We start from the raw sequence: 444,591 nt of genomic DNA, 5'->3' as shown, positions 1-444,591 counted from the left end.
TCTGGCGTTGACTTTTGGCACGCTGTTGAGTTCTCAAGGAACGGACGCTTCCTTCGTACTCACCCTCGCGGGCTTTCCTCCGGGCGCTTCCCTTCGGTGTTTCCAACTCTACCAGTGTTCCTCCGGCCCTCTGACCACCGTCCTGCAGACATGCAGAAAGTGATCCAAAGTTAGGATCTGACAAGTTGGATTGCTGTCGAGTCAGGAGCGTTGGTTCGCGCCGCTCATCCCCGAGCAGGAGTACGACTCTACACGGGGTCGCGGACCACGTGCAAATCGATTAGGGTGTGTGGTCTAGACCTCTCGTCTAGACCACTGATCCGGACCTGTCCCCCGGAACCGGTACGTCATATGACATACGCTGCTGAACAGCGCGCCGGAGGCAGGCAGTGACGGCGGCGTACGTACAGATCTCCACGCCTGGGAGGCTTCCCATGACCACCGTGACGTCCCCGCTCGCAGGACGGGCCATCGGACTGGCGTCCGTGCCCGACCCGGTCTTCTCCGGGGCCATGGTCGGCCCGGGTACGGCGATCGACCCCGCGCGGGAGCCCTCCGAGGCCGTCTCCCCCGTCGACGGTGTGATCGTCTCCCTGCACCCGCACGCGTTCGTCGTCGTCGACGGGAACGGACACGGCGTGCTCACCCACCTCGGCATCGACACCGTGCAGCTCAACGGCGAGGGCTTCGAGCTGCTCGTCAACAAGGGCGACACCGTGACGCGCGGGCAGAGCATCGTGCGCTGGGACCCGGCCGCCGTCGAGGCCGCCGGCAAGTCCCCGGTGTGCCCGGTCGTCGCCCTGGAGGCCACGGCGGACGCTCTCTCCGAGCTTCGCGACGACGGTGATGTGAAGGCCGGCGACACCCTCTTCCTCTGGAAGTGACGCGGCGCCGTCCCGCGACGGCCACCAGGACAACCAACGCGGCGGCGGAGCCCGCCGCTCTACCGGAGACGGGTGAGATGGAGACAACGCTGCGAGGCGTCGGTGTCAGCCACGGTGTGGCGATCGGCGAGGTACGGCACATGGGTACGGCGGTGCTCGAGCCACCGGCCAAGCAGATCCCGGCGGAGGAGGCGGAGCGCGAGCAAGGGCGCGCCCGCAAGGCCGTGGAGGCGGTCGCGGCCGATCTGATGGCGCGCGGCAACCTCGCCGGGGGCGAGGCCCAGGCGGTTCTCGAGGCGCAGGCCATGATGGCTCAGGACCCCGAGCTGATGGCCGACGTGGAACGACGCATCGCCGTCGGCAGCACCGCTGAGCGTGCGGTGTACGACGCGTTCGCCGCGTACCGCGAGCTGCTCGCGAACGCCGGTGAGTATCTGGCGGGCCGTGTGGCCGACCTCGACGACGTGCGGAACCGTATCGTCGCGCGGCTGCTCGGGGTGCCGATGCCGGGTGTGCCGGACAGCGACGAGCCGTACGTCCTCGTGGCCCGCGATCTGGCGCCGGCGGACACGGCGCTGCTCGACCCGACGCTGGTGCTCGGCTTCGTGACCGAGGAGGGCGGCCCGACCAGCCACAGCGCGATCCTGGCCCGCGCTCTCGGTGTCCCGGCCGTGGTCGCCCTGCCGGGTGCCGGTGAACTCGCCGAGGGCACGCTGATAGCGGTCGACGGCAGCACCGGCGAGATCTTCGTGGACCCGAGCGACGAGAAGAAGGCTCGGCTCGAGGCGGCGGCGGCCGAGCGCAAGGCGGCGCTGGCGGCGTCGACCGGGCCCGGCGCGACCGCCGACGGTCACAAGGTGCCACTGCTGGCCAACATCGGTGGCCCGGCGGATGTGCCGGCCGCCGTCGAGGCGGGCGCCGAGGGCGTCGGTCTCTTCCGTACCGAGTTCCTGTTCCTGGACGACGACAAGAAGGCTCCTTCCGAGGAGAAGCAGGTCACGGCCTACCGTCGGGTGCTCGAGGCGTTCCCCGAGGGCCGTGTCGTGGTGCGGGTGCTGGACGCGGGCGCGGACAAGCCGCTGGACTTCCTGACTCCGGCGGACGAGCCGAACCCGGCGCTGGGCGTGCGTGGTCTGCGGACGCTGCTCGACCATCCCGAGGTGCTGCGTACGCAGCTGACTGCGCTGGCCAAGGCCGCCGAGGGGCTGCCCGTCTACCTCGAAGTCATGGCCCCGATGGTGGCGGACCGGGCCGATGCCAAGGCTTTCGCGGACGCCTGCCGGGAAGCGGGGCTGCGGGCGAAGTTCGGCGCGATGGTCGAGATTCCGTCGGCCGCGCTGCGGGCGCGCTCGGTGCTGCAGGAGGTGGAGTTCCTGTCGCTGGGCACGAACGACCTCGCGCAGTACACGTTCGCCGCGGACCGTCAGGTGGGTGCGGTCTCCCGGCTGCAGGATCCGTGGCAGCCCGCGCTGCTCGACCTGGTGGCGCTGTCCGCCGAGGCGGCGAAGGCCGAGGGCAAGAGCTGTGGTGTCTGCGGTGAGGCAGCTTCCGACCCGCTGCTCGCGTGTGTGCTGACCGGTCTGGGTGTCACCTCTCTCTCCATGGGCGCGGCGTCCATTCCGTACGTACGGGCGTCGCTGGCGAAGTTCACGCTGGCGCAGTGTGAGCGGGCCGCGGCGGCGGCCCGGGCGGCGGACAGTGCCGCGGATGCCCGTGCCGCCGCTCAGGCGGTGCTGTCGGGCGAATAGTCCGAACCGGGCCTCGGCGATGGTGTCCCCGAGGGGCGCCCCACCTGGAGGTGGGGCGCCCCTCGGGCGTTTCTGGCTCAGTGGCGGTGGGCCGGGTTCGGTCCCTCGCCGAGGTCGGGCGGCTCGCAGTAGTCGACGTTGGACTCCGGGGAGATGAGGTCTCCGGACTCGGCGTCGGTGCAGTAGGCGTCGAAGACCTCGCCGGCGGTGAGAGGTTCGAGGCCGTAGGCGCGCAGTCGCCAGCCGTGGATGCGGTCGGGGCTGCCGGGTTCGCTGGTCCGCATGACCAGTCCGCCGGGGCTCCCGGTGGCGAGGCCGACGGCCAGGACGGTGGTGAATTCGAGGGCTTCGGACTCGTCGAGTTCCATGCGGCCGGCGATGTCGTCGGCGTGCAGGACGGCGACGAGCGTTTCGGGTGGTCCGGAGACGCTGCACACGAGGTGCCGCTCGCCGGGTGGGGCCGTGTCGAGGATGCGGACGAGGAGGTGCGAGGCGCGGATGAAGGCGGCGCGGCCCAGGTCCTCGCCGCACGAGGCGCAGGTGCCGAGGCGGGCGAGGAGCGTGGTCGCGTACTCCCAGGTGGCGTGGCGTACGGCCTCGTCGACGAGGGTGGGCAGGAGGTCGGCCAGTGGGCGGCCGTCGTAGGGGACCGTGGGGCCGGTGGACGCGAGTGCGGCCGTGAACCGTGTGCGGCTGGTGCGGCTGTCGGGGTCGAGGCCCGTTTCCGCGCAGTACTCGGCGTAGTCCTCGGGGTCGAAGAGGGCCACCGTGGTGTGGCTGCCCTGCAGCGCGCGCGTCCTGAGGACGGCTTCCATGTGTTTGAGGTAGGTGGTGTGGTCGTCGAAGACGAAGCTGTCGTAGCGCCGCATGGCGCGGAAGTCGTGCTCGTCGGCCAGCAGGCCGATGGTGCCCGCGACTTCGCGGCGCAGGACGCGTCGCAAGGTTCGGTGGTCGGTGTAGGCCATGTCTCCCCCTGTGCACAGTCGATCAATGCTCACTCACAGTAATCGGCGGCACTGACAACGGCGTGGGTCGAGGGGGAGCCGGTCTCGTTCCCGGGACGGTCAGGCGCGCTTGCGGGCGAGTTCCTCGTAGAAGGCGAGCAGGCCGAGGTTGTCGATGGAGCCCGGGTTGACCGCCTTTTCCAGCGGGGTGCCCTGGAGGAGTCGCTTGACCGGGACCTCGATGCGTTTGCCGGTGAGGGTGTGCGGGACGCCGGGTACCTCGATGATCTCGTCGGGGACGTGACGCGGTGACAGTTGCTCGCGGATGGTCTTCTTGATGCGGCCGCGCAGGTCGTCGTCGAGGGTGGCTCCGGGTGCCAGGTGGACGAACAGGGGCATCCAGTAGCCGCCGTCGGGCTGTTCGACGCCGATGACGAGGGATTCCCTGATCTCGGGGAGGCGTTCCACGGCTTCGTAGATGTCGGCGGAGCCCATGCGGACGCCCTGGCGGTTGAGCGTGGAGTCGGAGCGGCCGTGGATGACGACGGAGCCGCGGGAGGTGATGGTGATCCAGTCGCCGTGCCGCCAGACGCCGGGGTAGGTGTCGAAGTAGCTGTCGTGGTAGCGGGTGCCGTCGGGGTCGTTCCAGAAGCGGATCGGCATGGAGGGCATCGGGTTGGTGACCACGAGTTCGCCGACCTCGTCGGTCAGGGGCTTGCCGCTGGGGTCCCAGGACTGCAGGTCCGTGCCAAGGCCGGGGGCCTGGAGCTCGCCGATGTGGACGGGGAGGGTCGGTACGGCTCCGGCGAAGCAGGAGCAGACGTCCGTGCCGCCGCTGACGGAGGCGATCCACAGGTCGTCGCCAACCTCGTCGTGCAGCCAGCGGAAGCCGTCGGGGGGCAGGGGGGAGCCGGTGGTCGCGACGCACTTCACCGCGGAGAGGTCGAAGTCGCGCGAGGGGTGCACGCCGGCCTTGCGGCAGGCCATGACGTAGGCGGCGGAGGTGCCGTAGAGGGTGGCGCCGGTGCGTTCGGCGATGCGCCACTGGGCGCCCGTGTCCGGGAAGCCGGGGCTGCCGTCGTACAGGACGATCGTCGTTCCGGTCAGGAGGCCGGAGACGAGGAAGTTCCACATCATCCAGCCGGTGGAGGTGTACCAGAAGAAGCGGTCCTCGGGGCCCAGGTCGCAGTGGAGTCCGAGCTGCTTGAGGTGTTCGACGAGGATGCCGCCCTGGGACTGGACGATCGCCTTGGGCAGTCCGGTGGTGCCGGAGGAGTAGAGCACCCACAGCGGGTGGTCGAAGGGCACCTGCTCGAAGACCGGTTCGGTGTCCGCGGCGGTGAGGGCGGACCAGTCCAGGGCCCCGTCGGGGGCCTCTGTGCCGAGCAGGGGGATGTGCACGACGGCGCGCAGGGTGGGCAGTTCGCGGCGGAGTTCGGCGACGACGTCGCGGCGGTCGTGTTCCTTGCCGCCGTAGCGGTAGCCGTCGACGGTGAACAGGACGACGGGTTCGACCTGCTGGAAGCGGTCGAGGACGCTGCGGGCGCCGAAGTCGGGTGCGCAGGAGGTCCACACGCCGCCCACGGCCGCCGTGGCGAGGAGGGCGACGACGGCCTGCGGGATGTTCGGGAGGTAACCGCTGACGCGGTCTCCGGGGCGTACGCCGAGGGAGCGCAGCTCGGCCGCCAGGGAGCCGACCTGGCGGCGCAGCTCGGCCCAGGTGACGGGGCGGGGGTCATGGGTTTCGTCGACGTACAGAAGCGCGGCTTCGTCCGCGCGGGAGGTGGTGGCGCGCAGCGCGTGCTCGGCGTAGTTCAGCGTGGCTCCGGGGAACCACTGGGCGCCGGGCATCGAGCGGTCGCCCAGCACGCGCGCGTAGGGGGTCGAGAAGCGGACGTCGAACCACTCCGTGACCGCTTTCCAGAAGGTGTCCAGCTCGTCCACGGACCAGCGGTGGAGAGCCGCGTAGCCGCCGTCGGCGGGGGCGCCGTGGTGTTCGGCGGCCCACGTCTGGAACGTGGTGATCCGTGCCTGGGCGATCTGGTCCCGGCTCGGCTGCCAGAGCGGCTGGGGGTTCACGGTCGACATGGGGCGGCTCCCGGACTGTGCGCGTCGTGTGCGTCCTCCGCGCACGGGCTGGGGTGTGCGCGTGACGCGGCTGACAGGGACGATGCCATGTGATCGACTTCCGCACCAGGGCGTCCCCCACATAGTCCGTGTCGTGAAGATGTGGTCCGATCACGGGTGAACGGCAGTTGAACGACACGCATGAGGGGCGCGGTCAATGGCAGGGTGAGCAGCATGGACGGTCGTGACCTGGTGCGTTCGGTGAAATCGGTCGGTTCGTTGGGGGCGGCTCAGGGGTTGCGTACCGTACGGGCAGCGTGGCGCAGGCGGCGGGCCGACGCCACCGGGCTGCCGCCGCGGGGGCCGGTGCGGGCGCGGGTGCCCGGGACCGTGCGGGAGGTGGAGCCGGGGCTCGGTGGCGGGCTGGTCAGGTTCGGCCGCTCGGAACTGCGGATCTTCGTGGCGGTGAACGGGGCGGTCTTCTGGGGCTGGGACGGGGCTGCTCCGGAGCCGTCGTACGCGCTGGCCGGCCGTTGTCCCGATCCGGATCCGCGGGCCGCGCTGGAGCCGGACAAGGACGGTGGCTGGCGGGTGGTGGCCGAGCGGGTCACGGTGGTGGTCTCGCGGCACGGCGCGGTGGAGGTGCTCACCCCGGGTGGTGTGATGCTGCGGCGCGATCTGCCGCCGCGGTGGTGGGAGCCGGTGGGCGGTGGTGCCGCGCGCTGGATGCAGCGGTCCGAGGTGCCGGCCGACGCGCGTTTCTTCGGGCTCGGGGGGCGTGCGTCGGGTCCCCGGCTGCGGGACGGCACGTACAGGTTGTGGAACTCCGCGCCCGGTCGTGCCGTCGGCCCTGGCGACGATCCGCTGTCCGTCACGATGCCGGTGCAGATGGTGGTGGCCGACGCGGGCACGCATCTGGTGTTCTACGACAACGCGTGGGACGGCGCCGTGACGCTGCGGGAGGGCGAGGAGGGTGCCGGTTCGGGGCACGACCGGGCCGGGACGAGTGAGCTGCGCGTGGACGGCGGTCCGCTGCGCTGCTGGGTGATGGTGGGTGCTCCCGCGCGGGTGCTGCTCGCCTGGGCCTCGCTCACCGGTGCGCCGGCGCTGCCACCCGCGTGGGCGCTCGGTCACCATCACGCGCGGGGGTCTTCCGGCGGCGAGGAGGAGGTGCGGCGGGCCGTCGCGGGGTACCGGGAGCACGGGCTGCCGCTCGACGCCGTGCACCTCGGCGTCGATCACTTCGATGCCCGTCGGGTGTTCACCGTGGACCAGGAGCGGTTCCCCAAGCTGCCGGTTCTCGCGGACGAGCTGCGGCGTGAGGGGATCAGGCTGGTGTCGGTCGTCGGCCCGGCGGTCGGCGCGGCGCCCGGCACCCCCGTGTACGACGAGGGGGTGGGGCGGGACGCGTTCGTGCGGGACGCCTCCGGGGAGGTCGTGGAAGGGGTCGGGTGGGCCGGGGAGGTGGTCTTTCCGGACTTCACGCACGCGCGCGTACGTGCGTGGTGGGGCGGCTTGTACACGGAGCGGCTGACGCAGGGGTTCGCGGGCTTCTGGCACAGCATGGACGAGCCGACGTCCTTCGCGGCCTTCGGCGAGCCGACGCTGCCGCGGTCGGCGCGTCACGCGCTGGAGGGGCGCGGAGGTGACCATCGTGAGGCGCACAACGTGTACGGGCTGTGCATGGCCCGGGCGGCGTACGAGGGGCTGCGGGAGCGGGCGCCCTCCGAGCGGCCGTTGGTGCTCTCGCGTTCCGGGTGGGCCGGTATGCAGCGTCACGGCGGGGTGTGGTCGGGTGGGGTGATGACGGGGTGGCCCGGGTTGCGGGCGGCGTTGTCGCTGGTGGTGGGGCTGGGCCTGTGCGGTGTTCCCCACGCGGGCCCGGACGTCGGCGGCTTCGACGGGGAGGCGTCGTCCGAGCTGTACCTGCGCGGGCTCCAGTTGGGGGTCTATCTTCCGTTCTTCCGCACCCGTGCCGGTGCGCGGGCGGGCCGGGGTGAGCCGTGGGAGTTCGGCGCGGACGTTCTCGAGCACGCGCGCGTGGCGCTCGTGGAACGCCGGCGGCTGCTGCCGTACTTCATGACGCTGGCGCATCTGGCCCGGCGTACCGGAGCGCCGTATGTACGGCCTTTGTGGTGGTCGGCGCCCGAGGAGCGCGCGTTGCGCGACTGCGAGGACGCCTTCCTGCTCGGTGACTGTCTGCTGGTGGCGCCGGTGCTCGCGCCGGGTGTGGAGCGGCGGGCGGTCACGCTGCCGCGCGGGCGGTGGTACGACACGGCGACGGGACGGGCGTACGACGGGCCGGCCCGGGTGTGGGTCGACGCGCCGCTGGGGCGGATACCGGTGTTCGCGCGCGGGGGCGCCGTTCTTCCGGTGCTGGGGGAGGACGGGGGCCCGGAGTTGGAGGTGTGGGCGCCGGCCCGGGGGCGGACCGGGGGCGGGCTGGTGGTGCCGGATGCCGGCGAGGGGTGGGAGGAGCCGGAGATCGAGCGTTACACGGTGCGGTGGTCGGGTCCGCGGGTCGTCGTCGAGCGGGAGGGCGAGGACGGCGGGACCGAGCCGTCCTGCCCGGTGCGCGTCCGCGGGGTGGGCACCGGCGGGGGTCAGATGTAGCGGCCCTCGAACCAGGCCCGTGCGGCCAGGGTGTGCAGGGGGAAGGCGAGTTCCTCAGGGCGGCGCAGCAGGTGGCGGTCCTCGGTCTCGTCGGTGACGGTGAAGGGCGGCAGGTCTTCCGCGGGGCGTTCCGGGAGGAGTCCGAACAGCAGCAGGTGTCCGTCGGGTGAGCTCATGGCGTCGGCGAGCCGTACGTCGCGGCTCGCCGCGCCGATGCCGGTCTCTTCCTCGAGTTCACGGACGACGGCCTGGCGCCAGTCCTCCCGGTCGTCGATGTAGCCGCCGGGCAGGGCCGTACGCCCGCGCGCGGGTGCGATGGTGCGGGTGATGACGACGAGGCCGGTGCCCTGTGTGTCGTACACGGGCTGGAGGGCGACCGCGACCGGCAACGGGTTGCGGTAGGCGACGGTGCCGCAGGACGGGCAGGTGCGGGGCCAGCCGGAGACGCCCTCTCCGAAGGCCGTGCCGCAGCTCGAACAGTGGGAGTCCGGCGCGGAGTTGGGAGCCATGGCGTGAGTTTCGGACACGCGCGGACTGTATCCGATCACGGTGGGGGCGTCTCCGGGGGCCGGTCAGTTGTGGCCGGTGAGTGACCTCCGGGACACCGGGAAGTCGAAGTAGGTGTCCGGGTGGGTCTCCGGCTTGAAGGTGTAGTGCCACCACTCCTCGGCGAGGTTCACGAAGCCGAGGTCCTCCAGGGTGTTCTTGAGGAGCAGCCGGTTGGCGCGTTGTTCGCCCCGGACACGCGGGTCGAGGGTGTGGCTGAGGGTGTCGAAGCAGTCGTAGCCGGTGCCCATGTCGACGGAGGTGTCGGGGAACCGCTCGTCCTCGGGGGCGAAGCAGGGGGTGAGGGGCTGTCCGGGGTGGTAGGGCCTTGTCGGTTTCGTGGGGAGTTCCACGAGGGTGAGGTCCACGGTCGAGCCACGGCTGTGGCCGGATTTCTCCGCGATGTAGCCGTCGGCGAACAACCGGGTCTTGTCGACGTTCGGGTAGAACTCGGCCTTCATCCTCTGGTCGTCGAGGTCCTCGGCCCAGCGCACGAAGTGGTCCACCGCGCGCTGTGGCCGGTAACAGTCGTACACCTTCAGGGAGTAGCCCTGGCGCAGCAGCTTCCGCTGCGCCGTGTGGAGGGCCTCGGCGGCGGGGCGGGTGAGGATGCACAGCGGCTGCCGGTAGCCGTCGACGGTCTCGCCGACGAAGTTGTGCGGGGTGAAGTAACGGATCTCCTGGATGATCGTCGGGTCCACGTCGTTCAGTGCCACGAAGTCGCGGGGCGCCTTGGGTTCGGGCTTCGCCTGGGCGGTGGCGGAGGCGGTGGTCGCGGCGAGCAGGGCGGTGACGGCGGTGACCAGACCGCGTACCGCACGGGAGAGTCGTGTCATGTCTCCTGCATCTATCAGGAGTCGGCTCCTCCGGGGAAGGACCCGTCCCCCGACCGCCGAGTGTCCGCGCCCCCGCGGAGGTGGCGCTTCCGGCCGGGTGGCCGATAACCGTTGCGGTCGGCGACCTTGACGCCCCCTGAGTGCCGGTGAACACTTCCCGGTGTCAGTCGACATCGCCGTACATCTCGGCGTATTCCGGCACGCCGCCGTTGGGGCCTCCTGCGGCACGGCCCACTCCCCACGGGCGATTCGGCTGCGACGGCACGCTCGTCACGGACGCCGGGCGGGGCGCGGATCCTCCCTGCCTCCGGCTGAAGTCGCAGTGGGAAACGCACCCTGCACGCGAGGTCCGGGGCGGATCGTCCCGGACCGGGGCCTAGGAGCCGCCATGAGCAACGGAGACATATTCGTCGGGGAGATCATCGGCACCGCGATCCTGATCCTGTTCGGCGCCGGTGTGGTCGCCGCCGTCGTCCTCAACTACTCGAAGGCGAAGGACGCCGGCTGGGTCGTCATCGCGCTGGGCTGGGGTTTCGGCGTGATGGCCGGGGCGTACACCGCCGCCCCGCTGTCAGGCGGGCACCTCAACCCGGCGGTCACCCTCGGGATCGCCATCGACACCGGGGAATGGGACCATGTCCACGTCTACGTCTCCGGGCAGATGGTCGGCGCGATGCTGGGCGCCGTGCTGTGCTGGCTGGTCTACTACGCGCAGTTCCAGGCCAACGCCGAGGAGGACATCGCCCAGCCGACGCTCGGGATCTTCTCCACGGCCCCCGCGATCCGCAACCCCGTCGCCAATCTCGTCACCGAGATCATCGCGACCATGGGCCTGGTGCTGCCGATCCTGGCGTTCGGGCTCACCAAGGGGCTCGGCGAGTCGGGCACGGCGATCCTGATCGTCTCGTTCCTGGTGGTCGGCATCGGCCTGTCGCTCGGCGGCCCCACCGGGTACGCCATCAACCCGGCCCGTGACCTCGGGCCGCGCGTCGTGCACGCGCTGCTCCCGATTCCCAACAAGGGCACCTCGGACTGGGGCTACGCGTGGGTTCCGATCGTGGGACCGCTCATCGGCGGGGCGCTGTCCGGGCTGGTCTTCAAAGCAGCGTTCTGAACGAACCTCCGCACGTACGACGAAGGGGACGTCTTGGCTTCCTCTCCGTCTAAAGGCGGGGGGCTCCAGCGGTCACCCGCTGGGTTTCCTGCTTCACCGACGACCGCCCCGTCCGGGAGGACTCCCGTTGAGGTCTTACACCGTCTCCACAGGCGGACACCGCCAGCCCGGCGGCCAGGATATTGCGCGCCGCGTTCACGTCACGGTCATGCACGGCGCCGCAGTCGCACGTCCACTCCCGGACACTCAGCGGCAGCTTCGCCGCAACCGTGCCGCAGGCCCCGCACAGCTTCGAGCTGGGAAACCATCGGTCGATCACAACGAGTTCGCGCCCGTACCAGGCGCACTTGTACTCCAGCATGGAGCGCAGTTCCGTCCACAACGCGTCACTGATCGCGCGGGCGAGCCTGCCGTTCTTCAGCAGGCTGCGGACGGTGAGGTCCTCGATCACGACCGTTTGGTTCTCACGGACGAGACGAGTCGACAGCTTGTGCAGGAAGTCCCGACGCCGGTCGGCGATCCGCGCGTGGACCTTGGCGACACGGAGCCGAGCCTTCTTCCGGTTCGCCGAGCCCTTCGCCTTCCGCGACAGCTCCCGCTGTGCGCGGGCCAGGCGGACACGGTCACGGCGCTCGTGCCTGGGGTTGGTGATCTTCTCCCCGGTGGACAGGGTCACCAGGGAGGTGATCCCGGCGTCCAGACCGACCGCCGCTGTGGTGGCGGGGGCCTCGGCGATGGTGTCCTCGCACAGCAGGGACACGAACCAACGGCCCGCCGCGTCGCGGGACACCGTCGCCGTGGTCGGCTCCGTGCCCTCGGGCAGCGGGCGCGACCAGCGGATGTCCAGAGGCTCGGCCATCTTCGCCAGAGTCAGCTGTCCGTCGCGCCGCTTGAAGGCGCTGCGGGTGTACTCGGCTGACGTCCGGGACTTCTTCCGCGACTTGTAGCGCGGATACTTGGCCCGTTTGGCGAAAAAGTTCCCGAACGCCGTCTGAAGATGGCGCAGCGCCTGCTGGAGCGGGACGGAGGACACCTCGTTGAGGAAGGCCAGTTCCTCGGTCTTCTTCCACTCCGTCAGCGCGGCCGAGGACTGCACGTAGGAGACACGGCACTGCTCGCCGTACCAGGCCCGCGTGCGCTCCTCCAGCGCCTTGTTGTACACGAGGCGGACGCAGCCGAACGTGCGCGACAGCTCAGCCGCCTGCCCGCCCGTGGGGTAAAAGCGGTACTTGAACGCCCGCTTGAGCTGCTGCGCCATACCTCACGTCCTATCAGCTCCCGTGTGAGCAGCGAGCGTCGACCGGTGGCCACGGACATCGAACCGCCCTGGCGGCGATTCACCTTTCCCGGCCCTGCTCCGCAGGAGCTTCGTTTCCTGTCTGGCCTGAAAGCCAGGGCATCCACGAAGAAGGACGCCGAGTGGACGCCGGCCATGGAGGCGCCGGTGCGGGACCGGGAGTACCGCAACTGGCGCAAGGCGGTGGAGAAGAGCTTCGGCTGGATGGAGGAGGGTGACGGCTGACCACGCGCGCGTGGTGCGTCGTTCTCCGCACCGCGGCCCGTGCTCCGGTCGGCGGGAGTACGGGCCGCGGGTCTGCCGCCGTCTCAGGTGGTGACCGTCTGACGTCGCTGTGCGGCCTGGGCCATGGCGTGCTGGACGACGCCGATGAGGGTCTCCTTGACCGACTCGCGGTCCCGCGCGTCGCACATCAGCAGCGGTACGTGGTCGTCGAGGTCGAGGGCGCGGCGGACGTCGTCAGCCGGGTAACGGGCGGCTCCTTCGAAGCAGTTGACGCCGACGAGGAACGGGATGGCGCGCCGCTCGAAGTAGTCGATGGCCGCGAAGCAGTCCTCCAGCCGCCGGGTGTCGGCGAGGACGACGGCTCCGAGGGCGCCCTCGGACAGCTCGTCCCACATGAACCAGAACCGTTCCTGGCCGGGCGTGCCGAAGAGGTACAGCACCAGGTCCTCGCGGAGCGTGATGCGGCCGAAGTCCATGGCCACCGTGGTGGTGTTCTTCGCTTCCACACCGGAGGTGTCGTCGACCGGGCGCCCGGCCTCGGTGAGGAGTTCCTCGGTGCGCAGCGGCCTGATCTCGCTGACCGCGCCAACGAGCGTGGTCTTGCCCACGCCGAAGCCGCCGGCCACCAGGATCTTGAGCGTGACGGGCTCGACCGGGGGCTTGCCGCGCTCAGAACGCCCGAAGATCATCGATCTCTTCTCCTGCTTGATGGGGTTCGGGCGGCGGGCCGTATCCCCCGCCGCCGGGGGTTTCGATGACGAGTACGTCGCCGGCGCCGACGTCCGCCGAGTCGCTGCCGGCGAGCCGGGTGACCGTGCCGTCGGCTCGTTCGATCCGGTTGGCGCCCGGCGCACCGGGTGCACCGCCCGCCATGCCGTACGGGGGCACCCTGCGGTGCTGGGACAGTGTGGAGACGGTCATCGGCTCCAGGAAGCGGATCCGGCGCACGGCCCCGTCCCCGCCGCGCCACCGTCCGGCGCCGCCGCTGCCGCGGCGCACCGCGAACTCCTCCAGGCGGACGGGAAGTCGCCACTCCAGGATCTCGGGATCGGTGAGCCGGGAGTTGGTCATGTGGGTCTGTACGACGGAGGCGCCGGGGAAGCCGTCTCCGGCGCCCGAGCCGGAGGCGACGGTCTCGTAGTACTGGTGGCGGGCGTTGCCGAAGGTGACGTTGTTCATGGTGCCGGAGCCCTCCGCCTGGACGCCGAGGGCCGCGTAGAGGGCGCCGGTGATGGCCTGGGAGGTCTCCACGTTGCCCGCGACGACGGCGGCCGGCGGCTCGGGAGCCAGCATGGAGCCCGGCGGCACGATGATGTCCAGCGGGCGCAGACAGCCGTCGTTGAGCGGGATGTCGTCGGCGACCAGGGTGCGGAAGACGTACAGGACGGCCGCGTTGACGACCGAGAAGGGGGCGTTGAAGTTGGTGGACAGCTGGGCGGAGGTGCCGGTGAAGTCGATGGTCGCGCGGCGGTTCTCGCGGTCCACGCGGACGCGTACGCGGATGACGGCGCCCGAGTCGGTCTCGTAGGCGTACGCGCCGTCGTCGAGGGCGTCGACGACGCGGCGCACCGCCTCTTCGGCGTTGTCCTGGACGTGCTTCATGTAGGCCTGGACGACGTCGAGGCCGAAATCGCCGATCATGCGGCCGACCTCGTCGACGCCCTTGTGGTTGGCGGCGATCTGGGCGCGCAGGTCGGCGAGGTTGGTCCTCGGGTTGCGGGAGGGGTGGGGGGCTTCGGTGAGGAGGCGGAGGGTCTCCTCCTCGCGGAAGCGGCCGTTCTCGGTGAGCAGCCAGTTGTCGAAGAGGACGCCCTCCTCGTCGATGGTGCGGCTGTCGGCCGGCATGGAGCCCGGGGCGATGCCGCCGATCTCGGCGTGGTGGCCGCGTGAGGCGACGTAGAAGAGGACCTTCCGGTCACTCTCCGTGCCGTCGGTGGGCCCGGTGCCGAAGACCGGGGTGATGACGGTGACGTCGGGCAGGTGGGTGCCGCCGTGGTACGGGTCGTTGACTGCGTAGGTGTCGCCGGGGCGCATGGCCGGGCCGCGCCGCCGGATGACCTCCTTGACGCTCGTGCCCATGGAGCCCAGGTGGACGGGGATGTGCGGGGCGTTGGCCACCAGGTTTCCGTCGGGGTCGAAGAGGGCGCAGGAGAAGTCCAGGCGTTCCTTGATGTTGACGGACTGGGCGGTGGACTCGAGGCGGGCGCCCATCTGTTCGGCGATGGACATGAAGAGGTTGTTGAAGACCTCGAGCAGCACCGGGTCGGCTTCTGTGTCCGCTTCGGAACTCTGCGTGACCGCGACGCGTTCCATGACCAGATGCCCGTCGTCGGTCGCCGCGGCCCGCCAGCCGTCGTCGACGACGGTCGTCGCGCCGGACTCGGTGATGACCGCGGGTCCGGTGACGGTTTCGCCGGGGGGAAGGCCCTCGCGGCGGTGGAGGGGTACGTCGCGCCAGGCGCCGCCGGTGTGGAGGCGGACGGTCCGTGGGGTTTCGGCGCGGTGCCCGGGGGTGCCTTCGTAGGGAGCGAGGGCGGAGAGATCGGGGGGTTCGGTGATGCCGGTGGCTTCGACGGAGAGGGCTTCGACGACGATCGGGCGGTCGAGCGTGAAGGAGTACGTGGCGCGATGACGTTCTTCGAAGGTGTGCCGCATCGTGCCGGGCTCGGTCAGCTCGACGGTGAGGGTGGTGTCGGTGCCGTCGTAGCGGAGCTGGGCGCGGCGGGTGACCTCGATCCGTTCCTCGGGGACGTCCTCGGCGAGGAGTTCCGCGCGGGCCGCCACTTCGAGGTCGTCGGCGGTCCTGTGGACGCCGGGCATGGAGGACGGTTCCAGGGGGGCCTCGACGGAGCGTTCCCGCATGGCCGTGGTGTCGGCGAGGCCGATGCCGAGCGCGGACAGGACGCCGGCCATGGGCGGGACGAGGACGGTGCGGATGCCGAGGGAGTCGGCGACCATGCACGCGTGCTGTCCGCCCGCTCCGCCGAAGGTGGTGAGGGCGTACCGGGTGATGTCGTGGCCCTTTTGCACGGAGATCCGTTTCACCGCGCCGGCGATGTTGGCGACGGCGATCCGCAGGTAGCCCTCGGCCACCTGCTCGGGGGTGCGGTCGTCGCCGGTCTGCTCGTGGATCTCGCGGGTGAGGTCCGTGAAGCGGTCGCGGACGAGCGCGGCGTCGAGGGGCTGGTCCCCGTCCGGGCCGAACACCGTGGGGAAGTGGGCGGGCTGGATACGGCCGAGCATGACGTTGGCGTCGGTGACCGTGAGCGGGCCGCCGCGCCGGTAGCAGGCGGGTCCCGGATCCGCGCCCGCCGAGTCCGGCCCCACGCGGTAGCGGGAGCCGTCGAAGTGGAGGACCGAGCCGCCGCCGGCGGCGACGGTGTGGATGTCCAGCATGGGTGCGCGCAGCCGGACTCCGGCGATCTGTGTGGTGAAGACGCGTTCGTACTCACCCGCGAAGTGCGAGACGTCGGTGGAGGTGCCGCCCATGTCGAAGCCGATGACGCGGTCGAAGCCGGCGAGCTGCGACATGCGGGCCATGCCGACGATGCCGCCGGCCGGCCCGGACAGGACGGCGTCCTTGCCGCGGAACTGGCCGGCTTCGGTGAGGCCGCCGTTGGACTGCATGAACATCAGCCGTACGCCGTCGAGTTCGTCGGCGACATGGCGGACGTAGCGGCGCAGCACGGGCGAGAGGTAGGCGTCGACGACGGCGGTGTCGCCGCGCGGGACGAGCTTCATCAGGGGACTGACCTCGCTGGACAGCGAGATCTGCGGGAAGCCGATGCGGGCGGCGAGTTCCCCGACCGCTTGTTCGTGGGCGGGGTGGAGGTGGCTGTGCACACAGACCACGGCGACGGCCCGGATGCCGTCGTCGTACGCCTGTCGCAGCGGTCCGGTGAGGGCGTCCAGGTCGGGGGCGCGCAGGACGGTGCCGTCGGCGGCGATGCGTTCGTCCACCTCGACGACCCGTTCGTGCAGCAGTTCGGGCAGGTCGATACGGCGGGCGAAGATGTGCGGGCGGTTCTGGTAGGCGATGCGCAGCGCGTCGCGGAAGCCGCGGGTGACGACCAGCAGGGTCCGTTCGCCCTTGCGCTCGAGGAGGGCGTTGGTGGCGACGGTGGTCCCCATGCGTACAGCGTCGACGGGGTCGTCGGATCCGGCCAGCAGTTCGCGGACGCCCACGACCGCCGCGTCGGTGCCGCGTGTCCCCCGGCTCCCGCGGTGCCGGGGTTGTTCCGGAGCCGGGTTGTCGGACAGCACCTTGTGCGTCAGCAGCCGGCCGTCGGGGCGCCTCGCGACGATGTCGGTGAAGGTGCCGCCTCGGTCGACCCAGAACTGCCAGCCTGTCACGTCAGTATCCCGCTTCCGCGCCGGTCACAGCGCCCGGAGGCCGTTGATCACGTCGCGCAGAATACTCTCGTCCGGCAGCTCGGCCGGGGGTACTGGCCGGTTCACATGGACCAATTCCGATTCCACGAGGTCTCCGACGAGGACCCGGACCACTCCGATCGGCAGATCGAGTTCGGCGGAGAGTTCGGCGACCGTCTGCGAGGTGTCGCGGCACAGTTCGACGATGTCCACGTGCTCCGGGGAGAGCGTGGGATCGTCCTCCGGATCGTCCGCGTGCGGCTCCGTGACGACCACCGCGATCAGGTCGAGGCGGTGCTGGGCCGCACTGGTGGTGCGGCCCCGCGTCATGGCGTACGGACGGACGACCGGTCCGGCCTCGTCGTCGAACCAGTGACTCCTGCCCTGCCCGTCAGCGCTCATGTCGTCCCACTACCCGCCCGAGGGCAGATCGGTGCGCGGGGCGGCGCCCAGATGCACACCGACCCGCTTCACGAGGAGCGTCATCTCGTAGGCGACCTGTCCGACGTCCGAGTCGGCGTCCGCGAGGACGGCGAGGCAGCTGCCGTCACCGGCGGCGGTGACGAAGAGGAACGCCTCGTCGAGTTCGACGACGGTCTGCCGGACGTCGCCGGCCTCGAAGTGGCGGCCCACGCCCTTGGCGAGGCTGTGGAAGCCGGAGGCGACGGCGGCCAGATGCTCGCTGTCCTCCCGGGTGAGGTCCTTCGACGCGCCCGTGGGCAGGCCGTCGCCGGAGAGCACGATCGCCTTGCGGATGCTGGCGACACGCTCCACCAGGTCGTCGAGGAGCCAGTTCAGCTCCCCCTTGTCGGGCGTGGTGTGGCCGGTGGCCCTCGGTGCGGTCATCGACCGTCCCCCTTGTTCGTTCGTCGTGGTGCTGTGCCGCTGTCGGCTTCGTCGCCGGCGGCGTTCTCCTCGCGGCCGCGCTGCCAGCCGCGCTGGAGCGAGGCCATGCGGCTGCGGACTTCGTCGGCATCCCGTTCAACGGGCCGGGTCCTGTCCTCGTTCCGAGGTTCGGCACTGCGCTTGAGCTGCGGGGCGAGGCTGGCCTGCCGTACGCGCCGGGGCAGCGATCCGCCGTCGGGTCGTACGGCGTCGGTGTCCGTGCCGCCCGCGGCCGGTGAGGAGTCGTCGGGGCCGCTCGCCGCGGCGGCGGGACGGCGGGCGCGCTGGGGAAGCTCAGGAGGCTCCGGCCGGTCGTCGCGCACGGGGCCGGAGGGCGCCGGAGTGTCGCTCCGGTCCCCGGTTCCGATGCTGGGGCGGGAGGGGTCGGGGCCCCGTCGGCGGGCCGGCAGCGGAGGCAGTGACTCCGCGTCCGGTTGTTCACGCTCGGCGTCGGAGGAGAGCCGTTCGGTGCGACGGCGTGCGGGGAGCGGGGACAGTGCCTCCGCACCCGGGCGGCCGGGGCCCCGGCGTCCCGCGGGGTCCTCACCGCGGCGGCGGGCGGGCAGCGGAGACGCTGCTTCCAGCTCGGGCCGGGTGGACGCGGCGGGTGTGCCCTCCTCGTCCGTGCGCTCCGCACGGGCACGCGCCTCACGGACCGGGCGCCCGTGGGAGCTGACCAGCTTGGGTGCTCCCCTGCGGGTCAGCGGGACCGGGGCGCTCCGGTCGTCCCCGCCCGGGTCCGCGCCCTCGGGCGTGTCGGGGGTCTGCTGATGGTGCTCGCGGCCGGGCCGCTCCTCCTGGGTGCCGGTGAGGGAGCGGCGGGGGCGGAAGAGGCCGCCGCGCCGGCTGTCCTCGTCACCCAGGGCGCCGGGGAAGCCGTCGAGCGCGTCCAGGTCGACGGGGGCCTCCAGTTCGACCGGTCCGTCCAGCAGCGAGGCGGGGAGCCTGGGCAGTTGTACGGGCACCTGGGAGAGGGCTGCGCGGCGGCTCTCCTCCGGTTCGCGGTCCGTGGAGCGCCGGGGGCGGTCGAGGCGGAAGCCGACGCCGTTGGTGTCCGGGACGTCGTCCGTCAGCAGCGCGTCGGGGATGAAGACGACCGCTGTGGTACCGCCGTACGGGGAGGGCTGCAGGGAGACCCGGACGTTCTGGCGCTGGGCGAGGCGGCTGACCACGAACAGTCCGAGCCGGTCGGTGTCGGAGAGTTCGAACTCGGGAGTCTCGGCGAGTCTGAGGTTGGCGTCCAGGAGGGCGTCGGCCGCCATGCCGAGCCCGCGGTCGTGGATCTCCAGGGTGAAGCCGTTGGCCACGCGCTCGCCGAGGACCTGGACGGCGGTGTGCGGCGGGGAGAACACCGTGGCGTTCTCCAGCAGTTCTGCCACGAGGTGGGTGAGGTCGGCGACGGCCGGACCAGTGACGGCGACCCTCGGCAGCCGACGGACCTCGATGCGTTCGTAGTCCTCGACCTCGGCGACGGAGGCGCGTACGACGTCCATGAGCTGGACGGGTTTGCGCCACTGTCGGGAGGGCGCGGCGCCGGAGAGGATCACCAGGCCCTCGGCGTGCCGGCGCATACGGGTGGTGAGGTGGTCCAGCCGGAACAGGTCGGCGAGTTCCTCGGTGTCCTCGGTCCGGCGTTCCATGGTGTCCAGCAGGGTGAGCTGCTTGTGCAGCAGGACCTGGCTGCGGCGGGCGAGGTTGACGAACACCTCGGAGACACCGGCGCGCAGTTCGGCCTGCTTGACTGCGGCCTCCACGGCGGCGCGCTGGAGGGTGTTGAGGGCCTGGCCGACCTCTCCCATCTCGTTCTTGTCGTACTCCAGGCGCGGGACCTCGGTCTCGACATCGACCTGTTCACCCGCCGAGAGGCGGCGCATCACGCTGGGCAGTCGCACGCCGGACGCCTCGTGGGCCTCCAGGCGCAGCTTCCTGAGGTCCCGGATGAGTCCGCGGCCCACGCGCACGGAGAGGACGAGGGAGACCAGGAGGGCGATCAGTCCGAGAACACCGGCGATGACGGCCTGGGTGATGACGCCCATGGCGACGGGGCGGACGCGGTCCTGGTAGCGGTCGGCGGCCTGGTCGTTGAGGGTGCCGAGTTCGGAGAGCACGTTGCCGGCGGCGATGTCCCAGCTCTTGGCCGTGATCCCGCGGGGCTCCCCGGTGCCGGAGGAGACGGCCGCCTCTTCGCCGACGCGCAGCGGGGCGGACGCGGCGTTCTTCCAGAAGGTCTCGTAGCGGTCGCGCTCGGACGCGGGCAGCTGCGGCAGACCGGCGTCGTACATCAGGGTGCGCTGGGCCACGAGGTCGGAGATGTCCCGCACTTCGGCACGGGACAGTTCGCCGACGATCAGGGCGGAGCCGAGCAGGGCGTCCTCACGGGAGAGCAGTTCGCGGGCGCGGGCGAGACTGACCAGGGCTCGGTACTGCTTGTCGAGTTCGACGTCGTCGACCACGTGCAGATTGGCCAGCAGGATGTAGCACGGGTCGATCAGCCGGTTGTAGAGGTCGAGGGCCTGGGAGCGGTTGACGGTGCCGTCCTCGACGCTGCGGCGCAGGGACTCGATGCCCTCGAAGGAGTCCAGTACCGCGCTCAGCTCGTCGGAGCCCCCGTGCATGGCCTCGCGCACATCGGCGTCCGTCGCGCTCCTGCGGACGCCGGCGACCGCGTCGTCGGTGGCGGAGCGGCTGCGCCGGAGTGCGGCGAGGCCGTCGGAGGCGCGGGGGTCGGCGAGGTAGACGAGGGTCTGCCGGCGCTCCTGCTGGAGGACGCGGACGGTGTCCTCGACGGGGTAGCCGACCTCCTCCATCACCGACGACACGTCGAAGAGATGGCTTGCCTCGCGGCCCGTGAGCACCGTGGTGAAGGCCCAGATCGTCGTCAGGGACAACAGCGGCACGAGAAGCAGCGCCACGATCTTCCGGCGGATGGACTTCCCGCGAAAGCGCATGGCCTCCCCCAGCTCGGCCCCCGACCGGCCGGGGGTACACATGTGCGTCAACAAACGGCGCGAGCCTACTACCGCGCCGGGGTGAACTCGAAGAGCCGTCCGGAAGCTGTAGTTCCGTACCTGGGGCGGGAGATGGGGAGTTGTCCGGGCATTGCGGGAGATTGCCTCCCGGAATCAGGGGCACCTTCCTGGGGCCGACCTCCGGAACGGGAGAGGACGGTTGGCCGGTTTCTTTCCAGGTCGGGAATCTTCACGACGCGCCGTTCGTCCTTCTCTGTGGGAAATGGGGGCGGAATCGGCCACAAGAGCCGTGTCCCGCACCTGGTCGGCGTAGAACGGCGCAAGCCGGGCAGCCACTGGAGAACCGGGTCTTCGAACACGGGTGAGCGGTCTGCTGGCGGTGGGGAGTGACACGTTGATGGGCACGGCGGAGCGGCGCGAGGCGCCCGAGGAGGGCGCGGCGGCGCAGGTGACGACGCGGTCGGATGCCGGGGCGCCCGGACCCGGTGCAGCCGCGTCCGGGCACGGGACGGCCGGCGAACACGGCGCCGCGGCACGGGAGATCAGAGGGAGCACCGGCGAGCCCGGCGGCTTCAGCGGGAAGGCCTCCTACCGGCCGCTGTGGGTCGAGGAGCCTGCCCGGCAGCGCCGGTTGCCGGACCCGGTAAGGACGGCGGCCGTGCGGGCGGTGCTCATCACCTCGGTGACACTGATTCAGGCCATGGTGGCCTTCCTGTGCACGCTGGCCGAGTCCTGGCTGGCGTTCCCCATGGTCATCAGCAGTGTCGTCAGTACGATCCTGGCGACCTGGGGAGTCCTGGACGTCTGGGTGACCCGCCAGGTCTGGAATCAGCGCAATGGTGTGGTGTCCGCGCCCAGCAGCACCGCGCGGGCCCTGCGGCGCGAGCGGCGCCGCGCCCGCCGTCAGCAGCGGGCCGCCCAGCGGGCGCAGGCTCGAATACGCCGGCGGGGCGGAGCCGGGCAGCTCTCGCACCCCTGAGACCGCTCGCTCGCCGGGACGCGGGCCCTCGGTACGCTGAAGTCGCACATGGCGCGCCGGCAGGCGCCCTGCGCAACGGTTACCGACAGATGGTGAGAACCGAGCCATGACCGGCGAGCGGAAACAGCCCGGGGGGAACGGGAAGGGCACGACGAGTGCCGTGCAGTCGGTGGACCGTGCGGTGAGCGTGCTGGAGATCCTGGCCCGGCACGGCGAGGCGGGTGTCACGGAGATCGCCGGCGAACTGGGCGTGCACAAGTCCACGGCCTTCCGGTTGCTCGGTGTCCTGGAGAACCGCGGTCTGGTGGCCCAGACGAAGGACCGCGGCAAGTACCACCTGGGTGCCGGTGTGCTGCGCCTCGCGGGGGCGGCCGCCGTGCGGCTGGACATCTCGCAGGAGGGCGTCCCGGTCTGCCGGGACCTCGCCGACGAGCTGGGCGAGACGGTGAACATAGCGGTGCTGGACGACGACGCCGCCGTCAACATCATGCAGGCCCGGGGCACGGCGTCGGTCACCGCGCAGAACTGGCTCGGCAGGCGCACCCCGCTGCACGCCACCGCCGGCGGCAAGGTGTTCCTGGCCCACCTGCCACCCGCCGTTCGTGAGGGCCACCTCGCCCGCCCGCTGCACCGGTTCACGGAGCGCACGATCACCGAGGCGCCGGAGCTGCGCGGTGAGCTGGAGACGGTGGTCGAGCGGGGGTACGGCGCCACGCTGGAGGAGCTGGAGCTGGGACTCGCGGCCGTCGCGGCGCCGGTCCGCTCGCACGACGGCACGGTGATGGCGGCGATCAGTGTCTCGGGGCCGGTGTACCGGCTGCGTGCGGACCGGCTGCCCGAGTTGGGCAGCCGGACGGCGACGGCGGCGGCCGAGCTGTCCCGGCGCATGGGCTACGGCTTCTGAGCCGCGTCCGGGGTACCGCCTGATCAGCCGCTCGCCGCCGCGGGCCGCTTGAACATGCGGGTCGCCGTGATCTCGCTGTGCGCCTCCTCGGTCGGGTCCTGCTGCGGGAGCCCCGGCCGGAGGTGTTCCTCCACGCTGATGTACTTCAGGCCGGCCCGCAGGTCGGCGTCGTTCCGCAGCCGGATGACCAGCGGGAACTCCGCGAGCGCCGTGGTGTCGAACAGACCGGTGGTGTACAGGAGCTGGACTCCGAGCGCGTCGGAGACCGCGCGCTGGAGCTCCAGGAGGTAGGTGGCGTTGGCGCGGCCGATGGGGTTGTCCAGGAACAGCGTGCCGGCGTGGCGGTGCTTGTCCCGGCCGCGGTCGTTGGAGCGCAGGGCGGCCATCGTGCAGTACAGGGCGATGGCCGCGGTGAGCAGCTGGCCGCCGGAGAACACGTCGCCCATCTGGCCGACGGGCACGCGTTCGGCGCGCAGTACCGCGTCGGGCTTGAGGATCTCGACGGCGACGCCCTTGGGCTGGAGGGCGGCGGCGACCCCGCGCAGCAGCAGGGACATGCCGTCGCGCCGCAGGTCGGAGTTCTTCCTGACGGCCGCCCGGGTCGCCTCGTCGACGACCTCGCCGAGCCGCTCGGTGAGGGTGGCCTGGTCGGGTTCCTCGAAGCGGATGCGCAGGAACTCCTGTCCGGACCACTCGCCGAGGCCTTCCGGCAGCCGGGACAGCCGCTGGGCGGAGCGGAGGGTGGCGAGGGCGGACTCGACCAGGCCCCGCAGCCGGTCCACGATCGAGTCGCGGTTGCGCTCCAGCTGTTCCAGCTCGTCGGTGAGGACCCGCAGCCGGGGTGCGAAGGCGTCCGCCCACTTCTGGGCGTGCTCGGGCAGTGCGGAGGCGGGCAGTTCGCGGATCTGCTGGCGTGCGGGGGTGCGGACCTGTTCGTAGCGGGTGGAGTTGGCGTGCCGGACGAGGATGTCGCTCGCCTCGCGCACGGCGGACTCGGCGGCGGACAGGTCGGCGGCGCAGCCGCGCAGCGAGCGGCGGGACTCGGCGGCGGACTGCCGGGCCTCGTCCAGGCTTCCCGGGTAGGGCTCGGGCTGCTCCTGCTCCTCCTCGGGGGTGTGTTCGCGCAGCAGGTCGCGGAGCATGGCGGCGATCTCGTCGAAGCCGCCGGCCGCGTCCTCGGCGGCGCGGTGCGCGTCGAGGAGTTCGGCGTGGGCCTCCCGGGCCTGGCTCAGGGCCTCGCTGCGGGAGGCGAGTTCGGTGGTGGCGGTGCGCAGGAGGGCCTGGGCGTGCTCGGCGTCGCGCGGCACCAGTTCCTCGGGGAGTCCGGTGTGCGCCTCGCCGTCCTCGGGCGCGAGCCGTTCGGCCTCGCCGCGCAGCCGTCCGAGCTGCTCGCTCGCGCTGGACATGCGGGTCTCCAGGAGCTGCACCAGCTCCTCGGCGCGGGCGGCGGCGGCCTGCCGGCTGGGCCCGTCGGAGCCGTCGGGCGACTGGAGCAACTGCTCGGCGCGGGTACGGACCTTGTTGCTGAGCCGGTCCAGTTCGGCGCGGGCGGCGCTCTCGTCGCTCTCCGCGCGGGCCTGTTCGGCGCGCAGGTCGGCGCCGACGCCGACCTTCTCGTACACCTGGGACGCGGCGCGGTAGGCCTCCCGCAGGGCGGGCAGGGAGGCCTGCGGCGCTCCGGTGCCGTCCTCGGGCACGTCGTCGGGGGCGCCCGCGATCTCGGAGCGCTCGGCGCGCAGCGCGCGGGCGGTGCGCCGGGCGTCGTCGGCGGCCCGCTGGGCGCCGCGCCGGTCCTCGTCGGCGGCGCGCGCCCGTTCCAGGCAGGTCTGGGCGCGGGCCTCCGCCTCGGTCGCGTCGTCGGCGAGTTCGCGCAGCTTGACCTGCCAGCCGGCCCGTTCGCGCAGCCGGAAGGCGAGTCCGGCGAGGGCGTCGGCCGCGCGCCGGGCCTTCTGCGCGGCTTCCTGCCGCTCGTCGCGGACGCCGACTGCCTCGGCGGCGGCCTCCTCGGCCTCCGCCCGCACGGTGCGCGCCTCGGCCAGCTCGGCCTCGGACTCCTCGGCGAACGCCCGTGCCTCGTGGGCCGTACCGGACAGCTCCGTGAGCCGTCCGGCGGGGCAGCCGGTGCGCCAGGAGGCGAGCCGCGCGGCCAGCTCCCGGTCCTTGCCGAGCCGGGCGGCGAGCGCGCGGATCTCCTCGTCCCGCTCGGTCGCCCGGGCGCGCAGGGTCTGCCGTTCCTCGTCGGCGGCATGCTCGTCGTGCATGGCCGGGTTCGGCGGTACGAGGAAGACGTCCCCGGTGTCCGTGCCCGGCGCGGGGGTGGGGGCGAGCAGGGCGGCGGCGGTGCCGACGGCGACGGCGGACCGGGGCAGCAGGGCGGCGTCGCTCAGTGCCTCGCGGGCGCGGAGGTGGGAGTCCGGGTCGGTGATGACGACGCCGTCGACCAGTTCGGGGCGGGCGGCGAGCACGCGCGCGTGGTCGGCCGGGTCGACGGCCTGGGCGAGGTAGCGCCATCCCGGAAGGGCCGGGATGCCGTGCTCGCCGAGGAACTCGACCGTGGCCAGCACGTCCGGGCCTGGCGGCAGCAGCCCGCCGTCGCCGAGGGCGCCGAGGATGCGCGCGTCGTCCGCGGCGGCGGTCCGCAGGTCGAACAGTTGCCGCTCGGCGGAGGAGACGGCGTCGTCGAGCAGTTCGCGCAGCTCGTCGGCGAAGCGGTCGAGTTCCTCGGCGGTCAGGGTCCCCTCGGCGGGAGAGGACCCGGCGTCGGAATCACCCGCGGCGCGGTCGGCGTCCGGGCGCTGTCCCGGCACATTCGTCCGCTGCCTGCCGGTAGCTCCCGGCAGGCTCAGCAGTTCCGCCAGCCGCTGTTCGGCGGCGAGGGCCTCGGCCGTGCGGCGCTCGCCCTCGTGGGCGCGCTCGGCCGCCGTGGCCGCGTCCGCCGCGCGAGCCGCGGTGAGTTCCGCGCGGCTCTCGGCGGCGGCCGCCTCCCGCGCGTGCTCGGTGGCCCGGCGGGCCGCCTCGCGGGCGGTGTCCCAGGCGGCGACCGCCGTCTTCTCGGCGTCACTGGCCGCGAGGGCGGCCCTGGCGGGGTCGGCGTCGGGGGCGCTGTCGTCGAGCCAGCCGGCCCGCACGGCCTCGGCGGTCTCCTGCTCGACCTCGGTGAGCCGCTGCCGCAGGTGCCCGACCTCGCTGCGGGCCCGCTGCGCCTCGGTGGCGGCGGCGGTGGAGTCGCGGTAGGCGCCGTCGCTGACCTCCTGGAGGGCTGCGGAGCGCTCCTCCTCCTCGTTGGCGAGGTTCTCGGCGTTCTGCGCGGCCGCGTGCAGGGCGCGTACCAGGTCGACGGCGGCCTTGGCGCGCGCGGCCAGGGCGGGGGCCGCGTCCCGTTCGGCCTCCTGGATGGCGGCTGACACCCTGGCGACGCGGTCGGCTGCGGCGCGGTGGCGCAGTACGGCCTCGGCGGCCTGCCAGGCCGAGTACAGGGTGCGCGCGTCGGCGAGTTCGCGTTTCTGGGCGGCGGCGGACTTCTCGGCGGCGGCGAGCGCCAGGGAGGCGTGCCGGTAGGCGAGTTCGGCGGAGATCAGCGCGCTGTGCTCGCGTGCCGACTCGGCGTGGGTGACGGCGTACGCGGCGGCGGTGACCCGTTGCGCCAGGTCGGCCGCGCGGACGCGTTCCCGGGCGCCGCGCGCGGAGAGCCTGCGGGCCAGGGTGCGGGTGCGGCGCTCGGCGGTGGTGTGGATCTCCCGCGCGCGGGTGCGGGCCTCGGCGGCCTCGACGATCCGGCCGAGCAGGTCGACGGACCCGGCGGTGAAGTCGCGTTCGGCGATCAGTTCGGCGCGCCGGCCCAGCTTGTTGCCGAAGCCGCCGACCAGGTCGGCGAGTCCGTCGGTGTCCCGGGTGTCGGTGACGGCTCGCAGCAGCAGGTCGGTGAAGTCGGAGTCCTTCTTGACCGCGAAGAGACCGGCGGCCTCGCCTTCGTCGGCGTTCATCTCCCGCTGATAGCGGAAGAGTTCCGGGTCGAGTCCCAGCTCGCCGAGGTGCTCGGTCCAGCGCTCGTGGATCTCCTCCCAGTGCACCTCCAGGTGCGGGTAGTTCTTGCCGGCCTCCGTGAGGGCGTCCCGGAAGCCCTTCATGGTGCGGCGCCGTCCCCGCGCGCCCGACTGGCCCTCGACGGGCGGCCGTACGGCCGTGGACTCGGCGACGGGGAGGTTGTCCAGACTGAGACCGGGGCCGGGCCGGAAGGAGTACCAGGCCTCGGCGAACTTCCTGGGGTCGTTGGAGACCTGGCGGCCCCGCCACTCGCTGGCCTTGCCGACGACGACGCACTCGCCGGTCTGCACGTGCTGCCACTCCAGCGCCACATGGCCGCAGTCGTCGGCGAGCAGGAATTTGCGCAGCACACCGGAGCTGGCGCCGCCGAGGGTGTTGCGGTGGCCCGGGAGCATCACGGAGAAGATCAGCTTCAGCAGGACCGACTTGCCGCCGCCGTTCTCCAGGAAGAGCACCCCGGCGGGCGCCGGCCGGCGCGGCGGGCCGACGGGCTCCTCCTGGAAGAACTCCGCCTGCGTCGGCGCGGGGTCGGGCACGGCCCCGCCGACACCGCGCAGGTCGAGCACGGTGTCGGCGTAGCGCGCACCGGCCGGCCCGATGGAGTAGAGGCGGACCCGGGACAGCTCGTACATGGCGGACTCTCGTGAGGCTTCGTGAGACGGGGGTTCAGGCGGAGTGGAACGGCAGGCCGGCGTCGGCGACCAGCTCCAGGTCGTCGCCGTCCTCGGGCGGCAGCAGGGTGGGCGTCCCGTCGGTGACCGGGACGACGCCCAGCTCCAGCAGCTCGGCCATGGCGGCGCCGCCCGCCATGTCGCGGACCTGGAGCTGGTAGCGGGCCGTGGTGCGGTACGTGCCGCCGTTGTCGTCGCCGGTGCGCTGCAGGAAGCCGGAGTCGGTGAGGAAGCCGACGGCCTTGGCGACGATGCCGGTGGTCGATCCCGCGAGCCGGCGTGCGTCCTTGGTGGCGCCGGTCGAGCTGCGTCTGGCCCAGATCCGCCACGCGGCCTCCAGGCCGGGGGCGTCGCTGGCCGGGTCGGTGTTCTCGCCCTGCTCCGCGGCCCGCTCCTCCAGGCGGTGGCAGGCCTGGCGGACGAAGGCGTCGACGCCGTTGACCGTGACGCGCCCGATGTAGCCGTCGTCGGCGAGGTCCTCGGGGCGCGGGAAGGCCATGGCGGCGACGGCGAGGTGGGCGAGCCCGTGCAGGAACCTGTCGCTGCCGTCGGCGGAGGTGCGGCGCGCGTAGTCGCCCATGCGGACGGCGAAGACGGAGTCCTCCGCGGCGGTGACGGCCATGCCGGCGCGCGGGGACACCTCCAGCACGATCAGTCCGAGGCCGGTGGCCACGGCGTCGGCGAGCCGCGCGAACGGCGGGTCCTCGCGGTAGCGGCGCAGCAGGTCGGCGTACTCCTGGTCGCGGGCGGGCTGGAGCTTGGGCTGCAGGCCGAAGGCGACGAGCCGCGCGGCGTCGGCGGCGTCGGCGGGTGTGACGGCGGCGCTCGCCGGTGCGGCCACGGCCTCCGGCTCACTCCACTCGACGTGCTCGGTCACGGTCGGGACTCCTTGTTCTGGGACACCTCGGTACGGACTGCTTGCTCCGTCATGCCGCCTCCGACCGGTCCGCGGCCATCCCCGCCGCGTCCAGCAGGGCCGTGCCGACGATGAGGTCGGCGCCGCCGAACTCGGGGTCGTCGAGGTCGGTTCCGTCGTCCACGGCGAACAGCAGTTTCGGTTCGCCCTGGCGGTAGGCGGTGCCGACCGGGGGGCTGGCGGCGTGGATGGCGAGCAGGGCGACCAGGTAGGGCAGTTCGGGGTCCTGGCGGCGGGCGTCGGCGAGCAGTCCGGACAGCCGGCGCGGTGCGTCGGCCGGCAGGTCCAGCAGCTCCGTGGCGGCCGCGAGCTGCTCCTCGCTGAAGCGGCTGTCGTCGGGCGTGGCGATCAGGTCGGGCTCGGGCATCTCGACGCCGAGGTGTTCCCGCTCCACGGGCGGTGTCAGCAGGATCTCGACGAGGTCGGCGACCCGGACGGAGACCGGGGTGCGCAGTCCGGTGCCGTGGGCGAAGAAGGCGTCGGTGACCCGGGCCGCCCGCTCCACGGGCAGCGGCAGCAGGGGCGCGAGGAGGTGGCCGTAGAGGTCGGTGCCCGAGGCCGACGTGGGGGTGGCGAAGGCCTGCCGGTCCTGTTCGGCGCGGAACAGCGGGCCGGCCTCCAGCAGCCGGGACTGCAGCTGGGTGTGGCGCCGGATGCAGTCCTTGACGATGTCCACCAGCTCGGCCGCCCGGCGCTTGTGCTCGGGGTCCTCGGACTCGTCGCGGGCCTTGCGGATGTTGGTGAGGATCGCGTTCTCGTGGCGGTAGCGGTCCGCCACGTGGTCGAGGGCCTCGGTGATCATGTCGGGCACGGCGCTCAACCAGTCCACCGCGCGGACGTTGCGGCGGGTGGCGTCCAGGGCCCGGCGCAGGGTCTCGGAGTACTGCACGGTCCGGTAGCGGGCCTGCTCGGCGGCGAGCTGGGCGTCGGCGAGCCTGCCTCGGCTGATCAGCACCTCCAGCTTGACCTCGGCGGCGATCTGCGCGCTGGTGACATCGGTGTCCAGGGCGCCGACCAGGACGTTGACCGCCTCGTCGGTGGCCCGCAGGTACACCGTGCCGCCGGGGCCGGGCACCTCCTCGATCAGCTTGAAGTCGTAGTCGCGGCGCACATAGGTGCCGTCCGCCCCGAACACGCCGTACACCGCGCGGAAGCCGCGGTCGACGCTGCCGACGTTGATCAGGTTCTCCAGGACCCAGCGGGCCACCCGCTCGTGCTCGGCGGCGGAGCGGCGCGGGGCCTGGGCGGCGATGCGCGGGATGAGCCGGGCGACTATCTGGTCGTGGTCCGCGCCCGTGTCGAAGTCCATGTTCAGGGTGACGAGGTCGATGCCCGCGAGGGCGATCTCCGCCATGCCGTACACCGAGTACTCGCCGGCGAGGTTGGCCTTGCGCGCGTCGAGGTCGTGCAGCGGCGCGGTGCACGCGAGCGCGCGCAGCCGCCGCGCCAGCCCTTCGTCGGCGGCCGGGCCCGGCGCGGGCCGCGGCCCCGCGCTGAGCTGGGGCGGAACGCTGTCCGTCGATGCAGGCGAAGTCACGGTGCACAGACTAGGTCCTCGGTCTGACAACGACCCAAACGACCGTGTTGCGCCCCGGCGCGACGGTCGTCACACCGCCGGCCGGCCGTCCTGGCCGTCCTCGCCGACACGCCGCCGGTACACCTCGACGACCCGTTCCAGCGAGACCTCGAGGTAGGCCGCCAGCAGCGCCTCGGCCCTGTCGCGGTCCCCGCCCTGCAAAGCCTGGAGAATCCCGACATTGCGGGCGATGTACGGTTCGTGCAGTCGCCGGGGTTCGTCCACGACGTGGAAGGCGAGCCGCAGTTCGGCGAAGACGCTGCGCATCAGCTCGTCCGTGCGCTCGCTGGCGGCGAGGGCCACCAGTTCCCGGTGGAAGTGGATATTGGCCGTACCCACGCCTTTCCAGTCACCTTCGCGCGCCGCCTTACGCCCCTGTTCCACCACCTCGGTGAGCGCGCCGAGCGCGTAGGGCGGGTCGCCGAGCCCGCGTACGACGGCGCACTCGACGAGCCGGCGGGTGCGGTAGATGTCCTCGACGTCCTCGACGGTCAGCACCCGGACGAACACGCCCCGGTTCAGCTCGTGGACGAGCAGCCGTTCGTGCGTGAGCAGCCGGAACGCCTCGCGCAGCGTGTTGCGGGAGACGCCGAGCGCGCCGCCGATGCTGTCCTCCGACAGCCGCGTACCGGGCGGGAAGTAGCCCTCGGCGATACGGCTCCTGAGGATGTCCGCGACCCGCTCGGCGGTGCTGGTACGGCCCAACAGGGCACGGTCGTCGGCCAGTCCGCCCATCTGCTCTGCCATGCCGGAATTCAATCGCACGCGGAAGTACGAGACAACATGGGTATTGAAGGATCGTTCAACGATCCTCTACCTTGCTGGACAGTGGCACGGCTCACCCTTTCCCGCACCCTCCGTCCTCCCTCTGCGAGGTGCCCATGAGCACGCCCCCTCCATCGCGGGCCCTGACCGACACCCCACACCCCGCACCACCCGAACACGCCCCCGACGACGGGGCGTTCGGCTGGCTGCACGCGCTGGGACCGCGCGGCCGGCGCGCCTTCGGCGGCGCGTTCGGCGGCTATGCCCTGGACTCGTACGACTACTTCACGCTGCCGCTGACGATGGTCGCGCTGTCGGCGTACTTCGGTCTGGACAGCGGTCAGACCGGCCTGCTCACCACCGTCACCCTGGTGGTCTCCGCGGTCGGCGGCGCCCTCGCCGGCGTACTGGCCGACCGCATCGGCCGGGTCAAGGCGCTGCTGCTGACCGTGATCACGTACGCGGTGTTCACCGTGGCCTGCGGCTTCGCGCCCAACTACGAGACGCTGCTGGTGTTCCGCGCGCTGCAGGGCCTCGGCTTCGGCGGTGAGTGGGCGGTCGGCGCGATCCTGGTCGCCGAGTACGCGAGCGCGCGGAACCGGGGCCGCACCCTCGGCGCGGTCCAGAGCTCCTGGGCCGTGGGCTGGGCGCTGGCCGTGATCGTGTACACGGCGGTCTTCTCGCTGGTGGACGACGACCTGGCCTGGCGCGTGATGTTCTGGACCGGCGCGCTGCCGGCGCTGCTCGTGGTGTGGGTGCGGCGCAGTGTGCGGGACGCGCCCGAGGCGGCCGCCGCGCGGGAGAAGAGCACGCGGAAGGGCTCGTTCGCGACGATCTTCCGGCCGGACCGGCCGGGAGCACCGGGTCTGCTGCGCACCACGCTCTTCGCCGTGCTGCTCTCCACCGGCGTCCAGGGCGGCTACTACACCCTCGCCACCTGGGTGCCGACCTATCTGAAGACGGAGCGCGACCTGTCGGTCGTCGGCACCGGCGGCTATCTGACGTTCCTGATCTCGGGCGCCTTCATCGGCTATCTGACCGGCGGCTACCTCACCGACCGGCTGGGCCGCCGGCGCAACATCTGGCTGTTCGCGCTGCTGTCCGCGATCTGCATCCTGGCGTACACGAACATCCCGAACGGCGCCAACACCGTGATCCTCGTGCTCGGCTTCCCGCTCGGGTTCTGCATGTCGGCGATCTTCAGCGGCTTCGGCTCCTATCTGAGCGAGCTGTACCCGACGGCGGTGCGCGGTACGGGGCAGGGCTTCACGTACAACACCGGACGTGCCGTGGGTGCCGTCTTCCCCACGACGGTCGGCTTCCTGGCCGACAGCTGGGGCGTGGGCGGGGCGCTGGTCTTCGGCGCGATCGGCTACGGCATCGCGGCGCTGGCGCTGCTGGGGCTGCCGGAGACGCGCGGGAAGGAACTGGAGTGAACCACACCGACGACCGTCCGCCGACCGCGGTGGACGACCGCCCTGTGACACTGGCCGACGAGCACGCGCGCGCGTGGAGCCCGCGCACGGCGCGCGCCCGCTTCCGGGAGGGGCTGACGGGCCCCACGGCCGGCGTGGCCGCGGGGCACACGCAGGCCAATCTGATCTCGGTGCCCGCCGACTGGGCGTACGACATGCTGTTGTTCTGCCAGCGCAACCCCAAGCCCTGTCCGGTCCTGGACGTCACCGACGCCGGGTCCACGGCCACCGTCCTCGCCCCGGACGCGGACCTGCGCACCGATCTGCCGCGCTACCGCGTGTGGGAGCACGGCGAACTGGTGGACGAGCCGACGGACGTGCGGGCGCACTGGCGCGGTGATCTGGTGTCGTTCCTGATCGGCTGCAGCTTCACGTTCGAGTGGGCGCTGACGGCGGCGGGCGTTCCGGTCCGGCACGTCGAGCAGGGCCGCAACGTTCCCATGTACGTGACGAGTTGGCAGTGCCGTCCGGCGGGACGGCTGCGCGGGCCGATGGTGGTGTCCATGCGGCCGGTGCCGCCGCGGCACCTCTCCGCGGCGATCCGGGAGAGCAGCCTGCTGCCGGCGGTGCACGGCGGGCCCGTGCACTGCGGTGATCCCTCCGGGCTGGGCATCGACGACCTCGGCCGCCCGGACTTCGGCGAGCCGGTGGACTTCGAGCCGGACGACATCCCTGTGTTCTGGGCCTGCGGGGTGACCCCGCAGGCCGCGGTCATGGCCTCCCGTCCGCCGTTCGCCATCACGCACGCACCGGGACAGATGTTCCTCAGCGACGCCCGCGACGAGCAGTTCCGCGTGGCCTGACCGCCCTGTGCTGCACGAGACAGGAGAAACGAAGGACCCATGACGTCGATCGATCTGAACGCCGACCTCGGTGAGGGGTTCGGCCGCTGGCGGCTCACCGACGACGAGCGGCTGCTGTCCGTGGTGACCAGTGCCAACGTGGCGTGCGGTTTCCACGCCGGGGACGCGTCCACCATGCGCCGGGTGTGCGAGCTCGCCGCCGGACGCGGGGTGCGGATCGGCGCCCAGGTCTCCTACCGGGACCTGGCCGGGTTCGGGCGGCGCGCGATGGACGTGCCGCCCGCCGAACTGGCGGCCGAGGTCGCCTACCAGATCGGCGCACTGGAGGTGTTCGCCCGCGCGGCGGGCGCCCGCGTGGCGTACGTCAAACCGCACGGGGCGCTGTACAACCGGGTGGTGCGCGACGAGGAGCAGGCCGGCGCGGTCGTCGACGGGGTGCTCCTGGCGGACGCCACGCTGCCCGTGCTCGGCCTGCCCGGCTCCCGGCTGCTGGAACTGGCCGGGAAGGCGGGTCTGCCGGTGATCACGGAGGCGTTCGCCGACCGGGCGTACACCGACGGGGGCACGCTGGTGCCACGCAGTCAGGAGGGCGCCGTGGTCACCGACCCGGAGTCGGTGGTGGCCCGCTCGGTGGACCTGGCCCGCCACGGGGAGGTCGACGCGCACTCGGGACGGCGTATCGAGGTGCGGGCGCGCTCCCTGTGCCTGCACGGTGACACGCCCGGCGCGGTGGATCTGGCGCGCCGGGTGCGCGACGCGCTGGAGGCGTCCGGGGTACGGGTGGAGGCCTTCGTATGAGGGTGCTGCCCGTCGGCGAGGACGCCCTGCTCGTCGAGGTCTCCTCGGGCGACGAGGCCCAGGCGCTCCACGCGGAGCTGCTGCGGCGCCGCGCGGAGGGCTCGTTGCCGGTCGGCGAGATCGTCCCGGCGGCGCGTACGGTGCTGCTCGACGGCCTGTCCGATCCGGTCCGGCTGGCCGCCGAACTGACCGCCGGCGAGGTGCCGCCCGTGCTCCCGCGCGCGCGGGAGACGGTCGAGATCCCGGTGCGCTACGACGGCCCGGACCTCGCGGACGTCGCCGCGCACTGGGGTGTCCCCGCGCGGGAGGTGGCCCGTGTCCACGCGGACACCGAGTTCCGTGTCGCCTTCTGCGGATTCGCGCCCGGCTTCGGTTACCTCACCGGTCTGCCGGCGCGCTACGACGTGCCCCGCCGGGCCACTCCGCGTACCACTGTTCCGGCCGGCTCGGTGGCGCTGGCGGGTCCCTATACGGGCGTGTACCCGCGGTCCTCGCCGGGCGGCTGGCAACTGATCGGTACAACCGACCTCGTGCTGTGGGACCACGCGCGCGTGCCCGCGGCGCTGCTCTCCCCCGGCACGCGGGTGCGTTTCGTCCCGGTGCCGGGGTCCGCGGTATGACGGACCGTGCGCTCGCCGTCGTACGCGCGGGAGCCCTCACCACCGTGCAGGACCGGGGCCGCCCGGGGCACGCCCACCTCGGTGTGCCCCGCTCCGGGGCACTGGACGGGCCCGCGGCGGCGCTCGCCAATCGGCTGGCCGGCAACCCGCCGGACGCGGCAGTCCTGGAGACGACCCTCGACGGCTGCTCCCTACGGCCCCGTTCGACGGTCACCGTGGCGGTCACCGGGGCTCCCTGCCCGGTCACCGTGGACGGCCGGCCGGCCGCCTGGGGAGCGCCGGTACGCGTGCGTGCCGGGTCCGTGCTGGACGTCGGGGCGGCGGTCTCCGGCGTACGCGCCTACGTGGCCGTCTCCGGTGGGGTCGCCGTCGAACCGGTGCTCGGCAGCCGCTCCACGGACCTGCTCTCCGGTCTCGGCCCGGCCCCCCTCACGGACGGTGCCGTGCTTCCCCTCGGCGCTCCGCGGGAGGGCCACGCGCGCGTGGACGTCGCCCCGCAGCCGGCGCCCCCGGACGAGCTCGTGCTGCGGGTGACGCCGGGCCCGCGCGACGACTGGTTCACCCCGGCCGCCGTACGGCTCCTCACGTCCCGCACGTACCACGTGTCGCCGGCGAGCAACCGCATCGGGCTGCGCACGACCGGGCCGGCCCTGGAACGGGCCCGGCGGGACGAACTCCCCAGCGAGGGGATGGTGCTGGGCTCGGTCCAGGTGCCGCCCGACGGCACGCCGGTGGTCTTCCTGGCCGACCATCCGACCACCGGCGGCTACCCGGTGATCGCGGTCGTCCACCCCGCCGACCTCCCGGCCGCCGCACAGGCACGCCCCGGCACGCCGGTCCGCTTCGTCGCCGTACGCCGCCGGCACCTGTCCGGCGTGATCGGCTGAACAGGTCAGGCGGGGCCGGGGTGCTGTTCCCCGTCGACAACGCGGCCAGGGCTGCCGGGACGGCGGCGGAGGTCCGTGGGTCCAGGCGGACACCGGTGCCCCACGCGTGGTGGCTCATGTCGTCGACGGCTGGGGAGGGCAGGTCGGTGCACCCGGCCGGGTGGCCCGACTGGTGGACGCCAGAGGCGAAGGGAACGGCCAAACGGACGACGTCAGACCGGTGTTCGGCGACCGCGGCGGTCAGGTGCCGGTCGGGGAGGGCAGGTCGGTGCACCGGCCGGGTGGCCCGACTGGTGGACGCCAGAGGCGAAGGGAACGGCCAAACGGACGACGTCAGACCGGTGTTCGGCGACCGCGGCGGTCAGGTGCCGGTCGGGGAGGGCGACGCGGACCGGGGGGAGCCGGGCGGCGGAAGGGAGGGGGCGCGGGCGACGGGGCGGGCGCCCGGTCGTCGGGGGGCGTCGTCCGCGTCGGCGGGGAGGCGGCGACGAGGTGTTCGGACGGTTCGGGGGAGAGGACTCGGTCACGATGACGACTCGCCTACCGGTGCTGTCACCGCGCCGGACGTGGTCACGTCACCGTTGATCTTTCCCGGCGGGGAACGCGCCGTCAGCGTCGCCTCCCGCACCCGCGCGGGTCAGGCGGCGTCCACGCGCACCTGACCCGCGGGGCCGTCCGCCGACGGGTCACACGGCGGTCTCCTCCGGGCCGATCCGGCTGCGTACGGCGGTCTGCACCTCGGCTTCCTCTGCCGGGTCCGCGGCGAGCCGGCGCAGGCGTTCGACGACCCGGTTGTCCCCGGTCTCGGCGTGCCGGGCGGCGATCTCGCGGGTGGTCTCCTCGCAGTCCCACAGGCACTCGACGGCGAAACCGGTGCCGTAGGAGGGGTCGGTCGCGGCGAGGGCGCGGGCGGCGCGGCCCCGCAGGTGGGACGAGGCGGTCTCGCGGTAGATGTGGCGGAGCACGGGGGCGGCGCAGGCGATGCCGAGGCGTCCGGCGCCGTCGACGAGGGTCCACAGGGTGGGCGCGTCGGGGCCCTCGCCCCGTACCGCCTCCCGCAGCGCCGCGAGGACCAGGTCACGGTCCTGGACGCCGCCCCGGCAGGCGAGGACCCGGCCGGCGGCGGCGCCGAGCGGGTCGGGCCGGCGGGCCCAGCCGCGCGCCCGGTCGACGGCGGCGAGAGAGCGCATGCGTTCGAAGGCGTCGACGGCTGCCTCCACGACGGCCGTCGAGCCGGTGGTCACGGCGCCCTCGATCAGGCCGAGGGCGTCGGGATCGTTGCCGTCGGCGAGATACCGCAGGGCGGTGCACCGGGCTCCCTCGGTGCCGTCCTGGGCGGCCCGGACGATCTCGGGCCGGTCCTCGGGACCCGCCACGGCGGTGAGGCAGCGGGCGGCCGGGACATGGAGCGCGGCACCGCGCTCGACGCCTTGCTGGGCCCACTCGAACACCGCCCGCACGCTCCAGCCGGGCCGGGGCCCGGTGGGGCGCATCTGCCGCTGCCAGCGGTCGAAGGACCCGGCCTCCTGGGCGGCGCGCACGCGTGTGGCGACGGACTCGCGGGGGTCGTCGGCCCACAGTCGCCAGGGCCGTGGTTCGAAGGCGTCACGGACGGTGGCGGCGAGTTCCGCCTCGCCCTCGGCGTCGGTGGTGAACCGCGCGAGGACCGGGGCGGCCAGGGCGCGCAGGCCCGCGTCGTCGTCCCGGAGGGCCAGCTCGTCCAGGGCCCAGGCCCAGTTGGTGCCGTGGGCGGCGTACCTGCGCAGCAGGTCGAGGGCGTCCCGCCTGCCGTAGGAGGCGAGGTGCCCGAGGACCGCGAGGGCGAGTCCGGTGCGGGACTCGTCGGTGTCGAGGACGTCCTCGGGGTCGAAGAGGTGGGCCTCGATCGCGTCCAGTTCGCCGTGCAGATCGAGGTAGAGGCGGGCGTAGTACAGGGAGCGGTTCTCCACCTGCCAGTCGTGGCGCGGGTCGTGCAGCACACAGTGGTTCAGCGCCGCGAGCGCTTCGGAGCGCGGGGCGGTGAGCGCGTGCAGCGTGCCGTCGCCACGGCCCCGCTGGAGCAGGCCGAGCAGCGTACCGCTGGGCGCTATGACCGGATCGAACATGGGAAACAGCCTCACATCAAGCGTCGACGCAACCGGGGACGTGCATTACCTGGCCGCGTGACAACACGTCGGGGCGCCCGCCGTTTCCTGCTTGCTGTAGACCATCTCTCTCTGCCTCTCGTCGGTGGCCCATGCGGACCGCATCACGGCCCGCGCGGTGCGGCAACACCTGCCCAGCCATCGCGTCCGTGAATCACGTCGTCATGATGACCCGGCGGTCACATCTACCGCGACCGAAATTTCGGCGGCCCTGTACCGCCTCCCCCGTTTTCTGTGTCGTCGCTGGTCAGAGCGTGTCGCTCAGCGCTCGCCGAACAGGTCGAGCAGTTCCGTACGGCCGAACATCCGGGCCGTGTCGACGGCCGAGGGGGTGCCCGCGGACGGGTCCGCGCCACCCTTCAGAAGGACCTGGATCACCTCGGTCTCGCCCTTGAAGACCGCTCCCGCGAGTGGCGTCTGGCCCCGGTCGTTGACGCGGTCGGCGTCGGCGCCGCGCTCCAGCAGCGCGCGCACCGCCTCGGCGTGACCGTGGTACGCGGCGAGCATCACGAGGGAGTCGCCCCGGTCGTTGGTGAGGTCGGCCGGCACGCCCGCGTCGACGTAGGCCACGAGCTCCTCGGCCCGGCCGCGCCGGGCCAGGTCGAAGATCTTGGTCGCCAGCTCCACGACCTCGGGGTCGGGGGCATCAGTCATCGCCGGACCGCCTCTCACTGCACATGCTTCACGCATCGGGGACAGGACGTACGTCTGCGAGCGGTGCAGAGCCGTACGGGTGAATCGCCAGGGTACTGGCTCACCGGGCACATGACCTGTCGCACCCGGGGCAATGATCACGGCAGACCCATTCGGGGCAAATGTCGAGAATCTACCCAGTTGCACCTTTTATCGTATGGATACATTCTGTGATCCTGGCAGTACTCATGGTGACTGTCCCCGCAAACCAGGAGAACTCACATGATCGTCTCTATCTCATGCGTGGTGCTGCTCGGCATCGTCGTCTTCATCTTCTTCCGCAAGGACGGACTGAAGGCGTCGCACGCCCTGGTGGCGATGCTCTTCGGCTTCTATCTGGCCAGCACGGCCATCGCACCCAGCATCAAGGCGGGCGGCGAAAGCCTGGCCGGCCTCCTGGGCGGATTCAAGTTCTGATCCGCCCGACCCCGCACCGTCCGCCCGTACGCACCCTCTGGAGACAGCAGTGGCCCGGCGCCCACTCCCCCGCATCCTGAGCAACGGCGGCGCACAGCTCGCCCGGAGCCGGGAACTGGCCAGGACGGCGGCCGACGGCGCCACGGACGTCCTCCATCCGCTGATCACCATCACGCGCGGTCTGCGCCGACTGGCCTCGGCCGGGCGGCGCAGGTGGGCCGGCACGCCCAAGGACCGGCGCGGCGCACTGCTCTTCCTGGTGGCCTCGGTCCTGCTGGTCGTGGCGCTCGCGCCGTACGGTCCCCTGCTCGCCGTCATCACTCTGATGGCGGCGGCGGCCTGGCAGGGCCGGGACCGCTCCCCCTCGGCGTCCGCCGGCCCCGACGCGTCGCAGGCCCAGCGCCTGAAGTCGCTCTACGAGGCCCTGGTGCCGTACTTCTCCGCCGCCGAGGACCCCGAACCGCTCTACGCCCACGGCGGCGACTGGGGGAAGGTCTTCTCCGAGTACGCGTTCGACTCCACCGGCCGGATCGCGCACCTGGTGATCGGCTACCCCGCCTACTTCACCGACGGCGAGCCGGAGTCACGGGCGCGGATCGAGCATCTGCTCGGCGCGAAATCGGGGCGTGGCCGCGAGTACCACTTCGCGTGGGACGAGGAGGCCAACCAGCTCACGGTCCGCGTCCTCGCGCCCCTGCCCACCGACATCGCCGCCCAGCCCTTCGTCACGGCCCCCGGTGAGACGGTCCTCGGCTTCACCGATCCCACCGGGGTGCAGCGGACGCTGCCGCTCACCCACGGCGCCCACGGCGAGGAGCGGCGCGATGTCCCGCCCGTCGTCTGGCGCACCGGCATCCGTTCCACCGAGCCCCATCTGCTCGTGGCCGGCCAGCCGGGCAGCGGCACCTCGACACTGCTGCGCTCGATCGCCCTGCAGGCCCTGCGCCACGGCGACGTGGTGATCGTCGACGGCGGTGGTACCGGCGAGTACGCCTGCCTGACCGGCCGGGACGGCGTGCTCGCCGTGGAGTGCGGGCTGACGGGGGCGCTGACCAGCCTGGAGTGGGCCGCGCACGAGACGGAGCGCCGGCTGATCGCGGCCAACCGGGCGCATCAGGCGGGCGACCCGCCGCCCGAGGACACCAGGCGTCCCCTGTGGCTGCTGCTGGACCGGCCGAGCGCGTTCACGCACCTGGCCGCCGCGGACGGCCGCGAGGATCCCCAGTCGCTGCTCCAGGTTCCGCTGCGGCACGGCCGTCCGGCGAACGTCACCGTGGTCGTCGCCGAGCAGCTCGACGGTCTGGAGGGCCTCAGCGATCCGGTACGGCAGCACACGCGCGCGCGTGTCGTCCTCGGGCCCGCGACGGCGGAGGAGCTGAGGGCCGTCCTGGGGGCGCCGCCGCACACCACGCCGGTCGACCAGGTGCCGCCGGGGCGCGGTTACGCCCGGCTGGGATCGGGGCCGGTCCACCGTCTTCAGGTTCCGGCGACGCCGGATCCGTACGACGACGCGACCAGTGAGGCGGAGCGGCAGGCGGTGCTGGAGCTGTTGCCGGCGCGGACGACGCCTGCGGATGAGGAGCCGGAGCGGCTGGAGGCGGGGGTGGTGGAGGCTGTGCGTCTCGACAAGGTGAGGGTGGAGAAGGTGGCGGCGGCCGGCGCCGAGGCCGAGGAGGCGGTGGTGGAGCCCACCACCTAGCCGACCGTCGGTGCCCACGGGTTCTGCCGTTGGAGAGGTGCCTTGTGGCACGTGCCGCTGCGCCCACCCGTGCCGCCCTGGGGGGACCTCCCAGGCCCTTGAGGCACTGGGGAAGGCACGGTTGCCCGCAGTTGCAGGGGCACCGTCACCTCTCTGGAGGTCTGCACGACTGCCCGCGGTCGAATCGGCACCGGCGCCCTGGTTACGCCACGAATGTGCGGGGGGTTTCCGTGCCCGAGGTGCCGCCTGTTTCTACGATTCGGGCTGCTGCGGAGAGGCGGACCGCCGCCTCCTCCGCCACCGCGCCGCCCACCGTGAAGGGGAGGCGTACGTAGCCCTCGAAGGCTCCGTCGACGCCGAAGCGGGGGCCGGACGGGACCCGGACGCCCACCCGTTCGCCCGCCTCGGCGAGGCGGGAGCCCGAGAGGCCGCCGGTGCGCACCCACAGGGTGAGGCCGCCGCGCGGTACCTCGAACTCCCAGTCGGGCAGCTCCCGCCGTACCGCGGTCACCAGCTCGTCCCGGTTCTGCCGGGCCTGGGCGCGTCGTACCTCCACGGCCTGTTCCCAGCCACCGGTGCCGAACAGCCAGTTCACGGCCAGCTGTTCCAGCACGGGCGTGCCCAGATCGGCGTACGCGCGTGCGGCGACGAGGCTGCGGACGACATCGGGGGCCGCGCGCACCCAGCCGATGCGCATGCCGGCCCAGAAGGCCTTGCTCGCCGAGCCGACCGTGATCACCGTGGACCCGGCCGGGTCGAAGGCGCACACCGGGCGCGGCATCTCCACGTCCGGGTCGAGCCACAGCTCGCTCATCGTCTCGTCGGCGACCAGCACCGTGCCCGCGGAACGTGCCGCGTCCACCAGGCGGCGTCGCTGGTCCTCGTCGGCGAGCGCGCCGGTCGGGTTGTGGAAGTCGGCCACGACGTACGCGATCCGGGGCGCCGCCTCGCGCAGCACCTGGCGCCAGCGGTCCAGGTCCCAGCCGGTCAGGCCCTCGGCCATGGCGACGGGGACGAGCCGGGCCCCGGCCTCCCGCATCAGCTGGAGGATGTTGGCGTAGGACGGCGACTCGACGGCGATGCGCTCGCCGCGTCCCCCGAAGAGGTGGCAGATGGCGTCGATGGCGCCCATGGCGCCGGTCGTCACCATGATCTGCTCGGGCATGGTCGGGATGCCCCGCGCGGTGTAGCGGTCCGCGATCATCGAGCGCAGCGCGGGCAGCCCGGCGGGATAGTCGCCATGGGTGTGCGCGTACGGCGGAAGCTCCTCCAGCGCGCCCTGGACGGCCCGGGTGAGCCAGGGCTCGGGCGCGGGCAGCGCGGCGCAGCCGAGGTCGATCATCGAGCCGAGGGCCTCGGGCGGCAGTGGTTCGAGTCCCCGCGCGGGCACCGGATTGCCGGCCGGGACCGCGGTCCAGCTGCCCGCGCCGCGCCGTGACTCCAGGAACCCCTCGGTGCGCAGCGCCTCGTAGGCGGCGGCGACGGTGGTGCGGCTGACGGAGAGGGCGAGGGCCAGTTCCCGCTCGGCGGGCAGCCGCGCGGCCACCGGTACGCGTCCTTCCAGCACCAGCAGACGGATGCCGTCGGCGAGCGCGCGGTAGGCGGGCGGGCGGCGGGTCCCGGGGCCGGCCGGGCGGTCCTGCTGGGAGTTGAGCAGCCGGGCGAGCTGCGCCGCACCCACTGCGGAGGTCCACTGCACCATGAGAATCAGTCCACCTTTCCCGGATTGGCCATGGATGACATCATCGACCAAGCCACAGGGTGTCATGCGTCGGTCCACTTCCACCACAGGGGGCACGTTTTGGCCAGGTACTCCTCTCGGCACGGGCATCTCGCGCGGCGGCTGTTCCAGCTGTACGCGGGTCTGGCGCTGTACGGCGCGAGCTCGGCGCTGCTGGTGCGGTCGGGGCTCGGCCTCGAACCGTGGAACGTGCTGCACCAGGGCCTGTCCGAGCGGACGGGGCTGTCGATGGGCGTGGTGCTGACCCTCGTGGGCGCGGCGGTGCTGCTGCTGTGGGTCCCGCTGCGTCAGCGGCCGGGCCTTGGCACCGTCTCCAACGTGCTGGTGATCGGCGCGGCGATGGACGCGACCCTGGCCGTGGTCCCCGACGCGCACGCCATGGCCGTACGCGTGCCGCTGATGGCGGCGGGCATCGTGCTCAACGGCGCGGCGACCGGGCTGTACATCGCGGCGCGCTTCGGTCCGGGCCCGCGCGACGGACTGATGACGGGGCTGAACCAGCGCACCGGGGTGTCGGTCCGCCTGGTCCGCACGGCCATCGAGATCACCGTGGTCGTCACGGGCTTCCTCCTCGGCGGCACGGTGGGCGTCGGCACCCTGCTGTACGCGGTGACGATCGGCCCGCTCGCCCAGCTGTTCCTGCGCGCCTTCGCCGTCCCCTCGGCATCCGACGGCAGCACGGTCGTTGCCACAGCTCAACCACGGCGCGCGATACTGCGTCCGTGACCCCGCGGATACGCCACCCCTACCTCGACCGCCCCGCCCCGATCGCCTTCGCCCACCGGGGCGGGGCGGCGGACGGCCTGGAGAACACCGTCCGGCAGTTCCGGTGCGCCGTCGAGACGGGCTACCGGTACATCGAGACCGACGTCCACGCCACGCGCGACGGCCGGCTCGTCGCCTTCCACGACGCGACCCTCGACCGGGTGACGGACGGCGCGGGCCGGATCGCCGATCTGCCGTGGCGGGACGTGGCGCACGCGCGCGTGGCGGGCGAGGAACCGGTCCCCCTGTTCGAGGAGCTCCTGGAGACCTTCCCCGAGGTGCGCTGGAACGTCGACGTGAAGGCCGAACCGGCCCTCCTGCCGTTCCTGGACCTGATCGGGCGCACCGACTCCTGGGACCGGGTCTGCCTCGGCTCGTTCTCCGAGGCCCGCGTGGTGCGCGCCCAGCGGCTGGCCGGCCCGCGGCTGGCCACCTCCTACGGCACCCGGGGCGTGCTGAACCTGCGGCTGCGGTCCTGGGGACTGCCGGCCGCGGTGCGCCGGTCGGCCGTCGCCGCCCAGGTCCCCGAGCAGCAGTCGGGCATCCAGGTGGTCGACCACCGGTTCGTACGGGCCGCCCACGCGCTCGGGCTCCAGGTGCACGTGTGGACGGTCAACGAGGCGGAGCGGATGCACCGGCTCCTGGACCTCGGGGTGGATGGCATCATGACCGATCACATCGACACACTGCGCAAGGTCATGGAGGACCGCGGCGTCTGGGTCTGAGACCCCGTGCCCGACCACCTCCGCGCGCTCACGGGGAAGCGAGGGCACGGGTGGACACCGAGACCGTGCGGTCAGCGGCGGGGGACGAGGCCGCCGGCCGGCGGCGCGAGCAGCGCGGCTGGTACTTCTACGACTGGGCGTGCTCCGTGTACTCCACGAGCGTGCTCACCGTGTTCCTCGGTCCCTATCTGACGTCGGTCGCCGAGGCCGCGGCGGACGCGGACGGGTTCGTCCACCCGCTGGGCATACCGGTGCGCGCGGGCTCCTTCTTCGCCTACTCGGTCTCCCTGTCGGTGATCGTGGCCGTGCTGGTGATGCCGCTGGTGGGGGCCGCCGCCGACCGCACCGGCCGCAAGAAGCCGCTGCTCGCGGCCGCCGCGTACACCGGGGCCGCGGCGACGACGGGCATGTTCTTCCTGGGCGGCGAGCGCTATCTGCTCGGCGGTCTGCTGCTGGTGGTGGCGAACGCGGCGCAGTCGGTCGCGATGATGCTCTACAACTCCTACCTCCCGCAGATCGCCCCGCCCGAGGAGCGCGACGCGGTCTCCTCGCGCGGGTGGGCCTTCGGATACGCGGCCGGGTCCCTGGTCCTCGTTCTGAACCTCGTCCTCTACACCGGTCACGAAAGCTTCGGTGTCTCCGAGGGCATGGCGGTGCGCATCTGCCTGGCGTCGGCCGGCCTGTGGTGGGGCGCCTTCGCGCTGGTGCCGCTGCGCCGGCTGCGCGACCGCCGCGCTCCCGCGCGGGAGGCGGCCCTGCCGGGCTTCCGGCAGCTCGCGGCGACCGTCCGCGACATGCGCCGGCACCCGCTGACGCTGGCGTTCCTGCTGGCGTACCTGGTCTACAACGACGGCATCCAGACGGTGATCACCCAGGCCTCGGTGTACGGCTCCGAGGAGCTGGGGCTCGGACAGTCGACGCTCATCGTGGCCGTGCTGCTGGTCCAGGTGCTGGCGGTGGCGGGCGCGCTGGCGCTGGGCCGGCTGGCCCGGCGGTACGGCGCGAAGCGCGCGATCCTCGGCTCCCTGGCCGCCTGGACCCTGACCCTGGCCGCCGGGTACTTCCTGCCCGCCGGAGCCCCCGTGTGGTTCTTCGTGCTGGCGGCCGGAATCGGCCTGGTCCTCGGCGGCAGCCAGGCGCTGTCCCGCTCGCTCTTCTCCCATCTCGTACCGCCCGGCAAGGAGGCCGAGTACTTCTCCGCATACGAGGTGAGCGACCGCGGGACGAGCTGGCTCGGGCCGCTGCTGTTCGGTCTCACCTACCAGCTGACGGGCAGCTACCGGGACGCGATCATCTCCCTGGTGGGCTTCTTCGTCCTGGGATTCGTGCTGCTCGCGCGGGTGCCGGTGCGGCGGGCGATCACCGAGGCGGGCAACCCGGTTCCCGAACGGATTTAGCACTGGGCGCGAAAGGGCTGTAGTGTACGCGTTTGGCCTGCCAGGCGTACCGTTACTGCGCGTCAAAGATGCCGAACGCTGAGTCGCATCTCCTTACAGATGTGACAAACCGGACGTCGGGGGGTACTGCACTGGTTGACAAGGCTGCGGCTACGACGGCGACGCATGACCCGGATCGGAACTCCGGACGGGAATCTTTACCGCCGCCCGGACGTTGACCGGATGACGACGACAGCGACACCTGTCCTGTGGGCGACAAGCCCGGGAGGCACGATTCATGAGTGAGCGAGCTCTTCGCGGCACGCGCCTCGTGGTGACCAGCTACGAGACGGACCGCGGCATCGACCTGGCCCCGCGCCAGGCCGTGGAGTACGCATGCGAGAAGGGGCACCGCTTCGAGATGCCCTTCTCGGTCGAGGCGGAGATCCCGCCGGAGTGGGAGTGCAAGGTCTGCGGTGCCCAGGCACTCCTGGTGGACGGCGACGGCCCCGAGGAGAAGAAGGCCAAGCCCGCGCGTACGCATTGGGACATGCTGATGGAGCGGCGCACCCGAGAGGAACTCGAAGAGGTCCTCGAGGAGCGTCTCGCCGTTCTGCGCTCCGGTGCGATGAACATCGCGGTTCACCCCAGGGACAGCCGAAAGTCGGCTTGATCCCGCCGGGGGACCCGGGCGAAGCCACAAACGCACAGCGGCACAGGACCGCGGGCGCCCGCGGTCCTGTGTGCGTGCGGGCCCGGCTGTGCGTGCGGGGCCCGGCCGCCCTCAGCGGGTGAGCGGCGGGCGCGGTCCCTGCGGGGTGTCCCCCGGAGCGCTTCCGGGCTCGTCCCGGATCACCTCGCCCTGGACGACCTTGCCGTCGGGCCGGCGCATACGGGCCTGCTGGAAGGCGTCCCCGAGAGAGCCCTGCGCGGCCTCGCGGAGCTTGCGCTCGAAGGTGCGCTCGGCGTAACGGCTCACGGTCTTCTGCACCGGCGGCACCAGCAGGAGCAGCCCCACCGCGTCCGAGATCACGCCGGGGATGATCAGGAGCAGGCCGCCCAGCATCGTCAGGCCGTTGCCCTCACTGTTCGGCCGGGCCTCGGACAGCATCCCGCCCTGCTGCTGTTGCAGCGTCTCGGTCAGGCTCTTGAAGGCCCGCCGCCCGGCCCGCTTGATGACGACCGAGCCGAGGACGAGACCGGCCACCAGGATCAGGAAGACCACCAGCCCGTTCGACGCCCCGGCGACCATGGTGAGCAGCCAGATCTCCAGCACGAGCCATGCGGCGACACCCAGCGGCAGGAAGGTGCGCAGCCGGGAGCGCCGGGGCCGGGCGGGATACGGGGTCTGAGCGCCAGTCGTCATGCTCCCAGTGTGCCTGGGCCCGGCTCAGCACGGGATAAGCGGGATCACCAGGACCACCGGGATGAACAGACGGCCGTACGCCTACGGTTCGGACCGCTTGACGTCCGGCTCGGACTGCTTGACGTCCGGCTCGGCCCGCTGCTTGTCGTCGCCGCGTCCGAGGACCTTGCCGACCCTCTCCCCCACACCCCACGCCGTGACCCGCCACAGCGCCTCGACGAGGATGTCGCGGCTCATCTTGGAGTCGCCGAGTTCGCGCTCGACGAACGTGATGGGAACCTCGACGACGTGATAGCCGGCCTTCACCGCGCGGCGGGCCAGGTCGACCTGGAAGCAGTACCCCTGGGAGGCCACGTCCTCGAGGCCGAGGCCCTCCAGCGTCTCGCGGCGGAAGGCGCGGAAGCCGCCGGTGATGTCGCGCAGCGGCAGGTCGAGCGCCACGCGCGAGTAGAGGCTGCCCCCGCGCGAGATGACCTCACGGGACTTCGGCCAGTTCACCACCCGGCCGCCGGGCACCCAGCGCGAACCGAGCACCAGGTCGGCACCATTGAGGGCGGTCAGCAGACGGGGCAGTTCCTCGGGCTGGTGGGAGCCGTCGGCGTCCATCTCGATCAGTACGCCGTAGCCGTGCTCCATGCCCCAGCGGAAACCCGCGAGGTAGGCCGCGCCCAGGCCCTCCTTGCCCTTGCGGTGCAGCACCTGGACGTGGTCGTCCCCGGCGGCCAGTTCGTCGGCGAGCTTGCCCGTGCCGTCGGGGCTGTTGTCGTCGGCCACGAGAACGTGCGCCTCGGGAACGGCCTCGCGCACCCGGCCGACGATCGCCTTGATGTTCTCCGCCTCGTTGTAGGTCGGAATGATCACCAGAGCCGTGCCGAGCGGGCCGAAGTTCCGCCCCTGGGATCCTGCCGCGAGGGTCCCGTCGCCGTCGTTCACTGCTGCCCCTTCATGTCCTGTGCGCAGGGTCCCACCATAGTGGGCAAGGCCCGCGCAGACGTGACGGGACGTTCATATGGTGGTGTTGTTTACCGAAGATCGGGTAGGAACACACTTTTTGGGCGCACTGAAGGAGGCGAGGGACAGCGGATGGGGCCCGGCGCCCTTCGGGCCGGCCCGGGACCCGCCGGCTGCGGATCGACCTGAAGCCGTTGTCTACTGAGCGCCCGGGCCCCACCCGGGGTCACACCTCCCCGGCCGGCCGGAACGTCCCTCGGTACCGCGCCGCCGCTGAGCCTGGTTCCCAGTGACGGTGCCCCGGTGCGGCACACCGTCCCTGACCCAGCGGTACCGACACGAGTGGCCGGACGTTCTCCGGTCGGGCGTCCGGTGGTGGACCCGGCCGAACCTACCGGCCTCCCGCGGCCGCCTGTCAACAGTCGTTCGACCTGCGTCATGTGGTTCAAATGCCTGGTCAGCGAGGAGGATGCGCAGGTCGTGGAAGAAGGGCGCGGCACATGATCGTCACCGCGCCCCCCTCGTAGATCACTCGCCCGGCCGTACGAACACCGTGTGCCCGCCGACCACGGTCCGCAGACAGACCGGCAGGTCACGGCCGGGGGCGAGGTCGGGCAGGCCGGGGGTGCCGGAGCGGGGGTCGGTGGACCAGCGCGCCACCCGGTCGTCGGGGGCCTGGACGACGAGTTCACCGGTGTGCCAGAGGGCGTAGTCGGCGGGCGCGCCGGGCACCAGGACGCCCGCGTCGTCGCGTCCGACCGCCCGCCAGCCGCCGCGCGTGTGCGCGGTGAACGCGGCGCGCACGGAGACGCGGTGCTCCGGTGTGCGGTGGAAGGCGGCGGCCCGGACCGTGCCCCAGGGGTCGAGGGGGGTGACCGGGCTGTCGGAGCCGAAGGCGAGCGGGACGCCGGCGCGCAGCAGCGCCGCGAAGGGGTTCAGGGTGCGGGCCCGCTCCGCGCCCAGGCGCCGCGCGTACATGCCGTCCTCGCCGCCCCACAGGGCGTCGAAGGCGGGCTGGACGGAGGCGGTCAGGCCGAGTTCGGCGAAGGCGGCGACGGTCTCGGGGGTGAGCATCTCGGCGTGCTCGACGCGGTGCCGGGCGGCGCGGACGCGGGCGAGACCGAGTGTGCCGGCGGCGGCCCGCATGCCGTCGACGACAGTGCTCACGGCCGCGTCACCGATGGCGTGGAAGCCGGCCTGGAGGCCCGCCTCGGTGCAGGCGACGACATGGGCGGCCACGGCTGCGGCGTCCAGGTGGGCGGTGCCGGTGTGGGCGGCGTCGGCGTACGGCTCGTGCAGGCACGCGGTGTGCGAGCCGAGGGCGCCGTCGGCGAACAGGTCGCCCGCGGCGCCGATCGCGCCCAGCTCCTTCGCCTTGGCGACGTCCTGTTCGGCCCAGTAGCCGACGACGCGCGGGCCGCTCTCCTCGGCGGCGAGCCGCAGCAGTCCGGTGAAGTCGTCCTCGGAGGAGATCTCCGGGCCCCCGCACTCGTGGACCGTGCCGATGCCGAGGGAGGCGGCGTGGGCGAGGGCGGCGCGCTGGGCCTCGGTGCGCTGGGCCGGCGTGACGGCGGCCAGGGCGGCGGCGCGCACCGCGTGGTGGGCGTCCCCGGTGAGCGGGCGGTCCTCGCGGGTGACCACGACCGGGACGAGGTCGAGGAGCGCCGTGGTGACGACCGCGGAGTGGACGTCGATCCGGCTCAGGTAGAGGGGACGGCCGCCGGTGGCCTCGTCGAGCTCGGCGCGGGTCGGGGGACGGCCGCCGGGCCAGCGGGCGGCGTCCCAGCCGTGGCCGAGGAGGACCCGGTCGTCCGGGCGGGCGGCGGCGAACTCCCGTACACGGGCCAGCGCGGCCTCCAGCGAGGGGGCGGTGGACAGGTCGAGGCCGGTGAGGGCGAGGCCGGTGGCCGTGGTGTGGACGTGCGCGTCGGTGAACGCGGGGGTGACCAGCGCGCCGTCGAGGTCGATCACCTCGTCGACGCCGTCCGTGAAGGCGTCGGCGGCGCCTTCGGAGCCGACCCAGGCGACCTGGCCGCGTTCGACGACCATCGCGGTCGCGAAGGGGTCGGCGGGGCTGTGGACCTCGCCGCGGCGGAGCAGGAGGGTGCGGGGTGGGGCGGTGCGTTCACTCATGTCCCACAGTTTCGCGCGTCGTGCGGGGCGCTCCGCGTGCAGGGCCGTCTCCGGGGGGCGACGCATCCCGTCCGTTCCCGGCCGGTCCATTGTGATCGCCCCCGTCGCCCCTTCCCGTTCCCATCCCCGGGGGCTCCGCCCCGGACTCCCGCTCCTCAAACGCCGGAGGGGCTGGATTTCAGCCGGACGGGCTGGAATCGGCGCGGGATTCAGATGCGTGGCGGGCGGGCTTCGTACGGGGTGGAGAGGACCACCGTCGTGCGGGTGGAGACGCCTGCCAGTGAGCGTACGCGGGCGAGCAGTTCCTCCAGTTCGTGCGGTGTGGACACGCGCACCTTGAGGATGTAGTTCTCGTCGCCCGCGACGCTGTGGCAGGCCTCGATCTCGGGGACGCCGGCGAGGCGGTCCGCGATGTCGTCGGGGGCGCTGGGGTCGAAGGGTTTGACCGAGATGAAGGCGGTCATGGGCAGGCCGACGGCCTCCGGGTCGACGACCGCGGCATAGCCGCGGATGACGCCACGCTGTTCCAGCCGGCGCACCCGCTGGTGCACGGCCGACGTGGACAGGCCCGTGGCCTTGCCCAGGTCTGTGTAGCTCATCCGCCCGTCCTTGACGAGCAGCTGCACGATCTGTCGGTCCAGCTCCTCCATGGCGCAAGAACCTACAGTGCGCTTGATCTCCTCGGATACCTGAGCCGCCCAGGTCATGCCCGGTTCGTGACGTGCCGGGGGACAAAGCCCCCGCACGGGGCACCCGCACCTGGCATGTGACGAACGCCACACCCTTCGAGCGGTCTCCGTGATGTTCCCGTGATTACCCCGGAGGAGGGGCGGGAAGTGCTTGCTGTGGTCGAGGCCGCAGTGCCTTCACGGCCCAGCCCGAGGGGGAGAACCCAATGCAGAGTCTTAAGCGCCTTGGTCGTACCACGTCCAAGCGGCAGCAGCCGGTCGTCGAGCTCGATCCGGAGTACGTCGAACCCGACGTCCCGGACGAGGAACTCGACGCCTACGACACCTTCGAGATGTACCGGGTCGTCTGCCCGGACTGCGCGCAGCCCATCGCCCTGCTCGCGGACGAGGACACCCTGCCGGAGCACGCGCTGTGCGCCTCGCCGTGGAACCCGTTCGGGCTCACGGTCTGCGCCGGCACCGGCCGCCGGGCCACCGAGGCGCGGCCGGCCGACGAGTCCGTCACTCCCCAGGAGCAGGACATGGCCCTGCTGTTGACGCTTCCCCAGGGGCTCGACTGGCGCACCCAGCCCTTCTCGCACGTCGGCGGTCCGGGCTCGCGTCCGATCCGGGTCCCGGCGATGCGGCGGCACGCCGCCTGAGCGCACACCGGTGCGGGGGCGGCGCGGTCCGCCGCCCCCGTCCGCGCGGGACGGCCGCGAACGCACGTCCTGTTCCGGGGGTCGGTGACCCGTCCGGCCGCTCCCGCGTTGCCCGGACATGACGACCCCCACGCACTCGACGACCGGGCGTCAGCGCCGCGTCTTCGTGCCGCCGCCCGCGGAGGCGGTCGCACCCGCGCCGCCCCGGCTCCCGGATCCGCCGATCTACCGCGATCTGATGCGGGCCTGGGCGGACCGGGGCCGCACGCTGCCCGGGCGGCAGGACCCGGAGTGGACCCGGCTCGCCGCGCCCTGGCGGGGGCTCGATCCGCTCAGCGGGTCTCCGGGCCCGCGAGGTGGCGGGCGATGACCATGCGCTGGATCTGATTGGTGCCCTCGACGATCTGCAGGACCTTGGCCTCGCGCATGTAGCGCTCGGCGGGGAAGTCCGCGGTGTAGCCGTAGCCGCCGAGGATCTGCACGGCGTCGGTGGTGACCCGCATCGCCGTGTCGGTGCAGTGCAGCTTGGCCATGGCGGCCTGCTTGGCGAACGGCCGCCCCGCGTCGCGCAGCCGGGCCGCCGCCAGATACAGCGCGCGCCCCGCCTCGATCTGCGTGGCCATGTCGGCGAGCATGAAGCGCAGTCCCTGGAAGTCGGCGATCGGCTTGCCGAACTGCCGCCGCTCGGCCGCGTAGCCGAGCGCCTCGTCCAGCGCCGCCTGGGCCAGACCGATCGCGCAGGCGGCGATACCGAGCCGGCCGCCGTCCAGCGCCGACAGGGCGATCGCGAAGCCCTGCCCCTCCTCGCCGACGCGCCGCGCGTCGGGGACCCGGACGCCGTCGAGATGGACCTGGGCGGTGGGCGAGCCCTTCATCCCCATCTTCTTCTCCGGCACGGCGGCACTCAGCCCCTCGGCGTCACCGGGCACCAGGAACGCGGTGATGCCGCGCGGGCCCTCCTCGCCGGTACGGGCCATGACGGTGTAGAAGTCGGCGATGCCGCCGTGGGTGATCCATGCCTTGGTGCCGGTGATCACCCAGTCGTCGCCCTCGCGCACGGCCTTGGTGCGCAGCGAGGCCGCGTCCGAGCCCGAGGCGGGCTCGGAGAGGCAGTAGGCGCCGAGCAGGCCGCCGCCGAGCATCGCGGGCAGATGCTCGGCCTGCTGCTCCTTGGCGCCGAAGGCGGCGAGCGCGTAGGAGGCCAGGGTGTGCACGCTGACACCGAGGCCGACGGTGAGCCGGGCCGCGGCGAGCTCTTCGAGGACCTGGAGGTAGACCTCGTACGGCTGGTCTCCGCCGCCGTACTCGGAGTCGTAGGGCAGGCCGAGCAGGCCGGACTCGGAGAGCAGGGTGAACAGTTCGCGGGGGAAGCGGCCCGCGTCCTCCTCCTCGGCCGCCTGCGGGGCGACCTCGCGCTGCGCGATGTCGCGGACGAGCGAGATGAGGTCCCGGGCCTCGTCCGTGGGCAGTTGCCGGTCCACCGGCTGCGGGGCGCGGTCGGGCATGGCGACGCTCTCCTCCCTGTTCGGGCACATCGGCGTGCGCCTTGGGTGGGGGCGGCTCCGCCGGGGTCGTATCGGTGCCTGGCCGATGCTCGCACTCCCGGGTCTCGGAAGCTGCTGACCAGCGGCTGTGCGCTGCGAGTATGCCCGATCGGCCGCAGCAAGTCACCAGTTAACGACCGCTCACTTCAAAAAGTTTCCACGCCTCCGCCGAACAGGACATTCATCCGAAAGGTGACACCCCGAACAGGGAACCGATCAAGGGCCGGGGCCCGTCTCAGGCGTCGCGGCGGGCGGGCGCCGGGGCCGGGTGGGCGGGGTCCAGCTCCTCGATGGCGCGCATGGCCCCGCCGAGCGTCTTCACCAGCAGCTCGCTCATGGTCTCGCGGGACAGTTCACCGCGGTCGATCCAGGCGAGCGCGGCGCCCTCCACGCTGCACACCCAGGCCAGCAGCCCCATCCGCGCCACCGGCGCGATGTCCGTACGGCCGTAGGCGCCCTCGGCGATGGTCGCGACGATGGCCTCGCGCACCCCGTCCCGGATGGCGTGCACCTCGGTGTCGAAGCCGACGCCGCCGCTGACGATCGCGCGGTAGGCGGCCTGGTTGTGCTCGGCGTACCGCAGATAGCTGTCGATGGTGCGGTGCACCCGCTCCACGGACGGCAGTCCGGCCCCGCTCGCGGCGAAGCCGACCAGACCGGCCACCGAGTCCTCGATGATCGCCAGGTAGTAGCCGCGCTTGGAGTGGAAGTAGTAGTAGATCAGCCCCTTGGCGACCTGCGCCTGGCGTGCGATGTCGTCCATCGAGAGCGCGTCGTACGACGTGTCCGCGAACAACCTCCGCCCGATGGCGATGAGTTCGGCGCGACGCGTGGACGAACGCTCGGTACCGCGCGCCGCGGGGCGTGCGGCGGACTGCCGGCTGATGTTCAATTTCGACCCAGGTCTTCCTGCGGGCGGTGGGACGTCCCGCCGCAGTATGTCAGGTCATCCGGAGGAACCGGACCGACAGCCCCGCGACCTCGGGCTACAGCAGTCCCAGCTGGGTCACGAACATCGCGAGGACCACGACGAGGGTCCATCCCATGGCGTGTTCGAGGATCTTCGGGCCGTCCTCCCGGGGGCCGCCGGTGCGGGCGCGGGTGACGGTGGCTGCGTTCGTGGTCATGGCTTCTCGCTGGTCTCTGTGGTGCGGTGGACTCCCCCTGCGACTGACGTCCACCTTGCCACCGTGAGCGGCTTCCGCGGCCGAGACGTCGGTCACAGGCGTCCGACGGCCCCGGTCGTCCGGGGCCGTCGGCGGGACCGGCTCAGCGCACGCCCACCGCCGCGAGCGCCTTGCGCTGCCGCGGGGTCGGCCGGGCCGGGAAGTAGAGGTAGCAGACCCCTCCGGTGCCGGACACCACCTTCCCGGAGGCGTTGTACCGCTTGGTCCGCAGCCAGATGTTCTCCCACTCGCGCCGCCGGTAGACACGGCGCACGGCCGCGTTGTCGTCCGAGGCGGGGTCGTTGGCGATCACATCGCCGTCGGCGGTGAAGCCGATCACCGTCATCAGGTGCCCGGAGGTGCCGTACCCCGCCCCGGTCAGCTCCTCCGCCAGGAACGACTGCGACGTGATGGCCGGGATGCCCGCGGCGATCAGCGTCTCCAGGTCGGTGAGGGAGCCGAGGCGGGTGACCACGCCCGCCAGGCCGTCGAAGGTGGCCGCGTAGGCGGCGTTGAAGGGCCAGTTGCCGCAGCCCTCGTACTGGTGGTCGAACGTGTAGCGGGCCGCGTGGCAGATCTGCGGGTCGGCGTAGGACGGGTCGACCCAGGAGAGCTGCTCCTCGGTGAGCCGGCCGCCCCAGTACTCGATGATCATCTGCGAGGAGGTGGGGCTGCACCAGGCCTCGCCGCCGTTGTCGTACTCCGGGTACTGGCCCTTGTGGATCTCCTGCGAGTAGCGCGGGACGATCAGCTCCTTGGTGAGGCCGGGCGCGGAGGCGGGGACGGTGAACCGGTCGGGGATGTCGGAGCCCATCGCGCCGAGCCGCCACACGGTGGGGGTGAGCCGGGTGCCGGGACGCCGGTAGAGGGTCAGGCGCAGCCGGTACGAGACGAGGCGCAGGCCGGAGGCCGCGTCGTCGACGGAGAACGTGTCCGTCCAGATGCTGCTCTTCCCGTCGCTCTGGTCGTCCACCGAGGTGCGCCGGATGTCCTGGTCGCCCGCGGCCCAGCGGCCCGTGACGTACCAGGGGGTGTCCGTGCCGTCGGAGTACGTGCCCTTCAGCTCGGTCTGGAGCCAGGTGCCCGCGGGGGTGTGCGCGTTCCAGGAGGCGATGACCTCCGTCGCCGGAACCCTGAGACGGTGCACGGGCGAGGTCCAGGTCGCGTACTCCCAGGCGGCCGTGCGGCCGGTGTGCGGGTCGGTGTAGTCCGCGGTGCCGGCGGGCCTCGCGATCAGAAGACCGGGGCGGACACCGGCGACGGCACGGGTCCCGACGGCGGTGCCGCCGCGCCAGTCGGTGTACGAGGTCCAGGAGCGGTTGTCGACGGGGCGGGCGGCGGTCCGGCCGACGCCGGCGGTGTCGGTGGCGGTGGCGTGTCCGGTCGGGGTGCCGGCGGACGCCGGGCCCGCGCTCCCGGCGACGGCGGTGACGACCGCCGCGGCCAGGAGGGACCTGCGGGACGGCAGTTCGGCTCTGCTCATGGGTGGAAGACCCCCGGGTCTCGGAGTCGGGACAGGACCAAAGCACGGCCGGCCGGACGGCGTACGTCCGCCGGGTGGAGCGGGTGTGCGCCAACTATGAACGCAGCCGGGCGGATCCTGCCAGCACCCTGGCCGTACCGCGCCCGACCAACATGGGACTCGACCAATGGCGGGATCCGCGGTGAACCCGTCCGGCCGAGGGATCGTCCGTCCGGGGGCCTAGAGTGCTCCGGTAAGCCCTCCGCCCCCTCCCCCTTCCCCGCCCTCAGGAACCAGCCATTCACGCTCTCGCCTCCCGCATCCGCCGGCTCGCCCCCTCGTGCGGCCCGGTCCGGCTCGTCGGTGTCGACGGACACGCCGGCTCGGGGAAGTCGACGTTCGCCCTGCGGCTGGCCGAGGCGCTGGACGGCGCTCCGGTGCTGCGGCTCGACGACATCGCCAGCCACACCGAACTGTTCGACTGGACCGGACGGCTGCTGAGCCAGGTGATCGAGCCCCTCGGCCGCGGCGAGACCGCGCACTACTCCCCCTACGACTGGCGGACCCGCCGCTTCGGACCGCCCCGCCCGCTGCCGCCCGCCCCGGTGATCGTCGTGGAGGGCGTCGGCGTCGGGCGCCGGGCCCTGCGCCCGTACCTGGCGCTGCTGCTGTGGATGGACCTCCCCAAGGAGGAGTCCTGGTCGCGGGGGCGGGCCCGCGACGGCGCGGAGCAGCGGGAGTTCTGGGAGGGCTGGGTCCGTGCGGAACGCGAGCACTTCGCGGGCGACCCCTCGCGACCCTTCGCGGGGCTCCTGGTGCGGCAGCGCCCGAAGGGATACGAGCTGCTTCCCGGGCCCGCCGGGGCGGCTGAATCACCCCCTCCGCTCACGGAGGGTGACGGACCGCCCGCGTTGTGGTGAACCTGTGAAGAGTGGTCCCGGACAAGTTGCCGGAGTACCCCAACTCGGCTTGACCGGGGGCGCTTACAGGTCTTACGTTCTCAATGTGCGGCCCTTCGGAGCCGCCGGCAGACGCGAAGCCCCCGGTTGTTCCCCCGTGATCGGGGGCTTCGTTCTGCCCTCTTCGCGTTTTTCGGGCGCTCAGTGGCATATGACGATCACCCTGGGTCACCACGCGTGCTCCGCGCTCCCCCTCCCACCCCGCCCCTCGGCGGGTACGGCACCCTACGGACGTACCGCCGCCGCAGGTACGATGCCCTCGGTGCGACCTACGGACGCTGCTTCGCGCACCTTCCAACTCCGGTCCGCGGCGCAGCGGTTCGACCAACGGGAGCCGACGGACGAGGGCCGGCCGGCACACCGACGGGGGCACGGTTCGTGGGGGACGTGATGGACTTCGGCACGCAGAGCCCGCAAGCCCCGGCCGACCTCGCCTGGCTGCGGGGCGTGGACGCCTACACGATGGGCGCCTATCCGCAGGCGGAGGAGGAGTTCCGGGCCGCGGTGCGGCTCGACCCGGGGATGGCCGACGGCTGGCTCGGGCTGCACGCGCTGCGCGTCGACACGACGACCGCGCTGCTCAGGATGTTCCGGCACCGGGAGCGCTTCGGCGAGCAGCGCACCCGGCACCGCCGCACCCTCAACTCCTGGTACTGGCTGGGCTGGTGGGTGCAGCCGGTGCTGGAGAGCCCCCGCGATCTGCTGCTGGCGCACGCCTCCCACTGGCTGGACGGGCGCCACGTCCCCGAGCTGGACCGGGCGCTCGCCGGACTGCCCCCGGTGGACACCGATCCGCAGGTCCGCTTCCTGCACGCCTGCCGCGCCTACCTGGTCAAGGACTGGGAGCAGCTGGTCCGGCACACCGACTCCCTCGTCGAGGACCCGCTGCTGGGCATCGAGGCCGGCCTGTTCGGCGGCATGGCGCGGGTGCGGCTGGAGATGTACGGGCAGGCCGAACCGCTCCTTTCGGCGGCGCTGATGCGGTGCCGCAGCGAACAGCCGCAGCGCAAGGAGCTGCGCTACTGGCTGGCCCGCGCCCACGAGGGGACCGGGCGCAGCGCCGCCGCGCTCCCCCTGTACCGGGCCGTGCACCGGGTCGATCCGGCCTTCATGGACACCTCCGCCCGACTCGCCGCGATCGCCGAGGGCGACGGGTACGACGACTCCGCCGACCTCGCCGCGATCACGCTCACCGGGGCCGGGCAGGACGCCATGGACGGCCCCGACATGCTCGACCCGCTGTTCGGCACCGAGGGGCGTGACCTGCGGCTGTCCGAGCCCGAGCCCGTACCGGGCCCGCTGCCCCCGGTCACCGCTCCGGGCGTGCGGGAGCGGACGGGCTCCGGGGCGTCACCGCTGCCCACCGGGCCCACGGACCCCGCGTTACTGGAGGAGGCGCTCGCCGAACTGGAGCGCATGGTGGGCCTGGAGCCGGTGAAGCGGCAGGTCAAGGCGTTGTCGGCGCAGCTGAACATGGCGCGGCTGCGGGCCGGGCAGGGGCTGCCGGTGCAGCCGCCGAAACGCCACTTCGTCTTCTCCGGGCCGTCCGGGACGGGGAAGACCACGGTGGCCCGCATCCTCGGCCGTGTGTTCTACGCCCTCGGGCTGCTCGGTGGTGACCATCTGGTGGAGGCCCAGCGGGCGGATCTGGTCGGTGAGTACCTGGGGCAGACCGCGGTGAAGGCCAATGAGCTGATCGACTCCGCGCTGGGCGGGGTGCTGTTCGTGGACGAGGCGTACTCGCTGTCCAACTCCGGGTACGGCAAGGGGGACGCGTACGGGGACGAGGCGCTGCAGGTGCTGCTGAAGCGGGCGGAGGACAACCGGGATCATCTGGTGGTGATCCTTGCCGGGTATCCGGAGGGGATGGACCGGCTGCTCGCCGCGAATCCCGGGCTGTCGTCCCGGTTCACCTCGCGGGTGGATTTTCCCTCGTACCGGCCGCTGGAGCTGACCTCGATCGGGGAGGTGCTGGCGGGGGAGAACGGGGATGTGTGGGACGAGGAGGCGTTGGACGAGCTGCGGTCGATCGCCGGGCATGTGGTGGATCAGGGGTGGATCGACGAGCTGGGGAACGGACGGTTCCTGCGGACGCTGTATGAGAAGAGCTGTGCGTATCGGGATTTGCGGTTGTCGGTGTATCCCGGGGCGTTGACTCGGGACGATCTGGCTACGTTGCGGTTGCCGGATCTCATGCAGGCGTATGGGGAGGTTCTGTCGGGGCGGGGGCCGGCGGACCCACCGGGGTCGTGAGGCCCCGGTGGGTGGGACGGCGCCGGGTGGTGGTGTCCGCTCGCCCCGCTGGAGGGGGTGCCGCTGCGCCCACCCGTGCCGCCCTGGGGGCACCTCCCAGACCCTTAAGGCACTGGGGGAGGCACGATTGCCCGCAGTTGGGGGGCGGCATCGCTGCCCCGCGGTCGAGGCGGCAGCGCTGCCCGCAGTTACGTCGCCAGGGCCTCCTCCGGGGTTCCGCTTGCTCTCTGGGGGGTGACCGTCACCTCTCGGTGGGCCGGGTCGCGGACCTCGCCCACCAGGAGTTCCAGGACGTCTTCCAGGGCCACCAGGCCCAGGACCTTGCCGGAGGGGTCGGAGACCTGGGCCAGGTGGGTCGCTGCGCGGCGCATCACCGTGAGGGCGTCGTCCAGGGGGAGCTCGGGGCGGAGGGTCGTCATCGGGCGCCACAGGTGCTGCGGGACGGCGCGGTCGGAGTCCTCCAGGTCCAGTACGTCCTTGACGTGCAGATAGCCTATGAAGGCGCCGCCGTCCGCGGCCACCGGGAAGCGCGAGTACCCGGTGCGGGCGGTGAGTTCCACGATCTGTCCCGGGGTGACCGCGGGCGTGACCGTCACCAGCGACTCGCGGTCCAGCAGGACGTCCGTCACCGGGCGGGAGCCCAGTTCCAGCGCGTCCTCCAGGCGCTCGGCCTCCTCGGGGTCGAGGAGACCCGCCTGGCCGGAGTCCTCCACCAGCCGGTTGAGCTGTTCGCTGGTGAAGACGGCCTCGACCTCGTCCTTCGGCTCGACGCGGAAGAGCCGCAGGACGGCCTGGGCGCAGGCGCCGAGCGCGATCGTGACCGGCTTGCACAGCCGGGCGAACCAGACCAGGCCGGGGCTCAGCCACAGCGCGGCCTTCTCGGGGGCCGCCATCGCCAGGTTCTTCGGGACCATCTCGCCGATGACGAGGTGGAAGAAGACCACCGCGGCGAGCGCGATGACATAGCCGAGCGGGTGGATCATGCCGTGCGGCAGGTGCATCCACTCGAAGACCGGCTCCAGCAGACGGGCGACCGTCGGTTCGGCGACCGCGCCCAGGGTCAGCGAGCAGACGGTGATGCCGAACTGGGCCGCCGCCATCATCTGCGGCAGGTGTTCCAGGCCGTACAGCACCTGGCGGGCGCGGGCCGTGCCGAGCGGTTCGATCTGGCTGCGGCGGACCGAGACCAGCGCGAACTCGGCGCCGACGAAGAATCCGTTGGCGAGCACGAGCAGCGCGGCGAAGAGGAGTTGCAGCACGCTCATCCGGCCACCTCCACCAGCGGCAGCGGGGCCGTTCTGACCAGGCGGACGCGTTCGGCGCGGTAGTGGCCGACCCTGCGTACCGACAGCCGCCAGCCGGGCAGTTCCGCGCGGTCGCCGACGGCCGGGATCCGGCCGAGCAGATCGGCGACCAGGCCGGCCACCGTCTCGTACGGGCCCTCGGGCACCTCCAGGCCTATGCGCCGCAGGATGTCGACCCGGACGCCGCCGTCGACGTCCCAGGCGGGGTTGCCGTCCTCGGGCGGGGCGGGGGCGAGTTCGGGGACGTCCTGTCCGTCGTGTTCGTCGCGCACCTCGCCGACGATCTCCTCGACGATGTCCTCCAGCGTGACGACGCCGGCCGTGCCGCCGTACTCGTCGACGACGACCGCGATGGGCTGCTCGCTGCGCAGCCGCGTGAGCAGCGGCCGTACGGGCAGGGTCTCGGGGATCAGCAGCGCCGGTCGGGCGATGCGGCCCACGGGGGTGCGCAGCCGGTCGTGCACGGACACCGCGAGGGCGTCCTTGAGGTGCACCATGCCGACGATCTCGTCGATCCGCTCCCGGTAGACGGGGAAGCGGGACAGGCCGGTGGCCCGGGTCAGGTTGACCACGTCCTCGGCGGTCGCCGAGGACTGCAGGGCGCTGACCTTCACGCGCGGTGTCATGACGTGCTGTGCGGTCAGTTCGCCGAGGGACAGGGTGCGGACGAAGAGGTCCGCCGTGTCCTGTTCCAGGGCGCCGGCCCGGGCGGAGTGCCTGGCCAGGGAGACGAGTTCGCCGGGGGTGCGGGCGGAGGCCAGTTCCTCGGTGGGCTCGATGCCCAGGGCCCGCACCAGGCGGTTGGCCACGGCGTTCAGCCCGGCGATGACCGGGCGGAAGAGCCGGGCGAACGCGTGCTGCGGGCCGGCCACGAAGCGGGCGACCTGCAGGGGGCGGGACACGGCCCAGTTCTTCGGCACGAGTTCGCCGATCACCATCTGCACCGCGGAGGCCAGCAGCATGCCGACGACGACGGAGACACCGGAGACCGCGCCCTCGGGTATGCCGATGCCGGTGAAGGGGCCGTGCAGCAGTCCGGCGAGCGCCGGCTGCGCCAGCATGCCGACGACGAGGGAGGTGATGGTGATGCCGAGCTGGGTGCCGGAGAGCTGGAAGGAGAGTTCCCTGAGCGACTCGACGACCCGGCGGGCACGCCGGTCGCCGCCCGCGGCGGCCTCCTCGGCGTCCGGTCGCTCGACGGTGACCAGGCCGAACTCGGCGGCCACGAAGAATCCGTTGGCCAGGATCAGCAGGAAAGCGGCTGCGAGAAGCAGCAAGGAGGTGGTCATGATGCCGCCGCCTCCGCATGCGCGCGGACCTCGTGGAACCGGTCGGCGCTATGTCGGCAGGGGGCGGCGCAGGTACTACAGGACGATCCGTCCATCGCCGGAGAGGGTCACTCCTCGGATAGCTGGAGCCCCTGTGCACCGGGCGGGGCGGCAGGGGCGGAGGCGCGGTCGTCGCGCCTCCGCCCACCAGATTAATCAAGACATGGGCGACTGCGGCAGGTGGACGTCCCCGACGCTTCCCGGAGCCGGGCCCCGGACCGTCCCCGAGGGGCGGCCCCGGGTCAGCTCCGGGGTGCCTCGGGCCCGGCCGTGGAGCGGACTTCGGTGAGCGCCCGCAGGGCCCGCGCGTCGGCGACGGCCCGCTGTCTGGCGATGCCCGGCTGGATGCCGAGCGCGGGCAGGCTGGTGCCGTCGCTGAGGTCGAGGAAGACCCAGGGATCACCGGGACGGAGGTTCACCTGAAGGATCTCCGCCCATTCCAGGCGGCGCCGGCTCACGATGTTGACGACGGTGACGCCCGTCTCGTCGGCGACGACCTTCGGCCGGGCCAGCAGGAACAGCACGCCGGCCAGCAGCGCGGCGGTGAACACGAAGCTGATCCGCTCCCCCGGGCTGAGCTGGTCCAGCAGCAGCGCGATCAGGGTGATGACCACGAAGAGCGCGGCGCCGGCCGTGAGCAGCACCGCGCGGGTGCGGCCCGGTCGGAAGGTGACGGGCAGGTCGGGCAGCCGGCCCGCGGTCGTGTCGGACATGGTGGTGCTCCGGGCCCGGTCAGAGGCGGCAGGCGTGGATGGCCGTGGTGAGGATGGCGCGGGCGCCGATGTCGTACAGGTCGTCCATGATCCGCTGGGCGTCCTTGGACGGGACCATCGCGCGGACGGCGACCCAGCCCTCGTTGTGCAGCGGGGACACGGTGGGGGACTCCAGGCCCGGGGTGAGGGCGACGGCCTTCTCGAGCTGTTCGACGCGGCAGTCGTAGTCCATCATCACGTACGTCCGGGCGACCAGGACGCCCTGGAGGCGGCGCAGGAACTGCTGCACCTTGGGCTCCTCGCCGTCCGCGCCGGTGGTGGGGGTCCCCCCGGGCGAGTGTGTTCGAGCCCGGGGGAGGATGACGACGGCCTCGGACTTCATGATCGGTTCGCCGGCGACCTCCAGGCCGGCGTTGCGCAGCGAGGTGCCCGTCTCGACGACGTCCGCGATGACCTGGGCGACACCGAGCTGGATGGCGGTCTCGACGGCGCCGTCGAGGTGGACGACGGAGGCGTCGATGCCGTTGTCGGCGAGGTGCCCCGCGACGATGCCCTCGTAGGAGGTGGCGATCGTCTTGCCCTTCAGGTCCGCCAGGCCGCCGATGGTGCCCGGCTTGGTGGCGTAGTGGAAGGTGGAGCGGGCGAAGCCGAGGGGGAGGATCTCCTCGGCGTCGGCGCCGGAGTCGATCAGCAGGTCGCGGCCGGTGATGCCGATGTCGAGCTGTCCGGAGGCGACGTAGATGGCGATGTCGCGCGGGCGGAGGTAGAAGAACTCGACCTCGTTCGCCGGGTCGACGATCCGCAGCTCCTTGGACTCGCGGCGCTGCCGGTAGCCGGCCTCATGCAGCATCTCCCCCGCGGGGCCTGACAGGGAACCCTTGTTGGGGACGGCGATGCGCAGCATGAGGTCGGCTTCCTTCGTGTGAGGGGGTGTGTCGTGGACGTGAGGGTTTACAGGTGGGCGTAGACGTCGTCGAGGGAGATGCCGCGGGCGACCATCATCACCTGGACGTGGTACAGCAGCTGCGAGATCTCCTCGGCGGCCGCCTCCTTGCCCTCGTACTCGGCGGCCATCCAGACCTCGGCGGCCTCCTCGACGACCTTCTTGCCGATGGCATGGACGCCCTTGTCGACCAGCTCGGCGGTGCGGGAGGTGGCGGGGTCGCCGTGGGCGGCCTTCTGCTGGAGCTCGGTGAACAGCTCCTCGAACGTCTTCTTGGACATGGTGGTCCTTACCCTACGCGGTGACGGGGACTGCTCACCGCCAGGGTTCGGATACCGAACGCAAGCAGGCCGCGGTGGCCACCGCCGCGGTGACCGCCTCGTGCCCCTTGTCCTCGCTGGAGCCGGGCAGTCCGGCGCGGTCCAGGGCCTGCTCCTCGTCGTCACAGGTGAGCAGGCCGAAGCCGACGGGGACACCGGTGTCGACCGAGACCTGGGTCAGCCCCTGGGTGACGCCCTGGCACACGTAGTCGAAGTGGGGCGTGCCGCCCCGGATGACGACGCCGAGTGCGACGACCGCGTCGTAGCCCCGGCCGGCCAGGACCTTGGCGACGACGGGGAGTTCCCAGCTGCCGGGGACCCGGAGCAGGGTCGGCTCGTCGATGCCGAGGTCGTGCAGGGCGCGCAGGGCGCCGTCCACCAGTCCGTCCATCACCTTCTCGTGCCACTGCGCGGCGATGACGGCGACCCGCAGGTCCCCCACGTCGCGTACGGACAGTTCCGGTGCACCCTTGCCGCTCACGTCTCTCCTCGTGTTTCTCGTTACTGGTTGCCGCAGGCGGGCACGGTCGGCGTGTCCAGCCAGGGCAGGTCGTGGCCCATCCGGTCCCGCTTGGTGCGCAGGTAGCGGAGGTTGTGCTCGCTCGCGGTGACGGGCATCGGCTCGCGTCCGGTGACCTTGATGCCGTGGCGGGCGAGCGCGTCGGACTTGTCGGGGTTGTTGGTCATCAGGCGGACGTCGCGGACGCCGAGGTCGGCGAGGATCTGCGCGCCGGCGCCGTAGTCGCGGGCGTCGGCGGGCAGGCCGAGTTCGAGGTTGGCGTCGAGGGTGTCCCGGCCGCGCTCCTGGAGTTCGTAGGCGCGCAGCTTGGACATCAGGCCGATGCCGCGTCCCTCGTGTCCGCGCAGGTAGACCACGACTCCGCGGCCCTCGGCCTGGATGCGGTCCAGGGAGGCGTCGAGCTGGGGGCCGCAGTCGCAGCGCCGGGAGCCGAAGACGTCGCCGGTGAGACATTCGGAGTGGAGGCGGACGAGGACGTCCTCGCCGTCGCCGATGTCGCCGTGGACGAGGGCGACGTGTTCGACGCCGTCGACGGTGGAGCGGTAGCCGTACGCGGTGAAGGTGCCGTGGGAGGTGGGCAGATGGACCTCGGCCTCGCGGCGGACGGTGGGTTCGGCGGAGCGGCGGTAGGCGATCAGGTCCTCGATGGAGATGATCGTCAGGCCGTGCTTGCGGGCGAACGGGATCAGCTCGGGCAGCCGGAGCATGGTGCCGTCCTCGCCGGCGATCTCGACGATGGCGCCGGCCGGGCGCAGGCCGGCGAGGCGGGCGAGGTCGACGGCGGCCTCGGTGTGGCCGTCGCGCACCAGTACGCCGCCGGGGCGGGCGCGCAGCGGGAAGATGTGGCCGGGGCGGACGAAGTCGTCGGCCTGCGCGGTGCCGCTCGCCAGCAGCCGGAGCGTGGTCGCGCGGTCCGCGGCGGAGATGCCGGTGGTCACGCCGTGGGCGCCCGAGCCGTCCACGGTGACGGTGAACGCGGTCCGCATGGACTCGGTGTTGTTCTCCACCATCAGCGGGATGCCGAGCCTGTCCAGTTCCTCGCCCTCCATGGGGGCGCAGATCATGCCGCGGCACTCGCTCATCATGAAGGCGACGATCTCGGGGGTGACCTTCTCGGCGGCGATGACGAGGTCGCCCTCGTTCTCGCGGTTCTCGTCGTCGACGACCACGACCGGGCGGCCGGCCGCGATGTCGGCGACGGCCTGCTCGACCGGGTCGAGCGTGAGGTCCTCGATGCCGTCGGTGCTGTACAGAATGGGTGCCGCACTCATGCCGGCGCTCCTTCCAGGGCGGGCCGCGCGTCGCGGGAGCGCAGCCACCAGTCGCGCAGGCCCCACAGGACCAGTGCGCCGTAGATGACGTAGACGAATCCGGAGAAGGCGAAGCCGTTGGCGAAGTTCAGGGGGACGCCGACGAGGTCGACGAGCAGCCAGGCGAACCAGAACTCGACCATGCCGCGCGCCTGCGCGTACATGGCGACGATCGTGCCGACGAAGATGTAGGCGTCCGGCCAGGGGTCCCAGGACAGTGACGGGTAGAGGGTGAACAGCCCGCCGACGGCGAGGGTGCCGACGGCCGCGGCACCCACGAGGAGAATCCGTTCGAGGTTGGTCGCGAACCGCACGGCGATGGAGCCGTCCTGCGCCTGCTGCCGGCCGCGGTTCCACTGCCAGAAGCCCCAGGCGGCGACCAGCATGACGACGATCTGCTTGCCGGCGCTGCCCGAGAGGTGGGCGGTGGCGAAGGCCGTGAAGAGGATCAGGCCGGAGACGAACTGGGCGGGCCAGGTCCAGATGGAGCGGCGCCAGCCGAGGGCGAGGGCGATCAGACCGACCACGTTGCCGATCATGTCCGACCATTTGATGTGCTGGTCGAAGAGGGTGAAGGCCTCGGAGTTGAGCCAGTTCACCGGGGAGCCCCCTCACCGGTGGCGCGGTCGCCGAGCATCCGCTCGACGTACTTGGCGATGACGTCCACCTCGAGGTTGACCGGGTCGCCGGGCTGCTTGAGCCCCAGGGTCGTCAGGGCGAGGGTGGTGGGGATCAGGCTGACGGTGAAGAAGTCGGGCCCGGCGTCGACGACGGTGAGACTGATGCCGTCGACGGTGATGGAGCCCTTCTCCACGACGTAGCGGGAGAGGCCGGCGGGGAGGGAGATCTTCACGATCTCCCAGTTCTCCGACGGCTCGCGCCCGAGGATCTCGCCGGTGCCGTCGACGTGCCCCTGGACGATGTGACCGCCGAGGCGGGAGCCGACGGCCGTGGGGCGTTCGAGGTTGACGCGGGAGCCGACGGCGAGGACGCCGAGGCTGGAGCGCTTCAGGGTCTCCGCCATGACGTCGGCGGTGAACTCGTCGCCCTCGTGCTCGACGACCGTGAGGCAGACGCCGTTGACGGCGATGGAGTCGCCGTGCTGCGCGCCTTCGGTGACGACGGGGCCGCGCAGCCGGAAGCGACAGGCGTCGTCGAGGGTCTCGACGGCGGTGATCTCGCCCAGCTCTTCGACGATTCCGGTGAACACTTCCCGGGTCCTCCTGCCTCTTCGGGCACGGACTCCGGGGCTGTCGATGACGACAGAAACCGCGGACGAGGACACCAGGGACGACGCCGGACGGAGTTCGCCCAGAGGGCGAACCGGTACGGCGGCGCGCATGGATGCCCGCCCGCCGCGCACTGCCTCCCATCCGGACTTTAACCGTCGGTCCAGGAATTTCACCTGGTCAACCGGTCGCTGGAGGCGACCGGGTCGCGGACTGTAACCGCCGGTTCGGACTTTCACCGACCCCGGAGTGCGCTGCTACTGGTACAGGGCCAGTGTGCCACGGCCGGCCGCACTCCATGCGGGCGAGGGGTGTGGAGTGGCTCACAGAAGGTGACGCGAGGACTGCCGAGGGTCGCGCGGGAGGCAACTCCCCCGCCGGGGAGCTTCCTTGACGGCTCGCCAAATTGGTCCATACCTATTGACGCTTTGGTCTAGTCCTCTTAGGGTCCGAGCCAACTTCCCTGGAGAGGAACCCACTGTGCCGTCCCCCTCACGCCCCGGAGCGAGACCCGCGCTGCTCGCCTCCGCCGCCGCCGTCGCCGGCCTGCTGCTCGCCGCCCTCCCGGCCACCGTCTCGCACGCCGCCGACCAGGAGTCCTGTCGTCCCGACGGGCTGTACTCGACGCCGGGCGTCGACGTCCCGTACTGCTCGGTCTACGACTCGGCCGGCCGGGAGAAGATGGGCGCCGACCACCAGCGCCGGGTGATCGGCTACTTCACCGGCTGGCGCACCGGCAAGGACGGGAAGCCCGCCTACCTCGCGTCCGACATCCCGTGGGACAAGATCACCCACATCAACTACGCGTTCGCGCACATCGACAAGGGCAACAAGATCTCGGTCGGCTCGGACACCGCCACCAACCCGGCGACGGGCATGACATGGCCCGGCGTGGCCGGCGCGGAGATGGACCCGCAGCTTCCCTACAAGGGCCACTTCAACCTGCTCAACAAGTTCAAGAAGCAGCACCCGGACGTCAAGACGCTGATCTCGGTGGGCGGTTGGGCCGAGACCGGCGGCTACATCGACGACAGCGGAAACCGCGTGGACTCCGGCGGCTTCTACTCGATGGCCACCAACGCCGACGGCTCGGTCAACCAGGCCGGCATCGACACCTTCGCCGACTCGGCGGTCGACTTCATCCGGACGTACGGCTTCAACGGCGTCGACATCGACTACGAGTACCCGACGACGATGAAGGACGCGGGCAACCCGCTCGACTGGTCCTTCGCCAACGCCCGCCGGGCCGGGCTGGTCAAGGGCTACGCGGCGCTGATGAAGACGCTGCGCGAGAAGCTGGACCGCGCGGGCGCGGCGGACGGCAGGCACTACATGCTCACCGTGGCCGCCCCCTCGTCCGGCTATCTGCTGCGCGGCATGGAGACCTTCCAGGTCCAGAAGTACCTGGATTACGTCAACATCATGTCGTACGACCTGCACGGCGCCTGGAACGAGTACGTCGGCCCGAACGCCTCCCTGTTCGACGACGGCAGGGACGCCGAGCTGGCCGCCGCCAACGTCTACGGCAGCGCCCAGTACGGCGGCATCGGCTACCTCAACACCGACTGGGCCTACCACTACTTCCGCGGCTCCATGCCGGCCGGCCGCATCAACATCGGCCTGCCGTACTACACCCGCGGCCACAAGAACGTCCAGGGCGGGACCGACGGCCTGTGGGGCAAGGCCGCCGCCACCTCCTGCCCGGCGGGCTCCGGCCTGACCAAGTGCGGTGACGGCGCCGTCGGCATCGACAACCTCTGGCACGACCTCGACACCAACGGCAAGGAGTCCCCGGCGGGCTCCAACCCGATGTGGCACGCCAAGAACCTCGAGAAGGGGATCGTCGGCGACTACGTCACCGACTACGGCTTCCCGGCGGACACCGAGCTGACGGGCACGTACGCCCGCAAGTACGACCCGACGCTGGTCGCCCCCTGGCTGTGGAACGCCGAGAAGAAGGTCTTCCTCTCCACCGAGGACGAGCAGTCGGTCGGGGCCAAGGCCGACTACGTGGTGGACCGCGGCATCGGCGGCACCATGATCTGGGAGCTGGCCGGCGACTACGACTGGAACGCCGCCGAGGGCCAGTACGAGACGGGCGACACGCTCACCTCGCTGATGTACGACAAGTTCAAGGCGGCCACGCCGTACGGCGCGAAGAAGTCGAACGCGGACCTGCCGTCGGAGGCCGTGAACGTGGGCGTGGAGTTCACGGACTTCAAGCTGGGTGACTCCAACTACCCGATCACGCCCAAGCTGCGGATCACGAACAACACGAAGACCGCGCTGCCGGGCGGCACGGAGTTCCAGTTCGACTACGCGACCTCGGCCCCGGGGAACGCCTCCGACCAGTCCGGTTTCGGCACCAAGGTCGTCAGCAGCGACCACACGGGCGGCAACGTGGGCGGCCTGAAGGGCGACTTCCACCGGGTGTCGCTGAAGCTGCCGGCGTGGCAGTCGCTGGCGCCGGGCGCGACCGTCGACCTGTCGTTCAACTACTACCTGCCGGTGTCGACCCCGTCGAACTGGACGGTGACGATCGGCGGCAAGGCGTACGCCCTCGTCGGGGACCTGGCGCGCGGGACGACCGTCGTCGAACCGGGCGGCGGCACGACGCCGACCGACCCGCCCACGACGCCGCCCGGCGACTGCGCGGACCCGGCCTGGGACGCCTCGGCCTCGTACGGCGGGGGCAGCGTGGTGTCCCACGGGGGCCACGTCTGGAAGGCGCAGTGGTGGACGAAGGGCGAGGAGCCCGGCACCACCGGCGAATGGGGAGTGTGGCGGGACCAGGGAACCTGCTGACCCTCACAGACCGGCCCGGCGGCGGTGACGACGGCCCTTGCCCGCCGCCGGGCCTCACCACGCGCGGATGCGCCCGGTACCGGACCCGGAGAAGCTGGACTCCGTACGGGGCGGGTCCCGGACCGATGTCACATCCGGCGGTGGTCGATCCGTCCCGGCAGACGCGGGGCGCTCCGACGGGGAGCGCAGGGTGTCCGAAGGGACGGAACAGCATGAGCACGATCCTGGTGACCGGCGGTACCGGAACGCTCGGCCGGCACGTCGTCACGCGGCTGCGGACGGGCGGACACGAGGTGCGGGGGCTCAGCCGGCACGCTCAGCCGTACGCCGTCGATCTGCGCGAAGGCGGGCCGGCGCTGGACGAGGCCGTCACGGGCGTGGACACGATCGTGCACTGCGCGACGTCACCGCGCGGTGGTGACGAGAAGGCCGCGCGGAACCTGATCGCGGCGGCCCGGCGGGCCGGGGTCGGACACCTCGTGTACATCTCGATCGTCGGTGTCGACCGGGTGCCGTTCGGCTACTACAAGTCCAAGCTGGCCGTGGAGCGGCTGGTCGAGGAGTCGGGGCTGGGCTGGACGGTGCTGCGCGCCACCCAGTTCCACGACCTGGTGTTCACGGTCCTCCAGGGCATGGCCAGGCTGCCGGTCCTGCTGCTGCCGGCCCGGGTGAAGGACCAGCCGGTCGACGTCACGGAGGTCGCGGACCGCCTGGCCGAGCTGGCCCAGGGCGAGCCGGCGGGCCGCGTCGACGACATGGGCGGCCCGGAGGTCCGGACGTTCGACTCCCTGGCCCGCGCGTATCTGAAGGCCACGGGCCGCCGCCGCGCGGTGGTGAGGATCCCGCTGCGCGGCGCGTCCTACGACGCCTTCCGCGCGGGCGGCCACCTCGCCCCGGAGCGAGCGGTCGGCAAGGGCACGTTCGACGAGTACCTGACGAAACGGTCCGGAGCCCGCGCCGCCCACCGGTGAGCGGGAGGTCCGCCTCCCACCCCCCACCACGGCGGGCACGCGACCGGAACGCCCCTCGGCGAGGGCTCTCCCCGGGCCCCACAGCCTGCGAGCAGCAGGGCGCTCCGCCGGAAGTGCGGTGATGTGCCGTCGATCGTCCGCGGCGCCGTCGTGGCTGGTCGCGCAGTTCCCCGCGCCCCTTTGGGGCGCTGTCGTGCCCGCACGGCGGCAGCCGCACGTCGGTACGGTCCCGCGTCCCCTCGGGGCGCTGCCGGGCCTCCTCAGTGTCCGGGCACGCCGAACAGTTCGTCCTGGGCCCGGTCGCGGGCCGTCAGGAGGGCGCCGCGGAGTACCGCGCCGCCGCCCAGGGTACTGGGTCGTACGTCGGCGGGCAGGGGGGACATGGCGGCCAGGCGGTCCCGTACCCGCGCGGCGAGTGTCTCGCCGCCTGCCTGGCCGACTTCGCCGCCCAGGACCACGTGGCCGGGGTCGAGCAGCGCGACCACCGAGGCGACGCCCACCGTGATCCGGTCGGCCAGGGTGTCGAGGAAGCGTGCCTCCGGGGAGGCGGGGCCGGCCGACGCGACGGCCGTCCGTACCGCGCCCGCCGCCGGCGGCTCGATCCCCGGCTCCGCCACGACGCCGTACTCCTCCGCCAGCCGGGCGACCGCCGCCGCCCCCACCAGGGAGTGGAAGCCGCCCGCGCAGTCGGTGGCCGACGGCGGGCCGCTCGTGCCCGGGACCGGGAGGAAGCCGATCTCGCCCGTGCCGCCGGAGGCGCCCCTGCGCAGGGTGCCGTCGAGGACCACGGCGGCGCCGGTGCCGTGGCCCAGCCACAGCAGGACGAAGGTGTCCCGGTCGCGGGCCGCGCCGTCGCGCTGCTCGGCCAGCGCGGCGAGGTTGGTCTCGTTCTCCACGCTGACCCGGGCCTCGGGGAGCCGTTCCTGGAGTGCGGCGACCAGGCGCCGGTGCCACTCGGGCAGCCCCGTGGAGTCGCGCAGTTCGCCGCTCGCGGGGTCGATCAGCCCGGGGGCCCCGATCCCGACGGTGTGCAGCCGGTCGGCGCCCGCCTCCTTCAGCGTCCGCTCGACCAGCGTGACCGCCTGCTCGACCGCCGGTCCGGTGCCCGCGTCCCCGGTGATGGGCAGGGCGGCCTCGGCCAGGACCTCGCCGACGAGGTCCGACACGACCACGGTGACGCCCTCGGTGCGGACGTCCAGCGCGGCCAGGTGCGCCCGGTCCGCGACGATGCCGTAGAGCTTGGCGTTGGGGCCGCGCCGCTGCTCCCCCGCCTCGCCGGCCACCGCGATGAGCCCGGCGGCGGTGAGCCGCTCGACGAGGTCGGCGACGGTCGGCCGGGACAGCCCGGTGAGCTGCTTCAACTGCCCCGCGGTCAGCGGGCCTTCCTGCTGGAGCAGGCGCAGGGCGAGCCGGTCGTTGATGGCTCTGGCGGTGCTCGGGGATGCGGCCATGCCGGGATCCTTCCAGATCGGCGGGGTCGGTCGGCGCATGCTCCGCCTCCGGATACCCCTTATCTTTCAGGCAGGGTTCCTGATAGTTTACGGCGGCGCGTGCGGAAACCGACGACCGGGAGGGGCGGGACAATGAGCGCAGTGGTCCATCAGCAGCGCGATGTGAGACGGGCGCGGTACGCCGTGGCCGCCGTGTTCGCCGTGCACGGCGCCGTCACCGGCTCGTTCGCCACCCGCGTCCCCTGGATCCAGGACCACGCCGGGGTGAGCGCCGGGCAGTTGGGCCTCGCGCTCGCCTTCCCCGCGCTCGGGGCGTCCCTCGCGATGCCGCTCGCGGGCAGCATCAGCCACCGCTTCGGCGCCCGCACGGCGCTGCGCGGCCTGATCGCGCTGTGGACGCTCGCGCTGACCCTGCCGTCGATCGCCCCGAACCTGCTCACCCTCTGCCTGGCCCTGTTCGTCTACGGCGCCACGGCCGGCATGTCCGACGTGGCGATGAACGCGCTGGGCGTGGAGGTGGAGAACCGGCTCGACAAGTCGATCATGTCGGGGCTGCACGGCATGTGGAGCGCCGGCGCCCTGATCGGCTCGGCGGCCGGCACACTCGCCGCCCACCTCGGCGCGGACGCCCGGCTGCACCACGCGCTCGCGGCCGCCGCCTTGACGGTGGCGGGCGTGACCGCCTGCACCTGGGTGCTCGATCTGCAGCCCGCCGAGGACGAGGAGCCGCCGCCGCGGTTCGCGCTGCCGCCCCGCTCCGCGCTGCTCATCGGCGCGATCGGCTTCTGCGCGGTGTTCGCGGAGGGCGCGAGCCTCGACTGGTCGGCGGTCTATCTGCGCGACCAGCTGGAGACCTCGGCCGGTCTCGCGGCGGCCTGCACCACCGGTTTCACGCTCACCATGGCGGTCGCCCGGATCGCCGGGGACCGTGTGGTGGACCGTTACGGCGCCGTGCGCACGGTCCGCGCGAGCGGTGTCGTCGCCCTGCTGGGCGGACTGCTGATCGTGTTCGCCGAGCACCCCGCGACGGCGATGGGCGGGTTCGCGCTGATGGGGCTCGGCATCGCGGTGGTCGTGCCGCTGTGCTTCGCCGCCGCAGGGCGCAGCGGCTCCAACCCGAGCCTGGCCATCGCGGGCGTCGCGACCATCACCTACACCTCGGGCCTGATCGCCCCGAGCGCGATCGGCCTGCTGGCCCAGGCGACCAGCCTGATGGTGTCGTTCGTCCTGGTGACGGTGTTGTCGTGCGGCATCGCGGGCCTCGCGGGCGTGCTGCGCGCGGGAGACCGTACGAAGGTCACGCGTCCGGAAGCAGCAGTTCCCGAGCCCCGTCCCTGAACGTCTCGCTCCAGGGCACCGGGCGCAGGGTCGTGGCGTCCAGCCGCACCAGCACCCGGCTGCCCCGCGCGTAGGTCACCGCCCCGTCCTGCGAGCAGAAGCGGAAGCCGTACGTCAGTCCGGTCCTGCCGAGCCGCTCCAGCCACAGGTGGACCGCGTACGTACCGGCGCGGGTCACCGGGGCCTCGTAGCCGATGCGCAGCTCCCGGACCGCGTTGCAGGCGTCGCCGGCCGCCGCCCAGTCGCCGTCGAAGCGGACGCCCTTCTCCTGCCACAGCTCGGTCCACGCCCGCTCGACGAGCAGCGGGTAGCGGGCGTTGTGCAGCAGCCCCAGCGCGTCGAGGTCGTCGAAGTGGACGGTCACGGGGATCAGCCGGCCGTGGAGCAGTGCGGGGGCGAGCGGGGCTTCGGCGGTCACGGGTGGGACTCCTGGGACGTACGGGATGAGTGCCGTTTACATCGAACAGCGGCGCGTCCTCATCCTAAGCAGACGCTCAGCCGGGTCGGCCACGCCCGCCCACCTGTACGAAGCACTCCTGCCCAGCCCTCACAATGGTCCGGACACGCTGCACACACGACGAAAGCGACAGCCCATGGATCTCGGCGTCCGCTGGACACTGCACGGCGACGGACGCACCCCGGCCCCCGGCGCGGTGGTCCGCCCCGACGAACGGCTCTCCTGGCCGCGCACTGCGGGTCTGGGTGCCCAGCACGTCGTGGCGATGTTCGGTGCCTCCTTCGTCGCGCCGGTGCTCATGGGCCTGGACCCCAACCTGGCGATCATGATGTCGGGTGTCGCGACCGTCGTCTTCCTGCTGGCCACCCGCGGCCGGGTGCCGAGTTACCTCGGCTGCTCGCTCTCCTTCGTCGGCGTCGCCGCGGTCATCCGGGCCCAGGGCGGCTCCAGCGCCACCGTCACCGGCGCGGTGTTCGTGGTGGGGGCCGCGCTGTTCCTGGTGGGTCTCGCGGTACGGCGGTTCGGTGCGCGGATCATCCACGCCGCGATGCCGCCGATCGTGACCGGCGCGGTGGTGATGCTGATCGGCTTCAACCTGGCACCGGTGACCGCCTCCACCTACTGGCCGCAGGACCAGTGGACCGCCCTGTTCGTGATGCTGTTCACCGGGCTCGCCGTGGTCTGCCTGCGCGGCTTCTGGTCCCGGATCGCGATCTTCCTCGGGCTGGTCTTCGGATACGTCCTGTCCTGGGCGCTCGACCGGGTCTTCGGACGGATCCACTCGGCGGACGCGAGCGGCAAGGTCACCGACCACTGGCGCCTGGACCTGTCCGGAGTGGGCCAGGCCGACTGGATCGGGCTGCCGACCCTGCACGGCCCGTCCTTCGAGTGGTCGGCGATCCTGGTCGCCCTTCCGGTGGTCATCGCGCTGATCGCCGAGAACGCCGGGCACGTCAAGGCGGTCGGCGAGATGACCGGCGACAACCTCGACGACAAGCTCGGCACGGCCATCTCCGCCGACGGTGTCGGCTCCATGCTGTCCACCGCGGTCGGCGGCCCGCCCAACACCACCTACTCCGAGAACATCGGCGTGATGGCCGCGACCCGCGTCTACTCCACCGCCGCGTACTGGGCCGCCGCCGGCTTCGCCCTGCTGTTCGGTCTCTGCCCGAAGTTCGGCGCGGTCGTGGCGGCCGTCCCGGGTGGTGTCCTCGGCGGGATCACCGTCATCCTGTACGGCATGATCGGCCTGCTCGGCGCGCAGATCTGGATCAACGCCAAGGTGGACCTGCGCAATCCGCTGAACCTGGTGCCGGCCGCGGCGGGCATCATCATCGGCGTCGGCAACGTCTCGATGGAGTTCACCGATACCTTCTCGCTCAGCGGCATCGCGCTCGGCACGCTGGTCGTCATCACCGGCTACCACGCGCTGCGCGCCTTCGCGCCCGCCCACCTCAAGACGCAGGAGCCGCTGCTCGACGAGGGCACGTCCTCCTACGACACCGACGGCACCGAGGGTGGTCAGCGCGCCAAGTCGTAGGCGTACGACGGGGTGAAGGTGCCCGGCGTCCCCTTGCAGCCGTCTGACTCCCCCGGCAGCTTCACCCACAGGTAGGCGTCGATGCCGGCCTCCCCGGTGCTCAGCGTCGGGGTCCGGCCGAGCTTGCGGCCCGCGGGGTCGCACCATGCGCCGTCCGCCGGGGCGCCGTTGCCGTTGCGGCTGGTGTCGATCACCGCGCCGAGGCCCGGCGGGCCGCCGAGGGCGTCGAGCACGGCACGGTCGTAGGCGACCTCGTCGGCTGTGGCGTGGAAGTTGGAGACGTTGCTGAAGACACCGTCGGAGGAGGCGGCCGAGGCGGCCCCGGCCTGCCGCAGCAGGGCGGCCTGCTCGGCGGGCGCGTGCCAGCCGGAGTGCCCGGCGTCGAAGTAGACCCGCGCCCGGGGGTTGGCGTCCTTCAGCACCCGGCCGGCACGGGCCAGCGAGGCGAAGCGGTCGGCGCGCTGCCCGGCGGAGAGGCACTCGGACTGGGCGATCGCGTCGGGTTCCAGGATCACGATGACCTCGCCGCCGCCCAGTCCGGCGGCGAACCGGTCGATCCAGGCGTCGTAGGCCGCCAGATCGGGCGCCCCGCCCTCGGAGTGCCCGCCGCAGTCGCGGTCGGGGATCGCGTACGGCACGAGGACCGGCGTCCGGCCCCGCGCCGCGCCGCCCGACGCCACGGCACGCACCCGGGAGGTGATCGACTCCGGGGAGTAGTCCGCGAACCACACGGCCGCCGGCTGGTCGGCTATCCGGGACTCGATGACCGCGCGGCGCGGGTCGTCGGGGTTGGCCCGCACCCAGTCCAGGACCCGGGACTCGGGGTACCGGTAGAGGCGGGTGGGCACGGGGGCGGTCTGCCGCTTCTTCTCGGCCTGGGACGCGGACGCCTTCGGGCTCGCCTTCTTCGTGGGACTGACCGTGGGAGAAGGGGACTTCGTCGCCGACGCCGACGGTGAGGGCGGCGGCACGGCGGGCAGCGGTTCCAGGCGCGGCGAGGAGGTCACCACGGGGCGTGCCTCGTCCGCGCCGCGTCCGTCGCCGACCGCCGACATCATCCCCGTGACGGTGCCGACCGCGACCACCACGGAGGCCGCCGCGACCATCGCGCCGCGCCGGGCGGCACGCCGTCGCTCGGCCCTCCGCGCGGACAGGCGCTGGGCACGCGAGCCTGACACAGTACTGCTCCCCCTCCCCCACGACGGGCGCGTTCCCCCGTTCCGGGGAAGCGCCGGGCCCGCCGCCACTGACGCCACCCTAAAGGTGCGACTCTGCGCTCATGGTGCGATGCGAACAAGTCCTCACCGCCGTGGACGGGGTCGTCTCCCGTATGCGCGCCCTCGACGCGGCCCTGCCCGCGCGGGACGGGGTCGCGGTGTTCAACCGTGTCTACCTCGCCGTCACGGAGGCCGTGGACCGGCGGATCGACGCGGGCCGGTTCCCGGACGCGCGGGCGGCGATCGCGCTGGACGTGCGGTTCGCGGAGCGCTATCTGGCGGCGGTGGACGCGGTGGCGCGGGAGCGGCGACCACCGGCCTGCTGGCGTCCGCTGTTCCAGTTCCGCCGGCATCCCGGCGTACGTCCGCTGCAGTTCGCGCTCGCGGGCATCAACGCGCACATCGGCCACGATCTCGCGCTCGCCGTCGTGGACACCTGCCGTACGCTCGCCTGCGAACCCGTCGAGCTGGAGGACGAGTTCGACCAGGTGGGCGAACTCCTCCTCTCGCTGGAGGACCGGATCCGCGAAGAGCTGACACCGGGCCCCGAGCTGCTGCGGATCGCCGACCCGCTGACCCATCTGCTGGGCGCGTGGAGCCTGGAACGCGCCCGGGACGCCGCCTGGACGGCGGCCCGCGCCCTGTGGGCGCTGCGCGGACTGCCGGACGTCGCCGGGGAGTTCACCGAACGCCTGGACACGGCGGTGGGCTTCGCCGGCCGCATGCTGCTCACCCCGCTGCCGGACTGACCCGGCGGCGGGGAGGCGGGCTCAGTCCTCGGGGAGCTCCACCGGGGCGATCTCGTCGTAGAGGTCGCCGGGGCCCGGGTTGGTCGGGTCGGTCTCGCCGCCGAAGTGGTGCATGACGCCCCAGACCGCGTTCAGCGCGGTCTGGACGGCGCCCTCCGCCCAGCCGGCCGTCCAGGAGATGTCGTCACCGGCGAGGAAGATGCCCCGCTTGTCCTCGGGCAGCGCCTCCTGCATGAAGTGGGTGAACAGACGGCGCTGGTAGCGGTAGTGGCCGGGGAGGTTGGCCTTGAACGCGCCCATGAAGTAGGGCTCGTTCTCCCAGGAGACGGTCACCGGGTTGCCGATGACGTGCTTCCTGATGTCGACCTTGGGGTAGATCTCGCCGAGCGACTTCAGCATGACCTCCATCCGCTCGTTCGCGGACAGCGGCAGCCACTTCAGGCTGTCGTCGCACCAGGTGTAGGAGAGGCAGATGACGGCGGGCTTGTCGGGACCGTCATCGAGGAGGTAAGTGCCGCGCGTCATGCGGTCGGTGAGCGTCATCGACATGACGTCCCGGCCGGTCTCCTCGTCCTTGTCCAGCCAGAACGGCCGGTCCACCGGCACGAAGAGCTTGGAGCTCTCCATGTAGTGGGTGCGCTCGATCGCGGTCCAGTGGTCGATCGGGAAGAGCGAGTCGTCGCAGGCGATCTTCGAGAGCAGCATCCAGGACTGGGCGGTGAAGATCGCCGCCTGGTACGTGCGGATGTCCCCGTCGGCGTCCGTCACCGTGATCCGGTTGCCCGCGGTGCGGTTGAGCCGGGTGACCGCCGGGCGGGGCTCGCCGTCCGGGTGCAGGGACTTCAGCGAGGTGCCGTACGGCCAGTGGACGATCTTCTCCGGCTCGCGCTCCCACAGGCGCAGGGGCAGCTGCTGGGAGCCGCCGACGATGCCGCGGTGGTGGTCGTCGGCCTCGGTGTAGACGACGCGGAGGATCTCCAGGATGGAGTTGGGGAAGTCGGTGTCCCAGCCGCCGGTGCCGAAGCCGACCTGGCCGAAGATCTCGCGGTGGCGGAAGGACTTGAAGGCCTCGGAGTCGCAGAGGAAGCCGTAGAAGGTCTGGTTGTCGAGCTTCTCGACCAGCTTCGCCCAGATCTCCCGGATGCGCGGGACGTCGCGCTCGCGCAGGGCGCGGTTCATGTCGGAGAAGTCGGCGCCCTCTTCGAGGCACCTGGCCCAGGCGTCGGCGACGTCCCGGTAGACCTGGGGCAGGTCGTCGAGGGTCTCGGCGTAGTGCGACTCGCCCTTGAGGTCGACGACGGTGGACGGCGTCGCCTCGGCGAGGGGGTTGGGGAAGGGACGGGTGTGCAGTCCGACCAGGTCGATGTAGTGCTGGAGCGCCGTGGAGGACGGCGGGAAGCGCATCGCGCCCATCTCGGCGGTCAGGGAGTCGTCGCACCCGTCGAAGCCGACGGTGCGCAGTCGCCCGCCGATCCGGTCGGCCTCGTACACGACCGGCTTCAGGCCCATCTTCATCAGCTCGTACGCGGCGACGATGCCGGACAGGCCGCCGCCGATCACCGCGACCTCGGTGCCGTGCTCGGTCGCCGGTATCTGTCCGAGGCCCGCCGGGTGGGCGAGGAAGTCGTCGTACGCGTACGGGAAGTCCGGGCCGAACATGGTGATCGGCGGCTGCTGCTCGTCGGCGTGCTCGATCGCGTTGGGCACGGTGGACGTCATGGGGTACGGACTCCTTGCACAGGTGAAGCGGGGGTGGGGGGTGAGGGGTTCAGACGAGGGACCCGTAGAGGCCGGGGCGGCGGTCGGTCAGATACGGGTTGTTCTCACGGGACGCGGCGAGGAACACCGGGTCGGCGTCGGCGACGACGAGTTCCTCGGTCCGGCCGGCCCTGGTGCGGGCGACTCCGTCGGGGGCGGCGAGCGTGGACAGGCCCACGAACTCGAACTCGCCCTCCCGGCCCACCCGGTTGACGTACGCGATGTACATCTGGTTCTCGAACGCCCGCACCGGTACGACGGACTCGGCGACGAACTGGAACGGGTGCAGCTGTGCCGTGGGCACCAGGAGGAGGTCGGTGCCGGCCAGCGCGTGGGCGCGCACGTTCTCCGGGAACTCGACGTCGTAGCAGATCATCAGGCCGATGGTGAGGCCGTCGAGCTCGGCCTGCACGACGGTCCGCTCCCCCGGGGTGAAGTGGTCCCGCTCGAAGCAGCCGTAGAGGTGGGTCTTGCGGTAGTTCGCGAGGCGGGTGCCGTCGGCGGAGATCAGCTGTACGGAGTTGAAGACGCGCTCGCCGTCCCGCTCGGGGTAGCCGTAGGCGATCGCGAGGCCGTGCCGGGTGGCGGTCTCCGCGATCGCGTCGGCCGCGTCGCCGTCGGCGGGCTCGGCGAGCCGGGGGATGTCGTCGCCGATCGCGTACCCCGTGAGGAACAGCTCCGATGTGACGAGCAGCCCGGCGCCCGCGGCGGCGGCGCGGCCGGCGGCCTCGTCGAGGACCTTGAGGTTCTCGGCGACGGATCCGGGGCGGCCGGAGCTCTGGAGCAGGGCGGTGCGCATGCGTGTTCCTCACCGGTACGCGGGGGTTTCGGGGGGTCGGATAGACGGTACGGGCGGGCGGCTCGGGGGGACAAGGTGGAGCCGTTGCGCGTCGGTGAGGGGTTTGTTGCGTGCGGGGCGGGGGTGGCGGCGATTCGTTGCGCGGCGCGGTGCTGTACGGGGTGCCGCGGCGTCGGTGCGGGGCGGGGGTGTTCGCGCGGCCCGGCGCTTGCGGGGTGCCGTCGCGCCCACCCGTGCCGCCCCGGGGGTACCTCCCAGGACCTTGAGGCACTGGGGGAGGCACGGCTGCCCGCGGAGGGCGGAGGGGGTGGCGGCGTGACTGCCCGCGGTCCACTCGGCATGCGCCTGCCCGCGGTTGCGCCGCCTGCGACGGGAAGGGGACGGGGCGGGGGTGGCCGCCCGCGGTGGCCGGCGCGTCCGCACCTCGCACCCCCTCCAAGAAGCGCAGTCGCGCCAGTCCGAGGACGGACACCCCCGACCCGGCCCCGACCCACCCACCGACCGCAGGCGCTACAGCAACCCTCGTGCCCGTGCCCTGGCAGCCACGGCGAGCAGCAGGGCCGCTGCCGTCGTCAGGTACGGGATCGCGAACACGGCGAAGGCGATGCTGTGGGTGGCGCCCGAGGCGATCACCGCGTAGCCGCCGTAGACCGCGATCGTCGTCAGTTCCGTGCCCAGGCCCGCCACCGAGGTGAGGGTGGCCCGGCCGGTGTCCTCGATGCGTCTCTGGAGACGGGCGTCGGCCAGCACGGTCGCCGCCTGGAAGCCGCCGAAGGCGAGGGCGACGAGGACCAGTCCCGCCGGTGTGCCGGCCGCCGCGCCGACGGCCAGGGCGAGGCCCGCACCGGCGAGCACGGCGGCGAGCCCGGCCGTGCCGAGCCGCTCACCCTCACCGGCCAGCAGGCTCCCGGCCGTGGCACCGGCCCAGATCAGCAGGAGCAGGTAGGGAACCGTCCCGTCCGCGACACCGGTCCCCCGCACCAGCAGCGGCGTGTACTCGTCCAGCGCGCCCCACACCGCACTCACGGCCGGAACCAGCAGGAGCGCCCCGCGGACGGACCGGTCTGCCCGCGCCTCGGCGAGTCCGGCGCGCAGGGTCGCCGTCCAGTTCTCGTGTCCGGTCTTCGGGGAGCGGTGCTCGGGGAACCGGAGTGCCGTGGCCGCCGTCAGCAGACACACCAGCACGCTGGCGGCCCCGACGGCGGTGTGGCCGCCCCAGGTGAGCACGGGGCCGGCGAGTCCCATCGCCGCCATCACCGCGACCAGCCCGGCCGCACGGGCCCGGCCCATGATCCGGGCGTAGCGGCCGGCCGCGTCGAGCCGTTCCAGCTCGTCGTAGACCAGCGCCTCCAGCGCACCGGAGCCGAGTGCTCCGCCGGCGCCCCACAGCACGAAGCCGAGGGCGAAGGCGCCGTACGACGGGACGAGCACCCACAGGGCGAAGCCGGCGGCGGTGAGCAGCGGGCCGAGCCACAACAGCAGCCGGCGCGAGACGGCGTCGGCCCAGACCCCGGAGGGGACCTCCAGCAGCACACCGGTCACCGACCAGAGGGCGAACAGGGAGGAGATCTGCCCGACGGACAGGCCGGTGTCGCTGAACAGCAGCGCGTACACCGGGTAGAGCAGGACGAAGTCTTCGAGGAACGAATAGCCGTACAGCGTGGTCGTCAGCCGTCGCACGCGGACGTCGGAGGCACGCGTGGGCGTGAAAGTCATGAGGCCTTCCCGTAAGGGCGGTTCGGACACCGGACGTCGAGGACGTACGGCGGCCGAGGCGGCCCTCGGGAGGCGCGGCTGGTGGATCAATGTCGCCAGGTCATGACGCCGATGCTAGTCGGGTGGCGTGCCCCGCGCCCACCGTTTACGCGGACTTACGCGGGCGATCCCGACGAGAACCGGCGCAGCAGCGGGGACAGCACCAGCACGGACTTGGTCCGCTCGACGAACGGCTCCCCCGCGATGCGTTCCAGGACCCGTTCGAAGTGGCGCATGTCGGAGGCGAAGACCTGGGCGACCGCGTCCGCGTCACCGGTGACGGTGGAGGCGGCCACGACCTCCTGGTAGCGCTCCAGGCCCCGCTGGATGGTCTCCGGGGAGGTGTTGCTGCGGCAGTAGATCTCGACGAACCCCTCCGTCTCCCAGCCGAGGGCGGCCGGGTCCACCCGTACGGTGAATCCGGTGATGGCCCCGGTGGCACGCAGCCGGTCCACGCGCCGTTTCACGGCGGGCGCGGACAGGCCGACGAGCTGGCCGATGTCCGCGTAGGAGCGGCGGGCGTCCTCGGCGAGGGCGTGCACGATGCGTTCGTCGAGATCGTTCAGCACTGCGGGTGGTTCACTTCGCTTCTGGTGTGGCGGGGGCGGCGAGCCGGGAGCGGCGGTGGCCGTACAGGAAGTAGAACACGAGCCCGGCGGCCATCCAGACACCGAAGACCACCCAGGTGACGGCGGACAGGCTGCCCATCATCCACAGGCAGAACGCGAAGCCGAGGGCCGGCATGAGCGGAGACAGCGGCACGCGGAAGGTGCGGGGCATCTCCGGACGCGTCCGGCGCAGCACCACGACGGCGACGTTGACCAGCGCGAAGGCGAACAGGGTGCCGATGCTGGTGGCGTCGGCGAGCTGGCCGAGCGGGATGGCGGCGGCCAGCACGCCGCAGAAGAGGGAGACGATCAGGGTGTTGGTCCGGGGCGTGCCGGTCTTCGGGCTGACCTTGCCGAACGCCTTGGGCACCAGTCCGTCCCGGGCCATGGCGAACAGGATGCGGGTCTGGCCGTAGAGCACGGTCAGGACGACGCTGGCGATGGCGATGACGGCGCAGAACGCCAGCAGGGTGCCCCAGAAGCTCTGGCCGGTGACCTCGCGCATGATCTGGGCGAGCGTGGCCTCGGAGTCGGTGAACTGCTGCCAGGGCTTGGCGCCCACGGCGACGGCGGCGACCAGGACGTACAGCGCGGTGATGATGGCGAGCGACAGCAGGATCGCGCGGGGCAGGTCGCGCTGGGCGTTCTTCGCCTCCTCGCCGGCGGTGGAGGCGGCGTCGAAGCCGATGTACGAGAAGAAGAGCGTCGCCCCGGCGGCGCTGACGCCGGCCATGCCGAGCGGCATGAAGTTCTCGTAGTTGCCGGAGCGGAAGCCCTGGACGCCGATGGCGCAGAACAGCACCAGCGCGCCGATCTTCACGACCACCATGATCGTGTTGGCGCGGGCGGACTCGCGGGCGCCGCCCATCAGGAACGCCATGGCGAGCAGGACGACGATCAGCGCGGGCAGGTTGAAGACGCCGCCGTCGCCGGGCGGGGCGGAGAGCGCGGCCGGGATGGTGACGCCGATGGTGCCGTCGAGGAGTTCGTTGAGGTACTCGCCCCAGCCGACGGCGACGGCGGCGACCGACACGCCGTACTCCAGCATCAGGCACCAGCCGCAGACCCAGGCGACCAGCTCGCCCATCGTTGCGTACGCATACGAGTAGGAGGAGCCGGAGACCGGGATGGTGCCCGCCAGCTCGGCGTAGGAGAGGGCGGAGAAGAGGGCCGTCAGACCGGCTATGACGAAGGACAGCGTGACGGCCGGGCCGGCCTTGGGGACGGCCTCGCCGAGGACGACGAAGATGCCGGTGCCGAGGGTGGCACCGATGCTGATCATGGTGAGCTGCCACAGTCCGAGGGACCGCCGCAGGGAGCCGCCCTCGCCCTGGCCACCCTCCGCGACCAGGCGTTCCACGGGCTTGCGGCGCATGAGGCGCGCGCCGAGGCCCGGGGACGGCGGGGCGGCGGGGCGGCCGTTGTGCGGGGGTGCGCCTTGGTCGAGCACGCGCTGACTCCTTCGTCGCTGCCGGTCTTCCGCGGCAGGGGACCGACGGCGCCCCGCGACAGTCGGGACCCGTCGAGCGGGGTCCCCGCCACACACGTACAGCGCGTAACCCTACGAGGTTCTTCGTTGCTCCTGAAATGCAGCAACCTTGCGCACCCCCGCAAGATCATTGCGTTACCGGCGGGGACGCGGGTGTTCGTTGCGCGGGGGCTTTCGACCGTTGCGCAACGGCCCCCGCCGATCCCGGGGCGGGGTCGGCGGGGGCCGGACGGGGGTGAGGGGCCGTCAGCTCCAGCTGGCGTGCAGCGGCTTGCCCTCGGCGTAGCCGGCGGCGCTCTGGACGCCGACGACGGCCTTCTCGGCGAACTCCTCGAGCGATCCGGCTCCGGCGTAGGTGCAGGAGGAACGGACGCCCGCGATGATCGAGTCGATCAGGTCCTCGACGCCGGGCCGGGTGGGGTCGAGGAACATGCGGGAGGTGGAGATGCCCTCCTCGAACAGCGCCTTGCGGGCGCGGTCGTACGCCGACTCCTCGGAGGTGCGGTTGCGCACGGCACGCGCGGAGGCCATGCCGAAGGACTCCTTGTAGGGGCGGCCGTTCGCGTCGTGCTGGAGGTCGCCCGGGGACTCGTAGGTCCCGGCGAACCAGGAGCCGATCATCACGTTGGACGCGCCGGCGGCGAGCGCCATCGCCACGTCGCGCGGGTGGCGGACGCCGCCGTCGGCCCACACGTGCTTGCCGTACTTCCTCGCCTCGGCGGCGCACTCCAGGACGGCGGAGAACTGCGGCCGGCCGACGCCGGTCATCATGCGGGTGGTGCACATGGCGCCGGGGCCCACGCCGACCTTGACGATGTCGGCGCCAGCCTCGATCAGGTCGCGGACGCCCGCAGCGGCGACGACGTTGCCGGCGACGATCGGCACCCGCGGGTCGAGGTCGCGGACCAGCTTCAGCGCGCTGATCATCGACTCCTGGTGCCCGTGCGCGGTGTCGATGACGAGCGTGTCGACGCCGGCGTCCAGCAGCTGCTGGGCCTTGCCCGCCACGTCGCCGTTGATGCCGACGGCGGCGGCTATGCGGAGCCTGCCCCGCTCGTCGGTGGCCGGGGTGTACAGGGTGGCGCGCAGGGCGCCCTTGCGGGTCAGGATGCCCGCCAGGCGGCCGTCCTGGTCCACGGCGGGCGCGTAGCGGCGGTTGGCGGCGTCGAGGGTGTTGAAGGCCTCGCGCGGGTCCATGTCCGCGTCGATGAGGATCAGGTCCTTGGACATGACCTCTTCGAGCTGGGTGAAGCGGTCCACGCCGGACAGGTCGGTGTCGGTGACCACGCCGACCGGCCGGTGCTCGTCGTCGACGACGACGCCCGCGTTGTGGGCGCGCTTGGGCAGCAGGGCGAGCGCGTCGGCGACGGTCTGGTGCGGGGCCAGCACGATCGGGGTGTCCAGGACGTGGTGGCGGCCCTTCACCCAGGAGACGACCTCGGTGACGACCTCGATGGGGATGTCCTGCGGGATGACGACGAGCCCCCCGCGCCGGGCCACCGTCTCGGCCATGCGGCGGCCGGCGATGGCGGTCATGTTCGCGACGACCAGCGGGATGGTGGTGCCGGTGCCGTCCGGCGAGCTGAGGTCCACGCCCTGCCGCGAGCCGACCGCGGAGCGGCTGGGCACCATGAAGACGTCGTCGTACGTCAGGTCGTACGCGGGCTGGATGTCGTTGAGGAAACGCACGTGCTGCACATCCCAGTCGATCAGAGGTGGCCCCCGGACAGGTCAGCCAGGGGGAAGAGCACGTACTTCATTGTCCCATGACGACCGGAACGCCCGCTCCGGGCGGATCATCCAGGCTGGTCAGAGCCCTGCTCGGAGGATCCTCCAAGGTCCGGGCCACGGTGAGCGACGGCGTCCGGTGCGTCGTCCCGTACGCCCGCCGACCGCGTACGACGACCAGCAGCCCGCGCTCCACGGCGCCCTCGGGCCGGACGGTGTGGTCGGAGAGGGGGCCGACGAGGGCGCCCCCGTCGCGGCCGAACCCGTCGGGCAGGTCCAGGGCCCGGGCGCACCGGTCCATCAGACCCGTCTCGTCGGTGACCCCGTCGAGGTCCGGGGCGACCACGAACCGGCCGGCCAGGTCGTACGTCATCCCGGTACCGCCGCCGGGAGGCGGAGGAGCGGGGCCTGTCGCAGCACCGTGCGGCCGGTGCTGCCGGGCCCGCCCCCGCCTCACCCGCCGTCAGGGGCCGTCCGGGTCCGCGCGGTTGAGGGCGGATCGCGGGGTGGCCCCCGCCGTCATCAGGTAGTCCGCGGCCGACGTGTCCGTCACCAGACTGGTGACCAGACCGGAGCGCAGGACCGCGTCGATCGCGGGCCCCTTGCGCTGTCCGCCCGCGATCGCGACGACCTCGGGCACCCGGCGGAGCTGGTCGGTCTTGACCGTGATGCACCGCTCCCCCAGGTCCCGGCCGACCCGGCGCCCCTCCGCGTCGAAGAGGTGCGCGGACATCTCCGCGGCGACCCCGAGGGAGGCGTAGTGCGCCCGCTCCTCGTCGCTGAGCATGTCGTGCACCGTGGAGATGCCCGGCTCCCAGGAACCGATGGAGACGCAGGCGACGGTGACCTTGTCGAAGTACTCGAAGGCCCGCGCGATCCCGGTCTGGTGGCGCAGTGCCTGAGCGGTGGCCGCGTCCGGCAGCAGCATCGGCGCGTAGATGGGGTGGGCGTCGCCGCCCGACACCTGCGCGGCGCGCCGCACGGCCTCCACCGAACCGCGCTCGGCGGTCCCGGCGTCGTACACGCCCGTGAGCTGCACGACCGTGCAGGGCGGCAGCCGGTCCAGGGCCGCCGCCATGTGGATGGTGGACCGGCCCCAGGCCAGCCCCAGCACATCCCCTTCGTTGACCAGCTCGCCGAGCAGGTCGGCGGCCACCTCTCCCAGGTTCTCGGGGTCGGGTGTCTCCTCGGCCTCGGCCGGGGACTCGACCACGACGGCGTGCCTCAGGCCGTACCGGGCGCGGAGCGCGTCGGAGCGCTCGGCGTCCAGCTCGGCCGGCACGCGGATCTCGATCCGTACGAGATCCCGTTCGAGGGCGGTCTCCAGGACCCGGGCCACCTTGAAGCGGCTGACGCCGAACTCCTCGGCGATCTGGATCTTGGATTTGCCCTCGAGGTAGAAGCGGCGGGCCATGGCCGCCGCCTGCACCAGCTCAGCGGGTCCCATCCGCATGGCTGACCGGCCCGCCGACATACCCGACACGGCGATCTCCTCACTGCTGTTCACACTCTGGATTCGCCGTTCATCCTTGCAGATCCGGCGCGGTCGATCAGCCCTCCCGGGCGCCGTTCATGTTCCTGACGCTCAGTGGTCGCATGCCCACGATGCCTCGGCCGTCGCGGCCTCCGCCTGGTTGCGCAGTGCACGTACCGCCTCGGCCGGGTCCGATGCCCCGTACACGGCGGAACCCGCGACGAAGACATCGGCACCGGCGTCGGCACACCGCTCGATGGTGGACGCCGAGACCCCGCCGTCGACCTGGAGCCAGAGCTCCAGACCGTGCTTGCTGATCAGCTCGCGGGTGCGGCGGATCTTCGGAAGCATGATGTCGAGGAACGCCTGCCCACCGAAGCCGGGCTCAACCGTCATGATCAGCAGCATGTCGAGCTCGGGGAGCAGATCCTCGTACGGCTCGATGGGGGTGGCCGGCCGCAGCGCCATGGAGGCGCGGGCGCCCTTGGCGCGGATCTCCCGGGCGAGCCGCACGGGCGCGGTGGCCGCCTCGACGTGGAAGGTGACCGAACCGGCCCCCGCCTCCACGTACTGGGGTGCCCATCGGTCGGGGGCCTCGATCATCAGATGGCAGTCCAGCGGGGTGTCCGTCGCACGGGCGAGCGACTCCACGACCGGCACGCCGAGCGTGAGGTTCGGGACGAAATGGTTGTCCATGACGTCGACGTGGAGCCAGTCGGCGCCGGCCACCGCCTTCGCCTCGTCGGCGAGGCGGGCGAAGTCGGCGGACAGGATGCTGGGGCTGATCTGCGGGGCCATGCACCAAGCGTGCCATGTCCTGCGGGGGTTGCTCGCACCGGTCCCGCGCGGGCCCGGCGGTGCTCGCCTCCGGGACGACCGCCGTACCGGGCACGCCGGTGCCGCTGACCACCGGGGCGAACTCCGCCCGGTGCCTCGGCCCGGTCGCCCCGGGCGTACTCCCGGACACCTTCGTCGTGCGGTCGGTGCTGGTCGCGTCCCTGTTCCTGGACGTTTTTGGACGTGGGTCCGAAGGTGCGGTGGCCGCACCGGGCGGCCCGCGAGGACGGCGGCCGGGAGGCGGGCGTCAGCCGGTGCGGCGGATGAGGGCCAGGTACATCGCGTCGGTGCCGTGCAGATGCGGCCACAACTGTACGTCGGGGCCCTCGCCCAGATCCGGCACGCCGGGCAGCAGCGGCCGGGCGTCGATCAGGTCGGTGTCCGGGAACTGCTTGAGGAGGTCACCGACCACGGCCCGGGTCTCCGCGAGGTGCGGGGAGCAGGTGGCGTAGCCGACGACACCGCCGACCCGTACGGACTCCAGGGCGGTGCGCAGCAGCCCGCGCTGGAGGGGGGCGAAGCCGTCCAGGTCCTCCGGGCGGCGCCGCCAGCGCGCCTCGGGGCGGCGGCGCAGGGCTCCGAGGCCGGTGCACGGCACGTCGACCAGCACCCGGTCGAAGCTGCCGGGCCGCCACGGCGGGCGCGTCCCGTCGGCGGCGACGACCTGGTACGGCCCCGGGTTCCCGGCGAGCGCCTTCGCCACAAGACCGGCCCGGTGCGGCTGCTTCTCGGAGGCCAGCAGCACGGCGCCCCGCTCGGCGGCGAGCGCGCCGAGCAGCGCGGCCTTCCCGCCCGGTCCGGCGCACCCGTCCAGCCACATCCGGTCGGGGCCGTCGACGGGCGCGTCGGCGAGCGCGAGCGCGACGAGCTGGCTGCCCTCGTCCTGCACGCCGGCCCGGCCCTCCGCGACCGCCGTGATGGCGCCCGGCTCCCCGCCCTCGGTGAGCCGCACCGCGTACGGCGACCAGCGGCCTGCGACGGCGGCCTCCTCGTCGAGCAGTTCGGCGGTGGTCGCCCGTCCGGGACGGGCGACCAGGGTCACCTCGGGCCGCTCGTTGTCGGCCCGCAGCAACTCCTCGACGCCGGCGCGTCCACCGCCGAGGGAGTCCCACAGCGCGGAGACGACCCAGCGGGGGTGCGAGTGCACCACGGCGAGGTGGTCCTCGGGGTCCTCGTCGTAGGGCGGCGCGACCCGCTCCAGCCAGCCGTCGAGGTCGTTTTGCGCGATCTTGCGCAGCACGGCGTTGACGAACTTGGCGCGGCCGTCGCCGAGCACCACCCGGGCCAGTTCGACCGTGGCGGACACGGCGGCGTGCGTCGGGATGCGCGTGCCCAGCAGCTGGTGCGCGCCGAGGCTCAGCACGTCCAGCACCGGCGGGTCCACCTCGCGCAGCGGCCGGTCGACACAGGCGGCGACGACCGCGTCGTACGTCCCCTGGCGGCGCAGCGTGCCGTACACCAGCTCGGTGGCCAGCGCCGCGTCGCGCGCGTCGAAGTCGCCGTTCTCGCGCGCCTTGCGCAGCAGCGGGGGCAGGACGAGGTTGGCGTACGCGTCCCGTTCGTCGACGGCCCGCAGGGCCTCGAAGACGAGGATGCGGACGGGGTCCTTCTTGGGCCGGCGGTAGGGCTTGGCGGGCTTACGGGGCCGACGGGGCTGGTCGCTCACGAAAAAGGTGCTCCGGATGTGGGGTGAGGTGCGCGGTCCAGCCTACGTCGTGGAGGTCCCGGTGGCGTCAGGCGCCGACGGTCTCCCCGGCGGCGATCCGCACTCCGCGCGCCCAGTCCGCCGCCCGCATCGGCTTCTTGCCCTGGGGCTGCACCCACAGCAGCTCCACGGCGTACGAACCGGTGCCCACGTACACGTTGTTCTTGCCGGCGGACAGCTGCCCGGGCGCGAGGTCGGTCAGGTCCGGTACGGGGGCGGCCTGGACGATCTTCAGCCGCTCGCCCCGGAAGGTGGTCCAGGCGCCGGGCGCGGGGGTGCAGCCGCGCACCACGCGGTCGACGCGCAGCGCCGGGGTGCCCCAGTCGACGTGGGCGTCCTCTACGGTGACCTTGGGGGCGAGGCTGATGCCGTCGGCGGGCTGCGGTACGGCCTTCAGGGTGCCGTCCTCGATGCCGTCCATGGTGGCGGCGAGCAGCCCGGCGCCGGCGAAGGCGAGCCGGGTGAGCAGGTCGCCGCTGGTGTCGGTGGGGCGGATCTCCTCGGTGACGGTGCCGTAGACGGGCCCGGAGTCGAGACCCTCCTCGATGAGGAAGGTGGCGGCGCCGGTGATCTCGTCGCCGGCCATGATGGCGTGCTGCACGGGTGCGGCGCCGCGCCAGGCGGGCAGCAGCGAGAAGTGCAGGTTGACCCAGCCCCGGGCGGGGATGTCGAGGGCTGCCTTGGGGAGGAGGGCGCCGTAGGCGACGACGGGGCAGCAGTCCGGCGCGATCTCCTTGAGCCGCTCCAGGAACTCGGGGTCCCTGGGCTTCACCGGCTTCAGCACCTCGATCCCGGCCTCCTCCGCCCGCTCGGCGACGGGGGAGGCGACCAGCCTGCGCCCGCGCCCGGCGGGCGCGTCGGGCCGCGTGACGACGGCGGCCACCTCGTGCCGCCCGGAGGCGAGAAGAGCGTCCAGTGCGGGAACGGCGACCTCGGGGGTACCGGCGAAGACGAGCTTCATGGGGTGCTTGGAGCCTCTCGGGCGAGGACGGACAAGGGCGGCGCACCAGTCTATGGGGCGGCGTCGAAAGCACCTGTGCGGGGCGAGCCGCCGACGGCGGCGAACCCCCACGGCGAACGTCCACCTCTCGACCCACTGGGAACGGGCGGTGCGCGGATGGGAGACACGCCGAGGCCCAAGGCCGAGGCGCACCCCGCGCGGGGGCGTACGCATATGCCGCCACGCCCCCACCCCGTGACCCGCGGAGCGCTCCCGCGTTGGTCAGCGAAGAGTTGACCACGGGCCCCGACACGGGCTCAATTCCTTTCACGCCGGTTCGAGAGGCTTGTTCATGGCCGACCACGCAACCCACGACGCCCAGGCTCGGGCCAGCCTGCACTTGCTGGTGCGGGACATCGAGCGGGTCCGCCGGCAGGTGGACGCGTTGCGCACGCTCACCGCCCAGCTGGGCAACGTCTACCGCCCGCGCCGCTCCGGGCCCTCCACGGGCTTCGTCGTCTACGGACGCGCCCCCGCCCCCACGGTCCGTCTCGCCCAGGAGCTGCGGGACAGCGTCGAGACCCTGGTCACGGCGGCCGTGGACTTCGACCGTTCCCTGGGCTTCTCGTGGGACGCCGTGGGCTCGGCGCTCGGGGTCACCAAGCAGGCGGTCCACCGCCGCTACGGCGCCCGTCGTGCCGCCGCCCAGGCGTCGGCGGCGGCCGGCGAGGCCGCCGCGGAGGCGTCGGGCACGCGCACGGTGAACGCGGTCGCCGGCGTCACCACGGTGCCGGCGGTCCCCGCGGCCCACTCCATGCCGACCCAGCCCACGGCCGGCAGCCCGTCCTTCCGCGACGACCCGCGCCCGACGGCCTTACCCTCCCCCCGCAACGGCTGAGCCCCGCTCGCCGCACCGCCCCGTGCCCTCCCGGACGCACCGCCCCCGGGAGGGCACGGCACGTCCCGGCGGGTTCCACCGGTGTCCTCAGCCGATGTCCGGGGGGGGCCGACACGGACCCACACGGGAGTGTTCCCGACCCTCCCGGACGCACCGCCCCCAGGAGGGCACGGCACGTCCTGGCGGGTTCCACCGGTGTCCTCAGCCGATGTCCGGGGGGTCGACGCGGACCCACACGGGGGTGTTCCCGCCTCGGGCCATGCGTGCCGCCTGGGCGGACTTCAGCGCGGCGGTCAGCGCGGCGCCGTTGCCGGGAGGCACCCGGACCAGTGCCCGGTCCCAGTGTTCGCCGGGGGGCGGTGCGCCCGGCCGGCGCGGACGGCCCGCCGGGGTGACCGGCAGGGGCACCGGGCCCAGGATCTCCGCACGCGCGGGCAGCTCCACCGCGCGGAGGAAATCGGCCACCGCCTCGCCGGGCCCCGACACCGCCGCCATCCGCGACACCGGCGGGAATCCCAGTTCGCCCCGCTCGGCCAGTTCCCGTACCGCGTGCCCGACCGGGTCCCACCGGACCAGCGCCTGCACGGGCCGCAGGGTCGGCTCGGCGACCACGACCACCGTGCCGCCCTCGGACTGCGGCCGGACCAGCGCCGCCGCGCCGATCCAGCGGCGCAACGCGTCCTCCCCGGCCCGCAGGTCGGGCCGGCCCAGCATGGCCCACCCGTCCAGCAGCAGCGCCGCCGCGTATCCGCCCTCGGCCACCGGTTCCGCGCCGGGAGTGCTCACCACCAGCGCGGGTGTCCCCGGCACCGTGTCCAGCACGTGCTCGCGCCCGGAGGTGCGCACCGGGACCGCGGGGAAGGCGCGGCCCAGCTCCTCGGCGGTCCGCCGCGCCCCGACCACCTGGGCCCGCAGCCGGAACCCGCCGCACTCGGGGCAGTGCCAGCCGCTCTCCTCGCGCCCGCACCACTCGCACCGCAGATCGTCGGACCCCTGTGCCTGCAGCGGCCCGGAGCAGTGCCGGCACCGCGCGGGGGCCCGGCAGTTGGCGCACGCCATCCGCGGCACGTATCCACGGCGGGGCACCTGCACGAGCACCGGCCCGTGCCGCAGCCCCTCCCTGGCGGCCTGCCAGGCGAGGCTCGGCAGCCGCGCCGCGCGGGCGGCCTCGTCGCGCGCGAGGTCCCCGTCCCCCACGGTCCGCACCAGCGGCGCGGCGGCCCGCACCCGCTCCCTCCCGGCGACCAGCGGCCGGGCCCAGCCGGTCTCCACGAGCTGGGCGGCCTCCACGGTGCAGTGCCGGCTGCCCAGCAGGAAGCCGCACCTGTCCTGCGCCGCCCGCAGCAGCAGCACCTCGCGGGCGTGCGGCTGCGGGGCGTGCTGCTCGCTGTGGCTGTCGTCGCCGTCATCCCAGACCGCGACCAGTCCGAGGTCCCGCACCGGCGCGAACATCGCCGCCCGCGTCCCGATGACGGCCCGTACGGAACCCCGCCGCACGGCGAGCCACCGCGCGTACCGCTTCTCCGGCCCGGCGTCGGCGGTGAGGACCGCGTGCCGTCCCTCCCCCAGCAGTTCGGTGAGCGCCGCGTCGGCGCGGGCCACGGCCCTTCCGTCCGGCAGGACGACCAGCGCGCCGCGCCCGGAGGCCAGGGTCGCGGCGACGGCCCGGGCCAGTTCCTCGCTCCACCGCGGCCCCGGCAGCGCGTTCCACACGGCCCGTGGGACGCCTCCCGAGGCCAGCGCCTCCAGGAAGGCGGGCCCCTGCTCGTACCGCTCCCAGGAGCCGGGTACGGGCGCCGAGGGCGGCGGCAGCGGGTCGGGCGAGGGCCACTGCTCGGCGCGGGCGTTGCGCGGCGGTACGGCGAGCTGGAGGACGTCGGCGAGGCTGCCCGCGTACCGGTCGGCGACCGCGCGGGCGAGGCCCAGCAGCTCCTCGTCCAGCACAGGTTCGGGCGAGACCACCTGCGCCAGTGCCGCCAGGGGCCCCGAGTAGTCGGATTCGGCGAGCCGCTCGACGAGGAACCCGTCGATCAGTCCGCCGCCCTCGCGCCGCCCCTCGCGCACCCGGTGCCGTCCGGCCCCGAACCGCACCCGCACCCGCACCCCCGGCTGCGCGTCGGCGTCCAGCTCCGCGGGCACGGCGTAGTCGAAGTAGCGGTCGAGGTGGAGCACGCCCTTGTCGACGAGGACCCGGGCGACGGGCAGCTCCTTGGCGAGCGCGGCGCCGCGCCAGGTGCGCGGTTTGGCCCGGGGGGTCCTGGCCTGGCGCACGCTCTCCCGGATGAGCGCGAGCTGCTCGGGCGGCGCGCCCTCCGCGCCGCCGTCCGACTGTCCGTTCTCGCTGCTCACGCCTGCATTCTTACCAAACGCCACTGACAGCGACGCCGGCCCGAGGTCGAGCCGGGTACGGATCACGAACGCCCGAGGGCGCTTCTGCCTTGGGCCACTCGGTCATACCGGTCCGGGACCGGCAGCAGGATTCGAACCTGCGAGGGTTGTCACCCGGAAGTATCCGTGCCCTTCGCACCGGGCCGTGACGTCGCCGCGCTCACAGCGTAGGGCTCACTCCCGCGGTGTGCGCGGGCATTTACGGCGGAGCGGCTCCGTACGCGCCGAGGCCCGGCGGCCCCTCGGAAGGGACGCCGGGCCTCGGGGAGACACGGGGTGGCCGGGCCTACAGCCCCGCCGCCTTGCGCAGGGCGTCCACGCGGTCGGTGCGCTCCCAGGTGAAGTCGGGCAGCTCGCGGCCGAAGTGACCGTAGGCGGCGGTCTGGGCGTAGATCGGGCGCAGCAGGTCGAGGTCGCGGATGATCGCGGCCGGGCGGAGGTCGAAGACCTCGTCGATCGCCTTCTCGATCTTCTCGGTCTCGACCTTGGCGGTGCCGAAGGTCTCGACGAACAGGCCGACCGGCTCGGCCTTGCCGATCGCGTACGCCACCTGGACCTCGCAGCGGGCGGCCAGACCGGCGGCGACCACGTTCTTGGCGACCCAGCGCATCGCGTACGCGGCCGAGCGGTCCACCTTGGACGGGTCCTTGCCGGAGAAGGCACCGCCGCCGTGCCGGGCCATGCCGCCGTAGGTGTCGATGATGATCTTGCGGCCGGTCAGGCCGGCGTCACCCATCGGGCCGCCGATCTCGAAACGGCCGGTCGGGTTCACCAGCAGCCGGTACTTCTCCGTGTCGAGCTTGATGCCCTCGTCCAGCAGCGCCTTCAGCTCCGGCTCCACGACGAACTCGCGGATGTCGGGGGCCAGCAGCGACTCCAGGTCGATGTCCGAGGCGTGCTGCGAGGAGACGACGACCGTGTCCAGACGGACCGCCTTGTCACCGTCGTACTCGATGGTGACCTGCGTCTTGCCGTCCGGGCGCAGGTAGGGGATCGTGCCGTTCTTGCGCACGTCGGACAGGCGCTTGGACAGGCGGTGCGCCAGGAAGACCGGCAGCGGCATCAGCGTCGGCGTCTCGTCCGTCGCGTAGCCGAACATCAGACCCTGGTCGCCCGCGCCCTGCCGGTCCAGCTCGTCCTCGTCACCCTCGACACGGGCCTCGTAGGCGGCGTCGACACCCTGCGCGATGTCCGGGGACTGCGCGCCGATCGACACCGACACGCCGCACGAGGCACCGTCGAAGCCCTTCTTCGAGGAGTCGTAGCCGATCTCCAGGATCTTGTTGCGCACCAGCGTCGCGATGTCCGCGTACGTCTTGGTGGTGACCTCGCCGGCCACGTGCACCAGGCCGGTCGTGATCAGGGTCTCGACGGCGACCCGGGAGGACGGGTCCTCACGCAGGAGCGCGTCGAGGATGGTGTCGCTGATCTGGTCAGCGATCTTGTCGGGGTGACCCTCGGTCACGGACTCCGAGGTGAACAGACGACGGGACACAACGCTCCCTGGGGTTGCAGCGGCTGCTGGCTGATCATTGGCGGACGGCGGGGGCTGCACCCGACGCCGTCCGTGGAACAGTTTATCGGTCGCGCTTCGCCACGGGTCCCCCCGTCTCGTCTCGCGAGAGCGCTGTGACCTGCGGCACGGGCATTCTGCCCATGCCGAGCGAGGTTGGCCAGAGGCGCCACGCCCCGAAGGACGAGGTTTCGGGAACCGGACGACGAAATGAATCACTCATCCGAGGCGTTCGGCCACCAGGTCCCATACGGTTTCGGCCAGGGCTTCCTTCGGGCCGTGAGCGACGGGGGTCTCGCTGCCGTCGGTGCCCAGCACCACGGCCTCGTTCTCCTCGGAGCCGAAGGTCTTGCGCTCCCCCACCTCGTTCACCACCAGCAGATCGCAGCCCTTGCGCTTCAGCTTGGCACGGCCGTTGGCGAGCACGTCGTCGGTCTCGGCGGCGAAGCCGACGATCACCTGCCCGGCGCGCGCCCGGTCGCCGGAGATCTCGGCGAGGATGTCCGGATTCCGTACCAGGGTGATGGGCTCGGGCTCCCGGTCGTCCTTCTTCTTGATCTTGCCGGTGGCGTAGGCGGCCGGCCGGAAGTCGGCGACGGCCGCGGCCATCACCACGGCGTCCGCGTCGGCGGCGGCGCCGAGGACGGCCTCGCGCAGCTCCACGGCGGTCCCGACCCGGACGAGGTCCACGCCCGCCGGGTCGGGCAGGGCGGTGTTGGCCGCGATCAGTGTGACGCGGGCGCCGCGGGCGGCGGCGGTGCGGGCGAGGGCGTAGCCCTGCTTGCCGGAGGAGCGGTTGCCGAGGAAGCGGACGGGGTCGAGGGGCTCGCGGGTGCCTCCGGCGCTGACGACGACGTGCCGGCCCTTGAGGTCGGGCTCGGTGACGCCGCGGGCCAGCACCCGGCGGCAGACCTCGAAGATCTCGCCCGGGTCGGGCAGCCGGCCCTTGCCGGTGTCGACGCCGGTGAGACGGCCGACGGCCGGTTCGATCACGACGGCGCCGCGGCGGCGCAGGGTGGCCACGTTCTCCTGGGTGGCCGGGTGCTCCCACATCTCGGTGTGCATGGCGGGGGCGAAGACCACCGGGCAGCGGGCGGTGAGCAGGGTGTTGGTGAGGAGGTCGTCGGCCAGGCCGTGGGCCGCCTTGGCCAGCATGTCCGCGGTGGCGGGGGCGACGACCACCAGGTCGGCGTGCTGCCCGATGCGGACGTGGGGGACCTCGTGGACGTCGTCCCAGACCTCGGTGGAGACCGGGTTGCCGGAGAGCGCGGACCACGTGGCGGCGCCGACGAAGTGCAGCGCGGAGGCGGTGGGGACGACCCGGACGTCGTGTCCCGACTCCGTCAGCCGCCTGAGCAGCTCACAGGCCTTGTACGCGGCGATGCCGCCGCTGACCCCCAGAACGACCTTCGGCTTGTCCACCGTCTCTCCCCGGACCTCGGAAATGTGCGACCACCCCCATGAGACACCACAGGCCCGGCAACGTGCTGCCGGGCCTGTGGAAAAGTCAGCTGCAATCAGCTGATACGACTTACCGACCGATTTACTGACCGGGGCCTTCGACGGCCTCGGAGGTCAGCAGTCCCGCGTTGATCTCGCGCAGGGCGATCGAGAGCGGCTTCTCGTGGACGTGGGTGTCGACGAGGGGACCGACGTACTCGAGCAGGCCCTCACCGAGCTGCGAGTAGTACGCGTTGATCTGGCGGGCCCGCTTGGCCGCGTAGATCACGAGGCTGTACTTCGAGTCCGTGGCCTCGAGGAGCTCGTCGATCGGCGGGTTGATGATGCCCTCGGGCGCGGAGATGGAAGAGGACACGCTCTACCTTCCGATGGATGGGAAAGATTCAGTCGGCGCGACCGGTGAACGATTGCTCACGATCACACGACGTTCATCAAGGCTAGCAGCTCGCGGGCCACGTCCTCGACGGAGGTGTTGACCAGGGTGGTGTCGAACTCCGGCTCGGCGGCCAGTTCGGTCTTCGCGGCCTCCAGCCGGCGCTCGATGACCTCGGGCGACTCGGTGCCCCGGCCCGTGAGCCTGCGCACGAGCTCCTCCCAGGAGGGAGGAGCCAGGAACACCAGCCGGCCCTCGGCCATGGACTCACGGACCTGCCGCGCGCCCTGGAGGTCGATCTCCAGCAGCACGGGCACACCCGCCTCCAGGTGCTCCAGCACCGCCGCGCGGGGAGTGCCGTAGCGGTTGCCCGCGAACTCGGCCCACTCCAGCAGCTCGCCGTTGGCGATCAGCTTGTCCATCTCCTCGTCGGTGACGAAGAAGTAGTGGACTCCGTGCTGCTCCCCGGGGCGGGGCGCCCGGGTCGTCGCCGACACCGAGAGCCAGACCTCGGGGTGTTCCTTGCGCATATGGGCGACGACCGTGCTCTTGCCGACCCCGGAGGGGCCGGAGAGCACGGTCAGCCGCGGACGTTCAGTCATGCAGCGATTATTCCAGCAATCACGGGATGTCCGGGACGCCGGTCCCGGACTGCCCCGCGCTCAGGAGCCGGTGCTGCCGAACTCGCGCTCCAGGGAGGCGATCTGGTTGGACCCGAGACCACGCACGCGGCGGCTCTCGGAGATGCCCAGTCGCTCCATGATCTGCTTGGCGCGGACCTTGCCCACGCCCGGCAGGGACTCCAGCAGGGCGGAGACCTTCATCTTGCCGATGACGTCGTTCTCCTGGCCCTGCTTGATGACCTCGTGAAGGGAGGCGCCGGAGTGCTTGAGTCGATTCTTGACCTCGGCCCGCTCCCGGCGAGCCGCGGCGGCCTTTTCGAGCGCGGCTGCGCGCTGTTCAGGGGTAAGGGGCGGAAGAGCCACGCCTACGTCACCTCGGATGTCGAACTGTCGGATACGGACCGGTGAGGAACCTAGTCGCCCCACACCTGGGGAGTCACGAGCGACACCGTCGCCCGTTCACTCTCCGTCGGAGACTAGCGGCCAACTCCGCCGGAGTCAGCGAGAACTGCGGAAAAGTCCTGGTCAGCCTCCGTCAGGCCGGACATTTAAGACATAATCCCCTGGATTTGAGGATGTATCCAGAGTCCGACGACCACGGATTCCCTCGTCGGCCGGTTCAGGCCGGCGCCACGGCGGCCCTGATCTCCTCCGCGAACCGCTCCGCGGCGTCACGCAGAGCGACCGTGTCGGGACCGTGGCGCAACACTCCCCGGCTGACGTTCGGCACCACGTTGCGCACCGCGCCGCCGAAGACCGCCGGGAGATCGGCCGCCGTGGCCCCCTGCGCGCCGATACCGGGCGCGAGGATCGGCCCGCCCATGTCCAGGTCGTACGAGGAGAGGTCGCCGAGCGTCGCGCCGACCACCGCGCCGAAGGACCCGAGCGGCTCCTCGCCGGCGTTCTCGACGGCCAGGTGCCCGAGCACGGTCGCCCCGACGGTGCGCCCGTCGGCACGGATCGCGTGCTGGACCTCGCCGCCCTCCGGGTTGGACGTCAGCGCCAGCACGAACAGCCCGGTGCCGGTCTCCCGGGCCAGCGCGACGGCCGGGCTGAGCGAGCCGTAGCCGAGGTACGGCGAGACGGTGAGCGCGTCGGAGAACAGGGGCGCGTCCTTGTGCAGGAAGGACTCGGCGTAGGCGGCCATGGTGGAGCCGATGTCGCCGCGCTTGGCGTCCATGACGACCAGCGCGCCGGCCGCCCGCGCCTCCTGGACCGTCTGCTCCAGGACGGCGACACCGCGCGAGCCGAAGCGCTCGAAGAAGGCGCTCTGCGGCTTGAGCACGGCGACCCGGTCGGCGACCGCCTCGACCACCGTGCGGCTGAACCGCTCCAAACCCGTCACGTCGTCGTTCAGGCCCCACTCGACGAGCAGGGAGGCGTGCGGGTCGATGCCCACGCACAGCGGGCCGCGCTCGTCCATCGCGCGGCGCAGCCGCGCGCCGAAGGGTTCCAGACCGGTCATACCGTCGTCCTCACGTCGGCGCCCACCGCGTCGGCGAGCGTGGCGTACGGGCTGGTGCGCAGCCGCGCGGCGAGCCCCTTGTGCATGGCGCGGCCCCAGAAGGGGCCTTCGTAGATGAACGCGCTGTACCCCTGGACCAGCGTGGCACCGGCCAGGATGCGCTGCCAGGCGTCCTCGGCGTTCTCCACGCCGCCGACGCCGACCAGGGTGATCCGGTCGCCCACGCGCGCGTAGAGGCGGCGCAGCACCTCCAGGGAGCGTGCCTTGAGGGGGGCGCCGGAGAGGCCGCCGGTCTCCTGGACGAGGGCGGGCGAGGACGTCAGGCCGAGTCCCTCGCGGGCGATGGTGGTGTTGGTGGCGATGATGCCGTCCAGGCCGAGTTCCACGGCGAGGTCGGCGACCGCGTCGACGTCCTCGTCGGCGAGGTCGGGGGCGATCTTCACCAGCAGCGGCACCCGGCGGGCGGGCACCGTACGGTCGGCGGCCTCGCGGACGGCGGCGAGCAGCGGGCGCAGGTGGTCCACGGCCTGCAGGTCGCGCAGTCCCGGGGTGTTCGGGGAGGAGACGTTGACGACCAGGTAGTCGGCGTACGGCGCCAGCCGCTCGGCGGACTTCACGTAGTCGGCGACGGCCTCGTCCTCCGGTACGACCTTGGTCTTGCCGATGTTGACGCCGACGACCGTCCTGAAGACGGGCGTACGGGAGGCCAGGCGCGCGGCGACGGCGAGCGAGCCCTCGTTGTTGAAGCCCATGCGGTTGATCAGGGCCCGGTCGGCGACCAGGCGGAACAGCCGCTTCCTGGGGTTGCCGGGCTGCGGTTCCCCGGTCACCGTGCCGATCTCGACGTGGTCGAAGCCGAGCATCGCCATGCCGTCGATCCCGACGGCGTTCTTGTCGAAGCCGGCGGCGAGGCCGAAGGGGCTGTGCAGACGCAGCCCGAGGGCCTCGGTGCGCAGCTCCTTGTGGCGGGGGGCGAGCACGGCGGCGACGAAGGTGCGCAAGCCGGGGACGCGCGCGACGAGACGGATCCAGCGGAAGGCCAGGTGGTGGGCCTGCTCCGGGTCCATCCGCTTGAAGAGCAGAGTGAAGAGAATCTTGTACATGGTGTCCTCATGAAGAGGGGGACACCGTTTCCGGTGTCCCCCTGGGGGCTGCTAGTCGCGGGCCGCGGTCAGATGTTCCGCGTGTTCCTGGAGTGAGCGGACGCCCACGTCGCCGCGGTTGAGCGCGTCGATGCCCTGGACCGCGGCGGCGAGCGCCTGGACCGTCGTCAGGCACGGCACGGACCGGGCCACCGCCGCCGTACGGATGTCGTAGCCGTCGAGGCGGCCGCCGGTGCCGTACGGGGTGTTGACGATGAGGTCGACCTCGCCGTCGTGGATGAGCTGGACGATGGTCTTCTCGCCGTTCGGGCCGGTGCCCTCGGACTGCTTGCGCACGACCGTGGCGTTGATGCCGTTGCGCCTGAGGACCTCGGCGGTGCCGGAGGTGGCCATCAGCTCGAAGCCGTGGGCGACCAGCTCGCGGGCCGGGAAGATCATCGAGCGCTTGTCGCGGTTGGCGACCGAGATGAACGCGCGTCCCTTGGTCGGCAGCGGGCCGTACGCACCCGCCTGCGACTTGGCGTACGCCGTGCCGAAGACGGAGTCGATGCCCATGACCTCGCCGGTGGAGCGCATCTCCGGGCCGAGGACGGTGTCGACACCGCGGCCGTGGATGTCCCGGAAGCGGGACCACGGCATCACGGCCTCCTTGACGGAGATCGGCGCGTCCAGCGGCAGCTCGCCGCCGTCGCCGTTCGCCGGGAGCAGGCCCTCGGCGCGCAGCTCGGCGACGGTCGCGCCCAGCGAGATCCGCGCGGCGGCCTTCGCCAGCGGCACCGCGGTCGCCTTCGAGGTGAAGGGGACGGTGCGCGAGGCGCGCGGGTTGGCCTCCAGGACGTACAGGATGTCCCCGGCCAGCGCGAACTGGATGTTGATCAGACCGCGCACGCCGACACCGCGCGCGATGGCCTCCGTGGAGGCGCGCAGCCGCTTGATGTCGAAGCCGCCGAGCGTGATCGGGGGCAGGGCGCACGCCGAGTCGCCGGAGTGGATGCCGGCCTCCTCGATGTGCTCCATGACGCCGCCGAGGTAGAGCTCCTCGCCGTCGTACAGGGCGTCCACGTCGATCTCTATGGCGTCGTCGAGGAAGCGGTCGACGAGCACCGGCCGGGAGGGGCTGATCTCGGTCGACTCGGCGATGTAGGACTCCAGCCGGGTCTCGTCGTAGACGATCTCCATGCCGCGTCCGCCGAGCACGTAGGACGGGCGGACGAGGACCGGGTAGCCGATCTCGTCGGCGATGGCCTTGGCCTCGGCGAAGGTGGTGGCGGTGCCGTGCTTGGGGGCCGGCAGTCCGGCCTCCTTGAGGACCCGGCCGAAGGCGCCGCGGTCCTCGGCGGCGTGGATGGCCTCCGGGGAGGTGCCGACGATCGGCACGCCGTTGTCCTTCAGCGCCTGTGACAGGCCGAGCGGGGTCTGGCCGCCGAGCTGGACGACGACGCCCGCGACCGGTCCGGCCTGCTGCTCGGCGTGGACGATCTCCAGGACGTCCTCCAGGGTGAGCGGCTCGAAGTAGAGCCGGTCGGAGGTGTCGTAGTCGGTGGAGACGGTCTCCGGGTTGCAGTTGACCATCACGGTCTCGTAGCCGGCGTCGCTCAGCGCGAAGGAGGCGTGGACGCAGGAGTAGTCGAACTCGATGCCCTGGCCGATCCGGTTCGGGCCGGAGCCCAGGATGATCACCGCGGGCTTCTCGCGGGGCGCGACCTCGGTCTCCTCGTCGTAGGAGGAGTAGAAGTACGGCGTCTTCGCGGCGAACTCGGCGGCGCAGGTGTCGACCGTCTTGTAGACCGGGCGGACGCCGAGCGCGTGCCGCACCTCGCGGACGACGTCCTCGCGCAGGCCCCGGATCTCGGCGATCTGCTGGTCGGAGAAGCCGTGCCGCTTGGCCTCGGCGAGCAGGTCGGCGGTCAGCTCGGGGGCGGCGGCCAGCTCGTCGGCGGTCTCCTTGATGAGGAAGAGCTGGTCGACGAACCAGGGGTCGATCTTCGTGTACTCGAAGACCTCCTCGGGCGTGGCGCCCGCGCGGATGGCCTGCATGACGGCGTTGATGCGGCCGTCGGTGGGCCGGACGGCCTCCTCCAGCAGCGCCTTCTTGTCGCCGGGCTCGCCGACGAAGGTGAACTGGCTGCCCTTCTTCTCCAGCGAGCGCAGCGCCTTCTGGAAGGCCTCGGTGAAGTTGCGGCCGATGGCCATGGCCTCGCCGACCGACTTCATGGTGGTGGTGAGGGTGGAGTCGGCGCTCGGGAACTTCTCGAAGGCGAACCGGGGAGCCTTGACGACCACGTAGTCGAGCGTCGGCTCGAAGGAGGCCGGGGTCTCCTGGGTGATGTCGTTCGGGATCTCGTCGAGGGTGTAGCCGACGGCGAGCTTCGCGGCGATCTTGGCGATGGGGAAGCCGGTCGCCTTGGAGGCCAGCGCGGACGAACGCGACACGCGCGGGTTCATCTCGATGACGATGACGCGGCCGTCGACCGGGTTCACCGCGAACTGGATGTTGCAGCCGCCGGTGTCGACGCCGACCTCGCGGATGATCGCGATACCGACGTCGCGCAGCACCTGGTACTCGCGGTCGGTCAGCGTCATCGCGGGCGCGACGGTGATCGAGTCACCGGTGTGCACGCCCATGGGGTCGAAGTTCTCGATGGAGCAGACGACCACGACGTTGTCGTTCTTGTCGCGCATCAGCTCCAGCTCGTACTCCTTCCAGCCGAGGATGGACTCCTCCAGGAGCACCTCGGTGGTCGGCGAGAGGGTGAGGCCCTGCCCTGCGATGCGGCGCAGCTCCTCCTCGTCGTGGGCGAAGCCGGAACCGGCGCCGCCCATGGTGAAGGAGGGGCGGACGACGACCGGGTAGCCACCGAGCGTGTCGACACCGGCGAGGACGTCGTCCATGGAGTGGCAGATCACCGAGCGGGCGGACTCGCCGTGCCCGATCTTCTTGCGGACCTCCTCGACGACCTCCTTGAACAGGTCGCGGTCCTCGCCCTTGTTGATGGCCTCGACATTGGCGCCGATCAGCTCGACGCCGTACTTCTCCAGGACGCCGTTGTCGTGCAGCGAGATGGCGGTGTTGAGGGCCGTCTGGCCGCCCAGGGTGGGCAGCAGCGCGTCGGGCTGCTCCTTGGCGATGATCTTCTCGACGAACTCGGGGGTGATCGGCTCGACGTAGGTGGCGTCGGCGATCTCCGGGTCGGTCATGATCGTCGCCGGGTTGGAGTTGACGAGGACGACCCGCAGGCCCTCGGCCTTGAGGACGCGGCACGCCTGGGTGCCGGAGTAGTCGAACTCGGCGGCCTGGCCGATGACGATCGGGCCGGAGCCGATGACCAGGACGGACTGGATATCGGTGCGCTTAGGCACGCTGGCCCTCCATCAGGGAAACGAAGCGGTCGAACAGGTAGGCGGCGTCGTGCGGGCCCGCTGCCGCTTCGGGGTGGTACTGGACGCTGAAGGCCGGGCGGTCGAGCAGCTGGAGGCCCTCCACCACGTTGTCGTTCAGGCAGACGTGGGACACCTCGGCACGGCCGAACGGGGTCTCGGAGACCTTGTCCAGCGGGGCGTCGACGGCGAAGCCGTGGTTGTGCGCGGTGACCTCGACCTTGCCGGTCGTACGGTCCTGCACCGGCTGGTTGATGCCGCGGTGGCCGTACTTCAGCTTGAAGGTGCCGAAGCCGAGGGCGCGGCCCAGGATCTGGTTGCCGAAGCAGATGCCGAAGAGCGGGGTGCCGCGCTCCAGGACGCCCCGCATCACGGAGACGGGGTGGTCGGCGGTGGCGGGGTCGCCGGGGCCGTTGGAGAAGAACACGCCGTCCGGGTTCACCGCGTAGACGTCGTCCACGGTCGCGGTGGCCGGCAGGACGTGCACCTCGATGCCGCGCTCGGCCATGCGCTGCGGGGTCATGCCCTTGATGCCGAGGTCGACGGCGGCGACGGTGAACTTCTTGTCGCCGATCGCGGGGACGACGTACGGCTCGGTGGTGGCGACCTCGGCGGACAGGTCGGCGCCCTTCATCTGGGGCGCCTCCTGGACGCGGGCCAGCAGCGCGGCGTCGTCGCGCACGGCGTCGCCGCTGAAGATGCCGACGCGCATGGCGCCGCGCTCGCGCAGGTGGCGGGTGAGCGCGCGGGTGTCGATGCCGCTGATGCCGACGACGCCCTGCGCGGCGAGCTCCTCGTCCAGCGAGCGCCGGGAGCGCCAGTTGGAGGGCGTGCGCGCGGGGTCGCGTACGACGTAGCCGGAGACCCAGATCCGCCGGGACTCGGCGTCCTCGTCGTTGACGCCGGTGTTGCCGACGTGCGGGGCGGTCATCACCACGACCTGGCGGTGGTACGACGGGTCGGTGAGGGTCTCCTGGTAGCCGGTCATGCCGGTGGAGAACACCGCTTCGCCGAAGGTCTCCCCCACCGCCCCGTAGGCACGGCCGCGGAAGATCCGGCCGTCCTCCAGGACGAGTACGGCGGGAACCTTGGTGGTTCCCCTGGTGGAGGTTGTCATCGTGCGCCTTCCGTCTTGTTGATCATCTGGTTCAATGCCTCGGTCCATTGGTTGTGCTCGGCCGCGTGGTCGGAGCGGAAGCCGGAGTCGATCTGCCGCTCGCCGTGCGCCCAGGTCACGATCAGCAGGCCGCCCTCGGTGAGGACCTTGCCGGCGATGCCCTTGTCGAGCCGTGCCCCGCGCAGCGCGTGGGCCGGGACGAAGAAGTCGTTCGCCCCGGGGCGTACGACGTCCAGTCCGGCGTCCGTCAGCGTGAGCTCGGCCCGGCTGCGGGTGCCCAGGCCGTGCGCCACGATGCGGTCGAGCCACTGACCGGCGGTGGTGGAGCCGTGGTAGCGGCCGCTCATCGTCAGTTTCGCCGGGCCGGGGTCGTCCGGCACGGCGGGCAGCTCGGGCAGGTCGCCCTGGAGCGTGCCCCGCCACTTCCAGCCCTCGCGCATCAGCCAGTAGACGAGCGCCACGAAGAGGGCGAGTCCGACGACCCAGCCGATCCGGGCGGCCCAGTCGGTCACTTCCGCCGATTCCTTCTCGGCGGCCAGCAGGAGTACAGGTGTCACGTGAGCTTCCCGTCGACGAGCGTGGCCTTGCCCCGGAGCCAGGTGTGCGTGACACGGCCCGGCAGCTCGCGGCCCTCGTACGGGGTGTTGCGGCTGCGCGAGGCGAAGCCCGCGGGGTCCACAGGGCCACGGTATGCCGAGTCGACGAGGGTGAGGTTGGCGGGCTCACCTGCCGAGACGGGACGGCCGTGGCCCTCGGCCTGTCCGATGCGCGCGGGCGTGAAGGACATGCGGTCGGCGACGCCGGCCCAGTCCAGCAGACCCGTGTCGACCATGGTCTCCTGCACCACTGACAACGCGGTCTCCAGGCCGACCATGCCCATGGCGGCGGCGGCCCACTCGCAGTCCTTGTCCTCCTGCGGGTGCGGGGCGTGGTCGGTGGCGACGATGTCGATCGTGCCGTCGGCGAGCGCCTCGCGCAGCGCCATCACGTCGCGCTCGGTGCGCAGCGGCGGGTTGACCTTGTAGACCGGGTTGTACGACCGGACCAGCTCGTCGGTGAGGAGGAGGTGGTGCGGGGTGACCTCGGCGGTGACGCGGATGCCGCGGGACTTGGCCCAGCGGACGATCTCGACGGATCCGGCGGTCGACAGGTGGCAGATGTGGACGCGGGAGCCGACGTGCTCGGCGAGCAGCACGTCCCGCGCGATGATCGACTCCTCGGCGACGGCGGGCCAGCCGCCGAGGCCCAGCTCGGCGGAGACGACGCCCTCGTTCATCTCGGCGCCCTCGGTGAGGCGGGGCTCCTGCGCGTGCTGGGCGACGACGCCGCCGAAGGCCTTCACGTACTCCAGGGCGCGGCGCATGATCACGGCGTCGTGGACGCACTTGCCGTCGTCGGAGAAGACGGTGACGCCGGCCGCGGACTCGTGCATGGCGCCCAGCTCGGCGAGCTTCTGCCCCTCCAGGCCGACGGTGACGGCGCCGATGGGCTGCACGTCGCAGTAGCCGGACTCCTGGCCGAGCCGCCAGACCTGCTCGACGACGCCGGCGGTGTCGGCGACCGGGAAGGTGTTGGCCATGGCGAAGACGCTGGTGTAGCCGCCGCTCGCCGCCGCGCGGGTGCCGGTCAGGACGGTCTCGGAGTCCTCGCGGCCGGGCTCGCGCAGGTGGGTGTGCAGGTCGACCAGGCCGGGCAGCAGGATCTTGCCGGTGGCCTCGACGACCCGGGTGACGTCGGCGTCCCACAGCTCGGGCCCCACCTCGGCGATGGTCCCGCCGTCGATCAGCACGTCCTGCGACTCGCCGCCGAGCACCTTCGCACCGCGGATCAGGGTCTTGCTCATCGTTCTCACTTCTCCTCGGTGGTGCGGAGTTCAGAGGTGGGCGCGGAGCGCCTCGTTGTCAGGGTGGTGGTGGGTGACGGGTGGGCGACGGCGGGCTCGTTGCCGCCCAGGAGCAGGTACAGGACGGCCATCCGGATGGAGACGCCGTTGGTGACCTGTTCGATCACGGTGCAGCGGTCGGAGTCCGCGACGTCGGCGGTGATCTCCATGCCGCGGACCATCGGGCCGGGGTGCATCACGATGGCGTGCTCGGGCATCCGCGCCATGCGGTCGCCGTCGAGGCCGTAGCGGCGCGAGTACTCCCGCTCGGTGGGGAAGAACGCGGCGTTCATCCGCTCGCGCTGGACGCGCAGCATCATGACCGCGTCGGACTTGGTCAGCGTCGAGTCGAGGTCGTACGACACCTCGCAGGGCCAGGTGTCGACGCCGACCGGGAGCAGGGTCGGCGGGGCGACGAGGGTGACCTCGGCGCCGAGCGTGTGCAGCAGGTCGACGTTGGAGCGGGCGACCCTGCTGTGCAGGACGTCGCCGACGATCGTGATGCGGCGTCCCGAGAGGTCCTGTCCGAGTCCGGCGTCCCGGCCGACCAGGCGGCGCCGCATGGTGAAGGCGTCGAGGAGGGCCTGGGTGGGGTGCTGGTGGGTGCCGTCGCCCGCGTTGATGACGGCGGCGTCGATCCAGCCGGAGGTGGCCAGGCGGTACGGGGCTCCGGAGGCGCCGTGCCGGATGACCACGGCGTCGACGCCCATGGCCTCCAGGGTCTGGGCGGTGTCCTTCAGGGACTCGCCCTTGGAGACGCTGGAGCCCTTGGCGGTGAAGTTGATGACGTCCGCGGAGAGCCGCTTCTCGGCGGCCTCGAAGGAGATGCGGGTGCGGGTGGAGTCCTCGAAGAAGAGGTTGACCACGGTCCGGCCGCGCAGGGTCGGGAGTTTCTTGATCGGCCGGTCGGCGACCCGGGCCATCTCCTCGGCGGTGTCGAGGATCAGGACGGCGTCGTCGCGGGTGAGGTCGGCGGCCGAGATGAGATGACGCTGCATCTGTCAGGCTCCGTAAGGCAGTTCAATGAGGCGAAATCGGGCAGACGGGTACGCGCGTGGGCGTGCCGGGCCGGCGCACGCGGTCGGCGTGCGCTCCGCGGTGCTACTGGGCGGTCTGCTTGGCGCCGAGCAGCACGGTGTCACGACCGTCCTCCTCGGCGAGCAGGACCTTGACCGTCTCCCGCAGCGACGTGGGGAGGTTCTTGCCGACGTAGTCGGCGCGGATGGGCAGTTCGCGGTGGCCGCGGTCGACGAGGACGGCGAGCTGCACCGCGCGGGGGCGCCCGATGTCGTTCAGCGCGTCGAGGGCGGCGCGGATGGTGCGGCCTGAGAAGAGCACGTCGTCGACGAGGACGACCAGTCGGCCGTCGATGCCGTCACCGGGGATCTCGGTGCGGGCCAGCGCACGCGGCGGGTGCATGCGCAGGTCGTCGCGGTACATGGTGATGTCCAGCGAGCCGACCGGGACCTTGCGCTCGGTGATCTGCTCGAGCTTGGCGGCGAGCCGCTGGGCGAGGAAGACGCCTCGGGTCGGGATGCCGAGGAGCACCACGTCGTCGGCGCCCTTGGCGCGTTCGACGATCTCGTGGGCGATGCGGGTCAGTACCCGCGCGATGTCGGGGCCCTCGAGAACGGGCCGCGCATCGGACTGCGTGTCCTGCGTGTTCTGCTTGTCCATGTGAAACGGACCTCCTTCTCCGCCTCACGGGACGGACATTAAAGGACGTCGGATTGCGTCGCTCAGGCTATCAGGTCGGGATCCGCGCGGAGCGACACCCCCGATCACCCCAATGGCGTAACCGATCTTCGCTACCACGGAAGAGTCGGTGTGGACCATTCGGCTTGACGCACGAGAGTAACGCTGCGTAACCTCACAGTGAGTTACCAGCCGCGCGGCATGGAAATCAGCCAGAGTCGCGTCGACACAGTGCCGGGGAGCTATATGTCCAGCGAATACGCCAAACAGCTCGGGGCCAAGCTCCGGGCGATCCGCACCCAGCAGGGCCTTTCCCTCCACGGTGTCGAGGAGAAGTCCCAGGGCCGCTGGAAGGCGGTCGTGGTCGGTTCGTACGAGCGCGGCGACCGCGCCGTGACCGTGCAGCGCCTCGCGGAGCTGGCGGACTTCTACGGCGTTCCGGTGCAGGAGCTGCTGCCGGGTACGACCCCGGGCGGCGCCGCCGAGCCGCCGCCGAAGCTGGTCCTGGACCTGGAGCGGCTGGCCACGGTGCCGGCCGAGAAGGCGGGCCCGCTGCAGCGCTACGCGGCGACGATCCAGTCGCAGCGCGGTGACTACAACGGCAAGGTGCTCTCGATCCGCCAGGACGACCTGCGCACCCTCGCCGTCATCTACGACCAGTCGCCCTCGGTCCTCACCGAGCAGCTGATCAGCTGGGGCGTCCTGGACGCGGACGCGCGCCGCGCGGTGGCCTCCCACGAGGAGGCGTAACCGCTCCGCGGGGACGCAGAAACGTGCCGCCGGGGTGGCCCGAACCTCATGGGTTCGGGCCACCCCGGCGGCTTTGTTGTACGCGCGTGAGGGCAGCGCCCCCGAAGGGGCGCGGGGCCGTATCGACATGCGGCTGCGCCGCGCGGGCGCGATCAGCCACAGACGACGCGCAGCCGCCGCATTGCCGCACCCCTACGGCGCACAGGCACAAGAACGCCGGGTTACGCCTCGCGGCGAAGCGACGGCTTCAGTTCCTTGAGCCGACCGAGGAGCCCGTTCACGAAGGAGGGCGACTCGTCCGTCGAGAACTCCTTCGCCAACTGCACCATCTCGTCGAGCACAACCGCGTCCGGCGTCTCGTCGACCCAGATCAACTCGTACGCGCCGAGACGAAGAATGCTGCGGTCGACGACCGGCATCCGGTCGATCGTCCAGCCGACCGAGTACTGGGCGATCAGCTCGTCGATGCGCTTCGCGTGCTCCGCGTAGCCCTCGACGAGCTGCATCGTGTACTCACTCACCGGCGGCTGCCGGGTGTCGGACCGGGCGTGCCGGACCCAGTCGGCGAGGACGGTCAGGACCTCGGCGCCGCGCTGGTCACCCTCGAAGATGATCTGGAAGGCGCGTTTGCGGGCCGTGTTGCGGGCAGCCACGGTTAGCTGTTCACCCGGCCGAGGTAGTCGCTGGTGCGGGTGTCGACCTTGATCTTCTCACCGGTGGTGATGAAGAGCGGGACCTGGATCTGGTGACCGGTCTCCAGCGTGGCCGGCTTGGTGCCGCCGGTGGAGCGGTCGCCCTGGACGCCCGGCTCGGTCTCCTGGATCGTCAGCTCGACGGCGGCCGGGAGCTCGACGAAGAGCACCTCGCCCTCGTGCTGCGCGACGGTGGCGGTGAAGCCCTCGACGAGGAAGTTGGCGGCGTCGCCGACGGCCTTGCGGTCGACCATGAGCTGGTCGTAGGTCTCCATGTCCATGAAGACGAAGTAGTCGCCGTCCATGTAGGAGAACTGCATGTCGCGCTTGTCGACGGTGGCCGTTTCGACCTTGACGCCGGCGTTGAAGGTCTTGTCGACGACCTTGCCGGAGAGCACGTTCTTGAGCTTGGTGCGCACGAAGGCCGGGCCCTTGCCGGGCTTGACGTGCTGGAACTCGACGACGGACCAGAGCTGGCCGCCTTCGAGCTTGAGCACCATGCCGTTCTTGAGGTCGTTCGTGGAAGCCACGGTTGCGGAATCTCCTGGACTGGACTGACGTGGACGACGGCCGGGGCGTGCGCCTGCGCCCAACGCGGGGCTAGAGCGCGAGCAGCTCCTTGGTCGTGATGGTGAGTAGCTCGGGTCCGCCGTCCGCCTCGGGGCGTACGACGAGCGTGTCATCGATCCGGACCCCGCCCCGGCCCGGGAGGTGGACCCCCGGTTCGACGGTGACCGGCACACAAGCGTCCAGTTTACCCATGGCCGCGGGGGTCAATTGAGGGTCCTCGTCGATTTCCAGTCCGACGCCGTGGCCGGTGAGTACGGGGAGGGCCTCGGCGTACCCGGCGGAGTCCAGCACCTGGCGGGCGGCTCGGTCCACGTCGCGGCAGGCCGCGCCGGGGACGAGGGACTCGCGTCCCGCTCTCTGGGCGGAGAAGACGAGGTCGTAGAGCTCGATCTGCCAGTCCGCCGGGGCCGTGCCGATGACGAACGTACGGCCGATCTCGCAGCGGTAGCCGCGGTAGGTGGCGCCGAGGCAGACGGAGAGGAAGTCGCCCTCCTCGACGCGGCGGTCGGTGGGGCGGTGTCCGGGGCGGCCTGCGTTCGGGCCGGTGGCGACGGAGGTGGGGAAGGCGGGGCCGTCGGCGCCGTGGTCGACCAGGCGGCGCTCGAGTTCGAGGGCGAGGTGGCGTTCGGTGCGGCCTACGAGGATGGACTCCAGGAGTTCGCCGAGGGCCTGGTCGGTGATCTCCGCGCCGATGCGGAGGCAGGAGATCTCTTCCTCGTCCTTGACGATGCGGAGCTGTTCGACGGCGCAGCCGATGCCGGCGAGGCGGAGGCGGGGGGCGGTGTCGTGGATCGCGCGGTGGCGGGTCACGGTGAGGTGGTGTTCCTCGACGGCGAGGGAGTCGACGCCCTGGCCGACGGCGAGGTCGGCGGCGGCGAGGGCGGCGTCGCCGCCGATGCCGGGGACGACGTGTACGCGCAGGGATTCGTCGGGGTGGTTCTGGGGGGAGCGGTCGTCGGGTGGGCCTGCGCATACCAGCAGGTCCTCGGTCCTGCCCAGCAGCAGCACGGCGCCTTCGGGGGCGGTGCCGGCGAGGTAGCGCACGTTTGCGGGCCGGGACACCAGCGCCGCCGCGCTGCCGCCCGCGTTGCAGCATTCCCGTAGCCGGGTGCGGCGGACCGCGTAGACCTCTGACATTCTTCGAGCGTAGGAGTGGTGGCTGGATGTCGCCGGTCGAGCGGGGCCGAGTGGGGGTGCGTCGTGGGGTCGGGGGTGTGGTGGTGCGGTGAGTCCGCCGCAGTCGGGCCCGTGCCGTGCTGCCACGGTGAGCCGGGGTGGGGACCGGGTAAGCGGCGGCCTCCACCGCACCACCACACCCCACTCCCGTGCATCGGCGCCCGCGGGAGCGTCCTACCCAGCAGTGTCCTACCCAGCAGCGCCCTACCCAGCTACGGGCAGTTCCGCCGGTCCAGCTGCGGGCAGTCGTGCCGCTGGGGCGGCACCCCGTAAACGCGGGCAAGCCACACCCCGCCCCGGACACCACCGGCTGGCGGGCAGTTCCGCCGGTCCAGCTGCGGGCAGTCGGGCCGCTGGGGCGGCACGGGTCGGCGCGGCGGCACCCCGCGAGCGCGGGCAAGCCACACCTCGCCCCGGTCGGCTGCTGCGGCAAGGGGGCCCGCGTTCACCACTGCGGAGGGCTCGCTATCGCGCGGGCCAGGACGTCGTCCAGGATGCGGGCCGTTTCCGGTATGTCCAGCTGGGAGTTGTCGATGATGGGGAGACCCGAGCCGTACCAGCCGGCCATGCGGCCGTGGATACGGGCCACCTCCTCGTCGGTGAGACGGCGGTTGCCGGAGCGTTCCGCGTTGCGTTCCAGGACGATGTCCAGGCCGGGGAGGAGGACCACCGGGAGCAGGCCGGGGCCCACGTGCCGCTTCCAGCCGCCGAGGCCGACGACCGGCCGGTCGGGGAAGACGGCGTCGTCGAGGATGCACGAGATGCCGTTGGCGAGGAAGTTGCGGGCGGCGAAGCCGCAGGTGCGGCGGGCCAGGCGGTACTGCGCCTCCGAGTGGTCGTTCCACCCGGACTGCGGGTCGGCGAACCCGGAGCGGACCCACTCGCGTACGTCGTCGAGGCTGATGTGGGCGGTCGGCACCCGGCGGTGGTCCGCCCAGTACTTGGCCACGCTCGTCTTGCCGGCGCCCGCGGGGCCTATGAGCAGCACGGCGATGATCGTGCCGGCCGGGTCGGGTGCCGCGGGGGCCTGCGGCGGGCTGGGCATGGCGACCGGGCCGCCGGGCGGCAGCGGCACGTGGCCGGTGGTGTCCGGCGGCGGGGGCATCGAGGCGTGCCGCGGGCCCGCGGGGGGCGGGGTGGGGCCGGGCGGAGGCGCGGGGTAGCCCGGTGCCGGAGGAGGCACGGGCACGGGGGCGGGACCCTGGTGCGCTCCCGGGTGCTGGCCCGGGTGGTGTGCGGCCGGTGACCAGCCGACGGCCGGTCCGTGCCCCGGCTGATGGGGCGGCGGCAGCGGAGAACCCACTGCGTGCTGCATCCGGTGCCACTCCGTCTCGTACAGGCGATGGGGCGCTGACAGCGGGGGTGACCCGCGTGCTACCGAACGGTACCGCCCCCTGCCGTCGTTGTGTGAACGGCCGGGGGCGGTGATGAGTGCCCGGGCTACTCCCCGACCTCGCCGTACGCGGCGAGGAGGACGGCCGGGTCCGGGCCTTCGAACACCGTGGGCTTGGCGAGGCCGTCGAGGACGATGAAGCGCAGCAGGTCGCCGCGGGACTTCTTGTCGACCTTCATGTTCTCCAGCAGCTTGGGCCACTGGTCGTAGCGGTAGTGCAGGGGAAGTCCGACCGATTCGAGGACCGTGCGGTGGCGGTCCGCGGTGGCGTCGTCCAAGCGGCCCGCGAGGCGGCCCAGTTCGGCGGCGAAGTGCATGCCGACGGACACCGCCGCACCGTGGCGCCACTTGTAGCGCTCGTTCTTCTCGATGGCGTGGCCGAGGGTGTGGCCGTAGTTCAGGATCTCGCGCAGACCCGATTCCTTCAGGTCGGACGAGACGACCTCGGCCTTGACCCGGATCGAGCGCTCGATCAGTTCCGCGGTGTGCGGGCCGGACGGGGTGCGGGCGGCCTGGGGGTCGGACTCGATGAGGTCCAGGATCACCGGGTCGGCGATGAAGCCGGCCTTGATGACCTCGGCGAGTCCGGAGACGTAGTCGTTGACCGGGAGGGAGTCCAGGGCGGCCAGGTCGCACAGGACGCCGGCGGGCGGGTGGAAGGCCCCGACGAGGTTCTTGCCCTCGGCGGTGTTGATGCCGGTCTTGCCGCCCACGGCCGCGTCCACCATGGCCAGGACGGTGGTCGGGACGGCGATCCAGCGGACCCCGCGCAGCCAGGTCGCGGCCACGAAGCCGGCCAGGTCCGTCGTGGCGCCGCCGCCCACGCCGACGATGACGTCGGTGCGGGTGAAGCCGGACTGGCCCAGCGCCTTCCAGCAGTAGGCGGCGACCTCGGCGGTCTTGGCCTCCTCCGCGTTGGGCACCTGGATGGCGACCGCCTCGTAGCCCTGCTCGGCCAGGTCGGCGCGGAGCGCGTCGCCGGTCTCGGCGAGGGCTTCGGGGTGCACGATCGCGACTCGCTTGGCCCGGGTGCCGATCAATCCGCCCAGCTCGCCGAGGAGCTGACGGCCCACCAGGACCTCGTACGGGTCGGTGCCCGCCGTGCCGCCGATGGCGATCCGCGTCACTGCCTCGCTGCTCATGCGTCCTTCAACTCCAGTGCGTTCAGGGCCGCCTCGGTGACTTCCTCGGGCGTGCGGCCGTCGGTCGGTACGACGGCCGTGGCGGCCTCCTCGTACAGGTGCCGGCGGGCCTCCATCAGCTCGCGCCACTGCTTGCGCGGGTTGACCGCGAGGAGCGGGCGGGCGGCGTTGAGGCCGGTGCGTTTGACGGCCTCCTCGACGTCCATCGAGAGGTAGACGACCCGCTGTCCGGCGAGCAGTGCGCGTGTGTCCGGGTCGAGGATCGCACCGCCGCCGAGTGCCAGGACACCCTGGTGCTCGGTGAGTGCCGCGCGTACCGCGCGCTTCTCGATGGCGCGGAAGGCGGGCTCGCCCTCGTCGACGAAGATGTCGGCGATGGTGCGGCCCTCGGCGGTGACGATGTCGTCGTCGGTGTCGCGGTAGGCGACGCCCAGCCGCTCGGCGAGCAGCTGTCCCACGGTGGACTTGCCCACGCCCATCGGGCCGACCAGCACGATGACCGGTGCGCTCATCGGATGGCCAGGTTCTCGAGGTACGACGTCACGTTGCGGCGGGTCTCGGTGACGCTGTCGCCGCCGAACTTCTCCGCGACCGCGTCCGCGAGGACCAGGGCGACCATGGCCTCGGCGACGATGCCGGCGGCCGGCACGGCGCAGACGTCGGAGCGCTGGTGGTGGGCGGCGGTCTCCTCGCCGGTGACGACGTCCACGGTCTTCAGGGCGCGCGGCACGGTCGCGATGGGCTTCATCGCCGCGCGTACGCGCAGCAGCTCACCGGTGGTCAGTCCGCCCTCGGTGCCGCCGGAGCGGCCCGAGGCGCGCTTGATGCCGTCGGGGGTGGCGAGGATCTCGTCGTGCGCCTTGGAGCCGGGGACGCGGGCGAGGTCGAAGCCGTCGCCGACCTCGACGCCCTTGATCGCCTGGATGCCCATGAGGGCGGCGGCCAGGCGTGCGTCCAGACGGCGGTCCCAGTGGACGTGGGAGCCGAGGCCGACCGGGACGCCGTACGCCAGCACCTCGACCACGCCGCCGAGGGTGTCGCCGTCCTTGTGGGCCTGGTCGATCTCCGCGACCATCGCCTTCGAGGCGTCCGCGTCCAGGCAGCGCACCGGGTCCTCGTCCAGCCGCTGCACGTCGGCGGGGGTCGGGTGGACGCCGTACGGCGCCTTCGCCGCGGCCAGCTCGACGACGTGGCTGACGATCTCGATGCCGGCCGTCTCCTTCAGGTACGACCGTGCCACCGCGCCCAGCGCCACGCGGGCGGCGGTCTCACGGGCGGAGGCGCGCTCCAGGATCGGCCGGGCCTCGTCGAAGCCGTACTTCTGCATGCCGGCCAGGTCGGCGTGGCCGGGGCGGGGGCGGGTCAGCGGGGCGTTGCGCGCCAGGCCGGCCAGCACTTCCGGGTCGACCGGGTCGGCCGCCATGACCTGCTCCCACTTCGGCCACTCGGTGTTGCCCACCATGACCGCGACCGGGGAGCCGAGGGTCAGACCGTGCCGGACGCCGCCGAGGAAGGTGACCTCGTCGCGCTCGAACTTCATCCGGGCGCCGCGACCGTAGCCCAGCCGCCGCCTCGCGAGGTGGTCCGCCACCATGTCCGTGGTGATCGGTACGCCGGCGGGAAGGCCCTCCAGCGTCGCCACGAGTGCGGGACCGTGCGACTCCCCCGCGGTCAGCCAGCGCAACCTGCTCAACGGTGCTCCTCAATGCTCGCGCCCCGGTACTGCCCTGCGTACACGTGTCCTCGTGTACGGCTGTGGCGTGACGGGGTGCGCGGCCCCGGTCCGCCACCTCCGATCCTCCCACGTCCGGGCCGGGTGTCCGGCCGCCGGTCCATCAGGCGGACGGGCGGGATCACGGGCCGGGCGGTGGAGGGATCAGGCCGGGCCGCCCTCGCCCTGACGGGGCTGGGGTGCGTAGGCGCCGAGGAATTCGGCCCCGCTCGGCTGCGGGGCATGGGCACCCGGGTGGCCGGCGCCGCTGCCCTGCCGCTGCGGCGCGTACTGGCCCAGGTAATCCGCCCCGCTCGGCTGCTGAAGGGCCTGCGGCGCGGGTCGGGTCCGCTGCGGCGCGTACTGGCCCAGGTAGTCCGCGCCGCTGCCCTGGCCGTACTGGGCCGCCGCGTGGGTCGGCTGACCGTTGCGGACGGCGCGGCGGTGCGCGATCTTGCGCTTGATCTTGACGACCCAGGACGCGACGACGGCGAGCACGATCAGGGCCAGCACCGTGATCTGCACCCAGTCGGGCAGGAAGCCCAGCACGGACTCGAATATCTGGGACTTCACCGACGCCAGCGGCATGCCTGCGGACATGGAACGCGTTCCCCTCCCCTGTTCCGCCCCCTGCGGAACCGAGGATGGATCCTAGCGGGCCGCGAGAGCCCGCTCGCCCGCTTTTCGCATGGCGTCCAACGGGGCCGGTGAACGCCCCGTCATCTGCTCCACCTGGAGCACCGCCTGGTGCACCAGCAGGTCCAGCCCGCTGACCACGGCACCCCCGCACGCCGACCAGCGGGCGGCGAGGACGGTCGGCCACGGATCGTAGAGCACGTCGAAGAGGGCCGTCGGACGCTCCGGGACGGCCCTGGCGAGGGTGTCCGTGACGCCGGCCGGAGTGGTGCTGACGACCAGCGGGGCACGCAGGGCCTGCTCGGCGTCGTCCCAGGCGGCGATGCGGACCGTGACGTCGAGCCGCTCGGCCCATTCCCGCATCTCCGCCGCACGGGTCTCGCTGCGGACGTGGACGGTGACCTCGCCCGAGCAGATCCGGGCCAGTGCGGCCAGCGCGGAGGAGGCGGTGGCGCCCGCGCCGATGATGGCGGCGGACTCCACCTTGTCGATGCCGTGCTCGCGCAGGGCGGCGACCATTCCGGGGATGTCGGTGTTGTCGCCGGTCCGGCGGCCGTCCGGCGTGAGGACGACCGTGTTGACCGCCTCGACGGACGTCGCGGTCTCGCTGACCGAGTCGAGCAGCGGGATCACCGCCCGCTTCAGCGGCATGGTCAGCGACAGCCCCGCCCACTCGGTGCCGAGCGTGTCGAAGAAGCCGGGCAGGGACTTCTCGTCGACCTCGAAACGGTCGTACGTCCAGCCCTCCAGGCCCAGCTCGGCGTAGGCGGTGCGGTGCAGCACCGGGGAGAGGGAGTGGGCAATGGGCGAACCGAGCACAGCAGCCCGGCTTCTCTGGGCGTTCACGGTCGTCATCACACCGTTCACTGTGCTCATGAGTTGATCTCTGACATGACCAAAGTATCTCAGCCGGGCTCTATGAGCTTGTTCTTCATGGACCGGCCAGGTGGAGGAGCGGGGTGTCGGTCTTCGGGAGGGCCCGTCGGACGCCGAACCGGGCACCACGCGTTTCCGGCCGTCGTCCTGGCCCTGGCAGGGTGCACGGTCCCGGCCGGCGCGGAGCCCCCGGCCACGGTCTCGAAGTGGACCGCCGACGCTCCGCCCGCAGTGCTGGCCACTCTCGGCGACCCGAGCCCGGGCCTACGGCACGGACCGGTGGCCCCGGCCGGGGCCACCGTGCGCCGTGCTCTCCGGCGCATCGACGGCGACACACCGGACGCGGCCGTGGGCACCTGTCTCACACAGCACGACCGCACAGCCACCGGGCCAAACACTCCCGGCATCCGGCCAAGTCCCGCGCTCGCCGTTCCGACGGCACGCAGGTTTACCCACTGTCCGCGATGAGCGAGGGCCGTGGCCGCTGTCGCGACGGAAGGCGCCGCCGGGCGACAGGTCCCGGGCCGCCGCCGGACACATCGTCTGAACGACGCCGCCCTGGCGCAGCCCCGGCGGCGGTCCCGGTGCGGGTGGAGATCCGCTGGTCTAGCAGAACCTTCGCCGACCGCAGCGCGATGGCCGGGTGTCCCGTGCCTTCCGAGTCGCACAGGGTTCCGGTGTCCGCCGCATCGCGTACGTTCCCGGCCCCTCCAACGGCCCGGCCTGCGCCGAACCGCTGGAAGATACGGCACTCATACGCCCCAACGTGGCCACTGCCCCATACAAGAAGGGGCCCATCGCGCGACTAGCTCACCCAGCAGGTCTTACTGTTCAGTGATTTATCGCCTTCGAAATTGGCAACCTGGATTCCGATTGCCCACAGGCCACCCGTATCCCGGGCCGTCGTGTACCAGGCGGTGCCGCTGCCGGCGCCACCGTAATGAGCACGCCACCCGTAGTAAATGGGTTCACCCGCATAGTTCTGTGAAACGAACCTGATCCGCGGGTGATGTCCGTCGCTCTGCGTGTCATTAACGGAAAGGCCGATGCTGATGGTGTTCTTGGTACCTACGGTCCAACCACTGTAATCGAGGGTTCCTTGGGCGCCGAGAGTGTTGCAGTCTATGGAACCCGACCCTTGGACAGCGGCTGAGGCTCCACCGGAGGCACCGAAAGCAACAGCGAATGTAAGACCCAGGGTAGCTATGACCGAACGCTTCCGCACAACGACTCCCCTTCTCTTTGCTAATTCGACTTTCCTACCGAACGCCGATCATGATAGCCACAGCATGAAGAAGTCATGCGGGGCCGGCAGCGGGAAATGACTGGATCACGAAATTCGGAGAAATCTGGCGCAAGTTGGTCAACTCGTCCGTCAGTACCGACGCTTGGTCCGCATTGACCATGTAAGCCGTGATACCGCAGGACTCCGCCGCCGGCCCAATATGGCTAATTCCGATCTCCCCCGGGTCCACTGCCGGCGGGGGAACGCCTCGTCGAATGGTGGAAGATTCCGGACAGCCCCAGTTCGGCAGCGGCGGTGCGGCGCAGCACCGGGGAGAGGGAATGCGCGATCGGGGAGCCGAGTACGGCGGTCCTGTGGGCGGCGGGCGTCAGTTTCCCCTCGACGCGTTGAACTTCTCGACGAGCTTCTGGTGCTCATCGATGGTCTTGGCGAACTCGGTCTTGCTCATGCCGTCCGTGGCCACGAAGTACATCCAGCCGTCGCTCGTCGGGTTCAGCGCGGCCTGCAGCGCCTCCTCGCCCGGATTGCTGATCGGGCCGGGCGGCAGGCCCTTGTTGGTGTACGTGTTGTACGGGTCGGGGTTGCTGTTGATCTCCGACTCGGAGATGTCGATCTCGCTCTGGCCCAGGAGGTAGTTGAAGCTCGAGTCGAACTGCAGCTCCTGGTTCGTCTCGGTGTTGGTGGGCTTGAGCCGGTTGTAGATCACCTCGGACATCTTGCGGAAGTCGTCGTGGGTCTTGCCCTCCACCTGCACCAGGCTCGCGACCGTCACCAGCTCCCACGGCCCTTCGAGACCGAGGCTCTCGGCCTTGCCCTCGAAGTCCAGCTCCTCGTACTTCTCGGTGGCACGAGCCACCATCTGTTTCAGCACGGCCTCGGGTTTCTGGCCCTTGGCGACGGCGTAGCTGGACGGGTAGAGGAAGCCCTCCAGCGGATCCTTGAGGTTCTCGTGGTTCACGGCCCAGTCGGGCAGGCCCAGGGTCTTCCACTTGGTCTCGGCGACCTTGGCCGTGGTGCCCTTGTCCAGCTCGAGGCGCTTGTCGATGAGCTCATAGACGACGACGCTGCGCTTGCCCTCGGCGATGACCAGGTTGTCGCGACTCTTGGGACTGAGCATCAGTTCGACCGCGCTCGCGGCCGACATCTCCTTCTCCAGGGTGTAGACGCCGTCCTGGATACTCTTGCCCTGCGGGTTGGCCGCCTGGGCCGCGACGAAGGCGTCGACGCTCTTGACCACGCCCATCTTCTTGAGCTCCTGGCCGATGGCGTACCCGCCGGAGCCCTTGGGAATGACGACGGTCACCTGCTCGCCGTTGCCGGCCCCCGCGAAGTCCGGGGCGCTGCCGAAACGATCCTGGTAGAACTGGTAGCCGAAGTAGCCGACACCGGCGAGGCCCCCGCCGAAGACACCGACCACGACGAGGCAGGCCAGGCCGCTGCGCCGTTTCCTCTCCTTGCCGCCCCGGCCCCGGCGGTCGCCGCGCCCGCTCCGGTCGCCCGGCTCGTCGTCGTCGGTGGCGGCGTCATCGTCATCGCCCGCGAAGAAAGCGTGTTCGCCCTGGTCGGGACCCGGGTCCCAGTCCGTCTGCGGCTCCGGTTCGGCGCGGCGTCGGCCGGGGGGCTCGGGCGGTGGGTAGGCGTCGGCTGTGCCGTAGTGGTCGGGCTGCTCCCCGCCGTACGTCCCCGGCTGCTGCGCGTACGGGTCCGTCGGGTCGGCGGCGTAGGGATCCTGCGGGTAGGAGCCCGTGGGCCAGCCGTTCTGGTCGTACTGCGGCTGTTGCTGCTGAGGGGCGTACTGCTGCTGGTCGTACTGCGGCTGTTGCTGCTGGTCGTACTGCGGGTACTGCTGCCCGCCGTACCCGTGCTGCTCGCCGGTGCCCCAGTCGTCGTACTGCTGGTGCGTCTGCGGCTGCTGCGGATAGTGCTGTGGCTGGCCGCCGTAGGGGGACTGCTGACCCTGCTGGGTCTGCTGTCCGCCCCATCCGCCGTCCCCGTACAACGGGTCGTCCGGATGCCACGGTTCGGAGCCCTGGCCCCGGCCATACTCAGTCATTGATCCCCTAGAGCCGCGAGACGGCGGGCACGCGGCCACCTGAAGACCACGGCTCCCGTACCGCCTCTCTCTGCGCGGCGGCTGTTCGAACACCGTCCGCATCGCGCGGAACGTTACCGTACCGCGATCAGATGACCACTTCGACGCCCTCACCGGGTGGCCTGCCTGACACCCGTTCGGATTCCAGTGCCTGCTGGAGGATGATCACAGCGGCGACCTGGTCGATGACCGAGCGGCCCTTTTTGGACCTGACGCCGGAGGCGCGCAGTCCCTGGCTCGCCGTGACCGTGGTCATCCGCTCGTCGACCAGGCGCACCGGGACGGGCGCGATGCCGCGGGCCAGCTCCTGCGCGAAACCCCTGACCTTGGCCGCGGCCGGGCCCTCGCCCCCCTTGAGGGAGCGGGGGAGACCGACGACGACCTCGATCGGCTCGTACTCCTCGACGAGCTGCCGCAGCCTGCGGTGGGCGGCGGGGACGTCGCGGCCGGGGACGGTCTCGACCGGCGTGGCGAGGATCCCGTCGGGGTCGCACGAGGCGACCCCGATACGGGCGTCCCCCACGTCGACGGCGAGACGGCGACCCCGGCGCAGCGCCGGGGTGTCCCGCTGGTCCTCGCTCACTTGGCGGTGTCCGCCACGAGACGCTCGACGGCGTCGACGGCCTCGCCGATGGCGGCCGGGTTCTGGCCGCCGCCCTGGGCGACGTCCGGCTTGCCGCCACCGCCGCCGCCGAGGGTCTTGGCGGCCGTGCGGACCAGTTCGCCGGCCTTGAGGCCGCGCTCGCGGGCGGCGTCGTTGGTGGCGATGACCGTCAGCGGCTTGCCGTTGTTCACGGTGAACAGGGCGACGACGGCGGCCCGGCCGCCCTGGATGCGGCCCCGCACGTCGAGGACCAGCTTGCGCAGGTCGTCCGGCGTGGTGCCGTCGGGGACCCGGCCGGTGACAAGGGCGATGCCGCGGACGTCCTTGGCGGACTCGGCGAGACCGGCGGCAGCCTGGAGCACCTTCTCGGCGCGGAACTTCTCGATCTCCTTCTCGGCGTCCTTCAGCTTGCCGAGCATGGCGGAGACCTTCTCCGGAAGCTCCTCCGGGCGGCCCTTGATCAGCTCCTGGAGCTGGGCGACGACCGTGTGCTCACGGGCGAGGAAGTTGTAGGCGTCCACGCCGACCAGGGCCTCGATACGGCGCACACCGGAGCCGATGGAGGACTCGCCGAGCAGCTTCACCAGACCGAGCTGGGCGGTGTTGTGCACGTGGGTGCCGCCGCACAGCTCCTTGGAGAAGTCGCCGATGGTGACGACGCGCACGCGCTCGCCGTACTTCTCGCCGAACTCGGCGATGGCGCCCTGCTTCTTGGCCTCGTCGATGCCCATGACGTCGGCGCGCACGTCGAGGTCGCGGGCGAGCACTTCGTTGATCTTCTGCTCGACGTCGGTCATCACGGCCGTCGGTACGGCGGACGGGGAGCCGAAGTCGAAGCGGAAGCGGCCGGGCTGGTTCTCGGAACCGGCCTGGGCGGCCGTCGGGCCGAGGGCGTCGCGCAGCGCCTGGTGGGTGAGGTGGGTGGCCGAGTGGGCGCGGGCGATGGCCGTACGGCGGCGGCCGTCGATGGAGGCCTGGGCCTTGGCGCCGACGGTGACCTCGCCGACCTGGACGACGCCCTTGTGGACGTACACGCCCGGGACCGGCTTCTGGCAGTCGCGGATCTCGATGACGGCACCGGTGTCGACCTTGATGCGGCCGGTGTCGCCGATCTGGCCGCCGCCCTCGGCGTAGAACGGGGTGCGGTCGAGGACGATCTCGACCTCGTCGCCCTCGGTGGCCGCCGGGGAGGAGGCGCCGTCGACGAGGATGCCGACGATCGTGGACTCGCTCTCGGTGTCGGTGTAGCCGACGAAGTCGGTGGCGCCGGCCTTGTCGGCGATCTCCCGGTAGGCGCCGGCGCCGGCGTGGCCGGTCTTCTTGGCCTGGGCGTCGGCCTTGGCGCGCTCCCGCTGCTCCTTCATCAGACGGCGGAAGCCGTCCTCGTCCACGGAGAGCCCCTGCTCGGCGGCCATCTCCAGGGTGAGGTCGATCGGGAAGCCCCAGGTGTCGTGGAGCAGGAAGGCCTTGTCGCCGGCGAGGACGGTGCCGCCGGAGGCCTTGGTGTCGCTGACGGCGGTGTCGAGGATGTTGGTGCCGGCCTTCAGCGTCTTGAGGAAGGCGTTCTCCTCGGCGAGGGCGACCTTCTCGATGCGCTCGCGGTCGGTGACGAGCTCGGGGTACTGCTGGCCCATCATGCCGATGACGACGTCGATCAGGTCCTTGACGACCGGACCGGTGGCACCGAGCAGGCGCATGTTGCGGATGGCGCGGCGCATGATGCGGCGCAGCACGTAGCCGCGGCCCTCGTTGCCGGGGGTGACGCCGTCGCCGATGAGCATCACGGACGTACGCATGTGGTCGGTGACCACGCGCAGGGAGACGTCGGAGGCCTGGGCGTCGCCGTAGGCCACGCCGGTGAGCTCGGTGGCCTTGTCGATCACGGCCATGGAGGTGTCGATCTCGTACATGTTCTGCACGCCCTGCAGAATCATGGCGAGCCGCTCGAAGCCCAGGCCCGTGTCGATGTTCTTGCTCGGCAGGTCACCGAGGATCTCGAAGTCGTCCTTGCCGGTGCCCTCGCCCCGCTCGTACTGCATGAAGACGAGGTTCCAGATCTCCACGTACCGCTCGTCGTTGACGGCGGGGCCGCCCTCGACGCCGAACTCGGGGCCGCGGTCGTAGTTGATCTCGGAGCAGGGGCCGCAGGGGCCGGGGACGCCCATGGACCAGAAGTTGTCCTTCTTGCCCAGGCGCTGGATGCGCTCGGCGGGCACGCCGACGACGTCGCGCCAGATCTGCTCGGCCTCGTCGTCGTCCTGGTAGACGGTGATCCACAGGCGCTCGGGGTCGAGGCCGTAACCGCCCTGGTCCCGGGTGCTGGTGAGCAGCTCCCAGGCGAGCTTGATGGCGCCTTCCTTGAAGTAGTCGCCGAAGGAGAAGTTGCCGCACATCTGGAAGAACGTGCCGTGGCGGGTGGTCTTGCCGACCTCTTCGATGTCGGGTGTGCGCACGCACTTCTGCACGCTGGTGGCGCGGTCGAAGGGCGGCTTGACCTCGCCCAGGAAGTAGGGCTTGAAGGGCACCATGCCGGCCGGGACGAGCAGCAGAGTCGGGTCGTCCGCGATGAGCGACGCCGAAGGGACGACGGTGTGCCCGCGCTCCTCGAAGAAGCTCAGCCAGCGGCGGCGGATCTCGGCCGACTCCATCAGTGGTCCTCATTCCGGTTGTACGGGTACGTCGGGTACGTCTGGTGTGTCCGGTGCGTCGACTTCCGCGCCGGGCCCTCGACGTACTTGGGGGTGTTGCGGTTCTCGATGACGGCGTAGCCGCGGGGCGCGGGGAGTTCGCGGTCGACGGGGGCGTTGAGCCCGAGCGCGTCGCCCAGTTCGGCTTCCCGCCGGGCCATGTTGTCGCGGACCTCGAGCGCGAAGTCCACCGCGCGGTCCTTGAGCCGGCCGCCGGTCTCGATCGCCTTGTTCGCCGCGGTGACGGCGAGGTGCTCGGGCGTCAGCTGCTTGATCTTGCGGTTGACCTTGGTGGTGGCCCACACGCCGGCGGCGACGCCGGTGGTGAACCAGAACGTTCGGCGGAACATCGCTGGGTCAGTCCCTCTTTCCCCGGGTCCGCTTTTCCCGCCGCGCGCCCGGGACGGTGCGGCCCACGATCACGTTGCGCCTCGGTTCCTTGGCCGGGGCGTCGTCCTTGCGGCCGCTGACGGCGCGGCGCACGCCGTAGCCGAAGGCGGCGACCTTGACCAGGGGGCCGCCGAAGGTGGAGGCCACGGTGGTCGACAGCGCGGAGGCGTTGGAGGTGACCTCCTGGACGTCGGAGGCGATCGCGTCGACCCGTTCGATCTGGGTCTGCGCGGAACGCACCGCCGCCGAGGCGTCCGCCAGCAGGGGGACGGCCTGGTCGGTCACGTCCGCCACGAGCCTGGTGGTCGCCCGGAGCGTCTGGGCCAGCCTCGCCAGCGCGACGGCGAGGAAGGAGACCAGGATCGCCCAGAACACGGCCACCAGGATTCCGGCCACCTCGCCACCGGACACTGTGTGCACCCGCTCCCTTGAAACGCGCCTGAACATCGAGAAAGTCGTGGGGTCGAGCCTATCGCGCCGGTGACGGGACTCCGTACCGGATTACCGTCCGCCACCGGCGGAGTCGCGGGAAGCGACGACGAACCCGCCGCCTCGCCCGCCCGGAGGGGCGGGGAGACGGCGGGTTCGGGATACCGCGCGCCTGCTGGGGTCAGCGGGCGTAGTACTCGACGACGAGCTGCTCGTCGCAGATCACCGGGATCTCCTTGCGGTTCGGCTCACGGTCCAGGCGGAACGCCAGGGACTTGAGGTTCACCTGGAGGTAGCGCGGGGTCTCACCGTCGGGGGCGAAGCCGCCTTCACGGGCGATCGTGAAGAGGGTCTTCTCCTTGCTGCGGTCGCGGACCTGCACGACGTCGTCCGGGCGGACACGGAAGGAGGGCTTGTCGACCTTCTTGCCGTTGACCTGGATGTGGCCGTGGGTGACCATCTGGCGGGCCTGGTAGATCGTGCGGGCGATGCCCGAACGCAGGACCAGCGCGTCGAGGCGCCGCTCCAGCTCCACGATCAGGGCCTCACCGGTCTTGCCCTGCACCTTGGAGGCACGCTCGTAGGCGCGCACCAGCTGGCGCTCGGAGAGGTCGTACTGCGCGCGCAGACGCTGCTTCTCCAGCAGACGGACCTTGTAGTCCGAGTTCTGCTTGCGGCCACGGCCGTGCTCGCCCGGCGGGTAGGGGCGGGCCTCGAAGTACTTGACGGCCTTCGGGGTCAGCGCGATGCCGAGGGCACGCGACTTCTTGACCTTGGGGCGGGACTGGTTCGCCACTTCTCTTCCTTTTCCTTTTCGGCTGCCTCAGGGTTACGGGAGGTCGCATCCGCAGCCGGGGAATTCCCCTCGGGTCCGTGAGGACCTGACGGGCAGCCGCTCCCCTGGTCTGGGCACATACGTGCAGCACACGAACGGCCCACCGACCGGTCCCGGGACTTACGGGGGGTGGTGGGCTGCCCGCGACACCTACGACGGTGCGCGACGCTCCTGGATCGAAGGATCCGGCTGGGTGTCCCGCCTGAGGCGCCGACCGGAGCCGGACACGGGACTCAGCACTCCGGCAGATTCTACAGGGTGGTCAGGACCGCTTCCGACCGAGGTGCTTCCTGGTCCACTCCACCGCGTCCGCGTACCGCGCCTCCGCGCCGTGCCGGGTGGGCTCGTAGTACGCGCGGTCCTTCAGGGCGTCCGGCGCGTACTGCTGTTCGGCGATGCCCTCGGGCAGGTCGTGCGGGTAGGTGTAGCCCTTGCCGTGCCCGAGCTTGGTCGCGCCCTTGTAGTGGCTGTCCCGGAGGTGGGACGGCACGGGACCGGCCAGTCCCTTGCGTACGTCGTCCAGGGCGGCGCCGATCGCGGTGGTGGCGGCGTTGGACTTGGGGGCGAGGGCGAGGGCGATGGTGGCGTGGCTGAGGGTGAGGGCGGCCTCGGGGAAGCCGATCATGGCGACGGCCTGGGCGGCGGCGACCGCGATCGGCAGCGCGTTCGGGTCGGCGAGGCCGATGTCCTCGCTGGCGGAGATCATCAGGCGGCGGGCGATGAAGCGGGGGTCCTCGCCGGCCTCGATCATGCGGGCCAGGTAGTGCAGGGCGGCGTCCACGTCGGAGCCGCGGATGGACTTGATCAGGGCGCTGGCGACGTCGTAGTGCTGGTCGCCGTCGCGGTCGTACTTCACCGCGGCCCGGTCGACCGTCTCCTCCAGCGTGGCCAGGGTGATCGCCGCCTCGCCCTTGTCGAGCGCGGCCCCCGCGGCGGCCTCCAGGGCGGTGAGCGCGCGGCGGGCGTCGCCGCCCGCGATGCGCAGGAAGTGGTTCTCGGTGTCCTCGGGGAGGGTGACGGCGCCCTTCAGGCCCCGCTCGTCGGTGAGGGCGCGCTTCAGCAGGTCCCGGATGTCGTCGTCGGTGAGCGGTTCGAGGGTGAGGAGGAGGGAGCGGGAGAGCAGCGGGGAGATGACCGAGAAGTAGGGGTTCTCGGTGGTCGCGGCGATCAGGGTGACCCAGCGGTTCTCCACGGCCGGGAGCAGGGAGTCCTGCTGGGCCTTGCTGAAGCGGTGGATCTCGTCGAGGAAGAGGACGGTCTCCTGGCCGTACCCGCCGGAGGCGCGGCGGGCGCCGTCGATGACCGCGCGGACCTCCTTGACGCCCGCGGTGATCGCCGACAGTTCGACGAAGCGCTTGTTGGTGGCCTTGGAGACGACGTAGGCCAGGGTCGTCTTGCCGGTTCCGGGCGGGCCCCAGAGGATCACCGAGGAGGGACCCGCGGGGCCCGAGGCGCCCTCGCCGACCAGTCTGCGCAGGGGGGAGCCGGGCTTCAGCAGGTGCTGCTGGCCCACCACCTCGTCGAGGGTGCGCGGACGCATCCGGACCGCCAGGGGGCTGCCGGTCGGGTCCTTCTCCTGGCGTTCTTCTGCTGCGGCGGTGAACAGGTCGGGCTCCACGCTGAAACCCTAAAGCACCGCACCGACAGCCCGGGGCGGGCGGTCAGCTGGTCCAGAACTCCCACCAGCGGGTCAGGATCAGCATGCCGATGATGCCGATGTGCAGGACCGGCATGACCCAGGTGAACTCGCCGAAGAAGCCCTTCAGCCAGCCCGGGGCGGGCAGGAAGCCCTGGCGGATGTTGAACGACGTCACGTACCAGAACATGATGATCGTGGCGACCCAGGCCAGGCAGCACCACAGGCACAGGGCGTTGATCCGGTACAGGGACTGGAACATCAGCCAGGCACAGAACACGACACCGAAGAGGGTGCCGGCGTTGAAGGTGAGCCAGTACCAGCGCGGGAAGCGGGCCCGGGTGAGCAGGCTCATGCCGACGCAGACGACGATGCCGTAGGTGACGAGGCCGAGCATCGGGTTGGGGAAGCCGAAGACGGAGGCCTGGTCGCTCTCCATGACGCTGCCGCAGGAGACGACGGGGTTGAGGCTGCACCCGGGGACGAACGTCTCGCCCTTGACCTTGGCCTCGAGCAGCTTGAACTTGTCGAGCGTGATCACCCACGCGGCGAGCACGCCGGCGGCGCCGGTGATCACCAGGAGCAGGGCGAAGGCCCGGCTCGCGCCCTCCGTGCGCGGCGCGGAGGCGGCGCGCTGCGGTGCGGCCGAGGGTTCGGGATCCATGTCGACGTCCCTGACTGTCGTCTTGCTCATCACGCCGATTCCGTCACTGGGGAGTGTGGACCTGCTTCGGGCAGGGGCCATTGTGCCGTACGGGGCTGTGGATTCGCCGTTGTGCGGACATAAGTGCGTACCGGCGTTCGCCCGTGAGCGTGCGGTTTCGGCCGATGTCCGGGGGACGGTCGCACATGCGCTCCGTTCAGGATCATCCGGCCGGGTGAAGAAGCCCGTACCCGTTGACGACGGAGGCGCCGGTGCCCCGCGCGGGCATCCGGCGCCTCCGTCGGTACGAGGGGTCAGCCGAGCCGTGACTCCAGCTCCGCCACGATCTCGTTGACGCCGACCGCCGTCTGCTCGCCGGACTCCATGTCCTTGAGCTGGACGACACCTTCGGCGAGGTCGCGTTCGCCCAGCACCAGGGCGTAGCGGGCGCCCGAGCGGTTGGCGGCCTTCATCGCGGCCTTGAGGCCCTTGCTCCCGTAGGAGAAGTCCGCGGCCACGCCGTTCTTGCGCAGCTCGGTGACCTTGGCGAACAGCACCCGGCGGGCCTCCTCGCCGAGCGGGACGGCGAACACGCTGGTGGTGGCGGGGAGTTCGAGCTCGACGCCCTCCGCCTCCAGGGCCAGCACGGTGCGGTCGACGCCGAGGGCCCAGCCGACGGACGGCAGCGCGGGGCCGCCGATCATCTCGGACAGGCCGTCGTAGCGGCCGCCGCCGCCCACCGCGGACTGGGAGCCCAGACCGTCGTGGACGAACTCGAAGGTCGTACGGGTGTAGTAGTCCAGGCCGCGGACCAGCTTGGGGTCGTCCTCGAAGGCGACGCCCGCCGCCGTGATCAGTTCGCGGACCTCCTCGTGGTACGCCTTGCAGGCGTCGCAGAGGTAGTCGCGCAGCAGGGGCGCGCCGGTGAGCTGCTTCTGCACCGACTCGCGCTTGTCGTCCAGGACGCGCAGCGGGTTGATCTCCGCGCGGCGCAGCGTGTCCTCGTCCAGGTCGAGGCCGCGCAGGAAGTCCTGCAGCGCGGCCCGGTACACCGGGCGGCACTCCTTGTCGCCGAGGCTGTTGAGCAGGATGCGGAAGTTCTGCAGGCCCAGCGAGCGGTACGCCTGGTCGGCGAGGATGATCAGCTCGGCGTCGAGCGCCGGGTCCTCCGCGCCGATCGCCTCGGCGCCGACCTGGGAGAAGTGGCGGTAACGGCCCTTCTGGGGGCGCTCGTAGCGGTAGTAGGAGCCGGAGTACCAGAGCTTGACCGGGAGGTTGCCCGCCTTGTGCAGGTTGGCCTCCAGGGCGGCGCGCAGCACGGAGGCGGTGCCCTCGGGGCGCAGGGCGAGCCGGTCGCCGCCCTTGGTCTCGAAGGCGTACATCTCCTTGGTGACGATGTCGGTGGACTCACCGACACCGCGCGCGAACAGCTCGACGTTCTCGAAGCCGGGCGTCTCGATGTAGCCGTAGCCGGAGCCCCGCAGCGGGGCGGCGATGGCCTCGCGGACGGCGAGGTACTTGGCGCTGTCCGGCGGGATCAGGTCGTACGTGCCCTTGGGGGCCTTGAAGGTGCTCACGGAAGGTCTCGTCACATTCCTCGTCGGGGAGCCTCGGTGGTGGCTCCCTGGCCGGCGGCCACCTGCCGCAGATACGGGTTGGTGGCGCGCTCCTGGCCGATGGTCGTCTGGGGGCCGTGGCCGGACAGCACCACGGTCGAGTCGTCGAGCGGCAGGCACACGCGGGCCAGGGACTCGAGCATGTCGTCCATGGAGCCACCCGGCAGGTCGGTGCGTCCGATGGAGCCGGCGAACAGCAGGTCGCCCGAGAACATGACCGGCGGGATGTCCGCCGCCTCGGGCAGGCCGAAGGTCACCGACCCCTTGGTATGGCCCGGCGCGTGCGCGACGGAGAACGTGAGGCCCGCGAGGTCCAGCCGCGTGCCGTCGGTGAGTTCCCTGACGTCGTCCGGCTCCCCCACCGTCAGTTCGCCCATCAGCGGCATGCCGATGGCGCGGCCGATGCCCTTCTCGGGGTCGCTCATCATGTACCGGTCCTCGGGGTGGATCCAGGCCGGTACGTCGTGCGCTCCGCACACCGGGACGACCGAGGCGACGTGGTCGATGTGACCGTGGGTGAGGACGACGGCGACGGGCTTGAGCCGGTGCTTGCGGACCGCCTCCGCGACGCCGTCGGCGGCCTGGTGGCCGGGGTCGATGATCACGCACTCCTCACCGGCGGCGGGGGCGACGAGATAACAGTTCGTCCCCCAGGCCCCGGCGGGGAACCCGGCAATGAGCACGATCGTCCTTCGTTGTGTCGATACGGGAGGCTTGCGACGGGGCTGCGCCCGTGGTCAGAGCCTACCGGCGCTGCCGATTCCTCAGCGAACCCATATACGGTACGGGGCACACGCAGGCGGTCGGCTCACCGCACGCACGCACGCGTACCGGCCGGCACACGAGACGCATGAGGAGAGAATCCGGTGGTCAGCCAGGAGCAGCGGCGGCGTCAGCTCGCCCGGGAGAAGTTCTTGCGGCAGCAGCAGCGGCGCACCGAAGCGCGGCGGAAGTCGCGGGTGCGCAACTCGGTGATCGCGTCCGTGCTCGGTGTGGTCCTCGTGGGCAGCGGCGCGCTGTACGCGACCGGGGCGCTGGAGCAGGACGACGACAAGACCAACGCGAACGCGGAGGTCACACCGAGCGCCGCACCGACCAGCAAGGCTCCGGACCCGTGCGACAAGCCCGCCGAGGGCAAGGTCAAGACGGAGACCTGGAAGAAGGAGCCGGCGGTCGCCATCGACAAGTCGGCGAAGTACACCCTGAAGCTGGACACGACCTGTGGCGAGATAGACGTGGCGCTGAAGGCGTCGGCGGCCCCGCACACGGTCAACTCGTTCGACTTCCTGGCGAAGAAGGGCTACTTCGACCACAGCAAGTGCCACCGGCTCACCACGAACGGCATCTACGTGCTGCAGTGCGGTGACCCGACGGGCACCGGCACCGGCGGTCCCGGGTACACGATCCCGGACGAGAACCTGAAGGACGAAAGCCTGAAGGACAACATCTACCCGGCGGGCACGGTCGCGATGGCCAACACCGGGCAGGCGGACAGCGGCGGCAGCCAGTTCTTCCTGGTCTACCAGGACAGTCAGCTTCCGCCCAGCTACACCCCGTTCGGGACCGTCTCGGACGCCGGCATGAAGGTGCTGAAGAAGATCGCCGACGCCGGGGAGAACACCGGAGCGGGTGACGGGGCGCCCAACGCGACGGTCGTGATCGACAAGGCGACCGTCACCAAATCCTGACCCCCAACTGCGAAATTTCGGTCGCGCGGGATGCGGACAGGCATCCCGTCGGTCGCCTATGTTGGCCGTGACGAAACTGTGGACGATGCCCGGGGGAGCTTCGAGGCCCCCTCGACGGCATCATGTGGAGGAGGCGCTGTGAGCAGCGACCCGTGGGGCCGCGTCGACGAGACGGGGACCGTGTACGTGCGTACGGCCGACGGCGAGCAGGTCGTCGGTTCCTGGCAGGCCGGCTCCCCCGAGGAGGCGCTGGCCTACTTCGAGCGCAAGTACGAGGGCCTGGTTGTCGAGATCGGCCTCCTCGAGAAGCGAGTGAAGACCACCGACCTGTCGTCCAAGGACGCCCAGACCGCGATCGGGCACCTGCGCGAGCAGGTGGACGCGCACCACGCGGTCGGCGACCTGGACGCCCTCAGGGCCCGGCTGGACAAGCTCGTGGAGCTGGTGGAGGCGCGCCGCGAGGAGCGCAAGGCACAGCGGGCCAAGCAGTCCGACGAGGCGCGGCACGCCAAGGAGGCGCTGGTCGTCGAGGCGGAGGAGCTGGCGCAGTCCGACCAGTGGCGGGCCGCCGGTGAGCGGCTGCGGGCGCTGGTGGACACCTGGAAGGGCCTGCCGCGGCTGGACCGCAAGTCGGACGACGAGCTGTGGCACCGGTTCTCGCACGCGCGGTCGGCGTTCTCCAAGCGGCGCAAGCAGCACTTCGCGCAGCTGGACGCGCAGCGCGAGGAGGCCCGTCAGGCCAAGGAGCGGCTGGTCGCGGAGGCCGAGTCGCTGTCTGGCTCGACGGACTGGGGGCCGACGGCCGCCCGCTACCGCGACCTGATGTCGGAGTGGAAGGCCGCGGGCCGCGCCCAGCGCGAGCACGAGGACGACCTGTGGAACCGCTTCCGCGGCGCCCAGGACGTCTTCTTCGCCGCCCGCAGCTCGGTCTTCGCCGAGCGTGACGCGGAGCAGGCCGAGAACCTCAAGCTCAAGGAGGAGCTGGCCGAGGAGGCCGAGAAGCTCCTGCCGATCACGGAACTGAAGGCCGCGCGGGCCGCGTTCCGCGGGATCAACGAGCGCTGGGAGGCCATCGGCCATGTGCCGCGGGACGCCCGCCCGAAGGTCGAGGGCCGGATGCACACCGTGGAGCGGGCCCTGCAGGAGGCCGAGGAGGCCGAGTGGCGCCGGACGAACCCGGAGGCACGCGCGCGTGCCGCGGGTCTGACCGGTCAGCTCCAGGCCGCCGTGGACAAGCTGAAGGGCCAGATCGAGCAGGCCAGGGCGCAGGGCAACACCGCCAAGGCGGAGAAGCTGGAGCGGGAGCTGGAGGGCCGTCAGGCCCTGCTGGACCAGGCGCTGAAGGGTCTGCACGAGTTCGGCGGCTGAACTCGCGCGCAGCACACGAAAGGGGGGCTCCCGTACCTCGGGTACGGGAGCCCCCCTTTCGTGTGCCTGTCGTCCGCTACGTGCGGTTGCGGGCCGAGGTCACCCGGTAGACGTCGTAGACGCCCTCCACGCCGCGTACGGCCTTCAGGACGTGACCGAGGTGCTTGGGGTCGCCCATCTCGAAGGTGAAGCGGGAGGTGGCGACACGGTCGCGGGAGGTCTGGACGGCCGCCGAGAGGATGTTGACGTGCTGGTCGGACAGTACGCGTGTGACGTCCGACAGCAGCCGGGACCGGTCGAGGGCCTCGACCTGGATGGCGACCAGGAAGACCGAGGACTGGGTGGGCGCCCACTCGACGTCGAGGATCCGCTCGGGCTCCCGGGACAGCGAGTCGACGTTGACGCAGTCGCTGCGGTGCACCGATACGCCGCTGCCCCGGGTCACGAACCCGATGATCGGGTCGCCGGGCACCGGCGTACAGCAGCGGGCCAGCTTCACCCAGACGTCCTCGACGCCCTTGACGACGACACCGGGGTCGGCGCTGGAGCGGCGCTTGCGGCTGCGGGCCGGCGGGACCGACTCGTCGATCTCCTCGGTGGCGGCCTCCTCGCCGCCGAGGGCCTGGACGAGCTTCTGCACGATGTTCTGCGCGGAGACATGGCCCTCGCCGATCGCCGCGTACAGCGCGGAGATGTCCGAGTAGCGCATCTCGTGCGCCAGCGTGACCAGCGAGTCGCCGGTGAGGATGCGCTGGATCGGCAGGTTCTGCTTGCGCATCGCGCGGACGATGGAGTCCTTGCCGTGCTCGATGGCCTCGTCGCGGCGCTCCTTGGAGAACCAGGCACGGATCTTGTTGCGGGCGCGCGGCGACTTGACGAAGCCGAGCCAGTCGCGGGAGGGGCCGGCGCCGGCCGCCTTGGAGGTGAAGACCTCCACCAGATCGCCGTTGTCGAGGGTCGACTCCAGCGGTACGAGGCGGCCGTTGACCCGCGCCCCGATGGTGCGGTGGCCGACCTCGGTGTGGACGGCGTAGGCGAAGTCCACGGGGGTGGCACTCGCGGGCAGCGCTATGACGTCGCCCTTGGGGGTGAAGACGAAGACCTCGTTGCGGGAGAGGTCGAAGCGCAGGGACTCCAGGAACTCGCCGGGGTCCTCGGTCTCCTTCTGCCAGTCCAGGAGCTGCCGCAGCCAGGCCATGTCGTTGAGGTGGTCGTCCTTGCCCTTGCCGGACGACTTGGGCGCGTCGGAACGGACCTTGGAGGCGCCGGCGACGGCCTCCTGCTTGTACTTCCAGTGCGCGGCGATGCCGTACTCGGCGCGGCGGTGCATGTCGAAGGTGCGGATCTGCAGCTCGACGGGTTTGCCGCCGGGGCCGATGACCGTCGTGTGCAGCGACTGGTACATGTTGAACTTGGGCATCGCGATGTAGTCCTTGAACCGGCCGGGGACCGGGTTCCATCGCGCGTGCACCGTGCCGAGGGCCGCGTAGCAGTCGCGGACGGTGTCCACGAGGACGCGGATGCCCACCAGGTCGTAGATCTCCGCGAAGTCACGGCCGCGGACGATCATCTTCTGGTAGACGCTGTAGTAGTGCTTGGGGCGTCCGGTGACGGTCGCCTTGATGCGGGCGGCGCGCAGGTCCTGCTGCACCTCGTCGGTGACGATGGCGAGGTACTCGTCGCGTTTGGGCGCGCGCTCGGCGACCAGGCGGACGATCTCGTCGTACATCTTGGGGTAGAGGATCGCGAAGGCGAGGTCCTCCAGCTCCCACTTGATGGTGTTCATGCCCAGGCGGTGGGCGAGCGGCGCGTAGATCTCCAGGGTCTCGCGCGCCTTCTTCTCCTGCTTCTCGCGCTTGAGGTAGCGCATGGTGCGCATGTTGTGCAGGCGGTCGGCGAGCTTGATGACCAGGACGCGGGGGTCCTTGGCCATGGCGACGACCATCTTGCGCACGGTCTCGGCCTGGGCGGCCTCGCCGAACTTGACCTTGTCGAGCTTGGTGACGCCGTCGACGAGCAGGGTGACCACGTCGCCGAAGTCGCGGCGCAGGTCCTCCAGGCCGTACTCGGTGTCCTCGACGGTGTCGTGCAGCAGTCCGGCCATCAGGGTGGCCGGGTCCATGCCGAGCTCGGCGAGGATGGTGGTGACGGCGAGCGGGTGCGTGATGTACGGGTCGCCGCTCTTGCGCTTCTGGCCGCGGTGCCAGCGCTCGGCGACCTGGTAGGCGCGCTCGATCTGGCGGAGCGTGGCGTTCTCGATCTTGGGGTCGTTGCTGCGGACGATCCGCAGCAACGGTTCGAGGACCGGGTTGTACGGGTTGGCGCGCTGGACGCCGAGCCGGGCGAGGCGGGCGCGGACGCGGTTGGAGGAGCCGGAGCGCGGCTGGCCGGTGTTCGGGCGCGCCAGGGGCGCGGAGCGCTCGGGAGGGGACGGCTTGGGGCGCGGCTGCTCGGGCTTGTCGACCGGCGCGGACTGGGCGTGCTGGACCGGCCCGCGCGTGTCGTTCTTCGCGTGGGGCGCGCTCGGCGCGGGCTTGGCCGCGGCCGCCGAGGCGGACTCGGGCTTGGCGGCGGTCAGGTGCTGGGCCTCGTCTGGCAAGAGGACTCCTCGTGCGCGATCCGGGTCCCCCGGTCAGGCTCCGGAAACCCCATGGTAGCGATCCCGTGCCCGCGGATCGCCTGCGGGCGACTGTGAGGACGGTCTACTCCCGGAACACCCGAGACGGACACCGGATTCCTCCGGGCCCGCCCGAGCCGTGCCCCCGCGCACGACCCGCGCGCATTGCCGCAGGCCAGACGGTGAACAGCGCCTCCAGAGAAGGGCCCGCCCCCGGAAACACCCAAGGCGGGCACCGGATTCCTCCGGTGCCCGCCCGAGCGGTGTTTCCTGTGTGCGGTTCGTATGTGACGCCGCTGGTCAGACCGTGAGCAGTGCCTCCAGCGGGGCGCCGGCCAGGGCCGGTTCCAGCCGGGCGCGGCCGCCGAGGAAGCCGAGCTCCATCAGTACGGCCAGGCCCGCGACCTCGGCGCCCGCCCTGCGGATGAGCTGGACCGACGCCTCGGCGGTGCCGCCGGTGGCGAGGACGTCGTCGACCACCAGAACGCGGTCGGCGGCGCTCAGGTCCTCGGCGTGCACCTCGATCTCGGCGGATCCGTACTCCAGGTCGTACGCCTGGCTGAGGGTGGCTCCGGGGAGCTTGCCCGCCTTGCGTACGGGGATGAAGCCGAGGCCCGCGCGGATGGCGACCGGGGCGCCGAGGATGAACCCACGGGCCTCCAGGCCGACGACCTTGGTGGCGCCGGTGGCGCGGGCGATGTCGGCGAGGGCGTCGCTGAGCGCGGAGAACGCCGCGGGGTCCGCCAGGAGCGGGGTGATGTCCTTGAACATCACGCCCGGCTCCGGGTAGTCCGCCACGTCCCGGATACGGCTGAGCAGCAGCTCCCTGATCTCGGTCATCGGCGTTTCCCGGAGGGACGGCCCCGGCCGCGGGTGCGGGTGGCCGACTGGTCGCGCGGGCCGACGACCGCGGGTGCGGTGTCCTCGGGCTCGTCGTCGTGGTCCTCGCCGGTGACCGGGGCCTCCTGCGTCCCGCCCGCGGTCGCGCCCTGGGCGCGCTTGGCCAGGACGCGCTTCTTCAGCGACTTCATCGCCGGCTCGCGCTCCTTGAGGTCGGCGACGAGCGGGGTGGCGATGAAGATCGAGGAGTACGCGCCGGCGGCGAGGCCGACGAACAGCGACAGCGAGATGTCGTTCAGCATGCCGGCGCCGAGGACACCGCCACCGATGAACAGCAGGCCGCCCACCGGCAGCAGCGCGACCACCGTGGTGTTGATGGAGCGGACCAGGGTGCTGTTGATGGAACGGTTGGCGATCTCGCTGTAGGTCCAGCGGGTCTGCTTGGTGATGTCCTTGGTCTGTTCCTTGAGGCTGTCGAAGACGACGACCGTGTCGTACAGCGAGTAACCGAGGATGGTCAGCAGACCGATCACCGTGCCCGGCGTGACCTCGAAGCCGACGAGGGCGTAGATGCCGACGGTGATGGTGATGTCGTGGATCAGGGCGACGAACGCGGCGAGTGCCATGCGCCACTCGAAGGCGATCGCCAGGTAGATCACGACGAGGAACATGAAGATGCCGAGGCCCTGCCAGGCCTTGTTGGCGATCTGCTCGCCCCAGCTCGGGCCGACCAGCTCGGCGTTGATCCGCTCACCGTCGACCTTGAGGTCCTCGGCGAGCTTGTCCTTGATGCTGTCCGAGGTCTTGGTGTCGATGCCCGCGACCTGGATGCGCATGCTGCCGTCACCGAGCTGCTGGACGATCGCGTCGTGACCGGAGGCGTCCTCCGCGTACTCCTCGGCCTGGGAGACCGAGACGCTCATGTTCTTCGGGGTGGTGAAGACCGCTCCGCCCTGGAACTCGATGCCCATGTGCAGGCCGCGCACCGCCAGGCCGAGGATGGCCGTGATGGTGATCAGGATGGAGATGCCGTACCAGATCTTGCGGTTCTTGACGAAGTCGTAGCCGACCTCGCCGTGGTGCAGTCGGGCCCCGAGGGTGCCGAGTTTCGACATCTCTCACGCCTCCTTCGTCTGGGCAGGGGCGGAGGGACGGCGGGTGCGGCGCAGTGGCGGCTTCGCACCCAGCGCCTTCGGGTCGAGACCGGACCACTTGTGGCCGCTCGCGAAGAACTTGCGGCGGGCCATCAGCGTGAGCAGGGGCTTGGTGAAGAGGAACACCACCACGACGTCGAGCACGGTGGTCAGGCCGAGCGTGAACGCGAAGCCCTGGACCTTGCCGACGGTGACGACGAAGAGCACCGCGGCGGCGAGGAACGAGACGAAGTCGGAGACCAGGATGGTGCGCCGGGCGCGCGGCCAGGCCCGCTCCACGGAGGGACGCAGGGTGCGGCCCTCGCGGATCTCGTCCCGGACCCGTTCGAAGAACACGATGAACGAGTCCGCCGTGATGCCGATCGCGACGATGGCGCCGCACACGGCCGGCAGGTTCAGCGCGAAGCCGATGGCCGGGCCGAGCAGCGACATGATCACGTAGGTGAGGGCGGCGGACACCAGCAGCGACAGGATCGCGATGAAGGACAGGCCGCGGTAGTAGACCAGCAGGTAGATGACGACCAGGGCGAGGCCGATGGCACCGGCGATCAGACCGGCCTTCAGCTGCTCACCGCCGAGCGCGGCGGTGACGGTGGTGACGCTGTCCTCGCGGAAGGTCAGCGGCAGGGCGCCGTAGGACAGCATGTTGGCCAGTTCCTGCGCCGACTGCTGGTTGAAGTTGCCGGAGATCTCGGCGTTGCCGCCGGTCAGGGCCTGGCTGACGTACGGGTCGGAGACGACCTCGTTGTCCAGGACGATGGCGAACTGGTTCTGCGGGGACTGGTTCTGGGCGAGCTGGCCGGTGATGTCGGCGAACTTCTTGGCGCCCTTGTCCGTGAAGTCCATGGTGACGACCCAGCCGGCGCCGGTCTGGGTGTTCAGGACGGCGCTGGCCTCGTCGACGTCCGTGCCGTCGACCGCGGCGGGGCCGAGGATGTACTTCTGCCACTGGCCCTGGGAGTTCTGGCCGCAGGCGACGGTCGAGTCGCTGGACTTGGAACCGTCACCGGCCTTGGCGCGGACGCTCTCCTTGGTGCAGTCGAGCGCGGCGTACTGGGCCTGGAGCTTGCCGTCGGCGTCGCCGGAGGTGCCGCCGGTCGCGGAGGGGCTGGCCCCGTCCTCGGCCGTGCCGCTCGGGGAGGCGGCCGGCGTCTCGTCGGCCTTCAGGGCGTCGGTGACGGCACGGCCCTGGGTGGTGGCGCTCGCCGACGGGGAGGAACCGTCGGTCGCCTTCTCCGTGGCCTTGTCGGTCGCCTTCTCGGTCGCCTTGTCCTTGTCGGAGCCCTGCTCCGAGCCGTCGCTGGTCGCGCTGGGCGTCGGAGCGGCGCCGCCACCGGCGAGTTCGGTGGCGATCACGGGACGGAAGTAGAGCTTGGCGGTGGTGCCGACCTGTTCCCGGGCCTGCTTGGAGTTCGTGCCCTTGGGAATGTTGACGATGATGTTGCGGTCACCCTGCGTCTGGACCTCGGCCTCCGAGACGCCAAGACCGTTGACCCGCCGCTCCATGATGGAGACCGCGGTGTCCATGTTGGTCTTGTTGATCGCGGACTCCTGGCCGGCCTCGGGGACCGCCGCCAGCGTGATGCTCGTACCACCGGCCAGGTCGATGCCGAGACGCGGAGTGGTGTGCCCGGATGCGAACATGCCGCCGGTGAGCGCCACGATGGCGATCAGGATCAGAGCGAGCGAGCGCCACGGCTTACTTGTGGCGCTCGCGTTCCGTCCCTTTTTGAGTGCTGCCACCTTCTCGTACTCCCTCTCGGGCCGCCTCGCGCCGGATCGGCGGGCGGGCGGCCATGACATGGTGTCGGGACTCCGTGCGAGTCGGGCATGTCCCGGGGCGCGCGGGCAGCACCCGCGCGCCCCGGGCCACGACTACTTCGCGTCGGAGTCGCCGTCGGACTTCTTCGACTGCGCGTCCGCCTTCGCCTCGTCGGCGTCGGCCGGCTCATCGGCCGCGTCCTTCTTGCCGAGGTCGACAGGCGTGTCGTCGGAGGCGGCGGCAGCGTCGGAGGAGTCGTCGGTCTCGGTGAGGGAGGAGGCGTCGTCGGGGACGACGTCGGCGTCGGACTTCAGGTCGTGCTCGATGCCGTGGACGATGCGGTTGTACTCCTCGTCGGTCAGGACGGCACCGATCGAGTTCTTGGCGAAGAGCAGCTCCACACCCGGGCCGGCGTCGAGGAGGACCGTGTCCTCACTGACCTCCTTGACCGTGGCGTACATGCCCCCGATGGTGCGGACGCCGGAACCGGGCTGCATCTGGTTCCGCATGTCGATGGCCTGCTGCTGCTTCTTCTTGGCCGACCGGGTCATCAGGAACATGGCCCCGATGAGCACAATGAACGGGAGGAGGGTCAGGAGACTCACGGGTCGGAACTTCCTTCACACGACCGCGATGGTGAACGGCCTGATGGTTGGGGGTATGTACTGTCGCCGACAAGGGCGGCATCGGCGGAGTCTAAGCGAGTCCGCGCGCAGGGAACAACGCTCAGCATGGCACCGGGGTTCCAGCCTGGGCCATCGCCCTCGCCGTCACGCCCCGAACAGGTCCCCTTGTCCGTTTCCGGGGCCCTGTGAGCGGGGCGGCGTGAGGCCGAGATGCGCCCATGCCGCCGGGGTGGCGACCCTCCCGCGGGGGGTGCGGGCGAGCAGACCCTCCCGTACGAGGAAGGGTTCGGCCACCTCCTCCACGGTCTCACGTTCCTCCCCGACCGCGACGGAGAGCGTGGACAGGCCGACCGGGCCGCCGCCGAACAGCTTCAGCAGGGCCTCGAGGACGGCCCGGTCCAGCCGGTCGAGGCCCCGGGCGTCGACCTCGTAGACGGCGAGGGCCGCCGCGGCGATGTCCTTGGTGATCACCCCGTCGGCCTTGACCTGCGCGTAGTCCCGGACGCGGCGCAGGAGGCGGTTGGCGATACGGGGTGTGCCGCGGGAGCGGCCGGCGATCTCCGCGGCGCCGGCCGGGTCGATCTCCACGTCGAGGAGGCTCGCCGAGCGGTGGACGACCCGCTCCAGTTCGGCGGGCTCGTAGAACTCCATGTGCGCGGTGAAGCCGAAGCGGTCACGCAGCGGGGGCGGCAGCAGGCCGGCCCGGGTGGTGGCGCCGACCAGGGTGAAGGGGGGCAGTTCGAGGGGGATGGCGGTGGCGCCGGGGCCCTTGCCGACGATCACGTCGACGCGGAAGTCCTCCATCGCCATGTAGAGCATCTCCTCGGCGGGCCGGGACATGCGGTGGATCTCGTCGAGGAAGAGCACCTCGCCCTCCTGGAGGGAGGAGAGGATCGCCGCGAGGTCGCCGGCGTGCTGGATGGCGGGGCCCGAGGTGATGCGGATGGGGGCTTCCATCTCGGCGGCGATGATCATCGAGAGGGTGGTCTTGCCGAGGCCGGGGGCGCCGGAGAGCAGCACGTGGTCGGCGGTGGCGCCCCGAGCGCGGGCGGCGCGCAGCACGAGGTCGAGCTGCTCGCGGACCTTCTCCTGGCCGATGAACTCGCCCAGGTCCTTGGGGCGCAGGGCGGCCTCGACGGCCTGGTCCTCGCGGTCGGCGACAGAGCCCACCAGCCGCTCGCCGGTGGCGTCGGTGTCGGTGGTGTCGTCCCAGTTCATGTGCGTATGCCTCAGCTCTCCGTACGGGCTATCGGGCGCGGTTCAGCGTCTGCAGGGCCGCCTTCAGCAGCTGCCCCACCTGCGGGGTGCCCTCGGCGGCCTCCGCCTGGGGTGCCACGGCGGCCACGGCCTCGTCGGCCTCACGGGTCGCGTACCCGAGGCCGATCAGGGCGGCGTGCAGCTGGTCGCGCCAGCCGCTGGTGACCGGTGCGCCGACGGCGGGGGCGCCGAGCGGCTCGCCGAGGCGGTCCTTGAGCTCCAGGAGCAGCTTCTGGGCGCCCTTCTTGCCGATGCCGGGGACGGCGGTCAGCGCCTTCTCGTCCCCGGTGGCCACGGCTCTGCGCAGGGCGTCGGGGGTGTGCACGGCGAGCATCGCCTGGGCCAGCCGGGGGCCCACGCCACTGGCGGTCTGGAGCAGCACGAAGACCTGGCGCTCGTCGTCGTCGGCGAAGCCGTAGAGGGTCAGCGAGTCCTCGCGGACGACGAGGGAGGTGGCGAGTTTCGCGGGCTGTCCGACGCGGAGCGTGGAGAGCGTGTTCGGCGTGCACTGGACGGCCATGCCGACCCCGCCGACCTCGACCACCGCGGTGTCGGGAGCGAGGGCGGCGACCGTGCCGCTGACGAAGGCGATCATGTCGTACGGCCTTTCGATGCGCGCGGGGCTTGTGGTGCGCGGGGGGTTCTGGAGGCGTGCAGGGCGGCGGCCCGCTGGAGCCGGTTCTGCGCGGGGGCGCGCCAGATGTGGCAGATGGCGAGCGCGAGGGCGTCGGCGGCGTCGGCGGGCTTCGGCGGCGCGTCCAGCCGCAGCAGGCGGGTGACCATGGCGCCGACCTGGGCCTTGTCGGCGCGGCCCGAGCCGGTGACGGCGGCCTTGACCTCGCTGGGCGTGTGCAGGACGACGGGGATGCCGCGGCGGGAGGCGCACAGGATGGCGACGGCGCTGGCCTGGGCGGTGCCCATCACCGTACGCACGTTGTGCTGGCTGAAGACGCGCTCCACGGCGACGACCTCGGGCCGGTGCTCGTCCAGCCACTGTTCGAGGCCCTGCTCGACGGCGACGAGGCGGTGGCCGAGGTCGGCGTCGGCCGGCGTGCGGACGACGCCCACGCCGAGCATGGCGAGCGGCCGCCCGGCGACGCCCTCCACGACACCGACGCCGCACCGGGTCAGCCCCGGGTCCACCCCCAGTACGCGCACGTGCCACCCCTTTTCCCTCGATCACCTGTTTGTGCAGGCTATCGGGTGCCACTGACAGAGCGACGGGCCGACGGAAGTGTCCCGCCGGCCCGCTGAGCAGTGGACGCGTTACGCGTCGACCTTCTCCATGATCTCGTCGCTCACGTCGAAGTTGGCGAAGACGTTCTGCACGTCGTCGCTGTCCTCCAGCGCGTCGATGAGCTTGAAGATCTTCTTGGCGCCCTCCTCGTCCAGTTCGACCTGCATGGTCGGGACGAAGTTGGCCTCGGCGGAGTCGTAGTCGATCCCGGCGTCCTGCAGAGCGGTGCGCACGGCGACCAGGTCGGTGGCCTCGCTGAGCACCTCGAAGTTCTCGCCGAGGTCGTTGACCTCCTCGGCGCCCGCGTCCAGGACGGCGGTGAGGACGTCGTCCTCGGTCAGCTCGCCCTTGGGGACGATCACCACGCCCTTGCGGTTGAACAGGTAGGACACCGAGCCCGGGTCGGCCATGGAACCGCCGTTGCGGGTCATCGCGACACGCACGTCCGAGGCGGCACGGTTGCGGTTGTCGGTGAGGCACTCGATGAGCACCGCGACACCGTTCGGACCGTAGCCCTCGTACATGATCGTCTCGTAGTCGGCGCCACCGGCCTCGAGACCGCCACCGCGCTTGATGGCGGAGTCGATGTTCTTGTTCGGCACCGACTGCTTCTTGGCCTTCTGGACGGCGTCGTAGAGGGTGGGGTTGCCCTCCAGATCGACACCGCCCATACGCGCGGCGACCTCGATGTTCTTGATCAGCTTCGCGAAGAGCTTGCCGCGCTTGGCATCGATCACGGCCTTCTTGTGCTTCGTCGTGGCCCATTTAGAGTGGCCGGACATCTGCCTGTCTCCTTCGCGTAACCCATCTCTGCAACGAACGCAGGAATCCTACAAGGACTCGGCCGCCCGGCACGCGCGCACCATGTCGACGAAGAGGCCGTGCACGCGGTGGTCGCCGGTCAGTTCCGGGTGGAACGACGTGGCCAGCGCGTTGCCCTGGCGGACGGCGACGATGTGGCCGCCGTGCTCGGCGAGCACCTCGGCGCCGGCGCCGACGGACTCCACCCAGGGGGCGCGGATGAAGACGCCCTCCACGGGATCGCCCTCGACGCCCTTGACGTCGACCGCGGCCTCGAAGGACTCGTTCTGCCGGCCGAAGGCGTTGCGGCGCACGATCATGTCGATGCCGCCGAGGGTCTCCTGGCCCGAGCGCGGGTCGAGGATCTTGTCGGCCAGCATGATCATGCCGGCGCAGGTGCCGTAGACGGGCATGCCCTCGCGCACACGCGCGCGGAGAGGCTCCATCAGGCCGAAGAGGACCGCCAGCTTGGAGATCGTGGTGGACTCCCCGCCGGGGACGACCAGGCCGTCGACCTCGGCGAGTTCCTCGGGACGCCTGACCGGCCTGGCCACGGCGTCGGCCGCGGCCAGGGCGACGAGGTGCTCCCGTACGTCGCCCTGGAGGGCCAGGACACCGATGATCACGGTCACCAGCCGCGGTTGGCGTAGCGCTCGGTCTCGGGGAGGGTGTCGCAGTTGATGCCGACCATGGCCTCGCCGAGGTTGCGGGACGCGTCCGCGATGATCTTCGGGTCGTCGTAGAAGGTGGTCGCCTTGACGATGGCGGCGGCACGCTTCGCCGGGTCGCCGGACTTGAAGATGCCGGAGCCGACGAAGACGCCCTCGGCGCCGAGCTGGCGCATCAGCGCGGCGTCGGCCGGGGTGGCGACGCCACCGGCGGAGAAGAGGACCACCGGGAGCTTGCCCAGCTCGGCGACCTCCTTGACCAGCTCGTACGGGGCGCGCAGCTCCTTGGCGGCGGCGTACAGCTCGTTGTTGTCGTAGCCGCGCAGGCGGGCGATCTCGTTCTTGATCTGGCGCAGGTGGCGTACGGCCTCGACGACGTTGCCGGTGCCGGCCTCGCCCTTGGAGCGGATCATGGCGGCGCCCTCGGCGATGCGGCGCAGGGCCTCACCGAGGTTGGTGGCGCCGCAGACGAAGGGGGTGGTGAAGGCGAACTTGTCGCTGTGGTTGACCTCGTCGGCCGGGGTGAGGACCTCGGACTCGTCGATGTAGTCGACGCCGAGGGACTGCAGCACCTGGGCCTCGACGAAGTGGCCGATGCGGGACTTGGCCATCACGGGGATGGAGACCGCGCCGATGATGCCCTCGATCATGTCCGGGTCGGACATCCGGGCCACGCCGCCGTCCTTGCGGATGTCGGCGGGGACCCGCTCCAGGGCCATGACGGCGACGGCGCCGGCGTCCTCGGCGATCTTGGCCTGCTCCGGCGTGACGACGTCCATGATCACGCCGCCCTTGAGCTGCTCGGCCATGCCGCGCTTCACACGGGCGGTGCCGGTCTCGGGACCCTGGTTTTCGGAGAGCGTGCTGGACACGAATGACCTCGCTGAGGGGAAGGAGGGGGTTTCTGCAGCACCGAGGAAACGTGAACGGACCAGGCCACAGCAAGGGCCAATGGGAAGCCGGTGGATCCTTTTCGGTCGGCGGCGGCCCGGCCGGGTGGCCGGATCCCGCCGTTACGCGGCCCGCTCGACCAGGGCGGCCGGCGGCTCGTCGTCCATCTCGAAGGCCATCGGGAAGGGCGCGTGTCCGGCCAGCCGGAACCAGCGCACCTTGCGGTGCCGGCGCAGCGCCCGTGCCGCCCGTACGGCGTCGTTGTGGAAGCGGCGGGCCATCGGCACCCTGCGCACCGCCTCGGCGAGCTCCAGGGCCGCCTCCTCTCCCCCTGGCGCCTCCCGGACCGCGTCCACCTGCTGCGCGTCGCCGAACACCGCGCGCAGCGCCTGGCTGAGCTCGCTCTCCGCGACCTCGCGCTGCTCCTCGACCGACTGCCGCGCGGCGTGCGCGGCCTCGTAGAGCACGATCGACGCGGCGGGGTCGAGCACGCCCGAGGTGGCCAGTTCCTGCGCCACGGAGGCACGGCGCAGCAGTTGGGCGTCGAGCGCGGCCCGGGCGGCGTCGATCCGGGCGTGCAGCCGGTCCAGGCGTCCCGCCGTCCAGCTCAGGTAGAGGCCGATGACGACGAGGGCGACGAGGATCCAGATGAGGGTTGCGGTCACGGGCGGCAAGGCTACCGGGGGCGCTCTCCGGGGGCTGCGCCCCCGGACCCCCTTCGGCCTGGGCGCCTCGTCCCAGGGCCTGTCCGCCCCTCCCCCCGCCGTCCGCCCGGAGGGCGGACCACACGGCTGGGGTCCCCCCTCCGCTCCGCGGGAGTACGTGCCAGGCGTCGCACGGCAGACGGGAACGGTCCGGGCGGGCCCTAGTCCCGTGCCAGGCCGAACCGTGCCCTCAGGCCCGTCGCGCGGTCGTCCGTCGCCACCGCCGCCGCGCCCGCCGTCACCGTCTCGTAGACCGACAGGATGTCCGCGCCGACCGTCGACCAGTCGAAGCGGCGGACGTGGGCGCTGCCGCGTTCGCGGAGCTCCGCGCGGCGCTCCGGGTCCCCCAGGAGCCGTACGGCCGTCTCGGCGAGCGCGTCCGCGTCCTCGTTGGCGAACAGTTCGCCCGCCGCTCCCTGGTCGAGGACCTGTGCGAACGCGTCCAGGTCGGAGGCGAGCACCGGCGCACCCGCCGACATCGCCTCGACCAGGATGATGCCGAAGCTCTCCCCGCCGGTGTTGGGCGCCACGTACAGGTCGACGCTGCGCAGGAAGCGGGCCTTGTCCTCGTCGCTGACCATGCCGAGGAACTCCACGCGCGGGCGCAGCTCCCGGGGCAGCGACTCGACCGCCTCCTCCTCGTCGCCGCGCCCGGCGACCAGCAACCGCGTCCCCGGCCGGGCGGCGAGGATCTTCGGCAGGGCCTTCATCAGCACCGGCAGGCCCTTGCGGGGCTCGTCGATCCGGCCGATGAAGCCGATGGTGTCGCCCTGCCACTCCGGTTTGGGCTCGGCCTTGGCGAAGAAGTCGACGTCGACGCCGTTGGGGATGACCACCGCGTCGCCGCCCAGGTGCTCGACGAGGGTGCGGCGGGCGTACTCGCTCACCGCGATCCGCGCGCTGATCTTCTCCAGGGCGGCCTGGAGGATCGCGTACGCGGCGATCATCGCGCGGGAGCGCGGGTTGGAGGTGTGGAAGGTGGCGACGATCGGCCCCTCGGCCGCCCAGCAGGTCAGCAGGCCGAGCGAGGGCGAGGTCGGCTCGTGGATGTGGACGACGTCGAAGGCGCCCTCGTGCAGCCAGCGCCGTACCCGCGCGGCGGACAGGAAGCCGAAGTTGAGCCGGGCCACCGACCCGTTGTACGGCACCGGCACCGCGCGGCCCGCCGAGACGACGTACGGCGGCAGCGGGGTGTCGTCGTCGGCCGGGGCGAGGACGGACACCTCGTGACCGAGCCGGAGGAAGTACTCGGCCAGGTCACGGATGTGGAACTGGACGCCTCCCGGCACGTCCCAGGAGTACGGGCAGACGATGCCGATCCTCACGAGGTTCCCTTCCGGTCCTGCTCGGGGGCCGTCGCGGGGTCCCGCGCGGGGTCGAGGTCCTTCAGCCACAAGCGCTGCAGCATGTGCCAGTCCTCCGGATGGTCGGCGATCCCCGTGGCGAAGGCGTCGGCCAGCGCCTGTGTCATGACAGACGTCTTCTCGGGGCGCGTGCCTGACCCGGGGACCTCGACCGGCGGGTGGACCCGGCCCTTCATGACCGGCGAGTCGTCGTACCAGAGGGTCACCGGCAGCAGCCGGGCCCCGGTCTGCTGGGCGAGCAGGGCGGGGCCGGCCGGCATCCGGGCGGTCTCGCCGAAGAAGCCGACCTCGACACCGGAGGCGGACAGGTCGCGGTCGGCGACCAGGCAGACCAGTCCGCCGTCGCGCAGCCGCCGGGCCAGGGTGCCGAAGGCGGAGCCGCCGCTGTGCGGCAGCACCTCCATGCCGAGGCCCTCGCGGTAGGCGACGAAACGGTCGTACAGCGTCTCCGGTTTCAGCCGCTCGGCGACGGTGGTGAACGGTATGCCGAGCTTCGTGGTGACCCAGGCGCCGGCGAGGTCCCAGTTGGCGAGGTGCGGCAGCGCGAGGACGACGCCCTTGCCGGCCGCCATGCCGTCGGTCAGGTGGTGGAGGTCCTTGACGTCGAGGCCGGACGCGACGCGCTCGGGGCTCCAGGCGGGCAGCCGGAAGGACTCCATCCAGTAACGCAGATACGACCGCATCCCCGCGCGGGAGAGTTCGGCCAGCCGCTCCGGGCCCGCGTCCGGCACGACGCGCGCGTAGTTGCTCTCCAGCCGGAGCACGCCCTTGCCGCGCTGCTTCCACGCGAGGTCGGCGATGGTCCTCCCGAGGCGCACGGCGACCGGCTCGGGGAGTTTCTTGACGGTGCCCCAGCCGGCGCCGTACAGGGCGTCGGCCAGCCGCTCCTGGGCGCTCACTTCGCGGCCTCGCTCCCCTGGGCCTCCTGCCGCTCCGCGGCCTCCACCTCGGCGGACTCACGGCGCACGGTGACCACCCGCTGGATCAGCGTGACCAGGCTGCCGACGGCGACGATCCACAGGGCGACCGGCAGCAGGTACTGGATGCCGGGCACACCGAACGCGTGCAGGCCCGCGAAACCGGCCGCGACCAGCGAGACCACCAGCCGTTCGGCCCGCTCGACCAGCCCGTTGACGGCGACCGGCAGGCCGATCGACTCGCCGCGCGCCTTGGTGTACGACACCACCTGGCCGCTGGCCAGGCAGAAGATCGACACCGCGCACAGGGCGATGTCGTCGCCGCCCCCGGCGTACCAGAGGGCGAAGCCGCCGAAGATCGCTCCGTCGGCGACCCGGTCCAGGGTGGAGTCCAGGAAGGCGCCCCAGCGGCTGGAGCGGCCCAGCTGGCGGGCCATGTTGCCGTCGACGAGGTCGGAGAACACGAACAGCGTGATCACGACCGTGCCCCAGAAGAACTCCCCCATGGGGTAGAAGACCAGCGCGCCCGCGACCACTCCCGCGGTGCCGATGAGCGTGACCGTGTCGGGGCTGACCCCCCGCCGGATGAGAAACGCGGCGAACGGTGTGAGGACACGCGTGAAGAATGCACGCGCGTACTTGTTCAGCATGGCCTTCCCGACGGTCGGTGGGGCCGGGTGGCCCTTGCTGGCCACCCGGCGGGCCCAATCGTAGCCACGCACACGCGCGGGCGACGGCGGGGCACCCGTACACCCACGCGGGGGCGGGGTCACGATGCCTTTCACTCTGCCGCGCACCGCCCGTACACCCCGCGCGGGAGCGGGACTCGCTGGAGTCGGCGCCGGCCGGTGCCGATGGCCACTCGTACACCCGCGCGGGGAGATCTCCGTTGCGCGGGAGGGATCCCCGTCTCGTCGGTTCCCTCCCCCGCCTTGCGGCCGCGCGCTCCTCCGCTCCCGGCTTCGCGCGGGGGCACCCCTGCCGTCCCCGCGCATCCGGGCCACGAGGCACCGCCGGTTTCCTCCGGCCCGACCGCCGGGCGGGCCCTGGCCGGCGACGCGGTTCGCACCGTCGTGAGCAGGGACAGACGTCGGGATCGCGTCGTTCGTATGGACGCGCCGTGACGGGAGTGGAAAGCTCGAAGGACCGCGGGCGTCGCCGGAGCCGCACCGCACGCGGATTCCGCGGGTCCGCGCCCACAGTGACCTCACCGTGCACGGGAGGCAGGATCATGGGCGACAAGGCGCACACACACCCCGGAGCCGCCGGCAGGGCACAGGCGGCCGGCCACCCCACGTCCGTACGGAATGTGGTGCTGGTCGGCCACTCCGGATCGGGCAAGACGACCCTGGTGGAGGCCCTCGCGCTGACCGCGGGGGCGGTGAACCGGGCGGGCCGCGTGGAGGACGGCGGCACCGTCTCCGACTACGACGACATCGAGCACCGGCAGCAGCGCTCCGTACAGCTCTCCCTGGTGCCCCTCGAATGGGACGGCATCAAGGTCAACCTTCTGGACACCCCCGGATACGCCGACTTCGTCGGGGAACTCAGGGCCGGTCTGCGGGCGGCGGACGCGGCCCTCTTCGTCGTCTCGGCCTCGGACGGCGTGGACGGCTCGACCCGCATGGTGTGGGACGAGTGCGCGGCGGTCGGCATGCCGCGCGCCATCGTCGTCACGCACCTGGAGGCGGCCCGCGCGGACTTCGAGGAGATGACCCGCGTCTGCGCGGAGACGTTCGGCGGCGACGACCCCGACGCCGTACTGCCGCTGTACCTGCCGCTGCACGGCCCGGAGGGACCCGACGGGCACGCGCCCGTGACGGGTCTGACCGGACTGCTGTCGCGGAAGCTGTTCGACTACTCCACCGGCGAGCGCAAGGAGTCGGAGCCCGGCGAGGACCAGCTCCCGCTGATCGAGGAGGCCCGCGGCCGGCTCATCGAGGGGATCATCGCCGAGAGCGAGGACGAGACCCTCATGGACCGCTACCTCGGCGGCGAGCAGGTCGACGTCGAGACACTGATCGAGGACCTGGAACGGGCGGTCGCGCGCGGGGTGTTCTTCCCCGTCCTGGCCGCCGCCCCGGCCGCCGACGGCGCCCGCCAGGGGCTCGGCACGGTCGAACTGCTGGAGCTGGTCACCGGCGGCTTCCCGACCCCGCTGGAGCACGGCACCCCGAGCGTGACCACCGTCGACGGCAGGCCGCGCGAGCTGAAACCGTGCGACCCCGACGCCCCGCTGCTCGCGGAGGTCGTGAAGACCTCCTCCGACCCGTACGTCGGCCGGCTCTCCCTGATCCGGCTCTTCTCCGGCACCCTGCGCGCCGACCAGACCGTGCACGTCTCCGGACACGGGCTCGCCGACCGCGGCCACGAGGACCACGACGTGGACGAGCGGATCGGCGCCCTGTCCACACCGTTCGGCAAGCAGCAGCGGCCCGTCTCCCACGTCATCGCGGGCGACCTCGCGTGCGTGGCGAAGCTCAGCCGCGCGGAGACCGGCGACACCCTGTCCGCCAAGGACGACCCGTTGCTCATGGAGCCGTGGGAGATGCCCGATCCGCTGCTGCCGCTGGCCATCCAGGCGCACAGCAAACCCGACGAGGACAAGCTCTCGCAGGGGCTGTCCCGGCTGGTGGCCGAGGATCCGACGATGCGGCTGGAACAGAACCAGGACACCCACCAGGTGGTGCTGTGGTGCCTGGGCGAGGCGCACGCGGACGTGGCCCTGGAGCGGCTGCGCAGCCGCTACGGCGTCCAGGTCGACGTCGTACCGCACCGGGTGTCGCTCAGGGAGACGTTCGGCGGCAAGGCGGCCGGGCGCGGCCGGCACGTCAAACAGTCCGGCGGACACGGACAGTTCGCCATCTGCGAGATCGAGGTGGAGCCGCTGCCGAACGGCTCGGGCATCGAGTTCGTCGACAAGGTGGTCGGCGGCGCGGTGCCGCGCCAGTTCATCCCTTCCGTCGAGAAGGGCGTACGGGCCCAGGCCGTCAAGGGAGTCGCCGCGGGACACCCGCTGATCGACGTCCGCGTGACACTCCTCGACGGCAAGGCGCACTCCGTGGACTCCTCCGACGCCGCGTTCCAGACGGCCGGCGCGCTGGCCCTGCGGGAGGCGGCCGCGGACGCGAAGATCCATCTGCTGGAGCCGGTGGCCGAGGTGAGCGTCCTGGTAGGCGACGACTACGTCGGCCCCGTGATGAGCGACCTGTCCGGCCGGCGCGGCCGGGTGCTCGGCACCGAGCAGTCACCCGGCGGGCGCACCCTCATCAAGGCCGAGGTCCCGGAGATCGAGATCGGCCGGTACGCCGTCGACCTGCGCTCCCTCTCGCACGGCACCGCCCGGTTCAGCCGCCGGTACGCGCGGCACGAACCCATGCCGTCGAACGTGGCGGAACGGGTCAAGGAAGAGGCGCGTACCGCCTCGTAGCCGGTGACGGGCGCCCCCGGGAGACCCGGCGGGCGCCCGCGTACGCCCCTCGCGCCAGGACGACTTCGGAATGCTTCACTCCGTGGCGGCGGACGGCTTCGGCCGTCCGCCGACGGACGACAGTGGGTACGGATACGCTGAAGACCTGATCAACAGGTGTGCGCAACAAGGAAGTCGGGAAGGCCGCAAGACGACAGTCGCGGCGATCGGGGGCGGGAATGACCGTTGAGAGCGGTTACGCGGAGTTCTTCGGTCCGCAGGTGCCGCGCACGGGCGGCGAGGGGCAGACCCCGACGTTCGCGCTGGCCTCGGCGGCCTACCGGGACAACGAGGCCGAGGAGATACTCAAAGCCAACAACGAGTGGCACAAGTCGGCCGTGAGCGCACCCAGGCTGAAGCTGTTCCGGCCCAACCTGGGCGAGGCGTACTCCAGGGCGATCATCGACCGGATGCTCGGCTCCGGCCGCGCGCCGCTCATCCAGTCCTTCGGCACCCAGCCGCAGGTGGTGGTCGAGCACTCGCTGGCGGCGCACCGCATCCGCCGCGAGCGGGACAACTGGCTGAGCGCCGTCATGGTCCTGTGCGGACTGCTCTTCCTTCCGGGCCTGCTGGTGTGGCTGCTGGTCTTCCAGATCCGTACGACGATGTCCAGGCGCGAGGACAAACGGGCGGGCGCGCTGGCCACCACCCTGCTGGTCGCGGTGGGCGCCCTCGCCGTGCTGTTCCTGATCCGCATGCCGTTCGACGGGTTCTGGGGCTGGTACGCCCGCGCGGCGGTCGTCGCCCCGGTGCTGGGCTGGTTCTGGGCCAAGCAGATCTGCGAGCGCACGGCGAGGGACCTGCGCGAGCGCTGGGCCGGCCTGCTCTCCGGCAGCAGCGTCGGTGCCAAGGTGCCCGAGGCGGTGCCGAGCAGTCCCGGCGAGACGGCCGCCGAGCAACTGCGCCAGTCCCTGGCCAGGCTCAGCGCCGAACAGCAGTCCAACTCCGTCTTCTACGCCGGACCCAAGGGCATACTCGGCATGGGCACGCGCTGGGGGAGCTGGCAGCTCGCCGAGGACCTGGTGCCCGTCGACCCGGACCGGGAGATCAACCCGTTCCGCAGCTGGGACGTCATCAAGTCCATCCACGACCGGCTGCGGATGCTGGAGCGCGGGCCGCTGCACACCGGCGGCTTCCCCAAGCCGTCGGTACGGCACTGGATCGTCACACCCATCGGTGAGAACGCCGACGCGGTCTCCCGGCCCGAGGGCACCGACGTCGAGGCGTACCAGGTCAAGTCGCACGCCATACAGGACATCTGCAACAAGCAGCAGTTCGGCGCGGGCGACCGGCACTATCTGGGCGTGCAGTGGACGCTGTGGGACGGCCAGTTGGTGATCACCATGCTGATCACCGTGACCGTGCTGCACGAGACGCTGCGCATCGAGGTCACCGGGCACGCGCTGGGGCCGGTGCACTCGCTGTTCACCAGCAAGCCAGCGGCCAAGGAGAAGGAGGTCCAGAAGTCGATCAGGTTCTGGGAGACCCGGAAGGTGAAGCTCCCGCTGGTCGACTCGGACGAGGTGGTACGCCTGGCCGCCCGGGCACCGCTGACCTGGTACCCGCCGCTGCTGTACTGGCTGGGCGGCAAGCTGAGCCTGCCGGAGCCGTTCGGTCTGCGGCACGCGTGGGCGGACAAGCCGTGGCGGCACCGGTTCATGGCGGACGACGCGTTGCGGGCGGCCGCGCCGGTGCTGCGGGTGGTGCACTCCGCTGCGATCAAGGTGCTGGAGGAGAACGGGGTGGACACGGAGAAGTTCGGGTCGCGGTCGTCGTTCCTCAGCACGGCTGTGCAGGATGCTTCGCCCCGGAAGGCGGATGTCTACGACGCGTGAGCGTCACGTACGGCGGGTTGTGGCTGGGCGGGGGTGGGTGCGCGGCTCGGCGCTGACGAGGTGCCGCTGCGCCCGCCCGTGCCGCTGGGGGGCACCTCCCAGGCCCTTAAGGCACTGGGGGAGGCACGATTGCCCGCAGTTACGCGGGCCAGGCCTCCGACAGCATTTTCCTCGTGTCGGCCAGGAGCTGTGGCAGGATCTTTGTGTGGCCGACCACCGGCATGAAGTTCGTGTCGCCGCCCCAGCGTGGGACGACGTGCTGGTGGAGGTGGGCGGCGATGCCCGCGCCAGCGACCGTGCCCTGGTTCATGCCGATGTTGAAGCCGTGCGCGCCCGACGCGGTACGCAGCGCCGTCATCGCCTGCTTGGTCAGCTCGGCGAGTTCCGCCGTCTCCTCCGCGGTGAGGTCCGTGTAGTCGGCCACGTGCCGGTACGGCACGGTCATCAGATGGCCGCCCGTGTACGGGTAGAGGTTGAGCACCGCGTAGACCCGCTCGCCGCGCCGCAGGATCAGCCCGTCCTCGTCGGACTTGGCCGGAATGGAGCAGAAGGGGCAGCCGTCGTCGGCGCCCGGGCCGCTCGGCTTGTTCTCGCCCTGGATGTACGCCATCCGGTGGGGCGTCCACAGACGCTGGAACGCGTCCTGCGTGCCCACTCCCGACTGCTGCTCCGGCTCACTCGTCATGCGTGCAGCATATGGCGTCACCGCGAGGGCGTGGAAAAGGCCCCCGGGGATACCCCGGGGGCCGATATCCCCGCAATGGCGGGGAGCACTCCTGCCGAGAGCTGCCGCTCCGCCTGTTCGACGGACCATCCCCGCTGGCGCGGGGACAACCTCATACCTGCACGCGACGCTCCACCACATCAACGAGCTTCGCCAGCGCCTGGTCACGCGGAATGCCGTTCTCCTGCGAACCGTCGCGGTAGCGGAACGACACCGTGCCCGCGTGCATGTCCTCGTCACCGACGATGATCATGAACGGGACCTTCTGCTTCTGCTGCGTGCGGATCTTCTTCTGCATCCGGTCCGAGGAGGAGTCCACCTCGACGCGCAGCCCCTTCCGCCGTGCCTCGCCCGCGAACTCCTCCAGGTACTGCACGTGGGCGTCGCCCACCGGGATGCCCACTGCCTGGACCGGGGCGAGCCACGCCGGGAACGCGCCCGCGTAGTGCTCCAGGAGCACCGCGAAGAAGCGCTCGATGCTTCCGAACAGCGCGCGGTGGATCATGACCGGGCGGGTCTTGGAACCGTCCGCGGCGGTGTACTCCAGGTCGAAGCGCTCCGGCAGGTTGAAGTCGAGCTGGATGGTCGACATCTGCCAGGTGCGACCGATGGCGTCCTTGGCCTGGACGGAGATCTTCGGGCCGTAGAAGGCGGCGCCGCCCGGGTCCGCCACGAGCTCCAGGTTCTGCTTCTCGGCGACCTGGCGCAGCGTCTCGGTGGCCTCTTCCCACGCCTCGTCGGAGCCGACGAACTTCTCCGGGTCCTTGGTGGACAGCTCCAGGTAGAAGTCGGTCAGACCGTAGTCGCGCAGCAGGTTGAGGACGAAGGTGAGCGTCTTGTCGAGCTCCTCGGACATCTGCTCGCGGGTGCAGTAGATGTGCGCGTCGTCCTGGGTGAAGCCGCGGGCCCGGGTCAGGCCGTGCACCACGCCCGACTTCTCGTAGCGGTAGACCGTACCGAACTCAAACAACCTCAAGGGCAGCTCACGGTAGGACCGGCCTCGCGCGTCGAAGATCAGGTTGTGCATCGGGCAGTTCATGGGCTTGAGGTAGTAGTCCACACCCTCGTCGAGCTGCATGGGCGGGTACATGCCGTCGGCGTACCAGTCCAGGTGGCCCGAGGTCTCGAAGAGCTTCCCCTTCGTCGCGTGCGGGGTGTAGACGAACTCGTAGCCCTCCTCCTCGTGGCGGCGCCGCGAGTAGTCCTCCATGACCCGGCGGATGATGCCGCCCTTGGGGTGGAAGACGGCGAGGCCGGAGCCGATCTGCTCCGGGATGGAGAACAGGTCGAGCTCGGAGCCGAGCTTGCGGTGGTCGCGCTTCTCGGCCTCGGCGAGGAACTCCAGGTGGGCCTTCAGCTCGTCCTTGGTGGGCCAGGCGGTGCCGTAGATGCGCTGGAGCATCGGGTTCTTCTCGCTGCCGCGCCAGTAGGCGGCGGCGTTGCGCATCAGCTTGAACGCCGGGATGTTCCGGGTGGTGGGCAGGTGGGGACCGCGGCAGAGGTCCTTCCAGCACAGCTCGCCGGTCTTGGCGTCCAGGTTGTCGTAGATCGTCAGCTCGCCGGCGCCGACCTCGACGTCCGCGCCGTCGTCGTGCGAGGTGGAGCCCTTGAGGCCGATCAGCTCCAGCTTGTACGGCTCGTCGGCGAGTTCCTCGCGGGCGGCCTCGTCGGTGACCACACGGCGGGAGAACCTCTGCCCCCGCTTCTGGATCTCCTGCATCTTCTTCTCGATGGCCTTGAGGTCATCGGGGTGGAAGGGCTTCTCGACGTCGAAGTCGTAGTAGAAGCCGTCCTTGACCGGCGGGCCGATGCCGAGCTTGGCCTCGGGGAACAGCTCCTGCACGGCCTGGGCCATGACGTGCGCGGTGGAGTGGCGCAGGATGTTCAGACCGTCCTCGGAGGAGATCTCCACCCCCTCGACGGTCTCGCCGTCCTTGACCTCGTAGGAGAGGTCCTTGAGCTCACCGGCCACGCGCGCGGCGATGACCGAGCGCTCGCCGGCGAAGAGCTCGGCGGCCGTAGTGCCCGTCGTCACCACGCGTTCTTCCCGCTCGGAATCGCGTTGGATGATCACACGGACGTCTGACACCGGTCTCTCCTGACTGAAGGCTGTGGTCGCGGCGCCATACCGGAGCGCACGCATGGGTGCGATCGTACCGACCCGGGCCCGCCGACCGCGAAATCAGTCCCTGCGGTCCGATATCGGTTGTCGCGGTTCGGTATCGGTTCCCGCGGTCCGATATCGGTTGTCGCGGTTCGGTATCGGTTCCCGCGGTCCGATATCGGTTCCCGCTGTCCGGTGTCAGTCCTCGCAGTCCGGTCCGCAGGCCTCGCCGAAGAAGGCAGCGGTCTCGGCGTTCGCCTGGAGTGCCTTCATCAGCCGGTCCCGTTCGGCCTCGTCGACCTGCACCGGTGCCAGCTCGCCGACGTCGGTGAGCCGGCGGAAGCCGCCCCGGCTCTCCAACCGCCCGCGCACCCGCACCGGCAGTCCGACGAGGTGGGCGTGTCCGGCGACGCGGTAGTCCTCCTCGCCGAGTGCGATCCGGACGTGGCCGACCTCGGCCCCGGCGAGTACGCGCAGCCGGACCGTGCCCTCGCCGCGGTGCCCCGACCTGTGCATCCGGACCACCGTGCCGGTGATCCGCACCGTCATCGACGGCTCAGCGCGCTGGTAGCGCAGGCCGGCCTCGAGCAGCACGGGCAGGTCGCCGGGTGAGAACTCGACGGGTTCCGCGGCGGCGCAGCCCTCGGGCACGCCGGCCGCCGGGGCCCAGGCCACGGCGATCCGGGCGCCCTCCGTGCCCCGGACCAGGGCGACGAGGGCCTCGGTGAGCTCATGGCTGACGCCGGCCGTGACGGCCGTGTCGAAGGCGTCCATGCCGCCGGTGGCGCGGCGGTAGTCGATGGCCTCGCGGGTGGCGTACAGGGCGTGGTGGAGGCGTACGGCGAGGGAGCGGCCGGTGGTGACGGGGGCGAACGCGGTCAGCCGGCGACCGCCGGCCGCGGGTCCGACGAGGACGGTGTCCAGTGCGGCGGCGGCCTGGCGGCGGTGCCGGGCGCCGTGGAAGCCGGCTCGCGCGCGGGTGGCGAGTGCGGCGGCGAGGAGGGTCCGGCGGGCGGCGGAGCGCAGCTGTTCCTCCGCGGTCCAGGCGGTGGCGCCGCCGGGTCCCGCCGGTATGTCGCGCCACCAGTGGATCTCGTCGCCGGGCACGGCGAGGGCGAGCAGGATCTCGCGGGCGGAGGGCGTGGCGCTGCGGGACAGTGCCTGCAGGGCCTCGGTGAGCAGGTCCTCGCTGTCGGGGAAGGCGCGGCCGGCCGGTACCAGCAGACTGGTGCCGGTGCCGGGTCCGGGCGGGGTCCAGCGGTCGTAGCGTCCGGCGGCGCCGCCGCGCCGCTGCCAGCCGTGCCGGTGCAGGAGGGCGGTGAGCACGGCGGGGTCGATGTCGGCGGGCTCGGGCGGCCGGCCGTCGTGGGCGGCGTCGGCGGGATGCGGGCGTACGGGCCTCAAGGGTTCCCCGGTCGGGCGGTGCGTCACGGTTTTCCTCCCGTCCCGACCCGCGTCATGATCTCGCACAGCGCCCGGTCGTCGAAGATGCGTGAGGTGGGGATCCGTACGGTGGTGCGGCGCCGGCCGGTGACCGGGTGTCCGGCGAGGTTGGTCCAGTAGCAGCAGTGCCTCAGGTCGAGCCGGTCGTGGCCGGCGCGCAGCCAGTCGTCCTGGGAGCGCGGCACGATCATCACGACCAGGATCTTGTGCACCGAGACCGGGGTGCGGGCGAGCTTCTCCAGGTGCGCGTTGTCCAGCGTGAAGGAGAAGGAGCGGCCGGGCGGGCGGGGGCGGAGCTGGTAGGTCGCCTTGAGCTGCACCTTGATGGTGACCTCGTCGTCGACGACGTGCCCGGCGGCGCTGTGGCTGACGTGCCAGTCGATGCCGTTGTCCGGGAACGGCTGGGACAGCGAGCAGCCCGCGGCGGCGGCGACGGCGTGCAGATAGCCGACCTGCAGTGTCTCCATGCAGGCGGTGGTGGCGAGAGTGCCGCGAGTGGGTGGCGTGCGCTCGGGCAGCAGCCCGCCCCGTTCGGGCTGCGCGATGGCCATGACCAACAGCCTTCCAGAACAAGGGTTTCCCCGCTGCGGGTCGTTGAACTGCAAAGACCCGTACTCCTGTTGTCTCCTTCCGGCGTACGGCGCAAACAGGCCGGGTATCACCCGATCGGGCAGCGGACGGTGCGTCGACTGCCGACGGTGAACGAGGGGTTGTTGGGTATGGCGTGCTGGTACGAAGGGCCGTTGGCCGCTTTCGACACGGAGACGACGGGTGTGGACGTCGAGACCGACCGGATCGTGTCGGCCGCCCTCGTCGTGCAGGACGCGCCGGGCGCCCGGCCGCGGGTGACCCGTTGGCTGGTGAATCCGGGGGTGCCGGTGCCGGCCGCGGCGACGGAGGTGCACGGACTGACGGACGATCACTTGCAGCGCAACGGCCGCTGGCCGGCGCCGGTGATGTACGAGATGGCTCAGGCGCTGGCGGAGCAGGCCAGGGTGGGCCGGCCGCTGGTGGTGATGAACGCGCCGTTCGATCTGACGCTGCTGGACCGGGAGTTGCGCCGGCACCGCGCGTCGTCGCTGGGCCGCTGGTTCGAGCGGACGCCGCTGCTGGTGCTGGACCCGTGGGTGCTGGACAAGCATCTGGACCGCTATCGCAAGGGCCGGCGCACGCTGACCGATCTGTGCGCGCACTACGGGGTCGAGCTGGAGGGGGCGCACGACGCGGCGGCGGACGCGGCGGCGGCGCTGGAGGTGACCCGTGCGGTGGGGCGGCGTTTCGCGTCCCGGCTGGAGCGGCTGTCCCCCGCCGAGCTGCACCCCTTGCAGGCGGTGTGGCACGCGGCGCAGGCGCGGGGGCTGCAGGCGTGGTTCGCGCGCACGGGCACGGACGAGGTGGTGGACCCGGCGTGGCCGCTGCGTCCGGACCTGTCGGCGGCGGCGTGAGCCTTGGAACGGGCGGTGCGCTCGGAAAGGGGGGCGGGTGGCGGAGCCCCCGCCGCGCGCGGCGCAGCCGCGCAGAAAGGACGATGGCGACTCGGCCTGCGTTTTCTGCAGGCACGAGCCGCCATCGACATGGTGGGCGATACTGGGTTCGAACCAGTGACCTCTTCGGTGTGAACGAAGCGCTCTCCCACTGAGCTAATCGCCCGGGAACGCACTGAACAATACAGGTCCGGGGACGGTTCCTTCAAACCGCTTCCAGGTGGGCGGCCAGGCCGCGCCGGCCGGCCCGCATCATCAGTGCGTGGTTGGCGCGGAAGACGGGCCGTCCGGGCACGGCGAGCAGGCGCAGCAGTGGTTTGCGGACGTCGACCTCCTGCTCGTAGTGGGCGAGACAGCCGTGGGGTCCCAGGCGGGTGACGGTCCAGCGGGCCCAGCCGTCGATGTCGCCGGAGAGGCCGACCTCCAGGATCCCGGTCTCCGGGTCGCGCCGGCCCTCCCGCACGGTCGAGGTGAGGTCGTACGGCAGGAGGGAGCGGATCGTGATGATCCCGCTGGTGTCGTCGAGCCGGGTGACGTCCCGTACCTGGGGCCACCACAGGGGGTAGTCCTCGATCCGCTCCAGGACGCGGTAGACCACCGGGGCGGGCGCGGACAGGGTCCACAGACTGCGGAAGCGGTGATGGTTCCAGTCCATGGACGCAGTGTTCCCGTCCGCGCCCGTTGTGTGCGTCTACGGCATCCGGTCCCCGAGCAGCGACAGCAGCTCGATGGCGGCGAGGCCGTAGAGCGCGGTGTCGTTGGTGGACACCCAGGTGGCCTCACCGCCGGCGACCAGGGCCGTCGGGCCGCTGACCTTCTCGGTCTTCCAGGGTGCCGACTCCTTGTAGCCGTCGGAGTTGTAGAACTTCTGCCAGGCCCTGTCGGCCAGCTTCTGGTCGCCGGTCTGTACGGCGGCGTAGGCGTCGAGGCGGGAGTGGCCCTGGAAGAGGATCAGGCTGCCGAAGTGGGAGCCGTAGCGGGCGGCCTGTTCCGTCTTGCTGGCGTTGAAGTAGCGGCAGTAGTCGTAGTACGCCTCGTTGAACTTCGGCATGTCGACGAGGTCGATGAGTTCGGCGCAGAGTTCGTTCAGGCCGAAGACGGCCGACAGGTGGGAGACCTCGACCTTCGGGGTGTCGGCGACGGCGAACCTGCCGGTGTCGAGGTCGTACAGGCCGCTGCCCTGGACGAAGCCGTTGGGCTGGGCGGCGATGGTCTCCATGGTGGACAGGACGCGGGCCTTGGCCTTCTCCCACTTGGGGCCCTTGCGTTCCCATTCGGTGAGCCAGGCGGAGACCAGTCCGCTCCAGTCGGTGCCGAAGCCGACGGACAGGGCGTTGCGGTCGGGGGTGTACGGCTCGGTGCGGATCTTGCGCAGGGGGTCGAGGGCGAGGAAGGTCTCGTCGGAGTCGACGTTGGCGTGCATGAGGTCGCCGACGCGTTCGTCGGCGGTGAGGAAGTAGTAGTAGCGCCGGTAGGTGGTGTTGGCGATGCGCTGCTGCTTGGCGCTGTCGGCGAAGTGCTGGACGCCGTGCCGGGTGCCGAGGCCGGCCCACTTGCCGATGTGGTAGACGTCGACCTCGCCGGTGTGGCGGGTCATCGCCTCGGCGAAGCGGAAGATGTCGGCGCGGCCGGAGCGCAGGTAGGCGTACCAGAGCCACAGGTCGGGTGAGAGCTCTGAGTTGTCCCAGGCGTAGCCGCCGACGTCGTACCGCCACTGGTGCCGCACGGTGTCGTAGGTGTGCATGATGTCGCCGTAGTCCCAGAAGCCGTACCAGCGGCGCTGCTCCACCTGGTCCTTGTAGTAGGTGAAGAGGAAGTCGAGGTGGTCCTCGATCTTGGCCTTGGCGGGGGTGGAGCGGTCCGGTTCGGCGAACAGGCCCTTGCCGAAGACGCCCGCGGCGATGAGCTGCCCCGGCGGGGCGGCGAGCTGCGGGAGGACGCGGACCGCCTCGACCTGTTCGGCGAGCTCGTCGGCGCTCGGGGTGGACTCGTTGGCCCAGAAGAGGAGTTCGGAGGTGCGGGCGATGCCGTACGGGGTGCCGAACTCGGGCTCGTAGTCCTCGTAGGTGATGTTGAGGCCCTCGAGCTGTTCGGGGAAGGTGTCCTGGCCCATGCCGTCGTGGTAGAAGCGCAGGTCCATGGGCTGGGCCTCGGGCGACCAGAGCCAGAGGGTGACCTCGGCCTCGTCGGTCTGGGCGTCGCGGATGTCGAGCTGGGCGGGGTGCTTCTCCCAGAAGTCGCGCAGTCCGAAGGAGAGGCCGCCGCTGACGCCGCCGACGTAGCCGAAGCCGGAGGCGCGTCGGCCGCCGCCGGCGCCGATCCAGCCGTGGCCCTTCTTGGTGCGCTTGCGCAGGGTGAAGCCGTCGGCGGAGAGCTGGGAGAGGGTGTAGTCGCCCCATTCGGGGATGTACTGGAGGCGGGTGGTGACCCGCTGGTCCCAGGTGGCGGGGTCGGGGAGCTTCTCGCCGGCGAACTGGGCGGCCTGGACGGCGGCTCCCGGGTCGCGGCGCAGTCCCGTGATGCCCTTGACGGCTTCGCGGAGCAGGCCGGTGCCCTCGCCGCCGAGGCGGATGTGGCGGTCGTAGGACTCGTCGCGCAGGGGGACGGTGAAGCGGACGCCGAGGCCGCGGATGAAGTCGCCGCTCGCCTTGCCGGGCTCCTGCTTTCCGTCGTAGGTGATGGTGTGCACCATGCGGAAGGAGTCGGCGCCGGCGTAGAAGTAGAGGCGGATGGAGAAGGGCAGCAGATCGCGGTGGCCCTTGCGGTGCTTGCCGTCGACGCGGACGACCGCGCGGACGGGGCCCTCCTGTTCGACGGTGACGTCGGAGATGGCGCCGTCGAAGCGTTCGGTCCTGACGGTGGTCTGGTCGCCGTCCTCGTACTCGGGCTGGCGCAGTACGACGAGGCGGCCGTCGCGGGCGATCTCGGTCGAACCGCGGCGGACCGATCTGACGATCGTGGAGCCGGACTTGCCGATCCTGGCGGTGATGACACCGGTGGAGATGTCGATGGTGCCGCCGCGCTTGTCGACGGTGACCTTCTTCTCGGGTGCTGCGGGCGCCCCGGTGGTCAGGGTGAGCTTGCCGGAGCCCGAACTCACGGCGTGGGCGGTCCACTTGAGGGAGCCGTCGGGCCAGTAGGCGAGCGGCCAGGACTGGACGGGGACGGACTTCCCGTCGGCGTCGGTCAGCGCGAAGGTCTGGTCCTCCTGGTGGGCGCCCTTGGGCCAGGGCACGCCGACGGTGGAGCCGGGGGCCGCGCCGAGGCCGCCGTCCTCCAGCCAGTCGAGGGTCACCGGTTCGGCGTCGGCGGCTTCCGCGCGGGGCGCGGCGGCGGCGTTCTGCGTTCCCAGGGCCCAGCTGAACTGGGCGGCGGCGCCGGCGACGGCGGCCGCCTTGAGCAGGGACCTGCGGGGGATGGGGGACATGGCCTTTCCTTTCCATTGCGGCGGTGCAAGGTGGTGTCAAGGGCATGACAGACAGAGGTGCGGCGCCGGAGCGCCGACCCCGAAAAGAGGGGCACCGCCTCTCAGCGGTGCCGGTACCGCTCCTCCACGGCGACGGCCGCCGCCGCGACGGCCCCCAGGACGGGGACCGCCAGCGGCGGGACGAACCCCGCGGACAGGGCCACGACGGCCAGCCCGCAGACGACCAGGAAGGATCCGGCGGGGTCGAGCACGGTGCGCCGCCCGGCGTCCGCGAGCAGCGCCCGCCAGGTGGTGCCGGGCGACCAGAGGGCGGCCGCCCGCAGCAGGGCCACGGCGGCCGCGATCAGCGCGAGGACGCCGACGGCCCCGACGAGCGGCCCGCCGGGCAGTCCGGCCCGCGCGGCCAGGACGTCCACCCAGACCGCGGCGGCCACCGCCCACCCGGCGAGCCCGACGGCCCACCCGCCGCGCACGGCCGTACGGAAGTCCGTGACGAACTCCCGCAGGCCGCCGCCCTGGTGGGTGGTACGGCGCCGCAGGTGCCGCGCGCCGGCGGCGAAGGCCGCGGGATAGGTGACGATCCCGAGACAGGCCACGGCGATCCACACGCCGGTGAGCATGCACTCGGCGAAGACCCCGAAGCGCTCGCCGAACACGGACTCCTTGCGCGCGGTACGGGCCTTCACGCGTGCTTGCGCCATGGTGACCGCCTCAGCCCTTCAGTCCGGAGGTCGCCATACCGTCGATGAGGTAGCGCTGGAAGGCCATGAAGAAGGCGATGACCGGCACCAGCGCCACCAGCGACATCGCGATCATGCTGCCGTAGTTGGAGACGCCCTCCTGGTCGCGGAACATCATCAGGCCGAGCGAGACGGTGTACTTCTCGGGGGTGTTGAGGTAGATCAACGGTCCCATGAAGTCGTTCCAGGCGTTGATGAAGGTGAAGATCGCGCTGGTGATGATCGCGGGCCGGCTCAGCGGCAGCACGATCGACCAGTAGGTGCGCAGGTGCCCGCAGCCGTCGAGCTTGGCGGCCTCGTCCAGTTCCCTGGGCAGTCCGCGCATGAACTGCACCATCAGGAACACGAAGAAGGCTTCCGTGGCCAGGAACTTGCCCGCGACGAGCGGCACCAGGGTGTCGGTGAGCTCCAGGTTGCGGAAGAGCACGTACTGCGGGATGAGCAGCACGTGGTACGGCAGCAGCAGCGTGCCGATCATCAGCGTGAAGAGCAGGTTCCGCCCGGCGAACCGGATCTTGGCGAAGGCGTACGCCGTCAGCGAGCTGGACAGGACGACACCGGCCACGGCGAGGACCGCGTACATCAGCGAGTTCCAGAAGAAGCTGCTGATCGGGATGCCCGAGATACCGTCGGCGAGCCCGGAGAAGTTCTCCCAGACCGGCTCGGTGGGCAGCAGGTCGAGGCTGGCGATGATGTCCTTGCTCGGCTTGAACGAGGCACCGACCACCCAGATCACGGGATAGAGGACGACCGCGAGGACGACGAGCGCGCCCACGTGCCAGGCGATCGATCCGAAGCGCCGCCGCTCGTTCGCGGTGGGCAGGGCGGGGCTGGTGGCACTGGTCACTTGGCGGCCTCCTCGTAGTGCACCCACTTCTTCTGCGACCAGAACAGGACCGCCGTCACGAGCGCCACCGCGATCACCAGCGTCCAGGCCATCGCGGAGGCGAAGCCCATCTGGGCCTCCTTGAAGCCCTTCTGGTAGAGGTAACAGGTGTAGACGAGCGTGGCGTCGGCGGGCCCGCACCGGGTGTCGGAGACGACGTAGGCGGAGCCGAACACCTGGAACGCGTGGATGGACTCCAGCAGCACGTTGAAGAACAGCACCGGGGAGATCATCGGCAGCGTGACGTTCCAGAACCTGCGCAGCGGTCCGGCACCGTCCATCTCGGCGGCCTCGTACAGCTCCTGCGGGACCTGCTTGAGGCCGGCCAGGAAGATGACCATGGGCGCGCCGAACTGCCAGATGCTCAGGGCCACCAGGGCGTAGATGACGTAGTCCGGGTTGCCGATCCAGCCGCCCACGTCGAGACCGAAGACCTTCTGCCCACGGTCCACGATCGCGTCGTCCGAGAACAGCGCCCGCCACACGAAGCCGACGGAGACGCTGGCGCCGACGAGCGAGGGCATGTAGAACGCGGCCCGGTACAGGCCCTGTCCGCGCCGCTTCTGCGCGAGCAGCAGCGCGACGCCGAGCGCGAGCAGCAGTTTCAGGGGGGTCGCCACGACGACGTACTTGAGCGTGACCTCGACCGACTTCTGCCAGCGCGGGTCCTGGAACATCGTCGTGAAGTTGTCCAGGCCGATCCACTTGGGCGGCGCGAACAGGTTGTAGCTGGTGAACGCGTAGTACAGCGACGCGATCATCGGTCCCGCCGTGAGCAGCAGGAACCCCGCGATCCACGGCGACATGAAGAGATAGCCGGCGAGAGTCTCGCGGCGCCGCCCGCGCCGCCCGGCGGCGGGGGCGGCGGGCCGCTTCCCGGCCGGGCGCGCGGGCGCTTCCTTGACGAGCGTCATGGTGGTACGTCCCCTCAGCCGGCGAACGCGGCCTTGGCCTCGCCGAACAGTGCCTTGGCGGCGTCGGCCGGCTTGGTCTTGCCCTGGGCGACCTCGCCGCCGATGCGCAGGAACGCGGCCTCGATGACGTCGGCGCCGGACGGGTGCGGGGTGATCTTGCCGAGGACGCCGGCCTCGGCCACCTCTTCCTCGTACGCCTTGACACCCTTGTTGTTGGCGTCGGTGGGCGTGAACGCCTCGTACTGCTCGGTGGTGGCGAGGATGCCGCGGTCGTAGCCCATGATCTTGCCGACCTCGGGGTCGTGGACCATGAAGTCGATGAACTGGGCGACTTCCTTGGGGTGCTCGGTCCCGGAGAAGGCGCTCAGCATCAGCGAGCCGAGGTACTGGCCGGTCTCCTTGCCGTCCGTGGTGGGGATCGGCGCGAGTCCGTAGTCCGACTCGCCCTCGCCCTCGTAGCGGATGGAGAAGTTGTCCCAGGTGAACTCGGATGCCGCGAGGCCCGCCGAGAGCGCGGACTTGGGCTTGACCTGCTCGACCTTCTTCGGGTCGGCGACGAGCCCGGACCGCACGCGCTTGTAGCCGTCCTCCCACCACTGCGTCAGGTCGTCCTCGGTGAAGCCGAGGTCGGTGTCCGTGAAGAAGGCCTTGCCGTTCTGGCGCAGGTAGAGGTCGTAGAGGTACATGATGCTGAAGTAGCCGGTGTCGCCGGCGATCTTCAGCTTGTCCTGGATCGTCTGCAGCGCGTCGAAGTACTCGTCCCAGGTCCAGCCGAACTTCGCCTCCACGCCGGCCTTCTCGAAGGCCTTGAGGTCGATGACGAGCGACATGGTGTTGGCGCCGACGGGGACGGCGATCTGCTTGCCGTCGACCTGACCGTTCGCCAGGACGCCGTTGCGGAAGTTCTCCAGGCTCAGGTTTCCGGCGTCCGCCTGCGACTTGAGATCCAGCAGAACACCGCGCTTGTCGTACTTGCGCAGGAAGCCGACCGCATTCTGGAAAACGTCCGGCGGATTCCCGCCGGAGGCCTGGGTCTGGAACTTCTCCCAGAACGCTTCGTAGTCGGTGAATTCAGGCTTGATCTTGATCTTCGGGAACTTCTTCTCGAAGAGCGCGATCGTCTTCTTGATGGCGATGGTGCGCGGCTCACCGCCCCACCACGCGTAACGGATCGTGACCGTCCCGTCTCCCGAGCCGCTGCCGCCACCACAGGCGGTGGCCGTCGCGCCGATCCCCGCGACGGCCAGCGAGGCCCCCGCCGCTTTGAGGATCGTCCGCCTCTCCACATTCCCACCCTGCTGCATATGAGCCTCCCCGCGACGTTCGCGTCCGCCTCATGAATCGTTTCAAGTAAGCGCTTGCTGGCACAAGTTACGGAGGGCCTACGGGCACGTCAATGATTCGGACAGGAATTCATGTGCGCCGTGACCCGGCACCGGCGGCGGCCACCTCGCCCGCAAGGCCCGGCCCGGCCACAAACGCCCAGGTGGCAGCCCTGCGGCCGACCGGCCGAACATGTCGAAGCCTACCGGGACGGGCGCGGCGGAAGGTCACGGTTGGATGAAGACGACCGGAAGCGGAACGCCGCGGAGACACCGGAAGGGGACCCACCCGGCGACACCCCGCCGCGGACGCGCCACGCCGGCCGCACACGACAAAGCGGCCCGGCTCACGATTCGTGAGCCGGGCCGCTTGATGATCCGGTGGGCGATACTGGGTTCGAACCAGTGACCTCTTCGGTGTGAACGAAGCGCTCTCCCACTGAGCTAATCGCCCGGACGCAGGAAGAACATTACCCCATGTCAGGGGGTGCCCGTGACCAGCGGGGAGCGGTACGCCCGCCCCCCGCCGCGCATCACTGCTCCTCGATCTTCCAGGGCATCACGAGACCGAACTTCCACAGGTAGACACCGGCCAGCGCGGCCACGATCACCAGGCCGACCGAGGTCAGGATGATGTTCCGGCGCCGCACCTTGGGGTCCAGGGCCCGCTGGGCCGCCTCGGTGACCTTGCGCTTGGTCCAGCGCAGCACCAGCTGGGCCCAGACGAACTCGGTCGCCCAGATCGCCATACCGCCGAAGATCACGACCCAGCCCGGCCCTGGCAGCACCAGCATCGCGGCACCGGCCGCCACGACCGCGAGGCCGACCACGAAGACGCCGACCTGCCAGCTGAAGTGCAGCGCCCGGCGCGCCTTGACGAACTCCGGTGCGCGCGATCCGAGCGCTCGCCCGTCCCGGTTCTCGCTCTCGTCCACCGTCACCCCGTGGGCCGCCACCGCGGCCTCGCCAGACTTGTTACTCCCCGTGTTCATACATCCAAACACTACCCGAGCCGAACACATCACCGGAATGGACGCAGGACGCGAACGATCTCTCGGCCGGAAGAGTTACGTAAACACACGCAAAACACTCAGAGGGGTTTACAACGGCACCGTAGGTGGCATGTCGATTTGGCCGACGTGCGAATCCCCGAGCGCACACTGAGCGAAAGGCCCTGGCGCTTATGAACACCACGGTCAGCTGCGAGCTGCACCTGCGCCTCGTTGTGTCGAGCGAGTCCTCCCTGCCTGTCCCCGCAGGCCTGCGGTACGACACGGCCGACCCCTACGCCGTGCACGCCACCTTCCACACCGGAGCCGAGGAAACCGTCGAGTGGGTGTTCGCCCGCGACCTCCTGGCCGAGGGACTTCACCGCCCCACGGGCACCGGCGACGTCCGCGTCTGGCCGTCGCGCAGTCACGGTCAGGGCGTCGTCTGCATCGCCCTGAGCTCGCCGGAGGGGGAGGCCCTGCTCGAGGCCCCGGCAAGGGCTCTGGAGTCCTTCCTGAAGCGCACCGACGCCGCCGTGCCGCCCGGCACGGAACACCGGCACTTCGATCTCGACCAGGAGCTCTCGCACATCCTGGCGGAAAGCTAGGCGAGGCTCGCGAAGCCGCCCGGCGCCGTCGACTCGGGGAGACGGCTCGGGCCCGGACAGCCGCATACGGGCAGCCGCATACGGCTCACACACGACGGCGCCGACACCGCGGGGTCCCGCGGGCGGCGCCGTCCTGCTGTGCGCACGCCGGGCCGGTGGCGGCCGAACGGGTGATCGGGAACGACGGCCGGTCTCCGCGCGTTGCATTCGAAGCCATGTGCGGAGCGGGGAGGTACGGGACGCGCCGGAGCCACTACCATCGGCCAGCATCGGCGGGCGCCCGCCCGACCCCCAGGCCAGGGAGCGAACTGTGCTGATCACCCACGACACCCGGTGCGCGCTCGACACCGTGGTGGACCTGGTGAACTCCGCGCCGGAGGACGACACGACACCGGAGGGGCTGCCGGACGTCGCGGCTCTCGAGGAGTTCGTACGGCAGCACGAGGTCAGCGAGGTCGGGGTGCTCACGGAGTTCGACCTGGCCGCGGTGCGCAAGATCCGCGGCCGGTTCGCGGCGGTCTTCGCCGCTCCGGACGCCCGCGCGGCCGCCACGCTGATCAACGAGCTGATCGCGGCCGCGGGCACCACGCCCCGGCTCACCGACCACGACGGCTACGACTGGCACGTGCACTACTTCGCGCCCGGCGCCTCCGTGGCCGACCACCTGGCCGCCGACTGCGGGATGGCGCTGGCGTTCTTCGTGGTCGCCGGGGAGCAGGAGCGGCTGCGGCGCTGTGAGGCCCCGGACTGCCGGCACGCCTTCGTCGATCTCTCCCGCAACCGTTCGCGCCGCTACTGCGACAGCCGCACCTGCGGCAACCGTCTGCATGTGGCCGCCTACCGGGCGCGGCGCAAGGAGGCGGCGGGCTGACGCCCACGCGGGCGGAGCGGCTCGATGCCGTGCCGACGCGGTCCCGACGGGTGACGCCGGGTACCGCGGGTACGGCTCACAGCCACAGCAGGTCGTGCAGGGCAGCCGTGAGCAGCAGACACCCGATCACCGCCAGGAAGATCATCAGCGGTGGCTGGGAAAGGGCGAAGAGGCATCCACGCGGCTCGTCCTGCTGCTGCGCGGCATCGCTCTGTGTCGTGTCCAGCATCTCGCGGCGATGATGACGCATCGGGAGCGCCCGACGCGATCAACGCTCACGGAGTGAGTGTTGATCGCCGATTCCGCGATCTACGGTTCGGGTTGTGATCACTTCCGGGCGCTCGCGGACCCACTGTGACGTTTCTGCCGGTCGCGCGCATTCACCCGTGGCGCGCCACCGTCATATGCCGTGCTTCTTGAGGATGGCCTCGATGTCGCTGAAGTCGTCCTCGCCACGGGAGGTGGGGGCGGGAGCGGAAGCGGGACGGGCGGCCGGGCGGGATCCCCGAGCCAGGGAGGGCGCGGAGGCCCCGGGTGCCACCGCCTCGGGCTGTGCCGCGGCCCGCGCGGCCTTGCGCTCCTTACGGGTGCCGCCGCGTCGGCGCTCCACGGTGCGGGTGGTCGCGAACAGCACCCAGGACAGGCCGAGCACTCCGAAGCCGGCCCATGCCGTCGGGCTGAAGGCGGTGTCGGCCAGCCAGTCGACGACGCCGGCCATCACCAGGCCGAGGGGCACGAGCGAGTAGGCGGCGATGCGGGCGGCCGCGAGGAAGCGTTTGCGGTAGGCCGTGACCGCCGCGATGCCCAGGCCTGCCGCGGAGACGGCGGAACAGACGGTCTCGGCAATCATCCGGTCCTCCAGGCAGGTGGGGTCGCTGTGGCGCTTCGTCCCTTCCATCCTGCACCCGCGGGGTCCGGCCGGGCCATGCTCCGGCCGGACATCAGGGACATCTCCGGGTCGGTGATCCTCCGTAGGTGCGAGCACCGGTGTGTTCCTGGCACCCGGCGTTGGTGCTCCCCCGCCAGGGGCTGCCGCCCCCGGGCCCCCGCTTCGGCCCTGAACGGGCCTCGTCCTCAAACGCCGGACGGGCTGGGACGTAGCCGCCGGACGGGCTGGAGAGACACGCCGGACGGGCTGGGACGTAGCACCAGGCGGGCTGGAGAGACGCACCGGACAGACGAAGGACGGCCCTTCGGACGTCCGATTGGGTGGTCCGGGGCCCGGCTGGGAGGTTCGGGGACCGGCTGGGAGACTGTGACCATGAGTGACTCCTCCCCCGCCCGCCCCGCCGCCCCCGTCCTCGACGTCTGGTGCGAGCTGCAGTGTCCGGACTGCCGAAGCGCCCTCGACGACCTCCGTGCCCTGCGGGCCCGCTACGGCGACCGTCTGGAGCTGCGGCTGCGGCACTTCCCGCTGGAGAAGCACAAGCACTCCTTCGCCGCCGCCCAGGCCGCCGAGGAGGCGCTGGAGCAGGGGCGGGGATGGCCGTACGTCGAGGCCGTGCTGGGACGGGTCGAGGAGCTGGACCGCCGGGGAGAGGGCTTCCTCGTCGAGATCGCCCGGGAACTCGGCCTGGACGCCGAGGAGTTCGACACCGCGCTGATCGACGGACGGCACATCCTGATCGTGGACGCGGACCAGGCCGAGGGCAAGGCGATCGGGGTGACGGGCACCCCGACGTACGTCATCGGCGGTGAGCGCCTCGACGGCGGCAAGAGCCAGGAGGGTCTGCGTGAGCGCGTCGAGGAGATCGCGGACCGGCTGCTGGCCGAGCAGGAGGGCTAGGGGCGCCGTTCGGGTCGGGCCGGCTTCAGGCGACGGCGCCTCGCAGCCGCCCCGAGGGGTCTATGGGCCGGCCCCCTCTGGGGAAGTGCATGCCAGGCCCCTCGCTCCCCCGGGAAGATCCGAACGACACTCCCTGACCCCGGGATGCCGCCCACCGTCACAGGAGCGGCTTGTACATCGAGTACTGCGTCGTGCCGTAGCCGAGTGAGTCGTAGAGCCGCTCGGCCGGGGTGTTGCCGGCGAACACGTTGAGGCCGATGGTCCGGTTGCCCGCGGCGACCGCCTGGGCCTCGGCGAGCAGCATGAGCGCGCGTCCGTGCCCCCGGCCGCGGTGGGCGGCGTCGGCCTCGACGTCGAAGACGTAGGCCCGTTCCCCGCGCACCGACAGCCACAGGGTGCCCACGGGCGTGCCCTCGTGTTCGAGGACGCTGAAGAGCATGTCCTCGGTGGCGTGGCCGTCGGGCAGCAGAGCGGCGTGGTCGTTCGCCGCCTTGGCCCGCGCCTCGGCCTCCGGCACCCCGCGCCTGATCCAGTCCCCCGCGTAGTCCTCCTGGCCCTTGGCCGACCAGGGCCCGAACTCGGCCTCGGTCATGGGCCGGGCCACGCTGCCCTCCGGAAGCGCGGGCGGGGTCTCCGCGAGGGCCTTCTCCATGGTCCGGTTGCGCACGACGTAGCCGAGCGCCGTGGCGAGCCCGAGGGCGGCCCGGGCGTCGGCGGGGACCGTCGCCTCGATACGGCGGCACCCCCAGCCGCGCGCCACCTCCTCCGCGGCGAGCGCGGCCACCGTGCCCCGGCCGCGCCGACGGTCCGGCTCCTCGACGCACAGGTTCGTGATCCGGGCGACGGCATCGCCGAAGACGGGATGCGTGCCGAGATGGACCGTCCCGACGGGACGGCTGTTCACGCACACCCGGTAGCGGCGCGAACGCGTGCCGTCGGGGTTCTGCTGAAGCGGCTCGGCCGGCCGCAGGGTGGTGGTCATCAAAGGTGTTCTACCCGTTGCCATGCCCCGGATCAGCCGATTTTCGGTTCCGTCACGGATCGAGGTCGGCCCCGGAGCGCTCGTCGAAGATCCGCATGGCCTTGGCGGTCACCGGGCCGGGGGCGCCGGGCAGTTCACGGTCGTCCACGCGGTGCACGGCCTGGACGTCGCGCAGGGTGGAGGTGAGGAAGATTTCCTCGGCCCGCCCCAGCACGTCCAGCGGCAGGTCGGTCTCCTTGGCACCGGTCCACTCGACGGCGAGGGCGCGGGTGATGCCGGCGAGGCAGCCGGAGGCGAGCGGCGGGGTGTGGAGCTCGCCGTCGAGGACGACGAAGACGTTCGACCCGGTGCCCTCGCAGAGCTGTCCGACGGTGTTGCCGAACAGCGCCTCGGACGCGCCCCGCTCACGGGCGCGGGCGAGGGCGACGACGTTCTCGGCGTACGAGGTGGTCTTCAGGCCGGTGAGCGCGCCGCGTTCGTTGCGGGTCCAGGGGACGGTGACGACGGCGGTGGAGTCGGGGCGGCGGGCGGTCTCCCCGAGCGCGACCACGAGGGTCGGGCCGTGCTCGCCGCGGTCGGAGCCGAGCGGGCCGTGACCGCCGGTGTAGGTGAGGCGCAACCGGCCGAGCGGCATCGGGTTGGCCTCCAGGACGGCGGCGCAGGCGCGGCGGACCTCGTCGAGGTCGGGGTCGGGCAGCCCGAGCCCGCGGGCCGACCGGGTCAGCCGGTCGAGATGCCGGGTGAGCGCGAACGGACGGCCGTCCACGGCCTTCACCGTCTCGAAGATGCCGTCGCCCACGGTCAGTCCGTGGTCGAAGACGGAGACACGGGCGGACTCGGTGTCCTGCAGTCCGCCGTCGAGCCAGATCTTCACCTTTGGGTCCCTTCGCTCACCTCGTACGTTCCCGACGCTACCGCGAGCAGCCGGGATGCCTTCAGTTCGGTCTCCCGCCACTCCCCCTCGGGGTCGGAGCCCCAGGTGATCCCGGCGCCGGTGCCGAACCGCAGGACGGCGTCGCCGCCCGCGGTCCGGTCGATCCAGAAGGTGCGGATGCCCACGGCGAGCACGCCGGTGCCGCGGTCGGCGTCGACCCAGCCGACGCCGCCGCAGTACGGGCCGCGGGGCGCCGTCTCCAGCGCGTCGATGATCCGCAGCGCGCTGGACTTGGGCGCGCCGGTGACGGAGCCGGGCGGGAAGGCGGCACCGAGCAGCTCGGGCCATCCCGCACCGTCCCGCAGCTCACCCCGCACGGTCGACACGAGGTGGACGAGACCCGGGTGCTTCTCGACGGCGCACAGGTCGGGCACGGTCACCGTGCCGGTGTCGCAGACCTGTCCGATGTCGTTGCGGACCAGGTCGACGATCATCACGTTCTCGGCGTAGTCCTTCTCCAGCAGGTCGTCCTCGGTGCGCCCGGTGCCCTTGATCGGCCCGGACTCGACGACCCGGCCCTCCCGCCGCAGGAACAGCTCGGGCGACGCGGTGGCGATCTCCACCCCGTGGCCGGGCAGACGAATCGTTCCGGCGTACGGGGCCGGGTTGTCCCGGGCTAGCAGGGCGGTGAGGGCGTCCACGTCGGCGCCGGACGGCACGGGCGCGGACAGGACGCGGCAGAGGTTCGCCTGGTAGACCTCGCCGGCGGCTATGTGGTCGCGGATACGGCGTACGGCCGTCGTGTACGCGCCCCGGTCGAGCGAGGACGTCCAGTCGCCGGCCGCCGGCCCCCGCCAGGCCCCCGGTACGGGGGCGGGGACCCGCTGTTCCCGGACCTCCCGGAAGCGGGCGCAGGTCAGGCGGCCCTCGAAGTCGGCGGCGACGGCCCAGAACCCCGTGGAATCCAGGGCGGCGGGGTCGTCGGTGACGTCGAGGAGCCCGGTGGCGACGCGGTCGCCGAAGCGGGCGAGAGGTGTCAGGTCCAGCACGTGACGAGTCTATGGCGGGCGCGGTTCCGGTGGCCCGGGTACGTCCGTGAGCAGGCGCAGCGCAGCACGCTGCACAAACGGGTTTTTGTACTGGCCCCGGAATCCGCTAGAGTTCAGTTCGTCGCCGGGAAGCGCAAGCCGACCGAAACGACAGGCGGACGTAGCTCAGTTGGTAGAGCGCAACCTTGCCAAGGTTGAGGTCGCGAGTTCGAGCCTCGTCGTCCGCTCGAAGGAAGAGGGGGCTTCCCGGTCCCCTACACTCCTGGTGGAGTGGCCGAGAGGCGAGGCAACGGCCTGCAAAGCCGTCTACACGGGTTCAAATCCCGTCTCCACCTCCAAGGACGATTAGCTCAGCGGGAGAGCGCTTCCCTGACACGGAAGAGGTCACTGGTTCAATCCCAGTATCGTCCACTTGGATCTCCGGATCCTGGATCTCCGGATCCCCCGCGCGATTAGCTCAGCGGGAGAGCGCTTCCCTGACACGGAAGAGGTCACTGGTTCAATCCCAGTATCGCGCACGCAGTGCCCATGATCCGCTCCATGGAGTGATCGTGGTCCCGAGGACGATTAGCTCAGCGGGAGAGCGCTTCCCTGACACGGAAGAGGTCACTGGTTCAATCCCAGTATCGTCCACACCGCCCGAAGCCCCCGGTCCTCCGACCGGGGGCTTCGTCGTGTCTCCGTGTGTCTCCGTCAGCTGGAGAAGAGCATGTGCCCGAAGCTCTTGTGGCGGTGGTGACCGTGGTGGCCGCCGTGCGGGGCGCCCCAGGCGGGGGCCGGCGCGGCGGGGTAGGCCTGCGGGGCGGCGGGCGGGGCCGGCGGAGCGGGCTGCGACCACTGGGACTCCAGCCGGGTCAGCGACTCCAGCTCGCCGTAGTCGAGGAAGATGCCCCGGCACCCGCTGCACTGCTCGATCTGGACACCGTTGCGGTTGTAGGTGTGCATCGGGGCACGGCACTTCGGACACTGCATGATCGGTTCAACTCCTAGCCGGTCGTTCCTGCTTCGCGTATCGCCAGGACAGACTCTGTCCGGTTGCGGGTCGGTTGCACCCTACTTCGGGAAACTTCGGCTCAACTCGACGGGGCGGGAGGGCAGACCGGGCCCATGCGCGCACAGGCGTCGACCAGTGACCGTTCCACCTCGTCCAGGGGCCGGCCGGCCGCGACGGCCTTGGTGACGGCGCGGGCGGCGGTCTGGGCCGTGAGGGCGCGGGCCGGGGCGTCCAGCGCGGTCCAGGGGTCGCCGTCGGGCGGTACGGCCGGGCCGCCGGCCGTGCGGTAGGCGGTCAGGAAACGGTGCCACTCGTCGGGGGCGAGCAGTCCGCAGGCGTACCAGGCCGCCGGGCGGGCCAGGTCCCACTCCGGTACGCCGGTGCCGAGGTCGTCGACGTCGATGAGCAGCCAGGGGCCGTTGTGCGCGGGGTGGCGTATGAGCTGGCCGAGGTGGAGGTCGCCGTGGCAGAGGGTGGCGGTGTCCGGCATGGGGGCCTCGCCGCGGGCCCAGGGCGGGAGGGTGGCCCAGGCGTGCAGTACGGGGGCGGTGGCGGGGTGGTCGGGGGCGGTGGCGCGGAGGAGGGCGATGGCGTGGGCGGCCTTGGCGGGGCCGCGCATGGGGGGTACGGCGGTGGGGGCGGGGGCCCGGTGAAGTAGGGCGAGGAGGGTGGCCGCGGCTTCCCAGGGGGCGGCGTCCGGGTCGTCCGGGTCCACGGGAGTGCCGTACGGCCAGTGGGTGACGAGTCGTCCGTGCAGTTCGGTGGGTGTGGGGGTGAGTGGGGGGAGGAGGATGCCGGGGAGTCGGGTGGCCACGGTGAGACGGAGGGTCAGCTCGGCGGGGTCGGCGTCGGGGGCGTGGGCCTTGGCGACGGTGCCGGCGTGGCGTACGACGGTGGCGTCTTCGCGGGCGGCGAGGGTGGCGGTGGCGCAGTGGCAGGTGCGGGGGTTTGCGTGGGCCGTTGCCATGACGTGGGCTGTCAGGGCGGGGAGGAGGTCCGTGGTCACGGGGTGAGGGTACGGGGCGGTTGCCGGGGCGTGGCCCTGCGCTTGTGGGTGCCTCGGTGTTGGTTCGGGCCGGGGGTGCGCGCGGCCCGACGCCTTGCGGGTGCCCCGTGTGGGTGTCGGCCGGGGGTGGGGATGCGCGGCCCGGCGCTTGCGGGGTGCCGTCGCGCCCACCCGTGCCGCCCCAGCGGCACGACTGCCCGCGGATCGCGGCGGCATGCGGCCGCCCGCGGGAAGGCGGGGGACGCGGCGTGCGGCTGTCCGCGAGGGATGTGGGGGCGGTCGCCCGTGGAAGGCGGGGCGGTGGCTGCTCGCGGTTGGTGGTGCCACGTGGACCGTGGTGGGTGGAGTCCGGACGCCTACGGTGCGGCGCGGGGATTGCGGTGGGCGGAGGTCGGACGCCTACGGCGGGAAGGGGACGGGGCGGGGGTGGCCGCCCGCAGTGGCTGGCGCGTCCGCGCCCCGCCCCCCTCCAGGAGACGTGATCCGCGCCGGTCCGAGGACGGACACCCCCGACGCGGCCCCGACCCACCCACCGGCCGCAGGCGCTACCCAAGCCCCCACCGAACCGAAAGCTGCGCCGCAGGCGTCCCGCAGGCAAAGCAATGCCGGCGCAGCTCCCCAGCTGCGCCGGCATTTTGCCGTCCGCCGCACCCCCGTCCCCACGGGGTTTCATGGGTGGATGTCCCCGCCCGGACCGCTCTTCCGGGCCTGGGGTCGCTGTTCAGCGCCCCAGCATCTCACCCACGGACGACGCCTGTGTGGCCACTGTCTCCCACCCGTCGAAGACGAGGAGGAGCAGGACCGCCAGAGGAAGGGCCATCAGCGTCGCCACCAGCGGATGGCGACGCCCCTCGCCGCGTTCCCGCGTGCGGATCAGTGTCCGCGGTGCCGTGTACGCCATGGTCCCTCTCCTGGCCGTTTCTGTTGTCGTTGGCAGCGGCGGGCGTCTGACCTCGGGGGACGAGTGCTGCACCCGCCGCTTGACCTCAAATCTAGGCGCCACGTCCTCCCCCGACGTCATGCCCTCGTACCGATTGCCGGGCCTCCCGGAGGATGAGCCCTTCCCCACGGTGTACTCCCCTGGGTGGAGACGGGGTCCTACGCCTCAGGGACATCCCCGAAGGACCGCCCGCTCTGCCCCGCTTTCTCCGAGCCGTCCTCCCGCGGCACCGGCTGTTCCACCAGCGCGAGCACCCGGTTCGCCATGAATCGAGCGGTCCGCACGACCGTGCCGCTCCGGGTGACTTCGCTCACTTCGACGACCCCCCGCCGCACCGCCGTCTCCACCCGGCGCCCCGCCCTGCTCGCCACCACCTCGTACGTACGCGTCGTGTCCCCCGCATCCACGACGATCTCCACACGGTCACCCTTCATGCGATCAATCCCCCTTCGCCGTCGGGTGGTTGGAAGCACCAGCCGCGCGAACCGGGTTTGCCCGCGCACTCCCTGACCACTCTTCAAGTCTCCCACCCACCACTGACAATCCACCGCTCCGAGAGGGCGCGGCCTCTGCGCACGGGCGGCCGTGGAAACGTAAGCTGTGGCACGTCACAGGACCGGGCAGCGGGGATGAACATGGCGATGATGCGCCTGAGGCGCGAGGACCCGCGCGTCGTCGGCTCTTTCAGGCTCCACCGACGACTCGGCGCGGGCGGGATGGGCGTGGTCTACCTGGGCTCCGACAAGAAGGGGCAGCGGGTCGCGCTGAAGGTCATCCGGCCCGACCTGGCCGAGGACCAGGAGTTCCGCTCCCGGTTCGCGCGCGAGGTCTCGGCGGCCCGCCGCATCCGCGGCGGCTGCACGGCCCGGCTGGTGGCCGCGGACCTCGACGCGGACCGTCCCTGGTTCGCCACCCAGTATGTGCCGGGGCCCTCGCTGCACGACAAGGTCGCCGACGAGGGGGCGCTCGGCGCGGCCGACGTCGCCGCCGTCGGCGCGGCCCTCTCCGAAGGGCTGGTCGCCGTGCACGAGGCCGGTGTGGTGCACCGGGACCTCAAGCCGTCCAACATCCTGCTGTCCCCGAAGGGGCCGCGGATCATCGACTTCGGCATCGCGTGGGCGACCGGCGCGTCGACGCTCACGCACGTCGGCACGGCGGTCGGCTCGCCCGGCTTCCTCGCCCCGGAGCAGGTGCGCGGCGCGGCCGTCACCCCGGCCACGGACGTGTTCTCGCTGGGCGCCACGCTCGCGTACGCGTCGATGGGCGACTCGCCCTTCGGGCACGGCAGTTCCGAGGTGATGCTGTACCGCGTGGTGCACGAGGAGGCCCAGTTGCACGGCGTCCCGGACGCCCTGGCCCCCCTCGTCCGCGCGTGTCTGGCGAAGGACCCCGAGGAGCGGCCCAGCACGCTCCAACTGTCGCTGCGGCTCAAGGAGATCGCCGCGCGGGAGGCCCAGGGCCTCGCCGACGTGCGTCCGCCGGCCCCGCGCAGTGCCGAGACGGAGCGGCCCACCGGACGCCTCGCGGACACCTACCCGGAGCGGGCGCAGCGCCGGCAGGGCGGTCAGGGAACCCCGCCACCGCGCGGACGCGGCCCCGCGCCCAAGAACAGCGGTTCGTCCGCCGGGCGGAACAACCGGAGCGTGCCCCCTTCCCGGAACGGCGGCGCGCGCGACAGCTCCCCGCGCGGAGATGCTCCGTCCCGCAAGGGGCCGCGCCCCACGCCGGCCTCCCGGAACACCACCCGGTCCGGTACCGGTACCGGTGCCCGTCGTCCGGGGCCCCGGACGACCGGGACCGGCCTGCGGCCGGCCAATCCGCGACTGCTCAGGCAGCGGCTGTTCGTGTTCGTCGTCGTGACGCTGGTGGTGGCGCTGGGTATCGCGCTGGTGCAGGGCTGCCAGGGCCCCGGGTAAGGACTCGGTACAGGGCTGCCAGGTCCCCGGGGGAGGACTCGGTATGAGGGGGCCAGGCCCCCGGGCAGGGGCTCGGCACAGGGCTGCCGGGACCCGAGCAGGGACCCGACAGCAGCAGCGGTCCGGCCCGCTACTCCCGCGGGCGCCCCGTGGCCACCGCGTAGAAGGCGACCGCCGCGGCGGCTCCCACGTTGAGGGAGTCGACGCCGTGCGACATCGGGATGCGGACCCACTGATCAGCGGCGGCCAGGGCCCGGTCGGAGAGACCGGCCCCTTCCGCGCCCAGCATCAGGGCCACCCGGTCCATCCGGTGCGGTGCCACCTCGTCCAGGGCCCGGGCCTTCTCGCCGGGGGTGAGGGCGAGCAGCTCGAACCCGGCCTCGCGCACCGCCTCCAGGCCTTTGGGCCAGGTGTCCAGGCGGGCGTACGGCACGGAGAAGACCGCGCCCATGGAGACCTTGACGCTGCGGCGGTAGAGGGGGTCGGCGCAGTCCGGGGAGAGCAGGACGGCGTCCATGCCGAGGGCCGCCGCGGAGCGGAAGATCGCGCCGATGTTGGTGTGGTCGTTGACCGACTCCATGACGACGACACGGCGGGCGGTCCGCAGCACGTCCGGCGCCGACGGCAGCGGTGTGCGCTGCATGGAGGCGAGCGCGCCGCGGTGCACGTGGTAGCCGGTGACCTGTTCGGCGAGCGCGGGGTCGACGACGTACACCGGGGCGGTGGCCCGGTCGATGACGTCGCGCATGACGTCGACCCACTTCGCGGACAGCAGCATCGACCGCATCGCGTAGCCCGCTTCCCCGGCGCGCCTGATGACCTTCTCGCCCTCGGCGATGAACAGGCCCTCGGCGGGTTCGCGGCGGCGGCGCAGTTCGACGTCGGTCAGGCCGGTGTAGTCGTGCAGCCGCGGGTCGGCGGGGTCGTCGACGGTGATGAGTTCGGCCATGTCACGCCGTCCCGCGCGGGCCCACGCCGACGACCTCGCCGATGACGATGACGGCCGGCGGCTTGACCTCCTGGGCGACGACCGTCTCGGCGACCGTGGCGAGGGTGGCGTCGACCCGGCGCTGGGCGGCCGTGGTGCCCTCCTGGACGAGGGCGACCGGGGTGTCGGGGGACTTGCCGCCCGCCACCAGGGTCTCGGCGATCCGGCCGATCTTGTCGACGCCCATGAGGACGACGAGGGTGCCGGTCAGCTTCGCCAGGGACGGCCAGTCGACCAGGGAGCGCTCGTCGTCGGGGGCGACATGGCCGCTGACCACGGTGAACTCGTGGGCCACGCCCCGGTGGGTGACGGGGATGCCGGCCGCGCCCGGGACCGAGATGGAGCTGGAGATGCCGGGGACGACGGTGCAGGGGATGCCCGCTTCGGCGAGCGCCTGGAGTTCCTCCATGCCGCGGCCGAAGACGTACGGGTCGCCGCCCTTGAGCCGGACCACGGACCTGCCCTGCTTCGCGTGCTCGATCAGCGCGTTGTTGATGGCCTCCTGGGCCATGAAACGGCCGTAGGGGATCTTCGCCGCGTCGATCACCTCGACGTGCGGCGGGAGTTCGGCGAGCAGGTCGCGGGGGCCGAGCCGGTCGGCGATGACGACGTCGGCCTCGGCGAGCAGGCGGCGGCCGCGCACGGTGATCAGGTCCGGGTCGCCGGGGCCGCCGCCGACGAGGGCGACGCCCGGGGTGCGGGTGCGGTGGTGCGGGGCGACGAGGGTGCCGTCGCGCAGGCCCTCGACCACGGCGTCGCGGATGGCGGCGGTGTGGCGGGGGTCGCGGCCGCGTGCCTTCGTCGTGAGGACGGCCACGGTGACGCCCTCGCTGGAGCCCGTGGCGGGGGTCCACGCCGTGGCCGCGTCGGCGTCGTCCGAGCGGACGCACCAGACGCGGTGTGCTTCCGCCTCGGCGGAGGCGCGGGTGTTCGCGTCGGTGTCGCTGGTGGCGATGAGGGCGTACCAGGCCTGCGCGAGGTCGCCCTCGGCGTAGGGGCGGCGGTGCCAGGTGATCTCGCCGGCGTCCGCCATGGCCTCCACGGAGGGGGTGGCCTCGGGGGACACGAGGTGGATGTCGGCGCCGGCGGCGATCAGGGCGGGGAGGCGGCGTTGGGCGACCTGGCCGCCGCCGAGTACGACGATCCGGCGGCCGGTGAGGCGGAGGCCTACGGGGTAGGCGGGGTGTTCGGCCATCAGGTGAGGCTCCTCGGACAAGCGGTGGGTCAGCGGGCACGCTGCGGCTTCGGAGCGAGCCTGACGTGGGGATTTTATGCGCGCGTCCGGTGGGGGCCGGGGTGGGCGGGGTGATTTCCCCAACCCGCCCCTTCCCGAAACCGGGGGCGCTGCCCCCGGCCCCCGCACGTGCGGGTGGGTGGACGGCTGTGCCCACCCGTTCCGCCTGGAGGTACCACCCAGGCCCTTAAGGTACTGGGGGAGGAACGACTGCCCACAGCCACCCAGGCTACTTTTCGGTCACTCCTGCCGAATCGAATGTCGCGACCTCGTGCATGGCCCGTGCCGTGCTCTGGACCAGGGGGAGGGCCAGGAGGGCGCCCGTGCCTTCGCCGAGGCGGAGGTCGAGGTCGACCAGGGGGCGCAGGCCCAGTTTGTTGAGGGCGGCGACGTGGCCGGGCTCGGCGCTGCGGTGGCCCGCGATGCAGGCGGCCAGGACCTCGGGGGCGATGGCCCGCGCCACCAGGGCGGCGGCACCGGCGCTGACGCCGTCCAGGATCACCGGCGTACGCAGCGACGCGCCGCCGAGGAGCAGGCCGACCATGGCGGCGTGCTCGAAGCCGCCGACGGCGGCGAGGACGCCGACGGGGTCGGCCGGGTCCGGCTGGTGGAGTTCCAGGGCGCGGCGGACGACCTCGGTCTTGCGGGCGAGGGTCTCGTCGTTGATGCCGGTACCCCGGCCGGTGACCTCCGCCGGGTCGGCGCCGGTGAAGACGGAGATGAGGGCGGCGGACGCGGTGGTGTTCGCGATGCCCATCTCGCCGGTGAGGAGGGCCTTGTTGCCGGCCGCGACCAGGTCGCGGGCGGTCTCGATGCCGACCTCGATGGCCTTCTTGGCCTCCTCGCGGGTCATCGCGGGCCCGGTGGTCATGTCGGACGTACCGGCGCGGATCTTGCGCGGCAGCAGACCGGGGGTGGCCGGGAGGTCGGAGGAGACGCCCACGTCGACGACGCAGACCTCCGCGCCGACCTGGGCGGCGAAGGCGTTGCAGACCGCTCCCCCGCCGAGGAAGTTGGCCACCATCTGGGCGGTGACCTCCTGCGGCCAGGGGGTGACGCCCTGGGCGTGCACCCCGTGGTCGCCGGCGAAGATCGCGACGGCCGCGGGCTCCGGGACGGGCGGCGGGCACTGGCGGGACAGGCCGGAGAGCTGGGCGGAGATGATCTCCAGCATGCCGAGCGCCCCGGCCGGCTTGGTCATGCGCTTCTGTCGCTCCCACGCCTCGCCGAGCGCCTTGGCGTCCAGCGGGCGGATCTGTGCGACGGTCTCGGCGAGCAGGTCGTGGGGGTCCTCTCCGGGCAGGGCGCGACGGCCGTACGTCTCCTCGTGCACGACCCAGGACAGCGGGCGGCGCTTGGACCAGCCGGCCTGCATCAGCTCGGGCTCGTCCGGGAACTCGTCGACGTAGCCCACGCACAGGTAGGCGACGACCTCGAGGTGCTCGGGAAGCCCCAGCGCGCGAACCATCTCGCGCTCGTCGAAGAAGCTGACCCAGCCGACGCCGAGGCCCTCGGCGCGGGCGGCGAGCCAGAGGTTCTCGACGGCGAGCGCGGAGGAGTACGGCGCCATCTGGGGCTGGGTGTGGCGGCCGAGGGTGTGCCGGCCGCCGCGGGTCGGGTCGGCGGTGACGACGATGTTCACGGGCGTGTCGAGGATGGCCTCGATCTTCAGTTCCTTGAACTGCTTCGCCCGGCCCTTGGGGAGGGACTTGGCGTAGGCGTCGCGCTGGCGCGTGGCCAGTTCGTGCATGCTGCGCCGGGTGTCGGCGGAGCGGATGACGACGAAGTCCCAGGGCTGCGAGTGGCCGACGGAGGGCGCGGTGTGGGCGGCCTCCAGGACGCGGAGCAGCACCTCGTGCGGGATGGGGTCGCTGCGGAAGCCGTTGCGGATGTCCCGGCGTTCGCGCATGACCTTCAGTACGGCCTCGCGCTCGGCGTCGTCGTAGCCGGGGGCGGCCGGACCTGTGGGCCGCGCGGCTTCCGCGTCCACGCCGGCGCCCTGGGTGTCGAGGTCGTCCGGGTTCTGCGCGGGTTCGGCGTCCGCCTCGCGGGGTTCCCCGGCGGGGACGGCCACGCCCTGGGGCGGGGTTGGCGCGAGGTGCGGGGTGGTGGGCACGGTGCCGTCCACGGGGACGAACTCGCCCACGGGCCGGTCCGGCTCGGGCTCCGGGGGAACGGTGCCGGTCAGAGGGGTGGTGGGGGTCCGCTGGGGGCCCTGGACCGCGCCCGTGTCGATCACGGGGGTGGCGCCGGCAGCACGGGGTGCCTCTGGGGCAGCGGCGGCCGGGGCCTCGGGCGTGGGGGCCTCCGCGAGGGCTTCGTCGCCCACCGTTCCGGAAGCGGCTTCGGCAGCGGTGTCCTCCGCTTCCGCAGTGGGAGGTACGGCGGTGTCGGCGCCCGGCGCGGGAACGTCCGGGGAAGCTTCGGAAACCCCGACATGCTCCGGAACGAGAGCCTCCGCACCCGGCACCGGAACGGCCTGGTCAGCCTCGGCCCCCTCGACGGCCTGCACCTCGGCAGCGTCGGCACCTGGTGCCTGGACGGCCTGGTCAGCCTCAGCCACCTCGGCAACCTGCGCCGCAGCAGCACCGGCAGCCTGCGCCTGAACGGCCTGAGAAACCTCAGCCACCTCACCAGCCTGCGGCACAGCGGCATCGGCACCCGGCACCTGAACGGCCTGAGAAACCTCAGCCACCTCACCAGCCTGCGCCGCGACAGCCTCGACACCCGGCGTCTGACCGGCCTGAGACGCCCCGGCCCCCTGCGCGGCGGCCTCCGGTCCGGGCTGCTGAACAGCCTGCGGCGCCCCAGCCTCCTGGGCGTGGTCCGGTGCGGTGGCCACCGCACCTGGGGCCTGGGCGTCCTGCGGCACCTCGGCCCCCTGCGCGGGCACGGCGGCCTCCGTGACCGCCGCCCCGCCGGCCTGTGATGCCACGGGGTCGAGACCCGGTACCTGAGCCCCGTGGGAAGCGTCCGCCCCCGGGACGTGCCCGGAAACGGCAGCCTGCGGTGCCTCGGCGACCTGAGCGGGATCCGGCACGGCGACCGGTACCTGGGCGTCCTGCGGCACCTCGGCCCCCTGCGCGGGCACGGCGGCCTCCGTGACCGCCGCCCCGCCGGCCTGTGATGCCACGGGGTCGAGACCCGGTACCTGAGCCCCGTGGGAAGCGTCCGCCCCCGGGGCGTGCCCGGAAACGGCAGCCTGCGGTGCCTCGGCGACCTGAGCGGGATCCGGCACGGCGACCGGTGCCTGACCGGTCTGCGGCACCTCGGCCGCCAGGGCGTGTTCCGGTGCCGGGGGCTCGGTGCCCGGCACCTCGGCGGCCGGGGGCTCCTCCGGTTCCGGAGCAGCGGGCTCGGGTGCGGGTGCCTGGGCCGCCTCGGCCCCCTGCGCGGGCTCGGCGGCGGACGTGCCGGACGGGCCGTGCTCCGCGGCCGGAACCGGGACGGGCCCCTGTTCCCCGCCCTCGGCCGAGGCGCTCACCGCGACGGCGGCAACCGCACCCCCGGTGTCCTGCTGCACCGCCCCCGCCTCCGCGGCGACGCGGGTCACGACCGCCTGGGCCGCGTCCATCGGCTCCGGAGCCGAAACCGGAACAACCGTTTCCGCGGCCACCGCCCCCGCGCCCGCCGTGGGCTGCGCGCCCCAGGGCGCCGCGGCCTGCGGTACCGCCGCCTCGCGCGCGTGCGGAATGTCGAGGTACTCGGGGCCGAGGGACGGCGGGCCGGCCTGGCGGGCCGGCACGTCGGCGGGGCCGCGGTCGGCGAGGGAGCGCACCGGGCCGGCGTTGACGTTGGGAATGGGCGGGCCGAGGTGCAGCGGACGGCGCGGCGCGGGCGGCGCCGGCTGCGGCGGCTCGGGGAGCCGGACGCCGCCGAGGTCGACCGAGCCGCTGTCGCGGCCGGCCATCTCGTGCGGGCCCGGCTGGTGCACGGTCTCGACGACCGGCTCGGGCGCGGGCGGGGCGATCTCGTTGCCCCAGGCGCTCTGGGCGCCGGGCAGCAGCAGGTCTTCTTCCTCGGCGGGACTGTCGGAGAGGTAGGTGTACGCGTCGGGCGCGGGGACGCCCGGCTGCTCCACCATGCCTGCGTTCTCCGGCAGTCCCTCGCCCGGGACCTGGCCGGTGTCGGTCATGCGTACCCCTCGCCCATCGGTTAGTGCTCCTACGACCAGCTCACCCGGAACGGCGCACCGACCGCCCCACACTGAAGAACGAGCGTGCGTCCCCAGCGGCACGAACGGCGCGTCCGAAAAAGGCGACAAAGCCCTTCACCGTCATTCTCGCGGCCGTACGGCCGTCGCGTCAGCTTGATCGGCGACGGTTCCGCTGTGGACTGCGCCACGTTGCGCGTCCTCCGGTTCCTGCCGTACCACGACCCACCCCAAAACGGGCGCGTTTTCCGGACATTGGCCGGCGAAGCGCCGGGTGTCCGGGTGCGGTACAACGATCGGCCAGCCTACCCCGCGTGGTCGGACAATCCGATCACGGGGACGGCGATCGGATCAGTTGCCGCGCGCGGGCAGCACCCCGCTGAGCAGGAACGCGACGCTCCGCTCCTTCTCCGTCCAGGCCCTGGTGTCGAGTTCGACGGACTGGAGCAGGGCGCACTCCACCTGGTAGCCGTGTTCCGCGAGGTTCCGGCCGATGAGTTCGGCCCCGTCGCGGGTGGCGGCGTGCGTGACGATGCGCTGCGGACGGCGGTCGGCGACCGCGGAGACGACGGCCGCTCCCCCGCCGCCGACCCGGACGACGTCCGGCTCGGGGAGGTTCTCCAGGACGTGCGGGGCGGTGCCGTGGACGATCTGGAGCTGGACCCCGTACCGGCGGGCGGTGGACTCGGTGCGGGTGCAGGCGCGCGGGTCGCTGTCGACGGCGATGACGGCGGCGCCCGCGCGGGCGGCCTCGGTGGCGAAGGCGCCGCTTCCGCAGCCGATGTCCCAGACGAGGTCGCCGGTCCGCGGTCCGAGCCGGGCGAGTTGGGAGACGCGCAGCGGTTCCCGCTCGCCCTCGCCGAGGTCGCCGCCGTACTCCTCGGCCGGCAGCGACCAGCCGCGCGGGCCGGCGGAGGGGTCGCGTCCGGCGAGCCAGCCGCCGGACTCACCGGCACCGGCCCGGCCGCCGACGACGATGACGACATTGGGGTCGCGCCAGGTGTGGTCGGCGGCCTTGTCGGAGGTGACCACGCTGACCCGCTCGCGCTCGGTGCCGAGCTCCTCGCAGATCACGAAGGTGCGGTGGACGCCCTCCATGAGCAGGCCCAGTTCGGCGGGTCCGGCACCGGGTGAGGTGAGAACCGCCACCTTGGTGTGGGCCCGGCATACATTCACCGCGCGTCGCAGGGTGCGCGGGTGTGCGACGACCACGTGGGCGTCGTCCCAGGGCATTCCGGCGCGGGCGAAGGCGGCGGCGACGGAGGAGACGCCGGGGACCACCTCGACCTCGAGGCCGAACTCGGGTGCGCGCAGGGTCCGTACGACGCCGAAGAAGCCGGGGTCGCCGTCGGCGAGGACGACCGCGGTGCCGCGGTGGGCGGCGATGCGGCGGGCGGCGAGGGCTACGGAGCCGAGCCGGACGCGCTCGGCGCCGGGGGGCACCTCGGGGAGTGCCAGATGGTGGGCGGCGCCGGCCACCAGTGTGGCGGCGCCCAGCGCGGCGCGGGCCGCGGCGGTCAGCGGCGAACCGTCCCAGCCGATCACCGTGACCCGGTCGGCCATCGTCGTCAGTCTCCTGGGGTCTGCGCAGGTCGTCGTCGGCTGTCCCGCCACGGGGCGGGCTCCGTGAGACTACCTGGTGCGACCGGGGACCGCGCCGCCGGTGCCTCGTGCGAAGGTCAGTTCCAGTCCGTGTACGGGGTGAATCCGCCCGTGTCGGCCAGTTGTCCGTCCGCGCCCTCGATGTCCTCGGGCAGCAGGCTCCATACGATGAAGTCGGTGCGTACGTCGCTCCAGCCTCCGCCCTCGGTGCGGACGTGGGCTATGCAGGCGCCTCTCAGCACGCCCTCGCTGATGCAGCCGATCTTCTGGGCCACCTGCTGCGAGGCGGTGTTGTCGGCGGCGGTGCGCAGTTCGACGCGTTCGAACTTCTGGTCGCCGAAGAGCCACTGGGCGGTGGCGAGCGCGGCCTCGGAGGCGTAGCCCTCGCCGCGCGCCCAGGGGGCGACGATGTAGGACATCTCGGTGGACCGTACGTGCCAGTTGGTCCTGGTGAGCCGGATGACGCCGACCAGGCGCTGGGTGAGGAACTCGGCGACGGCGAGGTCGAGTCCGTTGCCGGCCGCGCGTTCGGCGGGGGCGTGCCCGGTGATCCAGGTGCGGGCGTCCTGTTCGGTGAAGGGCCGGGGGACGTCGGTCCAGGCGGCGACCTGTTCGTCGTTCATCATCTCGGCGAGGGCGGGGACGTCGTCCGTGTCGAGGGGACGCAGCACCAACCGCTCCGTGCTGATGGAGATGTTGGGGAAGGTGCTCGTCATGCGCCGCTCCGTAACCTGAGAGACCGTCGGGTGCTGCTGAACTGCCCAGCATGCAGCATGAAGGCACCGAACCGCACCACGGGGTCCTCCCCCACTGCCTGAACGGCGTGGGGGCACCCCCGCCTTGTAGCGGAGTGGACCCCGTGAGTGGCGCGGGACCGGATCAGAAGGAGGCGAGGACGGAACCGGCGTACTTGTCCTCGATGAACTTCTTCACCTCGGGGGAGGTGAGGAGGTCGGCGAGCTTCTTCACGCGCGGGTCGTCCTCCTGGCCCTCCTTGACGGCGAGGAGGTTGTTGTTCGGGTTGCCCTCGGCGGCCTCCAGGACGAGGGCGTCCTCAGCGGGCTTGAGGTCGGCCTCGATGGCGTAGTTGCCGTTGACGACCGCCGCGTCGACGTCCTCCAGGGAGCGGGGCGTCTGGGCCGCCTCCAGCTCCTTGAACGTGAGGTTCTTCGGGTTCTTTGTGATGTCCGCGGGGGTCGCCGCGGTGCCGACGCCGTCCTTGAGGGTGATCAGGTCGTTGGCGGCGAGCAGCTGCAGGGCGCGGCCCTCGTTGACGGTGTCGTTGGGGATCGCGATGGTGGCACCGCTCTTCAGCGCGTCGGCCTTGTCGACCTTGTTGGAGTAGAGGCCGAGCGGTTCCAGGTGCACGTCGACGACGGACACGATGTGGGTGCCGTTCTTCTTGTTGAAGTCGTCGAGGTACGGCTGGGTCTGGAAGAAGTTGGCGCCGACGGAGCCGTCCTCGGTCGCCGTGTTCGGGGTGACGTAGTCGGTGAACTCCTTGACCTCGAGGTCGAGGCCGGCCTTCTCGGCGAGGTTGTCCTTGACGAAGGTCAGGATCTCGGCGTGCGGCACGGGGCTCGCGGCGACGATCAGCGGGCCGGAGGTGTCGGAGGCGGCGTCCTTGTCCGAGCCGCAGGCGGTGAGCCCGAGGGTGAGGGCTCCGACGGCGAGGACGGCGGTGGTGATCTTGGCGGTGTTACGCACGAAAAGTGCCTTTCCTTGGGTGGTGCGGCCCCTTGGACCAAGGGGTGCCGGCGCGAAGCGCCGTCGTTGAGGGGTGGTGGCCGGGCGACGGGTGGGCGTGACGGGGAGTCTGGGGGGCGCTTACGCGACCTTGCTGATGTCGGCCGCGGCGGGCTCCTTGGCCTTGAGGAGGCGGAGCCTGGGCGAGGGGCCGGAGCGGCCGCCGCGGCGGTGCAGGGTGCGGGCCGCGTAGTCGCCGGCGAACTGGATGACCGAGATGACCACGGCGAGGATCGCGACGGTGATCCACATCAGTTCGCTGTCGAAGCGCTGGTAGCCGTAGCGGACGGCGAAGTCGCCGAGCCCGCCGCCGCCCACGGCGCCGGCCATGGCCGAGTATCCGATGAGGGCGATGACCGTGGTGGTGGTGCTGGCGATCAGCGAGGGCAGCGACTCGGGGACGAGGACCTTGCGGACGATCGTCCAGGTGTTGCCGCCCATGGCCTGCACGGCCTCGACGAGCCCGTGGTCCACTTCGCGCACGGCCGTCTCCACCAGGCGGGCGAAGAACGGGATGCCGCTGATGGCGAGCGGCACGATCGCGGCCTCGCTGCCGATGGACGTGCCGGTGACCCAGCGGGTGAAGCTGGTCAGGGCGACCATGAGGATGATGAACGGCATCGAGCGGCCGATGTTCACGATCTGCCCGATGACCTTGTTCACCAGGGTGTTCTGCAGCAGTCCGCCCTTGTCGGTGAGGACGAGCAGGATGCCGAGCGGAAGGCCGCCGGCGACGGCGATCAGGGTGGACCAGCCGACCATGATCAGCGTCTCGGTACACGCCTGTTCGAGCAGCGGCTGCATCTGGGTCCAGGTCACTTGGCCCCCTCCTTCACCAGCGCGGGCTGTTCCCGGTTCACGACGTCGATCTGGAGGCCCTGTTCGCGCAGGAAGCCGACGGGGACGACGTTGTCCTCGTAGCGGCCGGGCAGTTCGATGCGCATCCGGCCGACCTGGAGGCCGCCGACGGTGTCGATGGCGGCGCCGAGGATCGATATGTCGATGTTGTAGGTACGCGAGAGCTGGGAGATGACCGGCTGGGTCGCGCTCTCGCCGTGGAAGGTGACGTCGAGGACGGTGCGGTCGTCGCCGGAGGCCTCGCCGCCCACCGGGAACAGCGCGGAGGCCAGTTCGGAGCCGGGGGTGGCGAGGAGTTCGGTGACCGTGCCGGACTCGACGACGCGGCCGTTCTCCATGAGGGCGGCCGAGTCGCAGACCGACTTCACGACGTCCATCTCGTGGGTGATGAGCAGGACGGTGAGGCCGAGCTGCCGGTTGAGGTCGCGCAGGAGCTGCAGGATCGAGCGGGTGGTCTCCGGGTCGAGGGCGCTGGTGGCCTCGTCGGAGAGCAGCACCTTGGGGTCGCCGGCGAGGGCGCGGGCGATGCCGACGCGCTGCTTCTGGCCGCCGGAGAGCTGGGCGGGGTAGGCCTTGGCCTTGTCGGCGAGACCGACCAGGTCGAGCAGTTCCAGCGCCTTGCGGGAACGTTCCTTCCCCGACTTCCCGAGGATCTCCAGGGGCAGTTCGACGTTGTCCTGCACGGTGCGCGAGGAGAGCAGGTTGAAGTGCTGGAAGACCATGCCGATACGGCTGCGCGCCTGCCGCAGTTCCCTGCCGGCCCGGGGGCCGCGGCCGGCGAGCGCGGTGAGGTCCTGGCCGGCCACGGTCACGGTGCCCGAGGTGGGGCGTTCCAGCAGGTTGACGCAGCGGATGAGGGAGGACTTGCCGGCGCCGGACTGGCCGATGACGCCGTAGACCTCGCCTTCGCGGACGTGCAGGTCGACGCCGTCGAGGGCGGTGACCTCGCGGCCGCGTGAGCGGTAGACCTTGGTGAGGCCCGAGGTGGTGATCACGTGGGTATCCGTCACTGTCGAGTGCGCGGCGCGTCGTGGGCGCCGGGCACGAGGCATTCAGGGTCGAAAGCAGCCGGGCGGCACGGATCTCGGTGGGGTGCGGCGGTGGGGACCGTGGAGAAACGTGCGCGCGGGGGCGTGGCTCAGTCGCACATGCGGGGCATGCGGGCGGACATGAGCGGGCTCTCGCTTCGGGGCGCGAGGCTCGGATGGTGCAGGGGCCCTCTGTCAGGCGCACATTCGGCGACACATACACCGAGCACCGGGCGTCGTGGGCGCCTCGGTCGCAGGGATGCGGTCGCTCGTCGTGGTCATGCGATCAGTAAAGCAGACGTTTGCTCCTGACCGGACATGGCTGTCCGTATTCTGGACAGCCATGGACAGCGGTGCGCGCACGTCAGGGACGTACGGAGATCTCCACTCCCCCGTCCGTGACCAGTGCGGACAGGGCCGAGAGGTCCTCGACGACGAGGTCGGCGGTCAGCTCGTGGGCCCGGTGGGTTGTGGCCAAGGCCACGGTGGTCATGCCGGCGGCGCGGCCGGCCTGGAGTCCGGCGGGGGCGTCCTCGAAGACGACGCAGTGCGCGGGGTCGACGCCGAGGGTGCGGGCGGCGAGGAGGTAGGGCTCGGGGTCGGGCTTGCCGCGGGTGATGTCGTCGGCGGCGACCAGGGTCTTGGGCAGGATGCCGACGGCCTCCAGGCGGGCCTCGGCCAGGCGCCGGGTGGCGGAGGTGACGACGGCCCAGCGCTCGGCGGGCAGCACGGCGAGGAAGTCCCTGGTTCCCGGCAGCAGTTCCACACCGCCGTTGGGTACGTCCTCGACCTCCAGGTCCTCGATCCGCGCGACGGCCTCCGGCACGACATGGGCGGGCAGCAGATCGGCGGCTATCTCCGCGGCCGGCCGCCCGTGCAGCTCGACGCGCCCGAACTCCTCGGCCGTGATCCCGTACTCGACGGCCCACCGCGTCCAGCAGCGGTTCACGGAGGCGAGGGAGGAGACGAGGGTTCCGTCGTTGTCGAACAGCAGGGCCTGCGCATGGATGGTCATGCCATCGACCTTACGGGCCCGCCGGACCTTGCCGGACTCCCCGGCCGTGGCGACCATCACGGCATGAGACCCGAGGTGAGCGCCTTCGTGGCGGACGGACCGCTGCCCGACGAGGAGGCCGGGGAGGACGAGATCGACCGCAGGGCGCGGCAGCTCGAAGCGATGTCGCGCCCGCTGAGCCTCGCCGAGGCAAAGGCCCTGGCCGGCTGCTTCGGACCGGACGACTGCTACGGGCTCGCCTGGACGATGACCCACCTGATCGAGACCGCCCCGGGCCCGGTGTACACGCCAGAACCGGCACCCGAAGCGGGCGCGCACGCGCGGATCCGCGGGTGGGCGGTCGCCGCCGGACTGGTCACGGAGGGGGCCGGGTCCGGCGCTTCCGGGGGCGAGGACACCGGGGGTTTTCCGGCGTAATAGGGTCACTGCCATGCTTGATGTCCTGACGGTGGTGACCGGTGTCGCCGCGTTGTTGCTCGGCGCCTGGTGCGGATGGGCCGCCTACCGTGACCAGCCGACGAAGGACTGGCACTTCATCGGGATGGCCGTGGTCACGCTGCTGGCGCTGGCGCAGCTGGTCGTCGGGATCGTGCAACTGGCCCGGGGCGAGAAGCCGGAGCAGGGCACGACGATCTTCGTGGCGTATCTGCTCGGCGCGTTCGCGTGCGTCCCGGCGGCCGGCTTCATGTCGCTGGGCGAGCGCTCCCGCTGGGGTTCGCTGACGGTCGCCGCGAGCGGTGTCGTGCTGGCCGTGCTCGAGGTGCGGCTCTATGACATCTGGGGAGGCTGAGATGGCCGCGACGCAGGAGAAGCCGGCCAGGACGCGGCTGATCGGCGGTCCCGGACTGCTGCTGGTGTGGCTGTACGGGGTGATGGTCGTCGGCGCGGTGTCGCGCTCCGTGTACCAGATCGCCACCGAGTTCGACCGGGCGCCGCTCGCCTACGCGCTGTCGGCGGCGGCCGGCGTGGTCTACGGCTTCATCACCTACACCCTGGTGCGCGGCGGGGAGACGGCCCGCAGGGCGGCGCTGGTGTGCTGCGCCGCCGAGCTCGTGGGCGTACTGACCGTGGGGACCTGGACACTGGTGGAACCGTCCGCGTTCTCCGACGCCACCGTGTGGTCGGACTACGGGATGGGCTACCTCTTCATCCCGGTGCTGCTGCCCCTCACCGCCCTGTACTGGCTGCGCAAGGCGCGGCCGGAGCAGCAGCGGCCCGCGTCCTGATCAGGCGGTCGTCGCGTAGGCCTGCGCCTGCTTCTCCAGGACGATCATCGGTACGCCGTCGGCGCCCTGGGAGGTGCCCACCCGCTGGTAGCCGACCTTGCTGTACAGCCGCAGGCTGCTCTCGCTGCGGTGCCCGGCGTGCAGGCGGAAGGTCCTGGCGCCGCGCTCGTCGGCCAGGGCGGACTCCGCGGCCCGGAGGAGACGCGCGCCGATGCCGTGTCCCTGGAGGCGGGGGTGGACGCAGAGCTTGCCGATCGCGGCGGCGCCCTCCTCGGTGATCCTGCCGCGCACCGAGCCGACGATCTCGTCGCCGAGGCGGGCGACGAAGACACAGTCGGCGGCGACCTCCTCGCGGACCGAGTCGAGGGTCTGGACGAGCGGGTCGATGCGGTAGTTGCCGTAGAGCGCCGCCTCGCTCTGGAAGCACAGGTACTGCAACCTGAAGATCTGCTCCGCGTCCTGCTCGGCCGCCGCAGAGATGGTCACGCTCATGCCCATGTGCGCATGCCTCCCGCTCACCTGATCACCTGTCGTCCCCCACTCCTATCCCCGTCCTCAGCGCGCCGCAACCTCCCGTGTGAGCAAACGACGCAGACATCCCAGGCATCTGGAACGTTCCGGGCCGAGATTGCCCTGTGAGATACCCAACTCCCCCGCGATCTCCCGGTATGTCGGGTCGCGCGGGGACAGCAGCGCCTCCATCAGCTCCGGGCAGCGGCCGGGCAGCCGTCGTACGGCGTCCCGCAGGGCACGGCGGCGGGCGGCGGCGAGTGCGAGACCCTCGGGGCCGTGGTGGCCGGTGTCGGCGGGGTCGCCGGTCAGCGCCGTCTCCCGGCGGGCGGCGCGGCGGGTGCGGCGGGCCTCCGTACGGACGGCCCGGCGGAGCCAGCCCGGAGGGTCGGACGGCGGACCGCAGGTGTCGAGACGCTCCAGGAGGCGCAGCCACACCGCCTGTTCCAGGTCGCCCGGTTCGGTCCCGGAGCCGAGCGCCTCGGCGGCGGCCTCCGCGGTGAGCAGCGGACGCAGGGAGACGACCAGCTCGTACGCCATGACCGGCTCGTGTGTCATACGCGCAACGACTCGGCCGCTCCGGGCAGGGTTGCCCGGAGCGGCCCGAAATCCCCTCTACCGGGGCAAAGCAGGTCAGTCGTTGACGAAGTCCTCGCGGGCCAGCAGTCCGGTGTCCGGGTTGTCGGTGAAGACGCCGTCGATGCCGGTGGCGAAGTACGTCCGGTAGGCGCCGAAGACGTCGCCGTAGGCGTCGGGGTCGGTGCCCTCGCGGAAGTCGGCGGGCAGGAAGGGGTTCTCGTTGCGCAAGGTGTAGGGGTGCAGGATCAGTCCCGCACGGTGGGCGTCCCGCACCAGCGTGGTCGGCTCGGTGAGCCGGCCGGCCGCGTCGCGCGGGATGACCAGGTCGAGGGTGGGGCCGATGCCCTGGGCGTAGGAGGCGATCTCCTTCAGGCCCTCGGGGGTGATGAGGTCGGCGACGGTGCGCGGGTCGCCGGACTCGACGAAGTCCCAGGGGCGGCTGTTCGCACCGGACAGCAGGACCACGAGCGGGTTGTCCACGAGCCGGCGCAGCCGCTGGATGCTCGTCGGCTCGAACGACTGGAGGATGACCGGCGAGTTCCGGCGGTCCTTGCCGTGCCTGCGCAGCAGCTTCGCGACCCGCTCCTCCAGGCCGAGGCCGAGGCCGCGGAAGTAGGTGGGGTGCTTGGTCTCGGGGTAGATCCAGACCTGCTTGCCGCGCCTGCGGGTCTGCTCGTCCTGCCAGCGCAGCACCTCCTCGAAGGTGGGGATCTCCCAGCGGCCGTCGTAGAGGGTGTTGTGCGGGCGGTTGGCGGGGATGCGCTCGACGGCGCGCAGCCGCTTCAGCTCGGCGAGGGTGAAGTCCTCGGTGAACCAGCCGGTGACGGAGGCGCCGTCCAGTGTCTTGGTGGTCCGGCGGCCGGCGAACTCGGGGTGGTCGGCGACGTCCGTGGTGCCGCCGATCTCCGGTTCGTGCCGGCAGACGAGGTGGCCGTCCCTGGTGGGGACGAGGTCGCCGGCCTCGACGATGTCCGCGCCCATGTCGAGGGCGAGCTGGTAGGCGCCGAGGGTGTGCTCGGGCCGGTAGCCGCTCGCTCCCCGGTGGCCGACGATCGTGGGGACGGGCAGGCTCTTCAGCCCCCGGCCGCCGCCGTGCCGGGCGTCGGCGGCTCTCGCCGTACCGCCCAGTGCGAGGACCGATCCGGAGGCGCCGAGCACCGCCGCGCCGAGGAGGGCCCGCCGTCCGGTTCCGCCCGCCTGTTCGTTCGACTCCCGCGTTGCCATGAGTGCCCTCCTGGTGTCGGCTCGTCCGGTGCGGGGCGATCGTAGGTGCGTGGGGATGACGCACGGGAGACCCCCGGCCGAACACACGGGTGATGTTGTGTGGCTTACGCCCCTCATGCGGATGACGTACGTCTGTCGTATTCCGGCGGGGATGTGACGGCTCGTCCGGTTGGGCCGGGCGGAGAGGGGCACGCGGGGGGTGTACGGGTCCGGGCGACTTCCGTCACAGCCTGACCGCCGTGTTGCGCGCCGGTCACGGGCGGGCCACCGCAGGTGAACCCGGGTCAAGAGTGAGTAAGACCTCGGTGAACTCCCACGATCCCGATGTGCGCAACCCCCCGGGCCGCGAGTAATGTCCTCACCTGCACAGACTCGTACGGCATGAACCGACGTCCGTTTCCCACCGGAGGGCCCGTTGTCCCGCTTCGCGCTCATCAAGGCAGTGCTCGGCCCGATCATGCGCCTGATGTTCCGCCCACAGGTGGAGGGCGCGGAGAACATCCCGGGCGACGGTCCCGTCATCCTGGCCGGCAACCATCTGACGTTCATCGACTCGATGATCCTGCCGCTCGTCTGCGACCGTCAGGTCGTCTTCATCGGCAAGGACGAGTACGTCACCGGCAAGGGCCTCAAGGGCCGGCTGATGGCGTGGTTCTTCACCGGTGTCGGCATGATCCCGGTCGACCGCGACGGCGGCCGGGGCGGGGTGGCGGCACTGATGACCGGGCGCCGGGTGCTGGAGGAGGGCCGGATCTTCGGCATCTACCCGGAGGGCACCCGCTCCCCCGACGGCCGGCTGTACCGGGGCCGTACCGGCATCGCCCGGCTCACCCTGATGACCGGTGCGCCGGTCGTGCCGTTCGCGATGATCGGCACGGACAAGTTGCAGCCGGGAGGTGCGGGTTTGCCCCGGCCGGGCAAGGTGACGGTTCGTTTCGGTGAGGCGATGGAGTTTTCCCGTTACGACGGGATGGGTCGTGATCGGTATGTCCTGCGGGCGGTGACCGACTCGGTGATGAGTGAGGTTATGCGGTTGTCCGGGCAGGAGTACGTCGACATGTACGCCAGTAAGGCGAAGGCGGCATAAGCGCTGGGCGCTGGCCTGGGCGGGGGCTGCGGTTGCACTGCGGGTGCGGATGGGTTGTGGCTGGTCGCGCAGTTCCCCGCGCCCCTTCAGGTTGGCTGTTCAGCCGGTGGCTCCAAGTCCGGCTCTTTCAGAGCCGTTGGTTCCGGAGCATGAACCATGCCGCTGCCGCCGCTGCCAGTAGGACTGTCGCTCCTGTGCCCGCTGCCAGGGTGAGGCCGTCCACGAAGGACTGGCGGGCCGCGTCGAGCATCGGTCCGGCGATGCCGGCGGGCAGGTGGGACGCCGCTTCCACCGCGCCGCCCAGGGACTCGTGGGCCTCCGCCGGGGTGCCGGTCGGGCCCGTGAAGCCGCGGTAGACGCCGGTCACGATGGAGCCGAGTACGGCGATGCCGAGGGCCGCGCCGAGTTCGTACGCCGTCTCGGAGACGGCGGAGGCCGCGCCCGCCTGTTCCTTGGGCACGCTGGAGAGGATCACGTCGGCGGTCACCGTGAAGGAGAAACCGGCGCCCAGGCCGACCACCAGCAGTGCCGCCCCGAGCAGGGGGTAGCCGGTGGACTGGCCGATCACCGTCAGCGCGGCCAGCGCCAGGCCGATGGCCGCCAGCCCTCCGGCGACGACCGAGCGCACCGAGTAGCGCCGGGCGGCCCGGCCGGCGACCAGTCCGGCCGCCACCGCGCCGATCGCGGCGGGCAGCTCGGCCAGTCCCGCCTCGAACGGACGCCTGCCCTGCACGAGTTGCAGATACTGCGAGAGGAAGAAGACCAGCCCGGACAGGCCGAGGATGGTCAGCAGATCGGCGAGCACGGCTCCGCTGAACCCGCGGTGGCGGAACAGCCGCATGTCCAGCAGCGGGACGGGGAGGGTGAGCTGACGGCGTACGAAGCCGTACAGGGCGCCCGCGCCCAGCAGCCCTGCGGCCAGGGCGGACCAGGCGAAGCCGTGACTCGCGGTCTCCTTCACCGCGTACACGACGCCGACCATGCCGACCAGGGACAGGACGACACTGGCCAGGTCCCAGGGGCCGGGGGCCGGGGTGCGGGACTCGGGGAGCAGCTTGACGCCGACGGCCACCAGGACGGCCATCACGGGCAGGTTGATCAGGAAGACCGAACCCCACCAGAAGTGTTCGAGGAGGAAGCCTCCGAGTATCGGCCCGACGGCGGTGCCCGCGGAGGCGGTCGCGCCCCAGATGCCGATGGCGAGGCTGCGTTCGCGCGGGTCGTGGAAGAGGTTGCGGATCAGGGCGAGGGTGGCCGGCATCAGGGTGGCGCCGGCGACACCCAGCAGGGCCCGCGCGAGGATCAGCACCTCGGGCGTGTGCGCGTAGGCGTTGAGCACGGATATCGCGCCGAACGCGGTGGCGCCGCAGAGCAGGATCCGCTTGCGGCCTATGCGGTCGCCGAGGCTGCCCATGGAGACGAGCAGACCGGCGATCACGAACGAGTAGACGTCGCCGATCCACAGCAACTGGGTGCCGGTGGGGGCGAGGTCCTCGCTGATGTACGGGGTGGCCAGGCCGAGGACGGTCGCGTCGACGGCCACCAGCAGCACGGCGAGCACGAGGACGGAGAGCGCGAGCCACCGGCCCGGCCGCTTCACCGTCTCGGCCGTGGTCCCGGGCCGCAGGGCGCTGGTCATGATTCCTTCCTTCGTGCCGGGGCGTCCGGGCGTCGTACGCCGCCGAGCAGCAGCTCGACGATCATGTGGGTGAAGTCCTTGGGGGCGACCCGGCCCTCGGCCACCGCCCAGGCGGCGGAGGCGAGCAGTCCGTAGAGCGCCTCGGTGAGCCAGGCCGGGGTGAGGTCGATGCGGAACTCCCCGCTCGCCTGGCCGCGCCGGAACAGCGCGGCGACGCGCTCGTCCATCGCGGCCCAGCCCTCGTTCTGCTCCTCGCCCTCGAACAACTGGTTCTCGGTGTAGAGGAAGGCGAGCAGAGGGGCGTGCGGTTCGATCGCGGCGACCAGGCGGCGCACGGCGTCGGCGGCCGGTCCCTCGTCGGGCCGGGCCGCGGCCAGGGCGGCCTGGCACTCGGCGATCCCGAGCGCCTCCAGCGCCCGGACCAGCGCGTCCCGCCCGGCGAAGTGCCGGTGCAGCGTGGCGCGGCTGATCCCGGCGGCCTTGGCGACCTCGTCCATGGTCGCGGTGGATTTACGGGTCAGCAGGGCGGCGGCGCTGCGCAGCACATGGTCACGATCGACAGCCATGAGACAACCGTACCCCATGTGAGACATTGATGTCTCATTCAAGGCGTACGGGTCTCACGGCTGTCGCGTGACGAACGGCTGGGTGCTCAGTGCCAGGGCAGCTCTCCGCGCCGCTCCCAGTAGGCCCGGGGCTCCTCGACCAGGGCGGCGAGGCGGGAGAGCTGGTCGTCGGTGAGGTCGACGACGGCGGCGTGCAGGTTGGAGGCGAGCTGGGCGGTGGTGGCCGCGCCGGAGAGGACCACGCCGGCCCACGGCTGCCGCAGGACCACCGCGAGGGCGACGGCGTCACAGCCGAGCCCGGTCTCCTCGGCGACGGCCCGCAGCGCCTCCGGGGCGTTCGCGGCGGCGAGCCGGCCGTTGGCCATGCCCTCCTTGACGATCACGGTGAGCCCCGCGTCATGGGCCTCGGCGAGCGCGGGCCCGGCGGAGGTCTCCAGGGCGTTGTACGTCGACTGGACGGTACGGAAGAGGAGCTCGCCGTCGACCGTGACGGCGAGGGCGGCGCGGATGGCGTCGGCCTGGGCCGGGCCGCTGGTGGAGAAGCCGACGGTGAGGCCCTGCCCGGCCGCCTCCGCGAGCCGGGCGTGCAGCTCCTTGTCGGTGAGGGCGGGGCTCTCGGGGGTCACCGAGTGGATCTGGTAGAGGTCGAGCCGGTCGCCGAGCAGTTCCTCGGTCTCGGCGCGCTGACGCTCGTACGCCGCGAGGGAGTGGTCCTTGACCTCGTGCCGCTCGGCGTCGGTGGTCCAGTCGGCGGTGTAGGTGTAGCCCCATTTGCTGCCGATGACGACGTCGTCGACGTCGGTCCTCTTCTTCAGCCAGTCGGCGAGGAACTCCTCGGAGCGGCCGTAGGAGCGGGCGGCGTCGAAGTAGCGGACGCCTTGGGCGTAGGCGGCGTCGAGGAGTTCGTGCGTGCGGGTGTGCAGCGTCTCGACGCCGCGGTCTTCTCCGAGGTCGGTGTTTCGGCCGAGGTTGATGTAGCCGGGGCGGCCGATGGCGGCGAGGCCGAGGCCGATGTGGCAGGTGGGGGTTGTTGCTGTTGCCAGTCGGGCGAAGGGCATCGCGGGCTCCGTTCGGTCGGGTCCGGTACGGTTCCTGACCAACGTAACCCGCGATGACCTTGGCTTCGCCCAAGAGCTCGGGTACTACGGTTGTTTCGCGGGGACGGCGCCGTTGTGGCTTGTCGCGCCCACGCGGCGGAGCCGCACATCGGTACAGCCCCGCGCCCCTGGGGAGCTGCCCTCAGCGGCGTTCGATCAGCTCTGCCTCTTTGCGTTCGCCCACTCGTGCTGGGCCGCCACGTTCGCCTTCACCTCTGCCAGCTGGATCGCGACCGCGCTCGGGGCCGTGCCGCCCCTGCCGTTGCGGGAGGCGAGGGCTCCGGGGACGTTCAGGACCGAGCGGACCTCCGGGGTGAGGTGGGTGGAGATCTTGGCGAACTGTTCGTCGGTCAGTTCGTCCAGTTCCTTGTTCTCGGACTCGGCGACCTTGACGCACTCGCCGGCCACCTCGTGCGCGACGCGGAACGGCACGCCCTGCTTGACCAGCCACTCGGCGATGTCGGTGGCGAGGGAGAAGCCGGCCGGGGCCAGTTCCTCCATGCGCTCGCGGTGCACGGTGAGGGTGGCCATCATGCCGGTGAAGGCGGGCAGCAGGACCTCCAGTTGGTCGATGGAGTCGAAGACCGGCTCCTTGTCCTCCTGGAGGTCGCGGTTGTACGCGAGCGGGAGGGCCTTGAGGGTGGCCATCAGGCCGGTCAGGTTGCCGATGAGACGGCCCGACTTGCCGCGTGCCAGCTCGGCGATGTCCGGGTTCTTCTTCTGCGGCATGATCGACGAGCCGGTGGAGAACGCGTCGTGCAGGGTCACGAAGGAGAACTCCTTCGTGTTCCAGATGATGACCTCCTCGGCGATCCGGGAGACGTTCACGCCGATCATCGCGGTGATGAAGGCGAACTCGGCGACGAAGTCGCGGGAGGCCGTGCCGTCGATGGAGTTGGCCGCGCTGCCGTGCTCGAAACCGAGGTCCTCGGCGACGGCCTCCGGGTCCAGGCCCAGGGAGGAACCGGCGAGCGCGCCCGAGCCGTACGGGGACACCGCCGTGCGCTCGTCCCACTGGCGCAGCCGCTCGGCGTCCCGGGACAGCGCCTGGACATGGGCGAGGACGTGGTGGGCGAAGAGCACCGGCTGGGCGTGCTGGAGGTGGGTGCGGCCGGGCATGGCCACGTCCGGGTGGGCCTCGGCGAGGCCGGTCAGCGCGTCCTGGAGGTCGGCGATCAGGCCGCCGACGGTGCGGGCGTGGTCCCGCAGGTACATGCGGAAGAGGGTGGCCACCTGGTCGTTGCGGGACCGGCCGGCGCGCAGCTTGCCGCCGAGGTCGGGGCCGAGCCGCTCCAGCAGGCCGCGCTCCAGGGCGGTGTGCACGTCCTCGTCGGCGACGGTGCCGGTGAAGGAGCCGTCGGCGACGTCCGCTTCGAGCTGGTCGAGGCCGGCGATCATCCGGGTCAGCTCGTCCTCGGTGAGCAGCCCCGCCGTGTGCAGCACGCGGGCATGGGCACGCGAGCCGGCGATGTCGTAGGGCGCGAGCCGCCAGTCGAAGTGGACGGACGCGGACAGCTTCGCCAGGGCCTCGGCGGGCCCGTCGGCGAAACGGCCGCCCCAGAGCCGTACGTCACCGCTGTTGCTGCTCACTACCTGTGCTCCTCAAAGATGGTGTGTACCACGCGCCCCACAGGGGCGCGGGGAACTGCGCGACCAGCCACGGACCGGCCGCACCGTTCCACCGCGCCGCAACGGAACGCTCAGCCCAGATCCCGCTTCGCGGCAATCTTCGCCGACAGACTGTAGATGTCGATGAACCCCTTCGCGGCGGCCTGATCGAACGTGTCGCCCGTGTCGTACGTGGCCAGGTTGAAGTCGTACAGCGACGACTCCGAGCGCCGGCCGGTGACGACGGCGCGGCCGGCGTGCAGCGTCATCCGGATGTCGCCGTTGACGTGCTGGTTCGCCTCGGTGATGAAGCCGTCCAGGGCGCGCTTGAGCGGGGAGAACCACTGGCCGTCGTAGACCAGTTCGCCCCAGCGCTGCTCGACCTGCCGCTTGTAGCGGGCGAGCTCGCGCTCGACGGTGACGTTCTCCAGCTCCTGGTGGGCGGTGATCAGGGCGATCGCGCCGGGGGCCTCGTACACCTCGCGGGACTTGATGCCGACGAGGCGGTCCTCGACCATGTCGATCCGGCCGATGCCCTGGGCGCCGGCGCGCTCGTTGAGCTGCTGGATGGCCTGGAGGACGGTGACGGGCTTGCCGTCGACGGCGACCGGCACACCCTCCTTGAAAGTGATGACGACCTCGTCGGGCTCGCGCGCCACGGCGGGGTTCTGCGTGTACTCGTACACGTCCTCGATCGGCGCGTTCCAGATGTCCTCGAGGAATCCGGTCTCGACGGCGCGGCCGAAGACGTTCTGGTCGATGGAGTACGGGGACTTCTTGGTGGTCGCGATCGGCAGGCCCTTGGCCTCGCAGAAGGCGATGGCCTTGTCGCGGGTCATGGCGTAGTCGCGGACCGGGGCGATGCACTTCAGGTCGGGGGCGAGGGCGACGATGCCGGCCTCGAAGCGGACCTGGTCGTTGCCCTTGCCGGTGCAGCCGTGGGCGACGGTGGTGGCGCCGTGCTTCTGCGCGGCGGCGACGAGGTGCTTGACGATCGTCGGCCGGGACAGCGCGGAGACCAGCGGGTAGCGGTCCATGTAGAGGGCGTTGGCCTTGATCGCCGGGAGGCAGTACTCCTCGGCGAACTCGTCCTTGGCGTCCGCGACCTCGGCCTCGACGGCACCGCAGGCGATGGCGCGCTTGCGGATGACGTCCAGGTCCTCGCCGCCCTGGCCGACGTCGACCGCAACGGCGATGACCTCGGCGCCCGTCTCCTCGGCGATCCAGCCGATGGCGACGGAGGTGTCCAGACCGCCCGAGTAGGCGAGTACGACGCGCTCGGTCACGGGTTTCTCCTTACAGTGCATTCGCTGACATGCATGAGTATGCAGGAGTCCGCATGAATCGTCAATCCGCTCGCGAATCCGGGGGCGGGTTGAACATCGGAAACCGCTTTCGCGTACTTGTCGCCGGACGCGGGCGCCGCGTCGGACCGATCGAGACAGCACGACGGACACCCGTGACACCCCCGACCCGAGTGAGGCATCCGCATGTCCAGGGCCCTTCCGAAGTACAACAAGCGCCGCGTCGGCTTCATCGGCGGTGCCGCCGCGCTGGCGCTGTCCGGCGCGGTGATCGCCGGCTCCGCCCTCGCCGGCGAGTCGTCCGGGGACGGCGGCGACGCGGACGCCCGGACGCCGGCGGGACCGGGCACGATCTCCTGCCCGGACGTGGCCCCGGAGCTGCCCGCGATCCCCGCCTCCGCACAGGCCGAGGTCGACCGCAACCTCGCCGACCTCGACAAGCAGATCGTCGAAGCCAACAAACGCCTGGTCGACACCGTCGGACAGGGCGGACCCGACTTCGTCCAGAACGCCGTCCTCGGCCCCCTCGAGGACAAACGCGTCGCCGCCGTCAACCGCATCGCCACCGCCATCGGCCGCACCGCCGAACGCCCCTCCGGGCTGGACTCCCTGGCCGCCTGCACACTCACCAAGTGAGGTGACAGGCGCTGTGGCCGCCCCGTACAAGCGCCGGCCGGGGCGGCCACGGTATTTATCCGACGGCCACAAATTGCTTAGACAAACGAAAGACCTTGTCCCATAAATCGGTGAACATGGGAAAGACCTACGAGCGCATAGACGGCCGCCTCCGCACCTTCATCGAGGAACAGCCGGTCTTCTTCACCGCCACCGCCCCCCTGTCCGCCGACGGCACGGTCAACCTCTCGCCCAAGGGGCTCAAGGGGTCCTTCGCGATCCTCGACGAGCTCACCGTCGCCTACCTCGACTTCGCCGGCTCCAACGCCGAGACCATCGCCCATCTGCGGGAGAACGGCCGGATCACCCTGATGTGGTGCGCGTTCCAGGGACCGCCGAACATCGTGCGCGTGCACGGGCGCGGCGAGCCCGTCTTCCGGGACGACCCGCGCTTCGGGGAACTGCTCACCCGCTTCCCCGACATCGACCCCTCGCTCCACGGCCTGCGTGCCGTCGTCGTCGTGACGGCCGAACTGATCCGCGACACCTGCGGATACGGGGTGCCCTTCATGGCGTACGAGAGCGAACGGGACCTGCACGCGAAGCGGTTCGCACGGGAGGACGACGCCTCGCTCGACGCGTACTTCACCAAGAAGGAGTACATCGCGACCAGCCTGGACGGACTCCCCGGGCTGCCGTTGCCGCTGCCTCCCTCTAGCGTCTGAGGCATGCGCCCAGGTGCCGCCCCCGCCGCCGTCCTCGTCTCCCTGTCCCTGCTCCTGCTCGGCGCCGGCCGGCCGTCCGCGCCGCTGCCGGACCGGATGGCGGACACCGGGGGCGGCACCCAGCTGATCACCGCGGTGGCACCGGGCACCGGCTCCACGACCGGCACGGTCACCTGGTGGGACCGCGAGGACGGCCGCTGGGTGGCGGTCGGTTCCGCGCCGGCCCGCTTCGGGGCGCGCGGGCTGGCGGAGGGTACCGCCCGGCGGCAGGGCACGAACACGACACCGACCGGGCTGTACGGGATGCCGTACGCCTTCGGCATCGAGGCGGCGCCGCGCGGGACGGCGTACACGTACCGGCCCGTACGGCGGAACTCCTGGTGGTGCCAGGACGACGACTCGCGCTCCTACAACCGCTGGACCGAGCCCCGCGCGGCCGACTGCCGGGCCGCCGAGGCCGAGCACCTGATCGGCTACCGCGCGCAGTACGCCCATGCCCTCGTCGTCGGCTTCAACTACCACCGCCCGGTGCGCGGCCGGGGCGCCGGAATCTTCCTGCACGTCAACGGGCGCGGGGCGACGGCGGGATGCGTGTCCGTGCCGAGGGCGGCGATGCGGAAGATCCTGCGCTGGGCCGACCCCGCGCGGGGACCGCACATCGCGATCGGGACCAGGAGCGGGCGCACGGCGATCACTCGTTACTGAACCGCGGATTTCCTCACCGAACCGCGGATTCCCTCTGAACACTCCAGCGTGACGGCACGTATCTGTGGGCCAAGGGTCAAGTCCCCACGGAGGAACCGTGACCACCACGCTCGCCGGCGGCCGTGCCGCCCGCCGCCAGACGATGCGCCGCATCCGTCCGCGCCGCTCCCCCGCCGTGCCGTTGCTGCTCGCCGTCGGCGCGGGCGCGGTGGCCGTGCTGTGGTTGTGGTGGACCAACACGCCGTCCATCGCGGACACCACCGGGAAGATCGTCGCCGCGGGCCGGATCACCGGTCTGCTCGCCGGCTATCTGATGGCCCTGGTGGTGCTCCAGATGGCGCGGGTGCCCGCGCTGGAGCGCCGGGTGGGTTCGGACCGGGTCGCCCGCTGGCACGCGATGAGCGGCCGCTACACCGTCAGCCTGGTGATCGCGCACGTCTTCCTGATCATGTGGGGCTACGCCCGCCAGGCGGGCAAGAGCCTCGGCGACATCGTGCAGCAGACGATCACCTCCATCAACACGCTGCCGGACATGGGCAAGGCCGCCATCGGCACCGGGCTGCTGTTCGTCATCGCCTTCCTCTCCATCGGCCCGGTCCGGCGCCGGCTGCCGTACGACGGCTGGTACCACGTGCACCTGCTGACGTACGCGGCGGTCTTCCTGACGTTCTGGCACCAGATCACCACCGGCAACGAGTTCGCCGTCGAACCGACCGCGAAGACCTTCTGGTACGGGCTGTACGGCGTCGTGACCGCACTGGTCCTGTGGTACCGGATCATCACCCCGGTGCGGCTGAACATGCGGCACCGGATGCGGGTCGAGGCGGTCGTCGAGGAGACGCCGGGCATCGTGTCCGTGCTGATCGGCGGGCGCAGGCTGCACCGGATGGGCGCGGAGGCCGGGCAGTTCTTCCGCTGGCGGTTCAAGGCGCCGGGCATGCGGTTCAGCTCCCACCCGTACTCTCTGTCGGCGGCGCCCCGCCCGGACATGCTGCGGATCACGGTCAAGGCGATCGGCGACCACACCTCCCGGCTGCGCGAGCTGGAGCCCGGCACGAAGGTGTGGGCGGAGGGCCCGTACGGGGCGCTGACCGCGCAGCGCCGCAGCCGGGGCAAGGTGCTGCTGGTGGCGGGCGGGGTGGGGATCACCCCGATGCGGGCGCTGTTCGAGACGCTGCCCGGCGCCTCCGGTGACATCACGCTGCTGTACCGGGCGAACAGCACGCAGGACCTGGCGCTGTGGGGCGAGCTGGCGAAGATCGCCGACGAGCGGGGCGCCCGGCTGATGTACGCGGTGAACAGTCCCGACGGTGAGCGCCCCGACATCTCGGCGGAGAGCCTGCGGCGGAAGATCCCGGACGTCGACCGCCACGACGTGTTCATGTGCGGTCCGCCCGGGTTCGCGCAGTCGGTGTACGAGGCGCTGCGCGGCGCCGGGGTCCCCGCGCGCCGTATCCATCACGAGTCGTTCGAGATGTGAGCGACGGGCCATCCACCCGGGTCATCCACAGCCACCAGGAGCTTGAGAAGCGATGAGGAAGAGTCACCCCGTCCGGCGTGCCGTGCTCGCGACCGCCGCCACCGTGTCCGGCATCGTGCTGCTGCTGTCGCTCAAGCCGGCGTCCGACCCCGGCTCGGCCGCCGCGGCCGGCGGCGCGGCCCCGCCCGCGGCGGCCCGGTCACCGCAGGGCGGCGCCGCCCAGCCCATCGGGAACGGCACCGTCACCGGTGACGCGGCGCGGACCCAGTACGGCGCGGTGCAGGTCCGGCTGACGGTGAGCGGCGGGAAGATCACCAAGGCCGAGGCGGTGCAGGCGCCCGCGGGCGGGCAGAGCGACCAGATCACCTCCAACGCCGTGCCCAGGCTCAACCAGGCGGCCGTCGCGGCGCAGAGCGCGGAGATCGACGCGGTGTCGGGGGCGACCTATACGAGTTCCGGGTACAAGAAGTCGCTGCAGTCGGCGCTGGACAAGGCGCGGGCGGCCGGGTCCGGGCAGGGCGCCGGGGACGGTGCCGGGAGCGCGCAGGCGCGGACCGTCACCGGGGACGTGGCGCAGACGCAGTACGGGCCGGTACAGGTGCGGATCACCGTCAGCGGCGGGAAGATCACCAAGGCCGAGGCGGTGCAGACGCCCGAGGGCGGGCAGAGCGACCAGGTCAACTCCAACGCCGTGCCGAAGCTCAACCAGGCGGCGGTGGCGGCCGGCGACGCGGGGATCGACGCGGTGTCGGGGGCCACGTACACGAGCGCGGGGTACAAACAGTCACTTCAGTCGGCGCTGGACAAGGCCGGTGGCTGACACGGTGGCCGAGCCGGCCGAGGCTCCCGCCGCGGTGCGTCACGCGGAGGAGACGATGGGGACCGTCTTCTCCCTCGACGTCCGCGGCGGGGAACCCGCTGTGGTGCGCGCGGCGCTGGAGGAGGCGGTCGCGGGGCTGCACCGGGTCGACGAGGTGTTCAGCACGTACCGCGACGACAGCCAGATCTCCCGGCTGGCGCGGGGTGAGCTGAGCGTCGGGGAGTGCGATGCCGAGGTCGCCGAGGTGCTGGAGCTGGCGGCGGAGGCGGAGCGGGTGAGCGAGGGCTGGTTCAGTCCGCGTTACCGGGGGCGGCTCGATCCGACGGGCGTCGTGAAGGGCTGGGCCACGGAGCGGGCGGCGCGGCGGCTCGCTGCCGCGGGGGCGACGGGGGTGAGTGTCAACGGGGGCGGGGACGTCCAGTTGCTGGGTGGGCCGGGGGCGGGGCGGCCGTGGCGGGTGGGGGTGTCGGACCCGTTGCGTCCGGGCGGTCTCGCCGCGGTCGTCTCCGCGTCGGGTGCCTCGGAACTGGCTGTGGCGACGTCCGGTACGGCCGAGCGGGGCGATCACATCGTCGATCCGCGCACGGGTCGCTCCGCGGTGACCGACCTGGTCGCGGTGACGGTCGTCGCCCCTCGCCTGACGTGGGCGGACTGCTGGGCCACGGCGGCGTTCGCGATGGGGTCGCGGGAGGGGTTGCGGTGGCTGGAGTCCCTCCCGGACGTCGAGGCGCTGCTGATCACGGCGGGCGACGAGGTGCGGTGCACCGGGGGGCTGGCGGGTTGGCTGGGGTGAGCGGCGCTCCTGGGTGAGCGGCGCTGCGGCTGAGGCAACGGTTTCGCTCACCGCGTTCGCGAGGTGCCGCCGCGCCCACCCGTGCCGCCCCAGCGGCACGACTGCCCGCGGTTGCGGCGCGGGGCCGCGGTTGCGGCACGACTGCCCGCGGTTGCGGCGCGGGGGGCGTGGCTGCGGCGCGGGGGACGTGGCTGCGAGGCAAGGCCCACAGCTGCGGGGCCTCCCAGTCGGGAGTACTGCAGTTCCCCCAGGGGCGCGGGGAACTGCGCGACCAGCCACAGACAGCCCGCAGCCGACAGACCACAGTCGCGAGAACGCAAGCACTCGGCCGGCCGTACCGCAACTCCCCCAGGGGCGCGGGGAACTGCGCGATCGGCCACAGACGGCCCGCAGGAGGCGTACCGGAGAAACCCGCGCAGCGATCAGTGGCCGTTCTGGGCCAGGCGGAGCAAGTGGTCCGCCAGGGCCTGACCCCCCGTCGGCTCCCGGCTGATCAGCAGCAGCGTGTCGTCGCCGGCGATCGTGCCGAGGATGTCGTGGAGCTCCGCCTGGTCGATGGCCGAGGCCAGGAACTGGGCCGCACCGGGCGGGGTGCGCAGGACGACCAGGTTCGCGGAGGCCTCCGCGGAGATCAGCAGCTCCTGCGACAGCCGCCGCATCCGCTCCTCCTTCGCGGACTCCCCCAGCGGCGCCCGGGGGGTACGGAACCCCCCTTCACTCGGCACCGCGTAGATCAGGTCACCGTCATTGTTGCGGATCTTCACCGCGTTCAGCTCGTCCAGGTCCCGCGACAGCGTCGCCTGGGTGACGCTCAGCCCGTCGTCCGCGAGCAGCTTCGCGAGCTGGCTCTGCGACCGCACCGGCTGCCGGTTGAGGATGTCCACGATCCGGCGGTGGCGTGCGGTGCGCGTCTGCGGCACGGCGGGCCCGGCCTGCTGCCCCTGGTCCTGCTCCTGGCTCATCGTCGTCTCATTCTCCGGATCGTCCTTCCCCGCCCGCCGTACCGGCCTGGTCCAGGATGCCGGGCAGCGCCCCGAGGAAGGCGTCCACCGCGTCGTCCCCGAGGTTCAGCGGCGGCATCAGCCGTACGACATCGGGGGCGGGCGCGTTCACGAGGAATCCGGCGTCCTGAGCCGCCTGTTGCACCTGGGGCGCGAGCGGCTCGGTGAGCACGATACCCAGGAGGAGGCCCGAGCCCCGGACATGGTCGATCAAGGCGTGGCCGGACCCCTCGATCCCGTCGCGGAGTTTCTCGCCCTGCCGCTTGACGTTCTCCAGCAGCCCCTCGTCCTCGATGGTGTCGAGAACGGCGAGTCCGGCGGCGCAGGCGACCGGGTTGCCGCCGAAGGTCGTGCCGTGGTGGCCGGGCCGGAGCAGGTCGGCGGCGCGGCCGAAGGCGACGGTGGCGCCGAGCGGCAGGCCGCCGCCGAGCTGCTTGGCCAGGGTGACGACGTCCGGCAGGACGCCCTCGTGGGCCTGGTACTCGAACCAGTGCCCGGTCCGGCCGATGCCGGTCTGCACCTCGTCGAGGACGAGCAGCGCGCCGGTGGCGGCGGTGATGGCGCGGGCCGCCTTCAGGTAGCCGGCGGGCGGGACGACGACACCGAGTTCGCCCTGGATGGGTTCGATGATCACCAGGGCCGTCTCCTCGGTGACCGCGGCGGCCAGCGCCTGCGCGTCGCCGAAGGGCACGTGGGTGACGTCGGCGGGCAGCGGCTGGAACGGCTCGCGCTTGCCGGGCTGCCCGGTGAGCGCGAGGGCGCCCATCGTACGGCCGTGGAAGGCGCCCTCGGTGGCGACGACGTGGGTCCGTCCGGTGAGCCGGCCGATCTTGAAGGCGGCCTCGTTGGCCTCGGCGCCGGAGTTGCAGAAGAAGACCCTGCCGTCCCGGCCGAAGAGCTGGAGCAGCCGTTCGGCGAGGGCGACGGTCGGCTCGGCCATGAAGAAGTTGGAGATGTGGCCGAGGGAGCCGATCTGCCGGCTGACGGCCTCGACGATCGCCGGGTGGGCGTGGCCGAGTGCGTTGGTCGCGATGCCGCCGACGAAGTCGAGGTACTGCGTGCCCTCTGCGTCCCAGACCTTCGGGCCCTCGCCGCGTACGAGGGGCAGGCGCGGCGTGCCGTAGTTGTTCATCAGCGCGCCCTGCCACCGTGCGGTGAGTTCTGCGTTGGTCACGACTCCCCCTGTTCGTCGGGCACGACCATCGTGCCGATGCCCTCGTCCGTGAAGATCTCCAGCAGGATCGAGTGCTGGACCCGGCCGTCGATGACGCGGGCGGTGGTCACGCCGTTGCGTACGGCGTGCAGACAGCCCTCCATCTTCGGCACCATGCCGGAGGACAGCTCCGGCAGGAGTTTCTCGAGCTGGGACGCGGTGAGGCGGCTGATCACCTCGTCGCTGTTCGGCCAGTCCTCGTAGAGTCCTTCGACGTCCGTGAGGACCATGAGGGTCTCGGCGCCCAGTGCAGCAGCGAGTGCCGCAGCCGCCGTATCAGCATTGACGTTGTAGACATGGTGGTCGTCCTGGCTGCGGGCGATCGACGAGACGACCGGGATGCGGCCGTCGGCGAGCAGGGCCTCGATCGCGCCGGTGTCGATGTCGGTGATCTCGCCGACCCGTCCGATGTCGACGAGCTCGCCGTCGATCTCGGGCCGGTGCTTGGTGGCGGTGAGGGTGTGCGCGTCCTCGCCGGTGAGGCCGACGGCGAGCGGGCCGTGCCGGTTGAGCAGCCCGACCAGCTCGCGCTGCACCTGTCCGGCGAGCACCATGCGTACGACGTCCATGGCGTCCTCGGTGGTGACGCGCAGGCCGGCCTTGAACTCGCTGACGATGCCGTGCCGGTCGAGCGCGCGGCTGATCTGCGGGCCGCCGCCGTGCACGACGACGGGCTTGAGGCCGGCGTGGCGCAGGAAGACGACGTCCTGGGCGAAGGCGGCTTTCAGGTCCTCGTCGACCATGGCGTTGCCGCCGAACTTGATGACGACGGTCTTGCCGTGGTGGCGGGTGAGCCAGGGCAGCGCCTCGATGAGGATCTGCGCCTTGGGCAGGGCGGTGTGCTTACGGGTCGGGGATTTTCGCTCTTCTGGGTGATTGACCGTCATAGCCGACTTTCGGAAAGATCTCGAATCAGCCGCCGGGCGGGCGGTGTTGGCCTGTGGAGGCGATGTAAGACTCATCCCGGACTCGTCCGGGGCGAGCAGTCGCCGGTGAACCAGGAACCCTCGTCGGTGACGGCGAGGACCCACGACGACCAAGCGGGCACGTCAAGAGGAGTACGCGCTGTTCTCGTGGACGTAGTCGGCCGTCAGGTCGTTGGTCCAGATCGTCGCAGACTCATTGCCTGCCGCGAGGTCCGCCACGATGTGGACCTCGCGGTAGCGCATGTCGACCTGGTCGCGGTCCTCGCCGACGCCGCCGTTCTTGCAGACCCAGACGCCGTTGATGGCGACGTTCAGCTCGTCGGGCTCGAAGGCGGCCTTCGTGGTGCCGATCGCGGAGAGGACGCGGCCCCAGTTGGGGTCCTCCCCGTGGATGGCGCACTTGAGGAGGTTGTTGCGGGCGATGGAGCGGCCCACCTCGACGGCGTCGTCCTCGGTCGCGGCGCCCACCACCTCGACCTTGATGTCCTTGCTGGCACCCTCGGCGTCGCGGATGAGCTGCTGGCCGAGGTCGTCGCAGACGGTCCGTACGGCGTCGGCGAACTCCTCGTACCCGGGCGCGGCCCCGGAGGCACCGGAGGCGAGCAGCAGCACGGTGTCGTTGGTGGACATGCAGCCGTCGGAGTCGACCCGGTCGAAGGTGACCCGGGTCGCGTCGCGCAGGGCCTTGTCGAGCACCTCGGCGTCGAGGTCGGCGTCGGTGGTGAGGACGACGAGCATGGTGGCGAGGCCGGGGGCGAGCATGCCGGCGCCCTTGGCCATGCCGCCGACGGTCCAGCCGTCCTTGGTGACGACGGAGGTCTTGTGGACGGTGTCGGTGGTCTTGATGGCGATGGCGGCCTTCTCACCGCCGTGCTCGGAGAGCTGACCGGCGGCGGTCTCCACACCCGGGAGCAGCTTGTCCATGGGGAGCAGTACGCCGATGAGTCCCGTCGAGCATACGGCGATCTCGCCCGCTCCGGTCCCCAGCACCTCGGCCGCCTTCTCGGCGGTGGCGTGGGTGTCCTGGAAGCCCTTCGGTCCCGTACAGGCGTTGGCGCCACCGGAGTTGAGGACGACTGCGGACAACTGCCCGCTCTTCAGCACCTGCTCGGACCAGAGCACGGGCGCCGCCTTGACGCGGTTGGAGGTGAAGACGCCGGCGGCGGCGCGGCGGGGGCCGTTGTTGACCACGAGGGCCAGGTCGGGGTTGCCGTTCTCCTTGATCCCGGCGGCGATGCCCGCCGCCGTGAATCCCTTCGCTGCCGTCACACTCACGGCGCAACTCCGATCGTCGTCAGCCCGGTGGCCTCGTCGAGGCCCAGGGCGAGGTTCATGCTCTGGACGGCACCGCCCGCGGTGCCCTTGGTCAGGTTGTCGATGGCGCTGATCGCGATGATCCGGCCGGCGGCGGTGTCGTACGCGACCTGGATCTGAACGGCGTTGGAACCGTGGACGGACGCGGTCGCGGGCCACCGGCCCTCGGGCAGGAGGTGGACGAAGGGCTCGTCGGCGAAGGCCTTCTCGTAGGCGGCGCGCACGGACTCGGCGGTGACGCCGGGCTTCGCCTTCGCGGTGCAGGTGGCGAGGATGCCGCGGGGCATCGGCGCGAGGGTCGGCGTGAAGGAGACGGAGACCCGCTCGCCCGCCGCCGCGCTGAGGTTCTGGATCATCTCGGGGGTGTGCCGGTGCCCGCCGCCCACGCCGTACGGGGACATGGAGCCCATGACCTCGCTGCCCAGCAGGTGCGGCTTGGCCGACTTGCCGGCGCCGGAGGTGCCGGAGGCGGCGACGATCACCGCCTCGGACTCCGCGAGGCCGGCGGCGTACGCCGGGAAGAGGGCGAGGGAGACGGCGGTCGGGTAGCAACCGGGCACCGCGACGCGCTTGGACCCCTCCAGCGCGGCGCGGGCACCCGGCAGTTCGGGCAGGCCGTAGGGCCAGGTGCCGGCGTGCGGGGAGCCGTAGAACGCCTCCCAGTCGGCGGCGTCCTTCAGCCGGAAGTCGGCGCCCATGTCGACCACGAGCACCTCCTCGCCGAGCTGCTCGGCGACGGCGGCGGACTGGCCGTGCGGCAGCGCGAGGAAGACCACATCGTGCCGTCGGCCCTGCCCGGCGAGCACCTCGGGCGTGGTCGGCTCCAGTACGCGGTCGGCCAGCGGCAGCAGATGCGGCTGGAGCGCGCCCAGCCGCTGCCCGGCGTTGGAGTTGCCGGTCAGGGCACCGATCTCGACCTCGGGGTGCGTCAGGAGCAGACGCAGCAGCTCACCGCCCGCATACCCGCTCGCTCCGGCCACCGCCGCACGTACCACCATGGAAAACCCTCCTCCTGGATGGCATGACTATACGTTTCCATGCACGTTTATGCAATGCGGTCCCGGAACGATCCTGCGGCCGTCGGCGGCGGGGGTCAGGCCAGGGCCATCAGGGCGACGGTGATCACGAGGGGGGTGAGGAGCAGGGCGGCGAGGTGTCCGAGCAGGGAGCGGACCATGCCGAGCACGGCGAACAGCGCCACCCCGCCCAGCAGCCAGCAGCCGAAGATCCGCAGCGCCAGGTCCTGCGCGGCGTTCTCCTCCTCGCGGGTGGCGGGGTCCCCGATCCCGCCGATCGCCAGCCACAGGAGCACGCCGCCCACCAGGACGTTGCCCGCCACGACGAAGGGTGCGACGGACCTGTCGGCCCGCCGCACCCCCTTCCAGACCCTCACGACGCTCATGGGTACGGGAGCCTAGCCCGCCGGCCTCCGGCGGGCCGGGGTCACCGCTGCTTGATCCGCAGGAACGTCACCGAGTTCGCCGGGAAGGTGTACGTGAACTCGCTCGCCACGCCCCGGAAGGTGGAGGTCACCGGGGTGACCGGGGCGTCCGTCTCCGTGTTGACCGCGTCCGCGTCGGCGGCCAGGGTGGTCACACGGGCCCGCGAGGAGACCTTCGCGCCGCCGAGGTCGATCGCGGTGCGGGCCTCGGACGGCTGGGCGTTGACGACCTTGACGATCAGGTCGCCGGTGCGGGCGTCCTCGGTGACCACCTGGCGGAACGGCTCGGCCGGCTTGTCGTCGGTGAAGCTGCCCCACTCCTGGCCGTCGAGGTAGAGGGTCACCTGGCGGCCCCGCACCTCGATGTCGATGTCGTAGGCGCGGCCCGTCTCGATCGAGCCGGCCTTGGAGATCAGCGTCGACTTGCCGCCGTCCGAGGCCTGCTCGACGGCGGACTGGGTGTTGTTCCAGCCGCCGAGGTTCCACCAGTAGTAGTTGCCGGTGTCCTTGACGCCGAAGGCGACGAGGAAGCCCTCCTTGCCGGCCTTCTTGGTGGCCTTCACATGCAGGTCGTAGTCCTGCCAGGCCGGGTCCCCGGCCGTGACCAGGGTGTTCTCGGCGGCCTCGTCGGTCTGCACGTACTGCCCGTCCTGGACGCTCCAGCTTCCGCCCCCTTGTTGCGTCCACCGCGAGGCGTCACCGGAGAAGTCGTCGGCCAGCAGCGTCGTGCCGTCGGCGGCGGTCACCTTCACGTCGTCGTACGCCGCGCTCGTCGCCCACGTCGACAGGCCGACGGCTCCCGCGATGGGGCCGCTGACGTCCGGCGTGGTGCTCGCCCGCGACGGGACCACGCGGTCGCCGACGTTGGTCATGAACAGCTTCTGGACCTCGTAGTTGGCCGAGCCCCAGGAGGCGTGGTTGTTGAACCAGATCATGTCCGGCGACCACTGGACGTAGTCCTCGTTGGCGAGCAGCGGCGCGTACGAGGCCAGCTTGACGATGTCGGCGTTGCGCTCCAGGCCGGTCATGAAGGCGGCTTCGGCGAGGCCGTTCTTCCAGGCGTTGCCCTGGGAGGCGTACTCACCGAGGAAGACCTTGGGGCCGCCGCGGTCGTAGGAGTCGTAGCGGTCGTTGTTCTGCAGGAACCACTGCGGGCTGTTGTAGTAGTGCTCGTCGACCATGTCGACGCCGCCCTCGCGGTTGAGCTGCCAGGCGGTGTCGAAGGTCGTGCCGGAGTCGTCGGGGCCGGAGTTGGAGACGACGGTGATGTCCGGGTACTCCGCCTCGATGGCGGCCCGGAACTGCTGGAAGCGGGCGAAGAACTCGCGCGGCAGGTTCTCCTCGTTGCCGACCCCGATGTGGGTGAGGCCGAAGGGCTTGCGGTGGCCCATCTCGGCGCGCACCTTGCCCCAGGTGGAGTTCGCCGGGCCGTTGGCGAACTCGATCAGGTCGAGGGTGTCCTGGATGTGCCGCTTCAGCAGCGCCTCGTCGTCGGTGGCCTTGTTCTGGCCGCAGCCGGTGACCAGGGCGGGGACGACGGGCAACGGCATGGCGCCGACGTCCTCGGCGAAGCGGAAGTACTCGTAGTAGCCGAGGCCGTAACTCTGGTTGTAGCCCCAGAAGTTGGCGTTGGTGGCGCGTTCCTCGACCGGTCCTACGGTGTCCTTCCACTGGTAGGAGCGCTTGCGCTCCCAGCCGGAGGCCTCGCTGTAGTCCTCCATGGAGCCGGTGTTGACCAGGCAGCCGCCGGGGAAGCGGACGAAGCCCGGTTCCAGGGCGGCGATCTTCTCGGCGAGGTCCTTGCGCAGGCCGTTGGGCTGGTTCTTGTAGGTGTCGCGCGGGAACAGCGACACCATGTCGAGGGCCGCCGCGTTCGTGGTGGCGACGGCGAGCCGGCCGCGGTTGCTGGTGCGGGACGCCTTGAAGGTGGCCTCGTACTTCGCCCAGCCGCCCTCGACGGCCACCTTGCGGGCCCTCGCGAGCTCACCGGCGGCGTCCTTCAGTGTGACGGTGAGGGTGGTGGCGCTCTCGGTACGGGCCCACACCGAGAAGTCGTACCGCTCTCCCTCCTCGACCCGGATGCCGGTGTTGTAGCCGGAGTTCGTGACCGACGAACCGGCGTCCAGGGAGAGGTAGTTGCGGTTGCGCTCGTTGAGCCGGCCGGAGTCGTTCACCACCTCGGCCGTACCGCCCACCGACCAGGAGGTCAGGGGCGTGTAGGAGCCGTTGTCGGCGGTGGAGTACTCGAAGGACCGGTTCTGCACGAGTTCGGCGTACAGACCGCCGTCGGCGGCCCGGTTGATGTCCTCGAAGAAGACGCCGTACATCGTGTCGTCGATCGCCGCGCCCTCGGCGCCCGGGTCGACGGTGATCGTGTAGTCGGCGGCGGCCTCGGCGTGCGCGGGAGCCGGGACGAGGGCGGCGGCCGTCAGGAGCGCGGTGGCGGTGAGCCCGAGTCTGAGGCGGGCGCGGTGGCGTGCTGTGCGTGACATGGACACTCGGCGGCTCTCTCTAGGAGTGGGTGACTCTAGGAGGTGTTCGATATATCGATCAATGGTCAGCACTTCGAACGGCAAGATAGGGAGGAGGCAGGAGCACGTCAATGGGTCGTGCGACAACGACACCACGCGGGAACGAGGCGGGATGGGCGAGTTCTGGCCAGTGCCCGACGCACTGGACTATCTGAGCGGCCGCTGGCGGGCGGAACGGACCGTGCGGGATCTGGCGAGCGGCGAGGAGGGACGCTTCGAGGGGACGGTCGTTTTCGGCCCGCTGGAGGGCGGCGGCCTGCTGCAGAGCGAGTCCGGCGACTTCACCTGGCGGGGCGCCACCCGGCCCGCCGAGCGGACCCTGCGCTTCCTGCCCGGACCGGGCGGCACGGCGGACGTACGGTTCGCGGACGGACGCCCCTTCCACGACCTGGACCTCACCACGGGACGGTACGTCGCCGACCACCCCTGCTCGGCCGACCTCTACCGGGGCGAGTTCACCGTCCGGGACGCGGACCACTGGCGGACGGTCTGGCGGGTGCGCGGTCCCGCGAAGGACCTGGAGCTCACCACCGGCTACGCGCGCGTGGGCTGAGCGGACACCCCTTCGAGGCGCAGGTTCCAGCGGCCCGCCCGGCCGGCGACACCGATCGCCGACAACGAGCGGACGTCGATGTTCCAGTACGTGGCGGGCGGGGCCTTGAGCACGTACACCAGGGCCGCGCGGATCACCGACGGCTCGGCCACCGCGACGACCCGGCAGCCGTCCTCGACCGGCCGGGTGTCGAGCCAGCCGCCGACGCGGCCGATGAAGTCCAGCAGCGACTCCCCGCCGTGCGGGGCGGACCGCGGGTCGGCCAGCCAGGCGTCCACGACCCCCGGCTCCCGGGCCATCGCCTCCCCCAGGGTCAGCCCCCGCCAGCGGCCCATGTCGCAGTCACGCAGGGCGAGTTGCACCAGCGGCGCGTACCCGAGACCCTCCCCGGTGGCGCGGCTGCGCGGGGCCGGGGAGCAGTAGCGCAGATCGGCCGCGGCGAGCGGCAGCAGTTCGTGCGCGACCCGTTGCACCTCGCCCCAGCCGGCCTGGTCCAGCGGCCGGTCGTCCTCGAAGCGTTCGGCGAGCACCGAGGAGCTCCCCGCGGCGGCGACGAACGTGACCCGAAGTGCCATGCGGCGATCGTGAGTCGCCGAGGTGCGCGGGTCAAGGGGTGTCGCCGAGCCGTCACTCAAGGTACATCCCGCTTTACTGGCTGGTAAGGACGGGGCGGACAAGTGCCGCGAAACGCTCCGTCATCCTTCGACGAGCGCCATCCACTGGTCGGGCCGCTCCAGCGGCCGGAAACCGAGCCTGGCGTAGACCTCGTGCGCGTCGTGCGTGGCCAGCATGATGCGCTTCAGCCCGCAGGGCCGCAGCTCCTCCCGCACCGCCGCCACCAGTGCCGTACCGACGCCCTTGCCGCGCACCGACGGGTCCACGTACACATCGCACAGCCAGGCGAAGGTCGCCCGGTCGGTGATGACCCGGGCGTACGCCACCTGCTTCCCCGAGAGGGTGTCGTACACGCCGAGATTGAGGGACCCCTCGATCGCCCGGTCCTGCTTCTCACGGGAGCGACCCAGGGCCCAGTAGGCGTCGGTGGACAGCCACCGGTGCACGCGTTCGGCGTCGATGCGGGCGGGGTCGGTGGAGATCTCGTAGCCCTCGGGCAGGCGCGGGGAGTCGGTCATGGCCGGATGCTCGCAGGTCACGCGGGGTGGCGTCGAACGCTTATCCCAGTACTTCGTCCCAGGCGGTGCGCAGACGCCGTACGCCCTCGGTGATCTCCCCGGCGCCGGCCACCGCCGCGAAGCTCAGGCGGAGGTGGCCGGCCGGGGGTTCGGCGCTGAAGTAGGGGCGGCCGGGGGTGACGGCGACGCCCGCGCGCAGGGCGGCGGCGGTCAGGGCGGACTCGGACGTGCCGTCGGGCAGCCGGGGCCACAGGTGGTAGCCGCCGGACGGGACGTGCGGCAGGGCGAGTTCGGGCAGGTGGAGGCGGAGCGCGGCGGTCATCGCGTCCCGGCGGGCCCGCAGCGCGGCCGAGACCGCGCGCAGATGGCGCGGCCAGGCGGGCGAGCCGACGAGTTCCAGCGTGGCCTCCTGGAGGGGCCGGGGCACGAAGAAGGTGTCGACGATCTGGATGGCCCGCAGCCGTTCCAGGACCGGGCCGTGCGCGGCGAGCGCGCTCACCCGGAAGCTGGGCGAGGTCGCCTTGGTCAGCGAGCAGACGTGCACCACCACCCCGTCGGGGTCGTCGGCGGCCAGCGGACGCGGCAGCGGGCCCGCGTCCTCGTGCACCAGCCGCCGTACGAAGTCGTCCTCGACCACGAAGGCGCCCGCCTCGCGGGCGATGCGCAGCACCTCGCCGCGCCGGCCGGGGGCGAGCACGGCGCCGGTGGGGTTCTGGAACAGCGGCTGGCAGACGAAGACACGGGCGCCGGTCGCGCGGAACGCGTCCGCGAGCAGTGCGGGCCGTACGCCGTCCGCGTCCACCGGGACGGGCACCGGGCGCAGTCCGGCGGCGCGGGCGATGGCGAGCATGCCGGGGTAGGTGGGCGACTCGACGAGGACGGGGGCGCCCGGCGGGGCGAGTGCGCGCAGGGCCGTGGTCAGCGCGGACTGCCCGCCCGAGGTGACCAGCACGCCCGCCGCCGTCACCGGTCCGCCGATGCTGCGCGCGAACCACTCGCGCAGCTCGGGCAGCCCTTCCATGGGCGGACGTCCCCAGGCGCCCGGCCGGCGTCCGGCGCGGGACAGTGCCGCCGCCATGGCCCGCTCCGGTTGCAGGGAGGGGTGCAGATAGCCGCCGTTGAACTCGATCACGCCGGGTGGCGGTGCGGCCAGCGAGACCAGCACCCCGGAGGCGTCCACCGAGCGCGGTACGAGGTCGGCGGCGCCGTCGGCGCTGAGGGCGACCTCCTGCCAGGAGGTGTCCCCGGCGGGCGCGGCCGACACCCGGGGCTGTGCCCGGAAGGCGCCGGCGCCGGGCCGGGTGACCACCAGCCCCTCGGCGGCGAGCTGCGCCAGCGCCCGGGAGACGGTCACCGGACTCACCCGGAACCGCTCCACCAGGGCCCGGCTGGAGGGGAGCTTTCCACCGGGAGAGTAGCGGTCCAGCTCCCTCCGTAGCTGTTCCGCCAGTTCACCGACACTGCTACGCTCATGCATGAGAGCACAGAGTAGCGCTACTGCCGCAGTGCCGATAGCAGTCACCGCCCCCCGCGACCGCCGCGGCTTCGGCACCCTCCAGGCCGCCCTCGGCGTGATCGCCTTCTCCCTCACCTTCCCCGCCACCGCCTGGGGACTCGAAGGGTTCGGGCCCTGGTCGCTGGTGGCCGTACGCAGTGTGCTCGCGGCGTTCATCGCCGGCGGCTGTCTGCTCGCGCTGCGCGTGCCGCCGCCGGACCGGAAGCACTGGCCCGGACTCGCGGTGGTCGGCGCAGGGGTGGTGCTCGGCTTCCCGATGCTGACCACCCTCGCCCTGCAGACCTCCACCACCGCGCACGCGGCCGTCGTGGTCGGCCTGCTCCCGCTGACCACGGCGCTGCTGTCCGCTCTACGCGTCGGCTCCCGCCCCTCGCGCACCTTCTGGACGGCGGCCCTCGCCGGGGCCGCCGCGGTGCTGGCGTTCACCGTGCAGCAGAGCGGCGGCGCGCTGACCACGGCCGACCTGTACCTCTTCGCCGCGCTCCTGGTGTGCGCGGCCGGCTACACCGAGGGCGGCAGGCTGGCCCGGGTGATGCCGGGCTGGCAGGTGATCGGCTGGGCGCTGGTCCTGTGCCTGCCGCTCACCCTGCCCGTCGCCGCGGTCGCGCTGACCGTCGAGCCGGTGACGCTGACCGCGCACAGCGTGGCCGGACTGCTGTGGGTGGCGGCGGGTTCGCAGTTCCTCGGGCTGATCGTCTGGTACCGGGGCATGGCGGCCATCGGCATCCCCAAGGCCAGCCAGTTGCAGCTGGCCCAGCCTCTGCTCACACTGGTGTGGTCGGTGCTGCTGCTGAACGAGCAGCTGACGGTGGCCGCCCCGCTGACGGCCGCGGCTGTGCTCGTGTGCATCGCCGTCACCCAGCGGGCACGCGGTTGAGAGGAGGCCCCGATGCGCGCAACCGAGGGTGACCAGCTTGTCCAGCACGGCAGGGTGGTCGGCCAGCACGACAAGGTCGGAGAGATCGTCGAAGTGATGGGCCAGGAAGGGAACCCGCCCTACCGCGTCCGCTTCCAGGACGGACACGAGGGCGTGTGCTCACCCGGCCCCGACACCGAGATCCGGCACAAGGCGACGCGACAGCGGTAGGAGGCGTCGTTCGGACCAGCGGCACCATGCGGCTGAGCCGAGCGGAGGCGATGGGGTGCCCCCTCTGGGGGAGTGCGTGCCGGACCCCGCTCTGCTCGGCAGGATCCGAACGACCTCCCGGATCAGCGCGGGGGCGCGGCCGGCTGCCCGTAGTGGTCGGCGACCACCCGCGCCATCGCCCCGACCGGATCGGCCGTCACCTCGCGGGCGGCGAAGAAGACGTGCCCGCGCACCTCGGGGTGCTCGGCGGCCAGCGTGAGGTGGCGGGAGAGTTCGGCCGGGTCCCGCCAGGCCGCGGGCTGGGCCGGGTCGCCCGCCTTGTAGAGGGCCTCCCCCGCGTACAGCAGGGTCCCGGAGTCCCGGACGACCTCGGCCCACCAGGGCAGCAGCTCGGCGTAGTCGGCGGCGGCGAAGCCGATGTTCCAGTACAGCTGCGGGCAGATGTAGTCGATCCAGTTCTCCCGGGCCCACCGGCGGGTGTCGGCGTGCAGATCGTCGTACGTCTGCACACCCGCGTGCGTGGCGGAGCCCCGCTCGTCCACGTCGGCGTTGCGCCACACGCCGAAGGGGCTGATGCCGAAGCGGGTGCCGGGGCGGATCTCCTTGATCAGGGCAGCCATCTCGCGCACCAGCCGGTCGACGTTGTCCCGCCGCCAGGCCGCCCGGTCCGGGAAGTCGCCGCCGTAGGTGTCGTGGGCGAGGTCGTCGTCGAAGGTCTGCCCGGCCACCGGATACGGATAGAAGTAGTCGTCGAAGTGGACCGCGTCGACGGGATAGCGGCGCACCGCGTCGAGCATCGCCTCCCGGACGAAGGCGCGGACCTCGGGCAGACCCGGGTTGTAGTAGAGCTTGCCACCGTACGGGACGGTCCAGCCGGGGTTTCGGCGGGCGGGGTGGGAGGCGGTGAGCCGGGCGGGGTCGTCGTGCAGGGCCACGCGGTACGGGTTGAACCAGGCGTGCAGCTCCAGACCGCGGGCGTGGGCCTCGGCGACGGCCGTGCCGAGCGGGTCCCAGCCGGGAGGGGCGCCCTGGGTGCCGGTGAGGTACTGCGACCACGGCTCGTACGGCGAGGGCCACAACGCGTCGGCGGTGGGCCGCACCTGGAAGATCACGGTGTTGAGGCGGTCACGGACGGCCGTGTCGAGGTGGTCGAGCAGTTCGGCGCGCTGCCGCGCGGCGCTCAGCCCCGGCCGGGAGGGCCAGTCCCGGTTGGTGACGGTGGCCACCCACATGCCCCGCATCTCACCGGTCGCCGCGCCCGGCACCGCGCGCCGCCGCGGCGCGGCCGACGCCCGCGGCACCGTCGCCAGCGCGGCCAGCGCCGCCGTCGCGAACATCCTGCGTGACACCCGCCCCATAGAGCCCCCCTGAACACCGACGAACCGCCTGGCCGGACACGGTCCTGTGCCCAGGATGCCCCACCCCCGCGATCGATCATCGATACTTCGGAGTAACGTGCACGGACGGAGCAGGACCCGGGACCCGGCGACCTGCCACAGCCGTAAGCAGTAGCGAAAGGGACGATGTGACCGACATCGAACGCGTCGGAGTGGTGGGCTGCGGTCAGATGGGTGCGGGGATCGCCGAGGTGTGCGCCCGTGCCGGACTGGACGTCAAGGTCGCCGAGACCACCGGCGAAGCCCTGGAGATCGGCCGTACCCGGCTGTTCAACTCCCTGTCGAAGGCGGCCGAGCGCGGCAAGATCTCCGAGGAGGAGCTGGCGGCCACGCAGGCCCGGCTGAGCTTCACCACGGACCTCGGCGAGTTCGCCGACCGTGATCTGGTGATCGAGGCCGTGGTCGAGAACGAGCAGGTCAAGACCGAGATCTTCCAGGTCCTCGACCAGGTGGTGACCCGGCCGGACGCGATCCTGGCCTCCAACACCTCCTCCATCCCGCTGGTGAAGCTGGCGGTCGCCACCTCGCGGCCCGACCACGTCATCGGCATCCACTTCTTCAACCCGGCCCCGGTGCAGAAGCTCGTCGAGCTGATCCCGGCGCTCACCACCTCCGAGGGCACGCTGAGCCGCGCCCAGGCCTTCACCGAGAAGCTGCTGGGCAAGCACGCGATCCGCGCCCAGGACCGCTCCGGTTTCGTGGTGAACGCGCTGCTGATCCCGTACCTGCTCTCCGCGATCCGGATGTTCGAGTCGGGCATCGCCAGCCGGGAGGACATCGACAACGGCATGGAGATGGGCTGCGCCCACCCGATGGGCCCGCTGAAGCTGTCCGACCTGATCGGCCTGGACACGGTGGCCTCGGTGGCGTACTCGATGTACGAGGAGTACAAGGAGCCCCTGTACGCCGCTCCCCCGCTGCTCCAGCGCATGGTCGACGCGGGCCGCCTGGGCCGCAAGAGCGGGTCGGGGTTCTACACCTACGGCTGACGTCGTCCGACCACTCGCCCGTGGGCTCCGTCAGGGGGTCGCCGCAGGCGTCGCCGACGGGGCCCGAAGGGGGGCGGGTGCCGGTCCGGCCGAGGTGGGCGGCGGTCAGGGCAGCAGCCGCTGTTCCTTCGCCACCGCGACCGCGCCCGCCCGGGTGTCGACGCCCAGTTTGCCGTAGATGCGGCGCAGGTGGGTCTTGACCGTGGCCTCGCTGATGAACAGGGCGCGGGCGATCTCCTGGTTGCCGAGCCCGCGGGCGAGGTGGGTGAGGATGTCGCGTTCGCGGTCGGTGAGGGAGGGCCGCGGGCTGCGCAGGTTGGCCATGACCCGGCTGGCGACCGGTGGGGAGAGCACGGTGCGGCCCAGCGCGGCGGCGTGGATGGCGGCGAACAGTTCGTCGGGACGTTCCGCCTTCAGCAGGTAGCCCGTGGCACCGGCCTCGATGGCACGGGTGATGTCGGCGTCCGTGTCGTACGTCGTCAGCACCAGTACGCGCGGGGCGGCCTCGGGCACGGCGGTGAGGCGGAGGGTGGTCTCCACCCCGTTGATGCCCTCGCCGAGCTGGAGGTCCATCAGCACCACGTCCGGCCGCAGCTTGGCCGCCAGTGCCAGTGCCTCTTCCCCCGTGCCGGCCTCACCGACCACCTCGATGCCGGGAGCGCTGTCGAGCAGGGCGAGCAGCCCGGCCCGGACCACGGCGTGGTCGTCGCAGACGAGGAGGCGCACCCCGGGGGAGCCGGGGCCGGTGTCGGTGTCGGTGTCGTGGGCGGTCATCGAGGGCCTTCCAGGGGTACGGCGGCGGACAGCACGGTGCCCTCGCCCGGCGTGGACTCCACGGTCAGTGTGCCGCCGAGCTGCCGCAGGCGGGCCCGTATCGCGGGCAGTCCGTGGCCGCGCAGTCCGGTCGGGCCGCTCGGCGGCGCGGACGGGTCGAATCCGCGGCCGTCGTCGCTCACGTCCAGCAGGACCTGGTCGTCGAGGACGGTGAGGGTGAGGATGGCCGTGTCGGCGGACGCGTGCTCGCGGACGTTGGACAGGGCACCCTGCGCGATGCGCAGCAGCGCCGACTGGACGCGGTCCGGGAGCAGCGGCACCCGCCCGTCGTCGTCGACGTGGACGCGTACGGTGAGGTGTTCACCGCTCTCCCGTTCGGCCAGCGCGTCCAGTGCCGCCTCCAGGCCGCCGCCGCGCGCCAGGTCGGTCGGCGCGAGGTCGTGCACGAAGCGGCGGGCCTCGGCGAGGTTGTGCTCCGCGACCGAGGCGGCGGACCGGACGTGGCGGCGGGCCTTTTCGGGGTCGTCCTCCCACACCCGCTCGGCCGCCTGGAGCAGCATCCGCTGGCTGGACAGCCCCTGGGCCAGGGAGTCGTGGATCTCCATGGCGAGCCGCTGCCTTTCCGCGAGCGTGCCCTCGCGGCGCTCGGAGGCGGCGAGTTCACGGCGGGTGCGGAGCAGGTCGTCGATCAGGGTGCGCTGCCGTCGCGCCTGCCGTTCGGTGTGGAGGAAGACGGCCGCCGCGATGGCGGCGACGGCCGGCGGCGCCAGCAGCAGGTTCGGGTCGAACCGCCCGGCCAGCCGTAGCTGCGCCGCGACGACGAGCGCCGTCAGCACCGTGACCAGGACGAGCGCGGCCCGGGTCGGCAGCGTGCGCAGACCGGTGTAGAACAGGGGTACCGCGCACCAGGAGAAACTGGGCGCGAGCACGACGAGCACCATCCACACCACGACCACCGGCCCCAGCCAGACCGGCCGTCGGCGGCCGGGCCGCGCGCCGGGGGCGCCGAGCACCGGCCCCAGCAGGTGCAGCAGGGCCAGGACGGCGGACAGGACGACGATCCACGGAGTGCGCGGCTCGCCCGGGTGGTTGATCAGGAACCGGGTGAGGGCCCCGCCGAGCAGCAGGAAGAACGCCGCGTGCATCACGGCGCCGAGCCACCGGGCATCCGGGTCGTACGGCTTCGGCATCGAGGCGTGCTTCCTTCCCCTGGCCCCCTGACGTGCGGGATCCGGGCCGTTTCCCGCTCCTCGGCGTCCCGCCGGGCCGGCACCCGCGTCTCCATTGTCGCCACCACCCGCCGGGAGGCGGGTCAACCGATCGGATGATCCTCCCGGCCGTCCGCCGGCCCCGGGCATCCGCCTGACCGTGGGCTTCACCGGCACCCGTGCGGGGACCCTTCGTCCGGCTGGAGAACGGCGATGCCCAGCGGACGTTCTCCCGCGGCCAGTCGCCGGCTGTCACCACTGTCCAGGTCCACGACGCTGATGCCGTTCCAGTAGCCGTCGCGGGTGAAGCCTCCGGTGACGTAGGCGGTGCACTCGTCCGCGGAGACGGCGACGGACTCGTGCGGCCCCTCCAGCGCGATCACCTTCTCCTTCCCGTCCTCCGTGCGGACGGTCAGCGACGGGCCCTCGTCCTCGGAGGGGTCGATCGGGCCCGTACCGACGATGACGAGGGTGCCGCCGGGGGTGATGGTGACACCGTGCTGGTGGGTGTCGGCCGTCAGCCGCTCGATGGTCGACCGGCCGGTCCGCGGGTCGAGCACGACGAGCCGTTCGCCCTCGAAGGGCAGGAGCAGCTTGCCGTCCGACGGGCGCACGGCCGCGTAGTGCGGTTTCAGCCAGGAGCCGAGCCCGCCCTCGGTGCCGTACGGGGCGGCTTCGAGGCTGCGGGTCTCGTGTGTGTCCGTGTCGACGACGGTGACCTCGAAGGAGTCGTGGCCGGTCGCGTAGACCTCGCGGCCGTCCCGCGCGACGTCGACGTCGAACGGGCGCCGACCCACCGCGGTCGTGCGGGTGACCTCGTGGGTCCCGGTGTCGATGGTCTCGAGGGTTCCGTTGCCGGAGGGCACGTGGACGCCCACGTACACCTGCTCGCCGTCGGGTGCGAGGGCGATGCCCATGCCGCCGCCGCGGTACTCGCCACCGGTGACGGGGCCGAGGTTCTCCGTCTCGTACGGGATCAGGTCCAGGAGCTCACGGTGGTGCGTGTCGACGACGGCGACGCCCTCGGCGGTGGCGACCCAGGCGCGTCCGTCCTCGCCGACGACGAGGCCGTAGGGAGCCTCGCCGACCTCGACCGAACCGAAGGGGCCCTCGTCCGGGTCGACGAACGTGACGGTGTCGGCGCCGAAGTCAGCGACCAGCAGAGTGCCCGCGGGGGTCCTGCCCGTCGGCTCGGGGCCGGGAGCGGACGGGGCCGGAGCGGACGGGGAACCGCTCTTCCCGGCCGCCCTGTCCGGGGTGTCGGGGGCGGACGCGCAGCCGGCGAGCAGGACGGAGGAGGAGAGCGCCAGCGAGACCGCGCGGGCGGCACGGCCCGGTGCTGCGGGGCGCCTCACCGTACGGCCCTCAGCAGACCCGCGATCTCCCGGAGACCGCGGCGCTCCGCGTGTTCGAGGGCGGTGCGGCCGTCGCTGTCGGGGAGGTCGGGAGCGGCGCCCGCGGTGATGAGCAGTTCCACGATCTCCTGGTGGGCGTGGCCGCCGTCACCGAGGACCACGGCTTCGAGGAGGGCGGTCCAGCCGAGCCGGTTGACGTGGTCGACGTCGACGTCGGTCTCGCGCAGCAGGGACCGCACGTAGTCGACATGGCCGCGCTCGGCGGCGGGGATGAGGGAGGTGCCCCCGAAACGGTTGGTGATCCTCGGGTCCGGACGCGCCGGGAGCAGTGTCCGCATCATGGCGACGCTGCCCGTGACGCCGGTGACCAGCCACGGGCTGTCGTCCTGGTCGTCCTGGGCGTTCGGGTCGGCGCCCGCCGCGACGAGCACCCGCGCGGCGGCCACGTGGTCGTGCAGGGCGGCGAGCAGCAGCGGTGTGCGCCGGCGGGGGTCCCTGGTCCCGGTCCGGGCGCCCGCGTCGAGGGCGGCGCGTACGGCGTCGGCGTCGCCGCGGGCGGCTGCGTCGAGCAGGGCGCGGTCGGGTGGGGTCATGGCGGTTCTCCTCGTGGCCGTTCGCGTCCCCGGCGGAGACGGTCCGGCCGGGGACGGACGGGGTCCCGGCGTCCCGGTCGCGGTCTCGGTCCCGGTCTCGGTGGAGAGGCAGATCCGGGTCGCGTGGCACCGGGTGACCACGGCCTCGACAGCGGGCCGGAGCGGCATGCCGGGGGATCCTCCCAGGTGACAGGTGACAGGTGACAGGTGTGTGAGGGGGACGGCGGCCCGCCGCGGACGAGCCGCCGGCGCGGCTCCGGTGGCGCCGGGACAGGGGCCTCGCGCCACCGGAGCTTCACGGGAGGGGCTTACCCGAGGACGTCCGCGCCGGCCCGGGCGAACTTCTCGTCCAGGGCGCCGGAGGGTGCGCCGGCCACGCCGATGCCCGCGATCGGAGCGTTCTTCGCGGTCACGGGGACACCGCCCGCGAGGAACAGGGTGTTCGGGATGTCCTTCAGCGTCGGGGCGTTGTCCAGGCGCTTCACCAGCTCGGAGGTCGGCGAGTTCCAGGCCACGGCGGTGTACGCCTTCTTCACGGCCGACTCGTAGGACTGCGGCCCGGCGCCGTCGCCGCGCAGGGTGAGGACGGTGTTGCCGTTGCGGTCGACGACGGCGACGGTCACCCTCTGGCCCTCCTTCTCGGCGGCGTCGAGCGCGGCCTGCGCGGCCTTCGAGGCGGCGTCGATCGTCAGGTGGGTGGTCGTGGTGGTGGTGTCGCCCTTGACGCCGGCGGCCTGCGCGGCGGCGACGGTCCGCGTGTCGTCCGACGCGCTCGCCGAGTAGGCGCCGAAGCCCCCCAGGGCCACGGCCGCGGCGAGGGACGTGCCGGTGATGACGCGGGTGCGCTTCGAAACCCTCTTGACGTGCTTCATGAGTAGTCGGTCTCCAATGAATGGTGAAGGGGGCCGGGACGTCGGTCGCCGGTGCGTGTGGCGGAAGCCCGACGGGCTCGGTGGCGGGCGGTTCCCGCCGTCCCGCTCTGGGATCCATCCTCGGCCCGGGGCCGGTACCGTCCCCTCGGCGTACCGGCTGGATGCGACGCGCCGGGCGGCTGACACCCGGGTCATCCGATCGGATGACCCCCCGGGGGTCAGGGCCTGCCGTCCTGGCCGAGCCTGAGGTGGTGCAGCAGGAGTAACGCCGCCGCCATGTTGGCGGCCGGGACCTCGCCGGCGGCGACCAGGTCGGGGACCACTTTCAGGGGCACCCACTCCCGGCGGTCCGACTCGAAGTCGTCCACGGGGTGTCCGACGTACTCGCCCTCGTCGGACCAGTAGATGTGGTGCCGGGCGTCGGTGAGGCCGTTGGAGGGTTCCACGGTCATGAGGTGGTGCAGCGGTCCCGGCCGCCAGCCGGTCTCCTCCTCCAGTTCCCGCGCGGCGGCCCCGGCGATGTCCTCGCCGTCCTCGACCACTCCGGCCGCGAGCTCCCATCCCCAGCTGTCGGTGATGAAGCGGTGGCGCCACAGCAGGAGGACCTCGTTGGCCTCGTTGACCACCGTAGCCACGGCGACGGGCCGCAGCCGGATGAGGAAGTGGTCGAGATGCCGGCCGTCCGGCAGCTCGACATCCGCGAGATTGACGCTGAACCAGCGATTTGAGTACACAGTCTGTTCGTTCTGCTTCGTCCACTGCACGGTTCTGCCACCTTCCGACGGGTAGGGGGCAATATCGCAGCAGCGGCGGTCCGGCAGGCAGGCGCACGGGAGGCAGCCCGTGGCGCAGCGGCGGGCGCGGCGGAGGCGCGCGGCCGGGCACGGGGGGCCTTGAACCGCGCCCGTGCTACAGCGGTACGCGCAGTGCCCCGTCGATGAGTTCGGCCGCCTCGGCGGTGCCCGCGCAGCCGCTGCGGACGAGGTGCTCGCGCACCTCGCGCAGTCTGTCCCGCAGCCGCTGCGACTCCATTCCCCGGGCCTGCTCGGCCATCTGCACCGCGATGGCCACCGCCTTGTCGGCGTTGCCCTGGCGCAGTTCGATGGTGCTCAGCATGGCCAGCCGGTGCACCCGGCCCCGGTCGTGCGCGGGATTGTCCACGGCCGCCGCCGCGTGCTCCCCGGCCGCCGCCAGCTCGCCGAGGCTGAGCAGCGCCTCCGCCACCTGGACGTTGACCAGGCCGGGCTGGACATAGCCGGTCTCGTCGGGTTCGGTTCCGCGCCGGATCCGCTCGGCGGCCCGCTCGGCCCGCCGGATGCGGGACAGCGCGCTGCCGCCGTCGCCGAGGTGCGCGTACGCCTTGGCCTGCATCGCGTACAGGTCGGAGGCGAGGGCCGGGGTGATGTCGGTGCCGGCGGCGCGCAGCGCGGCCTCCGCGAAGGCGACGGCCTGCCGGTACTCCCGCATGTACAGCGACTGGTTGACGAGCAGCGCGATCACATAGGCGCCGAGCCCCCGGTCCCCGCTGGCCTTCGCCAGCCGCAGCGCCTGGTGGAAGTAGCGCTGGGCGAGGCCGTGCGCGTCGGAGTCGTACGCGCAGATGCCGGCGACCGCCACCAGGCCGCCGGTGGCCCGGTGGAGCTGGCGGCCGGTGGCGTCGGTGTAGCGGCCGCGCAGCAGCGGGGCGGCCTCGGCGTTGAGGAAGCCGACGATCCGGGCGCGGGTCGCGACGCCGCCCGCCTTGCGGTACATCTGCTCGTAGTGGGTGCGGGCGGCGCGCAGCATGTCGAGATCGCCGGGGGTGACCCGGTGCCGGCCGCCACGGGAGACGTCCACGTCCTCGGGCGGGTTCTCCCACTCCCATACGGGCATGACGGCGGGCGTGCCGGTGACGGCGGGGGCGCCGAGTATGTGCGGGCGCCGCTGCTGGTCGGAGCGCCACAGCGCGGTGGCCCGCTCGACGAACCCGCAGAGCGAGCCGGTGTGCGGGGCGGGCGGCTCGCCGGGCACGCCGAGGCCGATGTCGTCGAGGGTGACCTGGCGGTGCAGCCGGGCGGCGAGCACCTCGCAGATCAGGTCGGGCACCTGTCCCCGGGGCCGCTGTCCCTTCAGCCAGCGCGCCACGGCGGTGTGCTCGTAACGGAGCGACAGGCCGCGCGCCCGTCCGGCCTGGTTGACGTGCGCGGCCAGGCCCGCGTGCGAGATCCCGGCCTCGTCCAGGATCGCGTCGAGCAGAGAATTGGGCTGCATTCAGGCCCCCCGGTGGCTCGGTGCCGGACAGAGTAGTGGCTGCGCGTTCACACGGGGTGTGAACGGAGTGCTCGAATCCGCAGTGTGCGCGCACTGTCGCCGAACGTGTCCGGCCGGTTGACTGAACTGCCTCGAAAGAGGCCGGCCGGGCCGCCGGCTCCCCCTCGTACAGTGCGGCGGCCCGTTTCCACGCCGTCCGCCCTGCTGCCTGCCCGACACTCCGTGGCGGGACGGACGGCGTGGCGCCGCCGGTCACGCCGGTCATGCCGGGGACTGGAGGTGGGTCGGCGGGTGCGGTCGCGTGGTGGTCGGCCGTGTGGTGGCGCGCGGTTCTGTGGGGGTGCCTCCCCCATGCCGCTCGTTCCTCAGGATCAGCAACGCCACGTCGTCCTTCGGCGGGCCGACGGTGTGCCGCAGCAGTGCCGTGAGGACCGTGCGCAGCACGGACTGAGGTGTGAGCGGGTGCTCGCGCGCGGCCTCGGTGAGGACGTCCCGCAGCGGGAAGAACCGGCCCTCGGCGTCCCGTGCCTCCTCGGCTCCGTCCGTGTGCAGGACGAGCGCGTCGCCGGGCAGCAGGGGTCCGCAGGACACGGCGGGGAGTTCGGGCGGCAGCGGGAACGGGCCGAGCGGCGGGAGCGGATCGGTGCGGGCGAGCGGTTCGGCCCGTGCGCCGGTCAGCAGATACGGCCAGGGATGGCCGCAGTTCAGGGCCCGTACTCCCCCGTCCGGAAGGATCTCCAGCAGCAGGACGGTGACGAACTCCTCGCCGGGCGGGACGTCCTGGGCGGCGCCCGCCGGGTCGTGTCCGCCGTGGGTCCGCTCCCGCAGGTGCCGGTCCATCGCCCGCTCCAGCCGGCGCAGCACACCGGCGAGTTCGGCCTCGTCGTGGGCGGCCTCGCGGAAGCTGCCGAGGACGGCGGCGACGGTCGTCACGGCTCCGAGCCCGTGGCCTCGGACGTCACCGATGACGGCCCGTACGCCGTGCTCGGTGGCGACCACCTCGTACAGGTCGCCGCCGATCCGGGCGCCGGGGTCGGCGGAGAGGTGGACCGCGGCGGCGGCCAGGCCGTCGACCCGCGGGGGCGGCGGCCGCAGCAGCGCGCTCTGCGCGGCCTCCGCGGCCCGGCGGGCCAGCCGCAGTTCGCGCAGCAGCCGGTGCCGGACGTGCATCACCAGGCCGGTGACGATCGCGCACATCACGGCGCTGCTGACGAGGCGGGCGCCGAGGGCGTCGTCGTGAGCGAGCGGGCAGGTCAGCCGGTAGGCGACCGCGGTGGCGCCCAGGGCGGTGGGCACCGCGAGGGTGGGTACCCGTGAGGACAGGAACCGGGGTGGCACCCTGCGGGGAGCCCCAGGCTTGAAGCGGATCATGCCGATGGCCCCCCATATAGGCCCGGACAGCGCAGACCGGCCTCGAGAGGCCGGTCTGATTCTGTCGACCGTGTGGCCTGATCCGGACGTATCGACCCGGATAGTCACCCGAATGAGTGAGGTGACCGGTGGGGAGAGGGGGACGGGGGGTGTGGGAGGCGTGCTCTGCGCCTCCCGCACCCCCCGTTTCCGGTGGTTGCCGGCCCCGTGGGCCGGTCTCTGCGCGGTTGTCCTCGCGGGCGGCTGTGGGGCTTCTTCGCCCCCGCCGCCCCTTCCCGTCCCGTCCCTGGGGGCTGCGCCCCCAGACCCCCATCGGCCCTGCGGGCCTCGTCCTCAAACGCCGGACGGGCTGAATTCAGCCCCTCAGGACTGCTCCGGTGCGGTCGCCCGCCAGGGTGACTGCCGACTCTCGGGCCGCTGAGGCCTCGTCGACGGTCAGGGTGCGGTCGGTCGCCCGGAAGCGGAGTGCGTAGGCCAGGGACTTGCGGCCCTCGCCGAGCTGTTCGGCGTTCTCGTACACGTCGAACAGGCGGATGGACTCCAGCAGTTCACCGGCGCCTTCGCGCAGTGCCGCCTCGACGTCCGAGGCGGGCACGAACGCGTCGACGACCAGCGCGACGTCCTGCGTGGCGACCGGGAAGGTGGAGATGCCCGGTGCCTGCGGGGTGTCGTCGCCGACCTGCTCCAGGGCGTCCAGGTCCAGCTCCATCGCGCAGCTTCGCGCGGGCAGGCCCAGGGTCTTCAGGACGCGCGGGTGCAGCTCGCCGGCGTGGCCGATGATCCGGTCCTCGCCGTCGACCGTGACGGTCAGCTCGGCGCAGCGGCCCGGGTGCCACGGGCCGTACTGGCCCTTGCGGACGCCCAGTTCGGCGCCGGCCTCACGGGCGACGGTCCGGGCGGCCTCGACCGTGTCGGCCCAGTCGGCCGCGCGGCCCTTGCCCCACCAGCCGGCCTGCTCGCGGGCGCCGGTCAGCACGACGGCGACGTGCCGCGGCTGGTCGGGCAGCGCGGCGTCCAGCGCGGCGATGTCGGCCTCGCTGGGGCGCCGGTCGACGGGCAGGTTCGCGGCGACCCGCTGCTCCTCGCGCGGCCGGAAGACCAGGCCGGTCTCGAACAGCGCGAGGTCGTGCGAGCCCCGGCCGTCGTTGCGGCGCAGCGCGCCGAGCAGGCCCGGCAGCAGCGAGGTCCGCAGCGCGGGCTCCTCGTCGCTGAGCGGGTTGACCAGCTTGACGACGCGGCGGGCCGGGTCGTCGGCCTCCAGGCCGAGCTGGTCGAAGACCTGCTCGCTGACGAACGGGTAGTTCAGCGCCTCGACGTAGCCGGCCCCGGCCAGGGCCCGGCCGATCCGGCGGTGCAGGCGCTGGCGGGCGGTCAGACCGCGGCCGGCCGGCGGCTTGGGCAGCGTGGAGGGCAGGTTCTCGTAGCCCTCCAGGCGGATGACCTCTTCGGCCAGGTCGTTGGCGTCGGTGAGGTCGGGCCGCCAGGACGGCACGGTGACGATCAGCTCGTCCTGCCCGTACACGTCGCAGCCCACCTCTTGGAGGCGGCGTACGACGGTCTCACGGCCGTACGTCACACCCGCGACCCTGTCCGGGTGGTCGGCGGGGGCGGTGATGGTGTGGGGCGCGGTCGGGGCGATGACCTCGGTGACACCGGCCTCGGCGGTGCCGCCGGCGAGCAGCACCAGCAGGTCGACGGTGCGCTGCGCGGCAGCGGCGGCGGCCTGCGGGTCGACGCCGCGCTCGAAGCGGCGGGACGCCTCGGAGGACAGCTTGTGGCGGCGGGCGGTGCGCGCGATGGACACCTGGTCGAAGTGGGCGGCCTCGATCACCACGTCGCCGGTCGACTTCTCGAGGTCGTCGTGGTCGGCGATCTCCGTGTCGGCGCCGCCCATGACACCGGCGAGGCCGATGGGGCCGCGGTCGTCGGTGATGACGAGGTCCTCGGCGTGCAGCTTCCGCTCGACGCCGTCGAGGGTGACGATCTTCTCGCCCTCCTCGGCCCGGCGTACGCCGATGGTGCCCTGGACCAGGGAGCGGTCGTAGGCGTGCAGCGGCTGACCGAGCTCCATCATCACGTAGTTGGTGACGTCGACGGCGAGCGAGATCGGGCGCATGCCGACCTTCTGCAGCCGGCGCTTCAGCCAGATCGGGGAGCGCGCCTCGGGGCTGAGGCCGGTCACCGTGCGGGCGGTGAAGCGGTCGCAGCCGACCGGGTCGGAGACCTCCACCGGGTAGCCGAAGGCGTTCGGTCCCGGCACGTCGAGCAGGGCCGGGTCGCGCAGCGGCAGACCGTAGGCGATGGCGGTCTCGCGGGCGACGCCGCGGATGGACAGGCAGTCGCCGCGGTTGGCGGTGACGGCGATGTCCAGGACCTCGTCGACCAGTTCGAGGAGCTCGATGGCGTCCTTGCCGACCTCGGTCTCCGGCGGCAGCACGATGATGCCGTGCGTGCCGTCGTCGCCCATGCCCAGCTCGTCGGCGGAGCAGATCATGCCGTGGGAGGTCTTGCCGTAGGTCTTGCGGGCGGAGATCGAGAAGCCGCCCGGCAGGGTGGCGCCGGGGAGGACCACGACGACCTTGTCGCCGACGGCGAAGTTGCGGGCGCCGCAGACGATCTCCTGCGGCTCACCCGTGCCGTTGGCCTGACCGACGTCGACGGTGCAGAAGCGGATCGGCTTCTTGAAGCCCTCCAACTCCTCGATGGTCAGCACCTGACCGACGACGAGGGGGCCCTTGAGGTCGGCGCCGAGGTGCTCGACGGTCTCGACCTCGAGACCGGCCGAAATGAGCTTGGCCTGTACGTCACGGCCGGTCTCCGTCGCCGGCAGGTCGACGTACTCCCGCAGCCAAGAAAGCGGGATCCGCATCAGATCTCCATCCCGAACGGCCGGGTGAACCGGACGTCACCCTCGACCATGTCTCGCATGTCCTCGACGTTGTGGCGGAACATCAGCATCCGCTCGATGCCGAACCCGAAGGCGAAGCCGCTGTACTTCTCGGGGTCGACGCCGCAGGCGGTGAGCACCCGCGGGTTGACCATGCCGCAGCCGCCCAGCTCGATCCAGCCCTCGGACGAGCAGGTGCGGCAGGGGCGGTCGGGGTTGCCGACGGACGCGCCCTTGCAGACGTAGCAGAGCATGTCCATCTCGGCGCTCGGCTCGGTGAAGGGGAAGAAGTTCGGCCGCAGCCGGGTCTTCATCTCCGCGCCGAACAGCGACTGGACCATGTGGTCCAGGGTGCCCTTGAGGTCCGCCATGGTCAGGCCCTCGTCCACGGCGAGCAGCTCGACCTGGTGGAAGACGGGGGTGTGCGTGGCGTCCAGCTCGTCGGTGCGGTACACGCGGCCGGGGCAGATCACGTAGACCGGCAGCTCGCGGTCGAGCAGGGAGCGGATCTGCACGGGCGAGGTGTGGGTGCGCAGCACGACACCGGACTCGGTGCCGCCCTCCGGGCCCTGCACGAAGAAGGTGTCGGCCTCGCCGCGGGCCGGGTGGTCCGGGCCGATGTTGAGGGCGTCGAAGTTGAACCACTCGGCCTCGACCTGGGGGCCCTCGGCGACCTCGTAGCCCATGGCCACGAAGATGTCCTCGATGCGCTCCGACAGCGTGGTGAGCGGGTGGCGGGCGCCGGCCGGGACGCGGTCGTAGGGCAGCGTGACGTCCACGGCCTCCTCGACCAGGACGCGCGCGTCGCGCTCGGCCTCGAGTTCGGCCTGGCGGGCGGCGAGGCCCTTGTTCACGGCACCGCGCGCCTGGCCGACGCGCTTGCCGGCGTCGGCCTTGGCGTGCGGCGGCAGGGCGCCGATCTCGCGGTTGGCCAGCGACAGCGGGGAGGTGCCGCCGGTGTGGGCGACCTTGGCCTCCTGGAGCGCGTCGAGGGAGTCCGCGGCGGCGAAGGCGGCGAGCGCCTCGTCCCGCATGCGCTCGATCTCTTCCGGTTTCAACGCCTCGACCTCTACAGGGTCGTACGACTTATTCGGTGCCGACATCTCTTCCCGTGCTTCCGATTGGCTGGCTGATGGTCCCCGTACCGACTCGTGGACGGTGCGTCCAGGTTTTTGGGACACAAAGGTGCCAAAGGCCGAGTCTAACGGTGCCGGGGCAGGCGGATGCGCCCGTGGGGCCGGGGCCGGATCTCAGGTGAGATACGCGGGTGCCGCCACGGGCAACGTAAATCGGAACTGTGCGCCGCCGCCGGGGGCGCGTCCGACCGTGATGGTGCCGCCGTGGGCCTCGACGATGCCCTTGACGATGTACAGCCCGAGGCCCGTCCCTCCGCGCTTGCTGCCCCGCCAGAAGCGGGTGAAGACGCGGTTCATGGACTCCTCCGGAATGCCGGGCCCCTCGTCGCTCACCGTGACCGACGTGCCGGTGTCCTCCCGTTCGCGGGGGGACGCCGAGGGCGTGATGTCAATCGTGACGGTTCCCTCGCCGTGCCGCACCGCATTTTCCAGCAGGTTGCTGAGCACCTGGTCGACCTTGTCGGGGTCGGCCCACAGGTCGGGCAGCGGGTGCTGCACGCGGAGCAGGAAGCGGTCGGCCTGCTGCCCGGCGGCGACGTAGGCCTGGATGTGCCGTCCGACGGCGGCCCCGATGTCGACGGGCTGGCGGCGCACCTCCAGGCGTCCGGAGTCGATGCGGGATATGTCGAGCAGCTCGGCGATGAGCCGGGTGACCCGGTCGGCGTCGGCGTCGACGGTCTCCAGCATCAGCCGTTTCTGGTCGTCGGTGAACCGTTCCCACTTGGCGAGCAGGGTGGCGGTGAAGCCCTTGACCGAGGTGAGCGGGGAGCGCAGTTCATGGGCGACGGTGGCGATCAGCTCGGCGTGGCTGCGCTCGGTGCGGCGCCGGGCCTCGGTGTCGCGCAGGGTGACGACGACGCGGCGGACGGGGCCGGTGGGTTCGGCGCGGACGTAGCGGGCGGAGACGAGGACTTCCCGGCCGCCGGGGAGCAGCAGGTTGCGCTCGGGCTGGCGGACGCGGATGGCGAGGCCGCCGTAGGGGTCGGTGAGCTGCCACCAGCGGCGGCCCTCCAGGTCCTCTAACGGCAGGGCGGTCTCCAGCGGCTGTCCGAGGGCCTGCTCGGCGGGGACGGCCGTGATGCGGACGGCCGCCGCGTTGAAGCAGATCACCCGTCCGTGCTCGTCGGCGACGACCAGTCCGTCGGGCAGCTGGTCGGGGTCGATGCCGGGTTCGGCGAGATCACCGGGCCGGGGCGCGGGCGGGCGCGCCGCCCGCTGTGCGCCCGGTGCGCTGCTCGTGCCGACGCTCATCCCCGTACCCCACCTCTCGGAACGTCATCGGGGCGCCCCGTGCTCGAGCCCTGCCGAGAGCTTGGGGGAGGGTCCCCGAGCTGGTCACCCTACTAGTTCCCGGTGACGGAGCGGCACCCTCCGGCGGCGCGCTGTGCACGTGCCGACGCGTAGAGACATACGGCGGCGGCGGTGGCGAGGTTCAGGCTCTCCGCCTTTCCGTGGATGGGGACGCGGACGACGGCGTCGGTGAGGGCGCGGGTCTCCTCGGGCAGGCCCCAGGCCTCGTTGCCGAAGACCCAGGCGGTGGGCCCGCCCATGGTGCCCTTGTCGAGCTCGTCGTCGAGGTCCCGGTCCCCGGCACCGTCGGCGGCGAGCAGCCGCACGCCCGCGTCCCGCAGTCCGCTCACGGCCCGTTCGACGGGGACGCCGACGGCGACGGGCAGGTGGAACAGGGAGCCGACGGAGGCGCGTACGGCCTTGGGGTTGTACAGGTCGACGGAGGCGTCGGTGAGGACGACGGCCTCGGCTCCGGCGGCGTCGGCGCAGCGCAGCACGGTGCCGGCGTTCCCGGGGTCACGCACGTGCGCGAGGACGGCGACGAGCTTCGGCCGGGCGGCGAGGATCTCCTGGAACGGCGTGTCCAGGAACCGGCACACCCCGACGAGCCCCTGCGGGGTGACGGTGGTGGAGATGTCGGCGATGACGTCCTCGGAGGCGAGGTGGATCCGTGCGCCGGCGTCGCGGGCACCGCCGATGATGTCGGCGTACCGCTCGGCGGCCTCGACGGTGGCGAACAGCTCGACGAGCGTGTCCCCGTGGGCGGCGGCCTCCCGCACGGCCTGCGGCCCCTCGGCGAGGAACAGCCGCTCCTTCCCCCGGAAGTTCCGCTTACCGAGCCGCCGGGCGGCGGCGACGCGGTGGGAACGGGGGGAGATCAGCTCGGGGCTGACGGGGGCCATCTTCTTCTTCACCTTCAGGAGACTCGCAACGTGCGGCGTTTCTTGGGGCTGCGGCAAACAGCGCCGCTCCCGGCGGGCGTCGAGCATGATGCCGCTCTGCTCGGAAGCCCGCGGCACGACGACTCCCCTAGGGGCGCGGGGAACTGCGCGATCAGCCACGACGGACCCGCAGCCGGTCGACGACCGATGCCCCGGCAACAACAGGACCCGCAAGCAATGAAGCCTGCGGGTCCCACACTCACGCCGGCTCAAAGCCAGCGCAGCGTCACGCGGCCTTGGGCGCGTTCACGTCCGCCGGCAGCGCCTTCTGCGCGACCTCGACCAGCGCCGCGAAGGCGGTCGCGTCGTTGACGGCCAGCTCCGCGAGGATCTTGCGGTCGACCTCGACGTTCGCGGCCTTCAGACCCTGGATGAAGCGGTTGTACGTGATGCCGTTGGCGCGGGCAGCGGCGTTGATGCGCTGGATCCACAGCTGGCGGAAGTCACCCTTGCGCTTCTTGCGGTCGTTGTAGTTGTAGACCAGCGAGTGGGTGACCTGCTCCTTGGCCTTGCGGTACAGGCGCGAGCGCTGACCGCGGTAGCCGGAGGCCTGCTCGAGGATCGCCCGGCGCTTCTTGTGGGCGTTGACTGCCCGCTTGACGCGTGCCACTTGTTAACTCCTTGTAGCGGGGCCGTGGTTGTCCTCACACGGCCCGGTATCGATTGGGTCCCGGTCCTGCCGTACGGCGCTCAGCGGCGCCCGTACGTCACTTGCCGAGAAGCTTCTTGATCTTCGCGGCGTCGCCCGGGGCCATCTCGGCGTTGCCGGTGAGGCGACGCGTCACGCGGGACGACTTGTGCTCGAGCAGGTGGCGCTTGCCGGCGCGCTCACGGAGCACCTTGCCGGAGCCGGTGACCTTGAAGCGCTTGCTGGCACCGCTGTGCGACTTGTTCTTCGGCATAGCGCCGTTCTCTCCTCGTCGGTGGCGCTCCGGTGCCCGGTCGTGAGAACCGGGCACGGTGGAGCGTCGTACTTGTTTCGGTTGCTTCCTGGGGCTCGCGCCCCCGGGAGTCACGCCTCGGCAGGCTCCTCGGCCGGCTGGGCCTCGGCGTCCGCGGCGTTCTGCGACTTGCCGGGGTTGGCCTTCGCCTCCGCCTTGCGGGCTTCCTGCGCCTGGCGAGCCTCGGCCATCGCCTCGGTCTTCTTCTTGTGCGGACCGAGAACCATGATCATGTTGCGGCCGTCCTGCTTCGGGTTCGACTCCACGAAACCGAGGTCCTGGACGTCCTCCGCGAGACGCTGCAGCAGTCGGTAGCCGAGCTCCGGCCGGGACTGCTCGCGACCACGGAACATGATCGTGATCTTGACCTTGTCGCCCTGCTTGAGGAACCGGACGACGTGACCCTTCTTGGTGTCATAGTCGTGCGGGTCGATCTTCGGCCGGAGCTTCATCTCCTTGATGACCGTGTGCGCCTGGTTCTTGCGCGCCTCACGGGCCTTCATGGCCGACTCGTACTTGAACTTCCCGTAGTCCATGAGCTTGCACACGGGCGGACGGGCGTTCGCCGCGACCTCGACGAGATCGAGGTCGTACTCCTGCGCAAGCTCCAGGGCCTTGGCAAGCGGGACAATCCCGACCTGCTCGCCGCTGGGACCGACAAGTCGCACCTCGGGAACGCGAATCCGGTCGTTGATGCGGGGCTCGGCGCTGATGGATCCTCCTCGGTAGCACCACGCGACGGTCTGGCGGACAGCCGCGTAACGTCTGTATGCGTAAGACCTAACCGCGCCGAAGCAGAAAAAATGCCCCGGACGATCACAGGCGGGGCTCCTCGAACTACCGGAGCACCGCCACGGGGACCGCGGGGCGCGCTTTCGGGCGGATCGCCGCCTCGGGGACGGGACCGCCTGACCGGTGACCCGCCGCCCTCAGGGCGGCCAGGTGGGAGTTCGAAGCCTCCACTTGTGGGCCGGGCTCGCGGGCCGTGAGGCATACGGGTCCGACCGGTCGTTACACAAGGTTAGCAGCTCCCGGTGGGGTGCACCAACCGGCCGTCTCCCGCCTCCTGGCGTCAAGGGGGCGTCCCGCTGCGCCTATCGTGTGGGGCATGAGTGACACCTCCCCCTCGGACACCCCTGAGTCCTCCGCGGACACCCCCGAGACCTCCGGCAACCCCGACTTCGACGCCATGGCCCGCGACATCGCGGAGGTCCCGGCGGTCGAGGTGATCGTGACGGTCGCCGTCAACCTGATGAGCGCCGCCGCCGTGAAGCTCGGTCTGACCGAGGAGGGCGACAAGTTCAAGGACCTGGACGAGGCCCGCAAGCTGGTGCACGCGCTGGCCGGCCTGCTGGACGCCTCCGCGACGGAGATCAGCTCGTTCCACGCGGCGCCGCTGCGCGACGGTCTGAAGTCGCTCCAACTGGCGTTCCGCGAGGCCTCCCTGGTCCCGGACGAGACCGGCCAGGGCCCGGGTGAGAAGTACACCGGGCCGCTCTACGGCTAGGACGTCAGGGACGTACGTACAGGGGCTCGCCCGGGGGCGTGGTCCCGGCCGGCAGGACTGCCAGGTCGAGGCCGCGCACCAGGCGGGCCCTCAGTGTCTCGTCGGCGGCCAGCCGCTGGGCCACGGCGCGGGCGGCTTCCGCGGCGGGCGCGGCGGGGTCGAGGACGAGGGCGAGGGTGCCGTCGGCCTGGCCCGGCCCGAGGTGGGCGCGCAGCACGGCGGGCTCCGCGGCGACGGCGGCCCGTACGGCCTCGACGACGGCCGGGTCGGCGAGCGGGGCGGTGCTGGTGCGGCCCTCGGCGAGGGCGAGCAGCGTGGGGCCGGTCAGTTCGAAGGGCACCGGTCCTGACATGTCCAGGATCACCGTGTCCGCCTTCTCGTGCGCGGCGGCCTGCAGGGCCTGGTGCAGCGGTACGGCGACGGGGCGGGCCGCCGGGTCCCAGCGGGCGAGCGACTCGGTGGACGTGAAGGCGGGCAGGGCGGTGCGCCCGCCGGCCTTCAGGGTCGGTACGGCCATGTCGCTGGTCTTCTCGCGGCGCAGCCCGTTCTCGTCCTCCTCGACCTCGCCGAGGACGGCCACGACGGGGACGAGCAGCCGGGCGCCCTTGAGCGCCTCCAGGACGGGGCCGACGGCATTGCCGTCCTCGGCCCAGGCGGCGAGCGCGGCGCTCAGCCGGGGGTCGGCGGTGCCGTCGTCGTCGCGGAACGGGGAGTCGGGAATGTTCTTGTTCGCCACGGTCACCGACCCTATCGGGGGGTGGACGGTGTTCCTCACCGGCCTCTCACCGAGATCTGAGCCGGCTCTCAGCTCCGTCCGACGGTCCGCACAGCCACCGCCCCGACCATCGCGGCCATGGACTCCTCCAGCAGACCGCGGCGCCGCCGTCGTGCCCGCCGGTCCCGGCGCCGTGCCCCGGTCTCCCTCGCCCTCGCCCTGGCCGCCGTCGGGTGCGGTACGGCGGCGGGGGCGATGTACATGACCTCGTGGGCGCACCCGCGGGCGGCGGAAACCGTATCCTCGTCGGCCTCGCGGGCGACCGAAGGGGAGGAAGCGGCGGTGGAGAGCGCGACGGAAGCGGCGGTGGACCGGAACGCGTCGCTGGCGGCGGCCATGGAGTCGGTGGGCGTGGCGGACGGTGCCGAGGTGTCGGTGGCGGTGCTCGCCCCGGACTCCGGGGAGAGCGCCTCGTACGGAGGGGGCGCCTTCGACACGGCGAGCATCGTCAAGGTCGACGTCCTGGCGGCGCTGCTGCTCCAGGCGCAGGACGCGGGGCGGACGCTGACCGCCGAGGAGAAGACGTACGCCGCCGCCATGATCGAGAACAGTGACAACGACTCCACGTCGGCGCTGTGGCGGGCGATCGGGACGGCGGACGGGCTCGACGCCGCGAACGAGCGGTTCGGGCTGACGGGGACGGCGGGCGGGGACGGCCCGCTGTGGGGGCTGACGCAGACCACGGCCGCCGACCAGGTCGCGCTGCTGCGGCAGGTGTTCGACGCGGAGGGCTCACAACTGGACGATGCCTCACGGGCGTATGTGCGGGAGCTGATGGAGCGGATCGCCGTGGGGCAGCGGTGGGGAGTGTCGGCGGCGGCCGACGGTGCGGAATGGGCGTTGAAGAACGGCTGGCTGCGGCGGAGCACCACCGGGCTGTGGGTGGTCAACAGCATCGGGCGGGTGACGGCGGGCGGCCACGGCTACCTGGTGGCGGTGCTGTCGCGGGGCAGCGCGACCCAGGAGGAGGGGATCGCGCTGGCCGAGGCCGCGGCGCGGGCGGCGGTGTCCGTGTTCACCGGGGACGCCGAGGACACCGCGGGTGAGGCGGGTGACGTGGCCGGGGCTCAGCCCTCGTCGTAGCGGGTGCGGCGACCGCGCCACAGGACCACCGCGGCAACCAGCAGCACACCGCCCGCGCCGCCCGCCAGGGGGGCCGCCCAGTCGGCGGTGTCGTCGTCGGAGCCGACGGTGTCCGGGCCGGGGCCGAAGTACTTGTCGCCGTACGCCGCCGACTTCAGGCCCTCCGGCTTGAGCCGGGACGCGGCCTCGATCGCGGCGGCCGGGTCGATGAAGCCGAAGCCGCGGGAGTCGTCGCGGCCGTCGGCGGGGGCGTTGCGGGCGGTGTCCTCCAGGAGCCGCTTGACCTGGGCCGGGGTCAGGTCCGGGTGGGCCGCCTTGACCAGGGCGACGGCGCCGGAGACGAACGCGGCGGCGGCGCTGGTGCCCCAGCCCTCGTAGTACTTGTGGTCGGGGTCGGCGATGATCACGTCGACGCCGGGGGCGCTGACCGTGGCGTACCAGCGGCGGGTGGAGAACGGGGCGCGGGTGCCGTAGCGGTCGACGGCGGTGGCGGCGATGACGCCCGGGTAGGCGGCCGGGTAGGAGACGTGGTCGCCCTTCTCGCCGCCGTTCCCGGCGGAGGCGACGACGGTCACGCCCTTGCGCAGGGCGTACTGGATGGCCTGGTCCTCGCCGGGTTCGGGGTGCGCGGAGGCGGAGTCGTCGCCGAGGGAGAGGTTGATGACGTCGGCGCCGTTGTCGGCGGCCCAGCGGATGCCCTCGGCGAGGGCGTTGCCGCGGGTCTTGCGGGCCTTGGCGCGGGAGTCGTCGCCGTCCTCCAGGATCACGCGGACGGGGAGGATCTTCGCCTCGGGGGCGATGCCCATGACGCCGTCGGCGTTGCCGGGGCCGTGTCCGTGGCCGGCGATGATGCCGGCCATGGCGGTGCCGTGGCGGGCCCAGGCGCGGTCGCCCTCGGTCGCGCCGAAGCCGACGAGGTCCTTGCCGGTGAGGACGTTGCCGTCGAGGTCGGGGTGGTCGGCCTCGACGCCGGTGTCCAGGACGGCGACGGTGACGCCCGCGCCCTTCGTGGTCTGCCACACCTCCTCGGTGTGCATGGCCTCCAGGGACCACTGCCGGGCGCGGATGCCGTCGGCGTGCGCGGTGGTGGCGGGGACGAGCACGAGGGCGGTGGCGAGGAGGCCGCCGAGTGCCGCCGCGGCGGGGCGCCGGCCGGTGACGGGGCTCATGACGGCTGCTCCGTGACGGTGCCGGCCTTCTTGCGCAGGCCGCGTTCGACGCGGTCGGCGAGGCCCTGGGCCTCGTGGCCGAGGCCTGCCTGGGCGGGGGCGGTGGTGGCTCCGGACTCCATGGCGTCCTCGGCGGGTTGCGGGGTGTCGACGGTGCGGCCGTCGGCCCAGCCGGAGACGGCGTAGACGACGACGGGGGCGTCCGTGAGGACGGAGACCGTCCAGGTGGCGCGCTGTCCGGCGCCGAAGTCCGCGGCGGCGGTGCCCTTCGCGGCGTACGGCAGGGGCATCAGGTCGGTACGGCGGTCCAGGCGTTCCTTGTCGAAGCGGCGGGCGAGGGAGGTCATGGCGGCGGCGTCGGCCTTGGTGAAGAGCAGGCCGACGGTGGTGACATGGCTCTGGGTGGCGTCGGTGTAGGTGGCGCGCAGCAGGCGCTCGCAGCCGACGGGGGCGAGGGCCTTGCGGAGCAGGGCGTCGAAGGCGTCCTCGCAGCCGCTGTCGGGGGCCACGGCGATACGGGTCCAGGTCCGGTCGGCGCCGCCGGGGCCCGCGCCCTCGCCCTGGAGGGTGGGCGGGAACAGTTGGTCGACCGGGACGTTGTGCCACATGTCCCGGGCGGCGGCGAAGCCGTTCCGGGCACCCGGCCCGTCGGAGTCCCCGGCGAGCCAGCTTCCGGTGACGGCACCGCCGATGAGTCCCGTCCCGAGGACGAGACAGGCGGCGGCCGCGACGGCCTGCGACCGACCCCGCCGCCCGAGCGGCCGGGGCCGCGCGCCCTCGTCGTACCCCTCGGGCTCCCCGAACGACACCACGGGCCGCCCCGCTCCGGGCGTACCGCCCGGCGCCATGGGGGCACTCCAGGAGAGCGCGGGATCGGGAGCACCCTCCGGGTCCGTCCCGGGGCGGCGCTCTTGACCGGCGCCCGGCCGCGCGTCCGGGGCCACCTCGCCGGCACCGGGCCGCCACGCGGGGCGGGTCGGCGCGTACGCCGAGCCCGCCTCGGCACGGTCCGCGCCGCCGGAGCCCGGCCGTGCCTCCGGCACGACGCGCAGGCGGGTGGTGGTCTCCGAGGAGTTTTCGGGAGGCGTGGCCGTGCCACCCGCGGTGGGCCGGCGGGCGGGCTGCGGCGGTACGGAGGGTGAGCCGGCTCCCTGGCCCGCGGTCGGCGGTGTGTCGGGGAAGCGGGCGGAAGCACGCGGAGGCGGGGGTGCGACGGGGTCCGTACCGGCGGGCACGCCGTCCCCGAAGCCCGGAGAACGCGGCGGCCCGGCATCCCCCGCCGACGAACGCGCTGGTCCACGGGACCCGAACGCACCGGAACCGCCCGCGGTGCGCCCGCGGGGCACACCCGCACCATCGGCGTCCGCACCGGCAGAAACCCCCACCGACGGACCCGCCGACTCACGAGACCCGAACCCACCGGAACCACCCGCGGTGCGCCCGCGGGGCACACCCGCACCATCGGCGTCCGCACCGGCGGGACGGCCCGTCGGCGGACGCGCGGGTTCGAACGCGCCCGCGCCGTGCGAGGTCTCCCCACGGGGGCCGCCGGTGTCCGTGCGGGCCGGTTCGCGGGGGGCGAAGAGGCCGGAGCCGCCGGAGGTGTGGTCCCGGGGGGCACCGGCCTCCGGGCGGGCCGGGTTCTCCTGGCCCGCCCGTTCGTCCGTGGCGGGCTCCGGCGGATGCGCGGGGCGCGGAGGGACGGTGGGGCGTGGGGGGTGGGAGGCGCGGCGCGCTTCCGTGCTCATGCACCCCCCGTTTCGTCGTGCCCGCCCGGCACGGACTCGTCCCGGGTAGAGATACCCGCACGGACGACGCGTCATCCCGGTCCGGACCTCCGTCCGGCGCCGCTCCGCCGTCGTGCGTGCGCGTCACTCTACGGCGTGGTCCCCGTCGAACGGGAACCAGTCCGCACGGCCGCGGCATCTGCCCGGAACATCCCCTACCGTGCGGTAATCCCGTCTGGCAGGCTGCGCTCATGACTGCGCGCGCCGCCGACCGGGCCCGTTACGACCGGGCCACCGCCCATCTCGACGCCCCCTTCGCGATCGTGGACCTGGAGGCCTTCGACGCCAACGCGGACGATCTGGTCCGCAGGGCCGGCGGGAAGCCGGTCCGGGTCGCGAGCAAGTCCGTACGCTGCCGTGCGCTGCTCGAACGGGTCCTGGCCCGGGACGGTTTCGCGGGCGTCATGTCGTTCACGCTCGCCGAGTCCCTGTGGCTGGCCCGTTCCGGTTTCGACGACGTCCTGCTGGCCTACCCCTCCGCCGACCGCGCCCGCTACGCGGAGCTCGCCGCCGATCCCAAGCTCGCCGCCGCCGTCACGGTCATGGTGGACGATCCGGCGCAGCTCGACCTGATAGACGCCTCGCGCGGGGACGGCGACGAAGTGGTGCGCGTGTGCCTGGAGTTGGACACGTCCCTGAAGCTGCTCGGCGGGCGGGTGCGGATCGGCGCCCGGCGTTCCCCGCTGCACTCCCCCGACCGGGTGGCCGAGTTCGCGCGCGCGGTGGCCCGGCGCCCCGGCTTCGAGCTCGTCGGGATCATGGCGTACGAGGGTCATGTGGCCGGTGTCGGTGACGCGGTGGCCGGGCGGCCGCTGCGGTCGCGGGCGGTGCGGCTGATGCAGGCGGCCGCGCGCCGTGAACTCGCCGAGCGGCGGGCCGCGGTGGTACGGGCGGTGCGGGCGGTCGTACCGGATCTGGGGTTCGTCAACGGCGGCGGCACGGGCAGTGTGCAGCACACCGCCGCGGAGGACGCGGTCACCGAGATCGCGGCCGGTTCGGGGCTGTACGTGCCGCGTCTGTTCGACAACTACACGTCGTTCAGCGGGCGTCCGGCGGCCCTGTTCGCCCTGCCCGTGGTACGGCGGCCCGGTGTCGGCGTGGTGACGGTGCTGGGCGGGGGCTATCCGGCGTCGGGCGCGGCCGGCGCGGACCGGCTGCCGGTGCCGTACCTGCCGGAAGGGCTGCGGTACGACCCGCAGGAGGGGGCCGGCGAGGTGCAGACGCCGCTGCTGGGCTCGCCCGCCGACGATCTGCTGATCGGCGACAAGGTGTGGTTCCGGCACGCCAAGGCGGGCGAGCTGTGCGAACGGTTCGACGCGCTGCACCTGGTGGAGGGCGACGCGGTGACGGCGACCGTGCCGACGTACCGCGGTGAGGGCCACACGTTTCTGTAGCGGCTCAGTCCGCCGGGCCGATGCTGCTGCCGACGCCGCCGCCGGAGGCCGTGTCGGTGACCGAGCGGATGCCCTCGGTGATGCGGTCCATGTCGGCCGGGGGCGGGCCGTCCTCCCCGGCGTCGAAGACGTAGCGGACGAGGACCGGGGAGCCGGCGCCGACGCTGGAGGGGAACACCAGTGACTGCACATAGCCGCCGGGCCCCTTGGCGGTGGTGACGCGCCACCGCACGAAGTACCCGGCGCGGCCCGCCACCGCGACCGGGCCGGACTTCACGACCTCGTGGGACTCCAGGCCGCCGTAGGGGCGTTGGCCGAGGGCGTCCTTGTCGAAGGCCGCGTCGGCCGCGTCGGAGATGTCCTCCTCGGCGAGCGCCTCGGGTGAGGTCTCGTCGTTCTCGGTGACGGTGCGGGAGATGACGAGGCCGTGCCGGCAGACGGCGCCGTCGCCGGGGCAGTCGTAGGTGCCGTCGGTGGTCATGACGACGTCGTCCTGGGTCACGTTCTCGGGGCGGACCCAGCCGTCGAGGAGCGGGAAGGTGATCCCGTTGAGCTGGTCCTCGACCACGTCCGGGTCACCGGCGGGCGACCCGGACTCGGACGCGGAGGGTGACGGCGCCGGGGGCTCGGGGGCGGACGTGACGGCCGTCGGACCGGTGCGCGTCTCCGGGTCGCCGTCGTCCCCGCCGAGGAGCACCGCGCCGGTGACGACCGCCGCGACCAGCACGGCCCCGGCGGTGGTGAGCGCGACCGTCTTCGTGCGGCCGGTGCCGCCGGTGGACGGGGCCGGCGGCACGGCGGGAGCCCCGGGCGTGCGCCGGTGCTCGGTCCAGGCCGTACCGTCCCACCAGCGTTCCAGGTGCGGGGCGTGCGGGTCGCGGTACCAGCCGGGCGGGGGCGTCATGCTCATCCGGGCACTGTAACGACGAGCGCTACAGCGGTGTGACGTACGCCCCCGAGATCCCGCCGTCCACCAGGAAGTCGGTGGCGTTGACGAAGGAGGAGTCGTCGCTGGCCAGGAAGGCGACGGCGGCGGCGATCTCGTCGGCCTCGGCGAACCGGCCGAGCGGGATGTGCACCAGGCGGCGGGCGGCGCGCTCGGGGTCCTTGGCGAACAGTTCCTGGAGGAGCGGGGTGTTGACGGGGCCGGGGCACAGGGCGTTGACGCGGATGCCCTCGCGGGCGAACTGCACGCCGAGTTCCCGGGACATGGCGAGGACGCCGCCCTTGGAGGCGGTGTACGAGATCTGCGAGGTCGCCGCGCCCATCCGGGCCACGAAGGACGCCGTGTTGATGATGGAGCCCTTGCCCTGGCGCCGCATGTAGGGGATGGCTGCCTTGCAGCACAGGTAGACGGAGGTGAGGTTGACCTCCTGGACGCGCTTCCAGGCGTCCAGCCCCGTCTCCAGGATGGAGTCGTCGTCGGGCGGGGAGATCCCGGCGTTGTTGAACGCGATGTCGACGCTGCCGTAGGTGTCGTACGCGGTCTTGAACAGCGCCTCGACCTGCTCGGGGTCGGTGACGTCGACGTTGACGAAGATGCCGCCGGTCTCCTCTGCGGCGGCCTTGCCGCGTGCCTCGTCCACGTCCCCGCAGACGACGTGCGCGCCCTCGGAGGCGAGCCGGCGGGCGGTGGCGAGGCCGATGCCGCTGCCGGCTCCGGTGACGACGGCGGTGCGGCCGACCAGTCGGCGGCAGATGTTCTCTTCGCTCATGTGCCCTCAGGCCTCCGTGCTGATGAAGACGTTCTTGGTTTCGGTGAAGGCGGCCAGTGCGTCCGGGCCGAGCTCGCGGCCGACGCCGGACTGCTTGAACCCGCCGAAGGGGGTCCAGTAGCGGACGCTGGAGTGGGAGTTGACGGAGAGGTTCCCGGCGCGGACGGCCTGGGAGACGCGCAGGGCGCGGCCGACGTCCCGGGTCCAGATCGAGCCCGAGAGGCCGTAGTCGGTGGCGTTGGCCAGGCGTACGGCGTCGGCCTCGTCGTCGAAGGGGAGGACGACGGCGACGGGGCCGAAGACCTCCTCGACGGCGACGCGCGCACGGGGGTCGACGCCGGTGAGGACGGTGGGCGGGAACCAGTAGCCGGGGCCCTCGGGGGTCTTGCCGCGGATGCCGTCGAGGTCGTCGGTGACGTAGGAGCGGACGCGGGCGAGCTGGGTGGCGGAGATCAGCGGGCCCATGTCCACGTTCTCGTCGGCCGGGTCGCCCACCCGGACCGCCTCGATCGCCGGGGCGAGCAGCTCCAGGAACCGGTCGTACGCGGAACGCTCGACGAGGATGCGGGTGCGGGCGCAGCAGTCCTGGCCGGCGTTGTCGAGGAAGGACATGGGGGCGGCGGTCGCGGCGGCCTCCAGGTCGGCGTCGGCGAAGACGATGTTGGGGCTCTTGCCGCCGAGTTCGAGGGTGACGCGCTTGAGGCGGTCCGCGCCCTTGGCCCACACCCGCTTGCCCACGGCGGTCGACCCGGTGAACACGATCTCGGCGACGCCGGGGTGTTCGACGAGCGCGTTCCCGGCGACGGGACCGTGTCCGGGGAGCACCTGGAACAGGCCCTCGGGCAGGCCCGCCTCCAGGGCCAGTTCGGCGAGGCGCAGGGCGGTGAGGGGGGTGGTCTCGGCGGGTTTGAGGAGCACCGCGTTGCCTGCGGCGAGGGCGGGTGCGGTGCCCCAGGCCGCGATGGGCATGGGGAAGTTCCAGGGGGCGATGACGCCGACGACGCCGAGCGGTTCGAGGAAGGTGACGTTCACCCCGCCCGGGACCGGGATCTGGCGGCCGGTGAGGCGCTCCACTCCCCCGGCCGCGTAGTCGAGCAGGTCGCGGACGTTGCCCGCCTCCCAGCGGGCGTTGCCGAGGGTGTGGCCGGCCTCGCGGACCTCCAGGCGGGCCAGTTCCTCGATGTGCCCGTCGACCGTGGCGGCGAACCGGCGCAGCAGCCGGGCCCGGTCACCGGGCGCGAGGGCGGCCCATGCGGTCTGCGCGCGTGCGGCGCGTACGACGGCGGCGTCGACGTCGGCGGGGGTGGCGGCCGGGACGGTGGCGATCACCTCCTCGGTCGCGGGGTTGCGGACCTGGAGCTCGGAGGGCTGGTCGGACAAGGAGGGCCTCACATGCGTTCGAAGGAGCGGCGCAGCTCCCAGTCGGTGACCGCGGCGTCGAAGGCGTCGGTCTCGACGCGCGCCATGTTGCGGTAGTGCGCGACGACGTCGTCGCCGAAGGCCGCCTTGGCGATCGCGCTGTTCTCCCACAGCTCGGCGGCCTCGCGCAGGGTGGTGGGGACGTGCTCGAAGCCGGCGGTGTAGGCGTTGCCGGGGCAGGGTTCGGGCAGCTCCAGTTTCTGCTCGATGCCGTACAGCCCGGCCGCGACCATGCCGGCCACGGCGAGGTGCGGGTTGACGTCGCCGCCGGGCAGCCGGTTCTCGAAGCGCAGGGAGCGGCCGTGGCCGACCACGCGCAGCGCGCAGGTGCGGTTGTCGCGGCCCCAGGCGACGGCGGTCGGGGCGAAGGAACCCGGCTGGAACCGCTTGTAGGAGTTGATGTGCGGGGCGTAGAGCAGGGAGAACTCGCGGAGCGCGGCGAGCTGCCCGGCGAGGAAGTGGCGCATGACCTCGGACATGGCGTCCGGTTCCTCGGCGGAGTCCGGCATGGCGCTGGCGCCGGCCGTGTCCGCGAGGGAGAGGTGGATGTGGCAGGAGTTGCCCTCGCGCTCGTTGTACTTGGCCATGAAGGTGATCGAGACGCCCTCCTGGGCGGCGATCTCCTTGGCGCCGGTCTTGTAGACGGCGTGCTGGTCGCAGGTGACCAGGGCCTCGTCGTAGCGGAAGGCGATCTCGTGCTGGCCGGGGTTGCACTCGCCCTTGGCGGACTCGACGGTGAGTCCGGCGGCGGCCATCTCGTTGCGGATGCGGCGCAGCAGGGGCTCGATGCGGCCGGTGCCGAGCACCGAGTAGTCGACGTTGTACTGGTTGGCGGGGGTGAGTCCCCGGTAGCCGGCGTCCCAGGCCTGTTCGTAGGTGTCCTTGAAGACGATGAACTCCAGCTCGGTGCCGACCTGGGCGGTGTAGCCGAGGGCGGCGAGGCGGTCCAGCTGGCGGCGCAGTATCTGCCGGGGGGCGGCGACGACCGGGGAGCCGTCGGCCCAGGCGAGGTCGGCGACGACCAGGGCGGTGCCCTCGTTCCAGGGCACCCGGCGCAGGGTGTCGAGGTCGGGGTACATGGCGAAGTCGCCGTAGCCGGTCTCCCAGGAGGACATGGCGTAGCCGTCGACGGTGTTCATGTCGGCGTCGACGGCGAGCAGGTAGTTGCAGCCCTCGGTGCCGTGCCGGAGCACCTCGTCGAGGAAGAAGCGCGCGGCGAACCGCTTGCCCTGGAGCCGCCCCTGCATGTCGGGGAAGGCCAGGACGACGGTGTCGATCTCACCGCCGGCGACGAGGGCGTGCAGCTCCTCGACGGTGAGCGGGGGTGTGCGGTCTGCCACGGGAGGGCCTCCTCGGGCTTCTGCGGGCTTCTTCGGTCGAGCCGGGAGCCTTAAGGTATTGCCGGGAACCATTGCTTGGGAAGGGGGCACGGCCGGATGCCGGAAGACGCGGTCGGCGCGGTCGGGGACCGCCTGGCGCCGGTGCTGCGGCAGGTCCGCGCGGGCAACGGCTTCGAGGAGGCGCTGGAGCAGATCCTCCAGGTGGTGCGGCTGGGCCTGGTGGCGGGCGGGGAGCGGCTGCCGGCCGAGCGGGAGCTGGCGGAGCGGCTGGGGATCAGCCGGGTGACGCTGCGCGAGGTGCTGAAGGTGCTCCAGGAGCAGGGCCTCGTGGAGTCGCGGCGCGGCCGGTACGGCGGAACGTTCGTGCTGCCCCGCCCGACGGACACCGGCGAGGAGGAGCTGCGGCGGCGGATCGCCGGGGTCGACATCGAGGACGTGCTGCGCTTCCGGGAGGTGCTGGAGGTGGGCGCGGCGGGGCTGTGCGCGGCGCACGGGCTGACGGAGGAGCAGGCGGCGCGGCTGCGCGCGGCGCTGTTCGGCACGCAGGAGGCGCCGCTGAGTGACTACCGACGCCTTGACACGCTGTTCCACCTCACCCTGGCGGAGCTGTGCGGCTCGCCGACGCTGACCGCGCAGTACGCGGCGGTACGGGCGACGGTGAACGGCCTGCTGGACTGCATCCCGCTGCTGGTGCGCAACCTGGAGCACTCGCAGCGGCAGCACGCGGCGCTGGTCGAGGCGGTGCTGGAGGGGGACGCGGACGGGGCGAGGGAGATGACGCGCGAGCACTGCGCGGGGACGGCGGCGCTGCTGCGGGGGTTCCTGGCGTGAGGGCGTGACGGAAGCGGGTCCACCGCGGTTTGACGCACGGGGCTTGCGCTCGCGGCGTCCGCGCCACGAAGGTATGGGCCCACAAAGGTCTGGATCCGTTCCATTGCCCCCTGACGTCGCCGCCCCCTGGGGAGTCGCCTTGTGAGCCTTCCATCCGCGTCCCGTGAACCCGCCGGTGAGCCGGACGACTACCTCGAACGCAGGAAGCTGCGCCGCGGCAGCGCCGGCTGGCTGCTGCTGACCGGCCTCGGCGTCGCCTACGTCGTGTCCGGCGACTACTCGGGCTGGAACTTCGGCCTGGCCGAGGGCGGCTTCGGCGGCCTGGCGATCGCCATGGTGCTGATGGGCGCCATGTACACCTGCATGGTGTTCGCCCTGGCCGAGCTGTCGTCGATCCTGCCCACGGCCGGCGGCGGCTACGGCTTCGCCCGCCGGGCGCTCGGACCGTGGGGCGGCTTCCTCACCGGGACCGCGATCCTCATCGAGTACGTCCTCGCGCCCGCCGCGATCTCCATCTTCATCGGCGACTACGTCGAGTCGCTGGGCCTGTTCGGCCTGGAGTCCGGCTGGCCGGTGTACCTGGCCTGCTTCGTCGTCTTCATCGGCATCCACCTGTGGGGCGTGGGCGAGGCGCTGCGCTTCAGCTTCGTCGTCACGGGCATCGCGGTGGCGGCGCTGGTGGTGTTCGCGCTGGGGGCACTGCCCGAGTTCGACGCCTCCTCGCTGGACGACATCCCGGTGGACTCCTCGGCGTTCGGCGCGAACTCCTGGCTGCCGATGGGGCTGCTGGGCATCTGGGCGGCGTTCCCGTTCGGCATGTGGTTCTTCCTGGGCGTGGAGGGCGTGCCGCTGGCCGCCGAGGAGACCAGGGAACCGGCCCGTACGCTGCCGAGGGCGATCCGCTGGTCCATGGGCATCCTGGTGGTGCTGGCCGTGGTGACCTTCTTCGCGGCGGCCGGGGCGCGCGGCTCGGCGGCGGTCCAGGACGCGGGCAACCCGCTGGTGGAGGCGCTCCAGCCGGACGGCGAGGCGACGGCGCTGAGCCGGATCGTGAACTACGCGGGCCTCGCCGGACTGGTCGCGTCGTTCTTCTCGCTGATCTACGCCGGTTCGCGCCAGCTTTTCGCGCTGTCCCGCGCGGGCTACCTGCCGAAGTTCCTCTCCCTCACCAGCAGCCGCAGGGCGCCCTACCTCGGCCTGCTGGTGCCGGGCGCGATCGGCTTCGCGCTGGCCGCCGGGACGGGCAACGGCGCGCGCATGCTGAACATCGCCGTCTTCGGCGCGACGATCTCGTACGCGCTGATGTCCCTCTCCCACATCGTGCTGCGCCGCCGGGAGCCGGACCTGCCGCGGCCGTACCGTACGCCGGGCGGGGTGCTCACCTCGTCGGTGGCGCTGGTGCTGGCCTGTGCGGCGCTGGTGGCGACGTTCCTGGTGGACGTGACGGCGGCGTTCATCGCGTTGGCGGTCTACATCGTGGCCGTGGCGTACTTCGGTCTCTACAGCCGCAAGCACCTGGTGGCGAAGGCGCCGGAGGAGGAATTCGCGGCGCTGGCGGCGGCCGAGGCAGAGTTGTCACGGGACTGAAGTGCGGGAAAGGTGATCGGCATGACGGCCAGGCCACTCATCGGCATCAGCACGTACGCGGAGTCCGGTGTGCGCTGGGGCGTGTGGCAACTGGACGCCGCGCTGTTGCCGGCCGGCTATCCGCGGCTGGTGCAGCGGGCGGGCGGACTGGCCGCGATGCTCCCGCCGGACGCCCCGGAGCGGGCGGCGGCGACCGTGGCCCGGCTCGACGGCCTGGTCGTCGCGGGCGGCCCGGACGTGGAGCCCGTCCACTACGGCGCCGAGCCCGACCCGCGCACGGGACCGCCCGCCCGGACGCGGGACGCCTGGGAACTCGCCCTGATCGAGGCGGCCCTGGACCGCCGGATCCCGCTGCTGGGCATCTGCCGGGGCATGCAGCTCCTGAACGTCGCCCTGGGCGGCACCCTGGTCCAGCACATCGACGGCCACGCGGAGGTGCCGGGCACCTTCGGCCACCACCCGGTCAAGCCGGTCCCCGGCACGCTCTACGCCGGCATCGCCCCGGAACAGACCTCCGTCCCCACCTACCACCACCAGTCGGTGGACCGCCTGGGCACGAACCTGATCCCGTCGGCGTACGCGGAGGACGGCACGGTGGAGGCGATCGAACTCGCCACGTCCCCCTGGGTCCTGGGCGTCCAGTGGCACCCGGAGATGGGAAACGACCTACGCGTCATGCAAGCCCTGACCACCGCCGCGCTCCGCGGGCAGCCCTCGCCGCCGTAACCGCGGGCAGAGTCGTGCCTCCCCCAGTGCCTCAAGGGCCTGGGAGGTACCCCCAGGGGCGGCACGGGTGGGCGCGACGGCACCCCGTAAGCGCCGGGCAGCGCGACCCGCCCCCGCCCAGCCCCAACGAGGCTCACCCCCGCGTCAGCGACAACAGATCCCGCGCCGGCCCGGTCGGCCGGTGCCCCGTGGGCCACACCGCACGCAGGTCGCGGGCCAGGGCAATACCGTTCACCGGGATACGGACCAGCCGCCGCATCGCCAGCTCCTCCCCCACCGCCAGCTCGCTCAGAACCGCCGGCCCCGCCCCGCCCACAGCCGCCGCCTTCACCGCCGTGGTCGAAGACAACTCGATCAACGGCCGGGCCAACCCTCCCAGCGCAGCGTCCAGGACCTGCCGCGTCCCCGACCCCTTCTCCCGCAGGATCAACGGCGTACTCGCCAACTCCTCCGCCGCGATCGGCCGCCGCCGACGGGCCCACGCGTGCGACGGCGCCGCGACCACGATCAGCCGGTCATGGGCGATCACCGCGGAATCCAGCCCCGCCGACACCGTGAGTCCCTCCACGAACCCCACGTCCGCCTCCCCCGCCAGCAGCCGCTCCGCCACCGCCGCCGAGTTCCCGGCCAGCAGCGACACCGCCGTGTCCGGCCGGTCCGCGCGCAGCGCGAGCAGCCATCCCGGCAGCAGGTACTCGGCGATCGTCATGCTCGCCGCCACCCGCAGCCGTGAGTCCCTGCGGTCCCGCAGCGCCTGCGCGCCCGCGTCGAAGGCCTCCGCCGCCTCCACGATCCGCCGCGCCCAGTCGGTGACCAGCGCCCCCGCGTCGGTCAGCCGCGACCCGCGCGGCGAGCGGTCGACGAGTGCCACCCCGAGCTGTCGTTCCATCGACCGGATCCGGCTGCTGGCGGCGGGCTGGGTGATGCCCAGCTCCCGCGCCGCCCCGCCCAGGCTCCCCAGCCGCGCCACCGCCAGCAGCAGCTCCAGCGCCCCGAGGTCCGGCACCCGGTGAGCCAGGGATCCCGGGCTCGCGGAGCGGTGCCCTGGATGGTCGTGGTCATCCGTTGTGCTCATAAGCCCAGCTTATGCCGCCATAGAGGGGTGCTCCCTGGTGGCGGTGCCCCGCCGGCCCGACCGTATGACCATGGTCACCGCAATCCGGCCCCTGCCACCTCTCCCCCGTGCCACCGCACGGCCCCCGCGTGCCGCCGCCGTCCGTCACCTCGGACCCAACTGGTACGCCTGCGTGATGGGCACCGCCATCGTCGCCGGAGCGGGCGCAGCGCTCCCCGCGCTCCCCGCGCACACGCCCGGTCTGCGCCCCGCGCTCACCACCGTCTGGGCGCTGTCCCTCGTCCTCCTGGCGGTCCTGCTCGCCGCCCGCGCCCTGCACTGGGCCCACCACCGCGACCGGGCCCGCGCCCACCTCCTCGACCCCGCCATGGCGCCCTTCTACGGCTGTCTCTCCATGGCGCTGCTGGCCGTCGGCGGCGGCTCCCTGACCCTCGGGCGGGACTGGATCGGGCCGCGCGCGGCCGTCGTCCTCGACGCCGTGCTGTTCACCGCCGGTACGGCCGTCGGGCTGGCCGCCGCCGTGGCCGTCCCGTACCTCATGGCCGTACGCCACCGGGTGACGGCGCAGGAGGCGACGCCCGTCTGGCTGCTGCCGCTGGTCGCGCCCATGGTGTCCGCCGCGCTCGGGCCCCGCCTGGTGCCGTACCTCCCGGAGGGCCAGCCCCGCGCCACCCTGCTGCTCGCCTGTGTCGCGCTGTTCGGGCTCAGCCTCCTCGCCACCCTGATGACGCTGCCGCTGGTCTTCGGCCGGCTGATCACCCACGGCCCGCTGCCCCTCGTCCTCACCCCGTCGCTGTTCCTGGTGCTCGGACCGCTCGGCCAGTCCACGACCGCCGTCGGCGCCTTCGCGGACATCGCCCCGGGGGTCGTACCGGCGCCGTACGACGAGGGCTTCCGCGTGCTCGCCGTCCTGTACGGGGTGCCCGTCACGGGGTTCGCGCTGCTGTGGCTCTGCCTCGCCGCCGCGCATGTCGTACGGGCGTGGCGGCGGGGCATGCGCTTCGCGATGACGTGGTGGTCGTTCACGTTCCCGGTCGGCACCTGTGTCACCGGCGCCGGGGCCCTCGCCTCGCACACCGGGCTGCTCGCCTACGACGTACTGGCGCTCGCCCTGTACGTCCTGCTGGCCGGTGCCTGGGCCACCGCCGCCTGGTGCACGGCGCGCGGGCTGCTCAGCGGCGCGCTGCTCGCAGGGCCCGCCCCAGGACCGCCGGCGCCCCGGTCAGCGACGGCCCGTACCAGGTGAGGTGCCGACCGTCGACGAGGGCGCAGGGCAGACCGAGGAAGGCCTCCGGTCCGTCGTCGGCGGTGAAGCGGTAGGGCTCGTCGGGGAGGACCACCACGTCGGGACCCGCCGCGCGCAGTGCGTCGAGCGGGACGCGCGGATAGCGCTCCGGGTGGCTCGCGTAGAGGTGGTCGACGCCGAGGCGGGAGAGCAGGTCGCCCGCGAAGGTGTCCCGGCCCAGCACCATCCAGGGGCGCCGCCAGACGGGCACGACCGCCGTGCGGCGCTCCGCGTGCGTCGGCAGCGTCGCCCAGGCCGCCTCGGCCTCGTCCAGCCAGCGGGGGCGGGCCCGTGCCCCGCACGCCGTGAGCACCCGGTCCAGCTCGCGGAAGGCCTGGGGCAGCGTCCGTACCTCGGTCACCAGCACGTCGAGGCCCGCCGCGCGCAGGGCCGCCAGGTCGCTCTCGCGGTTCTCCTCCTCGTTGGCGATCACCAGATCGGGGGCGAGGGCGACGATCCGGTCCACCTTCGGGTTCTTCGTGCCGCCGACGCGTACGACGTCCAGCCCGGCCGGACGCGTGCACCAGTCGGTGGCGCCGGCCAGGGAGCCGGGGGCGGAGAGCGCCACGGCCTCCGTCAGCGAGGGGACGAGGGAGACGACCCTGGCGGGACTCATCGGCGGGGCTTGTCCCGCAGCGCCTCGATGTGCTCGGCGACGGCGACGACCAGCAGCCGTGTCTCCGGGACCGTGGCCCGCCAGCGGTGCCGTACGCCTCCGGTGAGGTACAGGGTGTCGCCGCGGCCGAGGCGGTACGCGCGGCCCTCCGCCTCGATCTCCACGGCGCCGTCCGCCACGTACATCAACTGGTCGTTGCGGAACTGGAGTTCACGGCCGGCGTCATGGTCGCCGGTGAACTCGGAGGCGTGCATCTGGTGGTGGCCGCGCACCAGGGAGCGCACCCGCGGTTCCGTCCACGGCTCGGCGCCCTCGGCGCGGACGACGTCCACGCTGCACGCGGGGTCGGCGGCGGCGAGGAGCTCCACGGCGGTGGTGCGCAGGGCGTCGGCGAGCTTCTCCAGGGAGCTCTGGCTGGGACGCGCCCGCTCGTTCTCGATCTGGCTGAGGAACGGGACCGACAGGCCGCTGCGCTCGGCCACGACGGCGAGGGTGAGGTCCAGCGCACGGCGTCGCCGCCGCACGGCCGCGCCCACCCGCAAGGGCTGTTCCTTGTGGTCGCCCATCGCTCCGGCTCCCTCCTCCGCCGATCGTCCCGCACCCCGTGCGCCGCGGACCCGGCGCACTCCTTCTCGTGAGTTGTCTGCACCCTACGCATGTTCGGCAAACCGTTTCAGGCGCCTGTCACATCGCCGTCACACGTGACCGGCGCCGACCCGCCAGTTCACGCCAGCCGCCCCGCGAGCCCCTCGGTTCCTCCCGCGCGCGATAAGGGGTGTTCCCGCCATTGTTCCCCTCACACGGCGGAAGGTCACCAGGAGGTCCGGGGAGGGCGTCGCGCTGCGTGGTTGTCCGGATTCCTACCGTGTTCCCGCCCGGTTCCGGACATGCCCGAGGGGCGGGCCCGGCCGCGCCGTCAGGTGCGTGGCCGGGCCCGCCCCTCGGGGGCGGCCGGTACGGCGGTTACCGCGGAGTCGTCTCCCGCGGGGTCGTCTACTGCGGGGTCATCCGCTCCACCATGTCCGGGTGCTCCTTCAGCCAGGCGGCGACGGCCTCCTCCTCGTGGCCCTGGCCACGGTTCTTGATCTCGGCCTCCAGGCTGCCCAGCTCGTCCTCGCTCATATGGAAGCCCTTGATCCACTTCGTGAGCTCGGGGTACTGCTCGGGGAACTTCTTGCTCGCGATGGTGCGGATCGTGTTGCCCTCGCCGAAGGCCTTCTTGGGGTCCTTCAGCTTGGTCAGCTCGTACTCGCTGTAGGCCCAGTGCGGCGACCACAGGGTGACCGCGATCGGCTCCTTCTTGGCGAGGGCCCGCTTGAGCTCGGCCAGCATCGCCGGCGTGGAGCCGTCGACGACCTTGTACTCGTCCTCCAGGCCGTAGCCCGGCATGACCTCGTTCTTGAGCAGCTGCATCTCGCCGGTGCCGGGCTCGATGCCGATGATCCGCCCGTCGAACAGGTCGGCCTTGCCCTTGAGGTCCTCCAGGGACTCGACGTCCTTGACGTACGAGGGGACGGCGATCTCCAGCGAGGTGGGCTCGTACCAGGTGCCCAGGTCGGTGAGGTCGTCCTTGCTCTTGTCCCAGTAGTTCTTCTGCGCGTACGGCAGCCAGGCGTCGAAGTTGAGGTCGAGGTCACCGGAGGCGAGGCCGGTGTAGACCGGGCCGACCTCCATCTGCTTGAGGTTCAGCGTGTAGCCGCGACGCTCCAGGACGTTCTTCCACAGGTAGGTGACGGCGATGTCCTCGTCCCAGGGGAACCAGGCCACGTCCAGCGGCCGCTCCGCCTCGGCGGGGGTGTCGCCGGAGCCCGACCGGACCGGGGCCAGCTTGTCGACCACGTCCGGGTTGGCCTTCAGCCAGGTGCGGACGGCGTCCTGCTGCTTGCCCTTGCCGGCCTTGTTGATCTCGGCTTCCAGGCCGGTGAGTTCCTTCTCGGTCATCGAGAAGTCCTTCAGCCACTTCCCGACGAGCGGGTTGTCACCGGCGAAGCCCTTGCGCGACACCGTGTGCACGCCGTCGCCCTTGCCCCAGCTTCCCTTGGGGTCCTTCAGCTTCTTCAGGTCGTAGTCGCTGTACGCCCAGTGCGGCGACCAGAGCGTGACGACGACCGGTTCCTTCTTGCTGTAGGCCCGCTTGAGCTCGGCCAGCATCGCCGGGGTGGAGCTGTCGACGACCTCGTACTCCTTGTCCAGGCCGTACTCCTTGAGGACCTTGCTCTTGAGCAGGCCCATCATGCCGGCGCTGGACTCGATGCCGGTGATCTCCCCGCCGAAGAGGTCCGCCTTGCCCTTGAGGTCCTCCAGGCTGTCGACGTCCTTCATGTACGACGGGACGGTCAGCTCCAGTGACGTCTCGCCGTACCAGGAGCCGAGGTCGTCGAGCTGCTCGCCGTACTTCTTCCAGTACGCCTCGTGGGTGGTGGGCAGCCAGGCGTCCGTCTGGAAGTCGATGTTGCCCTGCGCGAGGGCGGTGTAGAGCGGGCCGGCCTCGAACTGCTTGGCCTCGACCTCGAAACCGCGCTGTTCCAGGATCTCCTTCCACAGGAAGGTGGAGGCGACGCCCTCGTCCCAGGGGATGTAGCCGATGGTGATCTTCTTGCCGTCGCCGACCTTCTCGCCGCCGGCGGTGGTGGTCTTGGAGTCGCTGCCGCCGAAGATCCCCATGCCGCCCGCGACCAGGGCGAGGACGACGACACCGATCACGGCGACCTGCGGGCGGGGCCGGTAGGACCAGATCTTCAGCCCCTGCGCGGAGCGTGCCTTGGCGGCGGCGCGCCGGCCGAGCGGGGAGACCTGGGTGCCCAGGGCGCTGGTCATGCGGTCCAGGTAGATCGCCAGGATGACGATGGCGATGCCGGACTCGGCGCCGAGACCGATGTTGAGCTGCCCGATGGCCTCGATGACCGCGCCGCCGAGTCCGCCGGTGCCGACCATGCCGGCGATCGCGGCCATGGACAGGCCGAGCATGATGACCTGGTTGACACCCGCCATCACCGTGGGCAGCGCCAGCGGAAGCTGCACCCGCAGCAGGGTGTTGCGGGGCGTGGTGCCGAACGCCTCGGCCGCCTCGACCAGTTCCTTGTCGACCTGGCGGATGCCCAGCTCGGTCATGCGCACGCCCGGGGCGAGCGCGAAGATCAGGGTGGCGACGATGCCCGGGGCGGAGCCGGTCCCGAAGAACAGGATCGCCGGGATGAGGTAGATCATCGCGGGCAGCGTCTGCATGAAGTCCAGGATCGGCCGGACCACGGCGCTGACCCGGTCCGAGCGGGCCGCCCAGATCCCCACCGGCACCGATATGACCAGCGCGATCACCGTGGCGACGATGACCAGCGCCAGCGTCACCATCGAGTCCTCCCACAACTCCATGGAGTCGAGGAAGGCGAAACCGAAGAAGGTGAGGACACCGGCGAAGGTGCCGCGCAGCCAGAAGGCGATGACCGCGAAGATGCCGCAGAGGATCAGCGGTTCGGGGGCCTGGAGGACGGCGTTGACACCGTCGTAGGCGCCGGTGAAGACGGTCTTGAAGAAGTCGAACAGCCAGGTGACGTTGGCGAGCAGCCAGTCGACGGCGCTGTTGACCCAGTCGCCGAGCGGGATCCTAGGCACGGGCCATCACCTTCTCGCCGCCCTTGTCGCGCGGGGTGTCGCAGACCCCCGGGTCGGACTCCTCGTCGCCGAGGAAGCCGACGAGGCGCTGCCGGGGTACGACCCCGACGAGCGCGCCCTCCTCGTCCAGCACCGCCACGGGGTGCGGTACGCGGGCACTGATCGCGCACAGGTCGGTGAACGGCGTGTCGGGCGTCGCGGTCTCGCAGCCGCAGTCGGCCTCGTCGCCGCGGACCTCGCGGTCCATCACGGCGCCGGCGGTGAGCACGCGGGAGCGGTCGACGTCCTGGGTGAAGGAGGCGACGTAGTCGTTGGCGGGGCGGATCAGGATGTCCTGCGCGGTGCCGATCTGCACGATGCGGCCGTCGCGCATCACCGCGATCCGGTCGCCCAGGCGCATGGCCTCGTTGAGGTCGTGGGTGATGAAGACGATCGTCTTCTTCAGGGTCTTCTGCAGTTCGAGGAGCTGGTCCTGCATGTCGCGGCGGATCAGCGGGTCGAGGGCGCTGAAGGACTCGTCCATCAGCAGCAGGTCGGCGTCGGTGGCGAGCGCGCGGGCGAGACCCACGCGCTGCTGCATGCCGCCCGACAGCTCGTCCGGCCACGACTTCTCCCAGCCGGCCAGGCCGCACAGGGCGAGCGCCTCGTCGGCGCGGCGTTCGCGCTCGGCGCGGGGCACGCCCTGCACTTCAAGACCGTAGGCGGCGTTGTCGCGGACGCTGCGGTGCGGGAACAGCGCGAAGTGCTGGAAGACCATGCTGATCTTCTTGGAGCGGACCTGGCGCAGCTCCCGGTCGGGCAGCGCGGTCAGGTCCTGGCCGTCGAAGCGCACGTGTCCGGCGGTGGGCTCCAGCAGGCCGTTCAGCATGCGCAACAGGGTGGACTTGCCGGAGCCCGACAGGCCCATGACGACGAAGATCTCGCCCGGCTCCACGGTGAACGAGGCGTCGATGACGGCGGCGGTGGTGCCGTCGGAGCGCAGCTCCTCCCGGTCGGCCTTCTTCTTGCGCAGTCGTTCGACCGCCTGGTCCGGTCGTCTGCCGAACACCTTGAACAGATGCTCGGCCTCAAGCCTGGATGACACGCGTACCTCTTGTCTCGACGGCAAATGACGGAAGCGATGCCCGGCGGGCGGCTCACGCGGCCCCAAAACAGTTGAATCTGTAACCGGCATCGCTCCGGGCCGCGCCTCCCCGGTTTTGCACAGGGCAAACGTGTTCGTGTGACGCCTCACACAGGTCGCGCAGGGCGCAGGTTGTTGCATATGGCGCAACTGCGGGCAGTCGTGCCTCCCCCAGTGCCTCAAGGGCCTGGGAGGCACCCCCGGAGCGGCACGGGTGGGCGGTGGGGGTCCCTCCCGCTCATGGGGGTCCCTCCCGCTCGAGCGAAGCCGAGAGTGGGGGAGGCACCCCGCAGACGCCGGGCTGCGTAAACCCACCCCCGGCCCACGCCGACGCACCCGCACTGTCAGCGGTGTACGGCATGATGCGGTCCGTGACCGGACGACTCATGCTCCTAGACACCGCTTCCCTGTACTTCCGCGCCTACTTCGGCGTCCCGGACTCCGTCAGGGCCCCGGACGGCACCCCGGTGAACGCCGTACGCGGACTGCTCGACTTCATCGACCGCCTGGTCAAGGACCACCGCCCCGACCACCTGGTCGCCTGCATGGACGCCGACTGGCGCCCGAAGTGGCGGGTGGAACTGATCCCCTCCTACAAGGCGCACCGCGTCGCCGAGGAGCGCGCGGCGGGCCCGGACGAGGAGGAGGTGCCCGACACGCTGTCCCCGCAGGTGCCGGTCATCGAGAGCGTGCTCGACGCGGTGGGCATCGCGCGGGTGGGGGTCTCCGGGTACGAGGCGGACGACGTGATCGGCACGTTCACCGGCCGGGCCGGCGGGCCGGTCGACATCGTCACCGGTGACCGCGATCTCTACCAGCTGGTGGACGACGCGCGCGGGGTGCGCGTGCTGTATCCGCTGAAGGGCGTCGGCACGCTCCAGGTCACCGACGAGGCCGTGCTGCGCGAGAAGTATGGGGTGGACGGCAGGGGGTACGCGGATCTGGCGCTGCTGCGCGGTGATCCGAGCGACGGTCTGCCGGGCGTGCCGGGCATCGGGGAGAAGACGGCGGCCAAGCTGCTGGCCGAGTTCGGCGACCTGGCCGGGATCCTGGCGGCCGTGGACGACCCGCGGGCCAAGCTCACGCCGTCGCAGCGCAAGCGTCTGGACGAGGCGCGGCCGTATCTCGCGGTCGCCCCCAAGGTCGTCCGGGTCGCGGACGACGTCCCGCTCCCGGACGTCGACACGGCGCTGCCGCACGGGCCGCGCGACCCGGCCGGGGTGGAGTCCCTGGCCGCCCGCTGGGGTCTGGGCGGCTCGCTGCAGCGCCTGCTGACGACCCTCTCGGCGTGAGCCGCACACATTGCTGAACCGGACGGGGTGTCCGCCGACGGGACGTCGACCGAGACCGAGGTGCTAACTTAGGTAACCCTAACTGTGACAGCTGGGAGGCTCCTCATGGCAGAGCGACCGGTACGCGCGCCGCGCGCGCCGCACACCGCCGAGGTCGTCCGCACCGAGCGGCTGACCCCGCACATGCAGCGCGTGGTGCTCGGTGGTGAGGGGCTCTCCGATTTCTCGGCGGACACCTGCACCGATCACTACGTCAAGCTGCTGTTCCCGGCCGCGGGGGCGACGTATCCGGAGCCCTTCGACCTCCAGCGCATCCGTGAGGAGTTCCCGCGCGAGCAGTGGCCGGTGACCCGGACGTACACGGTGCGCCAGTGGGACGCCGAGCACCGTGAGCTGACCCTGGACTTCGTGGTCCACGGCGACGAGGGCCTGGCCGGCCCCTGGGCGGCGAACGTCCGGCCGGGCGAGGTCGTCCGGTTCCTGGGCCCCGGCGGCGCCTACGCGCCCGACCCGGCCGCCGCCTGGCATCTGCTCGTCGGCGACGAGAGCGCGCTGCCCGCGATCGCCCGCTCGCTGGAGGCGCTGCCGCACGGCGCCAGGGCGTTCGCCTTCGTGGAGATCTCCGGTCCCGACGAGGAGCAGAAGATCGACTCCGATGTGGAGGTCCGCTGGCTGCACCGCGGCGGCCGGCCCGTCGGCGAGGCCCTGGTGGAGGCCGTCCGGAGCCTCGACTTCCCGGAGGGCCGGGTGCACGCCTTCGTCCACGGCGAGGCCCACTTCGTGAAGGAGCTGCGCCGTCTGCTGCGGGTCGAGCGCGGCATTCCGCGCGAGGACCTGTCGATCTCCGGTTACTGGCGCCTCGGCCACAACGAGGACGGCTGGCAGGCCTCCAAGCGCGACTGGAACGCCCGCATCGAGGCCGAGCAGGAAGCCGCGGAAACCTCCGCCTGACCTCCCCCTCCACCCGGAGGACCGCACGACCACGGTGCCGGTCCGGTGGGGCGCGCACAGCTCCCACTGACCTCCCCCACCCGGAGGACCGCACGACCACGGTGCCGGTCCGGTGGGGGTGCGCGTAGCGCCCACGGCCGGTGGGTGGGTCGGGGCCGCGTCGGGGGTGTCCGTCCTCGGACCGGCGCGGATCACGTCTCCTGGAGGGGGGCGGGGCGCGGACGCGCCAGCCACTGCGGGCGGCCACCCCCGCCCCGTCCCCTCCCCGCCGTACGCGACTACCTACCACCACCCCGCCACTCCCCGCCCTCCGCGGACAGCCGTGCCACCGCCCCACGGGCAGCCGCCTGCCGCGTTCCCGCGTTCCCGCAGGCAGCCGTGCCGCCGCTCCCGCGGGCGGCCGCACGCCGCCGCGATCCGCGGGCAGCCGCCTGCCGCCGTTTCCGCGGGCAGTCGTGCCGCTGGGGCGGCACGGGTGGGCGCGACGGCACCCCGCAAGCGCCGGGCCGCGCAACCCCACCTCCGGGCCCACACCAACACCGGGCACCCGTACAGCGCCGGGGCCGCGACCCCATCGACGCGGGGCACCCCACAAGGCACCGGGACGCCCCCGCCCACCCGCCCGGACGGGCTGATCAGGTGAACCGTGGCCCGTCGGGCCAGGACCAGCGGCGTGGCGGGCCACCCAGAAGCAAGGCACTGCCCCAGGATCCGGCCGCGTGGCACACACCTTCGACGAGCTCGTGGCCAAGCAGCGCGCGGCGGACGAGGCCCACTCCCGGGTCCGGCAACTGCGGGACGCCTACGGCCCGCCCACCCGGACCAAGTGGAGCGGGCACCAGACCGCCACCTGGGAAACCGCCTGGCGGGCCTGGCGCGACCTCGCCCGTGACGTCCGCCTCGCGGTGACCGAGTACGCCCGGACCGAGGGCAGACCGCTCCACGAGATCGAGGCGGAGCTGAGACGGGCGACCGGGAACCACGACTGAGCGGCCCCGTACGCTTGCCCGGTGTGAGACGCAGACGGCCGACCCCGCCCTCCCCCCTGCCGCAGCGCGACGGTGTGGACCCGGTACGGGTCCGGCTGCCCGCCGGGGAACAGTGGGCCACGGTACGTGAGCACCTGGCGCAGCGGCTCTCGGCCGCCGGCCCCGGAGTCGTGGACGGGATGTTCGCCGCGGGCCTGATCGTCGGGGCGGACGGACGGTCCGTACCGGCGGACACCCCGTACGCACCCGGCATGTTCGTGTGGTTCCACCGTGAGCTGCCCGCCGAGGTGCCGGTGCCGTTCCCGCTGGAGGTCGTCCACCGGGACGAGCACATCGTCGTCGTCGACAAGCCGCACTTCCTGGCCACCACCCCGCGCGGCAGCCACGTCGCCCAGACCGCGCTCGCCCGGCTCCGCCGTGAGCTGGGCGTCCCGGAGCTGGGCGCCGCGCACCGCCTGGACCGGCTCACCGCGGGCCTGGTGCTGTTCACGGTACGGCCCGGGGAGCGCGGGGCCTATCAGACGCTGTTCCGCGACCGTCTTGTGCACAAGGAGTACGAGGCCGTCGCCCCGTACGCCCCGGCGCTGGACCTGCCCCGGACCGTACGCAGCCGGATCGTGAAGGAGCGCGGGGTGCTGACCGCCGAAGAGGTCGAGGGCGAGCCGAACGCGGTCACCCGCGTCGAACTCGTCGCCCACCGGGCCGGTGGCCTCGGCCGGTACCGGCTGGTGCCCGGCACCGGACAGACCCATCAGCTACGGGTGCACATGAACGCCCTGGGCGTGCCGATCCTCGGCGATCCGCTGTATCCCGAGGTGGCCGCCCCCGTCCCGGCCGGTGACTTCCGGCGTCCGCTGCAACTGCTGGCGCGGAAGCTGGAGTTCACCGATCCGGTGACGGGCGTGGAGCACCGGTTCACCAGCGGCCGGATGCTCGCGGCATGGTCCTCGTACGAGGACTGGGCGGCCGGTCAGTAACCGCGCCACCAGCGCAGGAAGCGCTGCCAGGCGCCCCGCGGCGGGGCGGGTTCCGCCACCGGCGGCGGCACCGGCGCGGGGGGCGGTACGGGGTGCGGCACGGGCGGCTCGACGCTCGGCTCGGGCAGCACAGGAGAGACAGAAGACGCAGAGGGCACGGTGGCCGCCGGCCGGGTCACGCCGATGTGCCAGTCCTGCTGCGGTGGCGCGTCGTTCTCGTGGCTGGGCCGCTGCGTCACGTCCTGCTGCGGCCGGGGCGTGAAGTGGACGGGCAGTTCCACGAGATGCCGCGAGGCGATGGACTCGGTGAAGGCCAACTGCTCCTCGTCGATGCTCAGTTCGACGTCGGGCAGCCGCATGAGCAGCGCGTCGACACCGACTTCGGCGATCACACGGCCGATGTCCTGGCCGGGGCACTCGTGCGTGCCGCCGCCGAAGGCGAGGTGCGAGCGGTTGCCCTTCATGTCGGCGGTCGGGTCGGGGCGCACACGCGGGTCGACGTTGGCCGGAGCGGGCGCGAAGACCAGTCCGTCGCCCTTGCGGATGCGCTGCCCGCCGAGCTCCGTGTCCTGCTTGGCGAAGTAGGCGAAGATGGTGCTGAACGGCGGCTCGTCCCAGAGCAGTTGCTCCACCGCCTGGGGCACGGTCATCTGGCCGCCGTTGAGCTGGGAGCGGAAGCGCGGGTCGATCAGCACCTGGCGCAGCACGTTGGCGAGGAGGTTGGCGGTGGCCTCGTAGGCGGCGATGAGCACCACTCTGAGGTGCTGGGCGACCTCCTCGTCGGTGAGTCCGGCCGGGTGCCTGATGAGGTGGCCGGTGAAGTCGTCCAGCGGCTGGGCCCGGCTGCGGGCCGTGAGGCGTTCCAGGGCCTCCATGACGTAGGCGTTGCTGGCGATCGCGGTCTCGGTGCCCCTGATCATGTCGCGGGCGGCCTCGACCATCCGGTCGTCGTACTCGTCGGGCATGCCGAGGACGTGGCACATCACGGCCATCGGCAGGTGCTCGGCGTACTGGCCGACCAGTTCGGCCTCGCCCGCCTCGCAGAACCGGTTGACGACGCGCTGGACGCTGCGGTTGACGTGCCGGCGCAGACCGCGGAAGTCGGTGGCCGCCACGGCGGCGTCGATGGCGCCGCGCAGCCGCCGGTGCTCGTCGCCCTCGGCGTGGGCGCACATCGGCTGCCAGGCGATGTGCGGCATCAGCGGATGGTCGGGCTTGACCAGTCCTTCTCCGAGCGCGGACCAGATGCGGCTGTCCTTGCAGTACTGCGCGGGGGTGCGCACCAGTTGCTGGTTCTCGGCGTGGCCGAGGACCACCCACACCGGCACGTCGTCGTGGACCAGCGCGGGCGCCACCGGACCGTGTTCGGCCCGCAGTTCCTCGTACAGCTTCTTCAGGTCCTCCGACTCGTGCAGCCGGCTCAGCCCGCCGGGGCCCTTGCCGTGCGCGGGGCAGCCGGGGGGCGGGCCGGGCCGGGGGGCGTCCGTTCCGGTCGGGGAGTCTCCCGTCAGGGAGGTGGGTTCAGGCGTCACAGTGGTCGCTCCGAGGGGGGAAAGCGGGGGCCGGTGCGGGAGAGGGATCCCGGGGGTCAGGTGAGCGAGCCCGTCATGGCGAGCGAGTGCAGGAACCGCATCAGGGTCATCAGCACGTCACGGCTGGAGGCGCGGCGCCGCACGTCGCACTCCATGATCGGGATCTGTTCGGACAGGTCGAGGGCGGACCGCAGGTCCTCGATGGGGTAACGCGGGGCGTCGGGGAAGGAGTTGACCGCGACGACGAACGGCACGCCGCGCTCCTCCAGCCGCCCCATGACGTCGAAGCTGACTTCGAGGCGGCGGGTGTCGACCAGCACGACCGCGCCGAGCGCCCCCTCGAACAGCCCGTTCCACAGGAACCAGAAGCGCTCCTGGCCCGGGGTGCCGAACAGGTACAGCACCAGCTGGTCCGTGATCTTGATGCGGCCGAAGTCCATGGCGACCGTGGTGGCCGTCTTGGACGCGGAACCGAAGTTGTCGTCGACCCCGACGCCGGCCTGCGTCATGGTCTCCTCGGTGGTCAGCGGTTTGATCTCGCTGACCGAGCCGACCATGGTCGTCTTGCCGACCCCGAATCCGCCCACGATCACGATCTTCACCGCGGCCTGTGCCGTGTGCGGCAACTGGTCCTCGGCGCGGGGGCCCGGGATGGTCTCAGAGCCTTTGAAGTCCATGCATCACCGCTTCGAGAAGGGAACGGTCGGGCAGCGCCTTGCGGACGATCGGGAAACGCGCCTGGACCAGTTCCGCCGCCAGCATCTCGGTGAGCAGCACGGTCACCACACTGAACGGCAGGTTGAGATAGGCCGACAGTTCGGCCACGGACAGGGGGGCGGCACAGAGCCGGAGCAGCGCCGCCTGCTCGGGGGTGGCGGAGGGCGGGGGGTCCGGGGAGCCGGCCACGATCAGCGTGACGAGATCGAGGTCGGCCCGTTCGCCGTCCGGTCCGGTGACGACGTACAGCCGCTCCGGGTTGCCGCCCTCGCCCTCCTTCCCGGCCGGTGCGGCCGGCTGCGGAGGGGGGCCGTCCTGGGGGAAGCGCCTCTGGCGTTGCGGAGGAGTCATACGGTCTGCCCGTTCCGTCGGGGCGGACTGGTCAGATGGGCGCCGATGCGGACGACGAGGTCGCGCATCATGCCGCCCATGCGGCCCGGCTCGCAGGTCATGTCGGAGAGCACCGCGAGATAGGCGTTGGCGCCGGCCGCCATCAGGTAGAAGTAGCCCTCGTTGATCTCGATGAGCACCATCTTCATCTCGCCGTTGCCGTACGGGAGTTCCTGGGCGACGGCCCCGGCGAGGCTCTGTACGCCCGCGCAGGCCGCGGCGACCCGGTCGGCGGCGTCCGGCTCGCCGCCGTAGCGGGCGATGCGCAGGCCGTCGGCGGAGAGCACCACGATCATCTCGACGCCGGGTACGCCGTCGGCGAGCTCCTTGAGCATCCAGTCGAAGTTGGCTCGTTGCTGGATCACTTGAGGTCCCCCTCGTCATCGGCCTCGGTGCGGGCCGGTTCGTTGATGAGATGCAGGTAGGCGGTCGGGTTCCGGGTGAAGTCGGTGGTGGGGACGCCCGGGTCGAGGCCCTTGCGCATGCCCTCCCAGAAGGCGTCGACCCACAGCCCGGGTTCGCGGTCGTCCTGCTTCTTCTCGGGCTCGGGCCTGGCCCAGATGTCGTGGTACTCCTCGCCCCGCTCCTTGGCCTCCCGCTCGGCCCGTTCGGCGGCCGCCTGCTCGGCGTACCGCTGGGCCAACGGGGTCTTCACCCGGCTGCGGCGCTGCGGCAGTCCGCCCGCGGTCCACTCGGTGACCTCGGGGACGTCGTCCTCCATGGAGACGGTGGCGGGGATGCGGGGACTGGTGGGGCGGCGCTTCTTGGGAGTGCGCTCCGGGCCCGGCAGGGCGTCGACCGGGCGGGGCACGGAGGTCGCCCCGATGCCGTGGGCGAGGCCCACGCCGGGCTCGTCGGTGATCATCTCGCTGGGCACGACGAGGACGGCGCGGACGCCGCCGTACGCGGAGGCGCGCAGCGAGACCTGCATGTTGAACGCGGTGCAGAGGCGGCCGACGACGGCGAGGCCGAGGCGCGGGTTCTCCCCGATCTCCTGGAGGTCGGTGCCCTTCTGGGCCTGTTCGAGGATGCCCTCGATACGGGCGCGGGCCTGCTCGTCGAGGCTGACGCCGGCGTCCTCGATCTCGATGGCGACGCCGGTCTGCACCTCGGTGGCGGTGACGCTCACCTTGGAGGTCGGCGGCGAGTAGCGGGTGGCGTTGTCGAGGATCTCGGCGGCGGCGTGGATGACCGGCTCGACGTAGATGCCCTTGATGTTGATCTTGGCGATCGACTTCAGGTCGATGCGGCGGTACTCGAGGATGCGGGACATGGCGCCGCGCAGCACGCTGTAGAGCGCGACGGGCTTGGGCCACTGGCGTCCGGGACGGCCGCCGCCGAGGACGGAGATGGAGTCGGCGAGGCGGCCGATCAGCGCGGTGCCGTGGTCGATGCGCAGCAGGTCGTCGAAGACCTCGGGGTTGCGGCCGTGGTCCTCCTCCATCTCGCGGAGTTCCTTGGCCTGCTGGTGGACGATCGCCTGGACGCGGCGGGCGATGCTGACGAAGGAGCGCTGGGCGGAGTCGCGCAGGTTCTCCTCGTCGTCGATGATCTTGAGCATCGTCCGCAGCATCCGGAGCTGGTACTCGGGCAGGTCGCGCCAGGCCGGGTTGAGCCGGGGCAGGGCGCGCAGCACCTCATGGGGGTCGTTCCCGCTGTGCAGGTGGTTCAGGGCCGCGGGGACGACCTGGTTGACGAAGTAGTCCGTCTCCGTGTCGTGGGCGGCGATCCGGGACTCCAGGTACGCACGGTGACGGTCGTGCCCGGCCCGCGCCTCGCGCAGAATCCGGCCGCGGCGCACCGCCTCGGCCGCGGCGGCGGTCACCAGCAGGGTCGCGACGGCGCCGCACACGCCGACGGCGATCCGGGCGGGCTCCGTCACCAGGGCGACGGCGGCTCCGGTCGCCGCGGCCATCACTATGGCCGGCAACAACAGCACGCGCGTGTAGGGAAGTTGGACACTCGCCATGTGAGCCCTCTGAAACGAATCGACTGACGGCCGGGAAACGTGCACATAGGGGAACAAGCGCACGAATTCATCTCAACTCGGTGCGCTGCGGGCGAGCTTAGTCCGGCAGGATCATCGCCATGTCATATTCGGCGAGTGCCGGAAATGACCCCTGGGACAGGAGTACGCTCAGGTCGTTTACACGCAGTGCGGCTGTTCGAACACACTCCGTCATCACGCTCAGGCGTACGAAAACCACTCACCGTCATGGGTGAGGGAGCGCCCCGGGCGCCTTGATCCTGCCCATGGAACCGGGCGGTGACGCCTCCCCGGTGAGGGCGCACGGAAGGCAGAAGCCCGGCGCGCACGGGGCGCACCGGGCTTCTGCGAGGCTCCTGGGCCAGGTGTTCAGCCCACGGACGAGTAGGCGACCACGCCGCGCAGCAGTCCGTCGACCGCCTTGCGGGCGTTCTTGGCGACCGTCGAACCCTCGGCGGTCGGCGCGGCGGCCGAGATCTGGCCCAGCACGTCGATGACCTGCTTGCACCAGCGCACGAAGTCACCGGCCGGCATCTCCGCCTCGCGCAGCACCTCGTCCAGGCCCTTGCCGGACGCCCACGTGTAGGCGGCCCAGGCGAATCCGAGGTCGGGCTCGCGCTGGCCCACGCCCTCCGTCTGGCTGATCCGGAAGTCCTCCTCCAGGGCGTCCAGCCGGCCCCAGATGCGGACCATCTCGCCGAGCGCCGCCTTGGCCTTGCCCGACGGCAGCTTGGGCGCCATCGCGTCGTCGGCGACCCGGGCCTCGTACACCAACGCCGACACGCACGCGGCGAGTTCGGCGGGGGCGAGCCCCTCCCAGACGCCCTCGCGCAGGCATTCGCTGGCCAGCAGGTCCAGTTCGCCGTACAGCCGAGCCAGCCGCTTGCCGTGCTCGGTGACCTCGTCGCCGCGCAGATAGTCCATCTCGGTCAGCAGCGCGACGATCCGGTCGAAGGTGCGGGCGATGGTGTTCGTCCGGCCCTCGATACGGCGCTCGAGCTGCGAGGTGTCACGCAGCAGCCGGTGGTAGCGCTCGGCCCAGCGGGCGTGGTCCTCACGGTCCTGGCAGCCGTGGCACGGGTGCGCCCGCAGCGCCTTGCGCAGCCGCGCGATCTCCCGGTCGTCGGCCGCCTGGGCACGCTTCTTGCGGTGCCGGTCCGGCGCGATGTGCCCGGCCTTGGTGCGCAGCGCGGAGGCGAGGTCCCGGCGGGACTGCGGGGACCGCGCGTTGAAGGACTTCGGGATCCGCATCCGCTCCAGCGCCTCCACCGGTACCGGGAAGTCCATCGACGCCAGCCGCTTGACCTGCCGCTCCGCGGTCAGCACCAGCGGGCGCGGGCCGTCGGCGTACTCGTAACCGCGGTGGCCGTTGGAACGGCCCGCCGGCAGCCCCGGATCGAGGACCAGCGCCAGCCCCGCGTACTTCCCGGTGGGTACGTGGATGATGTCACCGGGCTTGAGCTTCTCCAGCGCGACGGCGGCCTCCGCGCGGCGCTGCGCCGCGCCCTGCCGGGCCAGCTCGTTCTCCCGGTCCTTCAGCTCCCGGCGCAGCCGCGCGTACTCCTCGAAGTCGCCGAGGTGGCAGGTCATGGACTCCTTGTAGCCCTCGAGACCCTCCTCGTTGCGCTGCACCTGCCGGGAGATGCCCACGACCGACTTGTCCGCCTGGAACTGCGCGAAGGACGTCTCGAGCAGCTCGCGCGAGCGGTGCCGGCCGAACTGCTCGACCAGGTTGACCGCCATGTTGTACGACGGCCGGAAGCTGGAGCGCAGCGGATACGTGCGCGTGCCGGCCAGTCCCGCCAGGTGGTCGGGGTTCATGGCGCGCTGCCACAGCACGACCGCGTGGCCCTCGACGTCGATGCCGCGCCGGCCGGCCCGGCCGGTCAGCTGGGTGTACTCGCCGGGGGTGATGTCGGCGTGCTGCTCGCCGTTCCACTTGACGAGCTTCTCCAGGACCACCGAGCGGGCGGGCATGTTGATGCCGAGCGCGAGGGTCTCGGTCGCGAACACGGCCTTCACCAGACCGCGTACGAACAGCTCCTCGACGACCTCCTTGAACGTCGGCAGCATGCCCGCGTGATGGGCCGCGATGCCGCGCTCCAGGCCCTCCAGCCACTCGTAGTAACCCAGGACGTGCAGGTCCTCGGCCGGGATGGAGGCCGTGCGCTCCTCGACCAGGGAGCGGACCGCGGCCCGCGCCTCCTCGTCGTTGAGCCTGAGGCCCGCGTACAGGCACTGCTGGACGGCGGCCTCGCAGGCGGCGCGGCTGAAGATGAAGGTGATCGCGGGCAGCAGGCCCTCGGCGTCGAGCCGCTCGATGACCTCGGGCCGGCTCGGCGTCCACACCCGCGAGCGCTGCCGGCGCTCGCGCTCCCGGTCGGCCTCGCGCATGTTGCCCCGCCCGCGCCGGCGGTCGCCCCAGGACGGGCGGCTCGCCTCCAGGCGGGCCATGCGCGTGAGGTCCGGGTTGACGGCCTTCTTGCGGCCCTCCCCCTCCTCGAACAGGTCGTATATCCGGCGCCCCGCGAGCACGTGCTGGAACAGCGGCACGGGCCGGTGCTCGGAGACGATCACCTGGGTGTCGCCGCGGACGGTGTCCAGCCAGTCGCCGAACTCCTCCGCGTTCGACACCGTCGCCGAGAGTGACACCAGGGTCACCGACTCGGGGAGGTGGATGATCACTTCCTCCCAGACGGCGCCGCGGAAGCGGTCGGAGAGGTAGTGCACCTCGTCCATCACCACGTAGCCGAGGCCGAGGAGGGTCTGCGACCCGGCGTACAGCATGTTCCGCAGCACCTCGGTGGTCATCACGACCACCGGGGCGTCGGAGTTGACGCTGTTGTCGCCGGTGAGCAGGCCCACCTTCTCCGTGCCGTAGCGGCGGCACAGGTCGGCGTACTTCTGGTTCGACAGCGCCTTGATGGGTGTCGTGTAGAAGCACTTCTTGCCCTGCTGGAGGGCGAGGTGGACGGCGAACTCGCCGACGATCGTCTTGCCGGAGCCGGTGGGCGCGGCGACCAGCACGCCCTTCCCCGCTTCGAGCGCCTGGCAGGCCTCGATCTGGAAGGGGTCGAGGCCGAAGTCGTACATCTCGCGGAAGGAGGCGAGCGCGGTGGCCTGCTCGGCAGCGCGCCTGCGCGCCGCCGCGTACCGCTCGGCCGGTGAGAGGTCCTCTGTCATCGTGCTTTCGAGCGTACCGGGCCGCACCGACAACAGGACGATCATTATCCGTTCAGGGGCCCACGACCCGCAGCGCGCCCGGCACGCAGCGCGCGGTGAGCGGCAGCGGCCCCACCGGCTCCCCGTCCGCGTACCCGGTGACCTCCTCGGCGACCAGCTCCACGCTCGCCGCCCGCAGCACGGTGATCGCGGGATGACCGACGTGCGTCCCCCGGTACACCCTCGGGAACACCCGCAGCAGCGTGGCCCGGCTGCACTCGCCGACCACCGTGATGTCGAACAGCCCGTCGGTGAGATCGGCTCCGGGGCAGATCCGCATGCCGCCGCCGTACGACGGCCCGTTGCCGACGGCGACCAGCGTCGCCTCGACCTCGCGGACCTCGCCGCCGTCCAGGGTGATCCGGTACGGCAGCGGGCGGAAGGCGGCCAGCTCGGCGACCATCGCGACGTCGTACTTCAAGCGGCCGAGGGGCAGCCGCATCCGGTTGCCGCGGTCGTTGACCCGCGAGTCGAAGCCGGAGGCGAGTACGGCGCCGAACCAGCGGTCGCCGACCCGGCCGAGGTCGATGTCGCGGACCCGGCCGCACTTGAGGGCGTCGGCGATCATCCGGCCGGCCGCGGCCGGTTCCCGCAGGGGCATGCCGAGGGCGCGGGCGAAGTCGTTGCCGGTTCCGGCGGCGACCAGGCCGAAGGGGGTGCCGGTGCCGACGACGGCCTGGAGGGCGAGGTTCGCCATCCCGTCGCCGCCGACGGCGATCAGGGCGCCGGTGCCCTCCTCGACGGTGGCGCGCGCCCGGTCCAGGGCGTCCCGGGGATCGTCACCGAGCACGGTCCGCACCGAGAAACCGGCGTCCCGGAACGCGGAAGCGGCCGACCGCGCCGCGCGGGCGCCCCGGCCGCGGCCCGCGGTGGGGTTGACGAAGAGGGTGATCTCGCTGGTCACGGGGATGACCCTATGAGCTGCGAGGCGGTCCTCAGGTCACGTCGTCATAACCGTTGACCCGGTCCTTGGACGCCTGCTCGGGCAGGGCGGCCACGGGCTCCACCGGATCGATGTCCTCCGGGGTGAGATCCAGTTCGGAGGCCTCGTCGTCGGCGGGGCCCTGGGATTCCTTGCGGGCACGCCGTTTGTCGTTGAGCAGCGAGAACGCCACAGCGACGAAGTAGAGGACGACGATGGGCCCGGAGAGCGCGATCATCCCCACCGGGTCGGTGGTGGGCGTCGCGACCGCGCCGAAGACGAAGACGCCCATGACGACACCGCGCCACCAGCCCATCATGCGGCGGCCGGAGACGATGCCGACCAGGTTCAGCATGATGAGCAGCAGGGGGAGCTCGAAGGCCAGGCCGAAGACCAGCACCATCCTGATGGTGAAGTCGAGGACCTCGTCGAGCGAGAGGATGTTGGCCGATCCCCCGGGGGTGAGGCTGAGCAGCACCTTGATGCTGACGGGGAGGATGACGTACGACAGGTAGGCGCCGCCGACGAACAGCGGAACCGCGGCCGAGACGAAGTAGTAGGTGTACTTCTTCTCGTGCTTGTGCAGCCCGGGGGCGACGAAGGCCCAGAGCTGGTAGAGCCACACAGGGCTGGAGACGATCAGGCCGGCCATGAGGCTCACCTTGATCGTCGTGGTGAACGGCGACGTCAGCGTGTTGAAGGAGACGATGGCGCAGTTACCACCGTCGCTGTTCGCCAGGTCCTCGCATTTGGGCACCGGCTCCGCGAGGAACTGCATGAGCTGCTCGCTGTAGAACGCGGCCGCGATCATCACCACGACGATCGCGACGACGGCCTTGGCGAGCCGGTTGCGCAGCTCACGCAGGTGTTCCACGAGGGGCATCCGCCCCTCGGGATCCCTCTCCTGCTTGCGGGCAGACTTGAGCAACCCACGTTCCCATCTCGTGCGGCGGGCCGGAGTTCACCGGCCCTGCGTCAGCGCTTGGTCGTGTCCGTCGGCTCCGTGACCGGGCGGGAGCTGGTCACGTCGCCGGGGGCGGCCTGGATGGTGCGCTGCGCCGGGGGCTGCTCGCCGGTGGCCGGCGGGTCGGCGGGGGCGGCGGACTTGTTGTCGTCCTTCATCGCCTTCGCCTCGCTCTTGAGGATGCGGGCGGACTTGCCGAGCGACCGCGCCATGTCCGGGAGCTTCTTCGCGCCGAACAGCAGGATGATGACGACGAGGATCAGAATGATCTCGGTGGGTCCGAGCCGTCCCATAAGTCTTTACCTTCTCACCGAGGCGGGTGGGTGGGTGGCTGTCCGACCGGTCGGACAGGTGTCCGAACGACGGCGCTGACAGCGATCGTAACGCTCAGGGGTAAACGTCCGGCAATCCCCGTGCGTACTCCCGTCCGCGGTCCGGGCCTCGTTCTCCGGGCCGCGACCAGCAGCGTACCTGCCGGGACCCGCACGGTGACAGGGCGAACCGGCGCCGGGAGTGGCCGGGACCGCTCAGAGGGCTTCGGCGGAGCGGGCCGTGCTGGTCGCCGCGTGTTCCAGGTCCTCCGCGGCGCGGCTGATGCGGCGGGCCGAGTCCGTGACCTGCCTGCCGAGCCGTTCCGCCTCGACGAAGACCTTGACTGCGAACACCCCGAGCACCAGCAGACCCAGGAACCCCACGGCAATCGCGAACATCGGCCAGAACATGAGGGCGAGCCTAGACGGTCGAGTGGAGCCGCAGTGTCCGGACCCCTCCGCCGATGAGCAGCTCCACGATCCGCTCCCCCGCCGGCTTGCGGACGGCCGCCCCGCACTCGGGGCAGGTGAAGGAGTAAAAGGTGGTACGGCTGCTGGCGCCGATGGCCAGGCGCAGCGCGCTCGCGGCGAGCTCGAAGCGCTCCCGGCAGTCCGGGCAGCCCGCCCGGAACATCACCGGGGCCACGCTCCTCATCCCCGCGAACGCGGACGCCGCCGTCATGGTCCGCGCACCGGACGTCGCCGACTCGCTCAAAGCCCTCGCTCCTGCCTGTCGTCCTGTCCGTGCGGTCCCGCTCATCCGGCCGCCTCGACCCCGTCGTACGCCGCCAGCGCCTCACGGGCCGCCTGCCGGGCGCTGTCGGCCAGCGCGTGCGGCTCGACGATGCGGCCGTCGCGGCCGAGCCGCAGGGCCAGCCGTCTGAGCGAGGCCGGGTCGGGTGTGCGCAGAGTGATACGCAGCCCGCCGTCGGGAAGCTCGTCCGCGCTGTCGTGCGGGTAGTACTCGGCGACCCAGCGCCCGCCCGGCCCGACCTCGACCACGACCTCGGGATCCTCGGCCGCGGGCTGCACCAGCGCCTCCGACAGGTCCCGCAGCTCGACCTCGGGCGGCGCGGACGGCTCGTCGAGGATGCGGATCTCGGCGACCCGGTCGAGCCGGAAGGTGCGGCGTGCCTCGGAGCGCCGGCACCAGGCCTCGACATACGTGTGCCCGACGCTGACCAGGCGGATGGGGTCGATCTCCCGCTCGGTGACCTCGTCACGGGCGGGCGAGTAGTAGCGGATCCACAGTCTGCGGCGCTCGGCGATGGCCCGGTCGACGTCCGCGAAGACGCCGCCCTCGGACTCGAAGGTCACCGACAGCCGGGCGCTGGCGCCGGCCGCCTCACCGGCCGAGGCCTCCACCTTCGCGGTGGCCCGCAGCAGCGCCTGCCGGTCGCCCTCGCGCAGCCCCGGCAGCGTGGCCACGGCACGGGCGGCGACCAGCAGCGCGGTGGCCTCGTCGGCGGCGAGCCGCAGCGGCTCGGCCGCCTCCGCGCCGAGGGCGGCCGGGTTGTGCCACCAGATGCGCTCGCCGTCGGTGTCGATGTCCAGCAGATCGCCGCCGCGGAAGCTGGTGCCGCACATGGGCAGCACGTCGAGGTCGGAGACCAGCTCGTCCTCGGTGATCCCGAAGGCGCGCGCCACGTCCTCGATCCGCGCGCCGGGACGCTCCCGCAGATACGTCACCAGGGAGAGCATCCGCCGGGTCTGGTCGATGGCGTTCACGGGCCTGACCGGTTTGCCTGCCACGTTCTTGTCCGCTCCCCCTCAGCCCTTGGCCACGGCACGCAGCCGGTCCATCACGTCGGCCCGCAGCTCGGCGGGCTCCAGGACCACCACATCGGGCCCGAACTCCACCAGCCAGGCGTCCAGGCCGTGCCCGTACGGAATCTCCAACTCGTCCCAGCCGTCGCCGAGTTCCCGTACCACGGTGGCCTTCGCCCGAAGGGGGTAACCGGCGTCGGAACGCAGCCGGATCCGCGCCGAGCGGTCGGCGGTCTCCCCGGCCCAGCTCGCCACGGTCTCCCGCACGGTGACGACGTCCGGTACCGGGACGGTGAACCGGCCGCTGCGCGAGCGCACCTTCCCGGTGATCCGGGAGAGCCGGAAGACCCGCTCGGCGCCCCGGTCGCGGTCCCAGCCGGCCAGGTACCAGTGACCGCGCCAGCACTCCAGCGCCCACGGTTCGACGTGCCGCTGTCCGGGCTGGGCGGCGTTGGCCTTGCGGTAGTCGAAGACGACCGGCCGGCGGTCGCGGCAGGCCAGCATCAGCGGCTCGAACGCGGCCTCGTGCACCGGGATGCGCGGCTCCAGCGCGCCGTGGGCGCCGTACGGGTCGACGTCCTCGGGCAGGCCGGCCGCGCGCAGCTTCTGCAGGGCGCCGCTGGCCGCTCCGGCGAGCCGGGCCTGCTGCCACACCTTGGCGGCGAGCCCGAGGGCGGCGGCCTCCTCGGCGTCGAGGGTGATGGGCGGCAGCCGGTTGCTGTCGCGGCGGGCCAGATAGCCGACCTCGCCGTCCAGGTTCTCCACGGTCTCGATGACCAGTCCGAGTTCGCGCAGGTCGTCCTTGTCGCGCTCGAACATGCGGTTGAAGGAGTCGTCGGAGCCCGCTTCGAGATAGGCCTCGATCGACTCGCGCAGCTCACGCTTGCTGAGGGGCCGGCGCGTCCCGAGCAGACACAGCGCCAGGTTCATCAGCCGCTCGGCCTTGGCAATGGCCATCGACCCGCTTCGCCTCCCTATGGTGCTTACGAGCGACGACCGTACCGCCCCGAGGCGGCGCGGTAAAAGCCGAGGGCCCACGCCCGGACAGGCATGGGCCCCGGATGATCGGCCTCGGTCGGATCAGACGCCGAGCAGGTCGACCACGAAGATCAGGGTCTCACCGGGCTTGATCAACGGGGTGGGGCTCTGGTTGCCGTAGGCGAGGTGGGCGGGGATGGTCAGCTGGCGGCGGCCGCCGACCTTCATGCCCTGCACGCCCTGGTCCCAGCCCTTGATGACCCGGCCGCCGCCCAGCGGGAAGCGGAAGGGGGTGCCACGGTTCCAGCTGGCGTCGAACTCCTCGCCCGTGCTGAAGGCCACGCCGACGTAGTGCACGGTGACGGTCTGGCCCGCCTGCGCCACCTCGCCGTCGCCCTCCCAGATGTCCTTGATCTCGAGGTCCGCCGGGGGCTCGCCGCCCGGGAAGTCGATCTCGGGCTTGTCGATGCTCACGTCTAACGCTCCTGCTTGTCTGCGGAAAGGCGAACACGCACAGTCTTACATCCCCACGGCGTCACAGCTTCGCGAGGATGTCCACCGAGAAGACCAGCGTCGAGTCCTTCTTGATGCCGCTGCCCTCCGGCGGATTGTCGCCGTAACCCAGCTCCGGCGGGATGACGATGAGGACCCGGCTGCCGACCTTCTTGCCGGTCAGCCCCTGCGCCCAGCCCTTGACGACCTGCTGGAGCGAGAACGACGTGAGCTGCCCCCGGTCGTACGTGGAGTCGAACTCCTTGCCGCCGTCCCACAGCACGCCCTTGTACTGCACGAGGACGCTGTTCTCGGCGCCGACCTCCTCGCCGTCGCCCTCGATGACATAGCTCGACACGAGCTTCTTCGGGGCGTCCGCGTCGGGCACCTCGATGGAGGGGGCCTTGCCGTCGGTGTTGGTGCCGACCTTGGGCAGGTCCTTGTCGTCCTGCGCCACCTCGGTGCCCTTGGCGGAGCTCTTGGCGTTGAACGAGTCCTGGATGTCGACCACGAACACCAGCGTGTCGGTGCCCTTGATGCCGGCCTGCTCATTGCCCTGCTCGCCGTAGCCCCAGGTGGGCGGGACGGCCATCTGGACGCGGCTGCCGGCCTTCTTGCCGGTCAGCGCGTACCGCCAGCCGTCGATGATGGTGCCCTGGGCGAGCTGGATGGCCAGCGGGGTCTTGCGGTCGTAGGAGTTGTCGAACACCTTCGCGGTGCTCCACACCTGGCCCAGGTAGTGGGCCACGACGAAGTCGTTCTCCGCGACCGTCTTGCCGCCGCCCGCGATGACCGTCTTGACCGCGAGGTCCTTGGACGGGTCGCCGCTGCCCTTGGCGACCGTCGGCTTCTCCCCGAACTTCGTGCCCGCGGTGATCGCCGGCAGCGGCCCGTCGACGATCTTCGGCGACGGCGCCGCGGACGTCTGGGGCGCCGAGGGCGAGGCGCTGTCGCTGGCCTTGCCCGAGTCGGACTTGTCGTCGCCGCACGCGGCGAGGGTCACCAGTCCAGCGGGAACGGCAATGAGTAGTGAGCGTCGGCGCACGGTGGGGGCCTCGTAATCATCGATCTTGTGGATGGCGTCCGCGCAACTCTACGGCGTGAGAAGGGCGCCGCACGGTGTAACGTACGGCGCCCGTGTGACGTTCCGGGAATTTTGGGATCCCTGGCGGAACGCGTCTCTCACATTCCGGCGATCAGCTTCTCCACCCGTTCGTCCACCGAGCGGAACGGGTCCTTGCACAACACCGTGCGCTGGGCCTGGTCGTTGAGCTTGAGGTGCACCCAGTCGACGGTGAAGTCGCGGCGCTGTTCCTGGGCCCGCCGGATGAAGTCGCCCCGCAGCCTGGCCCGAGTGGTCTGCGGCGGAACGGACTTGCCCTCGAAGATCTTCAAATCGTTGCAGATCCGGGCCGCTTGTCCCTTTTTCTCCAGCAGGTAGTACAGCCCCCGCCGGCGGTGGATGTCGTGGTAGGCGAGGTCTATCTGCGCGACCCTCGGGTGCGACATCGTCATGTTGTGCTTGGCCCGGTACCGCTCGAGGAGCTTGTACTTCATGACCCAGTCGATCTCGGTGCCGATACGGTCGAGGTCCTCGGCCTCGATCGCGTCCAGCGTACGGCCCCACAGCTCCAGCACCTGCTCGACGGTGCCGGTGCGGATGCCCCGGCGCTCGCAGAAGTCCAGCGCCTTCTCGTAGTACTCGCGCTGCACCTCCAGCGCGGAGGCCTCCCGGCCGCTGGCCAGGCGCACCTTGCGCCGGCCCGTGATGTCGTGGCTGACCTCGCGGATCGCCCGGATCGGGTTCTCCAGGGTGAGGTCGCGCATCACGGTGCCCGCCTCGATCATGCGCAGCACCAGGTCGGTGGCGCCGACCTTGAGCAGCATGGTCGTCTCGGACATGTTCGAGTCGCCCACGATGACGTGCAGCCGGCGGTAGCGCTCGGCGTCCGCGTGCGGCTCGTCGCGCGTGTTGATGATGGGCCGCGAGCGGGTCGTCGCCGAGGAGACGCCCTCCCAGATGTGCTCGGCCCGCTGGCTCACGCAGTACACGGCGCCGCGCGGCGTCTGCAGCACCTTGCCGGCGCCGCACAGCAACTGCCTGGTCACCAGGAACGGAATAAGGATGTCCGCGAGCCGCGAGAACTCCCCGTGCCGGGCCACCAGATAATTCTCGTGGCAGCCGTAGGAGTTGCCGGCGGAGTCGGTGTTGTTCTTGAAGAGGTAGACGTCGCCCGCGATTCCCTCCTCGTGCAGGCGTCGTTCGGCGTCCACCAGGAGTCCTTCGAGAATGCGCTCGCCTGCCTTGTCGTGGGTGACCAGTTCGGTCACGTTGTCACATTCCGGCGTTGCGTATTCCGGATGTGATCCCACGTCGAGATAGAGGCGGGCGCCGTTCCGCAGAAAGACATTGCTGCTTCGGCCCCATGACACGACACGGCGGAAGAGGTACCGCGCCACCTCGTCAGGCGACAGGCGGCGCTGTCCCCTGAACGTGCACGTGACGCCGTACTCGTTCTCCAGCCCGAAAATGCGGCGGTCCATGAGGGAACATTACGCCCGATCCCCCGACCTGAAACGAGGTTCGACGGCACGATTTGGATCATTTTCCGAACGGGCCGCGACCACCGCCCTCCCGGCGGGAACTGCCAGTACCCGTCCCGTGGCGATCAAAACCAGCAGCGACACGCCACCCGCGACCCCCGGCACGGCGAACCCCCACAGCGCCCCGCCCGCCTCGACGACCGGACCGGTGAGGCCCGTTCCGACCGACGCGCCCACAGTGAACGTCGTCACCAGCCAGGAGAACGCCTCCGTGACGGTCCCGCGCGGCGCGTGCCGGTCCACGAGCACGAAAGCACAAGCGATGGCCGGTGCCAGGAAGAGCCCGGCGACCACCATGAGCAACGTCATGGCCACCGCGCCCGGCATCAGCATCAGCGGCAGGTAACACACCGCCAGAAGGGCCACGAGCCCCTGGAGTCGCCGCGCGGGCTCACCGGCCCACTGCCGCGCCCCGTACGCCATACCGCCGATGAGCGCACCCAGCCCGATCCCGGCCATCAGCCAGCCGTACACCTGGTCGCCGCCGTGCTCGTCCGCGTACGACACCGCCGCCACGGTGATGGACCCCAGCGCCATCCCCACGGCCAGGAAGGCACCCAGCAGCGCGAGCAGCCCCGTCGAGCGCAGCGCGCCCAGCCAGTGCGCCTCGCGCGGCGCCGACCGCCAGGCGCGCGAGGGCGGCGAGACGACCACGGAGAGGGCCCCCAGCACCCCGATGACGTTCAGCACCAGCAGCGCGGCCTGCGCCGACCACAACGAGGCGCACACCGTCACCAGCAGCGGCCCGACGGTGAACATCACCTCCTGCGCCACGGCGTCCATGGCGTACGCCCGGTGGACGTGGTCCTCCTCGGGCAGCACGGAGGACCACAGGGCGCGCAGTCCGCCCTCCAGGGGCGGGGTGAAGAGCCCCGCCGCGGCCACCGCGCCGTACGCCACCGCCGGCGACCCGGTTCCCGCGAAGGCGAACACGGCCATCGCCAGTGCCGACAGCACCGCGGCCGGCAACTGCACCCGCGGCTGCCCGCGCAGATCCACCAGCCGCCCCAGCACCGGCTGCCCCACGGCGTTGGCGACGCCGTACACCGCCGCCAGCGCGCCGGCGAGGCTGTACGTACCGCCCTCCGCGCGCACGAACAGCACGATCGCGATGGCGGCGGTCGCGTTGGGCAGCCGTCCCACGAGCGTGCCCACGAGCAGCCGGGTGGCGTGCCGTGCCCGGAGGATATCCAGGTATCCCGTGGCCATGCGGGCCCCTTCACTGGAAGTTTTACGTATAACTAAGCACTCCATACGTACCATGTCCGCTGTTCACCAGTCCAGACGAAGGAGCGGCCCGACGATGCCCCGAGCCGGCACCCGCCCCACGAGCCGGGACGTCGCCCAGGCCGCCGGCGTCTCCCAGGCGGCGGTCTCCCTGGTCCTCGGCGACAAGTGGCGCGGCCGGGTCTCCGAGGCCACGGCGGAACGCGTCCGCGAGGCCGCGCGCACCCTGGGCTACCGCCCCAACCTGGCCGCCCGCAATCTCCGCCTCGGCCGCACCCGTACGGTCCTCCTGGTCGTCCCCGCCCTCACCACGGAGTTCTTCGCCGGTGTCTACACCGGCGCCGCCCGGGTGGCCTCCCGGCACGGCTTCGGCGTGGTCCTCTACCCCTCCCCCGAGGGCATCGGCCCCGCCCGCGACCCCTTCGCGTCCGCGCAGGCGGCCCTGGACGGCGTCATCGCCTCCTCCATGGCCGCGGAGGCCCTCACCGCGATCCGCGGCGAGGCGCTGCCGCTGGTGATGCTGGACAGCGACCCCGGGGGCAGTGTGGGCGCGGCCACGGTCAACCTCGACATCGCCGACGGCGTCCGCCAGGTCACCGACCACCTCCTGGCACTGGGCCACCGCCACTTTCTGCACCTGGCGGCGGATGTGGCGTCCTGGACCTTCGAGGTACGCGCGCGGGAGCTGGCGGCGCGGCTGCGGAAGGTTCCGGGGACGTCGTTGCGCACGGCGCGGGCACCGATCTCGATCAAGGGGGCGGATGTGTCTGCGGAGGCCGCGCTCTCCGGGGCGGCGGCGGTGCCGGACCGCCCCACCGCCGTGGTCTGCGACGACGACCATCTGGCGGCCGGCACGTACAAGGCCGCGCGGCGTCTGGGACTGCGCGTTCCCGAGGACCTGTCCGTCACCGGTCTGGACGATCTGGCCCTCGCGAGCGCGATCGATCCGGAGCTGACCACGGTGCGGTTGGATGCGGAGCTTTTCGGTGAGCGGGGGATGGAGGCGTTGCTGGCGGTCCTGGAGGGCCGCGCCCCCGCTGCGGGCGACATCCCGGTCGAGCTGGTGGTACGGGGGTCCACGGCCCCGGCGCCCCGCTGAGGGCTGCGGCGGTGCTGAGCGGGGGTGGGGTTGCGCTGCCCGGCGGCTTACGGGGCGCCCGGCGTCGGTGTAGGCCGGGGGCGGGTTCGCGCGGCCCGGCGCCGTGTGAGGTGCCCCGCGTTGGTGCGGGCCGAGGGTGTTCGCGCAGCCCGGCGCTTACGGGGTGCCGTCGCGCCCACCCGTGCCGCCCCAGCGGCACGACTGCCCGCGGAGGGCGGGGGTTGGCGGCACGACTGCCCGCGGATCGCGGGGAGCGGCAGCGGCAGCGGCAGCGGCAGCGGCAGCGGCAGCCTACGAGCACGGCGGCAGGTGGCCGCCCACGGCGGGGAGGGGACGGGGCGGGGGTGGCCGCCCGCAGTGGCTGGCGCGTCCGCGCCCCGCGCCCCCTCCAAGTGACGTGATCCGCGCCGGTCCGAGGACGGACACCCCCGACGCGGCCCCGACCCACCCACCGGCCGCAGGCGCTACCCAAGCCCCCACCGAACCGAAAGCTGCGCCGCAGGCATCCCACCCGACCGCCGCAGGCATCCCACCCGACCGCCGGAGGCACACCGCAGGCGTCAGACGCGCACCCCCACTACTCGACGTCTCCGCCGGAGTCCGTCTCGGCCTCCGCCTCGGAGGCCGTCTCCGCACCGCCCGCCTCCAGCAGACGGGACAACTGACGCCCCCCGATCCGCTTGAACTTCCGCTTCTGCGGCCGCGTACGGTCCAGCACCGCCACCTCCAGCCGCTCAGCGGGAATCTCCCGCTCACTGCCGTTGGTGTCCCGCGACAACGCCTGCACCGCCAGCTTCAGCGCCTCCGCCAGCGTCATCCCGTCCCGGTGCCGCTGATCCAGGTACCCGCTGATCTGCTCCGCGTTACCCCCCACCGCCACCGAGCCGTGCTCGTCCACGATGGACCCGTCATGCGGCAACCGGTAGATCTGGTCGAACTCCGGGGTCTCCCCGACCTCGGCCACCACCAGCTCCACCTCGTACGGCTTCTCCCCCACACTCGAGAAGATCGTCCCCAGCGTCTGCGCGTACACGTTCGCCAGACCCCGGGCCGTCACATCGTCCCGGTCGTAGGTGTAACCCCGCAGATCGGCGTACCGCACGCCCCCGATCCGCAGATTCTCGTACTCGTTGTACTTGCCGGCCGCGGCGAACCCGATCCGGTCATAGATCTCGCTGAACTTGTGCAGCGCACGGGACGGGTTCTCACCGACGAACACGATCCCGTCGGCATACTGCAGCACGACAAGGCTGCGACCACGGGCGATGCCCTTACGGGCGTACTCCGCCCGGTCCGCCATCGCCTGCTGGGGTGAGACATAGAACGGCGTCGACACCGGTTATCCGTCCCTTTCTGTCAAAGTCACTGGACCACCAAACAACCGAACAACCCGCCCGCGCGGCCTACAGCAGCGAGGCCCGCGGCCCGTCCGGCTGCTCCAGCCGCCGCTCCAGCACCGACCGGGCGATGCCGGACGCCTCGTCCTCGGTGAGTCGGCGGAAGCCGTCATCGGTGATCACGGTGATGATCGGGTAGATCCGGCGGGCGACATCGGGACCACCGGTCGCCGAGTCGTCGTCTGCCGCGTCATACAGCGCCTGCACCACCAGCGTGGTGGCCTCGGCCTCACTCAGGTCGTCCCGGAACAGCTTCTTCATCGCACCGCGCGCGAAGATCGACCCGGAACCGGTCGCGGCGTACCCCTGCTCCTCCGAACGCCCGCCCGTGACGTCGTAGGAGAAGATCCGCCCCTTGTCCCGGTCCACGTCGTACCCGGCGAACAGCGGAACAACGGCCAGTCCCTGCATGGCCATGCCCAGATTCGACCGGATCATCGTCGACAGCCGGTTCGCCTTGCCCTCCAGCGAGAGCTGCGCGCCCTCGACCTTCTCGAAGTGCTCCAGCTCCAGCTGGAACAACTTCACCATCTCCACGGCGAGACCCGCCGTACCGGCGATCCCCACCGCCGAGTACTCGTCGGCCGGGAACACCTTCTCGATGTCCCGCTGCGCGATGACGTTCCCCATGGTGGCCCGCCGGTCACCGGCGAGCACGACGCCACCCGGGAATGTCACGGCCACGATCGTCGTCCCGTGCGGCGCCTCGATCACACCCTTCACGGGCGGCAACGACCTCTTGCCCGGCAACAGTTCCGGCTGGTGCTCGGAGAGGAAGTCCATGAAGGAGGAGGATCCCGGCGTCAGGAAGGCAGCTGGTAGACGCCCGGTGCTACGAGTGTTGGCTTCCACGCGATTCCTTCCACGTATGCGGCAGCCCGCCTTATGGCATCGGGCCGATCCTTGAACTGCCCCAGCGCCGCGTTGCAGCTGAAGCACAGTACGCCACGGACCCTACCCGTCTCATGGCAGTGATCCACATGTTCGGCCGGAGCAGCAAGGCATGTACAGCGGATACCTTGCTGCTCCGCGACCAACACGTCCAAGTCCGCCGGCGTCAGCCCACACTTGCGCTTGAAGTAACTGATCCGGTTCCGTTCCGCCCGGCATGTTCGGCAGTAGCTCGCCCAGCCGTCCGAAGAGGATTTGTTGCGCTCCCACTCGGAGTGCGCCTTCACGTCTCCGCACTGCGGACAGCGCTCGTGCCCCGGTGGGACCGGCACCTTCTCCCGGACCTTCTTCCCCTTGGCCTCCTGGCGCAGCCGGTAGTACTCGGCGGAGCATTCCCGGCAGTACGCCTGGAGACCATCGGGCATCGCTTTGTTACTTGCGAACGCCGCACGTGGCAGGCACTGCTTGCAGCGCGAACAGCACCTCACATCCGACCCTTGGTTCACTCAGAAATCCCCCGACCCCACCTTCCATTCGAAGGTGAAAGCGACCTACTGGCCGCCCTTCTGGACGAAGGACCTCACGAAGTCCTCGGCGTTAGCCTCTAGGACATCGTCGATCTCGTCGAGAACGTCGTCCACGTCCTCGCTCAGCTTTTCCTGACGCTCCTTGAGGTCCTCCGAAGCCTGCGCCTCCGACGCCTGCTCCTCGACCTCCTCCGTGGACCGGGTGGCCTTCTGCTGTCCGCCGCCGGTGTCCTTGGTCGCCATCACCCTCACCCCGCTCGGTTCGCCCGACACACTTGCTCGGTCAAGATCAGACCCTACTCGCCGGGTCCGACAATGCCCCCGCAGTTGCTCCAACGTACGGGGACCATCTCGATGATTCCCGGACCCGGCGTTTTCCACCCTGTCCGGCCGGCCCTTCCCGGGTACCCCCGGTACCCGCTCAGTGTCCCGACAACACCCTGACCAGGTCTTCTGCCGTACGGCAGCGGTCCAGGAGCTCCTTGACGTGATTACGCGTTCCGCGAAGCGGTTCCAGGGTTGGGACCCGCTGGAGCGAGTCCCGGCCCGGCAGATCGAAGATCACCGAGTCCCAGGAGGCCGCCGCGACGTCGTCCGCGTACTGCTCCAGACAGCGCCCGCGGAAGTACGCGCGGGTGTCCTCCGGAGGCTTCGTACGGGCCCGCTCGACCTCTCCCTCGTCCAGCAGCCGCTTCATCCGCCCCCGGGCCACCAGACGGTTGTAGAGGCCCTTCTCGGGGCGTACGTCGGCGTACTGCAGGTCCACCAGGTGCAGCCGGGCGGCGTCCCAGTCCAGGCCGTCCCTGCGCCGGTAGCCCTCCATGAGCTCCCGCTTGGCGACCCAGTCCAGCTCGCCTGCCAGGCTCATCGGGTCGTTCTCCAGCCGCGTGAGCGTGTCCTCCCAGCGGACCAGCACGTCCTTGGTCTGCTCGTCGGCGTCCGCCCCGAACCGCTCCTCCACGTACTTACGAGCCAGCTCGAAGTACTCCATCTGGAGCTGTACGGCGGTCAGCGTCCGCCCGCTGCGCAGCGTGACGAGCCGCTTCAGGGACGGATCGTGCGACACCTGGTGCAGTGTCCGTACCGGCTGGTCGACCGCCAGGTCCACCGCGATGAACCCGTCCTCGATCATGGACAGGACCAGCGCCGTCGTACCCAGCTTCAGGTACGTCGAGATCTCGGACAGGTTCGCGTCGCCGATGATCACATGCAGCCGCCGGTACTTCTCGGCGTCGGCGTGCGGCTCGTCCCGGGTGTTGATGATCGGCCGCTTCAGGGTGGTCTCGAGCCCCACCTCGACCTCGAAGTAGTCCGCCCGCTGGCTGAGCTGGAAGCCGTGTTCGTGGCCGTCCTGGCCGATGCCGACGCGGCCGGCGCCGGTGAAGACCTGGCGGGAGACGAAGAACGGCGTCAGGTGGCGCACGATGTCCGAGAAGGGTGTCTCCCGCTTCATCAGGTAGTTCTCGTGCGTGCCGTAGGACGCGCCCTTGTTGTCGGTGTTGTTCTTGTACAGGTGGATCGGCTGGGCGCCGGGAAGCTGTCCGGCGCGTTCCGCCGCCTCGGCCATGATCCGCTCGCCGGCCTTGTCCCAGAGGACGGCGTCGCGCGGGTTGGTGACCTCGGGGGCGCTGTACTCCGGATGGGCGTGGTCGACGTAGAGCCGCGCGCCGTTGGTGAGGATGACGTTGGCCAGGCCGATGTCCTCGTCGGTGAGCTGGCTGGCGTCGGCGGCCTCACGGGCGAGGTCGAAGCCTCGTGCGTCCCGCAGCGGGTTCTCCTCCTCGAAGTCCCAGCGGGCCCGGCGGGCCCGGTGCATCGCCGCCGCGTAGGCGTTCACGATCTGGGACGAGGTGAGCATGGCATTGGCGTTGGGGTGGCCGGGGACGGAGATGCCGTACTCCGTCTCGATGCCCATTACTCGCCGTACGGTCATGCGGCCCTCCTTGCCCGGCGGCGTCCCCGGTCGGGGGCGCTGCTGTACCGCCGGCGCTCCGGTGCGTGTGCGGTGCCCGTCCCCGCACTGCGCGACTCGGCGGTACGGAAGAGCCTAGAACGCCTTTGCGCTGGTGGGGAGATCATTTGCGTCATTGCTGTGCTCCAGCCGTGGCCCGAAAAGCAGTCGGCTGCGGGTACCCGTCGAGGGCACCCGCAGCCGCCCTGGCTTTTACAGGTACTGACCGGTGTTCGCCACCGTGTCGATGGAGCGTCCGGTGTCCGAGCCCTGCTTTCCGGTGATGAGGGTGCGGATGTAAACGATCCGCTCGCCCTTCTTTCCGGAGATGCGGGCCCAGTCGTCCGGGTTGGTGGTGTTGGGCAGGTCCTCGTTCTCCTTGAACTCGTCCACGCAGGCCTGGAGCAGGTGGGAGACGCGGAGACCCTTCTGGTTCTTCTCCAGGAAGTCCTTGATCGCCATCTTCTTGGCGCGGCCCACGATGTTTTCGATCATGGCGCCGGAATTGAAGTCCTTGAAGTAGAGGACTTCCTTGTCGCCGTTGGCGTAGGTGACTTCCAGGAAGCGGTTCTCCTCGGATTCGGCGTACATCTGTTCCACGGCGGTCTGGATCATGCTCTGGACCGTCATGGCCTTGTCGCCGCCGTGCTCGGTGAGGTCGTCGCCGTGCAGCGGGAGGCGCTCGGTGAGGTACTTGCCGAAGATGTCCTGGGCCGCCTCGGCGTCCGGACGCTCGATCTTGATCTTCACGTCCAGTCGGCCGGGCCGCAGGATGGCGGGGTCGATCATGTCCTCGCGGTTGGAGGCGCCGATCACGACCACGTTCTGCAGGCCTTCCACGCCGTCGATCTCGGCGAGCAGCTGCGGGACGATGGTGTTCTCCACGTCCGAGCTGACGCCGGAGCCGCGGGTACGGAAGAGGGATTCCATCTCGTCGAAGAAGACGATGACGGGGGTGCCCTCGCTGGCCTTCTCCCGGGCCCGCTGGAAGACCAGGCGGATCTGCCGCTCGGTCTCGCCGACGTACTTGTTCAGCAGCTCGGGGCCCTTGATGTTGAGGAAGAAGCTCTTGCCTGCGGCCTGGCCGGTGACCTCGGCGACCTTCTTGGCCAGCGAGTTGGCGACGGCCTTGGCGATGAGCGTCTTGCCGCATCCGGGGGGCCCGTAGAGCAGCACGCCCTTGGGCGGCCGCAGTTCGTGCTCCTTGAACAGGTCCGGGTAGAGGTACGGCAGCTCGACCGCGTCGCGGATGGCCTCGATCTGGCCGCCGAGGCCGCCGATCTGCTCGTAGCCGATGTCGGGGACTTCCTCGAGGACGAGTTCCTCGACCTCGCTCTTGGGGACGACCTCGTAGACGTATCCGGAGCGGGGCTCCATGAGCAGGGCGTCGCCGGGGCGGATGGTGACGTCCAGCAGCGGCTCGGCGAGCCGCACCACCCGTTCCTCGTCGGTGTGCCCGAGCACGAGTGCCCGCTCGCCGTCCTCGAGGATCTCCTTGAGGGTGACGATGTCGCCGACGCGCTCGAACTCCATGGCCTCGACCACGTTGAGCGCTTCGTTGAGCATCACCTCCTGGCCGCGCCGGAGGTCCTCCAGCTCGACGCCGGGGCTGACGTTCACCCGGAGCTTGCGGCCGCCGGTGAAGATGTCGGCCGTGCCGTCCTCGTTCGCCGTGAGGAAGACCCCGAAGCCGGCCGGGGGCTGCGCGAGCCGGTCGACCTCCTCCTTGAGGGCCACGATCTGGTCGCGGGCCTCACGGAGCGTGCCGGCGAGTCGTTCGTTCTGGGCGGACACGCCGGCCAGGTTGGTCTGCAGCTCGACGATCCGCTCTTCGAGAATCCTCGTGTGTCGCGGAGAGTCGGCGAGCTTGCGTCGCAGGACGGCGATCTCCTGCTCAAGATAGGCAATCTGCCCGGCCGGGTCGTCGGACCCGCGTCCTGGGCGGATGCCGCGGTTCATGTCGTCGTCGTGGGCTGCCACGGTCCTCACCTCCTCCAAGGGGAGCTGGACGCTTCCAGACCCTACCTGGGCGGGTGTCGATTGAAACCCCTAGATCACAAAGACGGTCGGGGTGTGTCCGATCTTCACCCTTGCGCTCTCCCTCACGCCAGGGGAATACCCACCGAAGATGATTGGAACCCAGGCGAAGGTAGGGTCGAAGTGTTCAACACCCGTCAGAGCTGGCCGGATTCCCGTTCGGTTCGACGCAGGAAACGGCAGGAGAGATGAGCGTGCGGCAGGAGACCGGAGTCGGTGGCGAGGCCCTGGAGGTCTGGATCGACCAGGACCTGTGTACCGGTGACGGCATCTGCGCCCAGTACGCGCCCGAGGTGTTCGAGCTGGACATCGACGGTCTGGCCTATGTGAAGAGCCCGCAGGACGAGTTGTTGCAGGACAAGGGGGCGACAACGCCCGTGCCGCTGCCGCTTCTCACGGATGTGGTCGACTCGGCGAAGGAGTGTCCGGGCGAGTGCATTCACGTCCGTCGGGTTTCGGACGGCGCCGAGGTGTACGGGCCGGACGCCGGGTGATCGGTTTGATACGGCGCGTCACGACTGTCTGATTTATCACACACCGGGGTGCGCCCCCGCCGTACGCCCGCGCGCGGGTCACACACTCCTGGCGCCGGACGGGGTGGACCGCACGAACGCGCCGTTCTCCCACCGCCATTTCACGTTCTCGCGCACATCGGGGCAGCAACTGGGCACGTCGGCGGAGGAGTAGCCGAAGAGTACGGCGGTGACCTCGCCGTCACGTACGGCGAAGTCGCCGACGTTGGTGCGGTCCTCGGGGCCGGCGAGGGTGGCGACCACGCGCGGTGCCGTACCGCCCGCGCCCTGGGTGAGGACGTACACGCCGTCGGGCGGGGTGCCCATCGGGGAGTCGCAGTGGACCACGGCCACCGTCTCCGGGCGGCCGTCGCCGTCGAGGTCGCCGGACGCCTTCTTCTTCACCACGGCCTTCACCCTGCCGCAGTCGAGGGGGAACTCGGCGGCGGCGGGGTCGGGCGGGGCGATGCGCGCCGGGGCGCTCTTGGTGTGCGGTCCGGGCGTCGGGGCCGCGGTGGCGGCGTCGGGCCCCAGGACCGGGGAGAGGGCCACGACACCGGCGAGAGCCGTGGCGGTGGCGACCCAGTGGATGGGCCGGGTGTGCGTGTGGGCGAGCTCCGGGACGGCGGATGGCTGCACTAGGAGTGTCTCCTGTGAGGGCTGTGCCGGTGGGGGTGGCCAGCATCGTGCCACACGTCACAGTACGGAGGGAACGGCGGGGGTGTGCGGTTCCGGTGCGGGGGAACCGGGAAGGGTTTCGCTCTCCGTGCCGTCGGTCGGGTCGTCGGGTCAACGCGAGGACGCCGTGGCGCAGTTCCCGGCGGTTGCCGGGAACTGCGCCACGGCGCCTGTTCGTTGTGGGGGTGGCGGGCCGCGTCAGCGGGCGGCGCCTCCGTCGGCGTTGGGTCCTGCGTAGTCCTCGCCGTAGGCGCCCTTGGCGGGGCGGCGGCGGCGCATGGGCGGCTCGACACCGTCGGCGAGGCGGCGGGCGGTGAGCAGGAAGCCGGTGTGGCCGATCATCCGGTGGTCCGGGCGGACGGCCAGGCCCTCGATGTGCCAGTTGCGGATCATCGTCTCCCAGGAGGTCGGCTCGTTGAAGCAGCCGATCTCGCGGATGGACTCGACGGTCCGGGCGAGCTGGGTGGTGGTGGCGACGTAGCAGCACAGGATGCCGCCGGGGACGAGCGCCTTGGAGACGGCCTCCAGGCACTCCCAGGGGGCGAGCATGTCGAGGATGACGCGGTCGACGTCGGTGTCGGACAGGTTGTCCTGGAGGTCGCCGACGGTGAGCTGCCAGGCGGGGTGCGGGCCGCCGAAGTAGCGCTCGACGTTCTGCCGGGCGATGTCGGCGAAGTCCTCGCGGCGCTCGTAGGAGTGCAGCATGCCCTGGTCGCCGATGGCGCGCAGCAGGAAGCTGCTGAGCGAGCCGGAGCCGACGCCGGCCTCGACGACGCGCGCGCCGGGGAAGATGTCGGCGAAGGCGAGGATCTGCCCCGCGTCCTTGGGGTAGACGACGGCTGCCCCGCGGGGCATGGACAGGACGTAGTCGGGGAGCAGGGGGCGCAGCGCGAGGTAGGCGACGTTCCCGGTGGTGCGGACAACGCTGCCCTCGGGAGCGCCGATCAGTTCGTCGTGGGGGAAGGAACCCTTGTGGGTGTGGAAGTTCTTCCCGGCCTCGAGCGTGAACGTGTAGTGGCGGCCCTTGGGGTCGGTCAGCTGAACCTGGTCCCCGACCTTGAAGGGCCCGCGCCTGCGGGCGGCACCGGTCGGTTCGGACATGTGAACAGCCTACCCGTCCCGGGAGGGGGCGCCGACCACCGCCGGTGCGGGCGGGAGGTTCAGCTGGGCCGCGCCATCGCCTTCACGAAGGCCCGCTCGACGTCGGCCGCGGACAGGACGCCGTAGATCTCGCCGCTGTCCTCGACCACCAGGTACTCGGTGGCCGGGGTGGCGCGCAGGGCGTCCAGGAGGTCCTCTCCGGCGAGCTCGGCGGAGACGTGCATGCCGTCGGTGAGGTCCTGGGCGAGTCCGCCGACCGGTACCCAGGGGCGGCGGTGTTCGGGTACGCCGACGATGGCGGCCTCGCGGACCAGGGAGAGGGGGACGCCGTCGGGGTCGACGACGACCAGGGCGCGGGCACCGGCGGCGTTGGCCCGGCGCAGGGCCTCGGAGAGGGGTGTGTCGGTCTCGACGGGCACCGCGCGACGGGTGAGGTTGCGGGCGCGCAGTTCGGGGAGGTGCTCGCGCAGCCGTGCCATGCGCAGGCTGTTGCCGGCGCCGGTCCAGATGATCGCGGCGAGGATGGCGGCGAGCAGGGCGTCCAGGACGGTGTCCATGCCCACGTTGTCGACGGCGTCGGAGCCGAGGGCGCCGGACTGGGTGAGCAGCGGGAGGCCGATCAGGACGGCGACGGCGAGGGCGCGGCCGACCCAGGCGGCGGCGATGGTGCCGGTCATGGGTTTGCCGCTGATCGCCCAGACGACGGCGCGGAGCATGCGGCCGCCGTCCAGGGGGAGGCCGGGCAGGAGGTTGAAGACGGCGACGATGAGGTTGGAGATCATCAGGCCGGCCAGCAGGACGCCGGGGACGCTGCTGGGGTCGACGGCAAGCAGCCCGAGATAGAAGAGGCCGGCCAGGACGAGGGAGAGCAGGGGGCCGACGAAGGCCAGCACGAACTCGCGGCCGGGGGTCTCGGCCTCCTTCTCGATCTCGGAGACGCCGCCGAAGAACTGGAGCTGGATGCGGCGCACCGGGAGCTCGAAGCGGAGGGCGGCGAGGGTGTGGGCGAGCTCGTGGACCAGGACGGAGGCGTAGAAGGCGACCGCGAAGAACAGGGAGACGAGGTAGCTGGCGGCGCCGAGCTCGGGCAGCACGCGGTCGATCTGTCCGCCGAACACCCAGGTGATGAGGATGGCGACGAGGAACCAGCTGGGTGCCACGTACACGGGCACTCCGAACGGGCGCCCCATCAGCAGCCCACCCCGCTGCTTCTCCTGCGGCCGCTGCGGCGCCGCCGCCTGACCGGCACCGGAGCGAGCCGGCGACCGCCCCCCACCACGCTCGTCACCGGGCCCGCCCGCGGACGCCGGGGACTCCCCGGACCCGGCACCCAGGGGCCTCGGCCCCTCAGGGCCGGCGCCAGGCGCCTGGGATCCGGTACGAGTGCCGTCGGCGGCAGGGGGGTCGGGGCGGTGGTTGGGCTGTTCGTCGGTGGGGCCGCCCGTGGGCTCGGGGGGTTCGCCTGGCGTGGTGTCCGAGGGGCGCGGGTGCTCAGGGGTGCCCTCGGGATGTTCGCCGGTGGGGCGGTTCGCAGGCGCGGAGTCCGCGGCCGCCGAGGGCTGGGGGTGTTCGGGCCCGTGGACGGAGGGGTCGGGGGCCGGGGGGCGAGGGCCCGTGTGGTCGGGCGACTCGTCGTTGCCGGGTCGCGGCTGTCCGCGCCCGCCGCTTACGTCCACCGGTGTCCCCTCGTTCGCTGCGTCTCCCGTGCCTGCCGGACGGGAGGGTCTCGTGTCGATGGTATGCGGCCCGCGCCGCGCGTTCCGCTCCGGCACCCTGTCTCTTCCCCTCCTTCCCCTTCCCTCCCCGTCGTCACGCGCTGTCAGTGGCGGGCCGTAAGGTCTGTGGGCATGGAGACGAGCATCGAGGGCGAGGAGCGGGCCGACGGCGGCGGCCCGGGCACCGTGGGCGTACGGGCGGGCACGGCCACCGCCATACCGCCCGCGTCGCTGTCCCCCTCGCGTGCGAGTGACTTCATGCAGTGCCCGCTGCTGTACCGGTTCCGGGTCATCGACCGGCTGCCGGAGAAGCCGAGCGAGGCGGCGACCAGGGGCACGCTGGTGCACGCGGTGCTGGAGCGGCTCTTCGACGCCCCGGCCGCCGACCGCACCGCGCCCCGGGCGAAGTCGCTGGTCCCGGGTCAGTGGGACCGGCTGCGCGAGACCAGGCCGGAGGTCATGGAGCTGTTCGCCGACGATCCGGAGGGCGAGCGGCTGGCGCGCTGGCTGGCGGAGGCGGAGAGGCTGGTCGAGCGGTGGTTCTCGCTGGAGGACCCGAGCCGGCTGGAGCCCGCCGAGCGGGAGCTGTTCGTCGAGGCGGAGCTGGACTCCGGGCTGAGACTGCGCGGCATCATCGACCGGGTGGACGTCGCGCCCACCGGCGAGGTGCGGATCGTCGACTACAAGACGGGCAAGGCGCCCCGGCCGGAGTACGCCGAGGGCGCGCTGTTCCAGATGAAGTTCTACGCCCTGGTGGTGTGGCGGCTGAAGAAGGTGGTCCCGCGCCGGCTCCAGCTGGTGTACCTCGGCAGTGGTGACGTGGTGACCTACGATCCCGTGCTCGCGGATCTGGAGCGGGTGGAGCGCAAGCTGCTCGCACTGTGGGACGCGATCCGGCTGGCGACCGAGACGGGTGTCTGGCGCCCGCGTCCCACGAAGCTGTGCGGCTGGTGCGACCACCAGGCGCACTGCCCGGAGTTCGGCGGTACTCCCCCGCCGTACCCCCTGCCGGTGAGGGCGCCCGAGTCCGGCGGGGCCCAACAGGGCAGAATGGGGCCGGACTAGCGAAGGAGACTTACGTGGCCATCCGCGTCCTACTGGTCGACGACCAGCCGCTGCTGCGCACCGGGTTCCGGATGATTCTGGAGGCCGAGCAGGATCTCGCGGTCGTCGGCGAGGCCGGAGACGGCCTCCAGGCCCTGGACCAGGTGCGGGCGCTGCAGCCCGATGTGGTGCTGATGGACATCCGCATGCCGCGGATGGACGGGGTGGAGGCGACCCGGCAGATCACCGGGCCCGAGCGGGACGGGCCGGCGAAGGTGCTGGTGCTGACGACGTTCGATCTCGACGAGTACGTGGTGGAGGCGCTGAAGGCGGGGGCCAGCGGCTTCCTGCTGAAGGACGCCCCGGCCAACGAGCTGGTGCAGGCGATCCGTGTGGTGGCCGCCGGGGAGGCGATGCTCGCGCCGAGCATCACGCGCCGGCTGCTGGACAAGTACGCCACGCATCTGCCGTCCGGTGACGAGCCGGTGCCGGACACGCTGCACACGCTGACCGAGCGTGAGGTCGAGGTGCTGAAGCTGGTGGCGCGCGGGCTGTCCAACGCGGAGATCGCCGCCGATCTGTTCGTCAGCGAGACCACCGTCAAGACGCACGTCGGCCATGTGCTGACCAAACTGGGGCTGCGCGACCGGGTGCAGGCGGCGGTGTACGCCTACGAGAGCGGGCTGGTGCGCCCCGGCGCGCAGTAGCGCGGTACGACGAGGGCGCCCTCCTCGACAGGGAGGGCGCCCTCGTCGTACCGGTGCGGCGTCAGCCCTTGCTCAGCTCCCAGAACCGGAACACGGTCGAGGCGTCGAGGCAGTACTCCAGGCCGTACACGCCGTCCCGGACGACCGCGTACTGCTTGGCCTGCCAGACCGGGAGGACGGGGATGTCCTCGGCGACGATGTCCTGGATCCGGCCGAAGTCCTCCTCGGTGGCGGAGCGGTCGCTCTGGGCGGCCGTGCGCGGGAGGAGCTTCTCGGTGATCGTGCCGGCGTCGTAGTTGTTGTCCAGCACGTTGCCCTCGCCGAAGAAGGGACCAGTGAAGTTGTCTGCGTCCGGGTAGTCGGGCACCCAGCCCTTGACGTAGACGCCGTACTCGCCGGCCGCGATGTCCTTCTCGTACTGGGCGAAGGGCACCGACTCGACGTCGGCGTCGAACAGTCCGCTCGCGTTGAGCTGTCCGGCGATCGCCTTCAGTTCCTGGTCGGTGGCCGGGCCGTAGCGGGACGGGGTGGACCACAGGGTCAGCTTCACCTTGCCGGTGATGCCCTCCTCCTCCAGCGCTGCGGCGGCCTTGGCCTTGGAGGGGCGGGCGCCGTAGGTGTCGAAGAAGGCGGTGTTGTGGCCGCCGATGCCGGCCGGGACGATCGAGTACAGCGGGCTGGCCGTGCCCTGGTGGACGTCCCGGACGAGGGCGTCACGGTCGATCAGATGGGCGATGGCCCGGCGCACGCCGAGTTTCCCTGCGACCGGGTCGTCCATGTTGAAGACAAGGTGCTGGACCTCGGCGCTGCTGCCCTCGACGATCTCGACGCCGCCGGTGCCGTCGTCGGCCCGGTCGATGTCGTTGATGGCCTCGGCGGTGAGGCCGCGGTAGGCGATGTCGACCTCGGCGCCCTGTACGGCCTTCTTCAGGGCGTTCTGGTCGCCGTGGAAGAACTCCAGGGTCACGCCGGAGTTCTTGGTCTCGGCGCTGCCCTTGTAGTGCTCGTTGACGGAGAAGACGGCGCGGTCGTTGGCGAACGAGTCCAGCCGGTACGGGCCGGAGCCGACCGCCTCCCCGTCCTCGCGCAGTCCGTCGGCGTCGTACTCGCGGTGGTCGACGATGGAACCGGCACCGGACGCGATCTTGCTGGGGAAGGTGGCGTCGGGTGTGTTGAGTTCGAAGACGACCGTCTTCTCGTCGGGGGTGCTGACCTTCTCCAGCGTGGAGAACATGATCGCGGGCCCGTCGGGGTCGTTGATCTTCAGCATGCGGTCGAAGGAGAACTTCACGTCCTTCGAGGTGAGCGGGTCACCGTTGCTGAACTTCAGCCCGTCCCGCAGCGTGCAGCGGTAGACCTTGGTGCCGGCGTCCGCGAAGCCGCAGCTCTCGGCGGCGTCCGGCTGCGGCTCGGTGGCTCCCTTGGGGAAGCCGAGCAGCGACTGGAAGACGTTGTTGAACAACAGCCAGGAGCCGGGGTCGTAGCCGGAGGCGGGGTCGGTGGACAGGACGTCGTCGGACATCCCCACCACGACGCCGGAGCCGTCGGCCCCCGCGTCGCCGCTCTCGGTGCCACAGCCGGTCAACAGGCCGGAGGCCAGCCCCGCCACGATGGGCAGGACTGGCCACGGGTTACGCAAATTCACGTGCTATGCCTTGTCGTTCTTGCCGCCCGGACCGCGCCACCGGTCCGGGTTCATGCGTTTTCGTGCGGTTTCGTTACTCGCTGACGCCGCGCCCGAGCTCCCACAGCTGGAGAGTCGAGGAGGAGTTGAGCGCGTAGGCGGTGCCGGTGACGCCGTCGCGGGCTGCGACGTACTGCTTGCCCTGCCACAGCGGAAGCACCGGGACGTCCTTGGCGACGATGTCCTGGATCTTCGTGAGGCTGTCGGAGGCGGACAGCCGGTCGGCCTGGCGGCGCGACTCGGGGATCAGCTCGTTGATGATCTCGGAGTTGGCGTAGGGCGAGCTGAGGAAGTTGTCCTTGTCGAGGAAGGGGGCGGTGAAGGCGTCGGCGTCCGGGTAGTCGGGGAACCAACCCATGCCGTAGACGTCGTACTTCTCGTTCTGAGCGGCGGTCTTGAACTTGGTCCAGGTCTCGCTCTTGATGTCGGTCTCGAACAGACCGCTGTCGTTGAGCTGCTTGCTCAGCTGCTCGAACTCCGTCTTGGCGGCGGGGCCGTAGTGGTCGTGCGTGTAGTGCAGCGTCAGCTTCACCGGGATGCTGACGCCGGCCTCCTCCAGCAGCTCGCGGGCCTCGGACACGCTCGGGTCGCCGTACTTGTTGAAGAACGCGTTGGAGTGACCGGTGACGCCGGCGGGGACCAGCGAGAACAGCGGCTCGGCCTGGGAGCCGTAGACGTTGCCGACCAGCTCGCTGCGGTTGATGAGCTGGGCCATCGCCTGGCGGACGGCCTTGTCCTCCACGCTGGGGGCCTCGGTGTTGAACGCCAGGTAGCGGATCTCCAGACCGGGCGACTCGACCAGCTCGATCTCGTCGTCGGTGGCGGTGCTGAGCTCCTGGATCTGCTCCGGCGACATGGTGCGGGTCATGAGGTCGATGTCGCCCTTCTCCAGCGCCTCGCCCATGGCCTCGGCACTGTCGTAGGAGATCATCTCGACCTTGTCGTTGTTCACCTCCAGCGCGCCCTTGTAGGAGGGGTTCTTGGTGAAGGTGGCACTGACCATCGTGCCGTCCTCGACCTTGCCCTCGAGGGTGTAGGGGCCGGAGCCGTCGACCTCGAAGCCCTCGCGCAGCTTGTCCTTGTCGTAGTCGTCCGGGTTGACGATGCCCGCGACCGGGGTGGACAGCTTGTACGGGAAGGTGGCGTCGGCGCTCTTGAGGTGGAAGATCACCTCGCGGTCGCCCTGCGTCTCGATGGTGTCGATGGTGGACAGCAGTGCGAACACACCACTGTCGCCCTTGATGGAGAGGGCGCGCTCGATGGAGAACTTCACGTCCTCCGCGGTGATCGCGTCGCCGCTCGAGAACTTCAGACCGTCGCGCAGGGTGCAGCTGTAGCGCTCGTTGCCGGCGTCGGTGAATCCGCACGACTCGGCGGCCTCGGGCACCGGCTCGCCGTCGCCCCGCGGCTGCACCATCAGGGTCTGCACGGTCTGCCGCAGGATGTTCCAGGTACCGACGTCGTAGGCCCAGGCCGGGTCGAGGGGCGCGGGACCGTCCTCCTTGGATGCGGTGAACCGGTCCGTGGTGCCCACGACGATCGCGTCGCCGTCTCCGCTCCCGCCCTCACTGTCGCCACAGGCGGCGAGCACCGGGGCGAGCAGGCCCATCGCGGCCGCCAGCACCAAAGTCTTGCGGTTCATGCTCGAGTTTCTCCAGGACTGTCGACTCCGTGTATCCGGCATGCGGGGGTTGTCGCAGCGGAACACGGGGATGGGGGCGAGGTTCTCGCGATGACATTAGTCCGCGCCCGCAGGAGGGTTCGCAGCCGCCGGAGTTGAGGGCACATCACGCAGTGAGACCGGGTGTGAACGCACCGGTAAAGGCGACCGGGGAATGATTGGTGCAGCTTCTCATGAATCAGGACACAAAGGCGTATCGATGACCTCCGAAATGGTGCGGAAGGCACAGGAGGACATCGTTGTCGAGCCTCTTCCATGTGGTGAACCTCACATGTGAAAACGGGCTCGACGGTACCGGAATTCGGCCACCGGCAAGCGGGTCGAATTCTTTCGGGCGCGTGTGTCCGGGCCCGAGAAGCCGAGTGGCGGGAATTCCGGCGGTAACACCGCTGCGCTGGGTGAACGCCTAGCGCATTTCCGTCATCAGACCGCGCAGGAATGACAGGTCCACGACTTCCAGGGAGGGTACGACCGTCCGCCGGGCGGCCGGGACGATCGGGCCCACCGAGGGCACCGCGACGACCTGGCAGCCCGCCGCCTCGGCGGCGGCGACACCGGTCACGGTGTCCTCGACGACGGCGCACCGCACGGGATCCACACCGAGCCCGGCGGCGGCCGCGAGATACGGGTCGGGGTGCGGCTTGGTGCGCGGCACCTCGTCGCCGGCGACCGACAGCGCGAAGTGCTGCGGGCCCAGCGTCTTCAGCACCCGGTCGATGATGCGCCGGTGGGAGGCGGAGACGAGCGCCGTGGGGACCTCGTACTCGGACAGCTCGGCGAGCAGCCGCGCGGCGCCCGGCATCAGCGGCAGGGCGTGGTCGATGCGGTCCTCGAAGCCGTCGTTGAGCAGCACCGTCAGCTCGGGCAGGCCGATGTCGGCGCCGGTGGCCTCGATGAGGAACCCCGCGCTGCGGGTCATGGGGCCGCCGACCACGACATGGCGCCAGGACTCGTCGAGGGCGTGGCCGAGGGAGGCGAAGACCTCGACCTCGACGTCCCACCAGAAGCCCTCGGTGTCCACCAGGGTGCCGTCCATGTCGAGGAGGACGGCCTGCAGGGCCGAGCCCTCGGCCGACTGGGTTCCGAGCGCGGGGACCGTACTGGTCATCCGCGTACCTCCTTCACAGGGACGACCAGGCCGGTTCCCACGGGGGGAACCGGCCTGCGGTGGACCGACCAGTGTACGTCGTGTGCGCCCGGAACGCCTGGTGTGACTCCTGGCGCCTCAGCGGGCGTTGAAGTACTTGGCCTCCGGGTGGTGGATGACGATGGCGTCCGTGGACTGCTCGGGGTGCAGCTGGAACTCCTCGGACAGGTGCACGCCGATGCGCTCGGGTTCGAGCAGGGCGGCGATCTTGGCGCGGTCCTCCAGGTCGGGGCAGGCGCCGTAGCCGAGGGAGAAGCGGGCGCCCCGGTACTTCAGGGCGAACATGTCCTCCATCGCGGCCGGGTCCTCGCCCGCGAAGCCGAGTTCGGAGCGCACGCGCGCGTGCCAGTACTCGGCGAGGGCCTCCGCGAGCTGTACGGAGAGCCCGTGCAGCTCCAGGTAGTCGCGGTAGGCGTTGGCCTCGAACATCCGGGCGGTCTCTTCGCCGATCCTCGAGCCGACCGTGACCACCTGGAGGCCGACCACGTCGGTCTCGCCGGACTCCTCCGGGCGGAAGAAGTCCGCCAGGCACAGCCGGCGGCCGCGGCGCTGGCGCGGGAAGGTGAAGCGGGTGCGCTCGTTGCCCTGCTCGTCCAGGATGATCAGGTCGTCGTCCTTGGAGACGCACGGGAAGTAGCCGTAGACCACGGCCGCCTCCAGCAGGTTCTCCGTCTGGAGCCGGTCGAGCAGTCCGCGCAGCCTGGGCCGGCCCTCGGTCTCGGCCAGCTCCTCGTAGGTCGGCCCGTCGCCGGTGCGGGCCTGCTTCAGGCCCCACTGGCCCTTGAACAGGGCGCCCTCGTCGAGCCAGCTCGCGTACTCCTTGAGCTGGATGCCCTTGACGACGCGGGTGCCCTTGAAGGGCGGGGTGGGGACCGGGTTGTCGGTGGCGACGTCGGAGCGGACGTGCCCCTCCTCGGGCCGCTCCTCGATCTCCACGGTGGCCGCGCGGACCCGGCGCTGCTTCAGTTCGGGCAGCTTCGCGCCGGGCACTCCGCGCTTGATGCCGATGAGGGCGTCCATCAGGCGCAGGCCCTCGAAGGCGTCGCGGGCGTAGCGAACCTCGCCCTGGTAGATCTCGTGCAGGTCCTGCTCGACGTAGGCGCGGGTGAGGGCGGCGCCGCCGAGGATCACCGGGTAGTCGGTGGCCAGGCCGCGCTGGTTGAGCTCCTCCAGGTTCTCCTTCATGATCACCGTGGACTTCACCAGCAGCCCGGACATGCCGATGACGTCGGCCTTGTGTTCGTCGGCGGCGTCCAGGATCGCGGAGACCGGCTGCTTGATGCCCAGGTTGACGACGTTGTAGCCGTTGTTCGACAGGATGATGTCGACCAGGTTCTTGCCGATGTCGTGCACGTCGCCGCGCACGGTGGCCAGCACGATGGTGCCCTTGCCGGCCTCGTCGGTCTTCTCCATGTGCGGCTCGAGGTGCGCGACGGCGTTCTTCATCACCTCGGCGGACTGGAGCACGAACGGCAGCTGCATCTGGCCGGAGCCGAACAGCTCGCCGACCACCTTCATGCCGTCCAGGAGGGTGTCGTTGACGATGTCGAGGGCCTTGCGGGTCCCCAGGGCCTCGTCCAGGTCGGCCTCCAGGCCGTTGCGCTCGCCGTCGATGATGCGGCGCTTGAGACGCTCCTCCAGGGGCAGCGCGGCCAGTTCCTCGGCCTTGCCGGCCTTGAGGGACTTGGCGGTGGCGCCCTCGAAGAGCGCCATCAGCTTCTGGAGCGGGTCGTAGCCCTCGGCGCGGCGGTCGTAGATGAGGTCGAGGGCCGTGGTGACCTCTTCCTCGCTGAAGCGGGCGATGGGCAGGATCTTCGACGCGTGGACGATCGCCGAGTCCAGGCCGGCCTTGACGCACTCGTCGAGGAAGACCGAGTTCAGCAGGATGCGGGCGGCCGGGTTGAGGCCGAAGGAGATGTTCGACAGGCCCAGCGTGGTCTGCACCTTGGGGTGGCGCTTCTTCAGCTCGCGGATGCCCTCGATGGTGGCCAGGCCGTCCTTGCGGGACTCCTCCTGGCCGGTGCAGATGGTGAAGGTGAGGCAGTCGACGAGGATGTCCTCCTCGCGGATGCCCCAGTTGCCGGTCAGGTCGTCGATCAGCCGCTCGGCGATCTCGACCTTCTTCTCGGCGGTACGGGCCTGGCCCACCTCGTCGATGGTGAGCGCGATCAGCGCGGCGCCGTGCTCCTGGGCCAGCCGGGTGACGCGGGCGAACCGGGACTCGGGGCCGGCGCCGTCCTCGTAGTTCACCGAGTTGATCACCGCGCGGCCGCCGAGCTTCTCCAGCCCGGCCCGGATGACGTCGACCTCGGTGGAGTCCAGGACGATCGGCAGGGTGGAGGCGGTGGCGAAGCGTCCGGCCAGTTCCTCCATGTCGGCGACGCCGTCGCGGCCCACGTAGTCCACGCACAGGTCCAGCATGTGCGCGCCCTCGCGGATCTGCTCGCGGGCCATCTCCACGCAGTTGTCCCAGCGGCCCTCGAGCATCGCCTCGCGGAACTTCTTCGATCCGTTGGCGTTCGTCCGCTCACCGATCGCCAGGTAGGAGGTGTCCTGGCGGAAGGGGACGGTCTGGTAGAGGGAGGCCGCGCCGGGCTCCGGGCGCGGGTCGCGCTCGGCCGGGGCGAGGTCGCGCACGCGCTCCACGAGCTGCCGCAGGTGCTCGGGCGTGGTGCCGCAGCAGCCGCCCACCAGGGACAGGCCGTAGTCGCGTACGAAGTTCTCCTGGGCGTCCGCCAGCTCCCCCGGGGAGAGCGGGTAGCGGGCGCCGTCCCTGGTGAGTTCCGGCAGGCCGGCGTTGGGCATGCAGGACAGCCGGCTGCGGGAGTGGCGGGCCAGGTGGCGCAGGTGCTCGCTCATCTCGGCCGGGCCGGTGGCGCAGTTCAGGCCGATCATGTCGATGCCCAGCGGTTCCAGCGCGGTGAGCGCGGCGCCGATCTCGGAGCCGAGCAGCATGGTGCCGGTGGTCTCGACCGTGACCGACACGATCAGCGGGACCTCGAACCCGGCGGTCCCCATCGCGCGGCGGGCGGCGATCACGGAGGCCTTGGTCTGCAGCAGGTCCTGGGTCGTCTCCACCAGCAGCGCGTCCGCGCCGCCCGCGAGCAGGCCCTCGGCGTTCTGCTGGTAGGCGTCCCGGATGGCGGTGAAGGTGGTGTGGCCGAGGGTGGGCAGCTTGGTGCCGGGTCCCATCGAGCCCAGCACCCAGCGGGTGCGGCCGTCCCGCGCGGCGTACTCGTCGGCCGTCTGGCGGGCGATGCGGGCGCCCGCCTCGGACAGCTCGGCGACGCGCTCCGGGATGTCGTACTCGCCCAGGGCGGTGAGGTTGGCGCCGAAGGTGTTCGTCTCGACGCAGTCGACCCCGGCGGCGAAGTACTCGGAGTGGACCGAACGGACGATGTCCGGGCGCGTCAGGTTCAGGATCTCGTTGCAGCCCTCGAGGTTCTGGAAGTCCTCGAGCGTGGGGTCCTGGGCCTGGAGCATGGTGCCCATGGCTCCGTCGGCGACCACCACCCGGGTGGCGAGCGCTTCGCGGAGGGCGGACACACGGGTCCGGCTGTCGGCGGAAGGGGTCTGCGGCAACGAGGCCATGAAAGGGGCTCCCTCTGGGTGCGACGGCTGTCGGCTTTGCGGCTGCCCGGGATCCCCTCACGGAGCGTCCCCGGCTGGGCGCACCACGCCAGGGTATCCGGGACCGCTCCCTGATGTTCAGGGCGTCCACGGGGCGGACCATGATGGCCGACAACCGACGCACGGGGTACGGGTGGCGGAACCGATCACGACCGACCATTGGCGGGAGGTCGGCATCGACCGGTAGTGTTCGACAATGCCGAACAGCGGCAGCGGCGGTCGCGGGTAGACGGCCGAAGGGGACGGAGGCAGCACGGCGATGGCACGGAACATCCAGTCGCTCGAACGGGCGGCGGCGATGCTGCGCCTGCTGGCGGGCGGCGAGCGGCGGCTCGGCCTGTCGGACATCGCCTCGTCGCTGGGCCTCGCCAAGGGCACCGCCCACGGCATCCTGCGCACCCTCCAGCAGGAGGGGTTCGTCGAGCAGGACGACGCCTCCGGGCGCTACCAGCTGGGCGCCGAGCTGCTGCGCCTGGGCACCACCTACCTCGACGTGCACGAGCTGCGGGCGCGCGCCCTGGTGTGGACGGACGACCTGGCCCGCTCCAGCGGCGAGAGCGTCTACCTCGGCGTGCTGCACCAGCAGGGCGTGCTGATCGTGCACCACGTCTTCCGGCCGGACGACAGCCGGCAGGTCCTGGAGATAGGGGCCATGCAGCCGCTGCACTCCACCGCCCTGGGGAAGGTGCTGTCGGCCTACGACCCGGTGGCCCACAGCGAGGCCCTGGAGGCCGACCGCAAGCCTTTCACCGACCGCACGGTGTGCGATCCGGACGACTTCGAACGCATCCTCGACCTCACCCGCGCGCGTGGCTACGCGGCGGACGTGGAGGAGACCTGGGAGGGCGTCGCCGCCGTCGCCGCCCCCATCCACGACCGGCGGCGCATGCCGGTGGGCGCGGTGGGCATCACGGGGGCGGTGGAGCGGCTGCGCCGGGACGGCGAGCTGCGGCCCGAGCTGATCGCGGCGGTACGGGACTGCGCCCGCGCGGTGTCGCGGGACCTGGGCGCCGGGCGGTTCTGAGCGGAACACACGGGTGACCGGGACGCCGTACGGCGTTCCGGTCGCAGCCGTGCCCCGGGGCGGACAGGCCGGGCGCGAGTCGGCGCAACCGCCGCGAAGATCGATAACCCGGGGCGATCAATAACGATCGCGTTTTCGATAACCAAACTCTTGACGCCCGCGAGGCGCCGGGAAAGACTCCCGTCCATCGGTCGGCATTGTCGAACACCTACCGGCAATACGAGTTAGAGTGTGACAACGCCAAGGGCCGGCATCGCTCTCACCCCTGAGGGCGCCAATCCCCGGTGGGACCCGGGGGTCGGCTTCCCTGGACGAAGGACAAAGGAGTCGCGGGTGTCCAGCTCCGACATCTTCATCGGCGAGACCATCGGTACCGCCATACTCATCCTGCTCGGTGGCGGCGTCTGCGCCGCCGTGACGCTGAAGGCCTCCAAGGCCCGTAACGCCGGCTGGCTCGCCATCGCCTTCGGGTGGGGCTTCGCCGTCATGACGGCGGTGTACATCTCGGCACCGCTCTCCGGCGCCCACCTCAACCCGGCCGTCACCGTGGCGCTCGCCGTCAAGGACGGCGAGTGGAGCAACGTTCCGGTCTATTTCGCCGGAGAGTTCCTCGGCGCGATGATCGGCGCGACCCTGGTCTGGGTCGCCTACTACGGCCAGTTCCTGGCCCACCTCACCGACAAGGAGATCGTCGGCGGCCCGGGCGCGCAGGCCACCGCCGCCAAGGCGGTCGAGGCGCAGGAGAAGGGCGCGGGCCCGGTGCTCGGCGTCTTCTCCACCGGCCCGGAGATCCGGCACACGGTGCAGAACCTCGCCACGGAGATCGTCGGCACCTTCGTGCTGCTGCTCGCCATCCTCACCCAGGGCCTGAACGACGCGGGCAACGGCCTGGGCGTGCTGGGCGGTCTGATCACGGCGCTCGTCGTCGTCTCGATCGGTCTGTCGCTGGGCGGCCCGACCGGTTACGCCATCAACCCGGCCCGTGACCTCGGCCCGCGCGTCGTGCACGCCCTGCTGCCGCTGCCGAACAAGGGTGGTTCCGACTGGTCCTACGCCTGGATCCCGGTGGTCGGCCCGCTGATCGGCGGCGCCCTCGCGGCCGGCCTCTACAACGTCGCCTTCGCGTAGGCACCGGCACCTTTCCGCAGCGCCGTACGTACCGCCCCGTAACCAAGGAACTCCAGGAGCACACAGTGACCGACGCCCACACCGCCGGCCCGTTCATCGCCGCCATCGACCAGGGCACCACCTCCTCCCGCTGCATCGTCTTCGACCGCGACGGGCGCATCGTCTCCGTCGACCAGAAGGAGCACGAGCAGATCTTCCCCAAGCCCGGCTGGGTCGAGCACGACGCCACCGAGATCTGGACCAACGTCCAGGAGGTCGTCGCCGGGGCCGTCGAGAAGGCCGGCATCACCCGCGACGACATCAAGGCCATCGGCATCACCAACCAGCGCGAGACCACCGTGCTGTGGGACAAGAACACCGGTGAGCCGGTCCACAACGCCATCGTCTGGCAGGACACCCGCACCGACGCCCTCTGCCGCGAACTCGGCCGCAACGTCGGCCAGGACCGCTTCCGCCGCGAGACCGGCCTGCCCCTGGCCTCCTACTTCGCCGGGCCCAAGGCCCGCTGGCTGCTCGACAACGTCGACGGCCTCAAGGAGCGCGCCGAGGCGGGCGACATCCTCTTCGGCACCATGGACACCTGGGTCATCTGGAACCTGACCGGCGGCGTCGACGGCGGCCACCACGTCACCGACGTCACCAACGCCTCCCGCACGATGCTGATGAACCTGCACACCATGCGGTGGGACGAGAAGATCGCCGAGTCCATCGGCGTCCCGCTGGCGATGCTGCCCGAGATCCGCTCCTCCGCCGAGGTCTACGGCGAGATCACCGGCGGCAGGCTGGGCGAGCTGCTCGGCGGCATCCCGGTCGCCTCCGCGCTGGGCGACCAGCAGGCGGCCCTGTTCGGCCAGACCTGTTTCGCCGAGGGCGAGACCAAGTCGACGTACGGCACCGGCACCTTCATGGTGATGAACACCGGCGACAAGATCATCAACTCCTACAGCGGCCTGCTGACCACGGTCGGCTACCAGATCGGCGACCAGAAGCCGGTCTACGCCCTGGAGGGCTCGATCGCCGTCACCGGCTCGCTGGTGCAGTGGATGCGCGACCAGATGGGCCTGATCTCCACCGCCGCCGAGATCGAGACCCTCGCCCTGACCGTCGAGGACAACGGCGGCGCCTACTTCGTACCGGCCTTCTCCGGCCTGTTCGCCCCGTACTGGCGCTCCGACGCCCGCGGTGTGATCGCCGGCCTGACCCGGTACGTCACCAAGGCGCACCTCGCGCGCGCCGTGCTGGAGGCCACCGCCTGGCAGACCCGTGAGATCGCGGACGCCATGACGAAGGACTCCGGCGTGGAGCTGACCGCCCTCAAGGTCGACGGCGGCATGACCTCCAACAACCTGCTGATGCAGACGCTCTCGGACTTCCTGGACGCCCCCGTGGTGCGTCCGATGGTCGCCGAGACCACCTGCCTCGGCGCCGCCTACGCCGCCGGCCTCGCCGTCGGCTTCTGGAACAGCACCGACGACCTGCGCGCCAACTGGCGGCGGGCCGCCGAGTGGACCCCCCGCATGGACGCGGAGACCCGCGACCGTGAGTACAAGAGCTGGCTCAAGGCCGTAGAGCGGACCATGGGCTGGCTCGAGGACGAGGAGTAAGAACCGCCATGACCACCCAGTCCACCCTGCAGTCCGTACCTGCCCTGGGGACACACCCGGCGTCCGGCTCGAACCCGAGCCGTGCCGAGACCCGGGAGCAGCTCTCCAAGGCGTCGTACGACCTTCTCGTGATCGGCGGCGGCATCCTGGGCATCTCCACCGCCTGGCACGCCGCGCAGTCCGGCCTCAGGGTGGCCCTGGTGGACGCCGGTGACTTCGCCGGCGCCACCTCCTCCGCCTCCTCCAAGCTGCTCCACGGCGGTCTGCGCTACCTGCAGACCGGCGCGGTGAAGCTGGTGGCGGAGAACCACTTCGAGCGCCGTGCGGTCTCCCGCCAGGTGGCCCCCCACCTGGCGAACCCGCTCACGTTCTACCTCCCCGTGTACAAGGGCGGGCCGCACGGCGCGGCGAAGCTCGGCGCCGGTGTCTTCGCGTACTCGGCGCTGTCCGCCTTCGGCGACGGCGTCGGGCACCTGCTCTCGCCGGCCAAGGCCGCGCAGGACGTGCCGGAGCTGCGCACCGACAACCTCAAGGCCGTGGCCGTGTACGGCGACGACCAGATGAACGACGCGCGCATGGCGCTGATGACGGTCCGCGCGGCGGCCGAGTCCGGCGCGGTCGTCCTCAACCACGCCGAGGTGACGGGCCTGCGCTTCACCCGGGGCCGGGTCACCGGCGCCGAGCTGCGCGACCGTCTTTCGGGCGACGAGTTCGGGGTGAACGCCCGGCTCGTGCTCAACGCGACCGGTCCGTGGGTCGACCACCTGCGCCGTATGGAGGACCCGGACGCCGCTCCGTCCATCCGGCTGTCGAAGGGCGCGCACCTGGTCCTGAAGCGGACCTCGCCGTGGAAGGCCGCGCTGGCCACGCCGATCGACAAGTACCGGATCACCTTCGCCCTCCCCTGGGAGGACATGCTGCTGCTCGGCACCACCGACGAGGAGTTCGAGGGCGACCCGGCGGACGTCGCGGTCACCGAGAAGGACACCGCGCAGATACTCGACGAGGCCGCGTTCTCCATCCGCGACCAGCAGCTCGACCGGGACCTGATCACGTACGCCTTCGCCGGTCTGCGGGTGCTGCCGGGCGGCCCCGGGGACACGGCCAAGGCCAAGCGGGAGACCGTCGTCACCGAGGGCCGGGGCGGGATGCTGTCCGTCGCGGGCGGCAAGTGGACCACCTTCCGCCACATCGGCCGTACGGTGATGCAGAAGCTCCAGGCGCTGCCCGGCCACCCGCTGGGCGACGACTTCGAGCCGGTCGCCGCGCTGCCGAAGAAGCTGCCGCTGCCGGGCGTGGCCAACCCCCGCGCGGTGGCCCACCGGCTGCTGGTCGACGGCCCGGCGCCCGGCCCGCGCATGGCGGCGGACACCGCCAGGCACCTGGCCACCCACTACGGTTCGCTGGCCTTCGACATCGCCCGCCTGGCCAACGAGGACCCGGCGCTCGCCCGGCGCGTCCACCCGGACGCCCCGGAGATCTGGGCGCAGGTCGTCTGGGCCCGGGACCACGAGTGGGCGGAGACCGCGGACGACGTGCTGCGCCGCCGTACGACGCTGACGATCCGGGGCCTGGCCACGGACGAGGTCCGCGCCGACGTGCAGGAGCTGCTCGACAGGAAGTGACCCGCCGTCCCCGGCTCCCCCGCACGGGAGCCGGCACACGGGCCGGGGGCGGCTCCGCGCCGACGGAGCCGCCCCCGGCCCGTACATAATGGGCTGGATACATCGGAGGTCTGGCCCGCAGGGAGGCGCGGTATGGCAGTGACCGACGAGGCGATCGAGAAGATCAAGGGGATGATCGTCTCGGGTGCGCTGCGTCCCGGCGCCCGGCTGCCCAAGGAGAGCGAGCTGGCGGCCGAGCTGGGGCTGTCCCGCAACTCGCTGCGCGAGGCGGTGCGCGCCCTGTCGCTGATCCGCATCCTGGACGTGCGGCAGGGCGACGGCACCTACGTCACCAGTCTCGACCCGCAACTCTTGCTGGAGGCGCTGAGTTTCGTCGTCGACTTCCACCGCGACGACACGGTCCTGGAGTTCCTCGCCGTACGCCGCATCCTGGAGCCGGCCGCGACGGCCCTCGCGGCCACCAGGATCGGCGAGGAGCAACTGGACGCGCTGTCGGAGCAGTTGGACGGGCTCGGCGACGAGCCGTCGGTGGAGGACCTGGTCGCCGCCGACCTGGAGTTCCACCGGGGCATCGTGCGCGGCTGCGGCAACTCCGTGCTGTGCTCCCTGCTCGACGGTCTGTCCGGTCCCACCACCCGGGCCCGGATCTGGCGCGGGCTCACCCAGAAGGACTCGGTCGGCCGCACCCTGCGCGAGCACCGGGCCATCCTCGCCGCCCTGCGGGACCGGGACGCGGAGGCGGCGCGGTCCTGGGCGACGGTGCACATCGCCAGCGTGGAGCAGTGGCTGCGGTCCACGCTGTGAAGGGTGTTTCCCGGCGCACTACGGGGCAGTGATGGGGTCACTCCCCTTGTGAGGGGGCTGCGGGCGCCCCGTGGGCACGCCGTAAGGTTGGGGCGTACGCGAGGGCACGTCGGAAGGAGGCGCTGGGTGATCGAGCTCGAGGGGGTTCCCGAGCTGATCGACCCGGTCATGGTGGCCGCGTTCGAGGGCTGGAACGATGCCGGTGACGCCGCCTCCACCGCGGTCGCGCATCTGGACAGGGAGTGGAAGGGCGAGGTGTTCGCGGCGCTGGACGCCGAGGACTACTACGACTTCCAGGTGAACCGCCCCACGGTGTTCATGGACGGCGGGGTCCGCAGGATCACCTGGCCGACGACGCGGCTGTCGGTGGTCCGGGTCGGCGGCGAGAAACCGCGCGACCTGGTGCTGGTCCGCGGCATCGAACCGTCCATGCGGTGGCGTTCGTTCTGCAACGAGATCCTCGGCTTCGCGCACGAACTCGGCGTGGAGCTGGTGGTCGTGCTGGGCGCGCTGCTCGGTGACACCCCGCACACCCGGCCGGTCCCGGTCAGCGGGACCACGTCCGACCCGGACCTGGCCCGCCGCATGGACCTGGAGGAGACCAAGTACGAGGGTCCCACGGGCATCGTCGGCATCCTCCAGGAGGCGTGCACGCACGCGGGTGTGCCCGCGGTGTCGCTGTGGGCGGCGGTCCCGCACTATGTGTCGCAGCCGCCCAACCCGAAGGCCACGCTGGCCCTCCTGAACCGCCTGGAGGACCTGATCGACGTGCGGATCCCGCTGGGCGAGCTGCCCGAGGACGCGCGTGCCTGGCAGGTGGGTGTGGACCAACTGGCCGCGGAGGACAGCGAGGTGGCCGAGTACGTCCAGACACTGGAGGAGGCCCGGGACACCGCCGAGCTGCCGGAGGCGTCGGGCGAGGCGATCGCCCGCGAGTTCGAGCGCTATCTGCGGCGCCGTGACGGGGCGTCGGGTCCGCCCGGCGGGCATGCCACGGCGGACGGCTCGGACGGTGCGCCGTACCGGCGGGAGGGTCCGGGCGGGCGCAACCGTCCGCCGAGGCCGCCGAAGCCGGAGACGGGCCCTGGTTCGGGCCCGGGTTCGGACTCGGGTCTGGACCCGGGCTCGGACTCGGACTCGGGCTCGGGTGGCGACGAGTCGTCGGAGGACTGAGCGAAAGCGGAGGGGCGCCCCGTTGTGAACGGGGCGCCCCTTCGTCGTCACGTCCGGTTACAGCGCCACGCCGAGCAGCGCGTCCACCGCGCGGGAGACGACACCGGGCGCGCCGGTGTCCGTGCCGCCGCTCTCCTCCTGGAGGACGGTCCAGCGGTCGACGGCGGCCAGCGCGGCCGGGGCGTCCAGATCGTTGGCCAGCGCCTCGCGGATCTCCTCGACCAGCGCCTCGGCGGGCGGACCGTCGGGGCGGGAGACCGCGGCACGCCAGTGGCCGAGGCGGGTCACGGCGTCCTGGAGGACCTGGTCGGTCCACTCCCAGTCGGCACGGTAGTGGTGGGCGAGCAGCGCCAGCCGGATCGCCGCCGGGTCCACGCCCTCACGCCGCAACCGGGACACGAAGACCAGGTTGCCCTTGGACTTGGACATCTTCTCGCCGTGCAGGGCGACCATGCCGGCGTGGACGTACGCCTTCGCCATGGGGAACTCGCCGGTGAGCGCCTGGGCGTGCGAGGCGCCCATCTCGTGGTGCGGGAAGACCAGGTCGGAACCGCCGCCCTGGACGTCGAAGCCCATGCCGAGGTGGTCGAGGGCGATGGCCACGCACTCGATGTGCCAGCCGGGTCGGCCCCGGCCGAGGGAGCCGCCGTCCCAGCTCGGCTCGCCCTCGCGGGCGGCCATCCAGAGCATCGGGTCGACGGGGTTCTTCTTGCCCGGACGGTCCGGGTCGCCGCCGCGTTCGGCGGACAGCAGCCGCATGGCGGCGGCGTCGAGGTTCGAGACCTGGCCGAAGTGCGGGTCGGACTCGACGGAGAAGTAGACGTCGCCGTCGATCTCGTAGGTCGCGCCGAGGTCACGCAGCCGTTCGACGAGGGGGACGATGCCGGGTATCGCCTCCACGGCGCCTATGTACTGGCGCGGGGGCAGCATCCGCAGGGCCGTCATGTCCTCACGGAACAGCGCGGTCTCACGCTCGGCGAGCTCGGCCCAGTCGAGGCCGTCCCGGTCGGCCCGCTCCAGCAGCGGGTCGTCGACGTCGGTGACGTTCTGGACGTAGTGAACCTGCCGCTTGGTGTCGAGCCACACGCGCTGCACGAGGTCGAACGCGTTGTAGGTCGCCGCGTGTCCGATGTGGGTGGCGTCGTAGGGAGTGATGCCGCAGACGTAGATACGGGCGACGGGACCGGGATCGGAGGCGATCAGGCCCCCGGTCGCGGTGTCGTGGATCCTCAGGTCGCGGCCCTGACCGGGCAGGGCGGGGACCTCGGAAGCGGGCCAGGCATGCATGTCATGAGCCTAACCGGACCGCGGTTCGGAAAACGAACGGGAGCAGGCCGGATGACCGGGAAGGCGCTCTTGCGCCGTGGCGTCCGGCGTGCTGCTGGTCTCGTTGCGGACGGGCCGCCGGTTCGTTCTGGACGGGCTGCCGTCCCGTTCCGGACGGGCTGCCGGTCTCGTTGCGGACCAGCTGCCGGTCTCGTTGCGGACGGGCCGCCGTCCCGTTCCGGACCAGCTGCCGTCCCGTTCCGGACGGGCTGCCGATCTCGTTCCGGACGGGCTGCCGGTCTTGTTGCGGACGGGCCGCCATCCCGTTCCGGACGGGCCGCCGTCCCGTTCAGACCGGGGGCCAGGGGATGGCCGGCCAGTCGCCGCCCGGTTGTGGGTGGGTGCCGGTGGTGAGGAGGGTTTCGACGCGTGCGCGGGTGGCGTCGATCTCCGCGCGGGTGATGAGGGGGGTCAGGGCGGTGGTGAGGGCTCCGGTGTCGGTGAGGGCCGTTCTGAGGCCCTTGAGGACGTCCAGCGCCTCCGCGGTCAGGGGCTCCCCCGCCCAGCCCCACAGGAGGGTGCGGAGCTTGTCCTCGGCGTTGAAGGTGACCCCGTGGTCGATGCCGTACAGCAGGCCCTCGGCGGTGGGCAGCAGGTGCCCGCCCTTGCGGTCGGCGTTGTTGACCACCGCGTCGAGCACGGCGAGCCGGCGCAGCCGCTCGTCGTCGGCGTGCACGAGCAGCGCGGTGCGGCCCTCGCCGACCTCGGCGAAGCCGATCGCCTTCCAGCCCGGCTCCGGTTCCTCGCCGTCGACCAGGGCGAGGAGTTCCGCGCCGGGCGCCGTCTCGATCCACAGCTGGCACATGCCCTCGCCGTAGGGGCCGTCGCGGAGCACGGTGGGCGGGACGAGGCCCCAGCCGGTCGCCTCGGAGACCGCGTAGGCGGCGACCTCCCGCCCGGCGAGCGTGCCGTCGGGGAAGTCCCACAGGGGCCGCTCCCCGGCGACCGGCTTGTAGATGCAGGCGGCCTCGCGTCCCTCGTGGGTGACGGTGCAGTACAGCGCCGCGTTCGACGCCTCACGGATGCGTCCGCGCACGGTCAGCTCGCCCTCGGCGAGCAGCACGGCGGCGGCCGGGTCGGCGGCCGTCACGCTCCGCGGCGGTATCCGTTCTGGCGCGGACATACGTGTCCTTCCGGGTCGAGCGGGAGGCTGCACAGCGGGCACGGCGGCCGCCCGGCGTTGACGACGTCGAGGGCGCGCTTGGCGAAGGCCCGGGCCTGCGCGCCGGTGAGCCGGACTCGGAGCATCGGGGGCCCGTTCTCCTCGTCCTGGAGCAGCCGCTCCTCGGCCTCGGCGAGGTCCTCCTCGGAGTCGGCGTCGAGTTCGACGAGCGCCTGCGCCTCGACGATCATGCGCTGCTCCTCGCCGTCCCAGGCGAGCGCCATGGTGCCGACGCGGAACTCCTCCTCCACGGGGGTGTCCAGCGGGGCGCTGTCGGTGGTCTCGGCCGGCGTCATCGCGGGCACGGCGGCGCTGCCGCCGCTGCGGCGCACGACCTCGTCGAGCAGTTCGTCCATCCGCTCGGCGAGCGCCGCGACCTGGGTCTTCTCCAGGGCCACGCTGGTCACCCGGGAGCCGGCGGAGGCCTGGAGGAAGAACGTACGGCGCCCTGGCAGTCCGACCGTGCCGGCCACGAAACGTTCCGGTTGGTCGTAGAGGAACACCTGACGGGACACGTCCTGTCTCCATTGAGAGTCGTGGGTACGGGCGGCTGTGTGAACGGGGACGCACTACTGCGACCGCTTCACCCTACTGCGCCCGACGATCACGGTGCGCCCGCGCCGCCCCCGACCGTGGCGTCACCGGCCGGCGGTTCCTCGCGCGGCGCCAGGGACGCGAAGTCACCGGTGTCGCCGAGGCGGACGAGAAAGGGACGCAGCCGTGTGTAACGGATCGCGGTGATGGAACACGGTTCAACGGCGATCCGCTGGAAGAGGTCGAGATGAAGTCCGAGTGCGTCCGCGACGAGAGACTTGATGATGTCGCCGTGCGAGCACATGAGGTACACGGCGTCGGCGCCGTGATCGCGCTCCACGCGCGCGTTCCACTCGCGCACCGCCTCGGCGGCGCGTGTCTGCATCGCGCGCATGGACTCCCCGCCGGGGAACGCCGCCGCCGACGGGTGCGCCTGCACCACCTCCATCAGGGGCTCGTCCTTGAGCTCGACGAGTTTGCGGCCCGACCAGTCGCCGTAGTGGCACTCGCCGATGCGGTCGTCGGTGTGCGGGGTGAGGCCGGGACGTTCTTCCAGCAGCGGTCGGACCGTCTCCCGGCAGCGCTGGAGCGGGCTGGTGACGATCTCGGCCAGCGGCAGCTCGGCGAGCCGTCCGGGCAGTGCGGCGGCCTGGGCGGCACCGCGGTCGTCGAGGGCTACACCGGGCGTCCACCCGGCGAGCAGTCCCTCGGTGTTGGCGGTGGAACGTCCGTGCCGGACCAGGAGCAACGTGGGCATGCGGCCCAGGGTAGGCGTACGCGCGGGTGTGGTGTCCGTCGAGAGAGAGGAGAGTGCGCTTCGTGATCGTCGACTGTGCCATCTACCGGGAGGGGCATCGGTCGGAGGGGCCTCAGGACTTCTCCGACGCGCTGGACGAGGCGCGGTCGGCCGGGGGGTTCGTCTGGATCGGGCTGCACGAGCCGACGGCGGACGAGTTCGACCTGGTCACGCAGGAGTTCGGTCTGCATCCGCTGGCCGTCGAGGACGCCCTCAAGGCCCATCAACGGCCCAAGCTGGAGGTGTACGACGACTCGCTCTTCGTGGTGCTGAAACCGGTCGTGTACGAGCCGCGGAGCGACACGGTCTCCTCCGGCGAGGTCATGATCTTCCTCGGTGACTCCTTCGTGGTGACCGTACGGCACGGCGAGGGCACGCCGCTCAAAGCCGTACGGCGGCGGCTGGAGCGGGAGCCCGAGCTGCTGGGCGAGGGGCCGACGTCGGTGCTGTACGCGATCGCCGACGCCGTCGTCGACCACTACCTGCACGTGGCGACCGAGCTGCAGACCGACCTGGAGGAGCTGGAGGCGGAGGTCTTCACCCCCGACGGCGGGGGGTCGCGGCACACCGCCTCCCGGATCTACAACTTCAAGCGGCAGATCCTGGAGTTCCGCCGCGCGACCGGGCCGCTGGCGCTGCCGATGACGCGGCTGGCGGGGGTGGGCTCGTACGGGGCGGGGGTGCCGTTCGTGGAGGACAGGGCGCGGCCCTTCTTCCGTGACGTGCACGACCACCTCACCCGGGTGAACGAGTCCGTGGAGGGGCTGGACCGGCTGGTCTCGGACATCCTCTCGGCGCATCTGGCGCAGATGAGCGTGCGGCAGAACGACGACATGCGGAAGATCTCCGCTTGGGCTGCCATGGCCGCGATCCCCACGATGCTCGCGGGGATCTACGGGATGAACTTCGAGCACATGCCGGAGCTGCGGTGGGAGTGGTCGTATCCGGTGGTGATCGTGGTGATGGTGGCGCTGGAGGTGCTGTTGTTCCGGTTGTTCAAGCGGCGGGGGTGGATGTGACGGGGCTGTGCCGGTGGCCTGTGACCGGTGGTCTGTGACCGGTCACGCGAGCTCCGGTTCCGGGGTCGCGGGGCCGCCGAGCGCGTTGCGGCGGTCGGGCATCCTGAGGGAGACCATGCGCCGCCAGCCGCCCAGGCGTTCGTACGCGTACACCGCGCGGATGCCTGCCGCGAGGACCGCCGCCTTGGGCCTGGGCCAGCCGAGGATGCGGCCCATGTGGGCCATCACCGCCAGGCTGACGTCCCGGTAGACGCGGATCTCCGCGAGCGCGCACGCGCGCAGGGTGCGCTGGATCGCGCGGCCGTGTCCGGCGTACGCGAAGCGCAGCAGTTCCTCGTGGCAGTAGGCGAGGTGGTTGTCCTCGTCGTCGGAGATCATCCTGACCGCGCGGCCGAGGTCGGGGTGGTCGGCGAAGTGTTTGCGGAGCAGGTCCATCTGCTCGGAGGCGCGTTGTTCGGTGACCCTGCTGTGGGCGAGGTAGGTGACGATGTCCTGCACGGTGAGCGGTTCGTCGCGCTTCAGTTGGTCGTGGGCCAGACCGATGCCCTGGTTCTCGAGGAGCATCGTGTAGTCGGTCTCCGGGGGGACCGGGACGGGTTTCAGGCCGCGCTTCCTCATCAGGGCGTTGAAGATGCGGCCGTGCTTGTCCTCGTCGGCGCCGTGCCTGGTGATCTTGGGGGCGAGTTCGCGCTGGGCCTCGGGGACCAGCGCGGCGATCCGGGCGTTCTCCCAGCCGCCCTGGGACTCGCCGCTCGCGGCGATGGAGCAGAACAGGGCGAAGGACTCGTCGTTGTCGAGGATCTCCTGGAACAGACTCTTGGCCGAAAGCATGGTGGGCCACCTCTCCGCGGGCTTTCGCGGTTCCGAAGTTCCGCAAAGAGAGAGTCAAATGCGCGGGGGCGGGGGCGGCAACAGGTGTGTCGGGCAACTCCGCCGAAAGGAGTACGGGGTGGGGGCGCGGGAGCGTAACCGGACGGGCCGGCTGGCGTTGGTGTGGGTGACGGCCGTGGCGGGGTGGACCCCCGAGCCCCCACCACGGCCGTGAGGACTATGCGAGGCCCGCGCGTTCCAGGGCCTCGGTGCCGGCGCGGAGCGACGCCAGGCGCTCGTCGAGCGTGAAGCCGGCCGGGGCGAGGGTGAGGGTGGTGACTCCGGCGGCGGCGTAGGCCTTCATCCGGTCGGCGATGCGGTCGACGGAGCCGAGGAGCGTCGTCTGGTCGATCAGGTCGTGGGGGACGGCTGCTGCCGCGCCCTGCTTGTCGCCGGTGAGGTACTTGTCCTGGATCTCGGCTGCTTCGCTTTCGTAGCCCATGCGTCGGGCGAGCTGGTTGTAGAAGTTCTGCTTGCGGCTGCCCATGCCGCCGACGTACAGCGCGGTGTAGGGGCGGAAGGTGTCGGCGAGGGTGGTGACGTCCTTGTCGTCGCCCACGGCGAGGGGGACGGTGGGGCAGATGTCGAAGCCGTCGAGGGTCTTGCCGGCCTTCTCGCGGCCCGCGCGGAGGTGCTTGACGGCGGTGTCCTCGAGGTGGTCGGCGGAGGGGAAGATCAGCAGGGCGCCGTCGGCGATCTCGCCGGTCTGTTCGAGGTTCTTCGGGCCGATGGCCGCGATGTAGAGGGGGATGTGCTCTCGGTGGGGGTGCACGGTGAGCTTGATGGGCTTGCCGGGGCCGTCGGGGAGGGGGAGGGTCCAGTGCTCGCCGTCGTGGGTGAGGCGCTCTCGGGTCATGGCCTTGCGGATGATCTCGACGTACTCGCGGGTGCGGGCGAGGGGCTTGTCGAACTTGACGCCGTACCAGCCCTCGGAGACCTGGGGGCCGGAGACGCCGAGGCCTAGGCGGAAGCGGCCCTGGGAGAGGGAGTCCAGGGTGGCGGCCGTCATCGCGGTCATCGCGGGCTGGCGGGCGGGGATCTGGAAGATGGCCGAGCCGACGTCGATGCGGTGGGTCTGGGCGGCGACCCAGGTGAGTACGGTGGCGGCGTCGGAGCCGTAGGCCTCCGCGGCCCAGCAGACGGCGTATCCGAGGCGGTCTGCCTCCTGGGCCACGGCGAGGTTGTCCGCGTCCATTCCGGCACCCCAGTAGCCGAGGTTGATCCCTAGCTGCATGGCCGTCTCCCCTTACCGATGAGTAACGTCGCTTGTGCGGAGACCATATACCTCCGGTGGGTGGGTGGGGTGCCTGCGGCGCCGCTGTTCGCCCCCGGTGGGGGTGCGGGTCTTGTGCCTGCGGCGCAGCTTTCGGTCCGGTGGGGGCTCGGGTTTTATGCCTGCGGCGCAGCTTTCGGTCCGGTGGGGGCTCGGGTTTTATGCCTGCGGCGCAGCTTTCGGTCCGGTGGGGGCTCGGGTTTTATGCCTGCGGCGCCGCTTTCGGTCCGGTGAGGGCTGGGGTAGCGCCTGCGGTCGGTGGGTGGGGCGGGGCCGCGTCGGGGGTGTCCGTCCTCGGACTGGCGCGATGGGGTTCCTCGGAGAGGTGCGGGGCGCGGACGCGCCAGCCACTGCGGGCGGCCACCCCCGCCCCGTCCCCTTCCCGCAGCGGGCGGCTGCGGTGCGCCCACCGTGGCACGCGCTCCGGACCGTACGCGCCCACGCCCCGCATTCCGTGCCCTGCGCGCCGCGATCCGCGGGCAGCCGTGCCTCCGTCCCCGCCCTCCGCGGGCAGTCGTGCCTCCCCCAGTGCCTTAAGGGCCTGGGAGGTACCCCCAGGGGCGGCACGGGTGGGCGGTGGGGGTACCTCCCGCTCATGGGGGGTACCTCCCGCTCGAGCGAAGCCGAGAGTGGGGGAGAAGCCGAGAGTGGGGGAGGCACCCCGCAGGCGCCGGGCTGCGCGAACACCCCCCGGCCCGCACCAACGCCGGGGCACCCCGCACAGCACGCCGGGCCGTGCACCCCCGGCCCACACCAGCACAGGGCACCCGCAGAGCGCCGGGGCTCGTACAAACGTCCGGCGGCTCGGAAATCCGTTGTCCACAGGCCCCCCACACCAAACGCTCTGGCCAGTAATCTCGGCGTTCATGGAGCAGAGGCATCTCGGCCGTACCGGCCTGCGTGTGTCCCGGATCGGGCTCGGGACTCTGACCTGGGGTCGGGACACCGACGAGCACGACGCCGCGGACCTCTTGAAGACCTTCTGGGAAGCCGGCGGGACCCTCGTCGACACCGCCGACGTGTACGGCGACGGAGAGTCCGAGTACCTGCTCGGCAAGCTGATGGAGGGGCTCGTACCCCGCCGGGACCTCGTCATCTCGACGAAGGCCGGGAGCGTACCCGACCCGGACCGCCGGTTCGACGGCTCGCGCGGCCATCTGCTCTCCGCCCTGGACGCCTCGCTCGCCCGCCTCGGCACCGACTACGTCGACGTGTGGCACGTCCACGCCTACGACCCCGCCACCCCGCTGGACGAGACGCTGGAGGCGCTCGACATCGCCGTCGGCAGCGGGCGCGTGCGCTACGCCGGCGTCTCCAACTTCTGCGGCTGGCAGCTGGCCAAGGCGGCGACCTGGCAGCTCGCCGCGCCGGGCGCGCGGACCCGGCTGGCGAGCACGCAGATGGAGTACTCGCTGCTCCAGCGGGGCGTGGAGCGGGAGGTTCTTCCCGCCGCACTCGATCTGGGAATCGGACTGCTGCCGTCCTCGCCTCTCGGACGGGGCGTGCTGACCGGCAAGTACCGCAACGACGCCGCGCCGGTGGACTCCCGGGGCGCCTCGGAGCATCTCGCCCCGTTCGTCGCGCCGTATCTCGACGACACGGCGAGTCGCATCGTGGACGCCGTGACCACGGCGGCGGACGGGCTCGCCGTGACCGCGCTGCAGGTGGCCCTCGCATGGGTCCGTGACCGTCCCGGTGTGGCCGCCCCCATCGTCGGCGCGCGCACCGCGCAGCAGCTCACGGCGGCATTGTCAGTGGAGGCGCTTAATCTTCCTGACGAGATCTGCCGGGCGCTCGACGATGTGTCGGCGCCCGTGCACCGCTATCCCGATCACGACTGGAGCACGCTGTGAGCACGGAGCCGCCCGAGACCGCGGAGGACGCCGAGGAGCCGGGGACGCCCGCCGAGGGCGCGCAGGTGTCCGAGGGCGCGCAGGTGTCCGAGGCCGAGGCGGAGCTGGCCGCGCAGCGTGTGGAGCGGGAGCGGATCGAGCGGCGGAAGGCGGAGCGGGAGGGCCCGATCGAGGCCGGCGGCAAGCTGAGCGGCACGGCCGCGGATCTGCTGGCCGCCGTGCGGGCCGTGGAGAGCGGTGAGAAGCCGGCCGCCACCGTGTTCGAGGAGGCCGGGCCCGCGCCGCGGCGGCCCGCTCCCGAACCCGTGCGGCGGGCACCGGAGGCGGCCCCCGGCCCGGTGGTTCCGGCCGCCGGTGCAGTCGAGGACGTGCGGGGGGTGCTGGTTCAGGGGGGTGCGCCGGAGGGGCTCGCCGTCCAGGCCGCCGGCGTCTTCGGGGACGGGGGCGCCGACGTGCTGCGCGCCGATCCCTGGCAGTTGCTGCGGGTTCCCGGGGTGCGGCCCGAACAGGCGGACGGATTCGCCCGTGCGCTGCTCGGCACCGGGGCCGGGCCGGACGACGAGCGGCGGGGGCGGGCGGTCACCGTGTGGCTGCTGGAGCAGGCCGCGCTCGCCGGGCACACCGTGCTGGAGATGGCCACGCTGGTCGCCGCGCTGGGGCGGCAGGGGGTGCCGGAGCCCGAGGAGGCCGTGCAGAACGCCATCTCGGAGGGGGACGTGCTCGTTTTCCAGGACGCCGTCGGCGAAGCCGGTGACGCCGGGGAGGACGAGGAGCGGCCGGTTCGGGTGCTGCTGGGGCTGGAGCGGTATGCGCTGGCCGAGGAGAGTCTGGCCGACGGGCTGGGCCGGCTGATCAACTCCGTGACCGGGCGGGACGGCGCGGGTGCGGAGTGGGAGCGCGCGGCCGCCTCGGCGGAGGGTTCCGCGGGTGAGCTGATCCGGGCGGTCGCCGGGCACGGGCTGGTGCTGCACACCGGTGGGGAGGCCTCGCTGGCCGAGCCGGCGGCGCTGGTGAGCGCCGCGCGGGGTCTGGGGTTGCGGGTCTGGGCCGCCGCCCACGGTCCGGTGGGGCGTGCCCGGTTCGCGGGCCTGGCCGAGGGGGCCGGGGTCGCCACCGTCGCGGGGCTGCTGTCCGGTGCCGAGGGGCCCGGGCGGGACGCCGACGGGGCGCTGGACGTGGATCTGCTGGTGGTGCTCGACGCTCCGCAGCTGGATGTGGAGACCGCCGCGCTGGTGACGGAGTCGCTGCCGGACGGGGCGCGGCTGGTGCTGTCCGGTGATCCGGGAGTGCTGTGGTCGGTGGGGCCCGGGCGGGTGTTCGCGGATCTGCTGGCGGCGCGGCTCTGCCCGCAGATCGCCTCACGGCGGCCGGATCCCGGACCGCTGGGCGAGCTGGTCTCGGGGATCGGTGTCGGCGAGCTGAACCAGGTGGCGGCGCCCGGCAAGGAGGTCGTGATCGTGCCGGTGCGGGACGCGGGAGAGGCCGTGCACCGGACCGTGCAGCTGGTGGTGGACTCCGTGCCGCGCGCGATCGGGGTGCCGGCCGAGGAGACCCAGGTGATCACTCCGGGGCACGGGGGCGCGGTGGGGACGCGTGCGCTGAACACGGCGCTGAAGGAGCGGCTGAATCCGGGGCCGGGGCGCTTCGGCGGGTTCGATCCGGGTGACCGGGTCGCCTACTCCCCCGCTCCGGGGCGTACGCTGCCGGGCCGCGTGGTGCGGGCCGACGGCGAGGGGCTGCACCTGGAGTGCGGGGGTGAGGAGGTCGTCGTACCGAGGGAGCGGGTGGAGTCGTCCGTGCGGCACGGGTGGGCGCTGACCGCGCACCAGGCGGTGGGCTGCCGGTGGCCCGCGGTGGTCGCGGTGCTGCCCGGTGACGCCGTGCAGGCGCTGAGCCGGCCCTGGGTGTACACGGCGTTCAGCAGGGCCGACCGGCATCTGTCCGTGGTGCACGGCGTGGAGCAGGCGCTGCCGCGCGCCGTGGCCGAGGTGACGGCGAAGCCGCGGACCACCCGGCTGCCGGTGCTGCTGGCCCCGCAGGTTCCGGTGGCGGAGGGCTGATCCCGCCCCGTGCGCGGGCGGCGGCACCGTGGGTGCCGCCGCCGTGCGGGGCGGTTGCGGTCAGCGGTCCGCGTCGAGGGGTTCCAGGTCCCCGTCCTCGTCCAGGCTCGGGTCCAGCTCGTCCTCCAGGTCCTCCTCGTCGTCGAGGTCCTCGTCGTCGTCGAAGACCGCGCTGACGTCGAAGCGGCACACCACCTGCTGCGGGTCCACCTGCTCGAACGGCGCCTCCAGCCACTCGCCGGGTTCCGCGGGGTCGTCCGATGCCGTCACCCAGAGCGTGGAGTCGCCTTCCTCCAGCCCGAACTCCTTGTGCCGGGAGGCGATCTCGTCCGGCTCGAACTCGCCGAACAGCAGGCCGAGCGCGCCGTGGACGGTGCCCGACGCCTCCGAGGTCTCGTCGTCCGCCGCCTCGATCCGCTGGGCGTGCGCGCGCAGCCGCTGGGGTTCCACGACGGCGTAGTCGCGGCGGATCAGCACGCTGAGCGCGGTCGGTTCCTCGGGACCGGTGTACGGCTGCGCGTCCTCCGCGCCGGGGATCTCGAAGGGGGTGACCTCGTCGTAGCGGTCGTAGAGCAGTTCGTCGTACGCCTCCGCGGCCGCGGCCAGCTGGTTGAACGCCTCGTAGACGGCCGGGTCGTCCTCTCCCGACCGGCGTTCGACCGCGGCCAGGTGGCGGTCGAGCGCGGTCTTGACCGCCTCGGCGGCGGCGCGTACCTCGGCAGCGGTGGGCTGCGCAGCATCAGACATAGTGCAGACGCTATCCGTACCGGGGCCCGGCCCGCACAATAGATGCGATGCCGGAATACGAATTTGTCGACGTGCACGTACCGCGCGGGGTCTCCCGCAAGGAGACGGCACGTCTGCTGACGGACCATGCAGAGTACGGTCACTGGGAGTTGTACCGCCTGACGCTGATGCGTGACGGCAGTCGCAGGGTGCGGCTGCGGAGGCGGATCATCCGCCAGGTGCGCGCCACCTGGTGATCTTCGACGCCCGACCGGAATCACACACGGAGCGGACCCCGCGGTCGCGGGGTCCGCTCCGTGTGTCCGGTGTCACGCGGCGGTCCGTGCCTTGCGGTAGAGGACCGCGCCGGCGAGCAGCGCGCCCGCGCCGACGGGCAGGACGAGGCCCATCGGCAGCTCGCTGCCGGTCTGCGCGAGCTGCGCGTCGTGCCGGGGCTGGGTGAGGGGGTGGGCGCCCGGCTGGTCGCCGGTCGACGGGCGGTCCGGGGTGCGGTCGTCCGGGGTGTCCGGGGTGCCCGGCTCGTCACCGGGGTACTCGGGGCTGCCGGGGTCGCCGGGCTGCCCTGGGGTGTCGTGGTCCGAGCCGCCGTTCGCGCAGTCGTTGCCCTCGGTGGCGTTGCCGGCGGCGAGGACGTCGACGCTGTTGCCGCAGACGTTCACCGGCACGTGGATCGGTGCCTGGATGTGGTTGCCGGAGCCCACGCCGGGCGAGCCCTCGGCGTACCCGTCGGCGTGCGAACCGCCGTGGCCGCCGGAGTCGCCGTAACCGTACGAGGACGAGCCGCCCTGGTTCGCGCAGTCGTTGCCCTCGGCGGCGTTGCCGGCGGCGAGGACGTTGACGCTGTTGCCGCAGACGTTCACCGGGACGTGCACCGGTGCCTGCACCGTGTTCCCAGAGATCACGCCGGGTGAGCCCTCGGTGTACCCGTCGGCGTGCGAACCGCCGTGACCGTCCGAGGAGGGGCCACTCTGGTTGGCACAGGAGTTCCCCACGGACGGGTTGAGGACGCCGATGACGTTGACCGTGTTGCCGCAGACGTTCACCGGGACGTGCACCGGTGCCTGCACCGTGTTCCCGGAGAGCACGCCGGGTGAGCCGGCGGCGTGGCCCGTGGCGCCGGAGTCGGCGTGGGCGGCCCCGCCCGCGGCGGCGAGTACGCCCGTGGCGGCCGCCATCGTCATCAGGCCCTTGCGGGTGACCTGTCGCATTGCTGAAAATCCCTGCCTTCGACCTGGTGCCGGGAATCGGTGTTCCGACGGATTCCCGGTGTTCCGACGTTCGATGAGACCGGTCGGCCCCGGAGCGCATGGCGCGCGCTCCGGGGCCGACGGGCTCGAGCCCTCAGCGGGCATGCCCTAGAGGGCGAGACACAACGTCACTTGTTGATGCAGACGTTGCCGAAGGCGGGGTTCAGCAGCCCGATCACGGAGATCGTGTTGCCGCAGACGTTCACGGGGACGTGGATCGGGGCCTGCACGACGTTGCCGGAAAGGACACCCGGGGAGTGCACGGCGGCACCCTGGGCGCCGGAGTCGGCGGCGGCCATGCCCGCGCCCGCGAGAACCAGACCACCGGTGGCGGCAGCGACGGCGACGACCTTCTTCAGCATTATTCCTCCTTGTTGGCAAAGCGATCCAAAGTCGCGGATCACATCACGGCTAACGAGGACGGAGTAATGAGGCTACGAGCTTATCGTCGCATTCACTCTTCCCAGTCAACTCCGTACGTCTGCCCGATTATTGAGTTCATCGGGTAACCGTCTCAGGAGGCGTCGATGAAGCGGTCGAGCACCCGCACACCGAACTTCAGGCCGTCCACCGGAACCCGTTCGTCGACCCCGTGGAACATGCCCGCGAAGTCCAGCTCCGGGGGCAGCTTGAGGGGCGCGAAGCCGAAGCCCCGGATGCCGAGGTCGTCGAAGGACTTGGCGTCCGTCCCGCCGGAGAGCATGTACGGGACGGCCTTCGCGGCCGGGTCCTCGGCCACCAGCGCGGACTGCATCGCGTCCACGAGGGCTCCGTCGAACGTGGTCTCGACGGCCTTGTCGGAGTGGACGTCCTCGCGCCGCACTTTCGGACCGAGGATCCGGTCGAGGTCGGCGAGGAACTCCTCCTCGTGTCCGGGCAGGAACCGGCCGTCCACGTGCGCGGTCGCCTCGCCCGGGATGACGTTGACCTTGTAGCCCGCGCCCAGCTGGGTGGGATTGGCGGTGTTGCTCAGCGTCGCGCCGATGAGCTTGGCGATGCCGCCGAGCTTGGCGAGGGTCCCCTCCATGTTCTCCGGGTCGAGCTCGGTCCCGAGGGCGTCGCCCAGTTCGTCGAGGAAGGCCCGGGTCGTCTTTGTGACGCGGACGGGGAACTTGTGCCGGCCGAGGCGCGCGACGGCCTCCGACAGCTCGGTGATGGCGTTGTCGCGGTGGATCATCGACCCGTGCCCGGCGGTGCCGGCCACGGTCAGCTTCATCCAGTGCATGCCCTTCTCGGCCGTCTGGATCAGATACAGGCGGCGCTGCTCGCTGACGGTGAACGAGAAGCCGCCCACCTCGCTGATCGCCTCGGTGACGCCCTCGAAGAGGTGTGGGTGGTTGTCGACCAGGTGGCGGGCGCCGTACGTGCCGCCGGCCTCCTCGTCCGCGAGGAAGGCGAGGACGATGTCGCGCGGGGGCTTGCGGCCGCTGCGCAGCCGGTCGCGGACGACCGCGAGGGTCATCGCGTCCATGTCCTTCATGTCGACGGCGCCGCGCCCCCACACGCATCCGTCGGCGATCTCGCCGGAGAAGGGGTGGTGGGTCCAGTCGTCGGCGTTGGCCGGTACGACGTCAGTGTGGCCGTGGATGAGCAGCGCGGGCCGGGACGGGTCCTCGCCCTCGATCCGGGCCACCGTGGAGGCGCGTCCCGGGTGCGACTCGAAGATCCGCGGTTCCAGGCCCACCTCGGCGAGCTTCTCGGCGACGTACTCGGCCGCCTTGCGCTCGCCGGGGCCCGAGTGGTCGCCGTAGTTGCTGGTGTCGATCCGGATCAGCTCGCGGCAGAGGTCCACGACCTCGTCCTCACCGGTGACGCTCCTGGCCGTGTCCGTCTCGCTCACGTGCTTCCTCCCGCTGCTGGTGTTCCCGCTGGTGGGTCGTCCCCTCATCCTCTCTCCCCCGCGGGCGCGCCCCAAGACCCGGCCCGGCCCGTCATACGCCGTTCACACGACGGCGCGGCCGGGCGGGGGTGATCGGCCACCCCGGAACACCTGGTAATGTTTACGTCGTCGCCACGGGGGAAACCCCGCGCGACAGACACCTTGTCCGGGTGGCGGAATGGCAGACGCGCTAGCTTGAGGTGCTAGTGCCCTTTATCGGGCGTGGGGGTTCAAGTCCCCCCTCGGACACATGAAGCCCGAGGGCCGCGACCACGAGGTCGCGGCCCTCGGGCGTTGTCGCGGAGGCCGACCATGACCACACGTTCCTGCCCCTGCGGGCTCCCCGAGCCGTACGAGGCATGCTGTGGCCGGTTCCACAGCGGGACCGCCGCCGCCCCCACCGCCGAGCGGCTGATGCGGTCGCGGTACTGCGCGTTCGTGCGGCAGGACGGCGCGTATCTGCTGCGGAGCTGGCATCCGAGGACGCGGCCGGAGCGGATCGACTTCGATCCCGGGATGCGATGGACCGGGCTGGAGATCCTGGACACCGACGGCGGGTCCGCCTTCCACTCCACCGGGACGGTGACCTTCCGGGCCTCCTACCGGGGCGGCTCGCTGCACGAGCGCAGCCGGTTCGAGCGGGTCGACGGGGCGTGGGTGTACGTCGACGGGGAGTTCCCGGAGTAGTCCCCGTGCCGGGGTGGGGTTCACCCCTGTCCTTCGAAGAATCCCAGGACCGTCGCCTCGTCGAAACGCCGCTCCGCCGCGTTCTGCCGGGTGATCGTCCAGTAGACGTCACCGGCGATGTACGCGAATCCGTACCACTGGGCGAGGAGGGCCCAGGCCTCGGGGCGGGGAGGCCTCCCCGTCCTGTCGGCTTCCCTCCACGCGGCGCAGGTGACGAGGTCGGTCTCACCGTAGGGGTCGGTGGAGTAGCCGTCGAGCTGGAGGCGCGAGGCGCCGAGGAGGTGCCGGTCCTCGTGCCGCACGTCGTTCCAGGCGCCGCGCAGGGCCGGGGCGTGGGGGTGTTCGGCGGGGTCGAAGAGGGATTCGTTGTCGGGCAGGGAGACGTCGTACCGCAGCCGTAGTTCCCCCGCCCTCCGCAGGCCCGAGTCCAGGCCCTCCCACGCGTCGCCCGGCGCGCGGCCGGAATCCAGCGGGCGTTCCTCGACGGGTGTCCCGGCCGGGACGTACACCGCCTCGCCGCCCGCGTCCAGGCCCTCGTCGTAGGAACGGGCGAACAGCAGGAGCGCGCCGTCGCGCGGCAGGGGCAGCGTCGTCGCGTCCGCGGGCAGCGCCGGGAGGTCCAGGGACGCGATCAGGTAGGTGCGCTTCGGGAGGTCGGGGAAGCCGGCGGGGAGCAGTGCCGGTCCGCCGAAGCGGCCCACGACCGGTCCGTCCCCGTGCGGGACGAGGGTCGCGCACGGGCGGGCGGCGTCCAGCCACCTCTCCACCTCGCCGGACGGTACGCCGCGCGCGAGTGCCTTCTCACGGACGCGGTCCAGCTTCTGGAGTCTCTCGGGGTTCATGCGAGAAACCTAGCGCCGGGGTCCGACACCGTACGGCCGTCAGGGCGCCAGGATGTCCAGTTCCTGGAGGGCGCCCTCGGTGATCTCGCGGGTCAGCTTCTCCGCGCGGGCGGCGTCGCGTTCGCGGACCGCCTCCGCGAGCTGGACGTGCAGGGTGACGGCGGCGGGGTCGGGGTCCTCGAACATCACGTCGTGGTGGGTGCGGCCGGACAGCACCTCGGCGACGACGTCGCCGAGGCGGGCGAACATCTCGTTGCCGGAGGCGGTCAGGATCACGCGGTGGAACGCCACGTCGTGGAAGAGGTAGCCCTCCAGGCGGTGACCGCTGGAGTTGGCGACCATGCCGAGGGCGCACTCGGTGAGTTCGGCGCACTGCTCGGGAGTGGCGTAGCGGGCGGCCAGGCCCGCCGCGACGGGCTCGATCGCCGAGCGCAGCACCGTGAGGGAGCGCAGTTGGCGGGGGCGGTCCGCACCGGCCAGGCGCCAGCGGATGACCTGGGGGTCGTACACGTTCCACTCGTGGGCCGGCAGGACCGTCACGCCGACGCGGCGCCGGGACTCGACCAGGTGCATGGACTCCAGGACGCGGACGACCTCGCGCATCACGGAGCGCGACACGTCGAAACGCTGTGCGAGTTCGTCGGTGCGCAGGACGCTGCCGGGCGGGTACTCGCCGGCGGTGATCTCGGGGCCGAGGGTGTCCAGTACGCGGCCGTGCAGCCCCCGGCCCGTGGTGCTCATGCACTCAGAGTACGGGGCGGGTCACGGGAATAAAAAGTCAGACTTATATGTCACAGGCTCTTGAATTCGTCGTACCTAATGAGCTTCAGTTGCGTCGACATCACGTGTCGACGAAGACATCAGACAGTGAGGCAGCGATGAACACCCCCCATGTCGTCGTGGTCATGGGCGTCGCGGGCACCGGGAAGACCACCATCGGTCCCCTGCTCGCGGCCCGGTTCGGCGTCCCGTACGCCGAGGGCGACGATTTCCACCCGCCGGCCAACATCGCCAAGATGTCGGCCGGTACCCCGCTCACCGACGACGACCGGTGGCCCTGGCTCGACGCCATCGGCGACTGGGCGCACGGACGGGCCGGTCTCGGCGGGGTGGTCAGCTGCTCGGCGCTGAAGCGGTCGTACCGCGACCGGCTGCGGGCCGCCGCGCCCGGTGTGGTCTTCGTGCACCTCTCCGGTGACCGCGCGCTCGTCGAGGACCGGATGTCGCACCGGCAGGGCCACTTCATGCCCACGGCGCTGCTCGACTCCCAGTTCGCCACGCTCCAGCCGCTGGAGCCGGACGAGGCCGGGGTCGCCGTGGACGTGGCGGGCAGCCCCGAGGAGATCAGCGCACGGGCGGCCGCCGCCCTGGACGCCCTCCCCGAGCCGACCGCGTAGGTCCCTGACCGGACCCCCATTTCCCGGGGCGCCCCCACCCCCCCCGGTCTTCTCCCCTCCCCCGTAGAAACAAGGGAACCACCGTGACCAGACTCAGCGTTGAGATGCTGGCAGCGGACGCACCCGAGTCGATCACCTCGGCCGGCCACGCCCAGCTGGGCATCGCCGTGCTCCTGGGCATCGCCGTCATCGTCCTGCTCATCACCAAGTTCAAGCTGCACGCCTTCCTGTCCCTGACCATCGGGACGCTGGCGCTCGGCGCCTTCGCCGGCGCGCCGCTCGACAAGGTCATCACCAGCTTCAGTGCCGGACTCGGCTCCACCGTCGCCGGTGTGGGCGTGCTGATCGCCCTCGGCGCGATCCTCGGCAAGATGCTCGCCGACTCCGGCGGCGCCGACCAGATCGTCGACACCATCCTCGCCAGGGCGAGCGGCCGTTCCATGCCGTGGGCGATGGTGCTGATCGCCTCGGTGATCGGTCTGCCGCTGTTCTTCGAGGTCGGCGTGGTGCTGCTGATCCCGGTGGTGCTGATGGTCGCCAAGCGCGGCAACTACTCCCTGATGCGCATCGGCATCCCGGCGCTCGCCGGTCTTTCCGTGATGCACGGTCTGGTGCCGCCGCACCCCGGTCCGCTGGTCGCGATCGACGCCGTCGGCGCCAACCTCGGTGTGACGCTGGCGCTGGGCGTGCTCGTCGCGATACCGACGGTCGTCATCGCCGGTCCGCTGTTCTCGAAGTACGCCGCCCGCTGGGTGGACGTCCCGGCCCCGGAGCGGATGATCCCGCAGCGGCCCTCCGAGGACCTGGAGAAGCGTCCGAGCTTCGGCGCGACGCTGGCCACGATCCTGCTGCCGGTCGTGCTGATGCTGGCCAAGGCGCTGGTCGACATCGTCATCGACGACCCCGAGCACAACGTCCAGCGCGTGTTCGACGTGATCGGCTCCCCGCTGATCGCGCTGCTCGCGGCCGTGCTGGTCGGCATCTTCACGCTCGGCATGCCCGCCGGGTTCAGCAAGGAGCGGATGCAGCAGCTGGTCGAGAAGAGTCTCGCGCCGATCGCGGGCATCCTGCTGATCGTCGGCGCGGGCGGTGGCTTCAAGCAGACCCTGATCGACACCGGTGTGGGTCAGATGATCCTGGAGATCTCCGAGGACTGGTCGATCCCGGCGCTGCTGCTGGCCTGGCTGATCGCGGTGGCGATCCGGCTGGCGACCGGTTCGGCGACGGTGGCGACCGTCTCGGCGGCCGGTCTGGTGGCGCCGCTGGCGGCCGACATGTCGACCACGCACGCGGCCCTGCTGGTGCTGGCGATCGGTGCCGGTTCGCTGTTCTTCAGCCATGTCAACGACGCCGGGTTCTGGCTGGTGAAGGAGTACTTCGGGCTGAACGTCGGGCAGACGATCAAGACCTGGTCGATCATGGAGACGATCATCTCGGTGGTCGCCGGTGCCCTGGTGCTGCTGCTGTCGCTGATCATTTAGCCGAAGACCGGACGCGTACGGCCCACCCGCTCCCCCTCGGGGCGCGGGTGGGCCCGTGTCGTTTCAGGGGCGCCGCGGTTTCAGGGGCGCCACAGCGGGTGTTCGCGCTCCGCCCAGTCGCGGCCGACGGAGCCCGTGCGCATGCCGCGGCGGGCCTCGGGGTCCGCCAGGGCCATGCCGATGTGCCCGGCGAGGACGATGCCGATGGTCAGCGCCAGCCAGTCGTGGACGAAGGTGGCGCTGGTGCGCCACACCAGCGGGGTGAGGTGGGTGAACCACATCAGCAGTCCGGTGCCGAGCATGACCAGTGTGGCGCCCGCGATCCAGGCCGCGTAGATCTTCTGTCCCGCGTTGAACTTGCCGGCCGGGCGGGACGCGGGGCGCCTGTCGCGGCGCAGGGCGGCCCGCAGCCAGGTGCGGTCGTGCGGGCCGAAGCGGTTGAGGCGGCCCAGGTCGGCTCGGAAGGCGCGGGAGGCGAGACCGACGAGGACGGGGACGGGGAGAGCGAGCCCGGACCACTGGTGGAGGGTGACGACGAGGGCGCGGCGGCCCACGAGCTGGGCGAGCTGGGGGACGTAGAGGCAGGCGGCCGTGAAGACGCAGACGCCCATCAGTACGGCCGTGGTGCGGTGCACCCGGCGTTCGGCGCGGCCGAAGCGCCGTACGGCGGTGGCGGCGGGCGGGGTGTCAGTCCGTAGGCTCATCTTCGCGTCCGTTCGAGCGGCCGACCCAGGCGTCGATGTCGTAGCCGCGCTCCTCCCAGTAGCCGGGTTCGACGTCCTCGGTGACGGTGATGCCGGAGAGCCACTTGGCGGACTTGTAGAAGTACATCGGGGCCACGTAGAGGCGGACCGGGCCGCCGTGGGCGTGGCCGAGGTCCTCGTCCCGCATGCGCAGGGCGACCAGGACGTCGGCGCGGCGGGCCTGGTCGAGGGTGAGGCTCTCGGAGTACGCGCCGTCGAAGCAGGTGAAGCGCACCGCCCCGGCCGAAGGGCGCACTCCCGCGGCGTCCAGGAGCCGGGACAGGCGCACACCCTCGAACGGCGTGTCCGGCACCCGCCAGCCGGTGACGCACTGGACGTCCCGGACCATGCGGGTCTGCGGCAGGGCCTTCAGTCCGGCCAGGGTGTAGGAGGTGGGGCGGTCGACGAGGCCGTCGACCGTGAGGCGGTAGGTGTCGGCGTTCTTCCGCGGGACGGACGAGGTGACGGAGTAGTAGCGGAAGCCGCCGCCGTTGGGGAGCAGTCCGGTCAGACCGGTGGGGTCCTTGTCGGAGGCTCCGGCGAGGAAGGATTCCAGGCCGCGCTGGAGGGTGGGCGCGGTGACCACGCCGAGGGCGCCCAGGCCGAGGGTGCCGAGGAGGACGCGGCGGCCGATGGGTTTGCCCCGCGCGTCCCCCTCGTCGGGGAGCTGCGGCGGCTGTTCGGAGTTCACTTCTCCATTCGAGCACCCGCGTCCCCGTCGGACCAGGGAGCGCGGGTGCCCGTCAGACTTTCGTAAGCGGCTCCTCTACGAGGTGCGCTCGGCCTCCTTCTCGAGCTGGAACGCCTCGTTGCCGAGCCCGATGCGGGCGTGCCTCTCGGGGGCGCGGGCGCGCAGGACGGCGCCCTGGACCAGGCCGACGACCAGGGCGAGCCCGATGATGCCGGGCAGGATCCAGCTCAGCGAGGAGTCGGGTCCCGCGCCGACCAGTACGTCGAAGTCCTTGACCGTGTAGCCGGCGATGACGACCAGGGCGATGCCCGCCAGCGCGGAGGTGACCAGCCGCCAGCTCTGCGCGCCCGCGGCACCGCGGCGGACGAAGAAGACGACGACGGACAGGGAGGCGATCGCCATCAGCACGATCACGCCGAGGGCTCCGATGTTGCCGCCCCAGGTGAACAGGTGCAGGACCGGAGCGGTCGGGTCGCCGGTCGGCTTGTCGTCGGTGAGCGCGAAGGCGAGGACCAGCACGGCGGCGATGACGGTCTGGAGCAGGGAGCCGGTGCCGGGGGCGCCGCTGGTGCCGGTGGTGCGGCCGAAGGCGGCGGGCAGCAGGCCCTCGCGGCCCATGGCGAAGGCGTACCGGGCGACGACGTTGTGGAAGCTGAGCATGGCCGCGAACATGCCGGTCACGAAGAGGATGTGCAGGACGTCGGTGAAGGTTCCGCCCAGGCGGTCCTCGGTGAGGAAGAACAGCAGGCCGGCGCTCTGCTCCTGGGAGGCGCCGACGATCCCGGCGGGGCCGGTGGCGACGGTGAGCGCCCAGCTGCTGAGGGCGAAGAAGACGGCGACGCCGGTGACCGCGAGGAACATCACGCGCGGTACGAGGACGTGCGGCCTGCTGGTCTCCTCGGCGTAGACGGGGGCCTGTTCGAAGCCGAGGAAGGCGGCGATGCAGAAGCACAGGGCGGTGCCGACGCCGGCGCCGCTGAGCGTGTCCGGGTTGAAGGCGTGCAGCGACAGGCCCTCCTTGCCGGGGTCGGCGACGGCGGCGATGTCGAAGACGACGACCAGCAGCACCTCGATGACCAGCAGCACGCCGAGCACGCGCGCGTTGACGTCGATCTTCAGCCAGCCCAGCGCGCCGACGGCGAGGACGGCCACGAGCGCCGGTATCCACCAGGCGACCTCGAGGTCGGCGTAGGTGGCGAAGAGGCCGGAGACCTCGAAGCCGAAGATGCCGTAGATGCCGACCTGGAGGGCGTTGTAGGCGACGAGCGCTACCAGGGCTGCGCCCGCTCCGGCGGTGCCGCCGAGGCCGCGGGAGATGTAGGCGTAGAAGGCGCCGGCGTTGTGGACGTGCCGGCTCATCTCGGCGTAGCCGAGGCTGAAGAGGACCAGTACGACGCCGAGGATCACGAAGAGCAGCGGCTGGCCGACGATGCCCATCACCGCGAATGTGGTGGGCATGACACCGGCGACCACCATGAGGGGGGCGGTCGCGGCGAGGACGGAGAGCAGCAGGCCCCCCGTGCCGAGGCGGTCGGCGCGCAGGGCGCGCTCCTGCCCCTTGAAGGTACTGATGCCGTCGGCTGTCGCTCTGCTCCTGCTCGAAGTGCTCGAACTGTCCGTCGTCATCTCGAGACCGTCCTTGGTCGGTTGTGGTTGCGGCGGGCGGATGCGGGGGGCTGGGGTCAGGCCGTGCCCAGGGCTGCGGCACGGGCGGTGCGGAAGGCGGTCAGGGCGTCACGGTCGGGGTACGACCAAGGGGTGGGTGTGGCGTGGTCTCCGATGCGGTGGAAGAGGGCGGCGGCCTCGGCGCCCCGGCCCTCGCAGACCTTGGCGTGGGCGAGGAAGTTGAGGTCGATCAGGCGGCGCGGGTGGCCTTCGTGCTCCCACTCCAGCCACCAGTCGAAGGCGGCCTTCATCACCTGCCGGGCGCGGCGGCCGACCCAGTGGCCGGAGGCGACCGGGTCGGCGGGTTCGTGTCCGGCGGCGGCCAGGGTGCGGTAGCGCTCGGCGTGCGCGATGACCGGCAGGATCGCCAGCGGGGAGTCGGCGGGTGCCTGTTCCGCGGCCCAGTTGGCGAAGTCGTACACCTCGTGCAGCGGGTCCGGGCCCGCCTCCACGCGGCGCTCGGCGAGCCAGGCGACCACCAGGTGGTGGGCGTGGTGGTGGTCCGCGTACCGGGTGCGGATCTGCTCGAAGAGCCGGACCACGTCCCCCTCGGCCCCCTGGGCGCACTCCAGCAGGAGCAGTCCGAGCCAGGGGGTGGGGTCGGCGGGCACCAGCTCCGCCGCCCGGTGGCAGACCTCGCGGGCACGGGCCGGTTTCTCCTTGCCGCGCAGCGCGCGCCGCACCTGGGCCAGGGCGAGCAGCACGGACGCGTCACCGGAGTCGGGTTCGGCGAGCAGCCACTCACGGGCCCAGGCGGCGCTGGACGACTCCCGGGCGAGCACCGTGACGCGGTGGCCCCGGCGGTCCCAGTCCTCCCCCGTACGGACCAGCAGCGAGCGGGTGTCCTGCCATCGGCCCTGTGCCAGCGCGGTCCGCGCGGCGACGAGTTCGGCGTCGTCGAGGGCCTCGTCGAATGCCTGTGCCGCCCGTCTGCGGGCACGGCCGAGGGGAGGCGGGGGTGGGGGCACCGCGGGACTTCCTCACGCGCTCTTCTTGTGGTCGCCGGCTCACGGCGGGTGGTCGGTGTGGCAGTGGTCGGCTGCCGATTGCCATGAGCTGATCACAGACAGCAAACCGTCAGCGAACGGATCACGTCAAGGGCGTACCGGGTGTTACTCGCGTCAACTGCGGTCACGAACGGGCTACTTGTGGCGTCCGGGCCGGAAGGCCGCTCGGGTGGGTGAGCGGTCGGGTCCTCGTCGGGTCCTCGTCGGGCGAGGGCCGGCCGCTGCTTGGATGGTCGTATGAGTGCTGAGGAGATCATCGACATCGTCGACGAGAACGACCGGGTGGTCGGGCGGTCCCCGCGCGGGGAGGCCTACGCGCGGGGGCTGCGCCACCGCTGCGCCTTCATCCTCGCCCGGGACGCCGAGGGGCGGATCTTCGTCCACCGCCGCACCGCGACCAAGCAGGTCTTCCCCTCCCTGTACGACATGTTCGTCGGCGGGGTCGTCGGCGCGGGCGAGAGCTACGACGAGGCGGCACTGCGGGAGGCCGAGGAGGAGCTGGGCGTGAGCGGGCTGCCGCGCCCCGAGTACGTCTTCACGTTCCTGTACGACGACGGGGCGGGCCGGAGCTGGTGGTCGGCGGTGTACGAGGTGCGCTGCGACCGGCCCGTACGGCCGCAGCCGGAGGAGGTGGCCTGGGGGGACTTCCTGCCGGAGGCGGAGCTGGAGCGGCGGCTCGGGGAGTGGGAGTGGGCTCCGGACGGGCTGGTGGCGTATCAGCGGCTCAAGGCGTACCGGTCGGGGCGGGTGGAGCGGTCGGGGCGGGTGGAGGGCTGAGTATGTGTTCGTCTTCGTACCGGCCGTCGGCCCGGTGCGGGTGGCCCCGGTAGGGTCGCGGCGTGATCGACTTTGTGCGGAACGTTCGGTTGTGGTTCGCGCCCGGCGAGGTGCGGCGGGAGGGAGACACGCCCGACTACCGGTTCTCACTGGCGAACGAGCGGACGTTCCTCGCCTGGCTGCGCACCGCGCTCGCGTTGATCGGGGGCGGGTTCGCCGTGGACCAGTTCCTGCCGGACCTGCGGTGGGGGTGGCGGGTCGGGCTGGCGCTGGCGCTGCTGGCCGCGGGGGTCTTGTGCGCGTTGCGGGCGGTCAATCACTGGGTGCGGTGCGAGCGGGCGATGCGGCGGGGGGAGGATCTGCCGGTGTCGCGGTTCCCGGCGCTGCTGAGTCTTGTGGTGGCGGTGGTGGCCGGGGCGATGGTCGCCGTCGTGCTCTTCGGGTGGGACGGGTGAGCGGGGTGGCGGCGGGTCGGGGCGCGGAGCGGGATCCGGGGCTGCAGCCCGAGCGGACGCGGCTCGCGTGGCGGCGGACGACTTTGTCGGCGACGGTCGCGGCGGTGCTGGCCGTGAAGACGGCGCTGGGGGGTGGGGTGTCCGTGGCCGGGGTTGTCGCGTGCGTGTTGTGTTGTGGTTGCTGGGTGGGGTTTCTATGGATCGCCCATCGGCGGATCCGGGGGCTGGCGGCTGTGAGTGAGCCGGGGGCGCTTGTTTCGCCGTATGCGGCGGTCGCGGTGGTCTGTACGGTGGCCATGGCCGGGTGTGGGGCGGTGCTTGTCGGGTCGGGGTGAGGTGGGTGGGGACCGGAGGGTTTTCGCCCCCGCCGCCCCTTCCCTTCCCGTCCCTGGGGCTGCGCCCCGGACCCCCTTCGGCCCCGGACGGGCCTCGTCCTCGAACGCCGGACGGGCTGTTCGATGCCGGGCGACGCTATTCGCTCACCGTTACTACGATCTTGCCCCGGGTGCGGCCCTCCTGGTTCAGGCGGTGGGCGGCCGCTGCCTGGTCCAGGGGGAAGGTTTTCGAGACGTGGATGGTGATCGTGCCCTGGTCTGCCAGGTCGGAGAGGTGCTGGAGGTCCTGGGCGTCGGGGCGGACGAACCAGTAGCGGCCGCCGTAACCCACCACCTCGGGGTCGGTGATCGAGGCCAGGCGGCCCTCGGGGGCCAGCAGGTTCGCGGAGGCCTTGAGGGCGTCGCCGCCCACCGAGTCGAACACCGCGTCCACGCCCTCGGGCGCCAGTCCCCGTACCCGTTCGGCCAGGCCCTCGCCATGGCTCACCGGCTCCCCGCCCAGTCCGCGTACGAAGTCGTGGTTGCGCTCGCTCGCCGTACCGATGACCCGGGCGCCGAGGTGGGCGGCGAGCTGGACGGCGATGGATCCGACGCCGCCGGCCGCGGCGTGCACCAGGACGGTCTCGCCCCGCTTGACCTCGAGGACGCGGTGCAGCACCTGGTACGCGGTGAGCCCCGCGAGGGGGATTCCGGCCGCCTGCTCGAAGGACAGGGCGCGCGGCTTGCGCGCGAGGGTGCGCGCCGGGGCGGCCACGTACTCGGCGAAGGTGCCACGCGAGAGGACGTCCTCGCGCACGTAGCCGATGACCTCGTCGCCGACGGCGAACTCCGGTACGGCGGGACCTGGCTGGACCACCACGCCCGAGACGTCCCAGCCGGGGATGACCGGGAACACCGGCTGGAGGACCGAGTCGAGATAGCCCTCGCGGCACTTCCAGTCGACCGGGTTGACGGCCGCCGCCCGCACCTTCACCAGTACCGAGTCGGGGCCGACCCTGGGGTCGTCGACCTCCCCGAGTCCGAGCACTTCGGGGCCGCCGTACCGTGAGTAGCTGATCGCCTTCATGGGTCCGACCTTCTGGTGTCCGCGTGCGCCGTGCAAGCCGAATGGCCTGATATACGCCATTCGCGTGGCGGCCGGACGGGGGGCGGGCGCGACGAGCGCCTATCGTGGCCCCGATCACGTTCGGTCGCCGCTCTGGACGACATACCGACCGGTCGGCATCATAAGGCGGGTACTGTTTCCTGCCCGTAGGAGCGACGATGAGCCCCGACCACCCGCCCGGACTCGATCTCGACCGGCTGCGCGGCCTGCTCGAACGGGAGCGGCCCGGCCTGGTGAACGGCCCGCTCACCGGCCGACTGATCGAGGGCGGCAGGTCGAACCTCACGTACGCGGTCTCCGATGGGGCCTCGAAGTGGGTCGTACGGCGTCCCCCGCTCGGCCATGTGCTGGCCACCGCGCACGACATGAAGCGCGAGCACCGGGTGATCAGCGCGCTGCACCCGACCCCCGTGCCGGTGCCGCGCACCGTGCTGCTGTGCGAGGACGAGGAGGTGCTCGGGGCGCCGTTCTACGTCATGGACTTCGTCGAGGGCACCCCGTACCGGACGGCCGGCCAGCTCGCCCCGCTCGGCGCCGAGCGCACCCGGGACGCCGTGCTGAACCTGATCGACACGCTCGTCGAGCTGCACGCCGTCGATCCCGGCGAGGTGGGCCTGGCGGGCTTCGGCCGGCCCGAGGGCTTCCTGGACCGGCAGCTACGGCGCTGGGGCAAGCAGCTTGACGCCTCCCGCAACCGGGAGCTGGCCGGGATCGACGAGCTGCACGCGGCGCTCGGGCGCGAGCTGCCCGTCTCCCCCGCGCCGGCCGTGGTGCACGGCGACTACCGCCTCGACAATGTGCTGATCGGCCCGGCGAGTGAGGCTGAAGCGCCCGGGAGGCGAACCGAGCCTGAAAAGGGCGCCGACCGGATCAAGGCCGTCCTCGACTGGGAGATGTCCACGCTCGGCGATCCGCTGACGGACCTGGGGCTGCTGGTGATGTACAGCATGCCGCTGGGCATGCCGGACTCCCCCGTCTCCACTACCGCCGAGGCGCCCGGGCACCCCACGCCGGCCGAGCTGATCGAGCGGTACGCCGCGCGGTCGGGGCGCGATGTCTCCGCGGTGTCCTGGTACACGGCGTTCGCCTGGTTCAAGCTCGCCGTGATCCTGGAGGGCATCCACTACCGCTACACCCTGGGCCAGACGGTCGGGCGCGGCTTCGACCGCATCGGTGATCTGGTCCCGGTCTTCATCCGGCACGGTCTGACCACTCTTCAGGAAGGCTGACGAACCATGGACTTCGCGTTCGACGCGCGCACCGAGGAGCTGCGCGCCAGGCTGCTCGCCTTCATGGACGAGTACGTCTACCCGGCCGAAGCGGTCGCCCACGAGCAGCGTGCCGGGCTGGACTCGCCGTGGGAGAACGTCCCCGTGGTGGAGGAGCTGAAGGCCGAGGCCCGTCGGCAGGGGCTGTGGAACCTGTTCCTGCCCGACTCCGAGCACGGTGCCGGGCTCACCAATCTCCAGTACGCGCCGCTCGCCGAGATCATGGGCCGCTCCCCGCAGATCGCGCCGACGGTCACCAACTGCGCGGCGCCCGACACCGGGAACATGGAGGTGCTGGCGCAGTTCGGCGACGAGGCGCAGAAGAAGCAGTGGCTCCAGCCGCTGCTGGCCGGTGAGATCCGCTCGGCGTTCGCGATGACCGAGCCGGAGGTGGCCTCCTCGGACGCCACCAACATCACCACGCACATCGAGCGGGACGGCGACGAGTACGTCATCACCGGCCGCAAGTGGTACATCTCCGGGGCGATGCACCCGGACTGCTCGATCTTCATCGTGATGGGCAAGACCGACCCGGACGGGGCGGACATCCGCCGGCAGCAGTCCATGGTGCTCGTCCCGCGCGACACGCCGGGCGTCACCGTCACCCGCGCGATGCAGGTGTTCGGTTACGAGGACCACTACCACGGCGGGCACGCCGAGGTGGTCTTCGACCACGCGCGCGTGCCGGTGTCGAACCTGATCGGTGAGGAGGGCGGCGGCTTCGCCATCGCGCAGGCCCGGCTCGGTCCCGGCCGGATCCACCACTGCATGCGGCTGATCGGCATGGCCGAGCGGGCCATCGAGCTGATGTGCCGCCGCGCGGTGTCGCGGGACGCGTTCGGCAAGGCGCTGGCGCAGCAGGGCGTGGTGCAGAACTGGATCGCCGACGCGCGCGTGGCGGTCGAGCAGCTTCGGCTGCTGGTGCTGAAGACGGCCTGGATGATGGACACCGTCGGCAACCGGGGCGCCCACACGGAGATCCAGGCCATCAAGATCGCCACCCCGCGCACGGTCGTCGGCATCCTCGACCGGGCGATCCAGCTCTACGGCGCGGGCGGGGTCAGCCAGGACTTCCCGCTGGCCGAGCTGTACGCCGGGGCCCGCACGCTGATGATCGCCGACGGCCCGGACGAGGTGCACCAGCGGTCGCTGGCGCGCCGGGAGCTGAAGAAGTACCTGTAGCCCAGCCCGGAACGGCCTGTGGCCCGCCGGCGTCGGCGGGCCACAGGCCGTGGGGAGACGGGGTGTCTCAGCGGCGCAGGGCCCGCAGCAGCAGGTCCGCCAGGTGGTCGGCGACCTCCTGGGGGCTGAGCGGGCCGTCGGGGCGGTACCAGGTCGACAGGTGGTGCACGGAACCGAAGTGGTAGTCGACCACCAGGTCGGCCGGGGTCGCCGTGGAGAAGACGCCCTCGCGCTGGCCCTCCTCGATCAGCGCGCGGAAGCGTTCGTGGTAGCGGCGGCGCTCGGCGCGCACCTGCTTGTTCTTCTCCGGGCTGAGGTGGTGCATGGAGCGGAAGAAGATCGACGCGTCGTCGAGGTTCTCGATCGTGGTGACGACGACGTCCGCCGCCGCGCCGCGCAGCCGCTTCTCGATCGGCTCGTCGGCGTCCGCGAAGTGGTCCAGGCGTTCCTGCTGGAGGCGCAGCACGCGCGCGTACACCTCGTGCAGCAGGTCGTCCTTGGAGCCGAAGTAGTGGTAGAGCGCCCCCTTGGTGACGCCGGCCGCCTCGACGATCTCCTGCACCGAGGTGCGGTCGTAGCCCCGCTCGGCGAAGAGCCGGGTGGCGGCGGCCAGGAGCCGCTGCGGCACAGGAGCCCCGTCACCGTCCGTCGTCCTGGGCACTGCCGCCACCCGCCTTTCCGTGTCGCTGCTAGTTGTCGTGGGTCAGGGAACGCAGTTCCCGCCGGAGGATCTTCCCACTGGCCGTCTTCGGCAAGTCCGGCAGGATCTCCACCTGGCGCGGATACTTGTAGGCGGCCAGTTTCTCCTTGCAGTACGCGGCGAGCGCGGCCGGGTCCGCCTCCGCGCCGGGGCGCAGGCTGATGAAGGCCTTGACGGTCTCCCCGCGGTATCCGTCGGGCACCCCGACGACGGCGGCCTCGCGCACCGCCGGATGGGTGTAGAGCACGTCCTCGACCTCGCGCGGCCACACCTTGAAGCCGGACGCGTTGATCATGTCCTTCTTGCGGTCGACGACGTACAGCCAGCCCTCGGGGTCCATGAAGCCGATGTCGCCGGTGCGCAGCTCGCCGTCGGGGAAGGTCTCGGCGGTGGCGTCGGGCCGCTGCCAGTAGCCGGGCACGACCTGCGGTCCGCGCACGACGATCTCGCCCTGCTCGCCGAAGGGCACCTCCTCGCCCCGGTCGTCGACGATCCGTACGACGGTGTCGGGGCCCGGCACGCCGACGGCCAGCGTGCCGGAGGCCTCGTCGACGGGCGCCTCCAGGTGCGGCGGGACGGAGGCGCAGGGGGCGGTGCACTCGGTCAGTCCGTAGCCGTTGCGGATGTACGGCCCGAAGCCGGCCCGGAACTTCTCCACCAGGGCGGGCGGCAGCGGGGCACCGCCGGAGGAGATCACCCGGAAGGAGGAGAAGTGGTCGCGGCTGACGTCGGGGTGGGCGGCCAGCGCCATGAAGGCGGTGGACGGGCCGACGGTGTAGTGCGGCCGGTGCTCGGCGAAGGCGTCCAGGACGACGCCCGGCTCGAAGCGGTACGCCAGGACGAGGGTGCCCGCGCTGTTGAGGCAGGCGCCGAGCTGGCAGACCATGCCGGTGATGTGGAACAGGGGCGCGAGGGCGAAGTAGACGGGCGCCTCGGGCAGGCCGAGCCCCGTGCGCTGCCGCTCGGCGTTGTACATGATGTTGCGGTGCGTGTTGGTGGCGCCCTTGGGGGTGCCGCTGGTGCCCGAGGTGTAGCTGATCAGCGCGGTGTCGCCGGGGGCGGGGGCGCGGTTCTCCGGGGCCGGCCGGCCCCGGCGGGCGACGGTGGTGAGGTCGTCGGCGTCCGGGGGCTGCGGGAGCCGTTCGAAGGCGAGCACGCGTGTGTCGCCGCGGGTCTGGAAGTCCAGTTCGCAGCCGGTGAGCACGATCCGCACGGGCGAGTCGGCGGCCGTGTCGCGCAGGTACGACTCCCAGGCCCGGTCGGAGCAGATCAGCGCGGCCACGTCGGCGTCCCGCAGGACGTGCGTCACCTCGCCCGACTTGTACATCGGGTTGACGGGCACGACGACCGCGCCCGCCTTCCAGGCGCCCAGCAGGGCGAGGACGAAGAGCGGGGAGTTCTGCAGCAGGATCGCCACCCGCTCGCCGCGCTCCAGGCCGCGTGCGGCGAGGTGGCCGGCGACGGAGTCGCTGAGCTCGTCGGCCTCGCGGTAGGTGAGGCGGCCGTCGAAGTAGGCGAGGAAGACGCGGTCGGGGGTCTCGGACACCGCGCGGCGCAGGGCGTGCACCAGGGAGCCGGCGGGGTCGAGGGGGGCGCGCTGGGCGTCGGTGAGGAGGGCCAGCCAGGGCTTGGCGGCGTAGCGGGAGACGGTCACCGGTTCGCCTCCCACTGCTGCTGGAGGCGGTTCATGCCGGCCAGCCAGCGGTCCGGCTCGGCGGCACGGGCCTGGTAGTACTCGGCGACCTCGGGGTGCGGCAGGATCAGGAAGCGGTCCTCCTCGATGCCCCGGAAGAGGGCGTCGGCCACGTCCTCCGGTTCGATCGCCGTCGGCTTGAGGACGAGGTCGCCCGCGCTGCCGCTGGCGTCGAGCATGTCGGTGCGCACGCCCTGCGGGCAGATCGCGTGGACCTTCACCCCGCGGTGGCGGTACGTCAGTGACAGCCACTCGGCGAAGGCGTAGGCGCCGTGCTTGGTGACGCTGTAGGGGGCGGTGCCGATCATGGTGAGCAGTCCGGCGGCGGAGACGGTGGAGACGAAGCGGCCGCCGCCGCGCTCCAGCCAGTCCGGGAGCAGCGCGTGGGCCGCGCGGACGTGCGCCATGACGTTGACGTCCCAGGAGAGCGCCCAGCCCTGCTCGTCGAGCGGCTCGCCGGGCTCCCCGCCGTCGCGGCCGACGCCCGCGTTGGCGCAGTACACGTCGACCGTCCCGCCGAGCGCGTCGCGGGCCTCGGCGACGATCGAGGAGGCGTCGCCAGGGACGGCCAGGCCCCCGATCTCCTCGGCTACGGCCTTCGCGCGGTCGGCGTCCAGGTCGTTGACGACGACCCTCGCTCCCTGAGCGGCGAAGCGGCGGGCGAGCGCCGCCCCGATGCCGCCCCCGGCTCCCGTGACGACCACCTTCGCACCCTGCACGGCTTGCACCATCGGTCTCCTTCGACGCGGCTCCCAGCGGCTACCGGCGTCAGACTAACCGGTCGGTATGTCAGGTGGAAGGGGTGTTCCGCGCGGGGCCGGTCCGGTTCGTTCCCCAGGGCGGTCGGGCGCGCTAGCGTGCGTGCGCATGACACCCGCCACGATCACGGAGGTCACCGCATGAAGCTGTCCAGACGGAGCCTGCTCGCCACCACCACGGCCGCGGTCGCGGCCTCCGCCGCACCGGCCGCCGCCTCCGGGCCCGGGCGCGGGGGCGGCCGGGGGCTGCACACCGGGTTCGAACGGCTCGCCGCGGACGGCTACGGGCTGCTCGACGGCCGGCGCGTGGGCGTGGTCACCAACCCGACGGGCATCACCCGGGACGCGCGGCACATCGTCGACGTGATGCACGCCGACGACCGGGTGGACCTGACCGCCGTCTTCGGACCCGAGCACGGCTTCCGGGGCACCGCCCAGGCGGGCGGCTCGGAGGGCCGCCACGACGACCCGGCGACCGGCCTGCCGGTCTACGACACGTATCTGAAGAGCGGTCAGGCGCTCGCCGACGTCTTCACGGCGTCCGGCGTGGACACGGTCGTCTTCGACATCCAGGACGTCGGCGCGCGGTTCTACACGTACATCTGGACACTGTTCGACTGCATGGAGGCGGCCGCGCTCGCGGGCAAGCGGTTCGTCGTACTGGACCGGCCGAACCCGGCGACCGGGCGGGCCGCGCTGGGCCCGGTGCTGCACGAGGAGTTCGCGACGTTCGTCGGGCGGCAGCCGATCTCGCAGGCGCACGGGATGACGGTGGCGGAGCTGGCGCTGCTGTTCAACGGGGAGTTCCTGACGGCGCCGGTGCCGCTGGAGACCGTACGGATGTCGGGCTGGCGGCGGTCGGACTTCTACGACGCCTCCGAGCTGCCGTGGGTGCCGCCGAGCCCGAACATGCCGACGCCCGAGACGGCGCTGGTGTACTCGGGGACGTGTCTGTTCGAGGGGACGAACCTGTCGGAGGGGCGCGGGACCACCCGGCCGTTCGAGCTGCTGGGCGCGGAGGGGATCGACGGGCGCTGGGCGGAGGCGGCGAACGCGCTGGGGCTCGCGGGCGTCCGCTTCCGGGAGGCGTACTTCGCGCCGGTGTTCTCCAAGTTCCAGGGGAAGACCGTCGGGGGCGTCCAGGTGCATGTGCACGACCGGGAGGCGTTCGATCCGGTGCGGACCGGGATCGGACTGCTGATCACCGCCAAGCGGTCGTGGAGCGGCTTCGCCTGGCGCCCGGACCACTGGATCGACAAGCTCACCGGCTCCACGCGCGTGCGCACCATGATCGACGCGGGCGCGGACACGGACGAGGTGGTGGCCGGCTGGCAGGAGGAGCTGGCGGGGTTCCGGAGGATGCGGCGGGAGTACCTGCTGTACCGCTGAGAGCGGGCGGTACGGGACGGCGGCGGGCGGCGGCCCGCCGCCGTTTTGCGCCGGGTGTGCATATCGGCGGGGTCTTCAGGAACCCGTGGAAGCTCCCGGGAGTTCTCAGGCTGACGAGGAGTGGCCGCTCCCCCGCGGGGAGGGCACGGAGCGGGTTACCGCCGGTATCCCCGTGAACGACCACAACTGAAGCAGGGATCACGGGAGTTGGCCCGTGAGTCCCCGCGGCCGGCTGATGGGGGCCATCGAAAAAAGGATGGAGCCGATTCGCGTGTCGATACGTCTATTCGGCGACGTCCGTTCGACGACGCCGAAGTGACCGGATTACAGGTGCAGGTGTGACGGAGGTGCAGGACGATGGCCGGTTTCCGGAGTCTGGCGAGACAGGTCCGAGATCCGCGGTGCGATCTGGCACTGCGGCGCTATTCGCTGCGTAAGTGCCTGGAGCGATTCGCTCCCTACGGGCACAGGGCGACCTGGGACCATCTGTGCTCGCGGGCCGGGTTCGATCCCGAGGACCGCTCCGTCGACCCGGCGCGGCTCGTGGCCGCACTGGACGAGCTGGAGGAGGCCCGGGCGGTCTGGCTGGCCTATGAGGTGGAGTTCGCCGACCGCCGCAGGAAGGAGAAGCACGACGGGCTGCGCAGGCCGGGCAGTGTGGACGACTGGCACCGGCTGACCTGGGGCGGTTTCGGCGTGGCCTGGTGCGACGACCCGCGGGTGCATCCGCGCGAGCCGCTGGCCGAGGTGCTGCGGCGGCTGATAGCCGCGCTGGAGCGCGAGCCGGGTACGGGCTGCCCCGTGTGCCGGGGGGAACGGCTCATGTGGCGCTTCGACCTGGACCACGAGCCGTCGACGGGGCCGGTCTGCACGGATTGCGGGATCCTGGTGCCCCGGCCCGTGCTCACCCCGGTGGCCCTGGCGGACGCCCGTCGGGCGAGGCTGCTGGTGTCGGCCTGAGAGGCAGGGAGCGAACGGGGCGAGGGGGTGCGCAGGGGATGCCGCACCCCCTGACTTCGGGGGACGTGGGCTGCACGGTTCGCTTACCGGCGCTCGCAGGGTGCCGCTGCGCCCACCCGTGCCGCCCTGGGGGTACCTCCCAGGCCCTTAAGGCACTGGGGGAGGCACGATCGCCCGCAGTCACGGGGGCTTATCGCCTGCCCTTCTCCGGGAGCAGGCGGGAGCCCGTCAGGTGGTCGCCGAAGACGTCGTCCGGGTTGGACAGGACGCAGCTGTCCAGGGAGAGGCAGCCGCAGCCGATGCAGTCCGTGAGGTGGTCGCGCAGGCGGTTGAGCTGCTTGATGCGTTCGTCCAGCTCCGAGCGCCACGCCTCGGAGAGGTGCGCCCAGTCGTCCCGGGTGGGCGTGCGCTCCTCGGGCAGCTCGGCGAGCGCCTCGCGGATCGTGGCGAGCGGGATGCCGACGCGCTGGGCGGCGCGGATGAAGGCGACCCGGCGCAGGGTGTCACGGCTGTAGCGGCGCTGGTTGCCCGAGGTGCGGCGGCTGCTGATCAGGCCCTTGGTCTCGTAGAAGTGCAGGGCCGAGACGGCGGCGCCGCTGCGGGCGGAAAGCTGGCCGACCGTGAGTTCGTGGACCTTCTCGGGTATCTGGGGCACTCCCCGAACCCTACCCACCCGTCCGGCGGCCGGCTGTCGTTGACAGGGAACGCCCGGCACACCATGCTAAGCAGTTGCTTAGGCATGCGCACACCGATGCGCTGCGACTACGTGACGCGAGAGGCCGGGACATGGCAGAGCCGAGGATCTTCACGTCCGTCGACGACCTGAAGGCGGCGGTGGGCGAGCAGCTGGGGTACACCGACTGGCTGGAGGTCGACCAGAAGCGGATCGACCTGTTCGCCGAGGCCACCGGGGACCACCAGTGGATCCACGTCGACCCGGAGAAGGCCGCGGCGGGACCGTTCGGGACGACCATCGCGCACGGCTATCTGACGCTGTCGCTGCTGCCGCTGTTCGGCCCGCAGCTGATCTCCGTCGAGGGCGTGAAGATGGGCGTCAACTACGGCACCAACAAGGTGCGCTTCCCCGCCCCGGTCCCGGTCGGCTCGCGGGTGCGCGCCACCGCGACGATCACCGCCGTCGACGAGGTGCCGGGCGGCGTCCAGGTGGCCACGGCGTTCACCGTGGAGCGCGAGGGCGGTGACAAGCCGGTGTGCGTGGCCGAGTCGGTGGCCCGCTACTACCTCTGAGCGGGGCCGGCTCCCCGGGCCCCGACCATCCTGAGCACGAGGTCGGCGTAGAGCGCGCCGACCTCCTCGGGGGTGCGGGGGCCGTCGACGTTGAACCAGCGGGCCACGTCGATGCACAGGGAGAGCACGGCGAGCGTGGTCCCTTGTACGTCGATGACGTCGAACTCGCCGGAGCGCACGCCCTCCTCGATGATCCCGCGCACCTCGGCGTCGACCTGCCGGCGCAGTCCGAGGATCTCGGCGCGGGCGTCGGGGCCGAGCGAGTCGAGTTCGTACTGCACGACCCTGGCGGTGGTCCGGCCGCCCGCGTGCCAGCGGACGAAGGAGCTGACCGCTTCGGCGAGCCGCTCGCCGGGGCTGCCCTCGGCGCGGGCCGCCGTGCGCAGGATCTCGACGGCCTTCTGGTGGCCGATCCTGCTGATGCGGTGGAGCAGCTCTTCCTTGGTCTTGTAGTGGATGTAGAGCGCGGCCGGGCTCATCCCGGCACGGCCCGCGATGTCGCGGGTCGTCGTGGCGTGGTAGCCGCGCTCCGCGAACGCCTCCACGGCGGCGAGCAGCAATCGTCGGGCCGCGTCGGGCGTGACCTCACCCCACGGTTGCGCCTCGGCGCCGGCCGACTCCTCCGCCGTACTCATCGCTCACCTCATTCGCTGGCAGGGGTAACACCATACCGGCAAGGGTGAGCGCTCGCTTAGCGCGCCCGTCGTCACAGCTTCTGCAGCGGGTCGTACTCGGAGAGCATCTTCTCCAGGCGGGCCTGGTCGACCCGGTTGACGATCTGCCCGGCCTCCTGGCGGTCGCGGATGACCTTGGCCAGGGTGAAGGCGGAGGTGACGAGGTACAGGACCGCGATGCCCAGGAAGGCGCGGACCCAGGCGTCGGTCTCGAGGTTGAAGATACCGACCGCGGTGGCGCCCATGGCCACTCCGAAGGACGCGACGGCCTGACCGTAGAAGGCGGCCGTGCTCTGCTGCTTGACCGGTGTGTCGCTCATGGGGAAAAGGATCGGCGGATGTGGCCGCGGCCACATCCGCTCAGCTACTCAGGCACGTACTCAGAAGGCCGAAACCCCGGTCAGGGCGCGGCCGATGACCAGTTTCTGGATCTGGCTGGTGCCCTCGTAGAGGGTCATCACGCGGGCGTCGCGCAGGAGTTTGCCGGCCGGGTACTCGTCGATGTAACCGTAGCCGCCGAAGACCTGCAGGGCGTTGTTGGCGGCGCGGACGGCGGCCTCCGAGGCGAAGAGCTTGGCCTTGGAGGACTCGACGGCGAAGGGCTTCCCCCGGTCGATCAGGTCGGCGACCCGCCAGGTGAGCAGCCGGGCCGCGTCGACGTCCACGGCGATGTCGCTGATCAGCTCCTGGACGAGCTGGTGACGGGCGATGGCCTTCCCGAACTGCTCCCGCTCCCCCGCGTACCGCACGGCCGCGTCCAGGGCGGCCTGCGCTATGCCGACGCAGCCGGCCGCGACCGACATGCGGCCCTTGGCGAGGGCGGACATGGCGACCGAGAAGCCCTTGCCCTCGGGGGCCAGCATCGCGGAGGCGGGCACGCGCACGTCCTGAAGGACCAGCTCGGCGGTGGCCTGGCCGCGCAGGCCGAGCTTGCCGTGGACGGCGCGGCGGGTCAGGCCGGGAGTGTCGGCGGGGACGAGGAAGGCGGAGACGCCCTTGTGGCCGGGGGCGTCGGTGGAGCGGGCGAAGAGCAGGACGACGTCGGCCCAGGTGCCGTTGGTGATGAACATCTTGGTGCCGTCGATGACGTAGTCGTCGCCGTCGCGGACCGCCCGGGTGGACAGGTTCCCGGCGTCCGATCCCGTACCCGGCTCGGTGAGGCCGAAGCAGCCGACGTACTCCCCGGAGGTGAGTCCCGGCAGCCAGGCGCGCTTCTGCTCCTCGCTCCCCCAGGCGGCGATCGTCTTGGCGACCAGGCCGAGGGAGACGGAGACGATGCCGCGCACGGAGGAGTCGCCGCGGCCCAGCTCCTCGGTGACCAGGCAGTACGCGAGATGGTCGCCGCCGCTGCCGCCGTACTCCTCGTCGATCGTCAGCCCGAGGAAGCCGACCCCGCCGAGCTTCTTCACGATGCCGCGGTCGACCTCCTCGGCGCGGTCCCAGGCGGTGGCGTGGGGCACGACCTCGCGCTCCACGAAGTCCCGGGCGAGCCGGCGGACGGCCTCCTGCTCCTCGCTGAGCTCCAGGTTCATACCGAGTCACCCCATGTGAGATCCATGTGAAACGTACACATTTAAATTAGCACTGCTAGTTTCCAGGCGCAGCCCTACTATGTGCGCCATGGCCCGACCGCGCAAGCCCCTGCTGAGCACCGACCGGATCGTCGGTACGGCCCGTGCGCTGGTGGACGCGGAGGGCCTCGCGGCCGTCTCCACGCGCCGGCTCGCCGCGGAACTGGGGGTGAGCGGGCCCTCGCTCTACAACCACTTCCGCACCAAGGACGAGATCCTGGAGGCGGTCGCCGACTCGGTGAGCGCGCTGGTCGACCTGTCGATGTTCGAGGACGGCCGGGAGTGGCGGACCGCGCTGCACGACTGGGCGGTCTCCTACCGGGCCGCGCTGCGCGACCACCCGAACATCGTCCCGGTCCTGGCCCGCGGTCCCGGCCGCCGTCCGGCGGCGCTGCGGCTGGCCGACGCGGTCTACGGTGCGATGGTCGAGGCCGGCTGGCCGCCCGCGCAGGCCACCTCCATCGGCGCGCTGATGCGGTACTTCATCATGGGCTCCGCGCTCGGCTCGTTCGCGGGCGGCTTCGTGGACGACGCCAGCGCCTACGACCCCGCCGACTACCCGCACCTCGGGCAGGCCCATCTCCTCGCCGAGCAGCAGGAGAAGATCGACGAGCGGGCCTTCGAGGCGGGGCTGACGGCGCTGCTGGACGGGCTGGCGCTGCAGTACGAGCGGGTGCGGGCTGGCGCCTGAGCGCTCCGCCGGGGGTTCGGTGATCGTCCGCGGCGCCGTCGTGGCTGGTCGCGCAGTTCCCCGCGCCCCTTCAGGGCGCCGTCGTGACCGGTAGCGCCCACGCGGCGGTGGCCGCACGTCGGCACGGTCCCGCGCCCCTTCGGGGCCCGGACGCTTCGGTGAGGGCCGAAGCGTCCGTGCCGCATGCTGAGGGCATGACCACCAAGGATCCCCGGGCGGCCGGTCTCGCGCGGCTCGCCGCGCTGGCCGCCGACGAGACGCGGGCCGCGTGTCTGCTGGCGCTGCTGGACGGGCGGGCCTGGACGGCGGGCGAGCTGGCCCGGCACGCCGGGGTCGCCGCGTCCACGCTGAGCGAGCACCTGGGCAAGCTGGTCACGGGCGGACTGCTGGCCGAGGAACGGCAGGGGCGGCACCGGTACGTACGGCTGGCCGACGCGCGGGTCGCGCAACTGGTGGAGGACCTGGCCGCGCAGGTGGCTCCGGGCGCCGCCGAACGCCCGCGCACACTGCGGCAGGCGGGCGCCGGATCGGCCATGGCCCGCGGACGCACCTGCTACGACCATCTCGCCGGGCGGCTCGGCATCGCCGTCACGGACGCCTTCACCGCGCGGGGGCTGCTGCTCCAGGAGACCGGGTTCGCGCTCACGGACGCGGGGCTGCGCTGGTTCGGTGCGGCGGGCATCGGCCTGGACCGCCGCGGACGGCGCCCGCTGGCCCGTGCCTGCCTGGACTGGACGGAACGCCGCCCCCATCTCGCCGGAGTGGCGGGCGCCGCCCTGTGCCGGCATGCCCTGGAGACGGGGTGGTGCGTGCGCATCGGCTCCGAGCGGGCGGTGAAGGTGACGGAGGCGGGCGAACGCGCGCTGTCCGAGCTGCTGGGGATCGACGCGGAAGCCCTCCGCTGACCGGCAGGCCACCGTCCGAAATCCGCGAGCGTCCCACCCTGACCTCCTCCTAGCCTCGGGAGCATGATGCACGTCTCCACCCCACGTTCCGACCGGATGCTCGCGGCCTGCGCCGCCGGTGTCACCGTCGTGCTGTGGGCCTCCGCCTTCGTGTCCATCCGCAGCGCGGGAGCCGCGTACTCACCGGGAGCGCTCGCGCTCGGCCGGCTGCTGGCCGGGGCGCTGACGCTGGGCGTGTTCTGTCTGCTGCGACGGGAAGGGCTCCCGCCCCGGGCGGCCTGGCGGGGCATCCTGATATCGGGGCTGCTCTGGTTCGGGTTCTACATGGTGGCCCTCAACTGGGGTGAGCAGCAGGTCGACGCCGGTACGGCCGCGCTGGTGGTGAACATCGGGCCGATCCTCATCGCCCTGCTCGGCGCCCGGCTGCTCGGGGACTCGATGCCGCCGAGGCTGCTGGCGGGGATGGCCGTGTCGTTCGCCGGCGCGGTGACCGTGGGGCTGTCGATGTCCGGCGAGGGCGGGTCCTCGGTGCTCGGGGTGGTGCTGTGCCTGCTGGCGGCCGTGGCGTACGCGGCCGGGGTGGTCGCGCAGAAGCCGGCGCTGGGCGCGGCGAGCCCGCTTCAGGTGACGACGTACGGGTGTCTGGTGGGGGCGGTGGCCTGTCTGCCGTTCGCCGGGCAGCTCGTGCGGGAGGCCGCCGACGCGCCGGTCTCCGCCACGCTCAACATGGTCTACCTGGGCGTCTTCCCGACCGCCCTCGCCTTCACCACCTGGGCCTACGCCCTGGCCCGTACGACCGCGAGCCGGATGGGCGCGACCACGTACGCGGTACCCGCCCTGGTCGTGCTGATGTCGTGGCTGACGCTCGGCGAGGTACCGGGCCCGCTCACACTGGTGGGCGGCGCGCTGTGCCTCGCGGGTGTGGCGGTGTCCCGGTCCCGGTCGAGGGCGGCGACGCGGACGGCCGCGGTCCCGGTCGCCCGGGAGGAGACCGCCCGCGAGCCGCGCTAGGGGGTGTCGTTCGGATCAGGCCGGCTTCAGGTGACGGCGCCTTGTGACCGACCCGAGCGGGGGCGATGGGGTCCCTCCCGCGCATGGGGGCCCTCCCGCTCAAGCGAAGCCGAGAGCGGGGGAGCGTGCAGCTGCAAGGCGGAGGAGGGCGCCAGGGCAGAGCCCTGGCAACCGACGACAACGCGGCTGGGGGTCCCCCCCTCTGGGGGAGTGCGTGCCAGACCCCGCGACCCCGGCAGGATCCGAACGACACCCCCCTAGAACACCACCAGCGCCCGTCCGCCCTTGCCGGCCAGCATGTTGTCGAAGGCGGCCGGGATGCCGTCCAGGGCGATGTGTTCGGTGACCAGGGTGCCGAGGTCGAGGCGGCCGGTCCGGATGTGTTCGGCGAGGACCGGGAGGTCGCGGGCGGGGTCGGAGTTGCCGTAGACGCAGCCGGAGAGGGTGCGGCCCCAGTGGAAGATCTCCAGGGCGTTGAAGGTGACCTGCTGGTCCTTGCCGCCGATGCCGACGACCGTGGTGCGTCCGCCGCGCCGGGTGGATTCCCAGGCCGTGCGGATGGTGGTCGCGCGGCCGACGCACTCGACGGCGACGTCCACGCCCTCCTTGCCGGTGAGGGCGCGGATCTGCCGGGCGGTGGTGTCGGAGGCGACGAGGTAGTCGGTGGCGCCCGCGGACCGGGCGAGTTCCTCCTTCTCCGGGGAGACGTCGACCGCGACGATCGTGGACGCGCCCGCGATCCGGGCCGACTGGAGGGCGGCGAGGCCCACTCCCCCGACGCCGAACACGGCGACCGTCTCGCCCGGCCGCACCTGCGCGGAGTGGTGGACGGCGCCGTAGCCGGTGAGCACCGCGCAGCCCAGCAGGGCGGCGTCGGTGAGCGGGACGCCGTCCGGGGCGGGCAGCACGCAGGACGCGGGCACCACCGTCTCCTCGGCGAACGCGGCGACGTTCAGCCCCGGGTACAGGTCGGTGCCGTCGTCGGCGCGGCGGGCGTGCACCTCGGCGGCGCCGGCCAGGGCGCCCGCGCACAGCCAGACCTCGCCGCGCGCGCAGGCGGGACAGGTGCCGCAGGACGGCGCCCAGTTGAGGACCACGCCGTCACCGGACGCGACATGGGTGACGCCCTCGCCGACGGCGACGACCGTGCCGGCGCCCTCGTGGCCGAGGACGGCCGGGACCGGCAGGCGCATGGTGCCGTTGGACAGGGACAGGTCGGAGTGGCAGACCCCGGCGGCGGCGAGCCGGACGCGGACCCTGCCGGGGCCGGGTTCGGGCAGGTCGATCCCGGTGATCTCCAGCGGAGCACCGACGGCGGGCAGAACGGCGGCACGTACGGCCATGGCGGATACGACTCCCCTAGAACTGGAGGGACTTGGTCTGGAGGTACTCGGTCAGGCCGTGGGCGCCGAGTTCGCGGCCCACACCGGACTGCTTGTAACCGCCGAAGGGGGCAAGCGGGTTGAACCGGCCGCCGTTGATGTCGACCTGGCCGGTCTCCATGCGGCGGGCGAAGGCCACCGCCTCCGCCTCGTCACCGGCCCAGACGGCGCCGGCCAGCCCGTAGACGGTGCCGTTGGCGATGCGCAGGGCGTCCTCCTCGTCCGTGTAGCGCAGGATCGACAGGACGGGGCCGAAGATCTCCTCCTGGGCGATGGTCATCTCCGGGGTGACGTCGGCGAAGACCGTGGGGCTGACGTGGTAACCCTGCTCGTGCGGGGAGTCGGGGCCGCCCGCGACCAGCCGGGCGCCCTCGGCGACGCCCTTCTCGATGTAACCGCGTACGCGTTCCCGCTGCGCGGCGTTGACGAGCGGGCCGATGCGGTCGCCGTACTTCGCGGCGGCGGTCGCGGCGAGTTCCACGGCCTCGTCGTAACGGTCGTGGTGGACCAGCATGCGGGTCCAGGCGCTGCAGGTCTGGCCGGAGTTGGACATGACGTTGGCGACGCCGACGTTGACCGCGCGGGCCAGGTCGGCGCTGGGCAGGATGACGTTGGCGGACTTGCCGCCGAGTTCGAGGGCGACCTTCTTCACCATGCCGGTCGCGATCGCGCCGATGCGGCGGCCGACGGCGGTGGAGCCGGTGAAGGAGACCAGGTCGACGCCGGGGTGCTCGGCGAGGGCCTGCCCGGCCACCGGGCCGAGCCCGGTGACGAGGTTGAACACGCCCGCCGGGATCCCGGCCTCGTGCACGGCCTCCGCGAACAGCCGCGCGACCAGCGGGGTGTCCTCGGCGGGCTTGACGACGACGGTGCAGCCGGCCGCGAGGGCGGGGGCGGTCTTGGCGACGATCTGGTGGAGCGGGTAGTTCCAGGGGGTGATCGCGCCGACCACGCCGACGGGCTCGTGGAGGACCGTCGAGTTGCCCGTCCTCTCCTCGAAGGCGTACGTCGCCGCCAGCTCGGCGTACGAGCCGGTCACGGCGATCGGCACGCCCGCGTGGACTGCCTGCGAGAGCTTGAGGGGCGAGCCGAGTTCGGCGGTCACCGTCTCGGCGATCTCGTCCTGCCGGGCCACGAGCACGTCCCGCAGCGCGGCCAGCCGGGCGGCGCGCTCGGCGGGCGGGGTGGCGGCCCAGGCGGGGAGGGCGGCGCGGGCGGCGCGCACGGCGGCGTCGACGTCCTCCACGGTGCCCGCGGGGACGGTGGCGATCACCTGTTCGTCGGCCGGGTTCACCACTTCGATCACGTCCGGGCCCGCGGCGGGGCGCCAGGCGCCGTCGATGTACATGCCGTCGTATGCCTTCATCGCGCTTCCTCCGGGGCGGGGTGTCGGTGTCCGACCGCTCAGTTCGTCGAGTCTCTAAACTAGCGGTGTTAGTTTTCCCGCGCCAGAGGTCTCCGTACGACCGTGTCACTCCTCCAGGTCGGGCAGCCGTGCCGGGTTCGGGCAGATCCGCTCGCCCTGCTGGTCGAAGACGAAGAGGTGGGCGAGGTCGACCAGGAGCGGTACCTGCATGCCGTGCCGGAGGCGGATGTCGGGGGTGGTGCGGACGATGAGGTCGCCGGGCACCCGGGGCTCGGCGGAGGCCGGGGCCGGCTGTTCTGAACGGTCGAGCGTCGCCACGGGGCCCGCGCGCAGCGCCCCGGCCCGCTCCCGCAGCCGGTGCAGGACCGTGCCCTCGCGGCGGCGGCGCCGGGCCGGGCGCTCGGGCCGCGGGCGCGGTGCCTCGAGGTCGGGGACGACGGCGGGGCGGGAGCCGGTGTTGAAGTGCACGAGGACCTCGTGTCCCTGGAACTCCAGGTGCTCCACCAGACCGGTGAGCGCCACCTCACCGGTCCGCGCGGCGGACGGCTTGGCGATCCGTACGGCCTCCGAGCGCAGGCCCACGATGACCTCGCGGCCCTGCTGCACCCGCAGCAACTGGTGGTCCAGGGACAGCGGTTCGGGCAGCCGCAGGAACTGTTTGCCGAGGCTGATGGTCATCGCCCCGTCGAGCGGTGCGCGCACCAGGCCGCGCAGCAGATTGATGCGCGGGGTGCCGATGAACGCGGCGACGAAGACGTTGCTCGGCAGCGCGTACACGGTGCGCGGGGTGCCGACCTGCTGGAGGACGCCGCCGCGCAGTACGGCGACGCGGTCGCCGAGCGACATGGCCTCGGACTGGTCGTGGGTGACGTAGACGGTGGTGACGCCCAGCTCCCGGGTGAGCTGGGAGATCTCGGCGCGCAGCCGGTTGCGGAGCTTGGCGTCGAGGTTGGACAGCGGCTCGTCCATCAGGAAGGCGGAAGGGTGGCGGGCGATGGCCCGGCCCATGGCGACGCGCTGGCGTTCACCGCCGGAGAGCTGGGCGGGGAAGCGGTCGAGGAGGTCCTCGATGCCGAGCATGCGGGCGGTGGCGTCCACGCGCGGGGCCGGGTCGGCGCCGGGGGACTCGATGCGGAGCGGGAAGCCGATGTTGTCGCGGCTGGTCATGCTCGGGTACAGGGCGAAGTTCTGGAACACCATCGCCATGTCCCGGTCGGAGGGGGGCAGTTCGTTGCCGTACTCGCCGTCGAGGAACAGCCGGCCCTCGTCGATGTCCTCCAGTCCGGCGATCATCCGGAGCACGGTGGACTTGCCGCAGCCGGAGGGGCCGAGCAGGACGAGGAATTCGCCGGGCGCGATGTCCAGCGACAGCCGGTCCACCACGCGGATGTCTCGCGTGTATGCCTTGCTCACGTCGTGCAGGGAGATGGCGCGTGTCATGAGGGTGCCCCCGGGGGCGGATCTGGGCGCTGGTGCTCCGCGTTCGGAACGCCCCGCACGGGTCGCACGGGGCGTGTGGGTCACGGAAGCTAACGGAAAGTAGCGGCCGGGGGAAGATGCCGGGCGAGATCAGGGCGCTCCGGTCCACCAGGTGAGAAAGCGGACGGCCGGATTCACCGGGGTGACCGGTGTTCCCCGTCAGTCGTCCCCGCCGTCGTCGCCGCTTCCCGAGCGGCCGTTCGAACGGCCCGGCCGGAGCAGCTCGCCCGCCGGCAGGGTCCCCTTCGCCACTCCGCGCGTCCAGCGCGAACCGCCCCGTGCCGCCCAGACGACACAGACACATCCCCCGACGGCGAGAACGAGAACGCCGGCCAGGAGATCAGAAGCATGCGGTCCCCCTCATAGCCACGACCCGACTCCCATGACGCGGCCCGTACTCAACGCGCGATCGCGCCATCCTGCCACTGCGGGCAGTCGCACCGCACGAAACACATCAACCGTGGGCAGCCGTACCGCACGAAGTGCGTCAACCGCGGGCAGTCGTGCCGCTGGGGCGGCACGGGTGGGCGCGGCGGCACCCCGCAAACGCCGGGCAGCGTGGTCCACCCCCGCCCAACCCCCAGCCCCCAGCCCCCGCACCGCTCACTTCACCCGCCGACGCGCCCTCACCCCCGCCCCCTCCCGCTGCTCTCTCCGAGCACTCGCCTCCTCCCCCGGCCGGGCCGGAGTACGCAAGGCAACCCCCGAGGACAGAAACAGCAGCGCCCCCAGCATCACGAACGGCGCCGCCACACCCGCGACCCCCGCGATCAGCCCCGCCGCCGCGGGCGCGGCGACCTGCCCCAGACGGTTGCCGGTCAGGCGCAGGGCGAGGGCGGTGGACCGGGCCTCGGCAGGGGCGGCCTGGACGACCGTAGTCATGGACAACGGCTGCCCGACGCCCAGACAGAAGCCGAGGACCGCCAGGATCAGCGCCAGCGCCCAGACCGGCACCGGCAGCGCCACCCCCGCGCACAGCAGCCCCGCCAGCAGACAGGTCACCGTCAGCAGCACCGTACGGCCGAGCAGCCGCAGCAGCGGGGTGAGGACCAGCCGGCAGGCGATCGTGGCCGCCGCGCGGAGGCTGAGCAGCAGGCCGATGACGGCCGGGTCGATGCCCCGGTGCTCGCCGACCACCGGGAGGTAGGCGGTGAGGATGTCGGTCGCGGACAGCACGGCCAGGCTGATGAGGATGCCCGCGGGTACGCCACGGGCGCGCAGGATGCCCCGCACCGGCACCCGTGCGCCCTGCTCCGTACGGGATTTCAGGTCCCCGGGCCGCTCTATGCGCCACAGCGAGGTGAGCGCGACGGCGCCGCCCGCTCCCGCCACCAGCAGGGCGAGCGCGCTGGTCCGGGCCATGTCCGCGCCGATCAGCGCGCCCGCCGCGATGGGGCCGACCAGCTGGCCGAGCGAGGCGCCGATGGTGAAGTGACCGAAGTTGCGGTCCTGCTCGTGCGGCGCGGACTGGCGGGCGACGAGGGACTGCGCGCCGATGACGAAGCAGAGGTGGCCGAGGCCCATCACCCCGCTCCACAGGGCCATCGTCCACAGCGACCCGGCGAGGCCGCTCAGCGCGCAGCCGCCGGATATCAGCACCACGCCGACCGGCAGCAGGGGCGCGCAGCGGCCGTGGTCGGTGCGCCGGCCGAGCGGTACGGCGGCGAACAGCGGCAGCAGCGCGTACACGCCCGCGATCACACCGACCGCCCGCTCGTCCGCGCCCAGCGCGAGCGCCCGGTAGGAGACGGCGGGCCGGGCCATCGACACCGCCCCCTGCGCGAAGCCGAAGGCGATGACGAGGCGGAGCAGCCAGCCGCGGTTCCCACCGGGCGCCATGATCGGGTCCTTCCTGACAGTGGTCCGGGTGTCCGGCTCAGATGATGCCGAACAGGATTCCGGCCGCGAGAATGACCAGGCAGATCATGGCCGCCCACTTCACCACGAACCGGGTGTGGTCGCCGAACTCGACCCTGGCCATGCCGACCAGGACGTACACGGCGGGGACGAGCGGGCTCGACATGTGCAGCGGCTGGCCGACGAGGGAGGCGCGGGCCATCTCCAGCGGGGAGACGCCGTGCGCGGCGCCGGCTTCGGCGAGGACGGGCAGGACACCGAAGTAGAAGCCGTCGTTGGACATGAAGTAGGTGAGCGGAAGGCTCAGCAGGCCGGTGACGATGGCCATGTGCGGGCCCATGCCCTCGGGGATGACGTCCACCATCCACTCGGCCATGCTGTCGACCATGCCGGTGCCCTGGAGGACGCCGGTGAAGACGGCGGCGGCGAAGACCATGCCGGAGACGTTGAGGACGTTGTCGGCGTGGGCCGCGATACGGGCCTTCTGGTCGGGGATGTGCGGGAAGTTGACGGAGAGCGCGAGGGCGGCGCCGAGCAGGAACAGCACCGGGATCGGCAGCAGCTCCATGATCATGGCGGTGAGCAGGCCGACCGTGAGCAGCGCGTTGAACCAGTACAGCTTGGGGCGCAGGGTGGGGCGGTTCGGGTCGAGGCCCTGGAAGTCGTCGTCGTCCTCCGCGTCGGCGTCGGTGCCACCGGTCGCGGTGGTGTGCTTCCCCGAAGCGGCACCGGTGCCGCCGCCCGCGCCGACGAGGACCGTCTCCGTCTCCTCGGCCTCCTCATTCACCAGCGCCTCGTCCAGCGTCAGCACGCCCAGCCGCCTGCGCTCGCGCAGACCGAGCACGTACGCGAGGACGACGACGCCCAGCAGGCCGACCAGCAGGGCCGGGATCATCGGGACGAAGATGTCGCCGGCGTCGAGCTTGAGCGCGGTCGCCGCGCGGGCCGTGGGGCCGCCCCAGGGGAGGGTGTTCATCACGCCGTTGGCCATGGCGGCGACACCGGTCATCACGACCAGGCTCATCTTCAGGCGCTTGTACAGCGGATACATCGCCGAGACGGTGATCATGAAGGTGGTGGAGCCGTCGCCGTCCAGCGACACGATCGCGGCGAGCAGCGCGGTGCCGACGACGATCCGCATCGGGTCCGCCTTGCAGAACCGGAGGATGCCGCGGACGATCGGGTCGAAGAGTCCGACGTCGATCATCACACCGAAGTAGACGATCGCGAACATGAGCATCGCCGCGGTGGGCGCGAGGCTGGACACGCCGTCGATGACGTAGTCACCGAGGTGGGCGCCCTCGCCGACGAACACGCAGAACAGCGCGGGGATCAGCACGAGCGCCGCGATCGGCGACATCTTCTTCAGCATGATCAGGACCAGGAAGGTCGCGATCATGGCGAAGCCGAGGATGGTCAGCATGAGTGGATACCTAACGTTCGCCCTTGAACATCCCACCAGGGCCGGCGGTGCGTCGACGTTAGGTTCCGTAAAGCCGCGTTAACAAGACGTTGACGTGCGAGCAATAAGCGCAAAACCCCAGGTCACAGCTTTGCTCAGGTCAGCGCGCCGAACGTTTCGCCCGCGGCGGCGCTCAGCGGGGCCACCTCGACGGGGACGCCGTTGAGGACGGCGTTGCCCGACAGCGGGTCGAGGAGGCTGCCGTCGAGGAGCTGGTTGACGTTGGCGCCGGGGTCGGCGGCGGCGTGCCGGGTACGGGTGCCGGGCCGGTCGTGTCCCCAGCCGTGCGGCAGGCTCACCACACCCGGGCGTACGGCGTCGGTGACCTCGGCGGGCGCGGTCACCTCTCCCCCGGCACCCTTGATGCGTACCGGCTCCCCGTCCCGTACGCCGAGGCGTTCGGCGTCCTCGGGATGGAGGTGCAGGGTGCAGCGGTTGGAGCCGCCGGTGAGGGCGGGCACGTTGTGCATCCAGCTGTTGTTGGAGCGCAGGTGGCGGCGGCCGACGAGGACGAGTCCGGCGGGGCGTTCGTCGAGGGCGGCGCGCAGCCGGGGGAGGTCGGCGGCGATCGGTTCCGGCAGCAGCTCCACCTTGCCGCTGCGGGTCTTCAGCGGCTGGGGCAGCCGCGGGCGCAGGGGACCGAGGTCGATGCCGTGCGGGTGGGCGAGCAGTTCCTCCAGGGTGAGCCCGTCGGGGTCGGCGCCGAAGCCGTCGCCGTACGGGCCGAGGCGCAGCATCATGTCGAGGCGCCGTTCGGGGCCGTCGGCGCCGGTGAGCAGGGCGGCGAGTTCCTTCGGGTCGCGGCCGTGGACCGGGGAGTGCGGCTCCCGGACCGCCTTGGAGAGGGTCTGGTCGATCACCATGGTGTCGACGGCGGCGGGGTCGGCGCCGTGCATGCCGGTCGCGGCGAGGATCAGCCGGGCCAGGATCTCGGTCTCGGCCATGCGGCCGGGCTCCAGGGGGACGGCGGGACGGGTGTAGCGGACCTGGTTGCGTACGGCGAGGGTGTTGAAGGCGAAGTCGTGGTGCGGGCTCTGCGCGGGCGGGGGCGGCGGCAGGACGACGTCGGCGTGGCGTGAGGTCTCGTTGAGGTACGGGTCGACGCTCACCATGAAGTCGAGCGAGCCGAGCGCCTTGTCGAGCCGGTCGCCGTCCGGGGCGGAGAGCACCGGGTTGGCGGCGACGGCGACGAGGGCGCGGATCGGCTCGCCCTCGTCGGTGGGCGTGTCGATCTCCTCGGCGAGGGCGGACAGCGGCAGTTCGCCCTTGGCCTCGGGGTGCCGGCTCACCCGGGAGTGCCAGCGTCCGAGGGCGAAGCCGCGGCCGGGGCCGGCGGGGCGCGGGGCCCGGTCGGTGGCGGCCTGCGGGAAGAGGGCGCCGCCCGGCCGGTCGAGGTTGCCGGTGAGGATGTTGAGGACGTCGACGAGCCAGCTGGCGAGGGTGCCGTGCGGGACGGTGCAGCTACCGATGCGGCCGTAGACGGCGGCGGTGGGGGCGGCGGCGAGTTCCCGGGCGAGGGTGCGGAGGGTGGCGGCGTCGACGTCGCAGGCGGGGGCCACGGCTTCGGGGGTGAGGTCGCGCAGCGCCGCGGCGAGGTCGTCCAGGCCCGTGAGGTGCGACGCGCGCTCCCCCGGGTCGATCAGGCCCTCGTCGAACAGGACGTGCGCCACGGCCGCGAGCAGCAGCGCGTCGGTGCCGGGGCGGACGGCGAGGTGCCGGTCGGCGAGGCGGGCGGTGCGGGTGCGGCGCGGATCGATGACGGTGAGGGTGCCGCCGCGGGCCCTGAGCGCCTTGAGCCGGCCGGGGAAGTCGGGGGCGGTGCACAGACTGCCGTTGGACTCCAGGGGGTTGGCGCCGATCAGCAGCAGGTGGTCGGTGCGGTCGAGGTCGGGTACGGGGATGGCGTTGGCGTCGCCGAAGAGCAGCCCGCTGGAGACGTGCTTGGGCATCTGGTCGACCGTGGAGGCGGTGAACAGGCTCCGGGTGCCGAGCCCGGCGATGAGCACGGGCGGGTAGAGGGCGCCGGCCATGGTGTGGACGTTGGGGTTGCCCAGGACGATGCCGACGGCGTGCGGTCCGTGCCGTTCGACGACGGGCCGTATCCCGGCGGCCACGGCGTCGAACGCCTCCGCCCAGGTGGCCTCGCGCAGCTCGCCGTCGACGCGGACGAGCGGGGTGCGCAGCCGGTCGGGGTCGGAGTCGACGGCTCCGAAGGCGGCGCCCTTGGGGCAGACGAAGCCCTTGCTGAACACGTCGTCGCGGTCGCCGCGGGCGCCGGTGACCCGGCCGTCGTCGATGGTGAGCGTCAGGCCGCAGGTGGCCTCGCACAGGGGGCAGATACGAAGGGCGGTGCGGGACACGGGACCTCCCGGGTGCGGCGGCTGCGGTGACGCGCGGACGGGCCGAGCATACCGACCGGTAGGCATGGAGGGGAGGGGGTTGCCCGGAGGGCTCCCTCGGACAGGGGGACCGCCTCGGACAGGGGGACCGCCTCGGAGAGGGGGACCACTCAGTCCAGCGTCCGGGCCAGATACGCCCGCAGCATCTCGCGCAGTTCGCCGATGACCTTCTCGTCCCCCTCGGGCGCCATCCGGAACGCCAGGTGGACGAGGGCGTCGGCGGTCTCGACGGCGACGAGGAAGGCGCGGCGCAGGTCGTCGTCGGCCGCGCGGCCGAGGTAGCCGGAGAGCAGGTCGGTGAGGCGGTCGGCGACGCGGTGGTTGGGTTCGGCGCGGCGGGTGCCGACGGGTATCTGGTTGCCGAAGTCGACGAGGGAGAAGCCGGGGGCGGTGCGCTTCATGTCGAGGTACTCGTCGAGCACGACGTCCATGGCGTGCCGCCAGCCCCGGTCACCGGTCACCTCGATGCGTTCGGTGACCCGTTCCGTGAAGCGCTCCAGGTTGCGCTGGGCCAGCGCGTCGGCCATCTGGCGCTTGTTGCCGAAGAAGCGGTAGACGGAGCCGATGGGCACGCCGGCGCGCTCCGCGACCGCGCGGGTGCTCAGGTCGTCGTAGCCGGCCTCGTCGAGGAGTTCGGCGCAGGCGTCGAGGATCCTGGCCAGCCGTTCGGCGCTGCGCCGCTGCACCGGCGCTCGGCGGAGCGATGTCGCGTGGGGCACGGGCCTCATCATGCCTGCTCGTCCCCGCCCGCGGAACCTCGCCCTCCGCCATGGCCCCGCCCGTCCGTTCCGCGCGCCGGTTCCGGAGGTTCCGTGCCCATCGGCGCGGCGCTCGGGTCGGGGCTCGGTTCCTGGTCCGACACGGTGATGTCGGCCGTGCTCTCCACGGGTTCGCCGTCCACGGCCCACACCGAGCCGTCGTCGGCGTACAGGCGGGCGGTGACGTGGTGCGTGCCGCGCGGGACGGAGTCGCCGGGGAGGTGGTACTCGGGGGTGCGCAGCAGGGCGACGCGGCGGCCGTTCAGCTCCAGGTGCGCCAGTCCGCGGCCGGCGACCGCGCGCCCGCCGGTGCCGTCCGGGGAGAAGCGGAAGTTGCGCACGGTCAGCCGTACGTCCCAGCCGCCGTCGGTGTCGGGGGTGACCTCGACGCCGACGGCGGGCGCGTCCTCGGCGTCCACCTCGCGGTAGGGGCTCCCCTCCTCGTCCTTCTCGTCCAGGAGTTCACCGGCCGGTGAGGACGGCTTCCCGTCCTGCCCCCGGGCATCACTCGGACCGCAGCCCGCGGATCCGGCCAGGAGTGCGACACAGACCGCGAGCGCGGTGATCAGGCTCCGCGTCCACGACATGCCCGGGAGCGTAGAACACGGGTACGACATCGCGGATCCACCTGAAGTCGGGTTCCGTGTCCTCCGTCGAGAGGAGGAGGACGGAGGGAGGACGGAGATCGCGTCTCCCTCTTGCGGCGCGGAAATCGCAATCCTATGGTGTCACATAGGAATCTGATCGCAAGGGAGCACCGGGCATGAGCGGGGACGCGCGCAAGATCGCCGAGGGGCTGGAACACCTCTCCGGTTTCGGCAACGAGCACAGCTCCGAGGCGGTCCCGGGCGCCCTGCCCGAGGGCCGCAACGCGCCGCAGCGCGCGCCGCTCGGGCTGTACGCGGAGCAGCTGAGCGGTACGGCGTTCACCGAGCCCCGCGCGGAGAACCGCCGCTCCTGGCTGTACCGGATCCGCCCGTCGGCCGCCCACCCGGCGTTCACCCGCACGGGCAACGGGGCGCTGCGCACCGCGCCCTTCACCCAGACCGTGCCCGACCCCAACCGGCTGCGCTGGAACCCGCTGCCGAAGCCGGACGGGGGCACCGACTTCCTGGCCGGACTGTGGACCCTGGGCGGCAACGGCGACGTCACCCAGCGCACCGGCATGGCCGTGCACCTGTACCACGCCACCGCCTCGATGGACCGGGTCTTCAGCGACGCCGACGGTGAGCTGCTGATCGTCCCCGAGCACGGCGGGCTGCTGCTGCGCACGGAGTTCGGACTGCTGCATGTGGAGCCGGGACACATCGCGTTGATTCCTCGTGGGGTGCGGTTCCGTGTGGACCTCCTCGAGGACTCTGCCCGCGGTTATGTGTGCGAGAACTACGGGGCGGCGTTCCGGCTCCCCGACCTCGGCCCGATCGGCGCCAACGGACTGGCCAACGCCCGGGACTTCCGGGCGCCCGTCGCCGCGTACGAGGACGTCGAGGGGCCGGTGGAGGTGGTGAACAAGTTCTGCGGCAACCTGTGGTCGGCCACGTACGACCACTCCCCGCTGGATGTCGTCGCCTGGCACGGCAACCATGTGCCCTACGCCTACGATCTGCGCCGCTTCAATGTGATGGGCACCATCTCGTACGACCATCCGGACCCGTCGATCTTCACGGTGCTGACGTCTCCGAGCGACACCCCGGGGCTGGCCGGGGTGGACTTCGTGGTCTTCGCGCCCCGCTGGCTGGTGGGTGAGGACACCTTCCGGCCGCCGTACTTCCACCGGAACGTGATGAGCGAGTACATGGGCCTGATCGAGGGCGCGTACGACGCGAAGGCGGAGGGCTTCGTGCCGGGCGGGGGCTCGCTGCACAACATGATGTCGGCGCACGGCCCCGACCGGGAGACGTTCGACCGGGCGAGCGCCGCGGAGCTGCGCCCGCAGAAGATCGACGACGGCCTGGCCTTCATGTTCGAGACCCGCTGGCCGGTGTCCCTGACCCCCCAGGCGGCACGGGCGGAACACCTCCAGCAGGGCTACGACGATGTGTGGCAGGGCCTCGAGCGTCACTTCCAGTCGCTTTGATCCGGTTCGCCTCCGGGGTACAGCCGGTACGGCACACGTTGCACTGAAAGCTCTCCGACCGGTACGGATAGCCCGTGACCTCCTTCGCTCCGGATTCGATCGTCCTGAACCGCAAGTTGCCGCTCTGGTATCAGGTGTCGCAGTCGCTGCGCGCCTCGATCCTCGGCCGCTCGCCCCAGGACCCCCTGCGTCTGCCCACCGAGGAACAGCTCGCCGGGCACTACGGGGTGAGCGTGCTGACCATGCGGCAGGCGTTGAAGGAGCTGGAGGACGAGGGGCTGATCACCCGCCACCGCCGGCGCGGCACGTTCATCGAGCCCGGCGCCCGGCGGGGCGCCCCGGTGCGGCTGCTGGGCTCGGTGGACGCGATCGTGGCCCAGCAGTCCGGTATGACGACCGAACTGCTGGAGCACGGTCCGGCGCCGGTGCCGGCGGAGATCGCCGAGTACTTCCCGGACCTGTCCGAGGCTGCCGCGTACCACCGGCTGCGCGGCGACGAGAGGACGGGCGAGCCGACCAACCACGCCCGCAACTGGGTCCGTCCCGAACTGGCCGCCCGCATCGACCCGGCCGACCTGCTGCGGTGGCCGATGACCAAGGTGCTGCGGGATGTCGTCGGCGCGGACATCAGCCGGATCACGGACACGGTGGAGGCGCGGCTCGCGGACCCGGAGACGGCCCGGCTGCTCCAGGTCCCGCTGCTCAGCCCGATCCTGCACTACACGGGCATCACCTACGACACCGACGGCCGCCCCCTGGACGTGGCCGTCATCAACTACCGGGGCGACCGCTTCTCCTTCACGGTGACCCTGGACGCCACCTGATCCGCCACCCCTCACAGGCCGTACGATGCCCTGCGTGACGCACGACGACGCTCCGCTGCTGGCGGACCTCATGCCGTGGTCCGTCGCACCGCCGCGGCTCGGCCGGGGGTGGCCGGCGGCCCCCGACGCGGCGTCCCTGAAGGCCCGTTGGGACGCCCTGGTGAAGGCCGAGGGGCCGGACCGCGAGGCGCTGTTCGGATCGACGCGTTCCCGGACGCCGCACACGGCGGTCGGACAGCTGCCGGGCCAGAGCGGCGGCACGGAGAAGCTGGCCCGCGCGTCGGGTCCGTGTCCCGAGCCGATACGGGTCCTGTACGCCCCGTTCGACGAGCAGTGGCTGATCCCCGACCAGCGGCTGATCGACGTGGCCCGGCCGGAGTTGTGGCGGGTGGCGGACGAGCGGCAGATCTTCGTCGTGGAGACGGGCACGGCCCCGGCCCTCACCGGTCCGCCGCTGCTGGCCACGTCCCTGCCGCCGCTGCTGCGCACCGGCCGCGTCCGTCCGCTGTACCGCCGGCCGGGCGCCGCGGAGCCGAACCTGGCCCCGGGGCTGACCGGCCACCTCGCCGCCCGGCTCGGCCGGGACACCCCGCCGGTGGACGTCCTCGCCTGGACGATGGCGGCGGCACGCGCCACGCCCGCCGGACTCGCGGTGCCACTCACCGGGGACGCCGGTGTGTGGGCGCGGGGCGTCGCGGTGGGCCGCCGGATGCTGTGGCTGTCGCGGCGCGACGGGGAGCGGCCCAAACTCCCCGGCGGGCGCCGCCCGTACGTACGTGCCCCGCTGCCCTCCCGGCCGCTGACCGTGGCCTACGACCGGGACGAGGAGACCCTGCTGCTCGACGAGGGCCGTATCTCCCCGGTGCCGCCCGGGGCCTGGGACTTCGAGGCCGGTGGTGTCCGGGTGCTGGAGCAGTGGTTCACAGCCCGCACGGAGCCGGCCGAGCCGGGCACCCTGGCCGCGATCGGGCCGGCCGGCTGGCCCCAGACCTGGACCTCGGAGCTCCTGGAACTGATCACGGTCCTCGCCCTGCTGGCCGAACTGCGCCCGGAGCAGGGGGCACTGACGGACACCGCCCTCCCCGACCCGGTCACAGCGGCCGAGCTGCGCGCGGCGGGCGTGCTTCCGGTGCCGTCCTCCGCACGCCGCCCCGCCTCGGTGCTGGACGCCCACGAGGAGGGGCCGGAGGGGCAGCTCGCGCTGATCTGAGGGCTCCCCGGCACGGGTCGGCGGCGGGGTGACGGACCTGTTCGGCGACGTGCCCGTGCCCGACGGGGCGGCCTTGCCGGTGGCGCATCCCGTCGCGGGGGCACTGGGATGGTGCGCGGTGCTGCCCATGCCCCTGGCTGTACGGGGGCGGGAAGGGGTGAGGCCCCGAGGCGGATGTCAGGTCCCTGCCAGGATGGAGTCGACCGGTGTGCCCCCGGAGCACTGCCGGGTGGGAACGGGGGCGCCGGCATGGGGAGGTGCCGGTGTCGGGTCGGGCGCCGGAGGGCCGCCGCGTGCCGTGGGGATGACGGTCAGGGGCGGGGGCGCTGCGCCGGGACGGAGGTGGACCGTCCGGGCGCTGGCGCTACCGGTTGCCGAACAGGGAGCGGCGCAGCCGACGCAGCGGGGCGAAGAGCGAGACGCGGCTCGCCCGGGCCCGCGCGCTCCTGGCGCCGCGGTCGTGCGCGGTGTCACGCGCGATGAGCTCGCGCATCAGCGACGTCGCCTCGGCCGTCTCCCGCTGTGGGACCGCGGGGCCCCCGAGAACCGAGAGATGGCGGTCGAGGCGCGAACTGGTCGCGCTGCTACCGCAAGTGATCGCAGGGACCCTGGCCCTGCTGCGCACTGTTATCTGTTCCATGTCACTCCCCACCCGTACGAGTCCACCCGGCCCGGGCAGGGTAACCCTATCGCCCCGTCCGGGCACTCGTGTATCGAGGTCACAGGATTCACCTTCCCCATAAGGGGGTTGACGAACACTCGTCGATTACTCTCCGAATCCGACCGTTTTCAGGGCGAGTTGGACGATGGGTTGTGAGGTGGGCCGCGGCGACCCGCCATCGGGTTCGACGGTCACGGCGAGTGACGTCGCGGCGGTGTCGAGGCCGGAGGCGATCAGGGGCGTGTCGCCCTCGAACAGCCCCAGGGAACGCGGTCGTGCGTCCGGACCCATGAGCCAGAGCTGGCGCACACGTCCGTTCGGGGGGTCGCCGTATCCGCCGAGGGTGACGACCGCGCTGCGGGTCGATGCGGAGGCGATCACTCCGATCGTGCGGCCCCCCGCGTCCCGGCCGCTGCTCGCGCGGGCGTCCGGGGCGGCGAGAACGTGGGCGATCTCACGTGACCGGTCGCGTTCGGCGGTGAGCCGGTCCTGGGTCCGGTCCGCCTGGACGGCGAAGAGCGCGGCGACGACGAGCGCCGCGGCGGCGGCGGCCGTCGCGAACGGCACGAACAGCGGCGTACGGCGCCGCTCGCGAAGGCGCGGCGGGGGCGCGGCGCCCCAGACGTGCGGCGGGAGTTGCGTGGCACGCGCGCGTGCCGGATCCCGGGGCGCGGGTTCCTGCGGGGTGGTCCGTACGGCGGCCAGGACCCGGTCCCGCAGCGCGGCGGGCGCGGGCGCGGCCGTGGACCAGGCGAGGCGGACGGCGTCCTCGGCCAGGTCCCGCACCTCGGCGGTACAGCGGGCGCAGGACCTCAGGTGCTTCTCGAAGCGGACGCGTTCGGCGGGTTCCAGGGCGTCGAGGGCGTAGGGGGCGGCGAGGGAGTGCGGGTCCCCGCGGCGCGACAGTCGGTCGAACAGGCTCATGCCGCGCCTCCCAGGCAGTCGCGCAGGCGGGTCAGTCCGTCGCGCATACGGGTCTTGACCGTGCCCAGCGGCAGCGACAGCCGCTCCGCCACCTCGCGGTAGGTGTAGCCGTCGTAGTAGGCGAGGGTGACCGACTGCCTCTGGAGCGCGGTGAGGCGGTCCAGGCAGCGGCGCACCCACTCGCGTTCGAGTCCGGCCTCGACCTCCTCGGCGACCTGGTCGAAGGCGGGGCCGGGGCCGCGCCGGGCCTCGCGCTGCTCGCGTTCGCCGGCCGCGCGGGCGCTGCGCACCCGGTCGACGGCGCGGCGGTGGGCGAGGGTGAGGACCCAGGACAGCGCGCTGCCCCGGCCGGGGTCGAACCGCGCGGCGGAGCGCCAGAGTTCGAGCAGCACCTCCTGGGCCACCTCCTCGGACTGGGCGGGATCGCGCACCACGCGCCGCACCAGCCCGTACACCGGCCCGGAGACCAGTCCGTACAGGTCCTCGAACGCCTTCTGGTCACCTCCGGCCACAAGCATCAGCAGCTCGTCCGCCTCCAACGCGCATCCCCCTCTCCAAGCCCTTGCGGGCCGCCCGGTCACACGAGGCATGCGCGGCGAGCGAGCCTCCGGACGGTAAGTACGGATCAACGGACCGAAAACGCGGGTCGGCAGCGAGAAATGCTACGGGCGTACGGGTCCGGCGGGAGGGGTCCGGAAGAATTTCCGAACTCCACCAATCCGGCCCGCCGTTCGCTCCGAAAACCAGTGCGTCAAGGCAAGTCGGCACTGAGGACGGACGGCATGACAACTGACTCCAGGACCGGTGCGGGGCGCGGGAGTCTCGCGACCCTGATCTGCGGGGCGCTGGCCGCCGGGGGGCTCGCGGCCGCCGGCGTGACCGCGCTGGAACCCGAGGCGGCCTCCGCCTCCAGCCACCGGGAGGCCCCGCTGGTCTCGGGCACCCCGCAGTACGACAACACGGACCTGTACGCGTTCGTCAGTCCCGACAAGCCGGACACGACGACGATCATCGCGAACTGGATCCCCTTCGAGGAGCCGGCCGGCGGACCGAACTTCTTCACGTTCGCCGAGGACGCGCAGTACGACATCCACATCGACAACAACGGGGACGCGCAGGGCGAGCTGCTGTTCCGCTACACCTTCAGGACGCACACGAAGAACGACAAGACGTTCCTCTACAACACCGGCCCGGTCACCAGTCTGGACGACCAGGATCTCAACATCACGCAGACCTACGACATCGAGCTGCTGAAGCTGAAGGACCAGCACGCGGTGTCCCGTACGAAGATCGCGGACGACGTCCCGGTGGCGCCGTCGAACGTCGGCAAGGCGTCCATGCCGGACTACGACACCCTGCGCGAGCAGGCGGTGCACGAACTCGCGGGCGGGGCGACGACGTTCGCCGGGCAGGCCGACGACCCGTTCTTCCTGGACCTGCGGGTCTTCGACCTGCTGTACGGCGGGAACCTCTCCGAGGTCGGCAACGACACGCTCAAGGGCTACAACGTCAACTCGCTCGCCCTCCAGGTCCCGACCGACATGATCACCGAGTCGGCGGACCAGCCGGTCGTGGGCATCTGGTCGACGACACAGCGCGAGAACGCCGAGGGGCACTTCGTGCAGGTGTCGCGGCTGGGCAACCCGTTGGTGAACGAGGTCGTCAACCCGCTGAAGGACAAGGACACGTTCAACGCGTCCGCGCCGTGGGACGACGCGCAGTTCCTGAAGAACGTCACCGAACCGGAGCTGCCGAAGCTCATCGAGGCGATCTACAAGATCCCGGCCCCCGACGAGCCGCGCAACGACCTGGTCGACGTGTTCCTGAAGGGCGTCGAGGGGCTCAACCAGCCGCCGCACGTGACGCCGTCGGAGATGCTGCGCCTGAACACGTCCGTCGAGCCGGCCGCCGAACCGAAGCGGCTGGGCGTCCTCGACGGGGACAACGCCGGCTTCCCGAACGGGCGGCGGCTGACGGACGACGTGATCGACGCCGCGCTCCAGGTCGTCGAGGGGGAACTGGTCGGGGCGGAGAACGACCTGGGTGACGCGGTCGACGCCAACGACAAGGAGTTCGGGGCGGCCTTCCCGTATCTGGCGAACCCGACGGAGGGTTCGCGCGGCCCGCTCGCCGAGGGCGTGGACGGCGGCAACGACGTACGCAACCAGCTCGGTGACGCGCTGCGGCCGGCGGGTGCGGAGGGGTCCGACAACACGACCCTGATCGCCGCGTCCGCGGGTGCGGGCGCCGGGGGGCTGCTGCTGATCGGCGCGGCGCTGGCGTGGTGGCGCCGGATGCGCGGCCGGGCGTACTGACTCCGACCCACCCCGACCGGCGCGGCCCGTCCCCACGGCACGGGCCGCGCCGCCGAACACCGAGGAGAGAGCATGGCTCCGCGCACGAACGACAGCACCGGCGACGACGAACGGGCGACCGCCCCGCCGGCATCCGGCCACGAGGAAACACCGGACGCCCCACGCCCGCCCACCGGGGACGGGCCACCGGCCGGAGCACCGGAAGAGGGGCACGCGCCGGAGCCACGCCAAGAACGGCCGAACGCGCACGGAGCGGCGACGAAGCACGAGCCAAAGGCCGCCCGCGACACGGAGACCACCGGCCGTACGCAGACGGAGAACGAACCGGAGACCGGCCGCCACGCGGAGCCGGAACGCGAACCGGAAACCGGGCACGGGACGGAAACCGGGCGCGGGACGGGCGCCGCCGACCGCGTGCCGGGCGAGGACGACCGCGTGCCGGGCGAGGACGAGGCGAAGGCCGCCCGTCACACGCGGGCGGAGCACGCGCCGGGCGTCGGCCACCGTCCGAAGGTGGAACACGGGCCGGGGCCGGGGCCCGGCCACCGGGTGCCGGGCGGGGATCCGGCAGCCTCCGCCGATGAGGGTCGTGCGGGACCGCGGTTCGCCGCTGCCGCCCGGCGTGGGCGGGGGCTGCACGTCGCCTCGTGTGCCGTCCTGCTGGCCGTCGCGATCACCGCCGGGAGCGTCGCGGTGGGAGGCGGGCGGGACGAGGGGCGGGCCGGGGCGGCCGATGTCGCGCCGGCGGCCGTCGCCGGAGTGCTCGGCGGGGGTGATCTCGGGGCCGGGATCCGGTCGTTGCAGGGGCATCTGCGGGCGCAGCCCCGGGACTTCGGCGGTTGGGCCACCCTCGGGACCGCCTATGTCGAGCAGGCGCGGACCCAGGGGGACCCCTCCCGGTATCCGCAGGCCGAGCGGGCGCTCGAGCGTTCCCTCGCGCTCGCACCCGGCAACGAGCAGGCCCTCGCCGGACAGGCCGCCCTCGCCGCCGCGCGGCACGACTTCACCGGCGCCCTGAAGTACGCCGACCGGGCCCTGAAGCAGAACCCCTACAGCGAACGCGCCCTGTGCTCCCGTATCGACGCGCTGGTCGAGCTCGGCCGGTACGAGGAGGCCGCCGGCGCCGCCGCCACCGCCGACCGCAGGCGGCCCGGGGTGCCCGTGTTCACGCGGTACGCGTACGTACGGGAGCTGCGCGGCGACGTGCGCACCGCGCGGGAGGTGCTGCGACGGGCCCTCGACAGCGCGTCCTCGCCCGCCGACGTGGCGTACGTCGCGACCGCGCTGGGCCGGCTCGCCTGGAACCAGGGCGAGTACGAGACGGCCCTCACGCACTACGCGCGGGCGCTCGCCGCCGACGACGGCTATCTCCCCGCCCTGGAGGGCCGGGCCCGCGCGCAGGCCGCGAGCGGTGACCGCGCGGGCGCCGTCGAGACACTGGAGCAGGTCGTCGGCCGCTCCCCGCTGCCCGGCCCGCTGGTCGCGCTCGGCGAGCTGTACGAGGACCGGGGCGCCGACGGCGACCGCGCGAAGGCACACGACCAGTACGCCCTCGTCGACGCCTGGACCGCGCTGGCCCGGGCCGGCGGGGTCGATGCCGACCTCGACACCGCGCTCGCCGCCGCCGATCACGGGGACGCAGGTGAGGCGCTGCGCGCGGCCCGCGCGGAGTGGGACCGGCGGCACAGTGTGCACACCGCGGACGCCCTCGCCTGGGCGCTGCACGTCAACGGCCGCGACGAGGAGGCCCTTCCGTACGCCCGCCGCGCCACGGCCACCGGCTACCGCGACGCCGCCTTCCTCTACCACCGGGGCATGATCGAGAAGGCCACCGGGCACGATCGCGCCGCCCGCGGCTCCCTCACCGCCGCACTGGAACTGAACCCCGGCTTCTCCCCGCTCGGCGCCCGTGCGGCCCGCACCGCGCTGAAGGAACTGGAGGCGGCACGTTGAACCTCCGCCGCGTCGCCGCCGGTGCCGCCGTCCTCACCGCCGCCTGCGCGCTCGCGCTGGTCCCGGCCGGCACGGCGAGCGCGCACCCGCTCGGCAACTTCACCGTCAACCGCTACGACGGACTGGTGGCCGCACCCGGTGAACTGCGCGTCCACCATGTCGAGGACCTCGCCGAGATCCCGGCCACCCAGGCCGGGCCGGACATCGAACGGCTGGGCAGGGACGTCTGGGCCCGGCAGCGCTGTGCCACGGCCGCGCGGGACAGCGAGGTGCGCCTCGACGGGCGGGCGGTCCCGCTCACCGTACGCACCGCTCACGCGCGCGTGCGGCCCGGTCAGGCGGGGCTCGACACCCTGCGCGTGGAGTGCCGGCTGACCGCGCCCCTCCCCGAGGGCGAAACGGTCGGCCTCCACTTCCGCGCGGCGGGCGTGTCGTCCGGGCCTGGCTGGCGGGAGATCACCGCGCGGGGCGACCGTACGACCCTCACCGCCTCGGACGTACCGAAGTCCTCCCTGTCCGGCGAACTGACCCGGTATCCGGAGAAGCTGCTCTCGTCCCCGGCCGACACCAGGACCGCGGCCCTGCGCGTCCGCCCGGGCGGCCCGGCGCTGGCGGAGGCCGAGGAGGAGGCCGACGCGCCCGCCTCCGCCGTACTCCCGCGCGGCGCCGACCGCTGGACCCGCGCCCTCGACGACCTCGTCGCCCGGCGCGACCTGACCGCGGGTTTCGCCGCGCTCGCGCTGCTGATCGCCGTCGGGCTCGGCGCGACGCACGCGCTCGCCCCCGGTCACGGCAAGACGCTCATGGCCGCGACGGCGGCGGCGCGCGGGGGCAGGGCCCGGCTGCGGGACGTCCTGCCCATGGCCGCCTCGGTCACCGTCACCCACACGCTCGGCGTGGTCGCCCTGGGCCTGCTGGTCACGGCCGGTTCGGCCGCCGCGCCCTCGGTGATCGCCTGGCTGGGCATCGCGAGCGGCGCCCTCGTCACCCTGGCCGGCGCGAGCCTCGTACGCCGGGCCCTGCGCCACCGGAACCACACGCACCACCATGAGCACCCGCACCCGCACGAGCACACGCACACGGGCCACACCCACACACACGGCGGTCACACCCACACCCATCCCACCGCCCCCACCCTGCGCGGCACGATCCTGCTCGGTTTCGCCGGCGGGCTGGTGCCCAGTCCGTCCGCCGTCGTCGTGCTGGTCGGCGCCGCCGCGCTCGGCCAGGCCTGGTTCGGGCTGCTGCTCGTCGTCGCGTACGGAGCCGGGCTGGCCCTGACGCTCACCGCGGCCGGGTACACGGTCGTGAAGGCGGGCAGCGGTGTGACCAGGCTGCTGGCCAGGCGCCCCCGCTGGACGACGGCCCCGTGGGCGACGCTCGTGCGCCGGAGTGCGCCCCTGGGATCGGCGTTCGTCGTCGTGGCCCTGGGTGCCGGATTGGTGTTCAGGGGGGCGGCATCCGCACTCGGCTGAGCTACTTTCATCGAGAAAGGGAGAGTTCGCCCGGATGCGAAGGGGGGGCACCGTGTCCGAAGAACCGGGCGGTGAGCGGGTGGTCGCGGGCCGGTACCGGCTGCTGTCACCGCTGGGCGAGGGCGGCATGGGCACCGTGTGGCGGGCCCGCGACGAGCTGCTGCACCGCGAGGTCGCCGTCAAGGAGGTGCGCGCTCCGGCCGGACTGCCGGCGTCCGACGTGGAGCGGATGTACGCACGGCTGGAGCGGGAGGCGTGGGCGGCGGCCCGGATCGCCGACCGCAACGTGGTGACGGTGTACGACGTGGCCACCGAGGACGGACGGCCGTGGATCGTCATGGAGCTGGTGCGCGGTCTGTCGCTGGCCGAGGTGCTGGACGCGGAGGGACCGCTGTCTCCGCAGCGGGCCGCGCACATCGGCGCGGAGGTGCTCGCCGCGCTGCGGGCCGCGCACGGGGCGGGGGTGCTGCACCGGGACGTGAAGCCGGCCAACGTGCTGATCGCGAACGACGGGCGGATCGTGCTGACCGACTTCGGGATCGCCATGGTCGAGGGCAGTTCCGCGCTGACCATGACCGGGGAGGTGGTCGGTTCGCCCGAGTTCCTCGCGCCGGAGCGGGCGCTGGGGCGCACGCCGGGGCCCGAGTCGGACCTGTGGTCGCTCGGTGTGCTGCTGTACGCGGCGGTCGAGGGCCACTCGCCCTTCCGCCAGGACACCCCGCTCAGCACGCTGCGGGCGATCGTCGACGAGGAGTTGCCGCCGCCGCGCCGGGCGGGTCCGCTCGCCCCGGTCGTCGAGGGGCTGTTGCGGAAGGATCCGGCCGAGCGGCTGTCGGCGGAGCGGGCGCAGCAGGATCTGCGGCTCGTCGGGGCGGGGGGCGCTCCCCGCGCGGACACGGCGCGTTCGGTGCCGTACACCCCGACGGTGGCCGCGCTGCCGCAGCCGCACCCGGGGGCGCACTCGCCCACTCCCCCGACGCCGGTCGCGGGAGCACCGGCGGCGACCACCGCTGTCACCCGGCCCGGACGTGACCGGCGTGCCGCGGTCGCCCTGGTGGCGGGTGTGGTGGTCCTGGCCCTGGCGCTGGCCGGGCTGGCGTACGCGCTGCTGGACCGCGGGGACGGCGAACCCGACGCCAAGGGCACCGGGGGTCAGGCGAGTTCGCCCGCACGCACCGGCGACGACGAGGACGACGGCGGCGGGACGCCGACGACGGACGATCCGACGCCGTCCCCCACCGCGAGCGAAGAGGAGGAGAAGGAGAAGTCCACTCCCCCGCCGCAGACGGTGTCGGTGACGGTGACCGGCGCGCACACGGAGTACTCCGGAAGCTGTCCGCCGGCGCACGAGGGGGCGCCCGCGTTCACGGCGACGTTCACGGTGGGGCGGTTGCCGGCCGAGGTCTCCTACCGCTGGGTGGCCGAGGACGGCTCGGTGGACGATCCGGGCTGGCGGAAGCTGTCGTTCCCCGAGGGGGACGGGCGTACGAAGCAGGACACGGTGGTCGTGACGACGTACTCGGAGACCGGGACGTATCAGAGCGAGATCGGTGTGGAGGTCCAAAAGCCGGTGCGGACGACCTCCGAGACGGTGCCGTTCTCGGTGACGTGCGAGCCGGAGACCCCGACGGACGGGGCCTCCGCTTCTCCTTCCGGTTCGGACGACGAGCACTGACTGGTACTGACGCGGGTTCTGACTGGTACTGACGCGGGTTCTGACGGGTGCTGACGGACGCCGACGGGTCAGGCCGCGGCGTCGAGCACCGGCAGATAGCCGCCGGACTGCCCGGCGGCCGTCGGGTGGTACGAGTTGCCGATGTTGAACCAGTCCACGCTGTGCAGCCAGGAGCTGCCGGAGCAGATCTCGTGGCCGGTGAAGGTGGGGCGTACGTCGCCGAAGGTGAAGCCGTGGGCGCCGGCGCGCTGGGCGATGGCGTTGTCGAGGTGATCGGCGGCGTCGTTGATCGCCTTCCGCTTGGTCTCGGAGAGACCGATGCAGGAGGTGCCGAGCTTGTAGAACCGGGGGTAGCCGAGCACCACGACCTCGGCGTTGGGGGCGCGGTCGCGGATCGCCGAGTAGACGCTGTCGAGCTTGCCGGGCAGCGTCGAGTCGACGTACGCCTTCGCGGTGGCGATCCGCGAGAGGCAGGAGCTGTCGGACTGGAGCACACAGGTCGTCATGACGTCGGCGAACCCTGCGTCGTTGCCGCCGACGCTGATCGAGACCAGGCCGGTCGAAGTGGAGAGCGGGCCGAGCTGCCCGGAGAGAACATCACCCGTTCGGGCGCCCGAGCAGGCCGTGAAGTCGAAGGACGAGGGGGAGTTGGCGGCCGCCCAGAGGTAGGGGTGGGCCTTCGTGCTGCGCTTGCAGTCGCCGCTGGAGGAGATGTAGCTGCCGGCTCCGACGCCGGAGGCGTAGGAGTCGCCGAGCGCCACATAGCCGTCCGCCGCGGCCTGTTGGGACGCCTGGGCCGTCGTGGCCCCGGTGAGGGCGGTGGTGGCGGCGAGGAGAAGTGAGCCCACGAAGAGGGCAAGTCGGGAACGTCTCATGGAACCTCCCTTTAGCAGGATCTCTGCCGCAACCGTGGTACCAACTACGCGTGTTGACCGGAAGTGTCCATGCCAAGACTGTTACTGTTCGATCCTGGACCAAAACCGGCCGTAGGGACTTTTACGCCCTTGACGGCCCCTACGGGGTGCGCCAGATTGAAGCCCGGCATCCGACGCTTCAGGGGGCAAAGTCGGCCATGCGGAAACACACATCACGGCAAGAGACTTACGTAACGGCCAAACCGACGAAAACGTGATCGGCCCTTCCAGGTCTTGCCATTCGGGTTCAATCGTCAATACCGTCATACATCTCACCCGCATCGGTCCGTCAGTACGCGGCTCCAGGGGAGGGCTCAGGACCGCGACGAACCGGCGCGGGGCGCGGTAGGGGGGTGCCGTGCTCGGTGACCGCATCGGTGACCGAGCCGTGCCGCGCGGTCGGCTGCCGTTTTCGCGGCCGGCCAGTTTTGCCAGCTCACCCGGCGTGCGTGTCAGCACCATCGGCGTGCCCGTGGGGTGAGGACCCCCCTTTCGAACCGGACGAACAGCCGGGCCGCCCGAGGGGCGGGCGGTCCACCGGACGAGAGGGACCAGACTCATGAGTTCCGTTCTGCAGCCGGCGACCGAGGATCAGGATCCGCCGACCGCCCGCACCTACCGGCCCGTCTCCTCTCACCTGGCCATCGCGCCGCCGGTGAGCGTGGTGATACCGGCCATGAACGAGGCGGAGAACCTGCCGTACGTCTTCAAGACGCTTCCCGACTGGATCCACGAAGTGGTCCTGGTCGACGGCAACTCCACCGACGACACCGTCGAGGTGGCCCGCGAGCTGTGGCCCGCCGTCAAGGTCGTCGGACAGCGCGGCAAGGGCAAGGGGGACGCGCTGCGCTCCGGGTTCGACGCCTGCACCGGCGACATCATCGTGATGGTCGACGCGGACGGCTCGGCCGACGGCAACGAGATCGTCAGCTACGTCTCCGCGCTGGTCTCCGGCGCGGACTTCGCCAAGGGGTCCCGCTTCGCCAACGGCGGCGGCACCGACGACATGACGTTCATCCGCATGCTGGGCAACCGGGTGCTGTGCGCCGTCGTCAACCGCAAGTTCGGCGCGCGGTACACCGACCTCTGCTACGGCTACAACGCCTTCTGGCGGCACTGCCTGGACAAGATCGACCTCGACTGCACCGGCTTCGAGGTCGAGACCCTGATGAACATCCGGGTCGTCAAGGCCGGCCTCAAGGTGCAGGAGATACCCAGCCACGAGTACCTGCGCATCCACGGCACGAGCAATCTGCGGGCCGTGCGCGACGGGTTCCGCGTGCTCGGAGTGATCCTCGGGGAGCGTTCCAACCGGCGTGCGCTGCGCCGGCGCCCGCGCCCCTCACCGCTGCTCGACACGGTCCGGGGGAAGGTGTCTTGAGCGATCCCGGCGCCCCGGGCGTCTCGGTCGTGATCTGCGCCTACACCGAGGACCGCTGGGAGGACGTCCTCGCGGCGGTCGCCTCGGTACGGGCGCAGTCACGGCCGGCCCTGGAGACCCTGCTGGTCGTCGACCACAACCGGGATCTCCTGGACCGCCTGGGCAAGGAGTACAAGGAGACCGACGACGTGCGGGTGCTCGCCAACGCGGGCCCCCGCGGCCTGTCCGCCGGCCGCAACACCGGAATCGCCGCCTCGCGCGGCGACGTCGTCGCCTTCCTCGACGACGACGCGGTGGCCGAGCGCGACTGGCTGAAGCACTTCGCCGAGGCGTACGACGACCCGCGCGTGATGGCGGTCGGCGGGCGCACCGAGCCCGTCTGGGCGTCGGGCCGGCGCCCCGACTGGTTCCCCGAGGAGTTCGACTGGGTGGTGGGCTGCACCTACCGGGGCCTGCCGCGCGGGCGGGTACGGGTGCGCAACGTGCTCGGCGGCAACGCCTCGTTCCGGCGCGAGGCCTTCGACGCGGCGGGCGGCTTCGCCACCGGTATCGGACGCGACGGGAACAAGCGCCCGCTGGGCGGCGAGGAGACGGAGCTGTGCATCCGCCTCAGCCGCGCCCGCCCCGACGCGGTCCTGCTGATCGACGACCGCGCGGTGATCCACCACCGGGTGCCCGAAGTACGGGAGCACTTCCGCTACTTCCGTACGCGGACGTACGCCGAGGGGCTGTCCAAGGCGCTGGTGGCGCGCAGCGTGGGGGCGGAGAAGGGGCTTGAGTCCGAACGCCGTTACACCACGCGCGTACTGCCGGCCGGGGTGGTGCGGGGGCTGCGCGACGCCCTGCTGGCCCGGCCGGGCGGCGCGGGGCGCGCGGGGGCGATCGTGGCCGGGGTGCTCACGGCGGCGGGCGGCTACGTGGTGGGGAGCGTACGGGCCCGGCGGGGCGGGGTCACGTTCTCCGTGGTGGGGATCGGGGAGGGCGGCGGCCGTGACTGACGTACGCGTGCCGATCCTCATGTACCACGCGGTCGCCACCGACCCCAACGAGGCGACCCGCACCCTGTCCGTGACCCCGGAGGCGTTCGCCGAGCAGATGGCGGTGCTCGCGGACCGGGGCCTCGCCCCCGTCACCACGGCCGAACTGGCCGCGCACTGGCGCTCGGGCCGCCCGCTGCCCGCGCGGCCGGTCCTCGTCACCTTCGACGACGGCTACGAGGGCGTGCACCGGCACGCGCTGCCCGTGCTCGCCGAGCACGGCTTCCCGGCCACCCTCTTCGTCTCCACCGGCTGGCTGAGGGGCCCGTACGACACCGGCGGCGGCCTGGACACCATGCTCGACTGGGACCAGGTGCGCGAACTGGCCGCCGCGGGCGTCGAGATCGGCGGGCACAGCCACAGCCATCCGCAGCTCGACCGGCTCGACGAGGACCGGCTGCGCTCCGAGCTGATCCTGTGCAAGGAGATCGTCTCCGACCAGCTCGGCTCCGTACCCGCCTCGTTCGCGTATCCCTACGGCTACTCCAGCCGCCGGGTGCGCCGGGCGGTGCGGGAGACGGGGTACGCCCAGGCGCTCGCCGTCGGCAACGGCCTCGCCCGCCGCGCCCAGGGGCCGTACGCCCTGCGGCGGGTGACGGTGCGCAGGTCCACGTCCGCCGCCGAGTTCGAACGGCTGGTGGAGGGGCGGGCCGTCGCGCGCGCCTTCGCCCGGGACCGCGCGCTGACCAAGGGGTACGCGGTGGTGCGCCGGGCCCGGCAGGCACCGGGGCTGATCCGTCGGCCGCCGGACTGAAGCGTGGGCGGCCGGCCGTGCGCGCCCCGGAAACCGGGTGCGCACGACGCCCGGGTGACCGATCATGGCGGCATGTCCGCGCAACCGCACGACGCACTGCCGATCCGGCTCAACGTCGACGACAGCGACTCCCCGTCCGATGTCGTCGACGCGCTGTTCCTCGGCCGCTTCGCGACGGGCGAGCAGCCGTACTCGCACGCCGTCAACATCGACCGCGTACGCTCCGGCGCGACCCTGCTGCCCGCGCACGCGCGGGTGCTGCGGATCGCCAGGGACGACGACCGCAGCGCCACCCTGGCCGAGGGCGAGGGCTGGACGCTGCTGGTCTCCCGCTGGAACCGGGGCGCCGACGTCACGGTCACCGCGACCAGCACCGAACTCGCCGCGAAGATCCTGGACGAGGCCACCGACGGCGCGGCGGACGAACCCGAACCGCAGCCGGAGAACGTCACCATGGGCTTCTGGTACGTCTCCCCCAGACGCGGCCCGCACCGCACCACCCGGCAGATCTCCGCGGGCACCTGGGAGGAGATCCGGCCCAACTACACGGCGCCGGTGGCGGACGCGATGGACCGCCTGATGAAGACCACCCCCGAGGACATCTCGGGCCGGCTGCTCCTGCTGCACGGCCCGCCGGGCACCGGCAAGACCTCCGCGCTGCGCACGCTGGCCCGGTCCTGGCGGGACTGGTGCCAGGTGGACTGCGTGCTGGACCCGGAGCGGCTCTTCTCCGACGTCGGCTATCTGATGGACATCGCGATCGGCGAGGAGGACGCGGCCGGCAAGGACCGCTGGCGACTGCTGCTCCTGGAGGACTGCGACGAACTGATCCGGGGCGAGGCCAAGCACACCGCCGGGCAGGCGCTGTCCCGGCTGCTGAACCTGACGGACGGTCTGCTCGGCCAGGGCCGCAACGTCCTGGTCGGGGTCACTACCAACGAGGACCTGGAACGCCTCCACCCGGCCGTGGTCCGCCCCGGCCGCTGCCTGGCCCGCATCGAGGTGGGCCGGCTCACCCGCACGGAGGCGGTGACCTGGCTGGGCACCGAGAAGGGCATCACCCGCGAGGGCGCAACCCTGGCCGAACTGTACGCCCTGCGCCGCGGCACCTCCCCGACATCCCTCCCGGAACCACGGGGCGACGCGGACGCGGGCCTGTACCTGTAGCCACTTCGATGGCCGTAGACCTTGTCCGCCGGAACATCGGGGTCGCAGTACGAGGATTGGCACGGGGCAAGCAACACAGCCAACGCTCACCCACGCCCCCTAGGGGCGCGGGGAACTGCGCGACCAGCCACGACGAACCCGCAGCCGAAAACGAACCCCCGCCGCGACGGCGCTCACGCCCCGTAAGCCGCACGCAGTGCGTCCCGCACGGCAGCCAGTGCCTCCTCCTCACCCAACCCCAGCCGCCGCGCCCGCGAGGCGAATTCCTGCGCGGCGGACGCCAGCTCCCGCTCCGCCGCCTCCCCCGCGGCAGCGATCAGCGTCCCGTTCCGCCCCCGCGTCTCGATCACCCCGTCCGCCTCCAGCGCCCGGTACGCCTTGGCCACCGTGTTCGCGGCGAGCCCGAGCGTCTCGGCCAGCCCCCGCACCGTCGGCAGCCTGTACCCCACGGGCAGCGCTCCCGACCGTGCCTGCTCGGAGATCTGCGCCCGTACCTGCTCGTACGGGGGCGCGCCGTCGTCGATCCGGATCTTCAAGGTCACGGCCCGATTGTCCCGCACCCCGGCGGAAAATAGGAGGCACCCCGGACGCGGCCCCCGTAGCGTGCGCCTCCATGACAGTGTCCGTCCGCGATCTCCGCCCCGACGCCCGCGCCGACCTGGAGGGCTTCGCCCGCGTCCGGCACGCCGCGTTGCCGTTCATCCTGGTCACCCCGGAGTCCCTGGCCCACGACCTCACCCGTCTCCACCCCGACGCCCACTACCGTCCGCTCGTCGCCGTGGCCGACGGCGAGGTGATCGGCACGGCGCAGGTGCACCTGACCCACGAGAGCTCCGAGCCCGGCCAGGGCAACATCAACGTGTACGTGCACCCCGGGCACACCCGCCGGGGCGCCGGGACGCTGCTGGTGCGCGCCGCCGAGGAGCACCTGGCCGCGCACGGGGCGACCCGGCTGTTCGCCTGGGTGGTGGACGAACCGGGCAACCGCGCCTTCGCCGAAGCGCACGGCTACCGGGCGAGCCGCGCCGCCCACTTCCTCCGCCTGGACCTGGCGAACGGCACCCTGCCCCCGCTCCAGGACCCGCCGCCGGGCGTGGAGCTGCGGCCGGCCTCGGACTTCGCCGCCGATCCGCGCCCGTTGTTCGAGCTGGACGCGGAGACGACGGCGGACGAGCCGAGCGACGTGGACACCGAGTTCACGGACTACGGGGCCTGGCTGGAGGAGACCTGGCGGCACCCGATGTTCAGCCCAGGGCTGACCACGGTGGCGCTGGTCGACGGCCGTCCCGCCGCGTTCTCCGCCGCCCGCACGGACGGCGGCACCCGGTACGGCACGGTCATGACCGGCACCGCCCGCGCCCACCGCGGCCGGGGCCTGGCCAAGCTCGCCAAGAACGACTCCCTGCATCGTGCCCGCGCGGCCGGGTACACGGAGGCGTTCACGGGCAACGACACCGGGAACGGGCCGATGATCGCGATCAACAAGTGGTTCGGGTACGAGATCTGCGGGACGGAGGTGCGGTATGTCCGCGCACTCGGCTGACGGGCCGACGCTGGTGGAGGTGGTCCTGGTCAAGGCGGGACGGATGAAGATCCGCTACCCGGCCGAACTGCTCGCCGACGACGGCACCCGCGCCACCGTGCGCGCCCCCTGGGCGGGTGGCGGCGTGCGCGACTTCGGCTTCGTCCGCTTCGAGCCCGGTGACGTCTTCACGGAGCACTACTGGCGCGACCGGTGGTACTCGGTGAAGGAGGTCCGCGCCGCCGACGGCACCCTCAAGGGCCACTACTGCGACATCGCCCGGCCGGCCGAGCTCTCCGGCGGCCGGCTGGTCGTCGAGGATCTCGACCTGGACCTGTGGGTCTCCGCGGACGGCACGGACGTACGGCGGCTGGACGAGGACGAATTCGCGGCGAGCGGTCTGCTCGCCACGGATCCCGAGGCGGCGGCCGCCGCGGTGGCCGCCCTCGACGAGCTGGACGCCCGGGCCCGCGAGGGCGGGTTCGGCGCGCTGCTCGTCTGAGGGCACCGGGTCAGTCCGGGACCGCGACCACCGCGTACCGCTCGTCGTCCACGTCCCGGCCCCACAGCGCCGTGTCCTCGGACAGCCGCTCCACGTCCACCCGCCCGCCGAGCGGGGCCAGGAGGGCGGTGAGCCGGCCGGCGGGTATGCCGACCGGACTCACCGTCCCCCACACCCCCTCGACCAGCACCAGCCGTCCTCCGGGGCGCAGCAGGTCCCGCCAGTGCCGCAGCGCCCGGCCGGGTTCGGGCAGCGTCCACAGCACATGCCGGACCAGGACGGCGTCGTAGCGCTCCTCACCGACCGGTGGTGCCGTCGCGTCGCCGACGAGGAACACGGCGTCACGCCCGGCGAGCTTCCGCCGGGCGAGCGCCACCATCGCCGGGGACCGGTCGACGCCGGTCACCCGGTGTCCCCGCTCGGCCGCGAGGAGGGACAGGCTGCCGGTGCCGCAGCCGAGGTCGAGGACGTCGCCGGGCCGCCCCGGCAGCCAGGCCCGCAGCCGCGCCGCCCAGGCGGCGCGCACCCGCGGGTCGCGCAGCCCGTGGTCCGGCTCCTCGTCGAACGCGGCGGCCTCCGCGTCCCAGTCGACACCGTCCGTACCCGCCCCGTCACCGCCGTGGATCGTCATGGCCCCAGAGTGACACCCACCACTGACAATCGATTCGTGACAGCGGCCACAGACAGAACGGGACCGATGAGGAACTCTCCCCCGAAAGGTCTACCTCCGTGAGAACACGGAACCCGGTGGACCCTGAAGGAGGCAGCCATGCGCCGTGTCACCGTGCAGAAGCCCCCGAGGAAGACGGACGCCCGCCGGACCCGTGAGGAGGCCGACGAGCGCCCCGCGGGACGACCCGAGGTCCGCAAGGACATCGCCCGCACCTGGTGGCCCGACAACTGACCGTCCGGACACCCGCCCGATCCGGGCACCTACCTGATCCCAGCCTGAGCACTCCCTTAACGCGGCCATAAGGATCTCTCTCCGCGGCCTTCGACAGGCGATTCCGCTGGTTCGGGGGGCTAGTTTCTGAGCCACCCCCCCCACGGGATTCATCACCCCCCACCCGATCCAGTGATCGCTGTCGAGGAGTTGCTGCACCATGCCCGCACGCCGCAAGGCCGCTGTCGCCACCGCCGTCGGTCTCGTTCCGCTCGCCCTGACCGGGCTGTCCGCCACGCCGGCGTCCGCGCACGGCTCGATGGGCGACCCGGTCAGCCGGGTCTCGCAGTGCTACGCCGAGGGCCCGGAGAGCCCGAAGTCGGCGGCGTGCAAGGCGGCGGTCGCGGCCGGCGGCACCCAGGCGCTGTACGACTGGAACGGCATCCGCATCGGCGACGCCGGCGGACGCCACCAGGAGCTCATCCCCGACGGCAAGCTGTGCAGCGCCGGCAACGAGGCGTTCAAGGGGCTCGACCTGGCCCGCGCCGACTGGCCGGCGACGAGCGTGAGCAGCGGTTCGTACACCTTCAAGTACCGCGTGACCGCCCCGCACAAGGGGACCTTCAAGGTGTACATCACCAAGCCCGGCTACGACCCGTCGCAGCCGCTGGCCTGGGACGACCTGGACCTGGCGAACCCGGTGGCGACCTCCACCGACCCGGCCGCCTCGGGCGGCTTCTACACGTTCGCCGGCACCCTCCCCGAGCGCTCCGGCAAGCAGCTGCTGTACGCGGTCTGGCAGCGGTCGGACAGCCCGGAGGCGTTCTACTCCTGCTCGGACGTCACGTTCGGCGGCGGGTCCCAGGCGGGTGGGGACCAGACGGGCGGGTCCCGGACAGACGGGGACGAGGCCGGCAGCGGCGGTGAGGCCGCCGGCTCGGGCGACACCCCGAAGGAGGCCGCCCCGGCACCGGCCGCCTCCGCCCCGTCCGAGGAGCAGATCGAGGCCGGCGCCGACAAGTCGACCGTCGAGAACCACGGGCACGGCGACGACGACCCCCACACCTCGGCGGAGCCGACCGCGGCGGACGACGGCACCACCCCGGAGGCCGCCGACGACGGCACCACCGGCAACCAGGTGAAGGCGGCGGGGTCGTCGCAGAACCTCGCGGAGACCGGCGGCGACGGCAACACCCCGTACCTGATGGTCGGCGGCGCCGCGGCGCTGGCGCTCGGCTCGGCGGCGCTGTTCGCCTCCGCGCGGCGGCGCGCGGCGACCGGGCGGCACGGCCGCTGAACCCCTCTCGGGGCCCTGTCCGGCGGCTCAGGCCGGACAGGGCCCCGATGCGCGCATCCGCGTGTACACGTGTCAGTCGAACACGGAGGCGCAGGTGGTGGGCTCGGCGTGGGCCGGGTCGAGGGCGTTGGCCACCTCGTGGAAGGCGACCCGGTCGAACAGTCCGATCGCCAGGTGCTCCGACAGGTCGAGCGGGCAGAGGTCCTGGAGCAGGACGTTGCGCACGTCCGGTCCGGTCAGGAACCCGTTGCGGTAGGGGGTGACGACCTCGTCGTACCGGGTGGCGATGACGGTGTAGCGGACGCCGGGCACGGTGTCGCCGCCCTCGTTGAGCCTGGTGAGGAAGTCGGAGCCGGCGACCTGGTCGGCGAGGGCGGGGGTGGCCTCGCTCAGCAGGTCCTCCGCGCCGGGGAAGTACGGCAGCAGCCGGGTGAGGCCGCCGAGGGTGGTGCCGTGGTTGCTGGGCGCGATGCCGACGAGGGCGTTCACCTCTTCGGCTCCGCCGAGGAACTTGAGGTAGTGGCGCGGCATCATGCCGCCCTGGGAGTGACCGACGAGGTCGGCCTCGGCGGCACCGGTGGCGGCGAGCACCTCGTCGACGAAGGCGTCGAGCTGTTCGGCGGACTTCTCGGTGGGGCCGAGGCCGTGGAAGAGGGGGACGCCGGGGAGCTGTCCGTAGTCGAGGGAGAAGACGCAGTAGCCGCGGTGCTTCAGATAGGGCGCGAGGCCCAGCCAGTTGTCGACCGAGTTGCCGAAGGTGCCGTGGACCAGGACGACGGGGCGGGGGTGGGCGGCGGAGGGCTCGCAGGACCAGTCGTTCCAGCCCGAGCCGGGCGCGGTGGCGGCGTGGGCGCCGGCGGCGGTGGGGAGGGTGAGGCCCGCGGCCAGCAGCAGCGCGGCGATGGGTCTGATCACTCGCTTCCAGGGCAGCATCGCGTGATCTCCTTGCGGTACGGGGGAAGGGTGGGGGCCTTACTCCCTGTGATCCGGATCACGAGGACGCTGTTCACCCGTCAAGTTACGGGCGAGTAGTAAAACTGGGAAGTTACGCGTCGGTAAAAACTTCCGGTGTCAACCGGCGGCGATACGCCCGGACCTGATACGGCGTCACCAAACGGGGCGAATCGGCCCGTCGGGCGCGATGCGCAGCAGCTTCCGCGCCAGTTCGCGCACCTCCCCCTCCCCCAGCACTTCACCCCAGGCCCGTACGGCCTCCGCCGCCGCCTCCTCGGCCGCCCGGGTGCAGGCCCACCCCGCCTCGGTCAGCACGACGAGCCGGGCCCGCGCGTCCGCGGGGTGCGGGCGCCGCTCGGCGTACCCCTTGCGCACCAGCTCGTCGACGAGCTGGCTCGCGGCCTGCTTGGTCACCCCGAGGTGGACCGCGAGGTCGGTGACCGTCGCGCCGTCCGGGGCGAGCCGGGTGAAGGCGAAACCGTGCGCGGGCCGCACCCCCTCGAAGCCGCGGGCGACCACCCCGTCATGGATGCGCTGGGTGAGCTCGCCGGCGACGGCGAGCAGGGCGGCGGACAGGGTGACGGCCTCGGAGTTCTGCACGGGGAAATTCAAGCACCTTGACGAAATAGTCAAGATGCTTGACCATATAGTCAAGTTACTTGACTACTGGAGGAGACCGTCGTGCCCGTCGTCCGCCCGTCCGATGCCGTCGTCCACGAGATGCACGGCGCCCGTTTCGTCTCGTACGCCACTTCCTCGACCGGCAGCAAGGAGCTGTGCGCCTGGCGAGGCGAGATTCCCGCCGGTACGAGGGCGCCCGCGCACACCGTCAGCCGGGAGGAGATCTTCCATCTGCTCTCCGGCGAGCTGCTGATCACCCTCGACGGGACCGCTCACCGCGTCACCGCCGGCGACACGGTGATCATCAACTCCGGCGCGACCCTCGCCGTCGAGAACCCGGCCACCGAGGTCGCCGTCTCCTGGGTCACCACCTCCCGCGGCCTGGAGGCGACCCTGGCCGACGGCACGCGCGTGGTGCCGCCGTGGGCCAACTGAGACCGGCCCGTTCCTCCGCGCGGAGGAACGGGCCGGTCGTAGGAGGCGGGCTTCAGCCGATCTGGGTGCCGGTCGCCGAGAGGGCCTCCGTCACCGGCTGGAAGAAGGTCGTACCGCCCGAGGTGCAGTCGCCGCTGCCGCCGGAGGTGAGGCCGACCGCGCTGCCGCCCGAGAAGAGCGAGCCGCCGCTGTCGCCGGGCTCGGCGCACACGTCGGTCTGGATGAGACCGTTGACGATGTCGCCGTTGCCGTAGTTCACGGTGGCGTCCAGACCGGTGACCGTGCCGGAGTGCACCTGGGTCGTGGAGCCGCTGCGGGTCACCTGCATGCCGACGGTGGCCTCGGCGGCGCCGGAGATCGCCTGTGTGGAGCCGTCGTAGAGGTTCACCTCGCTCGGGTGGGCGACGTCGGCGGTGTACTTGACCAGGCCGTAGTCGTCGCCCGGGAAGCTGGAGTCCGCGTTCTCGCCGATCACGGTGCCCGAGGAGTCCGACCAGGTGGAGATCCCCTCGGTGCAGTGCCCGGCGGTGAGGAAGTGCGGCTCGCCGCCCTTGGTCACGTTGAAGCCGAGCGAGCAGCGCCCGCCGTTGCCGGTGATGGCGTCGCCGCCCGCGACGAAGGGCTTGTACTCGCCCTTGGTGCGCTGGAGTTCGGCCTTGGCGCCGAGGGAGTCGACGACCTTCGTCAGCTTGGCCCACTCGGCCTCGGAGACCGTACGGTCCGCGGTGACGACGACCTTGTTGGTGGTCGGATCGGTCACCCAGGCGGTGCCCGGAATGGTGGCGTCCTGTTCGAGGGTGGTGCGCGCGCTCTTCAGCTCGGCGAGGGAGTTCGCCACGACTCTCGCCTCGGCACCGGCCGACTCGACGGCCTCGGCGGCGGCCTCGTCGAGCACGTTCACCACGAGGGCCTTGTTCTTCGCGTCGTAGTACGTTCCCGCCGCGTCGGCGCCCAGGTCCTGGGCGAGCGTCGAGGCGAGCTTTCCGGCCGCTCCGATCGAGAGGGTCCGGGGCGCGGAGTCCGCCGGGACCTCGCTGGCGTTCGCAGTCTGGAAGGTGACCGCGCCGGCGGCCAGTGCGGCGATGCCCGCACCCGCCATGACCGCACGTCGCCCGGGTATGCGTCGGTGCTTCAACTCACGTCCTCCTGTGGGGGGACGGCCCGGGAGGTTGTGGGGACCTCATCGGACCGGAAGGTGTACGGCGACGGGGGCAGAACACAGAAGAAGCCACGCCCGTGCCGGTCGAACGGCGCCTACTCTTCCGAACCCCACAGGGAGCACACAAGGTCGACTTCAGGACGCGCGTACGACAACGGCCGTGCGCCCCCTATGTCCTGACAGGTCATGGACACGTAGGGCGGTTCGCACTGCAAACGCTACGAGGGAGTAACCGGCGGTACGGTACGCGGGATTCCGCCTTGGCTTGAATTCGACCTCTCGTGCCCGCGGCAAGGGTGAGCCCCCGCACGGCGATCGCGTGCGGGGGCTCGTGGTGCTGCCGGCTGCGAGGTGGGAACCGTGGGACCGGTGGTGCCGGCCGGTCCCGGCGGGCCGCTCCTAGTAGACGCTGACGCCGTAGGCGCTCAGGGCCTCCGTGACCGGCTGGAAGAAGGTCGTACCGCCGGAGGAGCAGTTGCCGCTGCCGCCGGAGGTGAGACCGTACGCGGTGCCGTTGCTGCCGTAGAGCGCGCCACCGGAGTCGCCGGGCTCGGCGCAGACCGTGGTCTGGATCAGCCCGCCGACGACGTCGCCGCCACCGTAGTTGACGGTGGCGTTCAGGGCGGTGACCCGGCCGCTGTGGGTGCCGGTGGTGGAGCCGTCGCGGATGACGGTGGTGCCCACGCTCGGGGTGGCCGCGCGGGTGATGTCCACGCCGTTCGCGGTGCCGGGCCGGCTGACGGACCCGGTGTACCGGACGATGCCGTAGTCGTTGCCCGGGAAGCTGGACCCGGCCGTCGAGCCGATGACCGAGGTGCGCCCGGAGTTGGAGTACCAGGTGCCCGCGCCGTCGGTGCAGTGACCGGCGGTCAGGAAGTACTCGGCACCGCTGCTGCTGCGGACGTTGAAGCCGAGGGAGCAGCGCCAGCTGCTCGCGTAGATGGCGTCGCCGCCCTGTATGAGCTTGCTGATCTTGCCCGGGGTGCGCTTGACGGTGATCGCGGCGGCGTCGTCCCCGGCCTGCTGCTTGATCTTGTTGATCTCGGCCTGGGAGACGGTGCTGTCGACGGTGAGCAGCACCCGGTTGGTCTTGCTGTCGACGGCCCAGGCGGTGCCCGGGACGTCGGCCTCCAGCACCGAGCCGCTCACGCTCTTGAGTTCGGCGGAGCTGAAGGTGGTGGGGGTCTCGGCCGCGTTCGCGCTGGGGACCACGATCGCGGCGGCGGCCACGAAGCCGGTGGCTACGGCGATCAGCCGAGTCCGTCTCGAGATGCCGCTGCGGGGGGTGGTGCGCTTGATCCTCACTTCTCGTTCCTCCACAAAGGAAGTAGGGGGCCCTCGTGGGGTTTGTGGGCCCGTGAGGCGCAGCCAGGGAGCCGGGCGCCCGGATTCCGAACACGCCGTGCCCCTGACAAGCGCTGTGGGAAGCGAGTATTCGGCCGACCGACCGTTCGGCGCAAGGGTGCCTTTTGGCCGTCAACCTTTGAACCTTCTATGAGATTTGGTCCGCCCGCGGGATCGCGTTACCCGTGGTCACACCCGCATCGCGCAGGCGTCACGGCCGGTCGAACAGCCGCACGGTGTCCGGAACTCGCCCCTCCGGATAGCCGGTCCGTCAGCAGTCGCAGCCGCAGTCGCAGCCGTCGCAGCACCCGTCCTCACCGCAGCAGTTGCAGCACTCACAGCAGTTGCAGCAGTCGCCGCACCCGCTGCAGTCGCAGTTGGCGCAGGGCCCCTGCTTCTGCTCCCGGCTCCAGGGGTCGTCGTAGGTGCCGCAGCACAACTGGCAGGTGCAGGCGAGCCCCAGCCACACGGCACAGCCGGCCAGCAGTCCGCGCCGGTCGCGGCGCGGCGGCTCGGGAGGCAGTGGACCACCGGGGGTGCCGGGAGGCGCGTAGGGGCCGGTTCCGTGGGCACAGGAGACCGTACCGAAGGCGCGATGGACGGAGTTGGGCAATTCATGGACGAGCAGCCGGTGCGCGAGACCGCCGTCGGTGAACTCCACCTCGCGCAGGGCGAGCCGGATGCCGTGCACCGCGTCGTCGGCGAGCCGGCGGGCCTCCTCCAGCGGGGTCCCGGTGGCGGTGAGCGGGTTCCAGGCGCCCGAGGCGGCGTCGGCCTCCCGGTCCTCCACGGCGTCCAGGAGATGCGCGAGGCGCCCGAAGAGGCGTCCGGCCTCCGCGAGCGGTACGGCGTTGCGCGGCCGGCCGGCCAGCACCGCGGTGTGCGCGAAGGCCGCGGACGTCGCGGTCTCGGTCGGCTCGGTGACGGTGAGGATCGGGGTGCCGGGCCCGGCGAGGGTCTCGATGCCGGTCTGCCGGTCCACGGCGTCGACGAGGACGGCGGTGTCGAACCCGACGTCCGAACCGGTCCGCGCGCCCGCCCGGTCCCAGCTCGCGGCGACCCGCCGCGCGGCGAGCGCGACCGGCCTGCGCGCCAGCATCCCGTCGCCGTCGGCGACATGGTCGCGCACCTTGGCGGAGGCGAGGACGAGGGAGACGGCCGCCGCGAGCCGCGCGCCCTCACCGTGCGCGACGGACGCGGTGCGCATACCGCGCAGCGGGCACGGTCCCGCGGTGCGCCGTCCCGCGTCCGGGCGTTCCGCCTGAGCCTCCGTCAGGACGGATACGAGGAGTCCGTCGTAGTTGGTGACGATCCGCGCGAGCTGCCCGTGGTCCCCGCGCAACGCGAGGCACAGCCCGCACAGATGGGCCATCCACTGGGCGGTGAGCTTCTCCCCGAGCCGGTGCCGACACGGCCTGACCATTCCGAACACGACGTTCCCCCGTGCAGTTGTACGACGTTCAGCGGCGGCATCGTATCGGCCCCGGTGTTCACCCGTACGCACCCTTCCTCACCCGTACGCCGGGAAGAATCATATTTCACTCACAGTCAGCAGCCGTTTACACCAAGACCCTTGGGAAACCCGGACTCTCGACGGATGAGCTGTGCACCAGTACCGTCACAAACCCCCCGCGCGGCGTCTATCCACTTGGCGCGACGTCCGCATCATGGACGACCATAGGGATGCGGAAAGCAGACAAGACCGCTGTGAGAGGAGGCGTCCATGGGATCGGTACGCAAGGCGAGTGCCTGGCTCGGCCTCGTCGACGACAACGAAGACGAGCGTTACTACGACGACGACTACTCCGACGGGACCGAGCCCGGCGAGGCCTGGGTCACCGATCCGCGGGTCAAGGTGGCCGCGGACGTCGCCGAGGAGAGGGGGCGCCGGATCGGCACGGTCACCCCGGACAGCTTCCGGGACGCCCGCGCCATCGGCGAGCTGTTCCGCGAGGGCGTTCCCGTCATCATGAACCTCACGGCCATGGACGCCGGCGACGCCAAGCGCGTCGTCGACTTCGCCGCGGGCCTGATCTTCGGTCTGCGCGGTTCCATCGAGCGGGTGTCGAACCGGGTGTTCCTGCTCAGCCCGGCCGACACCGAGGTCGTCAGCGGTGATCCGGCCGCGCACCGGTCGGACGGCTTCTTCAACCAGAGCTGAGGCAGGGCCGCTCGCCGGCCCTGCCCCCTCGGAGGCTCACCGGAAGGCGTCGAGCCCGGTGAGCGCCTTGCCCAGCACGAGCTGGTGCATCTCCACGGTGCCCTCGTAGGTGAGCACCGACTCCAGGTTGGTCGCGTGCCGCATCACCGGGTACTCGAGCGAGATCCCGTTGGCACCGAGGATCGTCCGCGCCGTGCGGCAGATGTCGATGGCCTCACGGACGTTGTTGAGCTTGCCGAAGCTGACCTGCTCGGGACGCAGGCGGCCGGCGTCCATGCGCCGCCCCAGATGGTGGGCGAGCAGAATCCCCTTGTGCAGTTCGACCGCCATGTCGGCGAGCTTGGCCTGGGTCAGCTGGAACCCGCCGATGGGCCGCCCGAACTGCTCCCGCGACTTCGCGTAGTCGACCGCCGCCTCGAAGGAGCTCCGCGCGGCGCCCATCGCGCCCCAGACGATCCCGTACCGGGCGTGCGAGAGACAACTGAGCGGGCCCTTGAGACCGGTCACCTCGGGCAGCACGGCGTCGGCGGGCAGTCGTACGTCGTCGAGGACCAGCTCGCTGGTGACGGAGGCGCGCAGTGACCACTTGTGCTTGATCTCGGGCGCCGAGAAGCCGGGGGCGTCGGTGGGCACGACGAAACCGCGGATCCCGTCCTCGGTCCCCGCCCACACCACGGCGACCCCGGCCACGGAGCCGTTGGTGATCCACATCTTGCGCCCGCCCAGCACCCAGTCCCCGCCGTCGCGCTTGGCGTGGGTGCGCATCGAGGCGGGGTCGGAGCCGTGGTCGGGTTCGGTGAGCCCGAAGCAGCCGATGACCTCGCCGGACGCCATCTCCGGCAGCCACCGCTGCTTCTGCTCCTCGCTGCCGAAGCGGTGGATGGCGTACATGGCGAGCGAGCCCTGCACGGAGACCAGCGAGCGGATCCCGGAGTCGGCCGCCTCCAGCTCCAGACAGGCGAGCCCGTACTGGACGGCGCTGGCGCCCGCGCAGCCGTAGCCGTCGAGGGACATGCCGAGCGCGCCGATCCCGCCGAGTTCCCGGGCCAGCTCCCGGATGCCGGGCAGCTCACCCTTCTCGTACCAGTCGGCGACGTACGGGAGCACCCGGTCGGCGGCCCAGGTGCGCACGGTGTCCCGGACAGCCAGGTCCTCCGGCTCCAGCAGGTCGTCGAGGCCGAGGGGGTCGGCGGGGTCGAAGGGGGGCAACTTCGCGGACGCGGACATGGGGGCATCCTCCGGGAACGACAAAACTAGCAGTGCTAGTTACGGCTCTGGGGCGACGTTACGCGGCAGTCTCCCGCACGTCCACCCTGCTCTCCCACCCGCGCGGCGCTCGTTCGCCGCTCGTCGAGAGGTGCACCTCTCCCCGGCAGCGCTCGTTCGCCGTCTGACAAGAGGGGAACCTCTCCCGGGGGGCGCGCCGCCATCGGCGGCTTGCGGTGGGCGGGGCGCACGGTCGGCTGCGACGACGAAGGACCGCGCGCGGACACCGGACGACGAAGGACCGCGCAGGACCGCGCGCGGACGACGATGGCGGCCAGCCCCCACGGGCGACGTCCACCTCTTGATCTGCGGTGAACGGGTGGTGCGCGGGTGGGAGACCAAGACGGTCACACCGAGACACGGGAGTCCACCGCTTCCCGCGGCGCAGGCACCTCCACCGCCGCCCCCTCACACTGCATCGTCCGCGGCAGCCGCAACGCCATCAACGCCCCGAGCAACAACAGCCCCGCGCTGACCAGCAACGTCACATGCAGCCCGTGCACAAACGCGTGCCGCGCCGCATCCCGCAGCGCACTCCCCGCCGGCCCGCCGAGCCCGTCGGCCACCTCGTACGCCTCCCCCAGCGAGTGCGACGCCGCCGAGGACGCCGCCCCCGGCACCCCGGGCACCCCGGCGAGGCCGGGCGCGTACGCCGCGTTCATCACGCTGCCGAGAAGCGCGATCCCCATGCCGGCGCCGAGCTGGTAGGAGGTCTCGCCGATCGCCGCCGCCCCGCCGGCCCGGTCCGGCGGCGCCTCGCTGAGCATCGACTCGTACGCCCCGAACAGCGTGGTCTCCAGGCCGAAGCCGAGCAGGACGAAACCGGTCAGCAGCAGCGGCCAGTCGTCCTGCCCGCCCATCGCGGTCAGGACCACCACCGCGGCGGCCGTCAGGCAGAAACCGGAGCAGACCATGCGGCGCGGGCCGAACCGGCGCAGCATCCGCGCGCCCGCCAGGCCCGCCGCCATCGCCGCGATCGTCAGCGGCAGCAGGCGCAGCCCGGTCTCCAGCGGAGAGAGCCCGAGCACGAGCTGGAGGTACTGGGCCGCGATCAGTTCCAGGCCCACCAGGGCCAGCATCGCCAGCACGATGCAGCCCACCGACGTACTGAACGCCGGCCGGGCGAACATCCGCAGGTCGACCAGCGGATGCGTACGGCGCCGCTGCCGGCGCACGAAGGCGGTCAGCAGCCCGGCGCCCACGAGCAGCGGCAGCACGGTCCACACGCCGGCGGCGGAGGCGCCGCCGCCGAGCCGCTTCACGCCGAGGACCATCGCGAACAGTCCGGCGGCGGCCATCAGCGCGCCGGCCACGTCCCAGGGGCCGTCGCCCACGCCCTTCGACTCGGGCAGCAGGAGCCGCCCGACCGGGAGGCTGACCAGCATCAGCGGGATGTTGACCAGGAACACCGAGCCCCACCAGAAGTGCTCCAGCAGGAAGCCGCCGAGCAGGGGGCCGACCGCCGCGCCCACGGCGGCGACCGCGCTCCAGATGCCGATGGCGAGCGCCCGCTCGCGCCGGTCCGGGAAGACCTGGCGCAGGATCGACAGCGTCGCCGGCATGATCATCGCGCCACCGACGCCGAGCAGCGCCCGCGCCACGATCAGCACCTGGGCGTTGTCCGCGAGGGCCGCCATGCCGGAGGCGACGCCGAACAGGGCGTAGCCGAGCAGCAGGACGCGTCTGCGGCCGATCCGGTCGCCGAGGGTGCCGAAGAGGATCAGCAGCGAGGCGCAGACCAAGGGGTAGGCGTCGACGATCCAGAGCAGCTCCATCGCGCCGGGCCGCAGGTCCTCGGTGACGGCGGGGACCGCGACGTGCAGCACGGTGGCGTCGACGGCGACCAGCAGCAGGCTGACGCAGAGGACGACGAGCACCACCCAGCGGTTGGCACCGGCCCCGGCCGCCCGACGGCGCAGCGCGGCGGCGGCCGTGGTCGTCCCGGACATGTACGTACCTCCCAGATGTTCCCTCGCGATCGGCGGGCTCACGGGGTCGGGGACTCCCCCGTGACTCGGCCGGAGAGGAGCGGTGGTCTCCGGCCCGCGCAGCGAACGGCGAGTGACACGTCAGAGTACGCGAGTGGGAGCCGGGGTCGAGTGGCGGGCGTCTCACAGCTCCGGCGGATCGGTGTGGCGTACACCACTTCCCCTGTCGGGGTCACACGCCCCGCCGGGCGGGCCGGTTCCACTCCGGGTCGATAATCGGGCGCGTGAACGATCTCGACGCGCCCGCCGTCCCGGCCCGCTCCGGCGCACTGCGCCGGGCCGCGCCGGCGCTCCTCGGGTACGCCGCCGTGCGCGCCCTGGGCCTGGTCGCGCTGGCCCTGTGGAGCGGGGCGCGCGGCAAGGACGCGTACACCCTGCTGACCGCCCGCTGGGACTCGCTCTGGTACACGAGGGTGGCCGAGCTGGGGTACGGCTACGAGGTGCGGCTGCCCAACGGTGACGTGCACTCCAACCTGGCGTTCTTCCCGCTGCTCCCGTGGCTGGAACGGCTGGTGGCGGCGGTGTCGCCGCTGTCGTACGCCGACGGGGGCTTCGTGGTGAGCGTGCTCGCCTCGCTCGCGGCGGCCTGGGGGATCTTCGCGGTGGCCGACCATGTGTACGGGCGCCGGGCCGGGGTGTGCGCGGTGCTGCTGTGGGCGGTGCTGCCGGTCGGGATCGTGCAGTCGATGGCGTACAGCGAGTCCCTGTTCACCGCGCTCGCCGCGTGGTCGCTGTACGCCGTGCTGACGGGACGCTGGGTGACGGCGGGCGTCCTGGCGGGCCTGGCCGGGCTGACCCGCCCGGTGGGACTGGCGGTGGTCGCGGCGGTGTGGGCGGCGGGCATCACCTCGTTCCTACGGGAACGGACCTCCGCGCGGGAACACGCCTCCACGCGAGGAGACGCCTCCGCGCAGGAACACGCCTCCGCCCGGGAGGGCTCTTCCTCCGCGCGGGACCGCTCCTCCCCCGCGCGGTACCGGACTTCTTTCGCGCGGGATCGCAGCGCGGTGCCGGAGGACGGCGCGCGGGCCGGGAAACGCGCCGGCGTGCCCGTGATCGCCCGGCGCACGCAGGCAACGGAGGGCGCCCCGCGTACGACGGACACCTCCGGTGCGCGCCTGCGCCGGGTGCTCGGCATGCTCCTCGCGCCCCTCGGAGCCGCCGGTTACGTCCTGTGGGTGGGGCACCGGACCGGCGACGGGCCGCTGGGGTATCTCGACGTACAGGCCGGCTGGCGGAACGGCTTCGACGGGGGCTACGCCTTCGCCCGCTTCGTCGCCGACAAGTTCACGTCGTTCCCGTCCGCCCTGGCGGGTCTCGGACTGGTGGTCGGCGTCGGCCTCGTGGTGTGGCTGTACGTCGTCTGCGTACGGCAGCGCCAGCCGCTCCCCCTGCTGGTGTACGCCGGGATCGTCACCGCGCTTGCCCTGTGCGCGTCGAGCTACTTCGGCTCGAAACCGCGGCTGCTGCTGCCCGCCTTCCCCCTGTTGCTGCCCCTCGCCCTGGCCCTGGCCCGGCTGCGTACGCCCAGGTCCGCGCTGGTCGTGGGGGTGGTCGCGGCGGCCTCGGCGGTGTACGGGGCCTTCTGGCTGAACGGCTCCGGTCCGCCCTGACCCGTCCTGCCCCGCCCGGAGCGGCCGATGAGCGCCGAGGAAATTCCGCACCAGCCCTCGGTGAACGAATTCAAAAGCGCGATAAAACCCTCCCCCGGAATGATCAAAGGAATTGAAGCCCGCAGCATCCGGGGTTTGTGGATTCGCCGGAGATAAAGGCCCTCCTGAGAGGAATGCCACATCACATCGTCATCACAAAGAGGCTGATTCGACGGGGTTCCGCGCTCACTCGCTGTAACGTCGATTGGGTGCGTACCGAACGGAAGCCCACCCGCCTGGACCGGGTGTTCGCGAGGCTGGATCGTGAGCCGGAACGACCGGCTCACGTCGGCATGCCGCGAATGAGCCGGCACCGGATGGTGCTGTTCGGCGCCGCCCTGGTCTTCTACCTGGCGATCGTGTGGGCCGTACTGATCACCTCCTGGCTGGTCCGGCTGGACTGGCAGGTGATGTTCTTCCGCCCCTACCAGCAGTGGCCCGAGATCCACGCCTTCGTCGACTACTACGTGGTCCTCGGCCAGCGCGGCCCGACGGCGGTGATGGTGGCGGCCTGGCTGGGCTGGCGCTCCTGGCGGCAGCACACCCTGCGTCCGCTGCTCGCCCTCGGCGTCTCCCTGCTGCTGCTCAACGTCACCGTCGGTGCCGCGAAGTACGGCATGGGGCGCCTCGGACCGCACTACGCGACCGAGATCGGCTCGAACGAGATGTGGCTCGGCGGCGATATATTTCCCAGCGGCCACACCGCCAACGCCGTGGTGACCTGGGGAATCCTGGCCTATCTGGCCTCCACCCCGAGAGCGCGCCGCTGGCTGTCCGCGCTGTCGGCCGTGACCTCGCTCGGTGTGGGGCTGTCCACCGTCTACATCGGGACCCACTGGCTGAGCGATGTGGTCCTGGGCTGGGTCGCGGGCCTGCTGATCCTGCTGGCGCTGCCCTGGTTCGAGCCGGTGATCGCCCGCGCGGAGACGCGGATCTTCGCCCTGCGCGCCCGCTGGCGGACACCTCGGGAAGGCACGGCGAAGGCCGGCCCGCTCGGGCGGCCCGTCGTGGTCAAGTCGCTCCCCGACCGCGCGGACACGGCTCCCGAGCCGGTTCCCACGGGCCGCCCGGCCTCCCGGTCGCCCGCCTATCTGGCACCCGGGCCGCACACGACCCGCGCGGAGCGCTCCCCGGTCACCCCGGCGGGCAGTCGCCGCCCGCAGCACGCGGAGCGCCACCCGCGCGGTACGACGTCGGCCACCCGCCCCTGACGGACGCACACGCCACGGCGACGGCCCCGGTTCCCTCACCGGAACCGGGGCCGTCGCCGTGTGTCAGCCCTTCCAGGCCCGCGCCACCAGGCCGTCCCTCACCTCGAGGTTCAGCCGGCCCACGCGGTACTCCATGGTGATGATCGTCCCCGGGGCCAGCGCCCGCACGGTCGACCAGCCGCGCTCCCGCGCGAGGCGCTCGGCCCGGTCCGCCGTGAGGCCGACATAGGCGTCCGGACTGTCGTGGGGTTCCGCGGAGGGTGTCGGAATGGGTGCCATGCGGCCACGCTATGCCCTGGCCCGGGAGCGGGGAAGCCGGAAGCGGGAACACCCGGACGGATCCCCCGGCGGTCACACTTCTGTCACAGGATCACGACAGACGTTCGTGACGGTGGCCGTCACCCGGACGGGCGGTTCGGTACGCCTTCCGCAGGCATTCGAACGTAATTCCCGCGTGTCACACCACGGGCGCGATTAACTCCGACGGAAAGTGCCGGGGGAAGTACTCCCGGGCCCCATTCCTTTTCCGCCGCCGCGCATGATCACGTAAGCCGGTGCGCACAGGAAATACGCGTTTCCGCCACACGATCCGCCACGTCCTCTGTCGGAGACCGGCAGGGGCGAGCATCATGGCGTGGGCCCGGAGGTACCTGTGGCGCGGGCTCCCGGCGGGGCCCGGCGCGCGAGAAGCGAAGGGGCGAGCGATGGGGACGCAGACCGTCCAGGCGGCGGCGCGACCGGCGCGCCGGCAGCGGCGCGGGCAGCTGGTGATCGACTGGCTGACCACCACCGACCACAAGAAGATCGGCCACCTCTACCTGATCACGTCGTTCGTGTTCTTCCTGATCGCCGGCGTGATGGCGCTGCTGATGCGCGCCGAACTGGCCCGGCCCGGACTGCAGCTCATCGACAACCAGCAGTTCAACCAGATGTTCACCATGCACGGCACGATCATGCTGCTGCTGTTCGCGACGCCCAGCTTCGCGGGGTTCGCCAACGAGCTGATGCCGCTGCAGATCGGGGCGCCCGACGTGGCCTTCCCCCGGCTGAACATGTTCTCGTACTGGCTGTTCCTCTTCGGCGGGCTGATCGTGCTGGGTTCGCTGGTGGTCACCGGGGGCCCGGCCGCCTACGGCTGGTTCGCCTACGCGCCGCTGAACAGCATGGAGTACTCCCCCGGCCTCGGCCCGGACCTGTGGATCATGGGCCTCGCGCTGTCCGGCTTCGGCACCATCCTCGGCGCGGTCAACTTCATCACCACCATCGTCGGGATGCGCGCCCCCGGGATGACGATGTTCCGGATGCCGCTGTTCACCTGGAACACGCTGTTCACGTCGATCCTGATCCTGCTGGCGTTCCCGGTGCTCGCGGCGGCGCTGCTGGTGCTGGAGGCGGACCGGCGGTTCGGCTCACAGGTCTTCGAGGCCGCCCACGGCGGGGCGCTGCTGTGGCAGCACCTGTTCTGGTTCTTCGGCCATCCCGAGGTCTACATCATCGCGCTGCCGTTCTTCGGGATCGTCACGGAGATCATCCCGGTCTTCAGCCGCAAGCCGCTGTTCGGCTATCTGACGCTGGTGGGCGCCACCATGGCCATCACGGGCCTGTCGGTGGTGGTGTGGGCGCACCACATGTTCGCGACCGGTGCGGTGCTGCTGCCGTTCTTCTCCTTCATGAGCTTCCTGATCGCGGTGCCGACGGGCGTGAAGTTCTTCAACTGGACCGGCACCATGATCAAGGGTTCGCTGTCCTTCGAGACGCCCATGCTGTGGGCGACCGGGTTCCTGGTGTCGTTCCTGTTCGGCGGGCTGACCGGGGTGCTGCTTGCGTCGCCGCCGCTGGACTTCCATGTGACGGACTCGTACTTCGTCGTCGCGCACTTCCACTACGTGGTCTTCGGCACCGTCGTCTTCGCGACCTTCGCCGGGTTCTACTTCTGGTGGCCCAAGTTCACCGGGAAGATGCTCGACGAACGGCTGGGCAAGATCCAGTTCTGGACGCTGTTCGTCGGCTTCCACGCCACGTTCCTGGTGCAGCACTGGCTGGGCGCGGAGGGCATGCCCCGCCGGTACTCCGACTACCTCGCGGCGGACGGCTTCACCGCGCTGAACACCGTCTCCACCATCGGCGCCTTTCTGCTCGGCATGTCCACGCTGCCGTTCCTCTACAACGTCTGGAAGACGGCCAGGTACGGAGAGAAGGTCGAGGTCGACGACCCGTGGGGGTTCGGCCGCTCCCTGGAGTGGGCGACCTCGTGCCCGCCGCCCCGGCACAACTTCACGACGCTGCCCCGGATCCGTTCGGAGTCGCCTGCGTTCGACCTGAACCATCCGGAGTACGCGGCGGTGACGTCGCAGCCCGAGCCGAGGAGCGAGCAAGCCGGCTCCGAACCGCTCTGATCGCGTCGAGCGGCAGGGGCGGTGGGCGCGTCAGGGCTCGTAGGCCAGTTGCGGCACCGTGAAGCAGGTGCGGTTCATGTCGCCCTGCGACACCCAGCCCTCGCCGTCCCGCCAGCGGGCCACGGACAGACAGGTCCGGCTCGTGGCCGGCGGCTCGGGCGAGCGTTCGAACGAGACGGGCAGCAGCAGTCCGCCCGCGGTGTAGTCCCGGGCGCGGTTCACGTGGGCGTCGACGCACGCGCGCGTGATGCCCGTACGGGCACAGGACCGCGCCGCGTCGGTGAACCAGCGGGCGGCGGCCCAGCCCTCCAGCTGCCACTGGGAGTGCGTCTCGAGGCCCTCGGTGGCGTCCCGGAACGCGCGTACGGCCGGGTGGCCGGTGTCCTCGAAGTTGCGGCTGGAGCCGGTCGCCCACAGGGCGTTGCGGCAGTGCGGTGCGTCCTTGTAGTCGTCGGCGACGGTGGACGTCCAGTTCTGCACGTTGGTGACCTTGGCGGTGACCCGGGCGCCGACGTCGTCCATGGCCTGGCACAGGCGGGCGTTGCCGTGGCCGTCGATGGCGTCGAAGACCAGGTCGGCGCCCTGCTGCTTCAGGTCGGCGGCCACCGCGCGGAAGTTGGGCAGCGCGAAGTCGACCTGCTCGGTGACCACCTTGTAGCCCTCTGCCTTCAGGCCGCGTTCGACGAGGCGGGCGTAGGCGGCGGACGCGGACTGGTTGTAGGAGACGACGGCGGCGGTGCGGGCGCCGTGCTCGCGCTTGAAGTAGCGGTAGACCTCGGTGCCGCCGTACAGCTTGCCGTCCCAGCCGGGTGTGCCGTTCCTGGGCGCCTCGCTGCCGTAGACGCCGTAGAGGTGCGGGTAGGTGTCGTAGGCGGCGCCGATGGGCTGGCCGCCGATGTCGGGGACGCCCGCGCGGGAGACGCGGGGGGCGCCCGCGTAGTCCAGGGCGGTGGTGGCGACCAGGGCGACGACCTTCTCCTCGTCGATCAGCCTGTGCACGCACTCGTTGTTGCCGACGCCGCTGCCGCCGTCGTCGCACAGCCGCACCTCGACGCGCCGGCCGTCGATGCCGCCGCGCGCGTTGAGCCGGTCGAACCAGGCCTTCGCGCCGTCGCGCGGGCCGGTGAAGGCGCCGCCGCCGACCGGACTGGTGGCGCTGGTGACGATGCCGACGCGGATCGGCTCGCCGGCGCCCCGGGCGGTCGCGGACGGACGGTCGTCGTGCTCGAAGTCGCTCTCCGGCAGACGGCTGCCGCAGGCCGCGGTCAGGAGGAGGAGCGCCGCCGCGGCCAGTGCCTCAGCAGCCCGGAATGTCCGGGGGTGATTCATCGCCGCTCAGTTGCACCAGCGCGCACAGGGACTTGACGGACACCTTCCAGGTGCCGTCGTCGTCGACGGCGACGCCGGAGGCGTCCGGGAGGGCGGTGGCTCCCCTGAGGGTCAGGGTGAACGTCACGTCCGCCTCGGTCGGTGAGATGAACGCGATCTCGGTGACCTCCGCCTTCACCTGTCCGACGCGGTTGTCACCGCTGAACGCCTCGAGCACCGGGCCCAGCAGCTCACCGTTCTGCAGGAGCTTCTTCTTCTCCTCCACCGGGGTCTGGGGGTCGAAGAACTTCTCCCAGTTCTGCCGGATCTCCTGTTCGGCCTCCGCCTGGTTCGCGGGCGCGCTGCCCGGTGCGCTCGTCGTCCGGTCCGGCGACGGCGTGGAAGTCCCGCTGCCGCCGCCACCGCCGTCGTCGCCGCACGCCGCGAGGCCCGGTGCCAGGACCAGGAACAGGGCGGCGGCCAGCGCCGTGCCCCGTCCCGCCGTCCTTGGGCCGCGCCTTCCCGTCCGCGTGTTCCCCCGCCCGATGCCACTGCCGAGAACCATCTGGCTCACCAATCGGGTGTCGGTCCGGACCGTATGCGCCCGGTGCTTTCAGGGTCGGGTCCCAGGGGGCATAGTGCAAGCCATGCGGACAGTCCGACTCCGGATCGCGCACCCCGTCCTCTGGGCGGGCTGGGCCGCGCTCGCCGTCGGCGCGGTGCTGTGCGTCATCGGCTGGTACGGCGTCTCGGGCGAGCGTTACGCCGAACGGCAGCTGCCCTATCTGGCCTCCTGCAGCATCCCCGGAGCCGCGCTGATCGTCGCCGGGGCGGTGCTGCTCGCCCACGGCCGGGACACGCTCGCCGCCACCCGCGTGGAGGAGCTGTACGGCCTGCTGGTCGCCGCCGGGCCGCCCGGCGGCGACGGGCCGGGGCGGCCGGCCGGCGGGCCGGTGGCCGTCAGCCCGGAGATGCTGATGGTGCCGGGCGGGACGCTGTGGCACCGCGCGGACTGCCCACTGGTCGCGGGGAAGGCGGAGGCGGTTCCGGTGGACGGGAAGCTGGTCGCGGACGGTGAGCTGGGGCCCTGCCCGATCTGCGAACCCGCCGACGGGTCCGGCTGAGGCCTCGCCGATGTCCTCGCTGACGTACGACCTCACGCTGGCCGGTCTGTCGGTGGGCGCCGCGGCGGCGCTCACCGGGATCGGCCTGATCGTGACGTACCGGGCGACCGGGGTGCTGAACTTCGCGCACGGCGCGATCGCGATGGTGTGCGCGTATGTGCTGCGCGGTCTGGTGGTCGACCGGGACTGGCCGCTGTGGTGGGCCGCCGCGCTGACGCTGCTGGTGGTGGCGCCGGGGATCGGGGTGGTGCTGGAGCGGTTCGTGTTCCGGCCGCTGTCCGTGCGGGGCGGCGACCCGGCGCGGGCGCTGGTGGCGTCCATCGGGGTGTTCGTGCTGCTGGTGGGCGGGGCGGCGCTGCTGTGGGGGCGGGGGGCGCGGGACGACGCGCCGGTGCTGGTGCCGGCGGAGCCGTGGGGGCAGCTCGCGGTGGTGGTCGTGCTGGCCGCCGGGGTCGGGGTGGTGATCCGCCGGACGCGGTTCGGGCGGGAGCTGCGGGCCGTCGTGGACGACCGGCGACTGGCCGTGCTCGCCGGTGTGGACGCGGACCGGGTGGCGGCGGCGGGCTGGGCGTTCGGCTCGTTCACGGCCGGTCTGACCGGCGTGCTGCTGGCGCCGTACGTGCGGCTCGATCCGTACGGGCTGCCGCTGCTCGTGATGGAGGTGGTGGCGGTCGCGGTCGCCGCGCGGATGCGCGGTCTGACGGTGGCGGTGGTCGTCGCGCTCGGCATCGGGGTGGCGCAGAGTCAGCTGACGCGGCTGCACCCGTCCGGGTGGGGCGAGCCGTTGCTCCAGGCGGTGGGCGCCAACCTGTTCGTCGTGGCGCTGCTGGTCGCCGCCCTGGTGCTGCCGGGTGTCGGTACGCGCGACGCGCTCCCGCGCCCGGCCACCGCGCGGGTGCCCGCTCACCCGGGCGCCTGGATCGTGGCCGGGGTGCTGTTCCTGCTGCCGCTGGGCCTCGCCGGGCGCGATCTGCACACGGCGGTGCAGGTACCGGCGCTCGGGGTGGTGCTGCTGTCGCTGGTGGTGGTCACCGGCCGGGGCGGGCAGATCTCGCTCGGGCAGGCGGCGTACGCGGGTCTGGGCGCCCTCTTCACGGCGCTGCTGGCGGCCGGCCGCTTCCCCGGCCTGCCCCGGCTGCCGGAGCTGGCCGCGCTCGCGGTGGCGGTCGTCCTGGTCGCCCCGCTGGGCGTGCTGACCGGCTGGCCGGCGATCGGCCGCCGGGGGCTCGCGTTGGCGCTGGCGACGTTCGCGGTGGGCGTCGGGGTGAGCCGTTTCGTCTTCGACCAGCCGTACGCCACGTCCGGACTGTCCCTGGGCCGCCCGGCGGGCTTCGACGGCGACCGCGCGTACTACGTCCTGGAACTGGTCCTCCTGGCGTGCGCGCTGCTCGCTGCCCGGGCGCTGCGCCGGGGCCGCACGGGCCGGGCCCTGGCGGCGATGCGGGACCACGAGTCCGGGGCACGGGCGGCGGGCGTGCGCGTCCCGTCGCTGAAACTCCTCGCCTTCGTGTCCGGGGCGGCGCTGGCCGCGCTCGGCGGCGGCATGCTCGGCATGGGGCTGCGCGCCTTCGACCCGGCCGCGTACGACCCCGTACGGGGCCTGCTGTGGTTCGCCGCGGTGGTGGTCCTGGGCGCCGACAGCACCCTGGGCGCCCTTCTCGCCGCGGCCCTCCTGGTCGGCCTGGACGCGGGCACGCGCGGGGGCGTGGCAGCGGCGGTGATCGGCGTCCTGGCGGTCCTGTCCGGCCGCTTCCCGGACGGCCCGTACGCGGCGCTGCGGGACGCGACGAACCGGCTCCGCCCGGCACCGACCCTCTTGGCCGTACGCCTCCGCGCCCGCCTGCGCCCTCCGGCACCGCCACCGCGGCCGCCCCGGGTCCCGGCGGGTGCGACGGCGACGGGCGTCGGCTCGCGGACCGGGACGCCGGAACGGGCCGCCCCGGGCACCCGGACCGGCCGGCCGGGCACGGCGGCCGCCGTCCGCCCCGGAACCGCCGACGAACCACGATCGGCGCCGCCGACCGGCCGCCCCGCCGGCGCCCCGGCACGGCGGCACGGCGGCACGGACCGGGAAGCCACCGAGGACGCGCGCACCACCGAACAGCCGCCGAGGCGCCCACACGAGGAAGAACCAGCGACCGAAGGACCGTCGGGCCACGGGCCGCCCGGTCGTGGGGCACGGGGCCGGGCCACCGGTCCCGTGGCGCCGGGGGAACCGCGCACCGGGCCGGCGCGTGCCGGCGGGGGTGAGGCTCCGGCGGGGCGTCGGCACGCGGGGGGCTCCGCGCCGGCTCCCGGCCCTCCTGTCCTCGCCGCCCGCGGTCTGCGGGTCCGGTACGGCGGGTCCACCGCGTTGGACGGGGTGGACCTGGACGTCCCGGCCGGGCGGGTGATCGCTGTCGTCGGGCCCAACGGGGCCGGGAAGAGCACGCTGTTCCACTGTCTGGCGGGGACCCTGCGCCCCGCGCGGGGGTCGGTTTCGTTCGGCGGGCGGGACATCACGGGGCTGTCCGCGCAGGCCCGCGCCCGGCTCGGGATCGCGCGGACGTTCCAGCAACTGGCGGTCTTCCCGACGCTGACCGTCGCCGAGAACGTGCGTGTCGGCGCCGAGCGGGGCCGGCTGCGCGATCCCGGCGCGGTGGAGCGGACGCTGCGGCTCTTCGGGCTCGACGGGCCGATGAGGGCGCGGCCCGCCGCCGGGCTCCCCACCGGGACGCTGCGCCGGGTGGAGGCCGCGCGGGCCCTCGCCGCCGCCCCGCGCGTGCTGCTGCTCGACGAACCCGCCGCCGGTCTCGACACCGCCGAGGTCACCGCGCTGGCCCGGATCCTGAGGGCACTGGCCGCCGACGGCACGGCCCTCCTGGTCGTCGAGCACGATCTCGACCTGGTCGCCGGCCTCGCCGACGTCGTGCACGTGATGACGGCGGGCCGGATCGTCGCCTCCGGACCGCCCGGGAGCGTCCTGGACACCCTCGGGGAGACGACCGGCCCGTGACCGTGATCTCCCTGCGCCACGCGCGCGTGCGGTACGGCCCCCTGGAGGCCCTGCACGGCGTCACCCTCGCCGCACCCGGCCCCGGCATCACCGTGCTGCTGGGCCGCAACGGCTCCGGCCGTACGACCGCCCTGCGCGCGCTGGCCGGTGACGTGCCGCTGTCCGGCGGGGCCGTGGTGTGGGACGGGCGGGACGTGACCGGCGTACCGGCGTACGAGCGGGCCCGGCGCGGGCTGTGCCTGGTGCCGGAGCGGCGGGCGGTGTTCGGTTCCCTCACCGTGCGGGAGAACCTCGCCCTCACCGCCCCCGACCCCGCCCGCGCCCTCGACGCCTACCCGGCGCTGCGGCCGCTGCTGGGGCGCCGGGCCGGCACGCTCTCCGGGGGTGAGCAGCGGATGCTGGCCCTGTGCCGGGCGTTGTCGGCACGCGCGCGCGTGGTGCTCGTCGACGAGCCCGCCCAGGGCATGTCGCCGGCGGTCGCGGCCCGTACGTACGCGCTGCTGGCCGCGCTCGACGCGTGCGTGGTCGTCGCCGAGCAACGGCTGCCGCCCGCCCTGCACGGCCGCCCCGCCTTCGTGTACGTACTGCGCCGGGGCGCGGTGGTGTTCGCCGGGGAGACCGGCGAACTCGACCGGTCCGCCTCCGCCCGGCAGCCGTAGGGCCCCGTCCGTCCGTCCGGACGGACGGGGCCCCGTGCCCGGGATCCTGTCGGCGAATCCAGCGGCGGGACGCCGATGGGAGCTGATCTCCCGGCAGAACGGCCCGCCGGCGGCGTGTCGCCGGGAGACCAGCTCCCGTCGTGGCCCAGGGCCCGCGTCCGGAGGGCGGACCCGGCGACGGCTCAGATGTCGAGGCGCTGGCCGGGCACGATCACGTCGGGGTCCCCGCCGATGACGGTCTTGTTGGCCTCGTACAGGCGCTGCCAGGTCGTGCCGTACCGCGCGGCGATCCCGCTCAGCGTGTCGCCCGCGCGGACGGTGTGGTCGCCGCGGGACGTGTCGCGGTCCGTGTGCCCGGAGGGTGTCGAAGTCCTGGCCGGCTCCGACGGCTTCGACTGTTCCGACGGGGCCCGCTCCGTGGTCACCGGATCCGCGACGGGTGCGTTCCCGGACGCCCCCGCGCGTGCCGAGCAGGTCGGCCAGGCGCCCCAGCCCTGGGCGCGCTGCACCTTCGTGGCGACCGCGATCTGCTGGGCCCTGCTGGCCCGGTCGGCCGTCGGCGCGTAGGCCGTGCCGCCGTAGGCACGCCAGGTGGCGCCGGAGAACTGCAGTCCGCCGTAGTAGCCGTTGCCGGTGTTGATGTGCCAGTCGCCGCCGCTCTCGCACTGTGCGATGCGGTCCCACACCCCGCTGTCCGCCGCCGTGGCGTTCCCGGTCGCGGCGAGCAGTCCGAGGGGCGCGAGCAGGGCCGCGCCGGCCAGGACGGCCGTCGTACGGGTCTTGCGGAGGTGGTCGCGGGTGTTATCGGCACATTCGGACATGTAGGTCCTTCCCGAAGGACTCGGGGTCCCCGAGGCGGAGTGCCGCCCGCCGCGTCATGGGACGCGTGGGCCGCGCTCGCCCCGTCCGCCTTCGGGTCGTGCGGTGGTGCCGTGCGGTGCGGTCGGCGGACGTACCCGAGCGGTGCTCGCTGCACACGGCGGAGGAATCTAAGGAGCCCCCGGTACCGGGATCAACCAACGCCCTGTTGTGCCAGGCCAGTTGCCACTTACCTCGGGTAGCGGCGATTTTCGGCCACCCACTTCATTCCCTGATTTCGGGATTTGTCGACCAGCGGACAGGGCAACCTGTGAGCCACCTCACCTCCTCAACGACAGTACGACAACGGGCAGTTGACGATGAGTGGCCGATTCCGCGCCGAGCGTGACCGTGCGCGCTGGATGGTTCGATTCCGTTCGCCCTGGGGCGTGACTACCGCCACAGATCGCCCGTTGTCTTCTTCATGAGCCGGGGACCCACCCGGACCACGGGCCGGGAGCCACCCGGCCTCGCCACGCACCGCATCCCGAGGGAGCCACCCGTGCCGCGCATGCTCGACGTCAGCGACGAGGTACGCGCCGAGATCGGCGACGAAGAAGCAGCCCGCCTGCTCGCCGGAGAGTCCGCCCCGGGCAGTTACGACTGCACCTCCTGCCGCACCCCGGGCGACCCGGAGCAGGAGCGCACCAGCACCGTCCTGTTCATCGGGGACGAGACCGCCGTCCTCGCCTTCGCCCACGCCGGCTGCCTGCCCTCGCAGGTCGTCCAGGTCACCGAGGAACAGCTCCAGGGCGCCGTGCGGGCCATCGGCGGCGACACCGGGGAACCGGCGCCCGCGAAGGCCGCCCCCGAACAGGCCGTGCTCGGGGTGACCAGCGGACTGGTCCTGATCTCCGGCGAGTTGCACCCGGCGCTGGTCGTGGAGCCGACCGCGCCGGTCGCGCGGCCCGGTTCGCTCGGGGCCGGCGACGACTTCCTGCCGCTCCTCATCGAGCAGGGCTTCATGCCCCTGACCGAGCTGTCGGCCGTACCGCCGGCGCTGCACGGCTGGTCGGTCCTGCTCGCCGCGGGGCAGCTGCACGCCGTACTCCAGCCGAACCCGGCCGGCGGCCGTCCGGTGGCCTGGTGGCAGGCGCACCAGCCGCTCCAGGTCACCGACGGCTGGCGGTCGGCCGCCAACAAGCACCAGCAGGTGCTGATGTTCGCGGCCCCGGTCGGCTCGATCGGCCGCCAGCCGCGCGAGGACCTGCTGCGCGACGCGCTGGACAAGGCGGCCGCGAACGGCAAGCTGGTCGCCGCGGCGCTGCCGCTGGCGGGCCTCTGACCGGCCCGGCGGACACAGCACCGCCGGACAACCGGCGAAAGCCGCAAAAATGCCGCATCCCTTACGGCACGGGGTCGTTTGGACATACGTGCACGCATACGACGTTCCTCGCCGCCAGTCCCTCGCCTCGGTCCCCGCACCCGTGCGCCCGGAGCGGGACTCCCGGAGCGGCCTCTCGGCCACGCCGATCTACGACGCCCTCTACACCGAGTACGTCAAGTCCTTCCGTTCGCTGCCGGGTGACCGCAGCGGCGAGGAGGAGCTGGGCTTCACCGCCTTCGGGAACATCCCGCGCGGTGCGGGCCCGTACGGCGGCCACAGCCCGAGCACGTTCGGCGCCTCCCTCGTGAGCGGCGCCCACGGCGCGGGGGCGGGCGACGGCCGACAGGGCGCCGGGCCGCAGTGGCAGCGGGTCGGCACGGTCGGCAGACCCGCCTCCGGGATGCACCACGTGCCGGCCGGACTGCCGCCGGCCCCGCGCAGAGGCGCCTGACCCGAGGCATGGCGAAGGGGCGGCCCCACCGGGACCGCCCCTTCGCCATGCCCGCCGTCGGCTACTTCTTCTTGCCGCGCTTCTCCCGCACCCGCACGGAGATGTGGATCGGCGTCCCCTCGAAGCCGAACTCCTCCCGCAGCCGGCGCTCGATGAACCGCCGGTAGCCCGCCTCGATGAAGCCGGAGGCGAACAGCACGAACCGCGGCGGCCTGGTGCCGGCCTGGGTGCCGAACAGGATGCGCGGCTGCTTGCCGCCCCGCACGGGGTGCGGGTGGGCGGCGACCAGCTCGCCGAGGAAGGCGTTCAGCCTGCCCGTCGGGACCCGAGTCTCCCAGCCCTCCAGGGCCGTCTCGATGGCCGGGACCAGCTTCTCCATGTGCCGGCCGGTGCGCGCCGAGACGTTCACCCGCGGCGCCCACACCACCTGGCCGAGCTCGGTCTCGATCTCCCGCTCCAGGTAGTAGCGGCGCTCCTCGTCGAGGGTGTCCCACTTGTTGTACGCGAGGACGATCGCGCGGCCCGCCTCCACGGCCATGGTGACGATCCGCTGGTCCTGCACCGAGATGGAGTCGGCGGCGTCGATGAGGACGACGGCCACCTCCGCCTTCTCGACGGCGGCGGCGGTGCGCAGCGAGGCGTAGTAGTCGGCGCCCTGCTGGAGGTGGACGCGCTTGCGGATGCCCGCCGTGTCGACGAACTTCCAGGTCTTGCCGCCGAGTTCGATCATCTCGTCGACCGGGTCACGGGTGGTGCCGGCGAGTTCGTTGACGACGACCCGCTCCTCGCCCGCGACCTTGTTCAGCAGCGAGGACTTGCCGACGTTGGGCCTGCCGATCAGGGCGATGCGGCGCGGGCCGCCGACGGCGGTGCCGAAGGTCTGGGCCGGGGCCTCGGGCAGGGCCTCGAGGACCTTGTCCAGCATGTCGCCAGTGCCACGGCCGTGCAGCGCGGAGACCGGGTGCGGCTCGCCGAGGCCCAGGGACCACAGGTAGGACGCGTCGGCCTCGCCGCTCGGGCCGTCCACCTTGTTGGCGCACAGCACGACCGGCTTGCCGGCCTTGCGCAGCAGCCGGACGACGGCCTCGTCGGTGTCGGTCGCGCCGACCTTGGCGTCCACGACGAAGACGACCGCGTCGGCGGCCTCGATGGCGTACTCGGCCTGGGCGGCCACGGAGGCGTCGATACCGAGGACGTCCTGCTCCCAGCCGCCGGTGTCGACGACCTTGAAGCGGCGGCCGGCCCACTCGGCCTCGTAGGTGACGCGGTCGCGGGTGACGCCCGGCTTGTCCTCGACGACCGCCTCACGACGGCCGATGATGCGGTTCACCAGGGTCGACTTGCCGACATTGGGGCGGCCGACGACGGCGAGCACGGGCAGCGGACCGTGGCCCGCCGCCTCGATGGCGCCCTCGACGTCCTCGAGGTCGAAGCCCTCCTCCGCGGCGAGCTCCATGAACTCCGCGAACTCGGCATCGCCCAGCGCCCCGTGATCGTGCTCGTGCGCACCCTCGTACGCGTCCGAGCCGTCGGGCTGGATGTGGTCGTTCATGAAGTCCGTACCTCGTCGTTCATCGTGGTGATCGGTGGAACCCCGTACACAACGGTGATCCACTACTCAAGTGTCGCCTAGCGCCCGGTGAGGCGCCTGGCGTTTTCCAGGTGGGCGGTGAGCTGCTTCTGGATGCGCTCGGTCGCCTCGTCCAGCGCCTTGCGCGTACGTCTGCCGCTGCCGTCGCCCGCGTCGAAGGGGTCGCCGAAGACGACGTCCACGCGGGAGCGCAGCGGGGGCAGTCCCTTTATCAACCGTCCGCGGCGCTCGGAACTTCCCAGGACGGCCACCGGCACGATCGGCGCTCCGCCGCGTACGGCGAAGTAGGCGAGCCCCGCGCGGAGCGAGGCGAAGTCGCCCTCGCCGCGCGTGCCCTCCGGGAAGATGCCGAGGACGCCGCCCTGCTCCAGTACGCCCAGCGCCCGGGAGATCGCCGTGCGGTCGGTGGTCTCGCGGTCCACCTTGAGCTGGCCGATGCCGGTCAGGAAGGGGTCGAGCGGGCCGACGAACGCCTCCTTCTTGATCAGGAAGTGCGTCGGCCGGGGTGCCACGCCCATGACCATGGGGCCGTCGACGTTGTGGGAGTGGTTCACGGCGAAGATCAGCGGACCGGCCGTGGGCACCCGCCAGGCGCCCAGCACACGCGGCTTGAACAGCCCGTACATCAGGCCGACGCCGATGCGCCGGCCGACCTCGGCGCCGCGCACCGATGGGACGTCGGTCACTTCCCGGCCCGCTTCTCCTCGACGAGGGTGACGACACACTCGATGACCTGCGCCAGCGTCAGCTCGGTGGTGTCCACCTCGACCGCGTCGCCGGCCTTGGCCAGCGGGGAGGTCTTGCGGCCGGCGTCAGCCGCGTCCCGCTTGATCAGGGCCTCGCGGGTGGTGTTCAGGTCGGCGCCCTTGAGCTCGCCGCTGCGGCGGGCGGCACGGGCCTCCGCGCTGGCGGTGAGGAAGATCTTCAGGTCGGCGTCGGGCAGCACGGTGGTGCCGATGTCGCGGCCCTCGACGACGATGCCGGTGACGGCGGAGGCGGCGATGGACCGCTGCAGCTCGGTGATCCGGGTCCGCACCTCGGGGACCGCGGAGACCGCGCTGACCTTGGAGGTGACGTCCTGTCCGCGGATCGGGCCGGCCACGTCGACGCCGTCGACGGTGATCGTCGGGTCCTGGGGGTCCGTACCGGAGACGATCTCGGGCTTCCCGGCGACGGCGGCGATCGCGGACGGGTCGTCTATGTCGATGCCGTTGGTCACCATCCACCAGGTGATCGCCCGGTACTGGGCGCCGGTGTCCAGGTAGCTCAGGCCGAGCTGCGCCGCCACGGCCTTCGAGGTGCTCGACTTGCCCGTGCCGGAGGGGCCGTCGATGGCGACAATCACGGGCTGGGCGGCGCCGTTTTCCACGGGGGAACACCTTCCTGGTGCGGTGGAGTGGTGTGTGCGGGGCGCGGACACGCCCCGCACCAGATTACCGGCCCCCCGGAACCCTTCCGACAAGCGGACGATCCGGCCCTCCGGGGGACGGACCGCCCTCGGGCCTTCCCCCGCCCCGGCCCGTCACTGGCGGATCGCCCAGCCCCGCTCCCGCAGCCCCGCGATGAGGGCCGGGGCCGCCTTGGGCTCCACCATGAGCTGGACCAGACCGGCCTGCTGCCCGGTGGCGTGCTCGATGCGGACGTCCTCGATGTTGGCGCCGGCGCGCTCGGCGTCCGCGAAGATGCGGGCGAGCTGGCCGGGCTGGTCGTCGATGAGCACCGTCACGGTCTCGTAGACGCGCGGCGCGGAGCCGTGCTTGCCGGGGACGCGGACCTGCCCCGCGTTGCCGCGGCGCAGCACGTTCTCGATACCGGTGCCGCCCTCGCGGCGCTTGTCCTCGTCGGAGGACTGCAGCGCGCGCAGGGCGCGCACGGTCTCCTCCAGGTCGGCGGCGACGTCCGTGAGCAGGTCGGCGACCGGGCCGGGGTTCGCGGAGAGGATGTCGATCCACATCCGGGGATCGGAGGCGGCGATCCGGGTCACGTCCCGGATGCCCTGCCCGCACAGTCGTACGGCGGCCTCCTCGGCGTGCTCCAGGCGCGCGGCGACCATGCTGGACACCAGGTGGGGCATGTGGGAGACGAGGGCCACGGCCCGGTCGTGGGCGTCGGCGTCCATGACGACGGGCACGGCCCTGCAGTGCGAGACCAGCTCCAGGGCGAGGTTCAGCACCTCGGTGTCGGTGTCCCGGGTGGGGGTGAGCACCCAGGGGCGCCCTTCGAAGAGGTCCCCGGTGGCGGCCAGCGGGCCGGACCGCTCCCGGCCGGACATCGGGTGGGTGCCGATGTACGGGGCCAGGTCGAGCCCGCGCTCCTGGAGCTCACGGCGCGGTCCGCCCTTGACGCTGGCGACGTCGATGTAGCCGCGGGCCGCGCCGCGCCGCATCGCGTCGGCGAGCACGTCGGCCACGTGGGCGGGCGGGGCGGCGACGATCGCCAGGTCGACCGGCCCGTCGGGGGCCTCCTCCGTGCCGGCGCCGAGCGCGGCGGCCGTACGGGCCTGCTCCGGGTCGTGGTCGGTGAGGTGGACGACGACGCCCCGCTGCGACAGGGCGAGCGCGGCGGACGTGCCGATGAGTCCGGTGCCGATGACGAGTGCGGTTCTCACTGGGCGATGTCCTTGCGCAGGGCGGCCGCCGCGCCGAGGTAGACGTGCGCCACGTCCGCGCGGGGCTTGTCGCACTCGATGTGCGCGAGGACCCGGACGACGCGGGGCATGGCGCCCTCGATGTCCAGTTCCTGGGCGCAGATCAGGGGGACGTCGACGATGCCGAGCTTGCGGGCGGCGGCGGCCGGGAAGTCGCTGTGCAGGTCGGGCGTGGCCGTGAACCAGAGGCTGATCAGGTCGTCGGTGTGCAGGCCGTTGCGCTCCAGGATCGCGGTGAGCAGCGCGCCGACCTGCTCCTCCATGTGACCGGCCTCGTCCCGCTCCAACTGGACGGCCCCCCGGACCGCGCGTACCGCCACGACGATGCTCCTTGCTGACGTGCCTGTCTGCTGTTCGGTCATCCAGCGTAGTCAGCCCGCGCGGTGGCGGCGCCGGGCGCCCGCCCGCTGAGACGGGCGGTGTGAGCGTTTCGTGATGTTTTGTCGTGTGTTGCTTCTTGTTCGGCGGATTCGGTGTCAAGATGCGGGAACCGCGACCTCCGGGAGTGACGACATGACCCCTCGTGCAACACGCCGCACGGTTCTGCTCGCGTCGGGTGCGGCGGCACTGGCCGCGGGCTGCGGCTCGGACGGCGGGAACGGCGGGAACGGCGGAGACGGCAGGGACGGCGGCGGGGGCGGGGGCGGCACCTCGTCGGACACCGCCGGGCAGGAGCTGATCCCGACCGCCGACGTCCCGGTGGGCGGGGGCACGGTCCTCCCGGACGAGAAGATCGTGGTCACCCAGCCGCAGGAGGGCGACTTCAAGGCCTTCTCGGCGATCTGCACCCACCAGAACTGTGTCGTGGCCGACGTCGCGGACGGCACCGTCAACTGCGCCTGCCACGGCAGCCGCTTCAGGATCACCGACGGCTCGGTGGAGCAGGGCCCCGCGACCCGGCCACTGCCCGCGGAGCCGATCACGGTGGAGGGAAATTCGATCCGCCGGGCGTGATCCACCGCGTACGCTCCCGGGCATGCGCCCCGAGACCCTGGTCGGCGACCACACGATCTACGCCTGTGTCATGGGTTCGCGCGCCTTCGGTCTGGCCACCGAGGGCAGCGACACCGACCGCCGGGGCGTCTTCCTCGCGCCCACTCCCCTGTTCTGGCGCTTCGAGAAGCCGCCGACGCATGTCGAGGGCCCGGCCGAGGAACAGTTCAGCTGGGAGCTGGAACGCTTCTGCGAGCTGGCCCTGCGCGCCAACCCCAACATCCTGGAGTGCCTGCACTCCCCGCTGGTGGAGTACGCCGACGCCACCGGCCGCGAGCTGCTGTCCCTGCGCGGGGCGTTCCTCTCCCGCAAGGTCCACGAGACGTTCACGCGGTACGCCCATGGCCAGCGCCGCAAGCTGGAGGCGGACGTCCGCGCGCACGGCGCCCCGCGCTGGAAGCACGCGATGCACCTGCTCCGCCTGCTGAGCAGCGCCCGCGACCTGCTCCGTACGGGCACCCTCACGATCGACGTGGGCGAGGAGCGCGAGTCGCTGCTCGCGGTGAAGCGGGGCGAGGTGTCCTGGCCCGAGTTCGAGGCGCGGATGACCCGCCTGGCGCAGGAGGCCGAGCAGGCCACCCACCACAGCCCGCTCCCCGCGGAACCGGACCGCCGGCGCGTGGAGGACTTCCTCGTCCGCACCCGCCGCGCCTCAGCCCTCCAGGCGGGTCCGTACGACGAGGTCGTGCAGGGCGTCGTACGCGGTGGGGGCGTCGGGCAGGACTGACGCCGCCTGCGCCTCGTCCAGCACGCCGTGCAGCCGCTCCACGTCGTCCCGCACGCGCGCGTGGTCGACGGCGGCGTCCCCGTGCTCGCGCTCCGCCTTGGCGGCGATCAGCTCCGGCAGGTGGTCCGGGGCTGCGTCGACCTCCCCGGCGAGGGTGGGCAGATGGGGCTGCACCTCGCCGGAGCGCATCAGGTGGATGCCGGTGAGCAGCACCCGGAAGGTGTAGAGCAGCGGTTTGAGTTCGCCGGTCTTCTCGAACAGCCGCCACTGGGTCTGTGCGAATCCCCGGTAGTGGTGGGCGTGGTGGCTGGTGAGGACGTCCGGGGCGAGCGCGGCCAGTTCGCGGTGGGTGTCGGTGGTGTGCACGACCAGCGGGGACAGCAGTTGCTCCAGGACGTAGCCGTTGCGCCGCAGCATCAGGCGGACGAACTTGCGCAGGTCGTGCGTGACCAGGTCCATCTCGACGCCGTCCCGGACCCACATCCTGGACCGGGTCTCGTCCGGCTCGCGCAGCCCGACGAGATCGGCGGCCGGCAGCAGGTGCACGCCCCGCAGGTCCACGTCGGAGTCTCGGGACGGGAATCCGTACAGGTGCGCGCCCGAGACGGTGGCGAACAGGACCGGGTCGGGCTGTTCGGCGATCACCGGGCTCAGGTCGAGGTCCAGGGCGTCGGTCATCGGTCAAGCGTCCCAGAGCGTTCCCAGCGCCAGCAGGTCGGCCCGGTACTCGATGCGGTCGGCCCACTCGGCGGGCCAGGCGTCCGCGCCCAGGTACGCGCCGGCGAAGGCGCCCGTGAGGCAGGCGATGGAGTCGGAGTCGCCCGCGGTGCAGGCGGCACGGCGCAGGGCGGTGAGGGGTTCGTCGACGAAGAGGAGGAAGCAGAGCAGGCCGGTCGCCAGGGCCTCCTCGGCGATCCAGCCCTCGCCCGTGGCCAGGCAGGGGTCGGTCTCGGGCGAGACGGTGCGTACGGCGTCCTGGAGGCGTTCCAGGACGCCCAGGCACTCGTCCCAGCCGCGCGCGATGAAGTGCTCGGGGGTGGGGTCCTGGGCGCGGGTCCACAGGTCGCCGAGCCAGAACTCGTGGTAGCGGGTGCGGTTGTCGTAGGCGTAGGAACGCAGCAGTCCGATCAGGCCGGTCGGTTCGGCGCCCTCCGCCAGCAGTCGTACGGCGTGTGCGGTGAGGTCGGAGGCGGCGAGCGCGGTGGGGTGGCCGTGGGTGAGGGCGGACTGCAACTGGGCGGCGCCCGCGCGCTGTTCGTCGGTCAGGCCGGGGGCCAGGCCTATGGGGGCGACGCGCATGTTGGCGCCGCAGCCCTTGGAGCCGATCTGGCTGGCGTCCTGCCAGCGCCGGTCCTCGCGGGCCAGCAGGTGGCAGGCCTTGAGGCAGGTGTTGCCGGGGGCGCGGTTGTTCTCGGGCGACCGCCACCACTCCACGAACTCCTCGCGCACCGGACGCTCCAGCCGCTTCGGGGCGAGCAGTCCCCGGTCCATGGCCGTGCGCAGCCCTCTGCCGAGCGCGAGGGTCATCTGGGTGTCGTCGGTGACGATCGCCGGCGTGGGCAGGTCCATCCCCCGCCAGGGTCCGTACTTCGCGAGGATCGACGGCACGTCGTTGAACTCGGTCGGAAAGCCCAGCGCGTCCCCCAGGGCGAGTCCGGTGAGCGCTCCCGTGGCGGCGCGCTTGGTGACGGTGGTCGTGGTCATGCGGGGCGTCCTTCCGGAGTGGGCCGGAGCAGGGGCGGGTGGAGGGCGGTGGCGGTGCCCGCGCGGTAGAGCGCGGCGGGTTTGCCCCGGCCGCCGGTGAGGCGCGCGGCGCCGGGGACGGCTTCGACGAAGCCCGGGGTGGCGAGCACCTTGCGCCGGAAGTTGGGCCGGTCCAGGGCGGTGCCCCACACGGTCTCGTAGACCTGTTGCAGCTCCCCGAGGGTGAACTCGGGCGGGCAGAAGGCGGTGGCGAGGCAGGTGTACTCGAGCTTGGCGCCGACGCGTTCCCGCGCGTCGGCCAGGATCCGGCCGTGGTCGAAGGCGAGCTCCCGCGCGGAGTCGTACGGCGTCCAGCGGGCCTGCGCCGCGTCGCTGCCGCCGTGCGCCTCGGGCGCGTCGGGCAGCAGTGCGGCGAACGCGACGGACACGACCCTCATCCGGGGGTCGCGGTCGGGTTCGCTGTAGGTCCGCAGCTGCTCCAGATGCAGCCCGGACACGTCCGTCAGCCCGGTCTCCTCGCCCAGTTCGCGCCGCGCGGCGCTCTCGGCGGACTCGTCCGGCTGGACGAAGCCGCCGGGCAGCGCCCACCGTCCGGCGTACGGCTCCTGGCCGCGCTCGACGAGGAGCACGTGCAGCGCGCCCGCGCGGAGGGTGAACACGGCGAGGTCGACGGTGACGGCGAAGGGCTCGAAGGCGTACTTGTCGTAGCCGTCCATGACCCGCACCCCCTTTAATAGTCTCAGTGACTATTAAAGGGGGTGCGGGTCGGGCGCACAAGCCCCTGGAGGTCGACAGCCCTTAGAGGTCGACCTCCTGCATCAGCATCCCGACCTCGGTGTTGGACAGCCGCCGCAGCCAGCCGGACTTCTGGTCGCCCAGGGTGATCGGCCCGAAGGCGGTGCGCACCAGCTTGTCGACCGGGAAGCCGGCCTCGGCGAGCATCCGGCGCACGATGTGCTTGCGGCCCTCGTGCAGGGTCACCTCGACGAGGTAGTTCTTGCCGGTCTGCTCCACGACCCGGAAGTGGTCCGCGCGGGCGTAACCGTCCTCGAGCTGGATGCCGTCCTTGAGCCTCTTGCCCAGGTCGCGCGGGATCGGGCCCACGATGGCCGCCAGGTACGTCTTCTTCACGCCGTACTTGGGGTGGGTCAGCCGGTGCGCCAGCTCGCCGTGGTTGGTGAGCAGGATGACGCCCTCGGTCTCGGTGTCGAGCCGGCCGACGTGGAAGAGGCGGGTCTCGCGGTTGGTGACGTAGTCACCGAGGCACTGCCTGCCCTCCGGGTCCTCCATGGTGGAGACGACACCGGCGGGCTTGTTCAGCGAGAAGAACTGGTACGACTGGGTCGCGACGGTCAGGCCGTCGACCTTGACCTCGTCCTTCTCCGGGTCGACCCGCTTGCCCTGCTCCAGGACGATCTCGCCGTTGACCTCGACGCGCGCCTGCTCGATCAGCTCCTCGCAGGCGCGCCGGGAGCCGTAGCCCGCGCGGGCGAGCACCTTCTGCAGCCGCTCGCCCTCCTGCTCGGCGCCGGGGAAGGTCTTGGGCAGCTTGACGTCCTTCTTGCCCGCGTACCGCTCGCGGTTGCGCTCCTCGGCCCGTGCCTCGTACTCACGGGACGTGGCCGGGGCGCTGCGCCCCCGCTGCTGGGGCCGCTTCGGACCGCCCTTGGCGCCGCCGCGGGCCGAGGGACCGCGGCCCGACTTCGGACCGTCCTGGGTGGCGCCGGGTCCCACGTCGTAGCGCCGCTCCTCCGGGCGCGGCTTCTTCGGACGGCCGCCCTGTTGGTTGTCGCGGTTGCCACCGGCGCCGCGGTGCCCACCGCGGCCACCGCCGCTCCCGCCGCGGCCGCCGCTGTTGCCACCACGGCTCCCGCCGTTGTTTCCGCTGCTGTTCCTGCCGCTGCTGCTTCGCATCAAAGTTCCGTCTTGTCGTCTGCGTCCTCGGAATCCGGGGCGTCCGGATCGAACGACGGGACCGCTTCCAGCGTCTCGGCCTCGATCGCCTCCGCCTCCGGGAGGAAGGGCGCGAGCTCCGGGAGCTCGTCCAGACCGCGCAGGCCCATCCGCTCCAGGAAGTAGTTCGTCGTCGTGTACAGGATCGCACCTGTTTCGGGTTCCGTGCCCGCCTCCCCGATCAGACCGCGCTGCAGGAGGGTGCGCATCACGCCGTCGCAGTTGACCCCGCGCACGGCGGAGACGCGGCTGCGGCTGACCGGCTGCCGGTAGGCGACGACCGCGAGGGTCTCCAGGGCGGCCTGGGTGAGCCGGGCCTGCTGGCCGTCCAGGACGAAGCCCTCGACGGCGGCGGCGTACTCGGGACGGGTGTAGAAGCGCCAGCCGCCCGCGACGAGGCGCAGCTCGAAGCCGCGGCCCTGGACGGTGTACTCGTCGGCGAGCGCGCGCAGCGCGTCCGCGACCTGGTGCCTGGGGCGCTCCAGTATCCTCGCCAGGTGCTCCTCGGTCGCGGGCTCGTCCACGACCATGAGGACCGCCTCCAGGGCGGGCTTGAGGTCGAGCTCCGCGACGGTGCGCGGCCCGGCGGGGGTTCCGGTCGTCTCCTCGTTCACGGCTTCCTCTCCTCCTCGGACCTCTCCGGCGGCCGGTCGAACTCGTCGGTGACCGTCGGCACGGCGTCCCCGTCCTCGCCGGTCCAGCGCACGGTCAGCTCGCCGAGCGCGGCCTCCTGGTCGAGGGCGACGGCCTTCTCGCGGTACAGCTCCAGCAGGGCGAGGAAGCGGGCCACGACGGTCAGGGTGTCGTCCGTGTCCTCGACGAGGGCCCGGAAGCTCGCCTCGCCCAGCTCCTTCAGCCGCGCGACGACGATCCCGGCCTGCTCCTGCACGCTGACCAGCGGGGCGTGGATGTGGTCGACGTACACCTGCGGCTTGGGCCTGGGCTGCATCGCCTTGACGGCGAGCCTGGCGAAGCCCTCGGCGCCGATGCTGATGACGACCTCGGGCAGCAGCTCGGCGTGGTGCGGTTCGAGTCCGACGGTACGGGGGTAACGGCGGCCTTCGTCGTCGAGGCGCCGGCTGAAGATCTCGGCGATCTGCTTGTACGCGCGGTACTGCAGCAGCCTCGCGAACAGCAGGTCCCGTGCCTCCAGGAGGGCGAGGTCGGCCTCGTCCTCCACCTCGGCGGCGGGCAGCAGCCGGGCCGCCTTGAGATCGAGCAGTGTGGCCGCCACGACCAGGAACTCGGTCGTCTCGTCCAGGTCCCAGTCGGGCCCCAGGGCCCGGATGTACGCCATGAACTCATCGGTCACCTTGGACAGCGCGACCTCGGTGACGTCCAGCTTGTGCTTCGAGATCAACTGCAGCAGCAGATCGAACGGCCCCTCGAAGTTCACCAGCCGGACCTTGAACCGCCCGTCCCCTCCCTCGACGTCACCCGCCCCCGAAGCCCCGCCTCCGGCGCCGGCGGGCCGGGCGGTCCCCACCCGGCCGACGTCGATCGCACCGCTCCCGGCCCCGGACGCCTCCACGGATTCCGGTTCGCCGGACGCACTCACCGCCCCGCCGACGGCCGGGGCGTCCGGTCCTGCCGCACGCGTGACGGTCTCCTGCGTCGGTGGCGCCCCCGGCTCACCCGGTGAAGGCCCTCCGGGGAGAATCCCGGAGCCCGCCCGCTCCACTGCCACCGGGCCGGCCATCGGCCCCGCCTCCCCGCGCACGGTGGTCCCGTACTCCGACGCGACCACCGGCTCGACCGACGAGGGACGCCTCAGACCCGGCTCCTCTGCCCCGGCGACCGTGCCCTCCGGCACCGCCCCCGGCTCATCCGCCTCCGCAGGCTCCCCGCGCGGCGGCGTGGCCGCCGGACCCGGCTCGCCGAGCTCGGCGACGCCGCCCTCCGACTCGTCCGGTGAAGGCGCGCCCAGGGGCGGCACGGCGTCCGTCTCCCCCGCGTGCGTCCCGCGCGCCGGGTCCGGCTCCCCATGCTCCGACGTCACCGGCTCGACCGGCGGGAAGTCCCGCGCGGGGGGTTCGGTGCCCGGTGTGTTCTCGGGTGCGCCGTGGGGCGGGCCCGGCTCCCCGCGCTCGGCGGCCCTGCTTTCCGACGTCACCCTCGGTGAGGGGCCCGCGCCCTCCTCAGGCGCCCCCTGCGCGGGCGTTGCCGGGCCCCGGCCCAGGGTGCGGCGGCGGGGCGGGCGGGCGCCGGAGGTGGGGGTGTCGTTCGAGGTCATGGCCTCCGCAGGCTACCGCTACCGTCCACGGAGGCGTCGTACGAGGATGCTGGCGTCCCCACGGCTCTCCAGGTCGGCGAGGACCACGGCGACCGCCTCTCGGACGATGCGGCCCCGGTCCACCGCCAGCCCGTGCTCGCCGCGCAGCACCAGGCGCGCGTGTTCGAGGTCCATCAGCTCCTCGGCGGACACGTACACGGTGATCTTCTCGTCGTGCCGTTCACGGCCGCTGGGCCGCCGTGACGCCGCCCGCCCCCGCTTGCCGCGCTGGGCCGCACCGTCCTGCGCCGGCTGACGCCGCCCGGAGCCCGCCGCGTCACGGCTGCGGGACTCCCCGGCCCCGTCCGGCTCCGCGTCCGCCGCGACGTGCTCCGCGCCCTCGCCGTCGCCGCCCTGCGCGGGCACCGACTGCGGCGCGTCCTCCACGGCGGCCGCCGCGTCGCCCTCCCCCGCGGGTGCGGGGACACGGGCGTCGCCGTTGGCCTGGCGCCGGGGGGTCGACGCCTGGAGCGCCATCCCCCCTGTCGTACGGAAGAGTTCGTCGGCCCCCGGCAGACTCACTCGGCGTGACACCGGGCGAGCACCTCCCTGGCGAGCTGGCGGTAGGCGGCGGCACCGACGGAGTTGGACGCGTACGTGGTGATCGGCTCACCGGCGACCGTGGTCTCCGGGAAGCGGACCGTGCGCCCGATGACCGTGTGGTAGACGTGGTCGTCGAACGCCTCGACCACCCGCGCGAGCACCTCACGGCTGTGCACCGTGCGCGAGTCGTACATGGTGGCGAGGATGCCGTCGAGCTCCAGGTCGGGGTTGAGCCGCTCCTGGACCTTCTCGATCGTCTCGGTCAGCAGCGCCACACCGCGCAGCGCGAAGAACTCGCACTCCAGCGGCACGATCACCTTGTGCGCGGCGGTCAGCGCGTTGACCGTGAGCAGGCCGAGCGAGGGCTGGCAGTCGATCACGATGTAGTCGTAGTCGTCCATCAGCGGCTTCAGCGCCCGCTGGAGGGTGGACTCGCGCGCGACCTCGCTCACGAGCTGCACCTCGGCCGCCGACAGGTCGATGTTGCTGGGCAGCAGGTCCATGTTGGGGACCGCGGTCTTCAGCAGCACCTCGTCGGCCGCCATGCCCCGCTCCATGAGCAGGTTGTAGACGGTGAGGTCGAGCTCCATGGGGTTGACGCCGAGACCGACCGACAGCGCGCCCTGCGGGTCGAAGTCGACGAGCAGCACCCGGCGTCCGTACTCCGCGAGCGCGGCACCCAGGTTGATGGTCGACGTGGTCTTGCCGACGCCGCCCTTCTGGTTGCACATCGCGATGATCTTCGCGGGACCGTGGTCGGTCAGCGGACCCGGGATCGGGAAGTACGGCAGCGGGCGCCCGGTCGGACCGACGCGCTCACGGCGCTGGCGCGCCGCGTCGGGCGCGAGCGTGGCCGCGTACTCGGGATCGGGCTCGTACTCGGCGTCGGGGTCGTAGAAGTGCCCCTCGGGCAGTTCGTCGTAGTCGGCGAAATGGTTGTGGGGCGCGCCACTTCCGTCGCCGGCCATGGCGTTCACGTGATGGCCATCCATGCTCTGGGGTGCTGGTTGAGTCACCACCGAAGTCCGGTGACTCCGGTGGGCTGCGAAGGTGCGCACAGCTACGGAGCCGACAGCAGCGAATCCCGCGGGCTCCTGGTCCGGCGCAGGCATTCCTGGGTGACCACCCCCGGGAGTAAATGTCGACTCATTCACAAGTCGTCTTACCTCCTTGGTGACCAGGAAACTTCTAGACAGGTCAGCGTGGCACCATGCCGACGATTGGCGACTCTATGGCGTGTCGGCCGTCCGCAGCAACACAATCCGCCGGACCCGGCCCGATGTGTCGGCAATGAAACATCCCTCTGTCAAGGGCGTACGGCCGTCGCACGGCAGGTTTCACGGGTGTGCGAATCGGTAGAAGGGTTACGTTCGAGGCGAGTTGTCCCGGAAACAGGAAGTGACCATACACACATCCGGCCGGACCTTGTCGGGCAAGGTCCGGCCGGGTACGTGACGTTGACGACGGAAGTTGACGTATCGCCTTTGCCGACGGACGACTTGGTCGACTTACCGTCCTGGCCGCTCAGCCGAGCAGGGAGGCGAGCTCCACGTGCTCCAGGCCGTGCGCCTCGGCGACCTCCTTGTAAACCACCTTGCCGTCATGCGTGTTGAGGCCCTTGGCGAGCGCGGGGTCGCGGCGCAGCGCGTCCACCCAGCCCCGGTCGGCGAGTTCCACGATGTACGGCAGCGTGGCGTTGGTGAGCGCGTAGGTGGAGGTGTTGGGCACCGCGCCGGGCATGTTGGCGACGCAGTAGAACACCGACTCGTGGACCTTGAAGGTCGGCTCGGCGTGCGTGGTCGGGTGGGAGTCCTCGAAGCAGCCGCCCTGGTCGATCGCGATGTCGACAAGGACACTTCCGGCCTTCATCCGCGAGACCAGCTCGTTGGTGACCAGCTTCGGGGCCTTGGCACCGGGGACCAGCACCGCGCCGATCACGAGGTCGGCCTCCAGGCAGGCCTTCTCCAGCTCGAAGGCGTTGGAGACGACGGTCTGGATCTTCGTGCCGAAGACCTTGTCGGCTTCCTTGAGCTTGTTGATGTCCTTGTCGAGCAGGGTCACGTGGAAGCCCATGCCGATGGCGATCTGCGCGGCGTTCCAGCCGGAGACGCCGCCGCCGATGACGACGGCCTTGCCGGCCAGCACGCCGGGGACGCCGCCGGGCAGCACACCGCGGCCGCCGTGGGCGCGCATCAGGTGGTAGGCGCCGACCTGGGTGGACAGCCGGCCCGCGACCTCGGACATGGGCGCGAGCAGCGGCAGCGCGCGGTTGGCCAGCTCGACCGTCTCGTAGGCGATGGCGGTGGTGCCGGACTCCAGGAGGGCGTCCGTGCACTCCTTGGACGCGGCCAGGTGCAGGTAGGTGAAGAGGGTCTGGTCCTTGCGCAGGCGGTGGTACTCCTCCGCGATGGGCTCCTTGACCTTCAGCAGCAGGTCGGCGGCGGCCCAGACCTCGTCGGCGGTGTCCAGGATCTGCCCCCCGGCGGCGATGTACTCGCCGTCCGGGATCGAGGAGCCGACGCCGGCGCCGCGCTCGATGACGACCTGGTGGCCGTGGCGCACCAGCTCGTGCACGCCGGCGGGGGTGATGGCCACCCGGAACTCGTTGTTCTTGACTTCGCGGGGGATGCCGACCTTCACGTGGATCACGGTCCTTGGCTCAGAGGGTATGGGGGTATTGCTACACATACCCGGGCACGCATGGGCACACCGGGAGAGACCGCAGGAGATGGTGCGGCAGAGCCAGTCTAATGAAGGTGTTCCCGCTGTCTAGCCTTTCATTGCTTCAATCTTCAGCGGATGGGCTACGGATTTCGTAGGCGTTAGCTCCGTGTTCCGGCTCGGAGTCGTCATCCAGGGCCTCTTCTGCCAGCATGCGCTCGGCCGTGCCCCGGTGCAGGGCGGCCGACGCGGGGTCGCCGAGGTGCCCGAAGGAGTCGGCCAGCCGCAGGTGCAGCGCGGCCTGCAGGCGGGTGTCCTCGGCCCGGCGCGCCCACTCCACGGCCTCCTGGCAGGTGCGCAGCGACTCCTCGAGCCGGCCCGCGTACTCCTGCACCCGGGCCAGTTCGCTCAGGGCCCGCGCCTGTGCGGCCACGTCCCCGTGCCTGCGGTGTCCGGCGACGGCCGCGCGCCAGTCGCGCAGCGCCTCGCCGTAGCGGCCGGCGTAGGTGTGGGCGGCGCCGATACGGCCGTAGAGCCGGGCGGCGTCCTCGCCCTCGCCGCGGGCCAGCCGCTCGGCCAGGGCGCGGCCGAACCAGTCGGCGGCCCGGTCGTAGTCCCCGAGTTCCAGATGGGCGCCGCCCACGGATTCCATCGCGCGGCCGGTCGCGTACGGGTCGTTCGCCTCGCGTCCGGCGTCCAGCGCGGCCCGGTAGCGCCCCAGGGCGTCGGCGGTGCGGCCGGTACGGGCGTCGAGGTCGCCGAGGTTCAGCAGGGCCGCCGCCCGCTCGCGGGGCAGGTTCCGGCGCTCGGCGACGTCGAGGACCAGGCCGTGGATGTCGTACAGGTCGCTCGCGGCGGCCTGGGTGCCGAAGTGCGCCACCATGGCCCGCACGAGCTGGGACATCAGGCGCCGGGCGAGGGTGTCCAGCTCCCCGTCGGCGACCGCGAGCCGCGCGGAGGCCAGCAGGGCGGGGCGGCGCACGCGCAGCCAGTCGGCGGCGGCCCGCGGGCCGGGGAAGCGCAGGGAGCTCGGCATTTCGAGGAGCTTCTCGCGCGCCCGGGGGCTGTCGGTCTCGGTGATGGCCCGGCACGACTGGAGCAGCCGGACGGTCCGCTCCAGCATCCGGGCGCGGGCCAGCCGCAGCTCGGCGGGCCGCTCGTGGTCCTCGGCGAGGGCGCTCAGCAGGGGCTGCAGACAGCAGGGCACCTCGTACTGCGGCAGCGGCGAGCCGTCCACCGGGTGCAGCAGGCCGTGGGCGGCGAAGTCGTCCAGGGTGGCGCGGGCGGACTCCACCGAGCAGCCGGCGAGGGCGGCGGCGGTGTGCGGGTCGACCAGACCGGCCGGGGCGAGGCTGAGCAGCCGCAGCGTGTGGGCGGCCGACGCGGGCAGTGAGGCGTGCACGAGCCGCAGGACACGGCCGACGACGGTGTCCTGGCCGGGGTCCGTGTGCAGTTGCTTGGCGAGGTCGGCGACGGCGGCCTTGGGCCGGGCGGCGAGCCAGCCGCCGGCCAGCACCAGGGCGGCCGGCTGGCCCTGGCACTGCTCGGCGAGCCGCTCTGCGGCCCGGGGGTCGACCGTGATGCGCACCGCTCCGGTGAACCGGGACAGCACCTCCACCGCGGACTTGGTGTCGAGGCCGCCGAGGGTGCAGGGGCGGACGTCCGCGATGCCGGTCAGTGGCCCCGAGGAGACGACGACGGCCAGACAGTCCGGATTGTCCGGCAGCAGCGCGTCGACCTGCCCGGCGTCGGCCGCGTCGTCCAGCAGGAGCAGTGCCCGGCGGTCGGCCAGCGTGGTGCGCAGCGCCTCGCTGAGCTCGTCCTCGGCGGCCCCGGCCGGGGCGGGCACCGCCAGCGCGTCGAGCAGCTCCCGCGCGGCGCGCTGGACGGGCACGCGCGTGCCGTCGGGTTCGCTCAGCCGGGCGCGCAGCACGCCGTCGGGGTAGCGGTCGGCGACCTGGCGCACGAGTTCCCCGGCGAGGGCGCTCCGCCCTGAGCCGGGCCGGCCGGCGATGAGCAGGACGCGCGCGCGGGGCGCCTTGCGGCCGGAGAGGGTGTCCAGTCCCGCGCGCTCGATGTCGGCGCGCAACTCCTTCAACTCCCTCGTACGGCCCAGGAATCGACCCTCGTCGGCGGCGTCCCGAAGGAGCCGCACACCGTCTGGGTCCACCACCTGATCCGTCACGGGCCTCACTCCCGTCCCACCGCGCGCGAGCCCGCCGGGGCTCCGGACCGGGCGTTTTCCAGAGCCTAGTTCACACTCCGCGACGTTCCGTGAGGAGCACGGCGCCCGGGCAGGACTCCCCCCGATCGGATCAACCGATCGTAGGACCGTCGGCCCGGCAGCACCGGACGCATCAGCCCCTCTGGGGGAGTCCGAGGAGCGGGGCCCGGGGCGGAGCCCCGGGTCCGGGACGGGAGGGGACGGCGGGGGCGGTCAAGGGCGCCCCCGCCGGCGTCACGCCTCGAACGGCCGCGCCGGCCACGGCGACTGAGCCGGACGCAGCGCGTCCAGGCCGTCCCCGGCCCGCGCGGCGACCAGCGAGAGGACGCCCACCACCAGACAGTTGTTGTGCAGCTCGCCGGCGAGCACGCCGCGCACCAGTTCCTCGGCCGGAACCCGGGCCAGCTCCATGTCGGCCTCCTCGTCCTCGACCTCGAAGCGCTCGCCCTCGGCCTCGGACAGCCCCCGCGCGAGGAAGATCCGTACGGCCTCGTCGCAGCCGCCGGGCGTGGTGTACACGTCGGTCAGCACCCGCCAGTCCTCCGCCTTGACGTGCGCCTCCTCGTACAGTTCGCGCTGGGCGGCGTGCAGCGGGTTCTCGCCGGGCACGTCGAGCAGGCCGGCCGGGATCTCCCACAGCTTGTGGCGCACGGGGTGGCGGTACTGGCGCAGCACCAGCACCCGGTCGGCGTCGTCGAGGGCGAGGACGGCCACGGACCCGGGGTGGACCTGGTAGTCGCGGTGGACCACGGTCCCGTCGGGCATGACCACGTCGTCGGTGCGGACGGAGGTCTTGTTGCCCACGAACGGGGTCTCGGTCCCGCGGACCTCCCACTCCTCCGGGGTGTCCTTGATCGTCATGGCTGTCCTTCCCGACGTACGGCGGCCGTGCGCGTGCCGTGCGTGAACATGTGCGAAAAAGTGGCCGGGGCGCGCACCGTCTGAAGGTTCGCGCCCCGGCAACCGTACAACCGGGTGTGTTACTTCGAGATCTTCCGCTCGACCGCGGCCTTCACCAGACCCGCGAAGAGCGGGTGCGGACGGGTCGGACGCGAGCGCAGCTCCGGGTGCGCCTGGGTCGCGACCAGGTAGGGGTGGACCTCGCGCGGGTACTCGACGTACTCGACGAGCTTGCCGTCCGGGGAGGTGCCGGAGAAGACGATGCCCGCCTTCTTCTCCAGCTCCGCGCGGTAGGCGTTGTTCACCTCGTAGCGGTGCCGGTGCCGCTCCTCCACGTACTCCTTGCCGTCGTACACCTCGCGCACGATGGAGCCCTCGGCCAGCTTCGCCGGGTACATGCCGAGCCGCATGGTGCCGCCCATGTCGCCCTCGCCGGCGACGATGTCCATCTGCTCGGCCATGGTGGAGATCACCGGGTGGGCGGTGCCCGGGTCGAACTCGGTGGAGTTGGCGTCGGAGACGTCCGCGAGGCTGCGCGCGGCCTCGATCACGATGCACTGCAGGCCCAGGCACAGGCCCAGCAGCGGGATGCGGTTCTCGCGGGCGTACTTGATCGCGCCGACCTTGCCGAGCACACCGCGGTCGCCGAAGCCGCCGGGGATGCAGATGGCGTCGACGTCGCCGAGCTGCGCCTGGGCGCCGGCTGGGGTCTTGCAGTCGTCGGAGGTGACCCACTTGATCTTCACGCGGGCCTTGTTGGCGAAGCCGCCCGCGCGCAGCGCCTCGGTGACCGAGAGGTAGGCGTCGGGCAGGTCGATGTACTTGCCGACCAGGGCCATGACGATCTCGTGCTCGGGGTTGTGGACGCGGTCGAGCAGGTCGTCCCAGGTCGTCCAGTCCACGTCCCGGAACGGCAGGTCGAGCTTGCGCACGACATAGGCGTCCAGGCCCTCGGAGTGCACGACCTTCGGGATGTCGTAGATCGAGCGGGCGTCGGGGCAGGCCACCACGGCGGCCTCGTCCACGTCGCACATCAGCGAGATCTTCCGCTTGATCGCGGTGGGCACCTCGCGGTCGCAGCGCAGCACGATCGCGTCCGGCTGGATACCGATGTTGCGCAGCGCGGCGACCGAGTGCTGGGTCGGCTTCGTCTTCAGCTCACCCGAGGGGCCGATGTACGGCAGGAGCGAGATGTGCACCACGAACACGTTGTCCCGGCCGACCTCGTGCCGGACCTGGCGGACGGTCTCCAGGAACGGCAGCGACTCGATGTCGCCGACCGTGCCGCCGACCTCCGTGATCACCACGTCGACCTCGTCGGTCGCCATGCGGCGGATGCGGTGCTTGATCTCGTTGGTGATGTGCGGGATGACCTGCACGGTGTCGCCCAGGTACTCGCCGCGCCGCTCCTTGGCGATCACCGTCGAGTAGACCTGGCCGGTGGTGACGTTGGCCGAGCCGTCCAGGTCGCGGTCGAGGAACCGCTCGTAGTGGCCGATGTCCAGGTCGGTCTCGGCGCCGTCGTTGGTGACGAACACCTCACCGTGCTGGAAGGGGTTCATCGTCCCCGGGTCGACGTTGAGGTAAGGGTCGAGCTTCTGCATCACGACGCGCAGACCCCGGGCCTTGAGCAGCATGCCCAGGCTGGAGGCGGTGAGCCCCTTGCCGAGCGAGGAGGCGACACCCCCGGTGACGAAGATGTGCTTGGTCGTCGAAGATTTGGGCGGCATGGCCAAGAGGGGGCTCCCGTGGTCGCGTCGTGTGGGTGCGGTTCCGGGGTTCTCTGGCCCACCGGTCCACGGGCTACCAGCGTATCAGCGCCGCGGAGGGATGGCGCCCGGCCACGCTCCGCGCACGCGCCGCCACGGCCGAGTACCGCACACGGGACCCTCACCCGTTGGTCACTCGTTCGGCGGAGCCCGGTTGTCCGGAGCGACACACAGATCATCTACGTGCGTCGTATCCTGCTCGGACACTCGCTGCCGAGCCCGGCCGGCCGAACGGCACCACCCCCGCCCGTGACCTCCGGAACAACGTGAGCTCGTCAGTTCGTTGAGCAGAGATGGCGCTTTGCATGCAAGGCTGGGCGACTGTTTTGCTTCACAGCTCAACGACGCATTTCAAAACCCCTTGACCGCACCAAGCGACAACCCCCTTGAGGGGTGACGTGGCCGTTCGACTGGAGTTGCACGTGGCCGGGCGCATCGAAGACTACGCACTCATCGGAGACATGCAGACCGCCGCGCTGGTCTGCCGGGACGGCACGGTGGACTGGCTGTGCCTGCCCCGTTTCGACTCCCATGCCATCTTCGCCGGCCTGCTGGGCACCGAGGAGCACGGCTTCTGGCGGCTGGGTCCCGCGCACGCCGACGACGCCGAACCGCCCACGGCGACCCGGCGCGGCTACCGCGGCGACTCGCTGATCCTGGAGTCGGAGTGGGACACCCCGCGCGGCACGGTCCGGGTGACGGACTTCATGCCCCCGCGCGACGGCGCCCCGCAGCTCATCCGGATCGTGGAGGGCGTCTCGGGCCGGGTGCCGATGCGTTCGGCGCTGCGGATGCGGTTCTCCTACGGCAGGATCGTCCCGTGGGTGCACCGGCACGAGGGGCGCACGGTCGCCGTCGCGGGCCCGGACTCCGTGTGGTTCGACACCTCCGTGCAGACCTACGGCGAGTCGCTGACCACGTACTCGGACTTCACGGTCTCGCCGGGCGAGCGGATCGCGTTCACCGTCTCCTGGGAGCCCTCGCACAAGCAGCCGCCGCCGCTGCCGGAGCCGGAGCAGTCGCTGGAGGCGACCGAGGAGTTCTGGCGCGAGTGGGTGGAGCACTGTACGTACCACGGCCCCTACCGCGAGGCCGTGATCCGCTCCCTGATCACGCTCAAGGCCCTGACGTACGCCCCGACCGGCGGCATCGTGGCCGCGCCCACCACCTCCCTGCCGGAGGACATCGGCGGCGTCCGCAACTGGGACTACCGCTACACCTGGCTGCGGGACGCGGCGATCACCCTGTCGTCGCTGCTGCGCACCGGCTACCGCGAGGAGGCCCGCGCCTGGCGCGAGTGGCTGCTCCGCGCGGTGGCGGGCGACCCGGAGAACCTGCAGATCATGTACGGCATCGCCGGTGAGCGCGAGCTCGGCGAGGCGGAGCTGGACTGGCTGCCCGGCTACGAGGACTCCGCCCCGGTCCGGGTGGGCAACGGCGCGGCGCACCAGCTCCAGCTCGATGTGTACGGCGAGGTCACCGAGGCCCTGCACCTGGCCCACATGACCGGCCTGGCCCGCAACGACTACGCCTCGCTGCTCCAGCTCAAGCTGATCCGCTACCTGGAGAAGCACTGGCAGGAGCCGGACGAGGGCATCTGGGAGGTGCGCGGCCCGCGCCGCCACTTCGTGCACTCCAAGGTGATGGCCTGGGTCGCCGTCGACCGCACCATCAAGCTGATCGAGTCCGGCGACGCCGACGGCCCGCTGGAGGAGTGGAAGCGGCTGCGCGACGACATCCACCGGGACGTGTGCGAGAAGGGCTACGACAAGGAGCGCAACACCTTCACGCAGTCCTACGGCTCGAAGGTGCTGGACGCCTCCCTGCTGCTGATCCCGCAGGTGGGCTTCCTGCCGCCGGACGACAAGCGGGTGATCGGCACCGTCGAGGCGATCCAGCGCGAGCTGTCCACCTCCGACGGCTTCATCCTGCGCTACCCGACCGAGGGGGAGCACGAGGGCGTCGACGGTCTGCCGGGCGACGAGGGCGCGTTCCTCGCCTGCTCGTTCTGGATGGCGGACGACCTGGCGATGATCGGCCGGGTGGACGAGGCGCGGAAGCTCTTCGAGAAGCTGCTCTCCCTGCGCAACGACCTCGGCCTGCTGGCGGAGGAGTGGGACCCGCGCCTGAAGCGCCAGGTCGGCAACTTCCCGCAGGCCTTCAGCCACGTCCCCCTCATCGACACGGCCCTGCGGCTGACGGCCTCGGGGGCGTACGGAGGCTGAGGCCCGCGCGTCCCGGAACACCCGGCGGCGGTGCCTCCCGCGCCCGCCGGGGCGGCCGGCCGGCAGCCGTCGCCGCCCTGTCGGGCACCGCACACGCGCGCGACGGCGCCTCGTGGCCGGCCCGAGCGGGGGCGACGGGAGTCCCCCTCCGGGGGTGCGTGCCGGGGCCCGCGCCCCGGCCCGACCCGAGCAACGCCCCCTAGCCCGGCGCGAGCGCCGTCAGGGTGCGTTCGCCGTCGGGGTCGCCCGCAGTGGCCGGGACCAGGGCGAGCTCGTCCAGGCCGGCCGCCGCGTAGGCGTCCATGCGGGCCCGCACGGTGTCGGGGGTGCCGATCAGGCCGACCGTGGCCGCGGCCTCGACCGGCAGGGCCCGTAGCAGCGTGTCGGCGTCGGCGCCCGTACGGGCCAGGTCGACGGCCTCGTCGAAGCCCGCCGCCGCGAACATCTCGCGGTAGCCGGGCACGGTGAGGTAGCCGACGACGCTGCGCAGGACCTGGGTCAGTGAGGCCGGGTCGGGGTCGACGGCGGCGGGCACCCAGGCGGCCAGTCTCGGCGGGGTGCGGCCGGCCCGCTCGGCCGCGTCGAGCATTCTGGCGCGCAGGACGCGGACCTGTTCCGGGGAGACCACGTCGAGGAGCATCCGGTCGGCGTGCGCGGCGGCCGTGGCGATCGCCCGGTCGCCGAACGCGGCCACCGTGAGCGGACCGCCGGGCGGCCGCTGCCGGCGCCGGAACCCGCTGCCGGGCACGACCGGCTCGCCGGGCTTCCCGTGCAGCAGCACCCGCAGGGCGGCGGCCGTCTCCTCCAGCACGGCCGCGGGGCGGACCCGGGGCCGGTCGTGCACGCCCTCGACGACCCGCTTGCTGGACGTGCCCAGCGCCACCCCCACCGGACGCCCGGTGACCGCCGCCGTCGATGCGGCGCCCCGCGCGAGGCTGTACGCGTCGCGCACCGACACCGCCACCGGACCGGCGGTCAGGGCGACCCTGCCGGTGGCCCGCCCGACCGCTGTGGCCAGCACGAACGCGTCCCAGGTCGGCCCCTCGCCGAGCCACACCTCGCCGTATCCGAGCCGGTCGGCGACCGCCGCCACCCGCAACGGCTCGTCGACGGGCCTGTCGTCCTCGCGCGCCGCGGCGACCACACTGATCTCCATGATCGCGCCCTACCCCTTCGACGTCATGCGAACCCCGGCTGTCCGGGCGACATCCGCGCAGGTAGCGTCCCCGTATGGACAGCGGATACGACACCCGGGGCGCCGGGATCACCGTGCGGCGGGCGCTGGAGCTGCCCGGGCTGCGCAGTGGACTGCCGGAGGTCGTGGCGGGCGCCGACCGGCTGGGGCGCACGGTGCGCTGGGTGCACGCCGGTGAGGTGCCCAACATCGCCTCGCTGCTCAAGGGCGGCGAGCTGCTGCTGACCACCGGGTACGGGCTCGGCACCCGCCCCGCCGACCAGCGGGCGTTCGTGCGCACGCTGGCCGAGCGGGGCATCGCGGCCCTCGTCGTCGAACTGGGCCCGCGGTTCTCCCGGCTGCCCGCCGCCCTCGTCGACTCGGCCAGGTCGGCGGGGCTGCCGCTGGTCCAGCTGCACCGCGAGGTGCCGTTCGTGGCGGTCACCGAGGAGATCCACACCGAGATCGTCAACGGGCACTACGCACTGCTGCAACGCGCGGAGGAGGTGCACCGCCGGTGCACCGAGGCGCTGCTGGGCGGCGGCGGAGTCCCGCGGGTGCTGGGGATCCTCGCCGGGTTCACCGGCAACCCGGTGTTCCTGGAGACGACCGACGGCCGGCTGCTGTACGCGGCCGGTGAGGGGCCCGAGGGCGCGGATCCGCTCCAGGTGTGGGAGGGGCTGCGCGACCGGCACCAGGACGACCCGCCGGCCGGTTCGGCGCTCGTGGACGTGCCCGGCGGCGGTCCCGGCAGCGGCGGCGTACGGGCGCGGCTGGTGCTGCTTCCGGTGCGCAGCGCGCCGGAACCGGTGCACCGCATGGCGGCCGAGCGGGCGGCCGGCCTGCTCGCCGTGGTGCTGATGCAGGCGCGTCAGGAGGAGGAGCTGGCGGCGCGGGGGCGCGGGGACTTCCTCACCGACCTCGCCGAGGGCCGCGTCGGCGCGGCGGACGCGCCCGCGCAGGCGCGCGTGCTGGGTTTCAAGCCGGGGACCGGGCCGCTGCTGCCGGTGGTGATGCGGCTCGGCGACGCGCTGTCCCCGCAGGGCGGCGGCTGGGCGGTGCTGGCCCGCGCGGTGGGCGAGGAACTGGCCTCGCTCGGGGTGCCCGTCCTGCTGGGTGTGCGGCCGGTGGAGGGGCGGGTGCCGCTGCTGCTGGGGCTCCGCGCGGAGGCCGAACGGCCGGCGGTCGCGGACCGGGTGGCGGCGGCGCTGCGGGCGGGCGTGGAGCGTGCGGGGATGCTGCGGCCCGGGGGCCGGCCGCCCGTCGTGGTGGTCGGGCCGGCCGGCGGCTGGGCGGCGGCGTCCACGGGGCTGCGGCACGCGGCGGAGACGGCGACGGCAGCGCAGGGGCTGCCGGACCGCCCCTGGTACGACGCCCGGCGGCTGGACATCGACCTGCTGCTGTGGCGGCTGCGCGACCACCCGGATCTGGCGGACTTCGTGGACCGCGCGATCGGTCCGGTACTGGACCACGACCGCCGTTCCAAGCCGCCCCTGCTTCCCACCCTGGAGACCTACCTGGCGCACGCCGGACGCAAGGCGGAGACGGCCCGCGAACTCCACCTGAACCGGCAGACCCTCTACAACAGGCTCGCCCGCATAGGCGAGTTGCTGTCCACCGACCTCGACGACCCGCACACGGTCCTGGCCCTGGGCCTGGCCCTACGCGCCCGCCGACACGTCCCCTGAAGCCGGGAGCCGTCGCCTCAGAGTGGTCTGAGCTGTGTCAACTCGTCGTACACGCTGAGTACTTGGGCGACCGTCTCGTCCTCGGTCGGCCAGGTGGCGGCCTGCCGCACCCCGCGTTCCCTGAGGAGCTCCCGACGGTCGGGATCGTCCAGCAGCCGTACGACGGCGTCCGCGAGCGCCCGCGCGTTGCCGTACGGGACGAGTTCGGCGGCGTCGCCGACGAGTTCGGGGATGCCGCCCACCTCGGTCGCGACGAGCGGCACGCGCGCGTGGAGGGCCTCCTGGGCGAGCGGGGAGCGCGACTCCCACCGGCTCGGCAGCAGCGCGATGTCGGCGGCGGCCAGCAGATCGGTGATGTCGTCGCGCCGGCCGACGAGCCGGACCGGCAACTCCTCCTCCTCGATCCTGCGCTGGAGTTCGCCGCGCAGCGGCCCCTCCCCGGCGAGCACCACCAGCGGTACGGGGTCGAGGCGCCGCCACGCGTGTGCGGCGTCCAGCAGGACGTCGTAGCCACGGTGCCGTTCGAGGGAACCGACGGCGGTGAGCAACGGGCGGCCGATGGCGCCGAGTTCGGCCCGGACCTTGGGCCGCAGCCGGTCGGGGTCGTCCGGCACCGGGGAGGTGCGGGGCCCGGGGAGGGACACGGCGGCCAGCCGGGCGTCCCGCGCGCCCGTGCGGCGCGCCCGGTCGACGAGGGCGGAGGTCGTCCCGAGCACCACGGTGGCCGCCTTGACGACCCGCCGCTCCAGCACACGCAGGAAGTGGGCGCGCGGGCCGTCGGCGTGCGCCCGGTCGTGCCAGGTGACGATGAGCGGGGTACGCCGTCCGCTCAGGGCGAGCACGGTGCGGAAGGAGGCGTGCAGCCCGTGCGCGTGGACCAGGTCGGCGCCCGTGCAGGCGGCGCGGAGCGCGGCCACCGACCCCGGGTCGCTGCTGCGCGGCACGTGCACGTGCTCGGCGCCGACGCCGGTGAAGTCGTAGGTGTGATCCGCCTCGACGGGGGCGCACACCGTGACCCGCACGCCCCTCGCGACGAGCCCCGCGGCCAGCGAGCGCACATGGGCGCTGCTGGCGGCGTTGCCACCGCCCAGCACCTGCACGGTGCGCAGCGGTGAGTGGCTGCTCACGGGGGTCACGTGGCCGGGCTCCTGGTTCGGTTCGTGCGGTCCCGAAGAACGTACAGAAGGATCGGGCGATGTCCTCGCCGTACTCCGTCAAGGATGCCAGGCCGTACGGCCGTTCCGGCAACGCCGACGTCACAGGCCCGAGTCCGCACAGAACAACATGTCACCCACACGAGTGACGGAACCTCACCCTCCTCCGGCTACACGTCCGCCCGTGCCGTCGCCAGCAGCTCCTCCGCGTGAGCTCGGGCCGTTTCCGAGTCCTCCTGGCCGGCGAGCATGCGGGAGAGTTCGCGGATGCGGTCCTCGCCTTCGAGCACCTTCACGCCGGACCGGGTGACCGAGCCGTCGTTGGTCTTCTCCACCAGCAGCTGCCGGTCGGCGAACGCGGCCACCTGCGGCAGGTGCGTGACGACCACGACCTGCGCGGTCTTCGCCAGCTTCGCGAGCCGCCGGCCGATCTCGACCGCCGCCTTGCCGCCGACACCGGCGTCGACCTCGTCGAAGAGGTACGTCGGCACGGGGTCCGTGCCCGCGAACACCACCTCCACGGCCAGCATCACGCGCGACAGCTCACCACCCGACGCGCCCTTGGCGATGGGCCGGGGCGGCGCTCCGGGATGCGGGGCGAGCAGCAGCTCCACCTCGTCCACGCCCGACGGCCCGTAGGCCACCGTGCGCCCGTCCACCTCGACGCCCTCCGGGTCCTCGGTCTGCCGGATGTCGAACGACACGCGCGCGTGCGGCATGGCGAGCGAGGCCAGCTCGGCGGTGACCGCCGACGCGAACCGCTGTGCCGCCTCCGTCCGCGCGTCCGTCAGCTCCTGCGCCAGGACGCCCAGCTCCGCGCGGAGCGCGTCACGCTCGGCGGTCAGCTCCCCGATCCGCTCGTCGTCGCCGTCCAGTTCGGTCAGCCGCGCGGCGCCCTGCTCGGCCCACGCCAGCACCGACGCGATGTCCTCGCCGTACTTCCGGGTCAGCCCGGTGAGCGCGGCCCGCCGCTCCTCCACCGCCGCCAGCCGCAGCGGATCGGCGTCCAGGTCGTCGGCGTACCCCGCCAGCTCCCCGGCCACGTCCCGCAGCAGGATGCCGACCTCCCCGATCCGGTCGGTCAGCGCGGCCAGCGCCGGATCGTGCGCCCGTACGGCCTCCAGGGCCCGCTGGGCGCCCGCGACGAGCGTCCCGGCGTCCACGCCCTCGGGGTCCTCCGGATTGCCCGCGAGCGCGGCGTGCGCGACCGCCGCGGCGGACGCCAGCGCCTCGGCGTGCCCGAGCCGCTCCGCCTCCTCCGCCAGCTCCACGTCCTCGCCCGCGCGGGGCTCCACGGCGGCGATCTCCTCCAGCCCGAAGCGCAGCAGGTCGGCCTCCTGGGCCCGCTCACGCGCGCGCGTGGTGATCTGCTCCAGCTCCGTGGCCACGGCCCGCAGCCGCTTGTACGCCTCGCCGTACTTGCCGAGCGGCACGGCGACCGCGTACCCGGCGTACCGGTCGAGCGCCTGCCGCTGCCGGGACAGCTTCAGCAGCCCCTGCTGGTCGGTCTGCCCGTGCACGGCCACCAGGTCGTCGGCGAGCTCGGCGAGCAGCCCCACGGGCACGCTCCGCCCGCCCAGGTGCGCCCGTGACCGCCCCTCGGCGGAAACGGTCCGGCTGACCAGCAGCGTCCCGTCGTCCAGCTCGGCCCCGGCCTCCTCGGCCCGTACGACGGCCGCGGCGCCCTCGGGCACGGCGATCCGTCCCTCGACCACCGCGTTCCGCGCGCCGATCCGCACCAGGGCCGCATCCGCCCGTCCACCCAGCAGCAGGCCCAGGCTGGTGACCACCATGGTCTTGCCCGCACCCGTCTCACCGGTGACGGCGGTGAAGCCGGGCGACAGCTCGACAACAGCATCGTCGATGACCCCGAGCGACCGTATCCGCATCTCCTCAAGCACGCCCCCGACCATACGAGGTTTCACACGTGGTGTGCGACGCCGCCCCGCCCGTCCGGCGTCATCTCAGACCGTGACCCGCCGACGGGTTCGCTCGTTGAACGGGTGTTCCCCGCTGCAGCGGGGGTGGTCCGGTCGTATGCGTTCTGGACGAGCTCCGGATACGTTGCTCCCCGCAGACGCGGGGCCCGGGGCGCCGCGCCCGGCCGTGCCTAGTGCGGCGCCCCTCGCCACCCCGACACGGGCAACGCGAACTTCGCGACCAACCGGTCGGTGAACGAAGCATGGTGCAACCGAGCCAGCCTCACCGGAACGGCCCCCCGCCGTACCTCCACCCGCGCCCCGACCGGCAGCTCGACGGTCCGCCGCCCGTCGCACCACAGCACCCCCGGAGGGACGTGCGGCAGCATTTCCACCGCCAGCACCGAGTCCGGCGAGGTCACCAACGGCTTGGCGAACAGCGCGTGCGCCGAGATCGGCACCATCAGCAGCGCCTCGACCTCCGGCCACACCACGGGCCCTCCCGCGGAGAAGGCGTACGCGGTGGACCCGGTCGGGGTCGCGCACACGATCCCGTCGCAGCCGAACCCGGTGACCGGCCGCCCGTCGATCTCCAGGACGACCTCCAGCATCCGCTCGGCGGACACCTTCTGCACGGCAGCCTCGTTCAGCGCCCAGTCCGTGTGCACGATGTCGCCGTTGCGGTGCACCACGACGTCGACGGTCATCCGCTCCTCGACCTCGTAGGCGCGGCTCACCACCCGGTCGACGACCTTGTCGAGGTCGTCCCGCTCGGCCTCGGCGAGGAAGCCGACCCGCCCGAGGTTGACGCCCAGCATGGGCACCCCGGAGGCGCGGGCGAACTCGGCGCCGCGCAGCAGCGTGCCGTCACCGCCCAGCACTATCAGCAGCTCGCAGTCGTCCAGGCACTGCGGCGTGGCCTCCTTGACGGTCTCCACGTCGTCCGGGAGCGGCAGGTCGCGGGCCTCGTCCTCCAGGACCCGTACCCCGAGACCGGAGCGCAGCAGCCCTTTGACCACGAGCTCGGCGCTGCGGATGGCCGCGGGCCGCCCGGTGTGGGCCAGCAGGAAAACAGTACGAGCTCGGTTCTGTGTCAACGCGGCCCCTCCGCCACAGCACGGTCAACGTCGGCCGGGTCCAGTTCCGGAGCCCCGGCCCGCAACCACAGAAAGTATTCGACATTCCCCGAGGGGCCGGGCAGCGGACTGGCCGTCACGCCCTGCGCCCCGAGCCCCAGCTCCCAGGCCTTCGCGGCCACCCCCCGCACGGCCTCGGCACGCAGCTGCGGGCTGCGGACGACTCCGCCGCTGCCCAGCCGCTCCTTGCCCACCTCGAACTGCGGCTTCACCATCATCACCAGGTCGGCGTCCGGTTTCACGCACCGCTTCAGGGCGGGCAGCACCAGTCCGAGCGGGATGAAGGACAGATCCCCCACAACAAGATCCACAGGTTCCCCATCGATGACCTCGAGCGTCAACTCCCGTACGTTCGTACGGTCCTTGACGGTGACGCGTTCATCATTCCGGAGAGACCAGGCGAGTTGTCCGTATCCGACGTCCACGGCGACCACGTGCGCGGCCCCGGCCCGCAGCAGGACGTCGGTGAAGCCACCGGTGGAGGCGCCTGCGTCGAGCGCCCGCCGCCCCTCGACGACCAGCCCCAGCGGCACGAAGGCGTCCAGGGCGCCGGCCAGCTTGTGGCCGCCGCGCGAGACGTAGTCCGGGTCGCCCGCGTCCTCGACGACGACGATCGCGGCGGCGGTCTCCACCTGTGTGGCGGGTTTGGTCGCGACCGTCTTGCCGACGCTGACCCGCCCGGCGGCGATCAGCTGGCTGGCGTGCTCGCGCGAGCGCGCGAGCTTACGGCGGACCAGCTCCGCGTCGAGACGGCGGCGTGCGACTCCTGCCACGTTCGGTTCAGCTCCTGTGTTCGTGTACCGGTGGGGGCACCGGGGGTCCCGGGCGGGCGTCGAGCGCGGTGAGCGCGTCGCGCAGCCCCCGGTGTACATCCTCGTACACCTCGGCATGGCCGTCCGTGGTGAGGTGGTCGGCGTCGGCCAGCCGCGCCACGTGGGCGTCGACCTCGGGGTGCCCGGTGGGGGCGCGCGGCACGTCCAGGGGCGCGGGGGCGGCGGGGTCGTCGTCGGGCGTCGGCCGCACGCTGCCCGGGTCCGTGCCCTCCGGCTCCGGCACTGCGTCGTTCATGCCCCGACGCTACCGCGAACGCCCGGTGTACCGTCGTCCGCGATGGCCACGATCGAGGAGTGCCGTACCGCACTCGACAAGCTTTCGGACAACATGGCGAGCGCCGAGGGGGACGTCCGCGCGGCCGTGGCGATGGACCGTTCGGTCAGCTGCCACATCACCGACCTGGACGTGACCTTCGCCGGCCGGCTCACCGGCGGCCGGATCGAGGTGCACGAGACGTTCCCCGGCCCGCCGCGCGAGAGGGCGCAGATACGGCTCGCGATGACGGGCGACGACCTGCTGGCCCTGGTCGACGGCGAACTGCACTTCGCCAAGGCCTGGGGTTCGGGCCGGGTGCGTCTTGAGGCGGGTCTGCGCGACCTGTTCCACCTCAGGAAGCTTCTGTAGCGCCCACCTTCTGCGCCGTGCCCTTCGCCCGCGCGGTGCGGGCCGCCGGCACCACCAGCGGGGTGCCCGTCTCGGGATCGTCGATGACCTGGCAGCGCAGCCCGAAGACCTCCTCGACCAGACCGGCGGTGACGATGTCCTTCGGGGCGCCCTGGGCGATGACCTTCCCCCCGCGCAGGGCGATGAGGTGGGTGGCGTACCGGGCGGCGTGGTTGAGGTCGTGGAGGACGGCGACGAGGGTGCGCCCCTGCTCCTCGTGCAGGTCCGCGCAGAGGTCGAGCACGTCGATCTGGTGCTGGATGTCGAGGAACGTGGTCGGCTCGTCGAGGAGCAGCAGCGGGGTCTGCTGGGCCAGCGCCATGGCGATCCACACGCGCTGCCGCTGACCGCCGGAGAGCTCGTCGACGTAGCGTTCCGCCAGCTCGGCGACGCCGGTGCGGGCCATCGACTCCTGGACGACGCGCTCGTCCTCGTCGGACCACTGGCGCAGCAGGCCCTGGTGCGGGTATCGGCCACGGCCCACCAGGTCGCCGACGGTGATGCCGTCGGGCGCGATGGACGACTGGGGCAGCAGGCCGAGGGTGCGGGCGACCTTCTTGGCCGGCATCGACTGGATGACCTGCCCGTCGAGCAGGACGCGCCCCTCGCTCGGCTTGAGCATCCTCGACAGCGCCCGCAGCAGCGTCGACTTGCCGCACGCGTTGGGGCCGACGATCACGGTGAAGGAGTTGTCCGGTATCTCCACCGACAGCTGCTCGGCGATGACCCGCTGGTCGTAGGCCAGGGTGACGTTCTCGGCGGACAGTCGGTTCACGGTGCTCCTTCGGTGGTTCGTCCCGCTGCTGCTGGTGGTGGTGCCGGCGCTCATATCCGGCCTGCCTTGCGCTCGGTGACCAGCAGCCACAGCAGATAGACACCGCCGAGCACGCCGGTGACCACGCCCACGGGCAGCTGCTCGGCGCCGAACGCCCGCTGCGACACCCAGTCGGCGGTGACCAGGAGGGCGGCGCCCATGCACAGCGACGCGGCCAGGTTGGGGCCGGGCGAGCGGGTCAGCCGCCGGGCGAGCTGGGGCGCGGTGAGCGCGACGAAGGTGACCGGTCCGGCGGCGGCGGTCGCGGACGCGGTGAGCAGGACGGCCGACAGCATCAGCAGCAGCCGTACGCGCTCCACGCGCACGCCGAGGGCGTACGACACGTCGTCGCCCATCTCCATCATCCGCAGGCCGCGCGAGTTGGCCAGGACCAGCGGTACGAGGACGGCGCACAGGGCGAGCAGCGGCCAGACCTGGTCCCAGTCCCGGCCGTCGAGGGATCCGGTCATCCACACCACCGCGCGGGCCGCGTCGACGATGTCGGACTTGGTGAGCAGGTAGCCGTTGACCGCCGTGACGATCGCCGAGACGCCGATGCCGACCAGGACCAGCCGGTATCCGTGCACGCCCCGCTTCCAGGCGAGCGCGTAGATGGCGAACCCGGTCACCAGTCCGCCGGCGAGCGCGCCGAGGGCGACCTGGTTGGCGGTCCCGGAGAACAGCACGATCACCGTGAGGGCGCCGGCCGTCGCCCCCTGTCCGAGGCCGAGCACGTCCGGGCTGCCCAGCGGGTTGCGGGAGACGGACTGGAACAGCGCCCCGCCGAGCCCGAGGGAGGCGCCGACGAGCAGCCCGACCAGGACCCTGGGCAGCCTGAGTTCGGTGACGATGAACTCCTGGCCGGCGTTGCCCTCGCCGACGAGGGTCTTGAGCACGTCGCCGGCGGGGATCGGGAAGTCGCCGGTGCCGATCAGCACCACGCTCGCGGTGAGCGCCGCGAGCAGCAGCAGGACGACGACGGTGAGGGCGCGCACGTCCAGCCGCACCGAGAGGCCGCCGGGAGTGCGCACCGCGCGGTTGGTCTTCACAGCTGGGCCGTCCTCCGCCGTCGTACGAGAAAGATGAAGACCGGGCCGCCGAGGATCGCGGTGACGATGCCGACCTGGAGTTCGGCGGGCCGGGCCACGATCCGGCCGATGACGTCGGCGCCGAGCAGCAGCACGGGCGACAGGATCGCGGCGTACGGCAGGATCCAGCGCAGGTCGGGTCCGGTGAAGGAGCGCACGATGTGCGGCACCATCAGGCCGACGAAGACGATCGGCCCGCAGGCGGCGGTCGCGGCCCCGCACAGCACGGTCGCGGCGAGCATGGACAGCGCGCGGGTGCGGTTGAGGTTGGCGCCGAGGGCCTTGGCGGTGTCGTCGCCCATGGCCATGGCGTTGAGCGGCCGGGCGAGCGCCAGCGCCAGGACGGAACCGGCGAACAGGAACGGCAGCACCTGGACGACGGTCGAATCAGTCCCCGAGGCCAGTGAACCCACCGTCCAGAAACGCATCCTGCCGAGCGCCGCGTCGTCGAGGATCATGATGGCCTGGAGGTAGCCGAACAGCGCCGCGCTGATGGCCGTGCCGGCGAGCACCAGCCGCACCGGCGTCGCGCCCCGGCTGCCGCCGAGGAACCACACCAGCGCGCCGACGGCCGCCGCCCCGAAGAAGGCGAACCACACGTATCCGGACAGTGAGGTGACGCCGAAGAAGGTGATGGCGGTGACGACGGCGGCGGACGCGCCCGCGTTGATGCCGAGCAGTCCGGGGTCGGCCAGCGGGTTGCGGGTGAGCGCCTGCAGAACCGATCCCGCCAGGCCGAGCGCGGCTCCCACGAGCACGCCGAGGACGGTTCGTGACAGTCTGTCGGCCACGACGACGTCGCCGTAGGTGCCCGAGTCCTCGAACAGGCCGTGCCAGACCTGCTCCAGGGACAGCTCCTTCGCCCCGATCGCGATGCTCGCCAGCGCGACGAGCACCAGGATCACGACGGAGAGGAGCAGCCCGAGGACGCGTATCGCCCGGCGGTTCGGGGGCGCGGGGGCGGTCTCCGCGCGCTGTTCGGGGGGACTCTCGACCAACACGCAGTTAGGTTAGCCTACCCTGCCATCCGATCGTGATCCCGAGGTCCGGCCTCCCAGGTGACACGGGGGGCTCTCACCACCCCAGCCGTGCCAGCGCCTTCCCGCCGTCCAGCTCGCACGCGCCTTCCCCGGCCGCCGTCCACGCCGCCGCGCACAGCGCGCGCAGCCCGTCCAGCGCGCCCCCGGCGCCCTCCAGTTCCAGCTCCCCGGTCCCGGCCGTCGCCGTCCAGCCACCGCACCGGAACCCCTCGCCCGCCCCGACGACCTCCGGCTGCCCGGTGAGCATCCCGCGCAGATCGGCGTCGACATACGTCGGCCGGTGCCGCGGCGGCGCGGTGAGCAGTCGCGCGCCGTCCGTCACCCCGGTCAGCACCAGCAGCGAGTCCACCTCGCCGTTGAACGCGCCCTCGATGTCCGTGTCCAGCCGGTCCCCCACCACCAACGGCCGCTCGGCGCCCGTCCGCAGGATCGTCTCCCGGTGCATCGGCGGCAGCGGCTTGCCCGCGACCTGCGGCTCGGCGCCCGTGGCGATCCGTACGACCTCCACCGCCGCGCCGTTGCCCGGGGCGATGCCCCGGCCGCTGGGAATCGTCAGATCGGTGTTGGACGCGAACCACGGCAGCCCGCGCGCCACGGCGTACGACGCCTCGGCGAACCTCCCCCACGGCAGCTCCGGCCCGCCGTACCCCTGGACGACCGCCACCGGGTCGTCGTCCGCCGACTCCACCGGCACGAGCCCGCGCTCACGCAGCGCCACCCGCAGCCCCTCGCCACCGATCACCAGCACCCGGGCGCCCTGCGGCACCTGCTCGGCGACCAGCCGCGCGACCGCCTGCGCGGAGGTGATGACGTCGCCGGCCTCCGCCGGTATCCCCAGCTCGGTCAGATGAGCGGCCACGACGTCCGGGGTGCGCAGGGCGTTGTTGGTCACGTAGGCGAGACGCATACCGCCCTCGCGGGCCGTGGCCAGCGACTCGACCGCGTGGACGATCGCGCTCCCGCCCGCGTACACCACACCGTCGAGGTCGAGCAGCGCCGTGTCGTACGCCTCGCTCAGGGCCTGCCCACTGCCCTCGGGCCTCGTCCTGACGCTCCGGCTCATTCCGCATCGCTCCTCGTTCGACGGCTTTCCCCCGATCATCCCCCATGCCACCGACACCCGTACGATGCCGGGATGAACACTGCAGGTCACTCGACGGCAATGGCGCCCCGGGGCCTGGAACTCACCCCGTTCCGAGGCCTTCGATACGACCCCGACCGGGTCGGCAGCCTGGCCGCCGTGACATCCCCGCCGTACGACGTCGTCGTCCGCCCCGACGGCCTGCACCACCTCCAGTCCGCCGACCCCCACAACATCGTCCGGCTGATCCTCCCCGAGGCCGGCACGCCCGAGGCGCGCAACGCCCAGGCCGCCGACACGCTGCGCCGCTGGCGCGCGGAGGGGGTCCTGACCGCCGACCCGGTGCCCTGCCTGTACGTCTACGAGCAGCGCGACGGCGACGGCACGGTGCAGCGCGGCATCATCGGCGCGCTGCGCGTCTCCGACCCCGACGAACGGCTGGTCCTGCCGCACGAGGACGTCATGCCGCACATCGTCGCCGACCGCGCGGACCTGATGCGGGCCACCTCCGCCAACCTCGAACCGCTGCTGCTCACCTACCGGGGTGAGGGGGGCGACGGAGGCGACGGCTCGGCGACCGTCACGGCCACCCTGATCGAGCGCGCGGCCGAGCAGCGCCCCCTGCTGGCGACCACCACGGAGGACGGTTTCCACCACCGCCTGTGGTCCGTCACCGACCCCGCCGGCCTGGCCGCGATCCAACGGGAACTCGCCGGTCACCAGGCCCTCATCGCCGACGGCCACCACCGCTGGGCGACCTACCGCCGCCTCCGCGCGGAGCACCCCTCCCCCGGTCCCTGGGACCACGGCCTGGTCCTCCTGGTCGACACGGCCCGCTATCCCCTGCGTGTGCGCGCCATCCACCGGCTGCTGCACGCCCTGCCGGTCGCGGACGCCTCGGCCGCCCTCGACGGCCTGTTCCGCGTACGCCGTCTCGACGTACCGCTCGCCGAGGCGATGGACGCGCTGGGCGAGGCGGCGTCGGCGGGCAACGCGTTCCTCCTCGCCGGGGACGGCGCCTTCCATCTCGTCGACCGCCCGGACCCGGAGCTGCTGGCCCGCACCGTCCCGGCCGACCGCCCGGCGGCCTGGCGCACCCTGGACGCGACGGTCCTGCACGCCACGCTCCTCGACCACGTCTGGCGCGTCCCCGACTCCCCCGCCCACATCGCGTACATCCACGACACGGCGGCCACGGTCGAGAAGGCGGAACGCGACGGCGGAACGGCCGTCCTGATGCACCCGGTGCACGAGGACGTCGTCCGCGACCTGGCCCGCCAGGGCGTCACCATGCCGCGCAAGTCGACGTCGTTCGGCCCGAAGCCGGCGTCGGGCCTGGTCCTGCGGGCGCTCGACCTGTGACGAAGGGGCGGGTCTCCGCAGAGACCCGCCCCTTCGTGTCCGTTCCGTGCTGTGCCTCGGACGTCAGTCCTTGTCGTCCTCGTTCACGGTGCCGCCGGTCTCGTCCTCGGCCTGGTCCTCGTCGAGGGCGTCCATGAACTCCACGCCGTCCAGCTCGGCCAGCCGGTCGGAGGCGTCCGTGCTGCCGTCCCGGTCGGCCTCCACGGCCTTGGCGAACCACTCCCGTGCCTCGCCGCTCCGGCCGGCGGCGTGCAGCGCGTCGGCGTAGGCGTAGCGCAGCCGCGCGGTCCACGGCTGGACCGAGTTGGACGCCAGCTCGGAGCTCTGCAGCGTCACGATCGCCGCGTCCAGCTGGCCCATGTCACGCCGGGCGCCGGCCGCGACGAGCCGCATCTCGACCTGCCCGGCCTTGTCCAGCTTCTGCACCTCGGGCGCACCGGCCATGTCCAGCGCCTTCTCCGGCCGGCCGAGCCCACGCTCGCAGTCGGCCATGAGGGGCCACAGCTCCACGGTCCCGGTCATCCGCCGCGCGGCCCGGAACTCGGCGAGCGCCTCGGCGTACTTCTGGTTCGCGTACGCGGCGAACCCGGCGGCCTCCCGTACGGCGGCGACACGCGACGCCAGCCGCAGGGCCACCCTGGAGTAGCCGTACGCGCCCTCGGGGTCCTCGTCGATCAGCCGGGCGACCATCACCAGGTTCTTGGCGACGTCCTCCGCGAGCGTCTTGGGCAGGCTCTGCAGCTCCTGCCGTACGTCCTTGTCGATCTCCTCGCCGGTGACGTCCTCGGGGATCGGCAGCCGCTTGATCGGCTCGCGGTCGCGGTCGCGGTCCCGGTCCCGGTCCTCACGGAAACGCCCGCCACCGTGCCGGTCGTCCCGTCCACGGAACCCACCGGGCCGCCCACCGCGGTCGTCACGCCGAGGCCCGCGTCCACCACGGTCGTCCCGGCCGCGGAAGCCCCCACGGTCGCCACCCCGGCTGTCCTCACGCCGACCGAAACCGCCACGCTCACCGCGGTTGTCGTCACGACGGAACCCACCGCGGTCACCACGGTCGTCGCGACGGAACGCGGGGCGGTCATCCCGCCGGTCGTCACGGCGGTCGTCACGGCGGAACGCAGGACGGTCATCCCTCCGGTCGTCACGACGGAAGGAGGGGCGGTCATCCCGCCGGTCATCACGACGGTCATCACGACGGAACGCAGGACGGTCATCCCTCCGGTCGTCACGACGGTCGTCACGACGGAAGGGGGGGCGGTCATCACGACGGTCATCACGGCGGAACGTGGGACGGTCACCGCGGTCGTCACGACGCGGCCCACGGTCACGGTCGCGGTCGTCCCTACGCCCGTACCCGCCACCACGGTTGTCGTCACGGTGGCTGTCACGACGGTCATCCCGCCGGTCATCCCGTCGATCGTCACGACGGAAGGAGGGGCGGTCACCGCGGTCGTCCCGACGGAACGCGGGACGATCACCGCTCCGGTCGTCACGACGGAAGGAGGGGCGGTCATCACGACGGTCATCACGGCGGAACGTGGGACGGTCACCGCGGTCGTCATGACGCGGCCCACGGTCACGGTCGTCCCTACGCCCGTACCCGCCACCACGGTTGTCGTCACGACGGAAGCCACCGCGCTGTCCGCGGTCATCGCCTCGTCGGTCATCACGACGGTCGTCGCGACGGAAGCCGCCGCGGTCGCGATCGCGGTCTCCGCCTTCACGCCGGCCCTGGCCACCGCGGTCGTCGTCACGACGGAAGCCGCCACGATCTCCGCGCTGGCCGCTCCGGCCACCGCGGTCACCACTGTCCCGTCGCCGCTGGTCGCGCTCCGGTCGGTCGTCGGGAGAGTTGGTGGACATCGGTGACTCCTGTCTTCGGTACTGCAAGCATAAATAAAAAAGGACCCCTGGTCCCAGCTGAACGCTGGTGACCAGGGGTCCTTCCAAAGATTGTTCGGCGGCGTCCTACTCTCCCACAGGGTCCCCCCTGCAGTACCATCGGCGCTGTAAGGCTTAGCTTCCGGGTTCGGAATGTAACCGGGCGTTTCCCCTACGCTATGACCACCGAAACACTAATGGTTTCGAGCGAACAAGCACACTCTTCTATTGTCTGTTCTGCTCAAAGCCGACAACGGTCGTTGTCTCAGAACTAACACAGTGGACGCGAGCAACT

The 444,591-nt window shown here is 72.0% G+C and carries 401 protein-coding genes, 8 tRNA genes, 1 rRNA gene, 2 pseudogenes and 1 riboswitch; of the genes and pseudogenes, 130 read left to right on the top strand and 282 right to left on the bottom strand.

What is annotated here, in order from left to right:
- Positions 1-434: 434 nt before the first annotated feature.
- Both AMK33_RS18160 and ptsP read left to right on the top strand, forming a co-directional pair.
- Positions 435-884 (top strand): PTS sugar transporter subunit IIA, encoded by a 450-nt coding sequence (locus AMK33_RS18160; RefSeq protein ID WP_073933861.1) that lies wholly within the window; start codon positions 435-437, stop codon positions 882-884.
- A 77-nt stretch (positions 885-961) separates the two neighbouring features.
- Positions 962-2,632 carry a phosphoenolpyruvate--protein phosphotransferase gene (gene ptsP, locus AMK33_RS18155; protein WP_073933860.1) on the top strand — a complete coding sequence of 557 codons (1,671 nt, stop codon included), beginning with the start codon at positions 962-964 and terminating at the stop codon, positions 2,630-2,632.
- Between the two features lie 77 nt (positions 2,633-2,709).
- On the opposite strand, the gene AMK33_RS18150 is transcribed toward ptsP, so the two are convergent.
- Entirely contained in the window at positions 2,710-3,597 is an 888-nt protein-coding gene (locus AMK33_RS18150; RefSeq protein ID WP_073933859.1) for a hypothetical protein, read from the bottom strand.
- A 99-nt stretch (positions 3,598-3,696) separates the two neighbouring features.
- A complete protein-coding gene (locus AMK33_RS18145; RefSeq protein ID WP_073933858.1) occupies positions 3,697-5,664 on the bottom strand; it encodes an acetoacetate--CoA ligase in 1,968 nt (655 codons plus the stop codon).
- 213 nt (positions 5,665-5,877) lie between these two features.
- On the opposite strand from AMK33_RS18145, the gene AMK33_RS18140 reads away from it, so the two are divergent.
- Positions 5,878-8,256, top strand: coding sequence for a glycoside hydrolase family 31 protein (locus AMK33_RS18140; RefSeq protein ID WP_073933857.1), 2,379 nt, complete (start codon positions 5,878-5,880; stop codon positions 8,254-8,256).
- Here AMK33_RS18140 and AMK33_RS18135 read toward each other — a convergent pair.
- Complete coding sequence (locus tag AMK33_RS18135) at positions 8,247-8,783, bottom strand: NUDIX domain-containing protein (protein WP_073933856.1); 537 nt, start codon at positions 8,781-8,783, stop codon at positions 8,247-8,249. The genes AMK33_RS18140 and AMK33_RS18135 overlap by 10 nt on opposite strands.
- A 45-nt stretch (positions 8,784-8,828) precedes the next feature.
- Complete coding sequence (locus AMK33_RS18130) at positions 8,829-9,638, bottom strand: M15 family metallopeptidase (RefSeq protein ID WP_075806919.1); 810 nt, start codon at positions 9,636-9,638, stop codon at positions 8,829-8,831.
- A gap of 388 nt (positions 9,639-10,026) precedes the next feature.
- Between AMK33_RS18130 and AMK33_RS18125 the strand changes: the two genes are divergently transcribed.
- On the top strand, positions 10,027-10,752 hold the full coding sequence (locus tag AMK33_RS18125) for an MIP/aquaporin family protein (protein ID WP_073933855.1): 726 nt from the start codon (positions 10,027-10,029) through the stop codon (positions 10,750-10,752).
- A 49-nt stretch (positions 10,753-10,801) separates the two neighbouring features.
- Here AMK33_RS18125 and AMK33_RS18120 read toward each other — a convergent pair whose 3' ends face one another.
- Positions 10,802-12,010, bottom strand: a complete 1,209-nt coding sequence (locus AMK33_RS18120) for an RNA-guided endonuclease InsQ/TnpB family protein (RefSeq protein WP_073933854.1) — start codon at positions 12,008-12,010, stop codon at positions 10,802-10,804.
- Between the two features lie 45 nt (positions 12,011-12,055).
- On the opposite strand from AMK33_RS18120, the gene AMK33_RS18115 reads away from it, so the two are divergent.
- Positions 12,056-12,274: a hypothetical protein gene (locus tag AMK33_RS18115; protein ID WP_073933853.1), complete on the top strand. Its 219-nt coding sequence runs from the start codon at positions 12,056-12,058 to the stop codon at positions 12,272-12,274.
- An 83-nt stretch (positions 12,275-12,357) separates the two neighbouring features.
- Here AMK33_RS18115 and AMK33_RS18110 read toward each other — a convergent pair whose 3' ends face one another.
- Genes AMK33_RS18110 through AMK33_RS18090 form a run of 5 tightly spaced genes read right to left on the bottom strand, consistent with a single transcriptional unit; the run spans position 12,358 to position 20,478 of the window.
- Complete coding sequence (locus tag AMK33_RS18110; protein ID WP_073933852.1) at positions 12,358-12,963, bottom strand: GTP-binding protein; 606 nt, start codon at positions 12,961-12,963, stop codon at positions 12,358-12,360.
- The gene (locus AMK33_RS18105; protein ID WP_073933851.1) at positions 12,944-16,627 is read right to left on the bottom strand and encodes a hydantoinase B/oxoprolinase family protein; all 3,684 of its coding nucleotides are present in this window, start codon (positions 16,625-16,627) and stop codon (positions 12,944-12,946) included. Before AMK33_RS18105 ends, AMK33_RS18110 begins: the two co-directional genes overlap by 20 nt.
- A gap of 24 nt (positions 16,628-16,651) precedes the next feature.
- The gene (locus AMK33_RS18100; protein ID WP_073933850.1) at positions 16,652-17,047 is read right to left on the bottom strand and encodes a DUF742 domain-containing protein; all 396 of its coding nucleotides are present in this window, start codon (positions 17,045-17,047) and stop codon (positions 16,652-16,654) included.
- 9 nt (positions 17,048-17,056) lie between these two features.
- On the bottom strand, positions 17,057-17,491 hold the full coding sequence (locus AMK33_RS18095; RefSeq protein WP_073933849.1) for a roadblock/LC7 domain-containing protein: 435 nt from the start codon (positions 17,489-17,491) through the stop codon (positions 17,057-17,059).
- The gene (locus AMK33_RS18090; protein WP_073933848.1) at positions 17,488-20,478 is read right to left on the bottom strand and encodes a sensor histidine kinase; all 2,991 of its coding nucleotides are present in this window, start codon (positions 20,476-20,478) and stop codon (positions 17,488-17,490) included. The genes AMK33_RS18095 and AMK33_RS18090 overlap by 4 nt, the downstream gene beginning before the upstream one ends.
- Positions 20,479-20,896: 418 nt before the next feature.
- On the opposite strand from AMK33_RS18090, the gene AMK33_RS18085 reads away from it, so the two are divergent.
- On the top strand, positions 20,897-21,478 hold the full coding sequence (locus AMK33_RS18085) for a hypothetical protein (protein WP_073933889.1): 582 nt from the start codon (positions 20,897-20,899) through the stop codon (positions 21,476-21,478).
- 106 nt (positions 21,479-21,584) lie between these two features.
- On the top strand, positions 21,585-22,382 hold the full coding sequence (locus tag AMK33_RS18080) for an IclR family transcriptional regulator (protein WP_201263038.1): 798 nt from the start codon (positions 21,585-21,587) through the stop codon (positions 22,380-22,382).
- 23 nt (positions 22,383-22,405) lie between these two features.
- Here AMK33_RS18080 and AMK33_RS18075 read toward each other — a convergent pair whose 3' ends face one another.
- From AMK33_RS18075 to AMK33_RS18060, 4 genes are all read right to left on the bottom strand, one after another.
- Complete coding sequence (locus tag AMK33_RS18075) at positions 22,406-27,058, bottom strand: hypothetical protein (RefSeq protein WP_073933847.1); 4,653 nt, start codon at positions 27,056-27,058, stop codon at positions 22,406-22,408.
- Positions 27,059-27,092: 34 nt separating this feature from the next.
- Positions 27,093-27,974 (bottom strand): hypothetical protein, encoded by an 882-nt coding sequence (locus AMK33_RS18070; RefSeq protein WP_073933846.1) that lies wholly within the window; start codon positions 27,972-27,974, stop codon positions 27,093-27,095.
- A gap of 49 nt (positions 27,975-28,023) precedes the next feature.
- Positions 28,024-29,550, bottom strand: coding sequence for a hypothetical protein (locus tag AMK33_RS18065; protein WP_073933845.1), 1,527 nt, complete (start codon positions 29,548-29,550; stop codon positions 28,024-28,026).
- A 69-nt stretch (positions 29,551-29,619) separates the two neighbouring features.
- Entirely contained in the window at positions 29,620-30,336 is a 717-nt protein-coding gene (locus tag AMK33_RS18060) for a GntR family transcriptional regulator (protein WP_073933844.1), read from the bottom strand.
- Positions 30,337-30,470: 134 nt separating this feature from the next.
- Here AMK33_RS18060 and AMK33_RS18055 point away from each other — a divergent pair, with 134 nt between their 5' ends.
- From AMK33_RS18055 to AMK33_RS18035, 5 genes are read left to right on the top strand one after another with little or no spacing between them, the layout of a single operon-like run.
- The gene (locus AMK33_RS18055; protein ID WP_073933843.1) at positions 30,471-31,790 is read left to right on the top strand and encodes an MFS transporter; all 1,320 of its coding nucleotides are present in this window, start codon (positions 30,471-30,473) and stop codon (positions 31,788-31,790) included.
- Positions 31,787-32,632 (top strand): putative hydro-lyase, encoded by an 846-nt coding sequence (locus tag AMK33_RS18050; protein ID WP_073933842.1) that lies wholly within the window; start codon positions 31,787-31,789, stop codon positions 32,630-32,632. The genes AMK33_RS18055 and AMK33_RS18050 overlap by 4 nt, the downstream gene beginning before the upstream one ends.
- A 39-nt stretch (positions 32,633-32,671) precedes the next feature.
- Positions 32,672-33,430 (top strand): LamB/YcsF family protein, encoded by a 759-nt coding sequence (locus tag AMK33_RS18045; protein ID WP_073933841.1) that lies wholly within the window; start codon positions 32,672-32,674, stop codon positions 33,428-33,430.
- On the top strand, positions 33,427-34,050 hold the full coding sequence (gene pxpB, locus AMK33_RS18040; protein WP_073933840.1) for a 5-oxoprolinase subunit PxpB: 624 nt from the start codon (positions 33,427-33,429) through the stop codon (positions 34,048-34,050). The genes AMK33_RS18045 and pxpB overlap by 4 nt, the downstream gene beginning before the upstream one ends.
- Entirely contained in the window at positions 34,047-34,937 is an 891-nt protein-coding gene (locus tag AMK33_RS18035; RefSeq protein ID WP_073933839.1) for a biotin-dependent carboxyltransferase family protein, read from the top strand. The genes pxpB and AMK33_RS18035 overlap by 4 nt, the downstream gene beginning before the upstream one ends.
- A 686-nt stretch (positions 34,938-35,623) precedes the next feature.
- Here AMK33_RS18035 and AMK33_RS18030 read toward each other — a convergent pair.
- Both AMK33_RS18030 and AMK33_RS18025 read right to left on the bottom strand, forming a co-directional pair.
- Positions 35,624-37,042 (bottom strand): HEAT repeat domain-containing protein, encoded by a 1,419-nt coding sequence (locus AMK33_RS18030; RefSeq protein WP_073933838.1) that lies wholly within the window; start codon positions 37,040-37,042, stop codon positions 35,624-35,626.
- Positions 37,043-37,342: 300 nt separating this feature from the next.
- Entirely contained in the window at positions 37,343-37,735 is a 393-nt protein-coding gene (locus AMK33_RS18025; RefSeq protein WP_073933837.1) for an ankyrin repeat domain-containing protein, read from the bottom strand.
- Positions 37,736-37,996: 261 nt separating this feature from the next.
- On the opposite strand from AMK33_RS18025, the gene AMK33_RS18020 reads away from it, so the two are divergent.
- Positions 37,997-38,191 carry a hypothetical protein gene (locus AMK33_RS18020; protein WP_030867896.1) on the top strand — a complete coding sequence of 65 codons (195 nt, stop codon included), beginning with the start codon at positions 37,997-37,999 and terminating at the stop codon, positions 38,189-38,191.
- A gap of 49 nt (positions 38,192-38,240) precedes the next feature.
- A complete protein-coding gene (locus AMK33_RS18015; RefSeq protein WP_073933836.1) occupies positions 38,241-39,890 on the top strand; it encodes a hypothetical protein in 1,650 nt (549 codons plus the stop codon).
- A gap of 202 nt (positions 39,891-40,092) precedes the next feature.
- Here the strand turns inward: AMK33_RS18015 and AMK33_RS18010 are convergent, their stop codons facing one another.
- On the bottom strand, positions 40,093-41,592 hold the full coding sequence (locus AMK33_RS18010; protein ID WP_073933835.1) for an SCO1417 family MocR-like transcription factor: 1,500 nt from the start codon (positions 41,590-41,592) through the stop codon (positions 40,093-40,095).
- A gap of 99 nt (positions 41,593-41,691) precedes the next feature.
- Here AMK33_RS18010 and yczE point away from each other — a divergent pair, with 99 nt between their 5' ends.
- The 4 genes from yczE to AMK33_RS17990 all read left to right on the top strand — a co-directional run bounded on the left by yczE (position 41,692) and on the right by AMK33_RS17990 (position 45,170).
- Entirely contained in the window at positions 41,692-42,357 is a 666-nt protein-coding gene (gene yczE / locus AMK33_RS18005; RefSeq protein WP_073933834.1) for a membrane protein YczE, read from the top strand.
- Positions 42,354-43,121 (top strand): glycerophosphodiester phosphodiesterase, encoded by a 768-nt coding sequence (locus AMK33_RS18000; protein ID WP_073933833.1) that lies wholly within the window; start codon positions 42,354-42,356, stop codon positions 43,119-43,121. The genes yczE and AMK33_RS18000 overlap by 4 nt, the downstream gene beginning before the upstream one ends.
- 50 nt (positions 43,122-43,171) lie before the next feature.
- On the top strand, positions 43,172-44,518 hold the full coding sequence (locus AMK33_RS17995) for an MFS transporter (protein ID WP_073933832.1): 1,347 nt from the start codon (positions 43,172-43,174) through the stop codon (positions 44,516-44,518).
- 277 nt (positions 44,519-44,795) lie between these two features.
- The gene (locus tag AMK33_RS17990; RefSeq protein ID WP_003977404.1) at positions 44,796-45,170 is read left to right on the top strand and encodes an RNA polymerase-binding protein RbpA; all 375 of its coding nucleotides are present in this window, start codon (positions 44,796-44,798) and stop codon (positions 45,168-45,170) included.
- A 111-nt stretch (positions 45,171-45,281) separates the two neighbouring features.
- Here AMK33_RS17990 and fxsA read toward each other — a convergent pair whose 3' ends face one another.
- The 4 genes from fxsA to AMK33_RS17970 all read right to left on the bottom strand — a co-directional run bounded on the left by fxsA (position 45,282) and on the right by AMK33_RS17970 (position 49,597).
- On the bottom strand, positions 45,282-45,863 hold the full coding sequence (fxsA, locus tag AMK33_RS17985) for an FxsA family membrane protein (protein ID WP_073933831.1): 582 nt from the start codon (positions 45,861-45,863) through the stop codon (positions 45,282-45,284).
- Positions 45,864-45,944: 81 nt separating this feature from the next.
- Positions 45,945-46,796, bottom strand: coding sequence for a polyprenol monophosphomannose synthase (locus tag AMK33_RS17980; RefSeq protein ID WP_107425135.1), 852 nt, complete (start codon positions 46,794-46,796; stop codon positions 45,945-45,947).
- Between the two features lie 546 nt (positions 46,797-47,342).
- The gene (locus AMK33_RS17975) at positions 47,343-48,947 is read right to left on the bottom strand and encodes an amidohydrolase (RefSeq protein ID WP_073933887.1); all 1,605 of its coding nucleotides are present in this window, start codon (positions 48,945-48,947) and stop codon (positions 47,343-47,345) included.
- A gap of 209 nt (positions 48,948-49,156) precedes the next feature.
- Entirely contained in the window at positions 49,157-49,597 is a 441-nt protein-coding gene (locus AMK33_RS17970) for an Lrp/AsnC family transcriptional regulator (protein WP_030867874.1), read from the bottom strand.
- A gap of 245 nt (positions 49,598-49,842) precedes the next feature.
- Between AMK33_RS17970 and AMK33_RS17965 the strand changes: the two genes are divergently transcribed.
- The gene (locus AMK33_RS17965) at positions 49,843-50,277 is read left to right on the top strand and encodes a hypothetical protein (protein WP_073933830.1); all 435 of its coding nucleotides are present in this window, start codon (positions 49,843-49,845) and stop codon (positions 50,275-50,277) included.
- Between the two features lie 118 nt (positions 50,278-50,395).
- Positions 50,396-50,647: a hypothetical protein gene (locus tag AMK33_RS17960; protein ID WP_073933829.1), complete on the top strand. Its 252-nt coding sequence runs from the start codon at positions 50,396-50,398 to the stop codon at positions 50,645-50,647.
- Here the strand turns inward: AMK33_RS17960 and AMK33_RS17955 are convergent.
- From AMK33_RS17955 to AMK33_RS17945, 4 genes are all read right to left on the bottom strand, one after another.
- The gene (locus AMK33_RS17955) at positions 50,610-51,782 is read right to left on the bottom strand and encodes an acyl-CoA dehydrogenase family protein (RefSeq protein ID WP_073933828.1); all 1,173 of its coding nucleotides are present in this window, start codon (positions 51,780-51,782) and stop codon (positions 50,610-50,612) included. The genes AMK33_RS17960 and AMK33_RS17955 overlap by 38 nt on opposite strands.
- Positions 51,783-52,056: 274 nt before the next feature.
- Positions 52,057-52,713: a TetR/AcrR family transcriptional regulator gene (locus tag AMK33_RS17950; protein ID WP_073933827.1), complete on the bottom strand. Its 657-nt coding sequence runs from the start codon at positions 52,711-52,713 to the stop codon at positions 52,057-52,059.
- Between the two features lie 94 nt (positions 52,714-52,807).
- Positions 52,808-52,948 carry an SCO1431 family membrane protein gene (locus AMK33_RS41435; protein ID WP_107062155.1) on the bottom strand — a complete coding sequence of 47 codons (141 nt, stop codon included), beginning with the start codon at positions 52,946-52,948 and terminating at the stop codon, positions 52,808-52,810.
- A gap of 142 nt (positions 52,949-53,090) precedes the next feature.
- Positions 53,091-54,470, bottom strand: coding sequence for a peptidase C39 family protein (locus AMK33_RS17945; protein WP_073933826.1), 1,380 nt, complete (start codon positions 54,468-54,470; stop codon positions 53,091-53,093).
- Between the two features lie 278 nt (positions 54,471-54,748).
- Here AMK33_RS17945 and AMK33_RS17940 point away from each other — a divergent pair, with 278 nt between their 5' ends.
- Together AMK33_RS17940 and AMK33_RS17935 are read left to right on the top strand one after the other, a co-directional pair.
- Positions 54,749-55,369: a hypothetical protein gene (locus tag AMK33_RS17940; RefSeq protein WP_073933825.1), complete on the top strand. Its 621-nt coding sequence runs from the start codon at positions 54,749-54,751 to the stop codon at positions 55,367-55,369.
- A 429-nt stretch (positions 55,370-55,798) separates the two neighbouring features.
- Entirely contained in the window at positions 55,799-57,661 is a 1,863-nt protein-coding gene (locus AMK33_RS17935; RefSeq protein WP_073933886.1) for an AAA family ATPase, read from the top strand.
- 188 nt (positions 57,662-57,849) lie between these two features.
- On the opposite strand, the gene AMK33_RS17930 is transcribed toward AMK33_RS17935, so the two are convergent.
- The 9 genes from AMK33_RS17930 to AMK33_RS17890 all read right to left on the bottom strand — a co-directional run bounded on the left by AMK33_RS17930 (position 57,850) and on the right by AMK33_RS17890 (position 65,309).
- A complete protein-coding gene (locus tag AMK33_RS17930; protein WP_073933824.1) occupies positions 57,850-58,926 on the bottom strand; it encodes a hemolysin family protein in 1,077 nt (358 codons plus the stop codon).
- On the bottom strand, positions 58,923-60,254 hold the full coding sequence (locus AMK33_RS17925; RefSeq protein WP_073933823.1) for a hemolysin family protein: 1,332 nt from the start codon (positions 60,252-60,254) through the stop codon (positions 58,923-58,925). The genes AMK33_RS17930 and AMK33_RS17925 overlap by 4 nt, the downstream gene beginning before the upstream one ends.
- 281 nt (positions 60,255-60,535) lie before the next feature.
- The gene (locus AMK33_RS17920) at positions 60,536-61,006 is read right to left on the bottom strand and encodes a PH domain-containing protein (RefSeq protein WP_073933822.1); all 471 of its coding nucleotides are present in this window, start codon (positions 61,004-61,006) and stop codon (positions 60,536-60,538) included.
- A gap of 19 nt (positions 61,007-61,025) precedes the next feature.
- The gene (gene hisG, locus AMK33_RS17915; RefSeq protein WP_073933821.1) at positions 61,026-61,910 is read right to left on the bottom strand and encodes an ATP phosphoribosyltransferase; all 885 of its coding nucleotides are present in this window, start codon (positions 61,908-61,910) and stop codon (positions 61,026-61,028) included.
- A 47-nt stretch (positions 61,911-61,957) separates the two neighbouring features.
- Positions 61,958-62,230: a phosphoribosyl-ATP diphosphatase gene (locus tag AMK33_RS17910; protein ID WP_029383007.1), complete on the bottom strand. Its 273-nt coding sequence runs from the start codon at positions 62,228-62,230 to the stop codon at positions 61,958-61,960.
- Positions 62,231-62,264: 34 nt separating this feature from the next.
- A complete protein-coding gene (gene ribH, locus AMK33_RS17905; protein WP_030867847.1) occupies positions 62,265-62,750 on the bottom strand; it encodes a 6,7-dimethyl-8-ribityllumazine synthase in 486 nt (161 codons plus the stop codon).
- 20 nt (positions 62,751-62,770) lie between these two features.
- The gene (locus AMK33_RS17900) at positions 62,771-64,060 is read right to left on the bottom strand and encodes a bifunctional 3,4-dihydroxy-2-butanone-4-phosphate synthase/GTP cyclohydrolase II (protein ID WP_073933820.1); all 1,290 of its coding nucleotides are present in this window, start codon (positions 64,058-64,060) and stop codon (positions 62,771-62,773) included.
- Positions 64,057-64,698 (bottom strand): nicotinamide mononucleotide transporter family protein, encoded by a 642-nt coding sequence (locus AMK33_RS17895; protein WP_073933819.1) that lies wholly within the window; start codon positions 64,696-64,698, stop codon positions 64,057-64,059. Before AMK33_RS17895 ends, AMK33_RS17900 begins: the two co-directional genes overlap by 4 nt.
- Positions 64,695-65,309, bottom strand: a complete 615-nt coding sequence (locus AMK33_RS17890) for a riboflavin synthase (protein ID WP_073933818.1) — start codon at positions 65,307-65,309, stop codon at positions 64,695-64,697. The genes AMK33_RS17895 and AMK33_RS17890 overlap by 4 nt, the downstream gene beginning before the upstream one ends.
- A gap of 145 nt (positions 65,310-65,454) precedes the next feature.
- Positions 65,455-65,585, bottom strand: a riboswitch (FMN riboswitch).
- Between the two features lie 223 nt (positions 65,586-65,808).
- Between AMK33_RS17890 and AMK33_RS17885 the strand changes: the two genes are divergently transcribed.
- Positions 65,809-68,133: a chitinase C-terminal domain-containing protein gene (locus AMK33_RS17885; RefSeq protein WP_073933817.1), complete on the top strand. Its 2,325-nt coding sequence runs from the start codon at positions 65,809-65,811 to the stop codon at positions 68,131-68,133.
- Between the two features lie 212 nt (positions 68,134-68,345).
- A complete protein-coding gene (locus AMK33_RS17880) occupies positions 68,346-69,104 on the top strand; it encodes an SDR family oxidoreductase (protein WP_073933816.1) in 759 nt (252 codons plus the stop codon).
- A gap of 260 nt (positions 69,105-69,364) precedes the next feature.
- On the opposite strand, the gene AMK33_RS17875 is transcribed toward AMK33_RS17880, so the two are convergent.
- Positions 69,365-70,555: an ROK family transcriptional regulator gene (locus AMK33_RS17875; RefSeq protein ID WP_073933815.1), complete on the bottom strand. Its 1,191-nt coding sequence runs from the start codon at positions 70,553-70,555 to the stop codon at positions 69,365-69,367.
- Between the two features lie 132 nt (positions 70,556-70,687).
- Between AMK33_RS17875 and AMK33_RS17870 the strand changes: the two genes are divergently transcribed.
- Complete coding sequence (locus AMK33_RS17870; protein WP_073933814.1) at positions 70,688-71,893, top strand: MFS transporter; 1,206 nt, start codon at positions 70,688-70,690, stop codon at positions 71,891-71,893.
- On the opposite strand, the gene AMK33_RS17865 is transcribed toward AMK33_RS17870, so the two are convergent.
- Entirely contained in the window at positions 71,853-72,311 is a 459-nt protein-coding gene (locus AMK33_RS17865; RefSeq protein WP_073933813.1) for an acyl-CoA thioesterase, read from the bottom strand. The two genes, AMK33_RS17870 and AMK33_RS17865, sit on opposite strands and share 41 nt — an antisense overlap.
- A gap of 175 nt (positions 72,312-72,486) precedes the next feature.
- Between AMK33_RS17865 and AMK33_RS17860 the strand changes: the two genes are divergently transcribed.
- Positions 72,487-73,890: a uracil-xanthine permease family protein gene (locus AMK33_RS17860; RefSeq protein ID WP_073933812.1), complete on the top strand. Its 1,404-nt coding sequence runs from the start codon at positions 72,487-72,489 to the stop codon at positions 73,888-73,890.
- On the opposite strand, the gene AMK33_RS17855 is transcribed toward AMK33_RS17860, so the two are convergent.
- Positions 73,872-74,996, bottom strand: a complete 1,125-nt coding sequence (locus AMK33_RS17855; protein WP_073933811.1) for a glycoside hydrolase family 6 protein — start codon at positions 74,994-74,996, stop codon at positions 73,872-73,874. The genes AMK33_RS17860 and AMK33_RS17855 overlap by 19 nt on opposite strands.
- A gap of 173 nt (positions 74,997-75,169) precedes the next feature.
- Between AMK33_RS17855 and AMK33_RS17850 the strand changes: the two genes are divergently transcribed.
- Positions 75,170-75,856 carry a DUF5995 family protein gene (locus AMK33_RS17850; RefSeq protein ID WP_073933810.1) on the top strand — a complete coding sequence of 229 codons (687 nt, stop codon included), beginning with the start codon at positions 75,170-75,172 and terminating at the stop codon, positions 75,854-75,856.
- Between the two features lie 21 nt (positions 75,857-75,877).
- Here the strand turns inward: AMK33_RS17850 and AMK33_RS17845 are convergent, their stop codons facing one another.
- From AMK33_RS17845 to fmt, 11 genes are all read right to left on the bottom strand, one after another.
- Positions 75,878-77,575, bottom strand: a complete 1,698-nt coding sequence (locus AMK33_RS17845; RefSeq protein ID WP_073933809.1) for a flavin monoamine oxidase family protein — start codon at positions 77,573-77,575, stop codon at positions 75,878-75,880.
- Between the two features lie 49 nt (positions 77,576-77,624).
- Positions 77,625-78,413: a carbon-nitrogen hydrolase family protein gene (locus AMK33_RS17840; RefSeq protein WP_073933808.1), complete on the bottom strand. Its 789-nt coding sequence runs from the start codon at positions 78,411-78,413 to the stop codon at positions 77,625-77,627.
- Positions 78,414-78,923: 510 nt separating this feature from the next.
- The gene (locus tag AMK33_RS17835; RefSeq protein ID WP_073933807.1) at positions 78,924-80,129 is read right to left on the bottom strand and encodes an MFS transporter; all 1,206 of its coding nucleotides are present in this window, start codon (positions 80,127-80,129) and stop codon (positions 78,924-78,926) included.
- A gap of 155 nt (positions 80,130-80,284) precedes the next feature.
- The gene (locus AMK33_RS17830; protein WP_030867804.1) at positions 80,285-80,737 is read right to left on the bottom strand and encodes an Lrp/AsnC family transcriptional regulator; all 453 of its coding nucleotides are present in this window, start codon (positions 80,735-80,737) and stop codon (positions 80,285-80,287) included.
- Between the two features lie 10 nt (positions 80,738-80,747).
- The gene (locus AMK33_RS17825) at positions 80,748-82,226 is read right to left on the bottom strand and encodes an amino acid permease (RefSeq protein WP_073933806.1); all 1,479 of its coding nucleotides are present in this window, start codon (positions 82,224-82,226) and stop codon (positions 80,748-80,750) included.
- A 285-nt stretch (positions 82,227-82,511) separates the two neighbouring features.
- Complete coding sequence (locus AMK33_RS17820) at positions 82,512-83,954, bottom strand: GuaB1 family IMP dehydrogenase-related protein (RefSeq protein ID WP_073933885.1); 1,443 nt, start codon at positions 83,952-83,954, stop codon at positions 82,512-82,514.
- Positions 83,955-84,021: 67 nt separating this feature from the next.
- A complete protein-coding gene (locus AMK33_RS17815; protein ID WP_079194894.1) occupies positions 84,022-84,366 on the bottom strand; it encodes a barstar family protein in 345 nt (114 codons plus the stop codon).
- A 90-nt stretch (positions 84,367-84,456) separates the two neighbouring features.
- Positions 84,457-85,500 (bottom strand): sugar-binding transcriptional regulator, encoded by a 1,044-nt coding sequence (locus tag AMK33_RS17810; protein WP_073933805.1) that lies wholly within the window; start codon positions 85,498-85,500, stop codon positions 84,457-84,459.
- A gap of 78 nt (positions 85,501-85,578) precedes the next feature.
- Positions 85,579-86,265: a ribulose-phosphate 3-epimerase gene (gene rpe / locus AMK33_RS17805; RefSeq protein WP_073933804.1), complete on the bottom strand. Its 687-nt coding sequence runs from the start codon at positions 86,263-86,265 to the stop codon at positions 85,579-85,581.
- 286 nt (positions 86,266-86,551) lie between these two features.
- Complete coding sequence (locus tag AMK33_RS17800) at positions 86,552-87,970, bottom strand: RsmB/NOP family class I SAM-dependent RNA methyltransferase (protein WP_073933803.1); 1,419 nt, start codon at positions 87,968-87,970, stop codon at positions 86,552-86,554.
- A gap of 67 nt (positions 87,971-88,037) precedes the next feature.
- Complete coding sequence (fmt, locus tag AMK33_RS17795) at positions 88,038-88,970, bottom strand: methionyl-tRNA formyltransferase (RefSeq protein ID WP_073933802.1); 933 nt, start codon at positions 88,968-88,970, stop codon at positions 88,038-88,040.
- 331 nt (positions 88,971-89,301) lie between these two features.
- Here fmt and AMK33_RS17790 point away from each other — a divergent pair, with 331 nt between their 5' ends.
- On the top strand, positions 89,302-89,847 hold the full coding sequence (locus tag AMK33_RS17790) for a hypothetical protein (RefSeq protein ID WP_073933801.1): 546 nt from the start codon (positions 89,302-89,304) through the stop codon (positions 89,845-89,847).
- A 201-nt stretch (positions 89,848-90,048) separates the two neighbouring features.
- On the opposite strand, the gene AMK33_RS17785 is transcribed toward AMK33_RS17790, so the two are convergent.
- From AMK33_RS17785 to pyrR, 14 genes are all read right to left on the bottom strand, one after another.
- Entirely contained in the window at positions 90,049-92,196 is a 2,148-nt protein-coding gene (locus AMK33_RS17785) for a primosomal protein N' (RefSeq protein WP_073933800.1), read from the bottom strand.
- A gap of 325 nt (positions 92,197-92,521) precedes the next feature.
- Positions 92,522-93,730: a methionine adenosyltransferase gene (gene metK / locus AMK33_RS17780; protein ID WP_073933799.1), complete on the bottom strand. Its 1,209-nt coding sequence runs from the start codon at positions 93,728-93,730 to the stop codon at positions 92,522-92,524.
- A gap of 237 nt (positions 93,731-93,967) precedes the next feature.
- Positions 93,968-95,170 (bottom strand): bifunctional phosphopantothenoylcysteine decarboxylase/phosphopantothenate--cysteine ligase CoaBC, encoded by a 1,203-nt coding sequence (gene coaBC, locus AMK33_RS17775; RefSeq protein WP_073933798.1) that lies wholly within the window; start codon positions 95,168-95,170, stop codon positions 93,968-93,970.
- A gap of 121 nt (positions 95,171-95,291) precedes the next feature.
- Positions 95,292-95,564 (bottom strand): DNA-directed RNA polymerase subunit omega, encoded by a 273-nt coding sequence (gene rpoZ / locus AMK33_RS17770; RefSeq protein WP_004933985.1) that lies wholly within the window; start codon positions 95,562-95,564, stop codon positions 95,292-95,294.
- Between the two features lie 62 nt (positions 95,565-95,626).
- Complete coding sequence (gmk, locus tag AMK33_RS17765) at positions 95,627-96,184, bottom strand: guanylate kinase (RefSeq protein ID WP_073933797.1); 558 nt, start codon at positions 96,182-96,184, stop codon at positions 95,627-95,629.
- Between the two features lie 60 nt (positions 96,185-96,244).
- Complete coding sequence (locus AMK33_RS17760) at positions 96,245-96,568, bottom strand: integration host factor (RefSeq protein ID WP_003977346.1); 324 nt, start codon at positions 96,566-96,568, stop codon at positions 96,245-96,247.
- 256 nt (positions 96,569-96,824) lie between these two features.
- Positions 96,825-97,670: an orotidine-5'-phosphate decarboxylase gene (gene pyrF, locus AMK33_RS17755; RefSeq protein ID WP_073933796.1), complete on the bottom strand. Its 846-nt coding sequence runs from the start codon at positions 97,668-97,670 to the stop codon at positions 96,825-96,827.
- The gene (locus AMK33_RS17750; RefSeq protein ID WP_073933795.1) at positions 97,667-98,773 is read right to left on the bottom strand and encodes a quinone-dependent dihydroorotate dehydrogenase; all 1,107 of its coding nucleotides are present in this window, start codon (positions 98,771-98,773) and stop codon (positions 97,667-97,669) included. Before AMK33_RS17750 ends, pyrF begins: the two co-directional genes overlap by 4 nt.
- A 51-nt stretch (positions 98,774-98,824) precedes the next feature.
- Positions 98,825-102,133 (bottom strand): carbamoyl-phosphate synthase large subunit, encoded by a 3,309-nt coding sequence (gene carB, locus AMK33_RS17745; protein WP_073933794.1) that lies wholly within the window; start codon positions 102,131-102,133, stop codon positions 98,825-98,827.
- The gene (carA, locus tag AMK33_RS17740; RefSeq protein ID WP_073933793.1) at positions 102,126-103,268 is read right to left on the bottom strand and encodes a glutamine-hydrolyzing carbamoyl-phosphate synthase small subunit; all 1,143 of its coding nucleotides are present in this window, start codon (positions 103,266-103,268) and stop codon (positions 102,126-102,128) included. Before carA ends, carB begins: the two co-directional genes overlap by 8 nt.
- Positions 103,265-103,825: a PH-like domain-containing protein gene (locus AMK33_RS17735; protein ID WP_073933792.1), complete on the bottom strand. Its 561-nt coding sequence runs from the start codon at positions 103,823-103,825 to the stop codon at positions 103,265-103,267. Before AMK33_RS17735 ends, carA begins: the two co-directional genes overlap by 4 nt.
- Complete coding sequence (locus AMK33_RS17730; RefSeq protein WP_073933791.1) at positions 103,822-105,111, bottom strand: dihydroorotase; 1,290 nt, start codon at positions 105,109-105,111, stop codon at positions 103,822-103,824. The genes AMK33_RS17735 and AMK33_RS17730 overlap by 4 nt, the downstream gene beginning before the upstream one ends.
- Before the next feature lie 5 nt (positions 105,112-105,116).
- Positions 105,117-106,148 carry an aspartate carbamoyltransferase catalytic subunit gene (locus tag AMK33_RS17725; protein WP_073933790.1) on the bottom strand — a complete coding sequence of 344 codons (1,032 nt, stop codon included), beginning with the start codon at positions 106,146-106,148 and terminating at the stop codon, positions 105,117-105,119.
- 103 nt (positions 106,149-106,251) lie between these two features.
- Positions 106,252-106,827 (bottom strand): bifunctional pyr operon transcriptional regulator/uracil phosphoribosyltransferase PyrR, encoded by a 576-nt coding sequence (gene pyrR, locus AMK33_RS17720; RefSeq protein ID WP_073933789.1) that lies wholly within the window; start codon positions 106,825-106,827, stop codon positions 106,252-106,254.
- Positions 106,828-107,091: 264 nt separating this feature from the next.
- Between pyrR and bldD the strand changes: the two genes are divergently transcribed.
- On the top strand, positions 107,092-107,595 hold the full coding sequence (gene bldD, locus AMK33_RS17715) for a transcriptional regulator BldD (protein ID WP_018570201.1): 504 nt from the start codon (positions 107,092-107,094) through the stop codon (positions 107,593-107,595).
- Positions 107,596-107,816: 221 nt separating this feature from the next.
- Here the strand turns inward: bldD and nusB are convergent, their stop codons facing one another.
- The 20 genes and pseudogenes from nusB to AMK33_RS17615 all read right to left on the bottom strand — a co-directional run bounded on the left by nusB (position 107,817) and on the right by AMK33_RS17615 (position 128,652).
- The gene (gene nusB / locus AMK33_RS17710) at positions 107,817-108,248 is read right to left on the bottom strand and encodes a transcription antitermination factor NusB (protein WP_073933788.1); all 432 of its coding nucleotides are present in this window, start codon (positions 108,246-108,248) and stop codon (positions 107,817-107,819) included.
- A gap of 2 nt (positions 108,249-108,250) precedes the next feature.
- Positions 108,251-108,817 (bottom strand): elongation factor P, encoded by a 567-nt coding sequence (gene efp, locus AMK33_RS17705; protein WP_006131211.1) that lies wholly within the window; start codon positions 108,815-108,817, stop codon positions 108,251-108,253.
- 70 nt (positions 108,818-108,887) lie between these two features.
- Positions 108,888-109,994, bottom strand: coding sequence for an aminopeptidase P family protein (locus tag AMK33_RS17700; protein WP_073933787.1), 1,107 nt, complete (start codon positions 109,992-109,994; stop codon positions 108,888-108,890).
- Between the two features lie 484 nt (positions 109,995-110,478).
- Entirely contained in the window at positions 110,479-111,348 is an 870-nt protein-coding gene (locus tag AMK33_RS17695; RefSeq protein WP_073933786.1) for a Pro-rich N-terminal domain-containing protein, read from the bottom strand.
- Between the two features lie 125 nt (positions 111,349-111,473).
- Positions 111,474-112,568 (bottom strand): 3-dehydroquinate synthase, encoded by a 1,095-nt coding sequence (gene aroB, locus AMK33_RS17690; RefSeq protein ID WP_073933785.1) that lies wholly within the window; start codon positions 112,566-112,568, stop codon positions 111,474-111,476.
- On the bottom strand, positions 112,565-113,080 hold the full coding sequence (locus tag AMK33_RS17685) for a shikimate kinase (protein WP_073933784.1): 516 nt from the start codon (positions 113,078-113,080) through the stop codon (positions 112,565-112,567). The genes aroB and AMK33_RS17685 overlap by 4 nt, the downstream gene beginning before the upstream one ends.
- Positions 113,077-114,261, bottom strand: coding sequence for a chorismate synthase (gene aroC / locus AMK33_RS17680; protein ID WP_073933783.1), 1,185 nt, complete (start codon positions 114,259-114,261; stop codon positions 113,077-113,079). Before aroC ends, AMK33_RS17685 begins: the two co-directional genes overlap by 4 nt.
- A gap of 183 nt (positions 114,262-114,444) precedes the next feature.
- A complete protein-coding gene (locus tag AMK33_RS17675; protein ID WP_073933782.1) occupies positions 114,445-114,879 on the bottom strand; it encodes a hypothetical protein in 435 nt (144 codons plus the stop codon).
- Between the two features lie 51 nt (positions 114,880-114,930).
- Complete coding sequence (locus AMK33_RS17670) at positions 114,931-115,791, bottom strand: shikimate dehydrogenase (protein ID WP_235618120.1); 861 nt, start codon at positions 115,789-115,791, stop codon at positions 114,931-114,933.
- A 1,515-nt stretch (positions 115,792-117,306) separates the two neighbouring features.
- Positions 117,307-117,408: pseudogene (locus AMK33_RS41430) on the bottom strand (shikimate dehydrogenase); the annotation flags it as partial.
- The gene (gene mltG / locus AMK33_RS17660) at positions 117,405-119,090 is read right to left on the bottom strand and encodes an endolytic transglycosylase MltG (protein WP_073933780.1); all 1,686 of its coding nucleotides are present in this window, start codon (positions 119,088-119,090) and stop codon (positions 117,405-117,407) included. The gene mltG and the pseudogene AMK33_RS41430, both read right to left, overlap by 4 nt.
- A 127-nt stretch (positions 119,091-119,217) precedes the next feature.
- The gene (gene ruvX, locus AMK33_RS17655; RefSeq protein WP_073933779.1) at positions 119,218-119,712 is read right to left on the bottom strand and encodes a Holliday junction resolvase RuvX; all 495 of its coding nucleotides are present in this window, start codon (positions 119,710-119,712) and stop codon (positions 119,218-119,220) included.
- On the bottom strand, positions 119,709-122,381 hold the full coding sequence (alaS, locus tag AMK33_RS17650) for an alanine--tRNA ligase (protein WP_073933778.1): 2,673 nt from the start codon (positions 122,379-122,381) through the stop codon (positions 119,709-119,711). The genes ruvX and alaS overlap by 4 nt, the downstream gene beginning before the upstream one ends.
- On the bottom strand, positions 122,381-122,770 hold the full coding sequence (locus AMK33_RS17645) for a hypothetical protein (protein WP_073933777.1): 390 nt from the start codon (positions 122,768-122,770) through the stop codon (positions 122,381-122,383). The genes alaS and AMK33_RS17645 overlap by 1 nt, the downstream gene beginning before the upstream one ends.
- Before the next feature lie 7 nt (positions 122,771-122,777).
- Entirely contained in the window at positions 122,778-123,230 is a 453-nt protein-coding gene (locus tag AMK33_RS17640) for a DUF948 domain-containing protein (protein WP_107425133.1), read from the bottom strand.
- Positions 123,231-123,420: 190 nt separating this feature from the next.
- A complete protein-coding gene (rpsD, locus tag AMK33_RS17635) occupies positions 123,421-124,035 on the bottom strand; it encodes a 30S ribosomal protein S4 (RefSeq protein ID WP_073933775.1) in 615 nt (204 codons plus the stop codon).
- Positions 124,036-124,336: 301 nt separating this feature from the next.
- Positions 124,337-125,692, bottom strand: coding sequence for a replication-associated recombination protein A (locus AMK33_RS17630; RefSeq protein ID WP_073933774.1), 1,356 nt, complete (start codon positions 125,690-125,692; stop codon positions 124,337-124,339).
- Between the two features lie 43 nt (positions 125,693-125,735).
- On the bottom strand, positions 125,736-126,404 hold the full coding sequence (locus AMK33_RS17625) for a vitamin K epoxide reductase family protein (protein ID WP_073933773.1): 669 nt from the start codon (positions 126,402-126,404) through the stop codon (positions 125,736-125,738).
- 263 nt (positions 126,405-126,667) lie between these two features.
- Complete coding sequence (gene hisS, locus AMK33_RS17620; protein ID WP_073933772.1) at positions 126,668-127,930, bottom strand: histidine--tRNA ligase; 1,263 nt, start codon at positions 127,928-127,930, stop codon at positions 126,668-126,670.
- 11 nt (positions 127,931-127,941) lie between these two features.
- Complete coding sequence (locus AMK33_RS17615) at positions 127,942-128,652, bottom strand: MBL fold metallo-hydrolase (protein ID WP_073933771.1); 711 nt, start codon at positions 128,650-128,652, stop codon at positions 127,942-127,944.
- 183 nt (positions 128,653-128,835) lie between these two features.
- Here AMK33_RS17615 and AMK33_RS17610 point away from each other — a divergent pair, with 183 nt between their 5' ends.
- Together AMK33_RS17610 and AMK33_RS17605 are read left to right on the top strand one after the other, a co-directional pair.
- Positions 128,836-129,657, top strand: a complete 822-nt coding sequence (locus AMK33_RS17610) for a peptidylprolyl isomerase (RefSeq protein WP_073933770.1) — start codon at positions 128,836-128,838, stop codon at positions 129,655-129,657.
- Between the two features lie 138 nt (positions 129,658-129,795).
- Positions 129,796-131,025 (top strand): DUF349 domain-containing protein, encoded by a 1,230-nt coding sequence (locus tag AMK33_RS17605; RefSeq protein ID WP_073933769.1) that lies wholly within the window; start codon positions 129,796-129,798, stop codon positions 131,023-131,025.
- 76 nt (positions 131,026-131,101) lie between these two features.
- Here AMK33_RS17605 and relA read toward each other — a convergent pair whose 3' ends face one another.
- From relA to pgsA, 15 genes are all read right to left on the bottom strand, one after another.
- Positions 131,102-133,624 carry a GTP pyrophosphokinase gene (relA, locus tag AMK33_RS17600; protein ID WP_073933768.1) on the bottom strand — a complete coding sequence of 841 codons (2,523 nt, stop codon included), beginning with the start codon at positions 133,622-133,624 and terminating at the stop codon, positions 131,102-131,104.
- A gap of 318 nt (positions 133,625-133,942) precedes the next feature.
- A complete protein-coding gene (locus AMK33_RS17590; RefSeq protein WP_073933767.1) occupies positions 133,943-134,482 on the bottom strand; it encodes an adenine phosphoribosyltransferase in 540 nt (179 codons plus the stop codon).
- The gene (gene secF, locus AMK33_RS17585; protein ID WP_073933766.1) at positions 134,479-135,597 is read right to left on the bottom strand and encodes a protein translocase subunit SecF; all 1,119 of its coding nucleotides are present in this window, start codon (positions 135,595-135,597) and stop codon (positions 134,479-134,481) included. The genes AMK33_RS17590 and secF overlap by 4 nt, the downstream gene beginning before the upstream one ends.
- Before the next feature lie 3 nt (positions 135,598-135,600).
- Positions 135,601-137,379 (bottom strand): protein translocase subunit SecD, encoded by a 1,779-nt coding sequence (gene secD / locus AMK33_RS17580; RefSeq protein ID WP_073933765.1) that lies wholly within the window; start codon positions 137,377-137,379, stop codon positions 135,601-135,603.
- A 132-nt stretch (positions 137,380-137,511) separates the two neighbouring features.
- Complete coding sequence (gene yajC, locus AMK33_RS17575) at positions 137,512-138,003, bottom strand: preprotein translocase subunit YajC (RefSeq protein WP_073933764.1); 492 nt, start codon at positions 138,001-138,003, stop codon at positions 137,512-137,514.
- A gap of 165 nt (positions 138,004-138,168) precedes the next feature.
- Entirely contained in the window at positions 138,169-139,242 is a 1,074-nt protein-coding gene (gene ruvB / locus AMK33_RS17570) for a Holliday junction branch migration DNA helicase RuvB (protein ID WP_073933763.1), read from the bottom strand.
- A 28-nt stretch (positions 139,243-139,270) separates the two neighbouring features.
- A complete protein-coding gene (ruvA, locus tag AMK33_RS17565) occupies positions 139,271-139,876 on the bottom strand; it encodes a Holliday junction branch migration protein RuvA (RefSeq protein ID WP_073933762.1) in 606 nt (201 codons plus the stop codon).
- Positions 139,873-140,439, bottom strand: coding sequence for a crossover junction endodeoxyribonuclease RuvC (gene ruvC / locus AMK33_RS17560; RefSeq protein WP_073933761.1), 567 nt, complete (start codon positions 140,437-140,439; stop codon positions 139,873-139,875). Before ruvC ends, ruvA begins: the two co-directional genes overlap by 4 nt.
- A 108-nt stretch (positions 140,440-140,547) precedes the next feature.
- Positions 140,548-141,300 carry a YebC/PmpR family DNA-binding transcriptional regulator gene (locus AMK33_RS17555; RefSeq protein ID WP_073933760.1) on the bottom strand — a complete coding sequence of 251 codons (753 nt, stop codon included), beginning with the start codon at positions 141,298-141,300 and terminating at the stop codon, positions 140,548-140,550.
- A 48-nt stretch (positions 141,301-141,348) separates the two neighbouring features.
- Entirely contained in the window at positions 141,349-141,954 is a 606-nt protein-coding gene (gene pdxT, locus AMK33_RS17550) for a pyridoxal 5'-phosphate synthase glutaminase subunit PdxT (RefSeq protein ID WP_073933759.1), read from the bottom strand.
- Positions 141,948-142,859: a pyridoxal 5'-phosphate synthase lyase subunit PdxS gene (gene pdxS / locus AMK33_RS17545; RefSeq protein ID WP_073933758.1), complete on the bottom strand. Its 912-nt coding sequence runs from the start codon at positions 142,857-142,859 to the stop codon at positions 141,948-141,950. The genes pdxT and pdxS overlap by 7 nt, the downstream gene beginning before the upstream one ends.
- A 141-nt stretch (positions 142,860-143,000) precedes the next feature.
- The gene (locus AMK33_RS17540; protein ID WP_030867667.1) at positions 143,001-143,543 is read right to left on the bottom strand and encodes a membrane protein; all 543 of its coding nucleotides are present in this window, start codon (positions 143,541-143,543) and stop codon (positions 143,001-143,003) included.
- 200 nt (positions 143,544-143,743) lie between these two features.
- Entirely contained in the window at positions 143,744-144,907 is a 1,164-nt protein-coding gene (locus AMK33_RS17535) for a glycosyltransferase family 4 protein (RefSeq protein WP_073933757.1), read from the bottom strand.
- Positions 144,904-145,845: a phosphatidylinositol mannoside acyltransferase gene (locus AMK33_RS17530; RefSeq protein ID WP_073933756.1), complete on the bottom strand. Its 942-nt coding sequence runs from the start codon at positions 145,843-145,845 to the stop codon at positions 144,904-144,906. The genes AMK33_RS17535 and AMK33_RS17530 overlap by 4 nt, the downstream gene beginning before the upstream one ends.
- Positions 145,842-146,513, bottom strand: a complete 672-nt coding sequence (gene pgsA / locus AMK33_RS17525; RefSeq protein ID WP_073933755.1) for a phosphatidylinositol phosphate synthase — start codon at positions 146,511-146,513, stop codon at positions 145,842-145,844. The genes AMK33_RS17530 and pgsA overlap by 4 nt, the downstream gene beginning before the upstream one ends.
- Positions 146,514-147,094: 581 nt before the next feature.
- On the opposite strand from pgsA, the gene AMK33_RS17520 reads away from it, so the two are divergent.
- Together AMK33_RS17520 and AMK33_RS17515 are read left to right on the top strand one after the other, a co-directional pair.
- Complete coding sequence (locus tag AMK33_RS17520) at positions 147,095-149,293, top strand: elongation factor G-like protein EF-G2 (protein WP_073933754.1); 2,199 nt, start codon at positions 147,095-147,097, stop codon at positions 149,291-149,293.
- 218 nt (positions 149,294-149,511) lie between these two features.
- Positions 149,512-151,167 carry a hypothetical protein gene (locus AMK33_RS17515; protein WP_073933753.1) on the top strand — a complete coding sequence of 552 codons (1,656 nt, stop codon included), beginning with the start codon at positions 149,512-149,514 and terminating at the stop codon, positions 151,165-151,167.
- Positions 151,168-151,306: 139 nt separating this feature from the next.
- On the opposite strand, the gene AMK33_RS17510 is transcribed toward AMK33_RS17515, so the two are convergent.
- From AMK33_RS17510 to AMK33_RS17495, 4 genes are all read right to left on the bottom strand, one after another.
- Entirely contained in the window at positions 151,307-151,852 is a 546-nt protein-coding gene (locus tag AMK33_RS17510; RefSeq protein ID WP_073933752.1) for an HIT family protein, read from the bottom strand.
- A 151-nt stretch (positions 151,853-152,003) separates the two neighbouring features.
- Complete coding sequence (gene thrS, locus AMK33_RS17505) at positions 152,004-153,980, bottom strand: threonine--tRNA ligase (RefSeq protein ID WP_073933751.1); 1,977 nt, start codon at positions 153,978-153,980, stop codon at positions 152,004-152,006.
- A gap of 213 nt (positions 153,981-154,193) precedes the next feature.
- Entirely contained in the window at positions 154,194-155,426 is a 1,233-nt protein-coding gene (locus tag AMK33_RS17500; protein WP_073933750.1) for a hypothetical protein, read from the bottom strand.
- Entirely contained in the window at positions 155,423-155,989 is a 567-nt protein-coding gene (locus AMK33_RS17495) for a DUF4365 domain-containing protein (RefSeq protein WP_073933749.1), read from the bottom strand. Before AMK33_RS17495 ends, AMK33_RS17500 begins: the two co-directional genes overlap by 4 nt.
- A gap of 168 nt (positions 155,990-156,157) precedes the next feature.
- On the opposite strand from AMK33_RS17495, the gene AMK33_RS17490 reads away from it, so the two are divergent.
- The gene (locus tag AMK33_RS17490; RefSeq protein WP_073933748.1) at positions 156,158-156,883 is read left to right on the top strand and encodes a 3'-5' exonuclease; all 726 of its coding nucleotides are present in this window, start codon (positions 156,158-156,160) and stop codon (positions 156,881-156,883) included.
- A gap of 130 nt (positions 156,884-157,013) precedes the next feature.
- Here AMK33_RS17490 and AMK33_RS17485 read toward each other — a convergent pair.
- From AMK33_RS17485 to AMK33_RS17445, 9 genes are all read right to left on the bottom strand, one after another.
- Positions 157,014-157,088: transfer RNA gene (locus AMK33_RS17485), tRNA-Val, on the bottom strand.
- 39 nt (positions 157,089-157,127) lie between these two features.
- Positions 157,128-157,577 carry an SRPBCC family protein gene (locus tag AMK33_RS17480; RefSeq protein WP_073933747.1) on the bottom strand — a complete coding sequence of 150 codons (450 nt, stop codon included), beginning with the start codon at positions 157,575-157,577 and terminating at the stop codon, positions 157,128-157,130.
- 36 nt (positions 157,578-157,613) lie between these two features.
- Positions 157,614-160,349 carry an exo-rhamnogalacturonan lyase family protein gene (locus AMK33_RS17475; protein ID WP_073933746.1) on the bottom strand — a complete coding sequence of 912 codons (2,736 nt, stop codon included), beginning with the start codon at positions 160,347-160,349 and terminating at the stop codon, positions 157,614-157,616.
- A gap of 101 nt (positions 160,350-160,450) precedes the next feature.
- Positions 160,451-161,050: a hypothetical protein gene (locus AMK33_RS17470; protein WP_073933745.1), complete on the bottom strand. Its 600-nt coding sequence runs from the start codon at positions 161,048-161,050 to the stop codon at positions 160,451-160,453.
- Between the two features lie 10 nt (positions 161,051-161,060).
- Positions 161,061-161,936 (bottom strand): carbohydrate ABC transporter permease, encoded by an 876-nt coding sequence (locus AMK33_RS17465; RefSeq protein ID WP_073933744.1) that lies wholly within the window; start codon positions 161,934-161,936, stop codon positions 161,061-161,063.
- On the bottom strand, positions 161,933-162,889 hold the full coding sequence (locus AMK33_RS17460; protein WP_073933743.1) for a carbohydrate ABC transporter permease: 957 nt from the start codon (positions 162,887-162,889) through the stop codon (positions 161,933-161,935). Before AMK33_RS17460 ends, AMK33_RS17465 begins: the two co-directional genes overlap by 4 nt.
- A gap of 14 nt (positions 162,890-162,903) precedes the next feature.
- Positions 162,904-164,193, bottom strand: a complete 1,290-nt coding sequence (locus AMK33_RS17455; protein WP_073933742.1) for an ABC transporter substrate-binding protein — start codon at positions 164,191-164,193, stop codon at positions 162,904-162,906.
- A 400-nt stretch (positions 164,194-164,593) separates the two neighbouring features.
- A tRNA-Val gene (locus AMK33_RS17450) sits at positions 164,594-164,665 on the bottom strand.
- 79 nt (positions 164,666-164,744) lie between these two features.
- Positions 164,745-165,203, bottom strand: a complete 459-nt coding sequence (locus AMK33_RS17445) for a TIGR02611 family protein (protein ID WP_073933741.1) — start codon at positions 165,201-165,203, stop codon at positions 164,745-164,747.
- Positions 165,204-165,394: 191 nt separating this feature from the next.
- Here AMK33_RS17445 and AMK33_RS17440 point away from each other — a divergent pair, with 191 nt between their 5' ends.
- Positions 165,395-165,808 (top strand): SsgA family sporulation/cell division regulator, encoded by a 414-nt coding sequence (locus AMK33_RS17440; protein WP_004002642.1) that lies wholly within the window; start codon positions 165,395-165,397, stop codon positions 165,806-165,808.
- A gap of 310 nt (positions 165,809-166,118) precedes the next feature.
- A complete protein-coding gene (locus tag AMK33_RS17435) occupies positions 166,119-166,679 on the top strand; it encodes a CGNR zinc finger domain-containing protein (RefSeq protein WP_073933740.1) in 561 nt (186 codons plus the stop codon).
- A 76-nt stretch (positions 166,680-166,755) separates the two neighbouring features.
- Here the strand turns inward: AMK33_RS17435 and AMK33_RS42865 are convergent, their stop codons facing one another.
- Positions 166,756-166,908 carry a hypothetical protein gene (locus tag AMK33_RS42865; RefSeq protein WP_167343513.1) on the bottom strand — a complete coding sequence of 51 codons (153 nt, stop codon included), beginning with the start codon at positions 166,906-166,908 and terminating at the stop codon, positions 166,756-166,758.
- A gap of 171 nt (positions 166,909-167,079) precedes the next feature.
- Entirely contained in the window at positions 167,080-167,529 is a 450-nt protein-coding gene (locus tag AMK33_RS17430) for a hypothetical protein (RefSeq protein ID WP_073933882.1), read from the bottom strand.
- A 411-nt stretch (positions 167,530-167,940) separates the two neighbouring features.
- Here AMK33_RS17430 and AMK33_RS17425 point away from each other — a divergent pair, with 411 nt between their 5' ends.
- Positions 167,941-168,465 (top strand): DsbA family protein, encoded by a 525-nt coding sequence (locus tag AMK33_RS17425; protein WP_107425132.1) that lies wholly within the window; start codon positions 167,941-167,943, stop codon positions 168,463-168,465.
- Between the two features lie 157 nt (positions 168,466-168,622).
- Here AMK33_RS17425 and AMK33_RS17420 read toward each other — a convergent pair whose 3' ends face one another.
- The 3 genes from AMK33_RS17420 to AMK33_RS17410 are packed head-to-tail and all read right to left on the bottom strand — an operon-like array spanning position 168,623 to position 171,370.
- Complete coding sequence (locus AMK33_RS17420; protein ID WP_073933739.1) at positions 168,623-169,447, bottom strand: GNAT family N-acetyltransferase; 825 nt, start codon at positions 169,445-169,447, stop codon at positions 168,623-168,625.
- Positions 169,448-169,499: 52 nt separating this feature from the next.
- Positions 169,500-170,321, bottom strand: coding sequence for an aminotransferase class IV (locus AMK33_RS17415; protein WP_073933738.1), 822 nt, complete (start codon positions 170,319-170,321; stop codon positions 169,500-169,502).
- Positions 170,318-171,370 carry a chorismate-binding protein gene (locus AMK33_RS17410; RefSeq protein ID WP_073933737.1) on the bottom strand — a complete coding sequence of 351 codons (1,053 nt, stop codon included), beginning with the start codon at positions 171,368-171,370 and terminating at the stop codon, positions 170,318-170,320. Before AMK33_RS17410 ends, AMK33_RS17415 begins: the two co-directional genes overlap by 4 nt.
- Before the next feature lie 154 nt (positions 171,371-171,524).
- On the opposite strand from AMK33_RS17410, the gene AMK33_RS17405 reads away from it, so the two are divergent.
- The 5 genes from AMK33_RS17405 (at position 171,525) to AMK33_RS17385 (ending at position 172,003) form a co-directional block, all read left to right on the top strand.
- Positions 171,525-171,597, top strand: a tRNA-Gly gene (locus AMK33_RS17405).
- Between the two features lie 37 nt (positions 171,598-171,634).
- Positions 171,635-171,708: transfer RNA gene (locus AMK33_RS17400), tRNA-Cys, on the top strand.
- Position 171,709: 1 nt separating this feature from the next.
- Positions 171,710-171,781, top strand: a tRNA-Val gene (locus AMK33_RS17395).
- A gap of 35 nt (positions 171,782-171,816) precedes the next feature.
- Positions 171,817-171,888, top strand: a tRNA-Val gene (locus AMK33_RS17390).
- Between the two features lie 43 nt (positions 171,889-171,931).
- A tRNA-Val gene (locus AMK33_RS17385) sits at positions 171,932-172,003 on the top strand.
- 60 nt (positions 172,004-172,063) lie between these two features.
- On the opposite strand, the gene AMK33_RS17380 is transcribed toward AMK33_RS17385, so the two are convergent.
- The 4 genes from AMK33_RS17380 to AMK33_RS17360 all read right to left on the bottom strand — a co-directional run bounded on the left by AMK33_RS17380 (position 172,064) and on the right by AMK33_RS17360 (position 174,744).
- A complete protein-coding gene (locus tag AMK33_RS17380; RefSeq protein ID WP_073933736.1) occupies positions 172,064-172,342 on the bottom strand; it encodes a TFIIB-type zinc ribbon-containing protein in 279 nt (92 codons plus the stop codon).
- Positions 172,343-172,443: 101 nt separating this feature from the next.
- On the bottom strand, positions 172,444-173,370 hold the full coding sequence (locus tag AMK33_RS17375) for a phosphotransferase family protein (RefSeq protein WP_073933735.1): 927 nt from the start codon (positions 173,368-173,370) through the stop codon (positions 172,444-172,446).
- A 721-nt stretch (positions 173,371-174,091) separates the two neighbouring features.
- Entirely contained in the window at positions 174,092-174,271 is a 180-nt protein-coding gene (locus AMK33_RS17365) for a hypothetical protein (RefSeq protein ID WP_030867596.1), read from the bottom strand.
- 197 nt (positions 174,272-174,468) lie between these two features.
- Positions 174,469-174,744 carry a hypothetical protein gene (locus tag AMK33_RS17360; protein ID WP_073933733.1) on the bottom strand — a complete coding sequence of 92 codons (276 nt, stop codon included), beginning with the start codon at positions 174,742-174,744 and terminating at the stop codon, positions 174,469-174,471.
- A 195-nt stretch (positions 174,745-174,939) separates the two neighbouring features.
- Between AMK33_RS17360 and AMK33_RS17355 the strand changes: the two genes are divergently transcribed.
- Complete coding sequence (locus tag AMK33_RS17355) at positions 174,940-176,226, top strand: serine/threonine-protein kinase (protein ID WP_073933732.1); 1,287 nt, start codon at positions 174,940-174,942, stop codon at positions 176,224-176,226.
- A gap of 130 nt (positions 176,227-176,356) precedes the next feature.
- Here the strand turns inward: AMK33_RS17355 and AMK33_RS17350 are convergent, their stop codons facing one another.
- From AMK33_RS17350 to AMK33_RS17310, 9 genes are all read right to left on the bottom strand, one after another.
- Entirely contained in the window at positions 176,357-177,175 is an 819-nt protein-coding gene (locus AMK33_RS17350; RefSeq protein WP_073933731.1) for a TrmH family RNA methyltransferase, read from the bottom strand.
- Position 177,176: 1 nt separating this feature from the next.
- Positions 177,177-178,409, bottom strand: coding sequence for a uroporphyrinogen-III C-methyltransferase (gene cobA, locus AMK33_RS17345; RefSeq protein WP_073933730.1), 1,233 nt, complete (start codon positions 178,407-178,409; stop codon positions 177,177-177,179).
- Positions 178,410-178,677: 268 nt separating this feature from the next.
- Positions 178,678-182,583: a nicotinate-nucleotide--dimethylbenzimidazole phosphoribosyltransferase gene (gene cobT / locus AMK33_RS17340; RefSeq protein ID WP_073933729.1), complete on the bottom strand. Its 3,906-nt coding sequence runs from the start codon at positions 182,581-182,583 to the stop codon at positions 178,678-178,680.
- Between the two features lie 369 nt (positions 182,584-182,952).
- A complete protein-coding gene (gene cbiE / locus AMK33_RS17335) occupies positions 182,953-184,164 on the bottom strand; it encodes a precorrin-6y C5,15-methyltransferase (decarboxylating) subunit CbiE (protein ID WP_073933728.1) in 1,212 nt (403 codons plus the stop codon).
- Positions 184,165-184,280: 116 nt separating this feature from the next.
- A complete protein-coding gene (locus AMK33_RS17330) occupies positions 184,281-184,919 on the bottom strand; it encodes a GNAT family N-acetyltransferase (protein WP_073933727.1) in 639 nt (212 codons plus the stop codon).
- Between the two features lie 163 nt (positions 184,920-185,082).
- Positions 185,083-185,910: a MetQ/NlpA family ABC transporter substrate-binding protein gene (locus AMK33_RS17325; protein WP_073933726.1), complete on the bottom strand. Its 828-nt coding sequence runs from the start codon at positions 185,908-185,910 to the stop codon at positions 185,083-185,085.
- A gap of 120 nt (positions 185,911-186,030) precedes the next feature.
- Positions 186,031-186,768: a methionine ABC transporter permease gene (locus AMK33_RS17320; RefSeq protein WP_073933725.1), complete on the bottom strand. Its 738-nt coding sequence runs from the start codon at positions 186,766-186,768 to the stop codon at positions 186,031-186,033.
- Positions 186,765-187,802, bottom strand: coding sequence for a methionine ABC transporter ATP-binding protein (locus AMK33_RS17315; RefSeq protein WP_073933724.1), 1,038 nt, complete (start codon positions 187,800-187,802; stop codon positions 186,765-186,767). Before AMK33_RS17315 ends, AMK33_RS17320 begins: the two co-directional genes overlap by 4 nt.
- A 397-nt stretch (positions 187,803-188,199) precedes the next feature.
- Positions 188,200-188,850, bottom strand: coding sequence for an HAD family hydrolase (locus tag AMK33_RS17310; protein WP_073933880.1), 651 nt, complete (start codon positions 188,848-188,850; stop codon positions 188,200-188,202).
- Between the two features lie 63 nt (positions 188,851-188,913).
- On the opposite strand from AMK33_RS17310, the gene AMK33_RS17305 reads away from it, so the two are divergent.
- The 3 genes from AMK33_RS17305 to AMK33_RS17295 are packed head-to-tail and all read left to right on the top strand — an operon-like array spanning position 188,914 to position 190,076.
- Complete coding sequence (locus AMK33_RS17305) at positions 188,914-189,267, top strand: hypothetical protein (RefSeq protein ID WP_073933723.1); 354 nt, start codon at positions 188,914-188,916, stop codon at positions 189,265-189,267.
- Between the two features lie 13 nt (positions 189,268-189,280).
- Entirely contained in the window at positions 189,281-189,640 is a 360-nt protein-coding gene (locus tag AMK33_RS17300; protein WP_073933722.1) for a hypothetical protein, read from the top strand.
- A 1-nt stretch (position 189,641) separates the two neighbouring features.
- On the top strand, positions 189,642-190,076 hold the full coding sequence (locus tag AMK33_RS17295) for a hypothetical protein (protein ID WP_073933721.1): 435 nt from the start codon (positions 189,642-189,644) through the stop codon (positions 190,074-190,076).
- Here the strand turns inward: AMK33_RS17295 and AMK33_RS17290 are convergent, their stop codons facing one another.
- The 3 genes from AMK33_RS17290 to AMK33_RS17280 form a co-directional block, all read right to left on the bottom strand.
- Positions 190,077-190,574 (bottom strand): GNAT family N-acetyltransferase, encoded by a 498-nt coding sequence (locus AMK33_RS17290; RefSeq protein ID WP_073933720.1) that lies wholly within the window; start codon positions 190,572-190,574, stop codon positions 190,077-190,079.
- Positions 190,575-190,631: 57 nt separating this feature from the next.
- Complete coding sequence (locus tag AMK33_RS17285) at positions 190,632-191,144, bottom strand: sigma-70 family RNA polymerase sigma factor (protein ID WP_235618119.1); 513 nt, start codon at positions 191,142-191,144, stop codon at positions 190,632-190,634.
- 75 nt (positions 191,145-191,219) lie between these two features.
- Positions 191,220-192,389, bottom strand: a complete 1,170-nt coding sequence (locus AMK33_RS17280; protein ID WP_073933719.1) for a glycerophosphodiester phosphodiesterase — start codon at positions 192,387-192,389, stop codon at positions 191,220-191,222.
- A gap of 415 nt (positions 192,390-192,804) precedes the next feature.
- On the opposite strand from AMK33_RS17280, the gene AMK33_RS17275 reads away from it, so the two are divergent.
- Positions 192,805-193,476 (top strand): lysophospholipid acyltransferase family protein, encoded by a 672-nt coding sequence (locus AMK33_RS17275; protein ID WP_073933718.1) that lies wholly within the window; start codon positions 192,805-192,807, stop codon positions 193,474-193,476.
- Between the two features lie 127 nt (positions 193,477-193,603).
- On the opposite strand, the gene AMK33_RS17270 is transcribed toward AMK33_RS17275, so the two are convergent.
- The 5 genes from AMK33_RS17270 to AMK33_RS17250 form a co-directional block, all read right to left on the bottom strand.
- Positions 193,604-195,115, bottom strand: coding sequence for an MFS transporter (locus AMK33_RS17270; RefSeq protein WP_073933717.1), 1,512 nt, complete (start codon positions 195,113-195,115; stop codon positions 193,604-193,606).
- The gene (locus tag AMK33_RS17265; RefSeq protein ID WP_235618118.1) at positions 195,112-195,681 is read right to left on the bottom strand and encodes a TetR/AcrR family transcriptional regulator; all 570 of its coding nucleotides are present in this window, start codon (positions 195,679-195,681) and stop codon (positions 195,112-195,114) included. Before AMK33_RS17265 ends, AMK33_RS17270 begins: the two co-directional genes overlap by 4 nt.
- Before the next feature lie 86 nt (positions 195,682-195,767).
- Positions 195,768-196,739: an aldo/keto reductase gene (locus tag AMK33_RS17260; RefSeq protein WP_073933715.1), complete on the bottom strand. Its 972-nt coding sequence runs from the start codon at positions 196,737-196,739 to the stop codon at positions 195,768-195,770.
- A gap of 195 nt (positions 196,740-196,934) precedes the next feature.
- The gene (gene argH, locus AMK33_RS17255; protein WP_073933714.1) at positions 196,935-198,368 is read right to left on the bottom strand and encodes an argininosuccinate lyase; all 1,434 of its coding nucleotides are present in this window, start codon (positions 198,366-198,368) and stop codon (positions 196,935-196,937) included.
- 110 nt (positions 198,369-198,478) lie between these two features.
- Entirely contained in the window at positions 198,479-199,672 is a 1,194-nt protein-coding gene (locus tag AMK33_RS17250; protein WP_201263037.1) for an argininosuccinate synthase, read from the bottom strand.
- A gap of 204 nt (positions 199,673-199,876) precedes the next feature.
- On the opposite strand from AMK33_RS17250, the gene AMK33_RS17245 reads away from it, so the two are divergent.
- From AMK33_RS17245 to AMK33_RS17220, 6 genes are all read left to right on the top strand, one after another.
- Positions 199,877-200,326: a hypothetical protein gene (locus AMK33_RS17245; protein ID WP_073933712.1), complete on the top strand. Its 450-nt coding sequence runs from the start codon at positions 199,877-199,879 to the stop codon at positions 200,324-200,326.
- Between the two features lie 116 nt (positions 200,327-200,442).
- Positions 200,443-201,030, top strand: a complete 588-nt coding sequence (locus AMK33_RS17240) for a pyridoxamine 5'-phosphate oxidase family protein (protein ID WP_073933711.1) — start codon at positions 200,443-200,445, stop codon at positions 201,028-201,030.
- A 3-nt stretch (positions 201,031-201,033) separates the two neighbouring features.
- Positions 201,034-201,735 carry a L,D-transpeptidase family protein gene (locus AMK33_RS17235; protein WP_073933710.1) on the top strand — a complete coding sequence of 234 codons (702 nt, stop codon included), beginning with the start codon at positions 201,034-201,036 and terminating at the stop codon, positions 201,733-201,735.
- A 97-nt stretch (positions 201,736-201,832) separates the two neighbouring features.
- On the top strand, positions 201,833-203,215 hold the full coding sequence (locus AMK33_RS17230; RefSeq protein ID WP_073933709.1) for a ferredoxin reductase family protein: 1,383 nt from the start codon (positions 201,833-201,835) through the stop codon (positions 203,213-203,215).
- Between the two features lie 52 nt (positions 203,216-203,267).
- The gene (locus AMK33_RS17225; RefSeq protein WP_073933708.1) at positions 203,268-204,035 is read left to right on the top strand and encodes an FMN-binding protein; all 768 of its coding nucleotides are present in this window, start codon (positions 203,268-203,270) and stop codon (positions 204,033-204,035) included.
- A 55-nt stretch (positions 204,036-204,090) separates the two neighbouring features.
- The gene (locus AMK33_RS17220) at positions 204,091-204,828 is read left to right on the top strand and encodes an FAD:protein FMN transferase (RefSeq protein ID WP_073933878.1); all 738 of its coding nucleotides are present in this window, start codon (positions 204,091-204,093) and stop codon (positions 204,826-204,828) included.
- 422 nt (positions 204,829-205,250) lie between these two features.
- Here the strand turns inward: AMK33_RS17220 and AMK33_RS17215 are convergent, their stop codons facing one another.
- The 7 genes from AMK33_RS17215 to AMK33_RS17185 all read right to left on the bottom strand — a co-directional run bounded on the left by AMK33_RS17215 (position 205,251) and on the right by AMK33_RS17185 (position 213,215).
- Positions 205,251-205,790 (bottom strand): arginine repressor, encoded by a 540-nt coding sequence (locus AMK33_RS17215; protein ID WP_073933707.1) that lies wholly within the window; start codon positions 205,788-205,790, stop codon positions 205,251-205,253.
- 7 nt (positions 205,791-205,797) lie between these two features.
- Positions 205,798-207,003, bottom strand: a complete 1,206-nt coding sequence (locus tag AMK33_RS17210; protein ID WP_073933706.1) for an acetylornithine transaminase — start codon at positions 207,001-207,003, stop codon at positions 205,798-205,800.
- Positions 207,000-207,929, bottom strand: coding sequence for an acetylglutamate kinase (argB, locus tag AMK33_RS17205; protein ID WP_073933705.1), 930 nt, complete (start codon positions 207,927-207,929; stop codon positions 207,000-207,002). The genes AMK33_RS17210 and argB overlap by 4 nt, the downstream gene beginning before the upstream one ends.
- Before the next feature lie 162 nt (positions 207,930-208,091).
- A complete protein-coding gene (argJ, locus tag AMK33_RS17200; RefSeq protein ID WP_073933704.1) occupies positions 208,092-209,243 on the bottom strand; it encodes a bifunctional glutamate N-acetyltransferase/amino-acid acetyltransferase ArgJ in 1,152 nt (383 codons plus the stop codon).
- The gene (argC, locus tag AMK33_RS17195) at positions 209,240-210,280 is read right to left on the bottom strand and encodes an N-acetyl-gamma-glutamyl-phosphate reductase (protein ID WP_073933703.1); all 1,041 of its coding nucleotides are present in this window, start codon (positions 210,278-210,280) and stop codon (positions 209,240-209,242) included. The genes argJ and argC overlap by 4 nt, the downstream gene beginning before the upstream one ends.
- 95 nt (positions 210,281-210,375) lie before the next feature.
- A complete protein-coding gene (locus AMK33_RS17190) occupies positions 210,376-210,684 on the bottom strand; it encodes a hypothetical protein (RefSeq protein WP_073933702.1) in 309 nt (102 codons plus the stop codon).
- Between the two features lie 41 nt (positions 210,685-210,725).
- Positions 210,726-213,215, bottom strand: a complete 2,490-nt coding sequence (locus AMK33_RS17185) for an alpha-L-arabinofuranosidase C-terminal domain-containing protein (protein ID WP_073933701.1) — start codon at positions 213,213-213,215, stop codon at positions 210,726-210,728.
- 151 nt (positions 213,216-213,366) lie between these two features.
- On the opposite strand from AMK33_RS17185, the gene AMK33_RS17180 reads away from it, so the two are divergent.
- Complete coding sequence (locus AMK33_RS17180) at positions 213,367-213,807, top strand: DUF6314 family protein (protein WP_073933700.1); 441 nt, start codon at positions 213,367-213,369, stop codon at positions 213,805-213,807.
- Here the strand turns inward: AMK33_RS17180 and AMK33_RS17175 are convergent.
- The 3 genes from AMK33_RS17175 to AMK33_RS17165 form a co-directional block, all read right to left on the bottom strand.
- A complete protein-coding gene (locus AMK33_RS17175; protein ID WP_073933699.1) occupies positions 213,789-214,382 on the bottom strand; it encodes a histidine phosphatase family protein in 594 nt (197 codons plus the stop codon). The genes AMK33_RS17180 and AMK33_RS17175 overlap by 19 nt on opposite strands.
- A 120-nt stretch (positions 214,383-214,502) precedes the next feature.
- Entirely contained in the window at positions 214,503-214,940 is a 438-nt protein-coding gene (locus tag AMK33_RS17170) for a GNAT family N-acetyltransferase (protein ID WP_073933877.1), read from the bottom strand.
- Between the two features lie 40 nt (positions 214,941-214,980).
- On the bottom strand, positions 214,981-216,417 hold the full coding sequence (locus AMK33_RS17165; protein WP_073933698.1) for an aminotransferase-like domain-containing protein: 1,437 nt from the start codon (positions 216,415-216,417) through the stop codon (positions 214,981-214,983).
- Here AMK33_RS17165 and AMK33_RS17160 point away from each other — a divergent pair.
- A complete protein-coding gene (locus tag AMK33_RS17160; protein ID WP_073933697.1) occupies positions 216,416-217,333 on the top strand; it encodes a DMT family transporter in 918 nt (305 codons plus the stop codon). The two genes, AMK33_RS17165 and AMK33_RS17160, sit on opposite strands and share 2 nt — an antisense overlap.
- A gap of 12 nt (positions 217,334-217,345) precedes the next feature.
- A complete protein-coding gene (locus tag AMK33_RS17155; RefSeq protein ID WP_073933696.1) occupies positions 217,346-217,543 on the top strand; it encodes a DUF1918 domain-containing protein in 198 nt (65 codons plus the stop codon).
- Between the two features lie 122 nt (positions 217,544-217,665).
- On the opposite strand, the gene AMK33_RS17150 is transcribed toward AMK33_RS17155, so the two are convergent.
- The gene (locus AMK33_RS17150; RefSeq protein WP_443030920.1) at positions 217,666-218,901 is read right to left on the bottom strand and encodes a glycoside hydrolase family 10 protein; all 1,236 of its coding nucleotides are present in this window, start codon (positions 218,899-218,901) and stop codon (positions 217,666-217,668) included.
- Between the two features lie 167 nt (positions 218,902-219,068).
- Here AMK33_RS17150 and AMK33_RS17145 point away from each other — a divergent pair, with 167 nt between their 5' ends.
- A complete protein-coding gene (locus tag AMK33_RS17145; RefSeq protein WP_073933694.1) occupies positions 219,069-219,929 on the top strand; it encodes a 3-hydroxybutyryl-CoA dehydrogenase in 861 nt (286 codons plus the stop codon).
- Between the two features lie 105 nt (positions 219,930-220,034).
- Here the strand turns inward: AMK33_RS17145 and AMK33_RS17140 are convergent, their stop codons facing one another.
- The 8 genes from AMK33_RS17140 to AMK33_RS17105 all read right to left on the bottom strand — a co-directional run bounded on the left by AMK33_RS17140 (position 220,035) and on the right by AMK33_RS17105 (position 228,352).
- A complete protein-coding gene (locus tag AMK33_RS17140; RefSeq protein WP_073933693.1) occupies positions 220,035-220,703 on the bottom strand; it encodes a response regulator in 669 nt (222 codons plus the stop codon).
- Positions 220,700-221,893: a sensor histidine kinase gene (locus AMK33_RS17135; protein ID WP_073933692.1), complete on the bottom strand. Its 1,194-nt coding sequence runs from the start codon at positions 221,891-221,893 to the stop codon at positions 220,700-220,702. The genes AMK33_RS17140 and AMK33_RS17135 overlap by 4 nt, the downstream gene beginning before the upstream one ends.
- Positions 221,894-222,078: 185 nt before the next feature.
- On the bottom strand, positions 222,079-223,266 hold the full coding sequence (locus tag AMK33_RS17130) for a YncE family protein (protein WP_073933691.1): 1,188 nt from the start codon (positions 223,264-223,266) through the stop codon (positions 222,079-222,081).
- A complete protein-coding gene (locus AMK33_RS17125) occupies positions 223,263-223,859 on the bottom strand; it encodes an ankyrin repeat domain-containing protein (protein WP_073933690.1) in 597 nt (198 codons plus the stop codon). Before AMK33_RS17125 ends, AMK33_RS17130 begins: the two co-directional genes overlap by 4 nt.
- Positions 223,860-224,167: 308 nt before the next feature.
- Positions 224,168-224,731 (bottom strand): GlcG/HbpS family heme-binding protein, encoded by a 564-nt coding sequence (locus AMK33_RS17120; RefSeq protein WP_073933689.1) that lies wholly within the window; start codon positions 224,729-224,731, stop codon positions 224,168-224,170.
- A gap of 218 nt (positions 224,732-224,949) precedes the next feature.
- A complete protein-coding gene (locus tag AMK33_RS17115; RefSeq protein WP_073933688.1) occupies positions 224,950-225,495 on the bottom strand; it encodes an NUDIX hydrolase in 546 nt (181 codons plus the stop codon).
- 145 nt (positions 225,496-225,640) lie between these two features.
- The gene (locus AMK33_RS17110; protein ID WP_073933687.1) at positions 225,641-226,981 is read right to left on the bottom strand and encodes a transcriptional regulator; all 1,341 of its coding nucleotides are present in this window, start codon (positions 226,979-226,981) and stop codon (positions 225,641-225,643) included.
- A gap of 261 nt (positions 226,982-227,242) precedes the next feature.
- A complete protein-coding gene (locus tag AMK33_RS17105; protein WP_079194892.1) occupies positions 227,243-228,352 on the bottom strand; it encodes a PP2C family protein-serine/threonine phosphatase in 1,110 nt (369 codons plus the stop codon).
- A gap of 220 nt (positions 228,353-228,572) precedes the next feature.
- Between AMK33_RS17105 and AMK33_RS45175 the strand changes: the two are divergent.
- Positions 228,573-228,734: pseudogene (locus AMK33_RS45175) on the top strand (cobyrinate a,c-diamide synthase); the annotation flags it as partial.
- Here AMK33_RS45175 and pheT read toward each other — a convergent pair.
- The 7 genes from pheT to infC form a co-directional block, all read right to left on the bottom strand.
- A complete protein-coding gene (gene pheT / locus AMK33_RS17095) occupies positions 228,708-231,221 on the bottom strand; it encodes a phenylalanine--tRNA ligase subunit beta (protein ID WP_073933685.1) in 2,514 nt (837 codons plus the stop codon). The pseudogene AMK33_RS45175 and the gene pheT sit on opposite strands and share 27 nt — an antisense overlap.
- On the bottom strand, positions 231,221-232,342 hold the full coding sequence (gene pheS / locus AMK33_RS17090; RefSeq protein WP_073933684.1) for a phenylalanine--tRNA ligase subunit alpha: 1,122 nt from the start codon (positions 232,340-232,342) through the stop codon (positions 231,221-231,223). Before pheS ends, pheT begins: the two co-directional genes overlap by 1 nt.
- A gap of 147 nt (positions 232,343-232,489) precedes the next feature.
- Positions 232,490-233,626, bottom strand: coding sequence for a sensor histidine kinase (locus tag AMK33_RS17085; RefSeq protein WP_073933683.1), 1,137 nt, complete (start codon positions 233,624-233,626; stop codon positions 232,490-232,492).
- 92 nt (positions 233,627-233,718) lie between these two features.
- Complete coding sequence (locus AMK33_RS17080; protein ID WP_073933875.1) at positions 233,719-234,567, bottom strand: TrmH family RNA methyltransferase; 849 nt, start codon at positions 234,565-234,567, stop codon at positions 233,719-233,721.
- 265 nt (positions 234,568-234,832) lie between these two features.
- Positions 234,833-235,216: a 50S ribosomal protein L20 gene (rplT, locus tag AMK33_RS17075; RefSeq protein WP_004933571.1), complete on the bottom strand. Its 384-nt coding sequence runs from the start codon at positions 235,214-235,216 to the stop codon at positions 234,833-234,835.
- Positions 235,217-235,313: 97 nt separating this feature from the next.
- Positions 235,314-235,508: a 50S ribosomal protein L35 gene (rpmI, locus tag AMK33_RS17070; RefSeq protein ID WP_004933563.1), complete on the bottom strand. Its 195-nt coding sequence runs from the start codon at positions 235,506-235,508 to the stop codon at positions 235,314-235,316.
- 110 nt (positions 235,509-235,618) lie between these two features.
- Positions 235,619-236,260: a translation initiation factor IF-3 gene (gene infC, locus AMK33_RS17065; protein WP_073933682.1), complete on the bottom strand. Its 642-nt coding sequence runs from the start codon at positions 236,258-236,260 to the stop codon at positions 235,619-235,621.
- A 395-nt stretch (positions 236,261-236,655) separates the two neighbouring features.
- On the opposite strand from infC, the gene AMK33_RS17055 reads away from it, so the two are divergent.
- Positions 236,656-237,054, top strand: coding sequence for a DUF1844 domain-containing protein (locus tag AMK33_RS17055; RefSeq protein ID WP_073933680.1), 399 nt, complete (start codon positions 236,656-236,658; stop codon positions 237,052-237,054).
- A 4-nt stretch (positions 237,055-237,058) separates the two neighbouring features.
- On the opposite strand, the gene AMK33_RS17050 is transcribed toward AMK33_RS17055, so the two are convergent.
- Positions 237,059-237,790: an SseB family protein gene (locus tag AMK33_RS17050; protein WP_073933874.1), complete on the bottom strand. Its 732-nt coding sequence runs from the start codon at positions 237,788-237,790 to the stop codon at positions 237,059-237,061.
- 117 nt (positions 237,791-237,907) lie between these two features.
- Here AMK33_RS17050 and AMK33_RS17045 point away from each other — a divergent pair, with 117 nt between their 5' ends.
- A complete protein-coding gene (locus AMK33_RS17045) occupies positions 237,908-238,912 on the top strand; it encodes a serine hydrolase (protein ID WP_073933679.1) in 1,005 nt (334 codons plus the stop codon).
- On the opposite strand, the gene mycP is transcribed toward AMK33_RS17045, so the two are convergent.
- Positions 238,897-240,081 (bottom strand): type VII secretion-associated serine protease mycosin, encoded by a 1,185-nt coding sequence (mycP, locus tag AMK33_RS17040; protein ID WP_073933678.1) that lies wholly within the window; start codon positions 240,079-240,081, stop codon positions 238,897-238,899. The two genes, AMK33_RS17045 and mycP, sit on opposite strands and share 16 nt — an antisense overlap.
- Positions 240,078-241,124, bottom strand: a complete 1,047-nt coding sequence (locus tag AMK33_RS17035) for a hypothetical protein (RefSeq protein ID WP_235618117.1) — start codon at positions 241,122-241,124, stop codon at positions 240,078-240,080. The genes mycP and AMK33_RS17035 overlap by 4 nt, the downstream gene beginning before the upstream one ends.
- A 935-nt stretch (positions 241,125-242,059) precedes the next feature.
- Here AMK33_RS17035 and AMK33_RS17030 point away from each other — a divergent pair.
- The gene (locus tag AMK33_RS17030; protein WP_073933677.1) at positions 242,060-243,262 is read left to right on the top strand and encodes an amino acid deaminase/aldolase; all 1,203 of its coding nucleotides are present in this window, start codon (positions 242,060-242,062) and stop codon (positions 243,260-243,262) included.
- Between the two features lie 4 nt (positions 243,263-243,266).
- Here the strand turns inward: AMK33_RS17030 and AMK33_RS17025 are convergent, their stop codons facing one another.
- From AMK33_RS17025 to AMK33_RS17010, 4 genes are read right to left on the bottom strand one after another with little or no spacing between them, the layout of a single operon-like run.
- Positions 243,267-244,166 (bottom strand): DUF2510 domain-containing protein, encoded by a 900-nt coding sequence (locus AMK33_RS17025; protein ID WP_073933676.1) that lies wholly within the window; start codon positions 244,164-244,166, stop codon positions 243,267-243,269.
- A gap of 28 nt (positions 244,167-244,194) precedes the next feature.
- Positions 244,195-244,977, bottom strand: coding sequence for a 3-oxoacyl-ACP reductase (locus AMK33_RS17020; protein WP_073933675.1), 783 nt, complete (start codon positions 244,975-244,977; stop codon positions 244,195-244,197).
- A gap of 6 nt (positions 244,978-244,983) precedes the next feature.
- Positions 244,984-246,357, bottom strand: a complete 1,374-nt coding sequence (locus AMK33_RS17015; protein ID WP_073933674.1) for an aldehyde dehydrogenase family protein — start codon at positions 246,355-246,357, stop codon at positions 244,984-244,986.
- Positions 246,358-246,365: 8 nt separating this feature from the next.
- The gene (locus tag AMK33_RS17010) at positions 246,366-247,736 is read right to left on the bottom strand and encodes a glutamine synthetase family protein (RefSeq protein ID WP_073933673.1); all 1,371 of its coding nucleotides are present in this window, start codon (positions 247,734-247,736) and stop codon (positions 246,366-246,368) included.
- A 96-nt stretch (positions 247,737-247,832) separates the two neighbouring features.
- Here AMK33_RS17010 and AMK33_RS17005 point away from each other — a divergent pair, with 96 nt between their 5' ends.
- From AMK33_RS17005 to AMK33_RS16995, 3 genes are all read left to right on the top strand, one after another.
- The gene (locus AMK33_RS17005) at positions 247,833-248,567 is read left to right on the top strand and encodes a FadR/GntR family transcriptional regulator (protein ID WP_073933672.1); all 735 of its coding nucleotides are present in this window, start codon (positions 247,833-247,835) and stop codon (positions 248,565-248,567) included.
- Between the two features lie 141 nt (positions 248,568-248,708).
- Complete coding sequence (gene eat / locus AMK33_RS17000; protein ID WP_073933671.1) at positions 248,709-250,154, top strand: ethanolamine permease; 1,446 nt, start codon at positions 248,709-248,711, stop codon at positions 250,152-250,154.
- Positions 250,155-250,175: 21 nt separating this feature from the next.
- A complete protein-coding gene (locus AMK33_RS16995) occupies positions 250,176-250,880 on the top strand; it encodes a gamma-glutamyl-gamma-aminobutyrate hydrolase family protein (protein WP_073933872.1) in 705 nt (234 codons plus the stop codon).
- Between the two features lie 133 nt (positions 250,881-251,013).
- Here the strand turns inward: AMK33_RS16995 and AMK33_RS16990 are convergent, their stop codons facing one another.
- Positions 251,014-251,955 carry a LysR family transcriptional regulator gene (locus AMK33_RS16990; protein WP_073933670.1) on the bottom strand — a complete coding sequence of 314 codons (942 nt, stop codon included), beginning with the start codon at positions 251,953-251,955 and terminating at the stop codon, positions 251,014-251,016.
- 70 nt (positions 251,956-252,025) lie between these two features.
- Between AMK33_RS16990 and AMK33_RS16985 the strand changes: the two genes are divergently transcribed.
- Positions 252,026-253,201 (top strand): TDT family transporter, encoded by a 1,176-nt coding sequence (locus tag AMK33_RS16985; protein ID WP_073933871.1) that lies wholly within the window; start codon positions 252,026-252,028, stop codon positions 253,199-253,201.
- On the opposite strand, the gene AMK33_RS16980 is transcribed toward AMK33_RS16985, so the two are convergent.
- From AMK33_RS16980 to AMK33_RS16965, 4 genes are all read right to left on the bottom strand, one after another.
- The gene (locus AMK33_RS16980) at positions 253,128-253,856 is read right to left on the bottom strand and encodes a helical backbone metal receptor (RefSeq protein WP_073933669.1); all 729 of its coding nucleotides are present in this window, start codon (positions 253,854-253,856) and stop codon (positions 253,128-253,130) included. The genes AMK33_RS16985 and AMK33_RS16980 overlap by 74 nt on opposite strands.
- The gene (locus AMK33_RS16975; RefSeq protein ID WP_073933668.1) at positions 253,853-254,422 is read right to left on the bottom strand and encodes a helix-turn-helix domain-containing protein; all 570 of its coding nucleotides are present in this window, start codon (positions 254,420-254,422) and stop codon (positions 253,853-253,855) included. The genes AMK33_RS16980 and AMK33_RS16975 overlap by 4 nt, the downstream gene beginning before the upstream one ends.
- 427 nt (positions 254,423-254,849) lie before the next feature.
- Entirely contained in the window at positions 254,850-257,465 is a 2,616-nt protein-coding gene (locus AMK33_RS16970; RefSeq protein WP_073933667.1) for an ABC transporter permease/substrate binding protein, read from the bottom strand.
- Positions 257,458-258,549: a quaternary amine ABC transporter ATP-binding protein gene (locus AMK33_RS16965; protein ID WP_073933666.1), complete on the bottom strand. Its 1,092-nt coding sequence runs from the start codon at positions 258,547-258,549 to the stop codon at positions 257,458-257,460. Before AMK33_RS16965 ends, AMK33_RS16970 begins: the two co-directional genes overlap by 8 nt.
- Positions 258,550-258,950: 401 nt before the next feature.
- Between AMK33_RS16965 and AMK33_RS16960 the strand changes: the two genes are divergently transcribed.
- The 4 genes from AMK33_RS16960 to AMK33_RS16940 all read left to right on the top strand — a co-directional run bounded on the left by AMK33_RS16960 (position 258,951) and on the right by AMK33_RS16940 (position 262,797).
- Complete coding sequence (locus AMK33_RS16960) at positions 258,951-259,880, top strand: 5'-3' exonuclease (protein WP_235618123.1); 930 nt, start codon at positions 258,951-258,953, stop codon at positions 259,878-259,880.
- A 105-nt stretch (positions 259,881-259,985) separates the two neighbouring features.
- Positions 259,986-260,831, top strand: coding sequence for a siderophore-interacting protein (locus AMK33_RS16955; protein ID WP_073933665.1), 846 nt, complete (start codon positions 259,986-259,988; stop codon positions 260,829-260,831).
- A 719-nt stretch (positions 260,832-261,550) separates the two neighbouring features.
- Positions 261,551-261,820: a hypothetical protein gene (locus tag AMK33_RS16945; protein WP_073933663.1), complete on the top strand. Its 270-nt coding sequence runs from the start codon at positions 261,551-261,553 to the stop codon at positions 261,818-261,820.
- A gap of 23 nt (positions 261,821-261,843) precedes the next feature.
- Complete coding sequence (locus tag AMK33_RS16940; protein ID WP_073933662.1) at positions 261,844-262,797, top strand: RluA family pseudouridine synthase; 954 nt, start codon at positions 261,844-261,846, stop codon at positions 262,795-262,797.
- On the opposite strand, the gene AMK33_RS16935 is transcribed toward AMK33_RS16940, so the two are convergent.
- From AMK33_RS16935 to AMK33_RS16855, 17 genes are all read right to left on the bottom strand, one after another.
- Positions 262,791-264,329, bottom strand: a complete 1,539-nt coding sequence (locus AMK33_RS16935) for a cytochrome P450 (RefSeq protein ID WP_073933661.1) — start codon at positions 264,327-264,329, stop codon at positions 262,791-262,793. The two genes, AMK33_RS16940 and AMK33_RS16935, sit on opposite strands and share 7 nt — an antisense overlap.
- 56 nt (positions 264,330-264,385) lie before the next feature.
- Complete coding sequence (locus tag AMK33_RS16930) at positions 264,386-265,006, bottom strand: GTP-binding protein (protein ID WP_073933660.1); 621 nt, start codon at positions 265,004-265,006, stop codon at positions 264,386-264,388.
- On the bottom strand, positions 264,987-265,397 hold the full coding sequence (locus AMK33_RS16925) for a DUF742 domain-containing protein (protein WP_073933659.1): 411 nt from the start codon (positions 265,395-265,397) through the stop codon (positions 264,987-264,989). The genes AMK33_RS16930 and AMK33_RS16925 overlap by 20 nt, the downstream gene beginning before the upstream one ends.
- Entirely contained in the window at positions 265,394-265,801 is a 408-nt protein-coding gene (locus tag AMK33_RS16920) for a roadblock/LC7 domain-containing protein (RefSeq protein ID WP_030225334.1), read from the bottom strand. Before AMK33_RS16920 ends, AMK33_RS16925 begins: the two co-directional genes overlap by 4 nt.
- Positions 265,798-267,375, bottom strand: coding sequence for an ATP-binding protein (locus AMK33_RS16915; RefSeq protein WP_073933658.1), 1,578 nt, complete (start codon positions 267,373-267,375; stop codon positions 265,798-265,800). Before AMK33_RS16915 ends, AMK33_RS16920 begins: the two co-directional genes overlap by 4 nt.
- Before the next feature lie 417 nt (positions 267,376-267,792).
- The gene (locus AMK33_RS16910) at positions 267,793-270,651 is read right to left on the bottom strand and encodes a DEAD/DEAH box helicase (protein WP_073933657.1); all 2,859 of its coding nucleotides are present in this window, start codon (positions 270,649-270,651) and stop codon (positions 267,793-267,795) included.
- Between the two features lie 7 nt (positions 270,652-270,658).
- Positions 270,659-271,549 carry a diacylglycerol kinase gene (locus tag AMK33_RS16905; RefSeq protein ID WP_073933656.1) on the bottom strand — a complete coding sequence of 297 codons (891 nt, stop codon included), beginning with the start codon at positions 271,547-271,549 and terminating at the stop codon, positions 270,659-270,661.
- Positions 271,550-271,580: 31 nt separating this feature from the next.
- A complete protein-coding gene (gene tatC, locus AMK33_RS16900) occupies positions 271,581-272,450 on the bottom strand; it encodes a twin-arginine translocase subunit TatC (protein ID WP_073933655.1) in 870 nt (289 codons plus the stop codon).
- Between the two features lie 92 nt (positions 272,451-272,542).
- The gene (gene tatA / locus AMK33_RS16895; protein WP_073933654.1) at positions 272,543-272,824 is read right to left on the bottom strand and encodes a Sec-independent protein translocase subunit TatA; all 282 of its coding nucleotides are present in this window, start codon (positions 272,822-272,824) and stop codon (positions 272,543-272,545) included.
- Between the two features lie 234 nt (positions 272,825-273,058).
- Entirely contained in the window at positions 273,059-273,253 is a 195-nt protein-coding gene (locus AMK33_RS16890) for a hypothetical protein (RefSeq protein ID WP_073933653.1), read from the bottom strand.
- A gap of 10 nt (positions 273,254-273,263) precedes the next feature.
- On the bottom strand, positions 273,264-273,557 hold the full coding sequence (locus AMK33_RS16885; RefSeq protein ID WP_235618116.1) for a phage terminase large subunit family protein: 294 nt from the start codon (positions 273,555-273,557) through the stop codon (positions 273,264-273,266).
- Between the two features lie 41 nt (positions 273,558-273,598).
- Positions 273,599-274,594, bottom strand: a complete 996-nt coding sequence (locus AMK33_RS16880; RefSeq protein ID WP_073933652.1) for a helix-turn-helix transcriptional regulator — start codon at positions 274,592-274,594, stop codon at positions 273,599-273,601.
- 18 nt (positions 274,595-274,612) lie between these two features.
- A complete protein-coding gene (locus AMK33_RS16875; RefSeq protein ID WP_073933651.1) occupies positions 274,613-275,566 on the bottom strand; it encodes a helix-turn-helix transcriptional regulator in 954 nt (317 codons plus the stop codon).
- Positions 275,567-275,689: 123 nt separating this feature from the next.
- Positions 275,690-276,061, bottom strand: a complete 372-nt coding sequence (locus AMK33_RS16870; RefSeq protein ID WP_073933650.1) for an FKBP-type peptidyl-prolyl cis-trans isomerase — start codon at positions 276,059-276,061, stop codon at positions 275,690-275,692.
- A 61-nt stretch (positions 276,062-276,122) separates the two neighbouring features.
- Complete coding sequence (locus tag AMK33_RS16865; protein ID WP_073933649.1) at positions 276,123-277,124, bottom strand: FKBP-type peptidyl-prolyl cis-trans isomerase; 1,002 nt, start codon at positions 277,122-277,124, stop codon at positions 276,123-276,125.
- Between the two features lie 137 nt (positions 277,125-277,261).
- Positions 277,262-278,623, bottom strand: coding sequence for a Pup--protein ligase (gene pafA / locus AMK33_RS16860; RefSeq protein WP_004933460.1), 1,362 nt, complete (start codon positions 278,621-278,623; stop codon positions 277,262-277,264).
- 9 nt (positions 278,624-278,632) lie between these two features.
- Positions 278,633-279,892 carry an MFS transporter gene (locus AMK33_RS16855; RefSeq protein ID WP_073933648.1) on the bottom strand — a complete coding sequence of 420 codons (1,260 nt, stop codon included), beginning with the start codon at positions 279,890-279,892 and terminating at the stop codon, positions 278,633-278,635.
- Positions 279,893-279,986: 94 nt separating this feature from the next.
- Between AMK33_RS16855 and AMK33_RS16850 the strand changes: the two genes are divergently transcribed.
- Entirely contained in the window at positions 279,987-281,009 is a 1,023-nt protein-coding gene (locus AMK33_RS16850; protein ID WP_073933647.1) for a LacI family DNA-binding transcriptional regulator, read from the top strand.
- A gap of 577 nt (positions 281,010-281,586) precedes the next feature.
- On the opposite strand, the gene prcA is transcribed toward AMK33_RS16850, so the two are convergent.
- From prcA to arc, 6 genes are all read right to left on the bottom strand, one after another.
- Entirely contained in the window at positions 281,587-282,345 is a 759-nt protein-coding gene (prcA, locus tag AMK33_RS16845) for a proteasome subunit alpha (protein ID WP_073933646.1), read from the bottom strand.
- A gap of 67 nt (positions 282,346-282,412) precedes the next feature.
- Positions 282,413-283,258, bottom strand: a complete 846-nt coding sequence (gene prcB / locus AMK33_RS16840; RefSeq protein WP_073933645.1) for a proteasome subunit beta — start codon at positions 283,256-283,258, stop codon at positions 282,413-282,415.
- The gene (locus AMK33_RS16835) at positions 283,210-283,722 is read right to left on the bottom strand and encodes an endonuclease VII domain-containing protein (protein ID WP_079194890.1); all 513 of its coding nucleotides are present in this window, start codon (positions 283,720-283,722) and stop codon (positions 283,210-283,212) included. The genes prcB and AMK33_RS16835 overlap by 49 nt, the downstream gene beginning before the upstream one ends.
- Before the next feature lie 126 nt (positions 283,723-283,848).
- Positions 283,849-284,067, bottom strand: coding sequence for a ubiquitin-like protein Pup (locus AMK33_RS16830; protein ID WP_073933868.1), 219 nt, complete (start codon positions 284,065-284,067; stop codon positions 283,849-283,851).
- A gap of 178 nt (positions 284,068-284,245) precedes the next feature.
- On the bottom strand, positions 284,246-285,757 hold the full coding sequence (gene dop, locus AMK33_RS16825) for a depupylase/deamidase Dop (RefSeq protein WP_344560510.1): 1,512 nt from the start codon (positions 285,755-285,757) through the stop codon (positions 284,246-284,248).
- A gap of 231 nt (positions 285,758-285,988) precedes the next feature.
- The gene (gene arc / locus AMK33_RS16820) at positions 285,989-287,755 is read right to left on the bottom strand and encodes a proteasome ATPase (RefSeq protein WP_073933642.1); all 1,767 of its coding nucleotides are present in this window, start codon (positions 287,753-287,755) and stop codon (positions 285,989-285,991) included.
- Between the two features lie 245 nt (positions 287,756-288,000).
- On the opposite strand from arc, the gene AMK33_RS16810 reads away from it, so the two are divergent.
- Positions 288,001-288,306 carry a ferredoxin gene (locus AMK33_RS16810; protein WP_073933640.1) on the top strand — a complete coding sequence of 102 codons (306 nt, stop codon included), beginning with the start codon at positions 288,001-288,003 and terminating at the stop codon, positions 288,304-288,306.
- 78 nt (positions 288,307-288,384) lie between these two features.
- Here AMK33_RS16810 and AMK33_RS16805 read toward each other — a convergent pair whose 3' ends face one another.
- The 3 genes from AMK33_RS16805 to AMK33_RS16795 all read right to left on the bottom strand — a co-directional run bounded on the left by AMK33_RS16805 (position 288,385) and on the right by AMK33_RS16795 (position 291,779).
- The gene (locus tag AMK33_RS16805) at positions 288,385-288,963 is read right to left on the bottom strand and encodes a hypothetical protein (protein ID WP_073933639.1); all 579 of its coding nucleotides are present in this window, start codon (positions 288,961-288,963) and stop codon (positions 288,385-288,387) included.
- A 237-nt stretch (positions 288,964-289,200) separates the two neighbouring features.
- Positions 289,201-290,103: a tRNA (adenine-N1)-methyltransferase gene (locus AMK33_RS16800; protein WP_073933638.1), complete on the bottom strand. Its 903-nt coding sequence runs from the start codon at positions 290,101-290,103 to the stop codon at positions 289,201-289,203.
- Between the two features lie 59 nt (positions 290,104-290,162).
- Complete coding sequence (locus tag AMK33_RS16795; protein ID WP_073933637.1) at positions 290,163-291,779, bottom strand: site-2 protease family protein; 1,617 nt, start codon at positions 291,777-291,779, stop codon at positions 290,163-290,165.
- Between the two features lie 171 nt (positions 291,780-291,950).
- On the opposite strand from AMK33_RS16795, the gene AMK33_RS16790 reads away from it, so the two are divergent.
- Positions 291,951-292,883, top strand: a complete 933-nt coding sequence (locus tag AMK33_RS16790) for a RecB family exonuclease (protein ID WP_073933636.1) — start codon at positions 291,951-291,953, stop codon at positions 292,881-292,883.
- A 14-nt stretch (positions 292,884-292,897) separates the two neighbouring features.
- Complete coding sequence (locus tag AMK33_RS16785; protein ID WP_073933635.1) at positions 292,898-293,569, top strand: response regulator; 672 nt, start codon at positions 292,898-292,900, stop codon at positions 293,567-293,569.
- Positions 293,570-293,630: 61 nt separating this feature from the next.
- Here AMK33_RS16785 and AMK33_RS16780 read toward each other — a convergent pair whose 3' ends face one another.
- From AMK33_RS16780 to metH, 4 genes are all read right to left on the bottom strand, one after another.
- A complete protein-coding gene (locus AMK33_RS16780) occupies positions 293,631-295,214 on the bottom strand; it encodes an ABC transporter substrate-binding protein (protein WP_073933634.1) in 1,584 nt (527 codons plus the stop codon).
- A gap of 73 nt (positions 295,215-295,287) precedes the next feature.
- Entirely contained in the window at positions 295,288-296,895 is a 1,608-nt protein-coding gene (locus tag AMK33_RS16775; RefSeq protein WP_073933633.1) for an ABC transporter substrate-binding protein, read from the bottom strand.
- A 445-nt stretch (positions 296,896-297,340) separates the two neighbouring features.
- A complete protein-coding gene (locus tag AMK33_RS16770; RefSeq protein WP_073933632.1) occupies positions 297,341-298,042 on the bottom strand; it encodes an HAD family hydrolase in 702 nt (233 codons plus the stop codon).
- A 117-nt stretch (positions 298,043-298,159) separates the two neighbouring features.
- Positions 298,160-301,672, bottom strand: coding sequence for a methionine synthase (metH, locus tag AMK33_RS16765; RefSeq protein ID WP_073933631.1), 3,513 nt, complete (start codon positions 301,670-301,672; stop codon positions 298,160-298,162).
- A gap of 298 nt (positions 301,673-301,970) precedes the next feature.
- Here metH and AMK33_RS16760 point away from each other — a divergent pair, with 298 nt between their 5' ends.
- The 6 genes from AMK33_RS16760 (at position 301,971) to AMK33_RS16735 (ending at position 309,069) form a co-directional block, all read left to right on the top strand.
- Positions 301,971-302,735 carry an IclR family transcriptional regulator gene (locus tag AMK33_RS16760; RefSeq protein ID WP_073933630.1) on the top strand — a complete coding sequence of 255 codons (765 nt, stop codon included), beginning with the start codon at positions 301,971-301,973 and terminating at the stop codon, positions 302,733-302,735.
- Between the two features lie 333 nt (positions 302,736-303,068).
- Positions 303,069-303,863: an MIP/aquaporin family protein gene (locus AMK33_RS16755; protein ID WP_073933629.1), complete on the top strand. Its 795-nt coding sequence runs from the start codon at positions 303,069-303,071 to the stop codon at positions 303,861-303,863.
- 65 nt (positions 303,864-303,928) lie between these two features.
- Entirely contained in the window at positions 303,929-305,467 is a 1,539-nt protein-coding gene (glpK, locus tag AMK33_RS16750) for a glycerol kinase GlpK (RefSeq protein WP_073933628.1), read from the top strand.
- An 8-nt stretch (positions 305,468-305,475) separates the two neighbouring features.
- Positions 305,476-307,092, top strand: a complete 1,617-nt coding sequence (locus AMK33_RS16745) for a glycerol-3-phosphate dehydrogenase/oxidase (protein ID WP_073933627.1) — start codon at positions 305,476-305,478, stop codon at positions 307,090-307,092.
- 132 nt (positions 307,093-307,224) lie between these two features.
- The gene (locus AMK33_RS16740) at positions 307,225-307,896 is read left to right on the top strand and encodes a FadR/GntR family transcriptional regulator (protein ID WP_073933626.1); all 672 of its coding nucleotides are present in this window, start codon (positions 307,225-307,227) and stop codon (positions 307,894-307,896) included.
- A 126-nt stretch (positions 307,897-308,022) separates the two neighbouring features.
- On the top strand, positions 308,023-309,069 hold the full coding sequence (locus AMK33_RS16735) for a PAC2 family protein (RefSeq protein WP_073933625.1): 1,047 nt from the start codon (positions 308,023-308,025) through the stop codon (positions 309,067-309,069).
- 57 nt (positions 309,070-309,126) lie between these two features.
- Here AMK33_RS16735 and mshC read toward each other — a convergent pair whose 3' ends face one another.
- The 4 genes from mshC to AMK33_RS16715 all read right to left on the bottom strand — a co-directional run bounded on the left by mshC (position 309,127) and on the right by AMK33_RS16715 (position 312,848).
- The gene (gene mshC, locus AMK33_RS16730) at positions 309,127-310,356 is read right to left on the bottom strand and encodes a cysteine--1-D-myo-inosityl 2-amino-2-deoxy-alpha-D-glucopyranoside ligase (RefSeq protein WP_073933624.1); all 1,230 of its coding nucleotides are present in this window, start codon (positions 310,354-310,356) and stop codon (positions 309,127-309,129) included.
- Positions 310,357-310,684: 328 nt separating this feature from the next.
- Positions 310,685-311,518 (bottom strand): SCO1664 family protein, encoded by an 834-nt coding sequence (locus AMK33_RS16725; protein WP_201263035.1) that lies wholly within the window; start codon positions 311,516-311,518, stop codon positions 310,685-310,687.
- Positions 311,482-312,072 carry a DUF3090 domain-containing protein gene (locus AMK33_RS16720; RefSeq protein WP_073933622.1) on the bottom strand — a complete coding sequence of 197 codons (591 nt, stop codon included), beginning with the start codon at positions 312,070-312,072 and terminating at the stop codon, positions 311,482-311,484. Before AMK33_RS16720 ends, AMK33_RS16725 begins: the two co-directional genes overlap by 37 nt.
- Positions 312,073-312,161: 89 nt before the next feature.
- On the bottom strand, positions 312,162-312,848 hold the full coding sequence (locus AMK33_RS16715) for a histidine phosphatase family protein (protein ID WP_073933621.1): 687 nt from the start codon (positions 312,846-312,848) through the stop codon (positions 312,162-312,164).
- Positions 312,849-312,910: 62 nt separating this feature from the next.
- Between AMK33_RS16715 and corA the strand changes: the two genes are divergently transcribed.
- Entirely contained in the window at positions 312,911-313,906 is a 996-nt protein-coding gene (corA, locus tag AMK33_RS16710) for a magnesium/cobalt transporter CorA (protein WP_073933867.1), read from the top strand.
- Positions 313,907-313,948: 42 nt separating this feature from the next.
- On the opposite strand, the gene AMK33_RS16705 is transcribed toward corA, so the two are convergent.
- Together AMK33_RS16705 and AMK33_RS16700 are read right to left on the bottom strand one after the other, a co-directional pair.
- Positions 313,949-314,737, bottom strand: a complete 789-nt coding sequence (locus AMK33_RS16705) for a ferritin-like domain-containing protein (protein ID WP_073933620.1) — start codon at positions 314,735-314,737, stop codon at positions 313,949-313,951.
- A 217-nt stretch (positions 314,738-314,954) separates the two neighbouring features.
- Positions 314,955-316,010 (bottom strand): LLM class F420-dependent oxidoreductase, encoded by a 1,056-nt coding sequence (locus AMK33_RS16700; RefSeq protein WP_073933619.1) that lies wholly within the window; start codon positions 316,008-316,010, stop codon positions 314,955-314,957.
- A 905-nt stretch (positions 316,011-316,915) separates the two neighbouring features.
- On the opposite strand from AMK33_RS16700, the gene AMK33_RS16695 reads away from it, so the two are divergent.
- Together AMK33_RS16695 and AMK33_RS16690 are read left to right on the top strand one after the other, a co-directional pair.
- Positions 316,916-317,902 carry an aldo/keto reductase gene (locus AMK33_RS16695; RefSeq protein WP_073933618.1) on the top strand — a complete coding sequence of 329 codons (987 nt, stop codon included), beginning with the start codon at positions 316,916-316,918 and terminating at the stop codon, positions 317,900-317,902.
- A complete protein-coding gene (locus AMK33_RS16690) occupies positions 317,899-319,962 on the top strand; it encodes an ATP-dependent DNA helicase (protein WP_073933617.1) in 2,064 nt (687 codons plus the stop codon). Before AMK33_RS16695 ends, AMK33_RS16690 begins: the two co-directional genes overlap by 4 nt.
- A 60-nt stretch (positions 319,963-320,022) precedes the next feature.
- Here AMK33_RS16690 and AMK33_RS16685 read toward each other — a convergent pair whose 3' ends face one another.
- Positions 320,023-320,709: a hypothetical protein gene (locus tag AMK33_RS16685; RefSeq protein ID WP_073933616.1), complete on the bottom strand. Its 687-nt coding sequence runs from the start codon at positions 320,707-320,709 to the stop codon at positions 320,023-320,025.
- Positions 320,710-320,756: 47 nt separating this feature from the next.
- Between AMK33_RS16685 and AMK33_RS16680 the strand changes: the two genes are divergently transcribed.
- Positions 320,757-320,945: a DUF5703 family protein gene (locus tag AMK33_RS16680; protein WP_026085313.1), complete on the top strand. Its 189-nt coding sequence runs from the start codon at positions 320,757-320,759 to the stop codon at positions 320,943-320,945.
- A 72-nt stretch (positions 320,946-321,017) separates the two neighbouring features.
- Here the strand turns inward: AMK33_RS16680 and AMK33_RS16675 are convergent, their stop codons facing one another.
- The 3 genes from AMK33_RS16675 to AMK33_RS16665 form a co-directional block, all read right to left on the bottom strand.
- Positions 321,018-321,917, bottom strand: a complete 900-nt coding sequence (locus tag AMK33_RS16675; protein ID WP_073933615.1) for a chaplin — start codon at positions 321,915-321,917, stop codon at positions 321,018-321,020.
- A gap of 167 nt (positions 321,918-322,084) precedes the next feature.
- Positions 322,085-322,318 (bottom strand): chaplin ChpH, encoded by a 234-nt coding sequence (gene chpH / locus AMK33_RS16670; RefSeq protein ID WP_030867217.1) that lies wholly within the window; start codon positions 322,316-322,318, stop codon positions 322,085-322,087.
- Between the two features lie 152 nt (positions 322,319-322,470).
- A complete protein-coding gene (locus tag AMK33_RS16665) occupies positions 322,471-323,796 on the bottom strand; it encodes a M20/M25/M40 family metallo-hydrolase (protein WP_073933614.1) in 1,326 nt (441 codons plus the stop codon).
- A gap of 203 nt (positions 323,797-323,999) precedes the next feature.
- Between AMK33_RS16665 and AMK33_RS16660 the strand changes: the two genes are divergently transcribed.
- Together AMK33_RS16660 and AMK33_RS16655 are read left to right on the top strand one after the other, a co-directional pair.
- Positions 324,000-324,084, top strand: a tRNA-Leu gene (locus AMK33_RS16660).
- 63 nt (positions 324,085-324,147) lie between these two features.
- A complete protein-coding gene (locus AMK33_RS16655; RefSeq protein ID WP_107425128.1) occupies positions 324,148-324,522 on the top strand; it encodes a YchJ family protein in 375 nt (124 codons plus the stop codon).
- Positions 324,523-324,542: 20 nt separating this feature from the next.
- On the opposite strand, the gene AMK33_RS16650 is transcribed toward AMK33_RS16655, so the two are convergent.
- Together AMK33_RS16650 and AMK33_RS16645 are read right to left on the bottom strand one after the other, a co-directional pair.
- On the bottom strand, positions 324,543-325,364 hold the full coding sequence (locus tag AMK33_RS16650) for a DUF1963 domain-containing protein (RefSeq protein ID WP_073933612.1): 822 nt from the start codon (positions 325,362-325,364) through the stop codon (positions 324,543-324,545).
- 39 nt (positions 325,365-325,403) lie between these two features.
- Positions 325,404-326,105 carry a FadR/GntR family transcriptional regulator gene (locus AMK33_RS16645; RefSeq protein WP_073933611.1) on the bottom strand — a complete coding sequence of 234 codons (702 nt, stop codon included), beginning with the start codon at positions 326,103-326,105 and terminating at the stop codon, positions 325,404-325,406.
- Between the two features lie 137 nt (positions 326,106-326,242).
- Here AMK33_RS16645 and AMK33_RS16640 point away from each other — a divergent pair, with 137 nt between their 5' ends.
- Positions 326,243-326,761, top strand: a complete 519-nt coding sequence (locus AMK33_RS16640; protein ID WP_073933610.1) for a gluconokinase — start codon at positions 326,243-326,245, stop codon at positions 326,759-326,761.
- Between the two features lie 83 nt (positions 326,762-326,844).
- Positions 326,845-328,242 carry a GntT/GntP/DsdX family permease gene (locus AMK33_RS16635; RefSeq protein ID WP_073933609.1) on the top strand — a complete coding sequence of 466 codons (1,398 nt, stop codon included), beginning with the start codon at positions 326,845-326,847 and terminating at the stop codon, positions 328,240-328,242.
- Positions 328,243-328,322: 80 nt separating this feature from the next.
- Here the strand turns inward: AMK33_RS16635 and AMK33_RS16630 are convergent, their stop codons facing one another.
- The 4 genes from AMK33_RS16630 to AMK33_RS16615 all read right to left on the bottom strand — a co-directional run bounded on the left by AMK33_RS16630 (position 328,323) and on the right by AMK33_RS16615 (position 332,309).
- Positions 328,323-328,946, bottom strand: coding sequence for a cytochrome b/b6 domain-containing protein (locus AMK33_RS16630; protein WP_073933608.1), 624 nt, complete (start codon positions 328,944-328,946; stop codon positions 328,323-328,325).
- Positions 328,930-329,676 (bottom strand): molybdopterin-dependent oxidoreductase, encoded by a 747-nt coding sequence (locus tag AMK33_RS16625; protein ID WP_073933607.1) that lies wholly within the window; start codon positions 329,674-329,676, stop codon positions 328,930-328,932. The genes AMK33_RS16630 and AMK33_RS16625 overlap by 17 nt, the downstream gene beginning before the upstream one ends.
- A gap of 75 nt (positions 329,677-329,751) precedes the next feature.
- Complete coding sequence (locus AMK33_RS16620) at positions 329,752-331,302, bottom strand: APC family permease (protein ID WP_073933606.1); 1,551 nt, start codon at positions 331,300-331,302, stop codon at positions 329,752-329,754.
- A 56-nt stretch (positions 331,303-331,358) separates the two neighbouring features.
- Complete coding sequence (locus AMK33_RS16615) at positions 331,359-332,309, bottom strand: hypothetical protein (protein ID WP_073933605.1); 951 nt, start codon at positions 332,307-332,309, stop codon at positions 331,359-331,361.
- 276 nt (positions 332,310-332,585) lie between these two features.
- On the opposite strand from AMK33_RS16615, the gene AMK33_RS16610 reads away from it, so the two are divergent.
- From AMK33_RS16610 to AMK33_RS16600, 3 genes are all read left to right on the top strand, one after another.
- Positions 332,586-333,125, top strand: a complete 540-nt coding sequence (locus AMK33_RS16610; protein WP_073933604.1) for an NUDIX hydrolase — start codon at positions 332,586-332,588, stop codon at positions 333,123-333,125.
- A gap of 62 nt (positions 333,126-333,187) precedes the next feature.
- On the top strand, positions 333,188-333,580 hold the full coding sequence (locus AMK33_RS16605; protein ID WP_073933603.1) for a YidH family protein: 393 nt from the start codon (positions 333,188-333,190) through the stop codon (positions 333,578-333,580).
- 5 nt (positions 333,581-333,585) lie between these two features.
- The gene (locus AMK33_RS16600) at positions 333,586-333,915 is read left to right on the top strand and encodes a DUF202 domain-containing protein (protein ID WP_073933866.1); all 330 of its coding nucleotides are present in this window, start codon (positions 333,586-333,588) and stop codon (positions 333,913-333,915) included.
- Between the two features lie 136 nt (positions 333,916-334,051).
- Here AMK33_RS16600 and AMK33_RS16595 read toward each other — a convergent pair whose 3' ends face one another.
- Positions 334,052-334,981 carry an NADP-dependent oxidoreductase gene (locus AMK33_RS16595; protein WP_073933602.1) on the bottom strand — a complete coding sequence of 310 codons (930 nt, stop codon included), beginning with the start codon at positions 334,979-334,981 and terminating at the stop codon, positions 334,052-334,054.
- Positions 334,982-335,178: 197 nt separating this feature from the next.
- Between AMK33_RS16595 and AMK33_RS16590 the strand changes: the two genes are divergently transcribed.
- The gene (locus AMK33_RS16590; RefSeq protein WP_073933601.1) at positions 335,179-336,249 is read left to right on the top strand and encodes a phosphotransferase family protein; all 1,071 of its coding nucleotides are present in this window, start codon (positions 335,179-335,181) and stop codon (positions 336,247-336,249) included.
- Positions 336,250-336,255: 6 nt separating this feature from the next.
- Positions 336,256-337,470, top strand: a complete 1,215-nt coding sequence (locus AMK33_RS16585) for an acyl-CoA dehydrogenase family protein (RefSeq protein WP_073933600.1) — start codon at positions 336,256-336,258, stop codon at positions 337,468-337,470.
- A 67-nt stretch (positions 337,471-337,537) separates the two neighbouring features.
- Here the strand turns inward: AMK33_RS16585 and AMK33_RS16580 are convergent, their stop codons facing one another.
- Genes AMK33_RS16580 through AMK33_RS16570 form a run of 3 tightly spaced genes read right to left on the bottom strand, consistent with a single transcriptional unit; the run spans position 337,538 to position 340,594 of the window.
- Entirely contained in the window at positions 337,538-338,131 is a 594-nt protein-coding gene (locus AMK33_RS16580; protein WP_073933599.1) for a TetR/AcrR family transcriptional regulator, read from the bottom strand.
- A 28-nt stretch (positions 338,132-338,159) separates the two neighbouring features.
- The gene (locus AMK33_RS16575) at positions 338,160-339,824 is read right to left on the bottom strand and encodes a class I adenylate-forming enzyme family protein (protein WP_073933865.1); all 1,665 of its coding nucleotides are present in this window, start codon (positions 339,822-339,824) and stop codon (positions 338,160-338,162) included.
- Complete coding sequence (locus AMK33_RS16570; protein ID WP_073933598.1) at positions 339,821-340,594, bottom strand: SDR family oxidoreductase; 774 nt, start codon at positions 340,592-340,594, stop codon at positions 339,821-339,823. The genes AMK33_RS16575 and AMK33_RS16570 overlap by 4 nt, the downstream gene beginning before the upstream one ends.
- Before the next feature lie 168 nt (positions 340,595-340,762).
- Between AMK33_RS16570 and AMK33_RS16565 the strand changes: the two genes are divergently transcribed.
- Together AMK33_RS16565 and AMK33_RS16560 are read left to right on the top strand one after the other, a co-directional pair.
- The gene (locus AMK33_RS16565; RefSeq protein WP_201263034.1) at positions 340,763-342,010 is read left to right on the top strand and encodes an exo-beta-N-acetylmuramidase NamZ family protein; all 1,248 of its coding nucleotides are present in this window, start codon (positions 340,763-340,765) and stop codon (positions 342,008-342,010) included.
- A 357-nt stretch (positions 342,011-342,367) separates the two neighbouring features.
- Positions 342,368-342,970, top strand: coding sequence for a hypothetical protein (locus AMK33_RS16560; RefSeq protein ID WP_073933596.1), 603 nt, complete (start codon positions 342,368-342,370; stop codon positions 342,968-342,970).
- A gap of 190 nt (positions 342,971-343,160) precedes the next feature.
- Here AMK33_RS16560 and soxR read toward each other — a convergent pair whose 3' ends face one another.
- Entirely contained in the window at positions 343,161-343,625 is a 465-nt protein-coding gene (gene soxR, locus AMK33_RS16555) for a redox-sensitive transcriptional activator SoxR (RefSeq protein WP_073933595.1), read from the bottom strand.
- 131 nt (positions 343,626-343,756) lie between these two features.
- Between soxR and AMK33_RS16550 the strand changes: the two genes are divergently transcribed.
- On the top strand, positions 343,757-344,218 hold the full coding sequence (locus tag AMK33_RS16550) for a MaoC family dehydratase (protein ID WP_030867150.1): 462 nt from the start codon (positions 343,757-343,759) through the stop codon (positions 344,216-344,218).
- Here the strand turns inward: AMK33_RS16550 and AMK33_RS16545 are convergent.
- From AMK33_RS16545 to AMK33_RS16535, 3 genes are all read right to left on the bottom strand, one after another.
- Positions 344,209-344,853, bottom strand: coding sequence for a TetR/AcrR family transcriptional regulator (locus tag AMK33_RS16545; RefSeq protein ID WP_073933594.1), 645 nt, complete (start codon positions 344,851-344,853; stop codon positions 344,209-344,211). The two genes, AMK33_RS16550 and AMK33_RS16545, sit on opposite strands and share 10 nt — an antisense overlap.
- 71 nt (positions 344,854-344,924) lie before the next feature.
- Positions 344,925-345,212 carry a YiaA/YiaB family inner membrane protein gene (locus AMK33_RS16540; RefSeq protein WP_073933593.1) on the bottom strand — a complete coding sequence of 96 codons (288 nt, stop codon included), beginning with the start codon at positions 345,210-345,212 and terminating at the stop codon, positions 344,925-344,927.
- 60 nt (positions 345,213-345,272) lie between these two features.
- Positions 345,273-346,424 (bottom strand): acyl-CoA dehydrogenase family protein, encoded by a 1,152-nt coding sequence (locus AMK33_RS16535; protein ID WP_073933592.1) that lies wholly within the window; start codon positions 346,422-346,424, stop codon positions 345,273-345,275.
- An 88-nt stretch (positions 346,425-346,512) separates the two neighbouring features.
- Between AMK33_RS16535 and AMK33_RS16530 the strand changes: the two genes are divergently transcribed.
- The 3 genes from AMK33_RS16530 (at position 346,513) to AMK33_RS16520 (ending at position 349,070) form a co-directional block, all read left to right on the top strand.
- The gene (locus tag AMK33_RS16530; RefSeq protein WP_073933591.1) at positions 346,513-347,154 is read left to right on the top strand and encodes a TetR/AcrR family transcriptional regulator; all 642 of its coding nucleotides are present in this window, start codon (positions 346,513-346,515) and stop codon (positions 347,152-347,154) included.
- 194 nt (positions 347,155-347,348) lie between these two features.
- A complete protein-coding gene (locus AMK33_RS16525) occupies positions 347,349-348,059 on the top strand; it encodes an ArsR/SmtB family transcription factor (protein WP_073933590.1) in 711 nt (236 codons plus the stop codon).
- Between the two features lie 66 nt (positions 348,060-348,125).
- Positions 348,126-349,070 (top strand): DMT family transporter, encoded by a 945-nt coding sequence (locus AMK33_RS16520; RefSeq protein WP_107425127.1) that lies wholly within the window; start codon positions 348,126-348,128, stop codon positions 349,068-349,070.
- 257 nt (positions 349,071-349,327) lie between these two features.
- Here the strand turns inward: AMK33_RS16520 and AMK33_RS16515 are convergent, their stop codons facing one another.
- From AMK33_RS16515 to AMK33_RS16480, 8 genes are all read right to left on the bottom strand, one after another.
- Positions 349,328-350,413: a Zn-dependent alcohol dehydrogenase gene (locus tag AMK33_RS16515; protein WP_073933588.1), complete on the bottom strand. Its 1,086-nt coding sequence runs from the start codon at positions 350,411-350,413 to the stop codon at positions 349,328-349,330.
- Positions 350,414-350,429: 16 nt separating this feature from the next.
- On the bottom strand, positions 350,430-351,818 hold the full coding sequence (locus AMK33_RS16510; RefSeq protein WP_073933587.1) for an aldehyde dehydrogenase family protein: 1,389 nt from the start codon (positions 351,816-351,818) through the stop codon (positions 350,430-350,432).
- A gap of 105 nt (positions 351,819-351,923) precedes the next feature.
- Positions 351,924-353,258, bottom strand: coding sequence for an ABC transporter ATP-binding protein (locus tag AMK33_RS16505; protein WP_073933586.1), 1,335 nt, complete (start codon positions 353,256-353,258; stop codon positions 351,924-351,926).
- Positions 353,259-353,900: 642 nt separating this feature from the next.
- Positions 353,901-355,136 carry an MFS transporter gene (locus tag AMK33_RS16500; protein WP_073933585.1) on the bottom strand — a complete coding sequence of 412 codons (1,236 nt, stop codon included), beginning with the start codon at positions 355,134-355,136 and terminating at the stop codon, positions 353,901-353,903.
- A gap of 37 nt (positions 355,137-355,173) precedes the next feature.
- Positions 355,174-356,613 carry a CitMHS family transporter gene (locus tag AMK33_RS16495; RefSeq protein ID WP_327379187.1) on the bottom strand — a complete coding sequence of 480 codons (1,440 nt, stop codon included), beginning with the start codon at positions 356,611-356,613 and terminating at the stop codon, positions 355,174-355,176.
- 98 nt (positions 356,614-356,711) lie between these two features.
- Complete coding sequence (locus AMK33_RS16490) at positions 356,712-358,976, bottom strand: molybdopterin oxidoreductase family protein (protein WP_073933583.1); 2,265 nt, start codon at positions 358,974-358,976, stop codon at positions 356,712-356,714.
- A gap of 149 nt (positions 358,977-359,125) precedes the next feature.
- Complete coding sequence (locus AMK33_RS16485) at positions 359,126-359,743, bottom strand: TetR/AcrR family transcriptional regulator (protein WP_073933582.1); 618 nt, start codon at positions 359,741-359,743, stop codon at positions 359,126-359,128.
- Positions 359,743-360,360 carry a hypothetical protein gene (locus AMK33_RS16480; protein WP_073933581.1) on the bottom strand — a complete coding sequence of 206 codons (618 nt, stop codon included), beginning with the start codon at positions 360,358-360,360 and terminating at the stop codon, positions 359,743-359,745. Before AMK33_RS16480 ends, AMK33_RS16485 begins: the two co-directional genes overlap by 1 nt.
- A gap of 176 nt (positions 360,361-360,536) precedes the next feature.
- Here AMK33_RS16480 and hmgA point away from each other — a divergent pair, with 176 nt between their 5' ends.
- The 3 genes from hmgA (at position 360,537) to AMK33_RS16465 (ending at position 363,884) form a co-directional block, all read left to right on the top strand.
- Positions 360,537-361,850 (top strand): homogentisate 1,2-dioxygenase, encoded by a 1,314-nt coding sequence (hmgA, locus tag AMK33_RS16475; protein WP_073933580.1) that lies wholly within the window; start codon positions 360,537-360,539, stop codon positions 361,848-361,850.
- Between the two features lie 74 nt (positions 361,851-361,924).
- Positions 361,925-362,674: a GntR family transcriptional regulator gene (locus AMK33_RS16470; RefSeq protein WP_073933579.1), complete on the top strand. Its 750-nt coding sequence runs from the start codon at positions 361,925-361,927 to the stop codon at positions 362,672-362,674.
- Positions 362,675-362,699: 25 nt separating this feature from the next.
- Positions 362,700-363,884, top strand: coding sequence for a type ISP restriction/modification enzyme (locus AMK33_RS16465; RefSeq protein ID WP_073933578.1), 1,185 nt, complete (start codon positions 362,700-362,702; stop codon positions 363,882-363,884).
- Between the two features lie 364 nt (positions 363,885-364,248).
- Here AMK33_RS16465 and AMK33_RS16460 read toward each other — a convergent pair whose 3' ends face one another.
- The 3 genes from AMK33_RS16460 to AMK33_RS16450 all read right to left on the bottom strand — a co-directional run bounded on the left by AMK33_RS16460 (position 364,249) and on the right by AMK33_RS16450 (position 366,008).
- Positions 364,249-364,524 carry a hypothetical protein gene (locus AMK33_RS16460; RefSeq protein ID WP_073933577.1) on the bottom strand — a complete coding sequence of 92 codons (276 nt, stop codon included), beginning with the start codon at positions 364,522-364,524 and terminating at the stop codon, positions 364,249-364,251.
- Between the two features lie 126 nt (positions 364,525-364,650).
- Entirely contained in the window at positions 364,651-365,469 is an 819-nt protein-coding gene (locus tag AMK33_RS16455) for an anti-sigma factor (RefSeq protein ID WP_073933576.1), read from the bottom strand.
- Positions 365,466-366,008, bottom strand: a complete 543-nt coding sequence (locus AMK33_RS16450) for a sigma-70 family RNA polymerase sigma factor (RefSeq protein WP_073933575.1) — start codon at positions 366,006-366,008, stop codon at positions 365,466-365,468. Before AMK33_RS16450 ends, AMK33_RS16455 begins: the two co-directional genes overlap by 4 nt.
- 243 nt (positions 366,009-366,251) lie before the next feature.
- Here AMK33_RS16450 and AMK33_RS16445 point away from each other — a divergent pair, with 243 nt between their 5' ends.
- The 4 genes from AMK33_RS16445 (at position 366,252) to AMK33_RS16430 (ending at position 372,887) form a co-directional block, all read left to right on the top strand.
- Positions 366,252-367,784, top strand: a complete 1,533-nt coding sequence (locus AMK33_RS16445) for a DUF4331 domain-containing protein (RefSeq protein WP_073933574.1) — start codon at positions 366,252-366,254, stop codon at positions 367,782-367,784.
- Positions 367,785-367,856: 72 nt separating this feature from the next.
- Entirely contained in the window at positions 367,857-369,737 is a 1,881-nt protein-coding gene (locus tag AMK33_RS16440; RefSeq protein ID WP_235618115.1) for a tetratricopeptide repeat protein, read from the top strand.
- Positions 369,734-371,212: an urease accessory protein UreH domain-containing protein gene (locus AMK33_RS16435; protein ID WP_073933573.1), complete on the top strand. Its 1,479-nt coding sequence runs from the start codon at positions 369,734-369,736 to the stop codon at positions 371,210-371,212. The genes AMK33_RS16440 and AMK33_RS16435 overlap by 4 nt, the downstream gene beginning before the upstream one ends.
- Positions 371,213-371,246: 34 nt before the next feature.
- The gene (locus AMK33_RS16430; RefSeq protein ID WP_073933572.1) at positions 371,247-372,887 is read left to right on the top strand and encodes a serine/threonine-protein kinase; all 1,641 of its coding nucleotides are present in this window, start codon (positions 371,247-371,249) and stop codon (positions 372,885-372,887) included.
- Positions 372,888-372,955: 68 nt separating this feature from the next.
- Here the strand turns inward: AMK33_RS16430 and AMK33_RS16425 are convergent, their stop codons facing one another.
- A complete protein-coding gene (locus AMK33_RS16425; RefSeq protein WP_073933571.1) occupies positions 372,956-373,762 on the bottom strand; it encodes an SGNH/GDSL hydrolase family protein in 807 nt (268 codons plus the stop codon).
- A gap of 598 nt (positions 373,763-374,360) precedes the next feature.
- Here AMK33_RS16425 and AMK33_RS16420 point away from each other — a divergent pair.
- The 4 genes from AMK33_RS16420 (at position 374,361) to AMK33_RS16405 (ending at position 378,140) form a co-directional block, all read left to right on the top strand.
- Positions 374,361-375,182, top strand: a complete 822-nt coding sequence (locus tag AMK33_RS16420; protein WP_073933570.1) for a glycosyltransferase family 2 protein — start codon at positions 374,361-374,363, stop codon at positions 375,180-375,182.
- Positions 375,179-376,180: a glycosyltransferase family 2 protein gene (locus AMK33_RS16415; RefSeq protein ID WP_073933569.1), complete on the top strand. Its 1,002-nt coding sequence runs from the start codon at positions 375,179-375,181 to the stop codon at positions 376,178-376,180. The genes AMK33_RS16420 and AMK33_RS16415 overlap by 4 nt, the downstream gene beginning before the upstream one ends.
- A complete protein-coding gene (locus AMK33_RS16410; RefSeq protein ID WP_073933568.1) occupies positions 376,173-376,973 on the top strand; it encodes a polysaccharide deacetylase family protein in 801 nt (266 codons plus the stop codon). The genes AMK33_RS16415 and AMK33_RS16410 overlap by 8 nt, the downstream gene beginning before the upstream one ends.
- Positions 376,974-377,045: 72 nt before the next feature.
- A complete protein-coding gene (locus AMK33_RS16405; RefSeq protein ID WP_073933567.1) occupies positions 377,046-378,140 on the top strand; it encodes a DUF5925 domain-containing protein in 1,095 nt (364 codons plus the stop codon).
- A 173-nt stretch (positions 378,141-378,313) separates the two neighbouring features.
- Here AMK33_RS16405 and AMK33_RS16400 read toward each other — a convergent pair whose 3' ends face one another.
- The gene (locus tag AMK33_RS16400; RefSeq protein WP_073933566.1) at positions 378,314-378,682 is read right to left on the bottom strand and encodes a GntR family transcriptional regulator; all 369 of its coding nucleotides are present in this window, start codon (positions 378,680-378,682) and stop codon (positions 378,314-378,316) included.
- A 71-nt stretch (positions 378,683-378,753) separates the two neighbouring features.
- Between AMK33_RS16400 and AMK33_RS16395 the strand changes: the two genes are divergently transcribed.
- Positions 378,754-379,683: a GNAT family N-acetyltransferase gene (locus AMK33_RS16395; protein ID WP_073933565.1), complete on the top strand. Its 930-nt coding sequence runs from the start codon at positions 378,754-378,756 to the stop codon at positions 379,681-379,683.
- Positions 379,664-380,164, top strand: a complete 501-nt coding sequence (locus AMK33_RS16390) for a DUF402 domain-containing protein (RefSeq protein WP_073933564.1) — start codon at positions 379,664-379,666, stop codon at positions 380,162-380,164. Before AMK33_RS16395 ends, AMK33_RS16390 begins: the two co-directional genes overlap by 20 nt.
- Before the next feature lie 10 nt (positions 380,165-380,174).
- Here AMK33_RS16390 and AMK33_RS16385 read toward each other — a convergent pair whose 3' ends face one another.
- Positions 380,175-380,795: a class I SAM-dependent methyltransferase gene (locus AMK33_RS16385; RefSeq protein WP_073933563.1), complete on the bottom strand. Its 621-nt coding sequence runs from the start codon at positions 380,793-380,795 to the stop codon at positions 380,175-380,177.
- Between the two features lie 138 nt (positions 380,796-380,933).
- Here AMK33_RS16385 and AMK33_RS44715 point away from each other — a divergent pair, with 138 nt between their 5' ends.
- Complete coding sequence (locus tag AMK33_RS44715) at positions 380,934-381,068, top strand: hypothetical protein (RefSeq protein WP_107425124.1); 135 nt, start codon at positions 380,934-380,936, stop codon at positions 381,066-381,068.
- Positions 381,069-381,267: 199 nt separating this feature from the next.
- Positions 381,268-382,344, top strand: coding sequence for a lytic polysaccharide monooxygenase auxiliary activity family 9 protein (locus AMK33_RS16380; RefSeq protein WP_073933562.1), 1,077 nt, complete (start codon positions 381,268-381,270; stop codon positions 382,342-382,344).
- Between the two features lie 72 nt (positions 382,345-382,416).
- Here AMK33_RS16380 and AMK33_RS16375 read toward each other — a convergent pair whose 3' ends face one another.
- Entirely contained in the window at positions 382,417-383,277 is an 861-nt protein-coding gene (locus AMK33_RS16375; protein ID WP_073933561.1) for an esterase/lipase family protein, read from the bottom strand.
- Positions 383,278-383,451: 174 nt separating this feature from the next.
- Complete coding sequence (locus tag AMK33_RS16370; RefSeq protein ID WP_073933560.1) at positions 383,452-383,898, bottom strand: MarR family winged helix-turn-helix transcriptional regulator; 447 nt, start codon at positions 383,896-383,898, stop codon at positions 383,452-383,454.
- Between the two features lie 81 nt (positions 383,899-383,979).
- Between AMK33_RS16370 and AMK33_RS16365 the strand changes: the two genes are divergently transcribed.
- Positions 383,980-384,354, top strand: a complete 375-nt coding sequence (locus AMK33_RS16365; RefSeq protein ID WP_073933559.1) for a cupin domain-containing protein — start codon at positions 383,980-383,982, stop codon at positions 384,352-384,354.
- Positions 384,355-384,406: 52 nt separating this feature from the next.
- Here AMK33_RS16365 and AMK33_RS16360 read toward each other — a convergent pair whose 3' ends face one another.
- The 3 genes from AMK33_RS16360 to AMK33_RS16350 all read right to left on the bottom strand — a co-directional run bounded on the left by AMK33_RS16360 (position 384,407) and on the right by AMK33_RS16350 (position 388,280).
- Entirely contained in the window at positions 384,407-385,489 is a 1,083-nt protein-coding gene (locus AMK33_RS16360; RefSeq protein ID WP_107425123.1) for a S1 family peptidase, read from the bottom strand.
- Positions 385,490-385,912: 423 nt separating this feature from the next.
- Positions 385,913-386,818, bottom strand: a complete 906-nt coding sequence (locus AMK33_RS16355) for a S1 family peptidase (RefSeq protein WP_073933557.1) — start codon at positions 386,816-386,818, stop codon at positions 385,913-385,915.
- Positions 386,819-387,128: 310 nt separating this feature from the next.
- A complete protein-coding gene (locus AMK33_RS16350) occupies positions 387,129-388,280 on the bottom strand; it encodes a DUF5685 family protein (protein ID WP_235618114.1) in 1,152 nt (383 codons plus the stop codon).
- A 300-nt stretch (positions 388,281-388,580) separates the two neighbouring features.
- On the opposite strand from AMK33_RS16350, the gene AMK33_RS16345 reads away from it, so the two are divergent.
- Positions 388,581-389,018 (top strand): cell division protein SepF, encoded by a 438-nt coding sequence (locus AMK33_RS16345; protein WP_073933556.1) that lies wholly within the window; start codon positions 388,581-388,583, stop codon positions 389,016-389,018.
- A gap of 36 nt (positions 389,019-389,054) precedes the next feature.
- On the opposite strand, the gene AMK33_RS16340 is transcribed toward AMK33_RS16345, so the two are convergent.
- Positions 389,055-390,245 (bottom strand): acyl-CoA dehydrogenase family protein, encoded by a 1,191-nt coding sequence (locus AMK33_RS16340; protein WP_073933555.1) that lies wholly within the window; start codon positions 390,243-390,245, stop codon positions 389,055-389,057.
- 386 nt (positions 390,246-390,631) lie between these two features.
- Positions 390,632-392,233, bottom strand: coding sequence for an MFS transporter (locus tag AMK33_RS16335; protein ID WP_073933554.1), 1,602 nt, complete (start codon positions 392,231-392,233; stop codon positions 390,632-390,634).
- 263 nt (positions 392,234-392,496) lie between these two features.
- Between AMK33_RS16335 and AMK33_RS16330 the strand changes: the two genes are divergently transcribed.
- Both AMK33_RS16330 and AMK33_RS16325 read left to right on the top strand, forming a co-directional pair.
- A complete protein-coding gene (locus AMK33_RS16330; protein ID WP_073933553.1) occupies positions 392,497-393,885 on the top strand; it encodes a glycosyltransferase family 39 protein in 1,389 nt (462 codons plus the stop codon).
- Between the two features lie 248 nt (positions 393,886-394,133).
- Positions 394,134-395,135, top strand: coding sequence for a phosphatase PAP2 family protein (locus AMK33_RS16325; protein ID WP_073933552.1), 1,002 nt, complete (start codon positions 394,134-394,136; stop codon positions 395,133-395,135).
- Positions 395,136-395,198: 63 nt separating this feature from the next.
- Here AMK33_RS16325 and AMK33_RS16320 read toward each other — a convergent pair whose 3' ends face one another.
- Positions 395,199-395,414 carry an I78 family peptidase inhibitor gene (locus AMK33_RS16320; RefSeq protein ID WP_073933551.1) on the bottom strand — a complete coding sequence of 72 codons (216 nt, stop codon included), beginning with the start codon at positions 395,412-395,414 and terminating at the stop codon, positions 395,199-395,201.
- 425 nt (positions 395,415-395,839) lie between these two features.
- Between AMK33_RS16320 and ctaD the strand changes: the two genes are divergently transcribed.
- Complete coding sequence (ctaD, locus tag AMK33_RS16315) at positions 395,840-397,531, top strand: aa3-type cytochrome oxidase subunit I (protein WP_073933550.1); 1,692 nt, start codon at positions 395,840-395,842, stop codon at positions 397,529-397,531.
- A gap of 30 nt (positions 397,532-397,561) precedes the next feature.
- Here the strand turns inward: ctaD and AMK33_RS16310 are convergent, their stop codons facing one another.
- Together AMK33_RS16310 and AMK33_RS16305 are read right to left on the bottom strand one after the other, a co-directional pair.
- Positions 397,562-398,860, bottom strand: a complete 1,299-nt coding sequence (locus tag AMK33_RS16310; RefSeq protein WP_073933549.1) for an ABC transporter substrate-binding protein — start codon at positions 398,858-398,860, stop codon at positions 397,562-397,564.
- Entirely contained in the window at positions 398,829-399,404 is a 576-nt protein-coding gene (locus AMK33_RS16305) for a hypothetical protein (protein WP_073933548.1), read from the bottom strand. The genes AMK33_RS16310 and AMK33_RS16305 overlap by 32 nt, the downstream gene beginning before the upstream one ends.
- Positions 399,405-399,486: 82 nt before the next feature.
- Between AMK33_RS16305 and AMK33_RS16300 the strand changes: the two genes are divergently transcribed.
- Genes AMK33_RS16300 through AMK33_RS16290 form a run of 3 tightly spaced genes read left to right on the top strand, consistent with a single transcriptional unit; the run spans position 399,487 to position 403,617 of the window.
- Positions 399,487-399,963: a hypothetical protein gene (locus AMK33_RS16300; protein ID WP_073933547.1), complete on the top strand. Its 477-nt coding sequence runs from the start codon at positions 399,487-399,489 to the stop codon at positions 399,961-399,963.
- Between the two features lie 10 nt (positions 399,964-399,973).
- On the top strand, positions 399,974-402,958 hold the full coding sequence (locus AMK33_RS16295) for an ABC transporter permease subunit (protein ID WP_073933546.1): 2,985 nt from the start codon (positions 399,974-399,976) through the stop codon (positions 402,956-402,958).
- Positions 402,955-403,617 (top strand): ABC transporter ATP-binding protein, encoded by a 663-nt coding sequence (locus tag AMK33_RS16290; protein WP_073933545.1) that lies wholly within the window; start codon positions 402,955-402,957, stop codon positions 403,615-403,617. The genes AMK33_RS16295 and AMK33_RS16290 overlap by 4 nt, the downstream gene beginning before the upstream one ends.
- A 182-nt stretch (positions 403,618-403,799) precedes the next feature.
- Here the strand turns inward: AMK33_RS16290 and AMK33_RS16285 are convergent, their stop codons facing one another.
- Positions 403,800-404,438 (bottom strand): LysM peptidoglycan-binding domain-containing protein, encoded by a 639-nt coding sequence (locus tag AMK33_RS16285; protein WP_073933544.1) that lies wholly within the window; start codon positions 404,436-404,438, stop codon positions 403,800-403,802.
- 539 nt (positions 404,439-404,977) lie between these two features.
- Between AMK33_RS16285 and AMK33_RS16280 the strand changes: the two genes are divergently transcribed.
- Positions 404,978-405,760: a hypothetical protein gene (locus AMK33_RS16280; protein WP_073933543.1), complete on the top strand. Its 783-nt coding sequence runs from the start codon at positions 404,978-404,980 to the stop codon at positions 405,758-405,760.
- Between the two features lie 88 nt (positions 405,761-405,848).
- Positions 405,849-406,253 carry a hypothetical protein gene (locus AMK33_RS16275; protein WP_073933542.1) on the top strand — a complete coding sequence of 135 codons (405 nt, stop codon included), beginning with the start codon at positions 405,849-405,851 and terminating at the stop codon, positions 406,251-406,253.
- 61 nt (positions 406,254-406,314) lie between these two features.
- Here the strand turns inward: AMK33_RS16275 and der are convergent, their stop codons facing one another.
- The 5 genes from der to aroH form a co-directional block, all read right to left on the bottom strand.
- Positions 406,315-407,805: a ribosome biogenesis GTPase Der gene (gene der / locus AMK33_RS16270; protein WP_073933541.1), complete on the bottom strand. Its 1,491-nt coding sequence runs from the start codon at positions 407,803-407,805 to the stop codon at positions 406,315-406,317.
- Positions 407,806-407,882: 77 nt separating this feature from the next.
- Entirely contained in the window at positions 407,883-408,530 is a 648-nt protein-coding gene (locus AMK33_RS16265; RefSeq protein WP_073933540.1) for a lysophospholipid acyltransferase family protein, read from the bottom strand.
- Positions 408,527-409,213: a (d)CMP kinase gene (gene cmk / locus AMK33_RS16260; RefSeq protein ID WP_030866977.1), complete on the bottom strand. Its 687-nt coding sequence runs from the start codon at positions 409,211-409,213 to the stop codon at positions 408,527-408,529. Before cmk ends, AMK33_RS16265 begins: the two co-directional genes overlap by 4 nt.
- Positions 409,214-409,366: 153 nt before the next feature.
- The gene (locus AMK33_RS16255) at positions 409,367-410,452 is read right to left on the bottom strand and encodes a prephenate dehydrogenase (RefSeq protein ID WP_073933539.1); all 1,086 of its coding nucleotides are present in this window, start codon (positions 410,450-410,452) and stop codon (positions 409,367-409,369) included.
- Positions 410,449-410,811 (bottom strand): chorismate mutase, encoded by a 363-nt coding sequence (gene aroH / locus AMK33_RS16250; protein ID WP_073933538.1) that lies wholly within the window; start codon positions 410,809-410,811, stop codon positions 410,449-410,451. The genes AMK33_RS16255 and aroH overlap by 4 nt, the downstream gene beginning before the upstream one ends.
- Positions 410,812-411,004: 193 nt before the next feature.
- Here aroH and AMK33_RS16245 point away from each other — a divergent pair, with 193 nt between their 5' ends.
- Both AMK33_RS16245 and AMK33_RS16240 read left to right on the top strand, forming a co-directional pair.
- A complete protein-coding gene (locus AMK33_RS16245) occupies positions 411,005-411,445 on the top strand; it encodes a Rieske (2Fe-2S) protein (protein ID WP_073933537.1) in 441 nt (146 codons plus the stop codon).
- Between the two features lie 22 nt (positions 411,446-411,467).
- Positions 411,468-412,211, top strand: a complete 744-nt coding sequence (locus tag AMK33_RS16240) for a nucleotidyltransferase domain-containing protein (RefSeq protein WP_073933536.1) — start codon at positions 411,468-411,470, stop codon at positions 412,209-412,211.
- Here the strand turns inward: AMK33_RS16240 and AMK33_RS16235 are convergent.
- From AMK33_RS16235 to AMK33_RS16180, 12 genes are all read right to left on the bottom strand, one after another.
- Positions 412,137-412,889 (bottom strand): nucleotidyltransferase domain-containing protein, encoded by a 753-nt coding sequence (locus tag AMK33_RS16235; protein ID WP_073933535.1) that lies wholly within the window; start codon positions 412,887-412,889, stop codon positions 412,137-412,139. The two genes, AMK33_RS16240 and AMK33_RS16235, sit on opposite strands and share 75 nt — an antisense overlap.
- Positions 412,890-412,892: 3 nt before the next feature.
- Complete coding sequence (locus tag AMK33_RS16230; protein ID WP_073933534.1) at positions 412,893-413,915, bottom strand: ADP-ribosylglycohydrolase family protein; 1,023 nt, start codon at positions 413,913-413,915, stop codon at positions 412,893-412,895.
- Positions 413,912-414,631, bottom strand: coding sequence for an NUDIX hydrolase (locus tag AMK33_RS16225; protein ID WP_073933862.1), 720 nt, complete (start codon positions 414,629-414,631; stop codon positions 413,912-413,914). Before AMK33_RS16225 ends, AMK33_RS16230 begins: the two co-directional genes overlap by 4 nt.
- Before the next feature lie 82 nt (positions 414,632-414,713).
- Positions 414,714-415,829, bottom strand: coding sequence for a pseudouridine synthase (locus AMK33_RS16220; RefSeq protein ID WP_073933533.1), 1,116 nt, complete (start codon positions 415,827-415,829; stop codon positions 414,714-414,716).
- Positions 415,829-416,482: an SMC-Scp complex subunit ScpB gene (gene scpB / locus AMK33_RS16215; RefSeq protein WP_073933532.1), complete on the bottom strand. Its 654-nt coding sequence runs from the start codon at positions 416,480-416,482 to the stop codon at positions 415,829-415,831. The genes AMK33_RS16220 and scpB overlap by 1 nt, the downstream gene beginning before the upstream one ends.
- Positions 416,479-417,567: a segregation and condensation protein A gene (locus AMK33_RS42855; RefSeq protein ID WP_235618121.1), complete on the bottom strand. Its 1,089-nt coding sequence runs from the start codon at positions 417,565-417,567 to the stop codon at positions 416,479-416,481. Before AMK33_RS42855 ends, scpB begins: the two co-directional genes overlap by 4 nt.
- 552 nt (positions 417,568-418,119) lie before the next feature.
- The gene (locus tag AMK33_RS16205) at positions 418,120-418,674 is read right to left on the bottom strand and encodes a hypothetical protein (protein ID WP_235618113.1); all 555 of its coding nucleotides are present in this window, start codon (positions 418,672-418,674) and stop codon (positions 418,120-418,122) included.
- Entirely contained in the window at positions 418,659-419,795 is a 1,137-nt protein-coding gene (locus AMK33_RS16200; RefSeq protein WP_079194887.1) for a ParA family protein, read from the bottom strand. Before AMK33_RS16200 ends, AMK33_RS16205 begins: the two co-directional genes overlap by 16 nt.
- A gap of 412 nt (positions 419,796-420,207) precedes the next feature.
- Entirely contained in the window at positions 420,208-421,323 is a 1,116-nt protein-coding gene (gene ald, locus AMK33_RS16195; RefSeq protein WP_167748575.1) for an alanine dehydrogenase, read from the bottom strand.
- 145 nt (positions 421,324-421,468) lie between these two features.
- The gene (locus AMK33_RS16190) at positions 421,469-423,529 is read right to left on the bottom strand and encodes a tetratricopeptide repeat protein (RefSeq protein ID WP_073933527.1); all 2,061 of its coding nucleotides are present in this window, start codon (positions 423,527-423,529) and stop codon (positions 421,469-421,471) included.
- A gap of 273 nt (positions 423,530-423,802) precedes the next feature.
- On the bottom strand, positions 423,803-424,429 hold the full coding sequence (locus tag AMK33_RS16185) for an NUDIX domain-containing protein (RefSeq protein ID WP_073933526.1): 627 nt from the start codon (positions 424,427-424,429) through the stop codon (positions 423,803-423,805).
- Positions 424,430-424,548: 119 nt separating this feature from the next.
- Complete coding sequence (locus AMK33_RS16180; protein ID WP_073933525.1) at positions 424,549-426,198, bottom strand: CTP synthase; 1,650 nt, start codon at positions 426,196-426,198, stop codon at positions 424,549-424,551.
- Positions 426,199-426,659: 461 nt separating this feature from the next.
- On the opposite strand from AMK33_RS16180, the gene AMK33_RS16175 reads away from it, so the two are divergent.
- Positions 426,660-428,462, top strand: a complete 1,803-nt coding sequence (locus AMK33_RS16175) for a glycoside hydrolase family 15 protein (RefSeq protein ID WP_073933524.1) — start codon at positions 426,660-426,662, stop codon at positions 428,460-428,462.
- Between the two features lie 199 nt (positions 428,463-428,661).
- Here AMK33_RS16175 and AMK33_RS16170 read toward each other — a convergent pair whose 3' ends face one another.
- Positions 428,662-429,618, bottom strand: a complete 957-nt coding sequence (locus AMK33_RS16170; RefSeq protein ID WP_073933523.1) for an LLM class F420-dependent oxidoreductase — start codon at positions 429,616-429,618, stop codon at positions 428,662-428,664.
- Positions 429,619-429,692: 74 nt separating this feature from the next.
- Between AMK33_RS16170 and AMK33_RS16165 the strand changes: the two genes are divergently transcribed.
- Positions 429,693-431,324, top strand: a complete 1,632-nt coding sequence (locus tag AMK33_RS16165) for a PucR family transcriptional regulator (protein WP_073933522.1) — start codon at positions 429,693-429,695, stop codon at positions 431,322-431,324.
- Between the two features lie 17 nt (positions 431,325-431,341).
- Here the strand turns inward: AMK33_RS16165 and AMK33_RS16160 are convergent, their stop codons facing one another.
- The 5 genes from AMK33_RS16160 to AMK33_RS16140 all read right to left on the bottom strand — a co-directional run bounded on the left by AMK33_RS16160 (position 431,342) and on the right by AMK33_RS16140 (position 436,601).
- Positions 431,342-432,460 (bottom strand): glycosyltransferase family 4 protein, encoded by a 1,119-nt coding sequence (locus AMK33_RS16160; RefSeq protein WP_073933521.1) that lies wholly within the window; start codon positions 432,458-432,460, stop codon positions 431,342-431,344.
- 188 nt (positions 432,461-432,648) lie between these two features.
- Entirely contained in the window at positions 432,649-434,391 is a 1,743-nt protein-coding gene (gene recN / locus AMK33_RS16155) for a DNA repair protein RecN (RefSeq protein ID WP_073933520.1), read from the bottom strand.
- Positions 434,392-434,588: 197 nt separating this feature from the next.
- On the bottom strand, positions 434,589-435,494 hold the full coding sequence (locus AMK33_RS16150) for an NAD kinase (RefSeq protein WP_073933519.1): 906 nt from the start codon (positions 435,492-435,494) through the stop codon (positions 434,589-434,591).
- Positions 435,491-436,306 (bottom strand): TlyA family RNA methyltransferase, encoded by an 816-nt coding sequence (locus tag AMK33_RS16145; protein ID WP_073933518.1) that lies wholly within the window; start codon positions 436,304-436,306, stop codon positions 435,491-435,493. Before AMK33_RS16145 ends, AMK33_RS16150 begins: the two co-directional genes overlap by 4 nt.
- Positions 436,307-436,313: 7 nt before the next feature.
- On the bottom strand, positions 436,314-436,601 hold the full coding sequence (locus tag AMK33_RS16140) for a hypothetical protein (RefSeq protein WP_073933517.1): 288 nt from the start codon (positions 436,599-436,601) through the stop codon (positions 436,314-436,316).
- A gap of 42 nt (positions 436,602-436,643) precedes the next feature.
- Here AMK33_RS16140 and AMK33_RS16135 point away from each other — a divergent pair, with 42 nt between their 5' ends.
- Positions 436,644-436,991 carry a sterol-binding protein gene (locus tag AMK33_RS16135; RefSeq protein ID WP_073933516.1) on the top strand — a complete coding sequence of 116 codons (348 nt, stop codon included), beginning with the start codon at positions 436,644-436,646 and terminating at the stop codon, positions 436,989-436,991.
- Here the strand turns inward: AMK33_RS16135 and AMK33_RS16130 are convergent.
- The 4 genes from AMK33_RS16130 to AMK33_RS16115 form a co-directional block, all read right to left on the bottom strand.
- Positions 436,975-437,859 carry an ABC transporter ATP-binding protein gene (locus tag AMK33_RS16130; RefSeq protein ID WP_073933515.1) on the bottom strand — a complete coding sequence of 295 codons (885 nt, stop codon included), beginning with the start codon at positions 437,857-437,859 and terminating at the stop codon, positions 436,975-436,977. The genes AMK33_RS16135 and AMK33_RS16130 overlap by 17 nt on opposite strands.
- Positions 437,856-438,893: a FecCD family ABC transporter permease gene (locus tag AMK33_RS16125; RefSeq protein WP_073933514.1), complete on the bottom strand. Its 1,038-nt coding sequence runs from the start codon at positions 438,891-438,893 to the stop codon at positions 437,856-437,858. Before AMK33_RS16125 ends, AMK33_RS16130 begins: the two co-directional genes overlap by 4 nt.
- Positions 438,890-439,933 (bottom strand): FecCD family ABC transporter permease, encoded by a 1,044-nt coding sequence (locus AMK33_RS16120; RefSeq protein WP_073933513.1) that lies wholly within the window; start codon positions 439,931-439,933, stop codon positions 438,890-438,892. The genes AMK33_RS16125 and AMK33_RS16120 overlap by 4 nt, the downstream gene beginning before the upstream one ends.
- Positions 439,934-440,006: 73 nt before the next feature.
- Positions 440,007-441,035, bottom strand: a complete 1,029-nt coding sequence (locus AMK33_RS16115; protein WP_073933512.1) for an HAD hydrolase-like protein — start codon at positions 441,033-441,035, stop codon at positions 440,007-440,009.
- A 72-nt stretch (positions 441,036-441,107) separates the two neighbouring features.
- On the opposite strand from AMK33_RS16115, the gene AMK33_RS16110 reads away from it, so the two are divergent.
- Positions 441,108-442,415: a DUF1015 domain-containing protein gene (locus tag AMK33_RS16110; RefSeq protein ID WP_073933511.1), complete on the top strand. Its 1,308-nt coding sequence runs from the start codon at positions 441,108-441,110 to the stop codon at positions 442,413-442,415.
- Between the two features lie 63 nt (positions 442,416-442,478).
- On the opposite strand, the gene AMK33_RS42850 is transcribed toward AMK33_RS16110, so the two are convergent.
- Positions 442,479-443,213, bottom strand: coding sequence for a tetratricopeptide repeat protein (locus tag AMK33_RS42850; protein WP_201263039.1), 735 nt, complete (start codon positions 443,211-443,213; stop codon positions 442,479-442,481).
- A gap of 66 nt (positions 443,214-443,279) precedes the next feature.
- Here AMK33_RS42850 and AMK33_RS42845 point away from each other — a divergent pair, with 66 nt between their 5' ends.
- Positions 443,280-444,284, top strand: a complete 1,005-nt coding sequence (locus tag AMK33_RS42845) for a hypothetical protein (RefSeq protein WP_201263041.1) — start codon at positions 443,280-443,282, stop codon at positions 444,282-444,284.
- An 86-nt stretch (positions 444,285-444,370) separates the two neighbouring features.
- Here the strand turns inward: AMK33_RS42845 and rrf are convergent.
- Positions 444,371-444,487 (bottom strand): 5S ribosomal RNA (gene rrf, locus AMK33_RS16100).
- Positions 444,488-444,591: the final 104 nt, after the last annotated feature.

This window comes from Streptomyces sp. CB02400 (assembly GCF_001905725.1).
GTDB classification, from domain to species: Bacteria; Actinomycetota; Actinomycetes; order Streptomycetales; family Streptomycetaceae; genus Streptomyces; species Streptomyces atrovirens.
This window is presented reverse-complemented; position numbering and strand designations above follow the sequence as displayed.

What these genes read in the sequence shown, in the direction of transcription:
- AMK33_RS18025 (WP_073933837.1), bottom strand. Translation starts at nt 37,735, where the DNA reads ATGACTGATGCCCCCGACCCCGAGGTCGTGGAGCTGGCGACCAAGATC.
- AMK33_RS16445 (WP_073933574.1), top strand. Translation starts at nt 366,252, where the DNA reads ATGACAACTGACTCCAGGACCGGTGCGGGGCGCGGGAGTCTCGCGACC.
- AMK33_RS16890 (WP_073933653.1), bottom strand. Translation starts at nt 273,253, where the DNA reads ATGTTCTGGCCGATGTTCGCGATTGCCGTGGGGTTCCTGGGTCTGCTG.
- AMK33_RS16465 (WP_073933578.1), top strand. Translation starts at nt 362,700, where the DNA reads ATGCCCTGCGTGACGCACGACGACGCTCCGCTGCTGGCGGACCTCATG.
- AMK33_RS17490 (WP_073933748.1), top strand. Translation starts at nt 156,158, where the DNA reads ATGGCGTGCTGGTACGAAGGGCCGTTGGCCGCTTTCGACACGGAGACG.
- AMK33_RS17240 (WP_073933711.1), top strand. Translation starts at nt 200,443, where the DNA reads ATGGGAAAGACCTACGAGCGCATAGACGGCCGCCTCCGCACCTTCATC.
- AMK33_RS16830 (WP_073933868.1), bottom strand. Translation starts at nt 284,067, where the DNA reads ATGGCGACCAAGGACACCGGCGGCGGACAGCAGAAGGCCACCCGGTCC.
- AMK33_RS16535 (WP_073933592.1), bottom strand. Translation starts at nt 346,424, where the DNA reads ATGAACCTGGAGCTCAGCGAGGAGCAGGAGGCCGTCCGCCGGCTCGCC.
- AMK33_RS16810 (WP_073933640.1), top strand. Translation starts at nt 288,001, where the DNA reads ATGAGCGTGCGGCAGGAGACCGGAGTCGGTGGCGAGGCCCTGGAGGTC.
- AMK33_RS16505 (WP_073933586.1), bottom strand. Translation starts at nt 353,258, where the DNA reads ATGACACGCGCCATCTCCCTGCACGACGTGAGCAAGGCATACACGCGA.
- AMK33_RS16560 (WP_073933596.1), top strand. Translation starts at nt 342,368, where the DNA reads ATGGCCGGTTTCCGGAGTCTGGCGAGACAGGTCCGAGATCCGCGGTGC.
- fxsA (WP_073933831.1), bottom strand. Translation starts at nt 45,863, where the DNA reads ATGACGACTGGCGCTCAGACCCCGTATCCCGCCCGGCCCCGGCGCTCC.
- AMK33_RS17900 (WP_073933820.1), bottom strand. Translation starts at nt 64,060, where the DNA reads ATGAGTGCGGCACCCATTCTGTACAGCACCGACGGCATCGAGGACCTC.
- AMK33_RS17855 (WP_073933811.1), bottom strand. Translation starts at nt 74,996, where the DNA reads ATGGTCGCGGCGGCCTCCGTGGTGGTCGCGGTCGGCACCGTCACGGGG.
- AMK33_RS17460 (WP_073933743.1), bottom strand. Translation starts at nt 162,889, where the DNA reads ATGACGCTCGTCAAGGAAGCGCCCGCGCGCCCGGCCGGGAAGCGGCCC.
- ptsP (WP_073933860.1), top strand. Translation starts at nt 962, where the DNA reads ATGGAGACAACGCTGCGAGGCGTCGGTGTCAGCCACGGTGTGGCGATC.
- tatC (WP_073933655.1), bottom strand. Translation starts at nt 272,450, where the DNA reads ATGCCCCTCGTGGAACACCTGCGTGAGCTGCGCAACCGGCTCGCCAAG.
- AMK33_RS16460 (WP_073933577.1), bottom strand. Translation starts at nt 364,524, where the DNA reads ATGGAACAGATAACAGTGCGCAGCAGGGCCAGGGTCCCTGCGATCACT.
- AMK33_RS17935 (WP_073933886.1), top strand. Translation starts at nt 55,799, where the DNA reads ATGGACTTCGGCACGCAGAGCCCGCAAGCCCCGGCCGACCTCGCCTGG.
- AMK33_RS17355 (WP_073933732.1), top strand. Translation starts at nt 174,940, where the DNA reads ATGAACATGGCGATGATGCGCCTGAGGCGCGAGGACCCGCGCGTCGTC.
- AMK33_RS16485 (WP_073933582.1), bottom strand. Translation starts at nt 359,743, where the DNA reads ATGAGGCCCGTGCCCCACGCGACATCGCTCCGCCGAGCGCCGGTGCAG.
- tatA (WP_073933654.1), bottom strand. Translation starts at nt 272,824, where the DNA reads ATGGGACGGCTCGGACCCACCGAGATCATTCTGATCCTCGTCGTCATC.
- AMK33_RS16420 (WP_073933570.1), top strand. Translation starts at nt 374,361, where the DNA reads ATGAGTTCCGTTCTGCAGCCGGCGACCGAGGATCAGGATCCGCCGACC.
- AMK33_RS17730 (WP_073933791.1), bottom strand. Translation starts at nt 105,111, where the DNA reads ATGAGCAAGACCCTGATCCGCGGTGCGAAGGTGCTCGGCGGCGAGTCG.
- AMK33_RS42865 (WP_167343513.1), bottom strand. Translation starts at nt 166,908, where the DNA reads ATGCTGGACACGACACAGAGCGATGCCGCGCAGCAGCAGGACGAGCCG.
- AMK33_RS16775 (WP_073933633.1), bottom strand. Translation starts at nt 296,895, where the DNA reads ATGAACCGCAAGACTTTGGTGCTGGCGGCCGCGATGGGCCTGCTCGCC.
- AMK33_RS17875 (WP_073933815.1), bottom strand. Translation starts at nt 70,555, where the DNA reads ATGGCCGCATCCCCGAGCACCGCCAGAGCCATCAACGACCGGCTCGCC.
- AMK33_RS17190 (WP_073933702.1), bottom strand. Translation starts at nt 210,684, where the DNA reads ATGAGCGTCGTGAGGGTCTGGAAGGGGGTGCGGCGGGCCGACAGGTCC.
- AMK33_RS17965 (WP_073933830.1), top strand. Translation starts at nt 49,843, where the DNA reads ATGCAGAGTCTTAAGCGCCTTGGTCGTACCACGTCCAAGCGGCAGCAG.
- AMK33_RS18045 (WP_073933841.1), top strand. Translation starts at nt 32,672, where the DNA reads ATGACGTCGATCGATCTGAACGCCGACCTCGGTGAGGGGTTCGGCCGC.
- AMK33_RS16380 (WP_073933562.1), top strand. Translation starts at nt 381,268, where the DNA reads ATGCCCGCACGCCGCAAGGCCGCTGTCGCCACCGCCGTCGGTCTCGTT.
- AMK33_RS17220 (WP_073933878.1), top strand. Translation starts at nt 204,091, where the DNA reads ATGGGGACCGTCTTCTCCCTCGACGTCCGCGGCGGGGAACCCGCTGTG.
- AMK33_RS18010 (WP_073933835.1), bottom strand. Translation starts at nt 41,592, where the DNA reads ATGGTGCAGTGGACCTCCGCAGTGGGTGCGGCGCAGCTCGCCCGGCTG.
- AMK33_RS16345 (WP_073933556.1), top strand. Translation starts at nt 388,581, where the DNA reads ATGGGATCGGTACGCAAGGCGAGTGCCTGGCTCGGCCTCGTCGACGAC.
- AMK33_RS16680 (WP_026085313.1), top strand. Translation starts at nt 320,757, where the DNA reads ATGCCGGAATACGAATTTGTCGACGTGCACGTACCGCGCGGGGTCTCC.
- AMK33_RS17510 (WP_073933752.1), bottom strand. Translation starts at nt 151,852, where the DNA reads ATGACGAGTGAGCCGGAGCAGCAGTCGGGAGTGGGCACGCAGGACGCG.
- AMK33_RS17175 (WP_073933699.1), bottom strand. Translation starts at nt 214,382, where the DNA reads ATGGCACTTCGGGTCACGTTCGTCGCCGCCGCGGGGAGCTCCTCGGTG.
- AMK33_RS16975 (WP_073933668.1), bottom strand. Translation starts at nt 254,422, where the DNA reads ATGGGCGACCACAAGGAACAGCCCTTGCGGGTGGGCGCGGCCGTGCGG.
- cbiE (WP_073933728.1), bottom strand. Translation starts at nt 184,164, where the DNA reads ATGGCCGACCGGGTCACGGTGATCGGCTGGGACGGTTCGCCGCTGACC.
- AMK33_RS16565 (WP_201263034.1), top strand. Translation starts at nt 340,763, where the DNA reads ATGAAGCTGTCCAGACGGAGCCTGCTCGCCACCACCACGGCCGCGGTC.
- AMK33_RS16200 (WP_079194887.1), bottom strand. Translation starts at nt 419,795, where the DNA reads ATGCCTGCGCCGGACCAGGAGCCCGCGGGATTCGCTGCTGTCGGCTCC.
- AMK33_RS17265 (WP_235618118.1), bottom strand. Translation starts at nt 195,681, where the DNA reads ATGGCTGTCGATCGTGACCATGTGCTGCGCAGCGCCGCCGCCCTGCTG.
- ctaD (WP_073933550.1), top strand. Translation starts at nt 395,840, where the DNA reads ATGGGGACGCAGACCGTCCAGGCGGCGGCGCGACCGGCGCGCCGGCAG.
- metH (WP_073933631.1), bottom strand. Translation starts at nt 301,672, where the DNA reads ATGGCCTCGTTGCCGCAGACCCCTTCCGCCGACAGCCGGACCCGTGTG.
- recN (WP_073933520.1), bottom strand. Translation starts at nt 434,391, where the DNA reads ATGGTCGGGGGCGTGCTTGAGGAGATGCGGATACGGTCGCTCGGGGTC.
- AMK33_RS16245 (WP_073933537.1), top strand. Translation starts at nt 411,005, where the DNA reads ATGACCCCTCGTGCAACACGCCGCACGGTTCTGCTCGCGTCGGGTGCG.
- AMK33_RS16770 (WP_073933632.1), bottom strand. Translation starts at nt 298,042, where the DNA reads ATGACCAGTACGGTCCCCGCGCTCGGAACCCAGTCGGCCGAGGGCTCG.
- AMK33_RS17155 (WP_073933696.1), top strand. Translation starts at nt 217,346, where the DNA reads ATGCGCGCAACCGAGGGTGACCAGCTTGTCCAGCACGGCAGGGTGGTC.
- AMK33_RS16305 (WP_073933548.1), bottom strand. Translation starts at nt 399,404, where the DNA reads ATGGTTCTCGGCAGTGGCATCGGGCGGGGGAACACGCGGACGGGAAGG.
- AMK33_RS16310 (WP_073933549.1), bottom strand. Translation starts at nt 398,860, where the DNA reads ATGAATCACCCCCGGACATTCCGGGCTGCTGAGGCACTGGCCGCGGCG.
- ruvB (WP_073933763.1), bottom strand. Translation starts at nt 139,242, where the DNA reads ATGAACTGGGACGACACCACCGACACCGACGCCACCGGCGAGCGGCTG.
- AMK33_RS17870 (WP_073933814.1), top strand. Translation starts at nt 70,688, where the DNA reads ATGAGCGCAGTGGTCCATCAGCAGCGCGATGTGAGACGGGCGCGGTAC.
- AMK33_RS17860 (WP_073933812.1), top strand. Translation starts at nt 72,487, where the DNA reads ATGGATCTCGGCGTCCGCTGGACACTGCACGGCGACGGACGCACCCCG.
- AMK33_RS18095 (WP_073933849.1), bottom strand. Translation starts at nt 17,491, where the DNA reads ATGACCGCACCGAGGGCCACCGGCCACACCACGCCCGACAAGGGGGAG.
- argC (WP_073933703.1), bottom strand. Translation starts at nt 210,280, where the DNA reads ATGGTGGTACGTGCGGCGGTGGCCGGAGCGAGCGGGTATGCGGGCGGT.
- AMK33_RS16525 (WP_073933590.1), top strand. Translation starts at nt 347,349, where the DNA reads ATGACCACCAAGGATCCCCGGGCGGCCGGTCTCGCGCGGCTCGCCGCG.
- AMK33_RS17840 (WP_073933808.1), bottom strand. Translation starts at nt 78,413, where the DNA reads ATGCGCACCGCCCTGCTCCAGAGCTCCGGCCGCCCCGGATCCGTCGCC.
- AMK33_RS17920 (WP_073933822.1), bottom strand. Translation starts at nt 61,006, where the DNA reads ATGTCCGACACGACCGCGGGCCGGCTGCCCGACCTGCCCGTCACCTTC.
- AMK33_RS42855 (WP_235618121.1), bottom strand. Translation starts at nt 417,567, where the DNA reads ATGGCCGGCCCGGTGGCAGTGGAGCGGGCGGGCTCCGGGATTCTCCCC.
- AMK33_RS16685 (WP_073933616.1), bottom strand. Translation starts at nt 320,709, where the DNA reads ATGTCTGATGCTGCGCAGCCCACCGCTGCCGAGGTACGCGCCGCCGCC.
- AMK33_RS17185 (WP_073933701.1), bottom strand. Translation starts at nt 213,215, where the DNA reads ATGTCACGCACAGCACGCCACCGCGCCCGCCTCAGACTCGGGCTCACC.
- bldD (WP_018570201.1), top strand. Translation starts at nt 107,092, where the DNA reads ATGTCCAGCGAATACGCCAAACAGCTCGGGGCCAAGCTCCGGGCGATC.
- AMK33_RS18140 (WP_073933857.1), top strand. Translation starts at nt 5,878, where the DNA reads ATGGACGGTCGTGACCTGGTGCGTTCGGTGAAATCGGTCGGTTCGTTG.
- AMK33_RS17975 (WP_073933887.1), bottom strand. Translation starts at nt 48,947, where the DNA reads ATGAGTGAACGCACCGCCCCACCCCGCACCCTCCTGCTCCGCCGCGGC.
- AMK33_RS17045 (WP_073933679.1), top strand. Translation starts at nt 237,908, where the DNA reads ATGGACTCCTCCAGCAGACCGCGGCGCCGCCGTCGTGCCCGCCGGTCC.
- AMK33_RS16520 (WP_107425127.1), top strand. Translation starts at nt 348,126, where the DNA reads ATGCACGTCTCCACCCCACGTTCCGACCGGATGCTCGCGGCCTGCGCC.
- AMK33_RS17750 (WP_073933795.1), bottom strand. Translation starts at nt 98,773, where the DNA reads ATGTACAAGATTCTCTTCACTCTGCTCTTCAAGCGGATGGACCCGGAG.
- AMK33_RS16510 (WP_073933587.1), bottom strand. Translation starts at nt 351,818, where the DNA reads ATGAAGGCATACGACGGCATGTACATCGACGGCGCCTGGCGCCCCGCC.
- AMK33_RS17245 (WP_073933712.1), top strand. Translation starts at nt 199,877, where the DNA reads ATGTCCAGGGCCCTTCCGAAGTACAACAAGCGCCGCGTCGGCTTCATC.
- pgsA (WP_073933755.1), bottom strand. Translation starts at nt 146,513, where the DNA reads ATGCTGAACAAGTACGCGCGTGCATTCTTCACGCGTGTCCTCACACCG.
- AMK33_RS16390 (WP_073933564.1), top strand. Translation starts at nt 379,664, where the DNA reads ATGTCCGCGCACTCGGCTGACGGGCCGACGCTGGTGGAGGTGGTCCTG.
- AMK33_RS16170 (WP_073933523.1), bottom strand. Translation starts at nt 429,618, where the DNA reads ATGGAGATCAGTGTGGTCGCCGCGGCGCGCGAGGACGACAGGCCCGTC.
- dop (WP_344560510.1), bottom strand. Translation starts at nt 285,757, where the DNA reads ATGACCGTACGGCGAGTAATGGGCATCGAGACGGAGTACGGCATCTCC.
- AMK33_RS17675 (WP_073933782.1), bottom strand. Translation starts at nt 114,879, where the DNA reads ATGTCCGCAGGCATGCCGCTGGCGTCGGTGAAGTCCCAGATATTCGAG.
- AMK33_RS18145 (WP_073933858.1), bottom strand. Translation starts at nt 5,664, where the DNA reads ATGTCGACCGTGAACCCCCAGCCGCTCTGGCAGCCGAGCCGGGACCAG.
- AMK33_RS17105 (WP_079194892.1), bottom strand. Translation starts at nt 228,352, where the DNA reads ATGATCCGCTTCAAGCCTGGGGCTCCCCGCAGGGTGCCACCCCGGTTC.
- AMK33_RS16225 (WP_073933862.1), bottom strand. Translation starts at nt 414,631, where the DNA reads ATGGACGGCTACGACAAGTACGCCTTCGAGCCCTTCGCCGTCACCGTC.
- AMK33_RS16995 (WP_073933872.1), top strand. Translation starts at nt 250,176, where the DNA reads ATGACGGCCAGGCCACTCATCGGCATCAGCACGTACGCGGAGTCCGGT.
- AMK33_RS17160 (WP_073933697.1), top strand. Translation starts at nt 216,416, where the DNA reads ATGAGAGCACAGAGTAGCGCTACTGCCGCAGTGCCGATAGCAGTCACC.
- AMK33_RS16640 (WP_073933610.1), top strand. Translation starts at nt 326,243, where the DNA reads ATGAACACCCCCCATGTCGTCGTGGTCATGGGCGTCGCGGGCACCGGG.
- AMK33_RS16455 (WP_073933576.1), bottom strand. Translation starts at nt 365,469, where the DNA reads ATGAGCCTGTTCGACCGACTGTCGCGCCGCGGGGACCCGCACTCCCTC.
- AMK33_RS16180 (WP_073933525.1), bottom strand. Translation starts at nt 426,198, where the DNA reads ATGCCGCCCAAATCTTCGACGACCAAGCACATCTTCGTCACCGGGGGT.
- AMK33_RS17120 (WP_073933689.1), bottom strand. Translation starts at nt 224,731, where the DNA reads ATGAAGCACGTCAAGAGGGTTTCGAAGCGCACCCGCGTCATCACCGGC.
- cobA (WP_073933730.1), bottom strand. Translation starts at nt 178,409, where the DNA reads ATGGCCGAACACCCCGCCTACCCCGTAGGCCTCCGCCTCACCGGCCGC.
- AMK33_RS16930 (WP_073933660.1), bottom strand. Translation starts at nt 265,006, where the DNA reads ATGGACTTCAAAGGCTCTGAGACCATCCCGGGCCCCCGCGCCGAGGAC.
- AMK33_RS17180 (WP_073933700.1), top strand. Translation starts at nt 213,367, where the DNA reads ATGGGCGAGTTCTGGCCAGTGCCCGACGCACTGGACTATCTGAGCGGC.
- fmt (WP_073933802.1), bottom strand. Translation starts at nt 88,970, where the DNA reads ATGAAGCTCGTCTTCGCCGGTACCCCCGAGGTCGCCGTTCCCGCACTG.
- AMK33_RS17725 (WP_073933790.1), bottom strand. Translation starts at nt 106,148, where the DNA reads ATGCAGCGTCATCTCATCTCGGCCGCCGACCTCACCCGCGACGACGCC.
- AMK33_RS16395 (WP_073933565.1), top strand. Translation starts at nt 378,754, where the DNA reads ATGACAGTGTCCGTCCGCGATCTCCGCCCCGACGCCCGCGCCGACCTG.
- AMK33_RS17880 (WP_073933816.1), top strand. Translation starts at nt 68,346, where the DNA reads ATGAGCACGATCCTGGTGACCGGCGGTACCGGAACGCTCGGCCGGCAC.
- AMK33_RS18160 (WP_073933861.1), top strand. Translation starts at nt 435, where the DNA reads ATGACCACCGTGACGTCCCCGCTCGCAGGACGGGCCATCGGACTGGCG.
- aroB (WP_073933785.1), bottom strand. Translation starts at nt 112,568, where the DNA reads ATGAGCAGCGAGGCAGTGACGCGGATCGCCATCGGCGGCACGGCGGGC.
- AMK33_RS16115 (WP_073933512.1), bottom strand. Translation starts at nt 441,035, where the DNA reads ATGAGCCGGAGCGTCAGGACGAGGCCCGAGGGCAGTGGGCAGGCCCTG.
- AMK33_RS18055 (WP_073933843.1), top strand. Translation starts at nt 30,471, where the DNA reads ATGAGCACGCCCCCTCCATCGCGGGCCCTGACCGACACCCCACACCCC.
- AMK33_RS16980 (WP_073933669.1), bottom strand. Translation starts at nt 253,856, where the DNA reads ATGAGTCCCGCCAGGGTCGTCTCCCTCGTCCCCTCGCTGACGGAGGCC.
- pheT (WP_073933685.1), bottom strand. Translation starts at nt 231,221, where the DNA reads ATGCGGATCCCGCTTTCTTGGCTGCGGGAGTACGTCGACCTGCCGGCG.
- AMK33_RS18130 (WP_075806919.1), bottom strand. Translation starts at nt 9,638, where the DNA reads ATGACACGACTCTCCCGTGCGGTACGCGGTCTGGTCACCGCCGTCACC.
- AMK33_RS18020 (WP_030867896.1), top strand. Translation starts at nt 37,997, where the DNA reads ATGATCGTCTCTATCTCATGCGTGGTGCTGCTCGGCATCGTCGTCTTC.
- AMK33_RS17235 (WP_073933710.1), top strand. Translation starts at nt 201,034, where the DNA reads ATGCGCCCAGGTGCCGCCCCCGCCGCCGTCCTCGTCTCCCTGTCCCTG.
- AMK33_RS16990 (WP_073933670.1), bottom strand. Translation starts at nt 251,955, where the DNA reads ATGAGCACAACGGATGACCACGACCATCCAGGGCACCGCTCCGCGAGC.
- AMK33_RS17425 (WP_107425132.1), top strand. Translation starts at nt 167,941, where the DNA reads ATGAGTGACTCCTCCCCCGCCCGCCCCGCCGCCCCCGTCCTCGACGTC.
- AMK33_RS18080 (WP_201263038.1), top strand. Translation starts at nt 21,585, where the DNA reads ATGACCGGCGAGCGGAAACAGCCCGGGGGGAACGGGAAGGGCACGACG.
- AMK33_RS16430 (WP_073933572.1), top strand. Translation starts at nt 371,247, where the DNA reads ATGCGAAGGGGGGGCACCGTGTCCGAAGAACCGGGCGGTGAGCGGGTG.
- AMK33_RS17020 (WP_073933675.1), bottom strand. Translation starts at nt 244,977, where the DNA reads ATGAGCGAAGAGAACATCTGCCGCCGACTGGTCGGCCGCACCGCCGTC.
- AMK33_RS16800 (WP_073933638.1), bottom strand. Translation starts at nt 290,103, where the DNA reads ATGTCCGAACCGACCGGTGCCGCCCGCAGGCGCGGGCCCTTCAAGGTC.
- AMK33_RS16700 (WP_073933619.1), bottom strand. Translation starts at nt 316,010, where the DNA reads ATGCAGCTAGGGATCAACCTCGGCTACTGGGGTGCCGGAATGGACGCG.
- AMK33_RS16620 (WP_073933606.1), bottom strand. Translation starts at nt 331,302, where the DNA reads ATGACGACGGACAGTTCGAGCACTTCGAGCAGGAGCAGAGCGACAGCC.
- AMK33_RS17290 (WP_073933720.1), bottom strand. Translation starts at nt 190,574, where the DNA reads ATGGGCATGAGCGTGACCATCTCTGCGGCGGCCGAGCAGGACGCGGAG.
- AMK33_RS16185 (WP_073933526.1), bottom strand. Translation starts at nt 424,429, where the DNA reads ATGACGATCAAGGACACCCCGGAGGAGTGGGAGGTCCGCGGGACCGAG.
- AMK33_RS17590 (WP_073933767.1), bottom strand. Translation starts at nt 134,482, where the DNA reads ATGACCGAGATCAGGGAGCTGCTGCTCAGCCGTATCCGGGACGTGGCG.
- AMK33_RS17085 (WP_073933683.1), bottom strand. Translation starts at nt 233,626, where the DNA reads ATGAGCGTCGGCACGAGCAGCGCACCGGGCGCACAGCGGGCGGCGCGC.
- AMK33_RS16240 (WP_073933536.1), top strand. Translation starts at nt 411,468, where the DNA reads ATGCGCCCCGAGACCCTGGTCGGCGACCACACGATCTACGCCTGTGTC.
- AMK33_RS17515 (WP_073933753.1), top strand. Translation starts at nt 149,512, where the DNA reads ATGACCGTTGAGAGCGGTTACGCGGAGTTCTTCGGTCCGCAGGTGCCG.
- AMK33_RS16850 (WP_073933647.1), top strand. Translation starts at nt 279,987, where the DNA reads ATGCCCCGAGCCGGCACCCGCCCCACGAGCCGGGACGTCGCCCAGGCC.
- AMK33_RS17110 (WP_073933687.1), bottom strand. Translation starts at nt 226,981, where the DNA reads ATGCAGCCCAATTCTCTGCTCGACGCGATCCTGGACGAGGCCGGGATC.
- gmk (WP_073933797.1), bottom strand. Translation starts at nt 96,184, where the DNA reads ATGACTGAACGTCCGCGGCTGACCGTGCTCTCCGGCCCCTCCGGGGTC.
- pxpB (WP_073933840.1), top strand. Translation starts at nt 33,427, where the DNA reads ATGAGGGTGCTGCCCGTCGGCGAGGACGCCCTGCTCGTCGAGGTCTCC.
- AMK33_RS17960 (WP_073933829.1), top strand. Translation starts at nt 50,396, where the DNA reads ATGACGACCCCCACGCACTCGACGACCGGGCGTCAGCGCCGCGTCTTC.
- AMK33_RS18060 (WP_073933844.1), bottom strand. Translation starts at nt 30,336, where the DNA reads ATGGCAGAGCAGATGGGCGGACTGGCCGACGACCGTGCCCTGTTGGGC.
- AMK33_RS16300 (WP_073933547.1), top strand. Translation starts at nt 399,487, where the DNA reads ATGCGGACAGTCCGACTCCGGATCGCGCACCCCGTCCTCTGGGCGGGC.
- AMK33_RS18085 (WP_073933889.1), top strand. Translation starts at nt 20,897, where the DNA reads ATGGGCACGGCGGAGCGGCGCGAGGCGCCCGAGGAGGGCGCGGCGGCG.
- AMK33_RS16650 (WP_073933612.1), bottom strand. Translation starts at nt 325,364, where the DNA reads ATGAACCCCGAGAGACTCCAGAAGCTGGACCGCGTCCGTGAGAAGGCA.
- AMK33_RS17930 (WP_073933824.1), bottom strand. Translation starts at nt 58,926, where the DNA reads ATGAGCGTGCTGCAACTCCTCTTCGCCGCGCTGCTCGTGCTCGCCAAC.
- AMK33_RS17380 (WP_073933736.1), bottom strand. Translation starts at nt 172,342, where the DNA reads ATGCAGTGTCCGAAGTGCCGTGCCCCGATGCACACCTACAACCGCAAC.
- AMK33_RS17790 (WP_073933801.1), top strand. Translation starts at nt 89,302, where the DNA reads ATGGCCGACCACGCAACCCACGACGCCCAGGCTCGGGCCAGCCTGCAC.
- mltG (WP_073933780.1), bottom strand. Translation starts at nt 119,090, where the DNA reads ATGACTGAGTATGGCCGGGGCCAGGGCTCCGAACCGTGGCATCCGGAC.
- AMK33_RS17670 (WP_235618120.1), bottom strand. Translation starts at nt 115,791, where the DNA reads ATGAGCACAGTGAACGGTGTGATGACGACCGTGAACGCCCAGAGAAGC.
- AMK33_RS16340 (WP_073933555.1), bottom strand. Translation starts at nt 390,245, where the DNA reads ATGTCCGCGTCCGCGAAGTTGCCCCCCTTCGACCCCGCCGACCCCCTC.
- AMK33_RS16350 (WP_235618114.1), bottom strand. Translation starts at nt 388,280, where the DNA reads ATGGTCAGGCCGTGTCGGCACCGGCTCGGGGAGAAGCTCACCGCCCAG.
- AMK33_RS41435 (WP_107062155.1), bottom strand. Translation starts at nt 52,948, where the DNA reads ATGACCACGAACGCAGCCACCGTCACCCGCGCCCGCACCGGCGGCCCC.
- AMK33_RS17260 (WP_073933715.1), bottom strand. Translation starts at nt 196,739, where the DNA reads ATGCCCTTCGCCCGACTGGCAACAGCAACAACCCCCACCTGCCACATC.
- AMK33_RS18075 (WP_073933847.1), bottom strand. Translation starts at nt 27,058, where the DNA reads ATGTACGAGCTGTCCCGGGTCCGCCTCTACTCCATCGGGCCGGCCGGT.
- AMK33_RS17445 (WP_073933741.1), bottom strand. Translation starts at nt 165,203, where the DNA reads ATGAACACGGGGAGTAACAAGTCTGGCGAGGCCGCGGTGGCGGCCCAC.
- AMK33_RS16655 (WP_107425128.1), top strand. Translation starts at nt 324,148, where the DNA reads ATGACCACACGTTCCTGCCCCTGCGGGCTCCCCGAGCCGTACGAGGCA.
- AMK33_RS18090 (WP_073933848.1), bottom strand. Translation starts at nt 20,478, where the DNA reads ATGCGCTTTCGCGGGAAGTCCATCCGCCGGAAGATCGTGGCGCTGCTT.
- AMK33_RS16480 (WP_073933581.1), bottom strand. Translation starts at nt 360,360, where the DNA reads ATGTCGTGGACGCGGAGCCTGATCACCGCGCTCGCGGTCTGTGTCGCA.
- AMK33_RS17350 (WP_073933731.1), bottom strand. Translation starts at nt 177,175, where the DNA reads ATGGCCGAACTCATCACCGTCGACGACCCCGCCGACCCGCGGCTGCAC.
- AMK33_RS17225 (WP_073933708.1), top strand. Translation starts at nt 203,268, where the DNA reads ATGAGGAAGAGTCACCCCGTCCGGCGTGCCGTGCTCGCGACCGCCGCC.
- AMK33_RS17215 (WP_073933707.1), bottom strand. Translation starts at nt 205,790, where the DNA reads ATGAGCCAGGAGCAGGACCAGGGGCAGCAGGCCGGGCCCGCCGTGCCG.
- AMK33_RS17125 (WP_073933690.1), bottom strand. Translation starts at nt 223,859, where the DNA reads ATGACCCCACCCGACCGCGCCCTGCTCGACGCAGCCGCCCGCGGCGAC.
- AMK33_RS16235 (WP_073933535.1), bottom strand. Translation starts at nt 412,889, where the DNA reads ATGACCGACGCCCTGGACCTCGACCTGAGCCCGGTGATCGCCGAACAG.
- AMK33_RS16960 (WP_235618123.1), top strand. Translation starts at nt 258,951, where the DNA reads ATGCGGTCCGTGACCGGACGACTCATGCTCCTAGACACCGCTTCCCTG.
- AMK33_RS17835 (WP_073933807.1), bottom strand. Translation starts at nt 80,129, where the DNA reads ATGACTTTCACGCCCACGCGTGCCTCCGACGTCCGCGTGCGACGGCTG.
- AMK33_RS16955 (WP_073933665.1), top strand. Translation starts at nt 259,986, where the DNA reads ATGGCAGAGCGACCGGTACGCGCGCCGCGCGCGCCGCACACCGCCGAG.
- secF (WP_073933766.1), bottom strand. Translation starts at nt 135,597, where the DNA reads ATGTCGAAACTCGGCACCCTCGGGGCCCGACTGCACCACGGCGAGGTC.
- AMK33_RS16595 (WP_073933602.1), bottom strand. Translation starts at nt 334,981, where the DNA reads ATGAAGGCGATCAGCTACTCACGGTACGGCGGCCCCGAAGTGCTCGGA.
- AMK33_RS17305 (WP_073933723.1), top strand. Translation starts at nt 188,914, where the DNA reads ATGAGACCCGAGGTGAGCGCCTTCGTGGCGGACGGACCGCTGCCCGAC.
- AMK33_RS16425 (WP_073933571.1), bottom strand. Translation starts at nt 373,762, where the DNA reads ATGAGACGTTCCCGACTTGCCCTCTTCGTGGGCTCACTTCTCCTCGCC.
- AMK33_RS17925 (WP_073933823.1), bottom strand. Translation starts at nt 60,254, where the DNA reads ATGACCACCTCCTTGCTGCTTCTCGCAGCCGCTTTCCTGCTGATCCTG.
- AMK33_RS17140 (WP_073933693.1), bottom strand. Translation starts at nt 220,703, where the DNA reads ATGACCGCCCACGACACCGACACCGACACCGGCCCCGGCTCCCCCGGG.
- AMK33_RS16135 (WP_073933516.1), top strand. Translation starts at nt 436,644, where the DNA reads ATGGCCACGATCGAGGAGTGCCGTACCGCACTCGACAAGCTTTCGGAC.
- AMK33_RS16515 (WP_073933588.1), bottom strand. Translation starts at nt 350,413, where the DNA reads ATGGCCGTACGTGCCGCCGTTCTGCCCGCCGTCGGTGCTCCGCTGGAG.
- AMK33_RS16335 (WP_073933554.1), bottom strand. Translation starts at nt 392,233, where the DNA reads ATGTCCGGGACGACCACGGCCGCCGCCGCGCTGCGCCGTCGGGCGGCC.
- AMK33_RS17815 (WP_079194894.1), bottom strand. Translation starts at nt 84,366, where the DNA reads ATGACGTACGACCTGGCCGGCCGGTTCGTGGTCGCCCCGGACCTCGAC.
- AMK33_RS18035 (WP_073933839.1), top strand. Translation starts at nt 34,047, where the DNA reads ATGACGGACCGTGCGCTCGCCGTCGTACGCGCGGGAGCCCTCACCACC.
- AMK33_RS17330 (WP_073933727.1), bottom strand. Translation starts at nt 184,919, where the DNA reads ATGACGAGCACCTTCCCCAACATCTCCATCAGCACGGAGCGGTTGGTG.
- AMK33_RS16695 (WP_073933618.1), top strand. Translation starts at nt 316,916, where the DNA reads ATGGAGCAGAGGCATCTCGGCCGTACCGGCCTGCGTGTGTCCCGGATC.
- AMK33_RS16285 (WP_073933544.1), bottom strand. Translation starts at nt 404,438, where the DNA reads ATGTCCGAATGTGCCGATAACACCCGCGACCACCTCCGCAAGACCCGT.
- AMK33_RS17025 (WP_073933676.1), bottom strand. Translation starts at nt 244,166, where the DNA reads ATGACGCCCCCGCCCGGCTGGTACCGCGACCCGCACGCCCCGCACCTG.
- AMK33_RS17990 (WP_003977404.1), top strand. Translation starts at nt 44,796, where the DNA reads ATGAGTGAGCGAGCTCTTCGCGGCACGCGCCTCGTGGTGACCAGCTAC.
- AMK33_RS16230 (WP_073933534.1), bottom strand. Translation starts at nt 413,915, where the DNA reads ATGACCACGACCACCGTCACCAAGCGCGCCGCCACGGGAGCGCTCACC.
- AMK33_RS16570 (WP_073933598.1), bottom strand. Translation starts at nt 340,594, where the DNA reads ATGGTGCAAGCCGTGCAGGGTGCGAAGGTGGTCGTCACGGGAGCCGGG.
- AMK33_RS16545 (WP_073933594.1), bottom strand. Translation starts at nt 344,853, where the DNA reads ATGAGTACGGCGGAGGAGTCGGCCGGCGCCGAGGCGCAACCGTGGGGT.
- AMK33_RS16715 (WP_073933621.1), bottom strand. Translation starts at nt 312,848, where the DNA reads ATGCCCACGTTGCTCCTGGTCCGGCACGGACGTTCCACCGCCAACACC.
- AMK33_RS44715 (WP_107425124.1), top strand. Translation starts at nt 380,934, where the DNA reads ATGCGCCGTGTCACCGTGCAGAAGCCCCCGAGGAAGACGGACGCCCGC.
- AMK33_RS17955 (WP_073933828.1), bottom strand. Translation starts at nt 51,782, where the DNA reads ATGCCCGACCGCGCCCCGCAGCCGGTGGACCGGCAACTGCCCACGGAC.
- AMK33_RS16725 (WP_201263035.1), bottom strand. Translation starts at nt 311,518, where the DNA reads ATGTCCGCGCCAGAACGGATACCGCCGCGGAGCGTGACGGCCGCCGAC.
- AMK33_RS16745 (WP_073933627.1), top strand. Translation starts at nt 305,476, where the DNA reads ATGACCACCCAGTCCACCCTGCAGTCCGTACCTGCCCTGGGGACACAC.
- AMK33_RS16530 (WP_073933591.1), top strand. Translation starts at nt 346,513, where the DNA reads ATGGCCCGACCGCGCAAGCCCCTGCTGAGCACCGACCGGATCGTCGGT.
- AMK33_RS17850 (WP_073933810.1), top strand. Translation starts at nt 75,170, where the DNA reads ATGGTGCGATGCGAACAAGTCCTCACCGCCGTGGACGGGGTCGTCTCC.
- chpH (WP_030867217.1), bottom strand. Translation starts at nt 322,318, where the DNA reads ATGCTGAAGAAGGTCGTCGCCGTCGCTGCCGCCACCGGTGGTCTGGTT.
- AMK33_RS17970 (WP_030867874.1), bottom strand. Translation starts at nt 49,597, where the DNA reads ATGGAGGAGCTGGACCGACAGATCGTGCAGCTGCTCGTCAAGGACGGG.
- AMK33_RS17480 (WP_073933747.1), bottom strand. Translation starts at nt 157,577, where the DNA reads ATGGACTGGAACCATCACCGCTTCCGCAGTCTGTGGACCCTGTCCGCG.
- AMK33_RS16500 (WP_073933585.1), bottom strand. Translation starts at nt 355,136, where the DNA reads ATGGCGCCCGGTGGGAACCGCGGCTGGCTGCTCCGCCTCGTCATCGCC.
- AMK33_RS17170 (WP_073933877.1), bottom strand. Translation starts at nt 214,940, where the DNA reads ATGACCGACTCCCCGCGCCTGCCCGAGGGCTACGAGATCTCCACCGAC.
- hmgA (WP_073933580.1), top strand. Translation starts at nt 360,537, where the DNA reads ATGAGCGGGGACGCGCGCAAGATCGCCGAGGGGCTGGAACACCTCTCC.
- AMK33_RS17080 (WP_073933875.1), bottom strand. Translation starts at nt 234,567, where the DNA reads ATGGCCCCCGTCAGCCCCGAGCTGATCTCCCCCCGTTCCCACCGCGTC.
- AMK33_RS17945 (WP_073933826.1), bottom strand. Translation starts at nt 54,470, where the DNA reads ATGAGCAGAGCCGAACTGCCGTCCCGCAGGTCCCTCCTGGCCGCGGCG.
- cobT (WP_073933729.1), bottom strand. Translation starts at nt 182,583, where the DNA reads ATGACCGACACCGGCCAGGTCCCGGGCGAGGGACTGCCGGAGAACGCA.
- AMK33_RS16320 (WP_073933551.1), bottom strand. Translation starts at nt 395,414, where the DNA reads ATGGCACCCATTCCGACACCCTCCGCGGAACCCCACGACAGTCCGGAC.
- AMK33_RS17135 (WP_073933692.1), bottom strand. Translation starts at nt 221,893, where the DNA reads ATGCCGAAGCCGTACGACCCGGATGCCCGGTGGCTCGGCGCCGTGATG.
- AMK33_RS16220 (WP_073933533.1), bottom strand. Translation starts at nt 415,829, where the DNA reads ATGCGAAGCAGCAGCGGCAGGAACAGCAGCGGAAACAACGGCGGGAGC.
- mycP (WP_073933678.1), bottom strand. Translation starts at nt 240,081, where the DNA reads ATGAGCCCCGTCACCGGCCGGCGCCCCGCCGCGGCGGCACTCGGCGGC.
- AMK33_RS18110 (WP_073933852.1), bottom strand. Translation starts at nt 12,963, where the DNA reads ATGATCTTCGGGCGTTCTGAGCGCGGCAAGCCCCCGGTCGAGCCCGTC.
- AMK33_RS17700 (WP_073933787.1), bottom strand. Translation starts at nt 109,994, where the DNA reads ATGTCAGAGGTCTACGCGGTCCGCCGCACCCGGCTACGGGAATGCTGC.
- AMK33_RS16875 (WP_073933651.1), bottom strand. Translation starts at nt 275,566, where the DNA reads ATGGCCATTGCCAAGGCCGAGCGGCTGATGAACCTGGCGCTGTGTCTG.
- AMK33_RS16110 (WP_073933511.1), top strand. Translation starts at nt 441,108, where the DNA reads ATGAACACTGCAGGTCACTCGACGGCAATGGCGCCCCGGGGCCTGGAA.
- AMK33_RS17310 (WP_073933880.1), bottom strand. Translation starts at nt 188,850, where the DNA reads ATGACCATCCATGCGCAGGCCCTGCTGTTCGACAACGACGGAACCCTC.
- AMK33_RS16910 (WP_073933657.1), bottom strand. Translation starts at nt 270,651, where the DNA reads ATGATCGTCCTGTTGTCGGTGCGGCCCGGTACGCTCGAAAGCACGATG.
- AMK33_RS16585 (WP_073933600.1), top strand. Translation starts at nt 336,256, where the DNA reads ATGGACTTCGCGTTCGACGCGCGCACCGAGGAGCTGCGCGCCAGGCTG.
- AMK33_RS17055 (WP_073933680.1), top strand. Translation starts at nt 236,656, where the DNA reads ATGAGTGACACCTCCCCCTCGGACACCCCTGAGTCCTCCGCGGACACC.
- pafA (WP_004933460.1), bottom strand. Translation starts at nt 278,623, where the DNA reads ATGGACCGCCGCATTTTCGGGCTGGAGAACGAGTACGGCGTCACGTGC.
- AMK33_RS17360 (WP_073933733.1), bottom strand. Translation starts at nt 174,744, where the DNA reads ATGAAGGGTGACCGTGTGGAGATCGTCGTGGATGCGGGGGACACGACG.
- AMK33_RS17300 (WP_073933722.1), top strand. Translation starts at nt 189,281, where the DNA reads ATGCTTGATGTCCTGACGGTGGTGACCGGTGTCGCCGCGTTGTTGCTC.
- AMK33_RS17420 (WP_073933739.1), bottom strand. Translation starts at nt 169,447, where the DNA reads ATGACCACCACCCTGCGGCCGGCCGAGCCGCTTCAGCAGAACCCCGAC.
- AMK33_RS16140 (WP_073933517.1), bottom strand. Translation starts at nt 436,601, where the DNA reads ATGAACGACGCAGTGCCGGAGCCGGAGGGCACGGACCCGGGCAGCGTG.
- AMK33_RS18120 (WP_073933854.1), bottom strand. Translation starts at nt 12,010, where the DNA reads ATGGCGCAGCAGCTCAAGCGGGCGTTCAAGTACCGCTTTTACCCCACG.
- AMK33_RS17150 (WP_443030920.1), bottom strand. Translation starts at nt 218,901, where the DNA reads ATGGGGCGGGTGTCACGCAGGATGTTCGCGACGGCGGCGCTGGCCGCG.
- AMK33_RS17365 (WP_030867596.1), bottom strand. Translation starts at nt 174,271, where the DNA reads ATGGCGTACACGGCACCGCGGACACTGATCCGCACGCGGGAACGCGGC.
- pyrF (WP_073933796.1), bottom strand. Translation starts at nt 97,670, where the DNA reads ATGACCGGTCTGGAACCCTTCGGCGCGCGGCTGCGCCGCGCGATGGAC.
- alaS (WP_073933778.1), bottom strand. Translation starts at nt 122,381, where the DNA reads ATGGAGTCGGCCGAGATCCGCCGCCGCTGGCTGAGCTTCTTCGAGGAG.
- AMK33_RS17440 (WP_004002642.1), top strand. Translation starts at nt 165,395, where the DNA reads ATGAACACCACGGTCAGCTGCGAGCTGCACCTGCGCCTCGTTGTGTCG.
- AMK33_RS17005 (WP_073933672.1), top strand. Translation starts at nt 247,833, where the DNA reads ATGCCGGAAGACGCGGTCGGCGCGGTCGGGGACCGCCTGGCGCCGGTG.
- AMK33_RS17555 (WP_073933760.1), bottom strand. Translation starts at nt 141,300, where the DNA reads ATGTCCGGCCACTCTAAATGGGCCACGACGAAGCACAAGAAGGCCGTG.
- pheS (WP_073933684.1), bottom strand. Translation starts at nt 232,342, where the DNA reads ATGTCGGCACCGAATAAGTCGTACGACCCTGTAGAGGTCGAGGCGTTG.
- AMK33_RS16165 (WP_073933522.1), top strand. Translation starts at nt 429,693, where the DNA reads ATGGACAGCGGATACGACACCCGGGGCGCCGGGATCACCGTGCGGCGG.
- AMK33_RS17845 (WP_073933809.1), bottom strand. Translation starts at nt 77,575, where the DNA reads ATGACGTCCACCGTGCCCAACGCGATCGAGCACGCCGACGAGCAGCAG.
- AMK33_RS16540 (WP_073933593.1), bottom strand. Translation starts at nt 345,212, where the DNA reads ATGAGCGACACACCGGTCAAGCAGCAGAGCACGGCCGCCTTCTACGGT.
- AMK33_RS17495 (WP_073933749.1), bottom strand. Translation starts at nt 155,989, where the DNA reads ATGGCCATCGCGCAGCCCGAACGGGGCGGGCTGCTGCCCGAGCGCACG.
- AMK33_RS17910 (WP_029383007.1), bottom strand. Translation starts at nt 62,230, where the DNA reads ATGTCCAAGAAGACGTTCGAGGAGCTGTTCACCGAGCTCCAGCAGAAG.
- AMK33_RS16985 (WP_073933871.1), top strand. Translation starts at nt 252,026, where the DNA reads ATGGTCACCGCAATCCGGCCCCTGCCACCTCTCCCCCGTGCCACCGCA.
- AMK33_RS17280 (WP_073933719.1), bottom strand. Translation starts at nt 192,389, where the DNA reads ATGGCAACGCGGGAGTCGAACGAACAGGCGGGCGGAACCGGACGGCGG.
- AMK33_RS17165 (WP_073933698.1), bottom strand. Translation starts at nt 216,417, where the DNA reads ATGCATGAGCGTAGCAGTGTCGGTGAACTGGCGGAACAGCTACGGAGG.
- pyrR (WP_073933789.1), bottom strand. Translation starts at nt 106,827, where the DNA reads ATGGACAAGCAGAACACGCAGGACACGCAGTCCGATGCGCGGCCCGTT.
- AMK33_RS16405 (WP_073933567.1), top strand. Translation starts at nt 377,046, where the DNA reads ATGTCCGCGCAACCGCACGACGCACTGCCGATCCGGCTCAACGTCGAC.
- AMK33_RS16645 (WP_073933611.1), bottom strand. Translation starts at nt 326,105, where the DNA reads ATGAGCACCACGGGCCGGGGGCTGCACGGCCGCGTACTGGACACCCTC.
- AMK33_RS16925 (WP_073933659.1), bottom strand. Translation starts at nt 265,397, where the DNA reads ATGACTCCTCCGCAACGCCAGAGGCGCTTCCCCCAGGACGGCCCCCCT.
- AMK33_RS17520 (WP_073933754.1), top strand. Translation starts at nt 147,095, where the DNA reads ATGGGCGACAAGGCGCACACACACCCCGGAGCCGCCGGCAGGGCACAG.
- ruvA (WP_073933762.1), bottom strand. Translation starts at nt 139,876, where the DNA reads ATGATCGCCTTCGTCAGCGGCACGGTCGCCGCCCTCGCTCCCGACACC.
- AMK33_RS17295 (WP_073933721.1), top strand. Translation starts at nt 189,642, where the DNA reads ATGGCCGCGACGCAGGAGAAGCCGGCCAGGACGCGGCTGATCGGCGGT.
- AMK33_RS16590 (WP_073933601.1), top strand. Translation starts at nt 335,179, where the DNA reads ATGAGCCCCGACCACCCGCCCGGACTCGATCTCGACCGGCTGCGCGGC.
- hisG (WP_073933821.1), bottom strand. Translation starts at nt 61,910, where the DNA reads ATGCTGCGCATCGCCGTCCCCAACAAGGGTTCCCTGTCAGGCCCCGCG.
- AMK33_RS16705 (WP_073933620.1), bottom strand. Translation starts at nt 314,737, where the DNA reads ATGCTTTCGGCCAAGAGTCTGTTCCAGGAGATCCTCGACAACGACGAG.
- AMK33_RS16855 (WP_073933648.1), bottom strand. Translation starts at nt 279,892, where the DNA reads ATGGCCACGGGATACCTGGATATCCTCCGGGCACGGCACGCCACCCGG.
- AMK33_RS16385 (WP_073933563.1), bottom strand. Translation starts at nt 380,795, where the DNA reads ATGACGATCCACGGCGGTGACGGGGCGGGTACGGACGGTGTCGACTGG.
- AMK33_RS17695 (WP_073933786.1), bottom strand. Translation starts at nt 111,348, where the DNA reads ATGCAGCACGCAGTGGGTTCTCCGCTGCCGCCGCCCCATCAGCCGGGG.
- AMK33_RS18100 (WP_073933850.1), bottom strand. Translation starts at nt 17,047, where the DNA reads ATGAGCGCTGACGGGCAGGGCAGGAGTCACTGGTTCGACGACGAGGCC.
- AMK33_RS18150 (WP_073933859.1), bottom strand. Translation starts at nt 3,597, where the DNA reads ATGGCCTACACCGACCACCGAACCTTGCGACGCGTCCTGCGCCGCGAA.
- AMK33_RS18125 (WP_073933855.1), top strand. Translation starts at nt 10,027, where the DNA reads ATGAGCAACGGAGACATATTCGTCGGGGAGATCATCGGCACCGCGATC.
- AMK33_RS16130 (WP_073933515.1), bottom strand. Translation starts at nt 437,859, where the DNA reads ATGAGCGCCGGCACCACCACCAGCAGCAGCGGGACGAACCACCGAAGG.
- rpmI (WP_004933563.1), bottom strand. Translation starts at nt 235,508, where the DNA reads ATGCCGAAGAACAAGTCGCACAGCGGTGCCAGCAAGCGCTTCAAGGTC.
- AMK33_RS16630 (WP_073933608.1), bottom strand. Translation starts at nt 328,946, where the DNA reads ATGAGCCTACGGACTGACACCCCGCCCGCCGCCACCGCCGTACGGCGC.
- AMK33_RS17685 (WP_073933784.1), bottom strand. Translation starts at nt 113,080, where the DNA reads ATGAGCGCACCGGTCATCGTGCTGGTCGGCCCGATGGGCGTGGGCAAG.
- AMK33_RS16740 (WP_073933626.1), top strand. Translation starts at nt 307,225, where the DNA reads ATGGCAGTGACCGACGAGGCGATCGAGAAGATCAAGGGGATGATCGTC.
- AMK33_RS17475 (WP_073933746.1), bottom strand. Translation starts at nt 160,349, where the DNA reads ATGTCCCCCATCCCCCGCAGGTCCCTGCTCAAGGCGGCCGCCGTCGCC.
- der (WP_073933541.1), bottom strand. Translation starts at nt 407,805, where the DNA reads ATGAACGACCACATCCAGCCCGACGGCTCGGACGCGTACGAGGGTGCG.
- AMK33_RS16440 (WP_235618115.1), top strand. Translation starts at nt 367,857, where the DNA reads ATGGCTCCGCGCACGAACGACAGCACCGGCGACGACGAACGGGCGACC.
- AMK33_RS17285 (WP_235618119.1), bottom strand. Translation starts at nt 191,144, where the DNA reads ATGACACACGAGCCGGTCATGGCGTACGAGCTGGTCGTCTCCCTGCGT.
- rpe (WP_073933804.1), bottom strand. Translation starts at nt 86,265, where the DNA reads ATGGCCCCGCAGATCAGCCCCAGCATCCTGTCCGCCGACTTCGCCCGC.
- carA (WP_073933793.1), bottom strand. Translation starts at nt 103,268, where the DNA reads ATGACAACCTCCACCAGGGGAACCACCAAGGTTCCCGCCGTACTCGTC.
- AMK33_RS17645 (WP_073933777.1), bottom strand. Translation starts at nt 122,770, where the DNA reads ATGTTCCGCCGAACGTTCTGGTTCACCACCGGCGTCGCCGCCGGCGTG.
- AMK33_RS18030 (WP_073933838.1), bottom strand. Translation starts at nt 37,042, where the DNA reads ATGTTCGATCCGGTCATAGCGCCCAGCGGTACGCTGCTCGGCCTGCTC.
- AMK33_RS17625 (WP_073933773.1), bottom strand. Translation starts at nt 126,404, where the DNA reads ATGAGCAAGACGACAGTCAGGGACGTCGACATGGATCCCGAACCCTCG.
- AMK33_RS16550 (WP_030867150.1), top strand. Translation starts at nt 343,757, where the DNA reads ATGGCAGAGCCGAGGATCTTCACGTCCGTCGACGACCTGAAGGCGGCG.
- AMK33_RS17430 (WP_073933882.1), bottom strand. Translation starts at nt 167,529, where the DNA reads ATGATTGCCGAGACCGTCTGTTCCGCCGTCTCCGCGGCAGGCCTGGGC.
- AMK33_RS16835 (WP_079194890.1), bottom strand. Translation starts at nt 283,722, where the DNA reads ATGCCCGATGGTCTCCAGGCGTACTGCCGGGAATGCTCCGCCGAGTAC.
- AMK33_RS17270 (WP_073933717.1), bottom strand. Translation starts at nt 195,115, where the DNA reads ATGACCAGCGCCCTGCGGCCCGGGACCACGGCCGAGACGGTGAAGCGG.
- AMK33_RS16610 (WP_073933604.1), top strand. Translation starts at nt 332,586, where the DNA reads ATGAGTGCTGAGGAGATCATCGACATCGTCGACGAGAACGACCGGGTG.
- AMK33_RS16760 (WP_073933630.1), top strand. Translation starts at nt 301,971, where the DNA reads ATGGCACGGAACATCCAGTCGCTCGAACGGGCGGCGGCGATGCTGCGC.
- AMK33_RS17030 (WP_073933677.1), top strand. Translation starts at nt 242,060, where the DNA reads ATGACTGCGCGCGCCGCCGACCGGGCCCGTTACGACCGGGCCACCGCC.
- AMK33_RS16375 (WP_073933561.1), bottom strand. Translation starts at nt 383,277, where the DNA reads ATGCTGCCCTGGAAGCGAGTGATCAGACCCATCGCCGCGCTGCTGCTG.
- AMK33_RS17455 (WP_073933742.1), bottom strand. Translation starts at nt 164,193, where the DNA reads ATGCAGCAGGGTGGGAATGTGGAGAGGCGGACGATCCTCAAAGCGGCG.
- AMK33_RS17470 (WP_073933745.1), bottom strand. Translation starts at nt 161,050, where the DNA reads ATGGCGCAAGCACGCGTGAAGGCCCGTACCGCGCGCAAGGAGTCCGTG.
- argB (WP_073933705.1), bottom strand. Translation starts at nt 207,929, where the DNA reads ATGACGGTCAATCACCCAGAAGAGCGAAAATCCCCGACCCGTAAGCAC.
- AMK33_RS16675 (WP_073933615.1), bottom strand. Translation starts at nt 321,917, where the DNA reads ATGCGACAGGTCACCCGCAAGGGCCTGATGACGATGGCGGCCGCCACG.
- mshC (WP_073933624.1), bottom strand. Translation starts at nt 310,356, where the DNA reads ATGCATGCCTGGCCCGCTTCCGAGGTCCCCGCCCTGCCCGGTCAGGGC.
- AMK33_RS16790 (WP_073933636.1), top strand. Translation starts at nt 291,951, where the DNA reads ATGGAGACGAGCATCGAGGGCGAGGAGCGGGCCGACGGCGGCGGCCCG.
- AMK33_RS16295 (WP_073933546.1), top strand. Translation starts at nt 399,974, where the DNA reads ATGTCCTCGCTGACGTACGACCTCACGCTGGCCGGTCTGTCGGTGGGC.